This window comes from Mycolicibacterium neworleansense, from assembly GCF_001245615.1.
GTDB classification, from domain to species: Bacteria; Actinomycetota; Actinomycetes; order Mycobacteriales; family Mycobacteriaceae; genus Mycobacterium; species Mycobacterium neworleansense.
Map to the genome: position 1 here is coordinate 626,161 of NZ_CWKH01000002.1, position 461,373 is coordinate 1,087,533.

Annotated in this window: 397 protein-coding genes, 3 tRNA genes and 8 pseudogenes (1 of these 408 only partly in view); 183 read left to right on the top strand and 225 right to left on the bottom strand. The window is 66.7% G+C overall.

What is annotated here, in order from left to right:
* Window positions 1–7: 7 nt before the first annotated feature.
* From pe to BN2156_RS18760, 3 genes are all read right to left on the bottom strand, one after another.
* Window positions 8–1,147 (bottom strand): acyltransferase PE, encoded by a 1,140-nt coding sequence (gene pe / locus BN2156_RS18750; protein WP_090517483.1) that lies wholly within the window; start codon window positions 1,145–1,147, stop codon window positions 8–10.
* A 121-nt stretch (window positions 1,148–1,268) separates the two neighbouring features.
* Window positions 1,269–4,247: an MMPL/RND family transporter gene (locus BN2156_RS18755; RefSeq protein WP_090516490.1), complete on the bottom strand. Its 2,979-nt coding sequence runs from the start codon at window positions 4,245–4,247 to the stop codon at window positions 1,269–1,271.
* 51 nt (window positions 4,248–4,298) lie between these two features.
* Window positions 4,299–5,720, bottom strand: a complete 1,422-nt coding sequence (locus BN2156_RS18760) for a condensation domain-containing protein (RefSeq protein ID WP_090516491.1) — start codon at window positions 5,718–5,720, stop codon at window positions 4,299–4,301.
* 230 nt (window positions 5,721–5,950) lie between these two features.
* Between BN2156_RS18760 and BN2156_RS18765 the strand changes: the two genes are divergently transcribed.
* Window positions 5,951–17,068 (top strand): type I polyketide synthase, encoded by an 11,118-nt coding sequence (locus BN2156_RS18765; RefSeq protein ID WP_090516492.1) that lies wholly within the window; start codon window positions 5,951–5,953, stop codon window positions 17,066–17,068.
* A gap of 81 nt (window positions 17,069–17,149) precedes the next feature.
* Here BN2156_RS18765 and BN2156_RS18770 read toward each other — a convergent pair whose 3' ends face one another.
* Both BN2156_RS18770 and BN2156_RS18775 read right to left on the bottom strand, forming a co-directional pair.
* Window positions 17,150–18,892: a DUF3556 domain-containing protein gene (locus BN2156_RS18770; protein ID WP_090516493.1), complete on the bottom strand. Its 1,743-nt coding sequence runs from the start codon at window positions 18,890–18,892 to the stop codon at window positions 17,150–17,152.
* 96 nt (window positions 18,893–18,988) lie between these two features.
* On the bottom strand, window positions 18,989–20,068 hold the full coding sequence (locus BN2156_RS18775) for an NAD(P)H-dependent amine dehydrogenase family protein (RefSeq protein ID WP_090516494.1): 1,080 nt from the start codon (window positions 20,066–20,068) through the stop codon (window positions 18,989–18,991).
* Between the two features lie 234 nt (window positions 20,069–20,302).
* Between BN2156_RS18775 and BN2156_RS18780 the strand changes: the two genes are divergently transcribed.
* From BN2156_RS18780 to BN2156_RS18800, 5 genes are all read left to right on the top strand, one after another.
* On the top strand, window positions 20,303–22,138 hold the full coding sequence (locus BN2156_RS18780; RefSeq protein ID WP_090516495.1) for an acyl-CoA dehydrogenase: 1,836 nt from the start codon (window positions 20,303–20,305) through the stop codon (window positions 22,136–22,138).
* Between the two features lie 94 nt (window positions 22,139–22,232).
* Window positions 22,233–23,819 carry a phospholipase D family protein gene (locus BN2156_RS18785; RefSeq protein WP_090516496.1) on the top strand — a complete coding sequence of 529 codons (1,587 nt, stop codon included), beginning with the start codon at window positions 22,233–22,235 and terminating at the stop codon, window positions 23,817–23,819.
* A gap of 92 nt (window positions 23,820–23,911) precedes the next feature.
* The gene (locus BN2156_RS18790) at window positions 23,912–24,553 is read left to right on the top strand and encodes a DUF1361 domain-containing protein (protein WP_090516497.1); all 642 of its coding nucleotides are present in this window, start codon (window positions 23,912–23,914) and stop codon (window positions 24,551–24,553) included.
* Window positions 24,554–24,664: 111 nt separating this feature from the next.
* Complete coding sequence (locus tag BN2156_RS18795) at window positions 24,665–25,156, top strand: hypothetical protein (RefSeq protein WP_090516498.1); 492 nt, start codon at window positions 24,665–24,667, stop codon at window positions 25,154–25,156.
* On the top strand, window positions 25,153–25,407 hold the full coding sequence (locus BN2156_RS18800; RefSeq protein WP_090516499.1) for a hypothetical protein: 255 nt from the start codon (window positions 25,153–25,155) through the stop codon (window positions 25,405–25,407). Before BN2156_RS18795 ends, BN2156_RS18800 begins: the two co-directional genes overlap by 4 nt.
* A 9-nt stretch (window positions 25,408–25,416) precedes the next feature.
* Here the strand turns inward: BN2156_RS18800 and BN2156_RS18805 are convergent, their stop codons facing one another.
* On the bottom strand, window positions 25,417–25,671 hold the full coding sequence (locus BN2156_RS18805) for a DUF4235 domain-containing protein (RefSeq protein WP_090516500.1): 255 nt from the start codon (window positions 25,669–25,671) through the stop codon (window positions 25,417–25,419).
* 186 nt (window positions 25,672–25,857) lie between these two features.
* Between BN2156_RS18805 and BN2156_RS18810 the strand changes: the two genes are divergently transcribed.
* On the top strand, window positions 25,858–26,268 hold the full coding sequence (locus BN2156_RS18810; RefSeq protein WP_090516501.1) for a phage holin family protein: 411 nt from the start codon (window positions 25,858–25,860) through the stop codon (window positions 26,266–26,268).
* On the top strand, window positions 26,255–26,548 hold the full coding sequence (locus tag BN2156_RS18815) for a DUF3618 domain-containing protein (protein WP_090516502.1): 294 nt from the start codon (window positions 26,255–26,257) through the stop codon (window positions 26,546–26,548). The genes BN2156_RS18810 and BN2156_RS18815 overlap by 14 nt, the downstream gene beginning before the upstream one ends.
* A 7-nt stretch (window positions 26,549–26,555) precedes the next feature.
* Here the strand turns inward: BN2156_RS18815 and BN2156_RS18820 are convergent, their stop codons facing one another.
* Complete coding sequence (locus BN2156_RS18820; protein ID WP_090516503.1) at window positions 26,556–27,152, bottom strand: TetR/AcrR family transcriptional regulator; 597 nt, start codon at window positions 27,150–27,152, stop codon at window positions 26,556–26,558.
* A 149-nt stretch (window positions 27,153–27,301) separates the two neighbouring features.
* Between BN2156_RS18820 and BN2156_RS18825 the strand changes: the two genes are divergently transcribed.
* Both BN2156_RS18825 and BN2156_RS18830 read left to right on the top strand, forming a co-directional pair.
* The gene (locus BN2156_RS18825; RefSeq protein WP_090516504.1) at window positions 27,302–27,748 is read left to right on the top strand and encodes an MmpS family transport accessory protein; all 447 of its coding nucleotides are present in this window, start codon (window positions 27,302–27,304) and stop codon (window positions 27,746–27,748) included.
* Entirely contained in the window at window positions 27,745–30,657 is a 2,913-nt protein-coding gene (locus BN2156_RS18830; protein ID WP_090516505.1) for an MMPL/RND family transporter, read from the top strand. Before BN2156_RS18825 ends, BN2156_RS18830 begins: the two co-directional genes overlap by 4 nt.
* A gap of 10 nt (window positions 30,658–30,667) precedes the next feature.
* Here the strand turns inward: BN2156_RS18830 and BN2156_RS18835 are convergent, their stop codons facing one another.
* The 5 genes from BN2156_RS18835 to BN2156_RS18855 all read right to left on the bottom strand — a co-directional run bounded on the left by BN2156_RS18835 (window position 30,668) and on the right by BN2156_RS18855 (window position 36,315).
* On the bottom strand, window positions 30,668–31,603 hold the full coding sequence (locus tag BN2156_RS18835; RefSeq protein ID WP_090516506.1) for an aromatic alcohol reductase: 936 nt from the start codon (window positions 31,601–31,603) through the stop codon (window positions 30,668–30,670).
* Window positions 31,604–31,676: 73 nt separating this feature from the next.
* Window positions 31,677–32,324 (bottom strand): LuxR C-terminal-related transcriptional regulator, encoded by a 648-nt coding sequence (locus BN2156_RS18840; protein WP_090516507.1) that lies wholly within the window; start codon window positions 32,322–32,324, stop codon window positions 31,677–31,679.
* Entirely contained in the window at window positions 32,321–33,613 is a 1,293-nt protein-coding gene (locus tag BN2156_RS18845) for a sensor histidine kinase (RefSeq protein ID WP_235625472.1), read from the bottom strand. Before BN2156_RS18845 ends, BN2156_RS18840 begins: the two co-directional genes overlap by 4 nt.
* A gap of 72 nt (window positions 33,614–33,685) precedes the next feature.
* Window positions 33,686–34,597 (bottom strand): TIGR03564 family F420-dependent LLM class oxidoreductase, encoded by a 912-nt coding sequence (locus tag BN2156_RS18850; RefSeq protein WP_090516509.1) that lies wholly within the window; start codon window positions 34,595–34,597, stop codon window positions 33,686–33,688.
* A gap of 380 nt (window positions 34,598–34,977) precedes the next feature.
* On the bottom strand, window positions 34,978–36,315 hold the full coding sequence (locus BN2156_RS18855; RefSeq protein WP_407661730.1) for an acetyl-CoA C-acetyltransferase: 1,338 nt from the start codon (window positions 36,313–36,315) through the stop codon (window positions 34,978–34,980).
* A gap of 73 nt (window positions 36,316–36,388) precedes the next feature.
* On the opposite strand from BN2156_RS18855, the gene BN2156_RS18860 reads away from it, so the two are divergent.
* Window positions 36,389–37,741 (top strand): 3-oxoacyl-ACP reductase, encoded by a 1,353-nt coding sequence (locus BN2156_RS18860; protein ID WP_090516510.1) that lies wholly within the window; start codon window positions 36,389–36,391, stop codon window positions 37,739–37,741.
* 13 nt (window positions 37,742–37,754) lie between these two features.
* Window positions 37,755–38,573, top strand: a complete 819-nt coding sequence (locus BN2156_RS18865; protein WP_090517485.1) for a MaoC/PaaZ C-terminal domain-containing protein — start codon at window positions 37,755–37,757, stop codon at window positions 38,571–38,573.
* A 67-nt stretch (window positions 38,574–38,640) separates the two neighbouring features.
* Here BN2156_RS18865 and BN2156_RS18870 read toward each other — a convergent pair whose 3' ends face one another.
* The 3 genes from BN2156_RS18870 to BN2156_RS18880 are packed head-to-tail and all read right to left on the bottom strand — an operon-like array spanning window position 38,641 to window position 44,211.
* Window positions 38,641–42,003 carry an ATP-binding protein gene (locus BN2156_RS18870; protein ID WP_162490886.1) on the bottom strand — a complete coding sequence of 1,121 codons (3,363 nt, stop codon included), beginning with the start codon at window positions 42,001–42,003 and terminating at the stop codon, window positions 38,641–38,643.
* Window positions 41,996–42,748 (bottom strand): DUF4194 domain-containing protein, encoded by a 753-nt coding sequence (locus BN2156_RS18875; RefSeq protein ID WP_090516512.1) that lies wholly within the window; start codon window positions 42,746–42,748, stop codon window positions 41,996–41,998. Before BN2156_RS18875 ends, BN2156_RS18870 begins: the two co-directional genes overlap by 8 nt.
* The gene (locus BN2156_RS18880) at window positions 42,745–44,211 is read right to left on the bottom strand and encodes a DUF3375 domain-containing protein (protein WP_090516513.1); all 1,467 of its coding nucleotides are present in this window, start codon (window positions 44,209–44,211) and stop codon (window positions 42,745–42,747) included. Before BN2156_RS18880 ends, BN2156_RS18875 begins: the two co-directional genes overlap by 4 nt.
* Before the next feature lie 143 nt (window positions 44,212–44,354).
* Between BN2156_RS18880 and BN2156_RS18885 the strand changes: the two genes are divergently transcribed.
* Entirely contained in the window at window positions 44,355–45,443 is a 1,089-nt protein-coding gene (locus BN2156_RS18885) for a methyltransferase (RefSeq protein ID WP_162490887.1), read from the top strand.
* Here BN2156_RS18885 and BN2156_RS18890 read toward each other — a convergent pair.
* From BN2156_RS18890 to BN2156_RS18905, 4 genes are all read right to left on the bottom strand, one after another.
* Window positions 45,440–45,847 carry a hypothetical protein gene (locus BN2156_RS18890; protein WP_235625407.1) on the bottom strand — a complete coding sequence of 136 codons (408 nt, stop codon included), beginning with the start codon at window positions 45,845–45,847 and terminating at the stop codon, window positions 45,440–45,442. The genes BN2156_RS18885 and BN2156_RS18890 overlap by 4 nt on opposite strands.
* A 98-nt stretch (window positions 45,848–45,945) precedes the next feature.
* Window positions 45,946–47,817: an alpha/beta hydrolase gene (locus BN2156_RS18895; RefSeq protein ID WP_090516515.1), complete on the bottom strand. Its 1,872-nt coding sequence runs from the start codon at window positions 47,815–47,817 to the stop codon at window positions 45,946–45,948.
* Window position 47,818: 1 nt separating this feature from the next.
* Window positions 47,819–48,124, bottom strand: coding sequence for a type VII secretion target (locus BN2156_RS18900; RefSeq protein ID WP_090516516.1), 306 nt, complete (start codon window positions 48,122–48,124; stop codon window positions 47,819–47,821).
* A gap of 38 nt (window positions 48,125–48,162) precedes the next feature.
* Window positions 48,163–48,834 (bottom strand): TetR/AcrR family transcriptional regulator, encoded by a 672-nt coding sequence (locus BN2156_RS18905; RefSeq protein ID WP_090516517.1) that lies wholly within the window; start codon window positions 48,832–48,834, stop codon window positions 48,163–48,165.
* Between the two features lie 168 nt (window positions 48,835–49,002).
* Here BN2156_RS18905 and BN2156_RS18910 point away from each other — a divergent pair, with 168 nt between their 5' ends.
* Window positions 49,003–50,187 carry an amidohydrolase family protein gene (locus tag BN2156_RS18910; RefSeq protein ID WP_090516518.1) on the top strand — a complete coding sequence of 395 codons (1,185 nt, stop codon included), beginning with the start codon at window positions 49,003–49,005 and terminating at the stop codon, window positions 50,185–50,187.
* Between the two features lie 10 nt (window positions 50,188–50,197).
* Here BN2156_RS18910 and BN2156_RS18915 read toward each other — a convergent pair whose 3' ends face one another.
* Window positions 50,198–51,334 carry a glycoside hydrolase family 3 N-terminal domain-containing protein gene (locus BN2156_RS18915; RefSeq protein WP_090516519.1) on the bottom strand — a complete coding sequence of 379 codons (1,137 nt, stop codon included), beginning with the start codon at window positions 51,332–51,334 and terminating at the stop codon, window positions 50,198–50,200.
* 103 nt (window positions 51,335–51,437) lie between these two features.
* Here BN2156_RS18915 and BN2156_RS18920 point away from each other — a divergent pair, with 103 nt between their 5' ends.
* A complete protein-coding gene (locus tag BN2156_RS18920; protein ID WP_003891682.1) occupies window positions 51,438–51,611 on the top strand; it encodes a DUF2613 domain-containing protein in 174 nt (57 codons plus the stop codon).
* A 1-nt stretch (window position 51,612) separates the two neighbouring features.
* Window positions 51,613–55,848, top strand: a complete 4,236-nt coding sequence (locus tag BN2156_RS18925; RefSeq protein ID WP_276020523.1) for an alpha-(1->3)-arabinofuranosyltransferase domain-containing protein — start codon at window positions 51,613–51,615, stop codon at window positions 55,846–55,848.
* Between the two features lie 278 nt (window positions 55,849–56,126).
* On the opposite strand, the gene BN2156_RS18930 is transcribed toward BN2156_RS18925, so the two are convergent.
* The 3 genes and pseudogenes from BN2156_RS18930 to BN2156_RS18940 form a co-directional block, all read right to left on the bottom strand.
* Window positions 56,127–57,068, bottom strand: a complete 942-nt coding sequence (locus tag BN2156_RS18930; protein ID WP_090516520.1) for a R2-like ligand-binding oxidase — start codon at window positions 57,066–57,068, stop codon at window positions 56,127–56,129.
* 4 nt (window positions 57,069–57,072) lie between these two features.
* Window positions 57,073–57,763 (bottom strand): annotated as a pseudogene (locus BN2156_RS18935) (TetR/AcrR family transcriptional regulator); the annotation flags it as partial.
* Between the two features lie 56 nt (window positions 57,764–57,819).
* The gene (locus BN2156_RS18940; RefSeq protein WP_090516522.1) at window positions 57,820–59,406 is read right to left on the bottom strand and encodes an MFS transporter; all 1,587 of its coding nucleotides are present in this window, start codon (window positions 59,404–59,406) and stop codon (window positions 57,820–57,822) included.
* A gap of 40 nt (window positions 59,407–59,446) precedes the next feature.
* Between BN2156_RS18940 and BN2156_RS18945 the strand changes: the two genes are divergently transcribed.
* Window positions 59,447–59,764 (top strand): GNAT family N-acetyltransferase, encoded by a 318-nt coding sequence (locus BN2156_RS18945; protein ID WP_090516523.1) that lies wholly within the window; start codon window positions 59,447–59,449, stop codon window positions 59,762–59,764.
* Here BN2156_RS18945 and BN2156_RS18950 read toward each other — a convergent pair.
* A complete protein-coding gene (locus BN2156_RS18950; RefSeq protein WP_090516524.1) occupies window positions 59,761–60,375 on the bottom strand; it encodes a class I SAM-dependent methyltransferase in 615 nt (204 codons plus the stop codon). The two genes, BN2156_RS18945 and BN2156_RS18950, sit on opposite strands and share 4 nt — an antisense overlap.
* 210 nt (window positions 60,376–60,585) lie before the next feature.
* Window positions 60,586–61,263 carry an isochorismatase family protein gene (locus BN2156_RS18960; RefSeq protein ID WP_090516525.1) on the bottom strand — a complete coding sequence of 226 codons (678 nt, stop codon included), beginning with the start codon at window positions 61,261–61,263 and terminating at the stop codon, window positions 60,586–60,588.
* A gap of 108 nt (window positions 61,264–61,371) precedes the next feature.
* Here BN2156_RS18960 and BN2156_RS18965 point away from each other — a divergent pair, with 108 nt between their 5' ends.
* Genes BN2156_RS18965 through BN2156_RS18980 form a run of 4 tightly spaced genes read left to right on the top strand, consistent with a single transcriptional unit; the run spans window position 61,372 to window position 64,738 of the window.
* Window positions 61,372–61,851 (top strand): MarR family winged helix-turn-helix transcriptional regulator, encoded by a 480-nt coding sequence (locus BN2156_RS18965; protein WP_235625409.1) that lies wholly within the window; start codon window positions 61,372–61,374, stop codon window positions 61,849–61,851.
* A complete protein-coding gene (locus tag BN2156_RS18970) occupies window positions 61,848–62,264 on the top strand; it encodes a PPOX class F420-dependent oxidoreductase (protein ID WP_090516526.1) in 417 nt (138 codons plus the stop codon). Before BN2156_RS18965 ends, BN2156_RS18970 begins: the two co-directional genes overlap by 4 nt.
* Before the next feature lie 19 nt (window positions 62,265–62,283).
* A complete protein-coding gene (locus tag BN2156_RS18975; protein WP_090516527.1) occupies window positions 62,284–63,255 on the top strand; it encodes a phosphotriesterase family protein in 972 nt (323 codons plus the stop codon).
* Between the two features lies 1 nt (window position 63,256).
* Window positions 63,257–64,738, top strand: coding sequence for an AMP-binding protein (locus BN2156_RS18980; protein WP_090516528.1), 1,482 nt, complete (start codon window positions 63,257–63,259; stop codon window positions 64,736–64,738).
* On the opposite strand, the gene BN2156_RS18985 is transcribed toward BN2156_RS18980, so the two are convergent.
* A complete protein-coding gene (locus BN2156_RS18985; RefSeq protein ID WP_162490931.1) occupies window positions 64,701–65,819 on the bottom strand; it encodes an acyltransferase family protein in 1,119 nt (372 codons plus the stop codon). The two genes, BN2156_RS18980 and BN2156_RS18985, sit on opposite strands and share 38 nt — an antisense overlap.
* A gap of 235 nt (window positions 65,820–66,054) precedes the next feature.
* Between BN2156_RS18985 and BN2156_RS18990 the strand changes: the two genes are divergently transcribed.
* Window positions 66,055–67,245, top strand: coding sequence for a cell envelope lipid trafficking protein PgfA (locus tag BN2156_RS18990; RefSeq protein WP_090516529.1), 1,191 nt, complete (start codon window positions 66,055–66,057; stop codon window positions 67,243–67,245).
* Between the two features lie 23 nt (window positions 67,246–67,268).
* The gene (locus tag BN2156_RS18995; RefSeq protein WP_167346317.1) at window positions 67,269–68,963 is read left to right on the top strand and encodes an MmpA family trehalose lipid delivery protein; all 1,695 of its coding nucleotides are present in this window, start codon (window positions 67,269–67,271) and stop codon (window positions 68,961–68,963) included.
* A 230-nt stretch (window positions 68,964–69,193) separates the two neighbouring features.
* Here BN2156_RS18995 and BN2156_RS19000 read toward each other — a convergent pair whose 3' ends face one another.
* Window positions 69,194–69,649: a hypothetical protein gene (locus BN2156_RS19000; protein ID WP_235625410.1), complete on the bottom strand. Its 456-nt coding sequence runs from the start codon at window positions 69,647–69,649 to the stop codon at window positions 69,194–69,196.
* Window positions 69,646–69,924, bottom strand: a complete 279-nt coding sequence (locus BN2156_RS19005) for a hypothetical protein (protein WP_090516530.1) — start codon at window positions 69,922–69,924, stop codon at window positions 69,646–69,648. Before BN2156_RS19005 ends, BN2156_RS19000 begins: the two co-directional genes overlap by 4 nt.
* Before the next feature lie 153 nt (window positions 69,925–70,077).
* On the opposite strand from BN2156_RS19005, the gene BN2156_RS19010 reads away from it, so the two are divergent.
* The gene (locus BN2156_RS19010; protein ID WP_090516531.1) at window positions 70,078–72,165 is read left to right on the top strand and encodes a UvrD-helicase domain-containing protein; all 2,088 of its coding nucleotides are present in this window, start codon (window positions 70,078–70,080) and stop codon (window positions 72,163–72,165) included.
* Between the two features lie 24 nt (window positions 72,166–72,189).
* On the opposite strand, the gene darG is transcribed toward BN2156_RS19010, so the two are convergent.
* The 5 genes from darG to BN2156_RS19035 are packed head-to-tail and all read right to left on the bottom strand — an operon-like array spanning window position 72,190 to window position 85,801.
* Complete coding sequence (gene darG / locus BN2156_RS19015; protein ID WP_090516532.1) at window positions 72,190–73,242, bottom strand: type II toxin-antitoxin system antitoxin DNA ADP-ribosyl glycohydrolase DarG; 1,053 nt, start codon at window positions 73,240–73,242, stop codon at window positions 72,190–72,192.
* Window positions 73,243–73,260: 18 nt separating this feature from the next.
* Complete coding sequence (gene darT / locus BN2156_RS19020) at window positions 73,261–73,899, bottom strand: type II toxin-antitoxin system toxin DNA ADP-ribosyl transferase DarT (RefSeq protein WP_090516533.1); 639 nt, start codon at window positions 73,897–73,899, stop codon at window positions 73,261–73,263.
* A gap of 33 nt (window positions 73,900–73,932) precedes the next feature.
* Window positions 73,933–77,922 carry an Eco57I restriction-modification methylase domain-containing protein gene (locus BN2156_RS19025; RefSeq protein ID WP_235625411.1) on the bottom strand — a complete coding sequence of 1,330 codons (3,990 nt, stop codon included), beginning with the start codon at window positions 77,920–77,922 and terminating at the stop codon, window positions 73,933–73,935.
* Window positions 77,919–80,714, bottom strand: a complete 2,796-nt coding sequence (locus tag BN2156_RS19030; RefSeq protein ID WP_090516534.1) for a DUF8741 domain-containing protein — start codon at window positions 80,712–80,714, stop codon at window positions 77,919–77,921. Before BN2156_RS19030 ends, BN2156_RS19025 begins: the two co-directional genes overlap by 4 nt.
* Window positions 80,711–85,801, bottom strand: a complete 5,091-nt coding sequence (locus BN2156_RS19035; protein WP_090516535.1) for a DEAD/DEAH box helicase — start codon at window positions 85,799–85,801, stop codon at window positions 80,711–80,713. The genes BN2156_RS19030 and BN2156_RS19035 overlap by 4 nt, the downstream gene beginning before the upstream one ends.
* A gap of 179 nt (window positions 85,802–85,980) precedes the next feature.
* Here BN2156_RS19035 and BN2156_RS19040 point away from each other — a divergent pair, with 179 nt between their 5' ends.
* On the top strand, window positions 85,981–86,211 hold the full coding sequence (locus BN2156_RS19040; protein ID WP_090516536.1) for a FitA-like ribbon-helix-helix domain-containing protein: 231 nt from the start codon (window positions 85,981–85,983) through the stop codon (window positions 86,209–86,211).
* A gap of 15 nt (window positions 86,212–86,226) precedes the next feature.
* Here the strand turns inward: BN2156_RS19040 and BN2156_RS19045 are convergent, their stop codons facing one another.
* On the bottom strand, window positions 86,227–87,396 hold the full coding sequence (locus BN2156_RS19045; protein ID WP_090516537.1) for a glycosyltransferase family 4 protein: 1,170 nt from the start codon (window positions 87,394–87,396) through the stop codon (window positions 86,227–86,229).
* 48 nt (window positions 87,397–87,444) lie between these two features.
* Between BN2156_RS19045 and BN2156_RS19050 the strand changes: the two genes are divergently transcribed.
* Together BN2156_RS19050 and BN2156_RS19055 are read left to right on the top strand one after the other, a co-directional pair.
* Window positions 87,445–88,203 (top strand): class I SAM-dependent methyltransferase, encoded by a 759-nt coding sequence (locus BN2156_RS19050; RefSeq protein ID WP_407661743.1) that lies wholly within the window; start codon window positions 87,445–87,447, stop codon window positions 88,201–88,203.
* 56 nt (window positions 88,204–88,259) lie between these two features.
* On the top strand, window positions 88,260–89,735 hold the full coding sequence (locus BN2156_RS19055; protein ID WP_162490888.1) for an aldehyde dehydrogenase: 1,476 nt from the start codon (window positions 88,260–88,262) through the stop codon (window positions 89,733–89,735).
* Between the two features lie 73 nt (window positions 89,736–89,808).
* Here BN2156_RS19055 and BN2156_RS19060 read toward each other — a convergent pair whose 3' ends face one another.
* A complete protein-coding gene (locus BN2156_RS19060) occupies window positions 89,809–90,606 on the bottom strand; it encodes a crotonase/enoyl-CoA hydratase family protein (RefSeq protein WP_090516540.1) in 798 nt (265 codons plus the stop codon).
* 314 nt (window positions 90,607–90,920) lie between these two features.
* On the opposite strand from BN2156_RS19060, the gene BN2156_RS19065 reads away from it, so the two are divergent.
* Window positions 90,921–91,571 carry a TetR/AcrR family transcriptional regulator gene (locus BN2156_RS19065; RefSeq protein WP_090516541.1) on the top strand — a complete coding sequence of 217 codons (651 nt, stop codon included), beginning with the start codon at window positions 90,921–90,923 and terminating at the stop codon, window positions 91,569–91,571.
* On the opposite strand, the gene BN2156_RS19070 is transcribed toward BN2156_RS19065, so the two are convergent.
* The 3 genes from BN2156_RS19070 to BN2156_RS19080 form a co-directional block, all read right to left on the bottom strand.
* Entirely contained in the window at window positions 91,549–92,082 is a 534-nt protein-coding gene (locus BN2156_RS19070) for a dihydrofolate reductase family protein (RefSeq protein WP_090516542.1), read from the bottom strand. The genes BN2156_RS19065 and BN2156_RS19070 overlap by 23 nt on opposite strands.
* 3 nt (window positions 92,083–92,085) lie before the next feature.
* Entirely contained in the window at window positions 92,086–93,009 is a 924-nt protein-coding gene (locus BN2156_RS19075) for a helix-turn-helix transcriptional regulator (protein ID WP_162490889.1), read from the bottom strand.
* 62 nt (window positions 93,010–93,071) lie between these two features.
* Entirely contained in the window at window positions 93,072–93,911 is an 840-nt protein-coding gene (locus tag BN2156_RS19080) for an arylamine N-acetyltransferase family protein (protein WP_090516543.1), read from the bottom strand.
* 59 nt (window positions 93,912–93,970) lie between these two features.
* Here BN2156_RS19080 and BN2156_RS19085 point away from each other — a divergent pair, with 59 nt between their 5' ends.
* From BN2156_RS19085 to BN2156_RS19105, 5 genes are all read left to right on the top strand, one after another.
* The gene (locus BN2156_RS19085) at window positions 93,971–94,543 is read left to right on the top strand and encodes an HD domain-containing protein (RefSeq protein ID WP_090516544.1); all 573 of its coding nucleotides are present in this window, start codon (window positions 93,971–93,973) and stop codon (window positions 94,541–94,543) included.
* Window positions 94,544–94,691: 148 nt separating this feature from the next.
* Window positions 94,692–95,501 (top strand): 1-acyl-sn-glycerol-3-phosphate acyltransferase, encoded by an 810-nt coding sequence (locus BN2156_RS19090; RefSeq protein ID WP_090516545.1) that lies wholly within the window; start codon window positions 94,692–94,694, stop codon window positions 95,499–95,501.
* Window positions 95,502–95,507: 6 nt separating this feature from the next.
* Window positions 95,508–97,154, top strand: coding sequence for an acyl-CoA ligase FadD12 (fadD12, locus tag BN2156_RS19095; protein ID WP_090516546.1), 1,647 nt, complete (start codon window positions 95,508–95,510; stop codon window positions 97,152–97,154).
* Window positions 97,147–98,418 (top strand): alpha/beta hydrolase, encoded by a 1,272-nt coding sequence (locus tag BN2156_RS19100; protein ID WP_090516547.1) that lies wholly within the window; start codon window positions 97,147–97,149, stop codon window positions 98,416–98,418. Before fadD12 ends, BN2156_RS19100 begins: the two co-directional genes overlap by 8 nt.
* 10 nt (window positions 98,419–98,428) lie before the next feature.
* Window positions 98,429–99,802, top strand: coding sequence for an FAD-binding oxidoreductase (locus BN2156_RS19105; RefSeq protein ID WP_090516548.1), 1,374 nt, complete (start codon window positions 98,429–98,431; stop codon window positions 99,800–99,802).
* Window positions 99,803–99,814: 12 nt separating this feature from the next.
* Here the strand turns inward: BN2156_RS19105 and BN2156_RS19110 are convergent, their stop codons facing one another.
* From BN2156_RS19110 to BN2156_RS19120, 3 genes are read right to left on the bottom strand one after another with little or no spacing between them, the layout of a single operon-like run.
* Window positions 99,815–101,500 carry a nitric oxide reductase activation protein NorD gene (locus BN2156_RS19110; RefSeq protein WP_090516549.1) on the bottom strand — a complete coding sequence of 562 codons (1,686 nt, stop codon included), beginning with the start codon at window positions 101,498–101,500 and terminating at the stop codon, window positions 99,815–99,817.
* A complete protein-coding gene (locus BN2156_RS19115) occupies window positions 101,497–102,318 on the bottom strand; it encodes a CbbQ/NirQ/NorQ/GpvN family protein (protein ID WP_090516550.1) in 822 nt (273 codons plus the stop codon). Before BN2156_RS19115 ends, BN2156_RS19110 begins: the two co-directional genes overlap by 4 nt.
* Complete coding sequence (locus tag BN2156_RS19120) at window positions 102,315–103,484, bottom strand: spirocyclase AveC family protein (protein WP_090516551.1); 1,170 nt, start codon at window positions 103,482–103,484, stop codon at window positions 102,315–102,317. Before BN2156_RS19120 ends, BN2156_RS19115 begins: the two co-directional genes overlap by 4 nt.
* A gap of 124 nt (window positions 103,485–103,608) precedes the next feature.
* On the opposite strand from BN2156_RS19120, the gene BN2156_RS19125 reads away from it, so the two are divergent.
* Window positions 103,609–104,211, top strand: coding sequence for a TetR/AcrR family transcriptional regulator (locus tag BN2156_RS19125; RefSeq protein WP_090516552.1), 603 nt, complete (start codon window positions 103,609–103,611; stop codon window positions 104,209–104,211).
* Here BN2156_RS19125 and BN2156_RS19130 read toward each other — a convergent pair.
* Together BN2156_RS19130 and BN2156_RS19135 are read right to left on the bottom strand one after the other, a co-directional pair.
* Window positions 104,208–105,362: an amidohydrolase family protein gene (locus BN2156_RS19130; RefSeq protein WP_090516553.1), complete on the bottom strand. Its 1,155-nt coding sequence runs from the start codon at window positions 105,360–105,362 to the stop codon at window positions 104,208–104,210. The two genes, BN2156_RS19125 and BN2156_RS19130, sit on opposite strands and share 4 nt — an antisense overlap.
* 10 nt (window positions 105,363–105,372) lie before the next feature.
* A complete protein-coding gene (locus tag BN2156_RS19135; protein ID WP_090516554.1) occupies window positions 105,373–106,833 on the bottom strand; it encodes an aldehyde dehydrogenase in 1,461 nt (486 codons plus the stop codon).
* 144 nt (window positions 106,834–106,977) lie between these two features.
* On the opposite strand from BN2156_RS19135, the gene BN2156_RS19140 reads away from it, so the two are divergent.
* From BN2156_RS19140 to BN2156_RS19155, 4 genes are read left to right on the top strand one after another with little or no spacing between them, the layout of a single operon-like run.
* Complete coding sequence (locus BN2156_RS19140; protein ID WP_090516555.1) at window positions 106,978–108,243, top strand: aromatic ring-hydroxylating oxygenase subunit alpha; 1,266 nt, start codon at window positions 106,978–106,980, stop codon at window positions 108,241–108,243.
* 5 nt (window positions 108,244–108,248) lie between these two features.
* On the top strand, window positions 108,249–108,578 hold the full coding sequence (locus BN2156_RS19145) for a hypothetical protein (protein ID WP_090517493.1): 330 nt from the start codon (window positions 108,249–108,251) through the stop codon (window positions 108,576–108,578).
* Window positions 108,575–109,852 (top strand): metal-dependent hydrolase family protein, encoded by a 1,278-nt coding sequence (locus tag BN2156_RS19150; RefSeq protein WP_090516556.1) that lies wholly within the window; start codon window positions 108,575–108,577, stop codon window positions 109,850–109,852. The genes BN2156_RS19145 and BN2156_RS19150 overlap by 4 nt, the downstream gene beginning before the upstream one ends.
* 21 nt (window positions 109,853–109,873) lie before the next feature.
* Window positions 109,874–110,326 carry a MarR family winged helix-turn-helix transcriptional regulator gene (locus tag BN2156_RS19155; protein WP_090516557.1) on the top strand — a complete coding sequence of 151 codons (453 nt, stop codon included), beginning with the start codon at window positions 109,874–109,876 and terminating at the stop codon, window positions 110,324–110,326.
* A 27-nt stretch (window positions 110,327–110,353) separates the two neighbouring features.
* Here BN2156_RS19155 and BN2156_RS19160 read toward each other — a convergent pair whose 3' ends face one another.
* Window positions 110,354–111,451: a fatty acid desaturase family protein gene (locus tag BN2156_RS19160; protein WP_090516558.1), complete on the bottom strand. Its 1,098-nt coding sequence runs from the start codon at window positions 111,449–111,451 to the stop codon at window positions 110,354–110,356.
* A 236-nt stretch (window positions 111,452–111,687) separates the two neighbouring features.
* Here BN2156_RS19160 and BN2156_RS19165 point away from each other — a divergent pair, with 236 nt between their 5' ends.
* Genes BN2156_RS19165 through BN2156_RS19190 form a run of 6 tightly spaced genes read left to right on the top strand, consistent with a single transcriptional unit; the run spans window position 111,688 to window position 116,899 of the window.
* Window positions 111,688–112,749 (top strand): ferredoxin--NADP reductase, encoded by a 1,062-nt coding sequence (locus BN2156_RS19165; RefSeq protein ID WP_090516559.1) that lies wholly within the window; start codon window positions 111,688–111,690, stop codon window positions 112,747–112,749.
* The gene (locus tag BN2156_RS19170) at window positions 112,746–113,489 is read left to right on the top strand and encodes an SDR family NAD(P)-dependent oxidoreductase (protein WP_090516560.1); all 744 of its coding nucleotides are present in this window, start codon (window positions 112,746–112,748) and stop codon (window positions 113,487–113,489) included. The genes BN2156_RS19165 and BN2156_RS19170 overlap by 4 nt, the downstream gene beginning before the upstream one ends.
* A 54-nt stretch (window positions 113,490–113,543) precedes the next feature.
* Window positions 113,544–114,815, top strand: a complete 1,272-nt coding sequence (locus BN2156_RS19175) for an aromatic ring-hydroxylating oxygenase subunit alpha (RefSeq protein ID WP_090517494.1) — start codon at window positions 113,544–113,546, stop codon at window positions 114,813–114,815.
* Complete coding sequence (locus BN2156_RS19180) at window positions 114,812–115,147, top strand: hypothetical protein (RefSeq protein WP_090516561.1); 336 nt, start codon at window positions 114,812–114,814, stop codon at window positions 115,145–115,147. The genes BN2156_RS19175 and BN2156_RS19180 overlap by 4 nt, the downstream gene beginning before the upstream one ends.
* Before the next feature lie 28 nt (window positions 115,148–115,175).
* Window positions 115,176–116,021, top strand: coding sequence for a TauD/TfdA dioxygenase family protein (locus BN2156_RS19185; RefSeq protein ID WP_090516562.1), 846 nt, complete (start codon window positions 115,176–115,178; stop codon window positions 116,019–116,021).
* 59 nt (window positions 116,022–116,080) lie between these two features.
* Window positions 116,081–116,899 carry a maleylpyruvate isomerase family mycothiol-dependent enzyme gene (locus tag BN2156_RS19190; protein WP_090516563.1) on the top strand — a complete coding sequence of 273 codons (819 nt, stop codon included), beginning with the start codon at window positions 116,081–116,083 and terminating at the stop codon, window positions 116,897–116,899.
* A gap of 10 nt (window positions 116,900–116,909) precedes the next feature.
* Here BN2156_RS19190 and BN2156_RS19195 read toward each other — a convergent pair whose 3' ends face one another.
* Window positions 116,910–117,833: an NADP-dependent oxidoreductase gene (locus tag BN2156_RS19195; protein WP_210436672.1), complete on the bottom strand. Its 924-nt coding sequence runs from the start codon at window positions 117,831–117,833 to the stop codon at window positions 116,910–116,912.
* A gap of 22 nt (window positions 117,834–117,855) precedes the next feature.
* Window positions 117,856–118,269 (bottom strand): cupin domain-containing protein, encoded by a 414-nt coding sequence (locus BN2156_RS19200; protein WP_162490890.1) that lies wholly within the window; start codon window positions 118,267–118,269, stop codon window positions 117,856–117,858.
* 109 nt (window positions 118,270–118,378) lie between these two features.
* Between BN2156_RS19200 and BN2156_RS19205 the strand changes: the two genes are divergently transcribed.
* Window positions 118,379–119,275, top strand: coding sequence for a LysR family transcriptional regulator (locus BN2156_RS19205; RefSeq protein WP_090516564.1), 897 nt, complete (start codon window positions 118,379–118,381; stop codon window positions 119,273–119,275).
* Window positions 119,276–119,428: 153 nt separating this feature from the next.
* Here the strand turns inward: BN2156_RS19205 and BN2156_RS19210 are convergent, their stop codons facing one another.
* Together BN2156_RS19210 and BN2156_RS19215 are read right to left on the bottom strand one after the other, a co-directional pair.
* Entirely contained in the window at window positions 119,429–120,847 is a 1,419-nt protein-coding gene (locus tag BN2156_RS19210) for a WS/DGAT/MGAT family O-acyltransferase (protein WP_090516565.1), read from the bottom strand.
* 30 nt (window positions 120,848–120,877) lie between these two features.
* Window positions 120,878–122,101, bottom strand: coding sequence for an alpha/beta hydrolase (locus BN2156_RS19215; RefSeq protein ID WP_162490891.1), 1,224 nt, complete (start codon window positions 122,099–122,101; stop codon window positions 120,878–120,880).
* Between the two features lie 123 nt (window positions 122,102–122,224).
* Between BN2156_RS19215 and BN2156_RS19220 the strand changes: the two genes are divergently transcribed.
* Window positions 122,225–124,387: an acyl-CoA dehydrogenase family protein gene (locus BN2156_RS19220; RefSeq protein ID WP_090516566.1), complete on the top strand. Its 2,163-nt coding sequence runs from the start codon at window positions 122,225–122,227 to the stop codon at window positions 124,385–124,387.
* A 14-nt stretch (window positions 124,388–124,401) separates the two neighbouring features.
* Here BN2156_RS19220 and BN2156_RS19225 read toward each other — a convergent pair whose 3' ends face one another.
* Both BN2156_RS19225 and BN2156_RS19230 read right to left on the bottom strand, forming a co-directional pair.
* A complete protein-coding gene (locus BN2156_RS19225; RefSeq protein ID WP_090517498.1) occupies window positions 124,402–125,175 on the bottom strand; it encodes an SDR family oxidoreductase in 774 nt (257 codons plus the stop codon).
* Complete coding sequence (locus BN2156_RS19230) at window positions 125,172–125,990, bottom strand: MerR family transcriptional regulator (RefSeq protein ID WP_090516567.1); 819 nt, start codon at window positions 125,988–125,990, stop codon at window positions 125,172–125,174. The genes BN2156_RS19225 and BN2156_RS19230 overlap by 4 nt, the downstream gene beginning before the upstream one ends.
* 88 nt (window positions 125,991–126,078) lie before the next feature.
* Here BN2156_RS19230 and BN2156_RS19235 point away from each other — a divergent pair, with 88 nt between their 5' ends.
* Window positions 126,079–126,471: a nuclear transport factor 2 family protein gene (locus BN2156_RS19235; protein ID WP_090516568.1), complete on the top strand. Its 393-nt coding sequence runs from the start codon at window positions 126,079–126,081 to the stop codon at window positions 126,469–126,471.
* A 35-nt stretch (window positions 126,472–126,506) separates the two neighbouring features.
* Complete coding sequence (locus tag BN2156_RS19240; RefSeq protein ID WP_090517499.1) at window positions 126,507–127,358, top strand: alpha/beta hydrolase; 852 nt, start codon at window positions 126,507–126,509, stop codon at window positions 127,356–127,358.
* Here the strand turns inward: BN2156_RS19240 and BN2156_RS19245 are convergent.
* Entirely contained in the window at window positions 127,338–127,583 is a 246-nt protein-coding gene (locus BN2156_RS19245; RefSeq protein ID WP_090516569.1) for a hypothetical protein, read from the bottom strand. The two genes, BN2156_RS19240 and BN2156_RS19245, sit on opposite strands and share 21 nt — an antisense overlap.
* Window positions 127,584–129,119 (bottom strand): APC family permease, encoded by a 1,536-nt coding sequence (locus tag BN2156_RS19250; RefSeq protein WP_090516570.1) that lies wholly within the window; start codon window positions 129,117–129,119, stop codon window positions 127,584–127,586.
* A gap of 184 nt (window positions 129,120–129,303) precedes the next feature.
* Here BN2156_RS19250 and BN2156_RS19255 point away from each other — a divergent pair, with 184 nt between their 5' ends.
* The 10 genes from BN2156_RS19255 to BN2156_RS19300 are packed head-to-tail and all read left to right on the top strand — an operon-like array spanning window position 129,304 to window position 137,093.
* Window positions 129,304–130,584 (top strand): class-III pyridoxal-phosphate-dependent aminotransferase, encoded by a 1,281-nt coding sequence (locus BN2156_RS19255; RefSeq protein WP_090516571.1) that lies wholly within the window; start codon window positions 129,304–129,306, stop codon window positions 130,582–130,584.
* Window positions 130,581–132,134 carry an aldehyde dehydrogenase family protein gene (locus tag BN2156_RS19260; protein WP_090516572.1) on the top strand — a complete coding sequence of 518 codons (1,554 nt, stop codon included), beginning with the start codon at window positions 130,581–130,583 and terminating at the stop codon, window positions 132,132–132,134. The genes BN2156_RS19255 and BN2156_RS19260 overlap by 4 nt, the downstream gene beginning before the upstream one ends.
* 4 nt (window positions 132,135–132,138) lie before the next feature.
* Window positions 132,139–132,744, top strand: coding sequence for a BMC domain-containing protein (locus BN2156_RS19265; protein ID WP_090516573.1), 606 nt, complete (start codon window positions 132,139–132,141; stop codon window positions 132,742–132,744).
* Window positions 132,741–133,256: a hypothetical protein gene (locus BN2156_RS19270; RefSeq protein WP_090516574.1), complete on the top strand. Its 516-nt coding sequence runs from the start codon at window positions 132,741–132,743 to the stop codon at window positions 133,254–133,256. Before BN2156_RS19265 ends, BN2156_RS19270 begins: the two co-directional genes overlap by 4 nt.
* Window positions 133,253–133,516, top strand: a complete 264-nt coding sequence (locus BN2156_RS19275) for a EutN/CcmL family microcompartment protein (RefSeq protein ID WP_090516575.1) — start codon at window positions 133,253–133,255, stop codon at window positions 133,514–133,516. The genes BN2156_RS19270 and BN2156_RS19275 overlap by 4 nt, the downstream gene beginning before the upstream one ends.
* Window positions 133,517–133,528: 12 nt before the next feature.
* Window positions 133,529–133,810: a BMC domain-containing protein gene (locus BN2156_RS19280; protein ID WP_019347921.1), complete on the top strand. Its 282-nt coding sequence runs from the start codon at window positions 133,529–133,531 to the stop codon at window positions 133,808–133,810.
* A gap of 2 nt (window positions 133,811–133,812) precedes the next feature.
* Window positions 133,813–134,475, top strand: coding sequence for a microcompartment protein (locus BN2156_RS19285; RefSeq protein ID WP_070945456.1), 663 nt, complete (start codon window positions 133,813–133,815; stop codon window positions 134,473–134,475).
* Entirely contained in the window at window positions 134,476–135,477 is a 1,002-nt protein-coding gene (locus BN2156_RS19290) for a phosphotransferase enzyme family protein (RefSeq protein WP_090516576.1), read from the top strand. It begins immediately after the preceding gene.
* A gap of 19 nt (window positions 135,478–135,496) precedes the next feature.
* The gene (gene fabG / locus BN2156_RS19295; protein WP_090516577.1) at window positions 135,497–136,276 is read left to right on the top strand and encodes a 3-oxoacyl-ACP reductase FabG; all 780 of its coding nucleotides are present in this window, start codon (window positions 135,497–135,499) and stop codon (window positions 136,274–136,276) included.
* A gap of 49 nt (window positions 136,277–136,325) precedes the next feature.
* Window positions 136,326–137,093: a GntR family transcriptional regulator gene (locus BN2156_RS19300; protein WP_090516578.1), complete on the top strand. Its 768-nt coding sequence runs from the start codon at window positions 136,326–136,328 to the stop codon at window positions 137,091–137,093.
* Between the two features lie 6 nt (window positions 137,094–137,099).
* Here BN2156_RS19300 and BN2156_RS19305 read toward each other — a convergent pair whose 3' ends face one another.
* Together BN2156_RS19305 and BN2156_RS19310 are read right to left on the bottom strand one after the other, a co-directional pair.
* On the bottom strand, window positions 137,100–137,363 hold the full coding sequence (locus BN2156_RS19305; RefSeq protein WP_090516579.1) for a hypothetical protein: 264 nt from the start codon (window positions 137,361–137,363) through the stop codon (window positions 137,100–137,102).
* Between the two features lie 50 nt (window positions 137,364–137,413).
* Window positions 137,414–138,406, bottom strand: a complete 993-nt coding sequence (locus tag BN2156_RS19310; RefSeq protein WP_090516580.1) for an alpha/beta hydrolase — start codon at window positions 138,404–138,406, stop codon at window positions 137,414–137,416.
* A gap of 69 nt (window positions 138,407–138,475) precedes the next feature.
* On the opposite strand from BN2156_RS19310, the gene BN2156_RS19315 reads away from it, so the two are divergent.
* On the top strand, window positions 138,476–139,177 hold the full coding sequence (locus tag BN2156_RS19315) for a UdgX family uracil-DNA binding protein (protein WP_090516581.1): 702 nt from the start codon (window positions 138,476–138,478) through the stop codon (window positions 139,175–139,177).
* Here the strand turns inward: BN2156_RS19315 and BN2156_RS19320 are convergent.
* Genes BN2156_RS19320 through BN2156_RS19345 form a run of 6 tightly spaced genes read right to left on the bottom strand, consistent with a single transcriptional unit; the run spans window position 139,093 to window position 145,612 of the window.
* The gene (locus tag BN2156_RS19320; protein ID WP_090516582.1) at window positions 139,093–140,556 is read right to left on the bottom strand and encodes an aminotransferase class I/II-fold pyridoxal phosphate-dependent enzyme; all 1,464 of its coding nucleotides are present in this window, start codon (window positions 140,554–140,556) and stop codon (window positions 139,093–139,095) included. The genes BN2156_RS19315 and BN2156_RS19320 overlap by 85 nt on opposite strands.
* Entirely contained in the window at window positions 140,522–141,667 is a 1,146-nt protein-coding gene (locus BN2156_RS19325) for an MFS transporter (protein ID WP_308207957.1), read from the bottom strand. The genes BN2156_RS19320 and BN2156_RS19325 overlap by 35 nt, the downstream gene beginning before the upstream one ends.
* Window positions 141,664–142,941: an amidohydrolase family protein gene (locus BN2156_RS19330; RefSeq protein ID WP_090516583.1), complete on the bottom strand. Its 1,278-nt coding sequence runs from the start codon at window positions 142,939–142,941 to the stop codon at window positions 141,664–141,666. The genes BN2156_RS19325 and BN2156_RS19330 overlap by 4 nt, the downstream gene beginning before the upstream one ends.
* Entirely contained in the window at window positions 142,935–144,047 is a 1,113-nt protein-coding gene (locus BN2156_RS19335; RefSeq protein WP_090516584.1) for a CoA transferase, read from the bottom strand. The genes BN2156_RS19330 and BN2156_RS19335 overlap by 7 nt, the downstream gene beginning before the upstream one ends.
* Window positions 144,047–145,015: a MaoC family dehydratase gene (locus BN2156_RS19340; protein ID WP_210436673.1), complete on the bottom strand. Its 969-nt coding sequence runs from the start codon at window positions 145,013–145,015 to the stop codon at window positions 144,047–144,049. Before BN2156_RS19340 ends, BN2156_RS19335 begins: the two co-directional genes overlap by 1 nt.
* Before the next feature lie 30 nt (window positions 145,016–145,045).
* The gene (locus BN2156_RS19345) at window positions 145,046–145,612 is read right to left on the bottom strand and encodes a TetR/AcrR family transcriptional regulator (protein ID WP_090517501.1); all 567 of its coding nucleotides are present in this window, start codon (window positions 145,610–145,612) and stop codon (window positions 145,046–145,048) included.
* 173 nt (window positions 145,613–145,785) lie between these two features.
* Between BN2156_RS19345 and BN2156_RS19350 the strand changes: the two genes are divergently transcribed.
* Together BN2156_RS19350 and BN2156_RS19355 are read left to right on the top strand one after the other, a co-directional pair.
* The gene (locus BN2156_RS19350) at window positions 145,786–147,039 is read left to right on the top strand and encodes an NADH:flavin oxidoreductase/NADH oxidase family protein (protein ID WP_090516586.1); all 1,254 of its coding nucleotides are present in this window, start codon (window positions 145,786–145,788) and stop codon (window positions 147,037–147,039) included.
* On the top strand, window positions 147,036–147,464 hold the full coding sequence (locus BN2156_RS19355) for a nitroreductase/quinone reductase family protein (RefSeq protein WP_090516587.1): 429 nt from the start codon (window positions 147,036–147,038) through the stop codon (window positions 147,462–147,464). Before BN2156_RS19350 ends, BN2156_RS19355 begins: the two co-directional genes overlap by 4 nt.
* On the opposite strand, the gene BN2156_RS19360 is transcribed toward BN2156_RS19355, so the two are convergent.
* Genes BN2156_RS19360 through BN2156_RS19370 form a run of 3 tightly spaced genes read right to left on the bottom strand, consistent with a single transcriptional unit; the run spans window position 147,454 to window position 150,497 of the window.
* Complete coding sequence (locus BN2156_RS19360) at window positions 147,454–148,356, bottom strand: enoyl-CoA hydratase/isomerase family protein (protein WP_090516588.1); 903 nt, start codon at window positions 148,354–148,356, stop codon at window positions 147,454–147,456. The genes BN2156_RS19355 and BN2156_RS19360 overlap by 11 nt on opposite strands.
* Window positions 148,353–149,873, bottom strand: a complete 1,521-nt coding sequence (gene fadD4, locus BN2156_RS19365; RefSeq protein ID WP_090516589.1) for a fatty-acid--CoA ligase FadD4 — start codon at window positions 149,871–149,873, stop codon at window positions 148,353–148,355. Before fadD4 ends, BN2156_RS19360 begins: the two co-directional genes overlap by 4 nt.
* Window positions 149,874–149,930: 57 nt before the next feature.
* Entirely contained in the window at window positions 149,931–150,497 is a 567-nt protein-coding gene (locus BN2156_RS19370) for a TetR/AcrR family transcriptional regulator (RefSeq protein ID WP_090516590.1), read from the bottom strand.
* A gap of 85 nt (window positions 150,498–150,582) precedes the next feature.
* Here BN2156_RS19370 and BN2156_RS19375 point away from each other — a divergent pair, with 85 nt between their 5' ends.
* Window positions 150,583–153,621, top strand: a complete 3,039-nt coding sequence (locus tag BN2156_RS19375; protein ID WP_090516591.1) for an MMPL family transporter — start codon at window positions 150,583–150,585, stop codon at window positions 153,619–153,621.
* 116 nt (window positions 153,622–153,737) lie between these two features.
* Here BN2156_RS19375 and BN2156_RS19380 read toward each other — a convergent pair whose 3' ends face one another.
* The 3 genes from BN2156_RS19380 to BN2156_RS19390 form a co-directional block, all read right to left on the bottom strand.
* Window positions 153,738–155,564 (bottom strand): phosphoenolpyruvate carboxykinase (GTP), encoded by a 1,827-nt coding sequence (locus tag BN2156_RS19380; protein ID WP_090516592.1) that lies wholly within the window; start codon window positions 155,562–155,564, stop codon window positions 153,738–153,740.
* Between the two features lie 157 nt (window positions 155,565–155,721).
* Window positions 155,722–157,212 carry a hypothetical protein gene (locus tag BN2156_RS19385; RefSeq protein WP_090516593.1) on the bottom strand — a complete coding sequence of 497 codons (1,491 nt, stop codon included), beginning with the start codon at window positions 157,210–157,212 and terminating at the stop codon, window positions 155,722–155,724.
* The gene (locus BN2156_RS19390; RefSeq protein ID WP_090516594.1) at window positions 157,209–158,129 is read right to left on the bottom strand and encodes a P-loop NTPase family protein; all 921 of its coding nucleotides are present in this window, start codon (window positions 158,127–158,129) and stop codon (window positions 157,209–157,211) included. The genes BN2156_RS19385 and BN2156_RS19390 overlap by 4 nt, the downstream gene beginning before the upstream one ends.
* 208 nt (window positions 158,130–158,337) lie before the next feature.
* On the opposite strand from BN2156_RS19390, the gene trmB reads away from it, so the two are divergent.
* From trmB to BN2156_RS19405, 3 genes and pseudogenes are all read left to right on the top strand, one after another.
* On the top strand, window positions 158,338–159,135 hold the full coding sequence (gene trmB / locus BN2156_RS19395; RefSeq protein WP_162490933.1) for a tRNA (guanosine(46)-N7)-methyltransferase TrmB: 798 nt from the start codon (window positions 158,338–158,340) through the stop codon (window positions 159,133–159,135).
* On the top strand, window positions 159,132–159,848 hold the full coding sequence (locus tag BN2156_RS19400) for an NYN domain-containing protein (protein ID WP_090516596.1): 717 nt from the start codon (window positions 159,132–159,134) through the stop codon (window positions 159,846–159,848). Before trmB ends, BN2156_RS19400 begins: the two co-directional genes overlap by 4 nt.
* A gap of 72 nt (window positions 159,849–159,920) precedes the next feature.
* Window positions 159,921–162,924, top strand: a pseudogene (locus BN2156_RS19405) (MMPL family transporter).
* A 72-nt stretch (window positions 162,925–162,996) separates the two neighbouring features.
* On the opposite strand, the gene BN2156_RS19410 reads toward BN2156_RS19405, so the two are convergent.
* Complete coding sequence (locus tag BN2156_RS19410) at window positions 162,997–164,109, bottom strand: AI-2E family transporter (RefSeq protein WP_090516597.1); 1,113 nt, start codon at window positions 164,107–164,109, stop codon at window positions 162,997–162,999.
* 72 nt (window positions 164,110–164,181) lie between these two features.
* On the opposite strand from BN2156_RS19410, the gene BN2156_RS19415 reads away from it, so the two are divergent.
* From BN2156_RS19415 to BN2156_RS19425, 3 genes are read left to right on the top strand one after another with little or no spacing between them, the layout of a single operon-like run.
* Entirely contained in the window at window positions 164,182–165,282 is a 1,101-nt protein-coding gene (locus BN2156_RS19415; protein WP_090516598.1) for a lysylphosphatidylglycerol synthase transmembrane domain-containing protein, read from the top strand.
* A 15-nt stretch (window positions 165,283–165,297) separates the two neighbouring features.
* The gene (locus BN2156_RS19420) at window positions 165,298–166,491 is read left to right on the top strand and encodes a M23 family metallopeptidase (RefSeq protein WP_407661744.1); all 1,194 of its coding nucleotides are present in this window, start codon (window positions 165,298–165,300) and stop codon (window positions 166,489–166,491) included.
* Window positions 166,478–166,843 (top strand): DUF3054 domain-containing protein, encoded by a 366-nt coding sequence (locus BN2156_RS19425; protein ID WP_090516600.1) that lies wholly within the window; start codon window positions 166,478–166,480, stop codon window positions 166,841–166,843. Before BN2156_RS19420 ends, BN2156_RS19425 begins: the two co-directional genes overlap by 14 nt.
* Here the strand turns inward: BN2156_RS19425 and BN2156_RS19430 are convergent.
* From BN2156_RS19430 to BN2156_RS19445, 4 genes are all read right to left on the bottom strand, one after another.
* Window positions 166,831–168,171: a sensor histidine kinase gene (locus BN2156_RS19430; protein ID WP_090516601.1), complete on the bottom strand. Its 1,341-nt coding sequence runs from the start codon at window positions 168,169–168,171 to the stop codon at window positions 166,831–166,833. The two genes, BN2156_RS19425 and BN2156_RS19430, sit on opposite strands and share 13 nt — an antisense overlap.
* A gap of 14 nt (window positions 168,172–168,185) precedes the next feature.
* The gene (locus BN2156_RS19435) at window positions 168,186–168,854 is read right to left on the bottom strand and encodes a response regulator transcription factor (protein ID WP_162490934.1); all 669 of its coding nucleotides are present in this window, start codon (window positions 168,852–168,854) and stop codon (window positions 168,186–168,188) included.
* A gap of 76 nt (window positions 168,855–168,930) precedes the next feature.
* Window positions 168,931–169,311, bottom strand: a complete 381-nt coding sequence (locus BN2156_RS19440; protein ID WP_162490892.1) for a heme-binding protein — start codon at window positions 169,309–169,311, stop codon at window positions 168,931–168,933.
* A gap of 170 nt (window positions 169,312–169,481) precedes the next feature.
* On the bottom strand, window positions 169,482–170,039 hold the full coding sequence (locus tag BN2156_RS19445; RefSeq protein ID WP_090516603.1) for a hemophore: 558 nt from the start codon (window positions 170,037–170,039) through the stop codon (window positions 169,482–169,484).
* Window positions 170,040–170,307: 268 nt separating this feature from the next.
* Between BN2156_RS19445 and BN2156_RS19450 the strand changes: the two genes are divergently transcribed.
* On the top strand, window positions 170,308–173,166 hold the full coding sequence (locus tag BN2156_RS19450) for an MMPL family transporter (RefSeq protein ID WP_090516604.1): 2,859 nt from the start codon (window positions 170,308–170,310) through the stop codon (window positions 173,164–173,166).
* A gap of 416 nt (window positions 173,167–173,582) precedes the next feature.
* Window positions 173,583–174,041 (top strand): annotated as a pseudogene (locus tag BN2156_RS19455) (XRE family transcriptional regulator); the annotation flags it as partial.
* 40 nt (window positions 174,042–174,081) lie between these two features.
* Here BN2156_RS19455 and BN2156_RS19460 read toward each other — a convergent pair.
* Together BN2156_RS19460 and BN2156_RS19465 are read right to left on the bottom strand one after the other, a co-directional pair.
* Window positions 174,082–174,771 (bottom strand): hypothetical protein, encoded by a 690-nt coding sequence (locus BN2156_RS19460; protein ID WP_090516605.1) that lies wholly within the window; start codon window positions 174,769–174,771, stop codon window positions 174,082–174,084.
* The gene (locus tag BN2156_RS19465; RefSeq protein WP_090517503.1) at window positions 174,768–175,367 is read right to left on the bottom strand and encodes a hypothetical protein; all 600 of its coding nucleotides are present in this window, start codon (window positions 175,365–175,367) and stop codon (window positions 174,768–174,770) included. The genes BN2156_RS19460 and BN2156_RS19465 overlap by 4 nt, the downstream gene beginning before the upstream one ends.
* A gap of 65 nt (window positions 175,368–175,432) precedes the next feature.
* Here BN2156_RS19465 and BN2156_RS19470 point away from each other — a divergent pair, with 65 nt between their 5' ends.
* Window positions 175,433–177,421: a M13 family metallopeptidase gene (locus BN2156_RS19470; protein WP_090516606.1), complete on the top strand. Its 1,989-nt coding sequence runs from the start codon at window positions 175,433–175,435 to the stop codon at window positions 177,419–177,421.
* Window positions 177,422–177,478: 57 nt separating this feature from the next.
* On the opposite strand, the gene BN2156_RS19475 is transcribed toward BN2156_RS19470, so the two are convergent.
* Both BN2156_RS19475 and BN2156_RS19480 read right to left on the bottom strand, forming a co-directional pair.
* A complete protein-coding gene (locus BN2156_RS19475) occupies window positions 177,479–178,498 on the bottom strand; it encodes a L,D-transpeptidase (RefSeq protein WP_090516607.1) in 1,020 nt (339 codons plus the stop codon).
* 142 nt (window positions 178,499–178,640) lie between these two features.
* The gene (locus BN2156_RS19480; protein WP_090516608.1) at window positions 178,641–179,882 is read right to left on the bottom strand and encodes an MFS transporter; all 1,242 of its coding nucleotides are present in this window, start codon (window positions 179,880–179,882) and stop codon (window positions 178,641–178,643) included.
* A 135-nt stretch (window positions 179,883–180,017) separates the two neighbouring features.
* On the opposite strand from BN2156_RS19480, the gene BN2156_RS19485 reads away from it, so the two are divergent.
* Window positions 180,018–180,317, top strand: a complete 300-nt coding sequence (locus tag BN2156_RS19485) for a thiamine-binding protein (RefSeq protein ID WP_090516609.1) — start codon at window positions 180,018–180,020, stop codon at window positions 180,315–180,317.
* On the opposite strand, the gene ricR is transcribed toward BN2156_RS19485, so the two are convergent.
* On the bottom strand, window positions 180,314–180,619 hold the full coding sequence (ricR, locus tag BN2156_RS19490) for a copper-sensing transcriptional repressor RicR (RefSeq protein ID WP_044514570.1): 306 nt from the start codon (window positions 180,617–180,619) through the stop codon (window positions 180,314–180,316). The genes BN2156_RS19485 and ricR overlap by 4 nt on opposite strands.
* A gap of 98 nt (window positions 180,620–180,717) precedes the next feature.
* Between ricR and BN2156_RS19495 the strand changes: the two genes are divergently transcribed.
* From BN2156_RS19495 to BN2156_RS19505, 3 genes are all read left to right on the top strand, one after another.
* A complete protein-coding gene (locus BN2156_RS19495) occupies window positions 180,718–181,146 on the top strand; it encodes a hypothetical protein (RefSeq protein ID WP_090516610.1) in 429 nt (142 codons plus the stop codon).
* A gap of 67 nt (window positions 181,147–181,213) precedes the next feature.
* Window positions 181,214–182,914: a dihydroxy-acid dehydratase gene (ilvD, locus tag BN2156_RS19500; RefSeq protein ID WP_090516611.1), complete on the top strand. Its 1,701-nt coding sequence runs from the start codon at window positions 181,214–181,216 to the stop codon at window positions 182,912–182,914.
* A gap of 220 nt (window positions 182,915–183,134) precedes the next feature.
* Window positions 183,135–184,304, top strand: a complete 1,170-nt coding sequence (locus tag BN2156_RS19505) for an ankyrin repeat domain-containing protein (RefSeq protein ID WP_090516612.1) — start codon at window positions 183,135–183,137, stop codon at window positions 184,302–184,304.
* Here the strand turns inward: BN2156_RS19505 and BN2156_RS19510 are convergent.
* Entirely contained in the window at window positions 184,273–186,882 is a 2,610-nt protein-coding gene (locus BN2156_RS19510; protein WP_090516613.1) for a LuxR C-terminal-related transcriptional regulator, read from the bottom strand. The two genes, BN2156_RS19505 and BN2156_RS19510, sit on opposite strands and share 32 nt — an antisense overlap.
* A gap of 197 nt (window positions 186,883–187,079) precedes the next feature.
* On the bottom strand, window positions 187,080–187,520 hold the full coding sequence (locus BN2156_RS19515; protein ID WP_090516614.1) for an SPW repeat protein: 441 nt from the start codon (window positions 187,518–187,520) through the stop codon (window positions 187,080–187,082).
* A gap of 146 nt (window positions 187,521–187,666) precedes the next feature.
* Between BN2156_RS19515 and BN2156_RS19520 the strand changes: the two genes are divergently transcribed.
* Both BN2156_RS19520 and BN2156_RS19525 read left to right on the top strand, forming a co-directional pair.
* Window positions 187,667–189,115, top strand: coding sequence for a hypothetical protein (locus tag BN2156_RS19520; RefSeq protein WP_090516615.1), 1,449 nt, complete (start codon window positions 187,667–187,669; stop codon window positions 189,113–189,115).
* Between the two features lie 125 nt (window positions 189,116–189,240).
* Entirely contained in the window at window positions 189,241–190,221 is a 981-nt protein-coding gene (locus BN2156_RS19525) for a nitronate monooxygenase (protein WP_090516616.1), read from the top strand.
* Window positions 190,222–190,352: 131 nt separating this feature from the next.
* On the opposite strand, the gene BN2156_RS19530 is transcribed toward BN2156_RS19525, so the two are convergent.
* Window positions 190,353–191,048, bottom strand: coding sequence for a TetR/AcrR family transcriptional regulator (locus BN2156_RS19530; protein ID WP_235625412.1), 696 nt, complete (start codon window positions 191,046–191,048; stop codon window positions 190,353–190,355).
* Window positions 191,049–191,141: 93 nt separating this feature from the next.
* Here BN2156_RS19530 and BN2156_RS19535 point away from each other — a divergent pair, with 93 nt between their 5' ends.
* Window positions 191,142–192,227, top strand: a complete 1,086-nt coding sequence (locus tag BN2156_RS19535) for an oxygenase MpaB family protein (protein WP_090516618.1) — start codon at window positions 191,142–191,144, stop codon at window positions 192,225–192,227.
* Window position 192,228: 1 nt separating this feature from the next.
* A complete protein-coding gene (locus BN2156_RS19540) occupies window positions 192,229–193,932 on the top strand; it encodes an aldehyde dehydrogenase family protein (RefSeq protein WP_090516619.1) in 1,704 nt (567 codons plus the stop codon).
* A 7-nt stretch (window positions 193,933–193,939) separates the two neighbouring features.
* Here BN2156_RS19540 and BN2156_RS19545 read toward each other — a convergent pair whose 3' ends face one another.
* Window positions 193,940–194,521, bottom strand: a complete 582-nt coding sequence (locus tag BN2156_RS19545; RefSeq protein WP_090516620.1) for a TetR/AcrR family transcriptional regulator — start codon at window positions 194,519–194,521, stop codon at window positions 193,940–193,942.
* 140 nt (window positions 194,522–194,661) lie between these two features.
* Between BN2156_RS19545 and BN2156_RS31210 the strand changes: the two genes are divergently transcribed.
* Genes BN2156_RS31210 through BN2156_RS19560 form a run of 3 tightly spaced genes read left to right on the top strand, consistent with a single transcriptional unit; the run spans window position 194,662 to window position 198,561 of the window.
* Window positions 194,662–195,372, top strand: a complete 711-nt coding sequence (locus BN2156_RS31210; RefSeq protein WP_131725179.1) for an SAM-dependent methyltransferase — start codon at window positions 194,662–194,664, stop codon at window positions 195,370–195,372.
* On the top strand, window positions 195,284–195,664 hold the full coding sequence (locus BN2156_RS19555) for an MmpS family transport accessory protein (RefSeq protein ID WP_235625475.1): 381 nt from the start codon (window positions 195,284–195,286) through the stop codon (window positions 195,662–195,664). Before BN2156_RS31210 ends, BN2156_RS19555 begins: the two co-directional genes overlap by 89 nt.
* On the top strand, window positions 195,661–198,561 hold the full coding sequence (locus BN2156_RS19560) for an MMPL/RND family transporter (protein WP_090516623.1): 2,901 nt from the start codon (window positions 195,661–195,663) through the stop codon (window positions 198,559–198,561). The genes BN2156_RS19555 and BN2156_RS19560 overlap by 4 nt, the downstream gene beginning before the upstream one ends.
* 22 nt (window positions 198,562–198,583) lie before the next feature.
* Here the strand turns inward: BN2156_RS19560 and BN2156_RS19565 are convergent, their stop codons facing one another.
* From BN2156_RS19565 to BN2156_RS19585, 5 genes are read right to left on the bottom strand one after another with little or no spacing between them, the layout of a single operon-like run.
* On the bottom strand, window positions 198,584–199,213 hold the full coding sequence (locus BN2156_RS19565) for an O-methyltransferase (RefSeq protein ID WP_162490935.1): 630 nt from the start codon (window positions 199,211–199,213) through the stop codon (window positions 198,584–198,586).
* 48 nt (window positions 199,214–199,261) lie between these two features.
* Window positions 199,262–199,732 (bottom strand): TIGR04338 family metallohydrolase, encoded by a 471-nt coding sequence (locus BN2156_RS19570; protein WP_090516625.1) that lies wholly within the window; start codon window positions 199,730–199,732, stop codon window positions 199,262–199,264.
* On the bottom strand, window positions 199,729–200,472 hold the full coding sequence (locus BN2156_RS19575) for a DUF2786 domain-containing protein (protein ID WP_090516626.1): 744 nt from the start codon (window positions 200,470–200,472) through the stop codon (window positions 199,729–199,731). The genes BN2156_RS19570 and BN2156_RS19575 overlap by 4 nt, the downstream gene beginning before the upstream one ends.
* A gap of 28 nt (window positions 200,473–200,500) precedes the next feature.
* Window positions 200,501–201,487 (bottom strand): alpha/beta hydrolase family protein, encoded by a 987-nt coding sequence (locus BN2156_RS19580; RefSeq protein ID WP_090516627.1) that lies wholly within the window; start codon window positions 201,485–201,487, stop codon window positions 200,501–200,503.
* The gene (locus BN2156_RS19585; RefSeq protein ID WP_090516628.1) at window positions 201,484–202,323 is read right to left on the bottom strand and encodes an alpha/beta hydrolase; all 840 of its coding nucleotides are present in this window, start codon (window positions 202,321–202,323) and stop codon (window positions 201,484–201,486) included. Before BN2156_RS19585 ends, BN2156_RS19580 begins: the two co-directional genes overlap by 4 nt.
* Window positions 202,324–202,347: 24 nt before the next feature.
* On the opposite strand from BN2156_RS19585, the gene BN2156_RS19590 reads away from it, so the two are divergent.
* Entirely contained in the window at window positions 202,348–203,373 is a 1,026-nt protein-coding gene (locus BN2156_RS19590; protein WP_090516629.1) for a sigma-70 family RNA polymerase sigma factor, read from the top strand.
* An 11-nt stretch (window positions 203,374–203,384) separates the two neighbouring features.
* Here the strand turns inward: BN2156_RS19590 and BN2156_RS19595 are convergent, their stop codons facing one another.
* From BN2156_RS19595 to BN2156_RS19605, 3 genes are read right to left on the bottom strand one after another with little or no spacing between them, the layout of a single operon-like run.
* Complete coding sequence (locus BN2156_RS19595; protein WP_090516630.1) at window positions 203,385–204,047, bottom strand: DUF4241 domain-containing protein; 663 nt, start codon at window positions 204,045–204,047, stop codon at window positions 203,385–203,387.
* Window positions 204,044–205,609 carry a DUF4262 domain-containing protein gene (locus BN2156_RS19600; protein ID WP_090516631.1) on the bottom strand — a complete coding sequence of 522 codons (1,566 nt, stop codon included), beginning with the start codon at window positions 205,607–205,609 and terminating at the stop codon, window positions 204,044–204,046. The genes BN2156_RS19595 and BN2156_RS19600 overlap by 4 nt, the downstream gene beginning before the upstream one ends.
* Window positions 205,610–205,669: 60 nt before the next feature.
* Window positions 205,670–206,158 carry a VOC family protein gene (locus BN2156_RS19605; RefSeq protein ID WP_090516632.1) on the bottom strand — a complete coding sequence of 163 codons (489 nt, stop codon included), beginning with the start codon at window positions 206,156–206,158 and terminating at the stop codon, window positions 205,670–205,672.
* A 128-nt stretch (window positions 206,159–206,286) separates the two neighbouring features.
* On the opposite strand from BN2156_RS19605, the gene BN2156_RS19610 reads away from it, so the two are divergent.
* Complete coding sequence (locus tag BN2156_RS19610; RefSeq protein WP_090516633.1) at window positions 206,287–207,411, top strand: NDMA-dependent alcohol dehydrogenase; 1,125 nt, start codon at window positions 206,287–206,289, stop codon at window positions 207,409–207,411.
* A 36-nt stretch (window positions 207,412–207,447) separates the two neighbouring features.
* Here the strand turns inward: BN2156_RS19610 and BN2156_RS19615 are convergent, their stop codons facing one another.
* A complete protein-coding gene (locus tag BN2156_RS19615) occupies window positions 207,448–207,861 on the bottom strand; it encodes a YkvA family protein (protein WP_090516634.1) in 414 nt (137 codons plus the stop codon).
* Window positions 207,862–207,936: 75 nt separating this feature from the next.
* Window positions 207,937–208,713, bottom strand: a complete 777-nt coding sequence (locus tag BN2156_RS19620) for an SDR family oxidoreductase (RefSeq protein WP_090517504.1) — start codon at window positions 208,711–208,713, stop codon at window positions 207,937–207,939.
* Between the two features lie 72 nt (window positions 208,714–208,785).
* Between BN2156_RS19620 and BN2156_RS19625 the strand changes: the two genes are divergently transcribed.
* From BN2156_RS19625 to BN2156_RS19655, 7 genes are all read left to right on the top strand, one after another.
* Window positions 208,786–209,505 (top strand): pirin family protein, encoded by a 720-nt coding sequence (locus BN2156_RS19625; RefSeq protein WP_090516635.1) that lies wholly within the window; start codon window positions 208,786–208,788, stop codon window positions 209,503–209,505.
* Window positions 209,483–210,730, top strand: a complete 1,248-nt coding sequence (locus tag BN2156_RS19630) for a PQQ-dependent sugar dehydrogenase (protein WP_090516636.1) — start codon at window positions 209,483–209,485, stop codon at window positions 210,728–210,730. The genes BN2156_RS19625 and BN2156_RS19630 overlap by 23 nt, the downstream gene beginning before the upstream one ends.
* Before the next feature lie 31 nt (window positions 210,731–210,761).
* Window positions 210,762–211,196, top strand: coding sequence for a helix-turn-helix transcriptional regulator (locus BN2156_RS19635; RefSeq protein ID WP_090516637.1), 435 nt, complete (start codon window positions 210,762–210,764; stop codon window positions 211,194–211,196).
* Window positions 211,197–211,201: 5 nt separating this feature from the next.
* Complete coding sequence (locus BN2156_RS19640; RefSeq protein ID WP_090517505.1) at window positions 211,202–211,612, top strand: VOC family protein; 411 nt, start codon at window positions 211,202–211,204, stop codon at window positions 211,610–211,612.
* A 3-nt stretch (window positions 211,613–211,615) separates the two neighbouring features.
* A complete protein-coding gene (locus tag BN2156_RS19645) occupies window positions 211,616–213,982 on the top strand; it encodes an ATP-binding cassette domain-containing protein (protein ID WP_090516638.1) in 2,367 nt (788 codons plus the stop codon).
* 302 nt (window positions 213,983–214,284) lie between these two features.
* On the top strand, window positions 214,285–215,016 hold the full coding sequence (locus BN2156_RS19650; RefSeq protein WP_090516639.1) for a TMEM165/GDT1 family protein: 732 nt from the start codon (window positions 214,285–214,287) through the stop codon (window positions 215,014–215,016).
* 63 nt (window positions 215,017–215,079) lie between these two features.
* Window positions 215,080–216,159 carry a phosphodiester glycosidase family protein gene (locus tag BN2156_RS19655; RefSeq protein ID WP_090516640.1) on the top strand — a complete coding sequence of 360 codons (1,080 nt, stop codon included), beginning with the start codon at window positions 215,080–215,082 and terminating at the stop codon, window positions 216,157–216,159.
* A gap of 7 nt (window positions 216,160–216,166) precedes the next feature.
* Here BN2156_RS19655 and BN2156_RS19660 read toward each other — a convergent pair whose 3' ends face one another.
* From BN2156_RS19660 to BN2156_RS19670, 3 genes are all read right to left on the bottom strand, one after another.
* Window positions 216,167–216,700: an adenylate/guanylate cyclase domain-containing protein gene (locus BN2156_RS19660; protein WP_090516641.1), complete on the bottom strand. Its 534-nt coding sequence runs from the start codon at window positions 216,698–216,700 to the stop codon at window positions 216,167–216,169.
* Between the two features lie 199 nt (window positions 216,701–216,899).
* Window positions 216,900–217,178 carry a barstar family protein gene (locus BN2156_RS19665; protein ID WP_090516642.1) on the bottom strand — a complete coding sequence of 93 codons (279 nt, stop codon included), beginning with the start codon at window positions 217,176–217,178 and terminating at the stop codon, window positions 216,900–216,902.
* Window positions 217,175–217,603, bottom strand: coding sequence for a guanyl-specific ribonuclease (locus BN2156_RS19670; RefSeq protein ID WP_308208099.1), 429 nt, complete (start codon window positions 217,601–217,603; stop codon window positions 217,175–217,177). The genes BN2156_RS19665 and BN2156_RS19670 overlap by 4 nt, the downstream gene beginning before the upstream one ends.
* 81 nt (window positions 217,604–217,684) lie before the next feature.
* Here BN2156_RS19670 and BN2156_RS19675 point away from each other — a divergent pair, with 81 nt between their 5' ends.
* Window positions 217,685–219,820, top strand: a complete 2,136-nt coding sequence (locus BN2156_RS19675; RefSeq protein ID WP_090516643.1) for an acyltransferase family protein — start codon at window positions 217,685–217,687, stop codon at window positions 219,818–219,820.
* 4 nt (window positions 219,821–219,824) lie between these two features.
* On the opposite strand, the gene BN2156_RS19680 is transcribed toward BN2156_RS19675, so the two are convergent.
* The 3 genes from BN2156_RS19680 to BN2156_RS19690 are packed head-to-tail and all read right to left on the bottom strand — an operon-like array spanning window position 219,825 to window position 224,207.
* Entirely contained in the window at window positions 219,825–221,372 is a 1,548-nt protein-coding gene (locus tag BN2156_RS19680) for a carotenoid oxygenase family protein (protein WP_090516644.1), read from the bottom strand.
* 20 nt (window positions 221,373–221,392) lie between these two features.
* Window positions 221,393–222,037 carry a TetR/AcrR family transcriptional regulator gene (locus BN2156_RS19685; protein ID WP_090516645.1) on the bottom strand — a complete coding sequence of 215 codons (645 nt, stop codon included), beginning with the start codon at window positions 222,035–222,037 and terminating at the stop codon, window positions 221,393–221,395.
* 13 nt (window positions 222,038–222,050) lie between these two features.
* On the bottom strand, window positions 222,051–224,207 hold the full coding sequence (locus BN2156_RS19690) for an AAA family ATPase (protein WP_162490893.1): 2,157 nt from the start codon (window positions 224,205–224,207) through the stop codon (window positions 222,051–222,053).
* 136 nt (window positions 224,208–224,343) lie between these two features.
* Here BN2156_RS19690 and BN2156_RS30580 point away from each other — a divergent pair, with 136 nt between their 5' ends.
* Entirely contained in the window at window positions 224,344–224,526 is a 183-nt protein-coding gene (locus tag BN2156_RS30580) for a hypothetical protein (protein WP_131725180.1), read from the top strand.
* A 29-nt stretch (window positions 224,527–224,555) separates the two neighbouring features.
* Here the strand turns inward: BN2156_RS30580 and BN2156_RS19695 are convergent, their stop codons facing one another.
* A complete protein-coding gene (locus tag BN2156_RS19695; RefSeq protein WP_090516647.1) occupies window positions 224,556–225,362 on the bottom strand; it encodes a fructosamine kinase family protein in 807 nt (268 codons plus the stop codon).
* A 36-nt stretch (window positions 225,363–225,398) separates the two neighbouring features.
* Window positions 225,399–226,664: an HNH endonuclease signature motif containing protein gene (locus BN2156_RS19700; protein ID WP_090516648.1), complete on the bottom strand. Its 1,266-nt coding sequence runs from the start codon at window positions 226,662–226,664 to the stop codon at window positions 225,399–225,401.
* A 94-nt stretch (window positions 226,665–226,758) separates the two neighbouring features.
* On the opposite strand from BN2156_RS19700, the gene BN2156_RS19705 reads away from it, so the two are divergent.
* A complete protein-coding gene (locus BN2156_RS19705; protein WP_235625413.1) occupies window positions 226,759–227,493 on the top strand; it encodes a hypothetical protein in 735 nt (244 codons plus the stop codon).
* Here BN2156_RS19705 and BN2156_RS19710 read toward each other — a convergent pair.
* From BN2156_RS19710 to fadD5, 14 genes are all read right to left on the bottom strand, one after another.
* On the bottom strand, window positions 227,444–228,142 hold the full coding sequence (locus BN2156_RS19710; RefSeq protein WP_090516650.1) for a YoaK family protein: 699 nt from the start codon (window positions 228,140–228,142) through the stop codon (window positions 227,444–227,446). The genes BN2156_RS19705 and BN2156_RS19710 overlap by 50 nt on opposite strands.
* A gap of 16 nt (window positions 228,143–228,158) precedes the next feature.
* The gene (locus tag BN2156_RS19715; protein WP_090516651.1) at window positions 228,159–229,040 is read right to left on the bottom strand and encodes a mammalian cell entry protein; all 882 of its coding nucleotides are present in this window, start codon (window positions 229,038–229,040) and stop codon (window positions 228,159–228,161) included.
* Window positions 229,007–229,558 carry an Rv1363c family protein gene (locus tag BN2156_RS19720; protein WP_090516652.1) on the bottom strand — a complete coding sequence of 184 codons (552 nt, stop codon included), beginning with the start codon at window positions 229,556–229,558 and terminating at the stop codon, window positions 229,007–229,009. The genes BN2156_RS19715 and BN2156_RS19720 overlap by 34 nt, the downstream gene beginning before the upstream one ends.
* Window positions 229,555–230,529, bottom strand: a complete 975-nt coding sequence (locus BN2156_RS19725; RefSeq protein ID WP_090516653.1) for an RDD family protein — start codon at window positions 230,527–230,529, stop codon at window positions 229,555–229,557. The genes BN2156_RS19720 and BN2156_RS19725 overlap by 4 nt, the downstream gene beginning before the upstream one ends.
* Window positions 230,526–231,179, bottom strand: coding sequence for an Rv1363c family protein (locus BN2156_RS19730; RefSeq protein WP_090516654.1), 654 nt, complete (start codon window positions 231,177–231,179; stop codon window positions 230,526–230,528). The genes BN2156_RS19725 and BN2156_RS19730 overlap by 4 nt, the downstream gene beginning before the upstream one ends.
* Window positions 231,149–232,702, bottom strand: a complete 1,554-nt coding sequence (locus BN2156_RS19735) for an MCE family protein (protein WP_162839250.1) — start codon at window positions 232,700–232,702, stop codon at window positions 231,149–231,151. The genes BN2156_RS19730 and BN2156_RS19735 overlap by 31 nt, the downstream gene beginning before the upstream one ends.
* 6 nt (window positions 232,703–232,708) lie before the next feature.
* Window positions 232,709–233,863 carry a virulence factor Mce family protein gene (locus BN2156_RS19740; protein WP_090516656.1) on the bottom strand — a complete coding sequence of 385 codons (1,155 nt, stop codon included), beginning with the start codon at window positions 233,861–233,863 and terminating at the stop codon, window positions 232,709–232,711.
* Complete coding sequence (locus BN2156_RS19745) at window positions 233,863–235,497, bottom strand: virulence factor Mce family protein (RefSeq protein WP_090516657.1); 1,635 nt, start codon at window positions 235,495–235,497, stop codon at window positions 233,863–233,865. The genes BN2156_RS19740 and BN2156_RS19745 overlap by 1 nt, the downstream gene beginning before the upstream one ends.
* 21 nt (window positions 235,498–235,518) lie before the next feature.
* The gene (locus BN2156_RS19750; RefSeq protein ID WP_090517507.1) at window positions 235,519–237,084 is read right to left on the bottom strand and encodes an MCE family protein; all 1,566 of its coding nucleotides are present in this window, start codon (window positions 237,082–237,084) and stop codon (window positions 235,519–235,521) included.
* Window positions 237,081–238,112 (bottom strand): MCE family protein, encoded by a 1,032-nt coding sequence (locus BN2156_RS19755; protein ID WP_090516658.1) that lies wholly within the window; start codon window positions 238,110–238,112, stop codon window positions 237,081–237,083. The genes BN2156_RS19750 and BN2156_RS19755 overlap by 4 nt, the downstream gene beginning before the upstream one ends.
* Window positions 238,109–239,326, bottom strand: a complete 1,218-nt coding sequence (locus BN2156_RS19760; RefSeq protein WP_090516659.1) for an MCE family protein — start codon at window positions 239,324–239,326, stop codon at window positions 238,109–238,111. The genes BN2156_RS19755 and BN2156_RS19760 overlap by 4 nt, the downstream gene beginning before the upstream one ends.
* A 4-nt stretch (window positions 239,327–239,330) precedes the next feature.
* The gene (locus tag BN2156_RS19765) at window positions 239,331–240,200 is read right to left on the bottom strand and encodes an MlaE family ABC transporter permease (protein WP_090516660.1); all 870 of its coding nucleotides are present in this window, start codon (window positions 240,198–240,200) and stop codon (window positions 239,331–239,333) included.
* A 1-nt stretch (window position 240,201) separates the two neighbouring features.
* Window positions 240,202–241,002, bottom strand: a complete 801-nt coding sequence (locus BN2156_RS19770) for an MlaE family ABC transporter permease (protein WP_090516661.1) — start codon at window positions 241,000–241,002, stop codon at window positions 240,202–240,204.
* A gap of 241 nt (window positions 241,003–241,243) precedes the next feature.
* Entirely contained in the window at window positions 241,244–242,833 is a 1,590-nt protein-coding gene (gene fadD5, locus BN2156_RS19775) for a fatty-acid--CoA ligase FadD5 (RefSeq protein WP_090516662.1), read from the bottom strand.
* A 126-nt stretch (window positions 242,834–242,959) separates the two neighbouring features.
* Here fadD5 and BN2156_RS19780 point away from each other — a divergent pair, with 126 nt between their 5' ends.
* Together BN2156_RS19780 and BN2156_RS19785 are read left to right on the top strand one after the other, a co-directional pair.
* Window positions 242,960–243,652 (top strand): GntR family transcriptional regulator, encoded by a 693-nt coding sequence (locus tag BN2156_RS19780; protein WP_090516663.1) that lies wholly within the window; start codon window positions 242,960–242,962, stop codon window positions 243,650–243,652.
* A 446-nt stretch (window positions 243,653–244,098) separates the two neighbouring features.
* A pseudogene (locus BN2156_RS19785) lies at window positions 244,099–244,351 on the top strand (hypothetical protein).
* On the opposite strand, the gene BN2156_RS19790 reads toward BN2156_RS19785, so the two are convergent.
* Both BN2156_RS19790 and BN2156_RS19795 read right to left on the bottom strand, forming a co-directional pair.
* The gene (locus BN2156_RS19790; protein ID WP_162490894.1) at window positions 244,348–244,788 is read right to left on the bottom strand and encodes an SRPBCC family protein; all 441 of its coding nucleotides are present in this window, start codon (window positions 244,786–244,788) and stop codon (window positions 244,348–244,350) included. The pseudogene BN2156_RS19785 and the gene BN2156_RS19790 sit on opposite strands and share 4 nt — an antisense overlap.
* On the bottom strand, window positions 244,757–245,221 hold the full coding sequence (locus tag BN2156_RS19795; RefSeq protein WP_090516665.1) for an acyl-CoA thioesterase: 465 nt from the start codon (window positions 245,219–245,221) through the stop codon (window positions 244,757–244,759). Before BN2156_RS19795 ends, BN2156_RS19790 begins: the two co-directional genes overlap by 32 nt.
* A gap of 26 nt (window positions 245,222–245,247) precedes the next feature.
* Between BN2156_RS19795 and BN2156_RS19800 the strand changes: the two genes are divergently transcribed.
* Entirely contained in the window at window positions 245,248–246,339 is a 1,092-nt protein-coding gene (locus BN2156_RS19800) for an alcohol dehydrogenase catalytic domain-containing protein (RefSeq protein WP_090516666.1), read from the top strand.
* On the opposite strand, the gene BN2156_RS19805 is transcribed toward BN2156_RS19800, so the two are convergent.
* Window positions 246,336–248,054: an acyl-CoA dehydrogenase gene (locus BN2156_RS19805; RefSeq protein ID WP_090516667.1), complete on the bottom strand. Its 1,719-nt coding sequence runs from the start codon at window positions 248,052–248,054 to the stop codon at window positions 246,336–246,338. The two genes, BN2156_RS19800 and BN2156_RS19805, sit on opposite strands and share 4 nt — an antisense overlap.
* 9 nt (window positions 248,055–248,063) lie before the next feature.
* Complete coding sequence (locus tag BN2156_RS19810; protein ID WP_090516668.1) at window positions 248,064–248,945, bottom strand: sigma-70 family RNA polymerase sigma factor; 882 nt, start codon at window positions 248,943–248,945, stop codon at window positions 248,064–248,066.
* 83 nt (window positions 248,946–249,028) lie between these two features.
* Between BN2156_RS19810 and BN2156_RS19815 the strand changes: the two genes are divergently transcribed.
* Window positions 249,029–249,409, top strand: a complete 381-nt coding sequence (locus BN2156_RS19815) for a DoxX family protein (RefSeq protein WP_090516669.1) — start codon at window positions 249,029–249,031, stop codon at window positions 249,407–249,409.
* Here BN2156_RS19815 and BN2156_RS19820 read toward each other — a convergent pair.
* Both BN2156_RS19820 and BN2156_RS19825 read right to left on the bottom strand, forming a co-directional pair.
* Window positions 249,402–250,175, bottom strand: a complete 774-nt coding sequence (locus BN2156_RS19820; protein WP_090516670.1) for an SDR family oxidoreductase — start codon at window positions 250,173–250,175, stop codon at window positions 249,402–249,404. The two genes, BN2156_RS19815 and BN2156_RS19820, sit on opposite strands and share 8 nt — an antisense overlap.
* A 5-nt stretch (window positions 250,176–250,180) precedes the next feature.
* On the bottom strand, window positions 250,181–250,858 hold the full coding sequence (locus BN2156_RS19825) for a TetR/AcrR family transcriptional regulator (protein WP_090516671.1): 678 nt from the start codon (window positions 250,856–250,858) through the stop codon (window positions 250,181–250,183).
* A gap of 126 nt (window positions 250,859–250,984) precedes the next feature.
* On the opposite strand from BN2156_RS19825, the gene BN2156_RS19830 reads away from it, so the two are divergent.
* On the top strand, window positions 250,985–251,095 hold the full coding sequence (locus BN2156_RS19830) for a hypothetical protein (protein WP_003883225.1): 111 nt from the start codon (window positions 250,985–250,987) through the stop codon (window positions 251,093–251,095).
* Here BN2156_RS19830 and BN2156_RS19835 read toward each other — a convergent pair whose 3' ends face one another.
* Window positions 251,096–251,623: a CGNR zinc finger domain-containing protein gene (locus tag BN2156_RS19835; RefSeq protein WP_090516672.1), complete on the bottom strand. Its 528-nt coding sequence runs from the start codon at window positions 251,621–251,623 to the stop codon at window positions 251,096–251,098.
* A gap of 85 nt (window positions 251,624–251,708) precedes the next feature.
* Between BN2156_RS19835 and BN2156_RS19840 the strand changes: the two genes are divergently transcribed.
* Entirely contained in the window at window positions 251,709–252,569 is an 861-nt protein-coding gene (locus tag BN2156_RS19840; protein WP_090516673.1) for an alpha/beta fold hydrolase, read from the top strand.
* 68 nt (window positions 252,570–252,637) lie between these two features.
* On the opposite strand, the gene BN2156_RS19845 is transcribed toward BN2156_RS19840, so the two are convergent.
* The 5 genes from BN2156_RS19845 to BN2156_RS19865 all read right to left on the bottom strand — a co-directional run bounded on the left by BN2156_RS19845 (window position 252,638) and on the right by BN2156_RS19865 (window position 257,382).
* Window positions 252,638–253,426: an ABC transporter ATP-binding protein gene (locus tag BN2156_RS19845; protein ID WP_090516674.1), complete on the bottom strand. Its 789-nt coding sequence runs from the start codon at window positions 253,424–253,426 to the stop codon at window positions 252,638–252,640.
* Entirely contained in the window at window positions 253,407–254,447 is a 1,041-nt protein-coding gene (locus tag BN2156_RS19850) for a taurine ABC transporter substrate-binding protein (protein ID WP_090516675.1), read from the bottom strand. Before BN2156_RS19850 ends, BN2156_RS19845 begins: the two co-directional genes overlap by 20 nt.
* Window positions 254,444–255,307: an ABC transporter permease gene (locus BN2156_RS19855; RefSeq protein ID WP_090516676.1), complete on the bottom strand. Its 864-nt coding sequence runs from the start codon at window positions 255,305–255,307 to the stop codon at window positions 254,444–254,446. The genes BN2156_RS19850 and BN2156_RS19855 overlap by 4 nt, the downstream gene beginning before the upstream one ends.
* A gap of 148 nt (window positions 255,308–255,455) precedes the next feature.
* Entirely contained in the window at window positions 255,456–256,070 is a 615-nt protein-coding gene (locus BN2156_RS19860; protein WP_162490895.1) for a DUF3159 domain-containing protein, read from the bottom strand.
* Window positions 256,071–256,125: 55 nt separating this feature from the next.
* The gene (locus tag BN2156_RS19865) at window positions 256,126–257,382 is read right to left on the bottom strand and encodes a cytochrome P450 (RefSeq protein WP_407661745.1); all 1,257 of its coding nucleotides are present in this window, start codon (window positions 257,380–257,382) and stop codon (window positions 256,126–256,128) included.
* A 180-nt stretch (window positions 257,383–257,562) separates the two neighbouring features.
* Here BN2156_RS19865 and BN2156_RS19870 point away from each other — a divergent pair, with 180 nt between their 5' ends.
* The 4 genes from BN2156_RS19870 (at window position 257,563) to pntB (ending at window position 262,421) form a co-directional block, all read left to right on the top strand.
* Window positions 257,563–258,225 carry a TetR/AcrR family transcriptional regulator gene (locus tag BN2156_RS19870; RefSeq protein WP_090516679.1) on the top strand — a complete coding sequence of 221 codons (663 nt, stop codon included), beginning with the start codon at window positions 257,563–257,565 and terminating at the stop codon, window positions 258,223–258,225.
* Window positions 258,222–259,238, top strand: a complete 1,017-nt coding sequence (locus BN2156_RS19875; RefSeq protein ID WP_090516680.1) for a magnesium transporter CorA family protein — start codon at window positions 258,222–258,224, stop codon at window positions 259,236–259,238. Before BN2156_RS19870 ends, BN2156_RS19875 begins: the two co-directional genes overlap by 4 nt.
* 180 nt (window positions 259,239–259,418) lie before the next feature.
* Complete coding sequence (locus tag BN2156_RS19880) at window positions 259,419–260,945, top strand: Re/Si-specific NAD(P)(+) transhydrogenase subunit alpha (protein WP_090516681.1); 1,527 nt, start codon at window positions 259,419–259,421, stop codon at window positions 260,943–260,945.
* A gap of 36 nt (window positions 260,946–260,981) precedes the next feature.
* Window positions 260,982–262,421 carry a Re/Si-specific NAD(P)(+) transhydrogenase subunit beta gene (gene pntB / locus BN2156_RS19885; RefSeq protein ID WP_090517508.1) on the top strand — a complete coding sequence of 480 codons (1,440 nt, stop codon included), beginning with the start codon at window positions 260,982–260,984 and terminating at the stop codon, window positions 262,419–262,421.
* Between the two features lie 30 nt (window positions 262,422–262,451).
* On the opposite strand, the gene BN2156_RS19890 is transcribed toward pntB, so the two are convergent.
* On the bottom strand, window positions 262,452–262,688 hold the full coding sequence (locus BN2156_RS19890; RefSeq protein ID WP_131725181.1) for a hypothetical protein: 237 nt from the start codon (window positions 262,686–262,688) through the stop codon (window positions 262,452–262,454).
* A gap of 30 nt (window positions 262,689–262,718) precedes the next feature.
* Here BN2156_RS19890 and BN2156_RS30585 point away from each other — a divergent pair, with 30 nt between their 5' ends.
* Both BN2156_RS30585 and BN2156_RS19895 read left to right on the top strand, forming a co-directional pair.
* Window positions 262,719–262,898, top strand: a complete 180-nt coding sequence (locus tag BN2156_RS30585) for a hypothetical protein (RefSeq protein WP_131725182.1) — start codon at window positions 262,719–262,721, stop codon at window positions 262,896–262,898.
* Window positions 262,899–262,912: 14 nt separating this feature from the next.
* Window positions 262,913–263,296, top strand: coding sequence for a RidA family protein (locus BN2156_RS19895; protein ID WP_090516683.1), 384 nt, complete (start codon window positions 262,913–262,915; stop codon window positions 263,294–263,296).
* 75 nt (window positions 263,297–263,371) lie between these two features.
* Here the strand turns inward: BN2156_RS19895 and BN2156_RS19900 are convergent, their stop codons facing one another.
* Window positions 263,372–266,149: a cadherin-like domain-containing protein gene (locus BN2156_RS19900; protein ID WP_090516684.1), complete on the bottom strand. Its 2,778-nt coding sequence runs from the start codon at window positions 266,147–266,149 to the stop codon at window positions 263,372–263,374.
* A gap of 212 nt (window positions 266,150–266,361) precedes the next feature.
* Window positions 266,362–266,511 carry a hypothetical protein gene (locus BN2156_RS30735; RefSeq protein ID WP_159402854.1) on the bottom strand — a complete coding sequence of 50 codons (150 nt, stop codon included), beginning with the start codon at window positions 266,509–266,511 and terminating at the stop codon, window positions 266,362–266,364.
* A gap of 121 nt (window positions 266,512–266,632) precedes the next feature.
* Between BN2156_RS30735 and BN2156_RS19905 the strand changes: the two genes are divergently transcribed.
* Both BN2156_RS19905 and BN2156_RS19910 read left to right on the top strand, forming a co-directional pair.
* The gene (locus BN2156_RS19905) at window positions 266,633–267,793 is read left to right on the top strand and encodes an ROK family transcriptional regulator (RefSeq protein WP_090516685.1); all 1,161 of its coding nucleotides are present in this window, start codon (window positions 266,633–266,635) and stop codon (window positions 267,791–267,793) included.
* 30 nt (window positions 267,794–267,823) lie between these two features.
* On the top strand, window positions 267,824–268,963 hold the full coding sequence (locus BN2156_RS19910; protein ID WP_090516686.1) for an acyl-CoA dehydrogenase family protein: 1,140 nt from the start codon (window positions 267,824–267,826) through the stop codon (window positions 268,961–268,963).
* Here BN2156_RS19910 and BN2156_RS19915 read toward each other — a convergent pair.
* Window positions 268,938–269,852: an alpha/beta fold hydrolase gene (locus BN2156_RS19915; RefSeq protein ID WP_090516687.1), complete on the bottom strand. Its 915-nt coding sequence runs from the start codon at window positions 269,850–269,852 to the stop codon at window positions 268,938–268,940. The two genes, BN2156_RS19910 and BN2156_RS19915, sit on opposite strands and share 26 nt — an antisense overlap.
* A gap of 92 nt (window positions 269,853–269,944) precedes the next feature.
* Between BN2156_RS19915 and BN2156_RS19920 the strand changes: the two genes are divergently transcribed.
* The gene (locus BN2156_RS19920; RefSeq protein ID WP_090516688.1) at window positions 269,945–271,570 is read left to right on the top strand and encodes an LCP family protein; all 1,626 of its coding nucleotides are present in this window, start codon (window positions 269,945–269,947) and stop codon (window positions 271,568–271,570) included.
* A 6-nt stretch (window positions 271,571–271,576) separates the two neighbouring features.
* On the opposite strand, the gene BN2156_RS19925 is transcribed toward BN2156_RS19920, so the two are convergent.
* Window positions 271,577–272,743 carry a sensor histidine kinase gene (locus tag BN2156_RS19925; RefSeq protein ID WP_090516689.1) on the bottom strand — a complete coding sequence of 389 codons (1,167 nt, stop codon included), beginning with the start codon at window positions 272,741–272,743 and terminating at the stop codon, window positions 271,577–271,579.
* 1 nt (window position 272,744) lies between these two features.
* Window positions 272,745–273,383 carry a response regulator gene (locus BN2156_RS19930; protein WP_235625414.1) on the bottom strand — a complete coding sequence of 213 codons (639 nt, stop codon included), beginning with the start codon at window positions 273,381–273,383 and terminating at the stop codon, window positions 272,745–272,747.
* A gap of 55 nt (window positions 273,384–273,438) precedes the next feature.
* Here BN2156_RS19930 and BN2156_RS19935 point away from each other — a divergent pair, with 55 nt between their 5' ends.
* The 4 genes from BN2156_RS19935 (at window position 273,439) to BN2156_RS19950 (ending at window position 277,669) form a co-directional block, all read left to right on the top strand.
* Window positions 273,439–274,320 (top strand): LysR family transcriptional regulator, encoded by an 882-nt coding sequence (locus BN2156_RS19935; protein WP_090516691.1) that lies wholly within the window; start codon window positions 273,439–273,441, stop codon window positions 274,318–274,320.
* A 46-nt stretch (window positions 274,321–274,366) separates the two neighbouring features.
* Window positions 274,367–275,572: an MFS transporter gene (locus BN2156_RS19940; RefSeq protein ID WP_210436676.1), complete on the top strand. Its 1,206-nt coding sequence runs from the start codon at window positions 274,367–274,369 to the stop codon at window positions 275,570–275,572.
* A 73-nt stretch (window positions 275,573–275,645) separates the two neighbouring features.
* The gene (locus tag BN2156_RS19945; RefSeq protein WP_162490896.1) at window positions 275,646–276,875 is read left to right on the top strand and encodes an acyl-CoA dehydrogenase family protein; all 1,230 of its coding nucleotides are present in this window, start codon (window positions 275,646–275,648) and stop codon (window positions 276,873–276,875) included.
* Window positions 276,872–277,669, top strand: coding sequence for a tyrosine-protein phosphatase (locus BN2156_RS19950; RefSeq protein WP_090516692.1), 798 nt, complete (start codon window positions 276,872–276,874; stop codon window positions 277,667–277,669). Before BN2156_RS19945 ends, BN2156_RS19950 begins: the two co-directional genes overlap by 4 nt.
* Window positions 277,670–277,682: 13 nt before the next feature.
* Here BN2156_RS19950 and BN2156_RS19955 read toward each other — a convergent pair whose 3' ends face one another.
* On the bottom strand, window positions 277,683–277,955 hold the full coding sequence (locus tag BN2156_RS19955; protein WP_090516693.1) for a hypothetical protein: 273 nt from the start codon (window positions 277,953–277,955) through the stop codon (window positions 277,683–277,685).
* On the opposite strand from BN2156_RS19955, the gene BN2156_RS31390 reads away from it, so the two are divergent.
* Window positions 277,908–278,147, top strand: a complete 240-nt coding sequence (locus BN2156_RS31390; protein ID WP_264035355.1) for an Rv1535 domain-containing protein — start codon at window positions 277,908–277,910, stop codon at window positions 278,145–278,147. The genes BN2156_RS19955 and BN2156_RS31390 overlap by 48 nt on opposite strands.
* A 300-nt stretch (window positions 278,148–278,447) precedes the next feature.
* Here the strand turns inward: BN2156_RS31390 and BN2156_RS31450 are convergent.
* From BN2156_RS31450 to BN2156_RS19995, 8 genes and pseudogenes are all read right to left on the bottom strand, one after another.
* Window positions 278,448–282,056 (bottom strand): annotated as a pseudogene (locus BN2156_RS31450) (HAD-IC family P-type ATPase); the annotation flags it as partial.
* A gap of 83 nt (window positions 282,057–282,139) precedes the next feature.
* Window positions 282,140–282,580, bottom strand: coding sequence for a hypothetical protein (locus BN2156_RS19965; RefSeq protein ID WP_090516694.1), 441 nt, complete (start codon window positions 282,578–282,580; stop codon window positions 282,140–282,142).
* Window positions 282,581–282,653: 73 nt separating this feature from the next.
* Complete coding sequence (locus BN2156_RS19970) at window positions 282,654–283,202, bottom strand: YceI family protein (protein ID WP_090516695.1); 549 nt, start codon at window positions 283,200–283,202, stop codon at window positions 282,654–282,656.
* Entirely contained in the window at window positions 283,199–283,687 is a 489-nt protein-coding gene (locus BN2156_RS19975) for a DUF456 domain-containing protein (protein WP_090516696.1), read from the bottom strand. The genes BN2156_RS19970 and BN2156_RS19975 overlap by 4 nt, the downstream gene beginning before the upstream one ends.
* A complete protein-coding gene (locus tag BN2156_RS19980; protein ID WP_090516697.1) occupies window positions 283,684–284,394 on the bottom strand; it encodes a methyltransferase domain-containing protein in 711 nt (236 codons plus the stop codon). The genes BN2156_RS19975 and BN2156_RS19980 overlap by 4 nt, the downstream gene beginning before the upstream one ends.
* 9 nt (window positions 284,395–284,403) lie before the next feature.
* Window positions 284,404–285,099, bottom strand: a complete 696-nt coding sequence (locus tag BN2156_RS19985; protein ID WP_090516698.1) for a haloacid dehalogenase type II — start codon at window positions 285,097–285,099, stop codon at window positions 284,404–284,406.
* Complete coding sequence (locus BN2156_RS19990; RefSeq protein WP_090516699.1) at window positions 285,099–286,076, bottom strand: NADPH:quinone oxidoreductase family protein; 978 nt, start codon at window positions 286,074–286,076, stop codon at window positions 285,099–285,101. Before BN2156_RS19990 ends, BN2156_RS19985 begins: the two co-directional genes overlap by 1 nt.
* 5 nt (window positions 286,077–286,081) lie before the next feature.
* Window positions 286,082–286,945: an SDR family oxidoreductase gene (locus BN2156_RS19995; RefSeq protein ID WP_090516700.1), complete on the bottom strand. Its 864-nt coding sequence runs from the start codon at window positions 286,943–286,945 to the stop codon at window positions 286,082–286,084.
* 218 nt (window positions 286,946–287,163) lie between these two features.
* Here BN2156_RS19995 and BN2156_RS30905 point away from each other — a divergent pair, with 218 nt between their 5' ends.
* Window positions 287,164–287,331, top strand: a complete 168-nt coding sequence (locus BN2156_RS30905; protein WP_090429246.1) for a hypothetical protein — start codon at window positions 287,164–287,166, stop codon at window positions 287,329–287,331.
* A 56-nt stretch (window positions 287,332–287,387) separates the two neighbouring features.
* Here the strand turns inward: BN2156_RS30905 and BN2156_RS20005 are convergent, their stop codons facing one another.
* From BN2156_RS20005 to BN2156_RS20015, 3 genes are all read right to left on the bottom strand, one after another.
* Complete coding sequence (locus BN2156_RS20005) at window positions 287,388–288,320, bottom strand: class I SAM-dependent methyltransferase (RefSeq protein ID WP_090516701.1); 933 nt, start codon at window positions 288,318–288,320, stop codon at window positions 287,388–287,390.
* Window positions 288,317–289,279 carry an SAM-dependent methyltransferase gene (locus BN2156_RS20010; RefSeq protein ID WP_090516702.1) on the bottom strand — a complete coding sequence of 321 codons (963 nt, stop codon included), beginning with the start codon at window positions 289,277–289,279 and terminating at the stop codon, window positions 288,317–288,319. Before BN2156_RS20010 ends, BN2156_RS20005 begins: the two co-directional genes overlap by 4 nt.
* Before the next feature lie 72 nt (window positions 289,280–289,351).
* Window positions 289,352–289,987, bottom strand: a complete 636-nt coding sequence (locus BN2156_RS20015; protein WP_090516703.1) for a TetR/AcrR family transcriptional regulator — start codon at window positions 289,985–289,987, stop codon at window positions 289,352–289,354.
* 123 nt (window positions 289,988–290,110) lie between these two features.
* Here BN2156_RS20015 and BN2156_RS20020 point away from each other — a divergent pair, with 123 nt between their 5' ends.
* Together BN2156_RS20020 and BN2156_RS20025 are read left to right on the top strand one after the other, a co-directional pair.
* Window positions 290,111–290,686: a TetR/AcrR family transcriptional regulator gene (locus BN2156_RS20020; protein WP_090516704.1), complete on the top strand. Its 576-nt coding sequence runs from the start codon at window positions 290,111–290,113 to the stop codon at window positions 290,684–290,686.
* Window positions 290,687–290,697: 11 nt separating this feature from the next.
* Window positions 290,698–292,854, top strand: a complete 2,157-nt coding sequence (locus BN2156_RS20025) for an FUSC family protein (protein ID WP_162839240.1) — start codon at window positions 290,698–290,700, stop codon at window positions 292,852–292,854.
* Here the strand turns inward: BN2156_RS20025 and BN2156_RS20030 are convergent.
* The 3 genes from BN2156_RS20030 to BN2156_RS20040 form a co-directional block, all read right to left on the bottom strand.
* Window positions 292,851–296,468, bottom strand: coding sequence for a WD40 repeat domain-containing protein (locus tag BN2156_RS20030; protein ID WP_090516705.1), 3,618 nt, complete (start codon window positions 296,466–296,468; stop codon window positions 292,851–292,853). The two genes, BN2156_RS20025 and BN2156_RS20030, sit on opposite strands and share 4 nt — an antisense overlap.
* Entirely contained in the window at window positions 296,465–297,766 is a 1,302-nt protein-coding gene (locus BN2156_RS20035; protein ID WP_159402855.1) for a toll/interleukin-1 receptor domain-containing protein, read from the bottom strand. The genes BN2156_RS20030 and BN2156_RS20035 overlap by 4 nt, the downstream gene beginning before the upstream one ends.
* Before the next feature lie 250 nt (window positions 297,767–298,016).
* Window positions 298,017–298,763 (bottom strand): TRP family putative cation channel, encoded by a 747-nt coding sequence (locus BN2156_RS20040; RefSeq protein WP_090516707.1) that lies wholly within the window; start codon window positions 298,761–298,763, stop codon window positions 298,017–298,019.
* Between the two features lie 227 nt (window positions 298,764–298,990).
* Here BN2156_RS20040 and BN2156_RS20045 point away from each other — a divergent pair, with 227 nt between their 5' ends.
* Window positions 298,991–299,821: a caspase family protein gene (locus BN2156_RS20045; protein WP_090516708.1), complete on the top strand. Its 831-nt coding sequence runs from the start codon at window positions 298,991–298,993 to the stop codon at window positions 299,819–299,821.
* Between the two features lie 13 nt (window positions 299,822–299,834).
* Entirely contained in the window at window positions 299,835–305,540 is a 5,706-nt protein-coding gene (locus BN2156_RS20050; RefSeq protein ID WP_090516709.1) for a CHAT domain-containing protein, read from the top strand.
* 7 nt (window positions 305,541–305,547) lie between these two features.
* On the opposite strand, the gene BN2156_RS20055 is transcribed toward BN2156_RS20050, so the two are convergent.
* The gene (locus BN2156_RS20055; protein WP_090516710.1) at window positions 305,548–306,522 is read right to left on the bottom strand and encodes a pirin family protein; all 975 of its coding nucleotides are present in this window, start codon (window positions 306,520–306,522) and stop codon (window positions 305,548–305,550) included.
* 69 nt (window positions 306,523–306,591) lie between these two features.
* Window positions 306,592–306,849 (bottom strand): annotated as a pseudogene (locus BN2156_RS20060) (putative PEP-binding protein); the annotation flags it as partial.
* A gap of 270 nt (window positions 306,850–307,119) precedes the next feature.
* On the opposite strand from BN2156_RS20060, the gene BN2156_RS20065 reads away from it, so the two are divergent.
* Genes BN2156_RS20065 through BN2156_RS20080 form a run of 4 tightly spaced genes read left to right on the top strand, consistent with a single transcriptional unit; the run spans window position 307,120 to window position 311,134 of the window.
* Entirely contained in the window at window positions 307,120–307,887 is a 768-nt protein-coding gene (locus BN2156_RS20065) for a DeoR/GlpR family DNA-binding transcription regulator (RefSeq protein ID WP_090516711.1), read from the top strand.
* Window positions 307,884–308,852 carry a 1-phosphofructokinase family hexose kinase gene (locus BN2156_RS20070; RefSeq protein ID WP_090516712.1) on the top strand — a complete coding sequence of 323 codons (969 nt, stop codon included), beginning with the start codon at window positions 307,884–307,886 and terminating at the stop codon, window positions 308,850–308,852. The genes BN2156_RS20065 and BN2156_RS20070 overlap by 4 nt, the downstream gene beginning before the upstream one ends.
* Window positions 308,849–310,867 (top strand): PTS fructose transporter subunit IIABC, encoded by a 2,019-nt coding sequence (locus BN2156_RS20075; RefSeq protein ID WP_090516713.1) that lies wholly within the window; start codon window positions 308,849–308,851, stop codon window positions 310,865–310,867. The genes BN2156_RS20070 and BN2156_RS20075 overlap by 4 nt, the downstream gene beginning before the upstream one ends.
* Window positions 310,868–310,876: 9 nt before the next feature.
* Window positions 310,877–311,134, top strand: a complete 258-nt coding sequence (locus tag BN2156_RS20080) for an HPr family phosphocarrier protein (RefSeq protein ID WP_029110534.1) — start codon at window positions 310,877–310,879, stop codon at window positions 311,132–311,134.
* Between the two features lie 57 nt (window positions 311,135–311,191).
* On the opposite strand, the gene BN2156_RS30590 is transcribed toward BN2156_RS20080, so the two are convergent.
* From BN2156_RS30590 to BN2156_RS20115, 5 genes are all read right to left on the bottom strand, one after another.
* The gene (locus BN2156_RS30590; protein ID WP_131725183.1) at window positions 311,192–312,166 is read right to left on the bottom strand and encodes an IQM protein middle domain-containing protein; all 975 of its coding nucleotides are present in this window, start codon (window positions 312,164–312,166) and stop codon (window positions 311,192–311,194) included.
* Between the two features lie 169 nt (window positions 312,167–312,335).
* Window positions 312,336–312,632 carry a hypothetical protein gene (locus BN2156_RS20095; RefSeq protein WP_090516716.1) on the bottom strand — a complete coding sequence of 99 codons (297 nt, stop codon included), beginning with the start codon at window positions 312,630–312,632 and terminating at the stop codon, window positions 312,336–312,338.
* A 34-nt stretch (window positions 312,633–312,666) separates the two neighbouring features.
* Window positions 312,667–315,318 (bottom strand): IQM protein middle domain-containing protein, encoded by a 2,652-nt coding sequence (locus BN2156_RS30595; RefSeq protein WP_131725184.1) that lies wholly within the window; start codon window positions 315,316–315,318, stop codon window positions 312,667–312,669.
* Window positions 315,315–315,605: a WXG100 family type VII secretion target gene (locus BN2156_RS20110; protein WP_090517512.1), complete on the bottom strand. Its 291-nt coding sequence runs from the start codon at window positions 315,603–315,605 to the stop codon at window positions 315,315–315,317. The genes BN2156_RS30595 and BN2156_RS20110 overlap by 4 nt, the downstream gene beginning before the upstream one ends.
* A 6-nt stretch (window positions 315,606–315,611) precedes the next feature.
* Window positions 315,612–315,968 carry a WXG100 family type VII secretion target gene (locus tag BN2156_RS20115; protein ID WP_090516719.1) on the bottom strand — a complete coding sequence of 119 codons (357 nt, stop codon included), beginning with the start codon at window positions 315,966–315,968 and terminating at the stop codon, window positions 315,612–315,614.
* A 346-nt stretch (window positions 315,969–316,314) separates the two neighbouring features.
* Between BN2156_RS20115 and mycP the strand changes: the two genes are divergently transcribed.
* From mycP to BN2156_RS20135, 4 genes are read left to right on the top strand one after another with little or no spacing between them, the layout of a single operon-like run.
* Window positions 316,315–317,664 carry a type VII secretion-associated serine protease mycosin gene (gene mycP / locus BN2156_RS20120; protein ID WP_090516720.1) on the top strand — a complete coding sequence of 450 codons (1,350 nt, stop codon included), beginning with the start codon at window positions 316,315–316,317 and terminating at the stop codon, window positions 317,662–317,664.
* Window positions 317,661–319,058 (top strand): type VII secretion protein EccE, encoded by a 1,398-nt coding sequence (gene eccE, locus BN2156_RS20125; protein WP_090516721.1) that lies wholly within the window; start codon window positions 317,661–317,663, stop codon window positions 319,056–319,058. Before mycP ends, eccE begins: the two co-directional genes overlap by 4 nt.
* Window positions 319,059–319,107: 49 nt before the next feature.
* A complete protein-coding gene (locus BN2156_RS20130) occupies window positions 319,108–319,446 on the top strand; it encodes a YbaB/EbfC family nucleoid-associated protein (RefSeq protein ID WP_090516722.1) in 339 nt (112 codons plus the stop codon).
* Window positions 319,447–319,502: 56 nt separating this feature from the next.
* Window positions 319,503–320,240, top strand: coding sequence for a hypothetical protein (locus BN2156_RS20135; protein WP_090516723.1), 738 nt, complete (start codon window positions 319,503–319,505; stop codon window positions 320,238–320,240).
* Between the two features lie 134 nt (window positions 320,241–320,374).
* Here the strand turns inward: BN2156_RS20135 and BN2156_RS20140 are convergent, their stop codons facing one another.
* Together BN2156_RS20140 and BN2156_RS20145 are read right to left on the bottom strand one after the other, a co-directional pair.
* Window positions 320,375–321,862 carry a PPE domain-containing protein gene (locus tag BN2156_RS20140; protein ID WP_090516724.1) on the bottom strand — a complete coding sequence of 496 codons (1,488 nt, stop codon included), beginning with the start codon at window positions 321,860–321,862 and terminating at the stop codon, window positions 320,375–320,377.
* 239 nt (window positions 321,863–322,101) lie between these two features.
* Complete coding sequence (locus BN2156_RS20145) at window positions 322,102–322,764, bottom strand: EspK C-terminal domain-containing protein (protein ID WP_235625416.1); 663 nt, start codon at window positions 322,762–322,764, stop codon at window positions 322,102–322,104.
* Here BN2156_RS20145 and BN2156_RS31215 point away from each other — a divergent pair.
* Window positions 322,748–323,221, top strand: a complete 474-nt coding sequence (locus BN2156_RS31215; RefSeq protein WP_235625417.1) for a hypothetical protein — start codon at window positions 322,748–322,750, stop codon at window positions 323,219–323,221. The two genes, BN2156_RS20145 and BN2156_RS31215, sit on opposite strands and share 17 nt — an antisense overlap.
* 1,165 nt (window positions 323,222–324,386) lie before the next feature.
* Here BN2156_RS31215 and BN2156_RS20155 read toward each other — a convergent pair.
* The 16 genes from BN2156_RS20155 to BN2156_RS20230 all read right to left on the bottom strand — a co-directional run bounded on the left by BN2156_RS20155 (window position 324,387) and on the right by BN2156_RS20230 (window position 343,015).
* Entirely contained in the window at window positions 324,387–325,316 is a 930-nt protein-coding gene (locus BN2156_RS20155; RefSeq protein WP_235625418.1) for an ESX-1 system-associated protein, read from the bottom strand.
* A 280-nt stretch (window positions 325,317–325,596) separates the two neighbouring features.
* On the bottom strand, window positions 325,597–326,337 hold the full coding sequence (locus BN2156_RS20160; RefSeq protein ID WP_090516728.1) for a hypothetical protein: 741 nt from the start codon (window positions 326,335–326,337) through the stop codon (window positions 325,597–325,599).
* A 618-nt stretch (window positions 326,338–326,955) separates the two neighbouring features.
* Complete coding sequence (eccD, locus tag BN2156_RS20165) at window positions 326,956–328,488, bottom strand: type VII secretion integral membrane protein EccD (protein WP_090516729.1); 1,533 nt, start codon at window positions 328,486–328,488, stop codon at window positions 326,956–326,958.
* On the bottom strand, window positions 328,485–329,915 hold the full coding sequence (locus BN2156_RS20170) for a MinD/ParA family ATP-binding protein (RefSeq protein WP_090516730.1): 1,431 nt from the start codon (window positions 329,913–329,915) through the stop codon (window positions 328,485–328,487). The genes eccD and BN2156_RS20170 overlap by 4 nt, the downstream gene beginning before the upstream one ends.
* Before the next feature lie 129 nt (window positions 329,916–330,044).
* Complete coding sequence (locus BN2156_RS20175; RefSeq protein WP_090516731.1) at window positions 330,045–330,332, bottom strand: WXG100 family type VII secretion target; 288 nt, start codon at window positions 330,330–330,332, stop codon at window positions 330,045–330,047.
* 31 nt (window positions 330,333–330,363) lie between these two features.
* Window positions 330,364–330,666 (bottom strand): WXG100 family type VII secretion target, encoded by a 303-nt coding sequence (locus BN2156_RS20180; RefSeq protein WP_090516732.1) that lies wholly within the window; start codon window positions 330,664–330,666, stop codon window positions 330,364–330,366.
* A 92-nt stretch (window positions 330,667–330,758) separates the two neighbouring features.
* Window positions 330,759–332,087 carry a PPE family protein gene (locus BN2156_RS20185; protein ID WP_090516733.1) on the bottom strand — a complete coding sequence of 443 codons (1,329 nt, stop codon included), beginning with the start codon at window positions 332,085–332,087 and terminating at the stop codon, window positions 330,759–330,761.
* A 40-nt stretch (window positions 332,088–332,127) separates the two neighbouring features.
* Entirely contained in the window at window positions 332,128–332,421 is a 294-nt protein-coding gene (locus BN2156_RS20190) for a PE domain-containing protein (protein WP_067774542.1), read from the bottom strand.
* A 159-nt stretch (window positions 332,422–332,580) separates the two neighbouring features.
* A complete protein-coding gene (eccCb, locus tag BN2156_RS20195) occupies window positions 332,581–334,353 on the bottom strand; it encodes a type VII secretion protein EccCb (protein ID WP_090516734.1) in 1,773 nt (590 codons plus the stop codon).
* Window positions 334,353–336,581, bottom strand: a complete 2,229-nt coding sequence (gene eccCa, locus BN2156_RS20200; RefSeq protein WP_090516735.1) for a type VII secretion protein EccCa — start codon at window positions 336,579–336,581, stop codon at window positions 334,353–334,355. The genes eccCb and eccCa overlap by 1 nt, the downstream gene beginning before the upstream one ends.
* Window positions 336,578–338,020: a type VII secretion protein EccB gene (gene eccB / locus BN2156_RS20205; protein ID WP_090516736.1), complete on the bottom strand. Its 1,443-nt coding sequence runs from the start codon at window positions 338,018–338,020 to the stop codon at window positions 336,578–336,580. Before eccB ends, eccCa begins: the two co-directional genes overlap by 4 nt.
* A 2-nt stretch (window positions 338,021–338,022) precedes the next feature.
* Window positions 338,023–339,747 carry a type VII secretion AAA-ATPase EccA gene (gene eccA, locus BN2156_RS20210; RefSeq protein ID WP_090517513.1) on the bottom strand — a complete coding sequence of 575 codons (1,725 nt, stop codon included), beginning with the start codon at window positions 339,745–339,747 and terminating at the stop codon, window positions 338,023–338,025.
* The gene (locus BN2156_RS20215; RefSeq protein ID WP_090516737.1) at window positions 339,740–340,312 is read right to left on the bottom strand and encodes a secretion protein EspD; all 573 of its coding nucleotides are present in this window, start codon (window positions 340,310–340,312) and stop codon (window positions 339,740–339,742) included. The genes eccA and BN2156_RS20215 overlap by 8 nt, the downstream gene beginning before the upstream one ends.
* 14 nt (window positions 340,313–340,326) lie before the next feature.
* On the bottom strand, window positions 340,327–341,175 hold the full coding sequence (locus BN2156_RS20220; RefSeq protein ID WP_090516738.1) for an ESX secretion-associated protein EspG: 849 nt from the start codon (window positions 341,173–341,175) through the stop codon (window positions 340,327–340,329).
* A gap of 15 nt (window positions 341,176–341,190) precedes the next feature.
* Entirely contained in the window at window positions 341,191–341,502 is a 312-nt protein-coding gene (locus BN2156_RS20225; RefSeq protein ID WP_090516739.1) for an ESX-1 secretion-associated protein, read from the bottom strand.
* A 31-nt stretch (window positions 341,503–341,533) separates the two neighbouring features.
* Window positions 341,534–343,015, bottom strand: a complete 1,482-nt coding sequence (locus tag BN2156_RS20230) for an EspA/EspE family type VII secretion system effector (RefSeq protein ID WP_090516740.1) — start codon at window positions 343,013–343,015, stop codon at window positions 341,534–341,536.
* A gap of 392 nt (window positions 343,016–343,407) precedes the next feature.
* Here BN2156_RS20230 and BN2156_RS20235 point away from each other — a divergent pair, with 392 nt between their 5' ends.
* Complete coding sequence (locus BN2156_RS20235; protein WP_090516741.1) at window positions 343,408–344,922, top strand: MinD/ParA family ATP-binding protein; 1,515 nt, start codon at window positions 343,408–343,410, stop codon at window positions 344,920–344,922.
* A 12-nt stretch (window positions 344,923–344,934) separates the two neighbouring features.
* Here the strand turns inward: BN2156_RS20235 and BN2156_RS20240 are convergent, their stop codons facing one another.
* Window positions 344,935–345,726: a helix-turn-helix domain-containing protein gene (locus BN2156_RS20240; RefSeq protein WP_090516742.1), complete on the bottom strand. Its 792-nt coding sequence runs from the start codon at window positions 345,724–345,726 to the stop codon at window positions 344,935–344,937.
* A gap of 384 nt (window positions 345,727–346,110) precedes the next feature.
* Here BN2156_RS20240 and BN2156_RS20245 point away from each other — a divergent pair, with 384 nt between their 5' ends.
* Window positions 346,111–346,404, top strand: a complete 294-nt coding sequence (locus tag BN2156_RS20245) for a WhiB family transcriptional regulator (protein ID WP_090516743.1) — start codon at window positions 346,111–346,113, stop codon at window positions 346,402–346,404.
* A gap of 227 nt (window positions 346,405–346,631) precedes the next feature.
* On the opposite strand, the gene BN2156_RS20250 is transcribed toward BN2156_RS20245, so the two are convergent.
* A complete protein-coding gene (locus BN2156_RS20250) occupies window positions 346,632–346,898 on the bottom strand; it encodes a DivIVA domain-containing protein (RefSeq protein WP_090516744.1) in 267 nt (88 codons plus the stop codon).
* A 44-nt stretch (window positions 346,899–346,942) separates the two neighbouring features.
* Here BN2156_RS20250 and BN2156_RS20255 point away from each other — a divergent pair, with 44 nt between their 5' ends.
* The gene (locus BN2156_RS20255; protein ID WP_090516745.1) at window positions 346,943–347,911 is read left to right on the top strand and encodes a pirin family protein; all 969 of its coding nucleotides are present in this window, start codon (window positions 346,943–346,945) and stop codon (window positions 347,909–347,911) included.
* Here BN2156_RS20255 and BN2156_RS20260 read toward each other — a convergent pair.
* The 4 genes from BN2156_RS20260 to BN2156_RS20275 are packed head-to-tail and all read right to left on the bottom strand — an operon-like array spanning window position 347,908 to window position 353,996.
* Window positions 347,908–348,411, bottom strand: coding sequence for a pyridoxamine 5'-phosphate oxidase family protein (locus BN2156_RS20260; protein WP_090516746.1), 504 nt, complete (start codon window positions 348,409–348,411; stop codon window positions 347,908–347,910). The genes BN2156_RS20255 and BN2156_RS20260 overlap by 4 nt on opposite strands.
* A 41-nt stretch (window positions 348,412–348,452) precedes the next feature.
* On the bottom strand, window positions 348,453–349,610 hold the full coding sequence (locus tag BN2156_RS20265) for a hypothetical protein (RefSeq protein WP_090516747.1): 1,158 nt from the start codon (window positions 349,608–349,610) through the stop codon (window positions 348,453–348,455).
* Between the two features lies 1 nt (window position 349,611).
* Entirely contained in the window at window positions 349,612–352,071 is a 2,460-nt protein-coding gene (locus BN2156_RS20270; protein ID WP_090516748.1) for a GAP1-N2 domain-containing protein, read from the bottom strand.
* Window positions 352,068–353,996 (bottom strand): SaeA-related protein, encoded by a 1,929-nt coding sequence (locus BN2156_RS20275; protein ID WP_090517514.1) that lies wholly within the window; start codon window positions 353,994–353,996, stop codon window positions 352,068–352,070. Before BN2156_RS20275 ends, BN2156_RS20270 begins: the two co-directional genes overlap by 4 nt.
* Before the next feature lie 227 nt (window positions 353,997–354,223).
* On the opposite strand from BN2156_RS20275, the gene BN2156_RS20280 reads away from it, so the two are divergent.
* Genes BN2156_RS20280 through rfbA form a run of 3 tightly spaced genes read left to right on the top strand, consistent with a single transcriptional unit; the run spans window position 354,224 to window position 356,590 of the window.
* Complete coding sequence (locus tag BN2156_RS20280; protein ID WP_090516749.1) at window positions 354,224–354,865, top strand: nitroreductase family protein; 642 nt, start codon at window positions 354,224–354,226, stop codon at window positions 354,863–354,865.
* Between the two features lie 30 nt (window positions 354,866–354,895).
* Window positions 354,896–355,669 carry a 4,5-DOPA-extradiol-dioxygenase gene (gene ygiD, locus BN2156_RS20285; RefSeq protein WP_090517515.1) on the top strand — a complete coding sequence of 258 codons (774 nt, stop codon included), beginning with the start codon at window positions 354,896–354,898 and terminating at the stop codon, window positions 355,667–355,669.
* Window positions 355,670–355,723: 54 nt separating this feature from the next.
* Complete coding sequence (gene rfbA, locus BN2156_RS20290) at window positions 355,724–356,590, top strand: glucose-1-phosphate thymidylyltransferase RfbA (RefSeq protein WP_090517516.1); 867 nt, start codon at window positions 355,724–355,726, stop codon at window positions 356,588–356,590.
* Window positions 356,591–356,669: 79 nt separating this feature from the next.
* Here the strand turns inward: rfbA and BN2156_RS20295 are convergent.
* Window positions 356,670–356,752, bottom strand: a tRNA-Leu gene (locus BN2156_RS20295).
* A gap of 274 nt (window positions 356,753–357,026) precedes the next feature.
* On the opposite strand from BN2156_RS20295, the gene BN2156_RS20300 reads away from it, so the two are divergent.
* From BN2156_RS20300 to pknB, 7 genes and pseudogenes are all read left to right on the top strand, one after another.
* Window positions 357,027–358,466: an FHA domain-containing protein gene (locus tag BN2156_RS20300; RefSeq protein WP_090516750.1), complete on the top strand. Its 1,440-nt coding sequence runs from the start codon at window positions 357,027–357,029 to the stop codon at window positions 358,464–358,466.
* A 131-nt stretch (window positions 358,467–358,597) separates the two neighbouring features.
* Window positions 358,598–359,065 (top strand): FHA domain-containing protein FhaB/FipA, encoded by a 468-nt coding sequence (locus BN2156_RS20305; protein WP_029110475.1) that lies wholly within the window; start codon window positions 358,598–358,600, stop codon window positions 359,063–359,065.
* Between the two features lie 85 nt (window positions 359,066–359,150).
* Window positions 359,151–360,597, top strand: a pseudogene (locus BN2156_RS20310) (PP2C family protein-serine/threonine phosphatase).
* Window positions 360,594–362,009, top strand: coding sequence for a peptidoglycan glycosyltransferase RodA (locus BN2156_RS20315; RefSeq protein WP_090516751.1), 1,416 nt, complete (start codon window positions 360,594–360,596; stop codon window positions 362,007–362,009). Before BN2156_RS20310 ends, BN2156_RS20315 begins: the two are co-directional and overlap by 4 nt.
* The gene (gene pbpA / locus BN2156_RS20320; RefSeq protein ID WP_090516752.1) at window positions 362,006–363,481 is read left to right on the top strand and encodes a D,D-transpeptidase PbpA; all 1,476 of its coding nucleotides are present in this window, start codon (window positions 362,006–362,008) and stop codon (window positions 363,479–363,481) included. Before BN2156_RS20315 ends, pbpA begins: the two co-directional genes overlap by 4 nt.
* On the top strand, window positions 363,478–364,755 hold the full coding sequence (locus tag BN2156_RS20325) for a protein kinase domain-containing protein (protein WP_090516753.1): 1,278 nt from the start codon (window positions 363,478–363,480) through the stop codon (window positions 364,753–364,755). The genes pbpA and BN2156_RS20325 overlap by 4 nt, the downstream gene beginning before the upstream one ends.
* Window positions 364,752–366,623, top strand: coding sequence for a Stk1 family PASTA domain-containing Ser/Thr kinase (gene pknB / locus BN2156_RS20330; protein ID WP_090516754.1), 1,872 nt, complete (start codon window positions 364,752–364,754; stop codon window positions 366,621–366,623). The genes BN2156_RS20325 and pknB overlap by 4 nt, the downstream gene beginning before the upstream one ends.
* Here pknB and BN2156_RS20335 read toward each other — a convergent pair.
* Window positions 366,601–367,275: an aminodeoxychorismate/anthranilate synthase component II gene (locus BN2156_RS20335; RefSeq protein ID WP_090516755.1), complete on the bottom strand. Its 675-nt coding sequence runs from the start codon at window positions 367,273–367,275 to the stop codon at window positions 366,601–366,603. The two genes, pknB and BN2156_RS20335, sit on opposite strands and share 23 nt — an antisense overlap.
* A gap of 31 nt (window positions 367,276–367,306) precedes the next feature.
* Window positions 367,307–368,056 carry a DUF881 domain-containing protein gene (locus tag BN2156_RS20340; RefSeq protein WP_090516756.1) on the bottom strand — a complete coding sequence of 250 codons (750 nt, stop codon included), beginning with the start codon at window positions 368,054–368,056 and terminating at the stop codon, window positions 367,307–367,309.
* A gap of 94 nt (window positions 368,057–368,150) precedes the next feature.
* Here BN2156_RS20340 and crgA point away from each other — a divergent pair, with 94 nt between their 5' ends.
* Entirely contained in the window at window positions 368,151–368,435 is a 285-nt protein-coding gene (gene crgA, locus BN2156_RS20345; protein ID WP_029110467.1) for a cell division protein CrgA, read from the top strand.
* A 155-nt stretch (window positions 368,436–368,590) separates the two neighbouring features.
* Window positions 368,591–369,007 carry a PH domain-containing protein gene (locus BN2156_RS20350; RefSeq protein WP_090516757.1) on the top strand — a complete coding sequence of 139 codons (417 nt, stop codon included), beginning with the start codon at window positions 368,591–368,593 and terminating at the stop codon, window positions 369,005–369,007.
* 75 nt (window positions 369,008–369,082) lie between these two features.
* Here BN2156_RS20350 and BN2156_RS20355 read toward each other — a convergent pair whose 3' ends face one another.
* Window positions 369,083–369,628 (bottom strand): peptidylprolyl isomerase, encoded by a 546-nt coding sequence (locus BN2156_RS20355; RefSeq protein ID WP_162490897.1) that lies wholly within the window; start codon window positions 369,626–369,628, stop codon window positions 369,083–369,085.
* A 127-nt stretch (window positions 369,629–369,755) separates the two neighbouring features.
* On the opposite strand from BN2156_RS20355, the gene cwsA reads away from it, so the two are divergent.
* The gene (gene cwsA, locus BN2156_RS20360; protein WP_090517518.1) at window positions 369,756–370,157 is read left to right on the top strand and encodes a cell wall synthesis protein CwsA; all 402 of its coding nucleotides are present in this window, start codon (window positions 369,756–369,758) and stop codon (window positions 370,155–370,157) included.
* A gap of 40 nt (window positions 370,158–370,197) precedes the next feature.
* Here cwsA and BN2156_RS20365 read toward each other — a convergent pair whose 3' ends face one another.
* The 11 genes from BN2156_RS20365 to dnaA all read right to left on the bottom strand — a co-directional run bounded on the left by BN2156_RS20365 (window position 370,198) and on the right by dnaA (window position 383,107).
* A complete protein-coding gene (locus tag BN2156_RS20365) occupies window positions 370,198–370,806 on the bottom strand; it encodes an Rv0361 family membrane protein (RefSeq protein WP_131725185.1) in 609 nt (202 codons plus the stop codon).
* A gap of 136 nt (window positions 370,807–370,942) precedes the next feature.
* Window positions 370,943–371,015, bottom strand: a tRNA-Ala gene (locus BN2156_RS20370).
* A gap of 153 nt (window positions 371,016–371,168) precedes the next feature.
* Window positions 371,169–371,242 (bottom strand) — tRNA-Ile (locus BN2156_RS20380).
* Window positions 371,243–371,298: 56 nt separating this feature from the next.
* Window positions 371,299–372,024 (bottom strand): DUF3566 domain-containing protein, encoded by a 726-nt coding sequence (locus BN2156_RS20385; RefSeq protein WP_328287097.1) that lies wholly within the window; start codon window positions 372,022–372,024, stop codon window positions 371,299–371,301.
* A 210-nt stretch (window positions 372,025–372,234) separates the two neighbouring features.
* On the bottom strand, window positions 372,235–374,739 hold the full coding sequence (gene gyrA / locus BN2156_RS20390; RefSeq protein ID WP_090516760.1) for a DNA gyrase subunit A: 2,505 nt from the start codon (window positions 374,737–374,739) through the stop codon (window positions 372,235–372,237).
* Between the two features lie 130 nt (window positions 374,740–374,869).
* Window positions 374,870–376,897 (bottom strand): DNA topoisomerase (ATP-hydrolyzing) subunit B, encoded by a 2,028-nt coding sequence (gene gyrB / locus BN2156_RS20395; RefSeq protein ID WP_090516761.1) that lies wholly within the window; start codon window positions 376,895–376,897, stop codon window positions 374,870–374,872.
* Window positions 376,898–377,107: 210 nt separating this feature from the next.
* Window positions 377,108–377,686, bottom strand: a complete 579-nt coding sequence (locus BN2156_RS20400; protein WP_090516762.1) for a DUF721 family protein — start codon at window positions 377,684–377,686, stop codon at window positions 377,108–377,110.
* Window positions 377,683–378,837: a DNA replication/repair protein RecF gene (gene recF / locus BN2156_RS20405; RefSeq protein WP_090516763.1), complete on the bottom strand. Its 1,155-nt coding sequence runs from the start codon at window positions 378,835–378,837 to the stop codon at window positions 377,683–377,685. Before recF ends, BN2156_RS20400 begins: the two co-directional genes overlap by 4 nt.
* A gap of 11 nt (window positions 378,838–378,848) precedes the next feature.
* Window positions 378,849–379,760 carry a phosphogluconate dehydrogenase (NAD(+)-dependent, decarboxylating) gene (gene gnd, locus BN2156_RS20410; RefSeq protein ID WP_264034958.1) on the bottom strand — a complete coding sequence of 304 codons (912 nt, stop codon included), beginning with the start codon at window positions 379,758–379,760 and terminating at the stop codon, window positions 378,849–378,851.
* A gap of 7 nt (window positions 379,761–379,767) precedes the next feature.
* Window positions 379,768–380,961 carry a DNA polymerase III subunit beta gene (dnaN, locus tag BN2156_RS20415; RefSeq protein WP_090516765.1) on the bottom strand — a complete coding sequence of 398 codons (1,194 nt, stop codon included), beginning with the start codon at window positions 380,959–380,961 and terminating at the stop codon, window positions 379,768–379,770.
* A 631-nt stretch (window positions 380,962–381,592) separates the two neighbouring features.
* On the bottom strand, window positions 381,593–383,107 hold the full coding sequence (gene dnaA / locus BN2156_RS20420; protein ID WP_090516766.1) for a chromosomal replication initiator protein DnaA: 1,515 nt from the start codon (window positions 383,105–383,107) through the stop codon (window positions 381,593–381,595).
* A gap of 515 nt (window positions 383,108–383,622) precedes the next feature.
* Here dnaA and rpmH point away from each other — a divergent pair.
* The 14 genes and pseudogenes from rpmH to BN2156_RS20490 all read left to right on the top strand — a co-directional run bounded on the left by rpmH (window position 383,623) and on the right by BN2156_RS20490 (window position 393,463).
* Complete coding sequence (gene rpmH / locus BN2156_RS20425; protein WP_003898363.1) at window positions 383,623–383,766, top strand: 50S ribosomal protein L34; 144 nt, start codon at window positions 383,623–383,625, stop codon at window positions 383,764–383,766.
* Window positions 383,767–383,787: 21 nt separating this feature from the next.
* The gene (rnpA, locus tag BN2156_RS20430; protein ID WP_090516767.1) at window positions 383,788–384,144 is read left to right on the top strand and encodes a ribonuclease P protein component; all 357 of its coding nucleotides are present in this window, start codon (window positions 383,788–383,790) and stop codon (window positions 384,142–384,144) included.
* Window positions 384,141–384,497 (top strand): membrane protein insertion efficiency factor YidD, encoded by a 357-nt coding sequence (yidD, locus tag BN2156_RS20435; RefSeq protein WP_090516768.1) that lies wholly within the window; start codon window positions 384,141–384,143, stop codon window positions 384,495–384,497. Before rnpA ends, yidD begins: the two co-directional genes overlap by 4 nt.
* On the top strand, window positions 384,490–385,569 hold the full coding sequence (gene yidC / locus BN2156_RS20440) for a membrane protein insertase YidC (protein ID WP_090516769.1): 1,080 nt from the start codon (window positions 384,490–384,492) through the stop codon (window positions 385,567–385,569). The genes yidD and yidC overlap by 8 nt, the downstream gene beginning before the upstream one ends.
* 39 nt (window positions 385,570–385,608) lie before the next feature.
* Window positions 385,609–386,154 (top strand): Jag family protein, encoded by a 546-nt coding sequence (locus BN2156_RS20445; RefSeq protein ID WP_090516770.1) that lies wholly within the window; start codon window positions 385,609–385,611, stop codon window positions 386,152–386,154.
* 58 nt (window positions 386,155–386,212) lie between these two features.
* Window positions 386,213–386,929 carry a 16S rRNA (guanine(527)-N(7))-methyltransferase RsmG gene (rsmG, locus tag BN2156_RS20450; RefSeq protein ID WP_162490898.1) on the top strand — a complete coding sequence of 239 codons (717 nt, stop codon included), beginning with the start codon at window positions 386,213–386,215 and terminating at the stop codon, window positions 386,927–386,929.
* Between the two features lie 2 nt (window positions 386,930–386,931).
* The gene (locus BN2156_RS20455; RefSeq protein ID WP_090516771.1) at window positions 386,932–387,918 is read left to right on the top strand and encodes a ParA family protein; all 987 of its coding nucleotides are present in this window, start codon (window positions 386,932–386,934) and stop codon (window positions 387,916–387,918) included.
* Between the two features lie 62 nt (window positions 387,919–387,980).
* On the top strand, window positions 387,981–389,021 hold the full coding sequence (locus tag BN2156_RS20460; protein ID WP_090516772.1) for a ParB/RepB/Spo0J family partition protein: 1,041 nt from the start codon (window positions 387,981–387,983) through the stop codon (window positions 389,019–389,021).
* Between the two features lie 222 nt (window positions 389,022–389,243).
* Window positions 389,244–390,107, top strand: coding sequence for an acetyltransferase (locus tag BN2156_RS20465; protein WP_090516773.1), 864 nt, complete (start codon window positions 389,244–389,246; stop codon window positions 390,105–390,107).
* A 3-nt stretch (window positions 390,108–390,110) separates the two neighbouring features.
* A pseudogene (locus BN2156_RS20470) lies at window positions 390,111–390,293 on the top strand (TetR family transcriptional regulator); the annotation flags it as partial.
* 55 nt (window positions 390,294–390,348) lie between these two features.
* A complete protein-coding gene (locus BN2156_RS20475; protein WP_235625419.1) occupies window positions 390,349–390,735 on the top strand; it encodes a winged helix-turn-helix transcriptional regulator in 387 nt (128 codons plus the stop codon).
* A gap of 139 nt (window positions 390,736–390,874) precedes the next feature.
* The gene (locus BN2156_RS20480; protein WP_090516775.1) at window positions 390,875–391,393 is read left to right on the top strand and encodes an SRPBCC family protein; all 519 of its coding nucleotides are present in this window, start codon (window positions 390,875–390,877) and stop codon (window positions 391,391–391,393) included.
* A complete protein-coding gene (locus tag BN2156_RS20485) occupies window positions 391,390–392,496 on the top strand; it encodes a DUF6670 family protein (RefSeq protein ID WP_159402857.1) in 1,107 nt (368 codons plus the stop codon). Before BN2156_RS20480 ends, BN2156_RS20485 begins: the two co-directional genes overlap by 4 nt.
* A 544-nt stretch (window positions 392,497–393,040) precedes the next feature.
* Window positions 393,041–393,463: a hypothetical protein gene (locus tag BN2156_RS20490; protein WP_090516777.1), complete on the top strand. Its 423-nt coding sequence runs from the start codon at window positions 393,041–393,043 to the stop codon at window positions 393,461–393,463.
* A gap of 269 nt (window positions 393,464–393,732) precedes the next feature.
* On the opposite strand, the gene BN2156_RS20495 is transcribed toward BN2156_RS20490, so the two are convergent.
* The 8 genes from BN2156_RS20495 to BN2156_RS20530 all read right to left on the bottom strand — a co-directional run bounded on the left by BN2156_RS20495 (window position 393,733) and on the right by BN2156_RS20530 (window position 404,877).
* Window positions 393,733–394,923, bottom strand: a complete 1,191-nt coding sequence (locus tag BN2156_RS20495; RefSeq protein ID WP_090516778.1) for an N-acetylmuramoyl-L-alanine amidase — start codon at window positions 394,921–394,923, stop codon at window positions 393,733–393,735.
* 111 nt (window positions 394,924–395,034) lie between these two features.
* Complete coding sequence (trxA, locus tag BN2156_RS20500; protein ID WP_090516779.1) at window positions 395,035–395,367, bottom strand: thioredoxin; 333 nt, start codon at window positions 395,365–395,367, stop codon at window positions 395,035–395,037.
* A gap of 35 nt (window positions 395,368–395,402) precedes the next feature.
* Entirely contained in the window at window positions 395,403–396,338 is a 936-nt protein-coding gene (gene trxB / locus BN2156_RS20505) for a thioredoxin-disulfide reductase (protein WP_090516780.1), read from the bottom strand.
* An 80-nt stretch (window positions 396,339–396,418) separates the two neighbouring features.
* Window positions 396,419–397,174, bottom strand: coding sequence for an RsmA family anti-sigma factor (locus BN2156_RS20510; RefSeq protein ID WP_090516781.1), 756 nt, complete (start codon window positions 397,172–397,174; stop codon window positions 396,419–396,421).
* Window positions 397,128–397,778: an RNA polymerase sigma factor SigM gene (gene sigM / locus BN2156_RS20515; RefSeq protein WP_407661731.1), complete on the bottom strand. Its 651-nt coding sequence runs from the start codon at window positions 397,776–397,778 to the stop codon at window positions 397,128–397,130. Before sigM ends, BN2156_RS20510 begins: the two co-directional genes overlap by 47 nt.
* Window positions 397,779–397,877: 99 nt before the next feature.
* Window positions 397,878–401,588 (bottom strand): murein biosynthesis integral membrane protein MurJ, encoded by a 3,711-nt coding sequence (murJ, locus tag BN2156_RS20520; RefSeq protein ID WP_090516782.1) that lies wholly within the window; start codon window positions 401,586–401,588, stop codon window positions 397,878–397,880.
* Window positions 401,585–404,095 (bottom strand): DUF6049 family protein, encoded by a 2,511-nt coding sequence (locus BN2156_RS20525; RefSeq protein WP_407661732.1) that lies wholly within the window; start codon window positions 404,093–404,095, stop codon window positions 401,585–401,587. Before BN2156_RS20525 ends, murJ begins: the two co-directional genes overlap by 4 nt.
* Window positions 404,077–404,877: an NUDIX hydrolase gene (locus BN2156_RS20530; protein ID WP_090516784.1), complete on the bottom strand. Its 801-nt coding sequence runs from the start codon at window positions 404,875–404,877 to the stop codon at window positions 404,077–404,079. Before BN2156_RS20530 ends, BN2156_RS20525 begins: the two co-directional genes overlap by 19 nt.
* An 84-nt stretch (window positions 404,878–404,961) precedes the next feature.
* On the opposite strand from BN2156_RS20530, the gene BN2156_RS20535 reads away from it, so the two are divergent.
* Both BN2156_RS20535 and BN2156_RS20540 read left to right on the top strand, forming a co-directional pair.
* Window positions 404,962–406,425 (top strand): CCA tRNA nucleotidyltransferase, encoded by a 1,464-nt coding sequence (locus BN2156_RS20535; protein ID WP_090516785.1) that lies wholly within the window; start codon window positions 404,962–404,964, stop codon window positions 406,423–406,425.
* A gap of 18 nt (window positions 406,426–406,443) precedes the next feature.
* Window positions 406,444–406,953: a pullulanase gene (locus BN2156_RS20540; RefSeq protein WP_090516786.1), complete on the top strand. Its 510-nt coding sequence runs from the start codon at window positions 406,444–406,446 to the stop codon at window positions 406,951–406,953.
* An 11-nt stretch (window positions 406,954–406,964) separates the two neighbouring features.
* Here BN2156_RS20540 and BN2156_RS20545 read toward each other — a convergent pair whose 3' ends face one another.
* On the bottom strand, window positions 406,965–407,741 hold the full coding sequence (locus BN2156_RS20545) for a TIGR03084 family metal-binding protein (RefSeq protein WP_162490899.1): 777 nt from the start codon (window positions 407,739–407,741) through the stop codon (window positions 406,965–406,967).
* A gap of 22 nt (window positions 407,742–407,763) precedes the next feature.
* Window positions 407,764–409,047: an MFS transporter gene (locus BN2156_RS20550; RefSeq protein WP_162490900.1), complete on the bottom strand. Its 1,284-nt coding sequence runs from the start codon at window positions 409,045–409,047 to the stop codon at window positions 407,764–407,766.
* Between the two features lie 89 nt (window positions 409,048–409,136).
* On the opposite strand from BN2156_RS20550, the gene BN2156_RS20555 reads away from it, so the two are divergent.
* The gene (locus BN2156_RS20555; protein WP_090517522.1) at window positions 409,137–409,742 is read left to right on the top strand and encodes a YqgE/AlgH family protein; all 606 of its coding nucleotides are present in this window, start codon (window positions 409,137–409,139) and stop codon (window positions 409,740–409,742) included.
* Between the two features lie 29 nt (window positions 409,743–409,771).
* Here BN2156_RS20555 and BN2156_RS20560 read toward each other — a convergent pair whose 3' ends face one another.
* On the bottom strand, window positions 409,772–410,125 hold the full coding sequence (locus tag BN2156_RS20560) for a hypothetical protein (RefSeq protein ID WP_090516788.1): 354 nt from the start codon (window positions 410,123–410,125) through the stop codon (window positions 409,772–409,774).
* Between the two features lie 58 nt (window positions 410,126–410,183).
* Window positions 410,184–410,390 (bottom strand): hypothetical protein, encoded by a 207-nt coding sequence (locus tag BN2156_RS20565; RefSeq protein WP_110811034.1) that lies wholly within the window; start codon window positions 410,388–410,390, stop codon window positions 410,184–410,186.
* Window positions 410,391–410,601: 211 nt separating this feature from the next.
* Between BN2156_RS20565 and leuS the strand changes: the two genes are divergently transcribed.
* Entirely contained in the window at window positions 410,602–413,475 is a 2,874-nt protein-coding gene (gene leuS, locus BN2156_RS20570) for a leucine--tRNA ligase (RefSeq protein WP_090516789.1), read from the top strand.
* Between the two features lie 49 nt (window positions 413,476–413,524).
* Here leuS and BN2156_RS20575 read toward each other — a convergent pair whose 3' ends face one another.
* On the bottom strand, window positions 413,525–414,208 hold the full coding sequence (locus BN2156_RS20575; RefSeq protein WP_090516790.1) for an SDR family oxidoreductase: 684 nt from the start codon (window positions 414,206–414,208) through the stop codon (window positions 413,525–413,527).
* Between the two features lie 77 nt (window positions 414,209–414,285).
* Here BN2156_RS20575 and ggh point away from each other — a divergent pair, with 77 nt between their 5' ends.
* Window positions 414,286–415,626 (top strand): glucosylglycerate hydrolase, encoded by a 1,341-nt coding sequence (gene ggh / locus BN2156_RS20580; protein ID WP_090516791.1) that lies wholly within the window; start codon window positions 414,286–414,288, stop codon window positions 415,624–415,626.
* 5 nt (window positions 415,627–415,631) lie between these two features.
* On the opposite strand, the gene BN2156_RS20585 is transcribed toward ggh, so the two are convergent.
* The 10 genes from BN2156_RS20585 to BN2156_RS20630 all read right to left on the bottom strand — a co-directional run bounded on the left by BN2156_RS20585 (window position 415,632) and on the right by BN2156_RS20630 (window position 426,204).
* Window positions 415,632–416,111: a MarR family winged helix-turn-helix transcriptional regulator gene (locus BN2156_RS20585; RefSeq protein WP_090516792.1), complete on the bottom strand. Its 480-nt coding sequence runs from the start codon at window positions 416,109–416,111 to the stop codon at window positions 415,632–415,634.
* Window positions 416,112–416,213: 102 nt separating this feature from the next.
* A complete protein-coding gene (locus BN2156_RS20590) occupies window positions 416,214–416,951 on the bottom strand; it encodes an amino acid ABC transporter ATP-binding protein (RefSeq protein ID WP_090516793.1) in 738 nt (245 codons plus the stop codon).
* Window positions 416,951–418,723 (bottom strand): ABC transporter substrate-binding protein/permease, encoded by a 1,773-nt coding sequence (locus BN2156_RS20595; protein WP_090516794.1) that lies wholly within the window; start codon window positions 418,721–418,723, stop codon window positions 416,951–416,953. Before BN2156_RS20595 ends, BN2156_RS20590 begins: the two co-directional genes overlap by 1 nt.
* Before the next feature lie 45 nt (window positions 418,724–418,768).
* Window positions 418,769–419,434 carry a GntR family transcriptional regulator gene (locus tag BN2156_RS20600; RefSeq protein ID WP_090516795.1) on the bottom strand — a complete coding sequence of 222 codons (666 nt, stop codon included), beginning with the start codon at window positions 419,432–419,434 and terminating at the stop codon, window positions 418,769–418,771.
* Between the two features lie 89 nt (window positions 419,435–419,523).
* Window positions 419,524–420,324, bottom strand: coding sequence for an LLM class F420-dependent oxidoreductase (locus BN2156_RS20605; RefSeq protein WP_210436678.1), 801 nt, complete (start codon window positions 420,322–420,324; stop codon window positions 419,524–419,526).
* 14 nt (window positions 420,325–420,338) lie between these two features.
* The gene (locus tag BN2156_RS20610; protein WP_090516796.1) at window positions 420,339–422,423 is read right to left on the bottom strand and encodes a PhoX family protein; all 2,085 of its coding nucleotides are present in this window, start codon (window positions 422,421–422,423) and stop codon (window positions 420,339–420,341) included.
* Window positions 422,424–422,526: 103 nt separating this feature from the next.
* Window positions 422,527–423,420, bottom strand: a complete 894-nt coding sequence (locus tag BN2156_RS20615; RefSeq protein ID WP_090516797.1) for an Rv0045c family esterase — start codon at window positions 423,418–423,420, stop codon at window positions 422,527–422,529.
* Window positions 423,421–423,503: 83 nt separating this feature from the next.
* Window positions 423,504–424,595, bottom strand: coding sequence for an inositol-3-phosphate synthase (locus tag BN2156_RS20620; protein WP_090516798.1), 1,092 nt, complete (start codon window positions 424,593–424,595; stop codon window positions 423,504–423,506).
* A gap of 59 nt (window positions 424,596–424,654) precedes the next feature.
* A complete protein-coding gene (locus BN2156_RS20625; RefSeq protein ID WP_162490901.1) occupies window positions 424,655–425,200 on the bottom strand; it encodes a PadR family transcriptional regulator in 546 nt (181 codons plus the stop codon).
* 131 nt (window positions 425,201–425,331) lie between these two features.
* Complete coding sequence (locus BN2156_RS20630; protein ID WP_235625420.1) at window positions 425,332–426,204, bottom strand: DUF1707 SHOCT-like domain-containing protein; 873 nt, start codon at window positions 426,202–426,204, stop codon at window positions 425,332–425,334.
* Window positions 426,205–426,274: 70 nt separating this feature from the next.
* Between BN2156_RS20630 and BN2156_RS20635 the strand changes: the two genes are divergently transcribed.
* From BN2156_RS20635 to BN2156_RS20645, 3 genes are all read left to right on the top strand, one after another.
* Window positions 426,275–426,697: a DUF5318 domain-containing protein gene (locus BN2156_RS20635; RefSeq protein ID WP_036443617.1), complete on the top strand. Its 423-nt coding sequence runs from the start codon at window positions 426,275–426,277 to the stop codon at window positions 426,695–426,697.
* A 94-nt stretch (window positions 426,698–426,791) separates the two neighbouring features.
* Window positions 426,792–429,233 (top strand): transglycosylase domain-containing protein, encoded by a 2,442-nt coding sequence (locus tag BN2156_RS20640; RefSeq protein WP_407661733.1) that lies wholly within the window; start codon window positions 426,792–426,794, stop codon window positions 429,231–429,233.
* A complete protein-coding gene (locus BN2156_RS20645; RefSeq protein WP_090516801.1) occupies window positions 429,230–430,855 on the top strand; it encodes a glycosyltransferase family 87 protein in 1,626 nt (541 codons plus the stop codon). Before BN2156_RS20640 ends, BN2156_RS20645 begins: the two co-directional genes overlap by 4 nt.
* 29 nt (window positions 430,856–430,884) lie before the next feature.
* Here the strand turns inward: BN2156_RS20645 and BN2156_RS20650 are convergent, their stop codons facing one another.
* Complete coding sequence (locus tag BN2156_RS20650) at window positions 430,885–431,484, bottom strand: hypothetical protein (RefSeq protein WP_090516802.1); 600 nt, start codon at window positions 431,482–431,484, stop codon at window positions 430,885–430,887.
* A 33-nt stretch (window positions 431,485–431,517) separates the two neighbouring features.
* Window positions 431,518–432,186, bottom strand: a complete 669-nt coding sequence (locus BN2156_RS30805; RefSeq protein ID WP_162490867.1) for a hypothetical protein — start codon at window positions 432,184–432,186, stop codon at window positions 431,518–431,520.
* A gap of 158 nt (window positions 432,187–432,344) precedes the next feature.
* On the opposite strand from BN2156_RS30805, the gene rpsF reads away from it, so the two are divergent.
* From rpsF to BN2156_RS20685, 5 genes are all read left to right on the top strand, one after another.
* On the top strand, window positions 432,345–432,635 hold the full coding sequence (gene rpsF, locus BN2156_RS20660; protein WP_036430603.1) for a 30S ribosomal protein S6: 291 nt from the start codon (window positions 432,345–432,347) through the stop codon (window positions 432,633–432,635).
* A 69-nt stretch (window positions 432,636–432,704) separates the two neighbouring features.
* Complete coding sequence (locus BN2156_RS20665; RefSeq protein ID WP_090516803.1) at window positions 432,705–433,208, top strand: single-stranded DNA-binding protein; 504 nt, start codon at window positions 432,705–432,707, stop codon at window positions 433,206–433,208.
* Between the two features lie 36 nt (window positions 433,209–433,244).
* Window positions 433,245–433,505 carry a 30S ribosomal protein S18 gene (rpsR, locus tag BN2156_RS20670; protein ID WP_090516804.1) on the top strand — a complete coding sequence of 87 codons (261 nt, stop codon included), beginning with the start codon at window positions 433,245–433,247 and terminating at the stop codon, window positions 433,503–433,505.
* An 11-nt stretch (window positions 433,506–433,516) separates the two neighbouring features.
* Window positions 433,517–433,972 (top strand): 50S ribosomal protein L9, encoded by a 456-nt coding sequence (rplI, locus tag BN2156_RS20675; RefSeq protein WP_077739674.1) that lies wholly within the window; start codon window positions 433,517–433,519, stop codon window positions 433,970–433,972.
* Window positions 433,973–434,488: 516 nt separating this feature from the next.
* Window positions 434,489–437,560: a replicative DNA helicase gene (locus tag BN2156_RS20685; RefSeq protein WP_210436679.1), complete on the top strand. Its 3,072-nt coding sequence runs from the start codon at window positions 434,489–434,491 to the stop codon at window positions 437,558–437,560.
* Window positions 437,561–437,744: 184 nt separating this feature from the next.
* On the opposite strand, the gene BN2156_RS20690 is transcribed toward BN2156_RS20685, so the two are convergent.
* Entirely contained in the window at window positions 437,745–438,464 is a 720-nt protein-coding gene (locus BN2156_RS20690; protein WP_090516805.1) for an alpha/beta fold hydrolase, read from the bottom strand.
* Window positions 438,465–438,706: 242 nt separating this feature from the next.
* Window positions 438,707–439,639, bottom strand: a complete 933-nt coding sequence (locus BN2156_RS20695; RefSeq protein ID WP_090517526.1) for a manganese-dependent inorganic pyrophosphatase — start codon at window positions 439,637–439,639, stop codon at window positions 438,707–438,709.
* Window positions 439,640–439,822: 183 nt separating this feature from the next.
* Between BN2156_RS20695 and BN2156_RS20700 the strand changes: the two genes are divergently transcribed.
* From BN2156_RS20700 to BN2156_RS20710, 3 genes are all read left to right on the top strand, one after another.
* A complete protein-coding gene (locus tag BN2156_RS20700; protein WP_090516806.1) occupies window positions 439,823–440,686 on the top strand; it encodes a phytanoyl-CoA dioxygenase family protein in 864 nt (287 codons plus the stop codon).
* Between the two features lie 20 nt (window positions 440,687–440,706).
* The gene (locus tag BN2156_RS20705) at window positions 440,707–441,819 is read left to right on the top strand and encodes a Zn-dependent alcohol dehydrogenase (protein WP_090516807.1); all 1,113 of its coding nucleotides are present in this window, start codon (window positions 440,707–440,709) and stop codon (window positions 441,817–441,819) included.
* Window positions 441,820–441,960: 141 nt separating this feature from the next.
* A complete protein-coding gene (locus BN2156_RS20710) occupies window positions 441,961–443,136 on the top strand; it encodes an aspartate aminotransferase family protein (RefSeq protein ID WP_235625421.1) in 1,176 nt (391 codons plus the stop codon).
* Here the strand turns inward: BN2156_RS20710 and BN2156_RS20715 are convergent.
* Entirely contained in the window at window positions 443,130–443,837 is a 708-nt protein-coding gene (locus BN2156_RS20715) for a transporter (RefSeq protein WP_235625422.1), read from the bottom strand. The genes BN2156_RS20710 and BN2156_RS20715 overlap by 7 nt on opposite strands.
* 250 nt (window positions 443,838–444,087) lie before the next feature.
* On the opposite strand from BN2156_RS20715, the gene BN2156_RS20720 reads away from it, so the two are divergent.
* The 4 genes from BN2156_RS20720 to BN2156_RS20735 are packed head-to-tail and all read left to right on the top strand — an operon-like array spanning window position 444,088 to window position 449,142.
* The gene (locus BN2156_RS20720; protein WP_090516809.1) at window positions 444,088–445,599 is read left to right on the top strand and encodes a flavin-containing monooxygenase; all 1,512 of its coding nucleotides are present in this window, start codon (window positions 444,088–444,090) and stop codon (window positions 445,597–445,599) included.
* On the top strand, window positions 445,592–446,509 hold the full coding sequence (locus tag BN2156_RS20725) for an alpha/beta fold hydrolase (protein WP_090516810.1): 918 nt from the start codon (window positions 445,592–445,594) through the stop codon (window positions 446,507–446,509). Before BN2156_RS20720 ends, BN2156_RS20725 begins: the two co-directional genes overlap by 8 nt.
* Window positions 446,493–447,869 carry a flavin monoamine oxidase family protein gene (locus BN2156_RS20730; RefSeq protein ID WP_090516811.1) on the top strand — a complete coding sequence of 459 codons (1,377 nt, stop codon included), beginning with the start codon at window positions 446,493–446,495 and terminating at the stop codon, window positions 447,867–447,869. The genes BN2156_RS20725 and BN2156_RS20730 overlap by 17 nt, the downstream gene beginning before the upstream one ends.
* A gap of 37 nt (window positions 447,870–447,906) precedes the next feature.
* Window positions 447,907–449,142, top strand: a complete 1,236-nt coding sequence (locus BN2156_RS20735) for a PucR family transcriptional regulator (RefSeq protein ID WP_090516812.1) — start codon at window positions 447,907–447,909, stop codon at window positions 449,140–449,142.
* Between the two features lie 78 nt (window positions 449,143–449,220).
* On the opposite strand, the gene BN2156_RS20740 is transcribed toward BN2156_RS20735, so the two are convergent.
* Both BN2156_RS20740 and BN2156_RS20745 read right to left on the bottom strand, forming a co-directional pair.
* Window positions 449,221–449,928, bottom strand: coding sequence for a class I SAM-dependent methyltransferase (locus BN2156_RS20740; protein ID WP_090516813.1), 708 nt, complete (start codon window positions 449,926–449,928; stop codon window positions 449,221–449,223).
* A 44-nt stretch (window positions 449,929–449,972) separates the two neighbouring features.
* Window positions 449,973–450,902, bottom strand: coding sequence for a serine hydrolase (locus BN2156_RS20745; RefSeq protein ID WP_090516814.1), 930 nt, complete (start codon window positions 450,900–450,902; stop codon window positions 449,973–449,975).
* A gap of 266 nt (window positions 450,903–451,168) precedes the next feature.
* On the opposite strand from BN2156_RS20745, the gene BN2156_RS20750 reads away from it, so the two are divergent.
* Both BN2156_RS20750 and BN2156_RS20755 read left to right on the top strand, forming a co-directional pair.
* Complete coding sequence (locus BN2156_RS20750) at window positions 451,169–452,215, top strand: coiled-coil domain-containing protein (RefSeq protein ID WP_090516815.1); 1,047 nt, start codon at window positions 451,169–451,171, stop codon at window positions 452,213–452,215.
* Window positions 452,216–452,308: 93 nt separating this feature from the next.
* A complete protein-coding gene (locus BN2156_RS20755; RefSeq protein WP_090516816.1) occupies window positions 452,309–452,686 on the top strand; it encodes a hypothetical protein in 378 nt (125 codons plus the stop codon).
* 15 nt (window positions 452,687–452,701) lie between these two features.
* On the opposite strand, the gene BN2156_RS20760 is transcribed toward BN2156_RS20755, so the two are convergent.
* Window positions 452,702–453,511, bottom strand: a complete 810-nt coding sequence (locus tag BN2156_RS20760; protein WP_090516817.1) for a DUF1906 domain-containing protein — start codon at window positions 453,509–453,511, stop codon at window positions 452,702–452,704.
* A gap of 120 nt (window positions 453,512–453,631) precedes the next feature.
* On the opposite strand from BN2156_RS20760, the gene BN2156_RS20765 reads away from it, so the two are divergent.
* On the top strand, window positions 453,632–454,297 hold the full coding sequence (locus tag BN2156_RS20765) for a hypothetical protein (RefSeq protein ID WP_131725187.1): 666 nt from the start codon (window positions 453,632–453,634) through the stop codon (window positions 454,295–454,297).
* Complete coding sequence (locus BN2156_RS20770) at window positions 454,294–455,292, top strand: hypothetical protein (protein ID WP_090516819.1); 999 nt, start codon at window positions 454,294–454,296, stop codon at window positions 455,290–455,292. The genes BN2156_RS20765 and BN2156_RS20770 overlap by 4 nt, the downstream gene beginning before the upstream one ends.
* A 24-nt stretch (window positions 455,293–455,316) precedes the next feature.
* Here the strand turns inward: BN2156_RS20770 and BN2156_RS20775 are convergent, their stop codons facing one another.
* Window positions 455,317–457,458, bottom strand: a complete 2,142-nt coding sequence (locus BN2156_RS20775; RefSeq protein ID WP_090516820.1) for a DNA gyrase subunit A — start codon at window positions 457,456–457,458, stop codon at window positions 455,317–455,319.
* 11 nt (window positions 457,459–457,469) lie between these two features.
* Window positions 457,470–459,503, bottom strand: coding sequence for a toprim domain-containing protein (locus BN2156_RS20780; protein ID WP_090516821.1), 2,034 nt, complete (start codon window positions 459,501–459,503; stop codon window positions 457,470–457,472).
* 217 nt (window positions 459,504–459,720) lie between these two features.
* Here BN2156_RS20780 and BN2156_RS20785 point away from each other — a divergent pair, with 217 nt between their 5' ends.
* The gene (locus BN2156_RS20785; protein WP_090517527.1) at window positions 459,721–461,367 is read left to right on the top strand and encodes an ABC-F family ATP-binding cassette domain-containing protein; all 1,647 of its coding nucleotides are present in this window, start codon (window positions 459,721–459,723) and stop codon (window positions 461,365–461,367) included.
* 4 nt (window positions 461,368–461,371) lie between these two features.
* Here BN2156_RS20785 and BN2156_RS20790 read toward each other — a convergent pair whose 3' ends face one another.
* A protein-coding gene (locus tag BN2156_RS20790) for a dihydrofolate reductase family protein (protein ID WP_090516822.1) crosses the window boundary here: on the bottom strand, window positions 461,372–461,373 show a 2-nt sliver of it. It continues 565 nt past the right edge of the window; a 2-nt sliver of its 567-nt coding sequence is all that appears in the window; its start codon lies beyond the right edge, outside the window; the stop codon is cut by the window's right edge — 2 of its three bases fall inside, at window positions 461,372–461,373.

Genomic DNA, 461,373 nt, shown 5'->3' on the forward strand with positions numbered 1-461,373 from the left:
GTCGTTGTCAGCCCGCGCCCTGCGGGTTCAGCAGTGACAGGGCGGCGTTGGCCAGTTCCGACATCGGATCGGTGCCGCCGCCGAACGTCGCCTCGTTGGCCGGTGCGGTGACTTCGGCGGGATCGAAGCCGTTCACCGGGTCCACCGTGATCGGAGCGGTCGCCGGATCGTCGTTGCGCGAATAACCCGCATCCACCATGGGCAGCAGGATCGAGTCCAGGCGGTTCAGCGTGTGCTGGTCATAACCGAGATATTTGAAGGGCAACACCAGCGGCAGGTGTTCTTCAGGTACCAGGTACGTCGTCGTCGTCGCACCCTTGGAGTTCACCGTCGTCCGGATGTTCTGCGGCGGAACGTTGCTCGGGTTGGTGAACGCGATCGCGGTGTGACCGGTGGCCAGACCCGCGATCGCATTGATGACGCTCATCCAGTTGTCGGGCCGATCCGGCCAGTCGGCGATGCTGTCGTACGCCGAGATGAACTGGTCGGTGTGGTACTGGCTCTCCACGGGAGCCGGGATGCGGTAGTCCATGAACGGCACCACGCTGCCCACGGGAAAGTTCTGCGTCAGGAAGCTCTCACCGAAGGGGTGCTTGGCAATCGGGTCACCGAACGTCGCGAAGGACAGCTGATCCGGTGGCGGAGCAGTCGGGTCATTGGCCAGCCGCGCCTTGACGGCATTGAGCACGAGCGCGCCCTCGGACAGCCCCATCGCTGTTCCCTTGCCGCCGTTGCGGATGGCCGCGTCGAGGTTTCCCTCACCCTCGTCGACCGACTCACCGATGCTGGGCCCGTCGAGACCGATGCCGGGATAGATCTGCTCTCCGAGAGCACCGATACCGGGGAAGAGACGTTCCAGCGTGTGGCCCTGAACCTGACCTGCCGGGTAGTCGACCTTCGTCCGCTTCATCCCGGGGAACCAGTGCTCACCCGTCATCCGGATGTACTCGTCGTAGGGAATCCCGAGGACGTGGGCACCGCCGAGGGCGTACGCGGTTCCGGGGTTCGACGACCCGGTGCCCGGGCCTGCGGGCACCGGCGGACCGGGGGGCGGCGTGTCGTCGGCCGACGCACTCCCGAGCACGCCGAACGTTCCGGTGACGCCGGCAGTCATCAATACTGCAAGTCCTGCAAGGAGTTTCTTCATCTCCACTCCTGATCGCCCCGCTCAGTTCGTAGTTTCACACACATCACGCGTGCGCGCTCATCCGCCGTTGCGTCCGCAAATTCAAGATCGCTTTTCACGTGCGCCGGACCCGTCTCGCTCCTCACGTGCGCAGCCTCCCCCCGGCCACCCGCGATGGCCACCAGTTCGCCCTGCCGGCCAGCGCAGCGATGGCGGGCACCGTGATGGTGCGCACCACGAAGGTGTCCAGCAGGATGCCCACTCCGATCATGAAGCCGCCCTGCACCACTATGCCGATCGAGGAGAACATCAGGCCGGCCACCGAGGCGGCGAAGATCAGACCCGCTGCGGTAATGACGCCGCCTGTCGAACTCAGCGTACGGATCACGCCGTACCGCGTGCTGTGCGGAGACTCGTCCCGCAGTCTCGATACCAGCAGCATGTTGTAGTCGGCACCGACCGCGATCAGCACCACGAAGGCCAGTGGCGGAACGCTCCAGTGCAATTGCTGACCGAGGAAGGACTGGAACACCAAGACGCTGATGCCGAGGGCCGCGAAGTACGAGACGACCACGGACCCGACCAGGTACAGCGGTGCGATGATCGACCGCAACAGCAACATCAGGATCAGCAGCACCACGATGAGGGTCGCGGTCATGATGAACCTGATGTCCTGCTGGTAGTAATCACGCGTATCCCGCAGTGCGGCCGGGAATCCGCCCATCGAGATCGTGGCGTCGGCCAGCGTGGTGTTCGGCTGGGCACCCCGAGCGACATCCTGGATCTGGTTGACCTGATCCATCGCCTCGGCGCTGAACGGGTTGAGCTTGGTCTGCACCAGATACCGCACGGTGCGGCCATCCGGCGAAACGTATGCCGCCGAGGCCTTCTTGAACTCCGGCATGTTCAGCACCTCGGGCGGGATGTTGAATCCCGCCTGCGCCGGATCCGCGGCGTCGTTGCGCATCGTCAGCAGGAAGGACGAGGCCTGGTTCAGCCCGGCCGAGATCACCTTGATCTGCTTGACGAGTTCCTCGACGCCGCCCGCCACTTCCCGGCTTCCACCGGCCAGGCGGTTGGCGCCCTGCTGCAGATCCTTCAGGCCGGACTGCGGACCGCCCGGCTTGTTCAGCCCCATCGTCTTGACCGCCTTGTTGACGCTGGCGAGCGCGGCGTTCAGCTTGGTGACCGTGGAGTTGAGAGACTGCTTCTCGTCACCCGCGCCGTTCAGTTGATGCGCCAGGTCGTTGATCTGGTCGAGGCTGCCGTCCTTGTTCGCCTCGACGAGCCGCTGAAACTGGATACGGGTTTCGACGCAGGACGGGTTGTTGTCGCAGACCGCGTTGTTCTGCAGCGCCGCCAGGACCGGTTCGATCCAGCCGAAGATGTTCTTGACGGCCGACAGGTTGTACCCCATCGCATTGGAGAGCGCATTGACGCTCTGCACGAGCTTCGCCGCGGTTTCGACGTCCTTCACCAGTTTGTCGCCGCCGTATTCGGTGCGCACCGAGGAGAACGTGTCCACCAGGCTCTGCAGGCTGGGCGCGATCTGGTTGATCTGGGTGCGCACGTCGGCGAGGCTGCCGGCCAGCGTGTTGGCGCCGGCGGCCAGTCGGTTGAGATCGCCCGAGCGCTGATCGATCTGGGTGGAGCCGTCGGCCAGCCGAGTGCCGACGATGCCCGCCTGGAACGTGGCCCGGAATTCCGCGGGCACCTCGCCCAGCGGACGGGAGATGCCGCTGACCAGACCGACGTCGGGCAACTGGGCGACGCGCGAAGCCATCTGCTCAAGGTCCGCCATCCCCCTCGGCGTGCGCAGATCGTGCGGCGACTGGATGAGGATGTATTCGGGGATCGACTGGCTGATCGGGAAATGTCGTTCGACGGCGGCGTAGCCGATCGAGCTGGGCGCAGACGCCGCCACCACCTTGCGATCGTCGTAGTTGTACTGCGCGAAGATCGCGGCGCCGGCGAGCAGCGCCAGCACGAGAAGGCTGGCGACCAGATGTGGCACCGGACGGCGCACGATGCGGATGCCCGAACGCCGCCAGAACCGGGCGGTCAGCTCGCGTCGCGGCTTCACCCAGCCGCGCGGTCCGACCAGCACCAGGATGGCCGGCAAGAGAGTGAGCCCGGCGAGGTAGGCGACGGCGATACCGATCGCGGCTGCCACTCCGACCGTCTTGAACACGCCCATCTTGGTGAAGCTCAACAGCAGGAAGGTGACTCCCACCGTCGCCGCCGATGCGGTGATCACCTTCCCGATCGACATCATCGCCGCCCGGACCGCCTGGTCGAAGTCTTTGCCCGACCTCAGATAGTCGTGATAGCGGCTGATCAGGAACACCGCGTAATCCGTGCCTGCGCCGGCCATGATGGCACTGAGGAATACGACGGACTGGTTCGAGACACCGGCACCTGTCAGCTCCGAGAATCCCGCGACCAGTGACTGGGCGATGAGTAGGGACGAGCCGATCGTCAGCAACGGCAGCAGCATCGTCACCGGACTTCGGTAGACCACCAGCAGCACCGCCAGGACCAGGACCGCGATCGCGATCTCGATCGGAAGCCGGTCGTTCTCACCCGCGACGGTGAGGTCGGCGGCGGTGGCCGCGGGGCCCGTGAGATGCACTTGGAGGGGGCTGCCCGCGGTGTTGATTCTGACGATCTCGGAGACCCGGTTGAACGAGTCCATCGCCCGCGGTGTTCCCAGCTCACCCACCAGGCCCACCGGCAACACCCAGGTGGTCTTGTCCTTGCTGGTCAAGAACTGCCGTAGCTGTGGAGTGCCGATGAAGTCCTGGACGCTCTCGACATCGGTCACGTCGTCGCGCAGCGCGTCCACCAGCTTGCGGTAGGACGCCTCATCCCTTGGGCCGAGCCCGTCCTCGTTGATCAGGGCCACCAACAGCAGATTGTTGTTGCCCGATTCGTGGAACGCCTCGGTCATCTTTGCCGCGGTGACACTCGACGGTGCGTCGCCGGGCAGGATGGACAGCGGGTGCTTCTGGGCCATGTCGTTCAGCGACGGACATACCAGGGGCAGGGCAACAAGCAGCGCCGCCCAGATCCCTATCACCGCCCAGGGCCACCGGACTACGAAATCGGCCAGCCGTCGCATCTCGTCCTCACCCTCGCGCCGAAGTTGCGCATCGCATCGATTTGCTCGCCGCTACGCGACGCGCCCCCAGTGCCCGCTGTCAGCAACCCGCGAGGACACCGACCTCATCGCCTCCATGTAGCGGGTAACGGATTTCTCGGCAACGGCGTTGTCCGGATGCATGATCGCCATGACCGTGCCCTCGCCGTACCGGAATATGTAGATCGTCAATTGGTACGAGAACCGATTGTCCGGATACATCCCGATGTTGTTCGCGAGCCCCAAGTCGCCGGCCGCGAGGATAGCGTTGAGAGGCGCGGCGCCGCCATGCAGGAAATTGGAAACCGGGAAGTTCGGCTGCGGCCAGTTCAACCACGGGGCCAACTCGAGCACTCGATAATACGGTACCCGCGCCATGTCGAGGCCCGAATCGAAAGACGCCTGTGCGGCGCCCGCGGCGTCACTGAAAGAGGTCGCCGCGACCGGCACGATTATCGGTATGAGGCCGGTGAACCAACCCTGTGTCATGAAATTGTCGCCTGCGGTTCGGGAATCTCTCGGCGTCAGACCGTAATACGTCAGCGCACCGGTGAACTCATGCTCCACCAGCCCCAGGCAGGCGAACAAACCGCCGACGAAACGAGCGCCGGCCGCCGCGCAGGCGGCATCGAACCGCTCCGTCTGCGCCGTGTCCATCAGAACCATGGAGCTCCACGCACTGCTCAGAGACTTGTCCGGATTGCCAAGCGGCAGTGGAAATTCCGGGAAACCGTCCCGATTGTTCTCGGCGAAGTCGATCCACGCCTGCACGCCGGGCGACTCCAGGGTCAGCGCATCCGTGTACTCGCGTTCACGGATGCAGAAATCATCGAAGCTACCCGCCTCCGGAAGCACGAGCGCCTGGCCACTTCCGCTCATCGCCGAATACATGCCATTGGCTTCCATCATCGTCGTACCGATCAACGTTGCATCCCCGTGCACGTGATCCATCGCGGCGAAGAATGTGAAATGGTTCTCGCTTTGAATGATGCCGAAAGTGAAGCAGCCCCATTCCAAGGGATTCGGTATACCGACGACATGGTCGCGAATTTCCTCGACCGTCAATTCGCCCTGATCGACCGGGACGAACTCGATATCGGCCGGATCTTCGATAGCATGTCTAATAAATTTGCCGTCTTCGGCTCGCTTGAACCAGCTGCGGAATGTGTCGTGCCGCCGCAGGTAGGAGTTGACCGCGTGGTCCATCGCCGCGATATCACATTGGCCGGCCACCTCACAACTCGCGATGATCTGCCGTGAGAAGTTCAGTCCCGCGGCGGTTCTCTCGCAATAGTTTCTAAGGTGTTGGCTCTGCATGTAGCTAACTGGCACCGAACTCACAGGCGCCCGATTCGCAGTTTCCTGAGCCGCGGGCGTCGGATGCCAGGAAGTTACCGAGCCCGGACTCAACGCCCATTCCTCAAGTGCCCCAACAGTTATCTTGCCGATGCGCAAAGCTCGCCCTCCCAGTTTGGCCGGCTGTGGCCGTGATCACCCCGTGGGTGCCCAACATACCCTCGGTCCGCTGGCAACGGTCTACCCCACCTCAGGGCAGAACCTACGCCTCACGCGTCACAGGTTCTCGTGTAATAGTGCGTAGTGCCGTCGGGGGGCGGACAATTTTCGCGTGCGACAAATGTCCCGCGTAGTCACCGTGTGACCGCCGATGCAAGGAGGACAACGGCATGGGAACCGCTGAACATCCGACCGAAGACAACCCCCGCTTTGCCATAATCGGCTATGCGGCGCGTTTTCCCGGCGCGCAGGACGCCGACGGGTTCTGGGACGTGTTGCGCGAGGGGCGCGACGCAGTGTCGGAGATCCCCGAAGACCGCTGGGATGCCGACGAATTCTTCGATCCCGAACCAGGCTCACCCGGCAAGGTCGTGACCCGGCGCGCGGGTTTCGTCGACGACGTGACCGGGTTCGACGCCCCGTTCTTCGGGATGAGTACGCGCGAAGTCCGGTTGATGGACCCTCAACATCGACTTCTGCTTGAGACTGCGTGGCGCGCAGTGGAGCATTCAGGCACTGCACCAACGGCTTTGGCCGACACCAACACCGGTGTCTTCGTAGGTTTGGCCACCCACGACTACCTGGGAATGGCCTCTGACGAGCTGACGTACCCCGAGATCGAGGCCTACATGGCCATCGGGACATCGAACGCCGCCGCAGCGGGCCGCATCAGCTACCGGCTGGGCCTGCAGGGTCCCTCGGTCGCCGTCGACACGGCGTGCAGCTCGTCGCTGGTGGCGATCCACCAGGCCTGCCAGGCGCTGACCCTGGGCGAGTGCGACCTCGCGCTTGCCGGTGGGGCGAACGTCCTGCTCACCCCGGCCACGATGATCACGTTCTCCAGCGCTCACATGCTCGCCCCCGACGGCCGGTGCAAGACCTTCGACGCGGCCGCCGACGGCTACGTCCGCGGCGAAGGCTGCGGCGTCATCGTCATCAAGCGCCTCGAGGACGCGATCCGCGACGGTGATCAGATCCGGGCGGTGATTCGCGGCAGCGCCATCAACCAAGACGGCGCATCCGGTGGCCTGACAGTGCCGAACGGTGTGGCGCAGCAACGGGTTATCTCCGCAGCCCTCAAACGCGCGGGCGTCAAACCCAGCGAAGTCGGTTACCTCGAAGCACACGGCACGGGTACTTCGCTGGGTGACCCGATCGAGGCGCAGGCCGCAGGCGCGGTGCTGGGCGCCGGGCGCGCCGCCGACCGGCCACTGCTGATCGGCTCGGCAAAGACCAACATCGGGCACCTCGAAGCGGCCGCTGGGATCGCGGGCGTCATCAAGGTCATCCTGTCGCTCGAGAACGAGACGTTGCCGAAGCACCTGCACTTCGAGAACCCGTCGCCCCACATTCCGTGGGACCGGCTCGCAGTGGAGGTCGTCAAAGAGTCGATCCCCTGGGAACGCAACGGTGAACCGCGCATCGCGGGCGTCAGCTCGTTCGGCTTCGCCGGCACCAACGCACACGTCATCCTCGAAGAAGCGCCGGTGGCACCCGAGCCGGCGGTCCCCGCAGCCGCCCCGAAATCCGACGGCACCGCCGGCGCGGTAACGAGATTCAGCATTCTTCCGCTGTCCGCACGGACATCGACGGCCCTGGTCCAGCTCGCCGACCAGTACCGCAACTGGATGACCGCGCACCCGGAGGCCACTCTGGCGGATGTGTGCCACACGGCCGGGGTGGGGCGCGCGCACCTGGAGCACCGCGCCGCACTGGTGGTCAATTCCCGGGAAGCCGCCATCGAGCTCCTCGGGGCGCTCGCGGACGACCGTCCGGCCCCCGGTTTGGTCCGTGGCGAATCCCATGACACCCCGAAGACCGCGTGGCTGTTCACCGGCCAGGGCAGCCAGTACCCCGGCATGGCCCGCGAGCTGTACGACTCCGAGCCGGCGTTCGCCGAAACACTGAACCGTTGCGCGGCCGCAGTATCAGGTGTTCTCGAAAAGCCGCTGCTGGATGTGATTTTCGAGCTCGACAGCCCGGACGCCGAAGAGGCGTTGCGGCAGACCTCCTACGCACAGCCTGCCCTGTTCGCAGTGGAGATGGGCTTGGCCCACCTGTGGCAGTCGTGGGGCATCGAACCGGATGTGGTGCTGGGCCACAGCGTCGGTCAGTACTCGGCGGCCTGCGTGGCCGGCGTGTTCAGCCTGGAGGACGGCGCGCAGCTGATGGCCGAACGCGGCCGCCTCTTCGGCAGTCTGCCCGCCGGTGGCCGGATGGCGGCGGTGTTCGCCCCCGCCGAGCGCGTCGAGAATCTGACCGATGAGTTCCCGACCCTGTCGGTTGCGGCCTACAACGGCGCGAACACCGTATTGTCCGGGCCCGCAGAGGATCTCGAGAAGGCTCTGGCCGGCCTGAAGGCCGACGGTGTGCGATGCGACTGGCTGGAGACCAGCCACGCCTTCCACTCGGCGCTGCTGGAACCGATCCTCGACGAGTTCGAGGCGTACGCGAATCGGTTCACTTTCAACCCGCCGCAGCGGATCCTCATCGACAACCGGACCGGGGCGGCACTGGGCCGCAGCGTCAAGATGGACGGCGCCTACTGGCGCCGGCACGCCCGCCAGCCGGTGGAATTCGCCAAGAGTGTGCGCACCCTGGCGGACCTGAACTGCAAACTCTTGGTGGAAATCGGCCCACGGCCGGTACTCACCGCAGCGGCCCTGAGCGCATGGCCTGATCCGGCCACCGCACCGCGGGTGATCACGTCCCTGCGCCGGAACACCGCCGACCACCGGCAGATCACCGAAGCCGTCGCCGACGCGTACGTTCTCGGCCACCTGCCTGAGTTCGACGCCTTGCGGCGGGCACATGCGCGGAAACTCGACCTGCCCACCTATCCGTTCGAGCATCGCCAGTACTGGTACTCCGACAATCGCGAACAGCCCAATCAACAACAACACGTTGCCGCACGTACCCAGGCCGTCCGGCTTCTGGAGGACGGCCGGCTCGAGGAACTCGCGGGGTTGCTCGGCGGGGCGGGCGACGATCCGCACACCCTGCAGGTGCTGACGAAGCTTGCGGCGCAACACAACCAACAACGCTCGACCCAGTCGATCGCGGAAGACCGCTACGAGTTCCGCTGGGAGAAGGCCGTTACTCCCGTCTCCGGTGCGGATGCCGGGGAGAGTTCCTGGATTCTCATCGGCGACGAATCCGACGCCGTCAAGCCGCTGCTGGACACCCTCACCGCACGTGGGCAGCAGTACCGAATCCTCGGGTTGCCGGCGTCCGACGCCGACGAGGCGCAACTCGCCGACACGTTGCGCGCCGCGGCCATGGGCGATTCGACGCCGCGGATCGTGCACGTCGCCGCGCTGGACTCCGGCGAGACGCCGTCGATGCGGTCACTGCTGCGGATGCAGCACCAGGTCCTGGGCGGAACGCGACGGCTTCTGCGTGCCATGGTCGCCGCTGACCTGCGCACGCCCATCTGGCTCGTCACCCGCGGTGCACAACACGTCACCGATGCGGACACCGTGACACCGGAGCAGAGTGCCCTGTGGGGATTCGGTCGCGCCGCGGCCCTCGAGCTCCCCCAGGTTTGGGGTGGTCTGGCCGACCTCTCCGAGGGGACGACCGGCGAATGGTCCGGGCTGCTCAACCGGATCGCGACGGCATCCGAATCGGCCGTCAAGGAAGACCAGGTCGCGCTGCGCGGGCAAGACGTCTACGTTCCGCGGCTGGCCCGGCCCGAGGACCTGCCGAGCGGCAAGCCGCTCGAACTGCGGGGTGACGCAACCTATCTGGTGACCGGAGGCCTCGGGTCGATCGGGCTCGAGATCGCCGGGTACCTGGCTGCGCACGGCGCCAGGCAACTGGTGCTGACCAGCCGGCGCCAGCCCGGCGACGCCGTACAGAAGCGCATCGACACGCTGCGCGACCAGCACGGCTGCGCGATCCGGGTCGCCACGGCCGATGTCGCCGACGCGCACGACGTCGCCCGCCTCCTGGCCGGTATCCGGGCCGAGCTGCCCCCGCTGGCCGGTATCGTGCACGCCGCGGGCGAGATCGGCACCACACCGCTGAGTGAGCTCGATGACGCTGAAGTGGATCGGGTCTTCGCCGGGAAGGTCTGGGGCGCCTGGCATTTGAGCGAGGCAGCGGCCGACGAGAATCTCGACTTCTTCATCAGCACATCCTCGATCGCCTCGGTGTGGGGCGGGTTCGGCCAGACCGCCTACAGCGCGGCAAACGCCTTCTTGGACGGGCTGGCCTGGCGCCTGCGCAAGCAGGGCATCGCCGGGGCGAGCGTCAACTTCGGCCCCTGGTCGGCGGGCATGGCCGACGCGGCATCGCGGGCCCGGCTGGAGCAGCGCGGGATCAAGACCCTGTCGCCTTCCGATGCGCTGGCCGGTCTGGCCGATGTCGTGGCGGCCGCGTCGGCACACGGCCCTGCCCAGGGAGTGATCGCCCGGATCGACTGGGCCCGCTTCCTGCCGCTCTATCAGCAGGCGGGCCGACGGGCATTCCTGGCCGAGCTGGAGCGCGAACTGCCCGCCCAGCTGTCGGGAGCCGGATCCGGGGCCGCGGGCTCGGGCAAGACCAAGCTGGTCGAGCAACTCACGAATGCCCCTGTGCAGCAGCGCAAGAAGCTTCTGACCGATTACCTGCGCGAAGCCGTGGCAGAGGTGACGCGGGTGGACTCCGCGGAGATCCGTGAGGACGCCGGCTTCTTCGACCTCGGCATGGATTCGCTGATGGCCGTCGAGTTGCGCCGCCGCATGGAGCAGGGCGTGGGCGCCGAGATCCCCATCACCCTGGTGATGGATTACCCCCGCATCTCCGATGTGGCCGACTACCTGCTCGGCGACGTGCTCGGGCTCAGCGAGCAACCCAAGTCGGCACCCCAGGTGGCCTCCACGGCGGTCCGTACCGACGATCCGATCGCGATCGTCGCGGTGTCATGCCGCTTCCCCGGCGCGCCGAACCCGGAGGCTTTCTGGGATGTGCTGTCCGGTGGTATCGATGCCATCCGGGAGGTCCCGGAGGATCGATTCGACATCGACGAGTTCTTCGACCCGGATCCGGATGCACCCGGCAAGACCTACACGCGCTTCGGCGGATTCCTCGACGGTATCGACGGATTCGATCCCGAATTCTTCGGGATCTCCCCGCGCGAAGCGGTCTGGATCGAGCCGCAGCAGCGCCTGATGCTCGAAACGGTGTGGGAGGGCTTGGAAAGAGCGGGGTACGGGCCCGACTCGTTGCGCGGCAGCCGAACCGGCGTGTTCGTGGGTGTTGCGGCCAACGAGTACGCGCACCTGCTGTCGTCGGAGCCGATCGACAAGATCGAACCCCACTTCATCACCGGCAATGCCCTCAACGCCATCTCCGGTCGCGTCGCCTTCGCGCTCGGATTCGAGGGGCCGGCTGTGGCGGTCGACACCGCCTGCAGCTCGGCGCTGGTCGCCGTCCACCAGGCCTGCCAGGCACTGCAATCCGGTGACTGCGACATGGCGTTGGCCGGCGGTGTGAACGTCCTGCTGTCCCCGGTGACCGTCGTCGCCGCATCCCGCGCCCGGATGCTCTCCCCGGTCGGACGGTGCAAGACCTTCGACGCCTCCGCCGACGGCTACGTCCGCAGCGAAGGCTGCGGCATCCTGGTGCTCAAGAGGCTGAGCGACGCGCAACGCGACGGCGATCAGATCTGCGCGGTCATTCCCGGCAGCGCGGTCAACCAGGACGGCGCCTCAAGCGGGCTGACCGTGCCCAATGGTGGTGCACAGCAACGTCTCATCGGTTCCGTGCTGGCCCGTGCCGGCCTGACCGGTGGCGATGTGGACTACCTGGAGGCACACGGAACGGGCACCCCGCTGGGTGACCCCATCGAGGTGCAGGCGGCGGCCGCCGCCTACGGCGACTCGCGTGAGGCCGACCGGCCGTTGCTGATGGGATCGGTGAAGACCAACATCGGCCACACCGAATCCGCGTCGGGGGCTGCGGGCCTGATCAAGGTCGTGTTGTCGCTGCAACACGAGACGCTGCCGCAGAGCCTGCATTTCGACAATCCGTCACCGCACATCCCGTGGGATTCGCTGCCGGTACGCGTGGTCGACGAGGCGATGCCCTGGCAGCCCAACGGCAGGCCGCGGCGCGCCGGTGTGAGTTCCTTCGGGTTCACCGGGACCAACGCGCATGTGCTGGTCGAGGAGGCGCCGTCACAGCCTGCGCCGGTCGGGGACCATCTCACCGAGCCGGATCTCGCCGACGGTGCAGCGACAGAGTCGGCACCGCAAGCGCAGCCCGAACAGGTCGAGGTGCTGACGCTGTCCGCCCGGTCACCGGAAGCACTGGCGGTGTTGGCGAAACGATATGAGACCTGGCTGGGCGCCCACCCCGAGGTCGACCTCGCCGACCTGTGCCGCACTGCGGGGACGGGCCGTTCGCACTTCGAGCACCGAGCCGCTCTGGTGGTGGATTCCGTCGACAGTGCCCGCGCGGGCCTGGCGGATCTGGCCGAGAACCGGCTGCGACACGGTGTCGTGCGCGGTGAGCGCCCGCACCACCCGATGACGGCGTGGCTGTTCACCGGGCAGGGTAGCCAGTACCCGGGGATGGCGCGGGAGCTGTTCGACTCCGAACCGGTCTTCGCCGAAACCGTGCAACGCTGCGCGGACGCGGTCGGCGGGATGCTGTCCCGCCCGCTTCTGGAGGTCATGTTCGGGACCGACCGGGAGTCGGCAGAAACCCTGCGGCACACCTCTTTTGCCCAGCCGGCGATCTTCGCCGTGGAGATGGGCCTGGCCCGACTGTGGCAGTCGTGGGGCATCGAACCCGATGTGGTGCTCGGGCACAGCGTCGGCCAGTACGCCGCGGCATGTGTGGCCGGGGTGTTCAGCCTCGAGGACGGCGCCCGGCTGATGGCCGAGCGCGGCCGGTTGTTCGGCAGCCTGCCCGAAGGCGGGCGGATGGTGGCCGTATTCGCCGACCCCAAGCACGTCGAACAGATCGCCGGCGAGTTCCCCCGGGTTTCGGTGGGTGCCTACAACGGGCCCAACACCGTGCTCTCGGGTCCGGGCGACGATCTGGAACAGATCGTAGAAAAGTTCGGCGAGGAGGGGATCCGGTGCACCTGGCTGGAGACCAGCCACGCCTTCCACTCCGAGCTGCTGGATCCGGTACTCGACGAATTCGAGTCCTACGCAGCACAATTCCAGTTCGCGAAGCCGACAATGCCACTGGTCTGCAACCGGACCGGCACCGTGCTCACCGCACAGACAGCGCTCGACGCCCAGTACTGGCGACGGCACTCCCGCCAGCCGGTGCAGTTCGCCGAGAGTGTGCGGACCGTGGCTGCGCTGGGCTGCTCGATCCTGATGGAGATCGGTCCGCAACCGGTGCTGACCGGGGCAGCGGTGCAGGTCTGGCCGGAACATCTGGCGGCGCCGCGGGCGATCGTCTCGATGCGCAAGGGCGTCGGTGACCGGCGTCAGATCGCCGACGCGCTGGCGTCGGCCTACGTCGGCGGGCATCGACCCGATTTCACCGCGCTGCATCGCGGGACACGTCGCCGGCTCGAATTGCCGACATATCCCTTCCAGCGGCGTCGCTTCTGGCCCAAGGGATCCGGGATCAGCGCCGACCTCAACGGTGCCGTGGGATCAGGAATTCTGGGCAGCGGTAAGGATCTCGCCTCCGGCGATTCGGTGTACACCAGCCGGTTGTCGGTGAAGTCGCAGCCGTGGCTTTCCGACCACGTCATCTACGGCACCGTGGTCGTTCCCGGAGCGACGTATGCCGCGATGGCCCTGGCCGCGGTCGGTACGCCCGCCCATGCCAAGGACGTCTTCTTCTACGAGCCGATCATCCTGCCCGAGAAGAGTTCTCGCGAGGTGCAGCTGACGTTGCACCCGCTGGACGGCGGCGACGGGTGGAAGTTCCAGGTACACAGCCGGCCCTACGGCGAGCGCGGTGCCGACTGGTCGTTGAATGCCGAAGGCACGGTGATCGCCGGAATCTCCGATGACGAGATCCCCGAGCAGTCGGATCCCGTCGACGAGGCGATCGAGCGTCTGGAACGCATGCGGCCCCAGGAGTTGTTCGAGACCTTCGCCGATCTGGAACTGGCATGGGGCCCGACGTGGTCGGGTTCGCTGAAGTCGTTGTGGCTCGGTGAAGGCGAGGCGATCGGCGACATCCTGGTCGGTGCCGAACTTGCCGAACAGCTCGGAACCGAGCCGATGCACCCGGTGTTGATGGACCTGTGCACCGGTGTCGCCTTCCCCGCGTTCCCGGCTCTTCTCGCTGCCGAGCAGGGCGTGAATGACCTGTTCCTGCCACTGCGGTACGGGCAGGTGACGCTGAAGGAGAAGATGCCAAGGCGCTTCTACTGCCGTGCTCGGTGGCACGAGAGCGCCCTGGACAGCGAGACCCAGGTCTTCGATCTCGACTATCTAGACCGAGATGGCAGTTATCTGGGCGGCATTCGGGAGTTCACGGTCAAACGCGCGCCTCGCGAGGCGCTGTTGCGCGGCCTCGGCGGCGATGCCACCCGGCTGCTGTACACCCTCGGCTGGCACGAGGTCCCGGTGCCGCCGGCTGACGAGGACGCCGCCGAGAACACCAGCGGCACCTGGCTGATCGCCGGGTTCGATGAGCTGGCGGCCAAGGTGCCCGGCTGCATCCCGTTCGATCGGAACACCGATCCCGAACTGCTCGGCCAAGTGCTGGCCCAGGCCAAGGAACGTGGTCTGCCGTTCTCCGGTGTCGTCTGGCGCGCTGCCGCACCGGGCGCAGCGGAGTCCGGCACGGACAGTCAGGCCCGACTGGAGGCCGAGATCGCGAACCTGCTGAGCGCGGTGCACACCGTGCAAGGCGGTGAGGTCAAGCTGCCCGGCGGGCTCTGGGTCGTTACCGAGCGGGCCGTCGCCACCGAATCCGGTGAACCGGTCGACCCGGTACAGGCGGCGCTGTGGGGATTCGGGCGCACGACGATCAACGAGGAACCGGCACTACGTGCCAAGCTCATCGACACCGATGGGTCTCCGGAAGCCGTGCAGGCGCTGGCGAACCTGTTGGCCACGCCGGTTGAAGAGCCGGAAATCGCAGTGCGGCAAGGCAAGCTGTTGGCTTCGCGCTTGCTGCCGTGGGCGCGCAGCGGGCATCTCTCGGTGCCGCGCGGCAGCGATTACGTGCTGGCTCCCACCGAACGCGGCGCGATCGACAACCTGCGGATCACCGAGAAGGACGTGCCGGCTCCGGACGAGGGTTACGTGCAGGTCCGGGTTGAGGCCGCGGGCCTCAACTTCCGCGACGTGCTCAATGTGCTGGGCCTGTACCCGGGTGATCCAGGGCCGATCGGCGGTGACTTCGCCGGCGTCGTCACGCAATTGGGTGAGGGAGTCACCGGCGTCGAGGTCGGGCAGCGGGTCTACGGCTCGATGCAGGGTGCCTTCTCCAGCCGATTCAACGTGCCGGCCCAGTTCGTGGCGCCTATTCCCGCTCGCATCAGCGCGGTCGAGGCCGCCACCATTCCCGCCGCGGCGCTGACGGTCCGGCTGTCGTTCGACTGGGCGCAGCTCAAGCCGGGCGACAAGGTGCTCATCCACGCCGCCAGCGGTGGTGTGGGCCTGGCCGCCATACAGATGGCGCAGCAGTGCGGTGCGGAGGTCTACGCCACGGCGAGCACCTTCAAGCGGGCGACGCTGCGCAAGCTGGGCGTCAAGTACGTCTATGACTCGCGGACAACGGACTTCGCCGATCAGATCCTGGCGGATACCGACGGCGCCGGTGTGGACGTGGTGCTCAACTCGCTGACCAGCGAAGGGTTCATCGAGGCGACTCTGAAGGCCACCGCCCGCAACGGCCGCTTCGCCGAGATCGCCAAGCGCGACATCTGGTCAGCCGAGCAGATGGCAGAGGCACGTCCCGACATCGCCTACGAGATCGTCGCGTTGGACACGGTGATGTTCACCGAGCCCGATCGCATTCGCGACCTGCTGACCGAGGTTTCGGAGGGGTTGGCCAACGGTGAATGGACCCCGCTGCCCGCGGAGATCTACCCGCTGACGGAGGCCAGGACGGCCTTCCGGCGCATGCAGCAGGCTCGGCACATCGGCAAGATCGTCTGCCAGCTGCCGAATCCGCTTGCACCGCGGCCGGATCGGACCTACCTGATCACGGGTGGACTCGGCGCGATCGGTCTGCACACCGCGTCGTATCTGGCTCAGCTGGGTGCCGGTGACATCGTCTTGACCAGCCGGCGTGCGCCCGATGCGGACGCGCAACGGTTGATCGAGGAGATCACCGAGCGCAACAAGACCCGGGTCCACGTCTTCACCGCCGACATCGGCGAGGAGGCCGAGGTGGCAAAGCTCCTGGAGCGGATCCGTGCCGAGCTGCCGCCGCTCGCCGGTGTGGCACATCTGGCGGGTGTGCTCGATGACGCACTGTTGGGTCAGCAGAGTGTGGAGCGGTTCCGGACGACATTGGCGCCCAAGGCCTTCGGTGCCGGTTACCTGGACAGCTTGACCAAGGACGACGATCTGGACTTCTTCATCGTGTCCTCCTCGGTGTCCAGCTTGTTCGGTTCACCGGGTCAGTCCAACTACGCCACGGCCAATGCGTTGCTCGACGGTCTCATCGCGCAGCGCAGGGCGCAGGGTCTGCCGGCCACGGGCATCAACTTCGGTCCCTGGGGTCAGGGCGGCATGGCGTCCTCGGAGGCGGCGACCGCGAACATCAGTGCACAGGGCCTGATTCCGCTGGAGCCCTCGGCGGCGCTGGCCGCGCTGGCCGAGGTCGTCGCCAACGGCACCGGTCAGGCCACCGTCCTCAAGGCGAACTGGCAGCGGGCCGCGAAGGTGCTGGGCAGCTCCCGTCCACCGATCCTGGACCTGGTGTTGCCGAGTGCGGTCGGCGAGGTCGTCGGTGACAGCGAGGTTCTCAAGCAGCTGCTCGAGATCCCGGTGCCGCAGCGCGCCGGGTTTGTCACCGAGTTCCTGCAGAAGGAGGTGCAGAACTTCCTGCGGCTCGCCTCACCGCCGGCCGCGACCAGCCGTTTCCTGGATCTCGGCACAGACTCGCTGATGGCGATCGAACTCCGCAACCGGCTGCACAGTCAGTTCGGCGGCAGGTTCACGCTGAACGCGACCGCGGTGTTCGACTATCCGACGATCGGCGGGCTCGCCGAGTACCTCGTCGGTCAGCTGCCCGATGCGGAATCAGCTGAGGCACCGGCCGAATCTCAGGAATCGACGGAAGCGCCTACGGAGGAGACGCCTGTGGCGGAAGCACCGAAGCAAGCGGCTCGTGACGAACCGTCAGAGGTGCCGCAGCAAGGCTGAGACACCGCGGCCAGACCCGAAACTGCCCCAAATCGCTTGATTTGGGGCAGTTTCGTGTTCTGGGCAGGAAAACGTTGAACCTCAGGACATGCCGGCGGCCGCCCCGCGCTCGACGTGCACCGGTAGGTCATCAGCCCACGGCTGGCTGACCACCATGTCGTCGACGTCGACGTAGCCACGTTCGAACTCACCGGTGGCTGCGTCGACGAGCCGGTACTCCTGGCGCTTGACGTGAATCGGCTGCGAGTCCAGGATCACCACGCGGACCTCTCCCGGTTCGAATCCGCACCGTTGCTGCATCGCCTCGATCAGGCACTCGTTGTGCATGTGGCCGTCACCGAAGTTCCAGCCGAGCAGCATCGCGCAGACCTGCTCGCCCTCGCACAGGTTGTAGTCGGCCTCGTCCTGGTCGGCCATCGCTCGGTGCGTCAAGGTGAAAAGTGCGCGGCCGTGGGTGTTCATGCCGCGGAAGGCGTATCCGAGATACGTGACGATCTGGCGCGATTCGTCGTCACCGTACAACCGTTGCAGTTGCAGGTGATACATCGGGCCGAGCGCTCGCGATCCGGTCCGCAACTTCTCGTCGGCCGACGGCTTCACACACCACACGGTGGTATCCCAGTTGCCGGCGTAATACCGCATGCCCGGCAGGAAGGAAACCTTGCGCGGGAACAGGTTTCCGAATATCACGAGGCCCGCGAGCAGGACGAAGACAATAGCCACCGGCCACGGGTTGCCCAGGCCGGACAGCCCGATGTGGGCATGGCCGACGAACAGCCACAGGACGCCGAAGATCATGAAGACGTTCCATTCCAGCGGCACGCCCATCGGGAACGACAGCAGGATGTTCAGGTGGAACACCACCATCACGAACGCCGCGATCGCGGTGGGCCAGCCGCCGTGGGAGAAGAACAGAACCAGCGGAACCAGGCCTTCCACCGCCGTCGAGAAGTGAGCGATGAAGTCCGCGGTCCGACTGGGTCGCAGGTCGTCCGGATACCGCTTGAACATCGAGCGCTTCAGGAACCCGGGCGGGACGAACGGGTTGTTGGCCAGCATCGTCGAGATCACGAATGGGAAGTGCGCGTTGAGCTTGCTGGTCGCCGCGCCGAGCCAGATGACCAAGAAGACCGCCTTGGCGCCGACGACGATGTCGGCCCCGGTGAACAGGAACACCAATGCCAGCGGCGCGTACACCTCACCGCGGGCGGCCAGAAAGATCACCTTGTCCCGTAGACCGAGCACCGCCAGGACGGACAGCACCGCGACGGTCTGCCACCAGGGCAGCACGCCGATCGTGGTATTCAGCGCGGGAATCGGGCCGGTTCCGTCGGACAGCAGGGCCGTCAGCAACAACGCGAGCAGCCCGGCGTAGAGCACCGCGTCAATTGGAGATCTGTTGTTGCCCTTGGTGAATGGCAATCGGTCTGGCCACGGCGGCAGCCGGACCGTACCCGGCCGCAGCCAGTAGAGAATGGACCCCATCGGCGGGAAGTAGCGGCCTGCCATCGGTCCGAAACAGCAACCGAGTCCGACCACCTCGAACAACATCGTGTAGAGGACCGCCTTCTGGAAGACGATCGGCTCCGACCACCACGAAACGACGTTCGTGAATCCGTCGATTCCCCGTGTCGACAACGCGAACAACCACGCACCCAGGACGTACAGCACGATCTTGACGCCGTACATCAGCGGCATCACCAGCGGTGTGCCGAAACCGTTCTCGGCGATGTGCCGCGCCATCGGCACGATCCGCTCGGCGTGGGTGCCCTTGCTCCACTCGGCGACGTCGACCACCGGTAGGTTCGGCCGGAGAAACCCCATGCCGGAATGTTCCGCTTCAGCGCATGATCGCGTGGCACTTTGGGTTTGGGCGACGCCCCGATGCTTGCGTCAGCAAGCGCGTTGCGGCCGGTGCGTTCAGATCCAGCGCGTGGCCTCGACCTCCGGCGGCAACGGCGGATGCAGCGGCACGTCCAGGCCGTCATAGATTCCCGGCTTCTGGGTGGCCAGCCAGTCGATCGCACCGAGCAGGCGGTTGGCCGCGGTGGTGTTGCCGCCATCGGCGCGGGTGCCGCCCGGCACATCGGCGCGCACCACGATGCTCAGCTGCGGATCGCCGTCGACGATCACGCGATGGTCGCCGACGCCCTCGTCGGGCTGCGGCCAGTCCGGCGCGCAGGCCGGATCGATGCGGGTGATGTGTTCGATGACCACCCGTTCGACACCGTCGGCCCATCCGATGACCTGGAGCCGGAACGCGCCCTGAGTGCCGGCCTCGAACCGGCCCATGACGTTGTCGACGGACTCGGTCAGGGGCAGCCGTTCGACGGTCTCGGTGATGTCGTCGATCTCCAGGCCCAAGCCACGGCCGATCAACCGGACGTTGCCGCCCCACACCATGGTCGGGATGGAGGGCAACAACATCATCGGCGTCTCATCCATCGAGCCGCCGAAGCCGCAGAGCACCCGCACCGAGTGCGGCTGGTTGTAGGTGGAGTAGTCGAAGATCTCCTGGCACCGGATGGTCTTGATCCGGGTGCACAGTCCGGCCGCGATCACCGCGAGGGCGTCATTACCCCAGCCTGGATCGACACCACTGACCAGCAGGGCGGAGTTGCCGGCAACGGCGGCGTCGGTGAGCCGCTCCACCCACTCGGCGGGTGCCGAGGCCGGGTCGTAGAGCGAGTACAGCGACGGTGTCACCACCTGTTTGCCTGCCCGCAGGCACCGCTCGATCTCGGCGAGGGCCTCCTCGGGGCGGATGTCGCCGGACGACATATAGGCCACGGCATCGCACTGGGCGAGCGCCGCGTCCACGTCGGTGGTGGCGCCGACCCCGGTGAGGCCGTCGAGCTTGGCGAACGTCGCGGCGTCGCGACCAGCCTTGTCCTCGGAGGACGTGATGACCGCAACCAGTTCCAGGCCCGGGAACGCCGTGGCCGACCTGATGGCCGTCGCACCCATGTTCCCCGTGCCCCACACCGCTATTCGACGCATCCGCCCACCCTAGTGGGGTATTCGTGAGGATCGTCACAATATGGCAAAACTGCAGTTCAACGGCATTTTGGCGGGCCGGTACAGAGGTCGATCAACCGCTGGGTTGGTTAGCTCCCAGAAATTGCTCAGAGTCTCTTTGCGTTGAAGTTACCGAACGGTATAGTTGGCTGCAGTTACTGGTGGGTAACTTATCCAAAGTACCCAACCTCAGGTGGCATTCCACAAGGAGGAAAAGTGAGCCACTACAAGAGCAATGTCCGTGACCAGGTCTTTAACCTGTTCGACGTCTTCGGCCTCGACAAGGCCCTAGGCGCCGGTGACTACAGCGATCTGGACGCGGACACCGCCCGCGAGATGCTCAGCGAGATGGCTCGCCTGGCCGAGGGTCCGATCGCCGAGTCGTTCGCCGACGGTGACCGCAACCCGCCGGTGTTCGACCCGAAGACCCACACCGTCACGCTGCCCGAGTCCTTCAAGAAGTCGGTGCGCGCTGCGATCGACGGCGGCTGGGACAAGGTCGGCCTCTACGAGGACCTCGGCGGCGTGCCTGCTCCCAAGGCGCTGCTGTGGGCCCTCAACGAGCACATCCTCGGCGCCAACCCCGCCGTGTGGATGTACGCCGGCGGTGCCGCCTTCGCGCAGATCTTCTACGACAACGCCACTGAAGAGCAGAAGAAGTGGGCCGTGCTGGCCTCCGAGCGCGGCTGGGGCGCCACCATGGTGCTGACCGAGCCCGACGCCGGTTCTGATGTCGGCGCAGGCCGCACCAAGGCCGTCAAGCAGGAGGATGGCTCCTGGCACATCGACGGCGTGAAGCGGTTCATCACCTCCGCCGACTCCGATGACCTGTTCGAGAACATCTTCCACCTGGTGCTGGCCCGCCCCGAGGGCGCCGGCCCCGGCACCAAGGGTCTGTCGCTGTTCTTCGTACCGAAGTTCCTCTTCGACTTCGAGACCGGCGAGCTGGGCGAGCGCAACGGCGTCTACGTCACCAACGTCGAGCACAAGATGGGCCTGAAGGTTTCGGCCACCTGTGAGCTGACCTTCGGCCAGCACGACAAGCCTGCCGTGGGCTGGCTGGTCGGCGAGGTGCACAACGGCATCGCGCAGATGTTCGACGTCATCGAGCAGGCCCGAATGATGGTGGGCACCAAGGCCATCGCCACCCTGTCGACCGGTTACCTCAACGCTCTCGAGTACGCCAAGGAGCGCGTGCAGGGTGCCGACCTGACCCAGATGATGGACAAGACCGCCCCGCGCGTCACCATCACGCATCACCCCGACGTCCGTCGCAGCCTGATGACCCAGAAGTCCTACGCCGAGGGCATGCGCGCGCTGTACCTGTACACCGCGACCTTCCAGGACAAGGACGTCGCCAAGGCGCTGCACGGTGTCGAGCCCGAGCTCGCGCACAAGGTCAACGACCTGCTGCTGCCGGTGGTCAAGGGCTTCGGCTCGGAGCAGGCCTACGCCAAGCTGACCGAGAGCCTGCAGACCCTGGGTGGATCCGGCTTCCTGCAGGACTACCCGATCGAGCAGTACATCCGCGACGCCAAGATCGACTCGCTGTACGAGGGCACCACCGCCATCCAGGCGCAGGACTTCTTCTTCCGCAAGATCGTCCGCGACAAGGGCCAGGCGCTGGCGTTCGTGGCCGGCGAGATCGAGCAGTTCATCAAGAACGAGACCGGCAACGGCCGCCTCAAGACCGAGCGCGAGCTGCTCGGCACCGCGCTGGCCGACGTCCAGGGCATGGCCGCCAGCCTGACCGGCTACCTGATGGCCGCTCAGGAAGACGCCGCCAGCATCTACAAGGTGGGCCTCGGCTCGGTCCGGTTCCTGCTGTCGGTCGGCGACCTGCTGCTCGGCTGGCTGCTGGCCCGCCAGGCCGCGGTGGCGATCGAGAAGCTCGACGCCGGCGCCACCGGTGAGGACCGCACCTACCTCGAGGGCAAGATCGCCGCAGCTTCGTTCTTCGCCAAGAACATGCTGCCGCTGCTCACCAGCACCCGTCAGGTCATCGAGACCATCGACAACGAGGTGATGGAGCTCGACGAGGCCGCGTTCTAAGAACCACGAAGTCGAACGCCCCCGGGTCACCCCGGGGGCGTTCGTCTTTGATGCACCGGGTGAAGAGGCGACCGCCAACGGGTATTCCCGGACGGTGCCCGCAGAGTTGACGAATTGGTTCCTCACGACGGAGGAACGCGGCAATCCGGACACCGCGTTGCCGGACTGGTGCGCCGGCAACCGGGTCGAACCGCTGATCCACGGCGCGACCTACTTCGATCGGCTGGCCGCCGAGGTGACCGAGATGCGCCGAGGCGACCATCTGTTCTTCACCGACTGGCGCGGTGACCCCGACGAACGGATGCGCGACGACGGACCTACCATCGCCCAGCTGTTCTGCCAGGCTGCAGAACGAGGTGTCGTGGTCAAGGGCCTGATGTGGCGCTCGCACCTGGACCGATTCGCCTACAGCGAGGAGGAGAACCGGCATCTCGGTGACGTGATCGAGGCAGCGGGTGGGGAGGTGCTGCTCGACCAACGGGTGCGCATCGGCGGTTCCCATCACCAAAAGCTCGTCGTGCTGCGCCATCCCGGCGCACCCGAACGCGACGTCGCCTTCGCCGGCGGTATCGACCTGTGCCACTCGCGCCGCGACGACGCCGACCATCACGGGGACCCACAGCCGATGCGGATGGCCCGCCAGTACGGCGAACACCCACCGTGGCACGACGTCCAGCTGCGCATCCAGGGACCGGCGGTCGGCTCGCTGGACTTCACGTTCCGGGAGCGCTGGACCGACCCGGCACCGTTGGACATGCTGTCGCCGATCGCGTGGATCGCCGACAAACTTCGCCACTCCGACCTGAGCGCCGGCACATTGCCACCGCAGCCGCCCGATCCCCCACCGTGCGGCCGACAGGCGGTGCAAGTACTGCGGACCTATCCCGATGCCCACTTCGAGTACGCGTTTGCCCCGCGCGGCGAGCGCAGCGTGGCACGTGGCTACACGAAAGCCGTGCAGCGGGCCAGGAGCCTGATCTACCTCGAAGACCAGTACCTGTGGTCCAAGCAAGTTTCGCAGTTGTTCGCCGACGCGTTGGCGAACAACCCTGACCTGCACCTGATCGCGGTCGTGCCGCGACACCCCGATGTCGATGGCCGCTTGGCCCTGCCGCCCAACCAGGTGGGCCGCCAGCAGGCCATTGAGACCTGCCGCGCCGCAGCCCCTCGGCGGGTACATATCTTCGATATCGAAAACCACATGGGGACACCGGTTTACGTACACGCGAAAGTGTGTGTGATCGATGATGTCTGGGCCTGCGTGGGCAGCGACAACTTCAACCGGCGGTCCTGGACGCACGACACCGAGTTGTCGTGCGCAGTACTCGACGACACCCGCGACCAACGTGAACCCCGTGACCCAGCGGGCCGCGGTGATGGCGCACGGGTGTTCGCCCGCAATCTCCGGCTGGGGCTGCTCGCCGAACATCTCGACCTCGCCGACGACGACGTCGGCCTGATCGATCCGGCGGCAGCGGTCGAGGCCGTCACGGCGTCGGCGCAGGCGCTGCAGGCCTGGCACGACGGCGGGCGGACCGGCCCGCGCCCGCCCGGGCGCCTCCGGCCGCATCAACCCGAGCGTCTCGGCCGGCTCACCCAGGCATGGGCCAAACCGGTGTACCGCGCCGTCTACGACCCCGACGGGCGGTCTTACCGCGACCGGCTACGCCAGCGCTGGTAGAGCGATGACCAGCGCCCAACGTTGGGTTGTGTCTCACGTTCGGCCGAAATATGGGACACGAGCCGACATTCGGCGGATGACAGACTGAACGCATGACCGAAGCCCGCGGCATCTTGCTGGTCGTCTCACTGATGGCGACGACAGCGCTGACCCTCGCTCTGGGAATCACCGATCCGGCCGCACCGATGTCGTACCCAACCAAGTTCCTGATCTGGAATCTGGTGCTGGCGTGGATCCCGATGATCTTCGCGGTCGCCTTCGATCTGGTCGAGCGCCGGCTGTGGCTGGTGCCGCTGGGGGCCGGCTGGCTGGCGTTCCTGCCGAATGCGCCCTATCTGGTGACCGACCTGGTCCACCTCGGCGAGGGCTACGAATTGTGGCGGCATGTCCTGCAGTACGGGTTCGCGGCATGGACCGGGATCCTCCTGGGCGTGGTGTCACTGCTGCTGGTACATCAGCGTCTGGAGGATGAGTTCGGCTCATTCTGGGGCTGGCTGGCCGTCGTACTGTCCGTCGCGCTGTGCGCGGTCGGGGTGGTCATCGGCCGGTTCCAGCGCTGGAACTCCTGGGACCTGGTGACGCGGCCCGATGCGGTCGTCGCCGCGACGCTGGACTGGGTGCGCTCACCGCTGTCCTACGTGCAGTCGACGGGCGTGGCGGTAGCCGTCGCCGCGTTCTTCGGATTGGCCTATCTGACCATCTGGGCACTCAACGGCCTGAATGCGCGGGCATAGTGTTCCGATCGTTATGAAGGTTTATCCCATTTGCCACATGGGTAACTTCTGCATCAGCGGAGCAATCCCTGCGACCGCTTTGAAACAGAAAGAGGCGAATGGAACACCACCATGAACACCGTCCTGTATTTCAGCGTCAATGGCGCCATCTATGAAACCCAGGCCTACACCACCGCCGACATCGATCAGCTGGTCCACGACCACGGACTGCACTGCCTGACCTCTGCCGATCGGCAGTTCGACTTCTGGTTCAGCCCGTCGACGCACTCATGTCAGCGCCAGGTGAACCGTAAGGCAACCGAACTCCTGCTGGCCACCACAGCATTCACTCCCAAGACGGTTCCTTTGCTTCGCGGATGTGTCGTCGTCGCCACTCACGACGCCGACGGTGAACTCGACGGGCTGAGCTGGCGCCAATTGGATCTCCTGACCCACCGCGACCGCTCACTGACCAAGCAGCAGAAACGCGCGCTCAGCCGGCACATCAACCGCGTCGAGGGACGCCGCACCGAGCCGCTCACCCCGGTGGCGGGCTGCGACGGGCCGCACCACGTCGCCCTCAGCCGCGCCCGCGCAACGAGTCGACGGACCTGGGCCCGATGACCGAGCGCGTCGAAAGCGTTGAAGTGGAACATGTCCGCGCCGGAGACACCCTGTCGATGTCGGGTGACGACGACCCGCGCGCTCACGTCTTCCGCGTGGCGAAAGTCGAGCTGCGCAACAAGCTCACCACCGGCGAGCAACCACGAGTCGTACTGACCTCAGAGCCTGCGGGCGACGACGGTGAGCCCATGGTCTTGGACTATCCGACCGGCACGCGGCTACGCAAGATCGTCGGCCGGCCGTCCGGATAACCCGTCCGCTCAGACCGGCGATTCATGGGCCAGCGCTCGGTAGCCCTTGGCTCCCGCGCGGTCGACGGCGGCGCGGACCAAACCGAACACCAATCCCTGGATGGCTGCTGCTGTCAGAGCTTTGGCGGTGGACCGTTCGAGATCCTTCGGATCGGGCGGCTCCCGGTTCGGCTCGTCGAGGCGCTTCCAGATCTGGGTGAACAACGCGCCGGCCAACAGGCCTCCGCCCACACTCGTCGCCATCGACAGCGGCATGTACAACATCTTCGAGCGTCGGCTCACGGATCCTCCTTGCATCGTCAACCGCCCTGAAAGAAAAAGCCCGGGCTGACAGTGCGGATACCCCGAAAACGACCGGTTTAACGGGGCATGTGACGGCTCTAGGTTTTGCCCGGCCCCGCGTCGGGCACTGCTGTGAGAGCAGTAGTACGCCTGGGGAAAGGCCCACCGATGACTACCGAACCGAAATCCATCCATGACACGTCCACCGCGCAGCTCCTCGGCCAGCTTCAGGAGCAGACGACACGGCTCGTGCGCGACGAGTTGCGGCTGGCCCAGCGAGAGTTCCAAGAGTCCGCCCGCCACGCCGGAATCGGCGCCGGCCTGATCAGTGCCGCCGGCCTGCTCGCCGTGCTCGGCCTGATGACAGTCGTGGCGGCCGCGGTGGCGGCAATCTCACTGGCCCTTCCGGTCTGGGCCGCCGCGGTCATCGTCGCCGCGGTGCTGTTTGTCTGCGCCGGGATAGCCGCACTCGTCAGCCGCAACCAGGTCCGGCAGGTTCCGCCACCGGCCACCGAGTCGGTCGACAGCGTCAAGCACGACCTCGAGGAGATCAAGGAGGCACGACATGGCCAGCGCTGACCGTCTTCCGCCCGAACCGGGGCCGGACGCCGGGATCGACGAACTCCAGTCCGATATCGACAAGACGCGAAGCGAGCTGGGCGAGACGGTGGCCGCACTGTCCGACAAGCTCGACGTCAAGGGCCGCGCACAGGACAAGGCCGCCGAGACCAAGGCGGCCGTTCTCGATCGGGCCCATGCCGCGACCGACGCCGCGAAGTCCAGGCCCGCGGTGCCGGTGGCTGCCGTGGTCGCCGTGCTCGCGGCGGTCGGGCTTCTGTGGTGGTGGCGCCGCCGCTGACCGGAGTTCAGAACCTCGTCAGACTCGGCATCAAGACGTCGTCCACCAAGGCGCGCACTGTCGCCTCGGTCGGTGGGCGCCCGGGAATCAGGGACCGGAACACCAGATACCCCGGCATCACGTCCCACAGTTCATCGTGAATCGCGGCCGCATCGATCTCGCCCCGCTCCACCGCCTCGGCCAGCACGTCGGCCATCAGTTTCTTGCGTTGCAGCACGAACTGCCGCTGCAGGGCCGCACTCAATTCCGGGCTGTGCGCGATCTCGCTCATGATCGCGCTCATCGTGCTGCCGTGCTCACGCGCCTGGTTGCATACCGAGGCGCCGATGGTCAGCAGGTCGGTGCGTAATGAACCGGTGCGGGGCGGAACCAGCTGAACCCGTGTGCCTTCGATGAAGGCCGCCAGGACCAGCTCGGTCTTCGACGGCCACCGGCGGTAGATGGTGGCCTTGCTGGACTTGGCTTCGGTCGCCACGGCTTCCACCGTCAACCGGTCGTACCCGTGCTGCTGCAGCAACCGCAGGGTCACCGCCAACAGCTCAGCCTCCCGCTCGGTCCACTGCGCGGCCGGCGGTGAGACGTCACGGGTGGAGGCGGAAGGCACGCGGACAGACCTTTCGTAGAAAGCGGCCGAGCTGTCGACAACTATTGCCCGGTCCACGATAGTACCGTACGGTACCGTTCAGAACGCTTTTGCACGGCCAAAGACTCTCGCCTCAAGGTGCACCGCACCCGTTGTCGAAAGGCTCTGAGATGCAGGGGATCTCGGTAGGCAGCCTGGTCAGGCGGCGCTGGACGGTGATCGTGGCCGTGCTCGTGGTGGCCGTCGTCGCCTTCACCGTCAGTCGGCTGCACGGCATATTCGGTTCCGACAACGAGGTGTCACGGCCCAGCGCCGACACCCTGGAGAACACCGGATACAACCCCAAGCGAGTCCTGTTCGAAGTGTTCGGATCGCCCGGTTCGACCGCGACGGTCAACTACCTGGACATCGACGCCCAGCCACAACGGGCCGAGGACGTGACGCTGCCGTGGTCACAAACGCTCGTCACGGATGACCCGACACTGTTCGCCGACCTGCGCGCACAAGGCGACGGCGAGTACATCGGGTGCCGCATCACAGTCAATGGTGTGGTCAAGGACGAAAGGTCCACCGACAACGTGAACGGTTACATCGCCTGCTTGGACAAGTCCGCATGAACGCCCACAGCCCCGAGCCTGCCGAAGGTTCCAGGACAGCGCGAACCATCCGCCTGCTCGCGGTGCCGATCGTGCTGCTGTGGGTCGCCATCGCCGCGCTGACGAATATCCTTGTGCCACAACTGGAAGTCGTCGGCGCCGCCCGCTCGGTCGGATTGAACGCACCCGACGCCCCGTCGACCATGGCCATGCGCCACATCGGCCAGGTCTTCGACGAGTTCAACTCCGACAGTGCGGCCATGATCGTGCTGGAAGGCGATCAGCCGCTCGGCGACGACGCCCACCGCTTCTACGACACGCTCGTGAAGCGGCTGGCCGAGGACACCAAACACGTCGAGCACATTCAGGATTTCTGGGGAGATCCGCTCACCGCAGGCGGCTCCCAGAGCAAGGACGGCAAAGCCGCTCTGGTTCAGGTGTATCTGGCCGGCAACCAGGGCGAAGCGCTGTCGAACCAATCCGTCGACGCCATCCGCGAGATCGTGGCGAGCGTCCCGCCACCGCCCGGGGTCAAGGCCTACGTCACCGGCGCCGCACCACTGATCACCGACAACTTCGAGGTCGGTAGCGAGGGAACCGAAAAGGTCACCGGCATAACCTTCTTGGTCATCGCGGTGATGCTGCTCGTGGTCTACCGATCGCTGATCACGATGCTGCTCATGCTCGTGACGGTCCTCATCGAACTGGCCGCCGCACGTGGCATCGTCGCCGCGCTCGCGCACTCCGGGGTCATCGGCCTGTCCACCTATTCGACGAACCTGCTGACGCTGTTGGCGATCGCCGCGGGCACGGACTACGGCATCTTCATCGTCGGCCGCTATCACGAAGCACGTAGCCGCGGCATGGACCGAGAAGCCGCGTATCACGACATGTTTCGCGGCACCGTGCACGTCATCGTCGGTTCCGGGCTGACCATCGCCGGAGCCGTTGCCTGCCTGCACTTCACCCGGCTGCCCTACTTCCAGACGCTGGGCGTACCCGCCGCCATCGGCGTGCTCGTGACACTGGTCGCCGCGCTGACGCTGGGACCCGCGGTGCTGACCATCGGCAGCCGCTTCGGACTCCTTGAGCCGAAACGCAATCCACGCGCACCGCGATGGCGCCGCATCGGCACCGCGATCGTGCGGTGGCCCGGTCCCATCCTGGTGGTGTCGTGCCTGATCGCGCTCGTCGGCCTGCTCGCCCTGCCGGGCTACAAGACCAGCTACGACGGCCGGCCCTACCTCCCGGAATCGGCACCGGCCAACATCGGCTACACCGCCGCCACCCGCCACTTCTCCGAAGCCAGGCTGAACCCCGAGCTGCTGATGATCGAGACCGATCACGACATGCGCAACCCCGCGGACATGCTGGTGCTCGAACGCGTCGCCAAGGCCGTTCTGCACACCCGCGGCATCGCCCTGGTCCAGTCGATCACCCGGCCGCTGGGCACACCGATCAAGCACAGCTCCATCCCGTTTCAGATCAGTGCGCAGAGCGCCAGCCAGATCATGAACCTGGGCTACCAGCAGGACCGGGCCGCCGATCTGCTCAAGCAGGCCAACGAGCTGTCGAACACCATCAACATCCTCAAGCAGCAGGTCGCGCTGCAACAGGCCAGTGCTGCCGCCACCCATGAGCAGACCCAGGCTTTCCACGACACCGTCGCGATCGTGAACGACCTGCGCGACAAGATCGCCAACTTCGACGACCAGTTCCGGCCGCTGCGCAACTACTTCTACTGGGAACCGCACTGCTTCGACATCCCCATGTGCGCGGCGCTGCGATCGGTGTTCGACGCCCTCGACGGCATCGACAAACTCAGTGACCAGTTCGGACAGATCACCGCGAGCCTGGACAAGCTCGATGCGCTGCAACCGAAACTGGTGGCACTGCTCCCGCCGCAGATCGCCATCCAGGAGCGAAACCGTGACCTGACCCTGTCCAACTACGCCACCACGGCCGGGACCAACTCGCAGTCCGAGGAAGCGCTGCAGAATGCGACCGCCATGGGGCAGGCCTTCGACTCCGCCAAGAACGACGACTCGTTCTATCTGCCGCCGGAGGCCTTCGACAACCCCGACTTCAAACGCGGCCTGAAACTGTTCCTCTCACCCGACGGCAAGGCCGCCCGCATGATCATCACGCATGAGGGCACTCCCGCTACGCCAGAAGGCATCTCACACATCGACGCCCTCAAGGACTCCGCGTTCGACGCGATCAAGGCCACTCCCCTGTCGGACGCCAAGATCTACGTCGCCGGAACCGCCTCGGCGTACAAGGACATCCAGGACGGCGCCAAATACGACCTGCTCATCGCCGCACTGGCCGCGATCAGCCTCATCCTGCTCATCATGATGTTCATCACCCGCAGCCTGGTTGCCGCGATGGTCATCGTCGGGACGGTGGTGCTGTCGTTGGGTGCGTCGTTCGGCCTGTCGGTCCTGGTGTGGCAGTACATCTTCGGCATCCAGTTGTATTGGATCGTGCTGGCGCTGGCCATCATCCTGCTGCTGGCGGTGGGCGCCGACTACAACCTGCTGTTGATATCCCGGTTCCAGGAAGAGATCGGGGCCGGGCTCAAGACCGGCGTCATCCGCGCCATGGCCGGTACCGGCCGGGTGGTGACCGCGGCCGGCCTGGTGTTCGCCGCCACCATGTCCTCGTTCATCTTCAGCGACCTCATCGTCCTCGGACAGATCGGCACGACGATCGGACTCGGCCTGCTCTTCGACACCCTGATCGTGCGGTCGTTCATGACACCGTCCATCGCGGCCCTGCTCGGCCGGTGGTTCTGGTGGCCACAGATCGTGCGGCCACGCCCGGCCAGTCGGATGCTGCGCCCGTACGGATCTCGGACGTCGGTACGTCGACTGCTCGATCCGGAGCCAGAGGCTGGCGCAGGGGCAGGGGCAACCACATCGAGCTAGCCGCCGGGTCTCACACCAGGTTCGCTCGGGCCCATTCCTCGGCGGTCGTGGTGTTGATGCCGCGAACAGCGTTGTACGACTGGTCCTTCGGCCAGGCAACACCATTGGTGCGGGCGAACACCGCCCGGTACTTGCTCATCGTGTCGGCGGGACGCTGCCGTAGCTGGTCGGCCAGGAAGTCAGTGGTCCACAATGTTCGGGTGACCGAGGTCGCACGGACCCGGTCGACGATATCGGCGAGTTCGCGGTAGCTGATGGTGTCGCCGGCGAGATAGACGACGGTGTCGCGAATGCGAGGTTCGGCGAAGACGATGTCGGCAGTGAGTGCGCCGATGTCTTCGGGTGTGGTGAGGGTGACTCGGTTGTCCCAGCTTCCCAGCGCACGCACGGTATCGGCAGGCAGATCCACGACGCCGAACTCGGGTTCGAACAGGAAGCTGGTGAACATGCCGGTGGAGACGATGACCCACTCCGTGGTGTCCTGGTTGCGCAACAGATCGCGTACGTCGAGTTGCTCATCGAACAGCGCCTGCGCGCTACCGCGGCCTATTTCGTCGTAGTCGACGCCGAATTGCCATGGGAAGAATCGCGATACGCCGGCCGTGAGGGCCGATTGCGCGAGTTTGCGCTGTGTGCCCGGTCCGGCCGCGAAACCAACACAACTGATGACCGTGTGGTGGCGCCCCATTATGGCCGCAAGCTCGGCCACCGACGCCGTCGCGACGTCGGCATGTTCGATGGTGACACCCGCCTCGGTCAGCTCCTTGCTGCGCGCATCGCCTTTCGCATCGGCATCCGCCGGTGGCCGCAACAGCACCGCGATTTTTGCGGCACCTGGATGACCTGCGACATGACGGGTGAGAGCGGACAACACACTGGCGCCGAGCTCTCCTGCCCCGATGACGAGAATGCTCGGGCTGTCCGCCGGTGGTGGTGTTGCGGGCACCGCGGCCTCCGTTTCCTTGGTGATGCGTCAACAAGGTCTGCAACCGCCAGATCGGCGACATTCATCCCGCTGCTTAGGAGTTCAGATAGGTGACGACCGCGAGCACACGGCGGTGATGGGCCGTCGACGGCGGCAGATCGAGCTTGGTGAAGATGCTGCCGATATGTTTCTCCACGGCGCGTTCAGAGACCGAGAGGTGTTCGGCCAGGGCGCTGTTCGAGTGCCCCTCGGCCATCAGGGCGAGAACCTCGCGTTCGCGCGGCGTCAGCCGGGCCAGTGCATCGCCGCTGCGGCGGGTACCCATCAATTGGCGCACCACTTCGGGATCGAGCGCGGTGCCCCCGGCCGCCACACGCCGCACCGCGGCGTCGAACTCACCGATGTCGGCCACGCGGTCCTTCAGCAGATAGCCGACCCCTTCCGGGTTGCCGGCCAAAAGCTCAGCGGCATAGCGGGTTTCCACCCACTGCGAGAACACCAGGACACCGACATCGGGGTGCGAGCGCCGCAACGAGACCGCCTCGACAAGTCCCTCGTCGGTGAAGGTGGGCGGCATGCGGATATCGATGACGAACACTTCCGGCCGCAGCGTCTCGGCGATCTCCCGTATCTGGTCGGCCATGCCCACCTTGGCCACGACGTCGTGCCCACGCTCGACGAGCAACTGAGTCAGACCGTCACGCAGGATCGCGTTGTCCTCGGCGATCGCCAACCGGGTCATCGTTGCGTTCCCGACGGAACGACGACGGTGATCGTGGTGGGCCCACCGGCCGGACTGTCGATGTCGAGACGCCCGTCGACCATCCGCAATCGATCGGCCAGCCCCGTCAACCCCGAGCCGTTGGCCGGCTGCACGCCACCGGAACCGTTGTCCACCACAGTGATCCGCAGCCCATCGGCATCGCCGTGCAGCCGCACCGTGGCTTGAGTAGCGCCGGAGTGCCGGGACACGTTGGCCAACAACTCCGCCACGCAGAAGTACGCCAGCGTCTCCACACCCAGCGAGGGACGCACGGTGACCTCACCGACCAGTTCGACCGGAATCGGGTTGCGCGCCACCAATGTCTGCACCGCCGGCACGAGGCCGAGATCTAATGCGGGCGGACGGATTCCGCGGACCAGATCACGCAACTCGGCCAGGGTGTCCTTGGTGTTGGCCAGTGCGTCGGAGACCAGTTGCCGGGCGGGCCCGGCTTTGTCGGGGTCGGCCAGTTGTTCCTCGGCCCGCGCCAGCGTCATCGCCACCGCGATGAGCCTGGCTTGGGTTCCGTCATGCAGGTCCCGCTCGACGCGGCGCAGGGTCGCTGCCGAATCGTCGACCACATCGGCCCGAGCCTGCTCCAGTTCGCCGACCCGCCGTTCACGGCCGGTCGGCGCCAGCAGTGCGCCGGCCAACCACACATGGGCACGCCCGAGTCCGAGCATGACCCATGCCAACAGATACAGCGCGAGCAGTCCACCCGCCGACAGCAGCAGGTAGGTGCCCAGCGAGTCCACGGGTTCACCGAAGCTGACGATCGCTTCCCCCGTGACCGCCCAGATCACCGGGGAGACCACCAGGACCGCCGACATCGCGACTCCCAGCACCACCCCGTAACCGAGCGGTGTCATCACGACGCTCTGCAGGAGAAGGAATCCCAGGCTGCGCCAACCGACACCGTCTGTCAGCGCGGCGGCCACGGTGTGGGGCCAACTCGCCTGCCGGGTAAAGGGTGCCGGTGGGTCGATCGCGACGCCGACCAGCCGGGCCAGGGCCCGGTACAGCGCGTTCCACCGTCGACCCGACAGCACCACGAGCGCCAGCAGCGGTATGCCGACCAGGGTCACGAGCAACAGCCCCGAGGTCAGGCCGGTCACGAAGAGGTAGACGACACCGACCAGAGCGAGAACGCTCACCAGCAGGAAATAGAGATAGCCCCGGCAGGCCGCCGCGGTGAACGGAGTGCGCAACGTCGCGCGCCGGTCCTGGGATGTCGAGGTGGGTGCGATAGCGGTGGTGGTCACGCTCATCATCGTTGCCGGACCCGTCGGCACCGGGCGATGGTGCTGTCCGGCCAATTGACGGTGTGGCTGGCCACACCGTCAGCTGTCGAGGGAGCGCAGCAGTGTCCTGGTGCGAGCCCTGGTTTCAGGTGACGCGTCGAACACCACCCCGACATATTCGTCGACGCCGACGGCTCCGAGGGACCGGATACGTTCTGCCACAGTGCTTTCGTCGCCGATGATCGCGGCATCCTCGGGGCCGGCATATCCCTCCCTGTCGAGCATGGCCCGATAGGACGGCAGGTGCCCGTACATCGCGAACTGCTTGGCGGCCTGGGCACGGGCGCCGTCGACGTCATCGGTGACACTGACCGGAAGCGCGGCGACGACGCGGACCGGGCGGTCCCCGGCGGCCTCCCGCAGCGTCGGGGCGACATGCTCGGCCAGCGTGGTCGGGCCGGTCATCCAGGTGACGGTGCCGGCGGTGCGTCGGCCGGCGAGCTTGAGCAGCTGCGGGCCCAGCGCGGCGATGTACACATCAGGGGCCGACGCACCCGGGATCTGGAGTGCGCCGCGGGTGGTGACCGTCTCCCCCGGCGCGTCAGCGGGCTCGCCGGCCAGCAGCGGCTGCAGGCCGTCCAGATATTCCCGCAGGCGGCGGACCGGCTTGTCCCACGGGATGCCCCACATGCCCTCGGTCACCGCCGCGTGCGTCATACCGAGGCCGAGCAGGAACCGGCCGCCACTGATCAGGCTGAGCGTGAGCGCGCGCTGCGCCAGCAGCATCGGGTGCTGGTTCTGAATCGGGATGACACCGGTTCCCACCTCGATCCCGTCGACCTCACGGAACGCCACCGCCAGCACGGTCAGCAGATCCGGCTCGTAGGGCATCTGCGTCATCCAGACCCGCCGGAATCCCTCGTCGCGCAGTTGCGCAAGGTTCTCAACGGTGGCGTCGATCGGAGAGCGGCCGCCGGTTTCACTCAGTGAGGCGATGAGGCTGATCTGCATGCCACCACGCTATGCGGAGCGCGGGCCGCCCGAAACCAGAAGTGGCGGGCAATCAGACAAAAAGGGCGGGTTCGGGAGGACACTTGGGGGCGTTCCAATTCGTCTCACGCAGCCGGTCTTTCACCCCTGTACCGACTCTTTGGATCAGTCACTCCCGAACCCGTCGTAGGCTCGATCGTACGCCTCGGGTACCCCTCAAACCAGAGAAAAGTACGGCCGAATTTGCCGAGAATTTAGAAGCTGGGTCGCCCCGTGTTGCCGTCGGGTCGGGGGGTCAGACGGCAACACGGAGCTACCCGTGTATCGACCTCTATGCCGCCGCCGTTACACATCCCCAAAAGAAACTTTTCGGATGTTTTCGCGGCAGGCATTTGTAGAGGTCATGCCTCCAAGATGGCGGCGACACCCTGCCCACCGGCCGCACAGATCGAGATCAGGCCGCGCACCGGCTGACCCGTTACCTTCTTCTTGTGCGCCAGTTGCTTGGCCAGCTGCGCCACGATCCGGCCGCCGGTGGCCGCGAACGGATGGCCCGCGGCCAGGGAGGAACCGTTGACGTTGAGCTTGGCGCGGTCGATGGAGCCGAGCGCTTTGTCCAGGCCCAGGCGCTCTTTGCAGTACTCGTCGGATTCCCAGGCCGACAGGGTGGCCAGCACCACCGAGGCGAACGCCTCGTGGATCTCGTAGAAATCGAAATCCTGCAGGGTCAGCCCGTTGCGGGCCAGCAGCCTCGGCACTGCGTACGTCGGGGCCATCAGCAGGCCGTCGGGCCCGTTGACGTAATCGACGGCGGCGGTCTCCGAGTCGACGAAATAGGCCAGCGGCTCGTGGCCGTGCGCGGCAGCCCAGTCCTCGCTGGCCAGCAGCGCCACCGAGGCGCCGTCGGTCAGCGGGGTCGAGTTACCCGCGGTCATGGTCGCGTCGCCGGCCTTGACGCCGAACACCGGCTTGAGCTTGGCCAGCTTCTCCGGCGAGGAATCCGCGCGCAGATTGTTGTCGCGGTACAGGCCGAGGAACGGCGTCACCAGGTCGTCGAAGAAGCCGCTGTCATAGGCGGCGGCCATGTTGCGGTGGCTGGCGGCAGCCAGTTCGTCCTGGTCGACGCGCTTGACGCCCATCTTCTTGGCGGTGACGGCGGCGTGCTCGCCCATCGACATGCCGGTGCGGGGCTCGCTGTTCACCGGGATCTCCACACCGAGGGCGGCCGGCAGCTTGCCGACCAGCTTGAGCCGGTCCAGGTTGGACTTGGACCGCCGCAGGCCGAGCAGCACCTGCCGCAGGTCGTTGCCGAAGGCGATCGGCGCGTCCGAGGCGGTATCCACACCGCCCGCCGCCGCCGATTCGTACTGGCCCAGCGCGATCGCGTTGGCGGCCGCGGTGGCGGCCTGCAGACCGGTACCGCAGGCCTGCTGGATGTCGTACGCCGGCGTGTAAGGCGACAATGCGCTGCCCAGCACGCATTCACGCATGAGGTTGAAGTCGCGGCTGTGCTTGAGCACCGCCCCACCGATCACCGCGCCGAGGCGTTCACCGGCCAGATCGAAACGCTCGATCAGCCCGTCCAGGGCGGCGGTGAACATGTCCTGGTTGGAGGCGTTGGCATACGCGCCGTCGGACCGTGCGAACGGAATCCTGTTGCCACCCAATACGGCAACGCGGCGCCGGGTCGTGTTGTTGGCCATCTGTTTGCCCTCCACTGTCGGGTTGTCCGGGGCCATATTACCCACTGTTCTTACTCTGGAGTAAGTTCGGTGTTGACAACGCAGTACTGCGAAGCGAAAGGCAGCTGAAGTGGCTTCCGATCTGTTCTCCCAAGTGGTCAACTCCGGGCCGGGATCGTTCCTGGCCAAGCAGCTGGGCGTGCCGCAGCCCGAGACTCTGCGCCGCTATCGCCCCGGTCAGCCCCCGCTGGCCGGCTCCCTGCTGATCGGCGGTGAGGGCCGTGTCGTCGAGCCCCTGCGCGCCGCGCTGGCCGACGACTACGACGTCGTGTCCAACAACATCGGCGGCCGCTGGGCCGATTCGTTCGGTGGCGTGGTGCTCGATGCCACCAGCATCGCCGACGCCGCCGGGCTCAAGGAGCTCTACCAGTTCTTCACGCCGGTGCTGCGCAACCTCGCCTCGTGCGCCCGCGTGGTCGTCATCGGCACCACCCCGGACCAGGCCGGCAGCGTGCACGCCCAGATCGCGCAACGCGCCCTGGAGGGCTTCACCCGCTCACTCGGCAAGGAACTGCAGCGCGGCGCCACCGCGTCGCTGGTGTACCTGGCTGCCGACGCCAAGCCCGCTGTGACCGGCCTGGAGTCCACCCTTCGGTTCATCCTGTCGGCCAAGTCGGCCTACGTCGACGGGCAGGTGTACCGCGTGGGCGCCGCCGACTCGACCCCGCCGGCCGACTGGGACAAGCCGCTGGCCGGCAAGGTGGCCGTGGTGACCGGTGCGGCCCGCGGCATCGGCGCGACCATCGCCGAGGTGTTCGCGCGTGACGGCGCAACCGTGGTCGCGGTGGACGTTCCCCAGGCCGCCGAGGATCTGGGCAAGGTCGCCGAGAAGGTCGGCGGCAGTGCCCTGACGCTGGACGTCACCGCCGACGATGCCGTCGAGCAGATCGTCGCGCATGTCACCGCTCAGCACGGCGGCAAGGTCGATGTGCTGGTGAACAACGCCGGCATCACCCGCGACAAGCTGCTGGCCAACATGGACGAGAGCCGCTGGGACTCCGTGATCGCGGTGAACCTGCTTGCTCCGCAGCGCCTCACCGAGGGCCTGGTCGCCAGCGGCACGCTCGGCGAAGGCGGCCGGGTGATCGGACTGTCCTCGATGGCCGGCATCGCCGGTAACCGCGGGCAGACCAACTACGCCGCCACCAAGGCCGGCATGATCGGGCTGACCGAGGCCTTGGCACCGGTGCTCGCCGAGAAGGGCATCACGATCAACGCCGTGGCCCCCGGCTTCATCGAGACCAAGATGACCGACGCCATCCCGCTGGCCACCCGCGAGGTGGGCCGCCGGCTGAACTCGCTGTTCCAGGGCGGCAAGCCCGTGGACGTGGCCGAGTTGATCGCCTACTTCGCCAGCCCCGCATCGAATGCCGTCACCGGCAACACCATCCGGGTCTGCGGCCAGGCCATGCTGGGGGCGTGAGTACGTGAACAACATGCTGCGCGCCGTCGTCGGCGCCCTGCCGTTCATCCCGCGCGACGACACGCTGCCGGCTCGCACCGTCACGGTCGACAACCTACCCATCGACCCGGCCAACGTCGCGGCCTATGCACAGGTGACCGGGCTGCGATTCGGCGACACCCTGCCGCTGACCTACCCGTTCGCGCTGACCTTCCCGACGGTGATGTCGCTGGTCACCGGATTCGATTTTCCGTTCGCCGCAATGGGTTCGGTGCACATCGAAAACCACATCACCCAGTACCGGCCGATCAAGGTGACCGACGCCGTCAGCGCGGCCGTGCACGCGGAGAACCTGCGCGAGCACCGCAAGGGCCTGTTGGTGGACATCGTCACCGAGCTCAAGGTCGGCAACGATGTGGCGTGGCACCAGGTGACGACGTTCCTGCACCAGCAGAAGACCAGCCTGTCCGGTGAGCCCAAGCCCGAACCGCAGAAGCAGCCGAAGCTGCCGCCGCCCAACGCCGTTCTGAACATCACCGCGGGCCAGATCCGGAACTACGCGTCGATCGGCGGGGACCACAACCCCATCCACACCAATGGGGTCGCGGCCAAGCTGTTCGGCTTCCCGACCGTCATCGCGCACGGGATGTTCAGTGCCGCAGCCGTCCTGGCGAACATCGAAGGGCAGATCCCCGACGCGGTCAGGTACTCGGTGCGGTTCGCCAAGCCCGTGGTGCTGCCGGCCAAGGCCGGGCTCTACGTCGAGCGTGACGCCGACGGCTGGGAGCTGACCCTGCGGAACCTTTCGAAGGGCTACCCGCACCTGACCGCAACGGTCAGCCCGTTGCGCTGAGCCTCGAGTGTGCGTACAGATCGCACTTTCGCGCTAGATCGCGATCTGTACGCACGCTCGGCGAAACTCACGCGCTCGGGACGGCATCCCCGGAAGTCCGCCGCAGATCGGCGAATTCGGAGATCGATGCCGAGGTGACCGACGCGACCGGCCGGGCATTGGGTGCCGATGCATCAGACTTGGACACCATCACCACGTTGTCGATGTAGGGCTGGATCGTCGTGCTGTTCTGCACGGTCGACACGATCACCAACTGGAAACCGAACTTTCGGAACGCCGACAGCGCCTGCTGGGCGAACTGCGGGTCCGATTTGGAGAACGCCTCGTCGAGCATCAACTGGGCGAACAGCGGCCGGGTGTCATTGCTGTCCGGGCTGGCCAGGTTGAAGCTCAGCGCCCCGGCCAGACAGAACGCCATGAGCTTCTCCTGCTCACCACCGGAGTTGTCACCGGAGTTGCTGTAGGTCCGGATCACCTCACCGGTCTCGGCGTCGCGCTCCTCGCAATACAGCACGAACCGGTTACGCACATCCAGCGCGTCGCGGGTCCACTGCCGGTCCTCGGGTGTGTTGCCGGCCAACAACTTTCGCAGTTGCAGTATGTCGGTGTACTGCTCGAACATCGCGGTCTCATCACCGAAGCTCACCAGTGACACCCGCGCCGAGATGCGCTGCGCCTTCTCGTTCAGCTCGTCGACCGCCGCCAGGTGCCGGGTACCTGCGTGCAGGGTCAGCCGGGTGCCGCGGTTGAACTCCACCGCGCCCAGCCCGGTGTTAACCCGGGCGATCTGCTCGGTGATCCGCCGCGCCTCGTTGTCGGCGATCATGTGCAGGTTCAGGATCGCGCCCGGGGCCTGTTCGGTGATCAGGCGCTGCATGCGCTCGTAGGCGTCGGGCAGTTCCCGCTCGTCGATACGACGGCACAGCGCCACGTAGTCGTGCACCCGCTCGTCGAACACATCGCTGTCGTTCGGGATCGCGTCGGGGAACGAGCTGTCGTAGGCGGACATGATGCCGGCCAACTCGTCATGCGAGCGGTTGCGGTCCGCCCGCAGCCGGTCCCGCTCCCGGCTGATGACGCGGATCAGTTCGTTTCGGTAGGGCTCGGGTTCGAGCAACTCAAGGCTCAAGGCGATGTCGGCGGCATAGCCGTCGATCGTGTCGCGGGCATGCGACGGGAATTCGCCGGACCCGATCCGTTCGGTGAGGAGCTCACTGAGCTCAAGCAGCGCGGTGCGCCTGCGATCCAGCGTGGTCTCACGTTCGTTGAGCGAGCCGATCTGCTGGATGACCTTCTCGACGCGCTCCCAGCACTCGTCGGCCCGTTGTTGCAGCCGTTCGGCATCGGGATTGTCGGACACCAGCAGGTCGTGTTCGTCCTGCAGCCGCTCGAGCATCTCGTCGACCGAATCGGTGTCGATGTCGCTCCACTGCATGTACTGGTCGCACAGTGCCCGGCACGCCCGTTCCCGGGATTGCAGCTGGCCGCGGTGCTCGTCGAGCCGCTCGCGGGCGGTGCGCGCCACCTGGTACACATCCTGTGCAGCGGTCAGATCATCCTGCAGCGCTTCGACTTTGGCCGCGGTGCCACCGAGGAAGATGTAGTCCGAGGGCCGCAGCCGCGACCGGTCGTCCTTGATCGAGAGCCGGCCGCTGTCCTTGCGCAGACCCTGGTCGGTGACCGCACGGGACTGCTCGGTGAACTCCCCCGGCCCGTCCACACACACGTAGTCACCGACGCTTGCGATCACGTTGAGCGCCTCCACGGCACTGTCGTGTGTCGGGTCGGCGAGCTGCAGCTTGGTGGCCAGCGTGTTCGGGGGCGGCGTACGCAACTGCGAGCCGTGCTGGACGTGCTGCAACTGGATCCGCCCGCGCATGTCGTTCTCGTTGACGAAGCGCAGCGCCCGCTCCATGTAGGCATCGGGAACCAGCAGGCGTAATCCGGCCCCGCGCAACACCTTCTCGACGGCCAGCCGCCACCGCGACTCGTCCGGCTTCAGCTCCATCAGCTCGGCCACGTAGACCAGATCGCGCTCGGAGATGTCGAGCGCCCGGGCGATACGCGCCCGCATCTCGTACTCGGTCCGAGGCAGCGGCGAGCCCAGCCGCTGCACCCGCTCCAGCTCGGCCTCCACGCTCTCCCGCGCCTCACGAGCCCGGACTTCCTTGGCCGACGCCTCGACGTAAGGCTGGTTGCCGGTGAACAGTTCGCGGTGCAGCCGGTCGGCTTCCTCCATCAAAGTCTCACGCAGCGACCAGAACTCCTCGCCGTTGTCCGGCGGGGTCAGTCCAAGCGAGGTGACCTTGTCCTCGTAGGTGCTGCGCCGACGCGAGACTTCCTCGCTGATCCGCTCGGCCTCGGTCAGCCGTTGTTGCAGCGGCACCAGATCCACGGTGACGGTGTTGATCTGGGCCATCAGCGAGTTGTGCTCGTTCTTGAGCTGACGCTGCTGGGTACCGAACTCGTCGCGCTGGGCGCCGAGCTGGGTGATCTGATCGTCGAGATTGGCGATCTCCGGGCCGGCCTGGGCCAGGCGCAGGTGGTCGACGTAATCGCGGATCATGGCGTTGTCGATGGTGTCGATCACCCCGAACTTGGCCGCCTCGTCGGCGTAACGCGCCTGGACCGCGGCGATGTTGCCGAGCGTGTTGCGCTTGCGCCGGGCCACATCGAGCAGGCCGCGAGCCTCGACCAGCGGGTTTATCTGCTCCAGGGCCTCTTCCACCCCGCTGAGGCTGGCCGGCTCGTCGAGCATGAACTCCCGGACGAACTGCTCAAGACCGCCAACGCTTTTCAGCGACTTGGCCTTTCCGAGCAGCTGCTGTGCGGCCTCGGAGGCCCGGATGCCGATGCTGGAGTACAGCTGGGCCAGGTACTGGCTCTCGCTGCGGCCACCGGTCCAGCCGTCGTCGCGGAACACCGCGGCGTCATAGCCGTTGGACGCCCAGCGGTTGCACAAACCGAAGATGTCGCGGTCGTCGTCGATCAGGTAGTAGCGGCTGCCCGGATCCGAGGTCTTCTCTGCGGCCAGCCATTTGAGCACCAATCCGGTGACCGAACGCCCGGTGCGGTCGCTGTAGGTGACCGCGACGGCCGACCAGGCCGGACCCGTCCCGCGCAGGTACATGATCTGGCGGCTGGTGCCCTCGCGCCGCTCTCCCCAGGCGCCGCGGACGTACTTGTCGACGGTGCGCTTACCGGTGCCCGATCCCGCGGCGGTGGTATCGCCGGAGGCATTGAAGTTGCGGCGGTGCGACGGCAGGAAGGCCAGCGAAATCGCGTCCAGCAGCGAGGATTTGCCGCTCCCCGACGATCCCGTGATCAGTGTGCCGTGCTGGCTGAACGGGATCGAGTGATACCCGTCGAACACGCCCCAGTTGATGACCTGCAGACGCGACAGCGAGAACTGGTTGGTCGGTTCAGCCATGAGCATCCACTTCGTCGGAGAGCCGTTCGGACAGGTCGTCGATGTCGTCGTCCCCGGTGCCGGTGGCGGCCCGCTTCAACTGCTCGAACTGCTGCTGCAGTTCGGTGATCATCGAGGCCGTCATGATCGCGTTGACCACCGGGCTGATCGTGAAACTGTCCTCGTCTTCCCGGTTGCGGGAGAGCATCTCGATGTCGGTGAGCCGCTCGATCGCGTTGTCGATGCGCTTGTCGAACGAGGCGGTGTCCCGGTCGGTGTCGTTGTTCACCCCGGCGAACAGCTCGTGGATCTCGTCACGGCTGATCAGGACGTTCTCGTCGCGCGACGCGGCGCGCATGAGCTTGGCCAGGTGCAGGGCCAGGATCGAATCGTAGGTGTTGAGCGTTTCGCGGCGCAGCAGCCGGCGCCGCCACTGCGACTCGTAGTCGGCCTGCTCGACATAGGCGATGTCGTGATCGTCCGAGATGCACAGCCGCATATCGAGTTCCGACAGCCGAACGGTGAGCTCGCTACGGTACCGGGTGACCCATGACCACAGCTCCGAGTGGTTGTCCTTGCTGACGTAGCGACGCGACAACAGATGCTGCAATGCCCAGCAGGCGCGGTCGGGCAACTCACTGACGTCCCCGTCGAAGCGGGGCGCGCGGCGCTGATCGGTGGACCGTTCGACGGCGTCGATGCTCGGCAGGGCATCGAAATCGATCGTCGTATCCGGGACCGAAGAGGTGTCCGGGGTGTCGGTCATAGCATGCTCTCACTCGCAGTAGGGATCGGCTCGGTGAAAATCAGTCGGGGAATCTCGATTTCGCGGTCGGCGCCCTCCAGGGACCGGAACCGTACCCGAACGGATTCAGCACCGTCGGCGGCCGGTTGCTTGAGCGCCCAAGACCACAGCACGATCACGTGGCCCAGGTATGCCGAGTCCAGCATGCCGATCGCGTCGGGCAGCGACAACGGGCCGGCCGCCACCGCGCCGTTGACCAGGTCGGCCAACTCGGCGGCGTCCACCTGAGAGGCCAGGGCCGAGAACGCAGACAGGTTCACCTCGCCCTCTGCCGACTCGGCCTGCGACGGCGGAATGGCGTCACGGATCTTGAAGGCTACGGCGCCAATCGAATTGAAGTCGGTGCGCACCAGCGGGACCTCGATGCCGATCCGGCTGTCGGCGAGCGAGATGCTGAGCAGTTCGTGCGCACTGGCCAGTGCGTCGTTGAGCTGACGGGTGACACCACGGCTGTGTTCCAGCGTGCCGGACGCGACGAAGCGCTTGATCCGGCGGGCGCAGCGCTGCCGGGTCCGGCCCACCTCGGCCGTCTGCGCCGACACCAGGCTGAAGAATCCTGTCATCACCTCACGCAGGCCCGGGTCGAGGTGCGGGAGCTCGCGGGTCACCGCCTCGATGTCGGCCACCAGGGCAGCGCGCTGCTCGGGATCCTGAATCATCCGGGTAAAGGCGGTGTAGGAGGCGCTCTCACGGGACGCGAACAGCGACTCATAGTCGTCGAACAGCTGGCGCTGACGTTCCCGGTAGCCGAGATCGGTGTCGGCCGAGGTGTCCAGCAACCGGGTGGTGATGCGGTTGAGCATGCTTCCGTACTGCCCGATGTCGGAGACGATCTGCTCCATCTGCAAGGCGATGGCGCGGGCCTCGTCTTCGACGTCGATCAGGTCGGGTTCGGGCCGCTGCCCCTGGTCCAGCGCATCCAATTCGTCACGCAGCTTGGCGATCTCGGCCTCGATGTCGGCGCGGATACGATCCGGATCGTTGCTGACCTGTCCGGCCACCCGCCGCAACCCGGCGGCGATACCGGTGATCGAGCCGCCGGTGGCGATGGTGTCCTCGCGGCGCATCCGGCGGGCGAAATCCAGCACGGCGCGCGCCTCGTACGTGAGGTAGCAGACGTTCCGCTCGGTGTCGCCGGACTGCTCGGTGATCCGGTGCAGCCAGCCCTGGCTGGCCCAGTACTTGATCAGGGCCAGACCCGACTGCTCGGTCTCGGAGCCGAGCTCGGCCAGGTCACGTTCGAGCCGGACCACCAGCTCGATCTCGGTGAGCTTGGCGCCCCGGTCGAGGTGGCGTTCCATCAACGTGAGGTAGGTGGCCAGGTTGTTCGTCACCAGCAGCCGCGCCGACCGGGAATCGGCTACCTCGCGGTTGAGCTGGTACAGCTGGTCCAGCGACGAGCCACCGGTGCCTGCGTCAGGCATTACCGGGCTCTTCGGTCGCGATGAACATTCGCACCACTCTAGGCGGCTGACGCGACAGGTTCCGACTCCAGTTCCGTTTGCTGTTGGGTATCAGACCGGCGATAGTGACCGACACCTCGGCCCACCTGCCCTAGAGTCATCCGGTGACTCCCGCCAAGGTGCCGCCCGCCGGATTGGTTCGTGCGGTCGAACGCGTCCGCCATCATCTGCGTCGCCTGCATCAGCGCGCCGTCCCGCCGCCCGCGGCCATGCTGGAGATGATCCTGGGCGCCTGGGTCGCGCAGGGCATCACCGCCGCCGCACAACTCGGGGTGGCCGACGCACTGTCCGGCGGCCCGCTGCGCGCCGAGGAGCTGGCGCGCCGGGTCGAGGCCAACCCAGACGCCCTGGACCGGCTGATGCGCGCCCTGGTCAGCGAGGGCGTCTTCCGTCGCACCCGGGACGGTCGTTACGCACTCAACGCGCTGGGCGACACGCTGCGTAAAGACGCACCGGTCTCGATCGCGGGGATGGCGAAGTTCGTCGGCTCGCCGCAACATCGCGAGCACTGGAGCCACCTCACCGACGCGGTCCGCACCGGTGAGGCGATCATCCCGAAGCTGCGCGGCAAAGGCGCGTTCGACTACATGGGCTCCGAGCCGGAGCTGGGCGCGATCTTCAACGACGCCATGACCAGCATCTCCGAGCTGGCGATCGCCCCCGTGGTGGCCGCCTACGACTTCACCCGGTTCGGGACCATCGCCGATGTCGGCGGCGGCCACGGCCGGCTGCTGGCCGCGGTACTGACCGCGACGCCGACGGCCCGCGGGGTGCTCTACGACCTGCCACAGGTGGTCGACGGAGCACCGGCGATGTTGGACAAGTACGAAGTGACAGATCGCGTGCAAGTGGTTCCCGGGTCGTTCTTCGACAGTGTCCCCGCGGGCGCCGACGCCTACCTGCTGAAGAACATCATTCACGACTGGCCCGACGAAGAGGCGCTGGTCATCCTGCGCAACATCCGGGCGGCGGCCGCGCCGGGCACCACCCTGTTGCTGGTCGAGGGAGTGATCCCCGACCACGACCGCGAGTTCCTCGGCAAGTGGACCGACATGGAGATGCTGATCGGCATAGCCGCGCGAGAACGCAGCGCCGACGACTACCGAAAGCTGTACGAGCAGGCCGGTTTCCGGCTCACCCGCGTGGTGGAGACGGCGTCCCCGTTCAGCCTCGTGGAGGGTGTGGCCCTCTAATCCTCTTCCGCGCAGGGGGAGGTCGCGGACACATTGAGCCGGAAGACGCCGGCCGCCGTGGTTTCGGTCTTGACCGAGACGACGTACCCGCGGCTGTCCTCGTAAGCCTTGTTGTTCGGCGGTTCCGGCTCGGGCCGCGTCCACGGAACGGGCTTGAACCCCTGGCCGAGCAGCGTGTCGATGCGGGTGAGGGCCGCCGCGACGAGTTCGGGCGCCGGGTTGTCGATCACCGCCTTCCGGAACACCCGCCAGGGCGGACCGTCCGGCATCATCCCGGCGTTCGTGCGGCAGCCGTGCAGGGCCGCTTGGGCCGGATCCGGATCGACCGGCTTGTCGGCGACCATGGATACGTAGCCCGCGACCGCCCGGGCGGCCTCGGTGACGGTCAACGAAGTGGATTGCATCGCTGCCTCATTCTCGGTGTCGGGACGATCATCGTGGGAGAACCCGCAGGAGCTGGTGAATATCAGCAGCGTTGCCGCGAATACCGTTGTGAAAACTCTCATTTGACCTGTATCCGTGGACCGCTACCGGGATTGTCCGTCACTCGCGGATTGTCCCATGGATTTTGCCGCCGTTCGTAGGATCCGTCGTCATCCCAGGGGAATTCGGGGATCTTGGGTGCGGCGCCGGCCCGCGCCTGGTCACTGGCTTCGGCCTGGAAATTCCCGTCATCGCCGACATCGATGTCGACGTAGTTGGTCTCGATCCCGCGCTCCACATAGCCGGTGGCCTCGCCGCCGCTGATGACCGCGGCCATATTGTGGAACGCGTCTGAATCGGGGTCGTTCCAGTACTCCCCGTGCGCCTCCTGACCCACGATCACCTCCCCGTGGTGCCCGCCCTCACGCCCGTAGTAGCCGGTGTCCAGGCGCGTGACCCCGGGAATCTTGTCGGGATCGGTCGCCGAGGGCAGGCCACCCAGCGGGTTGCCGAGCTGCCCTTCGACGGTCTGCGGAACCCATGACGGCAAGTCGAACCCTCCGTTGTCGACGACGTCGCGCGGCAGGGACTGCACCAGCGAGATCGGATCCCCCGGTGCGGTCATCGAGTAGCGCTGCACATTCGGGTTCGGGTTGGTGTACTCCCCAGGAAGGATGCCGGTACCCGCCGACGAGGCGTGCAGGATGCGGTCGGCGCGCAATCCCATCTGTTCGGCCGTCCCGACGATGGCGCCGCCGTAGGAATGGCCGATGTAGGTGACCGGTGTGCCCGGGGCGCCCGCACCCACCGCGCGGTCGATCTCGTGACCGAAGGACACCAGCTTGGGGGCCATCGACGCGGCGTAGGACGGGTCGGAGGCCTTCCCGAGATCCTGTGGGAAATCGTCACCCATATAGAGAAACACCGGCGATCCGGATTGGTCCGCCAATTCGACCGCCGCCTTGTGGTTGGAGGCGCTGCCGTTCAGGTTGGTGCTCGTGCCGGGGACCACCACCCCGACGCCCTTGATGCCGGGCTTGATCTCGCCGATCATCTCGATCATCCGCCCGTTGCCCTCGGTGGAGAACCCGACGAACTTGCGTGGCACCATCTGTCCACTGCCCGGGGGGAATTCGATCGGGGTGAGCATGGCCTGCAGCTGCTTGACCCGGGCATCGTCAGGTGGCTGCTTGCTCAGCTCCGCGTCGAGCGCGTTGCGGATGTTGATGTTGTTGGCTTCGATCCTGGTGTCGAACGGCACACCGTCGGTATTGCCCATCACCTGAGGGTCGGCGAGCACCATGTCGTGCAGGGTTTCCGGGCTGAGGCCGGCCAGGAACGCCGCGCGCTCGTCCGGGGTCATCCCGGCCAGCCGGTCGACCAAGGCCTTGGGGCTGTTCGGATCCGGTGCCTGTTTGGGATCCGGCGTGCTCAGTGCCGCCGCGGCGTCACGGACCTGCTGACCGACCTTGTTGTCGGTGGTTTCGAACTGCGCCAGTTGGGCTTTCAGTTGTGCCGACGCTTTCGCCGCCAGGGCCTGCAGCAGCATCCGGTTCACCGGACTCAACCTGGAGAAGATGTCGAGAGCGCTGCCGGGACGGATCGACACGGTTCCGTCGTCGGCGACCTGCCATCCCTGACCGCGTAGCTGCTCGACGGAGCTCAGGATGGCCGAGCGTTGCTGCACCAACTCGGCGCCACCGGCCTGTAACGCGGACTGCAGTTTGGTCAGACTCTCGTGGAGTCGTTGCATGCGCTCCAATGACGCTGTGGCGCTGGCGATCGCAGCGTCCGACGATGTGCCGGTCCAACTGGCCCGAAGCTTGTCGATGATCGCCCGCTGCTGATCCATCTGAGCTGACAACGTGGCCGCACGGGCGCCGATGTCGGCACCGCTCGACACCAAAGCCTCAGGATTGGAACTTTCCACCTGAGAGATCGATACCGGCATGTCAGCCCGCTGGTTTGGCCGAGTTCAGCCGGTGCGCGTATTCGTCATCGGTGCGCTGGTAGGCGCTGGCGGCGTCGGTCAGTTTTCCGGCATGGGCGCCGACCTCGCTGCTGACGGCCTGAACCGCGCCGTCGACGACCGACGACACCTGGCCACAAGCCGCCCCGCTCTGCAGGCCCGGCATGGCGGAGGCCGCTGTACCGAGCACTTCCCCCACGCCGAGGCCGGCAATCGCCTGACTGACGGCAGTTTCGCCCGCGGCGGCCGCCCGCAGTCCTGCCGGAGTGACCTTCAGTTCAGACCCCATAGTGGGAGCGTAATGCCACTTTCATGGGGTCTCGGACACTAATTTTTTTGCGCCGACGGTGCGCCCAGATCGCTGATTTCGGCCGGACCGTGATCTGAGTGCACGCTCGGAGCACCCTCCGAAGGGGTGCCCTTGAGGCCGCGCCAGAACAGGTTGATCATCAACTCAGCGGCTTCGTTGACGTCGGCATCGCCCGTGCTGACCCGGCTGGCGATCGCCTCACCGGCACCCACCAGGGCGACCGCCATCATCTCGAAGTCACTGTCGGGCTGAGGATTTCGCGTGCCGGTGCTGAGCAACCGGGCCACCAGGTCGATGATCCGGTCGCGGCCCTCACGGACGGTGTGTGCAAACGCCTGCGAGCTGGTGGCCTGCGTGTAGAGCACCATCCACGAGGCCCGGTTGGCATCGATGTAGGTCAGGAACGCGAGCACGGCACTGCGCAGCAGGTCCTTGGGGCTCTGGGTGAAGTCGATCTCGCCGCGCACCACATCCACGAATCGGGTCAGCTCGCGGTCCAGGCAGGCACCGAACAGCTCCTCCTTGGAGCCGTAGTAGAGGTACAGCATCGGCTTGGAGATCTCGGCCTCCGCGGCGATCGCGTCCATCGACGTCTCGTGGTAGCCGTTGACCGAGAAAATCTGCACCGCAGCGTCGAGCATCTGCTGTTCCCGCACGGCCCGCGGCAGCCGCTTCGTTCCACCTGCCATCCGAACAGGATAAGCGTCCGGTTGACGGTCAGGGCAGCGGCTCAGTACGCCGGTGCACCCGATGGGCCAGATCAGCCGCAGTGCGCTGGTGGCGGTGGTGTACTACGTCGGAGGCAATGTCGTAGGAGATCACCCCGCCGCAGGGGGGTCGAAGGAGGTCGGACGGCTATGCCCGATGGGGACATCACCGGCCCGACGATCGACGTGTTCGACGGGATACGCGATGCGGTACCCGCGGCCCTCGCCGAGCATCTGCGCACCGTCCGGCTGATCGATCATCACGTGCACGGCGCGTTCCACAAGCCCGTCGACCGGGCCGCCTTCGAGGCGTCGCTCAACGAGGGGTCCACCGACCCGATACCGGACTTCATGACGCAGTTCGACTCGCCGCTCGGCCTGTCGATCCGGCGTTGGTGCGCACCAGTTCTAGGGCTACCCGCCCGCGCGGACACCGAGGACTACTGGAAGCGCCGCAGCGAGCTCAGCCCTGACGAGTTGGCGGCACTGATGCTGCCGGCGGCCGGAGTCGACCGCTGGATCGTCGACACCGGATTCCAGGGTGACCTCATCACCACACCGCAACGACTCACCGAACTCAGCGGCCGCCCGTCCTCCGAGATCCTGCGGCTGGAGCGGCTGGCCCAGACCCTCCTGGAGTCCGGCACCAGCCCCGAGGACTTCCCCGCGGCGTTCCGGGCCACCCTGTCGGATGCCGTGGATTCACCGGAAACAGTGGGCACCAAGACAATTGCCGCCTACCGCACGTCGTTCGACATCGACTGGTCGCGTCCGGACGACCAGCGGGTGATCGAGGCCGCCCGGGAGCTGGCGGCCCGGGATTCACAGCGGGTGGACAGCCCGGTGCTGATCGCGTTCGGGGTGCACGAGGCCGCCGACCACGGGCTGCCCATCCAGGTCCACGTCGGGTTCGGCGACCGCGACCTGGATCTGCACCGCACCGACCCGATGTTGTTGCTGCCCTTGTTGCGCACCATGGCACCGGTCGGAGTGCTGCTGCTGCACTGCTATCCGTTCCACCGCCAGGCCGGTTATCTGGCGCAGGCATTCGATCACGTGAATTTCGATGTGGGCCTGGCCATCAACCATCTCGGGGCGCGATCGGGCGCCGTGGTGGCCGAGGCTCTGGAGACCGCGCCCTTCGCCAAACAGCTCTATTCCTCGGATGCCTTCGGGCCACCCGAATTGCACCTGCTGGGTTCGGTGTTGTGGCGCCGCACCATGGGTTTGGCCCTGGGCGAATGGGTCCGCACCGGGGACTGCAGCGAGTCCGACGCGATCCGGATCGTCGACATGATCGGCGTGCACAACGCCACTCGGGTCTACGCCCTGTGAACCATGACCGCTAGCAGTGCACCCCGCCCTTGGCGTCGACGTTGCGCTGCACCGCGGCATCCACGGCCGCCTGGTTGAGCTGGCCATCGGCCAGCGCCTTCTCCAGCCCGTCGAGCACCGCGGGAACCTCGTCGGTGGTGATCCACAGCGCGTTGTCGGCCCCGGCCTGCAGCGCCAGCAGCACCGCGCTGGCCACGCCGTACCGCTGGTTGATCGCGGCCATGCTCGACAGGTCGTCGGTGTACACCAGGCCGTTGAAGCCCGGGCCGCCGTAGTTGCCCGAGCGCAGCAGCTGGTAGGCGGCGGCGCTGAGGCTGGCCGGGTCGGAGCCGGTCAGGCCCGGGACCTGCAGATGGCCGATCATGACCGCGACCGGCGCGGCAGTGGTCAGGGTCCGGTACGGCACGAGGTCGTTGTTCTGTAGATCAGCCAGCGGCGGGGTGGTCACCGAGCCGGTGTGAGAGTCACCCGAACCGTGGCCATGCCCGGGGAAATGCTTGAGCACGGGAAGCACCCCCGCATCGCGCAGTCCGCGGGCGTAGGCACCGGCGTAGTCGGTGACCTTCACCGGGTCGTCGCCGAAGGACCGGTCGCCGATGACGGTGTCGTCGGCGTCGGTGGTGACGTCGACGACGGGCGCGAAGTCGACGGTGATCCCGAGGTTGCGCATCTTCTGCCCGCGATCCAGCGCGATGCCGTACACCTCGTCGACGGACTTGGTCTGTGCCAGCACGCGCGCCGACGGCTGCTCACCGATCAACGAGGACAACCGCGACACCCGGCCGCCTTCCTCGTCCACGGTGACCGCGAGCGGCAGGGGGCCGGCGGCCGAGATATCGGGCAACGAACCGTCGGTGAGCATCGACAGATCGGTCCAGCTGCCGATCATGATGCCGCCGACGTGCTGTTCGGACACCACAGCACGGGCGTCGGCCGCGTCTTTGACCCCGACCGTCAGCAGCTGGGCGAGCTTGTCCCGCGGCGAAAGGGCGGCCACATCACAGACCGGCGCTGCCGGCAGCGGCGCGTTGGTGGACATCGGCTTCGTGTCCTGCGATTGGGACTCCGGTGCCGGGGTGCTCGGGGAGCAGGCCAGCAACAGCCCGGACAACGCTGCGAAAGTTGCGACGAGACGCGGTGAAGCCATGGGCCCCGACCTTAGCCGCTGAACAAGCGGTAATCGATTCTCCGCGTGTCGACCCAGGTCCACCTCGCACGGATCGGGGGTGTCGCCATGCTAGGTTGGCCGGGTGAACCGGTTCGTCGTACCCTCCGCGGCCAGCATTGTCGTCGGCCTGCTGTTGGGAGCGGCCGCCGTTTTCGGTGTGACGTTGATGGTGCAGCAGGACACGAAGCCTCCGCTGCAAGCGGGCGACCCGGCGTCATCGGTGCTCAACCGGGTCGAGTACGGCGACCGGTCCTAGCTTGGATGTGCCGCTGACGCGGCGGGCACCTGACTCGCCGCTGTCGCGGCGCTGGCTGTGGGTGGTCGCCGCCGCGACACTTCTCCTGACTTTCGTCCAGTCGCCCGGAGAGATCTCACCCGATACCAAGCTCGACCTCACCGCGAATCCGCTGCGGTTCCTGGCGCGCGCATTCAATCTGTGGAACAGCGACCTGCCGTTCGGGCAGGCGCAGAACCAGGCCTACGGCTATCTCTTCCCGCACGGCACCTTCTTCCTGGCCGGTGACCTGCTCGGCATTCCGGGCTGGGTGACCCAGCGATTGTGGTGGGCACTGCTGCTGACCGTCGGCTTCTGGGGCGTGCTACGGGTCGCCGAAGCCCTGGGTATCGGCAGCACCAGTTCACGTGTGCTCGGTGCGCTCGCGTTCACGCTGTCACCGCGGGCGCTGACCACCCTCGGCGCGATCTCGTCGGAGACGCTACCGATGATGCTGGCGCCGTGGGTGCTGCTGCCGATCATCCGGGTGTTCCGCGGCGACCGGAATGTGCGGCTCATGGCCGCCCGGTCGGCGGGCGCGGTGGCGCTGATGGGTGCGGTCAACGCCGTCGCCACCCTCACCGGCTGCCTGGTCGCGATCATCTGGTGGGCCTGCCACCGGCCGAACCGGTTGTGGTGGCGATTCACCGCGTGGTGGGTGCTGTGCGGGGCGCTGGCCGTCACCTGGTGGGTGGTGGCCCTGTTCATGCTGGGCCGGATCAGCCCACCGTTCCTGGACTTCATCGAATCCTCGGGTGTCACCACCCAGTGGATGTCGCTGACCGAGATGCTGCGCGGCACCCACACCTGGACCCCGTTCGTGGCGTCAACGGCGACCGCGGCCGCCTCGCTCGTGACGAGCACGGTGGCGGTGCTGGCCACCACACTGGTGGCCGCCGCCGGGCTGGCCGGGCTGGCGCTGCGCTCGATGCCGGCACGGGGCCGGCTGATCACCATGCTGTTGATCGGTGTGGTGCTGCTGGCGCTGGGCTATTCCGGGGGTCTGGGGTCTCCGGTGGGAGCGGCCGTCCAGGACTTCCTGGACGGCACCGGCACGCCGCTGCGCAACCTGGCCAAGCTCGATCCGGTGTTGCGCCTCCCACTGGCGCTGGGCCTGGCGCATCTTCTGGGGCGGATTCCGTTGCCGGGCAGTGCGCCCCGGGCGGTGTGGGTGCATGCCTTCTCCCGGCCCGAACGCGACAAGCGCGTCGCGGTGGCGATCGTGGTGCTCGCCGCGCTGGCGGCCGGAACGTCGATCGCCTGGACGGGCCGCGTCGCCCCGGCCGGAACGTTCACCGCGATCCCGCAGTACTGGCACGACACCGCGGACTGGCTGGATGCGCACAACACCGAGCGGGGCCGGGTCCTCGTCGCCCCGGGCGCCCCGTTCGCCACCCAGACATGGGGCAACAGCCACGACGAACCACTGCAGGTGCTCGGGTCCAGCCCGTGGGGTGTGCGGGATTCCATCCCGCTGACCCCACCTGAGACGATCCGCGCCCTCGATTCCGTGCAGCGGTTGTTCGCCGCCGGACGGCCGTCCGCCGGCCTGGCCGATACCCTTGCCCGGCAAGGTATTTCCTACGTCGTGGTGCGCAACGACCTGGATCCGGACGTGTCCCGGTCGGCCCGCCCGGTACTGGTGCACCGTGCTGTCGAAGGCTCACCCGGATTGGCCAAGGTCGCCGAGTTCGGCGAGGCGGTGGGACCTGGGACGCTGGAAGGCTTCGTCGCCGACAGCGGCCTGCGGCCGCGCTATCCGGCGGTCGAGATCTACCGGGTCGACACGGGCGGCACCAACCCGGCCGCGCCTTATCTCGTCGACGCCGACACGATGACCCGGGTGGCCGGCGCGCCCGAGGCGCTGCTGCGCCTGGACGAGCGGCGCCGCCTCGACGGCAAGCCCCCGCTGGGGCCGATGCTGCTCACCGCCGACGCCGAGCGGGCCGGGCTGCCGGTAGAACCGGACGGATCCGCCGGTGTGATCGTCACCGACACCCCGACGGCGCGGGAGGTCGACTACGGCCGCGTCGACGATCACGCCTCGGCGATCCGCACCCCCGACGATGCCCGCCACACCCACAACCGGGTGCCCGACTATCCGTCCGACGGCGCCGCACCGGTCTACGGCAAGTGGAACGGCGGACGGGTCTCGGTGTCCAGTTCAGCGGCCGACTCGACCGCGCTGCCCAACGTGGCACCGGCCACCGGGCCCGCCGCCGCCATCGACAGCGACGGCTCGACCTCGTGGGTGTCCAACGCCCTGCAGGCTGCCGTCGGCCAATGGCTCCAGGTCGATTTCGATCACCCGGTCACCAATGCCACGCTGACCATCACCCCCAGCGCGACCGCCGTCGGCGCCCAGGTGCGCCGCATCGAGGTGGCCACCGCGACCGGCACCAGCAGCCTGCGGTTCGACACCGCGGGACAACAGCTGACCGTGCCGCTGCCGGTCGGCGAGACACCTTGGGTGCGGGTCACCGCGGTCGCCACCGACGACGGTTCTGCCGGTGTGCAATTCGGTATCACGGATCTTTCCGTGACCCAGTACGACGCATCGGGCTTCGCCCACCCCATCAACCTGCGGCACACCGTCGAGGTCCCCGCCCCGCCCGCGGGTTCTGCTGTCGCGCAATGGGATCTGGGTACCGAGCTGCTGGGCCGCTCGGGATGTGCCGACAGTCCGGTCGGGGTGCGGTGCGCAGCGGCGCTGGCGCTGGCCTCCGAGGAGCCGGTCAACCTGAGTCGCACGCTGTCGGTGCCGGCTGCCACCGCTGTCGAACCGACGGTGTGGATCCGGTCGCGGCAAGGCCCCAAGCTGGCCGATCTGGTCGCCCAACCGGGGACCACACGCGCCTCCGGTGACGCCGACCCGATCGACGTCCTCGGGTCGTCGTACGCCGCCACCGACGGCGACCCGCGGACTTCCTGGACCGCGCCGCAACGCGTTGTTCAGTTCAAGGCACCGCCCACGCTGACGCTGAAACTGCCCGCACCGACGGAAGTAGGTGCCCTGCGGATCGATCCGGGCGCCAACCAGCCACCCGCACACCCGACGCTGGTGGCGATCGACCTCGGCGACGGGCCGCAGATGCACAAGCTTCCCGGCAACGGTGACGTCCAGACGGCGAAGCTCAAACCGCGGGTGACGGACACCATCACCGTGTCGCTGCTCGCGTGGAACGACATCATCGACCGCACCTCGCTGGGCTTCGATCAGCTCAAGCCGCCCGGATTGGCCGAACTGACCGCACTCGATGTCCGCGGCAAGCCCATTGCGGCGGCCGACTCGGCCGCCAATCGCAAACGGACAGTGACACTTCCGTGCGGTCAGGGTCCGATCATCGGTGTGGCCGGGCAATTCGTCCAGACCTCGGTGCGCACCACGGTGGGAGCCCTGCTCGACGGCGATCCGATCCCGGCCCACCCCTGCCGGACCGGACCGATCGCACTGCCTGCGGGTCAACAGGAACTCCTCGTCAGCCCCGGGGCGGCGTTCGTCGTCGACGGCGTGGTGCTGAACACCCCGTCGGCCGGCCGGCTACGCACGGCGACAACGACTCCCGTCGACACCCCGGTGTGGACACCGGACCGGCGTCAGGTCCAGGTGACCGCCGCCCCCACCACGCGGCTGCTGGTGGTGCCCGAAAGTGTCAACCCGGGCTGGATCGCGCGCGACGCCGGCGGTGTCGAGTTGACCTCGGTGAAGATCAACGGCTGGCAGCAGGGCTGGGTGGTCCCGGCCGGCGCAACGGGGCCGGTGACGCTGGGCTTCCCCTCGAACCGTCCGTACCGCATCGGGTTGATCGCCGGACTCGCGCTGCTGCCGGTGCTGGCCCTGCTGGCGCTGTGGCCGGCCCGGCGCCGCACTCCGGATCTCGAGCCGGTGCAGCCGTGGCGGCCGGCCCCGGTGCTCACCGGCATCGCAGTGCTCGCGGTGGGGACGGCCATCTCCGGCCTGCCGGGGCTACTGGTGGCCGGTGGCGCGCTCGGGCTGCGCTATCTGCTGCGCGGTCACGACCGGCTGCGCGAGAGGGTGACCGTGACGGTCGCCGCGGGCGGTCTCATCCTGGCCGGCGCCGCGCTGAGCCAGTACCCGTGGCGGTCGGTCGACGGCTATGTCGGGCACTCCCCCTGGGTCCAGCTGCTGGCGCTGCTGTCGGTCGCCTTCGTCGCGGCATCCACGGTCACGCCTCAGCGAACTTCGAACCCGGGCTGAACAGGGCTTGCACCGAACCATCCGGCCGAGCTGTTGACAACACGGGTATCCGGTACTTACGGTACCGGCACGCGTGGCGCAGTCCCGGACATCGCTTTGCTGCGTGGGGGATCGCAGGTTGTGGACCAGGATTGCGCCCGACTGGATGCAGTAACTACGCAGTCAGTTGACGGCTTGCCGGCGGGCTTAGCTGTGTTCGCGTGGCTGCGCACAAAGCAGTGCGCAGGGCGGGCGGTGTCGGCGGCTGAGGGGTTCGCCGACACCGCACTGCCCGGGAATCAGGCCGTGGCCGCCAGGGCCTTCGCGTCCTCGTCGGCGAACGTGTCCTCCAGTGTCAGCGGCGAGTAGTCGAGGTCGATCTCCTCCAGCGGCCGCCCCCGGGCGCTGCTGATGGTGCCGAAGCGCCGCATGCCCTTGTCGGCCGAGTACTGCATGAACTCGTCCTGCACCAGGCCGAACGGGATGTCCGGTGCGTAGAGGGCGAAGCCCTCCTCGGTGAGCCGCAGCGCCAGTGGGATGAGGTCGTTCATCCGGCCTTCGAACACCGCCCAGTTGGCGTCATCGGCGGCCACGTGACGGCGGCAGGTGAAGGTGCCCCACGCCATGTGGCGACGTTCGTCGTCCCCGATCCGCCGGACCAGCTCCTGCATCCCGGGCAGGATCCCCCGGTCGACGCAAATCTTGTGCCACGCATAGTATCCCGTGAGCGCCAGCATGCCTTCGACGATGTGGTTGTAGGTCACCGACGCCCGGACCTGGGCGGCCGGTGTGGGATCGGTGTACAACGCGTCGAGGGACTCGGGCAGCTCCTCGTTGAACACCTGCCGGTAGGCCGGGAGATCATCGAAGTAGTTGTGCAGGTCGTCGGTGATCCCGACGGCGTCCAGCCACATCCGGAACACCTGCGTGTGTTTGGCTTCCTCGAAGGCGAACTGGGTCAGGTACATCTCGTCGCCCAGTCGACCCTCTGCGCGCATCGCGCTCATGAACGGCTGGATGTCCGTGGTGACGGCTTCCTCACCCGCGATGAACTGGGCACACAGCCGGGTGGCGTACTCACGTTCCCGATCCGTCAGCGCCTCCCAGTCCGCACGGTCGCGGGAGAAGTCGATATCGGCCGGATTCCAGAACTTCGCGTTTCCACCCGCGAACAAGCGCAACGGCACACCGTCCCAATTGAGACCGCCCTTGGCCAGCGAACCGAACTTTGTGTGCGACATGGGAATTGACCTCCTCAGATCTGACGCGCTGGTTGGTTGGCCGCCGGGAGACCGGGTACCGCAAATGCGGCGCTCAATACCCCGACGAGTCTGCGCACGGCCAGTGCCGGCTGTTCCGGGGTCGGCTCGTCCAGACCGAGAACCGGGTCCATCCCGCGTACATAGGGCGCCAGAGCCAGGTGCGGGAAGATCATCAACAGCAGCGACAACAACGCGTCGGTGTCGGCGTCCGCCCGCAGATCGCCCCGGACCTGCGCATCGCGCACGAGGGGGCGGAGCACCTCCAGATAGTGACGGTGGATGACGTTCCGAACGCTGACCCGGGCGTCGGTGTCCACCTCGAAGCTCGCCGCGGCATGCAACGACCGGTCCTGCGGATGGTCGGCGAAGTAGGCCACCCAATCGTCGAGCAGATCGGTGAGGAACTCGAAGAACGGGCGGCTCGGATCGAGCGCGCGGATGCGGTCCTCCATGTACACCCGCACACGCTGGCTGCCGATGTCGGCGATGAAGGCAAACAGATCGCGCTTGTCCGCGAAGTACTGGAACAGGCTGCCCTTGGCCACTCCGGCGCGCCGCGCGATGACGTTCAAGCTGCCGCGGGAAAACCCGTGCGCGCCGAACTCCGCCTCCGCGGCTTCGATCACCGCCGCACGCCGCGCCGGATCGACCCGGCCCCAAGTCACCGTTGGCATGAGCCCTCCCGGGGAGTGAATGACCACTGGTCATTCTAGTGTGAGCGGCCTCACAGTCAAGGAGTCTTTACGGCGATCAGGTGGTGGGACACCGGCTCACCCTCGACCCAGCGCTCGACCGCCTGCTCGATGAGCAGGTCGTTTCCGGTCAGCCGGGTGCGGTGCTGCCGCACGTGCTCATCCCACGACCGCACCACGAACGCCTCGACGAACACGCGGTCGCGCTCGACGGCGCGGAACAACCGCCACTGGGTGGCTCCGGTGCGCTGACGGGACCGGCCGAGCACACCCATGGCGGCAAAGAACTCCTTTTCGTGTTCGGGCTCCACCCGGTAGGAGGTCAGTACCAGGACCGGACCGTCGGGCGGTTCCGGCTCGAACACCAGGGCGGGTTCGGGCCAGTGTGCCGACGGGGTCAGATCCAGATCGCCGGTACGTGCGTGCAACGGCCACCACCACGCCGAGACCGCACAGAACACCAGCAGCCCGGCGCTGATCAGCAGCGCCGTGACGGTGTTCGTCGCACCGGCGACCAAGCCCCACACCAGCGAACCGATGGCCTGGCCGCCCATGAAGGTCAACTGGTACACCGACAGCCCGCGGGCCCGCACCCAGGCCGGCAGGCTCAACTGCATCGAGGCGTTGAGCGTGGACAACGCCAGCAGCCAGGACGTACCGCCGATGACGAGCGCCGCCAGGACGATGCCGAAATTGTGTACCAGCGCCAGAACCGCAGTGGCCCCGGCGAATCCGAACGCGGCGACGATCAGCAAGGTGTTCAACCCGAAGGCGAACTGCAGGCGGCCCAGGACGAGCGCGCCGAGCACCGCCCCGACCCCGAGCGCACCCAGCAACAGCCCGTAGCCGGACGAGGACAATCCCAGTTGCCTCTCGGCGATGACCGCGAGCAGGCCCCACAGTGCGCTGCCCGGCGCGATGAACAACACCGCCCGCAGCAGAATCCGCCGGATGATCGGTGACCTGCGGATGAACCGGCCGCCGGCGCCGAGGGCGGCCAGCGGCCGCTCGGCCGGCAGGAACTGCTCGGCGGCGGGGCGGCGCCACAGCAACAGCACCACGACGATCCCGGCGAACGACACCGCGTTCAGCGCGAACACCAGTGTCGGACCCGACAGCGACACCAGCGTCCCGGCGATCGCCGGCCCGATCGCCCTGGCACCGTTCATGCTCATGCTGCCCAGCGCGGCGGCAGCCGGAATCTGCTCGCGGGGAACGAGATCCGGCTGGATCGCCTGCCAGGCCGGTGCGGTCAACGCCTGCCCGCAGCCGACCAGGAACAACAGGGTCAGCAGCACCGTCGGCGTGGCCAGCCCGGCGCCGGTCAGCGTCGCGAGCGCGGCCACCCCGGCCGCCATCGCCCCCTGGGTGGCGAGCAACAGCCGACGCCGGTCGACCAGGTCGGCGAGCACACCCGACGGCAGGGCCAGCAGCATCACCGGCAGCGTCGTCGCGGTCTGCACCAACGGCACCAGCACCGGGGCCCGCGGGTCCCCGACCAGCATCCACTGCGCGCCCACCGTCTGCATCCACGTCCCCAGATTGGAGACGAACTGGGCAATCCACAGCGCCCGGTAGATCGGCGACGCCAACGGCGCCCACGTCGACGTTGCTCGGTCCGCCATCTCACCGATCGTGCCAGTGCCTCTGCGGCATAGTGGGGTCATGGCTGAAGTCCGCAACAATCCCGAAGCGCGCCATTACGAGATCACTGTCGACGGCGAGCATGCCGGCCTGGTGGCCTATGTCGACTCCGGCGACCAGCGCATCTTCTACCACACCGAAATCGACGACAAGTTCGGCGGCCGTGGGCTGGCAGGCGAACTGGTGTCGGCGGCACTGACCGACACCCGCGCGGCCGGCAAGCGCATCGTCCCGGTCTGCCCATACGTCGCCAAGTACGTGCAGAAGCATCACGACTTCGACGACATCCTCGACCCGGTCACCCCGGAGGCGCTGGCCGTCGTCGAGGCGGCCAACTAGACCTTGCTGGCGGTCACCAGGAATCCGGGCAGCTGTGTGCGGCCGTCCGGCATCACCGCGTGCAACTGGGCCGGGCGGATCTCCTCGACCTGCCACTGCCGCGAAACCACTTCACGCAACTGGTCTTCGGTGAACTGAGTGGGGCCCGGCCCGTTGTGCTCGCCGAATGCGCCGGTGCCGAACGCCAGGATGTAGAACCGTGCCCCGGTGGCGGCCGATCGATGCATCGAGCGCAGGTAGCCGTCGCGAAGTTCGTCCGGCAGCGCATGTAGCAGCCCGCTGTCGAAGATCGTGGTGAACCGCCCGTCGTACCCGGTGAGCGACGAGATGTCGGCGGCCGCGAACGTGACGTTGGTGAGCCCCCGCTGCTCGGCGGCCGATGCCGCGGCGGCCACCGCCGTCGGGCTCAGGTCGATACCGACGACGGAGTGGCCGCGCGCCGCCAAGGCCAGCGCGAGTTCGGCATGGCCGCAGCCGGCGTCGAGCACTTCACCGCGAACGGCACCGTCGGTGTCGATCAGCGCGGCGTATTCCGGTTGCGGCGCACCGATACTCCAAGCCGGCGTCTCTTCGGCCCGGTAGGCCTGGTCCCAGTCGATGCGATGTGTCATCGTGTTACTCCTTGTCGTAGGCGAACTGAATGCCGGCGGTGCCGCCGGTCTCGATGAAGAGGTTCATGAACTCCGGAACCGTCTCAGTTCGCGCCTAATCCCGTTGCAGCTCGCAGAACAACTGCGGGACGCTGATCAGCTTCGCTCCAGCCTGTTCGATCCGGCGAAGGGCAGCCTTCATGGCAGTTTCCTTTCCCGGTGAATCCGGCCTCACTTGGCGGCGGCCAGTTGTCGTTCGGCGTCGGCGCCGGCGCCGCCGGTAGCTTCGGCCTGGGCCCGGCCGTACGACTCGATCAGCAGCTGGTAGTTGGTCATTACGCCGGAGTACAGCTCGGCGAACTCGGCGGCGTCCGGACGATTCCAGCTGCGCTGCACCTCGCTGGCCACCGCCGCGGTGTCGATCGGGATGGCTCCGGCCTGGACCAGGCGGGCCACCGCGGTCTGCTGCGACACCTTCGAGTACGTGCCGGAGGCGTCGATCACCGCATACACCTGATAGCCGTCGGCCAGTGCGCTCAGCGCCGGCTCAACCAGGCAGACCGAGGTGATCACCGCGGCGACGATGAGCGTCTTGCGTCCGGTGGCGGCGACGGCCTCCCGGAACGCCGGGGTGTCCCATGCGTTGATCTCGCCGTTGCGGTGGACGTAGGTGGCGTCGGGAACGATCTGGTGAATCTCGGGCATCAGCGGACCGTTGGGGCCCTGGGGCACCGACGCGGTGGTGATCACCGGGATACCGGCGATCTTCGCGAGCTTGGCCAGGGCCACCGCGTTGCGGCGTACCTGGCCGAACGGCTGGTCGTTGACGACCTGGAACAGGCCGGACTGATGGTCGATCAGCAGCATGACGGCGTCATCGGGATCGATCAGGCCAAAGGTGGTGGACATCTCCGCTCCTTCATGTAGTTAAAATTTGTACTATTGGAAACTACGGAGATTCCAGGTTTATTTCAAGCAACGAGAGAAACAGGTTAAAGTTCGAACCAACTAGAGGAGGTGAGAGCCCTGGCAACCCAACTGTCCGCAGCACAGCAACGCGCCTGGCGTCCCTACATCGAGGCCAGCCTGCGGCTGGAGACCCTGCTCGATGAACGACTCCGCGAGTCCACGGGCCTCACCCTGATCGACTATCACCTGCTCATGCTGCTGTCCGACGCCCCAGAACACCGGCTACGCATGAGCGAGCTGGCGGAGAAGATGGTGTTCTCCCGCAGCCGCATCACCTATCAGATCAACTCCATGGCCAAGCGCGGCCTGGTACTTCGCGAGCCGGTGCCGGAGGACCGCCGCGGCTATCGCGCCGTGCTGACCGCCACGGGTCTCGACGCGCTGCACGACGCCGCACCGCTGCACTCCGAGTCGGTGCGCGAACTGTTCTTCGACCACATCCGCACCGACGAACTCGATTGTGTCGAGAGGGTATTCGCCCGCCTGCACGCGAACCTGCAACACGATGAAAGCGAGCAGTCCCCATGACATTCACCGAGGCAGAGCTGGCCTACTTGCGGGAGCAACCCATCGGGCGGCTGTGCACGATCGGCCGCAACGGCGACCCGCAGATCCGGCCCGTCGGTGTCCACCTGGGCCCCGGCGAGACCGGCATCGACGTCGTCGGCCACGCCCTGGCGTCAACGCAGAAGTGGCGCAACGTGCTTCGCAACTCTCAGGTGGCGTTCATCGTCGACACCGTCCTCTCGGTGCGTCCGCCTGACGCTCGCGGAATCGAGATCAGGGGCACGGCAACGGCGATGCCCGGTGCCGGCACCACTGACGGCGGACTGAGCGGCGACATCATCCGGATCGTGCCGCGCCGGATCGTCAGCTGGGGCCTCGACGGCCCGGGCACGACCGCCAGAGACTGGCCTGAATCCCAGCGCGCCAACGACTGATCGGCCTAGCATCGGCACCGTGCCGACTGTGAACACCGCGCGTGGCGCCATCGATACCACCGACCTCGGCACCACGCTGATGCACGAGCACGTCTTCATCATGACGACCGAGCTCACCCAGAACTACCCGGAGTCCTGGGGCGATGACGCCAGCCGCGAGGCCGATGCGATCGCGCGGCTCACCGAGCTCAAAGCCAACGGTATCGACACCATCGTCGACCTCACGGTGATCGGGCTGGGCCGCTACATCCCGCGGATCGCCCGGATCGCCGCGGCGACCGACCTCAACATCGTCGTCGCCACCGGCTTCTACACCTACAACGACCTGCCGCTGACCTTCCACTTCAACGGGCCCAAACCGGGCCGCCCTGATCCGATGACCGAGATGTTCGTCCGCGACATCGAAAAAGGCATTGCCGACACCGGAATCAAGGCCGCGATCCTCAAGTGCGCCACCGACGAACCCGGCGTCACCTCCGGCGTCGAGCGGGTGCTCCGAGCGGTCGCCCAGGCCCACCGGCAGACCGGGGTGCCGATCTCCACCCACACCCACGCCGCCAGCCGACGCGGCCTCGAACAGCAGCGCATCTTCGCCGAGGAGGGAGTCGACCTGTCCCGGGTGGTCATCGGCCACTGCGGCGACACCACCGACATCGATTACCTCGAGGAGTTGATCGGCAACGGCTCCTACATCGGCATGGATCGCTTCGGCGTGGACGTCTTTCTCCCCTTCGAGGAGAGGGTCGCGACGGTGGCCACCATGTGCGAGCGCGGCCACGCCGAGAAGATGGTGCTCTCGCACGACACCTGGTGCTACTTCGACGCGCTGCCCGACGAACTGACCGCCCAGGCCCTTCCGAACAGCCACTACCTGCACATCCACAACGACGTGCTGCCCGCGCTTCGTGAGCGCGGGGTCACCGACGAGCAGATGACCACGATGCTGGTGGACAACCCACGCCGGATCTTCGAGCACAAGGGCGGCTACTGAGATGACCGACGCCATTCCCACGATCCCCGCTCAGGTCACCGAGCTGGCGGTCACCGGCCCCAACCGACCGGCGGTAACCTGCCAGGGCATCACCCTGACCCGGGCCGAACTGGACCGCTCCACCAATCGCCTGGCCCGCGCCTATGCCGAACACGGTGTGCGCCAAGGTGATTACGTCACCATTTGTTTGCCCAACTCGATCGAATGGGTACAGGCCACGCTGGCCGCCTGGAAGCTCGGCGCGGTGCCGCAGCCTCTCTCACCCCGGCTGCCGGACTCCGAATTCGCCGGAATCCTCGGGTTGCGCCCGCGGGCGCTGGTGGTCGGCCGCGACGCCGGTGAAACACCTTGGGTACCGGCCGGTTTCACCCCTGACGCGGGCCTGTCCGATGCCCCGCTTCCCGAAGCGGTCGCACCCACGTGGAAGTCGATGGCTTCGGGCGGCAGCACCGGACGCCCGAAGCTGATCGAGGCGGGCAGCGACAGCCGGGTGCCGGCCCTGATCGGCGTCCCACTGGGCGCCCAACCCGACGACGTCACGCTGATGTCGGTACCGATGAGCCACAACACCGGCTTCACCACGTTCGCGATCACCTTGTTGCAGGGCCACCATCTGGTGCTGATGCCGCGTTTCGACCCGGCCGAGTTCCTGCGGCTGGTCACCGACCACCGCGTGACCTTCCTGACCACGGTGCCCACCATCATGCAACGACTGCTGCCGGTGTACCGCGCCGACCCGAAAGCCTATGACCTGTCGAGCATTCGGCGGTTCTGGCACGTCGGCGCCCCCTGCCCGCCCGCGGTCAAACAGGCGTGGATCGACCTGCTCGGCCCCGAAGCACTGTGGGAGCTCTACGGCGGCACCGAACTGCAGGCGCTGACCTTCATCTCCGGCGAGCAGTGGCTGAGACATCCGGGGTCGGTCGGCGTGGTGGTGGCCGGCGAGATGAAGGTGCTCGACGACGACGGACAGGAATGCCCGCCGGGCGTGACCGGTGAGATCTACATGCGCCCCGGCCCCGGCAGCGCACCTACCTACCGTTACGTCGGCAGCACCGCCAAGAGCCGCGACGGGTGGGACTCACTCGGAGACCTGGGGTATTACGTGGACGACGGGGCCGAGCGGTTCTTCTATCTCAACGACCGGCGCGTGGACATGTTCACCGTCGGCGGCAAGAACGTGTACCCGGCCGAGATCGAGGCCGCGCTGGCCGAACATCCCGACGTGCTGTCCTGCCTCGTCGTCGGGGTACCGCACGAGGACCTGGGCCAGGTGCCGTACGCACTGCTGCAGGCCGCCGGCTCAGAGCTTGACGCCGCGGCGGTGCAGGCCTTCCTCGGCGAGCGCCTGTCGGGCTACAAGGTGCCCGAGCACGTGGAGTTCGTCGACACCCCGCTGCGCGACGACGCAGGCAAGGCGCGTCGCACCGCGGTGCGGGACGAGGTCATCGCGCGGCTGGCGCAGGCTCAGGCTCGTCGGTGATCGAGCTGTCCAGAGGCGGCACCGGCCGCTCATTGCGGTACTCCCAGCGCCGCAACGCCTCCCGGCACGGTGACTCCACCAGCGCGTAACTCACCGCGGCCAGCGCGAAGCCGAACACCAGGGTCAGCACCAGCACGATCAGCATCTGCCCGTTGAACAGGAACTCCCCGATCATCGGGAACACCATGGCCAACGCCGCCAGATGCCAGACGAACAGTCCGTAAGACCAGCGGCCCAGCGTGACCATCACCCGGTTGCCCAGGATCGGGTGCGCGGTGTCGGGGTGATCGAGGACCAGTGGAGCCAGCAGGGCGCCCGCGACGATCGCGCCCATCGCGGTCTTCAGCGTGACCTGGCCGACCGAGCCCGGGCGCAGCCCTTCCAGGCCGGCCAGCGGCGAGGCCGCGATCCCGAACGCCACCGCGGCGATGACTGCCATCAGCACCCGGCGCCGGGCCAGCCGGTGCACCCAGCCGAATGGGCTCACCGTGAGTTCAGCCAGCACCATGCCCGCGGCGAACCAGGAGAAGAATGCCGGCGGCCAGTTCCACGGATTGAGCCCGGTGGTGCCGTCGAACGGGATGCGCACCCACAACAGGCTCAGCGCCGCCAGCGCCATGATCACGCCGATGCGGGCGCGCACCGGCAGGCGTCGCGCCAACAGAGCCAGCACCGGCAACGCCAGATAGAAACTGACCTCGACCGACAGGCTCCACATCTGGGTCAGCCCGGCGGTCAGCGTCAACGGCACATAGATCTGGGTCAGGGTCAGGTTCGCCAGCCAGACCGTCAGATCGGCCTTGGCCTCCGGAAGCAACAGGATGATCACCACCACGGCCACCACGTAGCCGGGCATGATGCGCACGATGCGGGATCGCAGGTAGTGGCCGGTGCGCGGGCGGGGGCGCAGCCCGCGGGCGGCCGCGGCGTGACCCCGCCACAGCAGAAAACCCGAGAGCGCGAAGAACACCGCGACCGCCAGGTCGAACCGGCCGAAGAACCGGCCGGTCACCCCGGTGGTGTGCCCGGTCTGGAAGGCGACGTGGGTGAGCACCACACCCATGGCCGCGCAGGCGCGCATGCCTTCGACGGCCGGGAGAAAACTGCGTGTTCCCCCGACTTGCTCCGAACCGGTGTCCGGGTCCGATGCTCCGGTCGCCACGGCGACCAGTGTGCCGCGCCGTGGCAACCCCGCCAAACTGCGGGTCAACGCACCCGCGCGATGTCACCGGAGTAAGTGATGGCCTTAAATAGTGCTGTTAGGGTCGAACGGGTTTGCCTCACGACGAGTTGGCCCACACTGAAGGAGGCCCGGTTTGAACCGCGCAGTGGCGCTGCGTATCGCGGCATGCGGACTGATGGGGCTGGGAGCAGCCCTGCTGATTGCCGCACTGTTGCTGACCACCTATACCAAGGGCAAGATCGCCAAGATCCCGCTCAACCTGGATGCGAGCCTGGTCAGCGAGGGGACCGCGACCGCTTTCGATCCGGAATCGCTGGTGGCCGAGAAGTTCTCTGTGGACCGCAACGTGCCGGTGGCACTGCAGCAGCAGGTCAGCGTGGAGTCTCCGTCGAACGCCGAGGTGGTGACGCTGCAGGTGGGCAGCACGCTGAAGCGCACCGACCGGCAGAAGGACTCCGGCCTGCTGTTGGCGATGGTCGACACCGTCACCATGGACCGCAGCACGGCGCTGGCCGTGTCCAGCGACAACAACCCGGGCGGGGCGCTGCAGAAGCCCCGGGCCATCGAGGACGAGAAGCCGCCGACGAATGTCGCGCTGCCGCACGAGGGCCTGACCTACCGGTTCCCGTTCGACACCGAGAAGAAGACGTACCCGTTCTTCGACCCGATCGCGCAGAAGCCGTTCGACGCAAACTACGACGGTGAAGAAGACGTCAACGGATTGACCACCTACCGGTTCATCCAGAACGTGGGCTATGACTCCGACGGCAAGCTGGCCGAGCCCGTGAAGTACTCCTCGCTCTACGAGGACGACGCCGACAGCTCGGTCACCGCAAGCGCGGCGATGTGGGGTGTGCCCGGCGAACCCGACGAGCGGATCACGATGGACCGCTTCTACGCCGCGCAGCGCACCTTCTGGGTGGACCCGATGTCGGGCACCATCGTCAAGGCGCAGGACCACGGCTATCAGTACTACGCACGGGACGCTCTCAAGCCCGAGGTGACCTACGTCGACTACAAGGTCACCTACAACGAGGAGACCGTGGAATCCCAGGTCGCGGCTGCTCAGGACGAGCGTGACCGGGTGTCGCTGTGGACCCGCGTCCTGCCGATCACGTTCACCGCGCTGGGCCTGCTGGCCTTGGTCGGTGGCGCGGTGGTGGGTTCGTTCGCGGTGCGCGCCGAGTCCACGCTGATCGATCCCGGCCTCGACACCGCCGACCACGGCTTCTTCAACACCCAGGGCTTCCAAGTGCCCGGCGCCGAGGCCAAGACCGAGAAACTACCGGCTCAACGGCCGTCCGACCTACCACCGGACCGGTAGATCTGCGTCTTCGCTCCGCCCTGCTGCCGGCCTACGCGCTGGCACTGTCGTTACTGGTAACCGGGCCCCTGCTGGGGCCCGGTTATCTGCTTTTGCGCGACGCGGTCTCCACCCCGCGCTCGTATCTGACCGATGCGGCGCTGGGACTGACCGAGGCCGCGCCGCGGGCGCTGCCCCAGGACTTCTTCGTGGCGCTGACCTCCGCCGTGCTCGACGGCGGGGTGGTCGTCAAGGTGTTGTTGGTGGCGGGCCTCTGGCTGGCCGGCTGGGGCGCCGCGCGGCTCGCCTCGACAGTCCTTGGGTCCGGTCCACCCGGCCAGTTCCTCGCGGCGACTCTGGCCATCTGGAATCCGTATGTGGCCGAACGACTGCTGCAGGGGCACTGGAGCCTGCTGGTCGGCTATGGCTGCCTGCCCTGGGTGGCGGTCTGTGTGCTGCGGCTGCGCACGATGCCGGGCGCTGCGGCGGCGTGGGGCCTGCTGTTCTGGATCGCGTTGGCCGGGTTGACGCCGACGGGCCTGATGCTGGCCGCCACGGTCGCGCTCGTGTGCGTCGCGGCCCCCGGCGCCGGATGGACGCGGCTGCGGGCCTGCGCCCTCGCACTCGGGGCCGCTGTCCTTGCCGCGACACCCTGGCTGGTGTCCGCAGCCGTCGGTGGAACAGTGTCCTCGCCGGAGTCGGCGGCCGGCGTCCACGCCTTCGCCGCCAGAGCCGAACCCGGCCTGGCCACCCTTGGCAGCCTGGCCGGCCTGGGCGGCATCTGGAACGGCGAAGCGGTACCCGATTCGCGCACAACGCTTTTCGCGGTAGTGGCGACTGCCGTGCTGCTCGGCATCGTGGCGCTGGGTCTGCCGGTGGTGGCGCGCGACCGCGCGGTGCTACCGCTGCTGGTGCTGGCCGCGGTGGCGGTTCTGATCCCGGCGGCGATGGCCACCGGCCCCGGGCTCGCGTTCGTCGATGCGACGATCCGCGCCGTTCCCGGCCTCGGCGTGCTGCGCGACGGGCAGAAGTGGGTAGCCCTGGCCATGCCCGGCTACACACTGGCCGCGGCTGCCGCTCCGGTGACGCTGCGCCGGTTGCGGGTGCCGTTGGCGGCTTCGGCCGCGGTGGGTTGTGCGGCGCTGATCGCGGTGTTGCCCGACTTGGCCTGGGGTGTGGGCAATCAGATGCGCGCGGTGCAGTACCCGGCAGGCTGGGCGGCCGCGGCCGCCCACATCAACGCCGACCCCCGACCGGTGGTGGCCCTCCCACCGGACAGCATGAGGTTGTTCTACTGGACCGGTGCCGCACCGGTGCTCGATCCGCTGCCCCGGTGCCTGCGCGCCGAGGTGCTCTCGACCGGCGATCTGGTGATCGGCGGTCAGGTGGTACCCGGCGAGGGAACACGCGCCCGCGAAGTCCAGGATCTGCTGCGTTCGGGCGCCGATCGCCGGACAATGGCCGACGCCGGTGTCGGCTGGCTGGTGGTCGAAACCAATGGTGTGCCTGCCGAACTGGATCTTCCGGTGGCATATCGGGATGGCGATATCGCCGTGTACCGGATCGGCGGCGACCACCCCGCCTCACCTCACCGAGGGGTGTTGATCGCGGCGCATCTGGTCTGGCTGCTGGCCCTGATCGGCGGGGCGGTGGGGATGGCGGTCAGCTTCTGGCGGGGACGCCGGCGGCGTGGATCGCGCGAGACCTTACCGTGGCAAAGGAAACCGAGACGGACGTAACTGGTGATCCAGCGGGAGGCGCCCCGTTCATCCGTGATAGCTTTCAGATCGCGTTGCCTTCTGATTTGCTGGTTTGATGTAGCGCAGCAAACGACTCTTTAGGAGTCCTTCGGCCAGTATCCCAAGCCTCGAGCGCCTGCTCCGGAGAAATGTAGGACGCGAAGAATAACGGCCTTGGCTTGCAAGCGTTCACCGACGAACGTGTCGGCCTGAACAAGCCCGTCGGCATATCAGCGAAAGTCCTCGGCGTGCTCCGCAGCGGCCTTGTTCCGCTCGACGATCGTGGTGATGTCCCACCTACGGGCGTCGGTCACCAAAAGGTCTTCGTCGACGTTGAACCCGGCATCCTCGGCCGCTTTGATCGCGGTGACTACCTCGGACCGGGCGGTGGTGACGTCGCGGCGGCCGTTCTCGGCGATATCGGCGGCCTCCCGCAGGACAGTGCTCTGATTGCCGACCACCACGCAATCAGCGGTCACCCGATCCAGGGCCGCGTCTTTCGCATCACCCTCCCAGGTGGTGCCACCCGGTGAAGCGATGTTGGTGCGGTGCTGAGCGAACGCACCCTCAGAACGAGTGGCTGCCTGCCGCCACTCGGTCGCCGCGGTGTCCAGATAGGAGGTGTCCCAGTTCTCGATCTTCGACCGGGTCAACCCTGCGCTGTCATCGGAGGAAGCTGGACTCACACGGTCACCGTGATCGCATCGTGCCCGTCGGAGTCGGTGCTGTCATAACGGGCACTGCTGACCGAGAGGTCGCCGGCCTGACCCCTCATCAGCTCCCGCTGACGCTCCCGCATTCGGGTGAGCGCCGCGTTGACCGCGGCGACTCCGGCCGCGCTGGATTGCGAGGATGCTGGGCTGCAGGCCTGTGCGCCGCTCAGTTCGGTCGCCGCGACGACATCGCTGCTGGTGGCCGCGACCCGCAGGCCGCCAGCATCGACTTCGAGTTCGTTTGCCATGCCAATCCCCCAACCGGCTAACACGCTGATCGCGAGGTTACCGCATCGTGCGTACCCGGTTAGAAGCGATGCCGCCCTACCCACCTGTTAACCGAGTGAAATTCGTTAGATTGGTTTCTGCTCCATCTCTCCGCTCAGATTGGACAGTCAGCGTTGGCGAAGCTCGGTATCGACAAGGACTTTCTGCTGGAATTCGCAAAACTCGATCGCCCGGTTGCGGCGAAAGTTCGCGACGTCTTCGGCAAATTCGCCGAGGCGACACACACTGGAATCCACCTGGAGCCGATCAAGGCTGCCCGGGACAAGCGGTTGCACTCAATCCGGATTGACAAGTACTGGCGCGGGGTGGTTCTGAAACTCGACGACGGAGATTTCTACATCCTGCTGACGGTGCGCGGGCATGATGAGGCTTACGACTGGGCCGCCAGACGGACAGTGGCGGTGAACCCTGCAACAGGCGTCATCGAACTGCGGGACGTCACAGCCCTGCAAGAGCTCACGGAACGCCAACCCGAGTCCACTGATTCCGCGCCGCTTTTAGTTCACGTCAAGGACAGCACACTCACCCGGCTCGGAGTCGATGAATCGGTGCTGCAACTTGCCCGCACCCTAACTGATACAGCTCAGCTCGAAGCCGCGAAACCATTCGTGCCACAGTCGCAATGGGATGTTCTCTATGGACTTGCCGCCGGCCTTTCCCCAGACGAGGTATGGGCAGAGGTTGCGGCGCTTACCCCGCAGTCAGTGGATACCACGGATCTGAACGCAGCGGCTGAACGCACTCATAGCCGCATCGTCGTCGTGGACGGGCCGGAGGAGTTGCTGTCCGTGTTTGATCGCCCGCTCGACTGGTGGCGGGTCTTTCTCCACCCGTCTCAGCAACTGCTTGCCGAGAAATCGTTCTCCGGCCCGGCTCGGGTAACCGGAGGACCCGGGACAGGCAAGACCGTGGTTGCACTGCACCGTGCGTTCCGACTGGCCGAGCGCAACGACGGGCGCGTACTCTTCACCACCTTCACGTCAACACTGTCAGCGGCGCTGGATGCCGGGCTGGTCCTGTTGTCGGATTCACCCGGACGTGAATCGAACGTGCGCAACCGGATTGACGTGGTCCACGTCGACAAGCTGGCCAACCAGATTGTGCGTGACGAGCATGGGTATCTCACCATCCTGGACGAACAGCAGCAGTCGGAACTATGGCAGGAACTGATCAACCAGCGCGGCGCCGGGTTCACCGCGACGTTCCTCGGCCTGGAATGGCGCGACGTAGTGCTCGCACAGAACATCGAATCCCTTGAACAGTATCTTGATTCGCAACGGTCCGGCCGAGGACTCGCCCTCTCAGGCCGCCAACGTCAGGCGGTGTGGGCACTGATCGAGGACTTCGAATCAGCGCTCCGTGAGCGGAAGCTATGGACGCATGAGTCGGTTCTCCGTGAGGCCTATCGGATTTCAGCGCGGAATGGCACCAAGCCATTCCGCCATGTTGTCATCGACGAAGCTCAAGATCTGAGTCCAATGCAATGGCGACTGCTGCGCGCGATCGTGCCGCAAGGACCAGACGACATGTTCATCGCGGGCGACTCGCACCAGCGGATCTATAACAACTACGTGAGCCTGCGAACGCTCAACATTCGGATTTCAGGGCGATCCAGCCGATTGAAGATCAACTACCGAACAACCGCCGAAATCCTTGCCTGGAGTCTCGGCATGATGCGCGGCGAACAGATCGACGACCTCGATGACGGGCTCGACACCCTGGCGGGTTGCCGCTCGGATGTACACGGTGCCCCGCCGACACTGCGTGGCTTCACGACGAGCAAGCAAGAGTTGTCCTACATCGGCGACACCGTCCAAGGCTGGCTCGACGGCGGGGTGGCGGCGAACGAGATCGGAATTGCCGCCCGTACCAACTCCTATGCCGACCGAATCGCCGAGGAGTTGACGGCAGCGAACATCGCTGTTCAGACACTGCCGAACTCTGATCAGGCCGCAGTGGCGGTGGGAACGATGCACCGGATGAAGGGCCTGGAATTCCGATGTGTTCTCGCCGCCGGAGTCAGCGATAGAGCTGTTCCGCTGCCTAAGGCAGTCCGGTCCTCTGACCTCGACAAGCGAGCGTACGCCATGGATCTGCTCCGTGAGCGCAGCCTGCTGTTCGTTGCCTGCACCCGTGCGCGGGAGGACCTGGTGGTGACATGGAACGGTAAGCCGAGCCCGTTCCTGGATGGCCACTTGTAACGGCGCGTGCGACCGAGCGCCAACTCAGACCCTCGGTGTCAATTCCCGCTCGCGCAACGCATTCCAGGCGGTCTCGATATGCTCGGCGGTGAACGTCAGTTTCTTCCTGGGTGTCCACCGGTGTACCTGCTCGACGGCTTCGCGCCAGTCGCCTGCAGCAGCCGCATCGTGTGAGGTCACCCAGTGCACCGATGCCAGGAGCTCCATGCCATAGCGTGACTCGAATCCGTCGATCATCTGCATCACCCGATCGACCCGTTCGCCGGTCTGCACATGGTCGGCGAGAACGCGGTCGGCTTCCTCCTCGGCGCCAGGCAAGGTCTTCATCGCCTCGGCTTCCAGAACGGGCGCACTTGCATCACCGTACCCAGTGATGAAATGCCCTTCGACTGTGGACAATACGTGCCGTAGGCTGTCGGCGTACGGACCGTAACGGCCCGGCTCGAACTTGAGATTCAACGGCTCGCCAGCTTCCTGCAGGAAGTACATCAGCTTTTGCATCTCGACCGGCGTAGCCCCGACCGCCAAGCGCGAGTACTGCGCCAGCAATGACACCAGCGATGCGCGGCCGACAGTCATCTTTGGCCGCACAGTTGCGTTGGGCATTTCCGATGCGGCCGGTGCGCCGTGTGGCGGATAGATCTTGACGTCGACGCCAGGCAGGTCTGCGAATGCGTTGACGATGAGCGGCTTCACGTCCGTCCAGTTCAGTCCGCCGTTGCCGCAGCCGAGTGGTGGAATCGCAATGGACGTGATCTCACGTTTCTGCACCACCGCAACCAGGTCGGCAAGGCCCGCGACAACGTCCGGCAGCTTCGAGGGCGCACGCCAGTGGCCTTTGGTCGGGAAATTGATGATGAACCGCGGCCCGTCCAGGGCACCTGTTTCCCAGATGTGCATGTGCCCGAGTTGCACGTCCCCGGCTTTGCAGGCCCGCGCATACTCCTTGAACATCGCGGGGTAGGCCTTCTTGAACTGCAGCGCGATGCCTTTTCCCATCACGCCGACGGTGTTAACCGTGTTCACCAGGGCATCGGCATCTGCTTGCAGCAGGTTGCCTTCCTCGCTGGTGATCATGGCGGTATCTCCACGTGGTTAAAAGTAGAACTCGGGTCTGACATTAATGGGTGGGCTGTCAATGGCCACACTATCGAGGATATGGCGGGCGCGAGCCGCCCGGGCGGCATCGAATACCGCGATCCCGCTGAGGGCTGACCATGGCACGGCGCGGTGCGCCAAACATTCAGCCATCCGACGCTCTTTGCGGTCCGGGTCGTCATCGGTGTTGGACCAATAGGTCGCCTTCATCAACGTCCAGTCGACCAACGTGTCGAGGTCGGATACCTGAACGCTGTGTCGAGCCAGTTCGAGCACCGCGTTGCGGTCAGTGAAGACGAGCGACAACCCGGCCGCCTGAAGCTTCTCAACCGTCGTCATGAGATAGACGACGTCGTGTGAGTCGCCGGTGAACGACGGAACCCCACCCGCGTGGATCGAGAAGAGCATCGGGCTGCGAGAGGCGAAGTAGAACGGCACGTAATCGGCCACGACTCCTCCCGGAGCTACCTTGATGGCGCGATGCCTGCGCCTGGCCTTGATCGACGGTTCCCCCACCTCGGTGACGCACACCCCGTCGTCCGCGTCCGAATCGCACCGCAGGCCTTCTGTTGCGATTCGAGCCAGGTTGTCGAGGTGGGTGAAGTGGGCAACCGTGGTGGGGACCGGGCGGGGCATCGTTCAATCCACCGGTAGCGTGGGCAGCATCGTTTACAGCTCCGCGGTCTCGACGGGATTGTCGATGCTCAACCCGGCCGCCGACAGCCGATCGAACTTCTCCAGGATCATCTCCTTCGATCGATACCGCCCGTACTTGGCGATTTCGTTGTTCTTCAGCCCACCGGACTCGGTCCTGAAGGAATCCATGATGTACTCGACGTCCTCGCGTGCCACTCCGTAGAGGATGAACATGTACGCGTCGAGTTCTGCACGGAGCGTTGCGCGCCGATCCTCGTCCCATGCCAAAGGACCGTCATAGCCGAGATCGACCGCCAAATCCGCCATGTCTGTTGCCGTGCAGGCAAGTTCGGCAACCCGCGGCACGATGAAGCCAGCGTGAGCTTGGGCGACACCCACAGATACCAGCGGTAGCTGCTTGAGGGTCATGACAGCGAGGTGGATACCGCCAATCTTCTGCCTGCATGCGAAATCCACGGGGAATGACGTTAATGCCGCGACCAGAGACGCCGTCAGTGTCGGTGACATTTCCGAGAAGAGCAGCGGCTCTGTGTGGCCTGCACCCGCACGAGGGATGAAGCCTGCGATGGCCGTCCGCTCATCGGTTGCGCGGCACACATCCCGCCAGCCCAGCAACCAGCCCCGGCCCCACTGGACCTCCGCCAGCCTCGCGCTCACGCCCTTGTCGTATGCCGGTAGCCCACGCCGATCGACTTTTCCTGTCAGAACGTCGAATTCGGGTACCCAGTACCGCGGGAGTGCGACATAGTCGGGGTCGGATTTCTCCGACAACGTCAGCTCGCGGGGCTCCTCACTGTCAGGATCGCTGAAAGTGGCCCAGCGATGGTCATAGTGGTGCGCCATCTTGCCCTCATACAACGGCAGCATCCGCTTGCCGTCGAGTTCGAAGACGTTGCCGTTCAGCGTCCAGCCCTCATCTTCGAGCACGGCACGGGTCCGGAACAGGTGGGAGTCGTCGGTCATGTCGTACAGGCGCTTAGTCGTGATCTGCCACGGATTGCCCGTGGGGTCGTCATCGACAACCAGGACCGGAACGCGGCGGTAGATGCCCAGGGTGATGTCGGCGTCACGGCGGGTCTGGAAGGTCGGCAGGGTGCCGGTGTTCGGGTTGAGGAGCTGGATCTCCTCCGGGGTCAGCTCGAAGATGCGATTGCCGGTGAGTTGTTTCACGTTGCGCAGGCCGAACGCGAGCCGCATCGACGGCTCACGAGCACCGCGACCCGACGCGGCGATCATGCAGAAGTTGTAGCTGCGATGGATTTTGAACAGTTCCTCGGCATTCTCGAAGTCGAAGATCGCCGAGATGGCCGCCCGATCAACCAGGCTTTTGAACAGGTGTTGCGCGCCGGCGCCATTGGCAATGGTCGTCGGAATCAGCGCACCAAAGTGCCCTTGTGGGTGGGTGATCGATGTCATCTGTTCGGCGAACAGATGATCGAGCTGGATCGAGTTGACCCCCTTGACCGGTTTGGCCATCTCGGGAAACACGCCAGATCTCTTGGCGAAGTGGAGTGTTCCCTTCACCTTCCGGCGCGCGGCTCGGTAACGCGCTCCGGCTGCGGAGTTTGCGAGAATCCATTGTTCGATCTTGGCCTTGCGGGCAGTCCCGGTGGTGTTCGCGATCTCGGGGTTGACGCTGTCGAAGTATTTCTTGTCTTCGAAATCGACCTTGTCCCACGGTGGGTTCGCGCAGATCGCGGTGAAACCGCCGCCCCAGCCGGCGACCGAATGGAGGTCACCTGATCCTTGCGTGGAGAATATGTGCGGAAACTCCAGGTGCCAGTGGAAGAACCGGTATTCCGCCGTCAGCCGCTGCACCTCGTCGCGCTGCTCGGGTTTCAGCGCGTCGGGGTCGCCCAGGAGGTCACGGAACTGGCGTTCGGTCACCGCCGTCGGGGCATCCGGCGTCTTCGGCCATACGAACGCGGCACACCAGGTGTCGGCGATCAATTTCTGGTGCTGATACTCCCGCGACTCCGAGTAACTTGCCAGCCGCTGGCGCTGCACCGCAACATCGGCAAGCGACAAGGCGGAAACACCAAGCACCGCCCGCATCTGCGTCGCAAGCGTGGAGTTGCTCAATGCTGGCGAGGTAACTCCGCCGAACAGGTCGTCCTGCAGCGGCTGGTCACGCTCCAGCTTGTTCCGCCGTTCCAGCGAGGCCGCGGTCTTCTTGTCATCCCCCTCGATCGCCGCGAACGCCTCGTTGGGGATGCCGTCGGCCAACACGGCCGGGGTGGCGCCGATCAGCGCGTTGCCGAACTTGACCTGGGCGTCGAGGAACGCCAGCGGCCTGCCGGGTTCCACCGCCTCCAGCCACAGCGACACCTTCGCCAACTCCGCCGCCAGCGGGTTCACGTCCACCCCGTACACGCACCGATCGACGACATCCCGCAACGCGGCGCGTACCTGCTTCGGCGGGGGCTCGGATTCACCGCTTCGGTGCGCGGCAAGACATTTCGCGATCCGCCGGGCCGCCGCCACCAGGAAGTGGCCCGAGCCGCAGGCCGGGTCGCACACCGTGATCGCGAGCAGTGCCTCCTCGGGGTCGGTTGCCGCGGCCGCGCGGTCGAGCACCGGCTCCAGTGCCGAATCAAGTAGACATTCCACCAAAGATGTTGGCGTGTAGTACGAGCCGGTCCCCTTACGCTCGTTGCCCGCGGCTTCCAGCAGAGAGTAGCTGCGCTCCACCGGATTCCATACCGGATGGAACTCCAACAGCGACTCATAGATGCTGCCGAGTTCTTCCGCGTCGAGGTTTCGATAGTCGGCCTTCCACAATCGGTCCGACTTCCCCTTGACCACCGACATCGACCGCACCGCACTCAGGAAATCTGCATTGCGGATCCTGCAGTCCAGCGCGAAGTCCAGTGGGCCGTTCTCGAAGAGGCCGCCGAGCGCGGGCAGGCCGAGTTCCGGCATGCCGTCCGGGCTGGCCAGGCCGCGCCAAACCAACACCTGTGCCTGCCAGCGATCGGTGTGCCGGTCCCCGAGCCGCCGACGTGCGACGTCGCGGAGTCGATCCGTCGAGAAGAACCGCGCATAGCGTTCCCGTGCGCCGGGCTCCGCGTCGGCAGTGTGCAGTACGCCGCGGTCCTCGGCGACGAAGGTGAACAGCAACCGATACACCACCCGCAGCAGGGCATGGTGGAAGTCGCTCACCGCCAGTTCGCCCGAGCCGATCCGCTCGCGCAGATGCTGGTTGTCCGGGTGGGTGAGGAACCCGTTGCCCAACGTTTCCAACGCCGCCACCACGCCGTCCCGCAACTGGTCCAGCATTCGGGTGCCGGTCTGCGCGGCGGCCTCACGCCAGCGTTCCATCCAGCATGAGGCCTGTCCTATCTCGGCATCCAGCGAAACCAGCCTCGACTGGTGGCACATCCGGAACAGCAGCAGGAAATCGGAGAACAACTCGCCGCTGAAGATCGCGTCCAGGTCGAACTCGATGTACGCCGAGCCGGTCAGCGAAGTCGAATCGCGCAGCAGCCGCAGGGTCCGACCGTTGGAGAGGATCGACCACAGGTGCGTGTCGGCGCGGTTCAGATACTCCTGCACCATCGACTGCGGCGCAGACTTCGCCGCACCCGCCGTCCCGGCCGACCGCTTGTCCAGGTCCACCCCGGCGCCGAGCAGGTGGATCGCAATGGCGTCGCCCCACAGGTGCGATATCGGGTAACGCTTGTCGGGGTCGGCATCGACCGCGAGCCCGCCGACGGGTGCGGGTGGAACACGGCCGTAGTCAAGCTGATTCAGCAGCGGCAGCAGGAACCGGTCGCGGGTGAGTCCGGTTGCGGCATCGTCACCGAGCTCGTCCTGGAACCGCGTCCACACCCCCCGCATGTAGGCCCACACCCGGTTCGCGGCGTCGCGTACCGACTCCCCGCCGGCCAGATGGTAGTCGGCCGGCGCCGAGCCATCCATGTCACCGGTGGCGATACGGGTCAGCGCTCCGGCCGGCATCAGGCCGCCCTGCACCCGGACCCCAACGAACGCATCGGTCACGCCACTACCTCCGGGAGGTAGATGTACACGCCGAGGATGTCGGCATTGGGCTCGGCCGTCACCTTCAGGCCTCGGACCAACTCCTGGCCGGCCTGGCGCACCCGGCGGTGCGATTCGTACGTGTCGCTCGCCAACCGCTCACCCACCTTCACCAGGTGAGCCGACAGCTGATCGAGCTCGGACAGTGTTCTGGCGGCCGCCGAACGCGCCTGCTGCTCAGGGATGTTCTGCGACGGCGCGGCGGCGAACAACTCCTCCGGGTCGTCCAACCATTGCGGATTGGCCGGTGATCCCACGTACGCCAGCGGCAGCAAGTCTTCAGCCACCAACCGGCGCAGACCCGTTCTGGACGGCAGCTCCATGTGAAAGCGGTAGCGGACCAGCAGTAGTGCGGTGCGTTTGGACACGTCGCGGGTACGGATGACGGCGCAGCGGCGTGCCGGCCGGTGCTTGGCGGGCAGCATCGGGTCCAGCGCCGATTGCAGCACATAGTCCGCAACGGCCGCCACCGTCTCGTCCGTGCGCAGCAGCACGGCGTCTCCCCTGCCTGCCGGCAGGTCGTCGGCGAAGAACAGCGGATCGGACTTGCCGAGCGGCAACGCATTTCGCAAGCCGAGCGGAAGGCTTCCGGTGGTCGCCTCGAATCCGTCAGCTCGGTCGACGATCGTCGACCCGAGTTCGGCCAGCGCCGTCCGGGTCAGATCCTTGACCTCGGCATGGCTGCCCAGCCCGGCGCGGGCATCGTCGAGTTCCGTTTGAACCTCGGTCTCTTTGATCGCCGCCTGCGCGTACTTCGTCATCGACTGCTTCTCAGTCTCACGCTGGGCGGCGCTGTCCCATTCGGCGTACAGCGAGTCGCGCTGCTGCGACACCTCCAGGTCGAGGGAGAGCTGTTCGGCCGCCGTGCCGCGCAGCAGCAGGCCCTCCATCAGCGCCTCCACCACGGCATCGCTGTTGTCCGGCACCGGCACCGAGACACCTGTGGCGTTGCGGATGCGCTCATGCTTGCGCAGCAGCACCTCCAGCACGATGCCGTCAATGTGATTGTCCTTGCCGTACAGCGTGACTGCCCGCACCACGTCGTGCTGCTGGCCGAACCGGTCGACCCGGCCTTCACGTTGCTCGTGGCGGGTCGGGTTCCAGGCCAGGTCGTAATGCACCACCGCCTGGAAGTCGTTCTGCAGGTTGACGCCCTCGGCCAGGCAGTCAGTGGCGACCAGGACGTGATGCCCCTCGATCGCCGTCAGCTCGTCAATCCGAGCGATGCGTTCCTCGGGTGGGAGCGTTCCGGTCACGGCCTGAACCATCACCTTTCGTCCAAGTTTCGCGGACAGAACTTCGGCGACATACTCGGCGGTGTCGATGAAGCGACAGAAGACGATCGGGTTGTAGTCGTCGGCAAGGAGTTTCTTGACCACCTTGACCAGTTCGGCGGCCTTGGTGTCCTTGTCTTCCAGCATTTGGGCGGCTTTGCGGAACACGGTGAGCCTGCGAGCCAGCGGCGATCCGGAGTCGGCACCGGGGGTCGAGTCCGCCGATTCCAGCGTGTCCAAGTCCGGCAAGTCCAGAACGGCAGCCCGGCCGATCCGATCCGCATCAGCAAGGTTCTGTGCCTCCAGTGCGGCGGCCCGGGTGCGCAGAGTCTGCACCGCAGCACGCGGTGAGGACGCCAACGCCCGCAGGAGTGCCAACGCTGACCACCAGTTGACCCGGCGCGCCACGCCGCCGTCGCCGGTGCGAACCGTTTCGCGGGCATAGTCGAGAACCTGGTCGAAGAGTGCTCGATATTCGGGGCTCAGTGCGTATGCAATCTCGGCTGCCTTGCGTTCCTTGGGAAACGGAGTCTCCTGGTCGAGGTACTTCCTGATGTCGCCGCGCCGGCGTTGCACGAAATGCCGAGCCAGCTTCTCCCGGCCTTTGGCGGTGTCCAACTCAGCAAGGTTGAAGCCCTTGTCCAGCAGCTTGATCAGATTCTCAAAGGTCTCGTCCTTGCCGCTGTGCGGGGTTGCGCTCACCAGGATCAAATGCCGGCGCGGATCGTCGGCGAGGTCCCGCACCAGGTCGTACCTCAGGGTGCGGCCGCTACGCGACAGCCCGGACGCGGCAACACAGGTGTGCACCTCATCCACGATGACCAAATCGGGGCAGGTGCGGAGAAACTCGTGACGGTGCCGCGGCGATTTGATGAAGTCGGTCGATACCACCACGTGCCGGTAGCGGTCGAACAGCGACTCGGTGCCGATCAGTCCGCGTTCCAAGCGGGTCACGGTGGATGACAACACCAACTCGGCTTCGATACCGAACTTGTGCCGCAGCTCGGTCTGCCACTGTTCGGCCAACGCCGGGCTGCACAGCACCGCGAGGCCTTGTGCGGCACCGGTTTCCAGTAGTTCGGCAGCGATCAGCGCCGCCTCGACGGTCTTGCCGATGCCGACGTCGTCGGAAATGAGCAGCCGCACCACGTCCTGACGCAACGCCATCATGAGGGGCACCAACTGGTAGGCGCGCGGTTCGACGTTGATCGACGCCAAACAACGGAACGGCCCGGTGGTGGAACGGAATCCGACCTTGACCGCGTCTCTGAGCAAGGTGGCACTGTGGTGGTCACCCAGATCGTCCGGCGACGGTGCGGGGAACGTCGCGGATTGAACGCCCTCGGAGAGGAACACCCCGGCGATATCGTCGTCGCGCCCACCAAGCGGGCGCAGCACCAGGAAGTCCTCGGAGCTGTCCGGCTGCACCACCCAGTCCCGGCCCCGTGCAGTGACCAGGGCTCCCGGCGCAAAACTCACTGTGCAGTCTCCTTGAGCTTGCCGAACACCCATTCATGACCACGCACAATCGCATCCCAGTCATCGTCGTAGCGGAATCGGACTATTTCCCAACCAGCATCCAGCAGACGTTCCTCGGCGGCCGCATCTCGTTCGACCACCGACTCAGCGTCGTGCACCGGGCCATCAAGGAAAACCGCAACGGCCAGTCCGTTGTCCAGGCGGTAGGCGAAATCCGGGCGGACCTTGAGCGCGTCGATCTTGCGTTGGGCTTCGGTCGGCAGCCGAAGCCCTCGTGTCTTGGCGTACTCCAGAAAGTCCCGCTCAAGGATCGAGGTGGACTGCCGCTCCAGGTCTTCTGCCTTTGCCCGCGGTTTCTGAGTGGTGGCCGCGCCTGCCAGTCGCATAAGAATCTCGCGAACCAGATGACGGTCAATCTGCTCGTGGTGCGGCTGATTTCCATAGGACAGCAGGCAGTCGTAGCAGGCCTGCACACAGTCAACATTCGTGTCGGTGCCATCCGGATCGAAGTGGCATATGTCCAATGCCTTGCGCGCCGCCCGCGCCAGCGCGTCGGGTTCGGACACGATTCGGCGCAGGATCCCCGCTCCGCCCTCGGCGGACTCGGTGAACAATGTCCGTCCATGCTCTTGAGGGTCGGGCAACAGCTCGGACGACAGCTCTGAATCCTCAAGTTGGAACACCGCCTCGATGCCGCGCTCCAACGCGTACTGCAGCGTCACTGCCATCTCGTCGCTGATCGGGCCCGCCACCCGAAACAACATGATGTTGCGGGTGTCCTCCACGTACGGGATGACCCTGTCCTTCAGCTTCACCTTCCCGACGTCCTCGTAGTCGCTGTCATCGTCATCGAGATCACCGGCAGCCTTTTCCGATAGCCAGGTTCCGCGAGCCAGGTCAAGCCAGAATCCCTGCTCACCTGTCTTCTTGCGGCGGCGACGACCCAGGTTCGTGCGGCGGATCAACGCCGTATCGCCATAGGCCAGTTCTGCGATCAGACCATTCGCATCAGCGACCGTGGCGTCATCCCGATTGTGATTGGGGGTGAACCGGAACGAGGTGGCGATCTCGAATCCTGCACGCCGGCGTTCCTCCTCGTCCGAGGAAATACGTTCGCGACGGCGGGTGAAGACGGTCTCCATCCGCATGAGCCCCGGTTTGGCCAACGGGAGAACGCTGCCGCAGTACTCACATAGTTCCAACCCCGAGCCGCGGTCGTGGTGATACCCACACGCCTCGCAGGTACGCGCCGAGCTGGTGACCAGATTCCCCTCGCTCGAAGAATCCATCGGCAGCTGGATACGGACCACTTCGTAGCGCGAACCCTCATGGTAAATAAGGGCATTGGGGCCGAATTCGTTGATTGCAAGGAACCGAGGTCGCTGAATGTAATCGCCGTCTTTCGGACCGGAGCGTCCGGGGATAAAAGCTGCCAGCGGCAACCGCGGAAAGCTGTAACCAGGCAGGAACCCTTCGGCCGCGAAGTAGCGGTAGGTGTAGAAGTCGGAGAAGAGCTGGCCGGTGTCCTCATTGACGAGCAGCCGCAGCTGGTTCTCCGCCTGGGCGCGGCGGAGTTTCGCACCCTCGATCTCCTTGGTATTGGCGCTGTGGTTACCGACGATCGCGTGGAACTTCGCCCGGTCGGCCTGCGCTGCCCGGTAGAGGGCGCGCCACCGATCGCACGCCTCGTCGAACTTTCGGTATGCCGATCGCATCGTGCGCTCGACCCAGTCGTCGGTCCACCAGGTGGTCTCACGCAGACCGGGCTTCAGCGGTTCGATCACCTGCTCCGCCCGTGCGGTCGCCCGCGCCACCGCACCATCCTTTGTCAGGAACTCCTTAATATCGTGCTTGATCGGAAATCCCGGCGCATCCAGATCGAGCACACCCCGCATGCTCGAATTCAGATGCTCGTCCGTCTCCGCCAGCCAGATCGCGTGCAGGTGCGAGCGCAGCAACGCCTCGTTCGCCAGGTCGAGCCGCGGTGGCGCGACCGAACCGGCCACCATGTCTTCGGAACGCCGGAAGTAATAGTGGTCATGGGAGTTGCCGCTGGCGCAGTAGGTCACCACGAGGGCGGGCTGCCCGCTTCGGCCCGCTCGGCCGCTGCGCTGAGCGTAATTCGCCGGCGTCGGTGGCACATTGCGCAACCCGACGGCGTTCAGCCCCTTGATGTCCACGCCCAATTCCATGGTCGGCGAGCAGAACAGCAACGGAAGCTCGGCCTCCTTGAACTCGCCTTCGCGCCGTTCCCGGTCCACGGTCGAAACCTGGGCGGTGTGCTCCTTCGAGCGCAACCCCCGCAGTGTCACCGCGGTGTCGCGGTACAGATCGTGGAAGAACCGGTTGACCCGTCCACCGTCGCCGCCGACCCGTTTGCGGGTGGCATCCACAACACCGGCCGTCCCGTCACCGGCTTTCCAGATCAATGCCGCCGCACGCACCCGATAGCCAAGTCCCGGGCGCACCTCATCCATCGCATCGACGAGGAGGCCCGCCTTCTCCAGCCTTGAAAGCAGCTGCCCGAGAACCAGTCCGGTGTCTGCTTCACTCAACCGGAGCCCGTCGTGGTCACGCAGCTTCTCCCGCACATAACGCCCAATCGCCGAGCGCGGGGTTATCCGGGGCGCCAAGGTACGGGTGCGCGGGTCGGAAGTGTCGGTGATCCCGATCTTGCTGTTGTGTCCCAGCTTGTCCGAGGAGGTCAGCTGCCACAGCTCGACGAGATGCTGAGTGGATTGGTTGAACACCCGCTCGAAGCCGTACTCGGAGAGGCACTCGACGTCGATCGCAAGCTCGCGTCGCATCTGCTCGAGCAAGTTGAAACACACGTCGTGGCGAGTCACGCTATCTGCGTCCCTAATCGCGGGATGTGTTTCAGCCCACAACTTCTCGCTGGCCGCGATTTCCTGCAGAGAATCGTACTCAATGTGCAGCAGGCCGGTCTGTTCAAGGTTCGGCATCGTGACGCGCCAGCCGCGTTGCAAGTCCGCGTACAGACGAAACTCCACAACCGCGCGCAGAGCCGACTCGGCCTTACGTCGCATGCCGAATTCCGCTTCGGCACTCGACGCATACTCGGCGAAGTCCAGTCCGAGCGCCTGGGTAACCCTGCGGGCGACGTCCTCGTGAGTGAGGCCGTCAGATTCGTCGGCAACCGCTCGATACAGGGCGCCCCGCAACTGCGTCACCTGAACGAAATCGTTGAAATGTCCGGCTTGCAGGCTCGCATCCTGGCGGTTGTCGACAAAGGTCAGCAGTTTCCGCGCATCGTTCGGCAGCGCATCTTCAGGAAGGCCTTTGAGGCTGCGCACGATCGATGAACTGATCATCGTCATCGCCGACGACCGGCCCTCCGCATCCAGCGGCGCCAACCGGGCGAAATCCGTCGTACCGGCCCGCTGGTATGCGACCGCACAACGCAGGCAGAAACGGAACGGCCCGGAAATGAACGCCGCTTCGGTGCCACCGGAATTCGTTTCAGTGCCGTCAGCCAAGACCCGCACCCGCCGGGGCTGGTACTTGACCATATTGGGTTTGAGCTGCCCCTGCTCCAGCCAGGATTCTGGGTAGCGTTCCTCAGCTTCAGGGTCCTGTGGCCATCCGAAATCAGAAGAGACATAGAGATAGCCGTCGCCGTCACTATCGGCGACCTCCCGATCGTTTCGCGACCGGTAGACGGTTCGGTCCCCGCGGTTGATCCGGGTGACCACGATGTATTCCTGACCGCATTCACGGCAGAAACTCACCGGCAACAGCAAGTGGTCAGGTTTACCTGGGACTTTCACCTGATAGGACGTCGAGATATGGCGTTGCCCTTCAGGTTCCAATGACACCAGGACGCCCTCACCTTTCGAGAGGAACTGGTGGAGCCGGAATCCGAACAGTGGTCGTTTTGTGGCTGGGTCGATCGCGTTCGAGCCGACCAGCAGCACGTTCCGGATTGCCGCGGAAGCGTCAGCCTCGCTCACCTGAACACGTTTCGCCAGTTCCCGGGCCACCTCCGAGACCCTTTGCGGCCGCTGGCGTACGAGTTGGCCTTCTTGAACCTTCAAGCCAAACGCGTCCTCAATCCAACCGGCGAAAGAGTGGTTCGCCAGGTGCTCGTACGACGATTCGGACAGGTTCACGTCCGTCAGCTCACCTGCGGCTGTTGCACGGGTGAGGGTTTCTCCGATGACGCGGTCTGGCGTCACCTCATCCCCGAATATCTGCGTGGCAACCTGGGCCACGGCCTCCTTCTGCTCGGCGATCGAATCGCCGGAGGCCATCGTCGCCGACGTACCGATGCACTGCAGATCGCCCGATCCGCATGCGTCGCGCACCCGGCGAACCAGCATGCCAACGTCAGCGCCCTGCCGGCCACGATAGGTATGCAACTCGTCAAGCACCAGGAATTTCAGTGTGTGCGCCGCACCGATCAACGCTTTGCGTTCGTTGGGACGAGTGAGCAGAAGTTCCAGCATCACGTAGTTGGTCAGCAGAATGTCCGGTGGGTTGGCGAGGGTCCTCTCACGGTCATCGTCGTCGTCCTGACCGGTATAGCGGGCGAAAGTGACGGGCTCATTGCCATCGCCAAAGCCATGCACCAGGAACTTGCGGAGCTCATCGCGTTGACTGTTGGCGAGGGCATTCATCGGATAGACGATGATGGCCTTGACACCCTTCGGTCGGTTGCTGCCGAGCCGAAGCACGTGATCCACGATCGGCACGATGTACGCCAGGGACTTTCCCGATCCCGTGCCGGTGGTCAAGACATAAGACTTGCCTGTGCGCGCGGTTTCAACGGCATCGCGCTGGTGCTTGTGCAAGGTGATCGGGCCCGAGCCCCGGTCCTCGACCGTCTGCTTCTCGCGGAAGATGTACGAGCATCCCTTGTCGAGAAGCCCCTCGGTGACCAGTTCGTCGATGGTGCCACCCGAGGCGAACATGGGGTTGAGCGAGACCCACGGCTCGGGCCATTGACGGCCGTCGGCGAGGCCCTGCTCGACGACTTCGCGAATCCGCTCGTCGCGGATGTCGACCCCGCCGGTCGTAAATGCGCGGTAGTCATCGATCAGCTTGCGATGAACCTCGAAGATATCCACTCTGTGCCCCCTCAAGGCAGCATCATTCCAAATCAGCGCGATCCCAGGGCACAGTCCGAGGAGCTAACTGATAGCCAGCCGATCAGAATACGACTTGCGGCAGACAACTGCCCCGCAAAATCGCGGGACTGCTTTCGGCCCTGGCTGCACTCCAGACGCATTCCGGCTACCGTGACGGCATGGTTGCGATCACCATTCGCGACGTACCGGACGAGGTGCGAGACACGCTTACCGCCCGCGCCGCGCGCAACGGCAGGTCGCTCCAGGAGTATCTGCTCGCAATGCTCATCGACGCAGCGACGAAACCAACCGTCGACGAGGTGCTTCAGCGAGCACGTGGACGAGTTGAAGCAACGGGCACCCGGCTGGACATCCCCAGCATCCTTACTACTAAGAATGCCGATGAGTGATGACTGCGGCGCCGATTACACCAGTCCGCTGACGTACTGGCCGTCGTGCACCGATCCCAACACGGTGCGCATCGCGTCCGCACTGAGCCGCCAGGAGAATTCGTCGCTGCGGGTCTGCGCCTTGCTTCCCAGCTGCACGCGCATCACCGGGTCGCTCAACAGCTGGCGGATGCCCGCGACCAGGGCTTCGCGATCCTCGACCAACAGCCCGGTGACCCCGTCGACGATCGAATCGGTCAACCCGCCGGATGCGCGGTAGCCGATGGTCGGCACGCCGTGCTGGGCTGCCTCGGTGACGGCGAGTCCCCAACCTTCTTTGCGGGACGGTAGGACATGCACCCAGCTCTGCTGCAGCACGCGATGTTTGGTCTCTTCATCGACGTGACCGTGGAACGTCACCGAATCGGTGATACCGAGCAGCTCGGCGTGCTCGATCAACCGCTGCTGCCACCAGCCACCGCCGAGGATGTCCAGGTGCAGCCCCGGCACCTCGGTGCGCAGTGCCGCGACGGCCTCCAGGGCGTCTTCGATCTGCTTGTGCGGCACCAGCCGCGACAGCACCACGAGGCGCGGGCTGGTCGACCGCGGCAGCTCGAGAGTGCGACCGGGAGCCTCGTCAAGCCCGTTGCGTACCACCGCAATCCGGCCGGAATCGACCCCGAGTTCATTGAGATCACGGGCCGAGGGCAAGGATACGGTGACGTACTGGTTGCGGCGGTGCAGCCGAGGGGAAAGCTTGGATTCGACGAACCAGCCGATGCGGCCCTTCATCGGTCCGGCCACCGGCCACAGTTCCCGGTGGCAGTGGTGGACGAGCACCGCGACCCGGCGGCCGAAGGCCAGCCGGGCCAGGAACGGCAGCCCGTTCTGGGTGTCGACAACCACGTCGGGCCGGACCTTGCGCAACGGCCCGAGGCCGACGCGGGAGGCCACCATGGCCAGGCCGGCCCAGATGTACACGCTGTAGGGCCCGCCGGCTCGGTTGATCCGCACGCCGTCGACCACTTCTCGCCGGGCCGCCCCGGGGTAGCGCGCGGTGCGCAGCGTGACGTCGACGCCGTCGTCGGCCAGACAGGCGCCGATGCGCTGTAGATAGGCCTCGCTACCGCCGCCCTGGGGATGCCCGGTGTCACGCCAGCACAGGAGCAGGACGCTCCGAAGGCGTGGGTCAGGACGGGCAGACATCGTGTTGAGGGTACCGGTCAGTAAGTTGGGCGGGTGCAGCCCAGCGACATCTCGGCGCGCTTCGCCCGCCGGGCGACCCTGCGCCGGTCGGTGCGCCTGTTGGCGCAGTTCCGGTTCGAGCAGACCGAACCGGCGCGTTTCTACGGGGCGCTGGCCGCCGACACCGTCGCCATGACCACCGATCTGTGGACAGCGGCCACCGGTGAATCCGCAGCTGGACGCACGGTGCTCGACGTGGGCGGCGGGCCGGGCTACTTCGCCTCGGCGTTCGACGCCGCAGGCCTGCGTTACATCGGAGTGGAGCCGGATCCTCGGGAAATGCACGCGGGCCCGGCGGCGGACGCGACCGAGGGCACTTTCGTCCGGGCCTCCGGAATGGCCCTGCCCTTCGCCGACGACAGTGTCGACATCTGCCTGTCGTCCAACGTCGCCGAGCATGTGCGGCATCCATGGCGGCTCGGCAACGAGATGTTGCGCGTGACGAAGCCCGGTGGGCTGGCGGTGCTGTCCTACACGGTGTGGCTCGGCCCGTTCGGCGGCCACGAGATGGGGCTGACGCACTATCTGGGCGGCGCCCGGGCCGCCGAACGCTACACCCGCAAACACGGCCATCGACCCAAGAACGACTACGGCTCGTCGTTGTTCGCCGTTTCAGCGACCGACGGTCTGCAGTGGGCGGCCGGCACCGGCGCGCTGATTGCCGCATTTCCCCGCTACCACCCACGATGGGCCTGGTGGATGACATCGGTGCCTGGGTTGCGGGAGTTCCTGGTGAGCAATCTGGTGCTAGTTCTCCGGCCGTCCTAACCCATTCACTGGAACAGGTTCTCGTTTTTCTAGGAAATCTAGGTAATGTGACGCTCATGACACAGAGCGCAACTGTCGCCAAGACCGAATACGACAAGCTGTTCATCGGTGGCCAGTGGGTCGAACCCTCGACCTCCGAGGTCATCGAGGTCTTCTCCCCCGCGACCGGCGAGAAGGTCGGCCAGGTTCCGTTGGCGGCCGAAGCCGATGTGAACGCCGCGTGCGCCGCCGCCCGTAAGGCATTCGACGAGGGTCCCTGGCCCCACATGTCGCCCGAGGAGCGCCAGGCCGTGCTGGCCAAGGCCGTCGAGCTGATCAACGCGCGGGCCGAGGAGTTCAAGCACCTGCTGAAGCTGGAGACCGGCCAGCCGCCGACCATCGTCGACATGATGCAGTTCGGCGCGGGTGTGTCCAGCCTGCAGTACTACGCCGGCGCTGCCGACAAGTACGACTGGAAAGACATCCGCGACGGCATCTACGGCCAGACCCTGGTCATCAAGGAGCCGATCGGCGTCGTGGGCGCCGTCATCGCCTGGAACGTGCCGTTCTTCCTGGCCTGCAACAAGCTGGGCCCGGCCCTGCTCGCCGGCTGCACCGTGGTGCTCAAGCCGGCCGGTGAGACCCCGCTGACCACCAACCTGTTCGCCGAGGTGCTCGCCGACGCCGGCCTGCCCGAAGGCGTGCTCTCGGTGGTGCCGGGTGGCCCCGAAACCGGTCGCGCCCTGACGGCCAACCCCGAGCTGGACAAGTTCACCTTCACCGGCTCCAGCGGCGTCGGCAAGGAGATCGGCAAGATCGCCGCCGAGAAGCTCAAGCCCTGCACGCTGGAGCTGGGCGGCAAGTCCGCGGCGATCATCCTCGAGGACGCCGACGTGGACTCCACGCTGCCGATGCTGGTGTTCTCCGGCCTGATGAACTGCGGCCAGGCCTGTGTGGGCCAGACCCGCATCCTGGCGCCGCGGTCGCGCTACGACGAGATCGTCGAGAAGCTCTCGGCAGCCGTCGCCGCCATGCAGGTCGGTCTGCCCGACGACCCGGCATCGATGATCGGCCCGCTGATCTCCGAGAAGCAGCGCGACCGTGTCGAGGGCTACATCAAGAAAGGCCTCGAGGAGGGCGCGCGCATCGTCACCGGCGGCGGCCGTCCCGAGGGCCTGGATTCGGGCTGGTTCGTGCAGCCGACCGTGTTCGCCGACGTCGACAACTCGATGACCATCGCCCAGGAGGAGATCTTCGGGCCGGTGCTCGTGGTGATCCCGTTCGACACCGAGGACGACGCGGTGCGCATCGCCAACGACTCGCCGTACGGCCTGGCCGGCAGCGTCTACACCACGGACTTCCCGAAGGCCGTCCAGATCGCGTCGAAGATCCGTACCGGCACCTACGCGGTGAACATGTACGCCTTCGATCCGGGCGCCCCGTTCGGCGGGTACAAGAACTCCGGCATCGGCCGCGAGAACGGTCCGGAGGGCATCGACGCCTACACCCAGGCCAAGAGCGTGCTGCTGCCGTTTGGCTACACGCCGGAGTAGAACTCACCAAGAGACGCGAATGTCCCGGAAGACCACGGTTTTCCGGGACATTCGCGTCTGTTCGCGCCGAAACTCAGCGGCCCTGGAAGCTCGCCGCACGCCGTTCGACGAAGGACTGAACGCCTTCGGCGGCATCGGCGGTGCCGAAGAGCTCGGCAACCACCGGACGGAGTCGCTCGATCGCCACCGCGTCCCCTTCGCGGTGTGCGGTGTGCGCCGAGGCCAGGGTGGCCCGAACCCCGAGCGGCGCGGCGCGATCGGCAATCGTGTGCGCGATCGTGCGAGCTCGGCCGAGGGCCGCACCGGCGTCTGACGCGACTTCCTGGATCAGCCCGATGCGGTACGCCTCGGTCGCGTCGAACTCGTCCCCGGTCAGCAGCCATCGCATCGCGTTGCCCCAGCCGGTCTGCCGTGGCAGCCGCAGGGTGGCGCCGCCGAACGGATAGATGCCGCGCAGCACCTCGATCTGGGCGAACCGGGTGTCCTGCGCTGCGATCCGAATGTCGGCGGCCAGGAGCAGTTCGATACCGAGGGTCAGGCACCGGCCCTGAGCGGCAGCGACGACCGGCTTGGTCCAGTCGCCGTCGAGTCGCCACGGATCACGTCCGCCGTCGGGTATGGGCAGGTCTCCCCTGGCCACATACGGTGCGACGTCGACGAGATCGAGGCCCGCGGTGAAATGGGCGCCATGGGCGAACAGCACGCCGACACGCAGGTCCTCGTCGGATTCGAGCAGCCCGTAGGCGAGCGAGAGGTCGGTGAGCATGGCGACGTTGAATGCGTTGCGTTTCGCCGGACGGTTCAGTCCGATCAGCAGGACGTGGCCGTCCCGCTGCAGCGTGAGGGTTTCCAGGGCCGGATCGGAGGTCATACGGGCAGTCAACGCCCGCTCGCCAAATTATGCAAGGCATCATAATTTTGCACCGCTGCACCACGGGACGGTGGACCTGTTCAGGAGCAGTTAACCTGCTAGTATTTTGCCCGCAGGCACGTTCGTTAGATACTCGACAACAACCGAGGATTCCATCGTTTCTATGGTGGAGGTCATAGAAGGGCGGTGCGCGATGTGGGTCGTTGAACTCAACCTCGCCGGTCACCGGTTCACCCGTCGGGTCCGCACCCCACACACCCCGGTGCGCACCATCACCCCCCGGATGCTTCTTCGCTGTTCCTCGCAGTTCCTTCATGACCGGGTCGCCTGACACCGTCACCAGGCCACGGAACAAGCGTGGCTCCACCCGCGCCCGCATGCTGCGCAGCGCGGTCGAGGTGCTCCGTGAACGCGGCGCCTCCGGCGTCACGATCGATGAGGTACTCGCCCGCAGCGGCGCGCCGCGCGGATCGGTGTATCACCACTTTCCCGGAGGGCGGCGCCAGATCCTGATCGATGCGCTCCAGTTCGCCGCGGACACGATCGGTGGCGTCATCGGCACCGAAACCTCGGACAGCGCATGGGATCTGGTGCACCGGTTCATCGAATTCTGGGACCGCGTGCTCACCGGTAGCGACTTCACCGCCGGCTGCCCGGTGGTTGCGGTGGCGATCGCCGCACCGGATGAGGAGCCCGACCTCGCCGAGGCCGCCGCCGCCATCTTCGATCGTTGGCGCACCTCCTTGACCGCGGCGTTCACCGCCGACGGCTTCGACGACTCGGACGCGTCCTCACTGGCGGTGATGTGTATCGCCGCCCTGGAGGGTGCCGTGGTGCTGTGCCGGTCGTCGAAGACGGCCGAACCGTTGCACGATGTCGCCCGTCAGCTCGAATTCCTAGTTAAATCAAGGGAATTCGTCCGCCGCAACGGCGTGCCGAGGCTCAGCCGGGCGTCTGCGCCCTGACCCAGCGGGCACAGAGGAAATCACCGTTGGGGGCCGATTCGGCGAGCGCCCATTCGGAACGAACCGGAAGGACCGGCGAACCCGCCCCCAACGTGCAGGGCGCATAGGAGACGATCATCTCGTCGATCAGCCCGGCCGCCACATACTGCGCGGCGACCTCTCCTCCACCGACCACCCAGACGTCCTTGCCCGACGCGGCCTCGACCGTCTTCGGATGCAGTTCGGCGACCTCGCCGGAGAACACCTGAACCGGATGCCCGTCGGCGATGATCTGCGGCCGGTGGGTCAGCACCCACGCCGGCTGGTCGTACATCCACTCGTCGGGTTGGTTCTTCACGATCCACTCGTAGGTCGCCGCGCCCATCACCAGTGCGCCAACGGATTCGATGAATTCGTCGTAGCCGAACGGGCCTTGCTGGTCGATGTTCCGCGTGATCAGCCAGTCGAGACTGTCGTCGGTATCCACAATGAAGCCGTCCAGGCTCGATGCGGTGTAGTACACGGTCTTCACCGGTCAGTCCTTCCTCATCCATTCCAATGGGTCACCCCGGTCGACTTCGGCACCATGACGGGCCAGCATGCTCCGCACCAGCGCACGCCGGTGCGCCGAGTAGGTCAGCACGTGCGCGATGATCCCGTACAGCTGAAAGGATTCCGGTGGGTCACACAGCGCGTCGATCACGGTGTCGCCCAGCCGACCCGCGGCCGAGTACTCCGATATCAGTGTGGTCCAGCGCTTCCCGATGACCCGGTGGTGCGCGGCGAGGTGCTCGGCCGCCGCCTGACTGGTGGTGGCCCGCGAGGGAAAATCCCGGCCCTCGATCGTGGCCAGCCAGACCTCTTTGGTCCACACGATCGCGCCGAGCACGGCCGCAACGCTGGCCTCCGGCCCATCCCAGTCCAACACCACCTGTCCTGGTGAGATCTCCTGGGTCCATTGCTGTTCGGACAACCTCGCGGCGGCACCGATCAGGTACTCGGTGTCGGCGACATCGTGCACGAGCATGAACTGGGCGATATCCGGACCGGCCGCCTCCCCCGGATCCGCATCGCACCACAGCGCCTGTGGCGGATGGAAGTGCACCCCGTTGGGAGCGCTCAAGCGGAACCCCACGTCGTCGGCACGCGACGGCGGAACACCGAACGCGCGGCGGAACGCCCGGGAGAACACCTCGGCCGAAGACCAGCCCTCGCTCTCGGCCACCTCGGCGACCCCGGCACCCTGCTGCAGCCGCCAGGCCGCGCGCTCCAGCATGACCCGTCGGCGCAGTGCCGCAGGCGGTTCGCCGGTGAGCCTGCGCACCTGGCGGGAGAAATGAAACTCCGACGCGTAACTGCTGCGGGCCATGTCGCCGACCCCCGCGTTCTCGTCGTCGACAACGGCGTCGAGCAATTCGCGCAGCCGGTCGCGCCCGTTCGGTTGTTCCTCCACGTTCACCGAGTATGGTCGGCCGCCGAGCGCAGGAACATGACTTTTCCTGCTGTGGTTGCCCGGCCGGCTCAGCTGTCGAGCACTTGCGCCACCCGCGCCTCGACGTCGACACCGTCGAGATCGGACAGGTTCACCCCGAACCGCTCGGTGAGCGCATCGAGCACCTGCGTGGCGGTGTCGAAGCGGATCTTCTCCGTCCCGTCGCGGTGGTGGACGGCCAGGTTCCGGCCGCGCAGGTTGATCCTGGCCTCGTCGGTGACCAGGGCCGCGGTCAGGCCCACGACGAAGATGCCGCCGGGATGCGTTGACACATACCAGCTTCCGACTTCCAGGTCGATGCGCGGTTGCGGCACCGCGGAGAAGTGGTACAGCGGCTGCCACTGCCCGCGGACCTGTGCGGCCAGTTCGTATTCCGGTGCGCCCTGAGTGGGCAGCTCAGTCAGCCGATAGGGCTCGTGGCGGGTCTGCTGCACCGCACCGGTCTGCAGCCGGATGGGCGACGACAACGTCTGTCCGCCGAAACCGACGTCGACCAGGAAACGGCCGGCCTCTCCGGGAACCGTCACGGCGAGCACGTTGTGGGTGAGCGCGGGCAACGGCGCGCCGGGTTGCTTCATCCAGACCACCCGCCCGGCCAGCCGCTCGACGCCATAGCCAAGCTCGTCCAGGACGTAACCGAGCAGGCCATTGTGCTCATAGCAGTAACCACCGCGGCGCCGGGTGATCAGCTTGTCCGCCAACGCCTCTGCACCCAGATCGGCGACCGGGATGCCCAGCAGTGGGTCGAGGTTCTCGAACGGGATCGAACGGCCGTGCGCGGCGACGACATTGTGCAGCGCGTCGACATCGGCTGCCACCGGACCCTGCAGGCCGATCCGGTCGAAGTACGCGGTGAGGTCTGGTCCCATGATCGCCAATGATGGTGCCTCAACGGTGGTTGAGGTCAAACTCGGAGGACACTGGCCCCATGGCTGCACATCTCACCGAGCGACTACGGGAAGACCTGCTGGCCCGCTGGTCCGAACCGCACCGCAAGCACCACAACGTCGCGCACCTGCGCGAAGTGCTCGACGCGATCGGCATCCTTGCCGAGGACGGTCTGCAGTTCGACCGGGAGGCCGTCGAACTCGCGGCGTGGTTCCACGACGCGATCTACGAGATCGGTCGTGACGACAACGAGGACCGCTCCGCCGCGTTGGCCCGCCAACTGCTGGCCGAATCCCCTGACCGCGACGAAGTCGCTCGACTGGTGCTGGCCACGAAGTCACACAAGGTCGACGCCGACGACGTCAACGCGGCGGTGCTCAGCGATGCCGACCTGTCGGTGCTCGGGGCGCCGGCGCTGCGCTACCGGCAGTACGTCGACGCTGTCCGCGAGGAGTACGCGTCGGTCCCCGACGACGTGTTCCGGCCGGCGCGGGCCGGGGTACTCGAGGCATTGCTCGACGGACCGATCTTCCACACCGAGGAGGGCCGGGAGCGGTGGGAAGAGCAGGCCCGGCGCAATGTCGGCGACGAGGTCAGGGAGCTGAACTCATAGCGACGCCACGCGACCTGTGGTTTTGAGAGGATTGACCGCAGCTACTCATCGGTAGGTAGGCGAACCTGTGAAGCGAATGGGTTTTTCTACCTCGACCTGGGTACACTAGCAAAACTAGAACACGTTCCAATCCACATAGGGGGACCCTGTGGCCGCGACCGACATCGACCCGTCCGAAATCACCAAATGGGATCCGGGCCTGACCGAGAAGGTCATGGGCTTACTGCGGCCGCTGATCAAGGGCTATCACCGCGCGGAGGTGCGCGGGCTGGACAGCTTCCCCAACGGCGGAGCCCTGGTGGTCTCGAACCATTCCGGCGGTCTGTTCGCGCTGGACGTGCCGGTGTTCGCGACGGGCTTCTACGAGAAGTTCGGTTTCGAGCGCCCGGTGTACACCCTCAGCCACGACATGCTGATGACCGGCCCGACCGCGGCCTTCTTCAAGAAGACCGGATTCATCCGGGCCAACCACGAGAACGCCGACGAGGCATTGCGCTCGGGCGGTGTGGTCGTGGTGTTCCCTGGCGGCGACTATGACGTGTACCGACCGACCTTGTCGGCGAACAAGATCGACTTCGCCGGGCGCACCGGTTACATCAAGGCCGCGATCAACGCCGGCGTGCCGATCGTGCCGATGGTCGGGATCGGCGGCCAGGAGACCCAGCTGTTCCTGTCCCGCGGCACCGAGATCGCCAAGGCCCTCGGCCCGATCGCCCGGATGGCCCGCACCAAGATCGTGCCGGTGTCGTTCGGCTTCCCATTCGGCCTGTCGGCGGTTCTGCCGCTCAATGTGCCGTTGCCGTCCAAGATCGTGATGACGACGCTGCCACCGATCGACATCGCCGCCGAATACGGCGAGAACCCCGATATCGACGAGGTCGACGCGCACGTCCGCCGGGTGATGCAGCGCGCGCTGGACGAGCTGGCCGACGAGCGCCGCTTCCCGGTGATCGGCTGAGCGCCGGTGAACCCGCTCGATCTGCTGACCGGACCGCTGGACCGAGTCACCGACACCGCCGGTCTGGTGGCCACCATGCGCCGCGCCGGAATCATCACGGTGATGCGCCCGGACAAGTACCTGCGCATCGCCGCGGCCATGGCCCGCGAGAACATGAGCGTCACTTCGGGTTTCGCGGCCGCGGCGCAGCGCTGCCCGAACCGGCCCGGCCTGGTCGATGAGCTCGGAACGCTGACCTGGCAGCAGGTCGACCAGCAAGCCGACGCCCTGGCGGCCGGCCTGCAGGCACTGCCCGGTGGTGAGCCGAAGGTGCTCGGCATCATGGCCCGCAATCACCGCGGCTTCGTGCTGTCCCTGATCGCGGCCAACCGCATCGGTGCCGACGTACTGCTGCTCAACACGTCGTTCGCCGCCCCGGCGCTGGCCGAGGTGGTCAACCGCGAAGCGGTCGACGCCGTCATCTACGACGAGGAATTCACCGGCACCGCCGCCTCGGCCCTCTCCGACCGGCCCAGCGCCGCGCGGATCGTGGCCTGGACCGACACCCACGCCCACGATCTCACCGTCGCGAAACTGGTCGAGCAGCATCGCGGTGCCCAGCCGCGCCGCGCATCCGAGAAGAGCAAGGTGATCTTGCTGACCTCGGGTACCACCGGTACTCCCAAGGGCGCCAAGCATTCCGGCGGCGGACCCGAGGTGCTCAAGGCGATCCTGGACCGCACCCCGTGGCACACCGAAGAACGGGTTGTGATCGTGGCGCCGATGTTCCACGCTTGGGGTTTCTCCCAGCTGGCCTTCGCGGCGTCGATGGCCTGCACCATCGTCACCCGGCGCAAGTTCGATCCCGAGGCCACGCTCGAGCTCGTCGACCGGCACCGAGCCAAGGGCCTGTGCGTGGTGCCGGTGATGTTCGACCGGATCATGGAACTGCCCGAGAACGTGCTGCGTCGCTATGACGGGCGCTCGCTGCGGTTCGCCGCGGCCTCCGGTTCGCGGATGCGTCCCGACGTCGTCATCGCGTTCATGGACCGCTTCGGCGACATCATCTACAACAACTACAACGCCACCGAGGCCGGCATGATCGCCACCGCGACACCGGCCGATCTGCGTGCCGCGCCCGACACCGCGGGTAAACCCGCCGAAGGCACCGAGATTCGCATTCTCGACAGCGACTTCCGCCAGGTCCCCACCGGCGAGGTGGGCACCATCTACGTGCGCAACTCGACCCAGTTCGACGGCTACACATCCGGCACGACAAAAGATTTCCACGAGGGGTTCATGTCCTCGGGCGATGTCGGCTACCTCGATGAGGCCGGCCGGTTGTTCGTGGTGGGCCGCGACGACGAGATGATCGTCTCCGGCGGCGAGAACGTCTACCCGATCGAGGTGGAGAAGGTCCTGGCCGGCCATCCCGAGGTCGGCGAGGCCGCGGTGATCGGCGTCGACGACGCGCAATACGGGCAGCGGCTCGTCGCATTCGTGGTGCCCTCCGGCTCCGATAGCCAGGCCACTCCCGACGATTTGAAAGCGTATGTTCGAGAGAACCTCGCCAATTACAAAGTGCCGCGGGAGATCACCGTGCTCGATGAGTTGCCCCGCAACAGCACCGGCAAGATCGACCGACGCCAGCTCCAGGAGAAGGTGAATGGCTGACCGCCATCTTGGACTAAGAAGGCGGCTGCTCCTTGCCGCTGTCGAGCTGCTCAACGCTGCCAACGCAGTGAAACCGATCGGACGCAGGGGCTACAGCACCGTGCTGGCCTTCGCTTTCGGCTGGCCGACCTCGGAGAACGCACCGCTGGTGATCAGCGGTTCGGCCCTCGATGCACTGCGCCGGGCCATCCGTGGTGACTATCGGTCGGCGAGCGGCCGAATCTCCTTGCTTCTCAAGGTGATTTCCTGGGCACTGCTGGTGCTGGTGCATCGTCGCAACGTGCAGTCGCGCTCGTACTTCGAGGATCCGGTACGCGAGGCGCTCGCCGACGAGTACCCGTCAGCCCTGCGCCCCCTGCGGCGCGGCGAGGTGTACTCCACCTCGATGAGCCGACGCCGCTACGTGCGCAAGACGGTGCATTACGGCCCGCATCGGGCCAACCTCGCCGACATCTGGATGCGCCCGGACCTGCCGCGGGACGGCAAGGCGCCGGTGCTGCTGCAGGTGCCGGGCGGGGCCTGGATGATCGGCATGCGCCGGCCGCAGTCCTATCCACTGATGAGCCACCTGGCCGAGCAAGGCTGGATCTGCGTGTCGATCGGCTACCGGATCAGCCCGCGCCACCCGTGGCCGAACCACATCATCGACGTGAAGCAGGCGCTGGCCTGGGTGAAGGCCAACATCGCGGAGTACGGCGGCGACCCTGACGCGGTGTGCATCACCGGCGGATCGGCCGGCGGACACCTGACCGCGCTGGCCGCGCTGACCCCGAACGACCCCAAGTGGCAGCCAGGCTTCGAGGACGCCGACACCTCGGTGGCCGCCGCGGTGCCCGTATACGGCCGTTACGACTGGTTCAGCACCACCGGTGCCGGACGCCAGGAGTTCGTCGAGATCCTCGAGCGGCTCATCGTCAAGCTGCCGCTGGACGGCAACGATCAGGTCTACAAGGACGCCTCACCGATCACGCTGGTACACCCCGATGCGCCACCGTTCTTCGTGCTGCACGGGGTCAACGACTCGCTGATCCCGGTGCGTGAAGGCCGTGAGTTCGTCAAGGCACTGCGGGAAGTGTCGAACTCCCCGGTGATCTACGCCGAGATTCCGCACGCCCAGCACGCATTCGACGTCTTCGGCTCACCACGTGGGCACTACACCGCCGATGCCGTCTCCGAATTCCTGAACTGGGCCCGGGTCAGGGCCCAGAGCACCACTGTCCTCGGAGAGGACGAATTGGACGACGACGTCGCTTCGGCTTACTAGAATTTCTCAGATGTCCACGCCGGACACCGAGATCGCCGCCCTGGTCGCCGAACTGCCTGACCATGCGGTGATCACCGATCCCGCCGTGATCGAGGGCTATCGACGCGACGCCGCCCTCGACCCCGAAGCCGGCCGACCACGCGCCGTGGTCCGGGCCGGCAGCACCGAAGATGTCCAGGCCGTGCTGCGGTGGGCAAGTGCGCACGGCGTTCCAGTGGTGCCCCGGGGCGCGGGATCCGGGCTGGCCGGCGGCGCCAACGGGGTCGACGGCGGGCTGATCCTCAGCACCGAACGGATGCGCGACATCCACATCGACACCGCGAGCCGCACCGCGGTGGTGCAACCCGGTTTGATGAACTCCGAGGTGAAGAAGGCGGCCGCCGAGTACGGGCTGTGGTACCCACCCGACCCGGGCTCGGTCGAGATCTCCTCGATCGGCGGGAACGCGGCGACCAATGCCGGCGGGTTGTGCTGTGTGAAGTACGGGGTCACCAGTGATTACGTGCTCGGCATGCAGGTGGTGCTGGCCGACGGCGCCGCCGTACGGTTGGGCGGCCCACGATTGAAAGACGTTGCCGGCCTGTCGTTGACGAAATTGTTCGTCGGTTCCGAGGGCATCCTGGGAGTGATCACCGAACTCACCTTGCGGCTGATCCCGGCCCAACCCCCGGCTTCGACGGCGGTCGCGCTGTTCAGTTCGGTGGAGGATGCCGCCGACGCGGTGGTGGCCATCACCGACAAGGTGCGGCCGTCCATGTTGGAGTTGATGGACCACGCCACCATCAACGCCGTCGAGGACTACCGCCGCATGGGTCTGGACCGCTCGGCACAGGCGATGCTGCTGGTGCAATCAGATGCACCCGGCGCCGCCGCCGAGGAGATCGCCCACATCGTGGCGGCCTGCGAGAAGTCCGGGGCCACCGAGGTTTACGCAACCGACGACGCCGAAGAGGGCGCCGCATTCACCGCGGCCCGCCGGCTGGTGGGCCTGGCCCTGATGCAACTGGGCACGTTCTACCTCGAGGACGTCACCGTCCCGATCCCGGATCTGCCGGAATTGGTGGCCGGCATCAAACGCATCGCCGAGGACTGCGACGTGCTGATCTGCGTCGTCGCGCATGCCGGCGACGGAAACACCCACCCGGTGGTGGTGTTCGACGCCGAAGATCCCGATATGAGCGAACGTGCCCGGCAGGCATTCGCCCGGGTCATGGAACTGGCGATCGCCATGGGCGGCACCATCACCGGTGAGCACGGCATCGGCCGGCTCAAAAGGGATTGGCTGCCATTACAACTCGGCGACGACGTGATGGCGTTGACCCGCCGGATCAAGAATGCCCTGGACCCGCAGGGCATCCTCAACCCGGGTGCGGTACTGCGCTGATCTGGGGACGGTTCACCGCGGCTTCGGAGCGGCCAGCTCGGCCAGCGCGGACTGGAACAGCTCATCCATCCGCGGGCTCAGCTCGGACAGCGTCGCGGCGCCGGCGTGACTGGCCGGTCCGAAGACGCGGTCGAGTGCGTCGGCATCACCGTCGGTACCGATCGACAGACACAGGCACGCCACGCCGTCTGCGCGCAACTCTTCGAGCGCCTTGGCGGTGTCGGCCTGGGCGTACCGACCTTCATAGCCGTCGTCGTACGGGTAGCCGTCGGAGAGCACGATCAACAGCCGATGTGGCGTTCCCGCTTGGGTTTTGAGGATCTCACCGGCGCCGCGGATTCCGGCGCCCAGGCGGGTATAGCCGAACGGCTGCAGCTGGCTGAGCCGGGCCCGTTCGCGAGCGCCGAAGCCCTGCCCGAAGGTCTTGACGGCGAGCAGGTGCACCGCGCGGCGGCCCTGTGAACGAAAGCCGTAGACAGCCACCCGATCACCGAGTTCCTCGAGCGTCACCGCCAGCGTCGCCGCCGCGCGGCGTTGGTGATCGTGGACGGCAAGGCCTTCGCCGTCGGCGTCGGTCGCCGACCCCGATGCGTCGACGAGGATGAGCACACCGAGGTTACGCGCGAGCCGGCGGCGCTCGGTGTACACATGCTCGGGCGGGGAATGACCTGAGCGCAAATCGACGGACAGGCCGATCACGGCCTCGATGTCCACGTCGTCACCATCGGCACGGGCACGCAACACTTTGGGCCCGAGTCCGACTCGTGCCAGCCTGCGACGCAGCACCGCATCGCGCGCCACCCGAACGGTGGAGACGTCCGCCGGGGCGGTGATCGGATAATCGATCACGCGGCACCAGTTCTCCCGATACCGCCTGCCGAAGGCGTCCCATTCCGGATACAGGGCGCCGCCGACCGTGAGCGCCGCACCGGGCCTGTCAGCATCGACGAAGCGAATCGGGGTCGGCATCGGCCGCGCGTTCACCCCGACGCGCGAGGTCCGTCGTATCGAGCCCACCCCCACCTCGCCGCCGGCGCCCTCGCTTCCGGTGGAGTGCGAGCTGCCGAAGAGGGTGCGCAAGAATTTCACGGGAGCCTGCATACCGATGGGAGCCTCGAACAGTTTGAGGATCCAACTCTTCTCTGCCGGTCCGGCGTCGTCATCGTCCTCATCCATTTCGGACGGGTCGGTGTACGCGACGTTCATCCCGACGTCGGCATCGGCCGCCGGTGAACCCGGTTCGCCGCGAGCGCGGATCAGTTTGGACGGTTTGATCGTGCCGAACCAATCCGGCGGCGCATCGAGTTCGGTTCTCCCCAACGCGATCTGCAACGATTCCTCGCAACTGGCCGACTGCGTCGCCGAGGCGGGGGCGACCGATGCCGCCAGGGCGATCCGCGGGCCGAGTTCGGCCAGGACACGATGGCCTTCGAGCCCCAGATAGCGGCGCGCAAGCGAGGGCCGAGCCCGCAGCCGCTTGATGTACTGACCGTCGAGGCTCCCGGCTCCGAGGAGTGCGCTCTGGACAAGTACCTCGCGACGCTGCCGATCCCGGTCGGCATTCGCCGAAACGAAGACGACCCGCCCGTCGGTGTACGCGGGCTCGTCCGCGGGCCCCACGGCCACGTCGACCGGGCGCCCGGCGAGGAAACCGGCCAGCAGACAGAAGTGGTGCGGTTCCGGGAGGCCGGTGCTCACGGCCGCGGCAGGACTGCGTCGACGAGTTCTCCGAGGCTTCGGATGATGTCGGGATCGTCCGACAGTACCTCCACCACGGCGGACTGCACAGCGTCGCGCAGGCTGAGTCCCTCGGCTACGAGACCGCCGGCGAGAATCAGCATGCGCGTCGAGGCCACCTCGCTCAGTGCGGAGCCGTCGAGACGGCGGATTGCGTTTCCGAGGGCGACCAGCGATCCAGCGGTAGCCGAATCGATTCGCGCCTCCCAAGCGACGATCTCGGTCTCGATCTCGGCAGTCGGGAAGTCCAGACTGATCGCGACGAACCGCTGACGGGTCGAATCTTTGAGACTCTTCAGGATGCTTTGGTAGCCGGGGTTGTATGAGATCACCAATTGAAAGCCGGGCGCCGCGGGCAAACTGGTGCCCAGCCGGTCGATGGGCAACTCACGCCGGTGGTCGGCGAGCGGATGGATGACCACCGTCGTGTCCTGACGTGCCTCCACGATCTCGTCGAGATAGCAGATGGCGCCCTCTCGCACCGCTCTGGTCAACGGGCCGTCCACCCAGACGGTTTCGCCGCCCTTGAGCAGGAAGCGTCCCACCAGATCAGCCGATGTCATGTCCTCGTGACCGGCGACCGTGATGAGCTCACGACCGAGTTCGTGCGCCATCGCCTCGACGAAACGAGTCTTTCCGCACCCGGTGGGCCCCTTGAGCAGCACCGGGGCGCCGCGACGGGCGGCCGCGTGGAAGGTCTCGACCTCCCGGCCCGCCGTCCGGTAGAACGGTGGCTGTGTGCCCGATTCGGTGACCGGCCGAAACTTACTGACCGTCATCGCTGTTCGCCCTGAATGATCGGCACGACGGGTGGGATGCTCACCCCATCCGGCAGCACGAGCTCACCGTCATGGTTGACGTACCCCGAACGATGGGTCGGTAACGGCAGATCAGGGTTCGGACATGGTCGGTCAGTTCCCTCGCCGCAGATGCCGGGGTTGAAGTACGAGCGCTTCTGCACGTCTTCGGGCCACGCATCGGCCTGCGTGCCGAGCCACGTGGCCGGAACGTTGTAGAAGAGGAAGAAGCACGCGCTGACACCGCCGAAGATCGCCAGGAATCGGACGAACTGTTGCTTGACGAAACCCCCTCGGAGTCGGTCGATTCCGCGTTCCACCACGGTATGCCCCCGGTCATCGGTGAAGAAGCGCAAGCAGCACAGCGCCGCCTGGACGCCGCCCCACATGAGGCCCTCGTAGATCGGCCACTGGTAGTAGGTGCCGGCGTTGAACGAGAGCGACTGGATGGCACCGGGATAGGAGTAGAACCCGATCGGCAGCATGACCAGCGCCTCCATCACGAAGTCGAAGACGAAGGCGATGCCATAGGTGACCAGGATCAGGCGCAGGTTGCTGATCCCGGGCCAGCGGTTCTTGATCTTGCGCATGAGCCAGCAGCCGACGATGGTGATCAGCAAGACACCGTAGGCGTAGCCGGGGATGTTGGTCAGCAGCGGCTCGGGCACGGTATGCCCCGGCTCTTCGTTGGCCACCCAGCCGGGAATGTAGGGCGCCCATGAACCCCGGTTGAACAGCCAGGCGTTGTACGTGCACCAGGTGCTGTAGTAGTTGAGCATCGGGTCCTGGAACATCATCAACCCCATCGACACCAGCAGCATGCCGTCGAGGGTGATTCGCCTCTCCCGCACCCAGGGCCTGATGATGAAGTACCACAAGGCAACTGGCAGGCCGACCCAGAGCACCACCGCGTTGGCCATCAGCGGGATCTTCATGTACAGCGGCGGCTCGCTCGGGCCGCCCGACACCGGCTCGAAATAGGGGCCGGTGACCCATCGGACGAACAGATACAGCGTCAGCGCGAGAACCAAACCGCCGACGGTGGCCCAGATCTTGAACGCGTTGGATGACGACGGGCCTTGCTTTTCGAGTGCAGCGATCCCGCTGACGTCCTCGGTGATGACGGGCTTCTTCGACAGATCACTCATGATCGGTTTCCCCTTGACGATCGTGGATGCAGTCGGCGGCGCGGAGCCGACCAACTGTGCAAAATATACTCACTGGTATCTGAGATTCCAATAGGTCACTCAGATTCTGTGGCAGAATTTGGCCATGGCGGAGCGCTGGACCCGGGAACGCAGACTTGAGCACACCCGCTCAGTGCTGCTCGATGCCGCTGAGGAGGTGTTCGCCGAGAAAGGTTTCGCACCAGCCACACTCGATGACATCGCCCGCGCCGCCGGTTACACCAAGGGAGCCATCTACAAGCACTTCGCCACCAAGGACGATCTCTTCCTCGCCGTCAGCGACAGATACTGGCGGCGGTATTTCGACAACTTCGCCGAGGTGATGTCCGGTGCGACCCAGGTCGGGCCGGCCGAGCTCGACGAGGTTGCCAAACGCTGGCGCGAGCTGAGCCGTGACCGGGGTGCCGACCACGCCGCGCTCGGCCACGAATTCACGCTCTACCTGCGCCGCAATCCCGATGCCCGGGAGCGGGTGGCGGCCAAGCGCGCCGAAGTCGTCGAGGCGCTGGGCAAGTTCATCGCCTCCGGGATGGAGCGCTGGGGAGCAACCTTGCGGATTCCGGCCTCGACCTTCGCCCAAGTACTCATCGCCACCAGCGACGCCGTCGTGCTGGGCAGCGAGCTCGACGACGTCGACCTCTACCGGCCGATCGTCGACATGTATGTGTCGGCGATCAAGCTGCCCTAGAAGACCCGGACCTGTCCCTCGAGCACCGGCACCGTGTCGGGCAGCTTGTAGGTCGCAATCCCGTTGCGGAACATCACGTTTTCCCGCGCGTGCTCGGGTAGGTGCTTGACCAGCCAGCGGGGGTCGTCGAAGGTCCAGTGCGGGTAGTCGCTGGAGAACAGCAGGATCTTGTCGCACTCCATCCACTCGAAGGCGCGCGACAGTTCGGTCTTGTCCTCGGGGTAGTCCAGCGGCTGGGTGGTGAACTTGATGTGGTCCTTGACGTACTCACTCGGCTTGCGCTTGATGTCCATCCAGCTCTTGCGCTTCTCGTAGATGGCATCCATGCGCCACATCAGCGGCAGGATCCAGGTGAAGGCGTGCTCGACGAACACGATGCGCAGCGTCGGGAAGCGGTCGAAGACGCCGTCGAAGATCAGGCTCATCACCTGGTTGGCCGCCAGCAGTGAGTAGGTGACCATGAAATCGTGGTTGTAGCTGGGTAATCCGACCGGCGGTAGCGGCAGCTCGTCGTATTCACCGCGGGACAGGTGGCAGCTCACGGTGATGTCGTGCTTGGTGGCCGCGGCCCAGATCGGGTCGTACTTCGGGTCGCCCCACGACGGCCGCGGCTCGGCCTTGATCAGGATCTGCGCCATGTAGGGATGCCCGGCCCACCGTTCGATCTCCCGCGCCCCGAGCTCCGGCGCCTCGACGGCCAGGCAGATGGAACCGCGCCACCGCTCATGCCAGTTGTTGTGACTGTCCAGCCAGTGGTTGGCCTGCCAGTCGTTGAGCGCGCAGTTCATTGCGTGATTGGCCTCGGGAATGTGAGCCGAGTACGCCGCGGGCTCCAGGATCGCGATGTCGGCGCCGGCCTCCATGATCAGTTGCCGGAAGGCCAGATCCGGGTCGCTGCCAGCGAATTCACCGTCGGCGGGAAAGGTGTCGGTGCGCATCGCGTAGGCGTGCGCGTAGTCGGGCGCGTCGTAATAGATCAGCTCCCCGACATCGTGGGTCCCGAAATACCTGCTGCGCCACGGCTCCGGGATGTACTCCCCCAGCACGCCGCGGCGGGGCACGGGGTGCACATCGGAATCGACGCAGCGCACCGCGATGCGTTCGGCGGCGGGCTTTCGCTCGGCCGACGTGGTCGACACTGTTGCGGTCATGTTCGTCCCCTCAACGTGCGGTTGCGACGGCGATGGACTTTGTCTCGAGATAGCCCTCAAGGCCTTCGCGGCCGAGTTCCCGGCCGTATCCGCTGTCCTTGATGCCGCCGAACGGTGCGAACGGATCCATTGTGTACCCCTGGTTTACCCCGAAAGTGCCGGTTTGTACACGTTCGGCGACGCGGACGCCGCGGTCGGCGTCGGCCGTCCACACCGAGCCGGCCAAGCCGTAGTCGGAGTCGTTGGCGATCGCGACCGCTTCGTCCTCGTCCCGATACCCGATCACGGTGAGCACGGGGCCGAAGATCTCCTCGCGCGCTATCCGCATCGAATTGTTCGCGCTGGTGAACAGCGTGGGCGGCACATACCAGCCGGTGTCGAGACCGTCGGGCACATCGGACCCCCCGCACGCCAGCCGGGCGCCCTCACGTCGCCCGAGGTCGATGTAGTCGCGGACGCGTTGCTGCTGCCGCCGCGAGACGAGCGGCCCCAGCTCCGTGGCGGGATCGGCGGGATCACCGACGACGAGTGCGGTCATCCGGGCGGCCAGGGCTTCGACGAACTCCTGCTCGCGCGCCGCGGGAACCAGGATGCGGGTCAGCGCATTGCAGATCTGGCCGCTGTTGGACAGGCTGGCCGAGCAGACGCCGGCGGCAACGGTTTCGGGGTCGGCTTCATCGAGGACGATGGCTGCCGACTTACCGCCGAGCTCGAGGCTCACCTTGGTCAGATTGGCCGCGGCCGCGGCGGCGACGGCGCGGCCCGCCGAACTGGAGCCGGTGAACGAGACCTTGTCGACGCCGGGATGGCCCACCAGGTGGGCACCGACGCCCGCGTCTCCCGGTACCACCGTGACAACGCCGTCCGGTAGACCGACCTCCTTGAGCATGTCTGCCAAAAGCAGGGCATCCAAAGGGGATTCAGGTGCCGGCTTGAGCACCACCGCACATCCGGCGAGCAGAGCGGGCACCAGCTTGGCGATGATCAGGAACTGCGGCATGTTCCAGGGCACGACGGCCGCAACGACGCCCACCGGCTCCTTGCGTATGTGGACGTCGGATCCGAAGAAGCCGGGCCGGGCTTCGCGCCACGGGTACGCCTCGGCGAGGTCGCAGAACGCCGGCATCATCATCACCGGAAGTCCGACCTGTGCGCGCTGGGCAAAACTGATCGGCGCACCCATCTCGGCCGAGATCAGTTGAGCCATCTCGCCGCGTCGCTGCGCATAGAGATCGGCCAGGCGGCGCACCACGGCGATCCGTTCCGCCGGATCCAGACGTGGCCAGGGCCCCTGGTCGATGGCCGCGCGGGCGGCGGCCACCGCCGCGTCGACATCGGCCGGCCGGCTCGCCACCACGCGGGCGATGGGATGTCCCGTATGCGGCGAGATCACCTCGATCGTGTCGCCGGGATCGCCGTCCAACGACCAGTCGGCCTCTACTCCGAGGTACTCGCCAAGATGCTGATCCATTCGGATCCTTCCGCCTCAGTTCCCCCACAGTATCAACTACTTGTCATTGAGGGAACCGCCGTCTACCGTCGAGCCTGAGGCCCTGGTCGGCGTCCGCAGCCCATGTCGGAATCGCCGGTCGAATCACATCGCAGAGGAGCGGGCATGGCTCGGTTTCCCAAGCCGGCTGAAGGCAGCTGGACTCAGCACTACCCGGAGCTGGGCACCGGCCCGGTGTCGTACGAGGACTGCATCAGCCCCGAGATCTATGAACTGGAGCGCAAGGCGATCTTCAAACGCGCCTGGCTGAATGTCGGACGCGTTGAACAGCTTTCACGCAAGGGCAGTTACTTCACCCGGGAGATGAAGGCAGCCAACACCTCGATCATCGTGGTGCGCGCCAAGTCCGGCGAGGTCAAGGCCTTCCACAACGTCTGCCGCCACCGCGGCAACAAGCTGGTGTGGGATGACATGCCGCTGGAGGAGACCAGCGGGGTGTGCCGGCAGTTCACCTGCAAGTACCACGCCTGGCGTTACGACCTGGACGGTGAGCTGACCTTCGTCCAGCAGGAAGGCGAATTCTTCGACCTCGACAAGAGCCGCTACGGCCTGGTCCCGGTGCACTGCGACGTGTGGGAAGGGTTCATCTTCGTCAACTTCGCCAAGACTCCCGAGCAGTCCCTGCGTGAATTCCTTGGCCCGATGATCACCGATCTGGAGGGCTATCCGTTCGACAAGATGACTTCGCGGTTCACGTATCGCTCTGAGGTGAAGGCGAATTGGAAGCTCTACATGGACGCTTTCCAGGAGTTCTACCACGCCCCGATCCTGCACGCGAACCAATCGCCGACCGCTTACTCGAAGGCCGCCGCGGAGGCCGGCTTCGAAGCACCGCACTACCGCCTTGAGGGTCCGCACCGGCTGGTCAGCACCTCAGGTGTGCGGGCCTGGGAGATGGCCGACGAAATGCGCAAGCCCATCGAAGACATCTGCCAGAGCGGGCTTTTCGGGCCATGGGACAAACCGGATCTCGGTGAGATGCCGGCCGGGCTCAACCCGGCCAAGTGTGATCCGTGGGGGCTGGACTCGTTCCAGCTGTTCCCCAACTTCGTCATGTTGTTCTGGGGCCAGGGCTGGTATCTGACCTATCACTACTGGCCGACGTCGTTCAACACGCACACCTTCGAATGCACGCTGTACTTCCCACAGCCGCGCACACCGCGCGAGCGGTTGGCCCAGGAACTGGCCGCGGTCTCCTTCAAGGAGTACGGCCTGCAGGACGCCAACACCCTGGAGGCGACCCAGAGCTCGATCGAGACCCGCGTGGTCGACGAGTTCCTGCTCTGCGATCAGGAGATCCTGCTCCGCCACCTGCACAAGGAGACGGCGGCATGGATCGAGGACTACCAGCGCAAGACCGCAGGAGTGTGAAATCGATGAGCGCCAAACTGCCGGCCGAATTCGCCGACCTCGAACAGTTTTCAGACTGGTGCCTGTCCAGTGAGCCGCAGCGCTACGGCAAGCGGATGGACAGCACCATGACCGAGATGCAGGCGTTCTATGACGCGATCACGCCGCGAGCCGAGGAAGCGATCAGCTTCTGCGACAAGTTCAGCCTCGACGACCTGCCCGAGGATGTGCTCAACCTGATGCACCTGCTGTATTCGATGGTGACGGTGTCGTTCCCGGTGGAGTGCTGGAAACAGCCACGGGTCCCGGATTCCGGTGCGACTTCGCTGGACTGCGTCGCCGAGCCGGTGCCGTGACGCAGGCTGAAACCGGGACGACGGTTCTGCGCGCCGCCCGCTGGGTGGACGCGGCCGCCGGGCAGGTCCGTTCTCCGGCGGTCGTGGTCGTCGAGGGCAACCGCATCGCGGCGATCAATCCGGGAGGCCCACTGCCCGATTCGGCCACGATCATCGACCTGGGCGATGTCACCCTGCTGCCCGGGCTGATGGACATGGAACTCAACCTGCTCATCGGCGGGCCGGGCAATCCCGGCGGGCTGCCCACCCCGATGCACGGTGTACAGGACGATCCGGCCTACCGGACGCTGCGTGGTGCGGTGAACGCCCGCACCACGCTAGACGCCGGGTTCACCACCGTGCGCAACCTGGGCCTGATGGTCAAAACCGGCGGCTATCTCCTCGACGTCGCACTGCAGCGGGCCATCGACCAGGGCTGGCATCAAGGGCCGCGCATCTATCCGGCCGGCCACGCCGTCACCCCGTACGGCGGGCACCTCGATCCCACCGTGTTCCAGCGACTGGCCCCGGGCATCATGCCGCTGTCGGTGGCCGAGGGTATCGCCAACGGGGTACCGGACGTCATCGCGTGTGTGCGCTACCAGATCCGCCACGGCGCCAAGCTGATCAAGGTGTCGGCCTCGGGCGGCGTGATGTCGCACAGCACCGCACCGGGTGCCCAGCAGTACTCCGACGCCGAGTTCGCCGCGATCGCCGACGAGGCCCACCGGGCCGGTGTCAAGGTCGCCGCGCACGCCGTGGGGGACACCGCTATCCAGGCGTGCATCCGCGCCGGCATCGACTGCATCGAACACGGATTCCTGGCGAGCGACGAGACGATTCAGATGATGGTCGACCACGGCACGTTCCTGGTGTCCACCACCTATCTGACCGATGCGATGGCGATCGACCGAATCGCACCCGAGTTGCGCAAGAAGGCGCTCGACGTGTTCCCACGGGCGAAATCGATGCTGCCCAAGGCGATTGCCGCCGGAGTTCGGATCGCCTGCGGCACCGACGCCCCGGCGATCCCGCACGGCGAGAACGCCAAGGAGTTGTGCGCGCTCGTCGAACGCGGCATGACCCCGATGCAGGCGTTGCAGGCCGCGACGACGGTGTCCGCGGACCTGGTCGATGCCGCCGACGAACTGGGACAGCTGGCGCCGGGATACCTGGCCGACGTCATCGCCGTCGCGGGTGATCCCGGCGTGGACATCGCGACCACCCTCGATGTCCGGTTCGTGATGAAGGACGGAAACATCGTCAAACACGCGGGTGCGCTAGCGTCGAGGTGACGCGTGTGGCAGGAGACGAGGATGGATCTGACCGAGAACACCTTGTGGTGGCTCAAACAGGCCTTCTACTTCTCGCTCACCGAGGTCAACGAGTCGGTGAAAGAACATGGGGTCACCACCGCCCAGATCGGTGTCCTGCGCCAGTTGAGCAACCAACCGGGCCTCTCCGGTGCGGAGTTGGCCCGTCGGCTGCTGATCACCCCGCAAGGTGTACAGCTCGCGCTCACCGCGCTGGAAAAGCGCGGCCTGATCGAACGCAAGCAGGACCCCCAGCATGGGCGCATCCTGCAGGTCTTCCTGACCGACGAAGGCCGGGCGGTGGCCTCGGCCGTTGTCGCCGACGCGGTCGCCGCCCATGAGCGGGTGTTCGGCGTACTCAGCGACGAGGAGCAGGAGCAGCTGAAGACCCTCCTGCGTCGGGTGATCGAACAGGGCACCGGCCACACACCGCACTCCGACCACATCGACCCGTAGATCTTCGTCTCCGGACAGGGCGAACGCCTAATTGCGGCGGCGCCGGCCGATGCTCAGCATCCAGTCGGGAAACGCCAACCCGTGGATGATCCGTTGCGTCCGGAAATACTGGCGCGGAAGCGATGCGGTGTTGTAGGGCAGGTCGTACTTCTCGCACAGTTCCCGGACGCGAACGCTGATCTGCGGTAGGCGGTTGCTCGGCAGGTCGGGGAACAGGTGGTGCTCGATCTGATAGCACAGGTGACCGCCCGAGACCGCCAGCAGCGGGCCCGCGTTGAAGTTTGCGGTCCCGACCATTTGCCGGAGATACCATTCGCCTTTGGTCTCGTCCTTGACCACCGCCGGGTCGAAAGTCTCGGTGCCGTCGGGAATGTGCCCGCAGATGATGTTCACGTACACCCACAGGTTCCGGAGCACATTCGCGGTGATGTTGGCTGCCAGAGTCCGACGCCACCGGCGCAGGCTCAGGGCGGGCAGGAACACATAGTCCTTGGCGAGCTGCCGCACGATCTTGTCGCGGAAGTTCCGCTTCTCCACGGCGAGGCCGTCTGGCGTCTCGTGCCGGAGACGCTCGGAGTGCAGGCCATGCAGAGCGATGCCCCACTCGAACATCGCGGCCAGCACCAGGTTTCGCACCGGAGTCGCGAGATGGACCCAGCGCCACGGTTGGTCGGTGGTGACCCGGTGCAGGCGGTAACCGATGTCCTCGTCCATGCCGAGGACATTGCTGTACACGTGATGCCGGTAGTTGTGCGAGTATCGCCACTGCGCGGACTGCCCGACCATGTCCCACTCCCAGGTAGTGGAGTGGATTTCGGGGTCGTTCATCCAGTCCCACTGGCCATGGGAGATGTTGTGGCCGAGTTCCATGTTCTCGATGGACTTCGCATATGCCAGCGCGCACGTTCCCACCAACCAACCGGTCTTCGACCGACTGCCGGCGATCATCAGGCGCGCCGCGACATCGACCGCGCGCTGGAAATGGATCACCCGCCGGATGTAGGCCGCGTCCTTCGCCCCGAGCGATTCCTCGATGTCTCGGCGGATCACGTCGAGTTCATAGGCGATCTCTTCGACGTCTGCGCTGCTGAGATGCAAGTAGGTGGAGACATCGGCGATCGCCATCAAGGGTGTCCTCGGGTGGGTGCAACGTTGGAGCGGTGCAATCCGGGCCACCGCGAGGGCCAGAGCGCAGCCTAGAGGCTGGGACTTGACGACAGCTAATCGAGCCCGCCCACCAGGCGAAATGCCGGCGCTGTCGTATCGTCTGCGCGGCTTTACCGGAGTTGGCCATGCCCCCACGCCGCCGCGCGTATCTACCACTTGAGATTAATGACAAGTACTTGATATTGTCGGAAGCGATGGAGACGTCGACGACACCCCTGGATCGCTCGGCCCGCGCGACGGACGCCGACGGGTTCACGCCCGCGCAGGTGAAACGGGTGATCCGGGAAACCACCGACGCGGTGTCACTGGTGCTCGACGTACCGGATCAAGCCAGAGACCGATTCCATTATCTGGCAGGGCAATTCGTCACCATTCGGGTAGATCTCGGCGGTGCGCAGCATCGCCGCTGCTATTCGATGTCCTCGTCCCCCGCCGTCGAAACCGATTTGCGGATCACCGTCAAACGCGATCGGGACGGCCTGGTCTCCAACTGGATCAACGACGCGGTCGGCATCGGCGATGAACTGCACATCGCACCGCCCGAAGGGCGCTTCGTCCTGACCGGCGCCACCCGCGACGTCGTCACCTTCGCCGGCGGCAGCGGCATCACCCCGGTGTTCTCATTGGTGCACTCGACGCTGGCAGCCACCGCCCACAAGGCCCGGTTGTTCTACGCCAACCGCAACCTCGAATCGGTGATCTTCCGGGATGCCCTGGCCGAGCTCGCCGATATCCACCCCGGGCGCTTCGAGGTGCACCACCATCTCGACGACCGCGACGGGATCGTCTCACCGCAACGGATCGCCGACTTCATCGCCGGCGGAAACCTCACCGGCACCGACTACTACATCTGCGGTCCCACACCGTTCATGGACACCGTCGAACGAGTGCTGCTCGACGCCGGGGTTCCCAAGCAGCAGATGCATCTGGAGCGCTTCACCGTCGCGGCGATCCCGCCTCCCGACCCGGCCGAACCCACGGTCACCGAAGAGGTGACCATCGAACTCGACCGCCGGACCGTCACAGTGCCCTACCGGGCCGGCAACACGCTGCTGCAGACCGCACGGCTGGCCGGCCTGAAGGCCCCGTCGTCGTGCGAAACCGGCTCCTGCGGAACATGTATGGCGCAGGTGGTCGAGGGCCGCGCACGAATGCTGAACAACGACGCCCTCGATGACGACGAGGTCGCCGAGGGCTGGGTGGTGACCTGCCAGGCGCTGCCCACCAGTCGCACAGTAAAGGTGGTGTACGAATGAGCAGGGTGGCCGTGGTGACCGGTGGCGCATCGGGCATGGGCGAGGCGACGTGTCACGAGCTCGGGCGGCGTGGCCACCGGGTCGCCGTGCTCGACGTGAATGCCGATGCCGCGCAACGCGTCACAGACGATCTGCGGTCGGCCGGCGTCACCGCCTTCGCGGTGGGAGCCGACATCACCGATCGCGCAGCGGTGGAGGAGGCCTTCGGCAAGGTCCGCAGCGAGCTCGGACCGGTCGGCATCCTGGTGACCAGCGCGGGAATGTTCGGGTACGCGTCGTTCGCCGAGATCACCGAACAATCCTGGGCACAGATGCTCGAGGTGAACCTGAGCGGGACGTTCCGGTGCGCTCAGGTGGCCCTGCCGGACATGGTCGATGCCGGCTGGGGCCGCATCGTGATGATCTCCTCTTCCAGCGCCCAGCGCGGCACGCCGTTCGCGGCTCATTACGCCGCCTCCAAAGGCGCGCTGTTGACCTTGACCAAATCACTGGCCCGCGAGTACGCCGCGCACGGCATCACGGTCAACAACATCCCCCCATCGGGTATCGAGACCCCGATGCAGCACCAGTCGCAGGCGGCAGGTTACCTGCCGTCCAATGAGACGATCGCTGCCAACATCCCCCTCGGTCGCCTCGGCACGGGAGCCGATATCGCTGCCGCCGTGGGATTCCTGTGCTCCGAGGAGGCCGGTTTCATCACCGGACAAACGCTCGGTGTCAACGGCGGCGCCGTGATGTAGCGATGAACAGCCACCCGATAAGCCCCAAAACGCACTAGTCGCATGGAGGTTCGCATGGCAACCAAGTGGCCCAAGCCGGCTGAGGGCTCCTGGACCCAGCACTACCCCGATCTGGGCACCGGCCCGATCCCGTTCCAGGACTCCATCTCCGCCGAGTTCTACGCCATGGAACGGGAGGCGATCTTCAAGCGGGCCTGGCTCAACATCAGCCGGATCGAGGAGACGCCCGAGGCCGGTAGTTTCATCACCCGCCAGATCGAGGCCGCCGATGCGTCGCTGCTGCTGGTGAAAACCCACGACGGCGACATCCGCGCCTTTCACAATCTGTGCCGTAGGCGTGGGCACCCGGTGGTGTCAACAGACTTCCGGGCGACCGAATTGCGCAACACCGGCGGCGAATTGGAATGTCGGCACTGCGGGTGGCGGTACGGCCTCGACGGGCGGCTGCTCTCGCGGCCCGACGAGGACAGCTTCATCGGCCTGGACGCCGCCGACTACGGCCTGGTCCCGGTGCACTGCGACGTCTGGGCCGGTTTCGTGTTCGTCAACTTCGACCGCGAGCCGGCCCAAACCCTCCGCGACTTCCTCGGCCCCATGGTCACCGCACTCGACGACTACCCCTTCGGCAAACTCACCGAGCGATACGACTGGGTCGCGCACAACAACAGCAACTGGAAGATCTTCGCCGACGCCTTCCAGGAGTACTACCACGTGCCGTCGCTGCACACCCAGCAAGTGCCGCCGGAGGTCCGGGATCCCAACGCCGGCTTCACCTGTGGGCACTTTCAGCTCGACGGCCCGCACCGACTGGTCTCGACGGCCGGTACCCGGCGCTGGCTGCTGGCACCGGAGTACATGTACCCGATCGAGCGGGCCACCCAGAGCGGGCTGGTGGGCCCGTGGCGCACTCCGGACATCGGCGAACTGCCGGCGGGGCTCAACCCCGGCAACATCGAACCGTGGGGTATCAGCAACTTCCAGATCTTCCCCAACCTGGAGATCCTGATCTACGGCGGCTGGTACCTGCTGTATCGCTACTGGCCGACCTCGCACAACACCCACCGGTTCGAGGCGTTCACCTATTTCCATCCGGCCCGCACCGTGCGTGAGCGCATCGAACACGAGGTGGCCGCGGTGGTACTCAAAGAGTTCGCCCTGCAGGACGCCGGCATGCTGGGCGGAACCCAGGCCGCGCTCGAGTACGACGTCATCGACGACTTCCCGCTCAACGATCAGGAGATCCTGGTACGCCACCTGCACAAGATGGCGGTCGACTGGGTCGAGGACTACCAGCGTGAACGCACACCGGCGGGAGCATCGCGATGACGTCGCCCCGACTGCCCAGCGCCTTCGCCGAGCTGGAGCCCTATGCCGAGACCTGGTGTCTGCCAACAGAGACCGAGCGGTGGGAGCGTCGCCTCGCCAGCACCATGCCTGAAATGCACGAGTTCTACGACGCTTTCTTCCCACGGCTCGAAGAGGCCATCGAGTACTGCGACAAGTTCCCGATCGACGACGTGCCCGACGATGCGCTCAACCTGTTGCACCTGATCTATTCGCTGATCATGGTCGCGATGTCGGTGGAGATCATGCACCAACCCGCCCCGACCGACTCCGCCGACGCCGTCATGATCCGCACCGGAGAACCACGGCCGTGATTGCCACCGATCCAGAGAGGACACACGGATGAGTGTGCTGACCATCAACAAGCTGACGACCTCGGTGGGGGCCGAGGTGGTCGGCGTCGACCCGGAACTCCTGGGCGCCGACGACAGCCTGGGTACCGCAATCCTGGACGCGCTGGAAGACAACGGTGTCCTGGTCTTCCACGGCCTGCACCTGAATCCCGAAGCCCAGGTGGCCTTCTGCCAACGTCTCGGCGAGATCGACCGCTCTGCTGACGGCCATCACCCCGTCTCCGGTATCTACCCGATCACCCTTGACCGGACGAAGAACAAGGCCGCCGAATACCTCAAGGCCACCTTCGACTGGCACATCGACGGCTGCACCCCCATGCACGACGAATGCCCGCAGAAGGCGACCGTGCTGTCCGCGGTCGAGGTCGCCGCCAGCGGTGGGGAAACGGAGTTCGCCAACGCGTATGCGGCGTACGACTCGCTCACCGAGGCCGAGAAGCAGCGCTACGGCTCGCTGCGGGTGGTGCATTCCCTGGAGGCGTCACAGCGTCGGGTCTACCCCGACCCGACGCCGGAACAACGGCAACGGTGGGCTGCACGCCCGACCCACGAGAATCCGCTGGTATGGACGCACCGCAGTGGGCGAAAGTCATTGGTGCTGGGCGCCTCCGCGGATTACATCGTCGGGATGGATCGCGACGAAGGACGCGCACTGCTGGCAGAGCTCCTCGACCATGCCACCACGCCGGACAAGGTGTACCGGCACAAGTGGTCCGTCGGCGACACCGTGATCTGGGACAACCAGGGTGTCCTGCACCGGGCCGCGCCATATGAACCCAACTCACCGCGACACATGCTGCGCACCACCGTGCTCGGTGACGAACCGATCCAATAGGAGTCCGCACCGCGAATTTTCGATACCGGGGTTAGGTGTTCACCCGTTAGCTTGGCGTCATGATCCGACTCGATGTCCGCCAGTGGTTTCCGGTGGAACGACTGGCCCTGCTGTCCATGCTGGAAAGCCTGCAGCCGACGGACTGGGCCAGGCCCACGGTGTGCCCCGGGTGGACGGTGCACGACATCGTGGCGCACATACTCAACGACTACCTGCGGCGCCTGTCGGGCAGCCGCGACGGGTACGGCGGTGCGGTGTTCGCCGATGACGAAACGCTGCCGGCCTACCTGGCCCGGGTCAACGACGAGTTCGTCCGGGCGATGCGTCAGTGCAGCCCAGCCACCATGATCGACCTGCTGTCCCACCTGGGGCCGCAACTGGACGCGGTGTGGGCGGACATCGACTTGGACGGGCCGGCGCACCTCAACGTTTCCTGGGCCGGGGCTGCGACGAGCCCGGCCTGGCTCGACATCGCGCGGGACTACACCGAGTACTGGGTGCATCAACAACAGATTCGCGATGCGGTGTCCGCCCCGGGCGCTGACGAACCCCGCCTGCTCAATCCGGTTCTGGTCGCGTTCCTGCATGCGGTGCCCTTCGCGTTGCGCGAGCATCCGCGGCCGGCCGGCACGGCGGTCGGGTTCGACATCACCGGTCCGGCCGGCGGACACTGGGCACTGATCTCAGACGGCTCGCGGTGGGACCTGGTTGCCGGATCGGTACCCGATCCGGCAGCGGCGGTGCGAATGGATCAGGACACGCTGTGGCGACTGGCCAGCCGCGGGATCTCTGCGGAGCAGGGACGCCAACGTGCCGAATTGCATGGCGACAGCCAACTTGCCGAAGCCGCGGCATCGCTACTCGCCGTGGTTCTCTGACATCGGCCCGTCAGCCGCCGTCGACGACCCGGATGATCGTCTTGCCCGCGGCCCGCTTCCCCGGGTCGAATGCCGACACCGCATCCGCCAGCGGGGTCACCGCTCCGACGGACGGCCGCAGTCGCCCCTTGCGAAGTCTGCGCTCCAGCATGACGAGCTGTGACCGGTCGGGCTCGACGACGAAAAAGACCGCGCGAGCGTCTGCCGGCTGAATTCGCGGCGGTTCCGCGATGGTGACCAAGGTCCCGCCCGGCCGCACCACCTGTGCTGAGCGATCCAGGATCTCACCGCCGAGGACATCGAAGACCAGGTCGACCTGGCCGACGGCCTCGGGCCAGCCTTGCTCGAGTGCCACGAAAACGTCGGCGCCCAGATCGAGCGCGGTATCGCGCTGCGCCGCACGACCGGTACCGATCACCCGGGCTCCGCATGCGCGTGCCAGCTGCACCGCGATCGATCCGACGGCGCCGGCCACACCGTGGATCAGCACCGTCTGCCCCGCGGAGAGCCGTCCGTGAACGAAGAATCCCTGCCAGGCCGTCAAGCCCGAGATCGGAAGCGCCGCTGCGACAACATGATCGACATCGGCCGACAACGGGGCAAGATTGCGCGCCTCGACCGCGACATACTCGGCGAGCGTGCCGTCACGAGCCCAGTCGGTGATCCCGAACACCCGCTGTCCGATCGTCAGGCCCGTTGTGCCGTAGCCGAGTTCGACGACGGTTCCGGAGACTTCGTGACCCGGTACGGCCGGCGTGCGGTCCCGGCCGGCCCGGTCGGTCCACGTTCCCGGCCAGTCGAGTTCGCCAGGCGTGAACGACGCCGCGTGTACCCGCACGACGACGTCGTTTTCGGCCGCGTGCGGGTACGGCACCTCGGACAGTGACAGTCCGGCGAAGCCCGCCGCCCGGTCACCGGTGATCACTGCTTGCACGGTTGTCTCCTCGTTTCTGGGTTCAACGACTCGTGGTTTGACGTGCGCTCGGGTGACGCAGATGATCGCGGGCCTTGATCTCCTCGGGGTCCAGCATGGTGATCATGTCGACGCCCGGCGCACAGATGCAGACCGCAAGGAACACGCTGCGGTTGTGCTGGTCCAGGTTCGCGACCTGGTAATGGACCACATCCCCACCGGGCTCCCAAAAGGCTTCGCCTGCGACAATTTTCCGCGGAGCTTCGCCTTCCAGTTCGAACAGGATCGAACCCTCCAGGACGTAGCCGAAAACGGGCCCGGAATGGCGGTGCGGTTGCACTCCCTCGTCGGCCGGCGGGATCTCGACGATCTGTGTCATCGCGTGCGCGCCTTCGGGAATCCTCGGCGGGGTGACGCACAGAAGATCGGTGACCGTGACGTTGCCTGCAGCCAGCATTGCTCATCCTTCGTTCAAATCGTTCGTCCTTCCATCAGACCAACGCAGCTCTATCAAGTCCAACGAACAATATTGATCTTCTCTATCGCGGAACGCGATACTGCAAACCATGGAACTTCGCCAGCTTGAGTACTTCATCGCGGTCGCCGGCGAGATGAGTTTCTCCCGGGCCGCGAACCAGACCCATGTGGTCCAGTCGGCCCTGTCGACGGCGGTCGCGAAGCTGGAGAAGGAGCTCGGAGTGGAGCTGTTCGACCGCTCCAAACATCAGATCAGAATCACGCCGGCGGGCGAGTTGTTCCGGGAGCACGCGCGTCAGGTGGTCCAGGCCGCCCGGCTGGCCAAGGATGCGGTGACCGCGTATCACGGGGAGCTCACGGGCACGGTCGATCTCGGGTCCCTGATCTCGTTCGGCACGCTCGACGTGCCGAAGGTGCTCGGCGACTTTCACCACGACTATCCATTCGTCCGAATCAGATTGCGGCAGAGTCAAATTGGTTCTATCGCTTACCTCTCGGCGATCGCGGACGGGTCACTCGACCTGGCTCTCATATCAGCCCCCGACCGGTTCCCCGCCCGGGTGGACATGCGGCTGCTGTGTCAAGAGCCGATGGTGTTCGTCTGCCGTACCGATCATCGACTTGCGCGCCGCGAGGCAGTCGGTGTCACCGAGCTCTGCGATGAGGATCTGATCGGCTTCCCCTCCGAGTTCGGGCTCAGACGTCTCGTCGATGGCGCATTCACTGCCGCAGGAGTTTCGGCGCGGGTGTCCCATGAGGTGGCCCTCGAGTATGCGATCGCCGGGCGCCTCGTCCGACACGGCCTGGGCACCATCGTCATGCCGGCCAGTGAAGCGGCCCACTATCCAGACCTGCGTGCCATCGACATCCGACCGGCCATCGTGTGGGAGATCTACCTCGCTTCGGCAGAACGGTCGCGCCTCGGGCCCGCCAGCGCAAAGCTGGCGGAATTCCTGCTCGCGTCCGCCCCCTCCTCGGCGACCTGAATCAGGCGCCGCGCAGTGCGAGATCGGCGGCGCGGTGCGCGATCATCATGGTCCGCGAGGCCGTGAGCGTGCGGAAACTGTCACTGTTGCCCGGTGCGTCGGCGACAGACACGCACGCTCGCGGTGCGGGGGCTACCCCCTACCTACCCATTCCTACTGCGGCATCGCGGACTCGACGACGGTCAGCTTGTCGGAAAGCCCTGCCACCCTGCGGATCTCGCGAAACTCCTCGAGCATGCCGTCGGTGACTTCATGCGGATCGTCGACCGTGGCATCGTCGGAGAGCACCGAGATGTTGAGTTGATCGACATAGCTCCACACGGTGATGTTGAGCCCGCTGCCGGTCGTGATCGGCCCCACCGAATAGATCTCGGTGACCGTGGCCCCGCCGACCTTGCCGCGCTCCCGCGGACCCGGCACGTTCGAGATGTTGAGATTGAGCACCTTGTTCTGACCGTCTTGGTGGGACAGCCATTTGAACGCCGCCTCCACCGGGGCGGGCGGCATGTACGCGGCCCAGCGCGCGATCAGTTCCGGGCCGATGAGTTGATGACTTTCCTTGGCCAGCGCGGCCGCGTCATGAGCGCGACGCACCCGCTCGGCAGTGTCGGCGACGTCCACCGGCAGCGCCACCAGCACACCGCTGAACCGGTTCCCCGAGATGCGGTCCGGCGAGAAGTCGAAACTCATCGGCACCGAGGCCAGCAGCGGATGGTCGGCCTTGCCGTCGTATTTCAGCGACAACGCGCGCAGCGCTCCGGACGACATGGCCAGCACCAGGTCGTTGATCGTCACCCCGAGCGCCTTGCTGGTCTCCTTGACGTCGGCCAATGCCAGTGTGGCCGTGGCGAACCGGCGCTTCTCGTCGAGGATGTGGTTCATGAAGCTGGGCGGCGGGGTGAAGGGCCGGGTCAGCTCGGGCGACAGCTTGCGGCTGCTGCGCCGCACCCGGCCGAACCCCTTGGCCGTGTAGCGCACGGTCCCGGGCAACCGGCCGAGCTGGCGCATGTGGTCGGCGAATGCCGAGCGCACCAGTTCAGTCTTGCTGGGCGCGGGATCGGTGGCATACGAATCGTCGTCGCGATCCGGACCGTCGCGCAGATCCATGCCGCGGGCGAGCAGATTCGCCGAGGCGACCCCATCGGCGAGTGCGTGGTGGATCTTTCCGACCACCGCAATACGCCCGTTGGCCAGGCCTTCGACGAAGTACATCTCCCACAGCGGCCGGCTGCGGTCCAGCGGGGTGCTGCCGATCTCCCCGATGGCCTCGTCGAGTTCGCGGCGGCCCCCCGGCGCGCGCACCCGCCACGGCCGGACGTGGTACTCCAGGTCGACGTCGCAGTTCTCCCGCCACATCGGGTGGTGGAACTTGAACGGGATGTCGACGAGCTGATACCGGAACGGGTCCAGCTTGTGCAGCCGTCCGCGGATCACCTCCCGGAATTCGTCGATGCCGAACGTCCGATCCCCCATGTCTTCGAGCGCGATGACCGCGATCTTCAACGTGTGCATGTGCACATTCGGCGTCTCGGTGTACAGCAAGAACGCGTCCCACCCACTCAGCCGTTTCACGGCGTCCCTCCCCTGCGGTGGTGGAGGCGACTATATGACCGCTTTAGCCTGGTCAATCGCCCGGTTTCGGTGAATCTGCTTGAGGAACAAGCCAATTGCAGTGGCCATCGCCCCCGTTCGGGCACCATCGGTCATATCGAACGCGTGCCCCGCCCCCGGAAGTTCAATGTAGCCGACCACCGACCGCGACACGGCCTTGAGGCGGTCGACGAAACCGCGGGCCTGGGCCACCGGAATGACACTGTCGCCGGTGCCGTGAATGACGAGGAATGGCGGAGCGTCGGGATGGACCTGAGCGATCGGCGAGGCCTGCCGGTAGATCTCCGGGTGGCGATCCATCTTGCGGCCCACCACGATCCGTTCCAGGAAGTCGACGAAGCGGACCCGCTCCTCGGTCGACCGGTCCTCCCAGTCGTAGCGCCCGTAGATGCCGACCACGGCGTCGACCGAGGTGTCGGCCCCCTCTGGCAGATCTCCCTGCACGTCCGGGTCATTCGGCGTGAGGCCGGCGAGTGCGGCCAGGTGGCCACCGGCCGAGCAACCCGCGACTGCCACGAAATTACGGTCGCCACCGAACTTGTCGACGTTGGCCCGCGCCCAGGCGATCGCGGCTTTGACGTCGGTGATGTGCCGCGGCCAGCGGTGGTGCGGGGCAACGCGGTAATCGATCGACAGACACACCCAGCCCTGCCGGGCCAGATGCGACAACAGCGCATAGCCCTGCAGGATCCGGCCGCCGTGCACCCAGGCACCGCCGGGGACGAACAGCAGCACCGGCGCGGGCTCGGCGGGCAGGTGCTTGGGCCTCCACACATCGAGCAGTTGCGCCGGGTCGTCGCCGTAGCGCACCGAGGTGCGGTAGACGTCGCGCCGGTACGCCATGGTGTGCCAGAGGGGCGGCATGGCGTCCGGGGCCGGCCAGTCGACGGCCAGATCAGCGGATGAGACCACGCCGCGCAGTGCCTCCTGGGCAACCGTGGTGGTCTGCTCCCGCTCCGCCTTGCGAATCTCGCCGTTGTCCGGGGCGAGCAAGGATTTCGCCGAGGACGCGACGAAGTCGGGCAGGTGACGGAATCCCCATACGCTCATCGCGGTAAGGGCGCCGAAGGGTTCCAGATGCTTGCCCACGACTGGTAGCGAAGCCGATGCCACGCTGAGTGCCAGGATGTGGTCGGCCGGCGTGGCGCGCAGCAACCATCGGGCCCGATCGGCGAGCGTCGGTGCGGGGTACCGGTTATCCGGTCGTGCCGTCATTGCGCGAGCGTACCCCGCACGGGATTGACGGACGGGACAACTTCGCCGACTTGTTCAGCTGGCGCACAAATGTGACCTGGATCACGTCGACGGCCCGCTGAGTTCCCGTTAGCTTCGCTAACCATGACTAAGTCTGCGCTGGCCATCACTGAAGAGCATCAGGACCTCGCCGACTCGGCGCTCGGACAGTTGAACCGTCTCCACAGCCGCGCAGCCGCCCGCGCCACCCTGGAGAACCCCGGCGCTTATCCCGATGAGATCTGGTCCGCCGGCGCCGAACTCGGCTGGAACGGGCTGGCCATCTCCGAACAGTACGGCGGCTCCGGGTTCGGCCTGCCCGAACTGGCGGTGGTGGCCGAGGTCGCCGGCCGCGAACTGTGCCCGGGCCCGTTCCTGCCCACCGTCTCGGCGGCCGTGGTCATCGACCGCTACGCCCCGGATGCCGTGCGGGCCGAACTGCTCCCCGGACTCGCCGCGGGCACGACCGTCGCCGCCCTCGGGCTGGCCGGCTCGGTGCACATCGGCTCCGACGGCCTCCTCGGCGGGCAGGCACGCGCGGTGCTGGGCGCGCCCGACGCACATGTGCTCGTGCTGGCTGCCGGCGACGACATCGTCATCCTGGATGCCACCGCCGACGGGATCACCGTCACCGCACAGGATTCCCTCGATACCACCCGCAGCATCGGCGCGGTGGACCTGCGCGCGGCGGCCCTCGACGAGAGCCGGATCCTGCGTGGGGCAGCGCGGGCGGCCCGCACGGTGTTCCGCATCCTCGGCTCGGCGGAGGCGGTCGGCGTGTCCTGGGCCGCGCTCGACATGGCCGTCGAATACGCCAAGGTACGAGAGCAGTTCGGCCGCACCATCGGCACATTCCAGGCCGTCAAGCACCACGCGGCCAACATGCTCGTCGACGCCGAACAGACCACCGCCGCGGTGTGGGACGCCGCCCGCGCCGACAGTCTCGACGGCGCCTGGTTCGCCGCCGCGGTGGCCGCCGCACACGCCATCCGGGCCCAGATCTTCTGTGCGCAGAACAACGTTCAGCTCCATGGCGGCATCGCCTTCACCTGGGAGCACGACGCGCACCTGTACCTGCGCCGGGCCCGCACCCTGGCCGCGGTGCTCGGCGACGGTGCCGATCCGCTGATCGACGTGGTCGACGGACAACGCACCGGTCAGGCGCACGGGGCGTCCTTCGCCCTGCCGGAGGAGGCCGAGCAGTACCGGCAGGATGCCCAGGCCGCGGCAGCGGCCGTAAGGTCCCTGCCCGAGGACCAGCGCCGCGATTACCTGGTGGACTCCGGCTACCTGGTGCCGCACTGGCCCAAGCCCTACGGCCGGGCGGCGAATGTGTTGGAACAATTGGTGATCGAGGAGGAGTTCGCCGGCATCGAGCGGGCGGACATGGGCATCACCGGCTGGGTGACCCTGACCATCGCCCAGGCCGGCACCGACGATCAGCGCGAACGCTGGGTGGAACCCGTGCTGCGCGGGCAGGTGATGTGGTGCCAGCTGTTCTCCGAGCCGGGCGCCGGTTCGGACGCGGCCGCCGTGCGTACCGCCGCCAAGAAGGTCGACGGCGGCTGGCGGGTCACCGGTCAGAAAGTGTGGACCAGCCTGGCTCAGCACTGCCAGTGGGGCCTGGCCACCGTGCGCACCGACCCCGACGCTCCCAAGCACGCCGGCGTCACCATGATGGCGATCGACATGAAAGCCCCTGGCGTGACGGTGAATCCGCTGCGCGGTCTGACCGGTGACGCACACTTCAACGAGGTGTTCTTCGACGACGTGTTCGTTCCGGACGCCGATGTGGTCGGCGATGTGAACAAGGGCTGGCTCGTCGCGCGCGCCACCCTCGGCAATGAACGCATCTCGATCGGTGGCGGCTCGGCGGCGCCGACCGGATTCGATGCCGACGAGTTGGTGGCCCTGATCGACTCCGATCCCGACGGTGCCCGCTATGTGCGCCGCGCCGGCGAGGTGATCGCCGTGGGCCACACGCTGCGGCTGCTGAACCTGCGGCGGATCAGCCGCGCGATCGCCGGTGCCGAACCCGGCCCCGAGGGCAATGTCACCAAGTTGCTGGTCGCCGAGCATTCCCAGCACCTGACCGAATTGGGCATGGATCTGGTCGGATCGGCCGGGGTCACCGGGCAGACGCCGAAGCTCACCCGCGCCTACCTCGGGAACCGGGCCATGACGATCGCCGGGGGAACCTCGGAGATCACCCGCAACACCATCGCCGAGCGCATCCTGGGCCTGCCCCGCGACCCGCTCTTGAAGTAGCCCGGCGGGGAGGTCTACAGCGTCGGGACGGTGCCGCCGTCGACAACCAGATCAGCGCCCACGATCGACGACGCGGCATCGGACACCAGAAACCCCACCACCTCAGCGACCTCAGCGGGCTGGGCGGGCCTGCCCAGCGGGATGCCACCGAGAGCCGACATCAACGATTCGAGGGCGTCCGCGCGGGATCCGTCGGCGGCCGTGGCGATGCGATCGATCAGAGCGTCGGCGGCCGTGGTCTGGATGAAGCCCGGCGACACCGTATTGACCCGAATACCCTTGGGTGCCAGTTCATTCGCCAGCCCCTTGCTGTAGGCGCGCAGCGCCGCCTTGGCGGCGGCGTACCCGAGGGTGCCGTCATAGAGCGGCATCCGGCTCTGGATCGATCCGACATGCACCACCGCGCCCGAGCCGTTCTCGATCATCATCGGCAGCAACGCGCGGTCGAGTCGGACCGCCGCCAGCAGGTTCAGGTCCAGCTCGTCGGCCCAGTCCTGATCGCTCAGCGCCGCGAACCCTCCCGATGGCGCACCGGAACCGCCCGCCGTGTGGACCAGGATCTGGGCGCCGCCGTTACGACGAATGCGCGAGGCCACATCGGCGACGTCGGACACCGAGGTGAGGTCCGCGGCGAGAAAATCATCGGCCGCCGAGACACCGTCACCGGCGGGCTGACGCGCCACGGCGGTCACGTGGGCCCCGGCGCCCCGCAGCCGGGCGACGATGGCGGCACCGGCTCCCTTGGTGCCGCCGGTGACCACGGCCCGCCGACCTTCGAGCCCGCTCATGCGTCCGCCCGAAACACCGGCCAGCACAACGTAGTCCTCCACTGCGCGGAATCATCTGTGTCCCAGTCGAACTTCTCGTAGTACTCCCGCAGCGGGCCCTCGACGCTGATCTCCCGCCTCGTCGCGTACTCCCCGAGGGCGCTGTATGCCACGTCCACATCGTCGTGCGGGCCACGATGGCTGATGGTCGCGAGTTCGGCCGCCGGGATGATGTGCGGCTCGACCCGGCCGACCGGGCGAACCTGACCATCGACCGGGATGAACACCGTCGCGGCGCCGCGATCAGCGGTGAAGATCTCGAAGCCGAACAACGCCGCCGGCACACCGGTCGTCACCAGCCCGGTGTCGGCGAGGACTGTGGCACGTAGCTCCCCGACCGCACCCTGCCACCAGGCCGGCAGGTCGTCGCGATCCACCGTCGCCGTGATGGCGGCAGCGGGAACCGCTGGGACGGTGCGGTATTCGATACTCACGGTCTCCTCCGGGGGTTCCAGGATGGCTCGCAACGACTCGACGGCGCTCTGGGTGGCGCTGAGCCGGTCTTCCAGCCGCCGCAGATGGTCACTGATCAGCGCGTTGCGTTCGGCCGGAGCGCCGGCCATCACGGCACGTACATCGGCGATCGGCATATCGAGCTGACGCAGCCGGCGCACCACTTGGGCGGTGGCCACCTGGTCGAGGTTGTAGTAGCGGTAGCCGGAGGAAGAGTCGATACGGTCGGGTACGAGCAGCCCCACCTCGTGGTAGTGCCGCAGCGTCTTGACCGGCAGTTGCGTCATCCGCGAGAAGTCGCCGATCGACAGGTCGATGCTCACGTGCCCAGTGTGACGGCTCCCCCAGGGGGAGACTCAAGCACAACGCCGGGGTTGACTCTCCCGCCACCGACGACGCGAGCCTTACGTCATGTCTGGTGATATTTCAGGTCAGCTTCCCGCAGTCGTGCAGCGCTATGTCGACGCCGTCAACGCCTTCGACACCGACGCCGTGCTGGCCACCTTTGCCGCGGACGCCGTGGTCAACGACAACCACCGCGAGTTCGCCGACCGGACCGCCATCCGCACCTGGATCGCCGGGGAGATCACCGGGGACCGGGTCACCATGGAGGTCACCGAGGCCGACGTGCGTCCAGGGGTCATCGTCCTGCGTGCCCGCTACGACGGCGAGTTCGACAAGACAGATCTGCCCGCTGAACTGATCCTGACCAGCTACATCGTGGTCCGTGACGACGCGATCGCGGCACTGTTCATAGCCTTCGACACCGGCGACGAGACCGGCACGGTAGAACTGACGGTGTGACCGCCCACACAGATTTCCATCCGGATCTCGAACGTATGGCCCGTTTCATCCCGCGCAAGCTGGTCTCCAGGCGCACGCTGCCGGTGCTGCAGCGTCTCACGATGCTGCAGAACCGGCAGACGCCCAAGGACGTCGAGGTGCTCACCCTGAGCTCAGGTGTGGGGGTGCGACTGTTCCGTCCCACCGGTGTCACCGAACCGACGCCGGCACTGTTGTGGATCCACGGCGGCGGCTACGTGCTGGGCAGCCCAGCACAGGACGACGCGCTGTGCCGGCGCTTCGCCAAGGAACTCGGCGCGACGGTGGCGGCGGTCAAGTACCGGCTGGCACCGCAGAACCCCTACCCGGCCGGGCTTGAAGACTGTTACGCGGCGCTCAAATGGCTCGCGGCGCTTCCCGCGGTCGATGCGTCGCGGGTGGCGGTCGCCGGTGCCAGCGCGGGTGGCGGGCTGGCCGCGTCCCTGGCCCTGCTGGCGCGTGATCGCGGTGAGGTGTCGCTGGCCGCCCAGATACTCGTCTACCCGATGCTCGACGACCGCTCGGTAGGCCCTGAGCTGGAGAATCCGGGCCACCGGCTGTGGACCCAGGGCAGCAACAAATTCGGCTGGTCGGCCTACCTCGGCGGCGCCGATCCGGCCGTCGCGGTGCCGGGCCGTCGTGACGACCTGGCCGGGCTGCCGCCGGCCTGGATCGGCGTCGGAACCCTGGACCTGTTCCACGACGAGGACATGGCCTACGCCGAACGACTGCGCGCCGCCGGGGTCGAATGCCAGGTCGAAGAGGTGTACGGGGCGTTCCACGGATTCGACCAGATCGCGGCGAAAACACCGGTGGCTCAAGCCTTCATGGCCAGCCAGGTCGCGAATCTACGGGCGGCGTTCGGCTGATTCGCGCTGGTGCCGGAGGTACCGGCAGGCGCGTCCCAGCAGGCAACGGTCAGCCGCCGACAAGGCCCTGGCCCGCGGCACCAGACTCGCGACGATCCCGGCGAACCGGGCGCACAGCTGCTCGGCGGTCATACCGAATTCGAGCCAGACATCGTCCTCGCGTGGACCCCCGTAGGGAGCCCACGCGAGGACGAACTTCAACAACACACGTTCGAAGGTGTCCATCTAGTCTCGAACAGCGTTGTCCTCGAACACGATCCGGCCGATCAGTTCGTACCGGCGCGGGTCACGCAGCTTGAAGTACGTGGCCATGCCCGCTCCCAGGACGAAGATGCCCACCACGATCCACGGTGTCAGTTTGAACAGCAGGGTGCCCGACGCGGTACCGGCCGCGGCGTCTTTGTGCTCCCACAGCAGGTACACGACGTAGAGCATGCCGATCCCGCCCAGACCGGGGGCGATCAGTGTCTTGAACCAGTGCTTGGACACCGGGTGGTTCTTGCGGATGTGGAAGTAGCTGATCACCGAGAAGGCGCACAGCGACTGCACGATCAGGATCGCCATGGTGCCCAGGATCGCCAGCAGCGTGTACATGTGCACGTAGGGGTCCATCCCGGCGAACAGGAAGGCCAGGATGATCACCAGGGCGATCGCGCTCTGCACGAACGAGGCGATGTACGGCGAGCCGTGCGTGGGATGTGTTGCGCCGATGGTCTTCTGCAGACCCTTCGACAGGCCTTCGCGGCCAAGTGCGTACAGGTACCTCGAGGCGCAGTTGTGGAACGCCATGCCGCAGGCGAACGATCCGGTGACCAGCAGGATGTTGAACACCGTGATCGCCCACTCGCCGTAGGTGCTGCGCACCGGGCCGAAGAAGATCTCCGAGGACGTCGCGGCATCCTGCGCGAGTTCGACGGAATGCTGCGGACCGGTGCCCGCGATCGCCATCCAGGAGACGAACACGTAGAACGCGCCGACGCCGAGCACGCTGAGCATGGTGGCCCGGGGAATGATCTTCTTGGGGTTACGCGACTCCTCGCCGTACATCGCGGTCGATTCGAAGCCGACCCACGACCAGAAGGCGAAGAACAGGCCCAAACCAGCACTGGCACCGGCGATTCCGGCGGCCGGGGAGAACGCACCGATGGGGTTGATGGTCTCGGCCACCGCGAAGCCCTGCGGGCCGCCGCCCTTGAACAGCACCGCCAGCGCACCGAGCGCGAGCATGACGATCTCGGTCACCAGGAACACGCCGAGCACCTTGGCGGTCAGGTTGACGTCGAAGTACGTCAGGATCGCGTTTATCACCAGCATCAGCAGAGCCGGTATCACCCAGTGGATGTGGATACCCAGTTGGGACTGCATGAAGTTCTGGAAGAAGAACGAGAAGATACCGATCAGCGAGGCCTCGAACACCACGTAGGCCATCGTGATCAGTCCGCCGCTGGCCATCCCGACGATACGGCCGAGGCCGTGGGAGATGTAGCCGTAGAAGGCGCCGGTGGTGGTGATGTGCTTGGCCATGGTCGCGTAGCCCACGGCGAAGAGGCCGAGGACCACGGTCGCCACGATGTAGCCGGCCGGCGCGTGTGAACCATTTCCGAAGCCGACGGCAATCGGAACGTTGCCGACCATTGCCGTGATCGGGGCGGCGGTCGCCACCGCCATGAAGATCACGCCGACGGTTCCTACGGCGTTGCGTTTGAGTCTTTGGACGTCGTGAGCTGTGTCTTCACTCCCGGCGACAGCTTGATCGGTCATCTAGCGGGATACCTTCCAAGTAACAGTGGGATACCCGATGTGGCCTGTGCCACAGCTGGGACCTACGTATATTGGCACTACCAAAATCGATTCGCAAGCACTTCCTGCAACCATTGACACAAATGGTTGCGACCGTTTACGGTGAGGCCCATCACAGCTACCGGATAGCTGAAGAGGGAGCCGCATGTACGACTACGGCACGTTCACGTTCGAATCCAAAGCCGAAGTGCTGGATAAGGCGAAGACGTTCTGGAATCCAGACAAGACACAGTTCTGGACTGATACCGGTGTCGATCTGGTGATCGACCGCCGCGAGGGATATTTCCTGTGGGATATGGGCGGCCGCCGCCTGATCGATTTGCATCTGAACGGTGGCACCTACAACCTCGGACACCGCAACCCCGAAGTGATGCAAGCGATCACCGACGGCATGGCGCACTTCGACGTCGGAAACCACCATTTTCCGTCGGTGGCCCGCACCGCCCTGGCGCAGCGCCTGGTCGAGACCGCGCCGGCGTCGATCACGAAGGTGGCGTACGGGTCCGGCGGCGGTGAGGCGATCGACATCGCGCTCAAGAGCGCCCGCCACGCCACCAAACGCCGCAAGATCGTCTCGATCGTCAAGGCCTACCATGGCCACACCGGCCTGGCCGTGGCCACCGGCGACGACCGGTTCGCCAAGTTCTTCCTGGCCGACCAGCCAGACGAGTTCCTCCAGGTGCCGTTCAACGACATCGAGGCCATGGAACGCGTGCTGGCCCCCGGCGATGTGGCCGCGGTCATCATGGAGACCATTCCGGCCACCTACGGATTCCCGCTTCCCGCACCGGGTTACCTCGAGGCGGTCAAGGCCATCACCGAGAAGCACGGGACCCTGTACATCGCCGACGAGGTGCAGACCGGTCTGATGCGCACCGGTGAACTGTGGTGCATCACCAAACACGGCATCGAGCCCGACATCCTGGTCACCGGCAAGGGCCTGTCCGGCGGCATGTACCCGATCACCGCCGCGCTGCTCAGCGACCGGGCCGCGAAGTGGCTCGACGAGGACGGCTTCGGCCACATCTCCACCTTCGGCGGTGCCGAGCTGGGCTGTGTGGCGGCGCTGAAGACGCTGGAGATCTCCACCCGCCCCGAGGTGCGCTCGATGGTGCACTACATCGCCGACATCTTCGAACAGGGACTGCAGCGCATCCAGGCCGACCATCCGGACTGGTTCGTCGGCATCCGGCAGAACGGTGTGGTGATCGGACTGGAGTTCGATCACCCCGAAGGCGCCAAGTTCGTGATGCGGGAGCTCTACGAGAACGGAGTGTGGGCGATCTTCTCGACGCTGGATCCCCGTGTCCTGCAATTCAAACCGGGTCTGCTGCTCTCGCGCGAGCTATGCGAGGACGTCCTGGACCGCCTCGCTGTCGCGGTGTCCAGGGCCGAGACCGTCGTGAGAGGACGTAAAGCATCATGACCAGTACCGCACAGGCCGGCCACATGCTGGAGCGGGCCCGCTGGGCCGCGAGTGCGTACTCCGACTATGACGGAGCCGCGGTGTCTGCAATCGTCGACGCCGTGGCCGACGCCGCCAACGCCGCGGCCGAACGGTTCGCCGCCGAGGCGGTCGCCGAAACCGGGATGGGTGTCGTGGCCGACAAGGTCACCAAGAACCGGGCCTGCTCCCGCGGCATCGTGGACTACTACCGAGGCGACGACTATGTGTCGCCGCGCGTCGACGAGGCACGCAAGATCGTCGAGCTGCCCCGGCCCGCAGGTGTGGTGCTGGCCCTGACACCGACCACCAATCCCGTTGCCACGGTGTACTTCAAGGTGATCCTGGCGCTGATGACCCGCAACGCCGTCGTCGTCGCCCCGCACCCGCGGGCCAAGCAGTGCTCGGCCGATGCGGCCCGGCTGCTCGCCGAGGCCGCGGTGTCGGCCGGCGCGCCCGACGGCATCGTCCAGGTGGTCGAGGAACCGTCCATCCCACTGGTGCAGGCACTGATGGCCGACGAGCGCACCGACGTCATCGTGGCGACGGGCGGCACCGGCGTAGTACGGGCCGCGTACTCGTCGGGCAACCCCGCGCTGGGCGTCGGGCCGGGCAATGTCCCGGTGTTCGTCGAGGCCAGCGCCGACATCAATGCTGCGGCCAAACGCATCGTGGACAGCAAGGCCTTCGACAACTCGGTGCTGTGCACCAACGAATCCGTCCTGATCGCCGAAGACGTGATCGCCGGCAAGCTCAGCGGCGCACTGACCCGCGCCGGCGCGCACATCCTCGACGAGGACGGGGCGCGGCGCCTGCGGGCCTACATGTTCGCCGACGGGCACCTCAACACCGACGTGGTCGGGCGCGACGCCGCCTGGATCGCCGGGCAGGCCGGACTGCGGGTCACCCCCAAGACCCGGGTCCTGATCGCGCCGTTCGACGATGTGATCACCGAGGAGATGCTGGCCCACGAGAAGCTCTCACCGGTGCTCGGCATGACCACCGCAACCGATGCCGCACGGGGGATCCGGGCGGCCCGGGCTGTGGTGCGGATCGGCGGCGCCGGCCACTCCGCGGCCATCCACAGCGAAAATGCATCGGTAATAACCGATTTCGCGGCACAGGTGCCCGTGCTACGAGTGTCGGTCAACGTGGGCAACAGCACCGGCAGTTCCGGGCTGGAAACCAACCTGGCGCCGTCGATGACCATCGGGACCGGGTTCGTCGGGCGCAGCTCGATCGGTGAGAATCTGCAGCCGCAGAACCTGATCAACTGGGCCCGCATCGCCTACAACAGCAATACCGCCGTACCCATGGGCAATTTCGCGGGTGTGAACCCGTGGCGCTCCCCCGCCGGTCCGGTGCCGGCATATCCGTACGCCTCCAACGACCGCCACGGCGCGCCTTCCGGGGTGAGCACCGCGCCCCGCCGGTCCACATCGACCCGCTCGACCGACCTGGGCCTGGACGCACTGCGCGCGGAGTTGCGTGCACTGGTGGCCGAAGAACTCGCACAACTGATCAAGAGGTAGGGCTGTGGCTGAACTTCGTTCCTTCATCTTCATCGACCGGCTGCAACCGCAGACCATGTCGTACCTGGGGACCTGGATCAAGGGTGCGCTGCCGCGCGCCAACCAGGCTGCCCAGATCATCGAGGTGGCCCCCGGCCTGGACATCGAGGGCGTCACCGATGTCGCGCTCAAGCATGCCGAGGTCAAGGCCGGAATCCTGGTGGTAGAGCGGCAATTCGGCTACCTGGAGTTCCACGGTGAGACCGGTGCGGTCAAGGCTGCCGCCGACGCCGCATTGGACGAGCTGGGAGGAGACACCGGAAGCGCGGTGCAGCCGAACGTGCTGGCCTCACGCATCATCTCCAGCGTCGACCACCAACACGCATTCCTGATCAACCGCAACAAGATCGGCTCGATGGTGCTGCCGGGAGAGTCGTTGTTCGTCCTCGAGGTGGCCCCCGCGTCCTACGCCATCCTGGCCACCAACGAGGCCGAGAAGGCCGCCGACATCAAGGTCGTCGATTTCCGGATGATCGGTGCGACGGGCCGCGTCTACCTGTCCGGCACCGAGGCCGACGTCCGCACGGCGGCCGAGGCAGCCCAGGATGCGCTGGCAAGGGCCACTACATGAGCATCAACCGGGACGAACTGCGCGCCCTGGTGCGTGAGGTGGTACGCGATGCCGTCCGAGATATCGGAGCGGCCGCCAAGACTCCGGGGCCGGTGGCCATCCCCCCATCACAGCCACCGGCCCCGGCTCCAGCCCCACCGACGGTCGCCGACCAGTTCGGCGTGGATCCGACCGGTCCCCGCGCCGTCGACGGCAGGAACCGCACGGAGACAGTGCAGCTGAGCAACGACCGGGATCTCGACAACTTCGTCCGGAAGCTGTTGCGGCTCTTCGAAAGCCCGAAGACCCGAGCCGACCTCAAGGCCGGCCGGTTGAGCTTCCGGCTGGCGGGCAGGGCCTCGGCCGGCGGACCCGGGACCATCCACCGCATCGACACCGGCGCGGTGACCGAACGCCACATCGCCGACCTGGCCGGCGGCACGCTGGTGCTCGGCCGCAAGGCGGTGCTCACCCCCTTGGCCCGCGAAAAGGCCCGCACCCTGGGGATCACGATTCAGAAGGAGCGCAAATGATATCTGCGACCGTGACCGGCAACGTGTGGTCGACCCGTCGGATCGACGGCATCCCGGCCGGCGCGTTCCTTGAGGTCGAGATCGACGGCACCGGGTCGAAGCTGGTCGCCTTCGATGTCCTCGGTACCGGTGTGGGTGAGCGGGTCCTGGTGGCCCAGGGCTCGGTGGCCTCGGGCTGGTTCACCGGCACCCCGCCCCCGGTCGACGCACTCATCATCGGATCCATCGATTCCAAGCCTGATACCAACCCCAACAAATAAGGAGAAACACCTATGTCCAGCAACGCAATCGGACTGATCGAGACCAAGGGCTTCGTGGCTGCGCTGGCCGCCGCCGACGCCATGGTCAAGGCCGCCAACGTCACCATCACCGATCGTCAGCAGGTCGGCGACGGTCTGGTCGCCGTCATCGTCACCGGCGAGGTGGGCGCGGTCAAGGCTGCCACCGAGGCCGGCGCGGAGACCGCCTCGCAGGTCGGCGAACTGGTCAGCGTGCACGTCATCCCGCGTCCGCACAATGAGCTCGGCGCGCACTTCTCGGTCGCCAGCAAGTAGCCATGCCGACCGAAGCGGAGGAGAGCACGCGGATTCGCACCCAGATCCGCGTCTACCTGTTGGTGGAGGACCTGCAGCGTCAGTTCGCCGCCTACCTCGGAACACCGACCCGGGCCCGCGGTTATCCGCCGTACGAGGGTGAGCACGCGCTGATCGTCGAGGTGTCCCCCGCCTTGGCGATCGAGCGGGTGATCGATCTTGCCCTGCGCGAGGTCCCCGGTATCCAGCCCGGAATCCTCTACGTGGAACGGCAATTCGGTGTGCTCGAGATCCACTCGGCCAACCTGGAGGACGTGCAGCGCGCCGGCGAGGCGATCCTGGCCGGCACCGGCAACAAGGCCTCCGATCAGCTGCGGCCGCGGGTGCTCTACCACGACATCATCGAGAACATCACCGATCAGCACGCGGTGATCCTCAACCGCAACCGGCAGGCATCGATGATCCTGCCCGGGCAGTCTCTGCTGGTGTACGAGATGACCCCGGCGCTGTTCGCAGCGGTGGCGGCCAATGAGGCGGAGCGGGCCGCACCCGGGCTTACTGTGGTCGACGTGCAGATGATCGGAGCCGCTGGGAGGCTCTACATCGGCGGCAGCACCGCTGAGGTCACCGTGGCCCGGGATCGGATCACGGCGGTGCTGGACGGTATTGAAGGCAGGGAGCACTAGATGGTCATCACCGACGAGATCGATGTCGCCCAACTGGCGCTGCGCCAGTACGACATCGGGGCGGATGCAACGCTGCGGTTGCTCAACCTGTCCGAGAATGCCACCTATCTCGTCGAGGATGCCGGTACCCAGTCCATCCTGCGGGTGCACCGGCAGGACTACCACCAGCCCCACGAGATCGAATCCGAACTGGACTGGTTGCAGGCGTTGCGGACCGACAGCGATGTCACGGTGCCCACCGTGCTGCCGGCCCGCGACGGCCGGCGGCTGGTCACCGTCGACGGTGCCGAAACCGGTGGGGTCGCCCGCCACGTCGTTCACTTCGGCATGGTCGCCGGGGCCGAGCCCGACGAAGGAAAGTTGACGCTCGACGACTTCCGCACGCTGGGCCGGATCACCGCTGCGCTGCACGATCATTCGCAGCGGTGGGAACGCCCGGCCGGGTTCGGCAGGTTCTCCTGGGACTGGGAGCACAGCCTGGGCGCGGCACCGCGGTGGGGCCGCTGGCACGACGCCGAGGGCGTCGGCCCGGCCGAACAGCAGGTGCTCGAACGCGCCCAGCAGTTGCTGCACGACCGGCTACATGCCTACGGCACGGGACCCGAGGTCTACGGCCTGATCCACGCCGACCTGCGGCTGGCCAATCTGCTGGTTGACCCGGACCCCGCTGGATCGGGCATCACCGTCATCGACTTCGATGATTGTGGGTTCGGTTGGTATTTCTACGATTTCGGCACCGCGGTGTCGTTCATCGAAGACGACCCGGCGTTGCCGGAATGGCAGGATGCCTGGGTGAGCGGCTACCGCACCCGACGCGAACTGCCGTCCTCCGACGAGGACATGCTGGCCTCGTTCGTGCTGCTCCGCAGGTTGCTGCTGCTGGCCTGGATGGGCAGCCACAGCCACTCCAGGGAATCGGCCACCAAGGCCATCAGCTATGCCGCCGGCAGCTGTGAACTCGCCGAGCGCTACCTGCGCTCCAACGGCCTCAACTTGACCTGACATTCAAAGGATCCCAATCATGTTCGCATCGCTTCAGGGCCGCTCGGCCATCGTCACCGGCGGCAGCAAGGGCATCGGCCGCGGCATCGCCCAGACGTTCGCCAATGCCGGCGTGGACGTCCTCGTCACCGGACGCAATCAAGCCGACCTGGATGACGCGGTCGCCGCACTCGCCGACGCCCCGGGCCGGGTCAGCGCCCTGCGCGCGGACGTGACCAGCCCCGAAGACGCCCGCCAGGTGGTCAGCGCCGCCGTCGAGCGGCACGGCGGCCTGGACATCGTCTGCGCCAATGCCGGCATCTTCCCCTCCGGCCGTCTGGAAGACCTCACCCCCGACGACATCGACCAGGTCCTGGCGGTGAACTTCAAGGGCACCGTGTACATCGTGCAGGCCGCGCTCGCGGCGCTGACCGCAAGCGGGCGCGGACGCGTCGTCATCACGTCGTCGATCACCGGCCCGGTCACCGGCTACCCCGGCTGGTCGCACTACGGTGCGTCCAAGGCCGCCCAGCTGGGCTTCCTGCGGACCGCGGCAATGGAACTGGCCCCGAAGAAAATCACCGTCAACGCTGTGCTGCCCGGCAACATCATCACCGAGGGCCTGGTCGAAATGGGCCAGGACTACATGGACCAAATGGCCTCGGCGGTGCCGGCCGGCCGACTCGGATCGGTCGCCGACATCGGCAACGCCGCGCTGTTCTTCGCCACCGACGAAGCCGCCTACATCACCGGGCAGTCGCTGGTCGTGGACGGCGGACAGATTCTGCCCGAATCTCATATGGCGATCGCTGAACTCTAGTTCAACCTGGATAGAATTGGCTGTACCAATACACGGGCAGGGGGCCGGGGTGGCAGTTCACAGCGAGGAGTTACGCAGGCGCATCGTCGCCGACATCAACGCGGGCACCCCCGGCGCCAAACTGGGCAGTGAACGTGACCTAGCCGAGCAGTACGGCACCAGCCGCTCCAGCCTGCGCCAGGTGCTGGCCGCCCTGGAGGAAGCCGGGCTGGTGCACCGAGTGATCGGCCGGGCCGGGGGGATCTTCATCAGCCACGGGCAGGTGGAGCGACACCTCTCCGACGTCGTCGGCGTGCCGGCCTTCCTGGCCAACCAGGGCTACGTCGCGGGCACCCGCGTGCTCTCGACGCGCATCACCACCCCCGACGAAGCCACCCGTACCGCCTTGCGGCTGGATCCCGGCGACTACGTCATCGAGATCCAGCGGGTGCGGTTGGCCGACGGCTCCCCCATCTCGCTCGAGCACGCCCAGTTCCCCGCAGATGCCTTCCCCGGCCTGCTCGATCAGCAACTGGGCGGCTCCCTCTACGAAATCCTGGAATCCCACTACGGTTTGGTCACCGGCCGGGCCGATGAGCGCATCGAGGCGGTCAGTGCCACCAGTAGCGAAGCCACCCTGCTGGGCATCAAACCCAAAGCCGCGCTGCTGTTGATCACCCGGGTCACCTACGACCAGAACGGTTCTCCGTGCGAGTTCTCCCGGGACTTGTTCCGCGGGGACCGCACGGCACTGGCCGTCACGGCCAAGGGCAGCGGCATCGCCACCCACGCCGATGCCAACACCGCATCGGTGACCCTGCAACGCCAGGCCGGCTGAGCCGGCTCAACGGACCACCGAGTAGAACGAGTCATCCCCCTGGTCTCCGTCGTCAGGGTTCTCGCGCTGCTCGGCAGTGCGCTTCGGTTGCTCAGGCTCTTCTGCGGCGAGCTTTCGCTCCAGTGTCTCCTCGGTATCGGCGCGGTCGGCGCCATGCCATTCCTCTGGCGGATCCACCACCTCATCGCCGTCGGCGTTGCCGACCTCGTCGGAATCGGTCGACTCACTCGGCGACAGGGTGTCATCCGGGCCGTTGTCGATATCGCTCATGGTGATGGGATGCCCGCAGCGTCACGCCCGGAAACCCGTCGGGACACCGATCAGGCCGCGCCCTCGGCAGTCGCGGCGGTGACCCCTTTGACGAAGTCGCCCACGTAACCGATGGCCCTCCGGCCTTCGGGCAAGATGTCGGCCGCGAGCGGGAAGTCATGCACCTGGCCGCTCCAGACGTGCAGCTCGCAGCGCGCGTGTGCGTCGGCCAGCCGCTCGGCCACCAGTTCCGAGTCCGCCAACAGCAATTCGTCGGCACCCACGTGGATCATCACCGGTGGCATGCCGGTGAGATCGGCGGTGGCCGGGTCGATCAGCGGCTCGGCATCACACCGATCCGGTTGACATTGGCTGCGGCGCACACATCGGGCGAACGCCGACAACGCCGCCCCGGTGAACATCGAGCATCGAGAGACGTTGCGATGAACCAGTTTTCGCGCAGGGTCGAGATCGATCAGCGGGGAGATGGCGGCCAGACCGGCGGCCGGAACCACACCGTGGGCCAAGGACCTCAGCGCCGTCCCGAAGGCCAGGTATCCGCCGGCCGAGTCGCCCGCGATCACCGTCCGCTCCGCGCCATACCCCCGCCGCCGGAGCCAGGACAACCCGGCCAGGGCATCCTCGACGGCGTCGGCAAGACCGCACACGGGCAACATCCGGTATCCGACGTTGAGCACCAGTGCGTCTGCCGCAGCGGACAATCGAGCAGCCAGAGCACGGTGGGTGTTGAGCCCACAGGTAAGAAACGCCCCACCGTGCAAGTACAGAATCGCGTTTCGCCCTGACGTTCCCGGTGCGCGCACCAGTTCGGCCGGACAGTTGGGCAGTGCCACGGGGCGCACCGAAGCGGACGAACGCGCCGGAACCAGACCGAAAACACGATCGATGGAGTTGAGCGGCCACGCCAGGTCCGGCTGCAGTGCCCAGGCCCGGATCACGTTCTTCACCGCCAACCGACAGCCGAACTCCAGGGCCGCGGCCTCAAGGCTGCTTCTGCGATGCAATACCCGTTTAGCCGCGTACGCCCCGGTCATGTCGATCATCTCCTGTTGTTGCCCGCCGAATACCCGCGCTGCGCGTGGCAAAACGATCGATATGGGTATCCACAGGAAATGAACAGCGCAGCGCCGTTCGTGCCCGAAACACATCAGCTGTCCGAGCTGGCCAAGGCGGCACGGCACTGTAAGGGATGTCCGTTGTATCAGGACGCCACGCAAACCGTTTTCGGGTCAGGGCGGCCATCGGCCCGCATGATGTTGATCGGTGAGCAGCCGGGCGACCGGGAGGACCGGGCCGGAGCCCCCTTCGTCGGTCCTGCCGGGCGCGTCTTGGACAAAGCCTTGGCCGCAGCCGAAATCGACCGCGCCGAGCTTTACCTGACCAACGCCGTCAAGCATTTCAAGTTCACCACCAACGAACGGGGCAAGCGCCGTATCCACAAGACGCCCAGCCGAACTGAGGTGGAGGCATGCCGGCCGTGGATCCTGGCCGAATTGGACACCATCGCCCCGGAAGTCGTCGTCCTGCTGGGCGCGACCGCCGCCAAATCCCTTCTCGGAAACGACTTTCGGGTGACGCGCCATCGGGGAGAGGTCCTGCACTCCACAGGCTTGGTGTCCGAGGGGGATCCGGCACTGGTCGCCACGATTCACCCGTCGGCTGTGTTGCGCGGACCGTCAGAGAGCCGTGACGAAGCCTTCGACGGACTGGTCGCCGACCTTCGCATCGCCTACGCGACGACGCGAACCGTGCGCAGCGAAGGATCGGCGGGGTCCGGTACGTTCATCCCGGCCGAAAGCCCCGTCCGTAGGTAGTCCAGGACCGGCTGGTTGATCCGTTCCCCGGGCACCACCGCGGGAATCCCCGGTGGGTACGGGGTGATCTGCTCGGCGGAAATCCGGCCGGATGCCTGCTCGACCGGTATGTCCTCGACCGGCCCGAAAAACGCGTCCCGGGGCGCCATCACGCTCTCCAGTTCCAGCTCGTCGGGGGTGGGAAGGTCGACGCGTGGCGGCGGGTCGAAATCGTGGGCGGCCTTGCGCCACAGCTTGAGTGCCTCGACCAATCGCCCCGCGGTGTCCGAACCATCGGCCAGCGACATGGTGGCCAGGACCCGGCGATGGTCGGTCATCCCCAGATCGAGCTGGCAGTACTCCCGCAACCAGTCCGAGGCCTGGTATCCCGAGGTGCCCGTCGCCGACACGTCGATCAGTACCTGCAGGCGATCCAGGTCGTGTGAGGCCTGATTACCCAGCAGTTCCTCGTCGAGGACCTCGATGTCGTCGATCTCCTCGATCTCCCGCCGGGTGGCGTCGGCCAAATCCAGTGCAGCACCCATCAACTCATGCCCGTGCTGGACCATCTGCCGCCGCCAGCCGTCGATAGCGCTGTACACCAGCACATTCGGGCTGGTCGTCATGAGCAGGTCGGCGCACGCGGACAACCGGTTCTCGTCCACCAGATCGCCCTGCAGATGAAACACCGAACCCTGCTCGAAACCGGCACCCATCTTGTGGACGCTCACCACGCACACGTCCGCGCCGGCATTCATCGCCCAGGTCGGCAGGTCTTCGTGGAAGGGCAGGTGGGCACCCCAGGCTTCGTCGACGATCAGCGGCTTGCCCCGGGCGTGGCAGACATCGGCGATGCCCTTGATGTCGGCACACGTGCCGTATGGGCTGGGGCTGACGATCAGCGCCGCCGCGGCGTCCGGGTGGCGCTGCCAGGCCTGCTCGACCTGCTGCGGGGACGGCGGGTGCGAGACGTGCCGCTCGGCGTCCCACTGCGGAGTGATCCAGCGCGGCGTCAAACCCGAGAAGATCAGCCCGGCCACCACCGATTTGTGGCTGTCCCGGCTGAGCAGCAGGCTGCCGTCGCACCCGGCGACGGCCATCATCGCGGCCTTTACCGACAGCGAACTGCCGCACGTCGAGAACCACGCCACCCTCGCGCCCACCGCCTCGGCCATCAAATCCTCGGCCTTCCTGAGGTAGCCGTTGCTCATCCGCCGGTCGTCGAGCCCGCCGCTGGCCAGGATGTCGCTGAGGAACGGCTCGCGCCCCAGTACCTGCAGCACCCGCTCATCGACACCACGGCCCTGTCTATGCCCCGGCGGCGAGAAGCCGTACCGGTTCGAATTGTGGTACTCGTGCAGCGCGTCAAGCAGCGGTGCCGCGCCCTGATCGCCCGTCATGCCGGGTGAGTACCCACATCAGCGCGATGCCCACACACGCGGCCGTCATCACACCGAAGGCTGTCGAGAACGAGAACGATGTGGCCAGGGCACCGACGGCCAGAGAACCCAGGCCGGTACCCGCATCGAACCCGACGTTCCAGGCCACACTGACCGCGCCGCGCGCATGCTCGCCGGTCGCGGCGAACGCCTGGACCAGGGTGAGATTCTGCAGCGCACCATAGGCGGTGCCGAGCAGTGCACAGCCGATCACCACGACGTATCCGCCGACGCCGATACCCGCGGCGATGACCGCCAGACCGACCGCACCCACCGCCAGCATCGGCGCGATGAACCTCGCCGCACCGTGACGATCGGCAACCCCGCCGACCAGCCAGCGGGCCAGCGCCGCCGTGCCGGTCATCGCCAGCAGCGCCCCCAGCGCTGTCGTCGCACCACCCAGCTGGGGTGCGAACGTGAGGATTCCACCGCCGGCCGCGGTGATCACCACGAGCGCAGCGATCGGACCGACCAGCCCGCGCGCCCCGTCGAGACGATCCGAATGCGGCTCGTGTACCAGAGTCGGCGCCGGCCGGGTGAACGCCAGCGGGACCGCCAGCAGAGGGACGCCGGCCAACACGAACACCCACTGATACCCGACGTTCTCGGCCAGCCACGGCGCCAGCGGCGTCAACACGAATTGCGGTGCCGCGATGGACAACCCGTACGCTCCGATCGCACGTCCGCGACGCTCCTGCGGAATCAGGGCAGCGATACCCCGGACACTGCATACCGTGAGGATGCCGAAACCCAACCCCCGCAGCGCCGCCAGAAGCAATACCTGCCACAGGGATCCGGTCGGCAAGTGCAGCAGCGCCGGTATCCCCAGTAGCACGAGCCCGAGCGCCTGCGTGGCCGCCCAACCGGCCCGCCGCAGCAGCCGTCCGACCAACAGTTGCGCGATGACGGTGAACAGCATGAGCACGCTGTTGACCGCTCCGGCGCCCAGGTTGTCGGCACCGATCTGCACCGCCCACATCGGAGCCACCGGCAGCAGCAGCGAAAAGCCGGCGAAACCCAATGCCGCACACGCCAACAACGCCGGCATGCCCGGCACCCGCCACACACTCACCGTTCGAACACCACCGAACCGCCGACGATGGTGGCGGCCACCAGATCAGCGTCGAGGGCATCGACCACCCGCTGTGGCGAACCCGCCAGCAGGCACAGGTCACCGGGCTCACCGCAGGCGATGCGCCGTGGCCTGGACGGATTTTCGGCGCTGCCCAGGAACATGGCCAGTGCACGCCGCCCCGATATCCGCTCGACCGGGTTGAGCACCACACCACGCGGCGTACGACGGTGCACCGCCGCCCGCATCGCGGCCCACGGGTCAGGGGCGCCGAACGGCGCATCGGTGGACAACGCAACCGGCACCCCCGCGGCGAGCAGGGTGGCCAGCCGCCACAACTGACCATGCTCGGCGGCGGGCACGTCCGTGCGGTACTGGTCACCCCGCTCGGCCACGAAGTTGGGCTGGGTTACCACCGTGACGCCGAGGGCGACGAGATCGGCGATGCAGTCCTGCGGCACGATCGCCGCATGCTCGATCCGGTCTGCGGGATGGCCGCCCGCCGCGCCCAGTGCGGCGATGGTGACGACGAGTTGTGCCGCGGTCACGCAGTGCACGGCCACCGGTTCACCAGCGCGGTGCCGCTGCGCGATCCAGGCCGTCAACGCGTCCAGGTCGAGCGCGTCATCGTGCAGGATCCGTTTGCCCGGGGCCAGGCAGTGCACGCGTTGGAGCAAGCCTTCGGGCCGGTCAGCGGGCTGCAGGTCAGGCGTGGCGTCGGTGAGACCGGTGACGCCGTATCCGGCGAGCCGGGCGCTGAACTCCCTGACCGCTGCGGGCCGGCGCTCCAGGGCCTCCGACCACGTCCGGTCCGCGCTGCGCAGACGCCCGTCGGGATGGTCGCGCAGACCCAGGGCCGCCAGGCCCGCCGAGTTCACCGTCCACAACACGCCGCTCCGGTGTTGCACGCGCACCGGGACATCGGGGACCAATCGATCCAGTGCGTGCCGGTCCAGCGGACCGGCCACCGCTTCGTGATAGCCGACGGCGCGGATCCAACCGTCGCTTCCGGTGACCGCGGCGGTCAACACGCCGGCAAGCGCGGCCTCATCGGCCACCTCGGCGGGGCCGACCCGGATCGAATCCTGTTCAGCTGCAGCCGAGTACACGTGCAGATGATGATCGTGCAACCCGGGTATCACCGTGCCGAAGGCCGCATCGAGTACCTGCTCGCCGGGTTTGGCCGACAGTGATTCCGCGACGTCCTCGATGGTGGCGCCGACGCGGATGTCGGACACCGTCCCGTCGAGCATCGTCGCGCGGCGGATCAGCATGGCGCATCGATCCGTTTCGTCACCAGCCGGCGGACAACCTCGTTGTCGGCTCCGAGTTCCCGGCCACGCAGGCCCACAGCGGGTCGCACCGGGATCACATCGGCATCTTCTCCGTCCTGGGAGCGGTATCCGGCGGCCACGGCCGCCATCGCGAATTCGATGAGCTCCCCCCCGCCGTGTTCACGCGAGGCCGCCACGGCCGCTGCGGCATGAAGCCCGGTCAGCGGGTCGGCGATGGCGTCGCCCATGAACACCGGTGCGGCCGTTCGATATCCGACCAGGCCGCCCGACACCGCGGCGTCGTCGCCGAAGGCCACCCAGTCCGCCTTCTCCCCCGCGGCGCCGTGTCCGGTGATGCGCACCCAGATCTGCCCGGGCCGTGTTCCGACGGTGTCGGGGCCGAGCCCGCGGCGGCTCAGCGCCGCCGGCCGGGAGGACTCGATCACCACATCGGCCACCTGGATCAGCGCAGCCAGATCGTCCGGCTCGTCGAAATCGACCGCATACGAGAGCTTCCCGCCGTTCATCCAGTCGAAGAACTCCGGCGCCCCGGCGCGGGTCCCGTCCGGACGGCCCCCGCTCTCCACCTTGACGACGGTCGCCCCCGCCCGGGCCAGCAGCTGTCCGCACAGGGGCCCAGCCCACATCGACGACAGGTCGGCCACCAGAGCCCCGGCCAAGGATCCGGTCCGGGCCGGTCCGAGTGGGCTCACCACCGGAGTCGCGGGCGCGGTCTCACCGAGCACGGCGACCGGCAGGCCCAGCAGCCGGGCTCGCCCGGCCACCTCCGCAGCGGTGCGCATCGCCGCCCAGTCCAAGACCGCGGGCCATGGGTCGTTGCCCACCGAATCCACCTGCAGCAGAGCCGGAATCACGGCGATGTCGTCGGCACGCGACAGGGTCAGGGCACACCATCCGTCATCGGTGGCCAGCAGTCGCGTCGCCCCACCCGCCGAGACCTGTGCCCGCGGTGCGATGTCCAACTGGGCCGCACGTCCGGTGAGCAGTTCGGTGGCGTCGACCGTGATCCCGGTGCGCGCCGTGAAGTCGTCGGCGACCTGCTGGGCCTGCCTCAGCAGGGCCATCGGAATCGCCAACGGTGTCATCAGAAGTGCAACGCGCTGAACCGCCAGTCCAGCACCTGGCGGTCGTCGCCACCATCGGGTCCACCGGCCGCGTAGACCAGTGAGCGCAATTGCAACACCCCCGCGTCGGCCGCTTCCACGTGCAGCTCACTGAACAGGGTGTCGCCCTCGTGCACCGGACCGGTGTGGTCGCAGGATTCCCACCCCAGCACCGTGGCCAGGTTCGGCAACAACCGGCTCGCCTGGGCCAGGGCCAGCCCGATGGTGTGCCCGCCGTACACCAGGCGCTCGCCGCCGGCACGCCAGTCATGGTGGGTCGCAGCGATGTTCAGGGTCAGCCGGGCCAGCTCCGGCGCGCTGCTGACCACATCGGCGGTGCTGTGCAGCACCGTGCCGGCCAGGCCCGGGTCGAAGTGAGGTCCGGGCACCCGGGCGCGGAAGGCGTCCGCGTCCCAACCGGCGGTGGGGTCCGGGGCTGTTGCGCCGGCACCGATCATCGACAGGTCATCGGCGTGCCCGGTGTCGATGTCATCTGCGGACAGCGGCAGCATCGCGCAGCGGTAGAAGTCGAGAACCTTGCGGTCCTGCTGGTCGACAGTGGTCATCCGCAGTGCCGCCAGGCCGGTGGGCGCCCGTCCAGGCTTTGCCGAATTCTGTTTGAGTCCAACCACTTCGGTGCGGGTATACAGGGTGTCCCCGATCACCGGGCAGCGATGGAACGCCAGCCCGCGGTAGAAGAGATTGGCCTTGACCCGCTGAGTGACCAGGGTGCTCTGGCCGATCGCGACATCGCACACCAGCGCCGGATGCGCCAGCGGCCCTGGCTCGCCGGTCACCGCAGCGGCGAGTTCGGTATCCAACGCGAGCCGCAGCCGGTCACCGAGGATCGCCTGGTGCGTCGCGGCCGCACCGGCGGTCAAAGTCATCGACGGCGCGGAATCAAAAACCTGACCGACCTGCAGGTCGTCGAAATGCGGGCCACCAGTCACAACTCGCACTGTAGAGCAGGGGGCGGCAGCTCAGGTGCCCGGCAGGTGCAACCTGGTGAGTTCGACGAGATGCCGGCCGACATCATCGAGCGCATCGGTCTTCTGAGCCGCAATCGCCATGATGATCGCACCTTCGATGGCGGCGATCGACATGGTCGCCAGCGAACTGGCTGTTGCGGCGTCCGTACCGGAGCGCATCATCCGCTCGGTGAGGATCGCGTGCCAGTCCTCGAACGTTTCGGCGGCCACCTCGGCGGCCTTGGGTGCCTCACAACGACCCAGGACGGCCGCGACGATCGGGCAGCCGGCCTGCAACTCCGTCTCCGCAAGCTGCAATTTCCACTGGTCGATGAATGCCTGTACGGCCTCGGCCGGGTCGCGCCCGTCGTCGGTCGCCCGGATCAACGTCGTCAGCGTCTGCCCGGCGATCCGGGTCGCCTCCGCGACGAGTTCCTCCTTGCCGCCCGGGAAGTTCAGGTAGATGGTCCGCCGGGAGACGCCACTGTCCTGAAGCAGGGCGTTGACGCCGGTTCCGGCGACACCTCTGCGCCGCAACAGCCCGGTCACACTCGTGATCAAGGTGTCTCGTGCTGACATCGCGTCCGTCGCCTCCGTAGTCTCCAGCACCCCCCACCACGCACTAGACCAATCAGTCTACCCGCACGGGTTTCCCGATCAGCGCCATTGCCACTAGACCGATCGTTGCACTAGACCGATCGGTGTACTAGCGTCGCGGAGGCATCCCCTGGCGCCATTTCGAGGAGACCGCCATGCCAGACATTCACGACCCACTGCCGCTTGCCAGTGGCCAGGTCCTGCGCAACCGGCTGATGAAGTCGGCCCTCAGCGAAGGCTTGGGCGACGCCGGCCACGGTCCGGACCATCGGCTGGTCGAGCTATACCGGCGTTGGGGAACGGGTGGGTACGGGCTCGTGATCACCGGGAACGTCATGGTCGACCACGATCATCTGGGTGAGCCCGGCAACGTCGTCATCGAAGACGACCGGCACCTGGACGGACTCTCCAGATGGGCCAAGGCCACCAAAGACGGCGGAGCGCTGATCTGGATGCAGGTGAACCACCCCGGGAGGCAAGCCAATCCGTTGGCCACCCGGTCTCAGCCGGTGGCACCCTCACCGATCCGGATGAGCGTGCCCGGCTGGCAGGCGCCACGTGCCCTCACTGACGACGAGATCGAAGCCACGATCGACAGATACGCACGGACCGCGGCTATCGCCGACGCAGCCGGCTTCGACGGAGTCCAGATACACGGTGCGCACGGGTATCTCGTCGCCCAGTTCCTGTCACCACGCACCAATCAGCGGACCGATCGATGGGGCGGCGATGCAGAACGCCGGATGCGCTTCGCGCTCGAGGTGGTGCGGCGGACCCGCGCTGCCGTCAGCCCCGGCTTTGCGGTATCCATCAAGCTCAACTCTGCCGACTTCCAGCGTGGTGGCTTCACCGAGGAAGAGTCGCGCGCCGTCATCGCCGCGCTGAGCGCCGAGGAGGTCGACATGATCGAAATCAGCGGTGGCACATACGAATCACCCGCCATGGAAGGCAGACCCGCGGTGCAATCGGCCTCCACAAAGGCCCGCGAGGCGTACTTCATCGAGTACGCCTCAGCCGCCCGGGAGGTCGCCGGGGACGTGCCTCTGGCCGTGACCGGCGGTTTCCGCACGCAGGCCGCGATGAGTGAGGCCGTCCGGTCGGGAGCCACTGACGTCATCGGGTTGGGTAGACCCACCACGGTCAATCCGGCGGCAGCCGACAACCTACTGGTGGCGCGCCACGAGCGCCTCCGAGTTCCGGACGTCTCACTTCCGCTGCCCGCTCGGCTGTCGAACACCGCCCGGGCCAAGACCTTTCTCAGCGCGCTGGAACTGCAGTGGCATGCCACCCAATTGCACCGGTTGGGCGCCGGCCGCGATCCCGACCCGGCGATCGGGCCCCTGATCACCGCACTGCGCCTGCTGAAGGGCAACGGGTTGGACGCCTTTCGCGCAAGGAGGAGCTCATGACCGGAACTCGATCCGACAAGTCCCTGAGCAAGTTCCGCAGGGAGCGGGCGCTCGGACGCTATCTGCTGAACCCCGCTGTCACGGTGTTGAGCAAGCTGGGCCTGCGCACCGCCCTGGCCTCCGAATTGGAGACCACCGGCCGCAAGACAGGCCAGTTGCGGAGAGTTCCCGTCTCCGCCCAGTTCGATGCCACCGGCGCCTGGGTGATCTGCCAGCACGGCACCCGATCGGGCTGGGGCAGCAATATCGCCGCGAACCCGAACGTCCGGCTGCGGCAAGGGTCCCGATGGCGCACCGGCATCGCGCAGTTCCGGCCCGACGACGACGTCGTCGCGCGGGGCCGCAAGTTCGGCGCGATCGGTGCGCGCGTCGTCAAGGCCCTGGAGACCACCCCCGTCTCGGTGCGCATCGACTTCACCGACTGATGCCGACCTCGTCGATCAGGCCCCACGCCAGTGCTGTCGCGGCGCCGATGGTGCGCCCGGAGAGCACGAGATAGGCGGTGCGCCACCGGCCGATGCGTCGCGTGATGCTGACCGTGCCGCCGGCCCCGGGGATCAGACCGAGCGCGAGCTCAGGCAATCCGAGCGTGGCATCCGGATGGCAGCTGACCCACCCGCAGTAACAGGCCATTTCGAGTCCGCTGCCCAACACCTGGCCGTGCACGTCGGCCCGACAGCGCCGTCCCAGCCTGGCCGCGAGTTCATCGAGCACCAGGGCCGGGCTGTGGCGGGTACGGGCCAGATGTGCGCTGGCCGGATCGGCGAATGAGCCGAACTCGGCCAGATCGCCGCCGCTGCAGAATGATCGGCCGTTGCCGCCGAGCACCACCTCGTTTACCGACGGGTCGAGCCGGGCCACCTCGAGGGCTTCCAGCAGGGCGCCGCGGGCGTCGGTGGAGAACGCGTTGTGCCGCTGCGGCCGGTTGAATCGGACGTGAAGCGTGTTCCCGTCGCGATGTGCCTGCACCGGCTCGGGCAGCAGCGGCGCGGTGGCCGGGCCACGTCCGGCCAGCCACCGGGCGAACTCGGGTCCGGACTGCAACGTCGAATACGCAAGCGACTCGGTGATCAACCCGGACCGGGTCGGCCCGGCCGGGTCGAGGGATCGGAGCACGTCGTCACAGACCGCCGCGGCCTGCGGCCAGGTGCGGCACCGCTCGGTCAGCTCGCTCAGCGCCCGCTCCACCGAGTCGACGGTGACGGCGCGCCGGTCTCCGGTGGGCCGTTCCGTCAGCGTGAACGTCGCGTCCTCCGTCGGGGTCTCGACCCCGACGCGGATTCCCGCGGGCAGCTCGACGGTGCTCTCCTCTGTCACGAGTACTTGTTTATCAGCCCTTGCTTGTAGAGCTTGCCGGTGTCGGTGCGGGGCAGTTCGGCCTCGAACGAGATCGTCCGCGGGCACTTGTAGTGCGTCAGGCGCTCGCGCAGCCAGGTGAGGAGCTCTTCTGCGAATTCCGGGGTGGCATCGGCCGGATCCACGGTCTGCACCACACCCTTGACGCTCTGACCCATCTCCTCGTCCGGGATGCCGAACACCGCGGCGTCCATCACCTTGGGGTGGACGACGAGCATGTTCTCGGCCTCCTGCGGGTAGATGTTCACGCCGCCGGAGATGATCATGTGGTGGCGCCGGTCGGTGAGGTAGAGGTAGCCGTCCTCATCGACATAGCCGATGTCGCCCACTGTCTTCCAGCCGTGAGACTCACGTGATGAGGCGGTCTTCTCGGCGTCGTTGAGGTACTCGAAATCGGCGCCGCCCTCGAAGAAGATCTCGCCGGCCTCACCGGGTGGCAGTTCCTTGCCGTCCTCGTCGAGGATGTGCACCACCCCGTTCATCGGCTTGCCGACCGAACCCGGGTGCGTCAGCCAGTCCTCGGCGAAGATCACGGTCGCGCCGATCGCTTCCGAAGACGCGTAGTACTCGTCGACGATCGGCCCCCACCAGTCGATCATCTGCTTCTTGATCTCGACCGGGCACGGCGCGGCGGCGTGCATGACGCGTCGCAGGCTCGACAGATCGTACGAATTGCGCACGCTCTCAGGGAGTTTCAACATGCGCGTGAACATCACCGGAACGAACTGACCCTGCGTCACTCCGTACTTCTGGATCGCGTCGAGCGTGCCCTCGGCGTCGAACTTCTCCAGCACCACCGTGGTGATTCCGGCGGCGTGGGTCTGCATGGACCACACCGAGGGCGCGGTGTGATAGAGCGGCGCGGGGCTCAGATACACCGAATCCGGCTGCATCCAGAACCCCACCAACGCCGACATCATGCCGGGGGTCTCCGAGGGTGGCACGTGCGGCAATTCCCGCTTGATGCCCTTGGGCCGTCCCGTCGTGCCCGACGAGTACTGCAGCAGGTCCCCGTCCATCTCGTCGTCGATCGGGGTGGCCGGCAGGTGCGCGACGGCCTCCGGGTACCGCTGCCACCCGTCGAGCTCGCCGTCGGCGATCAGCAGGATCTCCGGCAGGCCGTTGGGCAGCTCCTTGTCCAGACCGCTCAGGATGTCCTTGAGCACGGCAGAGCCGACGATGGCCTTGGCTCCACTGTTGTCGATGATGTACGCGGCTTCGGCTGCAGTCAGGTGCGTGTTGATCGGCACGTAGTACAGGCCGCTGCGGCGCGCCGCCCACATCACCGCGTGGATGTGCTCGTTGTTCTCCATGAGGATCGCGACCACGTCGCCCTCTTGCAGCCCGTGTTGACGGAAGTAATGGGCCAGGCGATTCGCGCGGGCTTCGAGCTCACCGAACGTGACGACGGTGCCCGACGGGTGGAGGATGATCGCCGGCTTCTCAGGGTTGGCCTCGGCATGCTCGCGGATCTGCATAGGGCACTGTAACCGGCGCCACTTGACAGGTGTCAAGTGGCGCCGTGGCACGCGGCTTCAGTCGGCGCCGATTCCACGCAGCAGGATCATCAGCCCCGCGCTGGCGTCATCGAGCGGCCGAAGCGAGCGGGCGCTGCGGCACTGGATGATCGCCCCTTCCAACGAGCTGACGATGAAGCTCCCGAGCGAGACCGCGGTGGCGGCGTCGACGCCCTTGGACTCGATCGACTCGCCGATCACCCTGGACCAATCAGCAAACACCGTTGCCGAAGCGTCGCGCACCACGAGCGCATCCGGCCCCGCCTGGGCGGCCGACATGATGGGACATCCCGCGGTGAAATCACTATCGGTGAGGTTCTGTTTCCACCCGTCGACGAAAGCGCGGATCACGTCCTCGGCAGGCAGAACCTGCGTCAACTCCAGAATCCTGGCGGTGATGATCCGCCCGGCCTCCAACGTCGCCTGCTGCATCAACTCCGTCTTGCCGGCCGGAAAGTGCTGGTAGATCGATCCACGAGCGGTGTTGCTCCGCTCCAGCAGATCACTGAGCCCGGTCGCGTGCACGCCGTGCTCACGCATCAGCTCGATGGCGCTCCGAATCAGACGCTCCCGTGGGCCCGCCACTGTCGCCACACTCCCTGTCACCGAAATAGACCAGTCGGTTCATCCTAGTCGACCATCCATAGACCGATTGGTCTACGATGCCGCAATGCACAATCTTGCGATCTTCGGCAAACTCACCAGAGTCTGCGCGAAGCATGCGTGGTTGATCCTCGGAGCCTGGCTGGCCCTGGCCGGTGTGCTCAACCTGGCCATTCCCCAGCTCGAACGCACGGTGGCCGAACACTCCGCGCCGTTCACCCCGGAAAGCCCGACGACCGAGACCCTGCGGCAGATGTCCCGCGACTTCGGCGTCCCCGACACCACCGCCATCGGCAGCATCGTGGTGTCCAGCGACCGAGTCCTCGGTGACGCCGACAAGGCCTACTACCGCGATCTGGTGACCCGATTGGTGGCCGACCACGATGACGTCGCCTATGTGCTCGACACGTACGGCACGCCCGGCCTGGAGGGAATCGGGCTGAGCCCGGACGGAAAGGCCATCCACCTGATCGTCGCCACCACCGGCGACGTCGGCTCCACCCGGGCGCACCGGTCCACCGAGAACGTCCGCGCCGCGGTCGAGGACCTACCCCGCCCATCGGGCGTCGACGTGAACTTCACCGGAGCCGCGCCGACCCTGTCGGATCTGTTCTCCGCGATCGACACCTCACTGGCCATCATCACGGTGGTCTCGGTGGTGCTGATCACGCTGCTTCTGCTGGCCGTCTACCGGTCCCTGATCACCTCGATGATTCCCCTTCTCACCGTTGGTATTTCACTCGCGGTAGCTCGGCCGGTGATCTCGTGGCTGGGCGGCAACGAGCTACTCACGGTCTCGAACTTCACCATCGCGCTGGTGACCGCGATGGTGCTGGGAGCCGGCACCGACTACGGCATCTTCATGCTCGCCAACTACCACGAGGGCCGGCGCCGCGGGCTGGTGGTCGACGACGCAGTCGCCGGGTCCGGTGCACACACCGCGGGAATCATCATCGCCTCCGCGCTGACCATCGCCGGCGCCGGAATGGCCATGGTGTTCACCGAGATCGGGATGTTCCGCACCGCGGGGCCGCCGATCGCGCTGTCCATCGCGATCACCATGGCGGTCAGCCTGACCCTGACACCTGCCATCATGGCGCTGTGGGGCCGGCGCGGATACGCCGAACCGCGGCCTCTCGACGAACGGCGCTGGCGCAAGCGCGGCGCGGCTATCATCCGCCGGGCGCCGGCCCTGGTCGCCGCGTCCCTGGCGTTCCTCATCGCCATGAGCTCGGTGCTGTTCACCTTCGAACCGAACATCGACGAGAACGCCATGCAGCTGCGTGCCACCGACAGCAAGCGCGGCTACGAGGCCGTCTACCGGCACTGGGGGGTCAACGAGGCGGCGCCGGAGTTCATCACGATCCGGGCGGACCACGACATGCGCAACACCAACGACCTGGCGGCGCTGGATCTGATCGCCATGTCGATCGGCAACCTTCCCGAGGTCGCCTATGTCCGCTCGATCACCCGCCCTGAAGGAAAACCGCTGCCCGAGACGGCCATCGGCTCACAGACCGCGCAAGTCGGTGCCGGGCTCGAGGACGCGCACGACCGCGTCGAACAGGCCATACCGCAACTCAAACGTCTGGCCAGCGGCGTGACCCAATTGCACGACGGCTCCGCGGATGCGGCGGCCCGGCTGCCCGAACTGACCGACGGCGCCCGCTCCCTGGTCGAGTTGGCACGCAATCTCCTCGGGACCCTGGAATCCGCCGATCGGGTGGTGGACCGCCTCTCGGGCGGTTCATTGGATGTGGTGACCGCGGTGCACAGCATCTCCGCCGCCACCGACTCCCTCGACCAGGTGGTCAACGAAATCACCTCCGCACAAGAACGATTGGCCGCCCCCACCGCGGCATTGCACGCAGTGTTCGATCCGCTCACCGGCGCCGAGCCGTCGCCGGCCTGCGCAGCGGACAGCTCCTGCCTGCGCGCCAGGCAGGCCTTCGCCGACCTCAACGCAGCCACCGGCGGACGCGCGCTGCTGGCGGTCAACGGACTGACTCTCGCCGCGCCGCTCGTCCCGCAAGGCCCCGTGACAACCGCACTCGACGCGCTGCCCGACCTACGTGCCGGCGTCAAGAAACTACGGGCCATGCTCGATCAGCTCGGTACCCGCACCCCTGAGCAGACGCGTCAGGAACTGGGCCGGCTCCTGACCGGGATCAACGAACTCACAACAGGTCTGGGCCGTCTCACCGCGGGTCTGGGTCAGGTGAAGACCGGCACCGACACGATGGTCACCCTGACCACCGAACTCAGTGCGGGCCTCGACCGCGCCTCGGATTTCCTGCATCGGATGTCGGCCGATACCAGCACCGGCGCCGGGCGGGGCTTCTACCTGCCCGCCGAAGGCCGGACCGACCGCCGCTTCACCGCAGGTGAGCAGCTGCTGATCTCCCCTGACGGACGCAGTGCCCGGATGATGGTGGTCTGGGCGGTGAACCCCTACGGCGCCGAGGCGATGGGTGCGGTGCCCGACGTCATCGCCGCGGCCAACAATGCCGCGACCGGAACCGTCCTGGAGCACGCGCAGATCGAGTCGACCGGGCTGGCCTCGCTGTCCCAGCGTCACATCGACCAAACCTGGCGGGATTTCGCCCTTTTCGGTGTCGTGGCGGTGGTGGCAGTGCTGCTGGTGCTCGTCGTGATGCTGCGCAGCCTGGTGGCCCCGCTGCTGATGATCGCCGCGGTGGTGCTGTCCTTCGGGGCGGCGGCGGGGATGTCCACCTTGATCTGGCAACACCTGATCGGCATCAGCCTGGACTGGTCGGTGTTCCCGGTGTCGTTCATGGCGCTGGTGGCGGTCGGCGCCGACTACAGCATGCTGTTCGCCGCACGCATCCGCGAGGAATCCCACAGTGGGGTGATCAGCGGCATCATCCGCGGATTCGGCAGCACCGGCAGCGTGATCACCACCGCCGGGGTGGTTTTCGCGATCACGATGTTCGCCCTGACGAGTGGGACCGTGCTCAACCTGGTGCAGATCGGATCGACGGTCGGCATCGGGCTGCTGCTCGACATCACCGTCGTGCGCACCTACCTGGTGCCTGCCGCGATGAGCCTGCTGGGCGAGCGCATGTGGTGGCCGGCCCGCGCGTAAGACCTCGGGCCCCAACGCAAACGTGCACCCTCGTCGATGACGAGGGTGCACGTTTTGCTGGCGCGTGGCGGCGTGTCTACCGGCAGACACGCACGCTCGCGGTGCTGGCTAGGCGCTCAGGACTCTTCGGCCAGGCGGTGCTTGAGGGCGTCGAACTCGTCCTTGATGCCGGTGGGCAGCTTCTCGCCGACGAACTCGAACCACTCTTCGATCAGCGGCAGCTCGGCCCGCCACTCCTCGGCGTTGACAGCCAGGGCCTCGTCGACGTCGGCCGGATCCACATCGAGCCCGGACAGGTCCAGGTCCGCCGCGGTCGGCACGATGCCGATCGGGGTGCTCTTGCCGTCGGCCTTGTGCTCGATGCGCTCGATCGCCCACTTCAGCACGCGGCTGTTCTCGCCGAAGCCCGGCCACAGGAAGCGGCCGTCCTCGCCACGGCGGAACCAGTTGACGAAGAACACCGCCGGCAGCTTGGACTCGTCGGCGTTCTTGCCGATGTTGATCCAGTGCTGGAAGTAGTCGCCGACGTTGTAGCCCAGGAACGGCAGCATGGCCATCGGGTCGCGGCGCACGGTGCCGACCTTGCCCTCGGCGGCCGCGGTCTGCTCGGAACCGAGGGTGGCACCGATGAACACGCCGTGCTGCCAGTCGCGGGCCTGGGTCACCAGCGGGACCGTGGTCTTGCGGCGGCCACCGAACAGGATCGCCGAGATCGGCACACCCTGCGGGTCATCCCACTCCGGGGCCAGCGTCGGGCACTGCGAGATCGGGGTGCAGTAGCGCGAATTCGGGTGCGCCGCCTTGTCTTCCGACTCGCGGTACCAGTCGTGACCCTTCCAGTCGATCAGGTGGTCGGGGTCGCCCTCCAGGCCTTCCCACCACACGTCGTCGTCGTCGGTCTTGGCCACGTTGGTGAAGACGGTGTTGCCCGCGGCGATGGTCTTCATCGCGTTCGGGTTGGAGTCCCAGTTGGTGCCCGGCGCGACGCCGAAGAAACCGAACTCGGGGTTGACGGCGTAGAGGCGGCCGTCCTTGCCGAACCGCATCCAGGCGATGTCGTCACCGACAGTCTCGGCACGCCAGCCCGGGATGGTGGGCTGCAGCATCGCGAGGTTGGTCTTACCGCAGGCCGACGGGAACGCCGCGGCGATGAAGTAGGACTTGTTCTCCGGGGAGATCAGCTTGACGATCAGCATGTGCTCGGCGAGCCAACCCTCGTCGTGGGCCATCGCCGAGGCGATGCGCAGCGAGTAGCACTTCTTGCCCAGCAGCGCGTTGCCGCCGTAGCCGGAGCCGAAGCTCCAGATCTCGCGGGTCTCCGGGAAGTGGGTGATGTACTTGGTGTCGTTGCACGGCCACGGGACGTCCTTCTGCCCGGGCTCAAGCGGCGCGCCGATCGAGTGCAGCGCCTTGACGAAGAAGCCGTCGTCGCCGATCTTGTCGAGTGCGGCCTGACCCATCCGGGTCATCGTGCGCATCGAGACCACGACGTACTCGGAGTCGGTGATCTCCACACCCAGCTTGGGATCCTCGGCATCCAGCGGACCCATGCAGAAGGGCACGACCCACATGGTGCGGCCGCGCATCGAGCCGCGGTACAGGTCGGTCATGATCCCGCGCATCTTGGCGGGTTCCATCCAGTTGTTGGTGGGGCCGGCGTCGATCTCGCGCTCGGAGCAGATGAAGGTGCGCGATTCCACCCGCGCGACGTCCGAGGGATCCGAGAGCGCCAGGTACGAGTTCGGCTGCTTCTCGTCGTTGAGCTTCTGGAAGGTGCCCTGCTCGACCAGGTGGGCGGCCAGGCGGTCGTACTCCTCGGCGGACCCGTCGGCGAAGACCACGCGGTCGGGTTGGGTCAGTTCTGCGACCTCCTGGACCCAGGCGAGCAGACCCTGATGTTTCGTCGGTGCGGTGTCCAGACCCGGAATGGTCGCTGAGGTCATCAAAATTCTCCTGCGTAGGTTTGTGGAACCCAAGCCACGTCACGACGCGGTTACGGCTACCCCTTGGGTAGAGGTTAACGCGGGTCACATACCCACGGTGAACCAGTGGTATGTCCGATCACTCACAGGAACGATTCAGATCGACGTTATCAGCTGGTTACTCGTCAGTAGCATCGCTGTTGCCGTACAGATCGGCCCGGACGGCGTTCAGCGCCCGCTGTAACGGCGGGATCCGCCGGTCCCGCTGAGCCGCCGCCCGCGCGGTCGCGATGGCATGCTCCCGCAGCTCGGCGTCCATGGCGGCGGTCTTCTCGGCCGCCACGGCCGCCTCGGCTTCCGCACGGGCCGCCAGCTCGCTGGTGAGTGCGGTCTCCGCGGCCAGCACCCGCGTCGCGACCAGCTCCTCGACCGCCGAACGCAGCGTGGTGGTGATCTCCCCGACCCAGCGGTCCAGTACCGCCCGGTCGTGCAACAAGCCGCGGGTGCCGACCACCCAGACCGCCAGCAGCAGACCCACCACCGCACCGACCACCAGGCCGGCCACGGCCAGGCGCGGAGCCGCGCCGGCCAACACCCTGCTGACCGCCACGGCTACACCCAGCCCGAAGCCTGCGCCCAGAACCAGCATCAGCCGGGTCTCGGGGGTCCGCGACTTCAGCCGCGGTGAGGGCAGGTCGGGCACCTGCGCCGGGGCCGGCGACTCAGGCGAGGACAGCTCGAGTTCGGCGGCGACACCGCGCAGGTGTGCGGTGACACCCTCGTCGACCTCGCCGACGACCTCGTGCGCGCGGTGCCGGGCGTACTCCTCGAACGTCTCGATCCGGCGCCGGCCGATGCCCGCGACATCCTCCTGCAGTTCGGTGCGCACCGAGTTGGACCGGTTGCGGGCGAAGTAGCCGAGTTGGACCCTGGCCTGCTGCATCTGGCTGCGCAACGCGATGCTGCGCTCGGTGCGGGTCAGCCTGCGGGCCCTGGCCACCTCGGCGCGACGCTCTTTCAACACGTCCACCCGCGCCTGCCGGTCGGCACCGGACCCGTCGGCCTCATACCGCAGGATGACCGCTTCCAGGCGAGTTTCCCAGGCGCGCAACCTGTTCCGGCGCGTCACCTCGGGGTCGGCCAGCCGGCCGGTGAGCAGTTCGACAAGCTCGTCGAGCTGCGGCTCACCGAGATCGGGTGCAGCCGCCACCCCGACCCACGGCATGCGCGCATAGCGCTCGTCGCGCTCGCTCAGGATCGCCGCATCAGCGTCGCGGACCTCCCGCCAGTCGCGGTACGCATCGATCTTCGACACCACGCCGACCACCAGATCGGTGTACCGCGACGCCAAATCGACCAGGGCACAATCTGATTCAGTGAGCGGAGCCGCAGCAGAAACCACGAACACCACCGCCGCCGGCGCCTCCCCGGCAACCAACTCGGTGGATTCCACGAAGGTGATGTGCGGCATCCGCTCCCGCAACGCCGCCATCACGCTCGTCGACCCGGCCAGCCACGGCCCCGCTACCAGCACCGCGTCGCGGGTTTCGACCCCCGGCGAGTTCAGGCCCGCATCGATCGCGGCCACCACGGCGTCGGCGGCGGCGATCTGTTCTTCCCGCGACCTCGCGCTCACCGCATCATCCGGAGGTGTCTCCACGTCGGTCATCGTCGCCTCCCCGCCGCACCCAGCAGCCGCAGCGACCCTCGCACGATGTCGTCACCGCAGCTGCGGTGCAGGGCGTTCACCGGACCGTCGCGGTAGCACCGCCAGCGCCGCGCGCGACACAGATGGGCATCGCGGTCGTCACCGGGATCAACGGCCAGGCCTTCGCCCTGCACCACTTCGACGGCCGCGGCCATCACCGCGAGCACCGTGTCATCGGCAGCCAGGAAACGTCCCACCGCACCGCCGCCGACCGCGCGCAGCTCGGCAAGCGCCCTTCTCACCCGCCGGTAGCGGGCTCCGGCCGCCGCAGCAGCCACTGCCGCCGCCACCCGGTCGACCTCGCTGAGCCGTCGCAGCAGACCCGGCAAGGCCTCGGCGGCCACACCTGCGCTCAACGCCAGGGTGGTGTGCGCGATCCCGAACCGGTCGAGCTGTTCGAGCAGCTCAGCGCGCACCGCGGGCCGCACCCGGTGCGGGCCGGCCACGAAGGCGTCCGCCGAAGTCAGATCGGCCGGCTCGCCGGCCAGCAGCCGCAGCGCGTCCAGCAGATGCGGCGGAAGTGCGGGGGTCGACGCCAGCAGGGCCACCATCGGCACGACCGGCACTGCGGCCAGGTGCTGCAGGCCCCGGGCCCTGCGGTGGGCGGTCGCGATCGGCCCGCCCGGACCGGAGCCGGCCAGATCCGCCTTGTTGAGCACCACCACCACCGACCGGCCAGACCGGGTCAGTTCCGCCAGCAGAGCCTGGTCCTCAGGCTTGAGGACCTCGGCGATCACCAGCACCGTCACTTCACCGGCCTCGGCGATCTCAAGGCCCACACCGGCCAGGGCGGAGCTCACCGTGCTCACGCCGACACCGCGCCGCCCGCGCACGTCGATACGAAGGGGAGCCGATACCCGCGCACTGATCGCCGCCAACCGCGCATCGCCGTCACGGTCGGCAAAGCGTGAGAGCTCGTCTGCGAAAATCTGGCAGCCTTCCCTGCGTCGTGACGGGCGCAACCCCGGTGCCCACGAAAAATCGTGACACGGCCCCGGCGGACTCGCGAACAGAGGTTTAAGTCCTAACAGCTTGAGGCAACTGTTGGGTATCAATCTGTACCACGATGCGGGCACAACGCCGGAGATAAGAGACCATGGACGGATGCACCCGTCCAGGTCCGATCTCGGTGGGCCGGCGCCGGCAGATGAAGTGGCCGACGTGCCGCCCGCCCAGCCGCACCGGTTTCCCCGGGTGACCAGCTTTCGCACCCGGCGGTCCACGCTGTCACCGGCCCAGCAACAAACCTGGGACCGGCTGTGGCCCGAGCTGGGCATGCAGGCCCGTGACGAGGACTCCAATCCCGTCGTCGGCCTCGACACCGCGGCGTGGTTCGGCCGCTCGGCCCCGCTGATCCTGGAGATCGGCTCGGGAACCGGCACCTCCACGCTTGCCATGGCCCAGGCCGAACCCGATCTCGACGTGATCGCCGTGGAGGTCTACCGCAAGGGGCTGGCCCAACTGCTCAGCGCCATCGACCGCACTGCCGAGACCGGATCGCCGGTCACCAACATCCGCATGGTCCGCGGCGACGGCGTCGACGTGCTGGAGCACATGTTCGGCCACGAGACCCTGACCGGCGTGCGGGTGTTCTTCCCGGATCCCTGGCCCAAGGCCCGCCACCACAAGCGTCGCCTGCTGCAGCCGGCCACGGTCGCCCTGATCGCCGACCGCCTGCGGCCCGGCGGAATCCTGCACGCGGCCACCGACCACGCCGGGTATGCCGAGCACATCGCCGAGGTCGGTGACGCCGAGCCGCTGTTGCGCCGGGTCGAGCCGGGTGCGCAGTTGCCGATCTCGGTCGAGCGACCGGTCACCAAATACGAGCGCAAGGCGCTGGCCGGACCCGACGTCACCGAGCTGGTCTGGGAGAAACGGCCATGAGTGTGACCGAGGACATGCAGGACGAGACCACGCAGGTCAGCGCCGGTTCCGGCGCAGTGGCCGAAACGCCGGTCGGGACGCCTGCCCGCCGCGTGTTGCTCGTGTGGGACGCCCCCAATCTGGACATGGGACTGGGCGCGATCCTGGGCGGACGCCCGACCGCCGCGCACCGTCCACGGTTCGACGCGCTGGGCCGCTGGCTGCTGGCGTACACGTCGGATCTGGTCGCTGAGGCCGGCGACGACGCCGACGTCTCGCTGGAGCCGGAAGCCACCGTCTTCACCAACATCGCCCCTGGTAGCGCGGATGTGGTGCGTCCATGGGTGGAAGCGTTGCGTAACGTGGGTTTCGCCGTCTTCGCCAAGCCGAAGGTCGACGAGGACAGCGATGTCGACAGCGACATGCTCGAGCACATCGCACTGCGTCGCAGCGAAGGGCTGGCGGCAGTTCTGGTGGCGTCTGCAGACGGGCAGGCGTTCCGGCAACCGCTGGAAGAAATCGCCCGTGAGGGCACCCCAGTGCAGGTGCTTGGATTTCGCGAACATGCGAGCTGGGCGTTAGCGTCGGATACCTTGGAGTTTGTCGATCTGGAGGACATTCCCGGTGTTTTCCGGGAACCGCTGCCACGGATCGGACTGGACTCGCTGCCCGAGCAGGGAGCATGGCTGCAGCCGTTCCGGCCGCTGTCATCGCTGCTGACCGCACGTGTGTAACAACTGAAGACTCAGTCTAAGCGCGGGTCACCACAAGTTTTAGAGCGAAGTATCAAAGCGTTAGGAGCCTAAGTGTTCGCCTGGTGGGGTCGAACGGTGTACCAGTTCAGGTACATCGTCATCGGTGTCATGGTGGCGCTGTGCCTAGGTGGCGGCGTCTACGGCGCAAGTCTCGGACAGCACGTCACGCAGAGTGGTTTCTACGACGAGGGCAGCCAGTCGGTGCAGGCCTCGCTGTTGGGCGACGAGGTCTACGGCCGTGACCGAACCAGCCACGTCGTGGCCATCCTGACGCCGCCGGATGACAAGAAGGTCACCGACAAGGCGTGGCAGAAGGAGGTCACCGGCGAGCTCGACCAGGTGGTCAAGGATCACCCGGACCAGGTCGTCGGGTGGGTCGGCTGGCTCAAGGCCCCCGACACCACTGACCCGACCGTCAGCCAGATGAAGACGCAGGATCTGCGGCACACCTTCATCAGCGTGCCCCTCAAGGGCGATGACGACGACGCGATCCTCAAGAACTACCAGGCCGTCGAGGACGCTCTGCAACAGGTCAACGGCGGCGACATCAAGCTGGCCGGCCTGAACCCGCTGGCCAGTGAGCTCACCGGCACCATCGGCACCGACCAGAAGCGCGCCGAGCTCGCGATCGTGCCGCTCGTGGCCGTGGTGCTGTTCTTCGTGTTCGGCGGTGCGGTCGCCGCCGCCCTGCCCGCGATCATCGGTGGCCTGACCATCGGCGGCGCGCTGGGCATCCTGCGGTTCACCGCCGAGTTCGGGCCCGTGCACTTCTTCGCCCAACCTGTCGTGACGATGATGGGCTTCGGTATCGCCATCGACTACGGCCTGTTCATAGTGAGCCGGTTCCGAGAAGAACTCGCCGAGGGCTATGACACCGAGGCCGCGGTACGAAGATCGGTGATGACCTCGGGCCGGACCGTGGCCTTCTCCGCCGTGATCATCGTCGCCTCGTCGTTGCCGCTGCTGCTCATCCCGCTCGGGTTCCTGAAATCGATCACCTACGCGATCATCGCCTCGGTCATGCTGGCGGCGTTCCTGTCGATCACCGTGCTTCCCGCCGTCCTGGCCATCCTGGGACCCCGCGTCGACGCGCTCGGCGTGACCACGCTGCTGAAGGTGCCGTTCCTGGCCAACTGGCCGTTCTCCCGCCGGATCATCGACTGGTTCGCCGAGAAGACCCAGAAGACCAAGACCCGTGAAGAGGTCGAGCAAGGCTTCTGGGGCCGTCTGGTCAACATCGTGATGAAGCGGCCCATCGCCTTCGCCACGCCGATCCTGGTCGTCATGACGCTGCTGGTCCTCCCGATCGGCTCGCTCACACTCGCGGGTATCAGCGAGAAGTACCTGCCGCCGGACAACGCCGTGCGCCAGTCCCAGGAGCAGTTCGACAAGCTATTCCCCGGTTTCCGAACCGAGCAGATCACCCTGGTGATGAAGCGTGAAGACGGTGAGCCGATCACCGACGCCCAGATCGCCGACATGCGCGCCAAGGCGATGACCGTCAAGGGCTTCACCGATCCGGACAACAATCCGGACGCCATGTGGAAGGAACGCCCGGCCACCGACAGCGGATCGAAGGACAAATCGGTCCGGGTGATCCAGAACGGCCTGGTCAACCGCGGCGACGCGGCACAGAACATCGCCGACCTGCGGGCCCTGCAACCACCACACGGCATCGACGTGTTCGTCGGCGGCACCCCGGCGCTGGAACAGGACTCGATCCACAGCCTGTTCTCCCGGCTGCCGCTGATGGTGACGATCCTGGTCATCACCACCACGGTGCTGATGTTCCTGGCCTTCGGTTCGATCGTGCTGCCGGTCAAGGCGGCGTTGATGAGCGCCCTGACACTCGGCTCGACGATGGGCATCCTGACCTGGATGTTCGTCGACGGTCACGGGTCAGGCCTGATGAACTACACACCACAGCCACTCATGGCACCGATGATCGGTCTGATCATCGCGGTCATCTGGGGTCTGTCCACCGACTACGAGGTGTTCCTGGTCTCCCGCATGGTGGAGGCCCGCGAACGGGGCATGTCGACCGCAGAAGCCATCCGTATCGGTACCGCGACCACCGGCCGCCTCATCACCGGCGCGGCCCTGGTCCTGGCCGTGGTGGCCGGCGCGTTCGCGTTCTCCGATCTGGTGATGATGAAGTACCTGGCGTTCGGCCTGCTCATCGCCCTGCTGCTGGACGCCACCGTCATCCGTATGTTCCTGGTGCCGGCCATCATGAAGCTCCTCGGCGACGATTGCTGGTGGGCTCCGCACTGGATGAAGCGCGTGCAGCAGAAGATGGGCCTGGGCGAGACCGAACTGCCCGACGAGCGCAAGCGCCCGATGGGCCCGGAGTCCGCTGAGGACCCGCGCGCCCTGGCCGGTGTCGGCGCCCTGCCCGCACCGCGGCCGCACGATCCGACCCACCCGGCTGCCGAGCCGATGCGTCCGCAGATGCCGCGGACCAATGCCCCCTCGGCGTTGGGCACGGCACGGATCACGCCTCCTCAGGCGCAGCCGCCGCAGGCGCAGCCCCGGCAGCAGCAGCCCAACCAGGAACCGGCCACCACGCGGTTCGCGATGGCCCGCAACGCCGTGCGCAACGCGGTGAACACGGCGGTCAACACGGTGAACACCGCGACCGGCAACACCAACGCGAACAACGAGCGCACACCGCAGCCGACCGCACGTCCCACCGGAGGTCCGGCCGCTCCCCCCAAGCGTGAAGACCGCGAGATCGAATCGTGGTTGGGTGCGCTGCGTGGCGGCCCGGCCAAGGGCGGTCCGGCCAATGGCGCGCCGCCTCCCGGCCCGGCACCTGCACCGCGCCCGTCTGCCGCAGCCGCAGCCACAGCCACGTCCTCCCGCCGGCGGTGGGAGTGCGCCGACGACAGCGTTCAACGCGCAGCGTCCCGGCCAGGGGCCGGGGCCGGGTCCGAATCCGCGCCAGCGTGAGCAGGACCCGTCGACCCAGAAGTTCAAGCCCCAGGACGAGCCTCCGCGTCGTGGCGGCGGGATGAGCGCACAGGATCTGCTGCGCCGCGAGGGCCGGCTGTAAGAGCTCGCTGATCGAACGTTGGCTTGTGCTCGAAGATTCGCTGAAATCTCGACCACAAGCCGACGTTCGACGTTATTCCTCGACGACGACGCCCTCCGACTCCGACAGTTCGGCCTCCTCGGCCTCGGGATTCTCCGCTAGCAGCACCCGTGTCGAGCTGTTGATGAACGCCACCGTGGGCACCGCGAGCAGGGCCCCGACGATGCCGGCCAGCACGCCACCGCCGGCGATTGCCAACACCACCGCCAGCGGGTGGATCGACACCGCACGGCCCATCACCAGTGGTTGCAGCACATGGCCCTCCAGCTGCTGCACCGCGATGATCAGGCCGAGCGTGATCAGGGCGTAGACGAAGCCCTTGGCCAGCAGTGCCACCACCACCGCCACGAATCCGGCGACGACCGCACCGACCAGCGGGACGAAGGCGCCCATGAACACCAGCGAGGCCAGCGGCAGGGCCAGCGGGATACCCATGATCGCCAGGCCGGTACCGATGCCCACCGCATCGACCAGGGCCACCAGGAACGTCGCCCGCATGTAACCGCCCAGCGAGTGGAAGCCGGCCCGGCCGGCGTCACGGACCCGTTCGCGCACATGGGTCGGAAACACCTTGGTGACGAACGCGAAGATGTTGCGCCCGCCCTGCAGCAGGAAGATCAGCGTGAACAGCACCAGCAGCGCGCCGGTGAGCAGTTCGGTGAGGGTGCCCGCGGTGGACAACGCACCGGTGGTGAGCTTCTCCTGGTTGCGCTGCAGCGCATCGATCGCGGTGTTGCCGGCCTGGTCGATCTGCTCCTTGCTCAGTTGCAGCGGACCGTTGATCAGCCAGTTGCGCAGCCCGTCGATGCTTCGGGTCACCTGTTCCACCAGTTGCGGTGCACCCTCGATGAATTGGGAGATGACGAAGCTCAGGATGCCGCCCACCACCGCGAAACTGGCGAGCAACACCAGCGCCACGGCGGCGCCGCGCGGCGCGCCGCGGCGGTCCATGAAGTCGACGGCGGGCAGCAGCAACGCCGCCACCATGGTGGCCAGCGCCACCGGCACCACGATGACCTCAAGGTGTTTGATCAGCCATAGCAATGCCACGACGGCGCCCAGGATGACCAGCAGGCGCCATGACCAGGCAGCGACCTTGCGGACGAACGGCGTGACGGCCTCATCAGCAACAGGATCCGGTGACATGTCGGTAGCCTAATGCGGCGCGCCGCCGTAACCGGCGATGTCGTCACTACCTGCGCGGTTACCCTGTAGGGCGTGTCACAGGACGCGCCGGCCGATACGGCCCGGGAGCGGGCCGGCTCCACGCGCGGCAAGTACTGGTGGGTGCGGTGGGTGATCATCGCCCTCGCGGTCGTCGTGCTCGCCGTCGAGGTGACCCTGGTCTGGGACCAGCTGGCGAAGGCGTGGCGCAGCCTGCTGAGCGCCAACGGATGGTGGGTGCTGGCGGCGGTGGGCGCCGCGATGGCCTCGATGCACAGTTTCGCGCAGATCCAGCGGACCTTGCTGCGCTCGGCCGGAGTGCCCGTGCGGCAGTGGCGTTCCGAAGCCGCGTTCTACGCCGGCAACGCACTGTCGACCACCATGCCCGGCGGGCCGGTGCTCTCGGCGACGTTCGTCTACCGCCAACAACGCATCTGGGGCGCCTCCCCGCTGGTGGCGTCGTGGCAGCTGGTGATGTCGGGCGTGCTGCAGATCGTGGGCCTGGCACTGCTCGGCCTCGGTGGGGCGCTCATGCTCGGCGCCAGCAAGAACCCGCTGTCGCTGATCTTCTCTCTCGGCGCGTTCCTGGCGATCATCCTGCTGGCCCAGGCCGTGGCCACCAGACCCGAACTGATCGACGGGATCGGCGCCAAGGTGCTGTCCTGGGTCAACTCGTTGCGCGGCAAGCCCTCGGACACCGGGCTGGCCAAGTGGCGCGAGATCCTGCAGCAACTGGAGTCGGTCAGCCTGGGCCGTCGGGAACTCTCGGTGGCATTCGGCTGGTCGATGTTCAACTGGGTCGCCGACGTCGCCTGCCTGGCGTTCGCCTGCTATGCCGCGGGAGGTCACCCCTCGCTGGCCGGGGTGACCGTTGCCTACGCCGCGGCCCGCGCGGTGGGGTCCATCCCGCTGATGCCCGGCGGTCTGCTGGTGGTGGAGGCCGTGCTGGTGCCCGGCCTGGTCTCGTCCGGGATGACGCTGGCCTCGGCCATCTCGGCGATGCTCATCTACCGGCTGGTGAGCTGGATCTTCATCTCCACGATCGGTTGGGTGGTGTTCTTCTTCATGTTCCGTACCGAGAAGGACATCGACCCCGACGCCGGTGAGCCGGCAGATGAGCCGCGGGCCAACCCGAACCCCGACCCCGAGCACTAGGAGACGTCCATGCGCATGCGGTATCCGATCGCGGTGCTCGCCCTGACCTTGGCCGGATGCTCCTCGGCGCAGGCTCCGGAGTCCGAATCCCCCACAACCACCACCCCGCCTCCGGCGGTCACGCCGGTGGTGGGATCGGTTCTGGCCGAACCGGTCCCGGTCGCGGCCACCGATGGCCGCACACATCTGGCCTACGAACTGATGCTGACCAACACCTCGCCCGCCAACGTCACCCTCAACTCGCTGAGCGCCGCGACCGGTGATCGCAAGCTGCTCACCCTGACCGGGGACAGCCTCAAGTACTGGACCAGGGCCGTGGGCAATTCCGCCGTAGGGACCAATGTGCTGGGCCCCGGCCAAAGCGCCTACGTGTGGCTGGATGTGGTCGCCGACGATCCGGCGCAGGTGCCCACCCAACTCACCCACGAACTCGCGATCACCGTGGCCAAGCCGATGCCGCCACTCGTCCCGCCGACACTGACCGAGTCGGTGGCCCCGGTCTCGGTGCAGACCCGCAAACCGGTGTCCATCGCCCCGCCACTGACCGGCGACAACTGGGTGGACGCCAACAGCTGCTGCGATATGACCCCGCACCGCATGGCGCTCAACCCGATCAACGGAAAGGTTTGGGCGGCAGAACGATTCGCGATCGACTATGTGCAGCTCGGCGCCGACGGGCGGCTGTTCACCGGCAACCGGGCCCAGGTGTCGAGCTACCCGTATTTCGGCGCCGAGATCCACGCGGTGGCCGACGGACCGGTGGTGGCGGTGCTCGACGGACTCACCGAGCAGGTCCCCGGGGTCACACCGAGCGGCCTCACCCTGCAGCAGTACGGCGGCAACCACATCGTTCAGGACATCGGCGACGGCAACTTCGCCTTCTACGCGCACCTGCAGCCGAACAGCCTCAAGGTCAAGCCCGGTGACAAACTCAGCGCGGGTCAGGTCATCGGCGGCTTGGGCAATTCCGGCAACTCAGATGCGCCACACCTGCACTTCCACGTGATGGACGGCCCGGATCCGTTGGCGTCCAATGGTTTACCATTTACCTTCAAATCGTTCCGGCTCGATTCCCGGCTCACTTCGCTGGCCGCCGCCGACGCACTGTTCGACGGCAAGCCGGCCGCACGGCAACCGGGCTTCGCCGAGCGCGACCAAACCGACGTCAGCCCACTGGTATTGGATGTGATGACCTATGCGACGAGCTAGCGGCGCGGCGTTCGTGACCGACCTGATCTGCGTGGTGGTGTTCTGCACGATCGGACGGCGCAGCCATGCCGAGGGCATCACGGTGGCCGGGGTGGCCGAGACGGCCTGGCCGTTTCTGACCGGCACCGTGGTGGGCTGGGCGCTCTCCCGCGGCTGGCAGCGCCCGACGTCGTTGGCGCCCACCGGGGTCGTGGTGTGGGTCAGCACCGTGGTGGTGGGCATGGTGCTGCGCAAGCTGACCTCGGCCGGTGTGGCGGTCAGCTTCATCGTGGTCGCCTCCCTGGTGACCGCGGTGCTGCTGTTGGGCTGGCGCGGGGCGCTGGCCGCCGTGCGCCGCCGTCAATCCGCCTGAGCCGCATCCCCGCTCGGTGAGATGGACACCGTCAGGATGGCACGCAGACCGCCCAGCGGCCCGTCGGACAAGGTGATCTCGCCGCCGTGCAACTGAGCCTGCTGCGCCACCAAAGCCAGCCCCAGCCCGGAGCCGCCCGCCATCGCGGTACTACCCCGGCGGAACCGGCCCAGAACGGTCTGGTGCTCCTCGACCGGTAACCCGCGCCCGTTGTCGTCGACGGTGATGATCAGGTGGTTGCCGCTGCGGTGAGCGGTCAGCACGATCCGGCCGGCCTCGCCGTGGACGATCGCGTTGCGCACCAGGTTGTCCACCGCGATGCGCAGCCCACCGGGCCACCCCAGCACCAGGCCGATGTCATCGGCCACCTGTACCTCGATCCGGACAGTACCGCCGGGGCGGGAGTTCTCCCTGGCCACCCGGTCGAGGAGATCGGTGATGTCGATCAGTTCACGGTCCTCGGCCTGGGCGAGCTGGCCCGACGCGAGCTGGCCGAGCGCGGTGATGATCGCCTCGACGCGGCGCTGTGCACGGGACAGGTCGGCCACCACTTCGTCACGTTCGGACTCGGGCAGGTTGTGGATTCGCAGGGTGTCCAGATCGGCGCGCATCGCGGTGAGCGGGGTACGCAGTTCGTGCGCGGCATTGGCGGCAAAATCCTGTGCGGCCTGAAGCGAATTGGTGGTGGCCCGCTGCGCGGCTGCCAGCCGGGTGAGCATCCCGGCCATGGCCTCCGACAGATCCTCGGCCTCCCGCACGCCGCGCACCTTCGGCATCGTGTCGGTGCCGCTGTCCAGTTTCGAGGTGTGCTCGGTGAGCTTGCGCAACGGCCGGATCGCCGGCCCGGCCAGCAGCCAGCCCAATCCCCCGGCCACCAGCACCGTGACCACACCGAATCCGACGTACAGCGGAATTCGGTTGGGATTCAGCAAGATACTGTCGGCCCGGATGCCGATGGACATCAGCACCCCGCCGTGCTGGTCCACGTGGACGGTGCGCACCCGGTAGTCGACTCCGTTGACCTGTACGGTCTCGGTGCCCGGCGGCAGCGCAGGCAACTGGAAGCCGCGCTGGAACACCACCTGCCCCGTCGACCGCGACCGGCCGGTGGTCAGCACCCCTCGGGTCGGGTCCTGCAGATGTTCGGGGCTGATGCTCGCGTCGACGATCGCATCGAGCCTGCGGTCCAGCTGCGCGGAGTCGTTGTTCGCCAGCACCACCGAGGTCAGGATCGTGAACACGGCGACGACCGCCGCTGCCGCCAACGCCGAGGCCACTGCGACCCTGGTGCGCAATGACGCGGAACGGAAGATGCCGAAGATCCGCACCTACCGGTAGTTCCTCACGGCTCTTCCCGCAGCACGTAACCGATCCCGCGAACGGTGTGGATGACGCGGGGGACGTCCGGCCGCTCGAGCTTGCGCCGCAGATACGAGATGAAGACGTCGGCCACGTTGGTGTCGACGTCGAAGTCGTATCCCCAGACCAGCTCGAGGAGCCGCTGCCGGGACAACACCACACCGGTGTTCTCCGCCAACACGGCCAGCAGGTCGAATTCCCGCTTGGTCAGGTCGACGCGGTCGCCGCCGACGAACACCAGCCGGCGGGCGGTGTCGATGGTCAACGCCCCGACGGTCATGGTGTCCGAGGCACGCTCGGCATGGCTGGCGCGGCGCAACAGCGCGTTGAGCCGTGCCACGAGCTCGCCGAGGTCGAACGGTTTCGTCAGGTAATCGTCCGCGCCGGCTTCCAGCCCCGCGATGCGGTCGTTGACCGTGTCGCGGGCCGAGAGCACGCAGATCGGGATCTCGTTTCCCAATGCCCGCAGCGCGGTGACCACGGCGACACCGTCGAGTTCGGGCATCTGGACGTCGAGAACGAGCGCATCGTGCGACTCGTTGGACAACAAGCGCAGCGCCTCTTTGCCGGACGCCGCGACCCGGACGTCGAACCCCGAATGCCGCAGTCCGCGGGCTACGGAGGTACGCACATCCGGGTCGTCGTCGACCATCAGCACCGTGCGGTGCACGCTCTCGGGCGTCACGAGTCCTTCGCCGCTGGCGGGGGTTGCTTCCACCCGCACTCGGTTACGGGATGGAGGGAGCCGGAGCTTCGCCGCAGCGGTTCTTCAGGTCTACCAGCGGCTGGCGGATTCCGGTCAGCTCGGCCTTCGTCTGCGGGTTCGCTTCGAGGTAGTCGTGCACCTTGGTGCGGACCTCCTCACGCGGCAGGCCTTCCAGGCTGGTGAAGAAATTGTTCACATCGGGATGGGTGAACAGGTACGCCGAGGTCGATGCCGACACACCCGAAGCCACGCCGGCCAGATCGGCAGCGGTGCAGTTGGGGGGGTTGTTCGCCGGGTCGGCCAGCGCCGACGGGATGGCGCCGAACAGCATCGCACCGGCTACCGCGCCGGCGCCGGCCACGCCAGCTACCACGCGCCGCGCATTTCGGGCCGAGAGCAACATGGTCAAGCTCCTTCTTCGCATGTGGAAGGCCGTAACCCCAAGCGGTTAACGGCTGAAGGAAAGCTAAGCAGAATCCGTCACGACTTTCTTGCCTTGCGCGCAAACCGGCCCGTCGCCTGGTGAACCCGCAGTTCAGCGGGCCCATCATCGGCGACGCGGAGCCGGCCGGACTAGCGCGTCGAGGACGTTGCGGGGCCCGGAAGCGGACCGTAGCCCGATGTCACCGACGAGGCCGGTGACGATTGAGCCGGCACCGAGGCGCTGGGGACCCCGACGTTCTGCGCCGACGGCAGCCCGCCAGGCAAACCACCGGTGGCGGTTCCGCCGCCCTGCTGCGTGGCCTGCGCCAGCCCCATGAGTTGCGGCAGGGTGACCGGCAACTTGCATCGGCTGCCCAGGCTGGCCAGCGGCTGCTGCAACTGCTGGATGTCCTTGGCCGCCTGCGGGTTGGCATCGAAGTAGGTCTTGAGGGCGGCGATCGACTGGGCACCACCCTGCTGCTGGCTGATCGTGGTCAGCGCCTGATTGGTCTGCGGATGCGTGTCCAGGTAGTTGCCGATGTTGGTGGCCACACTGCCCGCGGTGCGGGCGACCTCGCTGGCGGCACACGGATCGGTCGCAGCCGTGGCGGACGGAACCATGAGCGCGGCCACCATCGCACCGCCTGCGCCGGTCACCGCGAGGGCGGCGGCCAGACCGCGGCGCAAACCACCGTTGGTCGGTTGCATGGAGTACTCCTTCAGCGTGGGCCCCGGCGCACACGTCAGCCGGGGTCGTCGGAAGCTATGTCGCCGGAGAGGGCCGTTCTGTTAGCACTGCCGGCGCAGCGGTGGCCTCAACGCTACGGATGTCAGCTGTGAGATGTCTCAGCGTGATCTCAGAACTGCAAGAGAGCGAGCCACATTACACCGGTGGAGGTACGCTCTCGCTGGTACGAGCCAGGACACGCCCAGCCAGGTTGGGGGGAGAAAGCGGGGAAGTCGCATCCAGCAGTTCATGATGCGCTTGAGCAGCTATCTGCGCAGATTCCGCTGGGCGGTTTTCGCGACATGGTTGTTGCTTCTGGTGCCCTCGATCTACCTCGCGATCAACCAGTCGTCCAATCTCACCGGCGGCGGTTTCGACGTCGAAGGTTCACAGTCGCTCCACGTCCAGCGACAGCTCGAGGAACATTTCCCGGATCAGGGCGCGTCCCCGCTTGCCCTGATCGCCTCGCCCCGCGCGGATGCCTCGTTCCAGGACATGAACGCCGCGGTGGCCACGCTGGAGAAGATCGCCGGCGAGGTGCCCAGCGTCAAGATCGTGCCGAATCCGCAACAGCCGGCGCCGCAACCGGACCGGCCGTACGTGATCACGCTGCAACTGGACTTCAACAACACCGGCGCGGTGGATGTGGCCAAGCAGCTGCGCCAGAAGGTCGGTGTGCACGGCGAGGAGCCGGGCGAGAGCGAGAACGGCAAGGTCAAGTTCTACGTCATCGGGCAGGGCGCACTCGGTGCCGCCGCCACCCAGGCCACCAAGCACGACATCGCCGCGGCCGAGAAGTGGAACATGCCGATCGTCCTGATCGTGCTGCTTGCGGTGTTCGGCTCACTGGCCGCCGCGGCGCTGCCGCTGGTGCTCGGCATCTGCACGGTCGTGGTGACCATGGGCCTGGTCTATCTGCTGTCGATGTACACCCAGATGAGCGTGTTCGTCACGTCGACGGTGTCGATGTTCGGCATCGCACTGGCCATCGACTACTCGCTGTTCATCCTGATGCGCTACCGCGAGGAGTTGCGCGCAGGCCGTGACCCGGCCGACGCGGCCGACGCCGCGATGGCCACCTCCGGCCTGGCGGTGGCCCTGTCCGGACTCACCGTCATCGCCTCGGTCACCGGCATCTACATCATCAACACCCCGGTGCTGGTGTCGATGGCCACCGGCGCGATCCTGGCCGTCGCGGTCGCGGTGCTCACCTCCACCACCCTGACCCCGGCCGTGCTGGCAACGTTCGGCCAGGCCGCCGCCAAGCGTTCGTCGTACCTGCACTGGTCCCGGCGCGCCGAGGCGAGTCAGTCGCGGTTCTGGACCCGGTGGACAGGTGCGGTGATGCGCCGTCCGTGGGCCTCGGCCGTGGGCGCGACGATCCTGTTGTTGGTCCTGGCCGCGCCGGCGTTCGGCATGGTGCTGGGCAACAGCATGCAGCGCCAGTTCGAGCCCACCCACGAGATCCGCGGCGGGGTCAACGCGGCCGCCGACGCGCTGGGCCCCGGAGCGCTCGGCCCCGTGCGGGTGCTGGTGACGTTCCCCGACGGCGCCGCTGACAGTGCCAAGGGCACCGCCACGCTCGACGCGGTGCGCCAGGAGATGACCCGCGCGCCCCAGGTGCAGACCGTGCAGCCGCCGGTGTTCGCCGACAACAACACCAGTGCGCTGTTGTCGGCCGTGCTGGCGGTGGACCCCGAGGACATGGCCGCCCGCGAGTCGATCGACTGGATGCGCGACAAGCTGCCGCAGGCCGCGGGCTCGAACGCACGCGTCGACGTGGGTGGTCCGACCGCGCTGATCAAGGACTTCGACGACCGGGTCTCCAGTACCCAGCCGCTGGTGTTCCTGTTCGTCGCCTTGATCGCCTTCGTGATGCTGCTGGTGTCGATCCGATCGGTGTTCCTGGCCCTCAAGGGCGTGCTGATGACCGTGCTGTCGGTCGCCGCGGCTTACGGCAGCCTGGTGGTCGTCTTCCAGTGGGGCTGGTTCGAGGGGCTGGGTTTCGAGAAGATCAGCTCGCTCGACAGCACCGTGCCGCCGCTCGTCCTGGCGATGACCTTCGGTCTGTCGATGGACTACGAGATCTTTCTGCTCACCCGGATTCGGGAACGGTTCCTGCAGACCAACAGCACCCGGGACGCGGTTGCCTACGGGGTGAGCACGAGCGCGCGCACCATCACCAGCGCCGCGCTGATCATGATCGCGGTGTTCATCGGTTTCGCTTTTGCCGGTATGCCGCTGGTGGCGCAGCTCGGTGTGGCGTGCGCGGTGGCCATCGCGGTCGACGCGACGGTGGTCCGGCTGATCCTGGTGCCGGCCCTGATGGCCATGTTCGACGAATGGAACTGGTGGCTGCCGCACTGGCTGGATCGCCTGCTGCCCGAAGTCGATTTCGAGAAGCCGTTGCCCAAGGTCGAGGTCACCGATCTGGTGATCATCCCCGACGACATCTCCGCGCTGGGTCCGAGCGGATCAGACCTCCGCATGATGGTGCGCACGGCCGCACGGATGAAAACCCTTGCCCCGCAAACGATCATCGTGACCGACCCGTTGGCGTTCAGCGGTTGCAGCAAACCGTCCTCTCGGCTGGCGGCGCGACGGCCCGGTGGCCCGAAACGGTGCCCCGGCGTGCACCCGGTGACGATGTGGCGGGGCAGGCTCTCGGTCGCGGTGGACGCGCTGGAGACCGAGGCCGACGCGCAGCTCACCCAGATGGAGCGACTCGGCCCGGTGGAGACCACGAATGTGCAACTGCCGACCGGTGATCGGCTGCAGATCCCGACCGGTGCCGAAACGCTGCGGCTGAAAAGTTATCTGATCATGTGCCGTAACAGCACCAAAGACTTTGAGGAGTTTGCTGAACTCGTCGATTCGGTCGAAACCGAGACGGCAGCTCTGGTGTTGTCGGGCATGGACCGGTATTACTGTGGGCAGAACCCGAAGAGCAGGTGGGTGGCCACGCAGCTGGTGCGCCGGCTGGCCGACCCGCAACCGTCCGATGAACACGATTTCGTGATGTCGGACCCGGATGCGGCTGCCGAATGGGAGAAGGTCAGGCAGCGCTGCCTGTCGGTTGCGGTAGCAATGCTGGAGGAGGCGAAGTGACGTTGGCCCCCGACGTCCGGGATCCGAGGGATGCGCGGATGGCGCGCCGCGACGAGGTTCAGCCGGTCCAATCGTCAACCCGGCGTCCCCCGAGTCAGCGCACCCAAGTTCCCCAGGCGCAACGCACCTCGGCTCAGCGGACCGCGACCCCACGCGCCGCTGCGACCCAGCGGACGTCGACCACACCGCGCGCGGCCACCCCGCGAACCACGACCCCGCGCACTTCGGCGCAACGCAGTTCCGCACAACGCCCCCAGAACGCGCCCACCCAGGTACAACGGACACAGGAGCATCGCGCTTCTGGGCAGGACACCAAGGCACAGCGCACACAGGGGCAAAGCACGCAGACACCACGCACACCGGTACAGCGCTCGCAGCAGCCGGCACCGCCGCGACAGTCACGTCCGGCGAAGGCCGCACCGCCGCAGCGTCAACCCGCATTCGACGAGCGGCCGGTCGAGTATTGGCCGACCGCGGCGATCCGTGCGGCGTTGGAGACCGACGACATGGCGGTCTGGCAGCGCATCGTCGCCGCCATCAAGCGTGACCCGTACGGCCGGACCGCCCGGCAGGTCGAGGAAGTGCTGCAGACCGCCCGCCCCTACGGGGTCTCGAAGGCGCTCTCGGAAGTGCTGGTACGCACGCGTGAGCACCTGGAGGCCACCGAGCGTGCCGAGGTGGCCCGCCAGATCCAGGCCATGCTGCGCCGCTCCGAACTGCAGGCACCCGAGTTCGCTTCGCGCGTCGGCGTATCCAACGAGTCGTTCGCCGACTATCTGGAAGGCACCACCAGCCCGCCGGCCTCGCTCCTGCTGCGCATGCAACGGCTCTCGGACCGGTTCGCCAAGCTGTCCGCGCAGCGTTCCGCGAAATAGTCCGGGTCTCCTACCCCCTCGCCTGACGCGCTGAGCGCGCCTAGCGCGAGTGCAGCGGGGTGACGTTGTCGACGAGCCAGCGGCCGTCGGTCTTGCTCAGGGCGACCCGCAGTGCCATCACCGCGTTGTCGGTCGGCTTGCCCGGCGCGCTCTGTGTCCCGCGCAGCACCACGGCCACACTGGCCACCTGCGGACCCAGCGCCTCCACCCCGGCCGAGATCGTGGCGGCGGTCGCCGACACGTTCTTGCTGGTCAATTCCTTTGCCACATTGGCGAATTCGTTCTTGAACTGCTCGGCCTGCTGCGGCGACATCATCGCGGTGGCGCGGTCGATCGAGGCCGTCGGGCTCTGCGGGCTGAACGTGGCGGTGGCCTCCGAGACGCTGCTGGCGATGCGCACCACCTCGTCACGGTCGTTGTTGAAGGTGCGGTCGGGCACGGTCCAGCGCAGGTAACCCACCGTCACCGCGGCCACCACGGCGGCGGCGGCCACGCCGGCCACCGCGAGCCGCAGCCCCGGGGCATCGTCGTCGGTGCCCAGCGTCACGCCGTCGCGACGGGCCAGCACGACGTTGACGATCACGCCCTGCACGATCAGCAGGCACAGCACCGAACACAATGAGACCCACCACAGCGGCCAGGACAACGCCAACCCGATGTAGAGCAGAGCGGCGATCGCGGCCAGCGGGGCGGCGATGTCGAACGCCAGGACGCGCAACCGGTTTCTCATCGGATCGGCTCCAATCGCGAGACCATCAGGGTGCCGTCGACGTCGGAGACGTCCAGCCGCAGGGTCCAGCGCACGGTCTGAGGTTTGTCGGTGCCGGCGTTCTCGCTGACCGAGGTGGCCACCACGAGCACGGTGTCGGTGCGCGAGACCATCCCGGCCAGGTCGGTCTTGGGTGCGGGCAGCGGGCGACCGTCCGGGCCCGGCGGCGGGTGGTACAGCGATTCGATGGACACCGAGTCGATCTGGCCGGTGGTGCGGGCCTGCAGCCGCTGCACCAGGTCGCGGTAGGGCGCCACGGCGGCGTCGAAGTCGGCGTTGAGCTGACCGACGGTGCCCTCGCGCAGCTTCTGCATACCGGTCTCGACGGTGTCCTTGTTGATGTTGATCAGGACATTGGTCCAGTCGGCGGCTGTCCGCAGCACCCGGGTCTGATAGGCGCGCTCGTCGGTCTCGCTGCGGTGTCCGTTCCACACCATGGTGGCCAGGATCACCGCGACGACGGCGATCAGGCCTGCGACCGCCGAGGCGAAGCCGAAGCCGGTGATAACGCCATTGGGGTGATCCGCTGTGCTGTCCTTGCTCGGCGCCTCGGGCATGGCCGTGAGGGTACCGGCAGCGAAACTCGCCCAGCGCACCCGCGGCCTTCTGGAAGAATGTCGGGGTGACGGTAGAAGCGATCAAGTCGGGTATCGACCTGAGCCATGTCGACCCGCAGGCCCGCCCACAAGATGACCTGTTCGGCCATGTCAACGGCCGCTGGTTGACCGACTACGAGATTCCGGCCGACCGTGCCACCGACGGCGCCTTCCGGCTGCTGCACGACCGCGCCGAGGAGCAGATCCGCGATCTGATCACTCAGGCCAGTGAAAAGGCTGCAGCCTCCGGGTCCACGTCGCCTTCCGACGAGCAGCGCATCGGCGATCTGTACGCCAGCTTCATGGACGAGGAGGGCATCGCCTCGCGCGGCCTGGCGCCGCTGCTGGCCGAGCTCGCCCTGATCGACGGCGCTGCCGACAGTGACGCGCTCGCCACGGTGCTGGGCGGCCTGGAGCGCACCGGGGTGTCCGGCGGGGCCGGGGTGTACGTCGACACCGATTCCAAGGACTCGACGCGGTACCTGCTGCACATGAGCCAGTCCGGCCTCGGTCTGCCCGACGAGTCCTACTACCGCGACGAGCAGCACGCCGAGATCCTGGCCGCCTACCCCGGCCATATCGCCCGCATGTTCGGTCTCGTGTACGGCGGTGACCAGGCGGAGACGGCGGCGCGGATCGTGGCGCTGGAATCCAAGCTGGCCGCTGCGCACTGGGACGTGGTCAAGCGCCGCGACGCGGACCTGACCTACAACCTGCGCCGGTTCGCCGACCTGTCCGGCGACGCTCCGGGATTCGACTGGACCGGCTGGCTGGGCGCGCTCGGCACCACGCCCGAGAAGGTATCCGAGCTGGTGCTGCGTCAGCCCGACTACATCTCGGCGTTCGCCGCGCTGTGGGCGAGCGAGGACCTGGAGGACTGGAAGGCCTGGACCCGCTGGCGTGTCATCCATTCGCGGGCCGGGCTGCTGACCGATGACCTGGTGGCCGAGAACTTCGACTTCTACGGCCGCACGCTGAGCGGCACCGAGCAGAACCGCGACCGCTGGAAGCGGGGCGTCTCGCTGGTGGAGGGCCTGATGGGCGATGCCCTGGGCAAGCTCTACGTCGAGCGGCATTTCCCGCCGGAGGCCAAGGCCCGGATGGACGAGTTGGTGGCCAACCTGCGCGAGGCCTACCGGGTCAGCATCAACGAGCTGGACTGGATGACCCCGGAGACCCGGGCCAAGGCCCTGGTGAAGCTCGACAAGTTCACACCCAAGATCGGCTATCCGGCCCGCTGGCGCGACTACTCGGCCCTGGTGGTCGAGCGTGACGACCTGTACGGCAACTACCGCCGGGGTCACGTCGTGAACTCCGACCGCGAGCTGGCCAAGCTGGGCGGGCCCGTGGACCGAGACGAGTGGTTCATGACGCCGCAGACGGTCAATGCCTACTACAACCCGGGGATGAACGAAATCGTCTTTCCCGCAGCCATTTTGCAGCCGCCGTTCTTCGACGCCGAGGCTGACGACGCGGCCAACTACGGCGGTATCGGCGCGGTGATCGGACACGAGATCGGCCACGGTTTCGACGACCAGGGCGCCAAGTACGACGGCGACGGCAACCTGGTCGACTGGTGGACCGACGCCGACCGAGCCGAATTCGGAGTCCGCACAAAGGCTTTGATCGATCAGTACGAGAGGTTCACCCCTCGCGGGCTGGACGGCTCCCACCACGTGAACGGCGCGTTCACTGTCGGCGAGAACATCGGTGACCTCGGCGGGCTGTCCATCGCCCTGCTGGCCTATCAGCTGTCGCTGAAGGGCCAGGAGGCGCCGGTGATCGACGGACTCACCGGCGTTCAGCGCGTCTACTTCGGCTGGGCACAGGTGTGGCGGACCAAATCCCGTGATGCCGAGGCGATCCGGCGCCTGGCGGTGGATCCCCACTCACCGCCGGAATTCCGCTGCAACGGCGTCATCCGCAACATCGACTCCTTCTACGAGGCGTTCGAGGTGGCCGACACCGACGAGCTGTACCTGGAACCGGCTCTGCGCGTGCGCATCTGGAACTAGCCCGGATACGACAAAACCCCTGCCTTCGGGCAGGGGTTTTGTCGTATCGAGGTTGTCTTAGAACATCTGCCAGTCGGACGCACCGTCCGGCGTGTTGTACCAGCCACCACCGGTGTTCTTGATCACCACCGGGTCGCCGCTGCCGAAGTTGTCGTAGAACCACTTGGCGTTCTCGGCGCTGAGGTTGATGCAACCGTGACTCACGTTGCGCTTGCCCTGGTCGCCAACCGACCACGGCGCGCTGTGCACGAACACGCCGCTGTTGTCGATGCGGACGGCGTCCTTCACCTTGAGCTTGTAGCCCTCCTTGGAGTCCACGGGAACGCCGTAGGTGGACGAATCCATGACGATGTCGGGGAACTTCTCCAGCACGTAGTAAGTGCCGTTCTTGGTCTCATGCTTGCCGTCGGGCTTGCCCATCGACACCGGGAAGGTCTTCTCCAGCTTCCCGTTGCGCATGATCTCCATCTGGTGAGCCTTGTCATCGACCGTGGCCACCAGGTAGTCGCCCACCCGGAAGCTGGACTTGGTGCCGGCCGCGTCGATGTTCACCACGGTGTTGGACGGCCAGAAGTCCTGCGGCCGCCAGCGCAGCTGGGTGTCGGTGACCCAGTAGAAGCGGCCCGCCACCGGCGGGTTGGAGGTGATCCGGATGGCGTCCTGGGCCATCTGCCGGTTGGCGATCGGCCGCTGGAAGTTGATGTAGATGGGCTTGGCCACACCCACCATCGACCCGTTGACCGGGTTGAACGACGGCGGCAGGAACGGCGCCTCGCCGGTGAAGGGCTCGGAGTTCTGCCCGGGTGCGTTGCCTTCGGTGAACGGGACGGTCGGGGAGCCGTAGTTGATGATCGGCGCGGGTGTCGTCGGAGCGCCCGGATCGGCGGCGGCCGGAGCCGCCGGGTCGGCCGGCAGCGGGGGGATGTACGCGCCCGGCGGGGGGCCCGGGACGACGGGGTCGACGGGTGCCGGCGGCACCTCGGGGTCCGCGTAGGCGGATGGGCTGAGCACCATTGCACCGACCACTCCGGCGGCCATGAATGCGGTGATCAGTCGATGCTTTGCCGATTTCGGCATGAGTTACCTCCAGACAGCACAACTCGCTCCAGTGTCTCACAACGCAACCACCAGCTACTGCCGCGAGAGCGTGTCATTCCCCGACAGCGACCGATACGACGGCGCTGAACTGCGGTGTTTATCGACTGTGAGCGTGCTCGCGTTACTTTTCGGTGGCAGGGCAGGAAACTGCGAATACGCCGCGAGACAACGCAACGCCGCCCATCGCCACGATGATCAGGGCCGCGGCGGCGCTGACGGTCGGTGCCGCACCGCCGTAGTCGTAGATCGCGCCGCCGAGCAGCGCGCCGCCCATGATGCCGACCTGGAAGGCCGCGACGTAGCGACCCGAGGCGCCGTCGGGATCGTCCGGAGCGGTGCGCATCGCCGACGCCTGCAACATCGGCGGCAAGGCCGTGGACGTCGCGCCCCAGACCACCACCGCCACCGCCCCGAGCACCACCGCGGCCACTCCGGACCACGATGCGACGGCCAGCACCGACAGGGCCAGCAGCGCGGCGGCCAGCACGGCCAGACAGCTCAGGACCGAGGCCTTGGGCCACAGGTCCAGGGGCCGGGCCATGGCGGCCATCCCGGCCAGACCGGCGACGCCGTAGGCGGCCAGCAGCCAGGCCAGGTGCGGCCCGTGGATCCCGACCACGTCCCGGATGATGACGACGATGAAGGTGTAGGCGATGAAGTGCCCGGTGACCCCGATCAGGGTGAGCACCGACAGGGTGACCAGACGGCCGTTGCGCCGGTGCGCGCGTGGCGCCGCGGAAGCCTTGGCAGTACCCGGAGCGAGCGGCGGCAGCATGGCCCACGCGGCAACGGCCACGACGGCCGCGGCCCCGGCGATGACCGTCACGGCGGTCCGCCAGCCCCACATCTCGCTGAGCGCCGCGGCGAGTGGATTGCCCACCACCAGGGCCAGGCCCGTGCCCACATAGACCGCGGCGGTGGCCCGGCCGGCGTGGCTGGCCGGAACCAGGCGGGCACCGATCGGCGCGATCACCGACCACATCAGCCCGTGGGCCAGCGCGCACAGCACCCGGCCGCCGGCCAGCACCGCGAAGTTCGGGGCCAGCGCCGAGATCACCTGGGACACCGTCAGGCACACCAGTGTCGCGACCAGGGTCCGGCGTCGCGGCCAGCGCGCCGTCAACCGCACCAGGGCGACCGTGGTCAGCGCGGCGACCAGGGCATAGCTGGCCATCAGCGTGGCGACCAGGCCCTCGCTGACGTCAAGGTCGGTGGCAATCGCCGGAAGCGCACCGACCGGCAGCATCTCGGCGGTGACGTAGACGAACGCCGCCGCCGCGAGTACGGCGAGTTGCGTGGCAACGCGCGGTGTCCACGGGTTGGTGTGGGCGGGGAGTGATTCGCCGGTGACGCTGAAGGTCATGCTGGAATGCCACGGTAGTGCCATAACGTTGCCGTGCGTGGTTGCCGACCCGAGAGGATGCGCAATGGTTGCAGTGCGGGCATTCCGACGCTCTGACCGCCACAGCGTTACAAACGCGAGCGCACAATCGTTTCTGTGATTGTCGCGTTCAGCATCAGCCCGACGGGCGGGGATGAAACCGGAAGTGTCAGCGCCGCGGTCGCCGAGGCGGTGCGGGTGGTGCGGGCTTCGGGTCTGCCCAACGAGACCAACGCCATGTTCACCAATATCGAAGGTGAATGGGATGAGGTGATGGCCGTGGTGAAACTGGCCGTCGACGCGGTGGCCGCGGTGTCCTCACGTGTCAGCCTGGTGTTGAAAGCCGACATCCGGCCCGGCTACACCGGGCAGCTCACCGCGAAGGTCGAGCGGATCGAACAGGCGCTGGGCGACTAGGAGCGGACCAGGCGGGCGATGGCCGCCGACGCCTCGGCCAGCTTGGCCTCGGCCTGATCGCCGCCTTCGGATACCGCCTGTGTCACGCAGTGCCCGAGGTGCTCGTCGAGCAGGCCGAGAGCAACGGACTGCAGCGCACTGTTGACGGCGCTGATCTGGGTGAGGACGTCGATGCAGTACTTGTCCTCGTCGATCATCTTGGCGATGCCCCTGACCTGGCCTTCGATCCGGCGCAGCCGTTTGGCGTAGTTCTCCTTCTGCGCCGAGTAGCCATGTGCACCCGAGTTGTCAGCCGCGTCCATGCCTCAAGTATACGGGTACCCCACCGGGGTATGCATATCGTTTTGGCCGGGCGAAATGGTGCCGACCATCCACCGCCGGGGCCGATACGCTCGATGCGATGTCACAGCCTCCCTGGCCTGGCCCTCCGGGCTATCCGCCGCCGGGCTATCCGCCACCGGCGAACGCCGCAGCCCGCTCCGGGCTCGGCACGACGGTCACCGTTGCCACCGTCGTGCTCGCGGTCATGCTCTGGATCGTCGCGGTCCTCGGTGCCGCCGCCGGCGCGTGGCTGTCGTTGTTCTTCGCCATGTCGACAGACACCTGCCATGCGACCTGCGGCCCGACCCCCTACGACGACCAGGTCTACCCGACGACCTTCGGCTGGATCGGCGGCGGGCTGGCCGTCGGCCTGATCGGAAGCATCGTCATGGTCTTCTTCACCCGGCGCTGGCTGTGGATCTGGCCCGTGGTGTCGATTGTGTGCACCCTGGTGGGTTTCCTCAGCGGACTCGACCTGACCGTCAAGTCCACCGAGTGGACCGGCTGACCTATGCCCCCTACCAGTATCGATAAGAATTTGGGCGGCTAACTAACCCGGGGGCATACTTACCTGCATGTCTTCCGACCAGCCCGATATCAAGCCCCGCAGCCGTGACGTCACCGACGGCCTGGAGAAGGCCGCTGCCCGCGGAATGCTCCGCGCGGTAGGCATGGGGGACGAGGACTGGGTCAAGCCGCAGATCGGCGTCGGGTCGTCGTGGAACGAGATCACGCCCTGCAACATGTCGCTGCAGCGCCTGGCCCAGGACGTCAAGGCCGGCGTGCACGAGGCCGGCGGCTACCCGCTGGAGTTCGGCACCATCTCGGTGTCCGACGGCATCTCGATGGGCCACGAGGGCATGCACTTCTCGCTGGTCTCGCGTGAGGTGATCGCCGACAGCGTCGAGACCGTGGTGCAGGCCGAGCGCCTGGACGGCACCGTGCTGCTGGCCGGCTGCGACAAGTCCATCCCCGGCATGCTGATGGCCGCGGCCCGCCTGGACCTGGCCAGCGTCTTCTTCTACAACGGGTCGATCATGCCCGGCGTCGCCAAGCTGACCGACGGCACCGAGAAGGAAGTCACGATCATCGACGCCTTCGAGGCGGTCGGCGCCTGCGTGCGCGGGCTGATGTCGCGTGAGGACGTCGACATCATCGAGCGAGCGATCTGTCCGGGTGAGGGCGCCTGTGGCGGCATGTACACCGCCAACACCATGGCGTCGGCGGCCGAGGCACTCGGGATGTCGTTGCCGGGCAGCGCATCTCCGGTGGCCGTGGACAAGCGGCGCGGCGAGTACGCCCGCAAGTCGGGCGAGGCCGTCGTGGAGATGCTGCGCCGCGGCATCACCGCCCGCGACATCCTCACCAAGGAGGCCTTCGAGAACGCCATCGCCGTGGTGATGGCGTTCGGTGGGTCCACCAACGCGGTGCTGCACCTGCTGGCGATCGCCCGTGAGGCCGAGGTCGAGCTGACGCTGGCCGACTTCACCCGGATCGGCAACAAGGTGCCGCACCTGGCCGACGTGAAGCCCTTCGGCCGCCACGTCATGAAGGACGTCGACGAGATCGGCGGCGTCCCGGTGGTCATGCGCGCGCTGCTGGATGCCGGTCTGCTGCACGGTGATTGCCTCACCGTCACCGGCAAGACCATGGCCGAGAACCTCGCCCACATCGCGCCGCCCGACCCGGACGGCAAGGTGCTGCGCGCGATGAACAACCCGATCCACCCGACGGGCGGCATCACCATCCTGCACGGCTCGCTGGCTCCCGAAGGCGCCGTCGTGAAGTCGGCCGGCTTCGAGTCCGACGTTTTCGAAGGCACCGCAAGGGTTTTCGAGCGCGAGCGGGCGGCACTGGATGCGCTGGAGGACGGCACCATCACGCACGGCGACGTCGTCGTCATCCGTTACGAGGGCCCCAAGGGCGGCCCGGGCATGCGCGAGATGCTGGCCATCACCGGCGCCATCAAGGGTGCCGGGCTGGGCAAGGACGTGCTGCTCATGACCGACGGCCGCTTCTCTGGCGGGACGACGGGTCTGTGCGTCGGGCACATCGCCCCCGAGGCGGTCGACGGCGGGCCGATCGCGTTCGTCCGCGACGGTGACCGCATCCGTCTCGACGTCGCCAACGGCACGCTCGACGTGCTGGTCGACGAGGCCGAGTTCGAGGCGCGCAAGGCCGGTTTCGAACCGCTGCCGCCGCGGTACAAGACCGGCGTGCTGGCCAAGTACACCAAGCTGGTCCAGTCGGCCGCCGTCGGCGCTGTCTGCACGTAGTTCCTCCGTTCCCCTGCACCGCGAGCGTGCGTGTTTGTCGGCCGACACACCGCAAAACGTCGACATTCCACGCACTCTCGCGGAGCGGTAGAGTGACGTCGGGCGTGCAGGAACGCCCGACGTCCGCTCGAAGGGGCTCAGCCTCCCTGCCGGTTAGTCGACCTGTGACCGACCTCTTCTCAGCCCGATCGCGGACGCGGGTATGTGAGAGGAGGCCGTCATGGCCAGCCGTCTGCCGAGCAATCCCTCGATCGACCATCTGCGTGGGCAAGCCCGCAAGCTGCAGCGCGCGAAGCGCATTCCGCTGCACGATGCGCAGTTCGCCGTCGCCCGCGACTACGGTTTCAGCAGCTGGCCCCGGCTCGTGCACTACCTGCGCGACGCGGCGACGCTCAGCGTCGACCCCGGTGCCCTCGACGAGGATGCCCTTGGCGCTGCCGACCGGTTCTGTTCGTGGGCATCGTTGCGCTACAACGAGACCGACGCACCGCCACGCTGGGAAGCCGCCGCGACCCTGCTCGCGACCGAGCCCGACCTCGTCGATCGGCACATCTGGGCCGCCGCGTCGGCTTCAGATCCGGCGGCACTGGCCCGGCACCTGACCACCAGGCCCGCGTCGGCGAACTCCGGCGGCGGGCCGTTCGGCTGGGTTCCGCTGATGTACCTGGCCTATTCCCGAGTTCCGCTGGGCCACAACGGTAACGACGTACTCACTGCCGCGGCCCTGCTGCTCGATGCCGGTGCCGATCCGAACGCCGGCTACCTCTGGTGCGGGTTGTCCACACCGTTCACGGTCCTGACCGGGGTTTTCGGCGAGGGCGAGCAGGGCCCGCGTCGTCAGCCCAGGCATCCGATCGCAGCCGAGCTGGCCAGCCTGCTGTTGACCAGAGGCGCCCATCCGGTCGACCAGCAGACGCTGTACAACCGGATGTTCCGCGCCGACAACTCGCACCTGGAACTGCTGTTCGGGCACGGACTGGCCGACGCCGGACCCAGCCCGTGGGAGCTGCGCCTCGGCGAGGCCATGGAATCCCGCGACGAGATGTGGCGGCGGCAGGTCGGCTGGGCCGCCGAACACGGGTTCACCGATCGACTCGAGCTGCTCGCCCGGCACGGGATCGACGTATCCGGAGTGGACGTGGTCGCGCCGGTGTTCCCGGACGATCCGAACGCGCTCGACGACGAAGGCGCGACGGCACTGCACCATGCCGCCTGGTCCGGCGATATCGAGCTGATCCGGCGTCTGCTCGACGCCGGGGCCGATGCGACGATCACGGATCGTCGCTTCGGCACTACGCCGCTGGAGTGGGCCGAGCACGCCTACCAGAGCGAGGCCGCGGACATGCTGCGCCCGCACATCATGCCGGCCCCGTCGGACCACGACGGATGATGGCGGCGAGCTGCTCACGTGAACTGGCACCCACCCGCTGACAGGCCCGGTACAGGTGACCTTCCACGCTGCGCACGGACATCACCAGCCGCTCGGCGATCTGCTTGTTGGACAGGCCCGCGACGACGAGTTCGACGATCTCGCGCTGTCGGCCGGTCAACGGCTGGCCGGCCGGGTTACGCAGCGCCGGGGTGCACAGCCCGCCGCATTCGTCGGCGCCCTCCTGCGCGAGGGCCGCCGCATAGGCGCTGCGCTTGCCCTGACCGTGGCGACCGAACGCGACCGCGGCCTGTGCCGTGGCGTCGGTGGCGGTGGCCCGGTCCCCGATGGCACGGTATTCCGCTGCCACAGCGAGTAATTGGTCACCGTCGTCGGCAACCAGGGCCTCGATATGACGCGCCACCGTTTGGGCCAGCGGCAGTCTCAGCGTGTCGGCGAGTTCCCGTGAGCGTGCCAGACCCGCGGTGTCTCCCCACTGTGCGGCGGTCTGCAGACACTGCAGTTCATGCGTCGGCTGTTCACGTTGCGCCGCGGCGCGGCCCGCGGCGCGCACGAGCTCGACCGCATCGGTCAGCGCGCCACCGGCGGCCAGCGTCCAACCCTTGGCCACCGACATCGCGGTGTGCATGAACACGTAGTCGTCCGGTACCCGCTCGGCGGCCCGGGCCAGCGCCTCCTCCGCGGCGGTGGCGTGGCCGAGTTTGGCGTGGGCCTCAGCGAGGGAGAAGCAGCTGGCAACCCGCAAACCTGTAGTTATTGCGTGTGTTTCGGCACCGGCATAGGCCTCGTGCAGGTGTTTGACGGCGGCGCCGAGATCGGCCCGGACGAGCTCGGCGTGGCCGAGCAGGTAGGCGAGGTTGGCATACGCGACACCGGGCACATCGCGCGCCGACTCCTCCAGCCGGGCTGCCATCGCCGTCATCGCATCGATGCGGCCCGTCAGGCGGCAAGCCCGGGCGTGCACGGCGCCGAACCAGAACCGCATGGGCGAGGATTCGAACGAGGTATTGGCACGCTCGATGGCCTGCTCGGCGACGGCGTTGATGTCGTCGGCATGCCCCAGCGCACCCAGCGCCATCACCAACGCGATCGAGGCCATCATCGCGTGAAAGTCGGACAAGCCGCCGGAATCCAAAGCCGCGCCGGCCTTTTCCTCGGCACTGGCGCAGCAACCGAGGATGGCTTCGACGCAGGCCTGGATTGCCCGACGTTCCATCTGCTGTGCATCTGATTCGGTTGTGCCGGAGAGATTTTCCAAGATCACGCCGGCGTCGCACGGGCGGCCGAGCATCCACGCCAGGTTGGCTGCCCGCACGGTCGCCCAGTGGTGACGGTCCGGCCTGCCGTCGGTACTGATATCGCGCAGGACCGCCTCGGCCTCATCACCGCGGCTCAGCAGAACCAGCGTCATCGCCCGCATCGGCGCGGCGTCGGGGGCACCGCATGCGGCTGCGGCAGCGGCGAACCGGTCGGCGGCATCGGGGTCGAGCAGGACCGCCGCACACCGTGCCGCGGTCAGATACAGCTCCGGATCCGGAGGCAGGTCGGAGTGCAGCGCCAGCAGCGCCCGGCGCACGGTGGCGCGCATGTCGCCGTCGGGCTCGGCGGCCAGCCGCCGTGCGAGCTTTCCGCGGATGCTCGACAGATGCATCTCACCGGCAGTGGCCCTTCGCAATTCGCCGTACAGCGGATGCGCAAGGGTGGCCATCAGATCCCGCCCGGCACGTTCAACCGTCACCAGATGCATCTCCTCGGCAGCCTCCAAGTCGGCGCGATCGACGAGATCCCCCAGGATGTCGACGCTCAGCGGCTCACACTGCGAGAGCGTGTCGAGCACCAGGGCCATACCGGGGCTGAGTTCACCCAGGCGGCGCCCGACCATGTCGGTGATGCTCTGGGATACGGCCACATCGCCGTCCCACATCCACACCCCGGCGGATTTGTGCATCCGCCCTGCGGCGATCTGGTCCTTCACCAGCTGTAGCAGGTACAGCGCGTTACCTCCGGTGAGTTTCCAGAAACGGCGCGTGCTGCGGCTGTCGACCGGTCCGGCAACGGCCGATTCGACCAGGGCCGCGGCCGCGGTGGCCGACAACGGTTCGAGGTCGATCCGGTCGAGGAGGCTGTCTTTCCACAGTGCGGTCACCGCGTCGGGTTCCGGGCCGCCCGAACGCGCGGTGACGACCAGACGGACGCCCTGCGTCTGTGCCAGTTGGTGCACGACGTGCGCGGACAGCGGGTCGAGCAGATGGGCGTCGTCGATTCCGATGACAACCTTGCCCATGCGCTGTTGGGCGACGAAGGAATCGATCACTCGGCGAACGTCCGGCAGCGGGTCGCACATGCTCTGGGTGATCGATCCGGTGAATGCTCCCAGCGGGATGGCCCGCGCGGATTCCGTCCCGACGAACCAACTGGTCCGGTGTCCGGACGCCGACGCGTGGCTGAGGGCCTCCCGGGCCAGGCGGGTCTTGCCGACGCCGGCGCTGCCGACGATCAGCACACCGTGATGGGTTCCCGGCCCACCAAGGGAGCGACGGATCGTCGCCAGTTCTTCGTCCCGCCCCGCGAGCTTCATCTCAGCAGTTGGTACCCGCCATCACCGTCGTCCGAGTCCTGCGATTGCCCACGATATGGGGCAAGACCCGGCCCGGGGCACGATTTGACCCATCCTCTGATTGGCCGGGCCCCCGGAACACAGGTATCCCCACCAGCCGGAGTCCGGCTGGTCCACCGGTTGCGCCTACCGGCCGGTGTGCCGGTCAGGCGTCCCGGTCAGGCGTGCCGCGCTTCGGAATTGCGTACCCGCATCCCGAAGTACATCGCGTTGAAGCCCAGCAGCATGACGAGCGCACCGCTGACCACGTGCGACCAGATCATGCCGGTGGTCGGTCCACTGACAAACACCCACGGCGAGACGATCAGCCACACACCGAAGATCGGCAGTGTCCAGGTCATGCCGTGCGCGCGGTCCAGCGCGAAGCTGAAACACATTGACAGGAACGCGATCGCCCCTCCGACGATCAGATCGTTGACCGTCAGCCTGTTGAAGGCATCGAAGCCGACGATCCACGGGGACAGCGCGACATACATCGCCGTCAGCAACGTCAGGCCGAAGGTGACCTGCGCGGCCATCGACTCTGCCACCCGGTCATAACCCGCCCTAAGGGCCATGATGTCCGGGTGTAGGTCGATTGATGAATGGACCGTACTCATTTCTGATCCTTTCCGTTACACGGCAAGGCGTTTGGACCCTACCGCACCCATCCATCGCTTCTCAGATTACGCCGAAACCGGCGCGACGGCGGCGGTTCCCGCAGGTGACCGGCAGCCCTTGCCGGCCGGCAAGTACAGTGTTCTCAATGCGCCGGCGCAGCAACGTCCGAACGGATGACCCCACCGGCGCACGGCAGCAACTGGGCTGGTTCGCAACGCTCTTCGCGATGGCGTTGGTCTTCCACTACTCCGACAGCCAGCCCCAAGCGGTCGTCCCGGCCCTGCTCGCCGGCCTGCCCGCGCTCATATTTCCCGGCTCGGTGGCGGCGGCCGGTCTGGCCGTGGCGGCCGGTGCCACCGTGGCCGTGCTGAACCTGCCTGCCGCCTCGAACCATCTGGTGCTGAGCCTGCTCGTCGCCGTCGCGCTCGCCACCGCGGCGTTGTGGGCACTGGCCGTGCGAAACCGGCCTGATGTGCCGGGCAGCTTCGTCGAGCGCTGGCTGGAGGCGGCCCGCAGCCCGGTCGGCCTGGTGTTGCTCGTGGTCTATCTGTTCACCGTCTTCGACAAGTTGAACACCGCCTACCTCACCCCGGCGACGTCGTGCGGCGCAGACCTGTTCGGGCAGCTGATCTGGCTCAACGGCTTCGATGATGTGGTGCCGGGCCCGGCTGTCGGGCAGGTCGTCGCCATCGTCGCGGTCGTGATCGAGGCCGCCATTCTCGGGTTGCTGGCCGTGCCCCGGCTGCGTTTCTGGGGCGTGCTGCTCGGGGTGTGCTTCCACTCGATCCTGGCGATGGCCTCGTTCTATGACTTCGCCACGGTCGTCTTCGCGGTGTACGTGCTGTTGATCCCCGCCGAGGTGTTCGTGGCCTGCCGCTCGGTGGCACTGCGAGTCGTCACTCTCACGGGTTTCGCGGCCCATGTGACGCTCAGTGTGGTGTCGAGTCCGGCCGACTCGCCGGCCGGCCCGATCGGCCTGCCGTGGCACACGCTGCTCGTGCTCACCTGGTTCGTCGCCGTGCTCCCGTTCATGGTCACGATGCTGCGCGCATACCGCGTGGCGACGGTGGCCGGCGTGCCCAGCCCGAACTGGCGCCTGCGTCCCCTGGTGTTGCTCGTCGCCCCGCTGCTGGCGTTCGCCAACGGCGCCACGCCCTATGCGGGGCTCAAGACCGTGGCCAACTATTCGATGTTCAGCAATCTGCACACCGAGGAGGGCGCCACCAACCACGTGCTGCCGGGTGTCACGGCGCTCCAGCTGGCCGACTACCAGCGTGACACCGTCACCGTGGTGGGCCTGGAGTTGCCCCGGCCGTCGTCCGACATGACAGCCCTGCGCCGGCAGACCCGCTGGATGAGCGAGGATCCCCCGGTTCGCATCCCCTGGCTCGAGCTGCGGCGCACCGTGCTGCTGTGGCAGGGCGCCGGCATCACCGGCGTCCGGATCGCGTATCTGCACGACGGACCGCCGCGCGTGGTGGACGACGCGACGAATGATCCAGTCCTCGCAGCGCCACTGCCCTGGTGGCAACGGCATCTGCTCGCCTTCCGCGCGGTCGGCTCGGGTTCGGGTCCTGACGTCTGCCGGTGGTAACCCCGCACCGTAACCCCCGCCCCGGTAACCCCGCACCGCGAGCGTGCGTGTCTGCCGACGCCACGCCGTGAATCACCGACATTCTGCGCACACTCGCGGCAGCCGAAGTGACACAGAATTGCGGAATGGACCTCGCAGACCGCCTGAAACTCGATGTACCGGTAGCCCAGGCCGGCATGGGCGGCGGCATCGTGGGCGCAGCACTGGCCGCCGCGGTGTCGGCGGCCGGCGGACTGGGCACCTTGGGACTCCTGCCGCCCCGGCAGCTTCAGACAGCCATCGCGACGGTCCGCGAACGGGTTCCCGACCGTGCGGTTGCGGTCAATCTGTTGATGCCGTTCACGCGGCGCCCTCACATCGAGGTCTGCCTCCAGGCCCGGATTGACATTGCGGTGATGGCCTTCGCAATCGATCGAGCGCTGATCCGGCGACTCTCCGAAGGAGGAATATTCGTCATGGTGATGGTCGGCACGGAGAAGCAGGCGGCCGAGGCGCTGGCCTACGGAGCCGACGGACTGATCGCCCAGGGCCGTGAAGCCGGCGGACACCTGGTCGGCACCGTGGATCAGGCTGATTTCCTGCCAAAGGCATTGGCATTGGCAGGTTCTCGACCGGTATTCGCCGCGGGCGGCATCGCCACGGCAGCCGATACCCGCGCCGCGCTCGGCGCCGGGGCCGCGGGTGTGGTGGCGGGCACCCGGTTCCTGCTCACCCACGAGTCCGGCGCCCACCCGGTCTATCGCCAGCGGATCATCGACGCGGACAAGACAATTGAGACGACGGCGTTCGGGCTGTCGTGGCCGGCGCGACACCGGGTCATCCCCAACGCCGCTACCCGCCACTGGTGTCACGCCGACGGCAGCGCCCGCGGACTGCCCGCGGCCATCAACAAGTACAGCGCGCCACTCTCGCGGATTCCCGACCGCGGCGACGGCGCACTGCTTCGACTGCAGCACCCGGCGCTGCCGTTTCTCACGCCGATCACGCTCACCGCCCACATGCCGGCCGAGTGGGCCGACCGTGCCGCTCTCTACGCCGGTGAGACCGCGTTGCGGTTGGACCGGGTCACCTCGGCCGCGCAGGCCGTCGCGGACCTCGCCCCGTAGGGGCGCACTCTCACGCGCGACGCGCGTGCGCAGAATGCCGATGAAATGCGGCGTGGCGCCGGCAGACACGCACGCTCGCGGTGCAACGGGGGGCAAGGAGGGGGCATGGGGGCAAGGGGGCGTGCAAGGGGTCAGGCGCTGACCCGGTCCGGGTTGCGGTAGGTCTCGGCCTGGGCGGCGATCTCCTCGGGTGTCGGTAGCGGCTCGGCACTGTCCACATACACGCCGCCGGCCCGCAGGGTGTCGTCGACCAGCAGCCAGATCCACCGGACCAGGTCGGCCACCAGCCGGTCCTGCTCGGTCGAGCCGGGCTGATCGAGCCACCGGCCGGTCGTCGATTCGACCAGGCCCACGATCGCGAACGCCAGCGGTTGCGGATCGCTGGTGACACCAAAAGCGTTGAGGTACACCGTGAACAACGCACCGAGCTGGGTCCCGATGGTCAGCCTGATGTCAGCGATGGCGTCGGGAGTCGAGCCGTCCTCGCCGAGTGAGCACCGGGCCAGGTAGCGGTACAGGTTGCGGTGCTCGACCAGGAATCCGACGTGGGCGCCGACGCTGGCCCCGATGATCTGGGTCATCGACCCGTGGGGCGTCCACAGCGGGGCCAGTTCGGCGTTGAGCATCTCGGCGGCGCGCTGGGCGATCGCCCGTTGCAGATCGGCGGCGCCGGCGAAGTGCCGGTAGAGCTTGGTGCGCGTGACGCCGACGTGCGCGGCGATCTGCTCGGTCGAGGTCTGCGGTCCGTGTTCGGCGATCGCGGACAACGCGGCGTCGACGAACTCTGCGCGACGACGCTCGCGCTGTCCGGCCCATCGAGTGCTCACGAATCTCACCCTAGCCAATCAAGTGGTACATGACGTACCATTCCCCACAACTGGTACGTCATGTACCACTTGATTTTGAAGGGAACGACGCAGATGGACGCGTTAATCGCACTTCGCAAGGCCGCAGGACTTCCGGCCGTCGCCGAGCCATTGGCGCCGGCCGAGGACTACGGCTTCTTCGGCCCGGATTCGGTCACCTGGAAGGTGTGGAGCTATCCCACTTCGCTGCTGATCGGCTTCTCCCGGGCGGTGACCATCGAGCACCTCGACCCGTTCCTGGCCGCCGCGGTCGACGCCACCGGACAGGTCTACGCACGCACCCGGCTGCGCTACGACCGGACCATGCAGTACTTCGCCCTGGTGGCCTTCGGCGACGCCAAATCGGTCCTGGACGCCTCCGAGATCCTGGTCAAGATCCACTCGAAGGCCATCGGCACCGAGCCCATCACCAAGCGCCCGTTCGATGCCAACGATCCGCACTCGCAGTTGTGGATCCACCTCACCGCATGGCACTCGATCCTCTACAGCTACGAGATGTTCGGCCCGGGCAAGCTGTCGCCGGCCGAGGAGAGCCAGTACTGGCAGGAATGCGCGCGGGCCGCGGAGTTCCAGACCATCAACCCCGACGACGTGCCGCGCACCCGCGAGGGTGTCCGCGAGTACTTCGAGAGCTTCCGGGCCGATCTGGTGGGCTCGGAGGTGGCTCAGCGGATGATGGATTACCTGGTCGACCTGGGTTATCACATCCTGCCCGAGCGGATGCCCCGCTGGCTGCGCAAGGCGTTCAACGTCCCGATGCGCGCCGCCATCATCTCCACCATGCCGCAGTGGATGCGCCTGTTGGGCGGCATCCCGCAGCGCCGGTTCGCCGACGTCGCGGCGCGTGCCGTGGTGCGGCCGTTCCTGAAGGCCATCGCCGCCAACCCGCGGCTCGAGCTGGCGCTGCTGGACCTGACCACCCCGCACACCACCGCGATCGTCGGGCCCACCCTGATGGGTATCCCGGCCAAGAACACGGTGACCTACACCCCGGCCGAGGCCAGGGCCAATTGGAACCGGACCACGCCGTTCGAGCAGTACGCTGCGATCGTGGCCAAACGTGAGGTGGGCGAAGGCCCCACACCGTATGCCCACAATCACCACGACGCACTGGTGCAATTCGACAAGAGCGCGAGCTGACATGACCGAAACGCAGATCGACGAGCTCCTGGAGGAACTCGTCGAGGGCGAAAAGACCTGGGCTTCCCTGTCATTGGCGGCCCGACGAGGATTGCTCGACGAGGTGCGCGCCCTGACCGCGCGCCATGCCGCCGAGTGGGTGGACGCGGCCGTCGGCATCAAGCAACTCGATCCCGCCTCGCCGCTGGTCGGCGAGGAATGGATGTCCGGCCCGTACTCGCTGGCGGCCGGGCTGGCCGCCCTCTCGGACAGTCTGGCCAAGCTGGAAGCGGGCCGCAGCCCGCTCGACGGCGCGGAGTTCGGTTACGCCCCCGGCGGCCGGACCACGGTAAAAGCCCTGCCGCTCAATACCTTCGATCAGCTGCTGTTGTCCGGTTTCAGCGCTGAGGTGTGGCTGCAGCCCGGCATCGAGAAGGCCGAGGCCATCCGGTCGGCCGGCCTGGCCCAGCGTGATCCCGCCCGCACCAACGGCGTGGGAGCGGTACTGGGCGCGGGCAACATCTTCTCGATCGCGCCGCTGGACACCATCTACGAGCTGTACGCCAACAACCGCGTGGTGGCCCTCAAGCTCAACCCGATCACCGATCCGTTGCTCCCCGTTCTCACCAAGGTGCTGGCTCCGTTCATCGCCGTGGGCGCCGTGCGCATCCTGACCGGCGGGGCCGAGGCCGGCACATACCTGGTGCGGCACAAGCTGGTCGACCATGTGCACATGACCGGCAGCGCCCTGACCTACGACGCCATCGTGTTCGGCACCGGCGAGGAGGGCGCCCGGCGCAAGGCGGCTGACGAGCCGGTGCTCGACAAGGAGATGACGGCCGAGCTCGGCGGGGTTTCCCCGACGATCGTGCTGCCGGGCACCTGGAGCAAGGCGGACATCGAGTTCCAGGCCAATCACGTTGCCACACAACGGCTTCACAACAACGGTTACAACTGTGTGGCCGCGCAGGTGGTGGTGCTGCCCAAGCACTGGGCGCAACGCGACGAGTTCATCGCCGCCCTTCGCAAGGCCTTCGACGACGCACCGGCACGGCCCGCCTACTACCCCGGCTCCGATGTCAGGGTCGCCAGCGCCGACGCGTCGTACCCGGACGCACAGCACTTGGGCTCGAGGGGTGCCCGGGTCCTGGTCCTCGACCCGGCCGACCGCGCGGCACTGTTGTGCACCGAGTACTTCGGTCCGGTGCTCGGGGTGATCGAGCTCGATACCGAAGACGACAATTCCGCTGAACAATTCTTCAGGGAGGCTGTCCGCGTCGCCAACGACGAGTTCGTCGGCACCCTCGGGGTGAACATCATCGCCCATCCCGACACCATCTCGGGCCTGGGTGACAAGTTCGACCATCTCATCGAGCGGCTGCGCTACGGCACCATCGCCATCAACGCCTGGACCGGCGTCGGCTATCTGACACCGTCGGCCACCTGGGGCGCCTTTCCCGGACACCAGCGCAATGACATCCAGAGCGGAGTCGGCGTGGTGCACAACGCATTTCTGCTCGACCGCCCGGAGCGCACCGTAGTCCGCGGCCCGTTCCGGCCCGCGCCGCGTTCGGTGTTCCGTGGCGAATGGTCGTTGTCGCCTAAGCCGCCGTGGTTCGTCAACAACCGCACCGCGGCGACGACGGGCCGGCTGCTCGTGGACTTCGCCGCGGCGCCCGGATGGGGCAAGCTGCCGGCGATCTTCGCCTCAGCGCTGCGCGGATAGTTGCGGGTCAGCCGGAGACGGCGGGTGCGGCCGGGGTGCGCAGCAACCGCTGCGCACAATCCAGCAGCACCCGGTGCAGTTCCTCGTCGGTGACGTCGGTGAGGGTGGGATCGGTGGCGCTGCCGTAGACCCCGGAGGCGAGCACCGACATGCAGATCCGGTCGGCGACATCGGGATCGGGGCCCAGCAGGATCCCGGTGAGCCGCTCGATCGTGTCCTGAAGTTCGTCCCGGCTGTGCACGAGGCTGTCGATGACGGGATCTCCGTGGAACACCGCGGTCACGCGGCGGTGGCGCACCGCCATCTCCACCATCCCGCTGACGGCGGCCTCCCGTCGGGCCTCCGGGGTGGACATCGCCTCGGCGATGCGGACCAGACGCATCATGTCGTCGAAGACGGGTTGAATGACCGCGAGCGCGATGTCGTCCTTGGAATGGAATTGGTAGTAGACGGCGGCCTTGCTGACACCGAGGCGGTCGGCGATCATCTGCAGCGACGTGCCGTTGACGCCGTGCTCGGCGAACAGGCTCAGCGCCGCTTCCAGCACCCGCTCGCGCGCAAAGCCACGCGGCGCAACAGCCTTCGCCACACCCCGTCCCTTCGTCGCGCTGAGCGTACCCAAACGCGGGCTAGATCACAGTGTCAATAGTCGAACTAACTTGATTGAAGTTAGCCGACTGTATAGGTTTCACTTTACATCCGGCAAGGAAATCGCGAGGAGGGGTGCTGATGCCGAGCTCGTGCGTGGCGCATCAAGCAGACCTCCTCGACACCTATCTGTTGTCTGCCGTCGAGTCAGGCATCGAACAGGTGGTTTTCCTGGCCTCTGACCTGGATCCCCGGCCTTACCAACTCCCCTGGCCGGCAGGTGTCACGGTCTACGTCGTCGACGATCCGGCGATCCTCGACGTCAAGACCCATGCCGTGACCGGTATCACGCCGACTGCCGCCGTATGCGGTGTGCCCGCCGCCATCAGCGGCAACTGGGCCGCCGCGCTCATCCGGGCCGGATTCGACGCCGACCGGGCCGCCCTGTGGAGCGTGGAAGGCGTATTACCCTTCATCCCATTGGATGAGCAGCGTCGGCTCGTCGCCGACATGACCGTCATGAGCGCACCGGGCAGCAGGCTGGTCTCGGAGGTCTCGGTGAGTCCGTTCCGGGACGAATCCGACGGGGATGTCGACGCGGATAACTGTTGGCGGGAAACCGCCGACGCCGACATGATCACGAAGTGGCAATGGAGCTTCGCAGCTAGCCGGTACGTCACCGCGTACCTGACCTCCGAAAGGCCGACCAGCGAATATGAAGCTGTTGAGACGGTTCTGGATCCCGTTGATCATCGCCGCGGTGGTGTTGGTCGGCGGATTCACGGTGATGCGGGTCCGCACGTTCTTCGGCGCCGGCGACGGAACCGGTATCGCCAGCGCCAAAGTCGATGACACCAAACCGTTCGACCCCAAGGTCGTGGTCTACGAGATCTACGGCGAGCCCGGCGCCACCGCCGACGTGAACTACCTCGATCTGGACGCCCAGCCCCAGCGCATCGACGGGGTGACCCTGCCGTGGACGCTGCGGCTGGAATCCACCGCCCCGTCGGTGTTCCCCAACATCGTGGCCCAGGGCAACGGCAGCACGATCAGCTGCCGCATCACCGTCGATGACGAACTCAAGGACGAGAGAACCTCCAACGGCGTGAACGCCCAGACCTTCTGCTTGGTGAAATCTGCATGAGCAATTACGACACCCCGACCGACTCGATCCCGGTCTCCCCCGCACCGCAGCACAGCAACCACGGCGGGATCGCCAAGTGGATCCGGCGCCTGGCAGTGCCGATCATCATCGCCTGGATCGCCCTCATCGCGCTTCTGAACGTGATCGTCCCCCAGCTCGAAGAGGTGGGGAAGATGCGCTCGGTGTCGATGACGCCGGACGACGCGCCCTCGATGATCGCGATGAAGCGCGTCGGCGAGGTGTTCCAGGAGTTCAAGTCCAACAGCTCGGTGATGGTCGTGCTCGAGGGCGATCAGCCCCTGGGCGATGACGCGCACAAGTACTACGACGAGATCATCGACAAGCTCGAGGCCGACAAGAAGCACATCGAGCACGTCCAGGATTTCTGGGGCGATCCGCTCACTGCCTCGGGCGCCCAGAGCTCCGACGGGCATGCCGCCTACGTGCAGGTCTACACCGCCGGTAACCAGGGCGAGGCGCTGGCCAACGAATCGGTCGAGGCCACCGAGAAGATCGTCCAGAGTGTGCAGGCCCCACCAGGGGTCAAGGCCTATGTGACCGGACCCGCCGCGATGGCGGCCGATCAGGAGATCGCCGGTAACCGCAGCCTCGAGATGATCACCGCCCTGACGTTCGTGGTCATCATCGTCATGCTGCTGTCGGTCTACCGCTCCGTCGTGACCGTGCTGCTCACCCTGTTCATGGTGGTGCTGTCCCTGTCGGCAGCCCGCGGCCTGGTGGCTTTCCTGGGCTACTACAACATCATCGGACTCTCGACCTTCGCCACGAACCTGTTGGTGATGCTGGCCATCGCGGCATCCACGGACTACGCGATCTTCCTGATAGGCCGATATCAAGAGGCCCGAAGTGTCGGCGAAGACCGAGAGTCGGCCTACTACACGATGTTCCACGGCACTGCCCACGTCATCCTGGGTTCGGGCCTGACCATCGCCGGCGCCACGTTCTGTCTGCACTTCACCCGCCTGCCCTACTTCCAGTCCCTGGGTATCCCGCTGGCCATCGGCATGGTCATGGTGGTGGTGGTCGCGCTGACCCTCGGCTCGGCGATCATCACGGTGGCCACCAAGTTCGGCAAAACGCTGGAACCCAAGCGGGCCATGCGCACCCGCGGGTGGCGCAAGATCGGTGCCGCGGTGGTGCGCTGGCCCGGACCGATCCTGATCGCCACCATCGCCATCTCACTGGTCGGCCTGTTGACCCTGCCCGGGTACAAGACCAACTACAACGACCGCAAGTACCTGCCCGCCGATCTGCCGGCCAACACCGGCTACGCCGCGGCGGACCGGCACTTCTCCCAGGCCCGCATGAACCCCGAATTGCTGTTGATCGAAAGCGATCACGATCTGCGCAACTCGGCCGACTTCCTGGTCATCGAGCGGATCGCCAAGCGCGTCATCGGCGTGCCGGGTGTCTCGCGGGTGCAGGCCATCACGCGCCCGCAGGGAACGCCGATCGAGCACACCTCGATCCCGTTCAACATCAGCATGCAGGGCACGACCCAGACCATGAATCAGAAGTACATGCAGGACCGTATGGCCGACATGCTCAAGCAGGCCGACGAAATGCAGGTCACGATCGACACGATGGACAAGATGATCGCGCTCATGGAGCAGATGCGCGACGTCATGAACAGCATGGTCGGCAAGATGCACGTCATGGTCGAGGACGTCAAGGAACTCCGCGACCACATCTCGGATTTCGACGATTTCTTCCGCCCGATCCGCAACTACCTGTACTGGGAACCGCACTGCTACAACATCCCGATGTGCTGGGCGATGCGCTCGGTGTTCGACACCCTTGACGGAGTCGACACCATGACAGCCGATTTCGAGCAGATCGTGCCGGACATGGACAAGATGAACGCCCTGATCCCGGTGATGATCGCGAACATGCAGCCGATGATCGCGACCATGAAGACGATGAAGACCATGATGCTGACCATGCAGTCCACCCAGGGCGGTCTGCAGGATCAGATGGCGGCGATGCAGGACAACTCCACCGCCATGGGTCAGGCCTTCGACGCCGCCAAGAACGACGACTCGTTCTATCTGCCACCGGAGACCTTCGAGAATCCGGACTTCAAGCGCGGCATGAAGATGTTCCTGTCCCCCGACGGGCACGCCGTGCGGTTCATCATCAGCCATGAGGGCGACCCGATGAGCCCCGAAGGGGTCGCTCACGTCGAACCCATCAAGCTGGCCGCCAAGGAGGCGATCAAGGGCACCCCGCTGGAGGGCTCCAAGATCTACCTCGGCGGTACCGCGGCCATGTTCAAGGACATGCAGGAAGGTGCCAACTACGACCTGCTGATCGCCGGAATCGCCTCGCTGTGCCTGATTTTCATCATCATGCTGATCCTCACGCGCAGCGTGGTGGCCGCGGCGGTGATCGTGGGCACCGTGGTGCTGTCCCTCGGCGCGTCCTTCGGTCTGTCGGTGCTGATCTGGCAGCACCTGATCGGCCTGGAACTGCACTGGATGGTGCTGGCCATGTCGGTGATCATCCTGTTGGCCGTGGGTGCGGACTACAACCTGCTACTGGTCTCCCGGTTCAAAGAGGAGATACATGCGGGCTTGAACACCGGCATCATCCGCGCCATGGGCGGCACCGGCTCGGTGGTCACCTCCGCGGGCCTGGTGTTCGCCTTCACCATGATGTCGATGGCGATCAGCGAGCTGGCGGTGATCGGCCAGGTCGGCACCACGATCGGCCTGGGTCTGCTGTTCGACACCCTGGTCATCCGGTCCTTCATGACCCCGTCCATCGCGGCCTTGATGGGCAAGTGGTTCTGGTGGCCGCAGTTGGTGCGTCAGCGGCCCAAGCCGGAACCTTGGCCCAAGCCGATCCAGCGCGAGCCGCAGGACGCTCTCTCTTAAGCCCTGCACCGTTGGTGCCGGTTTACCCAACCAGCGCGACGGCGAAGCCGTCCCAGCCCTTGGTGCCCACGGTTTGGATGGCCGCCGTGTCGAGTCGCGGATGGCCGCCCATCATCTCCAGCATGTCGCGTACTCCTCGCGCCTGTGCGTCGTCGGCCGCCGGTGCGAGCACCCGCCCGAAGCGGGTGACGTTGTCCACCACGATGATCGAGCCCGGCCGGCCCAGCTCGATCGCCCACTCGACGTAGCGGACGTTGTTCTCCTTGTCGGCATCGATGAACACCAGGTCGAACACGTCACCGCGCTCGGCCAACCGCGGCAGCGTGTCGAGGGCGGAGCCGACGATCACCTCGACCCGCTCGGCGACACCGGCGCGGGTCAGGTTCGCCCGCGCCACCTCGGCATGACGCGGCTCGTACTCGAGCGTGACGACGCTGCCGTCGGGGCCCACACCGCGAGCCAGGTTGATGGTGCTGTATCCGGCCAGCGTGCCGATCTCCAGCACCCGGCGCGCCCCCGAGATCCTGGCGAGCAGCGACAGCAGCTTGCCGTGCTGGGCCGACACCTCGATGGCCGGCATGTCGGCGTCCTGCGCGGATCGACGCGCCGCGATCAGCGCCTCGTCCTCGGTACGCAGCACCTCGTTGAACATGGTGTCGACATCGGCGGGCTCGGTCACCTGCGCCAGGCTAACGCAGTTTCAGTGCACACCTTCTTTTCCGTAGACCATCCGCAGCACCAGCCCTACTTCCGGCCCCATGACGGTTGCGCACAGTTCGCAGTAGGCGGCGACGAAGGCCGGCCCGTGCGGCGGGTCGGCCAGGCTGAGGTGGTGGGCCAGTTCGTGTAAAACCACCAACTCGCGCAATGCCCAGGTGTCCCGCTCGGGGACGGCGATGACGGCGTTGCCGTCGACCAGCTCGTAGTGCGCGGCGGTGACGCCCCGCCGGGCCCGTACCGCGACCGGTTGCCCGCCGACGCGGCCGATCACGTCGTCGACGTACCGCTGCACCGATTCGACGGATCCGAACTTCGCCTCCGGAGGCAAGGTGAGCGACGTGCCGAAGAAGTCGATGGCGCGCGAACTGTGTTGGGCGGCACGGTCGAACATGGTGCGCACGAATTGTTCGGCGGCGTACACCCTGGCGCGCTGGGTGTCCCGCGCGCTCACTGCTCCAGGGCGCCGCGCGCGCCGGAGATCTCCTGCTGCGGCCCGAGCCTGGCGTTGCGGCCGGCCCGGTCCCCCGCCCGGCGGGCGGCCGACGAGTACCCGGCCGAGGAGCTCGTCGCCCGCCATGTCCCACGGGCCTGCGAGGCCTGCCGGTAGAAGCTGCGAAGTTCGATATCCTTGTCCCGCAATGCGATAGCTGTTCCCGGCCGATCTGCCGCGTCGGCCTCGCGTTGCGCCTCTTCCCGGGCCTGGGTCAGGCGCTGGCCGATGCGGGCACCGAAGGCCAGCTGGAAGTTGAGCCGGGCAGTGATCGTCGGCGTCGGCCGGTGGGCGCCCGAGGCGATGTAGCCCTCCGACGCCTTGACCATCTGCAGCAGCAGGCTGGTGTAGAGCGCGTGGGTGGTGTCGATGTCCTCGGGGAACCCGTAGGCGTAGACGAACGTCGAGTTGGACGCCACATCACATTTCACATCGTTGGCCTGCCCGATCACCACGAACAGCTGCACATAGGTGCGCAGCCCCCTGGCCCCGGCCTGGCCGATGGTGATGGTGCGTTGCACCGGCATCTGCGCCTTGGTCCGCTCGGCCGAGTGGGCGCGGGCCAGCGCCAGGTCGATCGAGGTGGCGGTGGCCAGGCGCTGGGCCGCGGCCATGAACGCCTCGGCCTCGTGCAGGTTGTCGGTGCCCTCAGCCTGACGTAGCAGTGCCGCGATCCGCGCCAGCATCTTGTCGTCGGTCATGACGCGATCCTAGAAATCCACTCCGACATCACTTTCCGGCGAAGCCTTCCACCGCGTTCACCACCTGCGGAGACAACGGTCCGGGCTTGCCGTAGTTGGCGATGCTGTCGGTCGGATCGTCGCGCAGTACATGGTTGACGCCCTTGAGCTCGACGAGGGTCAGTGCGGTGTGCTTGAGCGCGTCGATCAGCGGACGCTCGACCTCGCAGCTGGCCTGGGAGTCGGAGTCCGAGCAGGTGAGCAACACCGGCATGCCGTCGGGCAGCGCCGCGGCCAGCTCGAGCGGGTCGATCTTGTCGGCCGCGACGATGGCGTTGAGGTTGTCTTTGTTGACGATCGCGCTCAGGCCTTCAGGCAGGTTGGCGGGCACGGTCCCCTTGGTGCGGATCTCCTCGACCGCGCCGAGCCAGGCGGTCAGCACCTCGGGGGTGGCCCCGGAGCGCACCCGGTTGGTGATGATGTCCAGGTAGCGGCCGGACAACGGTTGAAACAAGGCCAGCGAGTGCACCTTCGGATCGCCGGCACTGGCCAGGGTCATGGCGTGGATGGCGCCCTCACCGACCGCGTAGATCGACAGTTTGGCCGCGTCGGTGTCAGGCCGGCCGGCCAGGAACCGCAGCGCGGCGGCTGCCCCGCCGGTGTAGACGCCGCTGACCACCTCGGCGGGTTTCTTCTCGTAGGGGCCGAGCTTGGTGGCGCCGGTGCCGATCTTGTCGTAGCGCAGGCTGGCAACGCCCTTGTTCGACAACGTTTCCGCGAGTTGGCGCATGTTGCCGACCGGGCCGACGACCTTGTTGTCGCCGTTGCGGTCGGTGGGGCCGCTCTCGGAGATCAGCAGTGCCGCCGGACCGGCGCCCTCCTGATGCCGGTAGGTCCCGTGGATGGTGAGGCCGTCGGCGTCGAACGTGACATCGGTGTCGGTCCACGACGGCTGCTGCGCCTCGTCCGCGGCCTTCTCCGAGCCGCAGCCGGCCACCAGAAGCGCCGAAACCAGGACGGCGACAAACTTTCTCACAGGTGCGTCTCGATCCAGGCCGTCACGTCGTCGAGGACCAGCTCCTTCTCGGGCTCGTTGAACACCTCGTGGAACAGGCCCGGATACACCTTGAGGTGCACGTCCTGCGACCCCACGCATTCGACGAGGTGGCGACTGCCGTCGGCGGCCACCAGGCGGTCCTTCTCACCGTGCACCACCAGCAGCGGCGCGGTCAGGGCCGAGGCCCGCTGCGGCATCGTCTCACCCACGATGATCAGCGCCCGGGCGATGCCCGCGGGGACCTTGCCGTGCCATACCAGCGGGTCGGCGTTGTAGGCCGCCACCACCTCGGGGTCGCGCGACACCGCATTGGCGTCGAGGTTCTCCACCGGCAGCCCGGGGGCGATCTTGCCGAGCACCTTGGCCACGGCCGCCAGCACCGGTGAGACCGCCGCCTGCGCGGCCACCGCGGGCCCGGACAGCACCATCGCGGTGTATTCGTCGGGGTATTCGACGCCGTAGGTGAACACGATGCCGCCGCCCATGCTGTGACCCAGTACGAGTCGCGGGAGCGCCGGATACTCGGTGGCGGCGATGCCGACCAGGGTGTGGAAGTCGCCGACGTACTCGGACATGTCGCGCAGGTACACCCGCTTGCCGCCGGAGCGGCCGTGACCGCGATGGTCCAGGGCGTAGACGACCAGCCCCGCCTTCCCGAACCGCTGCGCGACGTGGTGGTAGCGGCCGGCGTGCTCACCGAGACCGTGGGAGAGGACGACGACGCCTCGGGGCGCGATGTCCGGAGTCCACACGTCGTAGACGATGCGGACCCCTCCGACGCCCTCGAAGGTCTGTTCACTGCGCGTGCTGGTCACCCTGGCGAGCGTATTCGATCGAAGTTGTCGGGGGTGCTGCGTAAGCTCGCGAATGTGACGGTCCTCGCTCACCGCCTAGATGACGACAGCCCGGCCGATGCCTTCCTGGCCGACGCCCAGCGCTACCGCCGTGAGCTGCTGGCGCACTGCTACCGGATGACCGGTTCGCTGCACGATGCCGAGGATCTGGTGCAGGAGACCTACCTGCGCGCCTGGAAGTCCTACGGCGGTTTCGAGGGCAAATCCTCGGTCCGGACCTGGCTGTACCGCATCGCGACCAACACGTGCCTGACGGCACTGGAGGGCCGGCAACGCCGCCCGCTGCCGTCGGGTCTGGGCAACCCGAGCTCGTCGCCCACCGACGAGATCTCCGAACACCACGAGATCCCGTGGCTGCAGCCACTGCCGGATTCCACCGACGACCCGGCGGATCCCAGCACGATCGTGGGGACCCGGGATTCGGTGCGGCTCGCTTTCGTCGCGGCGCTGCAGCATCTGTCCGCCCGGCAACGCGCGGTGCTGGTGATGCGTGAGGTACTGCAGTGGAAAGCCGCCGAGGTGGGTGAGGCGATCGGGGCGTCGACAGCCGCCGTCAACAGCCTCCTGCAGCGCGCCCGTGCCCAGCTCGACGCGGTGGGCCCCAGCCAGGACGACGAGATCGACGCGCCGGACTCCCCGCACGCCCAGAACCTGCTGCGCAACTACATGGCCGCGTTCGAGGCCTATGACATCGACAAGCTGGTCGAGTTGTTCACCGCCGAGGCGATCTGGGAGATGCCACCGTTCGACAGCTGGTACCGGGGGCCGGAGGCCATCGGCGACCTGTCCCGGTACAAGTGCCCGGCCGAAGAGCCCGGGGACATGCGGTTCATCGCCACGAGCGCCAACGGCCAGCCCGCCGCGGCGATGTACATGCTGAACCGCGAGACCGGCCGGCACGATGCGTTTCAGCTGCACGTCCTCGAGGTGCGCCCCGAGGGCATCTCGCACGTGGTGGCGTTCATGGAGCTGTCGTTGTTCGAGAAGTTCGGACTGCCGGCCTCACTCTGACCACCGAACGCTCAGATGGCGTCGTAGTCGGCGGTGCGGTCGTAGACGACTTCGAAGTCGACGTGAACACCGCACAGGTCACCGTCGGCGTTTCGGGTGGCGAACACCGAATAACTCCCGTCGCCCCAGCCGGACCGGCAGATCACGTAATTCTCACCCGCGCGGGCATCGAACAGCGTGACACTGTGGGGCGCGACGTGATCCTCGGTGGTTTCGTAGGGCCGGTCGGCCCAGACCTCGTTGTCGAACCAGTCCGAGGTTTCTTCGTACGTCAGGTCACTGACCCGCCTGGCCTCGGCCGCGTCGGCCACTCCGACACTCGCGCAGTCCACCGGGACGACGTACGACATGCCGGGCTCGGGTGCCGGCTTCCCGTCCGGCACCACGCCTTCCACGCTGACGGGTGCGTCGTCGCGCATGCACACGCTCAGATACGCCACCCGCAGGTGGCTACCGTCCAACCCTTCCGACACATCGGCCAGGGTCAACCGCACCGGGTGCGCGCCGGCACCGATGGAGGTGACGAAACCTGCCCCGAAGTTGATCGGATCGGCGATCTCGATCTGCCCGGAAGTCACGGTGAGCAGTCCGGCGTCGCGAACCGTGAGCAGGCAGGCCCGCTCGTTGAGCGGGGCCACCCCGGTACGCAATGCGTAGAGTTCCGAGAGCCTCATGCGTGCAGCATCTTGGTTGCCGCCCTGCCGAATTCGACGAGCCTGGCGATGTGTTCAGGGCCGCCGTCATGTATCGACTTGGAGAATTTGAGCTCCGCCGGATAGAACTCCGTCTTCTTGGTGCCCCGGGTTCGCTTGGCATGGTCGTTGATGCCGAGGGTTATGCACACCTCGGCGCCGTAGAGGATCCGCCGGCCATTGTCGATTCGAAAATTCTCGTCGATCGAGATGTCGTAGATCCAGGATCGCGGGATCACCCGCAACCCGGACTCGAACTGCGGGGTGCCCGGATCCGGGTCGTCGTCGGCACGGACGTCGTCACCCATCCAGAGGATCAACCGCTCACCGTCGAGCACCGCGACCTCCTGATAGAGGGCCGGCCCCCAATCGTGCCGCTTGATGAAGCGCTCGACCGTAAAGGCTTGTACCGCATCGAAATCCACGATGCCGCGCAGCGCTTCCAGCGCTATCGCCGGGTCCCGCAGACAGGCCGGCAGTGCCGTTTCCAGCCGGCGGTGCGGCGTCCAGTCTCCGTAGGGTTCGAGCTCGGTGATCAGCTGGGTAACGGTGGCATGTGCCGAGGCCTCCAGATCGGAATCCGCCCACAAGAGTGACCATTCGGAGTCGGGGCGGACGACCTCGCGCAATGCCGCCACCGCGCGGTTGCGCAGCTCCTCGGTGACGACGATTCTCGGCTCCTCGTCGAGCGTTTCGGGTCCCATGGCAGTGTCGAGCGGGGTTCCACCCGGCATCAGTGCGACGACAGCCGCGGCGGCGGCGATGACCTGTTCACATTCACGATTGTCGAGGAAATCGGTGTCGTGGGCTTTGGCGAACGTGTGCTCGAGGAATGCCACGCGGCCCTCGAGGGGGGTGTCGTCGAAGTCGTTGGCCCAATCAGCGGCAGTGTCGTTGCCGTAGGCGTCGACTCCCCAGGCACCCATTCGATTTACCTCCCACGTTTCCGAGATCCGATCCGGTGCAGGCACCCCGGGTGGCAGCCAGACGCTGGGTGGATGGTCGCGGATCGGCAGCCACATCATCGGCTGCCGATCGGCGAAGTACTCATCGAAACCCGGTTCGCCGGGGTAACGGCCGGCACCGTCCGGCCACACCACCTGAAGAAAGTCCACGGGGTTGGCGGCATTGAAATGCAGAGCCATGCCGAACTGGCTGGGGCACCAGCTCGAATGGATCGGCATCAGCTTGACCCAGTAGTCATCGGGCTCGGTGTCACGCAATCCCAACACACCCGAGAACCGCGCCTGGGGCACCAGGGCGCGGCCGGCGGACCGGGCTTCCGCCACGACCGTGTTCAGCACCCTTGTCATCAGGCCGAAATCGCCGACACCGTAGATCGCGAGTTCGGGTTGCCGGTGGGTGTGCCACAACCCCGCGGTGAAGACGTAGGGCGGCGGTTCCTCGGGTTTGGTCGGCCCTATCCCCACACAGTGGTGGCCGTGGCGTTCGACGTCGTCGAGCATCCGGCGGACGACAGGGTCATTGGCGTCACGCTGGCCGTCGTCGACACAGGCGATGCACAGACACTGTTTGCTGTCCATGGGCAATATATCTACCACATGGCGCTATATATAGATCCACCCTTTGCTCCGGGCCGAACGTCAACCGTTGTAGGCCGCCTGCAGTTTGGCGATGTCGAACTTGCCGACAGTGCTCAACACCGCGGACATCAACCGAGCGTCAGCTTCGGAATCGCCCTTGCCCAACAAGTCGTAGTACTCGGTCGGCGTGATCTGCCACGCCAGCCCGTACTTGTCCTTGAGCCAGCCGCACGGCAGTTCCTCGCCGCCCTCGACCAGCGCGGCCCAGAGCTGGTCCAGCTGCTCCTGGCCGGTGACGCGCGCTTCCAGCGAGATGGCCTCGTTGAAGGTGAACTGCGGGCCACCGTTGATGCCGACCAGGCGCTGACCGGCCAGCTCGAACTCCACCACCACCGGTACATCCTGCGGAGAGGGTGAATCAGGATGCGAGGCGATGGTGGTGATGATGCGGCCGTTGCCGCCGAACGCGGCGATGTAGTGCTGCGCGGCCTGCTCGGCCTCCCGGTCGAACCACAGGTTGGGGACGATGTTGGCTTTGATTTCAGTCATGGCATGTAGACCCGCGGCGAGCCGCTAGTTCATCGGCGCATCCCATTACAACGAAATCAAGCTTGTATATACGCAGGTCATAGGGCCATTACCCGGCAGTACTGCAACCTGTTCTATTATCGCCTTCCATGAAGACCAAAGGCGCCCTGCTGTGGGAACTCAACTCGCCCTTCAAGGTCGACGAGATCGACCTCGGCGACCCCGTCGCCGACGAAGTACAGATCCGGATGCACGCCGCGGGCATGTGCCACTCGGACTACCACCTGACCACCGGCGCCACCCCGATGGCGCTGCCCGCGCTCGGCGGCCATGAGGGCGCCGGCGTTGTCACCAAGGTCGGCAAGAACGTCACCGGCATCGAGGAGGGCGACCACGTCATCCTCGCCTTCATCCCGGCCTGTGGTGAGTGCCCGCCGTGTCTGAAGGGCTTCCGCTCGCTGTGCGACCGTGGCGCCGTGCTGCTGGGCGGCAAGGCCATCGCCGACGGCACCAACCGCATCCACGCCGGCGGCCATGAGGTGTCGCCGATGAACCTGCTGGGCACGTTCGCGCCGTACATGACCGTGCACAAGGACTCCGTCGTCAAGATCGACAGGGACATCCCGTTCGAGACCGCGGCCATCATGGGTTGCGCGGTGCCGACCGGCTTCGGCTCGGCCACCAATGTCGCCGACGTCAAGCCCGGCGAGACCGTCATCGTCGTCGGCGTCGGCGGTATCGGCATGAGCGCGCTGCAGGGTGCGGTGATCTCGGGTGCCAAGCACGTCATCGCGATCGACCCGAACGAATGGAAGCGGGAGCAGGCCATCAAGTTCGGCGCCACGCACGTCTACCCGTCGATGGCCGAGGCCATCGCGCCGGTGATGGAGACGACCTGGGGCCTGATGGCCGACAAGGTCATCATCGCCGTGGGCGAGATGAAGGGCGAGTACATCGAAGAGGCGATGATCCTCACCGCCAAGACCGGCACCTGCGTGGTGACGGGCATGGGGTCGATGATGGATGCCGACGTCAAGCTCAACCTGTTCCTGTTCACGATGTTGCAGAAGACGTTGAAGGGCAACATCTTCGGTGGCGGCAGCTCGCACGTGGAGACCCCGCGGCTGACCGCGCTGTACAAGTCGGGCCTGCTCAACATCGACGACATGATCACCCGGACCTACAAGCTCGAGGACATCAACCAGGGCTACCAGGACATGTTGGACGGCAACAACATTCGTGGTGTCATCAAGTTCGACGAGTCGGACTGGTAACCCTTCCCCGCTGAGCGGTTCCCGGCCAGGGACCGCTCAGCGGGAGAGCCCGGTCAACCGCGCCAGCGCATCGAACCCGTCGTCGGTACCCGGCCAGTGCGCCCGCACGGCTTCCAAACCGGCATGACGCACGACGCTGCGAAGCACCAGGGTGACGATGATGGCGTCGTCGGCGTACCCGAGCACCGGGACGAAGTCGGGGATCAGATCGATCGGCAGCGCCAGATAGACGACCAGCAGGGCCAGCCGCAGGCGCACGCCCCGGGGCAACGACTTGTCGGCGGCCAGCCGCGGGATGAGCCGCAAAAGATCGGGAAGCATCCGCAGCGCCTCGGTGAGCAGGTTTCCGCGGGGCCGCATGACGAGCAGCGCGACGATCAGGATCAGCCAGCTCAGCAGCAGTGCGACACCGAGACCGATCAGCGCGTTACCCCACCAGGTGTCGACCACCTGACAATTGTCCAGCAGACGCAAAACTGCCCCTTTTCAGGTGAAAAGGGGCAGTTCTGTGTCTGTTCGCGAGAGTTACTTGGGTGGCATCCGGATGCCGCCGTCGACGCGCACGACCTCGGCGTTCATGTACGAGTTGGTCAGCAGCTCGACGACCATCGAGGCCAGCTCCTCGGGCTTGCCGAGGCGGTGCGGGAACAGCACCGACTCGCCCAGCTTGGCCTTGAATGCCTCCGACGCCTCGCCCTCGCCGTAGATCGGGGTGTCGATCAGGCCGGGTGCCACGGTGTTCACCCGAATCCCAGCTGCCGACAAATCCCTCGCCACGGGCAGGGTCAGGCCGACCACGCCGCCCTTGGACGACGAGTAGGCCGCCTGGCCGATCTGACCGTCGAAGGCCGCGACGCTGGTCATGTTGACGATCGCACCGCGCTCGCCGGTGTCGGTCAGCTCGTTGCGGCTCATCGCGGTGGCGGCCAACCGGATGCAGTCGAAGGTGCCGACCAGGTTGATGGCCAGGACCTTCTTGTAGGCGTCCAGGTTGTGCGCGGAGGCGAACTCGCCGTCCTTGCCGATGGTGCGCTGGGCCCAGCCGATGCCGGCCGAGTTCACCAGGGCGCGCAGCGGGCCGAGCTCGCCGGCCTTGTTGACCGCGGCCTCGATCTGCTCGGTGTTGGTGACGTCGACGCTGACGAAGGCGCCGCCGATCTCCTCGGCGAGGGCCTCACCCTTATCCGCCTGCAGGTCAGCCACGACAACGCGGGCTCCCTTGGCGGCCAACTGGCGGGCGGTCGCCGCGCCGATACCTGATGCGCCACCGGTGACGATGGCGCTTGCTCCGTTGAGTTCCACGCCCAACACACTAAGCCCCTGCCGAGCCCGATCCACCGGTTGGTCAGCGAAGCCCGTCGGTAGGCTGGCGCCATGGCTTCCGGGACGTCCAAGGTCGATATCCGGCGCGCAGACGAGCGTGGCGCCAGCACGACCGACTGGCTCCGGTCACGGCATTCGTTCTCCTTCGCCGACTACTACGACCCGGCCAACACCCACCACGGGCTGTTGCTGGTCAACAACGACGACATCGTGGCACCGGGCGCCGGTTTCGATACCCACCCGCACCGGGACATGGAGATCGTCACCTGGGTCCTGTCAGGTCAGTTGGCCCACGCGGATTCGATGGGTAACTCCGGGGTGATCTATCCGGGTCTGGCGCAGCGGATGTCGGCGGGCACGGGTGTGCAGCATTCCGAGAAGAACGGGTCTGCCAGTGAGCCCGTGCATTTCGTGCAGATGTGGGTGCTGCCCGATACGGCCGGGGTGACACCGAGCTATCAACAGCAGGAGATCGAGTTGGCGGACACGTTGACGCCGATCGCCTCCGGCGCGGTCGACGCCGCCGTCACCCTGCACAACCGCGATGCCACGTTGTACGGCGCCCGCCTGCGGCGCGGCGGTTCGGTCGCACTGCCGCAGGCCCGCTACGTCCACCTGTTCGTCGCGCGCGGGTCGGTCACATTGGACGGATCTGAATCGCTCGGCGAGGGAGACGCCGCCCGGCTCACCGATTCGGGCGGGCAGGTCACCGCCGATACCGAAGCCGAGATCCTGGTCTGGGAGATGAATGCGGGTTTGGGCGGGGCGTAGCGCGATCGCACTGATCACCGCGGCCGCCCTGGCCGCGTGTGGGACGCAGCCCGAAACCGGACCGCCCCCACCGTCCGCGTCGAGCGCTGCGCCCGCCGGGCTGGCAACGGCGCCCCTGCACGTACCCGCCGGCCTCGACCAGGCCCCGCTCGACGAACCGCGTCAGGCCCTGATTCCCTCCGGCTGGACCATCGAGGTGATCGCCCGGGTGCCCAAGGCCAGGATGGCCGTATTCGCCCCGGACGGCGCCCTGCTGGTGTCTGTCCCGGCCACCGGGCAGGTGCTGACGGTGCTCCCCGACCGGCACACCCTGCTCGAAGGCCTGGAACAGCCACACGGACTCTTCTTCGCCGGGCCGACGCTCTATGTGGCCGAGAGCAACCGCGTCGACGCCTATGACTACGTCGACGGCCGCGCGGTCAACCGCCGCACCGTCGCCGGCGGTCTGCCCGACGCCAAGAGCCCGGACCTGCACGGCGCCTATTCCCATGCGCTCAAGAGCGTGGTCGTGGGATCCGATGGCGCGGTGTATTTCTCGATCGGATCGACGGGCAACGTCTCGGCCGAGGACCGCAGTGCCACGCCGCCGCGGGCGACGATCATGCGGGTGCCGCCCGGTGGTGGCCCGGCAGCACTGTTCGCCACCGGGGTGCGCAACGGCACGGGCCTGGCCCTCGCGCCGGATGGCTCGCTGTGGACAGCGGTGAACAACCGCGACAACGTGCCCGATCCGCAAGGTCGGGTGCGGCAGGACTATGTGGACGACCACCCACCGGAGTCGGTGGCCAAGCTGACCCCGGGCCGCGAATTGGGTTGGCCGTACTGCAATCCCGATGGCGCGCCACCGGCCGGGTTCATCCGCGACATGGAGACCAACGCCGACGGCAGCGAGATGGACTGTGCGGTGCTGGCACCGGTGGAGCAGACGTTGGGAGCGCATTCGGCGCCGCTGGGGATGAGCTTCGCCGAACTGCCGGAACCCTATGGCCCGGGAGCGCTCGTCGGGGTGCACGGATCCTGGAACCGGCAGTCACCGCAGGCGCCCGAGGTGTCGTTCTTCGGTTGGCGCAACGGCGCATTGGGCGCACAGCAGACCCTGGTCGGCGGGTTCCAGGCCGATGACGGCACCCGGTGGGGCCGCCCGGTGGCCGCGGTCACCGGACCGGACGGCGCGGTGTACATCACCGACGACTACGCCGGCGCGGTGTATCGGCTGGCCCCCTAGAGGTACGATCGCCAGCCGTAAGATCGCTGATGTGGCCGACCAACAGCTAGGCGATCTCAAGCTGCTGCGCCGGGTCCGGGACCGGATCGACCGCGAGTATTCGCAGCCGCTGAACGTCGAAGCGCTTGCCCGCGGGGTGAACATGTCGGCCGGGCACCTGTCCAGACAGTTCAAGATCGCCTATGGCGAGTCACCGTATTCGTACCTGATGACACGTCGTATCGAGCGCGCGATGGCGCTGCTGCGCCGCGGCGACATGTCTGTCACCGAGGTCTGCTTCGCCGTCGGCTGCTCCTCGCTCGGCACGTTCAGCACCCGGTTCACCGAGCTCGTCGGCATCCCGCCCAGTGCGTATCGGCAACAGACCGCCGGAGTGACCTCCGGCATGCCGTCCTGCGTCGAGAAACAGGTCACCAAACCGATCAGGAATCGAGAAGCGCCCGCCACCCGCCTCCACCTAGCGTGACAAACATGGAACTCACCATTCACTCAAGCATGCTGCCGCTCGACGACCCGGAAGAATCTCTCGCGTTCTATCGCGACATCCTCGGCTTCGAGGTCCGTCTCGACGTCGGCAAGGACAAGATGCGTTGGATCACGGTCGGTCCACCCAACCAGCCCGACACATCCGTCGTCCTGTACCCGCCTTTCGCCACTCCCGGCCTGACCGACGACGAGCGCCGCATGATCGGCGAGATGATGGCCAAGGGCACCTTCGGCACGCTCCTGCTCGCCACCAAAGATCTCGACGGGACGTTTGAAAAAGTCCAGGCCGGGGACGTCGAGGTGGTTCAGGAACCCACCGAGCAGCCGTACGGTGTGCGGGACTGCGCCCTTCGCGATCCCGCCGGAAACATGGTCCGAATCCAGGAGCTGCCCTAACCGATGAGCACCGCCACGACCCACCCCGCCGACAGCCATGATCTGATCCGGGTCACCGGAGCCCGGGAGAACAACCTCAAGGACGTCGACATCGAGCTGCCCAAGCGCCGGTTGACGGTGTTCACGGGTGTATCGGGGTCGGGCAAGAGCTCACTGGTGTTCGACACGATCGCCGCCGAATCCCAGCGGTTGATCAACGAGACGTACAGCGCCTTCGTGCAGGGGTTCATGCCCAACCTGGCGCGCCCGGAGGTCGACATCCTAGAGGGGCTGACCACCGCGATCATCGTCGACCAGCAGCGGATGGGTGCCGACCCGCGTTCCACCGTCGGCACCGCCACCGACACCGGCGCGATGCTGCGCATCCTGTTCAGCCGGATCGGCAAACCGCATATCGGGTCGCCACAGGCGTTTTCGTTCAACGTGGCCTCGATCAGCGGGGCGGGTGCGGTGACGCTCGAGAAGGGCGGACGCACGGTCAAGGAACGCCGCGAGTTCAACATCGTCGGCGGCATGTGTCCGCGGTGCGAGGGTCGTGGCGCGGTCAACGACATCGACCTGACCGCGTTGTACGACGACACCAAATCGCTGAACGAGGGCGCGCTGACCATCCCGGGCTTCAGCATGGACGGCTGGTACGGCCGGATCTTCCGGGGCTGCGGCTTCTTCGATCCGGACAAGCCGATCAACAAGTTCACCAAGAAGGAACTCGACGCGCTGCTGTACAAGGAGGCGACGAAACTCAAGGTCGACGGGGTCAACCTGACCTACCTCGGGTTGATCCCGCAGATCCAGAAGTCGTTCCTGTCCAAGGACGTCGAGGGCATGCAGCCGCACATCCGGACATTCGTCGAGCGGGCGGTCACGTTCACCACCTGCCCCGAGTGTGATGGCACCCGCCTGTCGGAGACGGCGCGCTCGGTGCAGGTGGCTGGTATCAACATCGCCGAGGCCTGCGCGATGCAGATCACCGACCTGGCGGCCTGGCTCGGCACCGTCAAAGAAAAATCCGTGGCCCCGCTGCTGGCCGCATTGCAGCACACGCTGGACTCGTTCGTCGAGATCGGGTTGGGCTATCTGTCCCTGGACCGGCCCGCCGGCACCCTGTCCGGCGGAGAAGCCCAGCGCGTCAAGATGATCCGTCACCTGGGCTCGTCCCTGACCGATGTCACGTACGTGTTCGACGAGCCGACGATCGGGCTGCACCCGCACGACATCGCCCGGATGAACAACCTGTTGCTGGCCCTACGGGACAAGGGCAACACCGTGCTGGTCGTCGAGCACAAGCCCGAGACGATCACGATCGCCGACCACGTCGTCGACCTGGGCCCGGGCGCCGGATCGGCCGGCGGCGAGGTGGTGTTCGAAGGTGACGTGGCCGGCCTGCAGGCCAGCGACACCGTGACCGGACGGCACCTGGGGTACCGCGCAACCCTGAAGAATGAGGTGCGGAAAGCCAACGGCGCGTTGGAGATCCGTGGCGCCGACACCCACAATCTGCGTGACGTGGATGTCGACATCCCGCTGGGTGCTTTGGTGGTGATCACCGGGGTCGCGGGCTCGGGTAAGAGTTCGTTGATCGACGGCTCGGTGGCCGGCCGCGACGGTGTGGTGGTCGTCGATCAGAGTCCGATCCGGGGTTCGCGGCGCAGCAATCCGGCGACCTACACCGGGCTGCTGGAGCCGATCCGTAAGGCTTTCGCGAAGGCCAACAACGTCAAACCCGCACTGTTCAGCTCGAATTCGGAGGGCGCCTGCCCGACGTGCAACGGCGCCGGGGTGATCTACACCGATCTCGGGGTGATGGCCACCGTCGAGACCACGTGCGAGGAGTGCGAGGGCAAGCGGTTCGGCGCCTCGGTGCTGCAGTACACCCTCGGTGGACGCGACATCGCCGAGGTGCTGGCCATGCCGGTCAGCGAGGCGGAGCGGTACTTCGCCGAGGGCGAGTCCAAAGTTCCCGCCGCACAGAAGATCCTATCCCGGATGGCCGATGTGGGCCTGGGCTATCTGACGCTGGGGCAGCCGCTGACCACGTTGTCGGGCGGAGAGCGGCAGCGGTTGAAACTTGCCGCGCAGATGGGCGAGAAGGGTGACACCTACATCCTCGACGAGCCGACGACAGGCCTGCACCTGGCCGATGTCGAGCAACTGCTCGGGCTACTGGACCGGCTGGTGGATTCGGGCAAGTCGGTGATCGTGATCGAGCACCATCAGGCGGTGATGGCGCACGCCGATTGGATCATCGACCTGGGCCCCGGGGCCGGACATGACGGCGGTCGCGTCGTATTCGAGGGCACCCCGGCCGACCTGGTCGCCGGGCGCGCCACGCTGACCGGTCAGCACCTCGCCGAATATGTGGGCAACTGAACCGACTTTGTCAGGGCGCCCGAACTTTCTCGTGTCGATGCCCAAACTTATTGTCGAATAAGCACTTTCGGGCGGGACGGTTTGCGCCGCCCCCTCCCGGATGCGTATGGTGGTGGACAGCGAAGGGGAGTAGCCCCCAATCGGATATTCGACATACTGGCCGTACAGCGTTGCGATAACGGCCCGGTTATCCGAACCGGTCACGGCCGGTGGGCGAGACCTTCGGCCGTAGACCATTTGGTTGCCGGCCGGAGGCGTCTGATCAAGCCCCCGACGGCAGCCAACAACCGAGGAGTTGTTGCGTGCTCGCTGCTCTGGCCTTGAGTTTCGCTGTCATCTTCGTCGCCGAACTCGGTGACAAGTCGCAGTTGATGGCCATGACGTTTGCGCTGCGCTACCGCTGGTGGGTGGTGCTGGGCGGCATCACCGCAGCCACGACCGGTGTGCACCTGATCTCCGTCGCGGTCGGCCATTACCTGGGCGCGGCCCTTCCGACCCATCTGCTCGGCATCCTCGCCGGTGTGGCGTTCGTCTTCTTCGGGCTGTGGACGCTGCGTGGCGACAAGCTGTCCGACGACGAGGCGACGCGTGCCCAGCGCTCGACCGCCCCGGCGTTCTTGACCGTCACCTCGGCCTTCCTGCTTGCCGAGCTCGGCGACAAGACCATGCTCGCCACGATCACGCTGGCTGCCGACAACGACTGGGTGGGGGTGTGGATCGGCTCGACCATCGGCATGGTGGCCGCCGACGCGCTGGCCATCGTGGTCGGGGCGATCGCGGGTAGGCACCTGCCGGAGCGGGCGATCCAGCTGGGCGCCGCGGCCCTGTTCGTCATCTTCGGTGTGGCGATGCTGCTGGATGCGGCCTTCCCGACCGCCCCGGCGATGCTGACCACCGCGGGCGCGGTGGCCGTGACCGCACTGTGCGCGGCATGCCTGCGCGCACTGCCGGAGAATTTGCGGCCGGCGGCGCTGCGCAAGCCCGATGCGGCGGATCCAGCTAACACCGATCAACCGGGTGCGATCCCGTCTTGATCCAACCGTGACCAGGCTGTTACGCATGTTGACAGAGTTACCTGTGTGATTATTGTGTAGTTCGTGCCAGCCCTGGCAAAACTCTTCCGGCGTGCGGTCGCCACTGCGTCCGCGGTTGCCGTCTGCGCCGCCCTGGCCACCACCGGCTCCCCCGTTGCGCGTGCCGAGGACGCCCGGACACTGCTTCTCGGGGCGATCGCGAACACCAAGGGCTCATACCTCGTCTACAACTTCGGCGGCCAGTTCGCCGCGCCGTTCCTGGCTGCCGACGGTCGGGCCTACACGCTGAACAACGGCGGCCACCTGATGGCGATGAAGAACGCCTCCACACGGCTGAACCCCAAGCTGCTGGTCGACAGTCACCAGGGTTATCAGTCGCGATGCGAGCGCACCCCCGGCGCCCGGACCGGGGAAGGACTTTGGCAGGCCTCCGAAACCTATGCACCCCTTTCGGCGTGGCAGGTCCTGGGGCAACCGACCATCGCGGTCAATGCCAACTTCTTCGACGTCCGCGGGCAGAAGGGCGGCTCGTGGCGTGACACGAAGTGCTCCTCGCCGTTGGGCGCCTACGTGGACAACACGCGCGGACAGGGCCGGGCCAACGCCGCGGTCACCGGCACGCTGGCCTACGCCGGCAAGCAGGGCCTGTCCGGCGGGAACGAGCACTGGTCGGCCCTGGCCACCATGATCCTTCCGATGGGCGGCGCACCGTATGTGGTGATGCCCAAGAGCAAGGACGACTACGACTCGGCCACCCCGGTGATCCAGCGCCTGCTGGATCAGAACGCCCGGTTCGTCGCGGTGGCCGGCATCGGGCTGCTCGCCCCGGGCGACACCGGTCAGCTCAACGACAACGGCCCCAGCGCGGCGCGCACCGCCGTCGGTTACAACCGGGCCACCGACCAGCTCTACGTGTTCCAGGGCGGCAGCTATACGCCGGACAACATCCAGGACCTGTTCCGCGGTCTGGGTGCCGACAACGCGGTGCTGCTCGACGGCGGCGGCTCGTCGGCCATCGTATTGCGCCGCGACACCGGCGGCATGTGGAGCGGGGCCGGTTCGCCCCGCGGGAACTGCGACACCCGTCAGGTGTTGTGCGATTCGCGCGAACGGGCGCTGCCCAGCTGGCTTGCCTTCAACTGAGCAGCCGCTAGTTCACCAGGATTTCGGCGAGCACGGCGTTCGGCATTCGCAAGGGCTGCAGGTACTTCCGCAATCCTGGATGACACAGCTGTAGAAGCCGTTCCTGGGCCCCGGTATCACCCATACGTTGGTCGCCAAGGTATTTCAGCGATGCGCCGGCGGGTAGATCGCCGGCCACCGACGACGCCGTCGTGCCCGAGATCAGCGTCTGCCCGGCATGGGCGATGTCGCGCAACCGCCCCGTGCCGGTGCGCGCGCTGTGTACGCCGATACACAGTTCGAAGGGATCCAACGGCGTCAGTTGCAGGTACAGCGCGCACGACACCGCGTCCGACGCCCGGTCGAAGGTGGCCGCGAAACCGTCGCAGGAGGACTGTCTCGCCGACAGCGTGCCGCCGTGGAGCGCGACGAGGTGGGTCATCGTGGCTCGAAAGTACGGAAGCGCGGCGATCATGTCGCCGGGTTGCGTTTGCCATAGGTGCGCGGATCCCTCGGTGCGGGCCATCACCCACGTCGTCTCGGTAGACAGCTCTTCGGTCACGCGCGCGTTGCTCCTGCCAGTTCTCGCCAGCCACCCCGCGCCAGACAGCACGCAGAACGCCAGCGTAACCACTTTTCGAAGGTGCCGTGCCCACGGTCAACGACGTTGCCGCGCAAGCGTGTTGCCAATCCGCGGCCGCAGCGCCGATGCCCCCGTCGGACGCGCGTAAGTCGTTCTCAGCCAGATTTGCTGAGGTCGGTCAGTTCTCCAGCCACAGGTCGACTCCCTCGGTGGCGAAGATCGACAGCACGGTGCTCCAGGTGTCTTGTCCGAGTGCCTCTTTGATGTTCCGGTATGACGTCATCACGAACCGGAACTTGCGATTGTCCGGGGTGCCGAAGCCACCGCGCAGACAGTCGGCCAACGCATCCAGATTGGAGCCGAAGTAGCCCTCGTCGCCGTTGACCGCGCGGCCGATCTCGGTGAAGAAGTCCGCTTTGGTGGCCACCTTGGCCCCGTCGATCCGATACGTCTTCACGTGCCTCCGATCAGACAGAAGGATTCGTAGTGGTCGCCGGTGTAGTAGTACTCGGGCGGGTCGTTCTGCGGCGCTCCCCCGGTGACGATGCGCCGCTTGCCGCGGTGCTTGGTGCCGGGTGTCGGGACCGTGTACTCGTGGTAATAGCCGCGCTCATGTTTGGGCAGCCGGCCCTCGTAGTTGCCGAAGACGACGCCGTCGTTGCGCGGGTAGGGAAATGGGCCGCCGGCTTGGATGAGGTCGACGGTCTTGTCCGCCTCCGGTGGAAGGCCACTCAGATCGCACGTGCCGTCCGCGGCCGCTGACTTGGTCGATGCTGCCGACGGCGGCGGCGCCGCCGGGGCCGACGTCGATTGAGTCGGAGCGCAGCACCCCGAGAGCAGGCCGCACAGCACTGCCAGTGCCGCAATGCGTGATCGTCCCATCGGGATGAGGCTAGCAACAGGCCCCGCAAATCCAGGGTCAACAGCGCTTGTCGTGCGACCATCGTTACTCGAGTGAACAGAGTGAACACCCTCGCGGGGCCCACGGCCCGCCGCGGCAGCACCGCGAGCGGTCGGAAAGCCCTGCCGAACAAGCAGTTTCGCCCTGACATCGAAGGGCTTCGGGCGGTGGCGGTTCTGGCGGTGGTGCTGTTTCACGCCGGGGTGCCCGGTTTCGGTGGCGGGTTCATCGGCGTCGACGTGTTCTTCGTTGTGTCGGGATTCCTGATCACCGGCCTGTTGTGGCGGGAGGCCTCGGGCACCGGGACGGTCCGGATGGCGCAGTTCTACGCCGGGCGGGCCCGACGGCTGTTGCCCGCCGCCGCGCTTGTCCTGGTTGCGACATCGATGGCGGCCACCCTCCTGCTGCCTCCGCTGCAGGCCCGTTCGGTGCTGGCCGACGCGATCGCAAGTGCCCTTTATGTCGGTAACTACCGCTTCGCGGCGGAGGGCACCGACTATCTGGCAGCCGAGACGGCGGCGTCTCCGCTGCAGCACTACTGGTCTCTCGGGGTGGAGGAGCAGTTCTACCTGTTGTGGCCGGCGCTGATCCTGGCGACCGCATGGGTGCTGACCCGCTGCGGCCGGGGCACCCGCTCGGCCGCCCCGTACGCCTGCGTGTTGGCGGTGGTGGCCGGCGCGTCGCTCGCGGTGTCGCTGGCGTGGACCGAGACGATGCCGCCGTGGGCGTTCTTCTCCCTGCCGACCCGCGCCTGGGAGTTGGCCGCCGGTGGGCTGATCGCGTTGACCGCGGCGCACTGGCGCAACCTGCCGCCGGTCTGCGCAGCCCTGGTCGGCTGGGGTGGGCTGGTCCTGATCCTGGTGACGTGCACACAGCTCGGTACCACCACTCCCTATCCGGGCTCCGCGGCGTTGCTCCCGGTGATGGGTACCGCGCTGGTGATCGGGGCGGGTTGTGCGATACCCGGTCTCGGTGTGGGGCGCCTGCTGTCGAAGCCGGCGCTGCGCGGCATCGGCCGGCTGTCCTATTCGTGGTACCTGTGGCACTGGCCGGTATTGCTGCTGGCGCCCGCGCTGTTCGGCCATGGCCTGGGGCTGGCCGGCCGACTGGCGATGATGGTGATGTCGCTGGGCCTGGCGATCCTGACCCTGCATCTGGTCGAGAACCCGGCCAGGTTCGCGACGGCGCTGCGGGGCTCATCGTGGCGCAGCCTGGCCGTCGGCGCGACCGCCACCGGGGTGGCCGTCTGCGCGGGGCTGGTGCTGTTGGCGGTGCGTCCGGTACCGACGGGATCCGGACCGGCAGCGGTTCCGGTCGCCGTGGTCGGCCCTTCTCGCGCGGCCGTCCCGACGCAGACACCCGAACAACGGGTGCAGGCGGCCGTCGCCGCGTCGGCCGATCTGCGCGCGGTGCCGTCGAATCTCTCACCGCCGCTGGGCAATATCACCAAGCCCGAGGCGTTCGTCAACGGTTGCGTACTGTCCTGGCAGGACGTCGCAGTCCCGGACTGCGTATCCGGCGACACCGCCTCGGCCACCCGGGTGGCCCTGGTCGGCGATTCCCACGCCGGGATGTGGCATCCGGCCCTGGAGGCCGCCGCGCAGCAACAACGTTGGCGGCTGGAGACTTTCGCGAAAGTCACCTGCCCACCGATGAAGCTGCCGATCCTCAGTCCCTACCTCGGTCGTGAGTTCACCGAATGCAAGCAGTGGCGGGCCGATGTGCTGACCCGAATCGCCAAGGAGCGCCCGGCACTCATCGTGCTGGACATGGTGCGCCGCTACGGCGCGGATTTCGGCTTCGTCAGCTACGACCCGGCCTGGCTGGACGGGTTGACGCGGCTGGTGTCGCAGTTGCGCGGCACCGGGGCACGGGTCCTGGTGCTCGGGCCGGTACCCGACCCGCACACCACGGTGCCGACCTGCTTGTCGGCGCACATGGACGACGCGACCGCCTGTACGCCGGACCGCTCGATTGCCGTGAACGACACGGGTATTGCCGCCGAGGCCGCAGCGGTACAGGCCGGCGGCGGACAGTACGCGCGGCTCGACCAATACTTCTGCACCGGCTCACGCTGCCCGGTGATCGTCGGCAACACCCTGGTTTTCCGCGACGACAACCACATCACCGCCGAATACGCCCAGTTGCTGTCGCCGGTGATCGCGCGCCTGACCGAGAGTGCGCTGGCCCCCAACTAGCGTTCTAGAACCTGGCCACCCGTTCAGTGAACGCACCGTGATAGCTCATGGGCAGGTGGAACGGCAGCCAGGCTTCGGCGATCGGTCCGGCGTCGATGCGCGGGGCATCGAACACCATGAGCCGGCTGCGGTGCTGGGTCTCGTCGTAGCCCACCGTCAGCACCCACCCGTCGTCCTCGGCGGTGCTGCCCGGGCGGGGCACGAAGATGGGCTCGACGAGCTTGTGGCCGGTCGGGCAGTAGGTCTGCACGCTGCCGTCGGTGTGGTTGAAGCGGCCGATCCCTTCCCCGCTCCCCTCCCCGTCGCTGGGGGCTGTCACATAGGTGACCGAGTGCGGTTGAGTCGACCGCCGCTGGTCGATCTGCGGGAATTCACAACCCATCTGCGCCAGCGGTTCAGCTATGACGCGGTCATCGGCGGTGATACGAAAGCGGGTGAGGCGCACTGAATCCGGCGCCTTCTCCGGGACGACGTCCGCGTACATCCGGGCCATGTCGGTGCGACTGTCGGAGGCCCAGGCCTGCATGCCGCCGAAGGTTTCGGGGGCGAACCGCGGCAACTCCACCACCACATCGGCGCCGTCCTCGTAGGCGTTGGCGTAGTGCCACATGTAGAAGGGGTCGGTCTCGATCGTGCGGACCTTACCGCCGTCGCGCGGGGCGAGGATGAAGTAGGAGGGTTCGTTCTGCTTGAACTGCATGGCATCCCAATAGCTTTGCCGCCCCAGCAAGGCCCAGGGATTGATCCGAACCGGTGACATCATGAATACGGCGTAGCGCGGGGTCAGTGCCATGTCATGGAGCAACCCCATGCCGGGCAGCGGTACCGCCCGCAGGTACCGGGTTTCGCCGCGGCTGTCGGTCTCGTACAGGCGTAACCGGACCCGGGGAATCGCCTCACCGGCGAGTTCCCGCAGCCGCCTGATCTTCTCATCCCGGTTGGGGGCACTGCGGATGTGTCGTAGGTCCACGCGGGGGAAGTACGGCTCGAATCCGAAGTTGACGCGTGAATCCGTCGTCGCATCGTAGGTGTAGTGCGCCGAGTACGCCCCGACCGGACCCTTGAGCACGCCGTCGAGGCTGCACATTCCGATGGTGTTGAGGGTGTCGAGGTCCATGCCGTGCGGACGGCCACCCTCCCACAGGGCGAGCAGTTGGTCCTGACCGATCATCACATTGGTGTTGGCAGTGTTGGCCGGTAGGCGGAAGGCGTTGGCCCGCATGCCACCTGGGCGCTGGAAGGCGAAGCCGCGTTTCACCATCCGGCCGGCCGCGGTGGTGGTCAGGTAGTGCTCGGTGCGCACGAAGCGGTTCTTGAACCGGACACCGTTGCCGTCGATGGCGAAGGCGACCACCATGCCGTCGGCGTCGAACAGGCTGTCCACGCGTGACGCACCGATGTTCCAGCGGCCCGAGCCGTTGCGGTAGAGCGTGCCGGTCAGTCCCTGCGGGATCGCGCCGGTGATCTCAGTCAGTTGCAAGTCGTATTCGCCGGGGACGTCCTCCCAGTACCGCGAAGGACCGTCGACCTGTGGTGAGGCGGGAGCAGCCATAAAAGACATGGTGTCTTTTATTACGTACCGCTGTCAATAGCCGAGACATCGAATGGACTGAACGGAAGGGCCGAGCCGCCGTCCCAGCACAGCGTGGTCAGGTGTTCGACGAGTTCAGCGCGGGGCATCGACGAATCCCGGAGCCACCATTGCGCGCTGATCATCGCCGACCCGACGATGGCCCGGGCCCACGGAGCCGCGGCCGCGGTATCGGTGCCACCGGCGGCCATCGACGCCGCCAGCATCGCTTCGACCGCGGCGGCGAGCTCATCGAAGATTCCCGGCATCTCATGGCCGCCGGCGGCATGCACACTCAGTGCCCGGTAGAGGTTCGGATCGTCCTGCATCCAGCCGCAGATGACGTCGAAGAACAGTGACATCCGCTGCCGCAGATCAGTCGACCCCGATGCGCGCCTGGTGATCTCACTCAGCAGCCGATGCGCCTGACGCTCGCCGAGCGCCGACAAGATGGCCGCCTTGTTCGGGAACACCGCGTAGACGGCCGAGCGCACGAAGCCGGCCTCCTTGGCCACCTCCGCGATCCCCACATCGGGCCCATGGGTACGGATCGCACGCTCGGCCGCGGCGAGCAGGTCCGAGCGCCGCTGCTCGACATCGACGCCAGGCCCGGCGGGCCTACCGCGCCCACGCCTCGCTGAAGTCACAGGCCAATCGTAGTTAGGCGGCGTCCTTCTTCTCGGCCTTCTTGGCGGGCTTCACCGAGTCGCCGGCCTTCTTCACGTTGTCCTTCACGTCGTTGACCGCCTTCTGCGCACCCTTCTGGATACCTTCCGCGGCAGACTTGATCTGCTTGCGTCCATCCTCGGCGAGCTTGTTCACCCGGTCCTGGGCATCCTTGACGGCCTTGGCCGTCCGCTCACGAGCTTTCTCAGCCGAGACCTTGGCACGCTCCCCGGCGTCCTTGACCGTTTTCTCGACCTCTTGGCGGGCATCGTCGGCCGCGGCGGTGAGCTTCTTGGCTCCGTCGTCGTCCCCAAAAGGTTCGTCCACCACCGATTTCAGATTCACCGTGTCGGTACCCACATTGGTCTGGGTGATGGCCTGCGGCTCGAAGCTCGTCGTCGCATTGCTCTGCGTCCCAGCAGCGTTGAGGGCATCGGTCAGGCTTGAGAGGTCCAGTCCGGGCCCTCCTGTCGTCAGCGTGTTACCCACACCCAGGAGGCCCAGCAGCTGCTGGATCGGGCTCGGCACGGGGTTCTGGTTGATCAAGCCATCGCTGATCGCCTTCTGAATGCCAGTGACGAGGTTGTTCGCCAGGTGCCCGGGAACCTGCCCCCAGTCGACATCCGCCGGCAGCGTGCCGAATGCCGTTGGGATGTCGGCTTCGTCGAGCGTGCGGTCATAGATGCCGGTCTGCTCGTCGTAGTACACGTCGGTGTAGCCGAGGTTCACCAGGCTGGTGAGCACCGGTGTCAGCGCCGTCCCGATCGGGTTGTTGAAGTTCGCCCCGGTCAGCAGGTTGATCACGTCGACCGCCAGATACGTCGGCTCCAGCAGCGGCAGGCTGTTGGCCGGGATCGTGACGTAGATGTTGAGCTTGGGGCCCAGCTGCGGGTCATCACCTGGATCGGCCAGATAGTCGGTGATGTCGGCACCGAGCTGGGACACGATCTGATCGACCAGGACCGTGGTAAGCGTGTCGAGCGACTGGTTGCGCAGGATGTAGGTCGGGAACAGGCCGGCTGCAACGTTGTTCGCCATGGTGAACGGATTGGGCCATGCCGCGAAATCCGAGAGCGGAAGGTATTCGGCCGTCGCGTCGATCTTGATCGGGATCAGGTTGGCGCCACCCGGGGTGAGGCCGAACAATGGGATGTCCTCGACCACGGGGATACCCTCAAGAATGCTGGTCCCGCTGCTCTGCACCTGGGTATCGGGAGTCACCGTGTCGATCCCCAGCAGCCCGAACAACGGATACGCGCGAGCCAGGATGCCGCCGTTCGCCCGTCCGGGGTTGTCGATCAGGATCATCGGCAGGATCGTGTAGCTGCCGAGCAGCGGATTGGTTCCGGTATAGGCCGCCCCGCCAGGCTGATTCGGCAGATCGTCGACCACCTGTTGATACGCCGCACCCGCGGCGAAGGCGCCGAATCCCCATCCCGCGACGATCGGGATCCGCACATCGGCGGCGTTGGTGCTGAGGGGCGGCAGTTCAATGCCGGTGAGGGTCTTGATCGTTGCTTTGAGAGCGTCGAACGCAAGGCCACTCGTGGGTAGACCGACTGCCTCGAAGATCGACTCGAGGCTGATCTCAAGGTATTCGGTGTTGTTGATCTCGTCGGCCACCGAATTCGGGAAGGACGGCACCCACCCGAGGTCAACGCCGAGCAGGCGCAGCAGGGTGAACACCCCGCCGGTCGTGATCACGTTGATCCCGACCGACGAGAGTGGATCCTCGAGGTCGATACCGAGAAGTTCGCTCACGTCGATGGGCAGTCCGCTCAAGGCATTGCCCAGCGCGTCGCCCAACGCGTCGTTGAGTGCGCCATTGATCGCGGCGGACGGATCCAAACCGGCCGCTTGGAGCAGGACTGCCAGGTTGAAGTTCTCGACGAACGCGGTTTCCAGCTGCGCCCCAACAGTCTGGAACTGGTTGTAGACCTGCGTCCCGAAACCACCCGTCAGATCCGGGATCTGATCCGGCGGCGGGAAGATGTGCACTCCGGCTTGCAGCCGGAGGTCGTGCTGAACCGCTGCGGCCTGAGCCGGTGGCGGAGCTACGCCCACCGTAAGCGCGGTGACTGTTGCGGTTGCCGCACCGAGGGTTGCAGCCCTCTTGATACGCCTCCGCTGCTTACGGTGTTTGACTGCCATCTGACCAGTCCTTTCGGCCGCCTTCTCAGGTTGATCTCAGGCAACGTAACACTAATGTGACCTCCATCACTGGATTGCTGAAAAGAATTCACTGTTCGCGGACGCAAACTGTCGCAAACTGTTCACGAGGATGGCCATGACCGCTGCGCTGGGTGTTAATCAATTAACGCTTGCGTCAGGCAAGCCGCAGTTTCATCGCGGCCCGATCATCATGATGTTGCTGCGGTCCGAACGCGTACCACTTGCCGTTGTCAATCAACGACCGATGTGTCAACCGATTCAAATCCGCCCCGAAACCACCTCAACCAGCATCAGATGACCGTGCCGGACTCACACCCATGGGCCGGGCTACTCGATCCGTAGTTTGCTGAACTTTGTCAGGACCCGCCGGGCCGCCGACTCGGTCTGGCCGGCGTAGCTCGCGCCGAAGAGCACGACATGAGCCAGCAGCGGATAGAGCTGATGCAGATCGACCCGGTCTTGCCGGCCTCCACGCAGTGGTCGTACCGACTCATACGCCGCCAACATCTCATCCAGAAACGGAAACCCGAACAACTCCAGCATCGCCAGATCCGTCTCGCGGTGGCCGCCGTGCGCAGCGGGGTCGATCAGGACAGCGCCATCCGCGGTCCACATCACGTTGCCGCTCCACAGATCGCCATGGAGCCGGGCCGGTCCATCGTCGTCGTCGAACGTGCCGGCACGGCACAGTTCTGCCACGGCCACCACGGCGGCCCGCGCCGTCGCATCGAGCCCGGCTGCGGCCAGCTCCGCCATCGGCACCAGCCGCTCATCGGCGTAGAAGGCACCCCAAGAATCGCGGTGGGCCAACGACATTGGCAACGGCTGCGACATCGGTCCGAAGAACCCGTCCCCGTCATAGCCCTCTGGTCCTGCCCCGTAGGCCGGCGCTCCGGCATCGTGGGTATGTGCCAGTTGCTCACCGAAGTCCCGCGCGGCCTGCGCAGTCGGCGCTACCGGGTGCAGTCGCTGCAAGGTCAATGAGGTTGCGTCGTAATCGATTACCGGGACACACGGCACGCCACCCTCGACCACCAGCCAGTTCAGTCCGGCGGCCTCCGCGGCGAAGAATCCCGTCGGCGCCATTACGTTGCGCTTGACATAGACGTCGCCCCGAGTCGCGGCATTGGGCATACTCGTCAGGCTACCGACGGGCGTTTCCCCCCAGTACTACGCGGCTTCCGGTGGTGGTTGGGGTTGGAAGGGTTGGTACCACCACCAGTGTGCGCGTTCGCCGGTCGGTCCGGGACACGGTGGAACGTCGGGCGGGGGTGTGATCGGTGGGCGGGCCAGTGATCCGCCGTGCAACGGTCGCCCCGTGTGGTCGGTGACGCTGAGATGGCCGGCGGGTCCGGTGATGGTGATCAGGCGCCGGTGGTGCAGGCGATGGTGATACGGGCACACCAGCACCAGGTTGTCCAGGTCGGTGGCCCCGCCCTCCTCCCAATGAACGATGTGATGGGCATGCAAACCGCGGGTAGACCCGCAGCCAGGCACCACACAGCACCGGTCACGATGTTCCAGGGCCCGGCGCAACCGACGGCTGATCGCTCGAGTCGTACGCCCAGCGCCGATCGGTTGCCCGTGGCGTTCGAACCACGCCTCGAAGGTGGCATCACACAGCAGGTAGCGTCGCTCATCCTCGGCGAGGACCGGGCCCAGATGTAGTGCGGCGACCGGTTTCTCAACATCGACATGCACCACCACGGTGGTGTGCTGGCCATGCGGGCGATGCGCGGCCTCGGCATCCCAGCCGGTCTCGACCAGGCTCATGAACGCATTCACACTGTCGGGAAACGGCGGCGCCTGTTGTGAGGTGTCACCGTCGCCATCGCTGTCGTCGGTGTCATGATCGCGTTTCCAGTCCGCGACCAGCCCATCGTGATGCGCTTGGCGGGCAGCGTCGAATTTCGCTGCCTCCAGACGCGGCAGGGTGATCCGATAAGTCGTGTACCCGTCGCCCTCGACTCGGGTGAAGGACCGCTGCGGTTCAGGCTTCGGATCAGGTTCCGGGCGCGGCTCGAGCTTGATCGCGGTGCGCAGTTGGGTCACGGTGGCTACCGCGGCCAACTCCGCGTAATGCTCATCGGATCCGTCGGCGGCTTTCTCGGCGATCACACCGACTTGGTCCAGCGAGAGCCGGCCTTCGCGCAGGTCTTGCGTGCAGCGGGGGAATTCCTCAACCCGCCGTGCCACCGCCACCATGGTCTCGGCATTACGCGGGGTGACACCGGTCTTCCAGGCCACCAACGCCTCGATCGAACGAGCACCGGTGGCCCCGCACAACTCGTCACGGTCCAACTCAGCGACGATCTCCACGATGCGGCCATCGATCGCATTGCGCTGGCCGGTCAGCTCCGACAACTCGGCGAACAACACCTCAGTGCGCTGCGCAGGGCTCACCTCCGAATCGAAAGTGGCTGCCGCCGAGGACATGAACCCATCATCGCAAAGGGGTACGACAAATTCTGGACCGGAACGACGACAACCGTGCGCATCCGGCAAGATAGCTGCGGTGGGGATAAGCCTGTTGCCATTCACTCGCCTCTCGGACGCCGACGTCGCGGGTGCGCTCGAAAATGCGGTGGCCGTCATCAACCCGGCACTGGACATCTTCAGCCGGTTCGACCCCCTCGGCCTGAGACGGCGAACCCACCGCGAGCAACCCGCCGAGGGCGCCATAGGCAAATCCCTCGACATCGCGGCCGCATTGCTCAACTTCGCCGAACTGCCGGGTACCAAGGCCTGGACCGAGATGGATCAAGACGGGCATGTGAAGTGGTGGGTACACCGTGCCGGCGCGGTGACCACCATCCTCGTCGCATTCCCGGGCGCATTCGGGGTCATCGCCAATCGGCTGGGTATTCAAGACCTCCTCGGATTCACCAATCAGGCGATCGTGCTGTGCGCCGTGGCCCGGGAAGACGGCGTCACCGAGCACGGCGAGCAAGCCCAACTGCTGGGCGCGGTCCTCTGTGACCGCCGGCTGAGCAGCAGTCCACCTGATGCCCCTGAAACTCCGCCGCAATCATTGCCCATGAGGCTCTGGGAGTTCGCCGGGACCCTGCGTGCCGCGGGTGAGGAACTCACGAAAAGACCACACCCGCAGCAGTTTTACCGCTACCTCGGGATGCTGCCCGGTGTCGGCGCGGTGGCCGCCTACTTCGGCGAGTTCGGTGCCCTGCGACTCGCGGCGCACGAAGGTGAAAGTTGGATCAGCGAGCATTCTCCGCAGGAGCCGGATCTGGAGCCGGCCCGAACTTGAAGATCAGCGCACTGATCGCCACCACCACCGCCGCCAGCCCGATCACCGGCGCGACGGTGAACCGCGACAGCGTCGCGCCCAAGATCGCACCACCGCACATCGTCAACACCACGCCGTAGCGCAACTTCTCGCGGTCGCCGGTGCCACCGGCCAGTCGGCTGTCGAACCCGATGCCGACGATCGTCTGCGTCAGCACCGTGGTGCTCAGCTCCTGGATACCGAACTGGCGCGCCGTCGCGTTCTGGATCCCGAAGGTCATCGCCAGAACGATCAGGATGAACTTGCGGTTGTCCTGATAGTTCAGCACCCCTGTTCCGCACAGGATCGAAAGCACGGTCAACAGAACGACTTCCACGCCCAACGCGGTGGTCAACCAGTTGCGCACGTGACTGTCGAGATGACGGCGGAGCCGTCCGCCCACCACGGTGCCCAGCACGAACCCGATGAACGCCACCAGCGCGCCCGTCACGTCCACTCCGGAGTGCGGTACGAACCAGAACCCCAAAAAGATCACGTTCCCGGTCATGTTCGCGACGAACACATGCCCCAACACCAGCACACTGACCGCGTCGACGATCCCGGTGGCGCACGTCAACAACAAGAGCGCCACAACGGTCGACCGCTGCGTCACCGGTGAGGCGATGGCCATGCCTACATCCTCGCCGCTACAGCTGTGGAGACAGGTCCAGTTGCGTCAATGCCGGCATCTGGGTGATCAACCAATCCCCGTCCGTGCGCTGCAATATCAGCCGATACGACATGTACCGAAGCGACGGGACGTTCTTGGTGACGGGGCTCGTCGACACGGTGTTGGTGTAGACGATCGCGGTGGCCTCGTCGGGGCCGATGGTCTCCACCGCGGTACCCATCACCTCGGTGTTGTTGGTGACCTGGGCCTGCTTGTTCGTGGGCACGATGGAATCGATCAGCTGCCGGTACTGGTTGGCGAAGTCACTCGACAGGTACTTCGCGGCCCGGTCCGGCAGGGTTTCGATGTTGTCCGGGTTGTAGGTCCACAACGTGGTGATGGCATCGGCAGAGGTCTGCGCCACTTGGAGTTTGGTCGCCACCAGTGCGCGGTCGGCCAGGTACGGCTGCAGCATCGCGCCACCGAACGCCCCGGCCACCACGAACACCGCCGCGGCGCCGACCGCGCAGTACGTCAGCCGCTTGCCTGCCTCGCGGTGCGGAACCAGGACCACGTCATCGGCCTGTTCTGCCTCGGCGGCCTCGGCGTCCGCCTCCGGTTCGGCCTCACCTTCGGTTTCGGCCGCAGGTTCGACATCGCCTTCGGGTTCGACATCGCCTGCAGGTTCGACCTCGCCTTCGGGTTCGACATCGCCTTCGGGTTCGGCAGCCACCTTGCGGCCCGCCTTGCCGGTCGGGGTGCGACGTTCCGGAGCGGCAGCCTCCGACTCGGCCGGAGTCTCGACCGATTCCTCAACCACCGCCTCGGCACGGCGTCGCCGCCCGAAAAGCAGTCTGCGGCGCGGCTTGTCGGGCTCGCCGGTGGTCAGATCACCTGAATCAGCTGGCTGATCTTCCACTGCTGTCCTTCCCAAATCGTCGTCGCAATCCAACGGCTGCCGCTTTCGATCACGGACTTCCCGTCAGGGGTTCGGGTGCTGATCTTTGTCGCGACCAGAACGTCGGCACTTCCGTTGTCATTCCACCGCTGGATGCCGGCATCGAGTACCGCCCCCTCGGTGGGTTCGGCCCGAGCCACCTGAACGACGATCTCGTTCTGCTTCTCGGAGAACATCTTTCGGAAATCACCGGTCGCCTGTCCCGCGACGCGGTCCGCATAGTCGTTGGCGTGGAACGGATCCAGCGTCGTGTACATCGTCATAAACTCACGCACGTAGTCCAACGCGCCTGCGCTCTTGATCTCCGCACGACGATCCGACTCGTGCCGCACCAGAATCAGCGTGCTGCCGACGATGGCGGCGGCGATGAGCAGCGCTGAGATCATTCCGACGATCGGCAGTCCCCAACGGATCGGCTCCTTGGGTTCGACCGCGAAATAGTCACGTTCATTCGGCTCGATCCGGCGGCGCGGGCTCACTGTCCGCCCCCGTTCAACACCGGCCGCTTGAGCACCATCAGGTTGTCGACGAGCCAGCGGTCGTCTGACTTCACGAACTCCACCCGCACCGTCGCGGTGATGAACTTCAGTTCCTGAGGGTTGGTGCCACGCTGGCCCTGCAGCGCCACCAGCATGGAGGCGGCGTCTTCGGTCACCCCCGGCAGCACCGCGCTGCTCACGGCCCAGTAGTCGTTGGTGGTCGGCCCGGCCTTACGGACCGCGTCCTGCTGGGCGACCAACTGCTGCCGGTAGTTCTCGGTGGTCAGCGACTGTGCCTTGGTGAAATCCGCATCGACGGAATCGACCCCGTAGCTCAGCAGCTCCTCGACGATCCGCGGACCCTGCTCGGCGATCTGCGTGCGGGCCTGATCCACGGCCCGATCCTCGCGATACACCGCCAGATACCCCAGCCCGCCCGCGATACCGCTCAGCACCGCGAGGGCCAGCAGTACCGCTCCGGCGCGACGGCGGACGTCATGCTCAGGCCGATCGACGCGACGCACCTCGGTGCGGGTGAGCAGATCGGCGAAAGTGCGATTACGTGAATCCCACAACGGCCACAGCCAGCCCAGGAACACCGCCGCGGTGTCCAGCAGGTGCGCCAGGTCGCGCAGCAGCAGGCGCACCAGACCGGCATCGCCGGCCGTGGACACCACCCGGATACCGAACACGGACCGGCCCAGCGTCCAGCCGGTGTAGGCAGGCAGACCGATCCGATTGATCAGCATCGCGACGACCACCAGGGCCGCCGTCACCGTGCACACCCACCAGAACCAGCCGTACAGCGGGGCCGACCAAGCCAGCAGCGCCAGCGTCACGATCAACCCGGCGGGCGCCAACACATCGACGGCGAACGCTCCGGCGCGAGCCGGCCACGACGCCAGCCGGGTCTGGTCCGCCCCGGCGCCCGCAGCGGAGACCGGGTCGGCGTTGTCCAGCACAGCGGTCACGACGTGACCTGGTCGAGCCGAGCAACCTTGTAGGTGCCGTCATCGCCGCGGGCCATCTTCACCCGCAGCCGGTAGCCCTGTTCTTCGTCGGACTTCTCGCTGTTGGTGACCAGCACCCGCACCGCGACCAACAGGTCCATCGATCCGTCGTCGTTGTGCTTCTCCACCGCCGCGCGCAGGTCCGAAACCTTCACCTGCACGTTGGCGGCCTGGTAGGCGTCCAGCAGCATGCCGCTGTAGAGGCCGGCCTGCGCCCCGAAGTCACCGGTCGCGCATTCGATGATCTTGGTCTGGGCCGCGATCATCGCCTGGGTATCGGGCGCCTGCGTCGCGGTCACACAGTCCTTGGCCGCAGCCAAGGCCTCGGCCTCATCGCCGGCGATCCGTTCACTGTCCTGATGCGCACGCAGTGCCAGGTAGCCGCCGACGCCGACGGCCGCCGCAAGGACCAGCAGGCCGGCGAGAATCGCCGCCACCCAGCCGCGCCCCAACCGTGACGGCCGGGACGTGGACGCCTCAGGAGCCTCCTCGGCGTCCGCGGCTGAGATCGGATCAGAGATCTCGGTGACGGCCTCCGCTTGCGGTTCAGGGGTGTGGGGGTCCTGCTGGTCGGCGAGGTTCAGCTGGCTGGCGCCAGCATCTCCTTCCATCCGTCATCTCCTGGTTTATTCGAGTTGGTGACGGAGTACTTCACACCGCCGGGACCGACCACCTCGCCGCTGGACGGGCTATAGGTAGCGGTCGAACCTGCTGCCGGAGTGTAGATGCAGGGGTTCGGCTGCTGTCCACTACAACTCACACTGCCACCCCGCGGCGCGGTCAGCGGATCGCTGCGCATCGCCGTTGATTCCGGTGGTGGAAGCTGACTTGCCGGCAACGGGTTCAACCCATTATTCACCGACGGCGCGGGGATCACCCGGCCCGGATCGACCGGCTGATCGCAGCGCGCGGCCGGGGCCGGGCAGTTGCGGATCTGGTTCGGATCGCCGTACCACGGGTTGGTGCCCAGCGGCTGGTAGGGCTCCTGGCTGCGGCACTCCGCCGGTGATGCGGCTCGCTTACCCGGCACGTCGGCGCACGGATAGTTACGGGCACCGCGCACCGCGTTCGGCGCGTCCTTGGGGATCTTGCAGTACAGGCCCTCCGGCAGCGGCGCCAACGACGTGTCCGCAGGCGAACGCCACTGGGAGGCGGGCAGGAAGCCGGTCAGGCACGGCGGCGGCATGTTGATGCCGAGACCGAAGTGCAGCAGGCCCTTGGGCGCGAAGATCGTCGCGGTCTGGGCGACGGCACCGCCCTGGGGCAACGCCACCAGCACCTGCTCGACGTTCTTGTTGTAGCGCTTGAGCATGTCGATGACGATTTCCAGGTTCGCCAGCGTCTGCGGCAGGGACTCCTGGACATCGCTGAACACCGAGTTCAGCTGATCGGCCGTCGGTGCCGCCTGCTGGATACCGCTGCGTAGTTCCGCGTCGTTCTGAGCGCTCTGCGCCGCCAGCGTGTTCAGGTTCTTGGCCCACCGCGAGATCGCGTCACCCGAGTTCACCTGGCTGTCGATGATCGGCCCGGAGTTTTCGACGATGTCGTTGATCGGATCGAGGTTGTCCTTGAAGTCGCCGGCGATCGCCTGCGTGGAATCGACCAGGCGCTGCAGCGACGGCCCGAGCCCGCCGACGGCCTGAGCCGTCTCGTCGAGCAGGACCGCGATCTTCTCCTTCGGCAACGCCGCCAGACCCTGCTGTGCGGCGTCGAGCGACGGGCCGACCTCGGCCGGCACCGTGCCCTTCTCGATGGTGTCGCCGTCGCGGAAGTACTTTCCGTCACTGCCGCCCTCGGACACCAGGTCGATGAACTGCTCACCGACCGCCGACACCGAGTGCACGTTGGCACTGGAGTCCAGCGGCACCCGGTACCGGTCGTAGATGTTCATCTCGACCCGGGCACCCTGCTCGGTGGGCTCGACGGAGGTGACCTTGCCGATCGTGGTTCCGCGATAGGTGACGTTCGCCGTCGCGTACAAGCCGCCCGAGTTCGGGAGGTTGGCGTTCAGCTTGTACATCCCGACCCCGGCCCAGGTCGGCAGCCGCAGGTAGAACAGCGCCAACACGACCAGCGCTATGGCCGTCAGCGTCGCGAACAAGATGAGCTGCATCTTGATGAAGCGGGTCAGCAACATGTCTCACTCCCCCCTTTCCACAAGCGGGCCACCAGGTGCATCGTGCGGGTTCGGCGTGAACCGGACATCCGGGATCATCGTCGCCGGATCGCGGCCCCATGCCTGCTCCAGCGCGCGGAGCATGCCCGAGAGGCCGGTACCGGACAGGAACGCGTTGTCCACCGAGCTCAACGTCAGGTCGATCGTCAGCGACACGTTGATGTAGTCGCCGCGCACCGCCTTCGGGATGTTCTCGATGTTGAACGGCACCGTGAGGATCAGCTTGAGCGCCTCCACCAGATACGGGGCCGAACGTGCCAGCTGCTTGAGCGGCCGCTGCAGGTTCTGCAGGTTGGTGTGCAGATTCGCGTTGCTGTTCGACAACGTGTCGTCGGCAGCCTTGGACAACCGGCCCAGCGACGTCACCGCATCGGCGAACAAGTCGCGGGTGTCGGCGAAATGCTGGATCAGCGGCGGGAACTCGGTGAGCACCCGGTCCAACGTGTCGTTACGGGCCGCAACGATGTTCAACAGCCGATTGGTCGAATCGATCGCCCGGGTGATGTCGTTGCGCTGCTGGTTGAGTTCATCGGTGAACGTATCGAGCCGGCCCAGGAAGTCGCGGATCTGATCGGCGCGACCGTTGAGGATGTTGAACACCTCGGTCTGGATGGTCTCGATGTTCGGGATGCCACCGCCGGTCAGGATGCCCGAGATACCGGCCAGCGTCCGCTCGATCGTCGGGTACGCCGACGACTGTGCCAACGGGATGGTGTCCCCGCTACGCAGCATCTCCTTGGACGGGTCCTTGTCCGGCGGGTTGAGCTCGACGTGCTGCGAACCCAGCAAGCTGGTCTGGCCGATCTTGGCCAGGGTGTTCTTGGGCAGCTCGATGCCCGGCTCCAGATCGACGGTCAACGTGGGCACCCAGTTGATCAGCTCGATCTTGCGGACCCGGCCCACGAACACGTCGCGCACCCGCACCCGGCTGTTGGCGTTGAGCGCCAACGTCTCCGGCATCTGCACGTACAGCGTGGTGCGGCCGGACTCGGTGCCCGGCCCACCCGGCAGCGGCACGTTGGCCACACCGCGCCACTGCCCACACGAGGTGAGGATCAGCGCGGAGGCCGACAACACCGCGACGCGTCGACCGACGCGACCCCAGTTGCGTGTCTTCATTAGCCCTGTCCTCCGACCTCGGCAGGCAGCGCAGGCCCGGCGGGAGCCGGAGCCGGAGCGGCCGGTGCGGGACCCGACATCGGGTCACCCGGGATCACACCCGGCGCGGGCGCCGGCGGCGGTCCGGGCTGCGGGTACCACGGGGGCGGCAGCGGATTGGTCTCGTCGTACGAGTTCGGCGGTCCGGGCAGGTTGCCACCCGGCGGGACTCCGAACGCCGGCGGGGCCGGCGGGGCCACGATGTCCGGGCCACCCATCAACTCGGACAACGACTCCGGCGTCAGCATCTGCTGAGTGGCCGGCTGCACCTGGACGCCCTGCATACCCGGCGCCACCGTCCAGCCCGGCTCATGGTTGCCGTGCGAGAACAAGGTGTCACGCGACCAGATACCGGGGACGGTGGTGTCCTTGTAGCCCCCTGGCGGCTGCAGGCGCGGCTCCGAGTAGGAGATCTGCTTGGGCAGCGTCATCGCGGTGTTGGCCAGGTTCTGGCCGAACGGCAGGTAGTTGAACTTGATCGCGTCCAGGATCGGCGCCAGGTACTGCGCACACAGCTCGGCCGAATCCTGGTACCCCAACCGGCTGCCCGCCTGAATCGAACTGCAGACGAACTGCAGCGGGTTGGAGAAGTTGGTCAGACCCGGCAGAACCGGCAGACCCACGATGCCACCCTGGTTGGGCGAGACGATGTTCAGCACGTTGGCGGCCAGGTTCGGGTAGGCATGCAGACCCGTCTCCAGACCGTTGCGCGGTTCGGGCTGCAGGATCGCCGTCGTCGCCTCCGACAAGTTGTTGACGTCGTGAGCCAGCACGCCGCCGTTCTTGTCGAGGAACTCGCGGGTGGTCTTGAGGACCCGGTTGAGATCCTGCAGGGCCGTTGCCAATTCCTGATCGGTGTTGGTGAACGAGTTGGTGAACTGCGCCAGATCGTTGTTGAGCGCCACGAACTGCTGATCGCTCTTGTGCAGGGCGTTGACGAACAACGCCAGGCTCTTGACCACCTGGAAGAAATCACCGCGGCCCTGGTTGAGCGTGGTCAGCGCCTCCGACAACCCGTTGAGGGTGCGGTTGAGCTGCTCGCCCTTGCCTTGGAAACCGTCGGCGAAGGAGTCGATGATGTCGCCGAACGGACCCTTGGGCTGTTCGGCGGTCGGGCCCAGATCGTCGAGCAGGCGAGTGATCTGGTTGCGCAGCTCGTCGTACTCGACCGGGATCTGGGTGTTCTCGATCGGGATCACGGCGTTGTTCTGCAACCGCGGCCCACCCGTGTAGGGCGGGGACAGCTGGATGACGCGCGAGGCCACCAGGCTCGGGTTCAGCACGGACGCCGTGACGTTCTCCGGCACCTTGTACTTGTTGTTGACGTGGAAGACGACCTTCATCTTGTCGCCGTCGGTCTCGATGCTGTCGATCGCACCGACCTTGACGCCCATGATGAGGACCTTGTCACCGGGGTACAGCGCGAGCACTTCGGGGAAGTACGCGGTGACCGTGGTGTTGGTCATCTTCTTGTACAGGCTGATGCCGAAGTAACCCAGCACCAGGGCTGCTGCCACCGCCAGCGCAGCGACGATGACAGCTGCCCGGGAAGCCTTGGGCAACTTGATGTTTCGAACGTTGAATACGGTTGACATGTCTCTGTATCTCCCCCTGGCCTATCCCTGCGACCCGGGCGGAAGGAACGGCGGATTACCTGGAAGCGGCGGTGTACCCACCGGCCCCGCATCCGGCCCCGGTCCCGGTGGTGCCGGAGGAGCGTTCACCGGCGCCGGGTGCGGTGCATAACCCGGCAGGGGTCCCGGCGCCACCGGCAACGGGGCGATCGGAACGGTACGGGCTCCCGGCGGACCGGGCGCCAGCTCCACCGGGGCGCCCGGCTGATCCGGCGGCATCTGACCGGGGATGGCCGCACTGGGCACACCCGGCGAATGCGCGATGCCGTCAGGATTCGGTGCCGACGTCGCCAGGTCCGGGGGACCGTACTCCGGGCCACCGAAGGGGCCCTGGGTAGCCGCGGCGCACGGCATCGGGTTGCCCGGCGACGGGATCCCGGCCGCGGTCGGAGTGTACGAGCATGGCGATCCGGGCGGGACGGCAGGTCCCGGATGCTCCGGGGTACCTTCCAGCGGCGTCGGGGCCGGCGGCGGGGCGCCGTTCTCGAAACGCTGGCCGTTGGGATCGGGGAAGCGAGCCGACGGCAGACCGGCGTTACGCCAGAACTCCTCGGGGTCGATGCCGCGCTTCTTGAAGGCGGAGTCGACGAACGGCTGCAGGATCTGCGGCGGGATCAGGTTGACGAGCATCACCTTGAAGTAGGGGCCGGAGGCCAGTGCCTCGGCCAGTGAGGTGATGAACTTGCCCGCCACGGTGAGCGTGTCCGCGAGGTCCTGCTTGCGCTCGACCAGCAGGTCGCTGACCGTACGCAGCTGCTCCAGCACGTGGTTGAGGTTCGGGTTGTCGTTGATCAGGCCCTCGACCTGATGCGACACCGACGACACCCGCTCCAGCAGCATGCTGACGGCCTGGCCGCGCTCGTTCACCGCGGCCAGCAGGGTCTGGGCGTTCACCAGCAGCTGGTTGACCTGAGTGCTGCGATCACCGAGCACCGTGGCGATCTTGTTCGCGTTGGCCAGCAGCTTCTTGACGTCCTCGTCGCGCTTGCCGATGGTCTCGGAGAACTTGGCCACGCCGTCCAGCGCGGCGCTCAGGTGCGGCGAGGTCTGATCGACCGTCTCCGACAACACATTCAGCGAGTCCTTGACCGACTTCGTGTCCCAGCCCGCCGCGTTGCGCGTGACGTCCAGGAACGCGTCATAGATCTGGTACGGCGTCGTCGTCTGTCCCAGCGGCAGCATCCCGCGCGGGGGCAGGGTCTGGCTGCCCCGCGGCTGGATCTCGATGTTCTTGCGACCCAGGATCGTGTCGGTACGGATCGCCGCGCGACTCTCGGTGCCGATCGTCTTCCCACCCAGGGTGTAGCCGATCTCGACCTTGTCGCCGTTGATGTCCATGCTCTTGACCGTGCCGACATCCATACCTGCGATGCGCACCTTGTCGCCCAGGTTCAGGCCACCGGTATCGGAGAACTGGCCGTAGTACGTGGGCACCGCGAACAGCATCGGCACGCTCGTCAGCGTCGAGCCGACGCCGATGACCAGCGCCACCACCACAACGCCCATCAGGCCTTTGCGGAAACGGTCGGAACCTTGCAGTGTCCTCATCGCGGCGTGCACCTACCCGACGGCTGTGAGCTGAGTCTGACGGTTCGGACGGGACCGCCCGGCTGCAACCCGTTGAGCTTCAACGAGAGGTCGCAGGCATAGAAGTTGAAGAAGTCACCGTAGATGCCACCGGCACGGCCGATGATCTTCAACGCCTGGGGGAACTGCACCAGGATGTCGTTGAGCTGCTGCTTCTGGTCGATCAGCGGCTGCTGGATGACCTCGAGTTGACCGATGGTGTCCTTGAGCAGCGGACGGTTGTCCGACAACAGGTCGGCCAGCGAGCCGGCCGCGTTGCTGATGTTGGCCACCGACGATCCGATCGGATCGGCACGGTTCTTCAGCCCGGTGATCAGCGTCTCGAAGTTCTTGAGGGTGTCATCGAACTGCTGCTGATGCGCGACGGTGGTGTCCAGAACGATGTTGAGGTTCCGGATCACCTCGCCGATCGCCTGGTCCCGGTCGGCGATGCTCTGGGTGAGCTGCGCAGTCTGGTCCAGGATGTCGTTGATGGTGCCGCCCTGGCCCTGGAAGATCGTGATGATCGACTTGGAGATGGTGTTGACCTTCTCCGGGCTCAGCGACTGGAACAGCGGGCGGAAGCCGCCGACGAGTGCGTCGAGGTCGAGCGCGGGCTCGGTGCGTTCCAGCGGAATGGTGCTGCCCGGCGCGATCTTCGTGTTGCTCTCCCCGCGCTTGAGCTCGAGGTAGCGGTTACCGATCAGGTCCTGGTAGCGGATCGCAGCCGTGGTCTGGTCGAACAACGGCAACGACTTCTCGACGTTGAACGTGACCTCGGCCTGCTGGCCGCCGTTGATCAGCTTGACGCCCGAGACCTTGCCGACCTCGACACCGGACGCACGGACGAACTGCCCGGTGCGCAGACCGCTGACGTTGTTGAAGATCGCCGAGTACTCGGCCGTCCGGTTGAACCGGATCTGACCGAAGACCACGAAGATGATCGCGGTGAAGGTGAGCAGCACCAGTGAGAAGATGCCGAGCTTGATAAGCGTGCCCTTGATGCTCATGGGTTGATCGTGTTCTCCCCCACTTGGCGGCCCCACACGTACTCGGCCACGAGCGGTTGACCCATCTCGAGGTGGTTGTACGGGGCGATCGATGCACCGGTATCCATCACCAGGTACGGCATGGGCCACAGGTCCTTGGTGACCGGCTGCCAGCAGCCGGGGCGGCCTTCCGGCCCACCCTTGGCGTTGACCCGCGGCAGGTTGTCGGGAAAGACGTACGGGTTGCCGACGCCGACCACCAGCGAGTGGGTCTGCAGCGAGTAACCGTTACCGCCAAGTGCGCCGGCGAGTTTCGGGCCGGCGTCGTGGTAGTTGCGGATCGTGCAGAACAGCGCCGGGCTGTACTTGTCGAGCAGCGCCGAGGTGGGCAGCAGGTCCTGGGCGCCGCGGACCAGGTACGGCCCGCCGCGTTCGAAGATGTCACCGCCGGTGTTGCCGAAGCCGACCGCGGCCACCAGGGCCTGGTCCAGATTGCCCCGCTGGTCATTGAGCGTGCGGGCGGTGGTGACGGCGTTGGTCAGGCCGTCGAACAGGTCCGGGCCCGCGTTCGCATACACCTCGCCGAGGTCGGCCAGTCCGGCGATGTCGCGGCGGATCTCGGGCATCCGCGGGTTCAGGTCGGCCAGGATGTCGTTGCCGTTGACGATGGACTGGCCGAACTTGTCGCCCAGGCCGTCGAGCGCCTGGGCGGTGGCCGTCAGCGTCTGGTTCAGCTTGATCGGGTCGATCTGCTCGGAGATCGCGGTGATCGTCTCGAACAGCGTGTTGAACTCGGTCGTCACGCCCTGCGCGCGGATCGGCGTATCGGGCGTCAGGCGCTTTGCCGACGGATTCTCCGGCGAGAGGAACGAGATGTACTTGTTGCCGAACACCGTGGTGGCCCGCAGTTCAGCGGTCACGTTCTCCGGGATCAGCTTCAGGTACTGCGGCTTGACGTCCAGGGTCAGCTTGGCCTCCGGGTTGTCGTCGACGGTGACGACGTCGATGGAGGCCAACCGGCCGATCGGCACACCGTTGAAGGTGACCTTCGAACCCGGGTCCATCGACAGACCGGCCCGACCGGACAGCACGGTCAGCTGCGTCTTCTTCTCGAAGGTGCCGCGGAACTGCATCCACGTCAGCGCCACGACCACTGCGGTGACGAGCGCGAGCACCAATCCGGCCAGTTTGTATGGCGGGATCTTCGGCTTGTTGAGGGCTGCTTGGGGCGCCATGCCGCTACACCGTGAGGTTGAAGTTGGGGTCGGTGCCGTAGAGCGCCAACGATGCCAACAGGACCACCAACACGATTGCGATCAACGAGGTTCGCATCGACCTCCCTACTGCCTCACCCACACCGACGGCACCGCCACTGGCGTAGTAGCCGAAGTAGCAGTGGTTCAACATGACCACGACGGACATGATGATGACCTGAAGGAAGGACCACATCACGTCGTCGACGCGCAGGAACGTATGGAAGTAGTGCTCATACGTACCGACTGACTGCGAGTAGAAGATCGTCGTGACGAACTGCGCAGACAGGAAGGACAGCAGGATCGCCATCGCGTACAGCGGGATGATGACGATCGACCCGGCGATGATCCGGGTGGACACCAGGTACGAGATCGACCTGATGCCCATGACTTCGAGTGCGTCGACCTCTTCGCTGATGCGCATGGCGCCCAGTTCGGCGGTGGCGCCGGCGCCGACTGTGGACGCCAGGGCCTGACCCGTGACGACCGGGGCAACGACGCGGATGTTTGCCAGGGCGGCGAAGAAGCCGGTGAACGCCTCGACGCCGATGTTTCCCAGCGACGCGAAGCCCTGGATGGCGATCAGGGAGCCGGCCGACAGCGTGACGAAACCGATGATGGCCACGGTGCCGCCGATGACGGCCATGGCACCGGTGCCCATGCCGATCTCGGCGACCAGCCGCAGTGCCTCACGGCGGTAGTGCCGGAACGCATGCGGGATCGAACCGAGGGCCTGGACCACGAACCACGCGACGTGGCCCATGCTGTCGAGGAACCGGCCCGGCGTGCCCGCGATGTCTGAGGTGCGCGAGAACGCCCGGGGGAACCGGGAGCGGAGGACTGTTGCGGTACTCATGTCAATGCCCTGTTCCGAACCGCACACCGATGGTGGTGAGCACGACGTTGACTGCGAACAATGCCACCACGCACAGCACCAGGGTCTCGTTCACCGCGGTGCCGACGCCCTTGGAGCCACCGGCCACCGTCAGGCCCCGGTAGCAGCCCACGAGTCCGGCGATCAGGCCGAACAGGGTTGCCTTGACGACCGAGATCATCACCTCGGGGAATCCGGTGAGCAGGGTCAGGGTGGACACGTAGGCGCCGGCGGACACGTTCTGGACATAGACGCCGAAGAAGAAGCCACCGATCAGGCCGATGGTGATCACGGCGCCGTTGAGCATGAAGGCCACGAAGGTAGAGGCGACCACGCGGGGAACGACCAGCCGCTCGATCGGGTCGATGCCCAGCACCTCGAGCGCGTCGATCTCCTCACGCACGGTACGGGCGCCGAGGTCCGCGCAAATCGCGGTCGATCCGGCACCGGCCACCACGAGCACCGTCACCAGCGGACCGAGCTGCGTCACCGCACCCAGTGCGGCACCGGCGCCCGAGACGTCGGCCGCACCGAACTCCGCCAACAGGATGTTGAGCGTGAAGATGATGAGCACGGTCAGCGGGATCGATACCGCGAGCGTGGGCAGGAAGGCCACCCGGATCAGGAACCAGCTCTGCAGCACGAACTCTTTCCACTGGAATGGCCGTGTGAGAAAGGCCTTTCCGGTGAGCACTGTCATCTTGAAGAAGCCACCGACCATAGCCAGCGGCTTCTCCAATTGACCACGTACGTAGCCGACGAGCCCGTCGGCGGGCGCCGTCACCGGTGCGCCCCCTGGACGTGTCGCACGCCCCCTCCTCGTCGCCTATCAGCTTGTGTGATCCGTCTCTCCCTACTCGCGAGTAGTAATTGAGACCACCGGACTGTACCCGATGGAAACCGGGCCGTGCACCGCATCGGGTGGATTGTGCCATCAACTGTTAGCGACAGCATGCAATGACAGCAAACTTTCGCCGCGACCTGCAGAAACCGTTGAAGCGGAGATACTTTCGCAAACGTCAGCGCTACTGGGCGTTGATCGGAGATCCGAACCGTTCCCGGAGTTCCGTCTTGAGCACCTTGCCCGAGGGATTGCGGGGCAGCGCGTCGACGATTTCGAGCGCCTTCGGGTGCTTGTAACGCGCAAGACGTTCGGTGAGGAAGCCGTCGAGATCTCCGAGATCCAGGGCGTCGCCTCGGCTGAGGGCGACCACCGCAACCGGGACCTCGCCCCACTTTTCGTCGTGCCGGCCGATGACCGCCACCTCGGTGATGGCCGGATGAGCGGCCAGGACGTTCTCCACCTCGGCGCAGTAGATGTTCTCGCCGCCGGAGATGATCATGTCCTTCTTGCGGTCGACGACCCAGATGTAGCCTTCCTCGTCCTGGCGGACCAGATCGCCCGAGTGGAACCAGCCGCCGGCGAACGCCTCGGCGGTGGCTTTGGGGTTGTTCCAGTAGCCCGCCATCAAAGTTGGGGCGCGGTAGACGATCTCGCCGACGTCACCGACCGGGACGTCGTTCATGTTCTCGTCCACGATGCGGGCGGAAACGGTGGGGATCACCTGCCCGACGGAACCGAGCTTGCGAATCGCGTCGTCTGCCAACAACATGCAGGTGACCGGAGACATCTCGGTCTGCCCGAACGCGGCGAGGATCTGGCTACCCGGGAACGTCTCCGCCATGGCCCGGAGCAACGTGTCCGAGGCCGGCGCGGCACCCCATGACAGGGACCGCAGGCAAAGATCGCGCGGATTGGCTTTCTGCTCAGCGCAAACCGCCTGCCACTGCGCAGGCACCAGGAAGATGGCGGTCACCTTCTCGGCCGCCAGCACGTCGAGCAGCGCGCCCGGATCGAACGCCCCGAGCGGATAGATCACCGTCGGGAGGCCGAGCGTCATACCGGTGTTCACGTTTCCGGCGACACCGGCGATGTGGAACAGCGGGACGCCGATGAAGCCGACGTCGTTGTTGATGTCGACTCCGGTGGTGAACAGGTTGGTCATGCCCTGCCCGACCAGATTGTTGTGGGTCAGGACCGCGCCCTTGGGCCGGCCGGTGGTGCCCGAGGTGTACATGATCAGCGCGGGGGCGTCGCTGGGGATGTCAACCGGCGGCGCGGGCTCGCCGTCCTCGGCGATCAGGTCCTCGTAGCCCAGTACACCGTCTTCGGTCGGGGCATCGGCCACGATGACCGTCGACAGCGTGGCGTCGAGATCGCGTACCGCCGTGGCGACTCCGGCGAGCACCGGCTCGGTGACAATGACGCGGGCTTCGCAGTCGCTGACGAGGAAGGCGACCTCGGGCGGGGTCATCCGGAAGTTCACCGGGACCGCGATGGCACCGAGCTTGTTGGCCGCCAGCATCGCCTCGATGAACTCGGGGCGGTTCAGCATCAGGATCAGCACCCGGTCGCCGAAGCCGATTCCACGCCGGCTCAGCGCACCGGCCAGCTTGGTCACCCGGCGGTCGAGTTCGCGCCACGTGGTGGTGTGGCCCAGGAACCGCAGGGCGGTCTTTTCGGGCTGCATCATGGCGTGCCGGGTCAGTTGGTTGGCCCAGTTCTGACGACGGGCCAGGTATGGCTGCTCAGTGGGGAACGGCTCGGCAGTCAACGGATCTGTACTCCATCGGTATCGAGTTGCACGAATTTTATATTTGATCAAACATGGGGTTGCCCCGGTCACACTATGGCCTCGGCGCCTCGGCGACAAGCCCACCAGAAAGGCGACCGGATTCGCGTGAATGCACCTGCCAGAGTGGCCGTGCAACGCCGTCGCGGAGGACGGCGCGAGCAACTTTCCGACGAGGTCGCCGCACAGCTGCGCGCCGAGATCATGACCGGTGTTCTGAGGCCCGGGACATTCATCCGGCTCGACGAGACCGCCGCAGCACTCGGGGTGAGCATCACACCGGTGCGGGAGGCCCTGCGCACACTGCGCGGCGAAGGCATGGTGCAGTTGGAGCCGAATCGCGGACACGTCGTCGTGCCGCTGACCCGCGCCGACGTCGAAGACATCTTCTGGCTACAGGCCACCATCGCGCGTGAGCTGGCCGCCACGGCCACGACGCGCATCACCGGGGCCCAGATCGACGAGCTGGAGCAGCTCAACGCCGAACTCGCGGCCGCCGTGAAGGATCACGATCCGGTGGCCATCTCGTCCGCAGAATTCACGTTCCACCGGGCCTTCAACCACGCCAGCGGCCGGATCAAGCTGGCGTGGTTTCTGCTGCATGTCGCGCGTTACCTGCCCGCGCTGATCTATTCGACAGATCCGAAGTGGGGCACCGAAGCCGTCGAGAACCACCGGCTGCTGATCGACGCGTTGCGCCGGCGGGATACGGCGGCCGCCGTCGAGCTCAACGCAAACCAGTTCACCGATGCCGCCCAACGGCTGATCGCGCGCCTCGACCAGATCGGGATGTGGGACTGAGCTGACCCGGATACGGTGAGCCCACCACCTCGGCCACATCGCATGCCCCAGAAGTCACTTCAACACCGATCTCGCGGTGGGTGCCGACGTGCCCGACTGTCAGCGACTATCGAGCGACAATCGCCTCATCGGCATCGTGCGCATCGCCGGTCACGTTGCTTGTTCATACTCAGGCAACTCTGGTCAACAGCAGCCTCGTATGCACCAGATTTCGGCTTGCCCACCTATGAGCGACAGTGTCGCTCATAGGTGGGCAGTGGACTGACGAGGCTGACGGGGCCAGAGATGCCGGAGTGGGAGAACTGGCCAGCGACAATGGGATGGACGTGGCCTATGTGACCGTAGTGGCGGTTGTCGCTGACTTGTCGCTGGCAGCCGGGCACATCGGACATGCGTCCGGAATTCGTGACTGGCGTGACTGTCGGACCCCCTGGCACCGTGACGCCATGGCGGACAAACTCCTGCTGCGGGGCACCAATCTCCGCTACGTGCTCACGATGCAGCTGGTGCAGAACGGCGACCGCTGGGCGCCCATCGAAGGCGATCTCCGACGCCTTGCGGTGGGAGATGAACCACGGCCGGGTCTTGCGGGTCAGGCACGGCCGATATCGCCCAGCCGAGATGCCACGGGCCACCGAGTACCGCATCCGCAATCGCGTACTGGAGCTGCGGGCTGCCGCCGCCGACCGCGCGGCCTAGGCGGACAGCTGCTGCACCCTGCCGACGAGGGCGTTGGACAGGTGGTCCAGGGTGTCGCCGATGAGCTTCTTGACCATCATGGCCGGGATCGGCAGCTTCACCTCGACCTCGAGGTCAACCTGAAGCAGCGTGCTGTTCGGGCCGAGTGGCACGACCGAGAAGCGCTGCTCCTGCTTGGTGAAGTGATCACCCTGCTGCAGCACGGTGAAGATCTGGTTCTCCGCCGGGTAGTAGACCGCGTTGATGAAGACGCCGGACTGACCCTGGATCTCGACGTCGAGCCGCAACTGGCTGGGGCGGCCGTCGTCGTAGCGGGCCAGGATCCAGCAGCCCTTGATCTCGGGGTTCCACTGCGGATAGGCCTCGAAATCGGCGACGATCGCCATGATCTGCTCGGCAGGGGCTTCAACCTCGACGGTCTTGCTCACGAGTGGCATCCGGCGAGCATATCGACTGCAGCAGGTCGCGGATCACGTCGGGAATCGGTACCGGGCGGCGCGTGGACCGGTCGACGTACACGTGCACCCAGTGGCCGACGGCCGCGACCGGCCCGTCCGGTTCGAACAGTCCGAGCCGATAGGTCACGCTGCTGTTGCCCAGCCGGGTCACTGCCAGACCGACCACCAGTGGATCGGGAAACTTCAACTCGGCGTAGTAGCGGCACCCGGACTCGGCGACCACGCCGAGCCAGGGTGCGTTGACCGGATCGACGTCGCAGTTGGTGTTGATCCAGGCGTTGATCGCCGTGTCGAACAGCTCGTAGTACACCGCGTTGTTGAGGTGGCCGAACATGTCGTTGTCGGTCCATCGGGTCAGTACTGGCCAGTGCAACGGAAAGTCTGCGCGGGTCAATTCAGCTCCGTCGGTCATTCCGGAAGTCTGACAGGCTGGTCGACATGTTGATCCGCGGAGCCGTCCTCGAGCACATCGGCCTAGCCCGCCCGTACGCCGCGTCGCAGCCGATCCAGGTGAGCGACCTTGAGCTGGCCGGCCCTGGTCCGGGTGAACTGCTGGTGCGCATCGAGGCCGCCGGCCTGTGCCATTCCGATCTGTCGGTGGTGGATGGCAACCGGGTGCGGCCGGTCCCGATGCTGCTGGGCCACGAGGCCGCCGGAATCATCCAGGCGGGTGACACCGATCTGCCGGTGGGACAACGGGTGGTCATGACGTTCCTGCCGCGGTGCGGACACTGCTCCGCATGTGCCACCGACGGGCTGACGCCGTGCGGCCCAGGATCGGCCGCCAACGGAGCGGGCACCCTGATGAACGGCGACATCCGGCTGACCCGTGACGGCGAGCCGGTGTTCCATCACCTCGGGGTGTCCGGTTTCGCCACCCACGCCGTCGTCGACCGCCGGTCGGTGGTGCCCGTCCCCGGCGATGTGCCCGCGACGGTGGCCTCGCTGTTGGGTTGCGCGGTGCTCACCGGCGGCGGCGCCGTGCTCAATGTGGGCAAACCACATCCCGGCCAGACCGTGGCGGTCGTCGGCCTGGGTGGTGTCGGCATGGCGGCGGCCATGACCGCGCTGGCCCACGACGACGTCCGTGTCATCGGCGTGGACCAGTTGCCCGACAAACTCGACCGGGCCCGTGAACTCGGCGTCCACGAGACCTACACGCCCGAGCAGGCAGCCGACCTCAAGGCCGACGTGGTGATCGAGGCCGCCGGCCACCCCGCCGCGCTGGAAACCGCGATCGCGCTCACCGGCCCCGGCGGCCGCACGATCACCGTGGGACTGCCCCGTCCGGACGCCCGGATCTCGGTGTCGCCGTTGGGTTTCGTGGCCGAAGGCCGGTCACTGATCGGCAGCTACCTGGGCTCGGCGGTGCCGTCACGCGACATCCCGCGGTTTGTCGAACTCTGGCGGGCCGGCCGGCTGCCCGTCGAGCAGCTGGTGTCCTCCACCATCACCCTCGACCAGATCAACACCGGCATGGACGAGCTGGCCGACGGACGGGCCGTACGCCAGATCATCGAGTTCGATTAGAACCAGCTGTCCCGCATCTGCAGCGTGGTGCGGTCGAGGCTCTCCAGCAAGTCCAATTGTGGTGCGGTCTTGGGTAGTTCGTAGCGGAAGAAAAACCGGGCCGCCTGTCGCTTGCCGTCATAGAAATCCCCGGCCCGGCCTTCGGCGGCAAGCAACTGCTCCAGCCAGATCCAGGCCACCACGATGTGCCCGAACGCCTCCAGGTACACGGCGCTGTTCGCCATCGCGGCCTCGACGTCACCGGAGGTGAACATCGCGCCGGTGACCTCGACCAGCCGCCGCCAGGCGGCGTCGAGCTGATCTGCCAATTCCGGGGCCGCCTCGCGGGCAGCCGTCACGGTGGCAGCGACGCGCTCCCCCAGCGCCGCCAAACTGGCCCCGCCGTTTTGGGTCACCTTGCGGCCCAACAGGTCCAGGCTCTGGATGCCGTGCGTGCCCTCGTGGATCGGGTTGAGCCGGTTGTCGCGGTAGTGCTGTTCAACGTCGTATTCGCGGGTGTAGCCGTAGCCGCCGTGCACCTGGATCGCCAGGCTGTTGGCTTCCACGCACCATTGCGACGGCCAGCTCTTGGCGACCGGGGTGAGAATGTCGAGCACCGCGGCGTCATCGGCGGACCCAATATCGACCAGCTTGGCGCAGTACAGTGCCAGCGCGAGCCCGCCCTCGACATATGCCTTCTGCGCCAAGAGCATTCGCTTGACATCGGCGTGCTCGATGATCGGCACCTGAGGCGTCGACGGATCCTTGACGCCCATGGGCCGGCCCTGCGGACGCTCCCGCGCATACTCCAGCGACTTGAGATAACCCGTGTAACCCAGCGCCACGGCGCCCATCCCCACGCCGAGGCGGGCCTCGTTCATCATGTGGAACATGTAGACGATGCCGCGGTGCGGCTCCCCGACCAGGTAACCGACCGCGCCGTCGAAGTTCAGCACGGTGTTGGTGATACCGCGTTGTCCCATCTTGTGATTGAGCCCCGAGATGGCCACCCCGTTGCGGGAGCCGTCGGCCAGGAACTTCGGCACGATGAACAGCGATATGCCCTTGGTGCCGGCCGGGCCGCCGGGGATCTTGGCCAGCACCAGGTTGACGATGTTCTCGGTCATTTCGTGTTCGGCGCCCGAGATCCACATCTTCGACCCGAACAGCCGGTAACTGCCGTCGGGCTGCGGTTCGGCACGCGTGGTGATGTCGGCCAGTGATGATCCGGCCTGCGTCTCCGACAGCGCCATCGTCCCCGAGAAGCGGCCCGCCAGCATGGGTTTGACGAACTGTTCGATCTGCTCGGGCGAGCCGAAGCGGGCCAGCAGATTGGCATTGGCGATGGTCAGCATCAGATAGCCCGACGTCGACACGTTGGCCGCGGAGATCCACGCGAACGCGGCCTGCGCGACGGTGGCGGGCAGCTGCGCCCCACCGAGTTCGTCGTCGAAACCCATGGCCAGCAGGTCGGCCGCGGCGAAGGCATCCCACGCCTCTTTCACCTCAGGGATCAGCGTGACGGCCTCCCCGTCGAACGTGGGCTCGTTGGCGTCGCTGAGCTTGTTGTGCGGCGCGAAGTAGCGGGTCGCGAGTTGCTCGCACAGATCGAGCACGCCGTCGAAGGTTTCGCGGGAGTGTTCGGTGAATCGGTCCAGCGTCGTGAGCTTTTCGACGTCCAGCCACTCGTAGAGCAGGAAATCCAGGTCTCGGCGGGAGAGGATCGTCGACTTCATGCGGCCAGGTTAATCGGCAGCGGGCGGCTCGGGCAGGGACATCCGGGCCAGCCGTCGTGGATCGAGGATCGACACGATCCCGACCAGTCGGCCCCCGTCGACGACGCACGCCATCACGCTGAGCGGACGACCGCTCGGCCCCCACGCCAGGATCCCCGGCTCGCCGTTCACCGACACGCGCCGGGCCACGACGTGGGTCCCCTGGCCGCGCCGGACCGCGGCGATGACGGCGTCGGATCCGGTCCCGACGGTTACGCCGGCGGCGGTGTACCGCTGCCAGGTGACGTCGGGATCGAGCACGCGCAGCAGTGCGTCGAAGTCGCCGTCGCGGGCGGCGGCCAGGAAGGCGTCGACGACCGCACGTTGCTCCTGTTTCCGGCGGCGGCTGCCGGCGGGCGGCGGCACGTCCTGAACCTTGCGGCGCGCGCGGCTGGCCATCATCTTGACGGCGTCGCTGGACCTGTCGAGGATCTGCCCGATCTCGGCGAACGGCACAGCGAACATGTCGTGCAGGACGAACGCGAGGCGTTCGTCGGGGCGTAACGAGCCCAGCACGACGAGCATCGCCAGCCCGACCGAGTCCGCGAGCACCGCGGCATCCTCCGGGGTGTCGACGTCCTCGGTGACGACGAGTTCCGGAAAGTCGGCAGCCGGCGACACCTCGGCGCGGCTGCTGCGCGAACGCAGCGTGTCGATACAGATACGACCCACCACGGTCGTCAGCCAACCGGCGATGTTCTCGATCGAGTCCGTGTCCTGGCGGGACAGGCGTAGCCACGCTTCCTGGACGGCGTCCTCGGCGTCGGCCTGGGAGCCGAGGACGCGGTGGGCCACCGCAAGCAGCCGCGGGCGCTGTTCTTCGAATGTCTCGGCCAGTGATGCGTCGGACATCGTCTGTTACCTCTCCTCGCGCGGATCCGTCATATAGGTGACGAGTCGGCAGGGCCCGACGTAACCACGAAACGGAGCGAGCAATGCACACCACCCTCTGGATCATCACCATCGTCGCGGCAGTGGCCTACGTGATCGGTGGCGCCAGCCTGCTGTTCATGTCGCGGGAGAAGTACCGGTCGCTGGGCAGCAATCAGCATTGGGTCGACGACTTCGGTGACGGCCACCTGAAGGCGATCGCGCTCATCAAACTGACCGGCGGGATCGGCCTGGTACTCCCCGTTGCGACGGGTATCGCACCGGTGCTGACCCCGGTGGCCGCCTGCGGCCTGGCGCTTTTCATGGCCGGTGCGGCGACGACCAGATTCCGCCGCAGCGAGTGGCCTTACATGGCCGGCGACATGGTCTTCATCGGCGTGTTCGCCTTCTTGGCCTGGGGCTGGTTCACCCTGCCCGTCACCTGATGGTGCTCACACCGCCGTCGACCGGGATGACCGCGCCGGTGATGTAGGCGCTGGCCCGGCTGGCCAGGAACACCGAGATACCGGCGATGTCGTCGGGTTGCCCGATACGCCCGAGTGGCAGGGCCGACCCGACGGCATCGGACCCGGCGCGCAACATCTCCTTGGTCATCCGCGATTCGAACAGGCCCGGCGCGATCGCGTTGACGAGGATCTTCGGGGCGAGCTCACCGGCGAGATGCTTGGTCAGCATGTGCACGGCGGCCTTGCTGGCGCTGTAGGAGAAGTTGTCGCGGCCCTTGCCCGGCGCGACGATGCCGTCGATGCTGCCGGTGTTGATCACGCGGGCCGGATCGTCCTCGGCGGCAGCGGCATTCAACAACGGCGTGAGCGCTCGCGTCAGCAGGAACACGCCTTTGACGTTGACGTCGTAGACCTTGTCGAACCCGGACTCCGGGAACTCGTCGTACGGCGCGCCCCAGGCGGCGCCGGCGTTGTTGAACAGCGCGTGGATCTTGTCCTCGCGTCCGGTCACCGCCGCGGTGAGTGCGGCGACGCCTTCTGCCGTTCCCAGGTCGGCCGGCACCGCGGAGACGCGGCCCAACGGGGACAACGCATCCACGGCGGCGGCCAGTTCGGCCTCCTTGCGGCTGGAGAGGTACACCGACGCCCCGGCCTGCAGCAGGCCACGGGCCATCATCAGGCCGATACCGCGGCCGCCGCCGGTGACGACGGCGACCTTGCCGTCCAGTCGGAACAGATCAGTCATGGGTTCTAGGCCTTTTCTTCGATCTCGACACCCAGCGGGGATTCGTTGCGGATCCCGTCATCGCGGATCAGTCCGCGCAGCAGCGCGGTGCTGAACTCCACGGCGATCTCCTTGGCGGTACGTCGGCCGTGCGGTCGCAACCAGCGGTAGGAGCCGAGCGTCATCCCGATGTAGCCGAGGGCAAGGACATGCGAATCGCAGTCGTAGAACTCGCCGCTGGCGATGCCGCGGTCGATCACGTCACGGACATGCTCGTAGACCTGAGTCTCGGCCCGCCGGATGTAGGCCACCTGCTCCTCGGTGAACCACTCGGTGATGTAGGGGCCCTCCTGGAAGTACACCGCGGCCTTCTCGAGGTCGTTGGCGATACCGGTGAGCAGCCGCCGGGTGAAGTGGTACAGGGTTTCGCGCGCCGATGCGGTCGGGTCGTCGTGCAGCGCCTCCACGGTGAAGTCCGCCGTGCTCTTGTACAGGTCGTAGAGGATCAACGACTTACTGGCGTAATAGTGGTAGACCGTGGCCTTGTTCAGCCCGACGGCCTCGGCGACGTCGTCCATCCGGGTGCCGTGGTACCCGCGGGCGGCGAACAGTTTGGCCGCAACGGTCAGCAGTTCATCGCGGCGGGATGTCCCGTTGGCAGCCGCGCCTCCGCGGCTCCGGCCGCCCTCTGCATCGGATGACATAGCACACTCACTATCAGCATCGCCCGGACCTTGCCCAGGAAATCAATCAACTAGATGGTTGAAGAGTGTAGGCAATTCCCGTCGCGACCCTGTTCCGGCCTTGCCATATACGTCTAGACTCCGGGCATGGATCCGAATCCTGACTACGACCTCAGCGACGAGAGCGACTTCTTCTTTCCGTGGCTGGCCTGGGGTCTGCGTGGCGTCTACCCGCCGCCGGCCTACCCCCCGGTGTGATCAGGGCAGTCCGTCAGTCTTCGCAGACTTCACGCGCTGGTGATGCCGGCGCGCCTTCATACGATTTCCGCAGGTAGCCATCGAGCACCAGCGAGCGGTGTTCGGCTTGCTGCGGTCGATCAGAAACAACCGGCAGTCCGGATTTCCGCACGCGCGTAACCGGCCCGGATTCGTCGCGCGCACAGCGTCCCAGGCCAGGATCGCCCGCACGGCGCCGCGCCTGCCGTGGTCGGCATCGATGTCCCACCTCAAACCGTTCTCGGTCGCGTGTGCCCGCAATGCCGCCTCATCGAGAAACGACTCCACAGCGACCGCCGACCCGGTCCCGCGCACCACGGCCTGAAGCACGTTCCGGGCCGCGATCAACTCTGCCAGTTCGGCTTCGGCCATCCCGTGCTCGTCGAGCCAGGCCCGTGCCTGCGCCGGTTCGGCGAGCACGTCGCGCTGCCTTCCATCGACCACCGGCGTGGTGTTGAGCAGATCGAGCAGCAAGACCTCGTCGTGCAGGCCCACCTCCAGAAGCTCCATATCTAACCTCCAAATGACTATTGACAGGTTATGCCGTCCGGCGTTAGATGTCACTAACCACTAAAACTAGTTAAAGGAGTTAGACATGACCGTCCACCATCGCTACACCACCGTCGACGGGCAGCGGCTGTTCTACCGCGAGGCCGGCGCCCCGGATGCCCCGGTGATCGTGCTGCTGCACGGCTTCCCGACGAGCTCGTACATGTTCCGCGACCTCATCCCGCGACTGGCCGAGCGCTACCACGTCATCGCCCCCGACCACCTGGGCTACGGGCACTCCGACGCCCCGGCGGCCACCGAGTTCGACTACACCTTCGACGCACTGGCCGACCTCACCGAAGGCCTGCTCGGCCAGCTCGGGGTGTCCCGCTATGCGATCTACGTCCAGGACTACGGCGCGCCGATCGGCTGGCGCCTGGCCCTGCGGCATCCGGAGGCCATCACCGCGATCGTCAGCCAGAACGGCAACGGCTACGACGAAGGTTTCGTCGAGAGCTTCTGGAACGGCGTGTGGGCCTACCAGCGTGAGCAGACCCCCGAGACCGAGGCCGGAGTGCGGACCGCGCTGAGCGTCGACGGCATCAAATGGCAGTACCTGACCGGCGTCGCCGACGAGACCCTGGTCAGCCCGGACACCTGGGTGCACGACGCGGCGATGGTCTCCCGCCCGGGCAATGATCTGGTGCAGCTCAAGCTGTTCCGCGACTACGCGACCAACGCGCCGCTGTACCCCACGCTGCACGAATACCTGCGCAGCAGCGGCGTTCCCGTGCTCGCGGTGTGGGGTGAGGGCGATCCGATCTTCGGCCCCGACGGGGCGCGGGCCTTCGCCAAGGACGCCGTCGACGCGGAGATCCACCTGCTCGACGGCGGGCACTTCCTGCTGGAGACGCACGGTGAGCAGGTCGCCGCATTGATCGACGAGTTCCTGCAGCGACGCGCCTGACGCGAGAGTGACGCCAGGGTCGTTACCCGTGAGGTTTACGACCATGGCGTCACTTTCGGCATCAATACCTATGCGGCGGCCAGCTTGACCGCCTCACTGACATCGGTCCGCAACTTGAGGTACTCCGGCGAGCGGCGCAGTTCATGCGCGTCGACGCCGGTGCGCGGCAGTTCCACCGGCAGGTCCAGCGCGATCTTGCCCGGCCGCCGCGTCAACACCACGATCCGGGAGCCTAGGAACGCGGCCTCGTCGGCGCTGTGCGTCACGAAAACCGTTGTGCGACCGGACTCAGCGCTCACCTGTCGCACATCCTCCTGCAACCGCTCGCGGGTCAGCGCATCCAGAGCCGCGAACGGCTCGTCCAGCAGGAACAGCGGGGTCTCGGCGGCCAGCGCCCGCGCGATCGCCACACGCTGCTGTTGGCCGCCACTGATCTCCCAGATCTTGCGTTTGGCGGTGCCCTCCAGCCCGACACGTTCCAGCAGTTCCTCACGCCGCTCGGCCCGCCGCTCACGCGGTACCTTGGCGTACTTGAGCGCCAGGTCGACATTGCCGCCGACGGTGCGCCACGGGAACAGCCGGGGCTGCTGGAACACCACGCCCGAGGTCACCCCGGGCGTCGGCGGTGTACCCGCCACGTGAACCTCACCCTCGGAAGGGGTTTCGAACCCGGCGATCAGACGCAGCAGGGTGCTCTTGCCACAGCCCGACGCCCCCACCAGGACCAGGAACGAGCCCGGCTCGACGTGCAGATCCAGCGGACCGAGCGCGGTCACCTCATCCGCGCCACGGCCGTAGCGATGTGCGACATTGCTGATCTTCAGGCCGCCGGGGGCGTCACTGCGCGGCGATGACATCCGGCAGCCCCTTGGTGTATATGGCGTCCTTGAACGTCTGCAGCGGCGCGGCCGCCGGGATCTGCTTCTGATCCGCCAGGAACTGCGATGCGCTCTGCAGGTTGGCCGCGAGGTTGCCCGGTGCGCCGTCGGTTCCCAGCCACTCGGGTGAGGCCACCTCGGCGGGCGTCAGGTAGACGCCCTGCTTGAGCTGTCCCGCAACGTCTTCCGGGCTGAGCCCGACCTCAGCCGCGATTGCCTTGGCCGCGGCCTGCGGGTCGTTCTTGATCACGTTCAGCGCGCGGGCCTGCTGCTGGCGCCAGATGTCGACGACCTCGGGATGGGCGGAGGAGAACTCGTCGGAGACGGCGGCCAGATCGAGCGTGGGCTTGCCGTCCTTGGCCAGCTGCCGGCTGGTGATCAGGTCCTTGCCGGTCTTGCGCAGCTGGTCCAGCGTCGGAAGCCAGCTGTACGCCGCGGCGATGTCTCCCCGCTCCCAGGCCGCCAGGATGGCCTGCGGCTGGAGGTCGATCAGCTGAACATCACTGGGCGACAAGCCGTTCTGCGCCAGGGCCGCCAGCAGACTGTAATGCGCGGTGGACGCGAACGGGGTGGCGACGCGCTTGCCGCGCAAGTCGGCGATCGAGTTGACGCCGGCGCCGTCACGGGCCACCAGGGCCTCGTTGTCACCGGCGACGTCCAGCACGAAGGCCACCTGGTACGGAATGTTCAGCGGGGCCGACAATCCGCGGGCCACCGGGCTGGAGCCCAGGGCACCGAAGTCCAGCTCCTTGGCGATGAACGCGGTGTTCACGTCGGCCCCGGAGTCGAACTTGGTCCACTTGATGTTGTAGTCCGGCAGTGCCTCTTCGAGCCACTTGTTGTTCTTGACGATCAGATCCCCACTCGGAAAGGATTGGTAGCCAAGGCGAATGGTGGGCTTGGCAGGATCGTTGCCGTTCCCCCCGTCCTGGCCCACCGCGCAGCCGGCCAGGGCCAGCGTTGCGGCAGCCAGCACTGTGAGCAGCTTCGTCAGTCTCATATCTTCCCTCTCCATGGGACGGCCCGTCGCTCGACAGCCCGCAAACCTCCGTCGATGACCAGTCCCGAGATCCCGATGGCGAAGATCCCGACCAGCACGACCGGCGTGTTGTTGTAATTGCTTGCGTCCTTGACCAATCCGCCGATGCCGGGGATGCCGTTGAACAGTTCGGCAGCCACCACCGACGAGTACGCCATCCCGACGGCCAGCCGGATTCCGGTGAAGGTTTCCGGCAGCGCCGATGGCACCACGACGTCGCGGATGACCTGTGCCCGTGACGCTCCCAATGCCCGGGCCGCCTCCTGCAGCCCGATGGGAGCGGCGACCACAGCGGCCGTCGTGGCCACCGCGGCCGGCGGCAGGGCGGCCAGCGCGAGCAGCGTGATCTTGGGTGCCTCGTCGATGCCGAGCCAGATCACCAGCAGAAAGAAGTAGGCCAGCGGGGGCAGGGCGCGCAGGAATGTCAGCCATGGTTCGAGCACGCTGCGCAGCCAAGCGACCGAACCCATCAACAGGCCCAGCAGAACTCCGACCACCACGCCGATGACGACACCGGCCAGCACTCGGCGCAGCGTCATATAGAGGTGCTCGTAGAGGAGGTATCCGGCGTACCCGCGGGCGCCGTCATGGGTGGTCGAGACGTCGACGAAGGCGCGCCAGACCGCGGACGGATACGGCACGAATGTCTGGTTCCAGATGCCGGCCAAGGCGACCAGCTGCCACACCACGAAGAACACCACGACCGACAGCAGCGGCAAGGCGGATCGGGTCAGCCGGGCGCGCCAGGGGTTGGTGGACGGTGCGGGACGTGGCGGACCGGTTTCGGTCTCACCCGGGACGATGTCGACGAACACAGACACTGTGGGCAGCTTTCTGTTGCTGAAGGCAGGGGGTGGCGATTGGCTTCAGCGACAACAGCAACCGGGCAGCGTTGGGTTCACCCGGGTATTGGTACCGACATCAGCCCGGTGCGAGAAGGGCTGAAATCGCGGTGAGTTTATTGGCCGGTCAGGTCACCGAGCGAGGCAGTGCCCGGATGGCGTACCGGGCACTGAGCAGGACCAGCGTGGTGGTGACGACGAAAAGCGGCCAGCCCATCGCCAGCCGCGCCACCGCGAGCAGCCCGTCCTGCCCCGTGTCGTAAAGGTAGTTCTGCACCAGGAACCGCGACCAGGACACCGTCGCCAAGACCGCGGTGACGATGTTGAAGACCAGGCGCACCCCGGGAACCTGGCGCCAGGTGCTGTCGCGACCGGTGGCCCAGGCCCAGATGACGCCGACCAGCGGACGCCGGACCAGGATCGAGCCGGTCATGACGATGGCGGAGGCCAGCGACATCCAGATGCCCGGTAGGTAGAAGTCCTTGGCCTGACCGGTGACCAGCGCCAGCAGCGCGCAGGCCGCCACCCCGACGAACCCCCACAGCGCGGGCCGGACCGATTCACGGCGCAGCAGCTGCCAGCCGAACACGGCGGCCGCTGTCACCAGGGCGGCGACGATCGCGGGCACCCGCCCGGAGAGGGCCGAGACCGTCGCGTACACGGTCACCGGTAGCGCCGAATAAACCATGCCGCTGACACCGCCGACACGCGCCATTAGTCCGTCGAGTGGGGAATCCGTCATGGGGGTGTGGGCCTCGCGTTCAAGATCTGGCAGGTCCCCACCGAGAGTACCCAGCTCAGCAGACCAGCCCGGCCGGCTCGGTGCGCCGGGTCCCCAGCAGGGCCGGCAGCTTCACATAGCCATGCAGGTTGACCAGCCCGCGCGGGCGCGGTGTCTCGGTCAGCCGCAGGTCGGGGTATGCCTCGAACAGTGCGCGCAGTGCGGTGGCGCCTTCGATCCGGGCCAGCGCCGCGCCCAGGCAGACATGGATGCCCGAGGCGAAGGCCAGGTGGTCACGGGCGTTGGGCCGGGTGACGTCGAAGCGCGTCGGGTCACTGAATACGCGCGGATCCCGGTTGGCGCCGCCCAACAGCACTGCGACCATGGCGCCCGCCGGCACCCGCTGCCCGGCGATCTCGACGTCGCATTGCGCTGTGCGCGCAGTCATCTGCACCGGGCTCTCGATACGCAGGATCTCTTCCACCGCCGCCGGCCACAAGTCCGGGTTATCGCGCAGCAGGGCGAGCTGATCGGGATGCTGCTGCAACAGCACGATCCCGTTGCCGATCAGGTTTACCGTGGTTTCGAAGCCGGCACCGATGAGAAGCGCTGCGTTGGCGGAGAGTTCGTGGTCGGTGAGGCTGTGGTCGGCGGCCATCTTCGTGAACGGGTTGTCGTCGGCGGCCCCGGCGCGAACCTGGTCGAAATGGTCGGCGAGGAAGCCGCCGAGTCCACGCATCCCGTCGATCCCGCGGCGGTAGGTCCGCCATGGGATCCCGATATCGAGCAGTGGCGCCCCGTCGTGCCCCCACTCCAGTAGTTGCGCATGGGATTCGCCCGACAGGCCGAGGATCTCGGCGATCATGGCGACCGGAAGAACAGCGGCGAAATCCGCGATCAGGTCCGGTCGAGACGCGCCGGCGAGCCGGTCGATGAGGTCAGCGGTGACCTCGGCGACCCTGGCATCGAGTTTCTCGATCGCGCGCGGGGTGAAGCTTTGCGCCACCAGCTGCCGGTACTGCGTGTGCGCCGGCGGGTCGACGATGACCATCGCCGGCGGCTCGACCGGATTGGCCACTTTCGGATCGGTCCGGTCCAGCAGCAGCTGCACCGGCTTCGGCATTCCCATCCCGGTGGGTGGCGTGACGCCGAACCGTTTGTCCCGCAGGACGTCCCGAGCCACTTCGTGGTCGACGGTGACCCAGACGAACGGGGTCTTCACCAGTGGGCCGCGACGGCGGATCTGTTCCATCAGCGGATAGGGGTCGATGCCCTTGCCGTGACTGGAGATCAGCGCGCCCATCGGATTGCGCATTCGGCCTTGAATCGACATGAACGCCTTCGGTACGGCGTGCAGCGCCAGCCAGCGGGTCTTCAATCCGATGCTCATAACGCCCTCCCTCGTCGGCCCGGACCACTATGGTGAGACAGTGAGACATAGATACATTAAACGTCTCGCTAGTCTCGATCGCTAGGCTACGGCCAACAGGACGTGCGGGCAAGGAGGGAATTGGTGACTTCCACGCGAACAGCGGACTTCGTGCGGCGCCTGGCCGAACCGGATCCCGCGGTGCTGGCCCGTGTCCGCGATCCCGACCCGATCAGCACCCGGATCTTGTCCGCCACCCTCGAGCAGGCGGAACTGGTCGGAATCCGGCGAACGACGATGGAGGACGTGGCCCGCCGCAGCGGCGTCGGGCGCGCCACGCTCTATCGGCGGTTTCCGACGAAGGACGCCCTCATCGATGCCCTCGTGCTCTCGGAGGCGCGCCGCTACCTCGAGGGCAGCGCGGCGGCGCGGGCCCACGCCGAAAACCTGGAAGACCGCCTCGTCTATGGCACCGTCTTCACGGTGACCTTCCTGCGGGACCACGCGCTGCTGAAGAAGCTGCTGCGCACCGAACCTGAGACGATCCTGCCGAGCCTGACCGTCGACGCCGGAGCCATCATCGATTTCGCCACCGACTACTCGGCCGGACAATTACGCACCGACCTGTACGGGGACAACGAGACCACCCCGGCGCAGGAACGCCACATCCGCACCGTGGCTGAGTTGCACACCCGACTTACGTTGTCGTTCATCGTGACTCCGCACACCGGCATCAAACTCGCCAGCCTGGAGGACACCCGCGACTATGTCCGCTCCTACCTGCTGCCGATGGTGACCGGCTCGTGAAACAGGTGCGGGGCCGCGTATGGCGATCCGGACAGCCGGTCGACGACGGTTTCACGTTCTCGGCCATCTCCGACTGCCTGGCCGATGAGGACACCTTGGTGTGGGCCGACATCTACGACCCGGACCACGATGCACTTCGCGACCTGGCCAAGGAGCTCGGGCTCAACATCTGGGCCGTCGAGGACGCGGTCGCCCCCAAGGAACGCACGAAAGTCTCGGTCTACCACACACATACGTTCTTCACGGTGTACGCCGTGGACACCCGCGAGCCCCATCAGGGCGCGGCACCCAACACGTCCCTGTTGGTGAAGCACCGGATCTCGGCATTCGTCCTGCCGCGCGGCCTGATCACCGTCCGGCTGCCCAGCGTCAACGGCGATGCCACCGAATTCGATATGAACCAGGTGTCCCAACGCTTCGATGATCTCGGCGGCCAGCGATACGGCGTCGGTTCGTTGGTGCACGGCCTGCTCGACGTCGTGGTGGACGGGCACTTCGAGGCCGTCGAGGCGCTCGACGAGGCGATCGAAGGACTCGAGGACGAACTGTTCGACGACGGTGGTCCGCGGCGCGGCCTGCAACGTCGGACCTTCCAGCTGCGCAAGGATCTGGTCGAGCTGCGCCGGGTGGTGCTGCCGATGCGCGAGGTGGTCAGCACCATCCAGCATCGCCGGCTCGATTCGCCCACCTCGCCCGAACTCGACCCGCTCTACGCCGACCTGTACGACCACGTACTGCGTGCCTCGGAGTGGACCGAATCGCTGCGCGACATGGTCACCACCGTGTTCGAGACCAACTTGTCGCTGCAGGACGCGCGGCTCAACACCGTGATGAAGAAACTCACCGGCTGGGCCGCGATCATCGCGGTGCCGACCGCCATCACGGGCTTCTACGGCCAGAACGTCATGTATCCGGGGATCAACACCGTCGTCGGCTTCATCGCGAGCACCGCGCTGATCGTCGTGCTGGTGATTTTGCTGTACGTGATGTTCAAACGCCGAGACTGGCTGTGACGGACTGACCGGATATCCCCCATTTGTGTGATCTTCTCGGCCGGCTCGAACCCATCTGAGCAGGTCAGACGCTATGCCACACCATGAGCACACCGCTTATCGACATGGGGGGTCCTCAGGGATTCCACATGCAATGCGACACTCTTCCATGCCCAACCAACTAGATCGGACCGGAAATCGATGATCATCGGGATACCGCGCGAGTCCCTGACTGGTGAAACGCGCGTCGCCGCCACGCCGCAGACTGTCGGACAGATTATCAAGCTCGGCTATGAGGTAGTCGTAGAAAACGGCGCCGGTGCTGCCTCGAGCTTCTCCGACGCCGCCTATGTAGAGGCCGGTGCCGAGATCGGCACGCCGTGGGACGCCGACGTCGTGCTGAAGGTCAACGCGCCTGATGATGCCGAGGTCGGCAAGCTGCGCGACGGAGCGACGCTGGTGAGCTTGATCTCACCCGCGCTCAAGCCCGAGCTTGTCGAGAAGCTGTCCACCCGGCCCATCACGGTGCTGGCGATGGACGCGGTGCCGCGTATCTCCCGCGCCCAGTCCCTGGACGTGCTGTCCTCGATGGCCAATATCGCCGGCTACCGCGCCGTGGTCGAGGCCGCGCACGCGTTCGGCCGGTTCTTCACCGGCCAGGTCACCGCCGCGGGCAAGGTGCCCCCGGCCAAGGTGCTCGTGGTCGGCGCGGGTGTGGCCGGTCTGGCCGCCATCGGCGCGGCAGGCAGCCTGGGTGCCATCGTGCGGGCCACCGACCCGCGGCCCGAGGTCGCCGATCAGGTCGCCTCGCTCGGCGGCGAATACCTGTCCGTGGCGAACGAGAACGCCGAAGTCTCGGCCACCGGCTACGCCAAGGAGATGGACGACGACTACAAGGCCCGCGAGGCCGCGTTGTACGCCGAGCAGTGCAAGGACGTCGACATCATCGTCACGACCGCACTGATCCCCGGCAAGCCCGCGCCGCGCATCATCACCGCCGAGATGGTCGCCTCGATGAAGGCCGGCAGCGTCATCGTCGACATGGCCGCGGCCAACGGCGGCAACGTCGAGGGCACCGTCAAGGACCAGGCGATCGTCACCGACAACGGTGTGACGATCATCGGCTACACCGACCTGGCCGGCCGCCTGCCTGCGCAGGCCTCACAGCTCTACGGCACCAACCTGGTGAACCTGCTCAAGCTGCTGACCCCGGAGAAGGACGGCAAGGTCGTCCTCGACTGGGACGACGTGGTGCAGCGCTCGATGACCGTGGTGCGCGACGGCGAGACCACCTGGCCCCCGCCGCCGGTGCAGGTCTCGGCCGCCCCGGCCGCACAGCCCGCCGCGGCGGCCCCGGTGGTAAAGGAAGAGAAGCAGCCGATGTCGACGGGACGCCGGTTGGCCGTCACGTTCGCCGCGGCGGCCGCGATCTTCGCCCTGATCGCGATCTCCCCGGCCGCATTGCAGGTCCACCTGACCGTGTTCGCGCTGGCGATCGTGATCGGCTACTACGTGATCGGCAACGTGCACCACGCGCTGCACACCCCGCTGATGTCGGTGACCAACGCGATCTCCGGAATCATCGTGGTGGGTGCCCTGCTTCAGGTCGGCCACGGCAACGCGCTGGTAACCGCGATCGCGACCTGCGCGATCCTGCTGGCCAGCATCAACGTATTCGGCGGCTTCGCGGTGACGCGTCGCATGCTCGCGATGTTCTCCCGCAGCTAGAACCTGCGTGCCCACAAAGACTTTGGAATGGATTCCATGTTCACCCTAGAAAACGTTGCCACGGCCGCCTACGTCGTCGCGGCCCTGCTGTTCATCCTGGCGCTGGCCGGGCTCTCCAAGCACGAGACCTCCCGAGCCGGCAACACTTTCGGCATCGTCGGCATGGCGGTCGCGCTGGTCGCGACCATCGCGCTGGCTTTCGAGCACAAGATCGAACCGCTGGGCCTGGCCCTGCTGGTCGGCGCCATGATCGTCGGCGCCGCGATCGGTCTGTGGCGCGCCAAGGTCGTCGAGATGACCGGCATGCCCGAACTGATCGCGCTCCTGCACAGCTTCGTCGGTCTGGCTGCCGTCCTGGTCGGCTGGAACGGCTACCTGCACGTGGAGGGCGACGCGGCCGGCGCCGAAGCCGCCGCGCTGGCCCGTGACGGCATGCTCGGCATCCACTCGGCTGAGGTGTTCATCGGCGTCTTCATCGGTGCGGTCACCTTCACCGGTTCGATCGTGGCCAACCTGAAGCTCTCGGCCCGCATGAAGTCCGCGCCGCTGATGCTGCCGGGCAAGAACTTCCTCAACATCGGCGCGCTCGTGGTGTTCGCCGCGCTGACCGTGTGGTTCGTCATCGAGCCGCACCTGTGGCTGCTCATCGTCGTGACCGTGCTCGCGCTGCTGCTGGGCTGGCACCTGGTGGCCTCCATCGGCGGCGGCGACATGCCCGTCGTGGTGTCGATGCTCAACAGCTACTCCGGTTGGGCCGCAGCCGCTTCCGGCTTCCTGCTCGGTAACGATCTGCTGATCATCACCGGCGCCCTCGTCGGCTCCTCCGGTGCCTACCTGTCCTACATCATGTGCAAGGCCATGAACCGGTCGTTCATCTCGGTGATCGCCGGCGGCTTCGGCATCGAGGCCGGCCCGGCCGAGGACAAGGACTACGGCGAGCACCGCGAGATCAACGCCGAGGGTGCGGCCGAGCTGCTGGCCCACGCCGACTCGGTGATCATCACGCCGGGTTACGGCATGGCCGTGGCCCAGGCCCAGTACGGCGTGGCCGACCTGACCCGCAAGCTGCGTGAGCGCGGCGTCAACGTCCGCTTCGGTATCCACCCGGTCGCCGGCCGCCTGCCCGGGCACATGAACGTGCTGCTGGCCGAGGCCAAGGTGCCCTACGACATCGTGCTGGAGATGGACGAGATCAACGACGACTTCGACGGCACCTCCGTCGTGCTCGTCATCGGCGCCAACGACACCGTCAACCCGGCCGCCGCCGAAGATCCTGGCAGCCCGATCGCCGGCATGCCGGTGCTCACGGTGTGGAACGCCGACCACGTCATCGTGTTCAAGCGATCCATGGCCTCGGGCTACGCCGGTGTGCAGAATCCGCTGTTCTTCCGCGAGAACACCCAGATGCTGTTCGGCGACGCCCGGGACCGCGTCAACGACATCCTCGCGGCCCTGCCCGTGGCTGAGCACGTGTAACCCTCTCTGCCCAGCAGACGTCAAAGCCCCCTATTTCTCCGGAAATAGGGGGCTTTCGCGTCCGGTCCGCACCAGGACACCGCCTACATGCCCGCCGACGGCCCGCACCTGCTCAACATCTGGATCCCACGCCGGAGTCCAGTACGACGGCACGACATACACCGATCCGGCCGACCCCACCAAGCCGCTGTGGCCCGATTCGGATTGGCCCCGGCTGCCGGACATCGAGGCGGACCGGGCCAAGGATCCGGCGTCCTGGGACGTCATCTCCCGGGACCTGAACCCGGCGGCGCCCCGGTGTCCCCCGACTGTCCCGACCGCCATACGCTGGTGCTCCGGTTCTTCGGCGATCAGCTGTTCTACCGGCCGGTGCCCGACGCGAGACCCGAGTTCGCCCACGACGTCAGCGCACTCAACGATCCCTCGCAGACACCGGGCGAGCCCTACCATCCCGAGTACTTCGCGCAGCTGCGCTGAACGAGGAGTCGCAGATGAAAATAGTTGTCCCACAGTGGATGCAACCGATGTACTACGCCCACCACTTCGCACCCGCGGTGATCGACGGCGATCACCTGCGCTGCTCGGGGATGATCGGCATCCGCCCCGACATGAGCGTGGCCGAGGATCCACGGGCGCAGTTCACGCAGGCTTTCGAGAACCTGAGCGGCTTGCTCACCGAGGCGGGGCTGACGTTCGCCGACGTCACCGACATCACCAGCTACCACGTCGGCCTGCAACAACACGTGCAGGTGTTCGGCGAGGTCAAAGATGAGTTCGTGGCCGAACCGTACCCGGCATGGACCGCGGTCGGCGTGACCGAGCTGGCCGTGCCGGGTGCGCTGGTCGAGATCCAGATCATCGCCCGAATGCGCTGAACGCCGACCGCTCCGACACCCTCGCCGTGAGGTGAGCGGGCCGGAGCGGTCGGTGTGTTCAGAGCTGTTCAGGGACTACATGTTTGCCCGGTCCTCGTCGATCCTGTCCTGATCGTTGACGCTCTGCACGTCACCGTCCAGGTCGGAGGTGATGTGGCCGGTCATGGTCCGCTGAAGCTTGTTGATGGTGGCATCGGCGTCGAGGTAGCCGGTGTGCGTACCCGTGACGGTGATGTCGGCGACGTAGTGGATGCTGGACTGGCTGGCAGTCGTGTCCGTGGACTCGCTGCCGTTGAGGATCATTCCCTGCTCATTGACGTAATCGGTGTAGGTGACGGTGCGGACGATGTGACCCGTCGTCGGGTCGCTGACCTCGGTGACCACCGCTGTGCCGCCACCGGCACCGGCGTAGGTTCCGGTGGGCGGCAGCGGTGCCGTGCTCGGCACGTAGGTCTTGAGTTCGGGAGCCCACGTCGGATCCGGGGTGGTGCGATCACCCTGCACCGGGCCGACACTGGTGGTGTAGTTCAGCTTGGCGATGACCAACCGGGTGTCTGTCTCATCAGCACCGCTGGCCTCCCAGAATGCCACCGCATCTCCGGTGTTGTTCCAGCTCGCCATGCTCCGGGCGGTGTATCCGTCGCCGTCGACGAACACCGGAATCCCGTTCTCGCCCTCGAGGTCATCCTCGATTGCGATGACCCACTCCTGGTTCGTGATATTGGTGGAATCCCCGGTTCCCCGGTACTTCTCGTACACCGCACCTTGGATGTCCGCCGGCAGGAATGCCGGCCGCACGATCCGCGACATCGGCGTCAGCGCGTCATACCCACGGGTGCTGCCTACCGCGATCCATTGCCCGTTGGGGGACATGTCGATGTCCTCGTCGTAATCGAGGTTGCCGGTCAGCCGGGTGACCTCCCCGGTCTCCAGGTCGACCACGATGTCATCGACATTGCCTGCCTCATAGCGGCCGCCGAGGATGATCACGCCCTTACCGTCGGGGGTCCACTGCTTGCCTTCACCGACGGGGTAAACCACACGGGCGTCTGCGATTTCATATCCGGCGTCCGTGCGCTCCAGCCGGCCCACCACCGGTACCGCCGTGATGAGACCCGTCGAGGTCATCTGGATCTGGCTGAACAACACGTGCGTGCCGTCCGGCGAGATTCTCATCTCACGTTGCGGATCGATGGCACGTGCACCAGAAGGTGGCGTGATGACGGGTACCAGCTGTTTGCCGTCCGCTGTCTCTTCGTAGACGACGTAGGAGTTCGGACTCGTCGTCACCTGGATCATCAACCGGCCCGAACCATCCTGGAAGGGAACGACTCTCGACAGACCCGCGGTGACTTCCGGGGACACACCGCAGGTGATGCACTCGACATTTGAGCCATCGACGCTGATCCGGTAGATCTCCTGGCGACCGCCGTCGGCGGGTGTGGCCCCGAAGTAGATGGACTGACCGTCCTCCGAGAAGCGTGGCGTGTTCGGGTTCCTGATGCCGTCGGGGAGGTCAAGGATGACGCGCTCGACGGTGGGATTGAGCACCGTGACGTCGATGTCGTTCTGAGCGGTGCGTGGCTTGAACAGGCTCAGCAGATTGATCCTGTTGCCGTCGGTGACCGATATCGTGAATGAATCCGTCTGCGCTGCTTCGTAGTTGATGTCGTCGGGCGTGTAGGTGAACTCACCTGTTTCCTGGTTGATCGTCAGGGTGCCGTGCTCGGGCGCTTTGGTGACCGTGTAGGTCAACGCGTCACCCTCGGCGTCGGTGACGCCGATGTTGCCGGTCACCGTCTGCCCGGTCTGCACCGTTGTGGTGGGGCTGCTGACCACTGGCGCCTGATTGAACGCGTTACGCCGGACCCAGGCCAGTGCGGCCCACATGATCGGCGTGAACGGCTCCGGCGATTCCGGCGCCGGCGCGAGGAACGGATTCAGCACCGTGGTGACGATGTTGTTCAACACCCCCAGAGCACCTTCGGCCGGGTTCTCGGCCCGGAGCGCGGGTGTGGGAACGGCCTCGGCCGTGGTACGGATATCGCTCGCGGCAGCGATGGACGCAGAATCGGCCTTCGTCGTAGCCAAACCCGCGTTGCCGATCTTCTCGGAGACCTTTTCTGTCACCCGCTCGCCGATCGTGCCGGTCACCTGCTCGACCCGGTCGGTGACCTCCCTGGCTTTCGCCAGCGACCGCTCGAGGGTGTCACCGAGCTTGAGCGGCCCGACCGGAACGCCGGTTTTCGCATCGAGATCCGACACGACCTCCGGCGCGCGCGGCGACGCAACGTCCGGCAACGAGATTTCCGGAAGCGAGAGCGTCGGCAGTGACAGCACCGGCTTCTCCGGGCCGTCATTGCGAGTCAGCACACTCTCGCGCACCTGGTCCGGTATCGACGACAACGCCTTCAGGCGCGCCTCGACCGCTCCGGGGAGACCTTCAGGTTTGCCAGAGTCCTTCTGCGCCCCGCCACTGCTGCTGACCGTCACGCCCGGCGCCAACTCCTTGGTCGATGACGTCTTGCCCGACCGCTTCGGCTTGAGCGACTTCTTGGCCCAGCTCTTGCCGGGACCGTCCGACGGGGAGTTCGCGCCCGGAGCACCGCCGGCGGTTGGCCCAGCTGCGGTTTCACCACCCGTCGCATTCGCGGAGGTCGACGTGGACGAGTCCGGGGAGGATGTATCGGTGGGGTCCGCGGCGGCCACGCCGTATCCGGAAGCGAGTGCGGCGACCAGCCATCCCGTCACCACGATGCCGCTGTAGGCACCTACACGACCGGTAGCTTGAAGTGTCCGGCGAGATGGATGGGCGTCGAACTGCGGATTGATGAGCGGATTGACAACAGTCATGGGGAACTCCAGTTGCCTTGCGGGCAGGTTTAATTGGATTGACAAATTTAATAAAGCACGTTTCGGCGCCGCCGTGGGCCGATTGGCAGAATTGCGAGAATTTCAGAAGGACACCGGATCGATGACTCAAATCCGTTGCACGCCAACACCTCCCACCGGACCACGGGGGCGATCCGGTGAGAGGTGCGTTTCGAGGGCGTCAGCGTTGGCCGCTACACGTTCCGCCCGTCCGCCCCGGCATCAGAGTTGACGGAGCCGATGTAGGTCTGCCGGTAATGTCCGGTGAGATACGGCCGGGCCACACGATTGCCCGAAGGAGTGGAGGGGAACTGCGGATGGATGAGCGGGTTGACAGCAGTCATGGCGCGGCTCCGATGCCCTAGGCCGATTTAATTTCTGTGACGAACTTAATAGCAGCATATTGTTGAGACCGTCAAGGAGGTTCTGCTGAAACGGTCAGAATCGGCGCGGCAGGAAAAGCAGGTGTTGCACCTGTTGCATCGCCAACGCGTCGTCCACCTGCTTCGGACCGAGGGTCCGCTGGCCCGGGCCGACTTGGCCGATCGGCTCGGACTGAGCCGTCCCTCGATCACCGCAATAGTCGGCGAGTTGATCGATGACGGAACCCTGATCGAACTGGACGACCGGGTCGAAGGTCCGGGTTACCGTGGCCGTCCGCGCAAGCTGCTGGGCTGCAACCCGCAGGCACGACGGGTACTCGGCATCTGGATCGACGAGCGTCGGGCACGCATCGCCCTCGCCGACGCAACCGGCAACATCTCACGCGAGGAAGAGACCCCGACTGCCGGCCGCACCCCCGCTTCCGTGATCCGCTCGATCATCCGGATCGGCAAGCAGGTGATCGAGGAGGCCACGGACAGCTCAGTGGCCGCCGCCGGGATTTGTCTTCCTGGATTCGTCGACAGCACAAGAGGATTCGTCATCGAATCGAAAGCGCTCGGCTGGTCCGAGGTGGAACTGGGCAAGCCGGTCTCCGATGCGCTGGGTGTCCCGACCGCCGTCCAGGACACCACCCAGGCCATGACGCTGGCCGAGACGATCGCCGGCGAGGCCAGAGAGGTGCGTTCCGCCGTGCTACTCAATTGCGGCGGACACTTCAACGTCGGCCTGATCATCGGCGGACGTCCGTACCCGGGGGCGAGTGGCGTCGCCGGCGCGATCGGTCACATGCCTGTGGCCGGCAGCCAAGCCAAATGCGCATGCGGGCGCATCGGCTGCGTCAACGCCGGCATGTCGCTGCACGCCATGCAATCGGTCGCACCGCACACCGAGGGCATGCCGCTCAAGGAGATCGACCTCGACGCGGTGGCGCAGGAAACAGCCCGAAACCCGCACTCCCAGAAGATCATCGGCGACGTCATCGACCAGATGGCCCGCACGGCGATCCTGATCGAAGCGGTGCTCGATCCGGAAATCCTCATCCTGTCCGGGCTCATCACCGAGTTCGAAGAACTCATCGTCGCCCTCGAAGCGCGCATCGAAGAAATCCGCCCACCCGAGCGGCGGGGACGCACCACCACCGTGCGCTCGCAGATCGGGCGTGACTACCGGGTCGCTGTCATCGTCGCGCTGCAACAACTCGATCCCGATATCGCCGGACTGCTGCACACCCCCAGCCCATGACCTGCCTCCGGAAAACTAGGATGTGCAAGTATGCCTGTTGACCGCCTGCTCCCTTCCGATGAGGCGCGCGCGCTCATCGAGCTCACTCGCGACATCGCCGACAAGGTGCTCGACCCGATCGTCGACGAGCACGAGAAGGCCGAGACGTATCCCGAGGGCGTCTTCGCGCAGCTCGGCGCGGCCGGGTTGTTGAGCCTGCCCCAGCCCGAGGAGTGGGGTGGGGCAGGGCAGCCGTACGAGGTGTACCTGCAGGTCCTCGAAGAGATCGCGGCACGTTGGGCCGCCGTCGGGGTCGCGGTCAGCGTGCACAGCCTCTCATCGCACCCGCTGCTGGCCTACGGCACCGAGGAGCAGAAGCAGCGCTGGCTGCCGGGCATGCTCTCCGGTGAGCAGATCGGTGCCTACAGCCTGTCCGAGCCGCAGGCCGGCTCCGACGCCGCCGCACTGAGCTGCAAGGCCACCCGCGACGGCGACGCGTACGTACTCAATGGCTCCAAGGCCTGGATCACCCATGGCGGCAAGGCCGATTTCTACACCCTGTTCGCGCGCACCGGCGAGGGCAGCAAGGGCATCTCCTGTTTCCTGGTCCCCGCCGATCTCGACGGGCTGAGCTTCGGCAAGCCCGAGGAGAAGATGGGCCTGCACGCGGTGCCCACCACCTCGGCGTTCTACGATAATGCCCGCCTGGACGCCGACCGATTGATCGGCCAAGAGGGACAAGGCCTTTCGATCGCCTTCTCCGCACTGGACTCCGGCCGGCTCGGTATCGCCGCCGTGGCGGTCGGCATCGCCCAGGCGGCCCTGGACGAGGCTGTGCGCTACGCAGGTGAACGAACGACCTTCGGCCGCAAGATTCTCGACCACCAGGGCCTGGGTTTCCTGCTGGCCGACATGGCCGCCGCTGTGGTCAGCGCGCGGGCCACCTACCTGGACGCTGCCCGCCGGCGCGATCTCGGCTTGCCCTACTCGACACAGGCCAGCGTCGCCAAGCTGATCGCCACCGACGCCGCCATGAAGGTCACCACCGATGCCGTGCAGGTGTTCGGCGGCGTCGGCTATACCCGCGACTTCCGGGTGGAGCGTTACATGCGGGAAGCCAAGATCACCCAGATCTTCGAGGGCACCAACCAGATTCAGCGCCTGGTCATCTCCCGGGGGCTGGGTTCTTGACGAAGTCGGTCACCGCGGCCAGGAACTGCTCGGGCTGCTCGACCATCGGGGTATGGCCGGAACCTTTGATCACCACGGGCACCAGCCCGGCCGCGGTGTAACGCTCGACGTTGGGAGCCGTCGGGGTCAGCACATCCTGGTCTCCCCACAGCACCAACACCGGCTTGTGCAGTGCGGCAAGGGTTTCGACTACCGGATGTGGCCCCTCGGTGGAGTCACAGACCCCGGCATAGGTGAGGCGTTCCAACGAGCGGTGGGCGTAATCGGGCACCGGGTAGTCGGCGGCGAATCCGGTCTGCAGCGAACTCTCGGTAATGGCATCCACGGTGCGAAACCGGTCCAGCGCCGGCCCGATCACCGGCCAGCACACCATCTTTCCGAGCAACGGCATGCTGACCAGGTCATCGGCCGCCGGGGTATCGGACACCACGACCCGGTCCACCAGATCCGGATACTGCCGGGCCAGCTCCGCCGAGACGGCTCCGCCCATCGAATGCCCGATCAGTACCGCGCGCCGCACACCGAGCCGCACCAGCGCATTGTGCACCGCCTTGGCCTGCTCGGCCGACTGATAGGGAGCAGCCTCGCCGGGCGCCTCCGAGCCGCCGTGGCCGACCAGATCGATCGCGATCACCCGCTGATCGCGGGCCAGCTGCGGGGCCACCTGCTCCCACCATTCGATCGAGGCCGAATACCCGTGCAGCAACACCACGGCACGCTCCCCCGAAGGCCCGTACTCCCGCACGTTGAGATCGGGACCGTCCAGCTCCAGCACGTGCCCGCCGGCCAGCGGCTCGGCCTGGCGATGCGTCTTGGTCACCACAAGTTCGTTCAGCAGCAACGCCAGGACAGCCAGCACCAGCACGCCCACGGCGATGCGCAATTTCATGCTGCGCACGCTAATGCCGAGACGTCGGTGTTGACCAGCCGTTTTCCCCGGTGGACGCGGCCTCAGCGAACGGCCCCATAATGGCAGGTGCCATGAACGCACCCGCCCACACCGCCAGCGCGCCCCGGCACCGTATGCCGCGCCGCGGCGTGCGGGCTGCCCGTCGCGCGGCCATCGGCCTCGTGGCGGTAACGGTGCTGGCCGGAACCGGTACCGGCTGGGTGTCCTACCACGGCGCCCTCGACGGCATCACCACGTCGAATGCGCTGGAAGGCGGCCCGGTTTCCTCCGGGGACACCGAGAACATCCTCATCATGGGGCTGGACAGCCGGCTGGATCAGCACGGCAACCCGCTGCCGGAGGACGTCTACCAGGCGCTGCACGCAGGTGACGAGACCGTCGGCGGCTATAACGCCAACGTGCTGATCGTGGTGCACCTGCCCGGCAACGGCGGCCCGGCGACCGCGTTCTCCATCCCCCGCGACGACTACGTCGAGCTGGCCGGCTGCGACGTGAACCCGTGCAAGGGCAAGGTCAAACAGGCCTACGGCTGGGCGTATCAGCGCGAGATGGAATCGCTGGAGTCTTCGTCCGAAGACACGTCGATGAACGAGCAGCAGGCCCGTGAGGCCGGACGCAGGGCCCAGATCGCCACGGTGCGCAACCTGCTCGGCATTCCGATCGACCATTTCGTCGAGGTCACCCTCGGCGCGTTCTTCCAGATCGCCAAGGCTGTGGCGCCGATCACGGTATGCCTCAACGCCGACACCGCCGACCCGTACTCCGGTGCCGACTTCCACAAGGGCGTGCAGCAGATCGACGCCGCCCAGGCAATGGCCTTCGTGCGTCAGCGCCGCGACATCAACGACGAGAATTTCACCGACCTCGACCGCACCCGCCGCCAGCAGGCGTTCATCGCCGCGCTGGTATCGGCGCTGGGCCAGAGCGGCGCGTTGTCCAGCCCCACCATGCTGCGCGATCTGCTCAACGTCACCAAGCAGAACGTCGCGCTGGATTCCGGGTTCGACCTGGCCAGCTTCGCCAGCCGGGCCTCGGCACTGACCGGCTCACCACCGACCCTGTACACGTTGCCCATCAAGGAATTCGGCCAGAACTCCATGGGCGAGGACATCAACATCGTCGACATCCCCACCATCCGGGCCATCGTGCGTGACCTGGTGGCCGAACCGGGCGCCACCACCAACGCCCCGGCGGCACCGGCGCACGTCCTCGAAGGTCATGGCGCCGTGCTCGACGTGGTCAATGCCTCCACCTACACCGGACTGGCCGCCCAGCTCGAAACCACCTTCTCCGCAAACGGATTCACTCCCGGGCAGATCGGCGACGCCGAGTCTCTGGCCGCCGTCACCACCATCGACTACGGCACCGGCGCCGAGGCGGCCGCCCAGTCACTGGCCGATGAACTGGGCGTGATCGCCACCCCGTCATCCGAGGTGCTGCCCGGCACGGTGCAGCTCACGCTCGGCACCGACTTTCCCGGCGAGGACTACCTGACCGGGTCGAGCGAGTCCTCGTCGGCGGAGAGCTCGTCAGACTCCGCTTCGGATTCGACGTGGGATTCCTCCGGCGAGACCACGGAGGAAACCACGGCCAGTACTCCGGTGACCACCGTGGCCGCCACCGAGAGCGGCACCAAGTCCGCGGCACCCACCGACCTGAGCCAGATGAAGGTCTCCGGCGTACCCTGCGTGAAATAGTCGCGGCTACAGCGTGACCCGGACCTGGGTACCGAATCCGGGCTCCGAGCTGATGGCCATCGAGCCACCCATGGCCTCGATGCGCACCTGGAGCGAAGCCAGGCCGATATGCCCCTCGGCGACGGACTGGGCCACCATCGACGGGTCGAAACCCTTGCCGTCGTCGGCGACGGTGAGCACCACGCGGTCCCCCGCACGGAAGAGTCCGACCGAAATCGTGCTCGCCCCGGCGTGTTTGTTGATGTTGGCCAGCAGCTCGCGCGCGGCCCGGTACAACAGGGCCTGACCTTCGGGATGCCCGACGTCCTCCAGATCGGCCCGCACCGTGATATCTGGCCGGGTTTCATACTGGCGCAACAATTCCCGGACGGCTGGGGTGAGCCCCAGCTGGGCCAGCACCTGCGGATGCAGCGCGGTCACCGTGGAACGCAGCCCGGCCGCGGTCTCCTGCAGGGCCGCGTGCACCCGGTCCAGCCCGGGATCCGGGATGCGTTCCCGGATCTCGTCGAGGTCCAGACGTGCGGCCAGCAGGATCTGCAGCGGCCCGTCGTGGAGGTGTTCGGCCAGCTCGGCATTGCGCAGGTCGTCGGCCCGGGTGGACTCCGACACCAGCTGGCGCCGCACCTCCATCAGTGACCGCACCCGCGCCGAACGCCGCGCCAGCACAAACGACAACGCGGCCGACGCGACCGCCAGCCAGGCCAGGAAACCCACGTGCATGTAGACGATGTCGGGCAATCCGACATTGTCATCGCGCTCCGAGTACAGGATCCACACCGCCAGATAGCCCAGGGCGGTACTGCCGCCCAGCAGTGCCGTCAGCCACGGACGATCTTGGAACGCAACGGATATGGGCAACAGGAAGAACACCGGCAACAGCGCCGCGGTGGCCCCGCCCGACACCGCGCACAGAGCGACCAGCACCAGCACATCGACTGCGGTGGAGGCCCACTCGGCCCACGGCGGCATGGGCCCGCGGAACACCACCACCAGCCACAGCACGGCCACGGCGGCATACACGCTCAGGATCACCGCGTACAGCATCGGTAACCAGTGGTCGACATCCCACACCGAGACCAGCACCACGATCAGGCCGATCAGCGGCAGCCGCAGCAGCGCGGAGACCCGGACCGGTTGGGTGGTGAAGAATTCGACGACGCGCCCGCTGGCCATGTCAGTCCAGCAGCCGACGGCGCATCGCCTCCGCGACCGCCGCCCCCCGATCGCTCACGCCCAGCTTCTCGTACAAGCGTTGCACGTGGGTCTTCACCGTCGAAGGGGCCAGGAACAGTTCCTTGGCCATCGCCGGGATGGAGTGGCCCTTGGCGATCAGGTCGAGCACCTCGCGTTCCCGTGGACTGAGCACCGGGACATCGGGTTCGTTGCGACGACGGATCTCCCCGGCCAGGCCCGCCGCCAGGTTCGGGTCGAGCACGTCGCGGCCCTTGGCGCACGACAGCACGGCATTCACCAGCTCGCTACGGGTGGATTCCTTGGACAGGAACCCGGCCGCGCCCTGCTGCAGCGCGGTATAGACGATCGCCGACTCGTCGTGTGCGGAAACCAGTAACACGCGGGTGGGCAGCTCGTCGCGGCTCACCGCGGCCGCCACCTGGGCCCCGTCGAGCTGCGGCATGCGGTAATCCAGGAGGGCCACCTGCGGCTGGTGCGTCCGAATCAATTCCAGTGCGTCGGCGCCATTGTCGGCTTCGGCCACCACGTCGATCTCCCCGCTGGAGGTCAAGGCGCGCACCACGCCTTCGCGGAACATCGGGTGGTCGTCGCCCACCACCACCCGAACCTTTTCGGCCATGCGCCACAGCATGGCACAGCGCGGGTAGGTGATCAGCGCGTTTAGAGTCGGCAGTATGCATCTGGACGAGCTGCAGTGGTTCGTGGTGCTGGCCGAAACCGAGCATGTCACCGATGCCGCAGCCGAACTCGGCATCAGCCAGCCCACGTTGTCGCGCGCACTGGCCCGGATCGAGGAACAGGTCGGGGTGCCGCTGTTCGACCGGGTCAACCGGCGGCTGCGTCTCAACGCCTACGGACACATCCTGTTGGAGCACGCCCGCCGGAGTATCGCCGAAATGCGCTCGGCCACTGAACAGATCGCGGAGTTGCGCGACCCGGATACCGGCACCGTGCGGCTGGCGTTCCTACACTCGCAGGCCGGCTGGTTCGTACCGGATCTGTTGCGACGGTTTCGTGCCGAGGCGCCGTTGGTGCGCTTCGAGCTGTACCAGGGCCCTGCCCACCACATCGTCGAGCGGCTGGCCAACGGCGAAGCCGACCTCGCGATCACCTCGCCGCGTCCGGACGGCTTCCGCTGGCGCGGGCTGTACATGGAACGACTTTGCCTGGCGGTCCCGCGCGACCATCGTTTCGCCCGGCGGTCCCGGATCCGGCTGGCCGACGCCGGTAACGAGCCCTTCGTCGCGCTGGCACCCGATTTCGGATTGCGCCAACTCACCGACGAGCTGTGGGCCGAGGCCGGGATATCACCGCCGGTGGTGTTCGAGGCCATGGAGATCCCGACCATGGAAGGCCTGGTGGCTGCGGGTTTCGGGGTGGCCGTGGTGCCGGTACCGCGGCCCGAACGTGCCGAGCCGGGCGCCGCGTATGTGCCGCTGTCGGAGAGTTCTGCCAAGCGTCAGATCGGTCTGACCTGGCACGCCGACCGCCAGCTGCCGCCCGCCGCGGCACGCCTGGCACAGTTCGTCATGCGCAGTGTGCATGAACTTGAGTAATTTGATGCATTGGACACATCTTTGCCGGCATCCTACCGTCGGTTGAGTGTCCGCCTCCCTGACCTCCGTTGACTGGCAGGGGCATACACGCGGCTCGAGCGAGTACCGGCGCCTGCTGGCCGCATTGTTCTGCGCCGGGGTCGCGACGTTCGCCCAGTTGTACTCACCCCAGGCCGTACTGCCGCTGATCGCCCGCGACCTGGGCACCGGCGCCGCCCATGCCGCATTGACGATTTCGGCGGCCACGGTGGGCCTGGCATTGGGCGTGATCCCGTGGTCGGCCCTGGCCGACCGCATCGGCCGGGTCCAGGCCATGACGATATCCATCACGGCGGCAACGGTTCTCGGACTGATCGTGCCGTTGGCCCCCAGTACGGAACTTCTGCTGTCGGGCCGGGTTGTCGAAGGTCTGATGCTGGGCGGAGTGCCCGCGGTGGCCATCGCCTACCTCACCGAGGAGATCGAAGCCGGACATGCCGCCCGCGCGGCAGGCACCTACGTCGCCGGCACCACGATCGGCGGGCTGGCCGGCCGACTGGTCACCGGGCCGATCGCTGAGTTCGCCGGATGGCGCGTCGGCGTGCTGGTGGTCGCGGTGCTGTGCGGGCTGTCGGCGTTCGCGTTCGTCAAACTCGCGCCGCCCGCGCGCGGCTTCACCCCGACCCGCAGCCGCAACCTGGGCCGGCGGTTGGCGCAGAACCTGCGCTCACTGCGTCAGCTGGTGCTCTACAGCCAGGGCTTCCTGCTGATGGGCGGGTTCGTGGCGATGTACAACTTCCTCGGCTTCCGGCTGATGGACGCCCCGTTCAGCCTGCCGCAGACCGTGGTCAGCCTGGTGTTCCTGGCCTACCTGTCAGGCACGTGGGCCTCGGCGAGGGCCGGCGCGGAGGCCACCCGGTTCGGCCGCAAGACCGTGCTGCTCGGCTCGATCGCCACGATGGTTGCCGGCGTCGCGATCACCCTGGCCGGCAACGTCATCGTGGTGCTCATCGGACTGGTGATCGCCACCGCAGGATTCTTCGGCGCGCATGCGATCGCCTCGGGCTGGGTCGGCGCCGACGCCGGTGACGGCAAGGCGCAGGCGTCCTCGCTGTACAACCTCTTCTACTACGCGGGTTCCAGCGTCATCGGCTGGGCCGGTGGACTGGCGTTCGACCACGCCGGGTGGCCGGCCTTGGCCGGCACCGTAATGGGTCTGGCGGTGCTGGCCGGGGTGCTGGCCTGCACGCTCACCAACAGGCGGGACCGGTAGGCGGGTCCCGACCGCGAGGCTTGCGGTCATGCCACCTGTCAACCTGTCTAACCATGTGGCTATCGTGGCTGGCATGGACTTCGCGCTGTCGGCCAAGGCGGCTGATTACCACTCCCGGCTCACCGACTTCATGACCGGGCACGTGCTGCCGGCTGAGGCCTCCTACCACGCGTATCGCGAGGAGAAGGGCCCGAAGGATCACACGGTTCCGCCGGTGGTCGAGGAACTCAAGGTCAAGGCCAAGGACGCGGGCCTGTGGAACCTGTTCCTGCCCTCGGAGTCCGGGCTGACCAACCTGGAGTACGCGCCGCTGGCCGAGCTGTCGGGCTGGAGCATGGAGATCGCCCCCGAGGCGCTCAACTGTGCGGCGCCGGACACCGGGAACATGGAGACCTTGCACCTGTTCGCCAACGAGGTCCAGCGCAAGCAGTGGCTGGAACCGCTGCTGGCCGGCGAGATCCGCAGCGCCTTCGCGATGACCGAGCCCGCCGTGGCGTCCTCGGATGCCCGCAACATCGAGACCACGATGCTGCGCGACGGGGCCGACTACGTGATCAACGGCCGCAAGTGGTGGATCACCGGGGCGGCCGATCCGCGCTGCAAGATCCTGATCGTGATGGGCCGCACCAATCCCGATGCCGCTTCGCATGCCCAGCAGTCGATGATCCTGGTGCCTGTCGATACCCCCGGGGTGGACATTCAGCGTTCACTGCCGGTGTTCGGCTGGCAGGACCAGCACGGGCACTGCGAGATCGTGTTCGACAACGTGCGGGTGCCCGCCGAGAACCTGCTGCACGAAGAGGGCAGCGGCTTCGCGATCGCCCAGGCCCGGCTGGGCCCGGGCCGGATCCACCACTGCATGCGAGCGCTCGGCGCCGCCGAGCGGGCCCTGGCCCTGATGGTCGACCGGGTGCAGAAGCGCGTCGCGTTCGGCAGGCCACTGGCCGAGCAGGGTGTGGTGCGCGAGTCGATCGCCAAGTCCCGCAATGAGATCGACCAGGCCCGCCTGCTGTGTGAGAAGGCCGCCTGGACGATCGACCAGGAAGGCAACAAGGCCGCCCACGTCCTGGTCTCCCAGATCAAGTCGGTGGCCCCGCAGATCGCCTGCAACGTCATCGACCGGGCCATCCAGGTGCACGGCGCGGCAGGTGTCAGCGACGACTTCCCGCTGGCCCGGCTGTACTCCTGGCACCGCGCGATGCGCCTGTTCGACGGACCCGACGAGGTCCACATGCGCACCATCGCCCGTGCGGAGCTGGGCCGGGAGAAATCGCCTCTCGCTGCGGCGGTGATCGCGCAGTGACCACCGGACTGGGAGAACTGTCGGGGGCGTGGAACTTTCGGGACGTCGCCGACATCGCCGGAATTCGGCCGGGCCTGCTCTACCGCTCCAGTCAGCTCAGCCAGCTCTCGGATGACGGCCGGGCGGTGTTCCGTCGGCTCCGTATCACCGACGTCGCCGACCTGCGGTCGCACCAGGAAGTGCAGCGGCAAGGCACCGGACAGGTGCCCGACGGAGTGGCGGTCCATCTGCTGCCGTTCCATCCCGACGACCCGTCGAATGACGCGCCGCACGAAAGCACCTTCCAGCGGGTGATGGCGGAGTCCGTCGAGGGCGAGGACCCCGCCATCGCGGCCCGCCGGTACATGACCGAGGTGTACGAGGAATTCCCGACCCTGCCGGGTGCGCACAGCGCAGTACGCGAGGTGATTTCTCTTCTGGGACAGGAACGTCCGGTGCTCGCGCACTGCTTCGCCGGCAAGGACCGGACCGGTTTCACCGTGGCCACAGTGCTGGAGGCGGTCGGGGTCGACCGCGACCGCATCTTCGAGGATTTTCTGGCCAGCAACGGCGCGATCCCGTCCCTGCGGAACCGGATCATGGAATCGGTACGGGCGCGGGCGCAGGAAGCCCCGGAGATGATCACCTATGCCGAGGCGCGGTTGACCGACGAAGTGCTCGGTGTGCGCGAGGAGTATCTGGCTGCGGCCTGGACCAAGCTCGACGAGGCCTACGGCTCGGTCGGTGGCTTCCTCGACGCGGCCGGGGTGTCGGGCAACGACATCGCGGCGCTGCGGGCCAAGCTCGTCGGGTAGCCCTCGGCGGGCGTCAGGCGTCCTCCAATGCCTCACCCACCTCTTGGATCACCCGGTTGTGCTCGTTCTGCATCAGCAGGTGCCCGGCCCCGAGCAGCACCGCAACGGGCCAGTCGATGATCTCGACCGCCGCCAGGATGCCCAGCGCGCCGTAATAGGCCAGTTGCTCTGGGTGCGGCACCTTCACCCGTCCCACGACCGGCAGTGTCACGGCGAATCCGCGCGCGCTCCGCACGGCATGCACCGCATCGCGGTGGCCCTTGGCTTGTTTCGAGTTTTCGGCCATTGGTCACCTTTCCGTCACGTCGACTTCGATTTCTCGAGATCTCGGCTTCGCACCGTGAGACGCGTGAGAACTTTCGGTTCCGGCGCTCCTTCCGATCCGTTGACCGACGCCGTGTCCCGCGTGCTGGTTCTCCCGTTGCGGGAGCTGTACGCGGTGCTGTGGCGCTGCGGTGTGCTCGACATCGACGACTGAGACGGCGACTGCACCGCCTGAACGATCCTCGGCACCAGTCGCGGCGCGACGGCGGCAACGCCGGTGGCCACACCGGCCGCGCATCGCCACGGTCCGCCACAGCTCGGCCTGGTCGGGTCCGTGACCGGCCCCCGCTGCCGAATGTGCGGTCGGACTCACCGCCAGCGCAGCTGCCGGAAGGGCATCGGTCATCATGTTGACCAGCAGCAGCTGGCGGGTGTTGAGCGGTGACCGTCCGGTGAGTGCACTGCCCATGATGGAGAACGCCACTTCGCCCGCGTTGCCGCCGAGCAAGACCGCCACCGCGGCCTGCACGCGCCGCCACAACTGGTGTCCCTCGTCCAGCGCGTCGGTCAGGGCACCGATGCGCCCGTCCAGCAGCAGCACGTCGGCCGAACTTCGGGCCGGGTCGCTCCCGCGCGCGGCCACCCCGATCCCCACCGTGGCCGCCCGGATCGCGGCGGCATCGTTGGCGCCGTCGCCGACCATGGCGCACACCTGCCCGGTGCGTTCCAGGGTCTGCACGATCTGCACCTTGTGCTCAGGGGACATCCGCGCGAACACCAGCCGTTCGGCGACCGCCCGCTCCTGACTGCGGCGTGGCATCGCCACCCATTCCTCGCCACTCATCACCTGCTCGGCGGTGACCGGCATACCTAACTCCGCGGCGATCGCCTTGGCGGTCACGGGATGATCCCCGGTGATCAGGCGGACGCCGATCCCGTTGCGTCGCAAGCCGTCCAAAACGTGGGCGGACTCGGGGCGCGGGGTGTCGGACAGGCCCACGAGACCCACGAACTTCAGCTTGTCCGTGCACATTTCGGCGAACTCGTCAGCGTCCGCACGGGCACGGCGGGCCTGCCCGCCGGTCACCGGCCTGCGGGCTACCGCGAGCACCCGCAAGCCGTTGCGGGCCATCTCGTCGACCGTGCGCCCGACCGCAGGCGCCAACTCGTCGCAGGCCGCCAACACCACCTCGGGCGCCCCCTTGATGACCAGCTCGTCGTCGAGCAACGCGGCCGAGAACTTGCGGCCGGAGCGGAATGGCAGATAGACGCCGGCTCCCTCGAAGCTGTTGGCGCCGGCAGCCGCCTCGACCACGGCCGCATCGGTGGCGTGCTCATACTGCTCGCCGTTCTTGGGCGGGGTGGCGCGGGCGGCACATTCGAGCACCTCCCGCTCGGAAACCTCTCCGCCCACGGTCCGGACCTGCGACACCCGCAGGCGGTTCTCGCTGAGCGTGCCGGTCTTGTCGAAGCACACGACATCGACGCGGCCGAGCGCCTCCACCGACCGCGGACTGCGCACCAACGCCCCGGAGCGGGTCAGCCGCCGCGCCGAGGCCTGCTGGGCCAACGTCGCCACCAACGGCAGCCCCTCGGGCACGGCTGCCACCGCCACCGCGACCCCGCTGGCCACCGCACCGTGCAACGGCAACTTGCGGAGCAGGCCGAACCCGGTGACCAGGGCACCGCCGGCCAGGCTGTAGGGCAGGGCCCGGTTGGTGAGTTCGCGCAGCTGCGCCTGCAGACCGACCGCCGGGCCGGTGCTGTGGCCCAAGTCCGCGGCACGCCGAGCCTGCGTCGCCGCACCCACCTCGGTCACCACCGCGACGACTGTCCCGGCCACCAATGTGGTTGTGGCATAAAGCATGCAGTGCCGTTCGGCCAGAATGGCGCCGGGGGTGGCCGCAACCTGTTTGGGCACCGGCAGTGATTCCCCGGTGAGCGACGCCTCGTCGGCTTCGGCATCGACCGCCTCAAGGATGCGCGCATCGGCCGGCACGACTTCCCCGGGGCGCACCTCGATGACGTCGCCGGGACGCAGCAGCTTGGCCGCCACCCTTTCGTACTTCCCGCGATCACGGTCCCGCCCGACCCGGCGGGCCGGCGGATCCTGTACGGCCAGTAGCCGGCTCAGCAACCGTTCTGCCCGAACCTGTTGGGTGGCAGCCAGAATCGCGTTGCCGGTCAGTACCGATCCGACAAGTACCGCATCCACCGGGGAACCCAGCATCGCGCTGGCCGCCGATCCGACCGCCAGCACCGGGGTCAGCGGGTCGGACAACTGCGTCCGCAGGGCACTCACGAGTTCGCCGACCTGCCGGGGAAGAAGACCGCCACGTCCACCGTCGGGCTCCGGTGGACCGGCCCGTTGTTGGGCGCGAACTGTTTCGGCGATCCGCTCCTGTACCTGTTCCGGTGTCATGGCGTGCCAGTCCTCGAAGGAGGCCGCCTTGGGCGCCGGATCGCTCAGAACACGGTGAGCCAGCCAGTATCCCGAAGCCAGGCCCGCAGCGGCGCCGGCGGTGACCGGGCCTGGGCCGCGGCCACGAACCCCGGGGACCATCAGCAAGGCGCCCAACAGCGTGCTGCCGGTCGCGAGTTCCACCCCGCGCTCGCTGGCCCGTCGCGCGGCGGGCACGGCGTGCAGCAGGCGCCAGACCGCGGCCAGGTCGTCGGTGAGGACGTCGGCATGCCAGGGGATCCCGGCACCGGCATGCCCGTTGAGCACCCCGACCGCGAAGTCGGCGGCATCGATGGCCCGGACCGCATCCAGCGACAGCACCGCCACGGTGCGGCCATCACGCTGCAGGGCGTCGACCGCGGCCGCCAACGCCGCATCGACGTCGCTGCCGGCCTGATAGAGATCGTCGAAGGAGGACCGCAGATCGCCGAGGTCGTCGATGTCGAGAGACACCGCGTGTGCGTCGGCCCGGCGGATCTCGGTCAGCACGCTGTGGGCCAGCGGGTGATGGCTGTTGCGCACCAAGACCTTGCCGCGGCTCCTGCCGTTGCGCTCGGCCCCGGCGAAGGCCGGTGCCACGCGGTGCCAACCGGCACTGAGCGCACCGGCGTCGAGGCGGCCCTGGGCCCACTGCCACACCGCGGCGCGGTCGGATTCGACCACGTCGCGAAACTGCCCCACCCGCAACTCGTCGGTGACCAGTATCCGGGGATCCACCACCACCGCGTCCACCCGGTCGAGCAGGCGTAACGAGTTGGAGCGCAACGGAAGAACACCGTACCGATCAGCCACGCCCCGGCCCAGAGTGCTGGCGAACGCCTCGCGGGAGTTGCGGGCCGCCTTGGGCGCGGTGACGACGGCGGAGGTGGCTGCGGCACCGGCGCTGCCCGACAACAGCCCGACCGATGCGGCCGCCGCGGCCTGGGCCCGTCCGCAACGCTCGGCGTGCCGCTCCACGGGGCCGTGAGGCAGGGAGCACGGGCGCGGCGCCACCGCGGGGACGGCTTCGCATTCGGCTTGCGCCGCAAGCTTGGGTTCGTGGGCCTGCCAGGCATTGGCCGCTGCGGCGGTCTCGGCGAACTGGGACAGGTGGCGAAGGAATTCGACGGCGACGGTGGCGGGCGCCTGGGTGAGCGCGTAGACGGTGGCGGCGCAGACACCGAGCGCAGCGTCGGCCGCCTGCGGGCCGAGCCGAGCCTCCACCAGCGCCCGCACCTTCGGTTGGTAGTCGACGGCGCTGACGACGGCCATCAGACCCACCGGCAGCCGGGGCAGCATCATCGTCCGGCCCACTGCCGCGACACCGACCCCGACGCCGTTGGCCGCCGCCGCTACCCCCTTGAGGGCCAGCACGATTCCGTCTCCCGGCAGATCAATGGGCCGCGTCGCCGGCCCAGACCTCGGCTCCCCGGCTTCGGCCCGGGCCACCGCCTCGCACAGCCGGGGCAGATCGATCAGGGCGGGCTCACTGTCGTCGATTTCGACGATCACGCGGGACAGCGGGTAGTTCAGCTGTACCGTCCGCACCCCGGGTTGGTCTCGGATCTCCCGCAGGACCGCGGCACCGATCTTCCGGCCCCCGTCGGCCGACAAGCCGCGCACCTCGATCCAGCACCGGCCGTTACCGCGCCAACACCGGCGCGCGGGGGTGCCGCCGACCATCTCCACCGCTGCCGACAGCGCGGTCTGCACCGGCGCCGCAGCCACGGCGGCTGCGCCGTTGACGAGCCGGCCGAGCGCGCTGATCACTTAGCGCGAGAGGTCGCGCCGGTGCGTCGAGCTGTTGACCGGCGGCCCGACGCCTTGGCGGTACTGCTCTTCGAGGAGCGCGCCGGAGATCGCTTGGCCGGCGACGACCGCCGAGACGGCGCCGCGGCGGAAGGAGTCTCCGCGGCCTGGCCGTCGCCAGTGCGCTGATTCAGTTGGTGGACCACCAGCGCCGCGCCACCGACAGTCAGCAACAGCGGCCACTCGACGAGGCCCGCTGCCCCCACCGCGGCGAGGGTGAGGGCGGCCGCGGCCGGCGATCTGCTGCCTTGGCTCACCCCGTCGCGGATCCCCGCGCCTACTCCTTTGATTCCTCCCACCACACCGTTGACGGCTGCGCCGCCGACCGCACCCGCGGCGGCTGTGGTGGCATCTGCGGTGCGGCTGACTGCCTGCACGGCACCTGAGACGATGTTCACGACCGGACTCCTCACGTTCACCGAACAGCGGCTACCCCGTTACCCGGCGTTCTACACGCGATGGAGCCACTCGCTAGTGGTCGTCCTTTTCCACGGTGGCCGCGAGCGTCACCCGTACCTCGTCTGCCACCTTCATCGCACCCATGAGCATCGAGTACTGCTTGATGCCGAAGTCGGTGTGCCGCACGCGCGCCTCGCCAGAGATGCGCCAGCAGTCACCGAGATCTTCAGCCCGTACCTGCACGGCCTGCGCCGCGGTGCGCCCGTTCAGGTCGAGCGTGCCGGAGACCCGCAGCGCGTCCTGATCCCGGTCGATCTCCTGCGACACGAAGTGGGCCTGGGGAAATCGCTTCGCCTGCAGCGTCTTCGACGCATTGGACCGGATCAGCGCCTTCTCGGCCCCCGACAAGGGGGTCATGCCGCCCTCACCGCGCAGCACGTCGAGGGAATCGAGATCGACCGTCACCTCGACCGCCGACGGCTGGTCTCCGTCCCATTCCACGACCGCCTGCCATGAGGTGACGGCGATGGTCAACCGATGACCCATCCGTGACGCGCTGCCCGTCACACCGGTATGCAGCAACAGTTCGCCCGAGTCGGGAGCCAGCGCCCACTGCGTCACGACGCGATCACCAGACCCGCTACCCAGGTGATGGTCGCCAGTAGCGCCCCGGTCAGCTCGACGCCCACCGACAGCGCAACCCCCTTGAGCGCGTGCACAGTTGACACCCAGGCTCGCCGATAGTCGCGGCGTACGGCCAGCTCGGCCAGGTAGACACCCGCGACGAAACCGATGACGAGCCCGATCACCGGAATGACGAAGAACCCGATCAGGCCGAGGATTCCACCGGCCACCAGGCTCCAGATCCCCACCTCGGCGGCCCGCATCCGGCGTACCGGCCACACGTACTTGATCACCTCGGCAGTCACGAAGAACACGGCCGCGATACCGAACGTCACCCACGACACCGCCGTCTGCTCGACGATGGCCCACACCGCGATCGCGGCGAAGACCAGAAACCCGCCGCCGGGCAGGACGGGCAGCACGATGCCCACGAGCCCGATGGCGATCACCAATGCGACGAGAACGACCCCGAGTGTGCTCACGGTTTCTGCCCACGCACCCACTGCATGGTGCCGACGCTCTTGGACCGCACCCGTTCCAGGCCGAGCCCCTCGAACCGGTCAGCGAGCTCGTCCTCGGAGAAGAAGCGGGCGCCGCCCTTCGACAGCAGCCGCGCCGGTCCCCGGCCGGCCACCGTCGGCACCATGATGGCCATGCGGCGGCCGGGGCGCAGCACCCGCACCATCTCCGCCAGCGCCGCCTCGGCGTCGGGAATCAACTGCAGCACCGCGATCGATGTCACGGCGTCGAAGACCGCGTCGCGGAACGGGAGTTTCTGCGCGTCGGCGCGCAGGAAACCGACCTGGCGGCCCGCCTCGGCCTCGACCGCGCGGGCCAGCATGGGCTCGGAGATGTCGACGCCGAACGCAAATCCGTCCAGGCCCGCCGCCCGCGCCAGCGCGGCCGTCACGTTGCCTGGACCGCTGCCGACATCGAGGGCGATTCCGCCGGGTGGGATGTCGAGCCATTCGGTGGGCTCCTGCCACGCCGTCATCAGTTTGCGGCCGATTCCCTGGGCGTTGTCGTAGAGCATCGACCCGAGCGGTGATGCCCACACCTTCTGGATGAACCCGGCATTCTTCGGTGCGTCACTGCCGTCGCCCAACAGATCGAGGTACCCCTTGCCGACGTCCGGCTCGGCCGGTGGATCGATCAGGAGATCCAGTGCCTTGCTGAGTGCGGTGTCCACAGCTCTACGCTACGCACCGAGCTGGTCGGCGAGGTCGACAAAATCCGTCGCGGTGATGTCGAAATCGTCGGCCGCGACATCGTGCGGAGCCCGGCCGGGCCCATACTCCAAGGGCCGGGCCACATACGCGGTCCCGAGCCCGGCCGCCCGGGCCGCGCGCAGGTCGGAGGGATGAGCGGCGACCAGCGTCAGCTCCTCGGGCTCGACGTCGAGCAGCTCGGCACACCCCAGGTATGCCTGCGGGTCCGGTTTGTAATGCCGGAACAGTTCTGCCGAGATCACGCAATCCCAGGGCAGCCCGGCGTGTTTGGCCATGTTGGTGAGCAGGGAGACGTTGCCGTTCGACAGCGTCGTGATGAGGTAGCGCTGCTTGAGCCGGGCCAGCCCGGCCACCGAGTCCGGCCACGGATCGAGCCGGTGCCAGGCGCGGTTGAGGTGGTCGATCTCGGCATCGGAAACCGGGATGTCCGCGGTGCCGAGCAGGTCGACCAGGATCGCCCGATGCAGATCGTCGATCCTGGTCCACGGCAGCTCACCGCGGCGCACCCGGTCCATCGCCGGGGCATAACCGGCCCGCCAGCTGTCGGCGAATGCCGGCCAATCCCGTTGCAGCCCTCGGTGTTTGCCGAAGGCTTCCAGCTCAGCGATGATGCTGGCCCGCCAGTCCACGACGGTCCCGAACACATCGAAGGCCAGCGCTCGCATTACGGCTCCAGGACTAGCTTCCCGCGCACCTGCCCACTGGCCAACGCCTCGAGGGCGGCCGCACCGTCGGACAACGCGAACCGCACCGGTGGCGGCGGACGCAATCCGGCATCCACAAGCTTCGTCAACTCAGCCCCGACCTGTGCCTGGGCTTCGGGGTGGCGGCGCACGAACTCGCCCCACCCAACACCGACCACGCTGACGTTGCGCAGCAACAACCGGTTGACCTTGACCGTGGGGATTCCGCCGCCGGCAGCGAATCCGATGACCAGCAGCCGGCCTTCGGGCGCGAGCACCCGGATCGCGTCGTCGAACGCCGGGCCGCCGATCGGGTCGACGACCAGGTCGACGCCCTGCCCGCCGGTCGCCTCCATCACGGCTTCGCGCCAGCCATCGGCCAGCGGCAACACCACGTCGGCGCCGAGTGACGATACGAACTCCTCGGCGCCGGACCGGTGCACCATCGCGATGACCTTGGCGCCCATGGCTTTGGCGAGTTGGATCGACGCCGCGCCGATTCCGCCCGCCGAGCCGAGAACCAGCACCGTCTCCCCAGCCACCAGTCCGCCGCGGCGGGCCAGGGCGAACTGCATCGTGTAGTAGTTGCCCAGCAGCGATGCCGCCTCGCCGTCGTCGAGCCCGTCGGCGGTGGGGATCACGTTGGCCGGTACGGCCGCCACCTGCTCGGCATACCCACCGATCATCGAGAACGCCGAAACCCGCTGCCCCGGCGTGAACCCCGAATCCTCGGGCGCCGAGCGCACGGTGCCGGCCACCTCCATGCCCGGCGTGAACGGCGGCTCCAGCCGCAGCTGGTACTCACCGCGCAGCAACAGCAGATCGGGGAAGCAGACGCCGGCGGCGCCGACGTCGATGACCACCGCACCCGCGTACGCGGGATTTCCGGCCAGATCATCGACGTCGACGTACGCCAGCCCGGACGTACCGGTAAGTGCCTGCGCTACAAGCGCTTTCACCCGTTCTAGCCCAGCTTGAAGCTGGCTTGCTGAGCGGCGGACAGATCGGTGATCTCGCCCCACTTGGCGGCGATGTCATCGACCGAAGGCACCTCGGTGAAGGTGATGCCGTCGTTCTGGAACAGCGCGGTGCGCTGCACCTTGCCGCCGCCGACGATGAACACCGAGTCCGTGTCGGGCAGTTCCTCGGTCATCAGGTAGGCCACGACCGGGGCGACGTACTCGGGGGTGAGCTTCTCGAACACCTCGGGCGGCAGGATGTCCTGGGTCATGCGGGTGGCAGCGATGGGGGCGACCGCGTTGGTCTTGATGTTGTACTTGGCGCCTTCCTGGGCCAGCGTGTTGATCAGGCCGACCAGGCCGAGCTTGGCGGCACCGTAGTTGGCCTGACCGAAGTTGCCGAACAGGCCGCTGGTGGAGGTGGCGACGACGACGCGGCCGAAGCTCTGCTCGCGGAAGTGCGGCCAGGCGGCGCGGATGACGTTGTAGCCGCCGTAGAGGTGCACCTTCAGCACCGCGTCCCACTGCTCGAAGGTCATCTTGTGGAAGGTTCCGTCGCGCAGGATGCCGGCGTTGGACACCACACCGTCGACCTTGCCGAACTCGTCGATGGCGGTCTTGATGATGTTCTCGGCGCCCTCGGGCTCGGCGACGGAGTCGTAGTTGGCTACCGCACGCCCGCCGGCGGCCTTGATCTCGTTGACGACCTCGTCGGCCATGTTGTGGCCGGCGCCGGTGCCGTCGCGCGCGCCACCCAGATCGTTGACGACGACGCTGGCGCCCTCACGGGCGAGCGTCAGGGCGTACTCGCGGCCCAGACCTCCACCGGCTCCGGTGACGACGACGACGCGGTCCTGCACTCCTGGCATGGGGAATCCTCCTCGATAACGGGCCGCAAAACGGCTCAACTCCCCTCCTGTATACGGCGGGCGGATAACTGCCGGTTAACCGGGTCGGTCACGGCCCGGGCTGGCGCATTCCTGCCACCGAACGGTCAATTGCCGCCAACGTCGCCGATCAGGAATCAACGGCCGCTGCCTTTAGTTGAACCAATCAAGAAAGCAAGAGAAGGAAAGAGGCAGAGGAAATGAAGAAGTTCGGATTTACCGCAATGATCGCAAGTGGTCTGGCCGCCGCCGTCCTGGGTCTCGCCGGCCCCGCCTCGGCCGACGTGTCCCACCACAGCTGGCTCGACCAGATCGGCCCGCACGTGACCGTGCCGCACGTCGACACCACCGTTCACCAGAGCCACTGACCGGACGACAGAAAACGGGGCGCTCCTGACGGGAGCGCCCCGTTTGTCTTTGTGGATCAGAGTTTTTCAGCGGTGACGAACGTGGAGAACGCACGCGTGTCGTCGTGCTCGATCTCGACGTAGCGGCCCAGCCGGCGCATCTCGTCCAGTGAGTGCACCCCGCCGGCCCGCCACCCGTGAGCGCCCAGCCACTCGGCGACGTCGGCACGGTCGGGATCCTCATAGATCAGGTCCTGGATGTTGAGCGCCTGCTCCATGTTGAACTGCGCCGCAAAGCGCTCGAAACGCTCACGCATCTCCTCTCGCCGCTCGCCGGCCGAAACCCCGGCGGTCTCCGCGGCGATCCGGCTGCCCGGCGCCGACAACTCGGTGACGAGCTCGAACAGCCGGTCCTGGGCGTCGGCCGGCAGGTACATCAGCAAGCCCTCGGCCAGCCACGCGGTCGGCTGCCCATCATCAAAGCCCGCGTCCCGCAGTGCCTTCGGCCAATCCTGGCGCAGGTCGATGGGCACCTCGCGGCGCTGCGCGGACGGCTGCGCACCGTGTGCGGCCAGGGTTTCGGCCTTGTACTCCAGCACCTTGGGCTGGTCGATCTCGTACACCGTGGACCCGGCCGGCCACTCGAGGCGGTACGCGCGAGAATCCAGACCCGAGGCCAGGATCACGATCTGGCGGATGCCGGCCTTGGCGGCCTCGGCGAAGTACTCGTCGAAGAAGTGCGTACGCACCGCCTGGTAACTGCCCATGTGCTCGAAGATCTTGGCGGCGTCTTCGTCCACCTCCGCGATCTTGGCGGCGACATCCTGATCGAGCAGCGTCTCCCAGAAGCCGGTTCCGGCGCCGGCGACCAAGATCGCCGCGTACGGATCGCGGATCAACGGGTTCTCCCGGCCGGTCTCTCCGGCCCGGGCGGCGGCGACCATGACGGCCGTCGAGCCCACGCTGGTGGCGATGTCCCAGGTGTCGTCGTGGCTGCGCAGTGAGCTCATCGGGTTTCTCCGTCCAATCGGGCGCGCAACAGCACGCTGTCCAAGCCGAGTTCTTCCAAGTCGTCGGCAACGGCCGGCCGGCCCAACCGGGCCATCTCGTCGGCGCTGTCCACCGCGTCCACGTCCCAGCCGTGTGCCGCAAGCCATTGGGCGGCGTCGGCCCGCTCGACATCGGTGTACATCAGGGCGTCAGCGTCGATGTCCAGCCCCAGCGAGGTGCGCATGTGCTCGCCCCGGGCCCGGCGGGCAGCCCGCTTCTCCGGGGTATAGCGGGCGGGGTCCAGGGCGAAGTCCTCGACGGCGAGGCGGCTGCCCGGTGCGCTGTGGGCGCCGACCAGTTCGAACAGCCGGTCTTGGGCCTCGGCCGGCAGGTACGGCAGCAGACCCTCGGCGAGCCATGCGGTGGGCTGCGCCGGGTCGAAACCGGCGTCGATCAGGGCTGCGGGCCAGTCGTCTCGCAGGTCGACCGGCACCGGGACGTGCTCTGCGCGCGCGACGGCTCCGTGCGCCTGCAACGTCGCGGTCTTGTACTCGAGCACCTTGGGCTGGTCGATCTCATAGACCGTCGTGCCGGCCGGCCAGTCGAGCCGGAACGCCCGCGAGTCCAGCCCCGCGGCCAGGATGACGACCTGACGGATGCCGTCGTGGGCGACCTCGGAGAAGTAGTCGTCGAAGTAGTGGGTCCGCACGGCCTGGTAGTTGCGGGCCATGACGTGGATGCGGTGGGCTTCGGCGTTGTCGCCGATCCAGTGCGGTTCGCTGCCGGCCAACTGTGCCCACGCCGGTCCGGCCGCCGCCACCAGGAGGAAGGCGAACTCGTCGCGAATCAGGGAATCGGGTTGTGCGGTCTCGGCGGCACGGGCGGCAGCCACCGCCAGCGCGGTTGCCCCGACGCTCTCGGTGACGTTCCAACTGTCGCCCTCGGCCCGACCCGGCCGCACATCGCTCAGATCAGTCATTTGCCAAGCAATGCTACCGAATAACTTAGCCTAGCTATACGGTGATGTGGGGCACCTCACGGCCCCGATGCGTCAGTCGCGCAGGTGCCAGAGCTTGTTCGCCATCAACAGTTCAAACTTGTCGACGATGACCGCCACATCGTCGCGATGCCCCACGTAACCGGCGTAAAAGCCCATACCCCACATCACCGCGACCAGCATCTCCACGATCGCCGGGATGTCGGTGTCGGTGCTCAGCTCGCCGCCCTGGATCGCCTCGTCGACCGCCCACTTGACGAACTCCCGGGAGCTACGCAATGCGTCGTGCTCCTCGGAGATCAGTTCGGGATGTCGCTGGGCCTCCAGCACCGACGTGACCAGGAACGCCGCCGCCGAGCGGTCGGTGGACTCCGCATCCATCGCCGCGGCGAAGAACGCCGAGATCCGGTTCAGCAGCGTGGAGGCTTCCCGCGCCTTGGCAATGCCCGCGGCGATCACCTTGGCGTTGGTCTGCTCGACTACATCGCGGTACAGGACCCGTTTGCTGCTGAAGTAATGGTTGATTGCTGGGCGGGTGAGATCAGCACGGATCGCGATCGCCTGGAATGTAGCTGCGTCGTAGCCAAGTTCGCTGAAAACTTCACGGGCAGCACGCACGATGCGTTCTCGGGTCTCCGCCGCCTTTGCTGCGGGAGGACGTCCCGGTCCTCGGCTCGCTGTGTGGGCCACGTTCAAATTGTGCCACACGTCACCTAGGAGTCCCCATGCCGTCATGTTCGTGTGCGTTAAATGCGGCTGACCAGCAAAGCCCCGCCGCGCCCGGGAACCGGCCACGAACTAGCGTGGTGCCTCATGGCGGGGGTTGTTTCACGGGAGTCGTACTTCGAAACCGGTCTGGATGTGTTGTCCGACCTGGGGTACGGGGGCCTCAAACTCGCCGAGGTGTGCAACCGGTTGGGCGTCACGACCGGATCCTTCTACCACTACTTTCCGAATTGGGCCGCCTACACCCGGGAACTGATCGCCCACTGGCGCGAGGCCCGCACCTTGCGCGTGGTCGAGGCGATTCGCGCCGACCAGGATCCGCATCACCGCATCGAGTCCCTGATCGGCGAGGCACTCGCGCTGCCGCACGGCGCCGAAGCCGCCATCCGAGTGTGGAGCTCGTTGGATCCCTACGTCTACGACGTGCAGGCGGTGGTGGACCGGCTGCGTTTCGACATCATTTTCGAATCCGCCTACGAGATCATCGGTGACGAACGCAACGCCCGGTATTTCGCGGCGTGGAGTTTGTACCTGGTCGTCGGTTATGAGCAGACGACCCTGCCCCGCGAACCCGACACTCTGGAGTGGATCACCGGCCAGATGCGCGACGCGCTGGAATCGGGCCGGTTCACTCCGCCGCCGAGACCGGACCAACCGGTCTAACATCGGCGATCATGCTGACCCCGGCCGAGATCTGGCACCGGGCAGCTGATCGCCTGCGTAATTCACTACGCGCCAGAGATCCCGAGTACGACGCCCTGCGCCGCGCCCTGCGGGCCGCCATCGTCCTGCCCATCGCCGCTGCGGTGGGCTTCGCCGTCGGTGGTGACTCCCAGACCCCGCTGTTCGCCATCTTCGGCGCGGTCTCGCTGCTCATCACCGCCGACTTCCCCGGCAACCGGCCCGCGCGCGCGGTGGCCTACGGCGGCCTGGCCGTCAACGGCGCCATGCTGATCGTGCTGGGCACCGTACTGGCGCCCTATCCATGGCTGAGCGTTGCGGCGATGTTCGTCGTCGGCGTGGTGGTGTCCTTCTCCGGGGTGCTCAGCGAGATCGTCGCAGCCGGGCAGCGCGCCACACTGCTGCTGTTCGTCCTGCCGCTGTGCACGCCCGTCGGACCGATACCCGACCGGCTGCTCGGCTGGCTGATCGCCCTCGTGATCTGCGTGCCCGCCGCGCTGTTCCTGTTCCGGCCAAAGCATCACGACGAGCTGCGCCGCTACTCGGCGCGGGTGTGCCGCCTGCTGGCCGACCGGCTCGAAGGCCAAGCCTCGGCCCGCGACGTCACCCGCGCGATGAACAAGCTCTACGAGAGCTTCCTCGGCGCCGACTACCGACCCGTCGCGCTCAGCGCAGGCAGCCGGGCGCTGGTCCGCGTCGTCGACGACCTCGGCTGGATCTGCGACCAGGTCACCGATGACACCGGTGAACTGCTCGGCGCCATGCGTGACCCCGCGGTGCGGGTCCTGCGCGACAGCGCCGCGCTGCTGCGGATCCACGATCGCGCCGAACGTGCCGCGCGCGGAATCGATCTGCGGGCGGCACTGGCCGAACAGCGCACCGTGGCACAGAGCAGCTACCGCGACGACATCACCCGGATCCTGGATACCGCCGACGACGCGGCCGCCGTCGAACTCGGACGGGGCCTGCTGATCCGACGCACCATCTCAGCCACCATCGCGGTCACCGGAAGGGTTATCGGCAATGCGGCGCTGGCCGACGCGCGCCCGGTCTGGGCTCGGGTGTTGGGCCGGCGCCTGCCCGAAACCGGCGCTGCCGACTGGGTGATGCCCGAGGCCGTCGCTGTCGCGGCCATCGCCAAGGGCCTGGTGGCCACCCGGGCCGTCGTGCTGCGCAACAGCCTGCGTACCGGACTCGGATTGGCCGTGGCCGTCGCCGTCACTCACGTGTTCCCGGTGCAGCACGGCTTCTGGGTGGTTCTTGGCGCGATGTCGGTGCTGCGCAGCAGCGCGCTGACCACCGGGACCCGCGTGCTGCGGGCCGTGGCCGGCACCGCCATCGGCTTCGTGCTCGGCGCGGTGCTCATCGAGTTCGTCGGCGTCGACCCCGTGGTGCTGTGGATCCTCTTGCCGCTGGTGGCATTCGGGTCCGCCTATGTACCCGAAGTCGGGTCGTTCATCGCCGGACAGGCCGCGTTCACGATGATGGTGCTGATCAACTTCAACCTGATAGTCCCGACGGGCTGGCGGGTGGGCCTGGTCCGCGTCGAGGACGTCGTGGTCGGCGCACTGGTCGGCATCGTGGTGTCACTGCTGTTGTGGCCGCGAGGCGCGACAGCGTCGGTGTCGAAGGCCATCGACCAGGCCCGCGCCGTGGGTGCACAGTTCCTCAAGTTCGCCGTCCTGCGCGTCACCCGAGGTGCATCCGAGCAGGCCACCGACCGCGTCGTCGCGCTGGGCCACGACGCGCTGTCAGCATCCCGCACCCTCGATGACGCTGTCCGCCAATATCTTTCGGAGAACGGCGGGCCCAGCGACCAGCGCGCACCGGTGGTGCGAGCAGCAAACCGGGCCAACCGGGTTCGCGCCGCAGCCGAGCTGATCGCCGATGTCGTGCCTCCGCCGCTGGGCGTCTACGACCAGACCCGCTCGGTGATCGAGGAACATGCCGCAGCCATCTGCGCCCGGCTCACCGGCGACCACGCCACCTCGGTACTGGTGCCGATCGGAGAGAGCTTCGTCGTGTCGTTGCGCGCCGAGGCCGCTGGGACGGATCTCGCCGTTTCGGCGGCCCTGCCACTGGTGACGGCGGCCGCGCATCTCGGTGAGCTGGAGTTGTTGTACCCGCAGCCCGCCGAGTCGGTGGGTTAGCGCTGTCCGGCGTACTCGGATGCAGTCAGCTGAGTGCAGGGCGAGTCGTAGTCGATCCCGCGGGCGGTCTCACTCTCCCGTTCGGGCGTCAGATTGTGGGTGAGCTTGGCGCACAACAGGTTCGGATCGGGCTCGAGAACCGGCCAGACACGCAGCGTGCCGTCCCCACTGGACGACAGCAGTTTCTTTCCATCCGAACTGAAATGGAGACTCGTCACTGACGCCGAATGACCCGTGAGCGGCGCGCCGAGCTGCTTTTGGCCGTCTACATCCCAGAGCTGAATATTGCCGTCATCGCCACCCGATGCGATCGTGCGATTGTCGGGGCTCAGCGCCACGACAGCTGGGAGGGTGACCTGTGGCATGTCTTCGCCTTTGGGCTCGAAGGTGCCGGTATCCCACAACCGGAGTCGGTAATTGGCATACCCAACCGCCATCAAACTGCCGTCGTTGCTGAACACGATGCTCGCCACCCAGCTGTCACCCTTCATCGGCCGACCGATCCGCTCGCCGGTGTCCGAGTCCCACAGCTCAACCGTTCCTTGGACGCTGCCAGTGGCAACGATCTCACCGTCGTGGCTGAAGTTGAAGGTCGCGACCTCTTCCGTCGGCCGGATCAATGCTCCGACCGGCCGCATGGTGTCGGACTTGTATACCTGCAAAACGCTGGGTTCCAGCTTGACAGCGATTCGGGGGTTGGTTGTGTCATCGGCAACAACCTCCCGGTTGGGGCCAGGCGGGAGACTCAGCGCTTCGCCGATCGGTTTTCCGCTTCGCGCATCCCATAGCTGCGCGACGGTATTGGCCGTGTCGTGTGACAACGACAGGAGGCGGTTCTGGTCGACCGGGAACAGGTAACCCACGTCGGGGCCGTCCACGCGCAACGGCTCTCCGATCGGCTGCCCCGTCTCCGCGTCCCACCAGCGCACTGTCTTGTCGTCCCCGCCGCTGCCCGAACCGATACGGCGACCACCATCGAAGTATCCGGCCCAAGCCGCGTCTGAATGGCCCCGCATGGGTTGCCAACTGGTGGCATCCCACAGCCGGATACTCCCATCGTCACCGCCTGCTGAAACCAGCTCGCGGCTGTCTGGGCTGAACGCCAAGGTCCACACCGGAGATTCATGTCCGAGCAGGACGCTGGGCTCACTGCCGCCGGCCGCAACATCCCAAAGTTGAATCGCGTTGTCGTAGCTGGCCGAGGCGATGCGGGCCCCATCTGGGCTGAACGCCACACTCATCACAGCGGCATCGTGGCGCATCGGCTGGCCGACGGCCCGCCCGCTGACCGCATCCCACATCTGCACGGTCTTATCGGCGCTGCCGGAGGCGATGTGGGCACCGTCCGGACCGAACGCCACACTCATCACCCGGTCGCCGTGTGTCATCGGCGCCCCCACCGGCCTCCCGCTGACCGCATCCCACACCCGCACCGTCTTGTCGTAACCGCCCGAGACGATGTGTGAACCATCCGGGCTGAACGCCACACTCGCCACTGTGTCGCTGTGTCGCATCGGCGCCCCGACAGGCTTTCCACTCGCGGTGTCCCACACCCGCACCGTCTTATCCGCACCACCGGACACGATGCGAGAACCAGCCGGGCTGAACGCCACACTCATCACAGCGGCGTCGTGACGCATCGGCTCTCCCGCAGATTGCCCAGTGACGGCATCCCACACCCGCACACTGTTGTCTGCGCTACCCGACACGATGCGAGAACCATCCGGGCTGAACGCCACACTCGTGACCCGGTCGCCGTGTCTCATCGGCGTCCCGACCGGCTGCCCACTGACGGCATCCCATACCTGCACAACGCTGTCGGCGCTGCCGGACACGATGCGAGAACCATCCGGGCTGAACGCCACACTCCTGACGACGAACGGAAGGTCGATGACCTTGAGAAGGTTGCGCTCTTCGTTGAGCACCGTCAACAGATCGTAGTTGCGGCCGGCCTCTGTCGACGGTATGGCATACGCGGCCAGCAGCATCTGCATTGCATCAAAATCGTTGCTGCCCAGCGGCGATCGTCCCGCCAGCATCAGCAGCGACTCCCCGTACAACCGCTCCGCGGTCGCAGCCCGAAAGTGCTCCTGCGCCTCATTGCGTTGGCGAATGGCCCACACCCATAAGCTGGCGGCAACTACCGCGACGACCACGGCAGCAGCCAGCACCGCACGGAGCTGCCGCGTGCGCTTGAGAAGCGCCTGGGTCTGGCGCTGGGCCTCGATCTTGGCGCGTTCCTCCACCGCCAGTTGGGCCTGGGCAGCGCGCTCACGTTCGCGAGCACGCTCCGCGGCCTCCGCGAGCGCAGCCTTCTCCTTCTCTTTCTCCTCTTCCGCGAGCCGTCGGGACCTTTCCGCGTTCCGCTGATCGCGGTGGGACCGTACGGTGCCCGTGAGCACATCATGAATCAGCTCAATCCGTTGCGTGCCGTGGTATTCCGCGAGGCGGACCAGCCGTGAGTCGATCAGCTGATCGAGTTCCTCGCGCGTGAGGTGCGACGGAACCGCGTCCTCGACAGCCTCGAAGTCACGAAACCCGGTGGTCGTAATCAATTGGTTCTCAATGAATTCGGCCACCTCCGGCCGCATGCCACTCACGCACGAGGTGTAATAGTTCGGAATCGTCGAGCGACCATGCTCCTCGACGAGTTGCTCGTCGAATGCGGCTTTCCCGAGGCGCTTACGTTCCTCGTTGAGCTCGCGGCAGACCAAGCTGAGCAAGGTGGGTTCGACGTCGGTCGCGCCACGACGGTTGACACGAACATCGACATCGTGCGGTAAGACACCGGCACCGGTATGCAGACCCGCTCCGGCGATGATGTCCACCACCTGATGCGCGAGTTCGGGTGTCATCAGATGTTCGGCCGGTTTGTACACCGCCTCGAATGCCTCGTCAATACCCAAGGGAAGCAGCCGCATTCGCGAGCGGCCCAGCGCGGGACTGAAGCGGCACCAGTCCTCAAGGTGGGCAAGAAAATCTTCGCGCAGACTGATCAGCAGCTTGCAGTTGTGCGACCGCAAGTTGAAGCGCCGCGCCTCCGCCGGATCATCTTTGATTCGGGTGGCCAGGTCCGCGGGTATCCGGTTCTCGGCGAGGTCGGCAAGGTCGTACTTGAATGCCTCCACCTGATCGGGTACGCCCTCACCGAGCGTGAACAGCTCTTCGAACTGGTCGAGGACGAGCACCGGTGTCAGTAGGTAGTTCCGCGTACTCCACAGCTCGAGGTCCGCCCGATGCAGGTATTCCCAGAGTGATTCGTCGTCCCGGGGAAGCGTCGCATCGGGCGCTTCCGCTTGTAAGGCATGGCGGACCGCGTCGTGGAGCTGACAGCTGAGTGAGGCCGCGCCCGGCTTGAGGTCGAACCTGACATAGATCGGCAGATAGTTTTCGTTGCGCAACAACGGGAACAGGCCCGCGTGCAGCAATGATGTCTTACCCAGCCCTGAGCGTCCGAACAACACCGTGACGGGAGCGTCGAGAACCCTTTTGAGAAGCTTTTCGCATTCACGGACACGGCCGTAGAAAAAGCCTTGCGCGTCTTCGCAATACGACTCCAGCCCGGGCCACGGATTATCGGCGTCCAGTCTCGTCGTGATCGTTGCGTGCGTCATGCTGCATCATTACGTCGAATTTCCCGGATCGCGGAGATCAAATCCCTGGTCAGGTCCGCGTCGGGCTCGCCCCCTGGCGCGTGACCGAACTGGAAGTTCTTGAACTCCCGCGGTACTTGCTTGAACCGAGTCGCGTCACCGTCATAGTCATCGTCGATGACCACCGGCATGATGAAGCGCTGCCCGAGGATGCCGCGCGTTCGGTCGACGGCCTCGTTCCATTCCTTGAAGACGTAGCTTTCTTTCTTCCGCTCGGTGTTGGCGGAGATCACCGGGACGAACAGGCGGACGGTTTGACGAATGCAGCTGAGAATCTCCTCCTCCCAGGCGTCACCGGTGCGCAGTTCCCGCTCGTCGAGCCAGGCCACCCCGCCGAGTGCGGTGATCGCGTCATACAGTCGCCGTGCCGCTGCCACATCCTCGTGCTTGTAGCTGATGAAGATTTCCGCGTTGTCCAGCGACGGCGGTTCGATGTCTTGAGCTCCACCCCGAATTGGGCCGGGTGCGGCGGATGCGCGAGATTTCGGTTGCTTCGCCTCCCACCGTGTACGCAACTCCGCTACGAACTCGGTCGGCTCCATGTCCAACTGCTTGACCATCGTTCGCCGGCAGTATGTCGAGAAGAAGCTCGACAGCGACGGCTCACGGGAGTTTGCGGCGAAGAAGAACGGTTTACCGCCGAGTGCCAGTCGTTTGTCGCTGGACAGCCGAACGAGAAACCGCCCGAACCAGTCGGGGATCTGGCATCCGATGAACAACATCGGCTGATGCTTCAGCGGATAGTCGAGCCAGTCGGGGAGGCTGGCCTTCTCGGTCAGCAATGCATGGATCCACTCCAGGCGGTCCTCCTCGTGGATCGCGTACTCCGGCATCGCCGCGGTTTGACCGAACAGGCTGAGAACAACCGTGTCGGCCGGCGAAGGCTCCTTGGCATTGCGCTCTTGGTCGGGGGTGGACTTGTTCGGGGCGAACGAAATCTCACGTACGGGCCGGCCGCGAACAGTGCTCAACGCTTTTGCCAGCAATCGGTCAGGCGTTGTCGTCACGAACAACCGCAGATCGTCGATGGCCGCGAGGTCACTCAGCGCATCACCGGGCTCCGGATCGAGCTCCATCGTGATTTCGTCGATCACGCCATACAGGTCATCGACCTCGTCTCGACCACGCTCACGCAGAAACGCCGCCACAGCCTGATCGGTGGTCATGGTCCGGGGCGGAACGTTGAGGTCGAACCGCTCGGTCAGACGTTGACCCACCAGCGTGGTCAGGCTGTGCTCCGAGCCGTCGACCTTGACCATAGTTACGTCGGGCCCCACAACCGGTATCAGCAACCGGTGTCGGATATGCGAGAGAAGACTGCCCCAGAATTCCTCGTTCATGTCGAATAGCTCGATTCACATTGCGCCAGACAGCTGCCGGCGTCGCTGGGGGTGGCGCAGCACCAGCGCGGGTGTCCAGGGAACGCTCCAGGCACAGACCAATCGTCCTAGTCCGTGCGACGGCCGCGTAGCGTAGTCAACTACTCGAATTTGGCGGGACCGGGCGCGGTCAACTCACGTTGCGGCCGTCACCCAAAACAGTCTCGAGCAATTCAACGAGCCTTTCCGGAGCGTCCGCCGGAATCGAACGGATCAGCCCGGATCGGACCAGCGCCGCAGTCCGTTCATCTGTCGGCTGACCCGCCAACGCGCGCGCGAACGTGTCGGCTGTTCGCCCCGACCCGGCAATCGCCACCACGGGCCGTCCGGCTCGCACGCTCAGCTCAGCGTCGGAGTAGGCGATGTCGCCGCCGTTGATCAACACCGTGATCGACGGCGCGCTGTCGGCGAGAATCGTTGTGACCTCGGCGATCCAGGGAGTTTCGGCGCCCCAGTGGTCACCGGGCACGATCAGGAAGTGGGTGTGCCGCGGCTCCAGCTCGTAGCCCTGCGCATGGTCGGGCGCGGAGGCGTCGGGCAACTTCACCGTGCCGGCGGCAGCCACACCCAGGAGCGGAAACGCCGCTGCCGCGCGGGCCTCGCCGAACAGTTGCATGACCCCGGCCAGCGTTCCGCCGTCCACGCCGACTGCCCCGTACTTCTGCATCACGGGCGCTATGCCGGAATCGAACAGTGGACGGAGCCGGTCCATGCCGGTGGCGTCGAAGCCGCCGGCCCCACCCACCACCACTACGGTGGGCCGGGGCGGGATAAGCCCCAAAGCCGAGAGCGCCGATGGTAATTCCGTAGTTTCGGTGACCCGCACCGCAGCTGCTTCGCCCGCATTCGGAAACTGCAGCCGGAACGGTGACGTCACGAGCGGGCCGTCCTCTCCTCGCCGCTGCACACCGCGCGAAAGTAATCGTGCAAATTCGAGTACCCGACTACTCACGACCCCTCCGCGTCACGTGCACATACTGCAATTGCCCACCTGACGTGTCGTCGGTCTCAGGAGAGGATACTGCGATGCCCCACCAGGCCTGCTGCTTCTCCGGACCGGAATTTCATCAATCCTGACCGAGGCCTAATGCAAAGGAGAGCACCATGGCCAAGAAAGCGGTGCTCATCGGAGTCAATCGTTACCGAGTCCCGGGAAATGACCTACGCGGTTGCGTTCCCGATGTGAAGAACATGGCCAAACTGCTTCAGCGACAGTATGAATTCGAGTCCGACGATATTTCCTTGATCACGGACTTCAAGGCCACCAAGGAAGCGATCGAGGAAGCCATCACGGGGCTGATCCGCGGGGCCCGGCGCGGCGACGTACTGCTCGTGCACTACTCCGGTCACGGCTCCAATGTGCCCGACGACAACGGGGATGAGTCCGACAAGCGCGACGAGATCCTGTGCCCGACCGACCTCGACTGGGACGACCCACTGCGCGACGACTGGCTGCGCAGTGTCTTCGACGGACTGGCTGCCGGGGTGAGCCTCACGGTGATCACCGACTCGTGCCATTCCGGCACCGTCACGCGCGCCCTCGAACCGCCCGACGCCCCGGTCATCGAGCGATACCTGCCGAGCCCGTGGGACCTGGCGGCGGTGGAGTCAGGCCGCGCCCTGACCGGGACGACGCGGGGACTACGCCGTCACAAGCCGGGGGCCGACGTCGTCCACGTCGACATCCCCGAGGTACTCATCTCGGGCTGCCGCGCCGACCAGACCTCGGCCGACGCCGCCCTCGGCGGCGGCTACGCCGGAGCCTTGACCTACCACCTGGTCGAGGCCGTGACCGAATCCCGGACACCGCTGTCGTATCGGGAACTACACGACCAGACCTGTACGAAACTGAAACGCGGCCGCTACGAGCAGGTTCCGCAACTCGAAGGCAACGAAGCCCGCCTCGAGCAACCCTTCCTGTCGCCCCTCGACTAGCACCGTCGAAACGATGACCGTCAAGCTGCAGCTCTCCGGCCTCCAGGACAAGACTGACATCCACTCGACACGCGGAGGCATGCCCGGCGTCGACGCCGACACTCCCGGCACCGGCCTGCTCGACGCGGTCGAGGTGGTCGGCTCCTACAACCTGTCCCCATCGGCACGCGAGCAGAGCCCGAAGCCGCGTGCCATCAAGGTCGCCGACGACGCCATCCTCGAAATCGAGATCGAAGGCGGGTTCACCACCTGGGTTTCGGCCAAGCGGTACTACGAGGAAGCGCCGCTGCTCAAACCCGAAGCGATGGTCGGCGACGCCGTCAGCGTCGACACGCTCCCGCGCGCCTCGGAACGAGGTGTCAAGGAGTGGCTGACCACTCGGCTACGGGTGCTGCGACTGGATTCCGACGCCATCACCGACAAGGTCACCGATCCCGCACAGTGGCCGATCGACCTCATCGACGAGGCCAAGGACCTCGGAATCAACCTGCTGGCGAAGGTCCCCGCCTGGTTCGCCACCAAAGCGTTGATCCGGATGATCGAGAACAATCTCAGACCCGGCCCCGGCCTGTACAAGTGGGAGGACGCCACCCGCGAGGCCGTGACGCCGGCGCCCGCCCCCGTCGATTTCACGGGATTCGACGTCGACAAGCCTCTGCTGGTGTTCATCCACGGCACCGCTTCGTCCACCCGCGGCAGCTTCGGTTCCTTCCTGAACAACGAAGCGCAACCACAATGGCAAGAGTTGCAGCGGCTGTTCGGCGGCAACATCTACGCCTTCGAGCACCGCACTTTGAGCGAGAGCCCGATCGACAACGCCATCGAGCTGCTCACCGCGCTGCCCCGCAATGCCCGGGTCAGCATCGTGTCGCATTCCCGCGGCGGGCTCGTCGGCGATCTGGTCACGCTGACGTCGATCAACACCGAGCTCGTGGCGAACTTCAAACGTGGCAATTCCGATCTGGACCTGGCAGACCTGCATGACCGTAGGCAACTCGGCCGCCTCGCCGAACTCGTTGCGCACAAACAACTTCGAGTCGAACGGTTCGTGCGTTGCGCTTCGCCGTCGCGCGGCACCCTGCTGGCGGGCGAGAACATCGACGTCTTCCTGTCGGTGCTGACCAACCTCATCGGTTTCATTCCGGGTGTCGGCGGAACACCGCTTTACGAGGTGATCAAGCGGATCGCCCTCGAAATCGTCAAGAACCGGACCCTGCCGTCACTGGTGCCCGGGCTCGAAGCAATGATGCCGCAGTCACCGCTGGTCGCCCTGCTCAACAATCTGACCGATCCGGCGCTCGGCGCGATGGGCGTCATCGCCGGCGATATCCAGGCAGGCAACTGGCTCAAGAAGATAGGGGTGTTCGCCAGCGATCACGTCATCTACGAAGGCCGGGACAACGACCTCGTCGTCAACACCGACGCCATGTTCCACGGGGCCCGGCGGACCGCCGCCCGCTACGTATTCGACCAGGGCGCCGACGTCAGCCACTTCAACTACTTCGCCAATCCGAGCACGCGCGGGGCGCTTGTCGAGTGGCTCGCAGCACCCGCCGACAAGCCTCCAGCCATCTTCCGAGACATCGTGGCGAGCGAGCTCGATCCGGTGCCGATGCTGCGGTCGCTGCAGACCCGCGCCAACGCGGACCAGCCGATTGTCTTTGTCCTACCGGGCATCATGGGGTCGCACCTCAATATCGGCGAGCGCGAGGTCTGGATGCGCTACCTCGCCCTGCTGCGCGGCGGGCTCGGCGATCTCGCCGACGTCGCCGCGGCGAATGTACGTCCCGTCGCCCTGGTCGGCGACGGCTATCGCGAGCTGTGCGAGTTCCTACAGAACACTCACGAAGTCGTCCCGTTCGCCTACGACTGGCGCCGGTCGGTGACCGAGGCGGCCCGGCTGCTGATCGTCGAGCTCGAGAATGCCCTACGGCGAACGAAGCAGCCGGTTCGGATCATCGCTCACAGCATGGGCGGGTTGGTGGTCCGCGCGATGATTGCGCAAGCGCCCGACCTGTGGGACCGCATCTGTGACCGCGACGGCGGGCGCCTGGTCATGCTCGGCACGCCGAACCGCGGCTCGCACGACATCGTCGAATCATTGCTCGGCAGTGCTGCGACCGTCCAGAAACTCGCGCTGCTGGACCTGACGCACGACATGGCGGAGGTCGTCGACATCATCGGGAAGTTCCCGGGTGTGCTCGAGCTGCTGCCCGATGACGAGCGTTATTTCACGGTGTCGCACTGGCGTGATTGCCGGACCCAACGCGGCGGGGCGGCCGTCCCGGGCGAAGCCCTGCTGGATGGCGCACGAGAGACGCACGACGCCATCAAGGGCCACCTGTCGGGTCTGCCCCACCCGGATCGGGTGCACTACGTGGCGGGAACCTCGCCCCGCACGGTGAAGGGCGTCGACATCATCGACGGGCGGGTCGTCCTGGACTGCACGACGGAAGGCGACGGTCGGGTCACGTATCTCTCGGGCCGCCTGCCCGGCGTCCGGACCTGGTACATGGACGCGGTGCACGGCGACCTGGCCTCTCACGCACCGAGCTTCCCCGCGCTACAGGATCTGCTCGATTCGGGTACCACCTCACGGCTCTCGGACAGCCCACTCAGCGCGGCACGCGGCGGCGCGCACGAATTCCGGGCGCTGCCCGAACCGGTGCTCTATCCGACCGAGACCTCGCTGGCCGCCGACCTCCTGGGAAAGTCCGCGCGCAAGCCGTATCAAGAAGGCGCGCAGCCCAGCTTCCGGGTGTCAGTGGTGCACGACGACCTGCGCTACGCGCGGTACCCCATCGTGGTCGGGCATTACGAGGGCGACACCATCATCGGCGCCGAAGCCCAACTGGACGGGCTGCTGCGGGGTGCGCTGACGGAGCGCTATGCGCTGGGGCTCTACCCCGGCGAATTCGGATCCGTGGCGGTGGTCTTGCGTAAGCCGACAGCGGTGGAGAAGGCGCTGGCCCTGCCGACCGGCGCGATCGTCGTCGGCCTGGGGAAGTGGGGCGAGCTCAGCGCTGGCCAACTGAGCGATCTGCTTCGCCGCGCCGCCCTCCAGTACGTTCTCGAACGCCGCGACGGCCTGTCCGCATCACCGGAGGACGACCCCGCCGCGGAAAAGCTCGGGTTGTCGGTGCTTCTGGTCGGCGGCAACTCGACCGCGAACATCGCGGTGGGCGATTCGGTGGGGGCCATTCTGCGCGCGATCGGCCAGGCCAACCGCGAACTCGCCGACGGCAACAACAACGCACTCACCATCCAGGAAGTCGAGATCGTCGAGCTCTACGCCGACACGGCGATCGAGGCGGCCCATGCGGTCAAGCGTCTGGCTCCGCTGATCGGCAAGGAGCTCGACACCGAGATCGAGGCGACTCAGCTTCTCCGGCGCGGCCGGGAGGGCCGGCGGCGCCTGACGGCCTCGGCGGGCCGTCAGCATGCGTGGCGCCGGTGGGAGGTCAGCGTGGTGGTGCCACCGCGCAAGCCCGAGCCGCCCTGCCTGCCCAAGCCGCTGGCCGACCGGCTCAAGCGCGCCGTGCTCGAATCCGGCAACGCTGAGCCGGAACTCCTTGCCGCGCTGGCGGAATTGGCGATCAGCGCACCCGGCCAGGTTGAAGCCCACCGCCAGATCAAGTTCCTCACCCTGTCCGACCGCGCCCGCGCCGAGGCGACCTCACAGCAGCGGCAGCCCGAGCTGGTGGACCGGCTGATCAAGGACTCGATCTCCCAAACCCGGTTCCGGCCAGAGGAATCGCGAGTGCTGTTCGAGCTCACCGTTCCCAACGAGCTCAAGTCCGGGCTCGCACAGGTCGACAACCTGGTGCTCGTCCTGGATGCCGAAACCGCCGCCTATCCATGGGAGCTGATGAGCGCCGGTGACAAGGCTCTGTGTCTCGACAAGGCTCTGGTGCGGCAGTTGCAGACAACGAACTACCGTCCACAGATCGGCGCGCGGGCAGGCACGGCGGCCTACGTTGTCGGCGATCCGCTGGTAAGCCCGCCGTTCAATCAATTGCCCGGAGCGATGGCCGAAGCCGGCGCGGTGTACGACCTACTGCGCGGACGCTTCGACGTCGACAAGCCCGTCACCAAACCGACGGCGCTCGAGGTGCTCGCCGGACTGTACCGAAAGCCCTACCGCATAGTGCATCTCGCCGGTCACGGCTACTACGAACCCCCGGCCACCGCCGACGGCAAGGCCCGCAGCGGGATGGTGCTCGACAATGGCGTCTTCCTCACCGCCGTCGAGGTCGGCCAGATGCAGCAGGTACCCGAACTGGTTTTCCTCAACTGCTGCCACATCGGCCAGACCGGGCCCGAGGCCCCGGCGCGCACCCCTGCCGTCGAGTTCAATCGCCTGGCCGCCAGCGTTTCCCGCGAATTGATCGAGATGGGCGTACGCGCGGTGGTGGCCGCCGGCTGGGCCGTCAAAGATGACGCAGCCAAGGAATTCGCCCAGAAATTCTACGAATGCATGCTCGGCGGAGAGACTTTCGGGTACGCCCTCAAGGCCGCTCGCGGCCACACTCACGACCAGTTCCCCGACAGCAACACCTGGGGCGCGTACCAAGCGTACGGTGATCCGGACTACCGGCTCGATCCCACTGCCACCGGCACCACGGCGGCCGGGCCGGGACGGGTGGATGTCGCCGAGTTCATCGAGGCGGTGAACTACGTCGGCCGCAAGCCGGAAGTCGGTTCGACGAACCTGATTTCGCCCAGCCTGGCCACCCAGCAGCTCAACGCGCTGGTGCAGGAATGTCCTGCCGACTGGCTGGAGCAGACCGATGTTCAGATGGCGATCGGCTACGCGTACGGCAATCTGCGGCGATTCGAGGATGCCCGCCGATACCTGATCGCCGCGCTAGCCGGGGAGGGTGAAACGTCGACGACGACCATGCGGGCCGTCGAGCAACTCGCCAACTTCGAGGCACGCATGGCCAACGATCTCGCCGACAGCGACCCCGAGCACGCCCAGGAGCTGTATGGAAAGGCCATCGAGCGCCTCGAGCGGCTCCTCGAGGTGTCCAAGACTGCCGAGCGGTACAACCTGCTGGGTAGCGCCTACAAGCGTCGGGCCGCTGCCGAACCGACCGCCGGGACCGCCAGGAAGATGCTGTGTCGAGCGTCCGACCTCTACCGTCAGGCGCATCTGCTCACCATGCAGCGTCAATGCCTCGACCCGTACGCAGTGCTGAACTGGCTGACCCTGGCGGCGATCCTGGACAAACCGGTGCCCGACGCTGATGCGCTGATCGATCGTTGCGAGGTCACCGCGCGCGAGCGGTTCTCGATTGACCGCACGTTCTACACGGCGGTCTCGATCGCCGACGCGGCCCTGGTGCGGGCGCTCAGATCAGGCCGGCTTGGGCAGAATGGCCAGGCCGGGGACCAGGAAGTTGCCCAGCTGCTGACCCGTTTCGAAGAAGTGGTCCGGCTGGCGGTGCCAACCCCGGGCAACCTCGATTCGGTCTGCACGCACCTGACCGTCACCGGCAAGCTGCTGATCAAGATTCAGCCCAACCGCGCCAGCAGCCGGATCACCGTGGCTCATCTCGCTGAAATGTGCCGGCGCATCGCCGGCGATCAACGCAACGGGCAGAGCGCCGAACCCACTGCCGCCACGATTCCGACCAACGGGTCCGCCCCGAAAGCTGGTGCCGTGCAACCCAAGCCGCCCAAGCGCAGGCCGGGCGGCGTCGGGATATCGGCGTAGTTGACCGTCAGCTCAGAGGCCGGTGCGGCATCAGCGCGTTCGGCGGGATCTGGCCGAACTTGCCCGCCTGGTAGTCCTCCAGTGCCTGGATGAGCTCGGATTTCGAGTTCATCACGAACGGGCCGTAGTGGAAGACGGGTTCACGAATCGGCTTGCCGCCCAGCAGCAGAACCTCCATCGCGGGACGGTTCGAGTCCTGGTTTGCCTCGGCCGAGACCGTGATGCGGTCGCCGGGGCCCAGCACTGCGAGCTGGCCCTGCTGGATGGGATGTGCCACCGGGCCGACGCTGCCGCGTCCGCTCAGCACATACACCAGCGCGTTGAAGTCGCGGTTCCACGGCAGGTTCAGCTGCGCCCCTGGCTCGATCGTGGCGTGCGCCATGGTGATCGGGGTGTGGGTGCTGCCCGGGCCCTGCGCACCGTCGATCTCGCCGGCGATGATCCGGACCAGTGCTCCGCCGTCCTGAGAGGACAGCAGCTTCGCATCGGGACCTTCGATGGCCTGGTACCGCGGCGTCGCGAACTTGTCCTTCTTGGGCAGGTTCACCCACAGCTGGATGCCGTGGAAGGTGCCACCGCTCTCGACGAGCTCGGCCGGCGGGGTCTCGATGTGCAGGATGCCAGATCCGGCGGTCATCCACTGGGTGGCGCCGTCGGTGATCAGTCCACCGCCGCCATGCGAATCCTGGTGGGCGAAGCGGCCGTCGATCATGTAGGTGACGGTTTCGAACCCGCGGTGCGGGTGCCAATCGGTGCCGCGCGGCTCGCCGGGCTGGTACTCGACCTCACCCATCTGGTCCATGTGAACGAACGGGTCTAGGTCTGCGGCGCTCACTCCGCCGAAGGCGCGCACGACGGGGAATCCCTCGCCTTCGTATCCGCGCGGGCCGGTCGTGATCGAACGGACCGGGCGTTCGGTGTCCGACGCCTGAGCTGCCGCAATACGGGGCAGGGTCAAGGTGTCTGCGGTGATGGCTGGCATCTCCTACCTCCTGTTTGTAGTCTGATGCCAGCTATAACCGGACTGCGGTCCGATTATTCCCGCCGCCTGTCAGGACAGAGCAGCCAGCGCGGCCTCCCGGGCCTCGGCAGCAGAGGCCGTGGCCAGCACCGCGTCGGCGGCCGCGCGGCACTGCTGCAGCGTCACCTGCGAGATGCGCGCACCCACGGCCGCGATCGCCGCCGGCGCCATCGACAACGACGTCACTCCCAGACCCACCAGGACAGCGGCCAGCAGCGGGTCGGCTGCGGCCTCACCGCAGACGCCGACCGGCTTGCCCGCCGCCGCTCCGGCGTCCGTCGCCGCGGCCGCGAAACGCCCGGCCTCGGCCGGGCGGTCGGCTTCATCGATGTCCGCGGCCGGAACCTGAATCTCCGGGAGCCTGCTGACCCGGATCACCGGTGCGTACTGCACACCCGGGACCACTGGAACCCCGCGCAAGACAGTCGGTGACGCAACCGGAGATGTAGTGCTCATGTGAGACAGATTACAAGAATCCATTGACAAGTCAACACACTCAAGCGTAAAACAACAAATATCAACATTAATGCAGGCTCTAACCCACACAAACGGAGGCTCATGTACGCCGAGGAGCGCCAGCAGGCCATCGCCGCGCTGGTCATGAGCAGGGGCCGCGCCTCGGTCGCCGAGTTGGCGCAGGCATATGACGTCACCACCGAGACCGTCCGCCGGGACCTTGCCGTACTCGACAAGGCCGGTGTGGTGCGTCGCGTCCACGGCGGGGCGGTCCCGGCCCGGGCTCTTCACCTGGTGGAAGCCGGCGTCGGAGAACGCGACACCACCCGCGCCACTCAGAAAGATGCGATCGCCGCCGCCGCTGTCGACTTCTTCCCCCTCAGCGGCGCCAGTGTGCTGCTGGATGCCGGCACGACCACCGCCCGCGTCGCCGCGCAACTACCGACGGACCGGGAGCTCACCGTGGTGACCAACTCGGTGCCGATCGCCGGACATCTGGCCGCGATGCCCACCGTCACCCTGCAACTGCTCGGCGGACGGGTCCGCGGCCTGACCCAGGCCGCCGTCGGTGAGCAGGTGCTGCGGGTACTCGAGACCCTGCGGGTGGACATCGCGTTCATCGGCACCAACGCCATCAGCGTGCGCCATGGGTTGTCGACCCCGGACACCGAAGAGGCAGCGGTCAAGCGAGCGATGGTGCAGGCCGCGAATTACGTTGTGGTCGTAGCAGACTCGTCCAAGGTTGGTGAAGAGGACTTCGTCAGCTTCGCCCCCATCGAGTGCGTCGACACCTTGATCACCGACGACGAGATCTCGGGCACCGACCGGGCACTGCTCACCGAGCACGGCGTCGAGGTGGTGACCGCATGATCATCACGGTCACCCCCAACCCCAGCCTGGACCGCACCGTCACCGTGGGATCGCCGCTGACGCGTGGCGCCGTGCAGCGCGTCGACTCCGTCACCGTGGAACCCGGCGGCAAGGGCATCAATGTGGCCCGTGCCCTGACGTTGGCCGGCGTCTCCGCCGAAGCGGTGCTGCCCGCCGCCGACGACGATCCATTGCTCGCCGGTTTGCGGACGCTTGGTGTGCCCTTCATCGGCGTTCCCATTGCCGAGCCGGTCCGCACCAATTTCGCCATCACCGAACCCGACGGCACCACAACGAAACTCAATGAGCGTGGCGCGGTCGTGGACGCCGATGCGCTCCAAGCGCTCACCCGCTGTGTGCTGGCCAAGGCGCAGAACGCATCGTGGGTGGTGATGTCCGGATCGCTGCCACCCGGGATCCCGGTCGACTGGTACGCCCACGTGGTGAGGCTTCTGGCCCCGCTTGGCTGCCGGGTCGCCGTCGACACCTCCGACGCGCCGCTGGCAGCGCTGGCGGCCGCATTCGAGGTGGCCGCACCCGATCTGATCAAGCCCAACGCCGAGGAACTCGCCGACCTCGCCGGAGTGCCCGCCGCCGACTTGGAACACGCTGCCGCCCAAGGCGATACAACGGCCGTGGTGGCCGCGGCCCGCCAGCTCGTCGCACGTGGTGTCGGCACGGTGCTGGCCACACTGGGTGCAGCCGGCGCCGTACTCGTCGACAACGACGGCGCCTGGGTGGCCACGCCGCCACCGATCGTTCCGCGTAGCACCGTCGGCGCCGGGGACTCCTCATTGGCCGGCTACCTGCGCGCCGTCGTCGCCGGCGCCGAAGCCCCACAGCGACTACAGATGGCCGTCGCCTACGGCAGTGCCGCTGCGGCCCTCCCCGGATCAGCCCTGCCCGGTCCAGCCCAACTCGACCTCGAAGCCGTCCGTACCCACCCCGTGAAGGTGCCACTATGACCCAACCGATCATCACCCCCGGTCTGGTCCTGCTCGACGTCGACGCGGGCGGTGACAAGGAAGCAGTCATCACCCGTCTGGTCGGCGCGCTCGCCGAGGCGGGCCGCACCACCGACAGCGACGGACTGGTGGGCGCCGCGATGGCACGCGAGGCCCAGTCCGCCACCGGGCTGCCCGGCGGCATCGCGATTCCGCATTGCCGCTCCCCCTACGTCGATACCCCGACGATCGGATTCGCCCGGCTGTCACCCAAAGTCGACTTCGGTGCACCCGACGGCCCCGCCGACCTCGTATTCCTGATCGCCGCACCGGAATCCGGTGGAGCCGAGCACATGAAGCTGCTGTCGAGCCTGGCCCGCGCGCTGGTCCGCAAAGACTTCGTGGCCTCCCTGCGTGAGGCCGCCGACGTCGACGAGGTGGTGGCGCTCGTCGACGGTGTGGTGAATCCGGCGCCCGCCGCTCCCGTTCCTGCACCAGTCGCCGAGCCCGTCAAGGCCGTATCGATCGTCGCGATCACCGCCTGCCCCACCGGCATCGCCCACACTTATATGGCGGCCGATGCACTCAAGCAGGCCGCCGAGACCGCCGGCGTCAACTTGGCCGTCGAAACCCAAGGGTCGTCCGGCAGCACGCCGTTGTCCGCAACCACCATTGCGGCAGCGGATGCGGTCATCTTCGCCACCGACGTCGGGGTCAAGGACAAGCAACGCTTCGCGGGCAAACCCGTCATCGCCTCCGGCGTGAAACGCGCCATCAACGAGCCCGACACGATGATCTCCGAAGCGATCAGTGCCGCAAACGATCCCAACGCCCCGCGGGTGGCCGGCTCTGTTGGCGAGGCTGCTCCGGCCGCGTCGGGCGACGTGGGCTGGGGCACCCGCACCCGCCAGATCCTGCTCACCGGCGTGAGCTACATGATCCCGTTCGTCGCGGCCGGTGGCTTGCTCATCGCACTGGGATTCCTGTTCGCCGGGTACGACATCGGCAACACCCCTGAGGGACAGCCGAGCCCGCTGGCCTACGGCATGAACTCGCTGGGCCACCACATCGCCGTCACCAACACCCTGGCAGACCTCCCGCCCGGCGGCCTGACGCAGTACCTCGGAGCGGTGCTGTTCACGCTCGGCGGGTTGGCCTTCATGTTCCTGGTGCCGGCCCTGGCCGGCTACATCTCCTTCGCGATCGCTGACCGGCCCGGTATCGCACCCGGTTTCACCGCAGGTGCCGTGGCCGTGTTCGTCGGCGGCGGATTCATCGGCGGCATCGTCGGCGGCCTGATCGCCGGATTCGCCGCGCAGTGGATCAGTTCCTTCAAGGTGCCGCAGTGGTTCCGGGGGCTGATGCCCGTGGTGGTGATCCCCCTCGGTGCGTCACTGATCGTGGGCCTGTTGATGTTCCTGCTGCTCGGGCGTCCGCTGGCCGCGCTGACCACCGGCCTGACCAACTGGCTCAGCGGCATGACCGGAACCTCCGTCGTGGTTCTCGGCGTGATTCTCGGGCTGATGATGTGCTTCGACCTTGGCGGTCCGGTCAACAAGGCGGCCTACGCATTTGCCACCGCAGGCCTCAACGTCGCCGATCCCGCCACCCTGCGCATCATGGCCGCGGTGATGGCGGCCGGGATGGTGCCGCCGCTCGCCATGGCACTGGCATCGACACTGCGGCCCGGGCTGTTCACCGAACCTGAGCGCGAAAACGGCCGCGCCGCATGGCTGCTGGGTGCCTCCTTCATCTCCGAAGGTGCAATCCCGTTCGCCGCGGCCGATCCGCTGCGGGTGATCCCGTCGATGATGCTCGGCGGCGCCGTCACCGGCGGGCTGATCATGGCATTCGACGTCACGCTCAAGGCACCGCACGGCGGCATCTTCGTATTCTTCGCGATCGGCAACCTGCTGTGGTTCCTGCTCGCCCTGGCCGCCGGCACCGTCGTCGCCGCCCTGGCGGTCATCACCGCCAAACAATTCGCCAAACCATCCATCACCACGCCGGAGACACCGGCGCTGGCCACCACCTAAGGAGAAACAATGCCCAGCAAGACTGTCACCGTCGGTTCGGCCATCGGCCTGCACGCCCGCCCCGCCGCGATCATCGCCGAGGCCGTGGTCAACGCAGGAGTCCCGGTCACCCTGTCCATGGATGGCGGCGAACCCGTCGACGCCGGTTCGGCCCTGATGATCATGACGCTGGGCGCCGGCAACGGAGCCCAGGTGACCGTGGAATCCGACGACGCCGACGCATTGGCCACCGTAGCCGGGCTGGTGGAGCAAGACCTGGACGCGTAGGTAGGCGCGAGCATCTCCATCGGTTCGACAACCCAATCGCGCGCCCAGCTTTCACCGCTATTCCCCCGCCGCGAAATCGAATAGCACGTCCGCCGTGCTGACACCTCGTTGTTGCAACTCACCCACGAGGATCTGGTCGCCGAATCGCGTTGGCGGGTAGTGGCCGCTGTGGTCGGTGAGAACCAGCAATCGCCCTTCGCGAACGCGAAACTCACCCGCCGCTGCCACCGGACCGCCTCCGGACAACGTCGAGTGGTGGATACGCGAAACAACGCGCCTCAGCGAGACATAGAAGTTACCGTGCGGATCCATGATGAACAAAGCGAATTCAGCATTCGGACGCCAGCTCGCCGAAGCCATCCGGGTGTCCAAGACGCCTCCGTCGATGGTTCTGAATCGCCCCTCTTTGTCGATCACAACCCGATGGCGTTCGAGCCGCTCGGCGGACCACCGCTCGACTCCCGACGGCTGAGGTTCGAGATCAGGCAGGACGCGCCTTTGTGTGGAGCGGGCCTGGTGCCCCGTCTGCTCAATTGCCGTCAGCTGTGTGGGCTGCAGCATCAGCACACGACTGATCTGATCCATAATCTGTCGGACTTCGTGTTTGCCGCTCACCACAAGCGCAACACCTCGATCGCTCAGCTTTGCCGGAGCCAAGAATCCCACAACGGCACCCGACTCCAGCCGAAGCAACAATCCAGGTTCTTGCTTGCCCGCGATATCGCCGAATTCGAAACCCAGACGTTGGCTCACTTCAAGCTGACGCAGTTCAATTCTTGCGATGGGTTGGACCTCCCCCAATAACTGCTCCCAGTTGTCCAGTCGCAGCTCCAGAACTGGAGGCAACACCCAGGGGTAATTTCGCCGAAGCTCCATGGCCAACGCCTCTAGGAATTGGCGAATATCATTCTCGGAATGTGGTGTCGTCGCCAGACGGACCGATCCAGCCTGGGCAAGAGCAGCCTCGATTGCGTCAAGATAGGCCTGAGGTCCCCCGACGAGGCATCGCTGTACGACCATCGAACGCGACATATCAATCGCTCCGCGACTATCCAGGGTGCGGACGTACTTTAGACAATAAAGTATCTGGATAATCCTGCCATGCCACCACATGGTCGCTAACCACCTGCCTTTACCGAGAAATTTGAACGCCTGCGAAACGCAAACTCATGCTGATTCGGACTCGCCATTCACAAGGGCCTCAACGCTTGCGCTCGGGCTTAGGAGGCCACGGTTGTCGTCGACGCAGTTCACCAGCCACCATCGCCAAGAATTCGCGCATATCGGCTTCGGTATGCCGGAGGTCCTCGCGGTCGTGAGGGGGTTCCGCCCATCCCTCGGTCATGATTTCAGCATCACTGGCCAGTGCGCCTTCGATAGCGTCGAGAAAGAATTGAGGACCCTGACCGAAAGTTCGGTACATAATGATGGCGTCGGCAGTCATTTCGGCATTAGCCGCGTCAAGTTCCGCAATAAATAGCAGGTGATAGAGGATCATATCTACCCCGCCCCGCCACGATGCTATGTTCAAGTCACGTTCCTTCCGGAGCTATCCAGTCAATCGAAACCGAGCTCAAGTCGACCCCGCGGCTCTCGAGCTCGTCGAGCACGTTTTGTGTATTCGAACGTAGTGGGCGGTAGTGCCCACTATTTCCCGTTACTTCTTTCAGGCGTCCGTCTATTACGGCTAACTCTCCGGCGCCGGCAACTGGCCTGCCGCTTGAAAGTGTTGAATGATGAATTCGCCCGACTTCTTGTTCAAGTGACGCGTAGATATTTCCTTGCGGATCCATTGTGAATATCGCTTTACCCCCCTCTCGATTCCACAATATTGCGTCACGCGTGTCGAACAGACGGCCATCAATGTGACGCAAAAGCCCGTTCTGGTCGACCACTATTCGGTGCTGCTCAATTTCCTCGGGCGGCCAGCGCTCGACACTCTGCCCCAGGAATGGGCTATGGTTCGGGTCCGTCTCATTGTCGAACATTCCGGGCATGTATTGGACCGGATAGGGGTCTTCTCGATGCAGCGGCGGATGTTCTGCTGCGAAATCGTCGGGGTCGACGGCATCAGAATCCGTCGGCGTGCCGGGAGCAAGCGGATCATCCGACGGCTCACCTGGGTGATGGGGCGAGTGCGGCGAGTCGGGAGCCTGGCCATCTGGCTGTTGATTTAGCAGAGGCTCAGGTGAAGCAGCCGGATGCGTGTCGTTGGACATGTGATTGGCGAAAGGACCTCGCCCCGCATCCTCGCGAACACCAGGGCTGTGCCCTTGGTTCCCAGACAAGTGCCCGCTGTTATAAGGCTCCGAATTCGGTGATTGGTGCGTGGCCTGCGGCTGCACATACTCGGGGGTTGCGTGAGCAGATTTCTGAAGACCCGGAGTAGTCAGGGTTTCGGGATCGCTTGCGGTACTGTATGAATCAGGATCGTAGTTGCGGCTTGTCGGCACAGGATCGCCTGATGAAGGCCCCGGCGAATCTGGAGAGTCAACAGGATGCCCCGGCCCTGCACCCATCGGAGGTTGTGGGGACAGACCAGCAGAATGACCCGGGGCGGATTCTGATGGCCCCGCTGCGCGTGCGGGAGGATCGGACGGACCATCGCCGCCGTCTCCGTGGAAACTCCGGGCTCCGGGCGATTCCTGAAGGCCTTTGGGTCCGTCCTGGCCTGGCCGGCCCACGGAGGCGCCGAAACCGTCGGGCAGCCTTGGGCCAATCACGGACTCAGGGACGCGGGGTGCCGGGGTGAATTCCACTGATTCGGGAGCCTTGGAACCACCCAGGCTGTCCAATGCGTCGAGGTTGTTCTTGCCGGCCCCAAGCTTGGCCAAATCGCCGAGCTTGCTTAGCTTTCCGTCTTCGGCCAACCCCTTGATCCGCTCTGCGGCCTTGGCCGCCATCCCAGCCTTTGATGCCACACCGCCAGGATTCAATGACGAAATGACGTTGAATCCAGCCTCCCCAATCCCCCGACCAGGATGATCGCTTTTGAGGGAGTCGTACGCGACGAACTCCCTGCCCATCGTGAGCAAAACGTCGTCCAATTTCGTGGGATCGTGCAGCACCGACATCCCGACGTCGTACATGCCCTTCCATGTGTCGGGGTCGGCCATCGCCACGACTCCCGCCACCGCATTGACGAGGCCGGTGGTCATGCCGATATTTACGTCGGATAACAACGTGAATTGGGCGGCGAGATTTCTGCCCACCTTCTCGCCGAACACCTCTTCCAGCCTTGGCCTGACCCATTTTTGCAGCCCAGTCATCGCATCACCGATGGCCTGGGTCAGCTGTTGCAGGAGCCCGACGAAAGCCTTGACCTGGCTTTGCAGGTACTTCAACGCGGCGCCCACTTCATTGGCGATCTCGCGAAGGATCTGAAGCCCGTCGCCGGTGAAAAGGCCTTTGACAGTGTCGATCAGCCCACTAGACGAGATCCGATCCAGAATCCGGCGGATCGCATCCTGAGCATCTTGGACACCCTTGGCGAAACCCTTGATGACATCCGCTGTGCCTGACGCCAGGGCCGCCAGGGCCGCCACCCCTTCATGCAGGCCAACCATCGCCTCGTTGATCTTTGGGCCTTCGGCAAGGTGCCGAACGTGAAGTGATACCGCAGTTTTCACACCGTCGACCTGTGCCTGAACCACTTCGAACCCGCTGGCATAGTTTTCCCACTGCGCAGCGGTAACACCCATCAAGGCGGGAACGCCGGATGGCCACGGAATGGGTACCAACGGTTCGACCAGCCCCCATAGGCCTGGAGGCGGGGTCCTGGTCACGCTCGGCCCGAGCGCAGCATCCGCAGCCGTCGTCGTGTCCGGTACATCGCCGACGCCGCCGGTCGGGCCCGCTCCGCCCACCGTCGAGGCCACGTCGGCGTTCTTGTAGTTGAAGCCCGTGGCCTCCAACATGTAGCCGACCGACTTCAACGCGTTTGCAGCCATCGCCAGGCCGTTGGCGAAGCTCTGCGCCAGATCCCCGTAGGTAAGACCGAAGTTGGCACCGGCTGGATCGGTACCCGACGCAATCCCGTCTGCCAACGACGCACCCAGCGAGTCCGAGAGCATACCCAACTGGGTTCCCAGCGACCCCAATTCCCGCCCGTCACGGATAAGCGCATCGGGATCGACCTCGAGCCGGTCGCCTGAGGTCCCAATCCTTCCGGCTGTCGCTGTCACTCCTGCCACATGAGGCCGTTCTTGTCGACCGCGTCGGAGTAATTTTTGTGCGCTGTCTGCAGGATCTGGCGCAACGCCGACAATGCCGCCTTCATCTGTTCGGCACCGTCCTGCCACTGCTGCTGGGCTTGTGCCTGCGCATCAGACCCATCCCCGTGCCATGACGACCGCAACGCGGCCATGGTCTGCTCGGCGTCTCCCAGGCACTCGTCGACCACACGTTCAAGCGCCATCATTCGATTGGCAGCCGACTGCAGTTGAGCTCGATCCACGATGAGCATCGCCATCGCCACCTATCGCCCGACCTGCTCGGCAATACCTCCGGTCCCAGCCGTCCCCTCGATGGCCTGACCGGACGACTCGATCGCGCTCGCCGCCTGTTCATCGGTGTTGTCGTACTCTTTGCCAGCTACAGCCAGCAGCTTCGACATGGTCTGCAGACCTCGCACGACCTGGCCCGCGCCGCCATGCCATTGCTCCCAAACCTGGCCAAAAGCCGACGCAGCGTCGCTCTTCCAACCGGCACCAAGCAACTCACGGGTTTCGAGATCCACACCCGACAGGCCATCTTGTAAACGCTGGCCTGCTTCCTCCAGGCGTGATGCTGCCAACGTCAGCTCCGCGACAACGACTTCCACCGAACGGTTCACCCCGGCACCCCCTCACCGACCCAACGGGCCAGAATGATTCATCGTTGTGCCGACGGTTCATTCCCGGCTGTCCTTGGTTGGTGATGTTATCCCGCAGGATCCGCGTCTCCGCGCGCCAATATGATCGGCGACAAACCCCCAGGCACCCCCTTCCTTGCCGCGTGCAACACTCACCGCGGACACAAAGCGTTATCAGCCTCACCTGGGCACCCTTATGATTGCCTGCGTGCAATTAGCCGGACGGCTTGACGTGAGACGATGCGTTTCTGAACAGGCCGGATTTTGTTTGCTGAAAGTGCATCAGCACACTGCAAACATGTCCGATGTCATTGGGGGAGTGTGACGCGTGCAGCGCTTAGCCGTGATGCTGCTGGCAGTTTTGTTGGCGCTTTTCAGTGCGCCGCCAGCGTTTGCGATTGACCCGCCGGCGATCGACGCCGCGGCCGTTCCGCCTGATGAAACTGGTCCCGACCAGCCGATGGAGCAGCGCAAGATCTGCGCGGCGCCGACGGTCATGCCGAATTCGAACTTCGCCGACAAGCCGTGGGCCGCGGACTATCTGAAGCTCGCCGAGGCGCAGAAGTTCGCAACCGGCGCCGGCGTAACTGTCGCGGTGATCGACACGGGCGTCAACGGCTCACCCCGGGTCCCGGCCGAGCCCGGTGGCGACTTCGTCGACGCCGCGGGCAACGGAATGTCCGACTGTGACGCCCACGGGACACTGACCGCGTCGATCATCGCCGGGCGCCCCTCCCCCACTGACGGTTTCGTCGGTGTTGCCCCCGATGCGCGACTGATTTCGCTGCGTCAGACGTCCGTCGCGTTCCAGCCCAAGGGTTCGCGCCAAGATCCCAACGACCCGAACACCACTCAGACCGCCGGCTCGATCCGCAGCCTGGCCCGTTCGGTGGTCCACGCGGCCAACCTCGGCGCGCAGGTGATCAACATCAGCGAGGCCGCCTGCTACAAGGTGACCCGCCGGATCGACGAGTCCGGCCTGGGCGCGGCCATCAACTACGCGGTGAACGTCAAGGGCGCGGTGATCGTCGTCGCCGCCGGTAACACCGGCCAGGACTGCAACCAGAACCCGGCGCCGGATCCGTCGGTCCCCGCCGATGCGCGCGGCTGGAAGGGCGTGCAGACGATCGTCAGCCCGGCCTGGTACGACCCGCTGGTGCTCACCGTCGGCAGCGTCGGCCAGAACGGCCAGCCGAGCAACTTCTCGATGTCGGGCCCGTGGTTGGGCGCGGCCGCTCCCGGCGAAAATCTCACCGCGCTCGGTTACGAAGGCCAGCCGGTCAATGCCACCCCCGGTGAGGACGGCCCGGTGCCGCTCAACGGCACGTCGTTCTCGGCCGCGTTCGTGTCCGGTCTGGCCGCGCTGGTCAAGCAGCGCTTCCCGGACCTGACCCCGGCCCAAGTCATCAACCGGATCACCTCAACCGCCCGTCATCCCGGCGGCGGCGTCGACAACTATGTCGGTGCCGGCGTGGTCGATCCGGTGGCTGCCCTGACGTGGGAGGTCCCGGAGGGGCCGGCCAAGGCGCCGTTCCGCGTCAAGGAAGTCCCGCCGCCGGTGTACATCCCGCCGCCAGACCGGGGTCCGATCACCGGTGTGGTGGTCGCCGGAGCCGCATTGGCACTGATCCTCGGGATCGCTGCAATGACCCGACGCGCGTTGCGGCGCCGCCAATGAACTTCCTACGGCGGCATTTCGGATTCCGCTTCACCACCGGGCACGCCATCTGGGCGGCCACGCTGATCCCCGCGTGCATCGCGGTGTGCATGCACTTCGACCTGCTCTGGCTGGGAATCACGCTGTCGGTGCTGATCGCGATCTTCTCGGTGCTCACCATCCGTGGATACCGGCTGACCGGCTGGGTCAGGGCGATCTTTTCGTGGCGGCGACGCCACCGCAGCACCCCCGACGTCCCGTCGGAGCCTGCCGTGGGTGCCACCGTCATGCCCGGCGACCACGTCGCCGTGCGCTGGCAGGGCGACTACCTGGTTGCGGTAATCGAGCTGATACCAAGGCCTTTCACCCCGACAGTGATCGTCAACGGCTCGGCGGTCTCCGATGACACCGTCAGCACCAAGCTGGTCGAGAAGCTGCTGCGGGCGCACTGCCCCGACCTGGAGGCCGATGTGGTGTCGGCCGGCTACCGTGTCGGCAAGACCGCACCGGCGAGCCTGGTCGCGCTCTACGAGCAGGTGGTGGGCCCGTACCCGGCGCCGGCGAACCGGCGCACCTGGATCGTGTTGCGCGCCGATCCGGAGAAGACCCGACGCTCGGCCCAGCGCCGCGACAGCGGGGTGTCCGGGCTGGCCCGGTATCTGGTGGCCTCAGCCACCCGTATCGCAGACCAGTTGGCCAGCAACGGAATCGACGCGCGCTGCTCGCGCAGCTTCGATGATTACGACAAGGCCACCGAGATCAGCTTCGAGAAGGAAACCTGGTCGGTCATCAAGGGCCGCAGTACCTTCACCGCCGCCTACAACGCGCCCGGAGGCCCCGACGTCTGGTGGTCGGCGCGGGCCGATCACACCACGACATGCGTGCGGATTCGTCCCGGTGCGGCGCCGACGACGACGGTGTTGTTGACGACGTTGTCCAATCCGACGACGCCGCGCGGATTTTCCTGCCTGTACGGCGGGCAGCGGGCCGCCCTTCAAGGCCTCACCCCGGTGACCGACAAGCACCATGAGCTGCCGATCGGCTCGGCCGGAGTGCTCGTCGGAGAGACCTCGGACCGCTACCCGGTGTACATGCCGTTCGACAACGTCGACGTCAGCATCAATCTCGGTGATGCCCGCCTGTTCACCCAGTTCGTCATCCGCTCCGCCGCATCCGGCGCCGTGGTGACGCTCGGGCCGCAGTTCCGCGAATTCGCCACCATGATCAACGGCCGTGTCGGGCGGGTGCCCCGCGTCGCCTGGCCCCACGCCACCACCTACCTCGGCCCTCATCAAGGCGTCGGGCGAGTCATCATGCGGCCCAACTTCATTGACACACCGCGACACCGGCAGCTGCCCATCACGCTGATCAATCCGCGCGAGGAGAGCCGCTACCAGATGGCGCTGGAGCAATGACATCAAGCTTCCTGGGAGAGGGGTCCCAGAAAGGTCGGGAGGAATAGTCATGACAGACGAGATGCATCCGCAGGTGGCTGCGGTGCTGCGTCAAGCCCAGCAGCTGCAGTCACTCATGGATGACCAACTGCACAAGATGAACAGTGAAACGTTCACGGCGGCAGACGAAGCCCAAAGCGTCGAAGTCACGCTCAACGGACACCACCATCTGATCGACGTATACATCAAAGACGGATTGCTGCGGCTGGGCGCCCAGGCCGTCGAACAGCGACTCAACGAAGCGATCCAGAAGGCCACCGCCGCAGCCACGGCATCCATCGAAGCCGACCGTGAACGACTCGATGCCATGGTCGCCGAGCTGACCGCCGATGGGCCGCAGCCAGGCTGAGGTCACTGCAGGCGCCGATGAGGTCGGCCCACATATCCGCTGACGCAGTGGGAGAGATGGAAACATTCAGCAGACGGTTTGGTATCGCGCTCAACCTGCTTCTTGCGTTGGTATGCGGAGTCTGGGCGTTCGTCGCGATCAAACACTTGGCGTTCATCACCGCGGTGATCGCGCTGGGGCTGGCGGTTACCTGGCTGTTTGTGGCGACGCAGTTGGCGGCATCGAAAAATGCGGTAGTCCAAGCCGCGTTCGACGAATCGGGGATGTTGTTACGTCCAGATCGTCGCATTGACGCCATTCAGCGGAGATTTTATGCCGCCCTAGCCCTGTCGGGGCTATCGATGCTGATCGCATGGTTGACCGGCTGGCTCTACCTACCAGTACCCGATGAGGTCGACGAAGTGTTTCCCATCGGCTTCGGCGCCACTGGCCTGTTTGCGGGATGGATTTGGTTTGTCTTCAAGCGCCAAGGCGGTACCAGCTACTTACTGCTCACGCCCGACGAGTTCGAGTTCCCCGATCTCGGTTCACTGAACTCAGGAAAGTGGGACGACATTGCCGCGGTGACGGCCAAGCTCCCGACCGAGGAACGCTTCTGGACCCCCATGGTGATCACCATGAACGACGGTTCGAGATTCGTTATGGACTCTCCGGGCAGCTACACCCCCAAGGGCACTGCCCTCATCGAATTGGTGCGGCATTATTGGCACCACCCCGAACAACGAAACGAGCTCACTGATGGACGCGCCGTCGATCGGCTGCAGTCGATGCGGACACAGTTCGAACATCGCTAAAGCCTGATCGTGCTCGTCCCAATTTGATGCGTTCAAGGCACAGATAGGCGCTCTGCGGAAACCCTTGACCGACAAAGAAACTCGCCGACGACACACATCGTGTCGTCGGCGAGTCCATGTCTGCGGATGTCGGCTTACTTGCCGTCCTTCGCGTCCTTGCGTGCCCGGCGGCCGATGACCGCCTCGGTGTACGCGCGGTCCTCGACGTAAAGGTCCTCGTCCTCGGTGAGATTCGGGTTGCGGCGCTTCTCCTTGCCCTGGCCACCCTGGCCATGGCCGCCGCCCATGCCACCCATACCGCCGCCCATACCGCCGGCACCAGCGCCGCCTGGAACGCCGGCGGGGCCGGCACCAGCTCGGGCACCGGACCGCCCACCCATTCCGCCGCCACCGCCACCCGCGCTGGCCGGTTTGAGGCTGGGCTCTTCGAGACCGGGCATCTCCGGCATACCCTCGGTGCCCGTGGGGAGGCCGCCCGACGGGGCGCCACCACTCGGGGAACCACCACTGGGCTGGCCGCCACCCTGCCCGCCGGAGGGCGAGCCGCCGCTGGGGGAACCGCCCGAGCCCTGACCAGCCGACGGATCAGCGCTGGCCGGCGACATCGACGGCGTATCCATCGACGGCACAGACGGAGTCTGCGCAGTTCCCACGTCACCGTTCGTGCCCGGGGAGGTACCGGGCGAAGTGCCCGGGTTAGTGCCCGGAACCCCTGGCGTTTCGGGCTTCGAACCGACTTCGTTGGAATTCACCGCAGGCATACCACCAATTGTCGGCGCCTTACCCGGCCGAATTTGTTGGAGGTTGATGTTATTTTCGTAGTTATTGCGGTCGTATTCCGACTGATACTGCCATTGGGCCCACAGCCGCATTTTGTTGGCCCGATTTGTTTTCTCGTATTCGGCGACATCGTGCAAGTTGGGATGGACGCGCACAAGCTGGTCGTGCGCATCGCAGAACTTCTGCGCCTCTTCGGCCAACCTGCCACACTCTTCCGCCATATCTTTCCACCACGTGTGGAGACTCTGCATTGCGTTCTGACAGGCTTTGGCGGCGGTACCGTCCCAGTCTCCGACCTTGGCAGGGATGTTGTCGGCGTAAGCAAGGAGCGTGCCCTTGTACGCCTTCCACTGGTCCCGGAAGTAGTTCAGCGACAGGGCCTTGGTGTCGTTGTCGAAAATCGCGTGCGCCGAGGCCTGCCAAGACTGGAATTGATCGTCGGGCGAGGATGGGTAGCTGCCCAGGTCCGGGATACTTGGCACAGCAATGTTGACCGCCTCTGGCACCACCGGTTCAAGGGGCGGCTTGGAGCCGTCGTCGCCGGTGACCTCAGTTTGCATCCGTGCTTTCGCCTGCTCGTCGATCTTGTCGTAAGCAGCGGCAACAGACTTCAACGTCGCAGCCAGACGTTCTACCTCGGCGTCCCCGGCCTTCAGTGTCGCGCTCAAGATCCCGGCGCTGTGTTTGAGCTGGTTGAGGGCTTCGTTGGTCTCCGGCAGGGTATCCGGAGCCTTCAAGCCATAATCCGGTGCCGCCTCTGAATCCGGCCCCTTCGGGCGAGGTCGCAACATTTGCTCGGCCGCGCTAGTCAGCTCCGACGACGTGACCTTCAAATCACTCATCGCGAATAATCCTCCCTACGCCTGTGCCGCTGCCCAGCGGCTGCAGACGCTCCTGACGAAAACCAAAGGTGCCCCGTGAATGGGGGTTTCGCTCGGCCCCGCTCAACCGGCTTCTCGCGACAATCATAAGGGCGAGTCACAGCCACAGAATGCGGCTCTTTGTCTGCGCGTGGCCCCAACCGACCCTGTTCCGCAGTACTTTGCTCCGCACCGTCCACCCTGCCGCGAACCGTTGCCGCCTACTCCGCGATCGCGTCGGCGATCAGCTGCCCAATGTGCTGCCAGTAGATGAAATCGGCGACGGCTCGACGCTGTGCCGGGCCGTCCTCGGCGGCGTGTGCCTCGTAGACGGCCCACTCCTGGGCGTGGGCTGCATACGCCAAGAACGCCTGCAAGTGCACCTGCCCGCGATTCGCGGCGCCGCTGCACAACGGCTGCCACACTGCGTCCCACAAATCCAGCCGTTGGTCCTCGGGCGGATTCGTATCAACCGGTGCAGGCGGAAGGATCTTCACCAGATCGCCGTCACTGAACTGGGCCAACCGAGTGGCGATCTGCGGGGCGATCACCGTCAAGCGGTCACGACCAGCCATCTGGCCCTTGGCCGGGATGTCCTCGGGCATCAACACCTCATGGTGCACACCGGCATCCGAGTTCTTGAGTTGGTCCTCGGTCGCGATCACCGCACGCAGCTTCGTGTCGTGATGCTGGGCCCAACGCTGCACTGCCACAACTGGATGGCTCACCCAGCTCGCGCGGTCAGCTGGCGGAATCGACTCGTCCGCCGAGGCCATCGCCACATGCTCAGGCAGATTGACCTGCTCAGGGATGAAGGCCAGCCCGTAATTGTTGGCGACCACGATCTTCCCGTCCACCGTCACCGCCGTGACCCAAAAGAACATGAAGTCCTCGGCGTCAACCATGTCGGGTGCGTTCAGTGCTGCCGCGATCCTGCGCGCCAATACGAGCGGATCCGATCCCGACCTCTTTGCCGCGTCCTGGGCAGCATCTCGCTGGGCGCGCGCGGCGGACACCGGAATCGGCGCGACCTGGGCACCACCGGCGATGTTCGCCGGTGTCGTGGCTGCCGGAGGCGGTGGCGCTGTCGGCGGCGGCACCGGTGCGGCAGGAGGCGCCGTCGGCGGTGGACCCAACGGCGGCGCACCCATCGGCATTCCGCCACCCATGCCCATGCCACCCATCGAGCCACCCGAGGTCGGGGCCTGCACGGGCGCCGTAGGTGCTGGTGCACCCGTCTGCGACAAGGGCGCGGAGGTGCTGGCCGGCGCCATCGCATCGCTGGCCGGAACCGCGGGCGAAGGCGCCAACGGCGGTGGAGAACCGGCAGAAGCGGCGTGAACCGGTGTCCCCGCCGAATCGTTGAACCCCTGCGCAAAGGCCTGCAACGGGTCGGTCGGCGCACGACCTGCTGGCGCTTGGCCTGCTGCCTGCGACGCGCTCGCAGCTTGCTCGAGACCGCTCGCGCCGGAAGAACCACTGCTGCTCAGAGGGCTGGGTGCGCTTGGGGCACCGGACGCGCCTCCGCCGCCGGAGGTGCCTCCGCCTCCGCCTGCCAAACCACCCGACGGCGTGGGGGGAGCAGCGCCCGCCGGTGATACGGGCGATGGTGCTGGAGTTCGACCAGGGTTGGCAGGTGTTGGTTGCGGCTGGACGACGGGCACGGCAGTACCCGCCGGAGCAACATCATCAAGCCCACCGGGAGCCTTGGCAGGAGCAATTGACTGGGAATCAACGTCGGGCACAGACACTGGCGATCCCGCTTTGTTGTCGTCGTCCAGTGCCCCGGCTGCTTTGGCTGGAGCAATTGACTGAACATCGACGTCGGGGACACGGTCAGCTGATCCCGCTACCTCACCGTCGTCAAACGAGGCATTACTGAATGCAAATACTGGGCGGTCTTTCGTCTCCGCCTTATCGCCTGGCTTCGCTTTTCCTTCGTCCGATTTATCCCGCGCTGTCTCAAATTCTTCTCTGGTGTGAGTCGGCGGCTGATCGGACACGCCTTCCTTGCCGTTGACTTTGTCCGCTGCCCACTGGACGGTGGCCTTGTTGCAATCGTTTGCGAATTTTTGGATGTTGCTGATCGCGCTGTCTGAGTTCTTTCCTTTAGCTTGGTTAACGGTGTCATTAATAACTTGAACAGCCGTCCCAACCGTCGCGCGAATCGTCTCTTTGACTTGCCCTATCAGCCCGGCTGCTTCGCCGCACCACCCTGCCGCAGTCGTCAGCTGCTGCTCGTGCGTTTCCATGGCCTTCGTATGCGTATCGATCTTTACGTTTGCGGCAGTCGCAGAAACACCAGCCCATGTGTTTTCGCTCTTCAGATAAGACTGGCCGGACTGCCACCCCTCTTTTGCGCGAGTTAGGTCCTTGTGAATCGCGCCCAATTGGGTACCGCGACCGATGAATGCCGACTCGGGCGTCTCTGGCCACGCTCCCGGTCCAACCATTTCGGCCTCATACTTGCCAGCAGGCCTGTCGTCCTTTCCAGCAGCCCCACCAATCACGGCGCTGCCTTGCATGCTGACGTGACTAATCGGACGAGATTTGTTGCGGATAATGCCAGATAACTATCAGCGGGTGTGTAATCGCGAAGTGCCGTAACGAAACCCCTGCGATACTGAGCTGCGAGTGTCGTTACATCCTCGAGACCCGGGTTTCCGCTTTGGCGACCCAACCGTTCCATTTCGTCGGCGCTGGCCGACATAACAGGCGCGACGGCGTCATTTATCGACCGCTGCTCCGGTGTCCACTCCTTCGCGGGAATATCTTTATCGATAGCACGCCATGACGCAGTGTCATCACTGAAATTACTGACTAGAGTTTCCCAATCGCCACAGATTGAGTTGGACCCTGACAACAACTGGGCCGGGGCTGACGGGTCCTGAGGTACAGCCACTTTCTCGGGCTCTGGTCCGGTAGGTACCAGTGGAGCCACGGCCTGTGCAACACGATATATGACTGCGCCACAAATACTAGCCAGGCTGCCACTCGCAGCATTGGACGCGCCGACTAGGGCATCGTCTTCTGCAACATACGATGGGATCCGTTCCATGAATGCGCGCGTGTAGGCGATATATTGCTCATACAAAATACGCATAACCCTATGTGGCGTCTTCTTCACGAAGTTCGATGATTGATCGACCGCCCGCGACATTGCCTTTCCTGCGGTTTCGTACATCGCTCGCTGCTCAGGCGTCCACGAATTAGCTGGAACCTTAGGATCTCGTTCATCCCATTTAACGGCATTTACTGCATCTGAATATTCGCCAACAATGGTGTTCCAGGCGTCGCACGTCGGGTCTTCGGTAATGATGCCGACAGGCCCGGTGTCATTAGCGCTGGCGAATTCGGAGTCAGAGCCAGTTCCGCTGGCGTTTGACGGACCATTTCCGCCACCATCTGGCCGGACAACGAGCACGGTGATAACCACGACCAGCGCGATAGCCAAGACCGCGGCGAGCCCGCCGAGAATCCATTTGGTCTTACCGCCACCATTAGGCGGCGGCGGTCCGCCGGCCCACTGTTGTTGCGGACCCCACGGCGGCGGACCAGAAGGAGGCGGACCCGACGGTCCCCCGGGGTATGGCTGCTGCGACCACGGCTGCGGCGCACCACCACCAGGCTGACCACCCATAGGCGGTTGCTGCCCATACGAACCCGGCGGGGGAGGCAAACTCATCGGCACACCTTCAACTCAGTCACGGATACGGTCACAACACAATCGCAGGATCAGACGGCACGCGTCGCGGCCCGGCCGCAGCGGGCGGTAACACAGATTCGGGAGCCGACGCACCGGGGGCCGGTGAGGACTGCGGTGCAGACGGGGAGGATACCGGCGCACGATCGGCGGGAGAGGCCTCCGTGGCGGCGCCCTCAGCCTGCTGCGCCTGCGTATCGCGCTCGTCGTCGCGCTTCTTCTCGTCAAGCTCACCGGATTTTTCGGTATCAGGCTGTCCAGGCTGCGACTGTCCTCCGCCGGGCTTGCCTCCGGCGCCGTCGGCGTTTTGACCCGCGCCACCTGACATCTGGCCGATCTGCTGCACACCCTGCATCACTGCCTGTGGAATCTGGCCTGCCATCTGAGCCATCTGCATCGGCACCTGCGCGACCGTTTGCGCCATCTGCATCGGCATCTGAGCCAATTGCTGCAACTGTTCCAAGCCCTGGCTGCCTGAGCCCGAGCCGCTCGATGCGCCGGCAGCGCTACCAAGCCCGGGCGCTGCCGCCTCAACCTGCCCGGCAACGTGCTGGTCAGACTTCTCATATTTATCGGCGGCGGCCTGAATGCTTTGGGCCGTTGCCCGCGCCTCAGCTTTAGTCTGGCCTACACCGTTAATGAACGCTTCCTCGACGCTCTGGGTCTTGGTTGCCAACGCTTCCGCTAACGGATCGGAACCCCGCTGCTGAAATGGATCCGGCGGCTCTGGAATAGCGCCAGCATACGACTCCATCGAAGCACCATGAGTCCGCAATTCAGCCGGACTAACCTTCAAATCACCCATCGGTATCCCCAATCACCCGGTACACCAACCGTATCCGCACCCACCGGCGCACGCCGCGTCCTCGCCGGGGAATGCAGCCTGGGGACGTTGTTCTCCCGTGACGGCGCGAGCTCGGCCATCTGCACAAACATCCGAGCAGCGCGCGAACCCTGGCTCACCAGCCCAGACACGCCCATAATGTGGTCCCCTCCACCAAATAGCTCAGCAAAAGACTACCTGAGCCCTAGGTACCCCGAATGCGCAAAAATTGGGCCGCGGCCTCGATCCGTGGTAGCGAACCCAACCGTGGACGTACTGTCATGCCACGAGAAAATCGGTGCAGCGGTGATGTCTCTTCAAAAGGCCACGAAGGATCAACGCCCGACAGATTTACCCAGACGTGCCACAGCGTCGCGTATCGGGTTCCTCATGTCGCTGGTGTCGAACTCGTACCACTGCCGTTGATACATCCCGTCGCCGACACCCGCAGATCACCGTTGGTCTTCGCACGATTCCCCACGAGGACCAACTTCGGTGCCACCGCTCGATAAATGGCAGCACCAGCGTCGCCCAGCGAACGTAAAAACCTCAGTGCAATCGCAGGTTTCGCAGAATGTCGTACACGCCCGCGATCCACAGCAGCAGTGGAATCACCGCTGCAATGGCGGCACCGTCGGCCAGCTCCAGGATCCGCTTAGTCACCGGCGACACCCGGCGCACGCCATCGGTGGCGCCTACGGCGATCACCGCGACCAAACCCAGCGCCGTGTAGATCGCCAGCACCAGCCAGGCGTTACCGGGGTACCACAGGCACAGGCGCACCATCACGCCGGTGGGTACAGCGATTGCCGCCGCGAGCAATGCCCAGGAGCACCACCGCTCGGCGTACAGCCGTGACCGGAAGCCACAGATCACGGCCACCAGGCCGGCGACGATCATGCTGTGTACAAAGAAGTGCCCCTGCACCACAACGGCAATGGCACCCACCGACAGCACCAGCGAGCCGGCTGACAGGAACCCGATCAGCAGCTGGCGGGTCAGCAGGCTCCGCTCTTGCAGGCGTGCAGCCGATTCCGGCACCGAGGCGATGATCGCCTTCCACGTGGGTGACGCCTCGTCGACCTCGTCCGGTGTGATGACCGGGTCGAGCAGCTCATCGTTGGACACCGTCTCGCCGGGCGCCGGGATCGGCGGCAGAGCGATACGGGCAACGGCGACAGTGAGTTTGGCAGCGTTGGTCACCACGATCAACCCGAAGGCGATGGCACCGGCCGGCACCCAGAAACCTCCGCCGTAGCCGACGGCGATCGCCGCACCGGTGATCGCGATCGCCAGCACCGCGATGAAGGAGGCCACATCGGCGCGACGCCGCGGGCCACCACGGGTCGCCAACGTCAGCAACAACACCACCGCACCGGCGCCGGCAACCTGCGGTGCGCCAAGGGAATCGGCGTCATACGGCAATGGCACGGCCAGCGCCGCGGCACCGGCCAGCACGATCGTCGAGGCCAGCAGCAGGCTCTCGGCCATGTCCAGGTTCTCGTAGCGACTCTGGGCCGCGAAGCTACCGCCGAGCAAGCCCAAGCCGAACAACGCCAGCGCCAGCGCCCACCACCAGCCCTGACCGGCCCCGTTCCAGGACACCAGCGACATCACCGTGACGGCTGCGGCGACAACCGGGATGGCAATGCCGACAAAGCGATTCAGTGCGGTGCGGTCGAACACCGGTGACTCGTCGAGCACGGCGATCGCGTCGATCACGTCCTCGACCAGCGGGCGGTACCGCTCGGTGCGGCTGACCGAGACGAGCGTCAGCAACGAACCGTCGACCACCCCGGCGTCGTCCAGGGATTCATCGGCCTTCAACGGCGGCGCACCCGGGCGGGCGAACGCCCACATGCCCTGCTCGGAGAAGTCGAAACCGGCGAGGGTGTCCTTCGGGGTGTCCTCGAGCAATTCGCCCAGCACACTGACGGTTTCGTCGATGTAGGTCTCGATCGCCGCGGTGGCCGGGAGCACCAGGTCCGTCAGCCGTTTACCGGTGAGGATGGTGACCCTGGTGGTGGACGGCCGGTTCGGCGTCGTGCTCGATGTATCAGCGGCAGCTGCGGTCGCGGTCAACGCCGTTCAAGCCTGTCGAAATCGTCGGACAGGGCAGCGGCCAGCTCGGTGATGCGGCGCTGGAACGTGTCGCTGAGCAGCTCGAGCTGGATCTCGGTGCCCGCGGCGATGTGCTTGTCCCACGGGAGCACGATGACGCGGCCCGGCGGGACGTGGCGCTCGAACTGCTGCACCAGATCCTCGACGTCGACGTTGGGCTTGCCGGGGGTGACATGGTTGATGACGACGCAGGACCGGCCGAGCAGGTCCTGGTATCCGTTCTGGCGCAACCAGTCCATCGTGATGGCGGCCTGCCGGGCCCCGTCGATCGAGGCGCTGGCCACGATGACCATGCCCGACACGGTGGACAGCACACCGCGGGAAGCCTTCTGGAACAGGCCGGCGCCGCAGTCGGCGAGGACCAGGTTGTAGTAGCGCGACACCACGGAGGTGGCGCCTTTCCAGTCATCGTCGTTGAACTCGCGCTGCGCGCCGCTGTAGTCCTCGGACGACAGCACCTCGAGGTTCGACCCGTTCATGCTCGTGTAGGCACGAATGTCGTTGTAGCGCGACAGTTCCTGGTCGGCCAGCAGATCAGAGATCGTCGCCGCGGACTGCCGCCCGGCCCGGTCGGCCAGGTTGCCGCCGTCCGGGTCGGCGTCGATCGCCAGGATGCGGTCGCCGCGGACCTTGGCCATCGCCGAACCCAGTGCGACGGTGACGGCGGTCTTGCCGACGCCGCCCTTCAGACCGAACACACCGATCTGGTAGGAATCGCGGGCATTGCGCCGGATCCGGCTGTGCAATTCGAGTTCGTAGACCTCGTCGGGCGACAGACCGAGGTTGATCCGCGTCGTGAGGTACAGCCAGTGCCGCCATCCCCGCTGGGACGGCATCTTCACACCGGTCTTCACCCCGACGTGCGACAGCGCGTCGATCGCGCGGTGATTACCCATCGAGGCGGCTGAGGTGGGACCGGGCGCGGCCGGGGTCGGGATGGCCTGTCCCGCCCGCCACTGGCCGCTGACCTCGGGATCGAGATCGGCGAACTGCGACGGCGCCGGTCCGGGCGCCACGCGCGGGGCGGGGCCGGGCAGAGTGCGGGGCTGCTCGTGGCGGGCGCCCTGCCCGAACTGCTGCTGCTGCGGGGCCCGCAACATGGAGTTCTGCGGCCACTGCGGCGCGGTCGCCGGCGGCTGCGGCATGGGCGCGGGCATCTGCGGTGTGGTCTCCGCGTGCCGGGGCTGCGCAGCAGTCTGAGTCTGAGTGGAGGCGGAGGGGGCCACGGGCACGTCCGTGGAACTGGTTTCCCCGACCGGAACCGGCGGTGGCGGCGGCGCGGCCGCGGCGGCCTTCAGAATGGCATCTCTGTCCACGATGGCAGTGGCATCGTCGACCGGTTTACCCGGTTCAGACGAGTGGAAGAGCCGGTCATAGTCGGCCGACATGGGGACCCCTCAGATAGTCAAATACAGATGGTTAGATCTTTACACCCAAGCACAAGTGGTGGGCGGGTTCGGCCATCACCAGATAGACCGAGCACCCGCCCACCAAAGCATGCTTGTCGCCCCGCAGTGCTAGGCAAACATTCCCGTGACGCCGGCCTCGGTCTGGGACATGGTCTGCCCAGCCTCGCTGATCGTCTGGGCGAGATTCTGCAGCGCCGAGTTCAGCTCGTTGGCGGTGCTGTCCCAGCGGGTCTGAACGGCCTGGTAGGCCTCCGAACCCGAGCCACCCCACGCCGAAGCGAGCGAAGCGAGCGAACCCTTGCCCTCGTCCAGCAGACCGGCGGTGGTGGCGACGGCACCCTGGATCTCACCGGCGCCGCCTTCGATCCCGGCGAAATTCCAAACCTGTTCTGTCATGTCTTGTCTCCGTTTCTTGAGGTCAGCTAGGTCAGATGTTCATCGACGAGGCCAGGTTGCCGGCCTGATCGTCATCGGTGCTCGTGTACTGGGTACCCGAGGTGTGGATGTTGGTCGAGATCTCGTTCAGCTCCTGGATCTGCTTGTCAGCAGCTTCCTGGAAACGGATCAGCGCCTGCTGAGCGGCGGTACCGGCCTGGCCCTGCATCTGCATCGCCAGGCTGCCGCCGGTCGACTCCACCTGAGCGATGACGCTCTTGAGCTCACCGGAGATGCGCTCGAAATTAGCAGCCTCCTTGGCGAGGACGGCGGCATCTGTATTCATCTGTGCCATGTTGGATTCCCCTTATTTTCCCTTTGTCCTCACCAGTGAAGATTTGGCGAGTCCTCCGGCCGGGTGGCCGGAAAGTCTTGTGTTGTGGACGATCACCAGTCGTCGTCTTCGTCTTGCGATTGGTCGTATGTGAGTGCGGTCGGCGCGATCAATCCGTCCTTCGTGCCGCCGCTCTGCTCTTCCTTGTTCTTCGCGGCGTGCACCGGTGCCCCGCCGCCTCCGCCCGCGCCACCGCCGACCGGCGCCATCGGGCCTGCCGCACCCGAGGCCCCGCCCAACATCGGCTTGGCCTCCCCGCTGATGCCCAACATGCTGGACAACAGCGCGGTGCGTGGTGGTGAACCGAGCGCGCCCGGCAGCGACGCCGCGCGCACCAGTCCGGCTCCCGAACTCGGGCCGCTGCCACCTGCCAGCGGGTGGTTCGAGAACGGCATCGCCCCCATCAGCCCGACCTGCATACCCCGGTCACTGCCCCCCATGCTGGAGAACTGACTGACCATCTGGGTCACCTGCTGCAACGGCTGCGTCATCGCCTGCATCGGGCTCTGGAGCATCGACGGGATCTGCCCCGCGATCTGCCCAGCCTGCTGCCCCATCTGCATGGCCATCTGCATGCCCTGCTGCATCGGGTTCTTTTCGGACGAATCCTGCTGCTGTTGCTGCCCGGCGTTATCACCCTTGCTCGCCGCACCGACCGCCCGCTGCTCGGCATGGTTGGCCTGCGCAGCGGCATTGCCGGCGAGCAATTTCATCGAGGAGAACGTGGACAGGGCGCTCAGCGATTCGACCGTCAGATTGCGGGCCACACCCTGAGCGGTCCGCGGTGCCGTCGACGCGAGCGCCGCTGCCGCGGTGGTCTCACCCACCCCGGGCAGGACGATCGGCATCATCGGCATGATCGGTTCGAACAGCAGGTTGACGGTGGTTTCAGCGTGGTAGGCCTCCATCGCACCGGCCGCCTGGTTCCACATCCGAACGAAGTAGTCGATCTCGTTCAGCCCGATCGGCATCGTGTTGATGCCGAGGAAGTTGGTGGCTTCCAGGACCGCGTGGGTGACGTGGTTCTGCTCGATCTCCGGAATCGGCGGAGTGGTCGACAGCGCCAGCGAGTAGGAGCTGGCCTGAGCGCCGGCCTGCAGGGCGCGCTTCTGCGCCTGCAGCACCATCGTCCGCAGCCACATGATCATCGGCATGGTTGCGGACACGGCACGTTCACTTGCCGAACCGCTCCACACCGAGGTCAGGTTGCTCAGCGCCCCGGCGAGTTCGTCAGCCTGGGTCTCCAGCAGGATCGCCAAACCCTCCCAGCCCGCCGCCGCCTGGAGCATCGGTGCCGGGCCGGCACCGACCATCAGGCGGGCGGTGTTGACCTCTGGAGGCAGCGCGAACCAGGTAGGTGGAACGGGTGGTGCCGCAACCATGACTGGATGACCTATCTCTGACGAATTTGCCTACGGCTACTTAGAGCGTGGTGGCCTGAGCGGCGTCGACCGCGTTGTAGATCCCCGCGATCTCCGCATACGCGGCACCCGCCCGGGTGAGCTCCTCCTGAGCGAAAGAGTTCGCCGCAAGAGCCTCGACACCCTCGCTGGCGAAGGCCATGGCAGCCATTGCCGAGACCTCGTCAGCGCCGGCCGGAACCAGCGCGGTGACGGCTGCGGCGGCGGTGGTGCCACCGGCCAGACCACGTGCCGCGTTTGCGATCACCTGTGCCGCAACACCTTCGGCGCCCGGGTTGTGCATCAACGGTTGCATTTGCTTGCTCCCCTGTTTCGATTGCAAATAACCAGGGACAAGCACCCAAAGGCGACGTGGCAGGAAGTTTGCCAAGTCGTCAAGGAATCTGTCCCCCGATCCCTTTGCTGACGGGCCGCCGCCAGCGTTGCTGAGTGCGTTGGATAAATACTAACTGCCCTATTGGGGTGCTGCGAACACTTCTTCATCCGGTGGATCGACATAGGCCGCCTGAATGACTTCCTTGCCATCGGGTCCGACCATAAATGCCTGGCCAGGAGGCCTTTTCTTGACGATGATCTCCCGCGAGGGGAAGTCGTTCTTCTCCCCCGAGAGGAACAAGGTCGGCGAACCCGCACCATAGGCCGCCCCCACGAACTTGTCCATGGTGGCCCGGTGCGCCTGGCTCATCTGGCACGTCGCGATGATGTGCAGGCCGATGTCGGCGGCCGCCGGCAACAGCGGACCGAGCGGTGCCATCGGCGACATCATGCCCGCGGCCGCCACGATCATGTGCCAGTCGTCGACCAGCAGCACGATGTCCGGGCCGCTCCACCACGACCGCGACCGCAGCTGGGCGGTGGTCAGATCCGGCGGCGGCAACCGCTTCTTGAGGTTGACCGCCAGCGCCTTGATCGCCTCTTCCAGGGACGCACTGTTGCGGTTGATCGCGCCGGCAGCCAGCAGATGCGTCTCGGGAACCGCGTCGAGCAGACCCGACCGATAGTCGGCCAGCATGAACCGCACCTGGTCGGGGCTGTTGCGACTGCAGATCGCCTTGGCCACCGCGTGGGCGATCGTGGTCTTGCCCGACTTGGGAGCGCCGAAGATCAGCTGATGCGGCGTCATGTGCATCTGGTTGTAGGCCACCGTGAGGTCGGACTCGCGCACACCCAACGGCACCTGCCAGCGGGTCCGGTAGTCCGAGTCGGGTCCCGGCGGATTCGGATCGAGCTGATGCAGGTAGATCCGCTCCGGCAGCACCCGCACCTGCGGCGCCTGATCGGTGTGGCGGGCAGCCACCTCTTCCACACCCGCTGAGATGGCCTCGACGATGTTGGCGGTGCTGTGCACGCCGTCCAGACGGGGCACCCCGATCATCAGGTGATGCTTCTCGAGAGAGACGGCCCGGCCCGGACGGTTCGCCGGGATGTCCCGGGTGATCCGGTCGATCTGCGTCTCGTTGACGTCACCGAGCCGGAACTCCACCTTGGTGCCGAGGTAGTCACGCACGCGTGACTTGAGCTCGGTCCAGCGCGGGGTGGAGATGATGACGTGCACGCCGTAGGCCAGACCCTGACCGGCCAGATCCTGCACGGCAGGCTCCAGGTCGGGGAACTCGGCCACGAAGGCCGGCCAACCGTCGACCACCAGGAAGACGTCGCCGAACGGGTCCTGCGCCGCCGGGTTGTTCGGGTCCTCCCGCATCTCGCGATACGCCGAGATCGAACCCACGCGGTACTGCTTGAACACCTGCTCACGGGCCCTCAGCACGGCCTTGACCTCGGCCACCACCCGGTTGACCCGGTCGGGTTCGGCACGAGTGGCCACACCGCCCACGTGCGGCAGGTCCTCCATGTACATCAGGCCACCACCGCCGAGGTCGATGCAGTAGAACTGCACCTGCCGCGGCGTGTGCGTCGCGGCGGCCGACAACATCAGGGTCTGCAGGAAGGTCGACTTGCCGGTCTGCGGGGCACCACCGATCGCGATGTTGCCGCCGGCCGCCGACACGTCGACGCCCCAGATGTCCTGCCGGTGCCGGCGCGGCTCGTCCATGATCCCCAGCGGGAAGCGCAGGGGCTGACGCTGATAGTCGCGCTCGATCAGTTCGTTGACCGGAGTCGGATCCGTCAGCGGCGGGAGCCACATCTTGTAGGCGCGGCTCTCACCGGTGCCCAGCTGCTCGAGGACGACCTCGCGCAGCACCCTCGGTTCGGCGCCTGTAGTCATCAATTCACCGCCGTATCAAAAATCGGGGTCGTCGTGAACTGGTGAATCCGCACCCGTGCCTGACGCTGCGACCGCGGCTTGGCTTCTCCGTCCCCGGAGCTCTCCACCTCGGGCACGTAGTTGGCGCCGGTGTAGAGCGTGCTGAACTTCACCGGATCCTCCATGCCGACCCGGAGGAATCCGACACCGCTCTCCTTGTTGGTGATGTACTGCGCCTCGGGCGTGCCGATCACCGCCTTGGACTCGGCAGAGCTGGTGGTACGCAACGCGATTCGGTACGTCAGGTTCGGCTCGAGCTTGTCGATCCGGACGCCGCCGGTGTTCAGCGACTGGGTGGCCAGCAGCAGGTGCACACGCAGGGAGCGGCCGACGCGGCAGATCCGGTCGAACAGCTGGATGAAGTCGGGGTGGTTCTGCAGGAGCTCGGCGAACTCGTCGACCACCACGAACAGCGTCGGCAACGGCGGAAGGTCCGCACCTCGCTCACGGTGCTTCTCGTACTCGGCCACACCCGAGAGCGCACCGGCGGCACCCACCTGCATACCGGCCTGACGCAGGATCTGCTGGCGCCGGTCGAGCTCACCGGTGAGCACCTCACCCATGCGGCCGACGAGTTCGGCTTCCTCTTCCATGTTGGTGACGACGGCCGCGGTGTGCGGCAGCTTCTCCATACCGAGGAAGGTCGAGCCACCCTTGAAGTCGGTCAGCAGCAGGTTGATCTGGTCGGGGTGATGCGTGGCCACCAGCGACAGGATCATGGTGCGCAGGAACTCCGACTTACCCGAGCCGGTGGTACCGATGAGCATGCCGTGCGGGCCGGCACCGAACTCGGCGCCTTCCTTGATGTCGAGCTTCATCACCTCGCCGGTCTTGAGCTCGTGACCGAACGGGATCTTGAGCCGATCCCGGTCGGTGTCGGTGAACATCCGCCAACGCGCCGGCGTCACCTCTTCGACCGACTTGGCACCCACCAGGTGGTGCCATTCCTTCGAGACCTTCTTCTGCACACGGACGTTCTTGTCGATGATCGTTCCGGTGATCGACCAGCCCGCCAGCTTGCGGGCGACCCGGCCGGCCTGCGCCGGAGTCATCCGGTCGACGACCCGCGTCACCTCGCGGTAGTTCTGGTTGGGCAGCTTGTCGTCGGCCGTCCCGTCGGCATCGACTCGCAACCGGTACGCCGACCCGCGGTGATTGCCGAGAGTCAGCACGGTGACGCCGGCCCGGCCGTCGACCGGGAAGCCGGCCTTGCCGCCGGTCAGGTCCACCACGATCACGTACGGGCCGCCGGGGGCGGCGTCGGCGCTGTGCGGGCCGCGCGCCGTCAGGTCGCTCAGGCCGTCCGGGCGGGTGTAGACCAGGCGGGTGGATCCGGCCGCGTCGGTGTCGGTCTGATGCTGCACGTGCGGCAACCACTTGAGCCACGACCACTTCGGATCTTCCGGGTTGTCGGTCAGAACCCGGATCTGCAGCAGGTCTGGCGGATGGAACACCGCCAGATGACAGATCATCGCGGTCAACAGTCCCGAGGCACCGTCGATGTCGCCACCGATGGCGATGGTCGGAAATGTCCGTAGCTGAACAAGTTTCGGGCAGTCGTGGATCAGGCCGTGCGTGCGCAGGAACTTGGTCACCCACATGTGGCTGACCGGCTCCAGGTGCGGCTGCGGAGCACCCTGCGGACCCGCCAGCTCGCCGCTGGTGTTCGGCTTGAGCAGCCGGTCCACCGCGATCTCGGCGCCGATGCCGATCCGGGTGGCGGCGTAGAAGTCCGAGTTGGCCTGACGCGACCACTGCCGGTGTGTGCCGATGATCGACAACAGATCGTCGGGATGCGGTGCGTGGTAACCGAAAAACGACACCTGCGCGGTCGCCGACGACGTCACACGCGTGCGCAGGCCAGCCAGGTACCGCAGGTATTCCTTACGGTCGGCATTGATCTCGGGCACCCGCTTGCCGCCCTGACCGCCGCCGGACATGAAACCGACAGTGCCCATGATCATCATCAGCGGCATCATCAGCATGTACGGCGACAGCTGACGCACACCGGTGAAGATCATGATCGCGATCATGCCGAGCATGCAGCCGCCCATGACCCATGGCATGGCCTTCTGCATGCCCGAGGGCGGGATCTCGATCCCGAGGTCATCCGGTGCGGCGACGTTGATCTCGCCCGGTGTCAGCCGCGGCCCCCGCTTGATCGTCGGGGTGAATTTCTTCGTCGTCATGAGCCTTGCTTGCTTTCGACTTTGCGCGGATGTGGGTCGGCAGGCAGCGTGTCGTGCTCAAGCAGCGCCGCGTCCTTCGACAACACCGGGCCCTCCACCAGCAGCCCGACGACCTGCCACGGTGCGTTCACCGCACCGGACAAGCCCAGATTCTTGGCGGCATCGTCATTGGCGATGCCGTACCGCACCCCTTGCGGGTCGATGTAATACAGGCTCTCGCCCACCCGCGGATCCGGCGACTGCAGCCGCACGAACTGGCCACCCTCGATGTACACCGTTGCGTCACCGCCGATCTGGTCGATCCCGGTACCGACGGCCGACGACGGGATCGGCAACCGGCGCCCGGCGATGACGGTGGTCTTCGGCGCCTGATCGCCGGGTTCACGCTGCCAGGCCCAGCACAGCACCGGCGAATCCTGGCGCAGTAGCACCTCCAGCGGTTTGTCCGGCAGCGGCGAGACGTACACCTGCTCAGCGATCTTCGCGACCACGCTGGCCTCGACCGACGGCGGCTGCAACAAGCCGTAGGAGTTGGTTGCACGCAGGGCCGCCGCGGTGGTGGGGTTAACGCGGGCGACCCCGTCCGGCAACACCACGTAGTGCTGCGGCTCCGATTCGGTGGCCGTCTGGAACACCGAACCGATCACCAGATTCTCCGGCAGCCCAACGGTATTCGGGGCACCGGCGGCCGGGATCGCCGGCAGCTGCCACGGGCCCATGTTGGCCAGCGCGTTGAACAACCCCTCCGACACCGGTGTGGCCTTGGCGGTGACCGGGATGCCGACCGCGGAGCTCACCGCCCGGTCGCCCAGGTCGATGCTGTGCCGGCCGTCCGCGGTGACCAGCCAGTTGCCGCCTTCGAAGTTCACCAACATGCCCTGGTTCGGCGTCATCGGGCCCACCGCGAGATCCGTTGCCAGCGAACGGATCAGGATCGAGGACTCCACCTTGGGCGCCGAGCTGTCCGGCTTGGCCACGGTGTCACACAACGTCCAGCGCGACGCGGGCACACCTGTGGGCGTGGCATACGGCGCACCGGGGATGCCGATCGGCTGGCCCTTGGGCAACCGGTTGAGTTCCTCGGACTTCACCGCGGCCGGGGTGCCCGAATTGCCGAGCGCCAGCCGGGCCGAGGTCAGGTTGTACACCGGCCGCAGCAGGCTGCTCCCGGGCAGCATCACGTAGAGCTGATTGGTGGTGCGGTCCACCAGCAGCTGGTCGCTGCCCTGCTTGCCCAGCGGCTTGAAGTACGCCATCAACGCCGCGCCGAGGCAGATCAGCACGGAGACCACGACACCGGCGAACACCGCGCGGCTGTAGAACTGCAGCGGATCGTCGAACATCCGGGTATCCCGGCGCACGATGGCGTGCTCGACGCGGCGCAGCAGAAAGCGCCAGCCGCTGACCTGGACCTTGGTGGTGAGCCGGAAGCCTGCCATCGTTATTCGCCGATGTTCAGGCGGCTGTGGACCGCCGCGATCGCCGCCGCCATGTCTTCTCCGTTGACCTCACTGAGCTGATCCACACCCAGGTTCTCGAAGTCGAGCGACCGGGACAGCCGCATGTCGCGGTTCTGCTCACCGGCCTCCACCAGCTGGCGGGCGTAGCGTCCGTTACCGGCGATGTCCAGTGCCGGCTTGCCATTGAGGGTGCGTTGACTGAGCAGGCTCGCCGCCTCGTGCACCCGCTTGGCCGCCGTATCGTCGAGCTGCGAATCATTGGCCTTGGCAATGACTTTGGTGATCTCGACAATGTCGTCGGGTGAGTAGGAGTCGAACTCGATGCGAGTCGCGAAACGCGAGCGCAGGCCGTCGTTCGTCTCCAGCAGGCGATCGATGTCGTTGCTGTAGCCGGCGATGATCACCACCAACCGGTCGCGGTCGTTCTCCATCCGGGCCAGCAGGGTGTCCAGCGCCTCGGTGCCGAACGGGTCGGCGCGACCGTCGCGCTCCTGCACCAGGGTGTAAGCCTCGTCGATGAACAGCACACCGCCCAGCGCGCGGTCGATCGTCTTGGCCGTCTTCACCGCCGACTGACCCTCGTACTCCGCCACGAAATCCTTACGCGAGGTTTCGATCAGCTTCGGCTCCGCGATGACGCCGAGACCGGCCAGGATGTTGGCCACCACGCGCGCAATCGTGGTCTTACCGGTGCCGGGCGGACCCGCGAAGATCATGTGCTTGGAGGTCTGGGCCACCTTCATGCCGCGCGCGGCACGGATCCTGGCCATCTGGGTTGCCGCCCGGTAGGCCTCGATCTGCTCCTTGACCCGGTTCAGGCCGATCTGCCGGTCGAGCTCGGCCTGCGCCTCGGCGAGCAGCTTGTCCCGCGCCGAGGTGTCGGCGACCACGCTGGACGGATCCCACGGATCGGTGCGGGCGGCGATCTTCTCGGGAGTGGTGGTCTCCAAGCGGTAGGCCGGATCACGCAGTGCCGCAGTGACTTTGGTCTCAGGGAAGTTGGCCTGCAGCCATTCCAGCAGTACCTGGGCCGACTCCTCGTTGCCCTGGTAGCGCCGAGCCATCGCCAGGTACCAGGCGATCGCCGGTGCGCAAGCCTGGCCGGCAGGCGTGTCATTGGCCTCGGTCAGCCTGCGGTCGGCCTCGGTGAACAGCCCGAGGTTGGCCGCGGCCACACCATGGGCCACACCCGCCGCGGCGGCCAGGAACTTGTCCGGCCACTGGTCGGCGCCACGGACCTGTTCGATCACGTCGGTCCAGCGTTGCGCCGCACCGTAGATCACGGCCTTCACCCAGGACACCAGGTGGTCCGAGCCGCCGGCCGGGGCATCCTCCAATGCCTCCATCGCGTCGGCGAAATTCCCCTCCGACGCCTCTTGCACGGCGAAACCCATGGTGATCGCCAGCGGCGAGTTGATCGGGTAGGAGATGTCCTTGCCGTAGATACCGCCGATCGGAATCCGCGCGCCGACACCGTTCATCGAGATCTCGGCCGAGCCGGCCAACTGGCCGAAGTTCGAGCGTGAGTACCAGGCGCGGAACAACGTCACCCGGTCGTTGTCACCACAGCGGATCCGGCCGACCCACGCATCACACGCGGTTTCGTCATAGTTGGTGATCTCGGTGAACATCTCGAGCGAACGCGCCGGAGAACTGCTCAGCATCCCGACTGCCGAGCCGAACATCCCAGCGAGGTGGTCAACCATGATCGCCTCCATAGCGAGTCGAAAAGACCTGGGCCCGAGCATCATCGGCTTGCTCCGGGGTGAGCAGATCCAGGTCGCGGGTCAGAAAGTCGCGGGTCGCCGCGTCGTCGTGCCCATGCTCACGCATTCCGGCGAGCATGAACGAGTACTGGGCGGACTTGGCCTGTTGAGCGGCCAGGCCCGCGATCACCAGGATCTCCTCGGCGAGATCCCGTTCGGTCAGGTTGGTGACTCTGGGTGCCAATTCGATCTGATGCACCCGACCGTCCATGAACGCCGTCACCGTGACGGTTTCGGGCGGATTGGTGACGGTGAACAGCGGTACCGCAAGGTTCTCGTCCTCGTTGACGGAACCATCCAGGTATCCACCGCCGCCGGATGCGGCGACGTCGGATTCTGATTCGTCAGAAACGATGTCGCCGAAGACAACACCGTCCTCGTCGTACGTTCCGAGCGCATCCAGGCCGGCGGCGTCCGAACCGTCGTCCGGGTACGAGAAGTCCAGGGCCGAGAGGTTGTCGTAGTCGTCATCGTCGTCCGGATGATGTGGCGGAAAGTCACCCACCGTGGCGGCCTCTTTCAGTGCAGGTAGGAGCTGTCCGATTCAGACTTGTCGAACCACGAAGCCGAGGGCAGGAACTCGATCAACCCGTCCAGCGCCCGCTGCAGATTGTCCTTGGTTCCGGTCAGGAAGCTGCCGTAGAGCTCCCCGTTCACCCGGCGCGGGATGGACACGATCCGGCCCAGCTTGGAATCGAGCACACCCGCGGCCACATCGACCTGCGAGGTGGTGCCACCCGGATTCCGCTCGGACACCACGAGTTCCACCCAGCTCTCAGGCTCGGAGATGATGTTCGCGTACACCCGGGCCGAGGTCGGGGGGATGCCGTAACCGGTCAGCTCGTCGGCGGTCCGGCAATTGGCCAGGGTCGCCGCGACACCGGTCAACGGCTCGACGTTGGCAGGCATACCCTCTCCGAGCACGGTCATCACCATGCCGGCCAGACCCACCTGCGCGGCCACCCGCTGCAACACCAGCATGTCGTTGTCGCGAGCGACGACCACATGCCGGCCGCCCTTGCGGCACACCACGAACCGGATCATCTTCCCGCCCGCGTCGCGACGCCACCAGCGTCCCTCCAACGTGCGGTCGGGCCGGCTCAACGTGTCGAGCATGGCGGCCACCTCGGGGTGCGGGGTCCCGTACACGTCCAGCACACCCTGGGCCATGAGGTCGCGCTCAACCTGTTCCCACACGGTTTTGCGCAGATCAGGTTGCGGAATGTTCAGCCGAATTCCCATCGAAGGCGGGAAATCGGTCAGTCCGAGCTTGTCGGCAACCACCAGGATGCCGTCGATGGTCAGTTCGGCCCCGACGACATCGTCGATCGCCGCGGTATTCGCGTCAGCGCTGAAAGCATTGGTCATGAGTGCGCTCCGCCGCTACCGAACGGTTCCACGGAGGGCGCCGGTCATCGTCGAATCCGTCCGGTCGTACCCGCCCGCCGCGCGGCTGAGTTTGTCCCCGAGGTCCCGCGACACTCTGGCCATACCGGTTCCCGCAGCTCGACGCGCGTTGAGCGCGGCCTCGACGGCGGCTGCCGTCGACGACGAAATCGGCCCGTGCGTCACGCGCACCGAGGCGTCGACACCGTCGACCACTCCGGTAGCCACCGCAAGGCCGGTCGCAGCCAGGCTGTGTTTGGCCGATAGCTCGTGCAAATGAGCGGTGGCAACCCGCAAATCACCCGCCATGAAATTCCCCTCGATCCCTGTCCCCGGATTCTTACCTGTCGATCACGGCCGCAGATCCGGGTACACCGCGATCTAATGTAGCCGCCGCTGCCATGTACAGCTGGCCCTGCTCAAAATCCGCCCCGACATGCACCGGAGCCGGGCCTGCCAGGCCGCCACCGGCGGCCACGGCTTCGAGGTCGGGCGGCAGTGTCTTGGCAGGTTCGTCCTCTACCCCGGCGTCCGGTGCATCGGCCGGTTCACCCGTTCGATCTGCCCCGAACGCGTCCCCTGCCTGGCCTTTTTCGGGCTCGCCGTCCTTCTCGCGACCGTCCTCGTCCTTATCCTTGCCTTCTGCGGACTCGTCCTGGCCGGACGCCTCGGACTTGTCGCGGTCCCGGTCCTCGTCCTGGCCAAACTCGTCCGCGTCGGCAATGGCATCTCCCGATGCCTTGTCGAGCTGGCCGCCGCCGGGCTGTCCGGCGGCCTGCCCGGCCATCTGGGCCGCCTGGGTCCCCGCCTGGCCGGCCACCTGCGCGGCCTGACCGAAGGCCTGCAACAGCCCGCCCAGAATCCCACCGAGCGGACCCACCAATGAGCCCAGGATCCCGCCGAGCGCCCCGGCGGCGTCGGCCGCCGCAGCTGGCGGAGGAGCAGCCCCCGCCGTCGACATGTTCGCCGGCATCGAGGGTGCCGCCGCCGGGCCCGCCGAGCCCGTCGGTGCTCCCGCCCCGCCACCTCCGGTCGGGGAATCTCCGGTCGGGGAACCGCCTCCTCCGCCGCCAGCCGAGCCACCCGGCGCGGTGGCCCCGGCATCTTCCGATTCCGGGCCGGCCTGCGGATCGTCGACCGGCGGCCCGAACTCCGCGCCATTGGGTGCGGCGCCGCCGGCCAGTGTCTCGTATTGCGTCGCCGCGGAACGCAGTACAGCTGCGTTCTGATCGACATGCCCACTCAGGGTTTTCAGGTCGCCACTTGAGTCGCCGACCGCCTTGGCCACCATCGCGAATTCCGCTGACATCTGCGCGGCCGTCCCGAACCCCGGAATGATGCCCGCGCTCGTGGTGAGCAGACTCATCGCGCCCAGCCAGTCGGAATGCCCGTCGAGGCTGTCGCGGGCGGCGGCGATCTGCCCGGCCTCGGTGGCCAGCACGCCGGCCACCATGTGGTCCAGCCCGAGCATCGTCTGGACCCGCCCCACCTGCTCGGTGTTGCGGCCCGCATAGGCGGCCGCCCCGCCGCTGTTCCACGTGTCCTCCGGGAAAGCCGAGACGAGCACCTGCCCGACGGCGCCCATCTTGTCGGCACCCTCATCGAAGCGTTGTCCGGTCTCCGGATCCCCGACTCCGGTGCTGTGCTTCATCGACTCGATGGTCTGTTGACCGGCGACCAGGATCGGCGACCTGGCGACTCGGATCAGGCGCTGGCCGAGGTCGACGATCTGGCTACCGGCCCTGGCGGCGCGCTCGGTCCACTTCAGGTTGTTTTCGATCACGCCTTTGCCGAGATCGGCAATATCGCCCCACAGTCCCATGCCCCGTATCCCCTTCGCCGGAACAGAGATTACCAGCGCATCTGACCCGGTCAGCGCACCAATTTGGGCCGTCCGAGGGGGCCGCGACAATGGCTCGGGAACTCCTTCCGACCACTGTTTATTGCAGTTGAGGAATCGTTTTTGGCTACCTCCGCGCAGGAGTGCGGTGCTTCGCCGGCCGGCTCGCGCGACGGCTCGATGCCCGGATGCCGTCAGGCACCTCCCCAGCCGCGTTCCAGTGTCGTCATGTCATGTGCCGACGTTTGCCGTGCGAATTTGCTGCGGCGTAATTTCGCGTGGATTACCGACGGATCGTGCAGGCCGGACAGGTTGTAGTCGATACTTGAACCCGGTCAAAGTTCCCGTGTGTGAGTTCCGGAGGAGATTCAGGCGTGCCCGACCCCGACGACACCTTGCGTAGAGAGCTCGGCTGGACGGGTCCGGAGGAATCCCATTTCGAGCCCGATACGCGACCGACCCGCCGGAAGCCGCCCGAGCCGCCGTCGATACCCGGCCGTCCGCCGGTCAATTTCGTGCCGTCGAAGGCGCCGGAGAACACCGATCCCGACGATTCCGGACCATCGCAGGGCGTACCCACCGATCCGGATGCCGAGCGCGCGCGCACCACATTCCGTGAGGCGCCTCCCGCACCGCCGGCCCCGCCACAACAACAGGCCCCGCCGCAGCCGCCGGCGCCATCCGCACCGCCTCATCAGCCTCCGAAGCCTCCGCATGACGCTCATCCGGCGCCTCCCAGCCAGGCACCGCGCCCCAGCCATCCGGAAGCCCGTCCCGATCCGTGGGAGCAGCACCCGCCCGGCTGGCAGCTTCCGTCGCAGCGGCCGCCCGGCCCCGGCGGCCCGCCGCAGCAGCCGTACGGACCTCCGCCCGGCCAACCCTGGCCCGCCGAAGGCGGATTCGCGCCGGATCCGGGCGCCGCGGCCCCCGGTGTACCGCCCCTGCCCACCGGCTCGTACGCCGACCGCATCCGGGTCAACGATCTGGTTCCGCCGAAGCGTCAGCCACCGGGCAGCGGTTGGCGACTGTTCGTGTACCGGGCCACCTTCGGGCTGGTCAATCCCGGGCCCTCACCCGAAGATCTCCGTCAGGCCGAGTTGGAGGCCAAGATCAAGGGGATCCTGCGCGGCCACTACAAGGTCGGGGTGATGGGCAAGGGCGGCGTCGGTAAGACGACCGTCTCGGCCAGCGTCGGATCGATCTTCGCCCAGCTGCGCCAGGACGATCGCGTGGTGGCGATCGACGCCGACACGTCGTTCGGCAAGCTCGGCAGCCGCGTCGACCCCCAGGCGCAGAGCTCGTACTGGGAGCTCGCCAACGACAAACACCTGGACTCGTTCGCCGATGTGCGCAGCCGGGTCGGGAACAACGCCGCCGGGCTGTTCGTGCTGGCCGGCGAGGGCACCCCGGCCCGCCGCCGGGTGCTCGACGCGGCCATCTATCGCGAGGCCACCACCCGGCTGGACAGACATTTCTCGATCTCGGTGGTGGACTGCAGCTCGACCATGGACTCGCCGGTCACCCAGGAGGTGCTGCGCGACCTCGACGGGTTGATCGTGGTGTCCTCACCGTGGGTCGACGGTGCCGCCACGGCCGGGCAGACGCTGGACTGGCTGGCCGCGCACGAGATGACGGGCCTGTTGCAGCGGACTGTCGTGGTGCTCAACGATTCCGACGGTCACGCCGACAAGCGCACCCGCTCCATCTTGGCCGGGCAGTTCTCCGGTCAGGGACAGCGGGTGATCGAGGTGCCTTTCGACGGGCATCTGCGGCCCGGTGGCGTCGTCGATCCGCGAGAGATGTCGACCGCGACGCGGCGCAAGTTCCTCGAGATCGCCGCCGCCCTGGCCGAGCACTTCCCCACCGCCGACGACCGGCGGGACCACTAGCCGGGCACCGCGTCAGCGCATCGCGCCGATCAGCGCCTCCAAGGCGTGGACGGCGGGGGCGTCGACTGGGTATTCCGCCTCGGCACGGGCCACCGTGTCCTCGGAAACACCCGCAGCCGTTGCTGTTTCACCGATAGTCAGGTTCGCCTGCCGACGCGCGGCATACAGGCGCTGCCCGAGCGTGGCCCCGGGCGCGGTCGCGGCGAGGGTGGTCAGCTCATCGATCTGGCGCCGCACCGCGCTCAGCGCCTTGATCAGTGCGGGGGTCACCATGCTCAGCCGCGCGGCACGGGCGGCCACCGCCTCGAGCTGACGCAGATCGGCCAGCACGGACGTGACCCGCGGGGTGAACTCGGGCTCGCCTACCGCCGGCAATGTGGCGATCGTCGATTCCAGGGTGTTCACCGCCGTCAGGACTGCCTGTGCGATCAGCGGTACCTCGTCACTGGCCGGCGGCGTGGTCGCCAGCGGGGCAGCGGTCGGCTGCATGGTGACGACGGTCGGCGTATCGACGGGTGCCGGTGCGGGCATCGCGGGATCGGGCACCGGCCCGCCCTGGCGCAGCCGGGCGATGGTGCCGGGCGGCCAGCGCAACACTTCTTCGAGCTTGAGCCGCGTGCGCTCGCGGGGCCAGCTGCGGCCCTTCTCGAACGAGATGAGGGCGCCGGCGTTGATGATCCCGTCGGCGGCGAGGCTGCGCTGGCTGATGTCGAGTTCACGGCGTCTGGCCGCGGCTGCGGCGCCAGCGCGGATAAGTCCGACATCGAACTCGCCCGTGGCGAGATCGTACTCAGCGTCGGTCATACGGGGCTGTTTCCTCGCCGATGTGCTCAGCCTCAGCCAGGTGCTGAAGCGGTTGCCGGGACCCATCAATCCTAACCCCAGACCGAAGCACCGCTACGCAATGGGTTTTTCGCATCCGTAGCAAACAACCCCGACGCTACGGCTTTCCTTCCTGGCCGACCACGCTCGCGCTACGGGTACATCAAGGTACCTGTCGGCGTTCTGACGTGCGGTTTTAGATCTAAAGCCTCTTTCCCCAGGTGGCCGCACATCGTTACCAATGCAAATTTCCGTAGCGTTGCACCGCTGCGGTTTGGATCAAACTGTTGCATCGCTACGGTTCTTGCTATAGCGTTCCTCCCAACGCGGCAGACACCGCAACAGAAGCCCTAACAGGAGCAGCAGATGAACGCACTGATGGCCAACGGCATCCCGCTCGGCGTGTGCACCAGTGACCCGGAGCGGTGGACCTCCACCCCCGACGATCAGGCCAAGGTCATCTGCCGGGAGTGCCCCCGGCGCTGGCTGTGTGCCCGCGAGGCCTGCGAACTGCCCCGCGCTGAAGGACTTTGGGCCGGCATCATGGTTCCCGAGGGAGGCCGCGGCCGCAGCTTCGCGCTCAAGCAGCTGCGCTCGCTGGCCGAGCGCAACGGCTACCCGGTGCGCAAGCTGGGCCTGGTCTTCCCCGAAGCCGCCTGATCCTGTAGCCCGCGCAACTCACCAGTACTTTTGTCTGGCCCTTGCGCTGCCGATTCGAGGGGACGGCAGGGCAGGGGCAAGTTTCCATCGGGGGAGGAATAGGGGCCCGGGGTGTGTCGTTACACCTGCGGATGGTGTCGGGCATTGCCCCGGGCCCCACACCAGAACCGTCGCTTCGAGCGACCACTCGCCGAGAGGCGCAGTGACGGCACCGTCCCCAACTTCTTCTACTGCTCGAGCGTGGCGATCACCGCTTCGAGCAACGCATCCACTTCGTCTTCGTTGTAGCCGCGCTGAAACATCGGCGGCTTCGGGAACGTGATGTTGCGGACGTCGTCGGCACCGAGGTGCCCGCGCCCGTCGAGTCGCCGGGCGACCAGCGCGAGAAAATCATCCACCGACTTCTTGTCGTAACCCCGCTTGCCCAGCGGCGGTTTCGAAAGCTCGGTGCTGCGAACATCTTCGGCAGTCAATCCCCCGCTCATGCGGGTCATGCTAACCGCGACCGGTTCGCCCGAACGCGATTACCGTGAGGTTCATGAGCAATACCGATACGGCGCCAGCCGAGGTCACCTGCGCCAACTCGGAGTTCACCGGAGTCCTGCACCCGCGCGAGGTGCCGCTGGGCGGGCCGCGCGCGATCCTGGTCCGGCGCACCCTGCCCCAACGGGACCGCTCCATGATCGGCGCGTGGTGTTTCGCCGACCACTACGGTCCGCACGACGTCCGCGCTGCCGGTAGAGGCATGGATGTGCCGCCCCATCCGCATACCGGATTACAAACGGTGAGTTGGCTTTTCGAAGGCCTCATCGAACACCGCGACAGCGCCGGGGTGCATGCCATGGTGCGTCCGGGTGAGCTCAACCTGATGACCGCGGGTGCCGGTATCTGCCACTCGGAGGTCTCGACGCCCCAGACGACGATCCTGCACGGCGTACAGCTGTGGGTGGCCCTGCCCGATTCGGCCCGCGACACCGGGCGCGACTTCGCCCACTACGCGCCGCCGCCACGGACCGTCGACAGCGCCACCCTCCGGGTGTTCCTCGGCGAACTGGCCGACTCATCGTCCCCGGTTCACACCTTCACGCCGCTGCTTGGCGCTCAGATCGACCTGGACCCCGGGGCGGTCCTGACGCTCGACGTCGACCCCGCCTTCGAACACGGCGTACTGCTCGACCAGGGCGTAATCGAGGTGTGCGGCACGAGGCTCGCCGTGGCCGAACTGGCCTACCAGGCACCGGGACGCGCACAGCTGCAGTTGACCAACCGCGGCGACGGCCCGGCCCGGGCCATCCTGCTCGGTGGGCCGCCGTTCACCGAGGAACTGGTGATGTGGTGGAACTTCGTCGGCCGCAGCCACGACGACATCGTGACCTACCGCGAGCTGTGGCAGGCCAACGACGCACGCTTCGGCGATGTCCAGGGCTACGAAGGCCGCGTCACGCGGCTTCCCGCGCCGCCGTTACCCAACGGGCGGCTCAAGCCGCGTCCGCGGCCGTCGGGCTAGGCGTTCAGAAACTCGGCGGTGCTGCCACCGACCGGCATCTCGGGCAGCCCGAGCTTGCGGTGGTCCCAGCTGCGCTGCCGGCTGGGCACCACCCGCACCGCGATGCGGTTGTTCATCATCTGGTCGACGAACGGGCGCATCTCCTCGGTGTAGGGCCCGGTGTAGCGCTCCCACACGCTGATGCCCACGCGCAGAATCGTTTCCGGATCATCGACGATCTCGGCGGTGCCGTCGATCGACACGCCGCGCAGGGTGTCGTAGGTGTCGCCGTCCTCGATCATCACCGTGATCGTGGGGTCGCGGCGCAGATTGACCGCCTTCTGCGACTTGGCCTTGGTCTCGAACCAGATCTCACCGTCGAGCACCGCGTACCACATGGCGACCAGGTGGGGTCGGCCGCTGGGCAGCACCGTGGCCATCGTCGCGGTCCGGCTGCGTTCGATGAATTCGGCGATCTCGTCGTCGCTCATGACGATCTTCGTGCGCTCGTTCTTGCCCACCTGTCACCTCTCTGCTCGGTCAGCCCACCATAGCCATGGGGCTACAGCACCCCGAACTGCGAGGTCACCCACCGCACCGGGTCCACGCACCGGAAGGGGGCAATACCCCTGGCGTGCAGGCGGTTTCCGCTGGGGGCATGGCCGAGCGCGGATACCGCGAAATACCGGCTGGCCAACCGCGCGCCGGCAGACGGATTCTCCACCCCCGCCACGATCGACCCGCCGTGCAGCCGGATCAACAGGCTGCGCACCTCTTGGTCGAGCAGTTGACCTTCGACATCGTCGTAGCGCTTGCCGTCGGAGGTGTCGCGCAAGAACGCCGCGCCTCCGTTCGACATGACCAACGCCCATTCCGAACCCTGCACGTCACGCAGCGCCCGCAGCACGTCGAACTTGGACAGGATCACCGCGAGCTTTGGCTGGCCTGGGTTGACCGCCAACAGCAGATTGCCCAGCACCGCGCGCGGCTCCCCGCCGCTGAACGGTTGCGGCGGCAGCAGGTCCTGCAGTTGATCGCGGATGGCCTTGACCCGCAACGGGTCGAACATGAAGAACACCGCGTCGGCGTGGGCGAAGAACTGGAAGGGCGGCGCCCGCAGGTCACCGTTCTCCAAATCCTCACCCGCGACGTCGCGCAGCACCAGGAATCGGCGCACCCCGTGCCAGACACCGATCGAGAACACCAGTGGCTCACGCTGATTGGGCGCCTGGGTGTGCACTGTGGGGGTGGGCGGCAACAGGCCCCGCTCTACGTACAGCGGCCCCTCGTAATTGGTGGCGTAGTTCTGCGCGGTGGCCCGGGTGACCGGTTCCATCACCACACCGAACCGCTCGCACAACAATTCCAGCTGTTTGATCAGCACCGCGATATAGAGGCTCTTGCCCGTCGCGCGCGCACCCGCCAGTGCGATGCAGATGGCATGTCCCTCACGGAACCCGTCGGGAAGCGTGAAGTGGCAGACCGGGCAGATCTCCACCGCCGGACCCTGAAGCGCCCGGCTGGCCTCGGAGGTCGGCGGTGGCGGGCCGTTGTAGCCGGGGGTCCGGGTCCACGTGTAGAGCGGGCCGCAATCGGCCGGCGCCCCCACGTACGCCGAGGCGACGTCGTCGCGGTACCGGGTGCCACCGGCCTGGGCGGGCAGCGTCCACAGGTGGTTGTTCGGGCTCAACAGGGTGAAGCACCGCGGGCATTTGCTCATGTCAGCCCCGGCTCCCCCTCAGTCGCTCCGCCAGCGACGGATTGTCACCCCGCCGCGTCAGCAGCCTGTTCACCATTTTGCGGTATCCGCGCATCGCCCCCTCGGAGGAGTCACCCGACAACTGCGCCATCAACACCACCACGGATTCCGCGTCGGCGCTGCCCATGCCCGCGGCCACCTGCCCGGCCAGCACGCCTGCGAGCCGGTCCACGGGGTCGAGGACGTGGCCACCGGACTCGGTCGCCGCGGCCCGGAGCAGGCTGACCGCCACGACTGTCACCGGCGCCAATTGGCCGCCGTCGACCAGCGGTAGCACGCGGGCCACCGCCTGTGTGCCGCAACCTTTTTCGCCGGCCAAGGCGTTGCAGGCCCGCGGGTACGGCTGCCCCGTCAGCACGCCCAACAGCGCAAACGCCAGGAGCCGAGCGGTGAAGTCCGGGTGCACCGAGCCTGGTTCCAGCCCGGTCAGCACCTGGTCCCACAGCGGCACATACGAGCTCTGGTGGGTGTGCAGATAGCGCTGATTCAGCCAGTCCCCCGGTTCGATGTGCCGCACGGCCGCACACGCCACCGCTACGTTGTCGCCGTTGTCGTCGATCACCTTGCCCGCCAACTGCTGCAGCGACTCGGAGTCGGCGGCGCCCACCAGGGTGCGCAGCGCGGCCATCCGGGGCAGCGGCTCGGTGCCGATGGCCATCAGCAGATCCGACGGATTCCAGACGGCCGCGGCGGCCGCGGCCGCGAAATGCTCCGGATCGGTCATCCGCAGCCACCACAGCTGCGCACCGAGATCGCCCGGCAGTGCCGGGCCGCGGCGGCGCGATCGCAGACCACGCAACGCGGCGCGGGTCCACACCGGATCCCACGGCTGGGCGGCCGCGAGTTCGGCCGGTTCGGGCACCCGGGCGGCCTCGGCCAGCCAGTCCAGCACGTCGTCGCCGACGGTGCTGCCCTCCGCGTCACCGTCGCGCAGCAACAGCGTCCCCAGGGACAGCCGGTCGGCGGCACCGATCAGCCCGCGCACCCGAGGGTCGGCCAGACCGGGGAGCACACCGTCGGTCAGCGCCGCCTGCAGCCGGTCGTCGGCCACCCCGGCCCGCAACAGCAGGTCGACGACGCGCAGCAACCGATCCGGGCCCTGGACCTGACTACGCTCCAGGGCGGGCCCGATCGCCTTCCGCAACGACGAAGGTATTGGTTTCCCGTGAAACATTCTCGGCCCCAACGGGATTGGACCGGTCTGGGACAGCCACACGTCATCAGCGATCGCCCGCGCGAAGTACGTGGCATCGGCGAAGGCCGCGCCGGCCCCATCCGGCAACTCGTGCACCGCCCGCCAGGCATCGGCCGTGGTGGTGCCGACCACGGCCGAGAACACGTCGGCGATGGTGTGCGCGGCCTCGGACCCGACCAGCGCCCCGGACGGGGAATGCGCGGCGATCACCTCGTGGGCCTCGACCTGCGCGTCGGCGAATTCCGGGCGCCCGGCCACCGCCATGGCCATCGGCCACGCCGGGTGCAGCCTGTCGTCGCGCACCTGCGTGGACAGCGTGTCGATGTCATCGAGTACGCGCCGTGCGGAGGCCACGTCGAGCAGGACCACCTGCGCCATCACCGACCACCGAGTCACCTCGATCCGGTGTCCGCCCGCGGTGCGGTGCGGATCGCCGCCGAGCTCGCCCAGCGATACGGTCTCGGCTTCGCTGATAACCGCCATTCCCGGTTCGACCGCGGCGAGGTCCTCGATCGGCACCGCGCTGAGCAACTGGCCACTGTGCGGGGTGACCTGCTCGGCGCGGTCAAAGGTGGAAAAGCTCAACTCCGCCGCGGTGCCGGGCGACATCAGGAAGCTCAGCAGACCGATCCACTGCGCGGCCGCATCCGGAGACTGCACACCCAGCACCACCGGCGGCCCGCCGGCCAGCGCCGCGGCCACCGCATCCATGAGCGCGAACAACGTCGCCAACCGCCAGGTGGTGGTGTCCAGTGCAAACGCCACCACGCTGTCCTTGGTCACCGCGCTGCCCACCTCCGGCAGCGCCCCGGGGAGCACGGCGCGGGCCACCGCGGCGGCGCCGTAGGGCTGCAGCCAGTGCGGCGACCGCCACCGTTGGATGGCCCGGCAGCGCGGGTGGGTGTGGGGGGCACGGTCCAACAACACGTGGGCGAAGACGTTGCCCGGCCGGCCCGTGCTGTCCGACCCGGCCGGAAAGGTGTGCCAGTACCCGGCGCCGTCACCGAGATGGCGGTAGGCCAGCCGGCGGGGACCCTGCTCGAGCTGCTCGGGAGTGGGGAAATCGGGCATCTGCCCGACCGGCCGGAACACCGTGCGGACCCCGGCCATCAACGCCTGCGTCTCCTCGGGTGTCAGACCGCCGCTGGTTTCCTTGACCTGCCAGCCGCCGGTACTCCCGACGGCATCGAACGATGTGTAGGCGAGCTGGCCGTAGCGCGACGTCATAGCACCGTCGTGGTGAGCTGCAGGGTCGGCACCGGCGGGTCCAGCAGGGCAACGGTTCGCAGCTGCGCGGGGTCGGGGATGTTGAGGAACAACCGGATCCAGCCGTGCAGCCCGCTGACGTTGGCGGCCCACAACTCGCCGCTGCCCGACGCGGTCAGCGCCGTCCACCGCAACTCCTTGGACGGCTGGTCCGCCAACTGGCCCTGCGCGTCCAGCGGCGCCACATCGACCGGTTGACCGTCGTGCACGCTCAACGGAATCCGCTGCGGGTTGTTGACCAACACGAACGAAGGCGACCCCGGCACGTCGTACTCCGAACGCACGGCGACGGTGGCCGTGGTGGGAAAACCATTGGGGTCACGTCCGATTCGCACCGCGTACTGCAAGCGCAGCATGCCCGGGTACTCGATGCTGGCCACCGGCCCGGTCACGCGTCGTCCGCCGGAGAACGCCACCGGCGCCAGGTGAAGTGAGCAGCCCCCCACCGGTAGGGCGCCCGTCAGGTGCATGCCGCCGTACTTCTCGTAGTCCTCGAGGGAGATCTCGAAGGACCGGCCGGTCAAACCGGCCCGGGGGTCATGGCCCTTGGCCGCCAAGGTCACCACCACACCTGCTGCACCGGCCGGCCATTCGAACGTCAGCACCTGCTTGTTGCAGTACTCGGCGAGTTCGATGTCGCGGATCGTGCCGGTGCGCACCGCCGACACGGTGCGGCCCAGAACGGCCCGCCCGGCCACGATCGTCACCGGCGTCACATAGGCCCGGCTCCAGCCCTGCGGCCAGGGCACCCCCGCCATCAGGGTGCGGTGGGTGCCGTCGGGTTGGGCCTGATCGATGACGGGCTGACGCAGCCGCAGGTCCGGGGTCAGCCCCACCTGCTCGAGCGCGTTCTCGGGGAGCTCGGTGGACACGCCGCCGGCGCTCGGGCCGGTCTGGCTCAGATACACGGCCACCTCCGCGCCCGGAGCGGCCCATGACACGTCGAAGGTCTCACCGTCGAAACCGGTGTCGACCGAGATGTCGGTGACCGCGGCGAGCACCGCGGAGACCTCGATGTCGGCGTCGGCGGGCTCCGAGAGCCGCACGACCCCGTCGACCTCGACGGCGCAGCGCACCCGGTAGCGGTAGCGCGTACCCCGGGCCGCCCCGGAATCGACGAAACCGGTCCGGTGCTCACCGTCGGCCAGGATCCGATAACGCGACTCGTCGATCTCGCTTTCCTCGGCGTCGTCCAGCGGGATGCGGTACACGTGCACCGAACTCGCTGCCGGTGGCGCCGTCCACTTCCCGATGACCAGACCGTTGTCCTCCCGGACGGACACGTCGACGAGCGGGGCCACCAACACCCCGCCGGCGTGCAGCACCGGCCTGGTGCTCAGGGCATCCGCGCGGGATGTACCGGTGATGACCCACACCTGGTAGTAGCGCACCGGACCGGTCAGCGGCCGGTCATCGCTCGCGGCCGACAACGGTGTCGCCGCGACGAGGTCGGCGTTCTCCGGGGACTTGGGTTCCCGATCCTCGGCGCTGACCACCCGGTACAGCACCACTCCCCCGTTGGCCTGATAGTCCGGCCAGCTCAGGTCCACGACCTCGGGGCGCGACTCATCGTGGCGGAAGGAGATGGTGTGCACGGAACCGGCGGTGGGCACCGCCGTCTCGGTCGTACTGGCCGCGGCTCCGGTTTCGAGCTCGGCGAGCACCCGGGCCATCTCGTCGGCATGCTCGGCCACCGACCCGGGCAGCATCTCGCGGATCTGCTCGACGTCGGTGCGCCCGGACCGGAGTACGAGACGCAGGTGCGCCTCTTTGAAACTGCGCGCCGCGACCGCGCCGGAGTCGACCAATTGCTGACGCCAGGCCAGCAACGGCGCCAGCCGGGGATCCGCGTCGTCGGGATCGTCGACGGGATACAGATCGGGCATCAGAACACCAAATCCCCGCCGGACGTGACCGCTGGGCGTCACGTACTCCGGCAGCTCGAACAGCGCGAACTCCTGAGGTGGCAGACCGGCATTGGCCTGCACACCCAGAAACGCTACCGCAGCGGCGACGTGGTCACCGCGACATGGTGGGCCGGTGAGAAGGACGGGGTTGTGCACCGCCACATATGTTCGGCACATTCGGATGGATCGCGATGTGAGGGAGGGATATGTCTTCGACCGGATCCGCCACGGACAACCTGTGGGAAGTGATGTCGACATCGCGGACGATCCGGCGGTTCACCGACGCACCGGTCGACGACGCGACGCTGACCCGCTGTCTGCAGGCCGCGGTCTGGGCGCCGTCTGGGGCGAACGCGCAGGCCTGGCGGTTCGTCGTACTGCGCTCGGCCGAGCAACGCGCCGTCGTCGCCAAGGCCGCGGCCCAGGCGCTCGCGGTCATCGAACCCGTCTACGGCATGACACGTCCCGCCCAAGACGACACCAGCCGACGGGCCAGGACCAACCGCGCCATCTACGAATTGCACGACCGGGCAGGCGAGTTCACCTCGGTGCTGTTCACCCAGCAACGCTTTACCACCGCCTCGGAACTGCTGCTCGGCGGATCGATCTTCCCCGCCATGCAGAACTTCCTGCTCGCGGCCCGGGCCCAGGGGCTGGGGGCCTGCCTGACCAGCTGGGCCTCCTACGGTGGGGAACAACTGCTGCGTGAGGCCGTCGGGGTGCCCGACGACTGGATGCTGGCCGGTCACGTGGTGGTGGGCTGGCCGCGCGGATCTCACGGCCCGGTGCGCCGGCGACCCGTCAACGAGCTGGTCTGCATCGACCATTGGGACAACCCGGCACCCTAGGCTGGCTTCATGGGTACCGCCCCCGCCCTGATGCCCGCGGCGTTCATCGGCCACGGCAGCCCGATGAACGCCCTCGAATCCAACCGCTTCACCTCGGCCTGGCGCAGTTTCGGGCAGACCGTGCCGCGGCCCCGCGCGATCCTGGTGATCAGCGCGCACTGGTACATCAACGCCACCGCGGTCACCGCGATGCCGCGCCCGCGCACCATCCACGACTTCTACGGATTCCCCCGCGAGCTGTTCGACGTCCAGTACCCGGCACCGGGGCTGCCGGAGCTGGCCGAGGAGGTCAGCGACGTGGTGCATCCGACCTGGGTGGGCGCCGACATGGACAGCTGGGGTATCGATCACGGCACCTGGTCGGTGCTGGTGCACGCCTTTCCCGACGCGTCCATACCCGTTGTGCAACTGGCGATCAACGCCAACGAACCGGCCGAGTATCACCTGCGGCTCGGGGCCAAGCTGGCACCGTTGCGTGAGCGCGGCGTGCTGGTGGTGGGCAGCGGCAACATCGTGCACAACCTCGCCGGCATGGACCCCACCCGGCCAGAGGACGGCTTCGCCTGGGCCAGGCGGTTCGACGACGCCGCCCGCGAACAACTCACCCACTCCCCCGCCGACGTCCTCAACCTGGCCGCACATCCCGACCATGCGGCCGCGGTACCCACCCCGGACCACTTCATCCCGATGCTGTACTTCGCCGGGCTGGCCGCGGCCGCACCCCAGTCCGCTCGCTCCGTCGACACGTTGGTCACCGGCTACACCTACGGGTCGTTGTCGATGACGTCCTACCTGCTGGGTTGAGCCGGATCATTTCAACGAGGCCGCCGATACGGTCGCGATATGGTGGCGGGCGTCATGCGCGGAATTCTCCTGGCCGGCGGGTCCGGCACCCGGCTGCATCCGATCACCATGGGTGTCAGCAAGCAACTGCTGCCGGTGTACGACAAACCGCTCGTCTACTACCCGCTGTCCACCCTGATCATGGCCGGTATCCGCGATATCCTGGTGATCACCACGCCCACCGACGGCCCGGCCTTCCGGCGCCTGCTCGGTGACGGCTCGGCATTCGGGGTGAACCTGAGCTACGCCACCCAACAGCAGCCCGAGGGGCTGGCCCAGGCGTTCATGATCGGCGCCGAGCACATCGGCACCGGTTCGGTGGCACTCGTGTTGGGCGACAACGTTTTCTACGGCCCAGGTCTGGGGACGAGCCTGCGCCGGTTTCAAAACGTCAGCGGCGGAGCCATTTTCGCTTACTGGGTGGCGAACCCGGCGGCCTACGGCGTGGTCGAGTTCAACGCGGACGGCACCGCCTTGTCACTCGAGGAAAAGCCGGCCGTGCCCAAGTCCCAGTACGCGGTGCCGGGGCTGTACTTCTATGACAACGACGTCATAGAGATAGCCCGGTCGCTGCGGAAATCGGCCCGCGGTGAATATGAGATCACCGAGATCAACCAGACCTATCTCGACCAGGGCCGGCTCTCGGTCGAGGTGCTGGCCCGCGGGACGGCCTGGCTGGACACCGGCACCTTCGACTCCCTTCTGGACGCCAGCGATTTCGTGCGCACCATCGAACGCCGCCAAGGATTGAAAATCGGGGTGCCCGAGGAGATCGCGTGGCGGTCCGGCTATATCAATGACAATCAACTGGCCGCCCGTGCCAAGGAACTGCCCAAATCCGGGTACGGCGACTATCTACTGCAACTGCTGAAGCGCAAGTAGCAGCGTCCCGCCAAACACGAAGGCCGCGAACTCTGTTGAGTCCGCGGCCTTCGTCGCAGTTCGTGTGAACCGCTCTCTGTGGGCGAAGGGGGACTTGAACCCCCACGTCCCGAAGGACACTGGCACCTGAAGCCAGCGCGTCTGCCATTCCGCCACTCGCCCGAATGACCGAGGCAGCGTAACACTGCGAGCGCGCCGTTCCCAAACCGGCCGATCAGCGGGCCGATCTACCGGCCGTCAGATTGTCAGAAAACCCTTAAGCTCATCTAGATCAGGTCACTGACCTGCATCGATCGGATTCTCAGAGTTCTGTTGGTCCCGCATTTGGGCACCAGGCCGATACCATGCTTGTGAGCAGTGTGGCCAGAGCGACACGCGGGAGCACGGGTGACCGTGCCGAGGCGGCGAGCGACAACGAGAAAAGGCGGGCGGTGACATGGGTCTGGTCGACCGCATCGAACGCAAACTCGAGTCGACCGTCGGCGATGCGTTCGCCCGGGTCTTCGGCGGCTCGATAGTGCCCCGAGAAGTAGAGACGGCGTTGTGCCGGGAAGCCGAAACCCGAGCCCGTACGGTGGCCGGTGGACAAGTTTTGGCACCGAACGACTACGTAATTACGCTCAGTGGCACTGACTATAAGAAGGTAAGCGCCGATACTGACCTGACCTCGACCGCGTTCGCCAAGCATCTGGGGGGATTCATCCGTGATCAGGGGTGGCAAACGTATGGTGATGTTGTCGTTAGATTCGAGCAATCACCGAACCTGCACACCGGACAGTTCCGCGCGCACGGCGCGGTCAACCCCGATTCGACCGCTGGCGAATCCGCGCGAGCCCAAGGCGACCATGCGTTCACCGCAGAATCAGGAGAACCACCTATGACCGATAACCCGAATTACCGCGGCGGCCAGGGACAAGGGCGGCCCGGCGACGACTATTACGACGACCGCTACGGACACCCGCAGGATGACCCCCGCGGCGGCCAGTACCCGCCGGATCAGGGCGGCTACCCTCCGCAGGAACCGGGCGGTTACCCCCCGCAGCGCGGCGGCTACGGCGGCGACCGGGGTGGGTACCCCGACCAGGGCGGCTACCCGGACCAGGGTGGATACCCCGATCAAGGCGGCTACCCCGACCAGGGCAACTACCCTCCGCAGTCCTACGAGCAGCAGCGTCCGCCCGCCGGTTACGGCGGTCAGCAGGGCGGCGGTTATGACCGCGGCTACGGCGGCCAGCCGGGCGGCGGCTACGGCCAGCCTCCTCAGGGCGGGCAGCCCGGTTACGGCGGCGCCGAGTACGACTACGGACGTCAGGACCAGCGTCAGGGCGGTGGCTACCCCGAGCAGGGTGGCTACGGCGGCGGCGCCCAGCCCTACGGACGTCAGGACTACGGCCAGCAGCAGGACTATGGCCGCGGCTATGCCGAGCCCCAGCAGGGCGGTTACCCCGAGCAGGGTGGCTACGGGGAGCCGGGCTATGGCGAGCAGGGCGGCGGCTACGGCGGCGGCGAGTACGGCGCACCGCAGGGCGGCCAGCCCGGGTACGGCGGCCAGCAGGGCGGGTACGGCGGCGGCGATTATGCCGCCGGCGGCGCTGCGGTCACCCTCCAGCTCGACGACGGCAGTGGTCGTACCTACCAGTTGCGCGAAGGCGCCAACGTGATCGGCCGCGGACAGGACGCGCAGTTCCGTCTTCCCGACACCGGGGTGTCACGCCGGCATCTGGAGATCCGGTGGGACGGCCAGGTTGCGTTGCTGTCAGACCTCAACTCCACCAACGGCACCACCGTGAACAACGCCCCGGTGCAGGAGTGGCAGTTGGCCGACGGCGACGTGATCCGGCTGGGCCATTCCGAGATCATCGTGCGCGTGCACTGAGCGTCTGAGACCGGACACACCTGAGTGGCAAGCACCCCGCTTCGCCCTCACGGCGATCGCCGTCCAAGTATCGTGACGTTGCCGACGGTAGCTGAGCGGTACCAGTGGGGCGGATACGGAGAGGACGTCAGATGCAGGGGTTAGTGCTGCAGCTGACACGTGTCGGATTCCTCCTGCTGCTGTGGCTGTTCATCTGGTCGGTGCTGCGCATCCTGCGGACCGATATCTACGCGCCCACGGGCGCGGTGATGGTGCGCCGGGGGTTGGCTCTGCGCGGTTCCCTGCTGCCGAGCCGGGACCGCCGTCACATCGCGCGGCAATTGGTGGTCACCGAGGGCGCACTGGCCGGAACCCGCATCACGTTGGGTGCCCAGCCGGTGCTGATCGGCCGTGCCGACGACTCCACTCTTGTGCTCACCGATGATTACGCTTCGACGCGCCACGCCCGTCTCTCACCACGAGGTTCGGAGTGGTACGTCGAGGACCTAGGATCGACCAACGGCACATACCTTGACAGGGCGAAGGTGACAACAGCGGTAAGAGTTTCGATCGGAACACCGGTTCGAATCGGTAAGACGGTAATCGAGTTGCGTCCGTGACGCCGCGCACGCGAGGAGCAGATCTGGCAACGCGCACGCGAGGAGCAGGTTCGATACCGCGCATGCGAGGAGCGCGAGACACACTATGACCCTCGTTCTCCGATATGCCGCGCGTAGCGATCGCGGGCTGGTGCGCGCCAACAATGAGGACTCGGTGTACGCCGGGGCGCGGCTGCTGGCGCTGGCCGACGGCATGGGCGGCCACGCCGCCGGCGAAGTGGCCTCACAGTTGGTGATCGCGGCGCTGGCCCATCTCGATGACGACGAACCCGGTGGCGACCTGCTGGGCAAGCTCAACAGCGCGGTCGGCCAGGGTAATTCCGCGATCGCGGCCCATGTCGAGGCCGACCCCGAGCTCGAGGGCATGGGCACGACGCTCACCGCCATCCTGTTCGCGGGCAACCGGCTGGGCCTGGTCCACATCGGCGATTCGCGCGGTTACCTCCTGCGCGACGGCGAGCTGACCCAGATCACCAAGGACGACACGTTCGTCCAGACGCTGGTCGACGAGGGGCGCATCACCGCCGAGGAGGCCCACAGCCATCCGCAGCGCTCGCTGATCATGCGGGCGCTGACCGGGCACGAGGTCGAGCCGACCTTGATCATGCGCGAGGCCAAGGCCGGCGACCGCTATCTGCTGTGCTCGGACGGCCTTTCCGATCCGGTCAGCCACGAGACCATCCACGAGGCCCTGCAGATCGAGGACGTCGCCGAGAGCGCCGACCGGCTGATCGAGTTGGCGCTGCGCGGCGGCGGCCCGGACAACGTGACCGTGGTGGTCGCCGACGTCGTCGACTACGACTACGGGCAGACCCAACCGATCCTGGCCGGCGCGGTATCCGGGGACGACGACCAGAGCGCCCCACCGGACACGGCCGCCGGACGGGCCTCGGCGTTCAACCCTCGCCGCAACGAACCCAAACGGGTGGTCCCCCAGCCGGCCGAACCCGATCGCAAGCCGCGGTCACGCCGCCGCTTCGTCATCGCCGCGGTGCTCCTGGTGCTGGTGCTCGTCGGCGGGCTCGCCATCGGCCGGGAGATCATCCGCAACAACTACTACGTCGCCGAACACGACGGCACGGTGTCGATCATGCGCGGCGTGCAGGGCTCGTTTCTGGGCATCTCGCTGCAGGAGCCCTTTCGTCTCGGCTGCCTCAACGCCCGCAACGAACTGTCGCTGATCGCCGCCGACGACGAGCAAGGGCACCGCGACTGCCGGCTGATGGCGGTCAACGACCTGCGTCCCTCCGAACGGGCCCAGGTGACCGCCGGCCTGCCGGGCGGCACCCAGGACGAGGCCTTCACCCAGATCAGCGATCTGGCCCGCAGCTCCGTCCTGCCGGTATGCGCGCCGCGCACCCCGCCGACGACGACCTCCAAGCCCGCCCCGGCGCCCAGCCCGTCACGAGACACCCGTTCCCGGCGCCCCGACGCCTGCCCCGGCTGCGCCGTCGCCCTCGCCGTCACCGACCGTCACCGCACTGCCTCCCCCGCCACCCGAACCAGGGACGAACTGCCGAGCAGTGTCATGACGACTCAACCTCAGTCGCCGGTTACCGTCATGCCGCCGCTACCCAATCGGCGCAACGCGGAACTGCTGCTTCTGGGGTTTGCCGCCTTCATCACCACGGTGGCGCTGCTGATCGTGGAGGCCAACCAGGAACAGGGCCTGAGCTGGGATCTGGCCCGCCACGTCATCACGTTCATGGTCCTGATGGGGGCCGCGCACGTGGCCGTGCGCCGGTTCGCGCCCTATGCCGACCCACTGCTGCTGCCCGTCGTGGCACTGCTCAACGGGCTGGGCCTGGTGATGATCCACCGGCTCGACCTGGCCAAGGGCGAGCTGACCGCCGACGGGCTCGGCGGCACCGCCAACCAGCAGATGATGTGGACGCTGGTCGGTGTCATCGGATTCTCGGTCGTGGTCGCGCTGCTGACAGACCACCGCATGCTGGCCCGGTACGGGTACATCTGCGCGCTGACCGGCCTTGTGCTGCTTGTCATCCCGGCATTGCTTCCGGCGAAGTACTCCGAGCAGTACGGCGCCAAGATCTGGATCCAGTTCCCCGGCTTCTCGATTCAGCCCGCCGAGTTCTCCAAGATCCTGCTGCTCATCTTCTTCGCGGCGGTGCTGGTGGCCAAGCGCGACCTGTTCACCAGCGCGGGAAAGCATTTCCTCGGACTCGACCTGCCGCGGCCCCGCGACCTGGCTCCCCTGCTACTGGCCTGGGCCGCCTCGGTGGGTGTGATGGTTTTCGAAAAGGACTTGGGCACTTCACTTCTGCTGTACGCGTCGTTCCTGGTGCTGGTCTACGTGGCCACCGAGCGGCTGAGCTGGGTAGTGATCGGCCTTGCCCTGTTCGCAGCGGGAAGCATTGTGGCGTACCAGGTTTTCGGCCATGTCCGGGTGCGGGTGGAGACCTGGCTCGACCCGTTCGCCGATCCTGACGGCGCCGGCTACCAGATGGTGCAGTCCCTGTTCAGCTTCGCCACCGGAGGCATCTTCGGCACCGGTCTGGGCAACGGACAGCCCGGGACGGTGCCCGCCGCCGCCACCGATTTCATCATCGCCGCGATCGGCGAGGAACTCGGATTGGTCGGGCTGGCAGGCGTTCTCATGCTCTACACGATCCTGATCATCCGCGGGATGCGCACCGCGATCGCGGTCCGCGACAGCTTCGGCAAGCTTCTGGCGGCCGGGCTGGCCTCGACACTGGCGATCCAGCTGTTCATCGTGGTCGGCGGCGTCACCAAACTGATCCCGTTGACCGGCCTGACGACTCCGTGGATGTCCTACGGCGGCTCCTCACTGCTGGCCAACTACATCCTGCTGGCCATCCTGGTGCGCATCTCGCATGCCGCACGCCGCCCGATCACCACCACCCCGGCGCCCAACCCGACTCCCATCGCCGCGGCCAACACCGAGGTGATCGAGAAGGTATGAACACCTCCCTGCGCCGGGTGGCAGTCACGATCATGGTGCTGATCGTGCTGCTGTTGGCCAATGCCACCATCACCCAGGTGTTCACGGCCGACGGCCTGCGCGCGGACCCGCGCAATCAGCGGGTGCTGCTCGACGAGTACTCGCGCCAGCGCGGCCAGATCACCGCGGGCGGGCAGCTGCTGGCCTATTCGGTGGCCACCGACGGCCGGTTCCGCTTCCTGCGCACCTACCCGAATCCTGAGGTCTACGCCCCCATCACCGGGTTCTACTCGCTGGGCTACTCCAGCACCGGGCTCGAGCGGGCGGAGGATTCCATCCTCAACGGCTCCGACGAACGGTTGTTCGGCCGCCGGCTGGCCGATTTCTTCACCGGCCGCGACCCGCGCGGTGGGAATGTCGACACCACCATCAAGCCTCAGGTGCAGCAGGCGGCCTGGGATGCGTTGCAGGACGGCTGTGACGGCCCCTGCAAGGGCTCTGTGGTGGCCCTGGAGCCCTCTACCGGCAAGATCCTGGCCATGGTGTCGTCACCGTCGTACGACCCCAACCAGTTGGCCACGCACGATATGAACGCCCAGGGCCAGGCCTGGCAGCAGCTGCGCGACGACGCACAGTCGCCGTTGCTCAACCGCGCCATCTCCGAGACCTACCCGCCGGGGTCGACGTTCAAGGTGATCACCACCGCAGCGGCCCTGCAGGCCGGCAGCACCCCCGACACCCAGCTGACCGCGGCGCCGCGGATCCCGCTGCCCGACAGCACCGCGACGCTGGAGAACTTCGGCGGGGCATCCTGTGGGCCCGGGCCCACCGCCTCCCTGCGCGACGCGTTCGCCAAATCGTGCAACACCGCGTTCGTCGAGCTCGGGCTCAAGACGGGGGCCGACAAGCTCAAGGCCACCGCACAAGCCTTCGGCCTCGACGCTGCGCCGCCGGCCATCCCGCTGCAGGTCGCCGAATCCACCACCGGCCCCATCGCCGACGGCGCGGCGCTGGGCATGTCGAGCATCGGACAGCGCGATGTCGCCTTGACGCCGCTGCAGAACGCACAGGTGGCTGCGACCATCGCTAATGACGGCATCGCCATGCGCCCGTATCTTGTGGATAGCCTAAAAGGACCCGACCTGACCACGATCGCCACCACCGCGCCCGCCCAAGAGCGCCGGGCGGTGTCACCCCAGGTCGCAGCTACACTTACGGACTTGATGGTCGCCGCCGAGCAGGTGACTCAGCAGAAGGGAGCCATCGCCGGCGTGCAGATCGCTTCTAAGACCGGTACGGCAGAGCACGGGACGGATCCCCGTAACACTCCGCCGCATGCCTGGTACATCGCATTCGCACCGGCCTCCGACCCCAAGGTCGCGGTCTCGGTGTTGATCGAGGACGGCGGGGACCGGTTGTCGGCCACCGGCGGCGCACTCGCCGCCCCGATCGGACGCGCCACCATCGCGGCGGCGCTACGGGAGGATTCATGAGTCCCCGGGTTGGAGTCACGCTGTCCGGGCGGTACCGGCTGCAGCGACTGATCGCCACGGGCGGCATGGGTCAGGTCTGGGAGGCCGTCGACTCACGGCTCGGCCGGCGTGTCGCGGTCAAGGTACTCAAGGCCGAGTTCTCCGAGGATGCGGAGTTCGTCGAGCGGTTCCGGGCCGAGGCCCGCACCGTCGCGATGCTCAACCACCCGGGCATCGCCAGCGTGTACGACTATGGCGAGACCGAGCTGGACGGTGAGGGCCGCACGGCGTATCTGGTGATGGAGTTGATCAACGGCGAGCCGTTGAACTCTGTGCTCAAGCGCACCGGCCGGTTGTCGCTGCGCCACGCCCTGGACATGCTCGAGCAGACCGGGCGGGCCCTGCAGGTGGCCCACACCGCCGGTCTGGTCCACCGCGACGTCAAGCCCGGCAACATCCTGATCACGCCCACGGGCCAGGTGAAGCTGACCGACTTCGGTATCGCCAAGGCCGTCGACGCCGCCCCGGTCACCCAGACCGGCATGGTGATGGGCACCGCCCAGTACATCGCACCCGAGCAGGCCCTTGGTCATGACGCCACCGCCGCCAGCGACGTGTACTCGCTGGGAGTCGTTGGGTACGAGTCTGTTTCGGGCAAGCGTCCGTTCACCGGCGAGGGTGCGCTGACGGTGGCGATGAAGCACATCAAGGAGACGCCGCCGCCGCTGCCCGCGGATCTGCCGCCCAATGTCCGCGAGCTGATCGAGATCACCCTGGTGAAGAACCCGGGGATGCGCTACAAGTCCGGCGGCCCGTTCGCCGACGCGGTGGCCGCGGTGCGCTCCGGCCGTCGTCCCCCGCGTCCCAACCAGGCTCCGACACTGGGCCGGGCCGCTCCGGCCGCGGTGCCGTCGGCCGCACAGGCCCGCGCCGCGGCGGATCTGTCCGGCCGCACACCGGTGACCGCCACCCGGGCCCGGCCGGTCACGGCCGCCCACCGGCCCGCGCAGCCCGCGCGGCGCACGTTCTCGTCGGGCCAGCGAGCCCTGCTGTGGGCCGCCGGCGTGCTCGGTGCGCTGGCGATCGTGATCGCCATCCTGATCGTTCTCAACGCGCAGGATCGCAAGGACCAGCAGCAGTCACCACCGCCCACCGTCACCGATACGGTGACCGAGACGACGCCCTACCAGACCCCGGCAGCGTTGCCGGACCTGGCATTCCACGTGATCGTGCCGGCAGACACCGGGGCTGACGCCCAGGCTGTCCCCAAGGCACCGGAACAGATACTGCGATGACGACGCCTCAGCATCTCTCTGACCGATATGAACTCGGTGAAATTCTCGGCTTCGGTGGCATGTCCGAAGTCCACATCGCACGCGACACCCGGCTGCACCGTGATGTCGCGGTCAAGGTCCTGCGCGCCGACCTGGCCCGCGACCCCAGCTTCTACCTGCGCTTCCGCCGCGAGGCGCAGAACGCGGCCGCGCTGAACCACCCTGCCATCGTGGCGGTGTATGACACCGGCGAGGCCGAGACACCCAACGGTCCGCTGCCCTACATCGTCATGGAGTACGTCGACGGTGTGACGCTGCGCGACATCGTGCACGGCGAGGGTCCGATCCCGCCGCGCCGGGCGATCGAGATCATCGCCGACGCCTGCCAGGCGCTTAACTTCAGCCACCAGCACGGCATCGTGCACCGCGACGTGAAGCCGGCCAACATCATGATCAGCAAGAACAACGCTGTGAAGGTGATGGACTTCGGTATCGCGCGCGCGCTGGCCGACACCGGCAACAGTGTCACGCAGACCGCCGCGGTGATCGGCACCGCGCAGTATCTGTCGCCCGAGCAGGCCCGCGGTGAGACCGTCGATGCCCGCTCCGACGTCTACTCGCTGGGCTGTGTGCTCTACGAAATCCTCACGGGCGAACCACCTTTCATCGGTGATTCGCCGGTCGCGGTGGCCTACCAGCATGTCCGCGAGGATCCGGTCCCGCCGTCGCACCGGCACACCGGTATCTCCCCGGAGCTCGACGCCGTGGTGCTCAAGGCCCTGGCCAAGAACCCCGACAACCGGTACCAGACCGCGGCCGAGATGCGCAGCGATCTGATTCGGGTGCACAGCGGTGAGGCTCCCGAGGCCCCCAAGGTGCTGACCGACGCCGAGCGGACGTCGATGATGAACTCCGGGCCGATGCTGGCCCAGGGCGGCGCCGCACCCACCCAGAACCTGGTGGTGCCCCGCCCGGCCGACCGCAGTGCCTCGGTGGCCCGCTGGTTGATCGCGGTCGCGGTCCTGGCGGTACTCACCGTGGTGGTGACGGTGGCGATCAACATGTTCGACGGCAAGCCACGCGATGTGCAGGTGCCCGATGTCAGCGGTCAGCGATCGGCGGATGCCGTTGCCGCGCTGCAGAACCGGGGCTTCAAGACCCGCACCGAACCCCAGCCGGACAACCAGGTCCGGCCGGAGTACGTCATCGGCACCGATCCGGCGGCCAACAGCATGGCGGCCGCCGGCGACGAGATCACCGTCAATGTGTCGACCGGACCCGAGCAGGCCCAGATTCCCGATGTGGCCGGACTGACCCCGGCCCAGGCCAGACAGAAGCTCAAGGACGCCAAGTTCGAGAAGGTCAAGGAGACCACGAGCCCGTCGACACCGGAGCAGAAGGGCCGCGTGCTCGCGACCAACCCACCGGCGAATCAGACCGCGGGGATCATCTACGAGGTCACCCTCGTGGTGGGTTCGGGCCCGGAGAACACCGCGGTTCCGTCCTGCACCAACCAGGGCGTCGACGTGTGCAAGCAGATCCTGACCGCGTCGGGCTTCACCAGCACCGTCGTCATCGACGTCGACAACACCGCACCCGCGGGCCAGGTCGTCGGTACCGAACCACCCGCTGGAACCTCGGTCCCCAAGGACACACCGATCCAGATCCACGTGTCCAAGGGCAACCAGTTCGTGATGCCCAACCTGGTCGGGCAGTTCTGGGATGAGGCCTACCAACGCCTGAGCGCGCTGGGCTGGACCGGTGTGCTGGACAAGGGCCCGGACGTCCGGGACAGCGGTCAGCGCACCAATGCGGTGGTCACCCAGAGCCCGCCGCCGGGGACCGGGGTGAACTTCGGCTCGAAGATCACGCTGAGCTTCGCGTCGTAGCCGCCGCTACGGCGCGGGCCACCTCGGCTTCGAGGGCGGCCACCAGACGTTCCTCGGGAGCGGCACCGCATACGCCGAGCCAGTTGGCCAGCATGCGGTGTCCGCCTTCGGTCAGGATCGACTCCGGGTGGAACTGCACCCCGTGGATGGGTAGCTGCCGATGACGCACCGCCATGATGACGCCGCCGTCGGTCTGGCCGATCACCTCGAGTTCATCGGGCACGGTCTCGGGAAGGATTGTCAGGGAGTGGTAGCGGGTCGCGGTGAACGGGTCCGGCAGACCCTTGAGCACCCCGGCATCGGCGTGGTGCACGACGCTGGTCTTGCCGTGCAGCAGTTCCGGCGCACGGTCGACGGTTCCGCCGAATGCCACCCCGATGGCCTGGTGGCCGAGGCAGACGCCGAGTAGGGGAGTGCCGGCCGCCGCACAGGCGTGCACCAGCGGGATGGTGGCTCCGGCCCGTTCCGGGGTACCCGGGCCCGGGCTCAGCAGGACACCGTCGAAGTCGGCTGCCGCTTTCGCGAGGTCGGCATCGGTGCCCAGGCGTTCGTCGTCGTTGCGCCACACCTGCGCGTCCACCCCGAGCTGGCCCAGATACTGGACCAGGTTGAACACGAAGCTGTCATAGTTGTCGACGACCAGAACCTGCATTGACTTAGGCTACCGGCCCCGAAAAGCGGGTTTAATAGCCGACAGGCCCCGCCGGTTTCGCGTAGCGCATCCGCAGGGGCTCGGTGTAGCCGGTGAGCTCGACCTCGGCCCGGGGTTCTTCGGCATAGCCCAACCCGAACCGCACGACGTACTGCTTGTAGAGGGTCACGTACGGAGCGGCCGCCAGGGCGGCCTGCATGGCGGACGCATCGCCGATCGCGGTGATGACGTACGGCGGGCTGTAGGTCCGGCCGTTGAGCAGCAGGGTGTTGCCGACGCAGCGAGGGGCCGAGGTGGCGATGATGCGCTGGTCCTGCATCTGGATGCCTTCGGCGCCGGCGCTCCACAGTGCATTCAAGACGGCCTGGATGTCCTGCTGGTGCACGACGAGGTCATCGGGGGAGGCGTCGCGGGGAAAGCGGCCCTGGGCGTCGCGCTGGGCGTCGTTGAGCGTCACCACCAGGCCGGGACCGCGCATGGGTACCGTGCCCGCGTCGACGGCCAGCTCGGCGGAGCGCCTGGTGATGGCCTCGAGCGCGGCGTGCGATCCGGGGGATCCGCCGTGATGGCTGTCGATCTCGGTGGACAGCGAATCGCGCTGGGCGGTCAGCCGATTTACCGATTGCTGTGCCTCGCGCACCAGGTCGACGAGGCGGGGAGCATCGCTGCGGCGAATCTCGTCACCGCCGGAGACCCCGTGTGTGGCGGCCAGCAGCAAGCCGGCGGCCAGGCAGATCACCGGTACGCCGAAGCGCCACGGGGATCGATCCGGTTGGTCCATCACAGTCTCTCCTGGCCGTACAGCTACGTTAGGCTCGTGAGGCATCCTGCCTCATCGTCGCACCGTGTGACGCCGACTGTCCGCGAAGGTACCCATGCCCAAGTCCAAAGTCCGTAAGAAGAACGATTTCACCATCAAGGCGGTGAGCCGGACTCCGGTCAAGGTGAAAGCCGGGCCGTCGAGTGTGTGGTTTGTCGCGCTGTTCATCGGCCTCATGCTGTTCGGCCTGCTGTGGCTGCTGGTGTTCCAGTTGGCCGCGACCAACCCGGTGGACACGCCGTCCTTCCTGCAGTGGATGGCTGACCTGGGTCCGTGGAACTACGCCATCGCCTTTGCTTTCATGATCAGTGGGCTGTTGCTCACGATGCGCTGGCGCTGACCACCGGCCGCCTCATAATGAATTCATCTTACGTTTTCAGCGTTACCGGTTCAGCAACCATCGCGGTGCTCAATCACATCGTTGTGATTCATCCCCATTGGGGATAGCACCTGTGGATAACTCCATTAGCCTTGGTAAAAGGGTGTGAACAACCAGTGCAGCAAACTCAATGGGGCCCACCGGCCGCCGGAGTCGCTGGTTGCGGCATAGCCGGTCTCATGATGGCTATCCCGGCTGTGACGCTGATCACAGACCCGCCCGGACGTGTTCTTGCCGGCATAGCTGGCGTGGGATTGCTCACGTTCGCAACATTGTCGTGGCGGGCACGACCCAAACTGGCAATTAACCAAGACGGTCTCACGGTCGCCGGTTGGTGGCATACCCGGACATATCGCCGCGATGACATCCGGCTGATCCGCATCACCGAGTTCCGCCGGATCGCCCGACGGGTCCGCCTCCTGGAGATCGACACGGTCGATGACCGGCTGGAGGTCCTCACGCGGTGGGACCTGGGGACCGACCCGCTGGACGTCTTGGATGCACTCACACAGGCCGGTTTCACGGCCCGGTGACGAATACCCCCACACAACACGCGACGCCCCCGTGATCGGGGGCGTCGCGCATTTGTATGTGCGGGGTTCGGCCCGTTATGACACGGTGATCGATTCGATGACAACCGGCTCGGTCGGACGGTCCGAGCGGTCGGTCGGGGTGGACGCGATGGCGTCGACCACCTTCTGCGACTCCGGATCGACAACCTCACCGAAGATGGTGTGGCGCCGGTTCAGGTGCGGGGTCTTGCCGACCGTGATGAAGAACTGGGAGCCGTTGGTGCCCGGCCCGGCGTTGGCCATGGCCAGCAGGTAGGACTTGTCGAACTGCAGCTCGGGGTGGAACTCGTCGGCGAACTGGAAGCCCGGGCCACCGCGGCCGGTGCCGGTCGGGTCGCCGCCCTGGATCATGAAGCCGTCGATCACCCGGTGGAAGATCGCCCCATCGTAGAAGGGTCCGGACGTGCCACCCGAGGCGTTCTCGGTGCTGTAGTCCTTCGTGCCCTGCGCCAAGCCGACGAAGTTGGCCACGGTCTTGGGAGCGTGGTTTCCGAACAGTGCGATCTTGATATCGCCGCGGTTGGTGTGCAGTGTCGCCGTCGCGGTCTGAATGGGGCTCGTCACGGCTACCCAGTCTGCCATCCCGGTCGCCGGCAACCGTCAGATACCCCACCAACGGCCCCAGAGTCGCCCGGAGATGGCAGTCTGGATCGCAGCCGACAAACGGCCGCACTTCACCTCCGCCGCCAGTGCCCAGAAAGGTGCCCCGATGACCGCGAACGTCGATACCCGGTTGGCCCCCCGTCAGCGTCTAGCCCGCGGCTTGAAATACAGCACTGTCGGCCCGGTCGATGTCACCCGCGGAGTGGTGGGTATCAGCGCGAACACCGTGTCGGCCGCGGCTGCCGGTCTGCGCAAGCGCTACGAGTCGGGCAAGCTGCGCCGTCAGCTCGCCGCGGCCGCGCAAGCGGTGGCGGCGCTGCCCGAAGTACTGCAGGAGGCCGCGGCAGCGCCACAGCCCAAATCGCGGCGCCGCCGCCGCCTGGTTTTCGCCGGGGTCGCGGCGGCGGTCCTGGCGGGCGGAGCGGTGACGTTCTCCATCCTGCGGCGCTCCACCCGGCCCGAGCCCTCACCGCTGCCACCGAGCGTCGACGTGACACCCCGGCCCTGATCGAAGCCCGGGCCCGCCGTCAAAGCCGTTGTGAGACCGGCTATTCCGCCGACGGCTCCTCACAGTCCAGCCATTGACCGCCCTCTTTGAGGAACGTGTTCGAATCCGTGCTCGTGGCCGGTGGCCGGTCACCGGATTTCCAGGACACGGTCAGATCCGCGGTCGCGTTGTCGCCGGTGACCTTGACGTTGTCCACCTTGTCGATCGTCACCGTGGTGGTCTGCCGCAGAATCTCGAGGTTGGCAGCCTTGTAGGCCGGTTCGTCGTACCGGATGAGCGCATCGACGAGTTTGCCGATCGTGGCGTCCGATGCGGTGGGGTACTGCTGTTTGAGCGCCTCGGTCAGCACATCGGCGGGCTTCGCGGCCAGTTCCTCAGGGGTTCCGGCCTCGCTGATCGGCGGGAACATCGTGTCCGGCTGGGCCAGGACGGCGTCACGGTACTGCGCACAGGTCAGCTCGGCCATCCTGTCGAAGTCGAAGCCCGCCATCGCGGCTTCCTGCTCGTCGATCAGATCGCGGATCTGTTGTTCGTCACTGGCCGCGGCCTGGGCCGAGGTGGCGGCCGGGCTGGACGGCGCGGGGGCGCTCTCCGACCCGCACGCGGCGACGGTCATGACGGCCAGTCCCACGATGAACGCTCGTATCACGGAGTTCCCTCTTCCTCACGGTGGCGCTGCCGCCTGTGGACAGCGGCAGCTTACCGACTGGGACAGTGGTGGTCACGAACAAAAAAAGCGGCTCCGGCGTCTGAGGCCGGAACCGCTCGTGACTGCTCTTGATTTGTGGAGCCTAGGAGATTCGAACTCCTGACATCTGCCTTGCAAAGGCAGCGCTCTACCAACTGAGCTAAGGCCCCGTATCCGGCCGGGGCGGCGTAGCGTCCGCCTCGTGCCAAATCTCTTCACCGTGGCGCGATCGCCAGACGATCACCGCGGCGGCTGCGATGCCGGCCAGAAGTATGAACCGCATGGCGCAACCTCTCGATGATCACCGGTTACACCGGGTGTCGTGGGCCTAGGAGGACTCGAACCTCCGACCTCTTCGTTATCAGCGAAGCGCTCTAACCGCCTGAGCTATAGGCCCGAAAATTGGGATCGACCGAGCGCAGAGATTACCGCACGGGGGCGCCGACTCCCAAATCAATCCCGGTCGGCCAGCGTGACCTCGACCCCGCCGACCAGATCGGTGGTCAGGTTGTAGATGAACGCCCCGATGGTCGCCATCGCGCACAGCACCACGATGTTCACCAGGCCGATCAGCGCCGCCCCGCCGAAAATCGTTCCACTGGAAACCAATTCGCCTCCAGAGGCGCCGCTGGCACTGGTCAGCAGGTCACCGACGTTGCTGTTGAGCTTGCTCCACACACCCATGGCGCCGAGCACCAGGTAGAGGAACGCCACCGCGATCATCCATACGAAGAACAGGACGACCGACAGCACCAGCGAGACCTTCAGCACAGTCCACGGGTCAACCCGGCGGATCTGCATGCTGGCTCGCACCGGACCCTGATGCGCGGTGCGGCCCGACACCTGGATCCGGGTGGTCGGGGAGTTGCTCGAGGATCGGGCCGCCGGGGCATCGGCAGAGGCCTTGCGCTGCGGTGTGCGCACCGTGGGTCCGGACAGGTCCGGGATCTCGCTCGCATACGCCTCGGGACGCACCGGCTCGTTGCGCGGAGCCGACGACGTCGGTGGGGCAGCGGGAGCCGAGGCCGGACGGGCCGGACGGGGCTGCTGCTCGGTGTCCTTGGTCTCGTTACCGGCGACGAAGCGCTGCAGCCGGGCTTCCACACCCGGTGAGTGCGCGCTGGGGGCGTGGGCGGCGTCCTCGCGCGGCTCCGCACCGGCCCGGTTCCGCGCTGCCACGGCGGCGCCTCACCCGTCTCGGTGATCTGACCGCCGCCGGCGCGGACCCCGGTCGACTTGGTCGCCGACGCGGGGCCCTCGGACCCGGTACCCGAGCCGTTGGAGCTGCCGGGCCGGTCGCCCGCTCGCGGGTACCCCGGCTCGCTCGGTGAACTCACCTAACAGCTCCTTAGCTCAGGCCGAGGTCCGCGGCGGGCCTCAGCGACAGCGTCACGCCTCGTCTGACTCGTCGCCATCCGGATCCGAGTCCTCCTCGGCGTTGCGCGCAATCGCAATCAGTGTGTCGCCGTCGCCCAGGTTCATCAAGCGGACACCCTTGGTCTGGCGTCCGGCCTTGCGAACCTGACGTGCGGCGGTACGGATGACGCCGCCACCGGAGGTGATGGCGTACAACTCCGTCTCGTCATCGACGATCAGCGCTCCGACCAGACTGCCACGTTTGCGGTCGTACTGGATCGTCAGGATCCCTTTGCCACCGCGGCCCTGAACCGTGTACTCGTCGATCGCCGTGCGTTTGGCGTAACCGCCCGCCGTTGCGACCAGCAGATATGTGTCCGGCTGGACCACGTTGAGGGACAGCAGCCGGTCATCCTCGTTGAACCGCATGCCCTGCACGCCGGAGGTGGCCCGCCCCATCGGCCGCAGCGCCTCGTCCGTCGCCGAGAACCGGATGGACTGCCCGTTGGCGCTGACCAGCAGCAGATCATCGTCAGCCGAGCACAGCACCGCGCCGACCAGCTCGTCACCGTCGCGCAGGTTGATCGCCACGATGCCGCCGGAACGGTTCGAATCGAAGTCGACCAGCTTGGACTTCTTCACCAGGCCGTTGCGGGTGGCGAGCACCAGATACGGCGCGTCCTCGTAAGTCTTGAGCTGGATCACCTGGGCGATACGTTCCTCCGGCTGGAAGGCCAGCAGGTTCGCCACATGCTGACCTCGCGCGGTGCGCGAGGCCTCCGGCAGCTCGTAGGCCTTGGCCCGGTACACCCGTCCCTGCGTGGTGAAGAACAGGATCCAGTCGTGGGTGGAGCAGACGAAGAAGTGGTTGACGATGTCGTCGGCCTTCAGCCCCGCACCCTGCACGCCCTTACCGCCACGCTTCTGGCTGCGGTACAGGTCGGTCTTGGTCCGCTTGGCGTATCCGGTCTCGGTGATGGTGACCACGACGTCTTCGCGGGCGATCAGGTCCTCGTCGCTGACGTCGCCGTCCGCCGGCATGATCCGGGTACGACGGTCATCGCCGTACTTCTCCACGATCTCGGCCAGTTCGTCATGGACGATCTTTCGCTGGCGTTCCGGCTTGGCCAGAATGTCCTCGAGGTCGGCGATCTCGGCCTCGATCTTGGCCAGGTCGTCGACGATCTTCTGGCGTTCCAGGGCGGCCAGCCGACGCAACTGCATGTCGAGGATCGCCTGGGCCTGGATCTCGTCGATGTCCAGCAGCTCGATCAGCCCGGCGCGGGCGATCTCAACCGTCTGCGACGCCCGGATCAACGCGATCACCTCGTCGAGGGCGTCGAGCGCCTTGACCAGACCGCGCAGGATGTGGGCCCGCTCGTTGGCCTTGCGCAGCCGGTACCGGGTGCGCCGGACGATGACGTCGAGTTGGTGGGCGACGTAGTGCCGGATCATCTGATCGAGGCGCAGCGTGCGGGGCACGCCGTCGACGATCGAGAGCATGTTGGCGCCGAAGCTGGTCTGCAGCTGGGTGTGCTTGTAGAGGTTGTTCAGCACGACCTTCGCGACGGCATCGCGCTTGAGCTCCACCACGATTCGCAGGCCGACGCGGTCGCTGGACTGGTCCTCGATGTTCGAGATTCCGGCCAGCTTGCCATCGCGCACCTGCTCGGCGATCGAGGTGATGAAGTTGTCGTGGTTGACCTGGTACGGCAGCTCGGTGATGACGATGCCGGTGCGGCCGCGGCTGTCCTCTTCGATCTCCACGACGCCGCGCATCCGGATGGAGCCGCGGCCGGTGGTGTAGGCGTCGTGGATGCCCTGCGATCCCACGATCAGGCCGCTGGTGGGGAAGTCGGGACCCTTGACCCGCTCACAGACCGCGGCCAGGGTGGCCTCTTCGTCTGCCTCGTGGTTCTCCAGGCACCAGTACACGGCCTCGGCCAGCTCACGCAGGTTGTGCGGCGGGATGTTGGTGGCCATACCGACGGCGATACCGCCCGAACCGTTGGCCAGCAGGTTGGGGAACCGGCTGGGCAGCACCGTGGGTTCCTGCACCCGGCCGTCGTAGTTCGGGATGAAATCGACTGTCTCCTCGTCGATTTCCCGCAGCATCTCCATGGCCAGCGGGGTCAGCCGGGCCTCGGTGTAACGCATGGCGGCTGCGGGGTCGTTACCCGGCGAGCCGAAGTTGCCCTGACCGTCGACCAGTGGGTAGCGCAGTGACCAGGGCTGGGCCATCCGGACCAGGGTGTCGTAGATCGACGCGTCACCGTGCGGGTGGTAGTTACCCATCGTCTCGGCCACCGAGCGCGCCGACTTGGCGTGGCTGCGGTCCGGACGGAAGCCGGAGTCGTACATTGCGTACAGCACGCGGCGGTGCACGGGCTTGAGACCGTCACGCACCTCGGGCAGCGCGCGGCCGACGATCACGCTCATGGCGTAATCGATGTAGCTGCGCTGCATCTCGTGCTGAATGTCGACCGGTTCGATGCGGTCAGAGGTTCCGTCGCCTGGTGGCAACGTGGTGTCAGTCATGTGTTCCTCGCTCGTTGGCTCGGCTTGATGCGGTCAAAGGCCTTGGGCGCGCGGCGTGAATTACGGTGGCGCGCAGGGCAGGTGCGTACTCGAGCTCACAGGAGAATGCTGTGTGCATCGGTGGGTCTGCCTAAACGTCCAGGAAGCGAACGTCTTTGGCGTTACGCGTGATGAAGCTGCGGCGTGCTTCGACGTCTTCACCCATCAGGATGGAGAACAGCTCGTCGGCGGCAGCAGCATCGTCGAGCGTCACTTGACGCAATACCCGCACCGTCGGATCCATGGTGGTTTCCCACAGTTCCTTGGCATCCATCTCGCCCAGACCCTTGTAACGCTGGATACCGTCGTCGACGTTGATGCGCTTGCCTGCGGCCTTGCCGGCTTCGAGCAGGCCGTCACGTTCGCGGTCGGAGTAGGCGAACTCCGGTTCCTGCCGCTGCCACTTGAGCTTGTACAGCGGTGGCTGCGCCAGGAAGATGTGGCCGTGCTCGACAAGCGGCTTCATGAAGCGGAACAGCAGGGTCAGCAGCAGGGTGGAGATGTGCTGGCCGTCGACGTCGGCGTCGGCCATCAGCACGATCTTGTGGTACCGCAGCTTGCTGATGTCGAACTCGTCGTGGATACCCGTACCCAGCGCCGTGATGATCGCCTGGACTTCGGTGTTCTTCAAAACCCGGTCGATGCGCGCCTTTTCGACGTTGATGATCTTGCCGCGCAGCGGCAGGATGGCCTGGAACATCGAGTCCCGGCCGCTCTTGGCCGAGCCGCCGGCGGAATCACCCTCCACCACATACAGTTCGGACTTGGTCGGATCGGTGGAGCGGCAGTCGGCCAGCTTGCCCGGCAGGCCGCCGATGTCGGTTGCGCTCTTGCGCCGAACCAGCTCTCTGGCCTTGCGGGCAGCGATACGGGCCTGTGCTGACGAAACCGCCTTGTTCACAACAGTTTTCGCTTCGGCGGGATTCGCCTCGAACCAGTGGGTCAGCTGCTCGTTGCAGATCTTCTGAACAAACGACTTGACCTCGGTGTTTCCCAGCTTGGTCTTGGTCTGGCCCTCGAACTGCGGTTGGGCGACCTTCACCGAGATGACCGCGGCCAGGCCCTCACGGATGTCGTCGCCGGTGAGGTTCGGATCCTTGTCCTTGAGCAGCTTCTTGTCCTTGGCGTACTTGTTCACCACGGTGGTCAACGCCGAGCGGAACCCCTCCTCGTGGGTACCGCCCTCATGGGTGTTGATCGTGTTGGCGAACGTGTGCACCGACTCGGAGTAACCGGCATTCCACTGCATCGCGATCTCGACCTCGTGGCCGGTGCCCTTGCCGTCGAAATCGATGACGCTTGGCTGGATCGCCGTCTTGGTGCGGTTGATGTGCTTGACGAAATCGACCAGACCACCCGGGTAGTGGAAGGTCCGGTGCTTCACCTTGTGTGGGGCGGCGGCCTCGGCCGCCGTCTCCTCCGCGGTTTTGGGGGCGGCCGCCGTGTCGGCGACGACCTCGTCCACGATCTCGTCCTGGGTCACCCGCTCGTCGGTGAGCTCGATGGTCAGACCCTTGTTGAGGAACGCCATCTCCTGCAGCCGCCGGGCGATGGTCTCGAAGTCGTACACCGTGGTCTCGAAGACATTCGGATCCGCCCAGAACCGGATGGTGGTACCGGTCTTCGTTGTCTTGTCACCCTGCTTGAGGGTTCCCGGCACCGAGTTGTCGTAGGTCTGGAACCACTCGTAACCGTCCTTGTATATGTCGGCCTCGAGCCGGGTCGACAGCGCGTTGACCACCGAGACACCGACGCCGTGCAGACCGCCGGATACCTGGTAGGCACCCTCCTCGAACTTGCCGCCGGCGTGCAGGACCGTCATCACGACGTCGACGGTCGGGATGCCCGTGGCGTGCATGGCCACCGGGATGCCGCGGCCGTCGTCGGTGACCTGGACGCCGCCGTCCTCGAGGATGCGGACGTCGACCTTCGTGGCGAAGCCGGCCATGGCCTCGTCCACCGCGTTGTCGACGACCTCCCACACCAGGTGGTGCAGACCCCGCTCACCGGTGGAACCGATGTACATGCCCGGACGTTTACGAACCGCCTCCAATCCTTCGAGCACCTTGATCGAATCGGCGCCGTACTCGGTTGGAGCATTTTTCTTCTGGGCAGCCACGTCGGACGCGTCTCCTTGGGGTTCGCGGGAGGCGGTTGCGTCACCGCCCTGCAGATCTCGCCACAGTCTACCGGTCGAGGAGTACAGGGCCGACTCTGTAGCGGCGTTTCCACCTATCTAACTGCGCCGTGCGCGGAATTTCTCGGGCATTGGTGCCTCCGGACGCTTGAGGAGATCCATTTCGGGCGTCTCGGCGTTCTCAGCGCAGTCCTAGCCGTAGGTATCGCGGGGGCCGCGGCCGGCGACGTGATACCGGCCCTTTCGCCAGGACGGGCCGACCGGGCCCACGATCTTCAGTGAGGTCACCACACCGTCGCCGACCGCGGCGGCGATCTTGGCCAGCAGCTGGGACTGCACCATCCGCAGCTGAGTGGCCCATGCGGTGGATTCCGCCGAGACGGTCAGCACACCCTCGTTGAGGGCTGTCGGGTTGGCGTGGTCGGCGATCTGGTCTCCGACCACAGTCCGCCAGCGACCGAACACCGAACCCTCGGCGACCCTCGAGGACCAGCCCCGCACCTTGGCCAGATCCCGTGTCGCCGCGCCGAGTGGCTGCGGATCGCGCACGTCGGGACCCGGACCGGACCAGCTGCGGCGCCGGCCGGCATTGCCCGCCACGCGCCGGACCGGAGCGCTGCGGCCACGACCGACATCCTTGCCCTGGCTGCGGGCCGCGCCTCGAGCCTCTTCCAGGGTGCGGCGCACCAGATCCATCCCGCGCATGCGGGTCAACTCTTCGGGCGAAACGGCCGGGGCCGGGTCGGAGGACTCGCCGGGATCGTTCGTCATGGCTGCACCACCGATATCCGTCCCTGATCGCCGTCGGTCATTCTGATCTCGACCCGGTTGACCGCCCAGTCCTGCGGAATGTCCTCGCCGACGGCCGCCGTGACCAGCACCTGTTCGGCTTCACCGGCCACGGCCGCCAACGCTTGACGACGCGCGGTATCCAGCTCGGCGAACACATCGTCGAGCAGGAGCACCGGATCGACGCCGTCCGAACGCAGCAACTCATAGGCACCCAGTCGCAGGGCGAGCGCCATCGACCACGATTCGCCGTGGCTGGCAAAACCTTTCGCGGGTTGATCGCCGAGCCACAGCTCGAGATCATCCCGATGGGGACCGACCAGACAGACCCCGCGATCCAGCTCGGCGTCACGCCGGCGCGCCAGCGCATCGAGCAACGCGGCCTCGTAGAACTCCGCGGTCTCGAGTCCCGGAGCGTTCTCGATCGCCTCCACACTGCTGCGATAGCGGATCGCGGCCGGCCTGCTGGACGGCGCCAACAATTGATAGGCCTTCTGGACCTCGGGGTGCAGCTGCTCGACGAGCGCAATCCTCGCCGCGATCAGCGCGGCACCGTGGGCGGCGAGGTGTCCGTCCCACACATCGAGGGTGTCCAGGACGCTACGATCGCCTCGATAACGTGCTCCCGCAGCGGTTTTCAGCAATGCGGTGCGCTGGCGCACCACCTTCTCATAATCGGCGCGGATACCGGCGATGGCCGGCCGGCGGGTGGTGGCCAACTCGTCGAGGTAGCGGCGCCGTTCACCTGGGTCCCCGCGTACCAGCGCCAGGTCTTCCGGGCTGAACAGCACCGCGCGCAACACCCCGAGGATCTCTCGCGGGGAACGCACCGGCGACCGGTTCAGCCGGGCCTTGTTCGCCCGGCCGCTGGTGATCTCGAGATCGACCGCGAGCTCCCGGCCCTCGTTGACCACGATGCTCGAGACGATGGCGCGCGACGCACCGGCCCGGATCAAGGGAGCGTCGGTAGCGACCCGATGAGAGCTCAGGGTAGCGCAATACCACAGCGCCTCAACGAGATTCGTCTTGCCGAAGCCGTTCGACCCGACGAATACCGTGCGGCCGGGCTCGAGCTCGAGCTCGACGTGTGCCCAGGACCGGTAGTCGGTCAGTCCCAGGTGACGGACATACATCGGAATGGCGCCTAACCGGACTCACTGATCCGGTGCACAGCGTGGCCACCGAACTGGTTGCGCAACGCCGACACCGCTTTCATGGTGGGGGAGTCCTCTTGTCTCGAGGCGAACCGGGCGAACAACGACGCGGCGATCACCGGCATCGGAACCCGGTGACTGATCGCCTCTTCCACGGTCCAGCGGCCTTCCCCGGAATCCTCGGTGTACCCGCTGATCGCGGCGAAGCCCGGATCCTCCTTGAGCGCCTTGGCCAACAATTGCTGCAGCCACGACCGCACCACCGTGCCGTTGGTCCAGGCCTGGATGACGGCCTGGGGATCGGTGATCAGGTCCTCGGCTGCCAGCAGCTCGTACCCCTCGGCGTAGGCGTGCATCAGGCCGTACTCGATGCCGTTGTGCACCATCTTGGCGTAGTGCCCGGCGCCGACCGGGCCGGCATGGACGAATCCGTCGGCCACCTCACCCTCGGGCCGCAGCGTGTCGAATATCGGCATGGCTCGAGCCACATCGGCGTCACTGCCACCGACCATCAGCCCGTAACCCTCGTGCAGCCCCCAGACGCCGCCCGACACACCTGCATCGATGAAGTTGATTCCCTTGTCGCCCAACAACTTTGCGTGCGGGCCGTCTTCCGTGTAGCGCGAATTGCCACCGTCGATCACCAGATCACCGGCGTCGAGCACATCGGCCAGCGTGACGATGGTCTGGTGCGTGACAGTGCCCGAGGGCACCATCACCCAAACCACCCGCGGCGTCTCGAGCGCGGCAGCCAGATCCTCCAGGCTGGCCACATCACTGACTTCCGGACGCGGGTCGTATCCCACGACCTCATGGCCACCGGTGCGCAGGCGCTCGCGCATGTTGAAGCCCATCTTGCCCAGGCCCACTAACCCCAGTTGCATGTGCGCCCTCTCTCGCAAGCGCCGGTCAGCCGGGTAGGCGTACCGGCATCAACAGATAGACGTAATCGGTCTTGGCGGCCGGGAACGGACCCGAACCACCACCTGTGACACCATCCTCGCTTGTGGGCCGCAACACTGCGGGCCGGCTCGGCGTGGTGAAACCGAAAGTCACCCGGTCGGAATGCAGCGAGCTCAGCCCGTCGGTCAGGTAGGTCGGGTTGAACGCGATGGTCAGCGGGTCACCGGCGAACTCGACCGGCAGATCTTCCTCGGCGCGGCCCACGTCGTCGGCACCGGCCGACAGACGCAGCACGTCATCGCCGAACTCCATCCGGATCTGGGCGCCCCGGTCAGCCACCAGCGCCACACGCTTGATCGCTTCGGTGAGCTCGGCGACACCGATCGTGGCCACCGCGGTGTGCTCGGTGGGCAGCAGCTGACGGAACTTCGGGAACTCCGCATCCAGCAGACGCGTCGTGCTGCGCTTGCCGTTGCTGCGAATACCGAGCAGGCCGTCCTTGCCCACCGAGGCGCCGGAGCCGAGCGACAGGTGCACCTGATTGCCGTCGGTGCCGGCCTTGGCCGCCTCGGCCAGCGTCTTCGCCGGCACCAGCACGGCCGCCTCGACGTCGGTGGCGCTAGTTTCCCAGGTCAGCTCACGTACGGCCAGCCGGAAGCGGTCGGTCGCGGCCAAAACCACTGATTCGCCGGAGATCTCGACCCGGATACCGGTCAGCATGGGCAACGTGTCATCACGGCCGGCGGCGACGGCCACCTGCCCGATCGCCTCGGCGAACAGGTCGGAGGACACCACGCCGGTCTCTTCCGGCAGGGTCGGCAGCGCGGGGTAATCCTCGACCGCCAGGGTCGGCAGCGAGAACCGGGCGCTGCCACAGGTCAGCGCGACCCGGGTGCCCTCGACGCTCAGCTCGACCGGCTTGGCCGGCAGCGCCTTGGTGATGTCAGACAACAACCGCCCTGACACCAAAACGCTTCCGGGAGAAGCGATTTCGGCGCTGACACGGACTTCGGCGGAAACTTCGTAGTCGAATCCGGAGATGGTCAGACCGTCGTCGGTGCCGGTCAGCAGGACGCCGGCCAGCACCGGGATGGTGGGCCGGGTCGGCAGATTGCGGGCTACCCAGGCCACCGCGTCCGCGAAGTCCTCACGCACCACGCGGAACTTCAAGTCGGTCAGCCCAGCCGTCGTCGTCGCCACGTGCTATGCGCCCCTTCGATGATCCCCATAACGAGCTCTACCAGCGTCTTCCGAAAACCACACCACGCAGCATGACGCTGAATGACAAAGCTGGAAACCGCTGTCGATGAACCACCGTAGAGCTTTCCGCATCAACTTGAAAGCTAATCCATCGGGGTGACATGAGCGCCGGCTCGTGGTTCTCGAGCCGGATCGGACGTGTGGTTCGTGCGGTGTCCCCAAGCCCCTTCTTCTAGAAAGAATTCTTAGAAGATATTTGAGTAACAGTATTAGGGGCTGTGCAAACTGGGGATGAACCGGTGTTTGCCCAGTACCGTCGGTGTGTCGCTCTGTGAGTCCGCTGTGGAGACCGGTGGACGGACCGGCGCTCGAGTGTGGACAGAGCGGTGTGTGTGGATGATTTTGTCATTCATCCCGTGGTTTGCCCGCAGGTTGTGCACAGCCGTATCCACAACGCTCAGCTGTGACAAGAGATGCGTAACGAGGCGCAAGTTGTTACAAGATTTTTCGCCGGACGGGCCTGCAGAGACCACGATGTGAGACGCCGCGGGGCCCTGGGGTGTCGTCCGGACGACAAAATGTGGTCCCGCCGGCGCACTCGCGCGGGGGACCGGAGACATACAGCGGGGAGTCAGCGCTTGGCGCGCTGGCGAATCCGGGTGGTGAGTTCTTTCACGTGGTCGAAGACCTCACGCCGCTCGGCCATCTCGCCGCGGATCTTCTTCTCCGCGTACATCACCGTGGTGTGGTCACGCCCGAACGCCTGGCCGATCTTGGGCAGGGACAGATCGGTGAGCTCACGGCACAGATACATGGCGATCTGGCGGGACTGCGCCAGCGCACGGGTCTTACCGGGCCCGCGCAGTTCCTCGACGGTGGTCTCGAAGTATTCGGCGGTGGCCGCCATGATCGCGGCGGTACTGATCTGCATGGTCGTGGCGTCGGCGATGAGATCGCGCAACACGACTTCGGCCAGTGACTTGTCGATCCGGGTCTTGTTCAGCGAGGCGAAGGCAGTGACACGGATGAGCGCACCCTCGAGTTCGCGGATGTTGCGTTCGATGCTGCTGGCGATGAGCTCGAGCACGTCATCGGGCACGTCCAGACGATCCATCTGCGCCTTCTTACGAAGGATCGCGATGCGCGTCTCCAGCTCGGGCGGCTGGACATCGGTGATCAGGCCCCACTCGAAGCGGGTACGCAGCCGGTCCTCGAGGGTGGCCAGCTGCTTGGGCGGGCGGTCCGAGGAGATGACGATCTGCTTGTTGGCGTTGTGCAGCGTGTTGAAGGTGTGGAAGAACTCTTCCTGGATACCTTCCTTGCCTTCGATGAACTGGATGTCGTCGACGAGCAGGATGTCGATGTCGCGGTAACTGCGCTTGAACGAGGCCTTGCGGTCGTCGCGCAGCGAGTTGATGAAGTCGTTCGTGAATTCCTCTGTGGAGACGTACTTCACGCGCATACCGGGGAAGAGACGTTGCGCATAGTTTCCGGCCGCGTGCAGCAGATGCGTCTTCCCGAGGCCGGATTCACCCCAGATGAACAACGGGTTGTAGGCCCGCGCGGGTGCTTCGGCGATGGCCAGGGTGGCGGCATGGGCGAAGCGGTTGGACGCACCGATGACGAAGGTGTCGAAGGTGTAGCGCCGGTTGAGGTTGACCGCGTTGTCGTCGCTCACGGTGGAGTCACGCTGCGGGCTGCTGAAGTAGGTGGGCCAGGTCTCTTCCACGCTGACCTTGGCGGCGCTGTCGTCGTCGATCTCGTCGGCGTCGACGGCCGGCTCCACGGCGACGGCCGGGGTATCGGCCGTCTCGGCGGGGGAGTCCTCGGGTTCCTCGGAAGGGGTGGCGATGCGCACACCCAGCTCGACGCGCTGTCCGAGTTTGCGACTCAGCGCATTGATGATGGGTTCGCGGAGGTGACGCTCGATCTCGTTCTGGACGAAGGTGGTGGGAACTGAGAGCAGAGCAAACCCCTCGGCGATCACGAGCGGTTCTACGAGCTTGAGCCAGGCCCTTTGCTGAGGGGTCAGCTGAGGGGCGGCTGGATCACCGGCGAGACCGGACTCCGGATCGCGATCGCCGTTGAGTTCGGCTACGACGCTGTTCCAGACGGCGACGAATGGTGGGTCGGGGTCCGCTGTCAACGACCGTTTCCCCCTTTGAGGTGCTTCGAGGTCGACCCGGTGACGACCAAAAAGAACGATGACGAACTGTCCACATATTTATCCACAGCTTGTGGAGAAAGGACAGTCGTCGTCGCTCTGTTGTCTGTTGTGAGAGCGTCGTGGCCGGGGTCCGTCACGCGATGTGAGGGTTGGCGGCGGAGCGACGTCCTCATCTTATTGTCCGGGGCCGATCCAGGCGCGGAACGGCATTGCCAGAAGCTAACAGTTTTCTCTCGATGTGCCAACAGTTCTGCAACATCGAATGCCGACGATGTAGGCGGTTCGGCGCAGGTTTGACCGAGGGAAATCTCATCAGTACCCTCGAGCAGTCGCCCGCACGTGGCGATACGGCTGCGCCCGGGAGGTTCCGGAGAACGCGCCGGTTAGTAAAGCACGACGGACGAGCTTAAACCGAGCTTGCACGGTGACCGTGTTCTCAACGACATTTTGTCGTCGGTGAGCGCGGGCGCCAAATGGAACAAGGAGAGATTGACGTGGCCAAGGGCAAGCGGACCTTCCAGCCCAACAACCGCCGCCGTGCGCGCGTGCATGGGTTCCGGCTGCGGATGCGCACTCGCGCCGGCCGCGCCATCGTCGCCAACCGTCGTAGCAAGGGCCGTCGCGCACTCACTGCGTGATACGACGCAGGATCTAGCGCGGTGCTTCCGGCTCGTTACCGGATGAGGCGGTCCGCGGAGTTCAGTGCCACCGTCAGTCGTGGCGTGCGTGCGGTCCAACCTGACGTTGTCGTACACGCGCTACACGAGGGGACGGACGCTACCGGCCCGCGGGTCGGTCTGATCGTGTCCAAAGCCGTCGGTAACGCGGTGGAACGCCACCGCGTATCCCGGCGGCTTCGTCACGCCGCCCGCACCGTCATCCCGCGGCTCGATGCCACCGATCTGGTGGTGATCCGGGCCCGTGCGGGAAGCAGTGCCGCACCCTCGCCTCAACTGGAGCAGCAGTTGCAGCGCGCTCTCGAGCGCCTGGAGTCGCGGCGCAGGACGTCACCATGATCCGCAGGGCGGGTGCCGGTGCGGCCCGCGGTGCGATCTTCCTGATCCAGGTCTATCGCCACGCGATCTCTCCGTACCGGCCGCCGTCTTGCCGGTTCATCCCGACCTGCAGTCAGTACGCGGTCGACGCCCTCACCAAGTACGGCGTGTTCCGCGGTGCGTGGCTGGCATCGATCCGGCTCCTCAAATGCGGGCCATGGCATCCGGGCGGATGGGATCCGATTCCGGAACGGTGCCCCCACGATCACGAGTCCGTCGGTTCTGACGAGACCGTTCCTGGCGAAATAGCCGCCGCCGAAAACCCTGTCTGGGAAACCCCAGCGGAGCGAGGGGAGAGCAAGTCGCGTGTTTAATTGGTTCAGCCTGGACATCATCTATTACCCGGTGTCGGCGATCATGTGGGTTTGGTACAAGGCATTCGCCTTCCTGCTCGGCCCCGAGAACTTCTTCGCCTGGGCGCTGTCGGTGATGTTCCTGGTGTTCACCCTGCGCGCGATCCTCTACAAGCCGTTCGTCAAGCAGATCCGCACCACGCGGCAGATGCAGGAACTGCAGCCGCAGATCAAGGCGCTGCAGAAGAAGTACGGCAAGGACCGTCAGCGCATGGCGCTGGAGATGCAGAAGCTGCAGCGCGAGCACGGGTTCAACCCGATCCTCGGCTGTCTGCCGATGTTGGCGCAGGTGCCGGTGTTCCTCGGCCTGTACCACGTGTTGATGTCCTTCAACCGGACCCAGACCGGCATCGGCCGGCTCGGGTTGTCGGTGGAGGAGAACCGCAGCCTGCCCAACTACGTCTTCAGTGCGACCGACGTCGGTCACTTCCTGGACGCCAACCTCTTCGGTGCACCGCTCGGCGCGACGATGATCCAGCAGCACGGGCTCGAGGCGTTCACCGAATTCAACCGGCTGGCCGTGATCGCGGTCGGCGTGCCGATCATGATCCTGGCCGGCATCGCCACGCACTTCAACAGCCGGGCCTCGGTGGCGCGCCAGAGCGTGGAAGCGGCCTCCAACCCGCAGACCGCGATGATGAACAAGCTCGCGCTCTATGTGTTCCCCCTCGGTGTGGTCGTCGGTGGCCCGTTCCTTCCGTTGGCCGTGATCATCTACTGGCTGTCCAACAACATCTGGACTTACGGTCAGCAGCACTACGTGTTCGGGATGATCGAGAAGGAAGAAGAAGCCAAGAAGGCCGAAGCGCTCGAACGGCGGTCGGCGAATGCGCCCGCCCCCGGTGCCAAACCCAACCGCGCCCGCAAGGGTGACGCCGCGAGCGCGGCCGAGACCCCTGACGCGACGGCCGCCGAGCCGGACACGAATGCGGCGCAGACCGAGGCCCAGGGCGACACGGCAGGTGGATCGGGAGGGCCGAGCGTGAGCCGCACGCCCAAGCCCGGTGCACGCCCCAAGAAGCGGAAACGGTGACCAGTTCTCACACTGGCTACAAGTAGGGAGAAGACGGATATGACGGACGCACAGACGACCGAGCCCGGCGCCGAGCTGGAGGAGGACACCACCCAGTCCGCGCCGAAGAGCGAGGACGACCTGGAGGAGCGCTTGGTCGCGGAAGGCGAGATCGCCGGCGACTACCTCGAGGAGCTGCTCGACCTGCTCGACTTCGACGGCGATATCGACCTCGATGTCGAAGGCGACCGGGCCGTGGTGAGCATCGACGGCGGGGGAGACCTGAGCAAGCTGGTGGGCCGCAAGGGAGAGGTGCTCGACGCCCTCCAGGAGCTGACCCGGCTGGCGGTGCACCAGAAGACCGGTGAGCGCAGCCGCCTGATGCTGGACATCGCACGGTGGCGTCGCCGTCGTCGCGACGAGCTCGCTGCGCTGGGCGACAAGGTGGCCCGTCGTGTGCTGGAGTCGGGCGAGCGTGAGGAGCTGGCTCCGATGACGCCGTTCGAGCGCAAGATCGTTCACGACGCAGTCGCCGCGGTCGACGGAGTCCGCAGCGAGAGCGAGGGCGTGGAGCCGTCGCGCCGCGTCGTCGTTCTGCTTGGCTGAGTTTTAGTTACAAAGGTGTAGTTCGTTTGCGGCGACGGTGCCGTAGGGAGTGCGGAGGATGTTTCACGTGAAACATGGACCGGTCCCCGCGGCACCGGACGCCGCGGCCGGGGTCTTCGGAGATCGTCTGGAGACCGCCGAACGGTACGCGGCAATTCTGGCCGGTGCCGGTGTCGAGTGGGGATTGATAGGTCCGCGCGAAGTGGACCGGCTCTGGGATCGACACATACTCAACAGCTCCGCTCTCGGAGAGCTCCTGGCTCCCGATGAGCGCGTCGCCGATATCGGCAGCGGCGCCGGCCTCCCGGGTATCCCGTTGGCCCTGGCGCGCCCCGACATCCATGTCACGTTGATCGAGCCGCTGCTTCGCCGGAGCGAGTTCTTGCGTGAGGCGGTCGCTGAATTGGGACTCGACATCGCGGTGGTCCGCGGTCGGGCCGAAGACTCCGAGGTTCGCAAATCGGTAGGCGAGTTGGACGTCGTGACTTCACGCGCGGTCGCCTCGCTGGACAAGTTGACGCGCTGGAGCATGCCGCTGCTGCGTGTCGACGGAAGGATGCTCGCCCTCAAGGGCGAGCGCGCCGAGGCTGAGATAGAAGAGCATCGGCGTGTGATGGCTTCCCTGGGTGCAGTCGATGCCAGGGTGGTGAAATGTGGCGTGAACTATTTGAACCCGCCCGTAACCGTCGTCGCCGTGCGGCGCGTGGCGGTGAGACCGGGGAGCCGGTCGACGGGCAGAGCCTCCGGATCGCGGGGGAGATCGGGCAGGAGATGAGGATGGGTTCTGATCGGCAGGCAACCGTTGGTGCGGATGCTACGCCCGCCGTTTCACGTGAAACGGTTTCACGTGAAACATGGAACACCGGCGGGGGCGCCGCGTGGTCCACTGACGCCAGCATGGACACCCCGATCGCCGCCGAGGCGGAGCAGGCGACCCGTGTGCTGCACACGTCGCATGGTCAGCTTCCCCGGCCGTCGCGCCAGCGGGTGTTCACGATCGCCAACCAAAAGGGCGGCGTGGGCAAGACGACCACCGCGGTGAACGTCGCCGCCGCGCTCGCGCTGCAGGGGTTGCGGACCTTGGTGATCGATCTCGATCCGCAGGGCAACGCCAGCACGGCTCTCGGCATCGAGCACCGTCCCGGCACCCCGTCCTCGTACGAGGTACTCATCGGAGACATCCCGGTGGAGGAAGCTCTTCAGCAGAGCCCGCACAGCGACCGGTTGTTCTGCATCCCTGCGACCATCGATCTGGCCGGTGCCGAGATCGAGTTGGTCAGCATGGTGGCTCGCGAGGGCCGGCTCCGGGCCGCGCTCGCCGCCCTGGCGAACCACAACTTCGACTACGTGTTCATCGACTGCCCGCCGTCCCTCGGCTTGTTGACCATCAACGCTCTGGTGGCCGCTCCCGAGGTGCTGATCCCCATCCAGTGCGAGTACTACGCGCTGGAAGGTGTGGGGCAGCTGCTGCGGAACATCGAGATGGTGAAGGCGCATCTGAACCCGGAGCTGTCGGTGTCCACTGTGATACTGACGATGTACGACGGCCGGACCAAGCTGGCGGATCAGGTCGCCGAGGATGTACGCGAGCACTTCGGGGACAAGGTGTTGCGCACCGTCATCCCGCGCAGCGTGAAGGTGTCGGAGGCTCCCGGATACGGAATGACGATCCTCGATTACGATCCGGGTTCCCGCGGCGCGCTGAGCTACCTCGATGCGAGCCGTGAGATCGCAGAACGCGGGGCACCGCCCCGTGCTCAGTAGGCGCCAGTAACCAACAGCAGTAGAACCAAACAGCGGACGGCAGCGATGAGCAGGAGACGACCATGAATCAGCCGGCACGGAAGCGGAGCGGCCTGGGCAGGGGACTGGCGGCCCTCATTCCGACTGGTCCCGCTGAGGACGGCACCGACGCCCTGAGTCCCCGGATCGGCTCGAACGCTGCCGACGTTCTACTCGGTCCGGCGTCCACCCCGGGTGACTCGGGAGCGCCGGGCGGTCCGCCCGCGTCCACCGTGCCCGACGGGGCCGACCCGGTCCTGTCCAACGATGTCGGCGCCACGTACCGCGAGATCGACCCCAGCCTGATCCAGCCGAATCCTCGTCAGCCTCGCCAGGTGTTCGATGAAGAGGCGCTGAGCGAGCTGGTGCACTCGATCCGCGAGTTCGGCTTGATGCAGCCGATCGTTGTCCGCGCGGTCCAGGAGAACGGTGAATCCCGCTACCAGCTGGTGATGGGGGAGCGGCGCTGGCGCGCCGCCCAGGAGGCGGGCCTGGAAGCGATCCCGGCGATCGTCCGCGAGACCGGCGACGACAGCATGCTGCGCGACGCATTGCTCGAGAACATCCACCGCGTTCAGCTCAACCCGTTGGAAGAGGCCGCCGCCTACCAACAGCTGCTCGACGAGTTCGAAGTCACCCACGATGAACTCGCCGCCCGGATCGGGCGCTCGCGGCCGCTGATCTCCAACATGATCCGGTTGCTGCGGCTGCCGATCGCCGTGCAGCGGCGCGTCGCCGCGGGTGTGCTGTCCGCGGGCCACGCGCGCGCCCTGCTCGCCCTGGAAGGCGGACCGGAGAAGCAGGAAGAGCTGGCCGCCCGCATCGTCGCGGAGGGGATGTCGGTGCGGGCCACCGAGGAGGCCGTCACCCTGGCCAATCGTGACGGCAACACCGCTCCGCCTGCCCCGCGGCGGAAGCCGATCCAGATGCCCGGTCTGCAGGACGTTGCTGAACGGCTGTCATCAGCGTTCGACACCCGCGTCACGGTGAGCCTCGGCAAACGAAAAGGCAAGATTGTGGTCGAGTTCGGGTCGGTCGACGATCTACAGCGCATTGTCGAAATCATGAGCGCGGAAGAGCACTGAAAACCCACGACCAAGGACACCAGGTTGTTCCGTCACTGTGACACATCAGTGATCAGCGTCTGCGATCGCGAGCGCCACATGGCGCAAAGCATCTGTGCGGCATAGCATTTCACTTCAGAGGCGGAGCTCGATGAGATTTTCGGGGCGCAGTGGGCCGACTCCGGCGGACTCTCCTATTCTTGAGGGGCAGCCACGCACACAGTGTGAAAGCCAGGGACCTCAGTGACAGCACGAATCACGCCGCTTCGGCTCGAGGGCTTCGAGCAGCTGCCCAAGCATGCGCGGCGTTGCGTCTTCTGGGAAGTTGATCCGTCCACGGTGGGAGACGACCACCTGACCGACCCCGAATTCGAAAAAGAAGCCTGGCTCTCGATGGTGATGCTCGAGTGGGGGTCGTGCGGCCAGCTTGCGGTGACGGCTCGCGCGGGTGCACCGGAAGAGGAGCCGGGTGCTGGTCCCGATGCCGGCTCAGACGCCGGGATCGGTTTGATCGTTCCGGACGCGGGGGACGACTGGACCGCTCCAGCTGTCATCGACGATCCCTGTCTGGGCTTCGCGTTCTATGCGCCCCCCGGTGCGGTACCGCGGGCCAGACTCTTCCCGACCGCTCCGGTGAGTGCGGACGCGATTCTGTTGACTGCGGTCGGAGTGGAGTGCGCCGACGACCGCGAGCGCTTGTCGCAGAGTCTGCTGGCAGCGGTGGTCAACGATCTGGTGCGAAGAGGTGTCCGGGCACTGGAGGCATTCGGCTATACCTCGGCGCTGACCGAGATGATCGACGGGGGCAAGCTTCCTGCCGAACTGTCCGCCGCGGCGGCGGTGCTGGGGGATTGTTCGATCGACGAGTGCATGCTGACGTCTGACTTTCTCGAGGACGTCGGGTTCACGGTGGTGGCACCGCACCCGTACTTCCCGCGGCTGCGTCTGGAACTCGACAAGGGACTCGGCTGGAAGGCTGAGGTGGAGGCCGCGCTCGAGCGCCTGCTGGAGAACGCACGCATCGAACTGCCGATCGGCGCCGGGATGTCCGCAGCCGGGTTCGGCGCCAAAGGTGTTGCCCCACAGGTGATCGTGGCGGAGTCTTAGCCTGTGGGCGTGCCAGCGGCAGGGCGGTATGCCAAGGGTGAGGTTAAGCGCGCCGAGATCAAGGTAGCGGCACTCGCGGTACTGGAACGCGACGGCGAGGCCGGCGCGTCCATGCGGGTGATCGCGAAGGAAGCCGGGATCAGCCTGGCGGGTCTGATGCACTACTTCCCGACCCGCACGGTGGTGGATTGCGGTCGCGCTTAGATCGGTTGTAATTTCGAACCACTTGTAGGGTGGGTCGGTGAGCGAAGTAAAGCCCCCCAGGCCCGGGGTTCCGGTCCGCGGGTCGAGTTCTGGCCAGCCGCTGATGGCGGCCTTCGACCTGCTGGGTCGCCGTTGGGCGATCACCGTGCTGTGGGAGTTGCGCGGGGATCCGGTCGGATTTCGAGACCTGCGGCGCAGCCTTGCGGGCATCTCCTCCAGCGTGCTGTCGACCCGATTGCGAGAGCTGACGGCAGTCGGCGTGGCCGAAACCGTGGCCGATAGGAAGTACCGGCTGACCCCGATCGGGATCGAGCTGCTGTATGCGTTGGCCCCGCTCAAGGCGTGGTCGCGCAACTGGGCCCAGCATTTGGGAGCGGAGAGCTTCGGGAACAACCCTGTCGACGACGTCGACCGCTTGCCCTGAAATTCGAACCGTTCTGACCAGCGTCGCACCTATGTACAGTGCAATCCGCGTCACAGTGGTTCGAATTTCGAATCGAATGTGGGTTACGGTGGTCGCAGTCCAAATGAGTGAACCCGGATCCTGAAAGTGAGTTCTCAACGTGCGATGGTTCGGTTTGCAGCGGGTGGAGGAGTCGTATTTCGACGATTTCGGCTGGCAGGAGAGTCGATACGGATTCTCGGTGCCGTCGCCGGCTTCGGCGCAGACGGTGTGGCGGGAGTTGCACGGTGAGCGTCCGCTGTACTGGTGTTCGTCGTTGCGGGAGTGCCGATGGGAGCCAGGTTCACCGCGTGGCGTGGACTCGCGGCGCACCGTGACGTTGGCACCGGCAGTGTCGTTGTCCGAGCGCTACTTCCTGTGGGAGGAGCGTAGCGACCGGCTGGAGAACGCGTTCGCGGTAGAAGGGTGCACAGTCCCGGTCTTCCGCCGCTTCGGCGAGCGGTATCGAGTGGTGCCAACAGAATCAGGCAGCCGGCTGGAGTGGGACTTTCTGATCGAACCCCGGCTACCGCGGCCGTTGCACAAACTGGTGCGACCGGCGACACAGGCGACGATCAATCGCCTCGCCCGCGACACAAGAACCCACTTGAGCCAACTGCGCGACGGTGATGTCCGATGAACGTACCCAAGCCCCCGAATGTGGCAACCCGCCTCGTTCTCGCCGCCACCCGCGGTACCGTCCTCGGTTACGCGAAGCGCGGCGCCGGTTTGTCAACGCGGGCGTTCGACAGCTCCTACTCACTGTCCCCACTGCCCGGACATCGCTTCTACGGGTGGACACACTACGGGGTGATGATTCCGAAAGTTGCTGCCCCGCACCAGTATTTGAGTGTGATGGTGATGGCAGGAATGCCGGGACAACGCGCGTTCGACGTCGACGACGTCGTAACGACGACCCCACGCGACACTGCGACCGTGTCGATCTCCACCGCAGCGGCGGCGTACTACGGTACAGCGTCCATGCGCGATGACTGCATCTTCGACCCGGGCGCTGAAGAGCTGCATTTCGGTGCGGAGTTGGCCATCGGCGGCCGCTACCCGGAGTTCAACGTAGAAATCGACATTCCCGGCCTGACCGCACAGCTGCGGTTCACACTCGCCGAACGCGCAACCTGGTTCGTGCAGGGACGCCCCTACGATCACTTGAGCTTGCTCGGCCAATACACCGGCTGGATCCAAACATCCGATGCCCGTGTCGATGTGTCGGGTGTAGGCAACATCGAATACGCACGCTGTGTAGGGCCCTACGCCCTGCGTAATCGCCTGCTCCCGTGGCGTTACAAAGCGCCGGTCGACTTCTTCACCTACCACGTCATCGAACTGTCCGCTGACGCTCAGTTGTTGTTCTGCCGGGTAGGCATGCTCGGCGACCGTATCGGGGATCTGGTGCAATTGCGCACTCTATCCGGCGACGGTGACTGGCGCGTCAACGAAATCGCTACCGCTCGCACCTTTTACGACGTCCTCGAATACCAGGGCACACCATCGACCGACAGCACCGGAAACCATGAGATGCTTCTGCCCCACCGATTCCGGCTGGGGGTACGCGATCGCGTCGAAGTCATCGGAACAACCGACACTCCTGCACGTTTCGGCGTCGGCCGCGGATACATTGCCGGATACCGTGCGAATATCGAGATCGATGGACGCCGCATCAACACCCGCGGCTACTCCGAATTCGTCGACGTCACCAAAGAAGCGACAAACCGACTCACCCAATAGCACCCAGCGCCCCCGCTGCCCGTCCGTCCCCTCTCCGGTCGAGTGGTGGCACGGAGGCTGTGACGCCACGACTCGTCGAACCACAGGCGCACCAGTCCCTAACGCCATGCGGCGAGCAGACTCCGTTCGCCGATAGGCACGACACACCCCAAAATCAAGCACAGCACTACAGACCTCCGATGGTGCTAACTGTCAAATCTGTGGCCGCGACGCGGCGCAGCGCACACGACGTGGCAGATACGAAACCGTCTAGCTCCGCGTTTACCTTTCATCGGACTGCGTGACCGACGAAGGCGATTGCTATTCAGGCGCGGCGTCTCGGATCTCAGTTTCGGGATCGATCAGATCTTGTCTCGCGTGTGAGGGCACTGTTCCCCCCGTAGTTAGCTACTTCGGCGTATGGCTGCGGGCAATATCACCATGGAAGTCTTGCTGCTATTTGATGGCATGTCTCCATGAAGGGCTTCCCACTGTGATCAGGGTTCGCCCGCGACCATTCCAAGCCAAACTGACATTGAAACCAGCAGAGGGGGACGGGCCCACAATGGCAGGCAACGAACAACTCGCTCAAGCCACTATCATCCCCGACTGTCATCAAGTGCGTTTCGCCGCGCTCGGCTCCAGGAGCGTTCCCGAAATCGATGATGATCCAGTGGATTTCATAGCCGACGAATCCAGCATCCACGTCTTCACGTTCGCCGATGACCAAGATGAACACACTGACCGCACTGCCGATGTCTATGTCTACCGCGGCACCGACACCACCGGCCTAGGACGCCTTGTCTTCGATGCACCGCTGACCTTTCCACGACCCGAACGCACCTTCGGCAGCGGACTCGCAGCCGAAGCTGACCGCCATCACGTTTCACTCAGGCGGACAGGCTCCATACCCATCCGCGTCCTCACCCAAGAAAGCCAACCCGGTAACGGAACCGACATCATCAACATCCTCATCGGGGACGGCTAAAGAACTCGCCACCACTCTGCTCGTAGATTCCGTAGCGCGTCGCTGTCTCGTTTTCCTGTCTCACAAATGAGCCCCGAGGAGGGGTCGTGAAGGACCCGGGATGGAATTGCCGCGCTAGGCTGCGTCGCGTTGGGGTGTCGGGAATGTCGTTCCGAACCGAGTAGATTGCGCTGTCTCTGAGGGTGCGAACCGCGACGGCACCCACCATCGGCGACAATCAAGTACAGCTCCAGGAGACATACAGATAACAGCGCTCGGGGCCCAGGTGCTCAGGCGCCGCGGCTGGCCTGTTCGACCGACAGCTCATGCGCCAACAACTCGGCGAAGGTGAAAGTTCCTGTGGGCCGGTCGTTCTTGCCCAACAGATACAGTCGCTTGACCGCGGCCAGGATGCCCTCAGCGATGGCGTCGCGGGTCTGGGTGGACAACAGCAGGCCCCGGTCGTGGGGATTGGTGATGTAGCCGATGTCGACCTGCACGGTGGGCATCCGGGTCAGCCGCAGCAGATCCCAGGTCCGGCCGTGGGACCGGCAGTCGCGTAACCCGGTGCGGGCCACCACTTCCCGCTGAATGAAGTCGGCGAGGTTGCGGCCGATGGTTGACACAGAGCCGTGGGAATTCCCGAAGTGGAACGAGGCTACGCCGTTGGCGGCAGGGGAGCGCTGGCTCTCACACCGCAGGCTGATCATCAGGTCGGCACCGACCCTGTTGGCGGTGGCGGCACGCTCGGGATCCATGGGGCTGCGGTTGGCCGGCCGTGAGATGAACGTCTCCATGCCGATCGCGGTCATCCGGCCTTCCAGCCGACTTGCCAAGTCCCACAGGATGTCTGCTTCGCTGATCGGGCCGTCGGGACCGTTCATGATCATCCCGTGATCGGCTCCGCCGCGGCCCGGATCGATGATGACGTGCTTACCCGAGAGCTGCGGGCCGGAGCGGCGGACCAGCTCCTCCTCCCGGATGGCGTGGGGTGACCCACCGGTCACCCGTGAACCCAGGAAATACAACGAGCGCAACGTTTCCGGGCCGCAGATCCCGTCGGGATACAGCCCGTACTCGCGCTGGTAGGAGGACAACGCGTTGTGGGTCTGCAGGCCGAAATGACCGTCCACCATGCCGGTATAGAAACCGAGGTCCTGCAGGCGGGCCTGCAGGGTGGCCACGTCGTCGCCGTACATGGGCGCACCGAACTGGTGGGTCAGCGTGCGGGCGCCGAGCCGGTAGGAGGCCTCGCGCAGCGCGCGATACGTGGCCTCCCCGACGATTCCGTCGACCAACAAGCCGCGGTGCTGCTGAAATGCCCGGACGGCACGGTCCAGCTCGTCATCGAAGGCGTCGAGCGCAACGTGTCTACCGGTGCTCAGGTCCGCGTCAGGGTTGTCGATCAGACCTAACGCGGCCAACGCTGCCCGGATCTCGGTGACTGCTCCGCCACGGTCACCGCGACGCAGACTCGACATTCGGCCCCTCCATGCTGGTCTCCGGCCGTCTGCCGGACTAGCTAGCCAGCATTGTCTCAGATTTCGGCCACATACCGGAAAACGCCAGGCGTATCCGGGGTGTGAGTGAGGTCAGAGTGCGTCGGCGAGTTCCCGCAGCAGCGCGGCCTTGCCCTTGGCACCGACGATGCGCTTGACCGGCGCGCCGTCCTTGAAAAGGATCATCGTCGGGATCGACACCACCTGGAAGTCGCGGGCGGTGGCCGGGTTGGCGTCCACATCGATCTTGGCGACCCGCAATTCGCCGGCCTTCTCGCCGGCGATCTCCTCGAGCACCGGGGCCACCATCTTGCAGGGCCCGCACCAAGTGGCCCAGAAATCCACCAGCACCGGTGTGCTGCTGGACAGGACGTCGTCGGAGAACGAATCGTCGGTGACCGTTACTGTTGCGCTGTCCGCACTCATGGGAGCTCTCCTGTCAGGTCTAAATCTATTGGGGGTCAGTCGTTCTCGGCGAGCCAGCGCTCGGAGTCGATAGCCGCCGAACATCCGCTGCCCGCGGCGGTGATGGCCTGGCGGTAGGTGTGGTCGACGAGATCGCCTGCGGCGAACACACCGTCGAGCGTGGTCGCGGTGGTACGGCCGATGACCTTCACGTAGCCCTCGTCGTCCAGATCGATCTGACCGCGCACGAGTTCCGAGCGGGGATCGTGGCCGATCGCCACGAACACGCCGGTGACCTCGAGCTTGGATTCCTCGCCTGTGACGGTGTCGCGCAGCCGCACACCGGTCACCTTCGGATCGCCTTCGATCTGGCTGATCTCGGTGTTGGTCAGGAACGTGATCTTCTCGTTGGCGCGGGCCCGCTCCAGCATGATCTTGGAGGCGCGGAACTCGTCGCGGCGGTGCACCAGGGTCACCGACCGGGCGAACCTGGTGAGGAACGTCGCTTCCTCCATCGCCGAGTCACCGCCGCCGACCACGATGATGTCCTGATCGCGGAAGAAGAAGCCGTCGCAGGTGGCGCAGGTGCTCACACCCATGCCGAGCAGCGCCTCCTCGCCGGGGACGCCCAGGTGGCGGGCGGCGGCACCCATCGCCAGGATCACCGACCGGGCCTGGTGGGTTTCGTCGCCGACGGTGACCGATTTCACCGGGCCGGTGAGGTCGACGGCGTCGACGTCCTCCATGCGCAGATCAGCACCGAAGCGCAGGGCCTGCTCCCGCATCTCGTCCATCAGCTCGGGGCCGGTGATGCCTTCGCGGAATCCCGGGTAGTTCTCCACCTCGGTGGTGGTCATCAAGGCACCGCCGAACTGCGTGCCCTCGAACACCAGCGGCTTGAGCTGGGCGCGGGCAGCGTAGATGGCAGCGGTGTAGCCGGCGGGGCCGGAACCGATGATGATGACGTCGTGAACCGTCTCTGAGGTGGACATGTAAGCCTTTCTGCCGTACTCGGCACGGGTTGCAACGTCAGCCTAGGCCGGATGTGTTCCCACCGAGTTCGTAGGACAGACTACGGACGTTTCACCGGGCGTTTGACCACGGTCTGGGCCAGCGATCCGGCATGACCGGCATCGCAGTCGGCGGGGAGCACCACGGCGACGACGGAATCGGGTGTGCCGGGCGTCTTGGGCGGTACCAGCACCAGCACACCGGGCCGGCCGGCCACCTCGAGCGGGCGCGCGCCGAGCACCTGGACCCCGGCCGGGTAGCCCAGCCCGGTCAGGCAGGCGCTGCGGCGCCATGTGTCGCCCAACGGCCCCAGGTCGGGCGGTGCGGACAGCAGGCCGAGGATCTGGGATTCGGACAGTCCGACCTCGCCGCGGGGCGGCGACACGGTGATCTGGCCGAGGCTGGCCATGGTCGACGGTGCCTGACCAACGGGTGCGCGCATCAGCACGGCAGCGCCCACCACGGCGGCCACCGCGGCAGCACCCACACCGGCCACCGCCGCGATCGACTGCCGGCGTTTCGCGGACGGGGTGGGCGGCTTCGGCTCTGCCCGCAGCGCCTCGGACAGCCTGGCGCTCACCTCGGCGGGCACCGGTGGTGCGGATTGTGGATCGGTGGCCAGCTCGCGCAGATCGCGGCGGACCCGGTCCAGGGCGGCCAGGGCCTTCCTGGCCTCGGGTCCGGCCACCGGGTCGGTGCGCACCCGCCGGCGAACCTCGGCGGCGGTGGCGTCGTCGAGCAGGCCGGCCTGCAGGTCGGCCAGCAGCTCGTCAGGAATCGGGCCGTCCGACGGCACTCGGGGCGTGCTGCCGTTCATCGGCTTCAAAATACTGGAGCAGGTGGGCCAGTTTGTGTCTGGCGCGGGCACACCGGCTTTTCACGGTGCCCTCGGCCACCCCGAGCAGCTGCGCCGTCTCGGCCACCGAATAGCCCTGCATGTCGACCGCCACCACCGCGGCGCGCTGTTCCACCGGCAGTTGCATGAGCGCCCGTTCCACCACGATCGCGGTGGCCACCCGGGGCGCCGGATCGCCGGCCGGGTCGCGCAGATGTACCAGGTGGCCGAGCTCCTGCTGGGATGCGGTGGGCTGGTTGCGCGACCGGCGCACCCGGTCCAGGCAGGCGTTGACCACGATCCGGTACAGCCAGCTGCTGACCGCCGAATCGTGGCGGAACGACGCTGCCGTGCGGTGCGCCGACAGCAGGGCCTCCTGCACGGCGTCGTCGGCGTCCTCGTGGTGGTGGCTGGTCAGAAACGCCAGGCGGCGCAACTGGCGGTGGTGCCGGTGGACCAGTTCCTCGAAGGCGTAGCGGTCCCCGGCGACATGGGCGGCCAGCAGTTCGGCATCGGAACGCCCGGCGGTGTCGTGCCACCGCAGCTCCTCCGTGACCGGCTTGCCGGTTCCCCCGAACCTTCCCACACGCTGAACTTAAACGCTGCCGGGCGGCGGCCCGGACACTTGTTTGCCTGACCAGGTATACCCGCTGGTCAAAGCCCTATCCGGGCTGGGGATGACGACTCAGGAGGCCGCTTTGATGGTGATTTCAGAGATGTCGGTGCGGCTCTTGCCGTCCACGGTGCCCAGGGTCGAGATCCACACCAGCACGTATGACGTCGAGGAGGCCTTGTTCACCGAGATGGTGTTGGAGCCGGGCTTCAGTGGCGTCGAGGGGGTCAGTTCGGTGGTGTCCGACAACGACGACGGGGTGGCCGACTGGGACGACCGGATCTGTACCGAGGTGCCGGTGCTGGTCACGTTGAGGGTGACCGAGCCGACGACGGTGGGTTGCGGCAATTGCAGCATCAGACCGACACCGTTCTTGAACCCGGGGAACGGGGCGGGGTCCGAGTAGGTGTCGGTGGACCACGCCGTGCCGGTGTTGCCGTCGATGGCCTGCCCGGCCGTGGCCGGGGAATCGGCCTCGCCTTCGGGTGAGAACACCGTGGCGCGAACAGGTTTCACCGTGCTGCCGGTCGCGGCAGACGAATTGTCCTGGGTCTCTTCGGTGTTCCCCGACGGTGAGTTCAGGCCGAGTTCGTCACGGTTGAGGCCGCCGCCGACGTCGCCGAAGATGCTGTTGAGGACCGAGGCCATCACCACCAGCGCGACCAGGATGATGGCGGCGCCAACGCTGATGCCGATGATCAGACCCTTGCGGCGCCGGGCTTCGGCGGCCTCGTGTTCCTCAGGGGTCTCGTGCACCCGGGCCGGGGCGGCGGCCGGAGCCGGAGTCTCTTCGACCGACCCCAGCAGCTCGGTCCGGTCGGCGATCGCGGTGGCCTGCTGCAGGAGGTTCAAAAGCGTTGGAGCACTCCGGATTCCACCGCCAGGCTGGACGGCGCGAGCGGCCGCCGCCGAGATCTGGAACGGGATGTCACGGTCGATGGCGCGTGGTTCGACCGGTTGCCCGGCCTGGTCGAGCGCGGCAGCCTCCAGCCCGCTGCGCGCCCCGGTCTCCGGCAGCGGCCAGCGGTTGACCAGCAGTGCGTACAGCGCGGCACCGATGCCCCGGATGTCGTCGTCGGGGGTGGCGTCGGGCATGGTGGCCGGGAAGGCCAGTGCCACATCGCCTTCGATGCTGACCCGCACCCGGCTGGGGTGATCGATCGACAGGGCGACACCGGCGCGGTGGGCGGCCTCGGCGGCCGCGGCCAGAGACTGGATGGCCCGGGCCCCACCGATCGGGGACGGGGAGGTGTCGGCCACCTCGGCCAGCGAGCCGCCGCGGATCCACTCCGAGACGATCAGGCCGCCCGAACCGCTGTGAGCCACATCGAGCACCCGGGCGATGCCGGGAACGTCGAGGCGGCTGAGCTTGAGGGTGCGCGACAGGATCTCCTGCACCTGCGCGTCGGACATGGTGGCGTCCGGGTCGACGAAGGTCAGTGCCACCTGCCGGTCCAGCGCGGTATCCAGTGCCTGCCAGAACTGCAGGTGCGGCGGACCGCCGTGGAACACCAGGAGCCGGTAGCGGCCCTCGGCGATCGTCGCGCCCGGGATCAGGTGCACATCGTCCTCGGCCGATTCCAGTGCGGCGTCGTGCGGCGGGGCGAACGAGATCGGCTCACGCGTCGGGTCGCCGCCGTAGTCGTTGAGCGGACGCGTGGCGCCGTTCGACCGGCTCGTGGCGTCACCGGACCCGGTGCCCTCGGCAGATGCGGCGGCTGCCGGAGCGGCCGGTGCGACGTCCGGCTGGAACTCGTCGGCAGCCGGACGGGGCAACTTCGTCGTCTCGGTTGTCATCCCGGTATTCGAGGTGGAGTCCAATGCCGGGCCGTCCGCAGATTCGTCGGTCACCGGTGATCCTTTCCACATCCCCGCTCCGGCAACACCTGCCGGAGTCCCGCCTCCGGCGGCTGCCGGGCTTGACGGCCACCCAGTGGGAGAAGAATTCCTCTGATCAGGGTACGTGACGGGCGCGGGCGGATGCGGCCCGACGGGCGGCGCAATTGTTTGCGCGGCTACCTTTCCGGCCTCCGGCAGGGGTGTGACACTCCCGCGCCCGAGCCGGCGGCGGACCAGGGCCAGCGCTGACTGCGCCTCGGGCACCCGGGCCGCGAGCATCACGCCGGCGATGATCGGCACCATGATCACGCCGAGCGCGATCAGGCGCAGCAGCGAACCCCCGGCACCGGCATGCTCGGTCAGTGAGTCCAGCCCCAGCAGCCGGTCGGCGGCGTGGGCCACCAGGCTCGCGATCAGCGACGCGGCGATGGTCACCAGGATCGTGCGGATCACCGCGTCGCGCAGCAGCCGTCCGCCGCGCGGACGCAGGTTGGCCTTCAGCAGGAAGTACCCGACCACCGCGCCGGCCACGAAGCCGAGGCCGTTGGCCAGGCCCAGGTAGCCCGCCACCATGTTGGGGTTGTCGGTCAGATGGGGAGCGGCGATCGAGGCGACGATCTTGACCGTCGTGATCACCACGATGATCACGATCGGCGTCCACGGCCGCTCCCGCGCGTAGAACACCCGCAGCTGCAGCAGCACCAGCGCGTAGGGGATCAGCGTGAAGGCCGACAGGGTGATCGCCAAACCGAGATAGCCGGCGTCGGTGGAGCTGAAGTTGCCGTAGGCGAACAGCGCGCTGCCGATCGCGGGCCCGCCGACGGTCATCATCGCCACGATCGGGATGAGCGTCACCATGGTCAGCCGGGTGGCCAGGGACAGGTCGTCGAGCACCGCGGGGATGTCGTCGGCGGCCGCGTTGCGGCTCAGCCGGGGCATCACCACCGTGAGCACCGTGACGCCGATCATGCCGAACGGCAGCATCAGCACCAGCCACGTGTAGTTGTAGATGGCCGGGCCCGAGGCGGCCGCGGTGCTGGCGATCTGGTTACCGATGATCAGGCCGATCTGGCTGATCAGGACGTAGAGCACCATGGCGGCGGCCATGGTGCCGAACTGCTTGAGCCGGTCATCGATACCCCACAGCGGGCGCAGACTGACCCGCTCGGCGCGGATCGCGGCGAACAACACCGCGGCTTGGGCGACCACGCCCAGCGTGGTGCCGATGCCGAGCACCAGCAGCTTGGCCGTGCCCATCTCGACCGGATCGCTCGACAACTCGCCGGGCACCAGGACGAAGACACCGAGGGTCACGATCGCGACGACGTTGTTGACCACCGGCGCCCAGGCCGGCGGGCCGAACACGTTGCGGGTGTTGAGGATCGCCATGAACACCGAGGACAACCCGTAGAACAGCACCTGCGGCAGCAGCAGGTAGGCGAACGCGGTGGTCAGCGGGTTGTTCACCTGGGGATCGCTGCCGAGCATGAGGCGCACCAGCAGTGGCGCGCACAGCACCGACAACACGGTGGTGACCAGCAGCAGCGTGGTGGCCAGGGTGACGAGCCGGCGGACGAAGTCGGTGCCGCCGTCGGCGTCGTCGCGTTCGGCCCGCGCCAGCACCGGCACGAAGATCGCGGTGAAGGTGGCTTCGAGCACCAGCGCGGCGACCATGTTGGGCAGCTGGTTGGCCACCGAGAACGCGCTCGTCAGCGGCCCGCCGAGCAGCGCCATCAGCAGTACGAACCGCAGGAACCCGGTGATGCGTGAGATCAGCGTGGCGAATGCCATGCCCCACGACCGGGACACCACCGCGGCGTCCGACAGCTCAGGGCGCCCCGCCGGCCGGGCCGGGCCTGTGGCATGTGGAATCCGCGGCGGGCCTGGCGGTCGGGTCGGATGCTGGACGGGCGGACGGGCCGGGCTGTGGTCGGGCGAGGTCATCGGTGCCGGTCCGGACTGGTGTCGGCCGGCGGGGAGGCCGGTGTCGAGGTGGCCTGGGCGGGGTCGTCGGTGATGTCGTTGTTGAACGCCATGGCGACGTCGAGTGGGTCGGGGTGTTCTCCCGGCGGGATGAGGTCGGCCCGGTCGGGCTGGCCGCGGAACCGGTGCCACAAGCGGCGCCCGGCGAGCGCCACGAGCACCGCGCCGGCCGACAGCGTGATGAAGAACAGCACCTTGCCGTAGGCGTTGGAGTGCACCGACAACCGCACGGGCTCACCGAGGGTGAGGCCCTCGGTGGTCTGCAAGCTGACGTCGACGGCCACGCGCTGGGTGAAGTGCACCTCGATCGGCACCCGCAGCGGCAGGTAACCGGGCGGCAGCTCGATCTCGCCCATGTCGGTGACGGTCATGCCGGGGGGTGCGTCGACGTGCAGCCGGACGCGTACCGGCACGGGCAGGTCGTTGCGCAGGGCCAGCGGCAGCGGGCTGCGCTCGGTGGCCAGGGTGTACGCCCCGCCGGGGTTGACGATCGTCACCGCACCGAACATGTCGTTGACGCTGCGGCTGACGGCCTGCAGCCGCTGTTCGGCCAGCCCCTCGCGAGCCTCGGGCGGCACGGACTGGCTGAGTGCGCGCAGCATGTCCTCCCGCAGCGGCGCGGTGTACTGCATGCCGGTCAGGCCGGTGCGCTCGTCGGTGGTCAGCGCGGCGGTCAGGCCCCACAACCGGCTGACCACCGCGGCGATGCCGCCGTTGATGCTGTCGTCGATGTTGCCGCGCGGGCTGCCGAGGGAATCCGGCGGCGGGGGCGCCACGGGTTCGGCTGCCACGGCGTTGCTCTCGGCGATCACTGCGGGCAGCGGGCGCGGCACGGCCAGCCCGGCGTGGATTGTGGTGGCCACCGACGTCAGGATGGCCTGCGCGTCGTCGGCATCCAGCGACCACACCAGCGGTGGCATCAGGATCTGGGTGCGGGGCACCTCGGTCGGGGTGAGCCCGCGCCACAGCAGCGCCCCCAGCGCGTCCTGGCGCCGCGCGACCTGCGAGTCGTGGCGCACCGGGATCTCCAGCGACGGGTCCAGGTAGGACGGTGCCACGGGGTCGGTGCCCGCACCGGCCAGCGCGGCGCCGACGGCCGGGTCGAACGCGGCGGCCACCACCTCGGGCCGGTACCGCAGCGGCGTGACATCGGCGGTCTCGGGGGCGCCGGTGGCCGAATCCTGGGCGGTGACGTGGGCGGCCGAGATGCTGACGGTCTGGCCTTGGGCGGCCAGCAGGTCCAGGGCCGGGCGGGTGAGCGGACCGTCGCCCAGGATGCTGGCGCCGCGGACCGAGGTGACGCCAAGGATCTGGTCGACGATGTCGCCGGCCCCGTTGGTGGCGATCGCGCTCAGCCCCGGATCGCCGACCCGCTGCAGTGCGGTCAGATCGGCCTGGGCGTAGTTGGTGGGTGCCACGCAGAGCCGCGCGGCCAGGGCCCGCAGGCGGTTCAGCCAGTTGACCGCCGCATCCTGGCCGCTGCCCGGGCGCGTCGGGGTGGCGGGACCGGCGTCGGGTCCGTCGTTGACGACGTAGCCACCGGTCATGGCGTTGACCGTGACGAGCAGGTCGGGGTCGACGGCGAGGCACAAGGTGGCGCGCATCTGGCCGCCGGAGTCGACGGTCGGCCCGGTGGCGAAGTCGGCCGCCGACAGCAGCGTGTCGAGCCGGCCGCCGGGTGCCAGCGAGGCGGCCAGGCTGTCGTCGACGAGCCGCACCGGCGTCGTGCCTCCCGGGGCGCCCGGGGCCAGCCGGGGGCGATCCGCCAGGGGCCAGAGCATTGTCATCCGCACCGGCTGGGAGGTGTCCGGCGGCACCACCGAATTGAGGGTGTCGGCGGCCGACATCGAGCCGGAGTCGTCGTCGGCGGGCCGGTCGGGGGGCACGCCGAGGACGGGCAGCAGGAAGCGGGCGTCATCGAGCTTGGCCGGGGCCCCGTAGTCCGGCGTGCCGTTGACGTTGATCTGCACGGGGTAGACGCCGGGTTCGGTGATGTGCAGCGACCCGGCGCCTTCGGAGCGCAGCGGGTAGGACAGCGTGAACCCGACCGATTGGCCGCGCTGCATCTCCGGTGCCAGGGTGACGAAGTCGGCGACCGGCTCGAACCGGTCACTGTCGCCGGACAGATCGGTGCGCAGCTGGCTCGACGAGGTCACCGCCCGGGCGTGCTCCATGCGGATGTCCACGTCGCGTACCGGTCGATCGCCGACGTTGAGCACGGCCCCGCTGACCGTGAGTACCGATTCACTGGTGGTGGTGACGACGTCGGGGGTGACGCGGTCGATCCGGATCTGGAGGAACGGCAGCGCCCCGGGCTCGCTTGCGCTCGCGCGGGGCAGCAGTACCGGCAGGGCGGCGGTGGACCACACCGAAAAAAACAACCCCACCGCCACAAGCACCACTGTGTGCGCGAGGAGGGAGACTCCTCGGCGCACCGCCGGGGCGGCGGTCACGGTCCCTGTCCGCATCCGTTCGTGCGCCGGCGGGGCTGGGGGTGCGCAGAGTCGTCGCGGCGGTGAGTGCGGGCATGCGAGTGGGTCTGGGGGCGGCGCCGGGGCGCGCTGCGGGGCAGCGGCGGCAAGGCACCCGGACCGTCGGTGTGCAGCTTGTCGATGAGTTCTCCGGCCACCTCGGCGAGCTTGCGCTCGTCGGCGTAGGCCAGCCGGGCCGGCAGATCCCGCAGCGGGACCCAGGCGACTTCGGTCACCTCGACGTCGTCGTCGGACAGCTCGCCGCCCTGGAAGCGCATGAGGTAGTGGTGCACGGTCTTGTGCACCCGGCGCCCTTCGGTGACGAACCAGTAGTCGATGCTGCCGAGCGCGGCCAGGACGTCGCCGCGGATACCGGTTTCTTCGGCGACCTCGCGGATCGCGGTCTGCTCGGCCGTCTCACCGAGTTCGATGTGACCCTTGGGCAGGGACCACAGCATCCGGCCGCGCCGGTCGACGCGGCCGATCAATGCCGCCACCTGGGTGTCCTTCGGGCCGTCGATTCCGTCGATGACCAGGCCTCCGGCCGAGGTCTCGTGGACGGTGCGGAGCCGTTCCGGTGGCCGCCGCGGCCGTGACTTGTGTTGCTTGGACTGGTCGCGCGGGGTGGGGGCGGGATTTGCGGTGCTGACCGGGGCGTCGCCGGTGGCGGTGTCATTGCCTTGATCGCCGGCCGGTGGGCCTGCCGCCCTTTGTGCACGACGACGGCCACGACGCCGACTGCGGCGCCGTCGTGGTTTGGCCTGTTCGCCGTCCGACACCCAAGCGATAGTAGCTGCCACGGGGATGGCCTCCTGCCGCACTCGCCGGTTGTGACCACACTGGGAGCATTAGGCTCATCGAACGTGGCCGACGCTGTTGTTACTGATGCCGAATTGCTGGCGGGCGCACTGGTCTCGCTGAACCAGCGCGCCGACGTGCTGCGCGGGCTCGGCGCGGTGTTCGCTGCTGCAGGCCACGAGCTGTATCTGGTCGGCGGCAGTGTGCGCGACGCGCTGCTGGGCCGGCTGACCGAGCACAGCGATCTCGATTTCACCACCGACGCCCGTCCCGAGCAGATGGTGAAGTTCCTGCGGCCGTGGGCCGACGCCCTGTGGGATACCGGGATCGAGTTCGGCACCGTCGGGATCGGCAAGGGTGAGCACCGCCTCGAGATCACCACGTTCCGCGCCGACAGCTATGACCAGGTGTCGCGGAATCCGACGGTCGAGTTCGGCGACAACCTCGATGACGATCTGGTGCGGCGTGACTTCACCGTGAACGCCATGGCCGTGCGCATCACGGCTGACGGGCCGGCCGAATTCCATGATCCCCTTGGCGGTTTGGCGGCCATCCAGGCCAAGGTGCTCGACACGCCGTCGGCGCCGGAGGTGTCGTTCGGCGACGATCCGCTGCGGATGCTGCGCGCCGCCCGGTTCGTATCGCAGCTCGGGTTCGGCGTGGCGCCGCGGGTTCTGGAGGCGCTGCTGGAGATGGCGCCGCAGCTGGGACGCATCACCGTCGAGCGGGTCGCCGCCGAGCTGGACAAGCTGCTGCTGGGTGCCGACCCGGTGGCCGGTGTCGATCTGATGGTGCAGACCGGGCTCGGTGATGTGGTGCTGCCCGAGGTCGGCGAGATGCGGATGGCGATCGACGAACACCACCAGCACAAGGACGTCTACTGGCATTCGCTGACGGTGCTGCGCCAGGCCATAGAACTCGAGGAGCCCTCGAGTCCTCCGGACCTGGTTTTGCGCTGGGCCGCACTGCTGCACGACATCGGCAAGCCCGCCACCCGTAAGCACGAATCCGACGGCGGGGTGAGCTTCCACCACCACGAGGTGGTCGGCGCGAAGATGGTCCGCAAGCGGATGCGTGCGCTCAAGTACTCCAAGCAGATGATCGAGGACGTGTCGCAGCTGGTGTATCTGCATCTGCGGTTCCACGGCTACGCCGACGACAAGGGCACCGGCAAGTGGACCGACTCGGCGGTGCGCCGCTACGTGACCGATGCGGGTCCGCTGCTGGGCCGGCTGCACAAGCTGGTGCGGGCCGACTGCACCACCCGTAACAAGCGGCGGGCCGCGCGGCTGCAATCCAACTATGACGATCTGGAGAACCGGATCGCCGAGCTGGCGGCCAAGGAGGATCTGCAGCGGGTCCGGCCCGACCTCGACGGCAACGAGATCATGCAGGTCCTCGGCATCCCGGCGGGCCCGCAGGTCGGCGAGGCCTGGCAGTACCTCAAGGAGCTGCGGCTCGACCGCGGGCCGCTGTCCCGCGAGGACGCCATCGACGAATTGCTGAAATGGTGGAACGCCAAGAGCTGATCGTGCGTCTGATCAGTCATGGACTACTGCCTGGGTGACCCGGACGGCACGGCGACCATCTTCAGCGGGGTGCCCGATGTGGATGTGGACGGCGACGGCAGCCCCGACGGCATCGGCCTGGATTTCGACGGGGACGGCCGGATCGACGACGTGATGGCCGATTTCGACGGTGACGGCACCGCCGAGCGCGCGGTGCTCGATGCCGATGACGACGGGCACACCGAGAGTTATTTCTCCGACGACGGTTCGGGCACCTGGGCGGTTCGGGTGGACCGGTCCGGGCAGGTGCGCTGGTTCGGGCTCGACGGCACTGAGCAGGCCGGCGGACCGCTGGTGGATTTCGACGGCGATGGTGCAGTCGACGACCGCCTGCTCGACGCGGACGGTGACGGGCTGGCCGACCGGGTGCTTGCCGGGGAGCTGGCCTACGTCGACACCGACGGGGACGGGAAGTGGAACGTGAAGCTCACCGATGCCGACGGTGACGGTGCCGCGGATGCGGCCACCGAAATACAGCCGCCGCGTTGAGTTTTCGAGGCTCAGCCCCGGCCGGCCCCGGGTGGTCCGGCGAAGGCCTGTGCGATGGTCAGCCACGTGGCGGCATCGTCACCCACCGCGCTCACGTCGAGTTCCGAGGGGGCCCGGCGCTGGGTCACCAGCATGCAGAAGTCCTCGGCCGGCCCCGTCACGCGCTGCTGCGCGTCGGCCGGCCCCCACTCCCACAGCGCGCCGTCGGGCGCGGTCAGCTCGACCCGGAACGGCTCGGCCGGCGGGGTCAGACCGTGCACTGAGAACGCGAAATCCCTTGTGCGCACGCCGATGTGGGCAATCGAGCGCAGGCGCGCGGTGGCGGGCCGGTGCACCCCGAGCGCGTCGGCCACGTCGAGGCCGTGTGCCCAGGTCTCCATCATGCGCGCGGTGGCCATCGACGTCGCGCTCATCGGCGGGCCGAACCAGGGCAGCTTGCGGCCCTCGGCCACGTTCACCAGCTCGGTGTGCAGCTTCGCGCGGGTGGCGCGCCAATCGGCCAGCAGCTGCTCGGGCGGTGTGAGCGCGAGTTCCTCGGCGGCGGCGTCGACGAACCCGGTCGGGTTCTGCATCGCCTCGGCCAGCACGGCATCGAAGCCGGCCTGGTCGGTGATCGCGATGACCGACACCCGGTCGGTCCACAGCAGATGAGCGATCTGATGGGCGATGGTCCAGCCCTCGGCCGGCGTGGGGGTGGCCCAACGCTCGGGCGGCAGGTCGGCCACCAGGGCATCGAGTTCGTCGCTCTCGGCGGACAGGTCGGCCACGATCGGCTCGGCGCTCACCATGGCGGTCAGCCTAGACCGGTGGTCACATCCGCTTCGGGGATGCCACCGCGGCGTGCAGTCCCAGCCCGGCGAGATAGGCGACGGCTCCGGCGACCACCAGCGCCGGTGAGCGCCCGTCGGCGGGGATCACCGCGGCGGCCGCGGCGATCGCGGCGACGAACGACATCCAGAACAGCGCGTCCTGCACCGTGAACACATGACCACGCAGCGCGTCGTCGACATCGAGCTGCATCGCCGAATCCGCGCACAGTTTCACCAATTGCCCGGCCGCGCCGAGCAGGAAGCCACAGACCAGCATCACCGGGATGTGCAGCCCGATCGCCACGAGCTGGATCAGCACGGCCAGACTCAGGGCACCGTTGGCCGTCGCGTAGCGGCCGAACCGGCCGATCACCGCCGGGGCGGCCACCGTGGCCAGGAACTGCCCGACGCCGCCGGCGGCCACGAACAGCACCGCGGTGCCCAGGCCCAGCCCCGTCACATCCGGGTTGTCGGTATGCCGCACGATCACCAGCACCAGAAGCGAGTTGATCCCGAAGGCCATCCGGTGCGCGGCCAGACCGGCCAGGGTGCCCGCGACCGGCGGGACGGCCCACACCGTGCGGATGCCGTGCACCCAACCGGTGGCCACCGCGTAGGCCACCGAGCCGTGGATGGCGCGCTTGCTCTCGTGCGGTCCCAGCACATGCTCACCGAAACGCACCGACAACCACAACGCCACCGCCACCGGCAGCGCGACGATGAACATCACCACCGAGGCGCCGGCGTCGTCGGCACCGAACAGTTTGCGCGGCACCAGCATGAAGTCCGCGCCGAGGAAGGCGGCCAACGCACCGACAGCGGTCGCCACCGAGTTCATCGTGACCACCCGGTCGGGCGGCACCACATCGGGTAGCGACGCCGAAAGACCTGAAGACACGAATCGGGTCAAGCCGTTCACGATCAGCGCGCAGCACAGGATCGGTATGTCGCCCGCGCCGGAGGCCAGCAGCACACCCACCAGCAGCACCACGAGCAGCCGGCCCAGGTTGGCACCGACGAGGACAAGGCGGCGGTCCCAGCGGTCCAGCAGGGCTCCGGCGAACGGTCCCAGCACGGAGTACGGCAGGAACATCACCGCGAACGCCGCGGCGATCTGCCAGGGTTCGGCCTGGCGCTCCGGGTTGAACAGGATCGCACCGGCCAGTCCGGCCTGGAACAGTCCGTCGCCGAACTGGCTGACCGCGCGCAGCTCCAGCAGCCGGCGGAATTCGGTCATGCCCCGCAACGAGTGCCACAGGGCACGGGGAGCGTGAGCGTGAACCACCCGATCAACAGTACAAAGCTGCGTCGAAATCCGACCGCGCCCGGGCTTGTTCGCCACGTCTGGGCAATTGCGGTGCCATGATGTATGGCGTGGCGCAGTCAGAAGATCCGGAGGATTTCATCGCGCCTGCGGCGCATCGGGTACGGCCGGGCACACTGCTGCTGGCCAATACCGATCTGCTGGAGCCGACGTTCCGGCGCAGCGTCATCTACATCGTCGAGCACAATGCCGGCGGGACCCTCGGTGTGGTGTTGAACCGGCCCAGCGAGACCGCGGTCTACAACGTGCTGCCGCAGTGGTCGAAGCTGACCACGAAACCCAAGACCATGTTCATCGGCGGCCCGGTCAAGCGCGACTCGGCGTTGTGCCTGGCGACGCTGCGGGTCGGTATGCAGGCCGATGGGGTTCCGGGGCTGCGGCACGTGCAGGGCCGCGTGGTGATGGTCGATCTCGACGCCGACCCCGACACGCTGGCCCCGGTGATCGAGGGTGTGCGGATATTCGCCGGGTACTCCGGCTGGACCATCGGGCAATTGGACGGCGAGATCGAACGCGATGACTGGATCGTGCTCTCGGCGTTGCCGTCGGATGTGTTGATCGAACCGCGGATCGACCTGTGGGGCCGTGTGCTGCGACGTCAGCCCTTGCCGATGTCGCTACTGGCCACCCACCCGATCGACGTCAGCCGCAACTAGCGGCTACTGGCCCTCGGTCAGTTACAAGGTCAATTACAAGACAGCGTGCAGCTGGCGCACGAGCCGGCACAGCCCGCGCCGGCGGCCTCCGCGGCGGCCTCTGCTCCTGCCACGGCCTTGGCGCTCTGCCAGCACCCGGCGGCCACCGTGGCGATGGCACCGATGATGCACACCATGACGACCATCAGGCCGGTGTGCGGGGCGGCGGCCAGGGCGGCGGCGCCACCGGCGGCGAGCATCACCGCCGCGGCCAGTTGGGTGGGGGCCACAGCCCTCAACACCGAGCGCACGGGATCACCGGTGCGAGGTCTGGTCAACAACCACAGCCCGAACACGCCGACGATGACGGCGGCGCTCAAACACAGCAGCGCGGCGATCAGCATGCGCCACACAATACGAGGCGCCGATCTGTATTGCGAGGTCGGGTTTGGTCCCGGCGGCTCAGCCCTGCAGGCCCAGGAGCTGGGGCAAACCCGGTGCCGGGGCGGGTGCGGGCGCGGCCGGGGTAGCTGGCACCGGGCCGGGAACGCTGGGGGCCGGCAGGAGAGGTTCGGCTGAGGCGGTCTGACCGGCGAAACCGACAACTGCCGCGACGCCGACGGCCGTGCCTGCTGCCAGCACCCGCCACCGGCTGGCCAACTCGATCATCACTCGTTCCCTCCGCAAACCGTGCCCTCACCAGGCAACCTCTTCACTAGGCGCCGAGACTATCCACGGGTGACCACGCGCCACCAGCAACTCAATCGAGCTGGAATCAACCCCTGACTATGCCGCGACGCAACCGATACCAAGCCGTGCCTTTCGGGGTCGTCAGACGGGTGGTGAGCTGGCCAAACCGTGGCCTTATACCCTGAACGGCGTGATCGAACCCGCCACCACCTCGCAGTCAGGGCAGCCTGGCCCGGACACCGATACCCCCCAGCACCGCTACACCGCGGAGCTTGCGGGCCAGATCGAGCGCACCTGGCAGGAGCGGTGGCACGTGCTGGGGACTTTCAATGTGGCCAATCCGGTGGGCTCGCTGGCACCGCAAGATGGCTCCTCGGTGCCCGCCGACAAGATGTTCGTTCAGGACATGTTCCCGTACCCGTCCGGTGACGGCCTGCACGTCGGGCACCCGCTCGGTTACATCGCCACCGACGTCTACGCCCGGTACTACCGGATGACCGGCCGCAACGTGCTGCACGCGCTGGGCTTCGATGCGTTCGGGCTGCCGGCCGAGCAGTACGCCGTGCAGACCGGGACGCACCCGCGCATCCGTACCGAGGCCAACATCGTCAATTTCCGCCGGCAGCTTGGCCGGCTCGGGCTGGGGCACGACTCGCGGCGCAGCTTCGCCACCACCGACGTCGACTTCTACAAGTGGACGCAGTGGATCTTCCTGCAGATCTACAACGCCTGGTTCGACCCCGAGTCGAAGAAGGCCCGGCCCATCACCGAGCTGGTGGCCGAATTCGAGTCCGGCGCCCGGACTCTCGACGACGGCCGGGCGTGGGCCGGGCTGTCGGCAGCCGAGCGCGCCGACGTGGTGGACGGCTACCGCCTGGTGTACCGCGCCGACTCGATGGTGAACTGGTGCCCGGGCCTGGGCACGGTGCTGGCCAATGAAGAGGTCACCGCCGACGGCCGTAGCGATCGCGGCAACTTCCCGGTGTTTCGGAAGCGCCTGCGGCAGTGGATGATGCGCATCACCGCCTACTCGGACCGGCTGCTCGATGATCTGGACGTGCTGGACTGGCCCGACAAGGTCAAGGCCATGCAGCGCAACTGGATCGGCCGGTCCACCGGCGCCTCGGTTGAATTCGGTACCGCGGCCGGTGATGTCGAGGTCTTCACCACCCGCCCGGACACCCTGTTCGGCGCCACCTATCTGGTGCTGGCACCCGAGCACGATCTGGTCGATGCGCTGGTCGCCGCTGCCTGGCCCGACGGCACCGATTCGCGGTGGACCTTCGGTGCGGCCACACCGGGCGAGGCCGTCGCGGCGTACCGTGCCGGGATCGCGGCCAAGTCGGATCTGGAACGCCAGGAGAACAAGACCAAGACCGGCGTGTTCCTCGGCGCGTACGCCACCAATCCGGTGAACGGACAGCAGGTTCCGGTGTTCATCGCCGATTACGTGCTGGCCGGTTACGGCACCGGCGCCATCATGGCGGTGCCCGGTGGCGACCAGCGTGACTGGGACTTCGCGACGGAGTTCGGGCTGCCCATCATCGAAGTGGTGTCCGGCGGCGACATCAGCGAGGCGGCCTACAACGGTGACGGCACCATGGTGAACTCCGGCTACCTCGACGGGCTGTCGGTGGCCGAGGCCAAGACGAAGGTCATCGAACACCTGGAGGCCGACGGCCGTGGCCGGGCCCGGATCGAGTACAAGCTGCGAGACTGGCTGTTCGCCCGGCAGCGGTACTGGGGTGAACCGTTCCCGATCGTCTACGACGCCGACGGCCGTGCCCATGCGCTGCCGGAATCGGCTCTGCCGGTGGAACTTCCGGATGTGCCGGACTATGCGCCGGTGTCGTTCGACCCGGACGACGCGGACAGTGAACCGTCGCCGCCGCTGGGCAAGGCGACCGAATGGGTGCATGTCGAACTGGATCTCGGTGACGGGCTGCAGACCTACACCCGCGACACCAACGTGATGCCGCAGTGGGCGGGCAGCTCGTGGTACGAGCTGCGCTACACCGACCCGCACAACTCAGAAGAACTGTGCGCCAAGGAGAACGAGGCCTACTGGATGGGCCCGCGGCCGGCCGAGCACGGGCCGAACGATCCGGGCGGCGTCGACCTGTACGTCGGAGGCGTCGAGCATGCGGTGCTGCACCTGCTGTACTCGCGGTTCTGGCACAAGGTGCTGTTCGACCTCGGCTTCGTCAGCTCGAGCGAGCCCTACCGCCGCCTGGTCAACCAGGGCTACATCCAGGCCTTCGCCTACACGGATTCCCGCGGCAGCTACGTGCCCGCGGCCGAAGTCGTTGAGCGCGACGGAAAGTTCTTCTGGACCGGACCTGAAGGTGAGATCCAGGTCAACCAGGAGTTCGGCAAGATCGGCAAGAGCCTGAAGAACTCGGTCTCACCCGACGAGATCTGCGACGAGTACGGTGCGGACACCCTGCGGGTCTACGAGATGTCGATGGGTCCGCTGGAGGCGTCGCGGCCGTGGGCGACCAAGGATGTCGTCGGTGCGCACCGCTTCCTGCAGCGGGTGTGGCGCGTGGTGGTCGACGAAGAGTCCGGAGCCACCGGTGTCAACGAGCATGAGGCGCTGGACACCGACACGCTGAAGATCCTGCACCGCACCATCGCCGGGGTGACCGAAGACTATGCAGCGCTTCGCAACAACACCGCGGCCGCCAAGCTGATCGAGTACACCAACCACCTGACCAAGGAAGGTGTGTCGGCGCGCGCTGCCATCGAGCCGCTGGTGCTCATGGTCGCTCCGCTGGCGCCGCACCTGGCCGAGGAGCTGTGGAAGCGGTTGGGCCACGACACCTCGCTGGCGCACGGGCCGTTCCCGGTGGCCGATCCGCAGTACCTGGTCGACGACACCATCGAGTTCCCGGTCCAGGTCAACGGCAAGGTGCGCGGCAAGATCACCGTGGCCGCCGATGCTGACAAGGCGGCACTCGAGGCGGCGGCATTGGCCGACGAGAAGGTGCAGGCCTTCCTGGACGGCGCCACACCCAAGAAGGTCATCGTGGTGCCGGGCCGGCTGGTGAACCTCGTCGTCTGAGCGATTTGTGCACCTCAGGTGACGCCCACCGGCACTGGCGGTGCACAAATCACCCGGGGCGGACCACGATCTCGTGCACGTGGCCGTCAGGCGGGGTGGTGACGGCCGTCGCCACCAGCCCGGCGACGGTCTCGGGCTTGAGGAACTTCTCCGGGTCGTACTCGCCGACACCATCGGTTACCGCACTTTCGTAGGCCACGAGGCTACGTTGCATCTCGGAGTCGGTGCGGCCGGGGAAGATCGAGGTGACGCGCAGCGACGGCTCGTCGGCCCGCAGTGAGTCGGCGAAGGCCCGCAGGGCGAACTTGCTTGCCGAATAGGACGCCATTCCCGGTGAAACCTTCTGTCCAGCACCGGAATTGATGAACACGACGTGGCCCTTGGCGGCGCGCAGGGCCGGCAGCAGGGCCAGGGTGAGTGCCACCGCGCCGGTGACGTTCACCTCGAAGGACGCCCGCCACTGTTCGGCGATGGACTCGGAGACCCGGCCCGGGTAGAGCACGCCGGCGTTGTGCACCAGCACGTCGAGCTCGGTGAGCACCTCGGTGGCCGACTCGATCGAATCGGGATCGGTCAGGTCCAGCGGCCAGGTCGGCGCGCCGAGGCGTTCGGCCAGCGCGTCGAGGCGGGCCGACGGACGCCCGGCCAGAAACAGCGTGTGGGTGGGAGCAAGGGCGGCGGCGATGGCCGAACCGATGCCGCCAGCGGCTCCGGTGATCAATGCAGACGGCACGACTGCAACGTTACTGTGACGCCGAAAGGCGCGGGGCCGACCTGCGGACCGGGACGCGGCGTCGCATCATGGTAGGGATGCCACCGGATCCCAGCTTCGCTCCCACCCAGCTCGCCGCACGGGCCGCATACCTGCTGCGCGGCAACGACCTGGGTGTGATGACCACTGCCGCGCCGTTGCTGTATCCGCACATGTGGAGCTGGGACGCGGCGTTCGTCTCGATCGGCCTGGCCCCGCTGAGCGTCGAGCGGGCCGTGGTGGAGCTCGACACCCTGCTCTCGGCGCAGTGGCGCAACGGGATGATCCCGCACATCGTGTTCGCCAACGGCGTCGACGGCTACTTTCCCGGCCCGGCCCGCTGGGCCACCTCGGCCCTGGCGGCCAACGCGCCCCGGATCCGGCACACCTCGGGCATCACGCAACCGCCGGTGCACGCGATCGCGGTACAGCGCATCCTCGACCATGCCCGCAGCCGCGGCCGGTCCACCCGGGCGGTGGCGGCGAGCTTCCTGGACCGGCGGTGGGCGGATCTGGTGCGCTGGCACCGCTGGCTGGCCGAGTCACGCGATCAGGACGGCCGTGGGCGCATCACGCTGTATCACGGGTGGGAGTCCGGCATGGACAACTCACCGCGCTGGGACAGCGCATACGCGAACGTGATTCCGGGCAATGTGCCGGAGTATCAGCGTGAGGACAACGCGATCATCACCGATGCCACGCAGCGGCCCAGCGACCTCGAGTATGACCGGTATCTGTGGCTGCTCGAGGAGATGAAATCCGTTCGCTACGACGATGATCTGCTGCCGAAGGTGATGAGCTTCGCGGTCGAGGACGTGTTCGTCTCGGCGATCTTCTCGGTGGCCTGCCAGGTGCTCGCCGAGATCGGGGAAGATTACAAGCGTCCGAATGCCGATGTCCGCGATCTGTATACCTGGGCGGAGCGGTTCCGGGTCGGGGTTGTCGAGACCGCCGACGAACGTAGCGGTGCGGCAAGGGATTACGACGTCCGGGCGAAGAAGTGGGTGGCCACCGAGACTGTGGCGCAGTTCGCCCCGCTGCTATGTGGTGGGCTGCCCCACGATCGTGAGCGGGCCCTGCTGCGGCTGCTGGAAGGCCCGCGCTTCTGCGGCCATCCGGACCTGCGGTATGCGCTCATCCCGTCGACCTCGCCGGTGTCGCGGGACTTTCGGGCCCGTGAGTACTGGCGTGGCCCGGTGTGGCCGGTGATGACGTGGTTGTTCTCGTGGTGCTTCGCCCGGCGGGGCTGGGCCGAGCGCGCCTCGACGCTGCGCCGGGAGGGCTTGCGTCAGGCCAGCGACGGCACTTTCGCCGAGTACTACGAGCCGTTCACCGGGGAGCCGCTGGGCAGCATGCAGCAGTCGTGGACGGCTGCGGCGGTGTTGGACTGGTTGGGATAGCCCGGCTACTCGGACTTGGCGGCGGCCGGGGCCTGTTCGTTCTGGCTGGCCAGACGCTCCAGCGGGGCCAGTGCGGTCGCCAGCGTCGCGAGGTCCTCTGAGCTCAGGTTGGCCAACCGGGCGGCCAGGTCGGCGCGGCGGGCGGCCAGCGATTCGCGGTGTTGCACCAGGCCGCGCGGGGTGACCTCGACGAGTACGGCACGCAGGTCGGAGGGGTCGCGGGAGCGCTTGACCAGGCCCAGCTTCTCCAGCCGGCGGATCGCCACGGTGGTGGTGGGAGTGCGCACCCGCTCGCGGGCGGCCAGTTCGGTCATCCGGATCGGCCCCTGGTCGAGCAGGGTGAGCAGGATCGAGAGCTGTGCCAGCGTGAGCTCCCCGGCGGTGCCCTTGTTGGTGTCGCCACGGCGCAGCACCGAGAACACCTTGGAGAGAACGCGTTGCAGCTCTCCGGCCAGCTCTGTGACCTGTGAATCGGGCTCCACCATAATTCGCTAGTCTAACCTGTCTGAAGCTGCCAGGTCGGCAGCTTGTTGGGTTTGGCGCAGCGGGTTTCCCCTTTTCACGGCACTGCCTTCACGGCACCGCCCTCACAGCACCTGCGACAGGAAGCGCCGCAGCCGATCCGTCTGGGCCGCGTCGAAGATCTGGTCGGGGGTACCCGACTCGACCACCGCGCCGTGATCCATGAACACCACGGAGTCGGCCGTCGACCGCGCGAAACCCATCTCGTGGGTGACCGCCAGGATGGTCATTCCCTCGGCGGCCAGTTCGGCCATCAGCTCGAGGATTCCCTTTACGAGCTCGGGGTCCAGCGCCGAGGTGGCCTCATCGAAGAACATCACCTGCGGGGTCATGGCGAGTGCCCGCGCGATCGCGACGCGTTGCTGCTGGCCGCCCGACAGCGTGCTCGGCCGCACATCGGCCTTGTGCCGCAGGCCAACCCGGTCCAGTTGCTCGAGCCCGACGGTGCGGGCGTGGTCGGGGCTGAGCCGTTTGAGCTTGCGCGGGCCCAGGGTGACGTTGTCGAGAACGGTCTTGTGCGGGAACAGGTTGAACTGCTGGAACACCATGCCGATGCGCTGGCGCAGCTGGTCGGGGTTGTCGGTCAGCACCGAGCGGCCGTCGAGCAGGATGTCGCCGCGGTCGGGTTCGTACAGGCGGTTCAGGGTGCGCAGCAGCGTTGACTTGCCGGATCCCGACGGTCCGATGATGGCCGTCGTGGTGCCGGCGGGCACGTCCAGGTCCACCCCGCGCAGCACCGCGTTCGGGCCGAATGACAGGTGGATGTCCTTGGCGGCCAGCGCGACTGGCTGTGGTGCCGGCATCAGATCATCTCCTGGGTGGTCGCGGCGGGCGGCAGTTCCTCTTCGACGGGTGCGCGTCCGCGGCGCAGCCGGTTGTCGACGTAGTTCACCAGATGGGTCAGCGGGATGGTCAGCAGCAGGTAGAACAGTCCGGCTGCCACCAGCGGTGACAGATTTCCGGTCTGCGCGTTGAGGTCTCGGCCCACCTGGAACAGTTCTCGCTGGCTGGCCACCAGGCCGAGGAAGTACACCAGCGACGAGGCCTTGAGCAGTGAGATGAACTGGTTCATCAGCGCAGGCAGCACGCGGCGGATACCCTGCGGCACGACGACCAGTCGCATCGACGAGGCGTAGCTGAAGCCCAGTGCGCGTGAGGCTTCCAGCTGCCCGGGCTCGACGCTCTGGATGCCGGAGCGGAAGATCTCGCCGACGTAGGCCGCGGCCATGAGACCGAGCGCCGCGATGCCCAGCGGGTAGGGGCTGTTGCCGGTGAGCGATCCGACCACGGGCCCGATGCCCAGCCCGATGAGCAGGATGATCACCACCTCGGGCAGGCCGCGGAAGATGTCGGTGTACACCCGGGCCGGCCAGCGCAGCCACCGCGACCGCGAGATGCCCGCCACCGCCAGGATCATCCCGAGCACCAGCCCGATGATGCTGGCGCACACGGTCAGGATGAGCGTGTTCGGCAGGCCAGTGCGCAGCAGGTCGGGGATGGCCTGCTTGTAGAGATCCCAGTCCAGGAATGAGTCAGCCAGTTGCGCGAGTGTGGATTTGGGCGCCACCGGGGCGCCGGCGGCGGGTTTGTCCTTGGCGGCGGCGATGGCGGCGAAGTCTGGCAGCTGGGGTGCGGGAGCGGCCTTGGAGCCGGGCTTCCAGCCGGGTGGCAGGGCGCGGGGCACCCAGTCCGAATACAGCTTGGCCCAGGTGCCGTCGGCGATGACGGCGTCCAGTCCGGAGTTGAGCGCGTCGATCAGCGGCTGGTTCTCCTTGGCCACCGCCCACGCCACGAAATTGTCGAGACTAAAGGTGTTTTCGATGATCTGCGCCGGGTCACCGGGTTGAACCGTGCCCGAGGCCTGCTGCGACGGCGCCACCCAGGCGTCGATCTGCCGGGTCTTGAGGCTGGCGTAGACGGTGTTGTAGTCGGGGAACTTCACCGGCTGCAGGTGCAGCGTGTCGATGACGTAGGCCTCCTGCACGGTGCCCTGCACCACCCCGATGCGCTGGCCGGGGGCGAGCTGACCGAATCCGGTGATCGGAGAGCCGGTCGGCACCACGAGCGAGAAGTATCCGAAGTCGTAGCCGTTGGTGAAGCCGACGGTGCGGCGCCGGGCGTCGGTGGTGGTGATCGACGAGGAGGCGACGTCGAAGCGGCGGGAGGCGGTCTGGGCCAGCAGGCCGGAGAAGTCGGTGCCGACGAAGTTGATCCGCAGTCCGAGCTTGTCGGCGATCGCCCGCAGCAACTCGTTGTCGAAACCGGCGAACTGTCCGGCCGAGTTGATGCAGATGCTGGGCGGGGCGTCCGACAGCGTGCCGACGGTGAGCACGCCGCGGGTGCCCAGGCCGAGATTGTCGGCCCGGACCTGGTCCAGGGGAGCGACCGTGGCGGTGGTGTATTTGTCGGCGCCGGGCCCGGTGGCCGCGGCGGCCAGGTTGGTGGGCAGGGCGCTCGCGCTGTCCACACCGGGGGGTGCGCATTGGTCGACGTCCGCGCCGGCCGGTGCGGCGCACACCAGCCCGAGCAATATCAGGACTGTGGTCAGCAGTGCGGCCGGTCGTCTGGCGTCCATCTGATGCAACCTAGTGGGCGGACGCCCGGCGATGAGGGATTCCGCTCAAGGGGACCGCAAGTCGCCGAACACCCCGCGCCGGGTGAGCTCAGCAATCATGATCTGGGCCATCTTGTCGGCCCGCTCGGTGCAGGCCCGGCGGGCGCCTTCGGGATCTCGCGCGTGGATGGCGGCGGTCTCCGCCTCGTAGCCGGCCAGGAAATCGGCTTTGGCCTTCGGATAGCTGATCCAGAACTCCGAGGGGGCGAAGCTCTTGCCGGCGCGGATGGTGGCATGCAGCCGTGGCCCCGCGTACTCGTCGTTGATCGCGTCGCGGAACACCCAGCAGGCTTCCTGAAAGGACCTGGTGTCCTTTGCTGAACGCATCACGCGCAACGTGTCATCCAGATGAGCCAGGATGCGCGGGGTGGGGTTGGTGGCGCAGCGGGCCGAGGCGATGCCGTTGAGAATGCCGTACAACTCGTGGTGCTCGGCAACGGTTGCCTCGTCGAACCGGGAGACGAAGGCGCCACGGTGGTACCGCGTTGAGAGGATGCCGTCGTGCTCGAGCTGAACCACTGCCTCCTGGATCGGGACGCGGCTCAGCCCGAGGTCACGGACGATCTCGTTGCGGTCGATGCGGTCACCGGAGCGCAGCTTGCCCGTCATCACCAGATTGATGATGTGCGTGACAACCTGGTCCTTTTCCTTGACCCCGTAGTTCTTCGGCACCCTTGTATATCTCCCCCTATGGCGAATATGTTGCGCCAGTTTCTCACGTGCTGGCCAGATCGGAGACCCGAGTCGATTCAGCGCAGTCGCTAAACTTTGCGAGCCCGGCCGTCGCGCCAGCGGCAGAGGGCCTCCGCGGCGGTCAGGTCGTAGTCCGGTCCGTTGACGCCGACGGTGAGGATGCTGACACCCAGATCGGCCAGGGCGTCGGCCTCGGCCAGCATGGCGTCGATGCCACCGGACTCCTGCACGCCGGCCGAGCGCTGCACGGTGGACGGGTCGCGGCCGGTGTTGGCGCAGTGCTCGGCCAGTACCGCGGCCTTGCCGGGGTAGGTGTCGCGGTCGACGAAGGCGTGCCAGATGTGAGCGTGTTCGGCCACCAGGCGCAGGGTCTTGCGCTCGCCCTGGCCGCCGATGAGGATCGGAATCTCGCGGGTCGGTGCCGGGTTGAGCTTGGCCAGCCGGGCCTCGATGCGCGGCAGCGCTTCGGCCAGATCGTCCAGCCGGCTGCCCGCGGTACCGAACTCATAGCCGTACTCGTCGTAATCCTTTTGTTTCCAACCGCTTCCGATGCCCAGGATGAGCCGGCCGTCGGAGATGTGGTCGACGGTGCGGGCCATGTCGGCCAGCAGTTCCGGGTTGCGGTACGAGTTGCAGCTCACCAGGGCGCCGATCTCGATGCGCGAGGTCTGCTCGGCCCACGCGCCGAGCATCGTCCAGCATTCGTAGTGCGCGCCTTCGGGATCGCCGTACAGGGGGAAGAAGTGGTCCCAGTTGAAGGCGATGTCGACGCCGATGTCCTCACAGCGGCGCACCGCGTCGCGGATGTGGCTGTAGGTGGGGGAGTGCTGTGGCTGCAGTTGCACACCGATGCGTATGGGATGGCTCACTTTTCCGAGACTACTCAGACGGTGCCGATCTGGCCGCCGGGCTTCCACACCGCGACCACCGCGGGCCGTGCCGGGGTGTCGGCACCACCCGGCCAGTGCGACAGCGGCTTGGCCAGGCTGTGGTCATCGCCCTCGCCCGGGTGCTGCACACACACCGTGACCAGATCGTCGGTCACCACCGGGCCGCATGTCTCGGCGCCGACCGGCACGCTGAGGAACTGTTTGGTCTCACCCCGGTTGGGGCCGTCGAGCGCCACCGCGAACAGTCCGTCGTTGGCATCGAGCGCGTTGCCGTCGGTCGAGATCCACAGGTTGCCGTGGCTGTCGAAGGCCAGGTTGTCCGGGCAGGAGATGGGACTGACCTGGTTTTTGTCGAACCCGGCGTAGTAGGTGTCGGCTGCCTTGGGGTCGCCGCACACCAACAGCAGATCCCAGGTGAAGTCGGTGCCGGTGTGGTTGTCGGTGATCTCCAGGATCTGGCCGTTCTTGTTCTCGTTGCGCGGGTTGGCCGCGTCGGCCGGAGCCTTGCCGTCGGTGCCGCGCTTGTCGTTGTTGGTCAGCGCCACGTAGACCTTGCCGGTGCGTGGGTTGGCCTCGAAATCCTCGGGCCGGTCCATCTTGGTGGCGCCGGCCTTGTCGGCGGCGATGCGGGTGAATACCGCGGCCTCCTGGGCGGTCACGCCCTCGACGAGAGATTCGGCCTGCCCGTTCGGTCCGGACTTCAGCAGCGGGATCCACGTGCCGGACCCGGCGAACGAGCCTTTCGCCGGGAGCTTGCCGGTGCCGTCGATCTCGGCGGCGGGAATGTCGCTGGTGAGCTTGGCGACGTACAACGTGCCCTCGTCGAGGAGGGTCATGTTGTGGGCCATTGCGGCGGGGTCGCCGGTCTTCCAGCCGGGCGCGATCTTCTTGGCGGAGACGAATTTGTACATGTAGTCGAAGCGTTCGTCGTCTCCGGTGTAGACCACCACGCTGCCGTCGCCGGTCACGTAGACGTTGGCGCCCTCGTGCTTGAACCGGCCCAGTGCGGAGTGTTTGACCGGCGTCGAGGCCGGATCCCACGGGTTGAGTTCGACGACGTAGCCGAAGCGGTTGACCTCGTTGGGGGTCTTGGTGAGGTCGAAGCGCGGATCGAAGTCTTCCCACTTGAGCTCGGACCGCTCGTGCTCGACGCCGTAGCGGGCGTAGCGGTCGGCGTCCGCCGGCTTCGGTGCCGGAGCTCCTTCGCCGGCCCCGAAGTAGCCGTGGAAGTTCTCCTCACCGGAAAGCACTGTGCCCCAGGGAGTTACGCCGCCGGCACAGTTGGCGAAGGTGCCGGACACGGCGCGCCCGGTCGGGTCGGCTGCGGTCTTGACGAAGTCGGTGCCCGCCGCGGGGCCGGTGAGCGTGAACGCAGTGTCGGCCATGATGCGGCGGTTGTAGCGGCCCATCACCGGTTTCAGCGCGCCGTCGCTGCCCCGTTCCACCTCCACCACGCCCATCCCGACCGCGGCGATCTCGATGTCGAACTGCTCGCGGGTGGGCGCCTCGGCGTTGTAGGCGGGGAACATGAACTCCGGCGTGACGTATTCGAAGTTGGTCACCAGCAGGAACCGGTTGGCCTGTCCTTCGATCGGCAGGAGCGCGGCGAAGTCGTTGTTGAACCCGAACTGCTTGCGCTGTGCAGCGGCGGTCTGCCGGTTGATGTCGAACATCGGGGCGTCGGGCAGTACCGGGTCGCCCCACGCGATCACGACCCGCTGCTGGTAGCCGTCGGGGATCACGACGGCGTCTTCGGTGTTCGGTGCGACGGCGGTGAACTTCAGGCCGGGCGGCGTTTCGACGGGTAGCGCGGCCGGTGACGGCGTCTGGGCGGGCTTCGTGTCGGTACCGCAGGCAGCCAGCGCGGATCCGGCGCCGACGGCCAGCACGGTGACACCGGCGGCCTGCAGGACCGACCGGCGTGACATCTGTTTGACGATGTCGCCGAAGTACTGGTTGTCGCTGGTGTTCGGGGCGGGCTTGGAACATGCGTCGCCACAGCGGTAGCGGCAGGTCACGTGCTGGCGCGACGACGTTCCGCGATGGGTGACAAAGAGATTCAGCGGTACAAGCGGCATTCCGCGCAGATCCTTCCACCAGACACCGGCCGCGGGAGCAGCGGCCGGACTGGCGGAAACCTACGGGAGCTGAGCTAGCAGCGGGTTAACAGCAGGCAACCTGCTAGCTACTACCGACAATGCCGCGCAGGATCTCCACGAGCTTGGCTGGTTGATCGCCCTGCACGGAGTGCCCGGAGTCGGCGACCACATGGGTGCGCTGAAAGCCGGGTGCGGTCTTGGAGAACGTCTCGGCGTCCTCGTCGTTGACGAAGAACGAGTTGGCGCCGCGGATCAGGGTGGTGGGCATGGTGATCGACGGAACGTCGTCCCACAGCCCCTCAAACCCGTCGCCCTTGCGGAACGAGTCGTACCGCCAGGTCCAGGTGCCGTCGTCGAGCTGCTTGGAGTTGTGGAAGACGCCGCGCCGCAACGAATTCCGGTCCCGGTGTGGGGCGGCGGCGATGGTCACGTCGAGCATGGCCTGAAACGTCGGGAAGGTGCGGTGCTCCTGAACCAGTGCGACGGTGCCCATCTGGGCCTTGGTCATCTCGTTGTGGCGTTCGGGGGCCGACGGGGTGACGTCGACCAGCGCGAGTTCGGGCACCAGCCGGGGTTCGGTCGCCGCGATCCGCAGCGCCGTCAACCCGCCCAGCGACATTCCGACTACCAGGCGCGGTGTGGGGGCGTACATCTCGAGCACCGGAATCAGGCTTGCCGCATTGAGTTTCGGCCCGTAGTCACCGTCCTCGCGCCACGCGGACCGGCCGTGGCCGGGCAGATCGACGGCCAGGGCCGGCTCGCCGAGGCCGAGGATCACGGTGTCCCAGGTGTGGGCGTTCTGGCCGCCGCCGTGCAGGAACACGATCCGCGGGGTGTCGGTGCCGAACTTCAGCGCGCTGATCGGGCCCTGCTCGATGCGCTCGACCGGTGGTATCGCGGTTGCGCCGATCTGTTCGGCGTTCTCGTGCAGGAGGCCGAACTCGTCGAGGCCGGTCAATGCGTCGTCGCTCACCACGCCGCCGACCTTACTTCCAAAACGACTCTGCGCCCAGGGCGTAGATGTGCGAGAAGCACACGCCCTGGGCGCAGAATCGAATGCTAACCAGAAATGAAGGTCTCCAGCTCGATGCGCGCGACGTCGTCGGCGATCTGCTTCGGCGGGCTCTTCATCAGATAGGCCGAGGCCGCCTCGATGGGGCCACCGATGCCGCGGTCCTTGGCGATCTTGGCGGCGCGCACCGCGTCGATGATCACCCCGGCCGAGTTCGGCGAGTCCCACACCTCGAGCTTGTACTCCAGGTTCAGCGGCACGTCACCGAAGGCGCGGCCTTCCAGGCGGACGTAGGCCCACTTGCGGTCGTCGAGCCAGGCGACGTGGTCGGACGGGCCGATGTGGACGTTCTTGTCCTCGACCTTGCCGGCCAGCGAGCCGGTCAGGTTGGAGGTGACGGCCTGAGTCTTGGAGACCTTCTTGGACTCCAGGCGCGAGCGCTCCAGCATGTTCAGGAAGTCCATGTTGCCGCCGACGTTGAGCTGGTAGGTGCGGTCCAGCGTGACGCCGCGGTCCTCGAACAGCTTGGCCATCACGCGGTGGGTGATGGTCGCGCCGACCTGGCTCTTGATGTCGTCGCCGACGATCGGGACACCGGCGTCGGTGAACTTCTTGGCCCAGACCGGGTCGGAGGCGATGAACACCGGAAGCGCGTTGACGAAGGCCACGCCGGCGTCGATGGCGCACTGGGCGTAGAACTTGTCGGCCTCTTCGGAGCCCACCGGCAGGTAGGAGACCAGCACGTCGACCTTGGCGTCCTTGAGCGCCTGGACCACGTCGACCGGCTCGAAGTCGGAGATCTCGATGGTGTCGGCGTAGTACTTGCCGATGCCGTCGAGGGTCGGGCCGCGCTGCACGGTCACGTTGGTGGGCGGCACGTCGGCGATCTTGATGGTGTTGTTCTCGGAGGCGAAGATGGCCTCGGACAGGTCGAAGCCGACCTTCTTGGCGTCCACATCGAACGCGGCCACGAACTTGACGTCACGCACGTGGTACGGGCCGAACTTCACGTGCATCAGGCCCGGCACGGTCGTGTTCTCATCGGCGTTGTGGTAGTACTGCACGCCCTGGACCAGGGACGATGCGCAGTTACCGACGCCGACAATGGCGACCCGGATTTCTCCTGAGTGCTCAGACATGGACGATCTCCTTACTCGTTCTGTGTGCTCGGCCTGGGGGGCCTCGTACGGAGCTGTGCTCATATGTTTTCTGGGCGCCCCTGCGCCGTCCGTTCGGCCGCGATCAACTCGTTGAGCCATTTCACTTCTCGTTCGCTGGACTCCAGGCCCAGCTGGTGCAGCTGACGGGTGTAGCGGTCGAACGAACTGCTGGCCCGCGCCACTGCTTCACGCAGGCCTTCCCGGCGTTCTTCCACCTGACGCCGCCGGCCCTCCAAGATCCGCATCCTGGCCTCGGCCGGGGTGCGGTTGAAGAAGGCAAGGTGGACACCAAAGCCGTCGTCGGAGAAGTTCTGTGGCCCCGTGTCGGCGACCAACTCGGTGAATCGCTGCTTGCCGGCATCGGTCAGCTGGTACACCCGCCGAGCCCTGCGCACCTTGGTCGGTCCCAAGGGTGCGGCGTCCTCGACGATCAGGCCGTCGGCCTGCATGCGACGTAATGCCGGGTAGAGCGACCCGTACGAGAACGCTCTGAACGCCCCCAACAGACCCGTCAAACGCTTGCGCAGCTCGTAGCCGTGCATAGGTGACTCGAGCAAGAGGCCCAGGACTGCGAGCTCAAGCATCAAGATCACCCCTTTCGACAGATCAGATGGAATTGATCGCTACGACGGATCAACACCTCGCCAAACTGTATCGCGCCGATATATTTGGTGCCAAGTGAATGCGCCGATCGGTACGGCCCGGTGGCCGGGGCTCAGCGGTCGGCGCGCCAGATCTGCTTGGTCGTGCCGTCGGGGAACAGCTCGATGTAGCCGGAGCCGAAATCGCTGTTGACGTGGACGTCGATGGTGACCGCTTCCGGGGTCGACGGGTCCTCGGCCGGGCTGACCCGGATCCACACGTCCTTGACGTCGGCGCGTTTGACGCCCACGGTGTCGGCCGCCCCCCGCGCGACGGCGAGCGTCTTCTCGAAGTCGAACTTGGCCAGGTCCACCAGCCGGTCGTCGCTGTCGACCGTGCTCGGCGACGAGCTGGGATCACCCCAGCCGCCGCGGTAGTAGTAGCGCTGCAGGCGCCGGTTGTCCTGCGCATCGGGCCGGCTCAGCATCGCCATGTCCGAGTGGATGTCGAGTTCGAAGCCCATCGTGTTGCCGAACCGCTGGCGCATCTGCTCGAAGAGCCCGTTGAACCCGTTGAGTGACTGAAGCTGCTTCGGCGGGGTCAGCACCACCGGGTCGATTCCGTCGGGCACCGCCCCCGGGTCGGGGTTGAAGCTCAGCGGTGAGGAGGTGTTTCCGTACACGCCCCAGCCGATGCCCATGCCGAGCAGGACCAGCACCACGGCCGAGGCCAGGCGCAGGCCCCAGCCGGATCCGGCCGGCTTGCGGATGCGGGGCAGGCGCGGCTTGGCCAGGGTCGGCAGCGTCACCGGTGCATTGGCGTTCTGCAGATCGTCGACCAGGCGGGCCAATTCTCCCAGTGTCGTGGCGTTGGTGGCCGCCGACACCCGCTGGCGGTGTTCTTCCATGGACAGCTGACCCTCAGCCAGCGCGGTGTCGAGCACCTGACAGGTGTCGTTGCGATCGCTGTCTTTGGCCCGGGTGGTCGAGGTCTGCCGAGTTGCCACGGAAGATGATCGTAGGAGGTGTGACGCGGTCGCGCCTCGGTGTCCAGGGGGTCGACGTACTCTGGTCATCGTGCGATTGCAGAGACAGGTGGTGGATTACGCGCTTCGGCGGCGGTCCCTGCTGGCTGAGGTCTATTCGGGGCGCACCGGCGTCTCGGAGGTCTGTGATGCCAACCCGTACCTGCTGCGCGCGGCAAAGTTTCACGGCAAGCAGAGTTCGGTGATGTGTCCGATCTGCCGTAAAGAGCAGCTCACGCTGGTGTCGTGGGTTTTCGGTGATCATCTGGGCCCGGTTTCGGGCTCGGCGCGCACCGCGGAGGAGCTGGTGATGTTGGCAACTCGTTACGACGAGTTCGCAGTCCATGTGGTTGAGGTATGCCGCACCTGCAGTTGGAATCATTTGGTCAAGTCATATGTCCTGGGCGCGCCGCGGCCGCCCAAGGCACGTGGCACTCGAGGCACGCGCAAGTCGGCGCGTACGGCCAGTGAATAACGAAGGGCGCCATAGCCGGTCAGCCAATGACATCCGTAATGCGGCTGACCGCCTAGGCGCGCGCGAAAACAGGCCGCCGGCTCAGAAGCCGCCGGTGCGGGAGAACCGGCCTCCGGTCCGCGACAACGGCCCGGTGAAACGGGACAACGGTCCGACGCAGCGCGAGAACGGCCCCACGGCTCGTCCGCCCCGTCCGGGTGTACCGCCAGACGATCGGCTCACCACGGTGCTGCCTCCGGTGCGTGACGGCGGGCCGGCCCCGCTCGATGTCGTCCGGGCCGCGATGGACGGCACACCGCCGCCGAAACCGCAGCCACCCAAATCGCCCCCTCCACCGCCGCCGGGCGGCGGCCGCGGATCGGGGCCCTCGGGTCCGACCGGACCCGAGCGGGCCCGGCAGTTCCACCTCAACTGGAAGCTGGTTCGGCGTCTGTCGATCGCCGCGGTCGTGGCGATGATCCTGCTTCCGCTCGTGACGTTCGGTATGGCGTACATGATCGTCGACGTCCCGCAGCCCGGTGACATCCGCACCAACCAGGTGTCGACGATCCTGGCCAGCGACGGCAGTGAGATCGCCCGCATCGTGCCTCCCGAGGGCAACCGCGTCGACGTCTCGATCGACCAGATCCCCGAACACGTCCGCAACGCCGTCATGGCGGCCGAGGACCGCGATTTCTACTCCAACCCGGGTTTCTCGTTCACCGCGTTGCTGCGCGCGATCAAGAACAACCTGGTCGGTGGTGATCTGCAGGGCGGATCGACCATTACCCAGCAGTACGTCAAGAACGCGTTGGTCGGTGACGAACGCTCGGGCATCGGCGGGTTGATCCGTAAGGCCAAGGAGTTGGTCATCTCGACCAAGATGGCCAGCGAGTGGTCCAAAGACGCTGTGATGCAGGCGTATCTGAACATGATCTACTTCGGCCGCGGCTCGTACGGGATCGCGGCGGCCGCCAAGGCGTACTTCGACAAGCCGGTCGAGCAGCTCAACGTCGCCGAGGGCGCGCTGATGGCCGCGCTCATCCAGCGGCCCTCGACGCTGGACCCCGCGGTGGATCCGGAAGGCGCTGCCGAGCGGTGGAACTGGGTGCTCGACGGCATGGTGGACATGGGCGCCCTGCCGGCCCAGGAACGAGCCGGCCAGGTGTTCCCACCGACCGTGCCGCCGGACCTGGCCCGGCAGCAGAACCAGACCACCGGCCCGAACGGACTCATCGAGCGGCAGGTCACGAAGGAACTGCTGGACCTGTTCGACATCAGTGAGCAGGCGTTGAACACCGAGGGTCTGCAGATCACCACGACGATCGACCCGCAGGCCCAGGAGGCCGCCGAGGACGCGGTGTCCAAGTACATGGACGGCCAGGACCCGGACATGCGGACCGCGGTGGTCTCCATCGATCCACGCGACGGCGCGGTCAAGGCGTACTACGGCGGTTCGGATGCCAACGGTTTCGACTTCGCTCAGGCCGGTCTGCCGACGGGTTCGTCGTTCAAGGTGTTCGCGCTCGTGGCCGCCCTGCAGCAGGGCATCGGCCTGGGCTACCAGGTCGACAGTGGGCCGCTCACCGTCAACGGCATCAAGATCAGCAACGTCGAAGGTGAGGGCTGCGGCACCTGCTCGATCGCCGAGGCGCTCAAGCGGTCGCTCAACACCAGCTATTACCGGCTGATGCTCAAGCTCGAGCACGGCCCCGAGGATGTGGCCAAGGCCGCGCACGATGCCGGTGTGGCCGAGAGTTTCCCCGGTGTGGAGCACACGCTGTCCGAGGACGGGCAGGGCGGTCCGCCGAACAACGGTGTGGTGCTGGGTCAGTACCAGTCCCGGGTGATCGACATGGCGTCGGCGTACGCGACGCTCGCAGCCTCCGGCGTCTATCACAAGCCCCACTTCGTGCAGAAGGTCGTGAACTCGTCGGGGCAGGTGTTGTTCGACGCCTCCAACCAGGACAACGGCGAACAGCGCATCGACAAGGCGGTTGCCGACAACGTCTCGGCGGCAATGCAACCGATCGCCGGCTGGTCGCGCGGGCACAACCTGGCCGGCGGTCGCGCCTCGGCCGCCAAGACCGGCACCAACCAGCTCGGCGACACCGGCGACAACCGTGACGCCTGGATGGTCGGTTACACCCCGTCGCTTTCGACTGCGGTCTGGGTGGGTACCTCCGAGGGTGTGAATCCGTTGAAGACTCCGTCAGGTGGGCCGGTCTACGGATCCGGTCTGCCGTCGGACATCTGGAAAGCCACCATGGACGGTGCGCTGAAAGGCACTGACAACGAGACATTCCCGAAGCCGACCGAGATCGGTGGCTATGCGGGTGTGCCGCAGGCCCCGGTCGCTCCGCCGCCGGGAACCGTCCCGAACGGTCCGCAGATCTCGGTGATGCCTTCGGAGACCGTGATCCAGCCGACCATCGAAGTGGCCCCGGGCATCACGATCCCGATCGGCCCTCCGACGACCGTGCCGATCGGACCGCCGCCGGGGGCTCCCGTTGTGCCTGGCGCGCCGGGCGTTCCGGTACCCCCGCCGCCTCCGTGACGGACCGGGATTCGCCGGCTCCACTGGTTGACGATCAGCGGAGCGCCGACGATCGCGACCTCCCCAGCCGCAACGACCGGCTGGCCGAGGCGCTGTCGCAGACCGTGGGCGGGCCGGTGGGTCGTCACGCGTTGATCGGCCGGGCCCGGTTCATGACGCCGCTGCGCGTGATGTTCCTGATCGCAGTGGTGTTCCTGGCGTTGGGCTACACGACCAAGGCCGCCTGTCTGCAGACCACCGGCAGCGGCACCGCAGGGCAGCGGGTGGCCAACTGGGAGAACAACCGGGCGTACTACGAGCTGTGTTACTCCGACACCGTTCCGCTATACACCGCGGAGTTGTTGAACCAGGGCAAGTTTCCCTACAAGTCCAGCTGGGTCGAGAACGACGCGACGGGCAAGCCGCGCATGCAGTACGACGGCAGCCCGGCGATCCGCTACATGGAATACCCGGTGCTCACCGGGCTGTACCAGTACGTGTCGATGTCACTGGCCAAGACCTACACCGCACTGACCAAGTTGGTGTCGGTGCCGCTCGTGGCCGAAGTGGTGATGTTCTTCAACATCTCCGCGTTCGGCCTGGCGCTGGCCTGGTTGGCCACCGTCTGGGCCACCTCGCGAATGGCCGGCCGACGGGTGTGGGATGCCGCGCTGGTGGCCGGCTCACCGATCGTGATCTTCCAGGTGTTCACCAACTTCGACGCGCTGGCCACCGCCAGCGCTGCGGGGGCGATGCTGGCGTGGTCGCGGCGAAAACCGGTGTGGGCCGGGGCGTTGATCGGAATCGGCGTGGCGGCCAAGCTGTATCCGCTGTTGTTGTTCGTTCCGCTGGTGCTGCTCGGTCTGCGCACCGGGCGTCTGCGTCAGGTCGGCGCGGCCGCGCTGACCGCGGTCGCGACCTGGCTGGCCGTGAACCTGCCGATCATGCTGCTCTTCCCGCGGGGATGGTCAGAGTTCTTCCGGCTCAACACCCGTCGTGGTGACGACATGGATTCGCTCTACAACGTGGTGAAGTCGTTCACTGATTGGCGCGGCTTCGATCCGGACCTCGGTTTCTGGCAGCCCCCGACGGTGCTCAACACGGTGACCGCCGTGTTGTTCGCGGCCTGCTGCATTGCGATCGGTTACATCGCGTTGACGGCGCCGCAGCGCCCGCGGTTGGCACAATTGGCGTTCCTGGTGGTGGCCGCCTTCCTGTTGACCAACAAGGTGTGGAGCCCGCAGTTTTCGCTGTGGCTGGTCCCGCTGGCCGTACTGGCCCTGCCGCATCGGCGAATCCTGTTGGCGTGGATGACGATCGACGCCCTGGTGTGGGTACCGCGCATGCTCTATCTGTACGGCGAGCAGAACAAAGGTCTGCCCGAGCAGTGGTTCACCACCACGGTGTTGCTCCGCGATCTCGCGGTGATCGTGTTGTGTGCGTTGGTCATTCACCAGATCTACCGTCCCGGGCTCGATCTGGTCCGCCACGGCGGCCGTATCGATGACCCGACGGGCGGGGTGTTCGACCGTGCACCCGACAGTCCGCCGCGTTGGCTGCCGGACTGGTTGCGTCCCGCGGCAGATCGCGTGCGGATCGAGCCCAAGCCGGACCCCGAGCCGGAATTGGCCGACGCGAAGTAGCCGACGTCTACATCACCGTCGCGCTCAGCTCAGCAGCCCGCATGGGGCGGATAGTACTGAGCTGCAACCGGATTCTGTTTCGCCTGGATCCACGTCTTCGTCGCCGGAAGCAGCGTCAGCACGAGCGTCAACATCGGGAAGGCGAAGAGCGGCACCGCGACTGAGAGGAAGGCGCCCAAGTCGGGTACCTGGCGCGTGAACTCCTCGATCAGAGCGGCCACACCGATGAGGATGGCCGTGGTGCATCCGCCGACGACGAACGGGCGGCCGATCATCTTGTGCCGGAACAGCGAGATGGCCCCGATGAAGAGCGCCGACCCGCAGGCGGCGCACGCCAGGCCGAAGAGAACGTCCATGGCGTCGAAGTCATGGTCACTGATCTTGATGATCACGGCCATCAACACCATGACGAGACCGGCCAGCCCGCCCAGTAGCGCCAGGATGGCGGCGAAGATCGCAGTGGCACCGCTCGGGCCACGGGGCGGCTTCGGAGGGTAACCGCCTTGCGGATAGCCGTGCGGCCATCCCGGCTGTTGCGGATAGCCGGGCTGCTGCGGCCACGTCGGTTGTCGGGGGTAGCCGGGCTGGCCGGTAAACCCTTGACCGTAGGGCAGATTGGGATGGTTCACGGGTCCCCTGGATTCTCGAAGATCGGTGCTGCCTCAGCCCGGATACGGCGGGTAGAACTGCGGCGCAACCGGATTCTCCTTCGCCCGGATCCAGGCTCCGGTCGGTGGCACCAAGACCAGCACGAGCGTCGCGATCGGGAAGATGAGGGCCACGAGGTCCGACCCGGTGCTCTGATATTCGTAATCTTCGATGGTCGCGGGCAACGCGAGGCTGATCAGGGCGCTCACGATGGACACGGAGCATCCCGCGGCGACGAGCCAGCGGCCGGCCATCTTGCGGAGGAACAACAGCACCGTGCCGATCAGGAGCAGTAGTCCGGCGACGATGTTAAGCATCGTGATGGCGATCAGTCCTGACCACCCGCTGCCGCTGGTGTCGGGGGATTCGCCGACGATGACGGCGAGCCCGAAGGCCATACCGAGCCCACCGAATACGTTCGCCAGTCCGCCGAGCCCGGCGAGGACACCCGCGATGATCCCCGTGACGCCGCTCGGCGACGCAGGTGGAGTGGGGACCGGTCCGTAGGGGCCAGGCAGCCCGCCCGGGTATCCGGGTGGATACGCGGCTTGCTGCGGGTAGCTCGGTGGTGGGGGATATCCGGGCTGCTGTGGGTAGCCGGGTGGTTGGGTATACCCAGGCTGCTGTGGTTGGCCGGGTTGCCCCCCGAACCCCTGTCCGTAAGGCCCGTGTGGATAGTTCACGCATCCCCCTCGACTTCCAGGACCAAGGAGCTCACCCTATACGGATTTCGCAGATCAGGGCGGTTTCGGGTAGCCTGGGCCGGTTGCCGACGCAGGCGACCCTCCTGCCACGGAATCCGCCGTGGCCGCACACGACCAGAGGAGGTGATGAGGTTCTAATGCGTCCATACGAAATCATGGTCATTCTCGACCCCACACTTGACGAGCGCACCGTAGCTCCGTCGTTGGAGACGTTCCTGAACGTCGTCCGCAAGGATGGCGGGACCGTCGACAAGGTTGATATCTGGGGCCGCCGCCGGCTGGCCTACGAGATCGCCAAGCACGCCGAGGGCATCTACGCCGTTGTCGACGTCAAGGCCGAACCGGCCACCGTGTCCGAGCTCGACCGTCAGCTCAACCTGAACGAGTCGGTGCTGCGGACCAAGGTGATGCGGACCGACAAGCACTAAAGGCTGCCAGTCGTCGGCGGGGCTACGTAGGCTTCGCGCAAACGGACATGCCTATCCCAGGAGGATCTCGTGGCTGGTGACACCACCATCACAGTTGTCGGAAACCTGACCGCTGACCCGGAACTGCGCTTCACCCCGTCCGGCGCAGCTGTCGCCAACTTCACCGTTGCTTCGACGCCGCGAATGTTCGACCGGCAGACCAACGAGTGGAAAGACGGCGAGGCGCTGTTCCTGCGGTGCAACATCTGGCGCGAGGCTGCCGAGAACGTCGCCGAGAGCCTCACCCGGGGTTCGCGGGTGATCGTCACCGGTCGGCTCAAGCAGCGTTCCTTCGAAACCCGCGAGGGTGAGAAGCGCACCGTTGTCGAGGTCGAGGTCGACGAGATCGGTCCGTCCCTGCGTTACGCCACGGCCAAGGTCAACAAGGCCAGCCGTAGCGGCGGCGGCGGAGGCGGCGGCTTCGGCGGTGGTGGCGGCGGTGGTTCGCGCCAGGCCGAGCCCAAAGACGATCCGTGGGGCAGTGCACCGGCGTCCGGTTCCTTCAGCGGGGCCGACGACGAGCCGCCGTTCTGATCAACAACGAAAATTTTTGCAAGGAAGAGATAACCAATGGCCAAGTCCACAAAGCGACGGCCGGCACCGGAAAAGCCGGTCAAGACTCGTAAGTGCGTGTTCTGCTCGAAGAAGGGTAAGGGGCAGGACATCGACTACAAGGACACCGCGCTGCTGCGCACCTACATCAGCGAGCGCGGCAAGATCCGTGCCCGTCGGGTGACCGGCAACTGTGTCCAGCACCAGCGCGATGTCGCCATCGCGGTGAAGAATGCCCGCGAGGTGGCTCTGCTGCCGTTCGGCTCGTCGACGCGGTAGGGGATAGACCAATGAAGCTGATTCTCACCGCTGAGGTGGAGCACCTGGGTGTCGCAGGCGACGCCGTCGAGGTCAAGGACGGCTACGGCCGTAACTACCTGCTGCCCCGTGGGCTGGCCATCGTGGCCTCCCGCGGTGCCGAGCGCCAGGCCGACGAGATCCGCCGGGCGCGCGAAGCCAAGTCCATCCGTGGCGTCGAGCACGCCAACGAGCTCAAGACCGCCCTGGAGAACCTGGGCGAGGTGTCGCTGCCGGTCCAGGCCGCTGCCGACACCGGCAAGCTGTTCGGCTCGGTCACCGCTGCTGATGTCGTGGCTGTGATCAAGAAGGCCGGCGGCCCCAACTTGGACAAGCGCACCGTGCAGTTGCCCAAGGCGCACATCAAGTCGGTCGGCACGCATCCGGTCGTCGTTCGGCTGCACACCGGGGTGGAAGCCAAGGTGTCGCTCAACGTCGTCGCGGAATAAGTCCCGTCGCGGAGTAATCCGGTAGCGGAGTGATTCCGCCGGCACTCAATCGCCCGGGTGGGAACCTGCAGAGGTTTCCACCCGGGCGTTGCTGTATCTCTGGCGAACCTTTTGCGCGAAACTCTGGACAGTGAAGCTAACTTGGTGTTAACCCGGCGGGTCCCGGTACGCAACACAACACGCCCGGGACGGCAACCCGGCACGACACGCCGAAGAACTTCCCATACACAATCACTGACAGCCTCTGTGGGACCCTGACCTGGGAAAACAATAGTTGGCTCCGGAATGATCCACAGGTTCTCCCCAGAGCCTCAACACTGCGACCGAGACCTATCCCCATGCCATCCACAGGTTGATCAACAGGGGTGGTTTCGGGCGGCGCCAGCAACGTCTAGCGTGGTGCGTCGCAGCGCCGTCACGAAGCTTTGTCAGGGCCCTGTTTTACAGTTGCAGCACCGATTCGAATAAACGTTCGAGCTTGTCGAGAGGCGGGTCTCGGAAGGGGGTGGGGAGTCCGTGGCGGTGGTGGACGACCTGGGGCATCCGGATTCGGAGATGGATGGCCCTCCGCCTGGGGAGGACTTCGGCCGGCAGCCGCCGCAGGACATGGCGGCCGAGCAGGCGGTCCTCGGCGGCATGCTGTTGAGCAAGGATGCGATCGCCGATGTCTTGGAGCGGCTGCGTCCCGGCGATTTCTACCGCCCGGCCCACCAGAACGTCTATGACGCGATCCTGGATCTCTACGGCCGGGGTGAACCGGCCGACGCCGTCACCGTCGCAGCCGAACTCGATCGCCGCAGTCTGCTGCGCCGCATCGGCGGTGCCCCGTATCTGCACACGCTGATCTCGACGGTGCCCACCGCTGCCAATGCGGGTTTCTACGCCGGCATCGTCGCCGAGAAGGCGTTGTTGCGCCGGTTGGTGGAGGCGGGCACCCGGGTGGTCCAGTACGGCTACGCCGGGGCCGACGGTGCCGATGTCACCGATGTGGTGGACCGGGCGCAGGCCGAGATCTACGACGTGACCGAGCGGCGTGCCTCCGAGGACTTCGTCGCGCTCGAAGACCTGCTGCAGCCCACGATGGACGAGATCGATGCGATCGCCTCGCAGGGCGGCATCTCGCGCGGTGTACCGACCGGGTTCACCGAATTCGACGAGATCACCAACGGCCTGCATCCCGGGCAGATGATCATCATCGCGGCCAGGCCTGGCGTCGGGAAGGCGCTCGCGCTCGACACCCCACTGCCAACCCCCGGCGGTTGGACGACGATGGGTGAGGTCGCTGTTGGCGACCATCTGATCGGCGCCGACGGTGAGCCCACCAGAGTCGTCGCCGCCACCGAGGTCATGTTGGGTCGACCTTGCTACGAGGTCGAGTTCTCCGATGGGACAGTGATTGTCGCCGATGCTCAGCACCAGTGGCCGACGGGCGAAGGCATCCGCACCACCGCGCAGCTGCGGCCGGGTCTGCACACCATCGCCGCACCGACGCGCGGCGGAGCTGCAGTACTGGCGCCGGTGACCCAGGTGGCGGCGGTGCGGCGGCTGCCCAGCGTGCCAGTGCGCTGCGTCGAGGTCGATAACGCCGAGCATCTGTACCTGGCCGGCCCGGCTATGGTGCCGACGCACAACTCCACCCTCGGCCTGGACTTCATGCGGTCCTGCTCGATCAAGCACCGGATGGCCAGCGTCATCTTCTCGCTGGAAATGAGCAAGTCCGAGATCGTCATGCGACTGCTCTCGGCTGAGGCCAAAATCAAACTGGCCGATATGCGTTCGGGCCGGATGAGCGACGATGACTGGACCAAGCTGGCCCGCCGGATGAGCGAGATCAGTGAAGCGCCGCTCTACATCGACGACTCGCCCAACCTGACCATGATGGAGATCCGGGCCAAAGGCCGGCGGCTTGCCCAGAAGGCGGATCTGAAGCTCGTTGTCGTCGACTACATGCAGCTGATGAGTTCGGGCAAGAAGTATGAGTCGCGGCAGCAGGAAGTCTCGGACTTCTCGCGAAGCCTCAAACTGATGGCCAAAGAACTCGAAGTGCCGGTGATCGCGATCAGCCAGCTGAACCGTGGTCCCGAGCAGCGCACCGACAAGCGTCCGCAGGTGTCGGACCTTCGCGAGTCCGGTTGCATGACGGCAAACACCCGAATCCTGCGCGCCGACAACGGCGCGGAGGTGACATTTGGCGAACTGATGGCGACGGGCGAGCGTCCACTGGTGTGGTCGCTCGACGAGCACAAGAACATGGTGGCGCGGCCGATGACCAACGTGTTCTACAGCGGCCACAAAGAGGTGTTCAAGGTTCGACTGGCGTCAGGGCGCGTGGTGGAGGCCACGGCCAATCATCCATTCATGACGGTCGATGGTTGGGTTCCCTTGGGAGAGCTGGCAGTAGGAAGTCGGGTTGCGGTACCACGGCGCATTCCGGATCCTGTTGGCACCGTTCCGATGGATGAGTCCGAGATCATTCTGCTGGCACACATGATCGGCGACGGTTCGTGCGTGAAGCGCCAGCCGATCCGCTACGCATCGATTGACGAGCAGAACCTGCTTGCTGTCACTAAGGCCGCCAAGCACTTCGGTGTCACTGCGGTCCGCGACGAATACCCAGCGGCACGCGTGACGACATTGCGGTTGCCTGCGCCGTACCGGTTGACGCACGGCAAGCGCAATCCGATCGCCGCGTGGCTCGACAAACTCGGGCTGTTCGGCAAACGCAGTTACGAAAAGTTCGTTCCTAAAGAGATTTTCGCGCTGCCGAATGACCAGATCGCGCTGTTCTTGAGGCATCTCTGGGCGACGGACGGGTCCGTGCGCTGGGACGCGAAGTTCGGCCAGGGCCGTGTCTATTACGCGTCCACCAGTCGGACACTTGTCGACGGCGTGGCGCTGTTGTTGCTTCGCCTGGGTATCTTCAGCCGGATCTATAAGGCCCGTAAGTCCGGATATCGAGATATCTGGCATCTGCAAATTCCGGGCGCTGAGAACCAGATTCGTTTCTTGCAGGGCGTGGATGCGCACGGAGACAAGTTCTTCGCGGCACGAGAGGTGCTGACGAATCTCAGGAAGATCGAGGGAAGGGCGTCCTCAGACACCGTTCCCAAGGAGGTCTGGACGCGAGTTCAGCAAGCGCTTGTGCTCAACGGGATGAGCCATCGCGAGTTCGCGGCGGCTATGGAGACCAAGTTTTGTGGGTCGACAATGTGGAAGCACGGAGTTGGCCGGAAACGTCTCCATCGTGCCGCGGCACTGCTGGACGACCACGAATTGCACGACCTTGCCACAAGCGATGTCTATTGGGATTCGATCGTCGAGATTGAATCGATCGGCGAGCACGATGTCTATGACGGAACAGTCGCGGGCACTCACAACTTCGTGGCAAATTTAGTTAGCCTACATAATAGCCTCGAGCAGGATGCCGACATGGTTCTGCTGCTGCACCGTCCCGACGCGATCGACCGCGAAGACCCGCGCGGCGGTGAGGCCGACATCATCCTGGGCAAGCACCGTAACGGTCCGACGGCGAATATCACTGTGGCGCACCAGCTTCACTTCTCGCGGTTCACGAATATGGCACGGTAGTCGGACATCAGTTGTAGGGTCTCACGCAGCGTTTTCGCCAGAATCCGTATGTGTCATTAAACATTCGGGATCGCGGTCATGAGAGTGTCTGATCGCCTGGCCGTCCAGTCCGACTGACGTACTGGTGTTCGACGGCCGTGGAGCCCTCGCCTGCCGACCGATCGATGAGGTTCAGGCTGGCCTACTAGCCCAACGTCACGAGTTGCGCTTCAGCCAAGCGGAGCAACACGCCAGCGAGGGTTGATGGTCGTGAAAAGAACGGCGAATGACTGCCGGGAAGGTCGACGACATTGGCACCGAGCCTTTCGCGAGCGACCCGCCTCGACCACGCTGGGTTTACCATCCGGTCGTCGCTGCAGATCACGGTAGTATGACCAACGGCGGGGAATTCGGACAGCGAGAACGGCAGGGTGCTCGGGTACCGTGCCTGTGGTCGAAGACGAGTGAACGCGGCCTCTGCGGTCGGTTCGTCACAGTCGGCAAACAGCAGCGCTCGAGCGCAATCAGGATCAACCCATGTCGTCCTCTGTTGTGCATCGGGTTCGCCTAGACCCGCGTCCCAACCCTGACCCATCATGTCGGTCCCGGCTATCTGATCGATGACGCTTCGGCCGATCGCTGGGACCGCGCCGCACAAATACACCAAATGGCGTACGGGCCGCCGAGCGGCGACTAGCGGAATGGTATTGGCGCCCAATGAATGTCCCACGAGCACGACATCGTCATTGCACCCATCGAGGGCGGCGCAGACCACATCGGCGTAGGCCTCGAAGCTCGCCGAGGCGTCGTCGCACGGCAAGTCCATCGCTACCACATTGTGGCCTTCTTGCCGTAGGAGCGGAGTCAGCCGCTCCCAGCACCAGGCACCGTGCCAAGCGCCATGCACCAGAGCAAACGTCGTCATGCGGCGAGCGTAGGCTCCTCCAAGCCCATGAGGTGACAAAACGGCGCGAACGGGTCCGTTCTGCGCCGTCTCCAGGAACGCCGGTGACGGTCGTGAGCATGGCTCGATACTCACCCAGCCCGAACTTGCGGAGCGCGTGTTGGACAAGGAATTCCGCACACTGACCTCTGACACAGACAGGCGTTCTGCGGCTGACGACTACGGCGCATGCTGAGCCAGCCAACGCCCGAGGTCGGCGTATCTCAGCCTTGGCTGAATGTCTTCGTCAGCGACGGGATGATCTGCGACTTACGGGAGACCACCCCGGTGAGCGGCGCACGGTTGTTCTCCAGGAGCACGCTGAAGGCCGCTTCGAATGCCGATGCGCGCGGGCCGAGTGCCACCGCGACCGAATTGCTGTTCAGTATGTCGGTGACTACGAACAGGAACAGATCCAGGCCCTTGGCGCCGATGATGTCGCGCATTGCAGACTCCAACTCGGCCTGACGGGAGAGCACGTCGTCGACATCGACCGCATTGACCTGAGCGACTTCCACCTTCGAGCCGCTCATGTTGAATTCCTTGGAGTCCATGGAAACAAGCTGCGTAATTGACTTGTCGGCCACACTGGCCCCCGCCCGCAACATGTCCATACCGTAGGCATGCAGGTCGACACCGGCGATGGTGGCCAGTTCGTATGCGGCCGCGGCATCTTCCGGCGTACACGTCGGGGACTTCAGCAGCAGCGTGTCGGAAATGATGGCGGACAACATCAATCCGGCGATGGGAGGTGCGACGGCAATTCCTTTCTCCTTGTACATCTTCAGCACAATCGTGGACGTGGAGCCGACCGGTTCGGCGCGGTAGTACAGCGGGCCCGCGGTCTCAAAGTTGGCGATCCGGTGGTGGTCGATGACCTCGGCGATCGTGACCTCGCCGATATCCACCGCACTCTGTTGGCGCTCATTGTGGTCGACGAGGATGACACAAGACGCCTCGCCCACCACCGATTCCACCAGCCGTGGCACCGATGTCGCGAACGCGTCAAGTGCAAACTGTGTCTCGGTGCTCACCGCCCCGAGTCGGACGGCCTCGACATCGGCGCCGGTTCTGGCTTTCAGATCGGCATAGGCCAGCGCCGAGCAAATCGAATCGGTGTCCGGATTCCGATGTCCGAAGATCAACGTCTTGCCCATGCCGCGCATCGTAGCCACGACTGGAATCCGCCAGGTTCACCTGGAGCGGGTATGCCGTCGGGGCAGTGCACTCTGCACTCCTACGTCCGAAATCTGCGACCGGATGCTGTAGTCGCGCGGGCCGAGGTTCGCCCATTGTGGAGCCCCGGATCACACCGACCACAGCAAGGAAGTGTCGCCGCCATGCCTGCAACTGCCACCGCGAAACTACGCACGATCGCCAGTACAGCTTCGGTCGACGAGATTCTGTCGATCGTCCGCGAGGACGGCGGCGTCATCGTCAAGGGACTTCTCACACCGGATCAGGTCGCACGATTCAACGCCGAGATCGATCCCGCCCTGCACGAGCTGGATCCCGGTTCCAAGCACGACAACGCAATCGCCGCTGAATTCCACGGCCGGAACACCAAGCGCCTCACCAACCTGGTCAGCCGAAGCGAGACGTTCCGCCGCGAAGTGATCGATCACGACCTCGTTCATGCGCTGGCCGATGCGGTGTTTCTCGAAGAATCGGGAACCTACTGGATGACGACGGCTCAGGTGATCGAGATCGGTCCGGGCAACGCCGCCCAGATGCTCCACCGCGACCTGGAGAACTGGTTTCCGTTCGTCGGCATGGGGCCCGCCGGGCCCGAGGTGACCGTCAACTTCCTGATCGCCCTGACCGACTTCACCGAGGAGAACGGCGCCACCCGAGTGATCCCGGGTAGCCACAAGTGGGATGACTTCGAGGACCGCGGCACGCCTGAGCAGACCATTCCAGCCGAGATGAGCGCTGGTGACGCACTGTTCTTCAGCGGCAAGACCGCCCACGGCGGCGGGGCGAACCGCACTTCCGACGAGTACCGCCGTGCGGTCAGCTTCGCACTCAACCCTGGCTTCTTGGTAGGCGAGGAGGCCTACCCGTTCCTCGTCGACCGCGAACTCGCACGATCGCTTCCGCCCCGTGTGCAGAGCCTCATCGGATTCCGCTCGCAATATCCGACTGGCTCTCCGGGACTTTGGCAGGTCGACTACAGCGAGCTAGCGGATTACCTCGACCTCTGACCGACTCTCTAGGAGATGTCATGACCATCGAGTTCGACGCCGCCGTCTTCCGGACCGCGAATGCGCCACTCACCATCGAAAAAGTCTCGATCCCCTCGATTCCCCCGCCCGGCGACGTGCTCGTGCGGGTGCAGGCGAGTGGGTTGTGCCGCAGCGACCTGCATGTGATGGCCGGTGAATGGGACGCGCCCACCCCCATGATCCTCGGCCACGAGGGCGCCGGGATCGTCGAGAGCGTCGGGGAGGGAGTCACGACGCTGGCGCCCGGCGATCACGTTGTTCTCTCCTGGACGCCCTCGTGCCGTCGGTGCCGCTACTGCGTCAGCGGCCGGCCCGTCCTGTGCGACATGGTGACCCGGCATTCGGCCAACCATCTCTCCTTCGACGGTCGTTCGCGTGTCACGGATGCGGACGGGGACGTGCTCAGCTTTGCTGGCCTCGGCACGTTCGGCCAGTATGTGATGGTGCCCGAATCGGGTGCGATCGCCATCCGGAATGACGCGCCCTTCGAACCGTCGTCGCTCATCGGCTGCGCAGTCACTACGGGGGTCGGGGCAGCTGTCAACACCGCAAAGGTGCGTCCGAGCGACACGGTGCTGGTCATCGGCTGTGGCGGCGTCGGGCTGAATGCGATTCAGGGTGCTCGTCTCGTCGGCGCGCAGAAGATCATCGCTGCCGACATCTGCGACGAAAAGCTCAACCACGCAAGCGTTTTCGGAGCCACCGAGGTCATCAACAGCGCCCGCGAAGACCTGGCGGCGAAGGTCGTGCAGATCACCGACGGTCGGGGCGTGGAAGTCGCGATCGAGGCCATCGGACTGCCGCAGACCATTGAGGCCGCCTACGCGGTGTTGGCCCGCGGCGGCACTGCCGTGGTCGCCGGGCAAGTGGCGGACGGCGTGAAGGTCACGATCGATCCGTTTGTCATGTCCGACCAGGAGCTTTCGCTCATCGGCTCGAACTATGGTTCAAGCAAGGCCGACGTCGATTTCCCCATGCTCGTCGAGCACTACATGAACAACCGCATCGATCTCGACTCACTCATAACTCGGGTCATCGACCTGGAAGACATCAACGAGGGGTTCGACGAGATGAAGCGCGGCGTCGGAATCCGATCGGTGATCAAGTACTGATGAACATCTCGTCCGCCCGCCGGAAGCCTGCAGAAGAACAAGCAAGGGAGTCGCGCGGTGGCGTTGGATAGTTCGCGTCTTGCATTCGACCGTGCTCGTCGCAGTCTCGGCGGGGGAGTAGGGTCCGGTCTTCGCGCTGCCATGCGTCCCCACCCGCTCTTCGTGCGGGAGGCGCGCGGCGCGTACGTCTGGGACTTGGACGGTGACCGGTATGTCGACTACGTAATGGCGTGGGGCCCGCTACTTCTCGGGCACGGTGATCCGCGCATCCTGGATGCGGTCCGCGACGTTGCCGGCACGATGCAAGTGGTCGGCACGAGCCACGAGCTCGAGTACCTGGCCGCCGAGGCGGTGCTGGAGGCCGTGCCCCATGGCGAGCGGCTGCTGTGGAGCAATACCGGGACTGAAGCGGTACAGGTGGCGCTGAGACTTGCTCGAGCAGCCACTGGCCGGCGGCGGATCGTGAAGTTCGCCAAGAGCTATCACGGTTGGCACGACACCGTGTACGCCAGCCTTTCTGAGGACGACAGCGGCAGGTCCGCGGTGCCTGCCAGCAAAGGACAATCGCCCAGTGTGCTGGACGATCTGGTGGTGGCGAGCTTCAACGATGTCCACATGGCCAAACAGTTGCTGAGTGCGGCCGAAGAGCGCGACATCGCAGCAGTCCTACTGGACCCCGTGATGAGCAACGCTGGTGTCGAAGCTCCCGATCCAGACTTCCTGCAGACCCTGCGGGCCATGTGCGATCGGCACGGAGTGGTGCTCATCTTCGACGAAGTGATCGCCGGTTTCCGGCTGGCGCGTGGCGGCGCGGCCGAGAAATACGGTGTGCTGCCGGATCTTTCGGTGTTCGGAAAGGCGATGGCAGGTGGGTTCACCCAGAGCGCCGTCGTAGGCCGCGCCGAGCTGGTCGATCAGGTCACCGACGGCGTCGTCCATGCCGGCACCTTCAACGGCAACCCGATCGCACTCGCTGCGGTTGAGGCGACCATGCGTGTTCTGGCAGACCCGGCCGTGTACGAGGAGTTGGAGAACCGGTCGTCTGAGTTCGCGAGCCTGGTTTCAGGCGCGCTCGCATCAGTGCCGGACGGCGGCAGCCTCAACCGGGCTGGCTCGCTCCTTCAGTATGTTCCCGCCGGCGGGAACACCGGCCTCCACGGAACCGGCGGCCGCTGGGCTTCGGTCCTGGACGGGATGGTGCGGCGCGGCTTCCTGTTCATGCCCTCGGGCAAGGTCTTCCTCTCCACGGCGCACACCACTTCCGATGTCGAGGCGACCGCCGAGGCTCTCAATCACGTACTCCGACAACCTCACTGAGGAAGTGAGGAACCACGACTCAGTCGCACGCTGTCTTCGATGGTGTGGGTGTGGGTGTGGGTGTGGGCGTGCATTGCGCGGTAGGCGAGGTAGTAGACCAAGCCCTGAGCGCCCCACGTCGTCAGCGCGGCGGTGAAGAAGATCGTGCGAAGTTCGTCGTCGAAGGGGAGTGGAAAGAGGTCGTAGGTCACCGCGATCGCGGTCCCCGCAGCCGTGACCAACGCCGCCCAGCCGGCAAGCCGCTTGGCGCCGATCGCCCACAGCAGCGTCACGAAGTACGCGAGGAACAGCGTGGTGAGCAGGTTCATCACGACGTAGAAGGTGGCGGCGTCGACGTGCAGCGTCGAGTGGTCGAGCCCGCCCAGGACGAATCCGCCCACAATGGCGAGTCCGAACGCGCCGACCTCGACCGCCAGGGTCGGCTTGTACCGGTGGGTCACCACCATCAGGCCCAGCACCAGGACGAGCGTGAAGCCGAATGACCGGGAGAACGCGTCGAGGAAGAAGGCGACGGAAAACGGGACGCTGCCGGCTTCGGGGCCGAGCAGCGAGCCCACGAGGAAGTTTGTCGCTGATACACCGACGACCAAGCATTCAAGGCCGAGCAGCCAGTTGCCGTAGTTGCGGAGGAACTTCCAGCCGCACGAGAAGGCGACGATGATCAGCCACACATCGGCCAGGAGGAACGCGATGTCCTTCATTGCCAGAGGTCCTTTCAAGATTCAGGTGCCCGAATTGTCGCGAGCCGGTGACTGCGATCACAACGACACTGCGCACCTGTTCGGGGCGCACCAAGTGCACCGTGCACCCGTGAGACACCCCGGCACCGCTCCCAGTGCACCCTGCACTCGCTCAGACGAAAGCAGGTGCGCGCTGTCGTAGTGAGCAACGTCATGCCTCAGCCACTGTGGACGTCACGAAGTCACCAGAACGGCGAGGAGTTGGCAGGCCATGACAACCGAGGTACTGGGCGAGGTCGCTGAGTTCGACGTCGTCATCATCGGCGCAGGAATCTCCGGGCTCGGCGCGGCAACGTATTTCAGCCGGGAGCTACCCGACAAGTCCCTCGTCGTGCTGGAGGGTCGCGACAACATCGGCGGCACGTGGGATCTCTTCCGCTACCCGGGCATCCGCTCCGACTCCGACCTGCACACCTTCGGGTACGAGTTCAAGCCGTGGCGCCACGAGTCGGCGATCGCCGACGCACACCTGATCCGCGAGTACCTCCAGGAAACGGTTGACGAGAACAACCTGGCGGACCTCATCAAGTTCCGGCACCGGGTCGTGCGTTCGGATTGGTCGTCGGCGGATTCGAAGTGGACGCTCACCGTCGAAGTGACCGACCCCGTCACCGGCTCGACTGCCACGAAGACGATCCGCACCGGATGGGTGTTCGCGGCCACCGGCTACTACCGGTACGACGAAGGCTTCTCGCCGAAGTTCCCGGGCCGCGACGAATATGAAGGTCTGGTGGTGCACCCCCAGCACTGGCCGGAGAACCTCGACTACCGCGGCAAGAAGGTCGTGATCATCGGCAGCGGCGCGACCGCGGTCACGATGGTGCCGGCGATGTTGACCGGCCCTGGCACCGCCGGTCACGTGACGATGCTGCAACGCACTCCCACCTACATCATGGCGATTCCTCGTGTTGACCGTCTCGCCGTTGTACTCACGAAACTCCTCGGCGCCAAGCGCGGCTACGCCGTCACTCGGTTCAAGAACATCTGGATCGAACGCGGGATCGTCAAGGGGCTTCGGATGTTCCCGCACGCTGGGCGAAAACTGATTCGCCGCGCGAACATCAAGCGGCTCCCCAAGGGTTTCGACGTCGACAAGCACTTCAACCCGCCGTATGACCCATGGGACCAGCGCCTGTGCGCAGCGCCCGACGGCGACTTCTTCGACGCGATCAAGGACGGCAGCGCCTCGGTGGTCACTGACTCCATCGTGCGTTTCAGCGAACGCGGAATCGTCTTGAAGTCGGGTGAAGAGTTGGACGCCGACATCATCGTGACCGCCACCGGCCTGAATCTGCAACTGTTCGGCGGAATGCCGATCGTGGTCGACGGGCAGCAGGTGGACCTAGCCGACTCCTTCGCTTATCGCGGGATGCTGCTGAGCGGAATTCCCAACTGGGCGATGGCCATTGGCTACACGACGTCGTCCTGGACTCTCAAGGTGAGCCTGATGTGCCGCTACTTCATCGACCTGGTCAAGCACATGGATGCTCATGGCTACGACCGGGCGGTCCCGGTCCCGCTGCCGGGAATGGATCGCAGGCCAGTGATGGACCTCCAATCCGGCTACGCCAAGCGCGGGGCGAAGATCCTGCCCAAGCAGGGCCCGGTCGCCCCGTGGCGGATGGCGATGTCGTACCAGGAGGACGCCAAGGCGCTGCGCGGTCCGGTCGCCGACGAGCACCTCGAGTTCGGCGTCAGCGAGAGGGCACACGCCCATGTCTGACTCAGACCAGTACGCAACTCTCTCATCCGGAGTGACGATCTGCTTCCGCGAGTCGGGAGACAAGGCGGACCCCGCCATCCTGCTCATCGCCGGACTCGGCGAGGACCTCACCTTCTGGACCGACTCATTCGTCGGATCGCTTGTTACCCAGGGATTTCGGGTCATCGTCATCGACAACCGGGACGTCGGCCAGTCGACGTTCGCGGCTACTGGGGCACCTGCACTCTGGCGTCAGGTGATGGGGCGCCCTCGCCGTGACGCTTATTCGCTCGCGGACATGGCCTCCGATTGTGTCGGCGTACTCGACCATCTCGGGATCGGGCAGGTTCACCTCGTCGGACGATCCATGGGCGGAATGATCGCGCAGACGATCGCCGCGACCGAACCTCAGCGCGTGCGGTCCCTGACGTCCATCTTCTCGACCACCGGGGCGAGCAAGGTCGGCCAGCCGGCGCTGTCGACTATTGGGCTGCTCATCGCGGCGCCGGCCAAGAACAGAACTGCAGCCGTGCGCAACCACCTGCGCATCACGAGGCACATCGCCGGAACCGCGTACCCGATCGACGACGCCGAGGAAGCCGCCATCGCAGCGCGTGGTTGGGATCGGTGCGCCGGGGACCAGGCCGCCGGAATCGCCCGCCAGATTCAGGCGATCCAGGCATCCGGCGACCGGACCGAACAGTTGCGCAGGATCACTGCACCGACCCTGGTCATCAACGGTGATCGCGACGTGTTGGTGAACCCCAGTGGCGGCGTCGCAACGGCCAAAGCAATTCGCTCGGCCCAACGCATCGTTATTCCCGGCATGGGCCATCACATTCCGCAGGCCCTGGTCGACCCCATCACCCGATACATCTCGCAGCACGCGGACCGTGTGAGCGAAGGAGGAAACCATGTCGAAATCTCTTGAGACCCCATCAGTCGATGTCGTGATCGTCGGTGCGGGCTTCGCGGGCCTGAGCGCAGCCGAGCGGCTCGTGAGCCTGGGCCTGTCGGTGCAGGTTCTGGAGGGTCGGGACCGGGTCGGGGGCCGATCGTTCTCCGGTGAGGTCGCCGGCGTCGCGGTAGACCTCGGGGCAACATGGGTTTCACTGCGGCACACCGCAATCCGCGACCTCGCCAGGCGAATGGGATGCACGACGACCGGTCAATTCGACCAAGGCCGCAACGTCCTGTGGCTGGCCGGTCGCCGTCGCACGTACAAGGGCACCATCCCTCCCGTCTCCCCGGTCGTCATGGTCGACATGGCCCGCATACAGCTGGCGCTGGAAAAGTTGGTACGGCCCGTCAACGTCGATGCCGCCTGGGAGTCCCCGGACGCCACCCAACTCGACGCCATCTCGTTCGGCGAATGGCTCGATCGCAAGAGAGCGCTGCCCAGCACTCGTGCGCTGCTGGCGATTGTCAGCAAGGTGCAGTGGGGCTGCAGCCCGGCAGACGTCTCGCTGCTTCACGTACTGCGCTACATCCGCGCCGCAGGGGGGCTCAGCCATATGCTCGACGTCGAGAACGGGGCCAATCAGGACCGAATCACCGAAACCACCCAGGAGATCGCCAAGCGGCTCGCCGAGCGGCTCGGTGACCGAATTGTCGTAGACGCTCCGGTTCGCAGTATCGCTCAAGACGACAACGGCGTAACCGTCCAGACCGACGCGGCAACAATCAAGGCCAAGTACGCCATCGTCACGGTGGCTCCGCCGCACCGCGCCGATATCGAGTTCCAGCCTGCTCTTCCAGAGAAAGCCGCGGGGCTCACGCGAACCTGGCCCATGGGTGCGCTCAGCAAGGCGTTCGTCGCCTATGAAAAGCCCTTCTGGCGGGCTGACGGGCTTTCGGGTGAAGGTCTCACCGACACCGGAACGGCGTTCATCACCTTCGATGTCTCGCCGGAGGACAGTGGACCCGGAATCCTGATGGTGTTCTGCTCCCCGCGCGTGTTCGACGGCTTCAGCCCCGAGATACGGCGTGGCCGAGTGATCCAACAGCTGGTCGACTTGTACGGCCCACAGGCGATGACCCCCATCGATTACATCGACCACTGCTGGGGCACGGACTCGTTCGCCCCCGGTGGTCCGCACCCCGCCGCGCCTCCCTATGCGTCCGTGAGCTACGGCAGCGCCCTCACCGACCCGCACGGGCGGATTCACTGGGCTGGCACCGAAACCGCAGGCGAGTGGGCCGGAACCATGAATGGTGCTGTTCTCACCGGCCTGCGGGCCGCCGAACGGGTCGCCGGGCTGGTCAGCGTCGAGGAAAAAGCGTCGGTGTAAGCGCCTCGTCCCGCACAGTCGGGGGAGACTTGTCGGCATGGAGGATTTGTGGCCCCTGCCCACCGTCGAGGCCGCCGACGCAATCCGAACACTGTGTCAGCGGCTCTTGACGGAGACGGATGCGATGACCGAGGTCATCGCGGGGGCTGCACTCATGGCTCAGTACGAGCCGGCCCTGCTTCCGGATGCGTCGCTGGTCGAGGAGGACCGCCACCTCAATCGCTCCGATCTTGTCCAGTGGCTGACGTCGAACATTCAGCAACCGGGGCGACGGGTCGAGCCCTACATCGGCCCGAGGACAGCGGAGTACATCCGCGACCTGGTATCCCGCGGCATCGGACCGGATTTCGCCGGCGGATGGCGGGTGGCACTCGGCCTCGGATGGCGCCGATGGCTCGAAGAATGCGTGGCGCACTGCACAGACCCTGACCTCCTCGTGGAGGTTATCGACGTGTCGGCGAAGTCGTTGGTGCAGTACGCCCTCGACTCGGTCTCCGCCCTGCGTGAGGCCAGCCTTGCGGCCGCGATGGGTAATGCAAATGCCGATGCGATTGCGCTGATACAACTGATCGCCAGTGGGGCCCCGATGACCGAGGACCTCGCGGAAGGGCGGCTGAGGTACCGGTTGGCCCGCCCGCACGTGGGTCTCGTCGTATGGACCGACGATACTCAGCGGGCCAAAGCGTTGGACGACGTGGTCGCGGCCGTGCGTTCTGCTTCGGCGGGGGGAAGCGCCCTGATCGCCCGCGCCAGTGCCACGTCGCGTTGGATCTGGCTATCCGGGACCGCGACACCTGACCTCCGGCACGTCGAGAAGATCGTGGCGGAGGTGGCGGATGTTCGAGCGGCCGTCGGAAGGCCGGGAAAAGGACTCGACGGGTTCAGGTCCAGCCACCAAGATGCCCTCGCGGCTCAGGCGCTGATCGTTCGGCTCGGATCCGACCGGCGCTTCACGGCGTACGCAGACGTCGAGCTCATCGACAACATCACCAAGGACCCCGCCAGCGCACAACGGTTCGTCACCAAGACTCTCGGCCCGTTGGCCGAAGCAGACGAAGCGCTACGGCAGGCGTTGCTGACCTACGTGCAATGCGGCTTCAACACCACTCGGGCGGCGGCCAACCTCTACGCACACCGAAACACCGTCGAGCGCCGAGTCTCGCGCGCCAACGAACTCTCCGTGGTCAAAGTGGAAGAGAACCCCACACACGTCGCCGCCGCACTCCTGGTGCTGGAAATTGCGCCCGATATCACGGCGCCCACACCCTCCTAACGCGGTGGACAGACCGCCTCCGCAAACGCAGGGACGGCCTCCATTGACGCTGGCGCCGGACAACCATGTGCCTGACCATCAGCGAGGATCCGGTATCGCGCGAATGGCGAGAAATCCCGTGGGTTCGCTGTGCAGGCGGTCGTACTTCTCTCGGTTGACGACAGCGGCCTGCGCGGCGGGTCTCGGTTCGAGTAACCGCTCGATGAGAAAGCCTGCCTGGTGCAGTTCTTCGCAGGTCTGCTCCAGCGGTGAAAGCCAGTGCCGGAGTTGCCATCCGCGGCTCCAGGTCTCGTCGACGACACGCGGTTGGAAGTAGTTGCCGCCGTGCCGAAGCCAGTCGCCGGTGGGATGTAGCCGCGACAGTACGAGCGCGCCCCCGGGTCGGAGAACTCGCCGGAACTCGCGCAGCGCTGCGATTCTGTCGTCGACGTACTCCAATGCCAGCGCCAACAGCACGAGGTCGATCGTGTGATCGTCGAGCCAGTCGAGGGGGTGGGCGAGGTCGTGGGTGCGGAAACTGCCTGCGGGCACTCGCTGTTGGGCCAGCTCGACCATGCGCGGGCTCTGATCGAATCCGGTCACGTCCGCGCCCCGTGTCGTCAGTTCTTCGGCGTAGAGGCCCGGTCCGCATGCGGCGTCCAGGACGGCCGCGCCGGCCACGTCGCCGAGAAGGGCCAGGCACGCCGGGCGGTCGTAGTGCGCGTTGAAGAGCCCGGCCCGAGCGTGGTCCAGGTACTCGTCGGCGAAGACGTCGTACTGGGGATGGTTTCCCACCGCGTCAGTCATCACGTCATTATCAGCCGGGCACCCGGGTGCGGGTACGCCGGTGTTCAGATGCGGCCGCCGGGGAACATCGTCTTGACGACCTGAGTGACGGTGTTGCGTGCAGAGGCGGCGTCGCCGGGCTCCAGGGAGCTGATCGCCATGACGTAGCGACGGTCGGGTCCGATCGCGCCGGTGGACACGTGCAACTGGTTGCCGCCGTTCCAGCAGCAGAACCAGCCCTGCTTGACCGCGACGGGCTCGGCATAGAGCCCCTCTGGGATACCGAAGCGCTGCGGGTATCCGTCATTGCCGGTAGGTGTCGATTGCGCCAGGTTGCTCATGATCACGTCGGCCTGCTCGGGCGGCAGCCCGCCGCTGCCGTCCAACAGCATGTTGTAGTAGCGGACGAGGTCGTTTGCGGTGCTCTGCGTGACGTCCCAGTGTCCGTTGTAGGGCGCTGTGGTGCCGGTCAACCCGTACCGCCCGACGATGCGCGCGATGATGGCGTTTCCTCCGTTGCGATCCCAGAAGGTCTGGGCCGCGCCGTCGTCGGAGGACCGCAGCATGACGTCGAGCGACGCGCGATCGGCGGCGGTGAGCTTCTTCTCGCCCTTCGATTCCTGCAGCAGCAGGTCGTCGGCGATGAACAGCTTCACCACCGAGGCGATGGGAAACGGTTGGCCGGCGTTGTTGGAGATGATCTCGCCGGTGTTGCGGTCCAGCACGGCGACCTTGATGTTGACGCCGGACTTGGCCGCGTCGGAGGTGGCCTGCCGGGTGCGGGCGTCGAGCCCTTCGAACGGCGCCAGGGGCTCATCGTTGGGAGCTTGGGGCAGCGCGGGCATCGGTGCCTGCGGAGCGGTAACTGGTGCCTGCGGGGTGTCCCCGGCGCCGGGGGGCATGCCCCATACCTGCGCCTCGCAACCGGTGACGAGCATGGCCGTGGCGAGGACCGCCATGCCTGTCATCGTGTGCTTGGTCAGCTGCCGCCACATAGGTCCTCCGAATGATGGTGAGGCAGGGGAGCTGGGATGGACGCTGCGCCCGCCGGGTTGTGCACTTGCGCGTGAGTTGGCTGAACGAATGAAAACTCAAGCGAGGATGCACATCCTGGCAAGCCTTCGGGACACGCGCAGGTTTGTCAAAGCAGACCGGAGCCGGCGGATGAGTAGACATCGCCGGTGCCAGTTCGTAGCCTGTCCGACAGACATACAGCCGGGCCAAGAGCGGTCCTTGCAAGCGAAGGATCGTGACAATCCGTATGACCGGGGTGCGCCATTTACTTCGGCGGACGGCGTGCGTCTCGACGGCTGCGATCCTGGTGCTGACGATGTCGATGGGTGACGTGTTGGCGGACCCGGCGGCTGACGCCTTGACCAAGCTCGACGAGTTGTCCCGCCAGGCGGTGCAGAGCCGTGAGGCCCTCACCAATGCCCAACGCGATGCCGATGCCAAGCAAGCTGAGCAGGCAGCGGCCGCCGACCGCCACCGCGCCGACCTGGAAGCCCTCGACGCCGCCAACGTCCAGCTCGCGCCGTATCAGACGGCCGTCGACCGGGTAGCGGCGATGACCTATATGAGTGGCGGCGACGGTCAGATGGCGGCGGTGCTGACCGCGGCCTCGCCGCGGCAGCTGATCGACAAGCTGTCGCTGCAGCGGGTGGTCACCGCCAAGACGGCCGCTGACATGAAGGCCTACAAGTCGGCACGCGAGCGCGCGGCCAGCGCCGCCCAGGCTTCGGAGAAATCAGCCGCCGACGCCGGCGCGGCGGCTGAGAAGGCCTCCGCGGTGAGCGCGGACCTGAAGGCCAAGTTGAGTGACCTGCTGCGTCAGATCGCCGCCGCGGAGGCACAGTACGGCGCGCTGACACCGCAGCAGCAGGCGATCGTCGACAATGCCAGCGCACTGGTTCCGGCGGACCCGGCGATCGCGGCGGCCCGGGCAGATATCCCGGAGGCGTTGCCTGTCGGTGTCGCGTCCGAGATCGGGTTGCAGCCCAACACCATCCTGGCCGCCCGGGCCGTCAGCGCACGGTTTCCCCAGATCTCCGACATCGATGGGGTCCGGCCCGACTCGAAGCCGTGGCATCCCAGCGGTCTGGCGATCGACATCATGATCCCGAACCCCTCGAGCCCGGAAGGTATCGCGCTCGGGGACGAGATTCTTGCCTTCGCGATGAGCAATGCGGCCCGCTTCGGGCTCCAGGATGTGATCTGGCGCGGCACCTACTACACGCCATCTGGTCCGCAAGCGTCGGGCTACGGTCACTTCGACCACGTGCACATCACCACGACGCCACGCCGCTGACCGCCGCCTCGGCGTTGCGACGGCTCCAGCACCGGCAAGACGCTTGTGCGCGTCGCGTCGGCGTGTGAGGCTCTCGTCTTGGAGAGTGGCCGCATGACGTCGACACGCAACAGCGCACTCATCCGCACCTTCTTCGCCCTTCGATTCGCCACCGGCGTTGCGGCATGGTTGGCCCCGAACAAGACGGGCCGCCTCATGGGTCTCAATGCCGGCCGCGACCAACCGTTCACGACCCAACTCTTCGGTTCCCGTGAACTGACGCTGGCCCTGGCGATTACCGATTCCGCTTCACCGAGGTTGCGGACCCGCGCCTTGCAGATGGGCCTGCTCACCGATCTGCTCGATGCCGTCGCTGCGGTTCGCGGTGTCCGCGCCCGCACACTGTCACCGACCGGCGCGATCGTCGCCGGCGGTGGTGCAGCCCTGTTCGCCGGGTTGGGTGTCGCGGCCTTGAACAGCGATCAGCGTTGAGGTTCTGTCACGACCTCACGGATGCAGGTTCCACTGGCCGCAATCTTGGGCCAGGACGTCGTTGACGTCGACACGCAGACCGCCGACCACCGGTCCGGGATTCGAGGCGGTGTCGATGATGCGCTGGTACAGAACTGCGGCGGGGTGGACCTTTCCGCCCGACCAGGACCGGGTCTGCCACGCCCATGCCTTGCCCGGTGTGCCCGACCTCCCGATGACCCCATCGGCTATGGCCCACTGGCACGGATTGATACCCGCGTAGATCCCGGTGCGCTGAACTCCGAGCACCGAGTTGATCCCGCGAAACCACGGCAGCGCGACGCTGTTCCAGGTGTTGCGGTCGATGTCGTCGTCGACACTGAAGAAGATCGGGGCGCTGCGACCGCCACCTGCCGCGGTGTGCAGTTGCCACGCGGTGCGTGCGTCGGCGACTCCGCCGGCGTACCCGCGGGTGAAGTCCGATGGAGCGGTGCCGCCCGGTTTCCCGTACTGGTAGTTGCTGACGATCACCAGTCCGGCGGCGGTCAGCGACTGGGCGTAGGGCAGGGTGATCGGCTTGGCGCCGAAGGATGACCCGGGACGTGACGTCGAGACGTAGTTGATCACCCCGGAGTGGCCGGCGGCTCGGATGTCGCGCGCCGGAATCTGGCGCATGGCGAAGTCGATCAGGGTGGGCGCGGCGGCCGATGCCGTGGGGGCGCCGACGCTTGCGGCGGCCGCACCCAATCCGGCCAGTGCTGACATCGCGGTGGCCAAGCGCAGCGCGTCACGCCGGGAAACCGGGCCGAAGCGGCGCAGGCCGCTGCTCCCAGGCGAGTCCTGCATTGCGCGATGTTAACAAAGTGACCACTGTTAATAGTGTGGCCACGCCGGGCAGCGTGTCCAGGCGATTTCGGGTAGTGCACTACGCACGTCGCGGCGCCGGATTGGGCGCACCATCAAGCCATGTCATCACGTAGGACGGCGAGCATTGCCGCCGCGGTGTTGTGTCTCCTGCTGCCGACGGGTTGCGCCAAGCAAGACGAGCAGCCAGCGCCGGGGGCGCAACGCTCAACCGCGTCGGGGGCGGCTGGTGCGACAACGGAGAACGGGCGCGCCGATGCGCGGCCCGAGCAGGGCGCCAAGGGTGCCCCGAATGGCCAGGGTCAGGGTGAGGCCAAGGGTGGTCCGATCGGCGGCGGATCCAAGTCCGGCACGGCGCTCGCCTCTCCGATCACGATTCCCGCGATCCAACAGCAGGGACAGCCGGTCGACGACGACGTGCGATATCCCGGTGGAGTGATCGGCTTCGTGGAGGACCTCATTCGGGATCAGTGTGCCGACGGCACGTTGTGCGGCTTCACCGTGACCGCGGTTCGTCACGAGCCTGATACGGCGCCGGAGCCCTCCGCTGAGCGCGACTACTGCGCCTACATACAGGGTGAGGAACAAAAGGAATCCGTCACCTATACCGAGCCGGCGACCGTCGCGCTCAACTGCGTCTGGCACTACACCGAACCCGACGATTCCGGCCCGGTTCCGGATCCCGACCCCCCGCCACCCCCGGGGGATCCCGCCACACCCGGCGCAAGCACGACGGCCACCACACCCGCCGGCGGGGATACCGAATGACCGAAGTCGAAGCGGACGTGAACGGCCAGGCCGCCGCGACGGCGACCGGACAGAGTTCCGCGTCGTCCAGCGAGCCGGCAGACACGGGTGCGCCGTCGGCCCTTCCTCGGCTGGCTCGCTTGGTGGGTGCGGCCGTGGCGCCGACCACGGCGGTCACCGCCCTGCTGTTCTACTTCGGGTGGTCTCACGCGTACTACTTCTTCGAGTACTTCGGCGTGCATTCAACGACATTGGGCCTGACCACGTCGGACTATCTGATGCGCAGCCAGGACGGCCTGTTCGTGCCGGCGGTGGTCCTGGCCATCGCCGGACTGATCGCCTTTCGCGCGCACCACTTTCTGCGCCGGCGGATCGACGCGGACCCGGCCAATCCACGATGGCGGCGGGCCAGTTGGGTCGTCACCGCGATCGGCGGGGCTGCAACGGCCGCAGGGGCATTGAGCATCGTCGTCGAAACACCCCTGAACCAGCGGGTTGCCGCGGCACCGCTGACGCTGGCCATCGGCGTGCTGCTGCTCGCCTACACCGCGTATGTGCGCCGGAGTCTGCTGACGCGGGCCGACGCCACGAGCCCGCGCGGACTGACCCTGGCGGAGTGGGCGACGATCTTCGTGCTGGTCGGGCTCAGCATGTTCTGGGCGGCCAACGACTATTCCGCCGCGGTCGGCCGATCGCGTGCGGCCCAGTTCGTGGCCGAGCTCCCCACGTATCCGAGCACCATTGTGTACAGCGAGAAAAGCCTCAACATCGCCGCACCGGGGGTGAGGCAGATCCATTGTCCGGCAAGCGACGCCGCGTACGGCTACCGATACGACGGGCTGAAGTTGATGCTGCAGTCCGGCAATCAGCTCGTTCTCATCCCGACGGAGTGGACTCGCCGTGACGGCGTCGCGGTGGTGCTGCCGCGGTCAGGTGCGATCCGGCTCCAGTTCGTTCCCACCGCGGGATTGGGCGGAGCCGGCGCCGATGAGAAGTATGCGTGCAGCCCGGCGTGACGCAAACCGCCGGCGTGTGTCCGGCTAGCCGGCAGGCGTCACGTCGGCGCCGCCCGCACCCTTCACCGAAGCCTTCGCCCGGTTCTCGGCGCGCACGGCCTTCTTGCCCCGCACGAAGCCGGTCGGCGAGATCGACGCCGACAACAGTGCGTCTTCGCCGTTGACGAACGGGTGGAAACCGACGCCGGCGCCGCCGCGGCCCTTGACCGGGATGTCGGCGACTTCGGTGACCTTCCAACCTTTTTCGGAGATCGACAGGATCGCCTCGCCGTTCTCACACGTGACCGGCAGCGCCGCGATCACCTCGTCGCCATCGCCGGCGAGCTTCACACCGGCCACGCCGTTGCCCGCAACGCCCTGTGGATTGACCGCGGCCGGGTCGATTCGCAGGATCTTCCCGCGCCGGGTCACCAGCGCCAGGTGATAGCCGTCGGCCAGCACGCCCGAGCGCAGCAGCCCGGTGATGTCCGGCGCCACCGGGATGTCGCGGATCTTGAACGGCAGACCGCCGCCGGTGGTGAACTTCACCCGTCCGTCGGTCCACACCGCCCAGCCCAGACCCGAGGTGAGCAGGTCGCCGTGGCTGTCGGAGAACACCCCGCGATCGTCGAGGCGCCATGCGGCGTTGACCTTGCGCTCGCGTGGCCCGTCTTCGTCGGCGGACGAGGACACCGGCGTGGCCTCGGCGTCCAGCACGGTACGGCGGTCGAACTCGGGCCCTTTGAACAGTTTGGCGGTCTCGACCAGTTCCTTGTCGATCACGTTGCGGCGCGCGTCCGGGTTGGACACCAGTTCGGTCAGCTCGGCGAACTCGGCGTCCAGTTTGTCGGCCTCGGCCTGCAGCTCGATCACATCGAGCTTGGTCAGCCGCCGAAGCTGTAGCGCCAGAACATAGTTGGCCTGCTCTTCGTCGATGTCGAAGCGCTTCTGCAAACCCTGGCGGGCATCGTCGACGGTGTCGGAGCCGCGGATCACCGCCACCGCTGCGTCGATGTCCAGGTGGATCTTCATCAGGCCGGCCACCAAATGGCGACGGGCGGTGACCTTCTCCAGCCGGTACTCACTGCGGTGCAGCACCACCGAGTCACGCAGGTGCAGGAACGCGCCGATCAGCTCGCGTACGTTCCACCACCGCGGCACCCGGTCCTCGTCGAGCGCGACGAGGCTGGCGGCGAAGGTCGACTCCAGCGGGGTCAACGCCAGCAGCTGCTCACGGATGGTCTCGGCACTGTGGCCGCGCTTGGCGGTGACGACGATCCGCAGCCCGTTGCGGCGATCGGTCAGGTCCGACATGTCGGCTACTCCCGACAGCTCGCCCGACTCGACCAGCGCCCGGATCCGGTCCTGCACAGTGTTGCTCGCGACACCGGGCGGCAACTCGGTGATGACGCAGTTCTTGCCGTCCACGGATACCGTGCCGCGCACGGTGAGCTGGCCACGCCCGGTGGTGATGTACTCCCGCAGCCCGGCGGTGCCGACCACCGTCGACCCGCAACCCCAGTCGGGCCCGGGAATGAGCTTCACCAACCTGTCGTCGGTCATGTTCGGGGTTTTCAGCAGCGCCCGGCAGGCGGCCATCACCTCGCGCGGGTTGTGCGCGGGCACCTTGGTGGCCCAGCCTTCGGCGATGCCCACCGCGCCGTTGCACAGCAGCACCGGCCATTGGGCGGGCAGCATCGTCGGCTCGGTCCATTCGCCGTCGAACGTCTGAACCATGGGCACGGCGTGATCGTCGAGTTCGGCGGTCAACGCCGCGCCCGGTGCGGACAGCCGCATCTCCGTGTAGCGGTCGGCGGCGGGGATGTCACCCTGGATCCGGGGGAAAGCGCCTTGCCCGTCAATGACTTTCACGCGCTGGAACTCAGCCGCCATCAGCGCCGCGGCGCCGTACATCGACGCACCACCGTGCGGATGCAGGTTGCCGGTGACCGCCGAGCAGATCTTCGACGACTTCTGCGGCTTGTTCCCGGGGAGCAGCTTCGAGTCGTGCATCTGGTACAGCAGCCGGCGCTGGCCCGGCTTGAGCCCGTCGAACGCCGACGGGATGGCGCGGTCGCTGACGCTGTAGAGCGCGAAGGTCAGCTGGTAGTGATTCCAGTAGTCGTCGGCGCTCTGGTCGAGCACCAGGTCTTGGTTCTGCTCAGGAACGTCCAGGGTGGCGGTCACGGTATTTCTTCCTAGGTGAGGTCCAGCGCGGAGGTGTCGACACGCGAGGCCACATCGGCCATCCACGTGCGCCTACCCTCCGGCGGACCGCCGAACAGTGTGTGGTGCAGCTTCTTTTCGCCGTCGTCGAGATGAACCCGAATCACGGTGCGGCGCTGTGGATCCAGCACGGTGTTCCAGAAGTCGTCGGCGTCCATCTCGCCGAGACCCTTGTTGCGCTGCACCTCCACCTTGCGCTTGGAGGTGGCCTTCAGCTGGGCCACAGCGGTGTCGCGCTCCGACTCGTCCTGGCAGTAGATCCGCTCCTGACCGTCTTTGACCACGAACAGCGGCGGCAGCGTCACATAGACCATCCCGGCCTCGACGAGCGGGCGGTAGAAGTCGAGGAACATCGAGATCAGGCTGGAGTTGATGTTGCCGCCGTCGGGGTCGGCGTCGGAGGCGAACAAGATCCGGTCGTAGCGGCACAGTTCCGGGTCGCAGCTGTCACGGATCCCGCAGCCCAGGATGCGTTCGATCGAGTCGAACTCGTCTTTGGCCCGCGCCTTGCTCACGGCGAAGCCGTACACGTTGGGCGGCTTGCCTTTCAGCGGGAAGGCCGCCTGGAAGGTGGCGTCGCGCGCCGCCTTGATGGTGCCCAACGCCGAGTCGCCCTCACACAGGAACAACTCGGCACCCGACCCGCGGCCGGTCTCCCGGCTGGGCAGCAGCTTCGGCGGCAACGACAGGTTCGTCCCCAGCCCTTTGGCTTTGGAGGCCGCGCGCGATCGGGCCTTGGCGCCTTCGGCGCTGCGGCGGGCCCGGGCAGCCTCCAGGGCCAGCTTCGTCCACAGCGTGACGGTGTCGCCGTTGGCGGGGTTGGCGGCCCAGATGGTGACGCTGCGCGCCACATCCGGGGCCATCGCCACGTTCAGCGACCGCGATGACACCGCGGTCTTGGCTTGCGAGTCCCACGCCACATCGGGTGCGCGGGTGTCCACCGCCAGCGCGGTGACGGCGGCGAAATCCTGTGGCTCAGGGCCGTCCTCGCCCTTGGCCAGACCCAGGTCGCGGATCCGCGACGCGCGGTCGGCCAGGGCCTCGGACAGCCCCTTCATCGCGGCGGTCAGGTGTGACCCGCCGTTCGGGGTGCGCACCGTGTTGCAGAAAGCGGCCACCGTGGTCGGTTCGGCCGGTCCGGCGGTCAACGACCAGCGGAACGGGGTGGGGCCGCGCCCGGTGGTGTACTCGCCGCGGCCTTCCACCACGGCGCGCACCTCGGGCAGGGGTGTGCCAGCGGAGGTACACATCAGGTCCAGCAGGGTGTCGGTACCCCACGGGCCGTTGAACGGCTCGATCAACGCGGGCGGAATCTCCTCGCCGGGCCAGCCTTCGTCGATGACGACCAGCTGCACCCCGGGCGACATCCGTGCGGCGGCGTGCGCCCGGAGCAGCACCTCGCCGATGTCCACGCTGGAATCCGGCACGACGACGGGATCGAACAGGATGCGCACCGTGGTGCCGTGCGCATCGGGCTTGCGGTTACCGACGCCGCGCAGCTTCAGGGTGTCGGCGCGGGTGAACGGGGCGTTCGGGTCGAACTCCTTGCCCTCGAACGTCCCGGGGTAGCCGGCACCGAAACTCTGCAGGTAGGTCTTTCCGGCCCGGCGCACCGTCACGTCGGTCCGTGCGGAGATGAACACCGCTGCCGCGGCGCCGATTCCGTTGAGGCCGGCACCGGTGCTGGCCGCGTCGGCATGCGCGGAGAACTTGCCGCCGGCCCGCGCGGTGCCCAGGGTTTTGACGATGCCGTTCTTGCCGGTCGTCGGGTCGGAGTCGACGGGCAGTCCGCGGCCGTCGTCGGCGACGCTGACCGAGCCGTCGCCATGCAGGGTTATCGTCACGCATGCCCCGCCGTGGCTGGGGTCGGCGACCTCTTCGATCGCGTTGTCCACCAGCTCGCGCAGCGCCGTGTTCAGCACGTCCAGGCCGAGGTTCACCGCCGGCCGCAGGCGTGTGTGCTGGACATCGTCGAGCTCGGTGATGTCTGCGGCGTTGTAACTCACTGCTGGTCCTTTCCACCAGGGCCGATGCGGCAGCATTCGGTCCCGTCGGAGTGTCACTATGCGTGGCGGCTCCCTCCCGCCACGCAGCCACCCCTGGGGCGCGGGTGGCCTACGCATTCTCTCCCGAGCCGCCGACACCTGGCGCTACCGCCACGGCCAAACCGGTCCCGAACCTGGCAAAACCGGGAGGCATCACCGCGGATGCGACGATATGGCCATGACCGCAACGCTTGTCGCGAAGAACGTGGCCGGCGGATTCGCCCACCGCACCCTGTTCGAGAGCCTGGACCTGACCGTGGCGCCAGGCGACGTCGTCGGGGTCGTGGGTGCCAACGGTGCGGGCAAGAGCACACTACTGCGCATCCTGGCCGGGGACCTCGATCCCCTCGACGGTGTGATCAGTCTCGCACCGGCCGACGGGTTCGTCGGGTGGCTGCCGCAGGAGCATGAGCGGATACCGGGGGAGACCGTCGCCGCCTATGTCGCGCGACGTACCGGCTGTACGGCGGCGACGCTGGCCATGGAGAAGGCCGCCGAAGAGTTGGCCGATCCGGGGGCAGATGCCGACGCCTACGCCGCGGCGCTGGATCACTGGCTCGCAACCGGTGCCGCGGACCTCGACGAGCGGTTGCCGGCGGTGTTGGCCGGTCTGGGGTTCGACGTCGACGGGGTTCGGCCGGATTCGACTCTGATGACCGCACTGTCGGGCGGTCAGGCGGCACGGGTCGGGCTGGCGGCGCTGATGCTGTCCCGGTTCGACATCGTCCTTCTCGATGAGCCGACCAACGATCTCGACCTCGATGGCCTGGCCCGGCTGGAGAGCATCGTCGGGGACCTTCGCGGCGGTGTGGTGCTGGTCAGTCATGACCGGGAGTTTCTGGCCCGCACCGTAACCCGGGTCCTGGAACTGGATCTGGCGCAGAACCGGACCACCGTCTACGGCGGCGGCTACGAGAGCTATCTGGAGGAGCGGGAAGTCGCCCGCCGGCACCGCCGCGAGGAGTACGACGAGTTCGCGGAGAAGAAGGCCGATCTGGTGGCCCGGGCACGGACCCAGCGCGAGTGGTCGAGCCAGGGCGTGCGCAACGCGATGCGCAAGGCACCCGACAACGACAAGAACCGGCGCCGGGCGCAAACCGAGTCCAGTGAGAAGCAGGCTCAGAAGGTCCGGCAGATGGAGAGCCGGATCGCCCGCCTGGAGGAGGTCGAGGAACCGCGTAAGGAATGGACGCTGCAGTTCAGCATCGGGGCGGCGCCGCGATCGAGTTCGGTGGTGGCCACCCTCAGCGATGCTGTTGTGCGGCAAGGAGATTTCGTACTCGGACCGGTGGCACTGCAGGTGAATGCCGGCGAGCGGATCGGGATCACCGGTCCCAACGGGGCGGGCAAGTCGACGCTGCTGCGGCTCCTCCTCGGCCGCCGGCTACCCGATGAGGGCCGCGCGAGCATCGGTGCCAACGTCGCCATCGGCGAAATCGACCAGGTCCGTTCCGATTTCACCGGTCCCGACCGACTCGTCGACCGGTTCGAGCGGTATCTGCCCGACTGGTCGACGGCCGATGTCCGCACCCTGCTCGCGAAGTTCGGGCTCAGGGCCGACCACGTGGAACGCACCGTCGACGATCTCTCGCCCGGTGAACGCACACGCGCGGGCCTGGCGCTGCTGCAGGCCCGCGGTACGAACGTGCTGGTTCTCGATGAGCCGACCAATCATCTCGACCTGCCCGCCATCGAGCAGCTCGAGCAGGCGCTCGAGGTCTACAGCGGTGCCCTGCTGCTGGTCACGCATGACCGGCGGATGTTGCAGAACGTTCGGCTCGACCGCTCATGGCTGGTCGACAAGGGACGGGTAGCCGAGTTGTAGCGAGTC

What these genes read in the sequence shown, in the direction of transcription:
- pe (WP_090517483.1), bottom strand. Translation starts at nt 1,147, where the DNA reads ATGAAGAAACTCCTTGCAGGACTTGCAGTATTGATGACTGCCGGCGTC.
- BN2156_RS18755 (WP_090516490.1), bottom strand. Translation starts at nt 4,247, where the DNA reads ATGCGACGGCTGGCCGATTTCGTAGTCCGGTGGCCCTGGGCGGTGATA.
- BN2156_RS18765 (WP_090516492.1), top strand. Translation starts at nt 5,951, where the DNA reads ATGGGAACCGCTGAACATCCGACCGAAGACAACCCCCGCTTTGCCATA.
- BN2156_RS18770 (WP_090516493.1), bottom strand. Translation starts at nt 18,892, where the DNA reads ATGGGGTTTCTCCGGCCGAACCTACCGGTGGTCGACGTCGCCGAGTGG.
- BN2156_RS18775 (WP_090516494.1), bottom strand. Translation starts at nt 20,068, where the DNA reads ATGCGTCGAATAGCGGTGTGGGGCACGGGGAACATGGGTGCGACGGCC.
- BN2156_RS18790 (WP_090516497.1), top strand. Translation starts at nt 23,912, where the DNA reads ATGACCGAAGCCCGCGGCATCTTGCTGGTCGTCTCACTGATGGCGACG.
- BN2156_RS18795 (WP_090516498.1), top strand. Translation starts at nt 24,665, where the DNA reads ATGAACACCGTCCTGTATTTCAGCGTCAATGGCGCCATCTATGAAACC.
- BN2156_RS18800 (WP_090516499.1), top strand. Translation starts at nt 25,153, where the DNA reads ATGACCGAGCGCGTCGAAAGCGTTGAAGTGGAACATGTCCGCGCCGGA.
- BN2156_RS18805 (WP_090516500.1), bottom strand. Translation starts at nt 25,671, where the DNA reads ATGTTGTACATGCCGCTGTCGATGGCGACGAGTGTGGGCGGAGGCCTG.
- BN2156_RS18810 (WP_090516501.1), top strand. Translation starts at nt 25,858, where the DNA reads ATGACTACCGAACCGAAATCCATCCATGACACGTCCACCGCGCAGCTC.
- BN2156_RS18815 (WP_090516502.1), top strand. Translation starts at nt 26,255, where the DNA reads ATGGCCAGCGCTGACCGTCTTCCGCCCGAACCGGGGCCGGACGCCGGG.
- BN2156_RS18825 (WP_090516504.1), top strand. Translation starts at nt 27,302, where the DNA reads ATGCAGGGGATCTCGGTAGGCAGCCTGGTCAGGCGGCGCTGGACGGTG.
- BN2156_RS18830 (WP_090516505.1), top strand. Translation starts at nt 27,745, where the DNA reads ATGAACGCCCACAGCCCCGAGCCTGCCGAAGGTTCCAGGACAGCGCGA.
- BN2156_RS18840 (WP_090516507.1), bottom strand. Translation starts at nt 32,324, where the DNA reads ATGACCCGGTTGGCGATCGCCGAGGACAACGCGATCCTGCGTGACGGT.
- BN2156_RS18845 (WP_235625472.1), bottom strand. Translation starts at nt 33,613, where the DNA reads ATGAGCGTGACCACCACCGCTATCGCACCCACCTCGACATCCCAGGAC.
- BN2156_RS18850 (WP_090516509.1), bottom strand. Translation starts at nt 34,597, where the DNA reads ATGCAGATCAGCCTCATCGCCTCACTGAGTGAAACCGGCGGCCGCTCT.
- BN2156_RS18855 (WP_407661730.1), bottom strand. Translation starts at nt 36,315, where the DNA reads ATGGCCCCGGACAACCCGACAGTGGAGGGCAAACAGATGGCCAACAAC.
- BN2156_RS18865 (WP_090517485.1), top strand. Translation starts at nt 37,755, where the DNA reads ATGCTGCGCGCCGTCGTCGGCGCCCTGCCGTTCATCCCGCGCGACGAC.
- BN2156_RS18870 (WP_162490886.1), bottom strand. Translation starts at nt 42,003, where the DNA reads ATGGCTGAACCGACCAACCAGTTCTCGCTGTCGCGTCTGCAGGTCATC.
- BN2156_RS18875 (WP_090516512.1), bottom strand. Translation starts at nt 42,748, where the DNA reads ATGACCGACACCCCGGACACCTCTTCGGTCCCGGATACGACGATCGAT.
- BN2156_RS18880 (WP_090516513.1), bottom strand. Translation starts at nt 44,211, where the DNA reads ATGCCTGACGCAGGCACCGGTGGCTCGTCGCTGGACCAGCTGTACCAG.
- BN2156_RS18890 (WP_235625407.1), bottom strand. Translation starts at nt 45,847, where the DNA reads ATGCAATCCACTTCGTTGACCGTCACCGAGGCCGCCCGGGCGGTCGCG.
- BN2156_RS18895 (WP_090516515.1), bottom strand. Translation starts at nt 47,817, where the DNA reads ATGCCGGTATCGATCTCTCAGGTGGAAAGTTCCAATCCTGAGGCTTTG.
- BN2156_RS18900 (WP_090516516.1), bottom strand. Translation starts at nt 48,124, where the DNA reads ATGGGGTCTGAACTGAAGGTCACTCCGGCAGGACTGCGGGCGGCCGCC.
- BN2156_RS18905 (WP_090516517.1), bottom strand. Translation starts at nt 48,834, where the DNA reads ATGGCAGGTGGAACGAAGCGGCTGCCGCGGGCCGTGCGGGAACAGCAG.
- BN2156_RS18910 (WP_090516518.1), top strand. Translation starts at nt 49,003, where the DNA reads ATGCCCGATGGGGACATCACCGGCCCGACGATCGACGTGTTCGACGGG.
- BN2156_RS18915 (WP_090516519.1), bottom strand. Translation starts at nt 51,334, where the DNA reads ATGGCTTCACCGCGTCTCGTCGCAACTTTCGCAGCGTTGTCCGGGCTG.
- BN2156_RS18930 (WP_090516520.1), bottom strand. Translation starts at nt 57,068, where the DNA reads ATGTCGCACACAAAGTTCGGTTCGCTGGCCAAGGGCGGTCTCAATTGG.
- BN2156_RS18940 (WP_090516522.1), bottom strand. Translation starts at nt 59,406, where the DNA reads ATGGCGGACCGAGCAACGTCGACGTGGGCGCCGTTGGCGTCGCCGATC.
- BN2156_RS18945 (WP_090516523.1), top strand. Translation starts at nt 59,447, where the DNA reads ATGGCTGAAGTCCGCAACAATCCCGAAGCGCGCCATTACGAGATCACT.
- BN2156_RS18950 (WP_090516524.1), bottom strand. Translation starts at nt 60,375, where the DNA reads ATGACACATCGCATCGACTGGGACCAGGCCTACCGGGCCGAAGAGACG.
- BN2156_RS18960 (WP_090516525.1), bottom strand. Translation starts at nt 61,263, where the DNA reads ATGTCCACCACCTTTGGCCTGATCGATCCCGATGACGCCGTCATGCTG.
- BN2156_RS18970 (WP_090516526.1), top strand. Translation starts at nt 61,848, where the DNA reads ATGACATTCACCGAGGCAGAGCTGGCCTACTTGCGGGAGCAACCCATC.
- BN2156_RS18980 (WP_090516528.1), top strand. Translation starts at nt 63,257, where the DNA reads ATGACCGACGCCATTCCCACGATCCCCGCTCAGGTCACCGAGCTGGCG.
- BN2156_RS18985 (WP_162490931.1), bottom strand. Translation starts at nt 65,819, where the DNA reads ATGCGCGCCTGCGCGGCCATGGGTGTGGTGCTCACCCACGTCGCCTTC.
- BN2156_RS19005 (WP_090516530.1), bottom strand. Translation starts at nt 69,924, where the DNA reads ATGGCAAACGAACTCGAAGTCGATGCTGGCGGCCTGCGGGTCGCGGCC.
- darG (WP_090516532.1), bottom strand. Translation starts at nt 73,242, where the DNA reads ATGATCACCAGCGAGGAAGGCAACCTGCTGCAAGCAGATGCCGATGCC.
- darT (WP_090516533.1), bottom strand. Translation starts at nt 73,899, where the DNA reads ATGCCCCGCCCGGTCCCCACCACGGTTGCCCACTTCACCCACCTCGAC.
- BN2156_RS19040 (WP_090516536.1), top strand. Translation starts at nt 85,981, where the DNA reads ATGGTTGCGATCACCATTCGCGACGTACCGGACGAGGTGCGAGACACG.
- BN2156_RS19045 (WP_090516537.1), bottom strand. Translation starts at nt 87,396, where the DNA reads ATGTCTGCCCGTCCTGACCCACGCCTTCGGAGCGTCCTGCTCCTGTGC.
- BN2156_RS19055 (WP_162490888.1), top strand. Translation starts at nt 88,260, where the DNA reads ATGACACAGAGCGCAACTGTCGCCAAGACCGAATACGACAAGCTGTTC.
- BN2156_RS19060 (WP_090516540.1), bottom strand. Translation starts at nt 90,606, where the DNA reads ATGACCTCCGATCCGGCCCTGGAAACCCTCACGCTGCAGCGGGACGGC.
- BN2156_RS19065 (WP_090516541.1), top strand. Translation starts at nt 90,921, where the DNA reads ATGACCGGGTCGCCTGACACCGTCACCAGGCCACGGAACAAGCGTGGC.
- BN2156_RS19080 (WP_090516543.1), bottom strand. Translation starts at nt 93,911, where the DNA reads ATGGGACCAGACCTCACCGCGTACTTCGACCGGATCGGCCTGCAGGGT.
- BN2156_RS19085 (WP_090516544.1), top strand. Translation starts at nt 93,971, where the DNA reads ATGGCTGCACATCTCACCGAGCGACTACGGGAAGACCTGCTGGCCCGC.
- BN2156_RS19100 (WP_090516547.1), top strand. Translation starts at nt 97,147, where the DNA reads ATGGCTGACCGCCATCTTGGACTAAGAAGGCGGCTGCTCCTTGCCGCT.
- BN2156_RS19105 (WP_090516548.1), top strand. Translation starts at nt 98,429, where the DNA reads ATGTCCACGCCGGACACCGAGATCGCCGCCCTGGTCGCCGAACTGCCT.
- BN2156_RS19115 (WP_090516550.1), bottom strand. Translation starts at nt 102,318, where the DNA reads ATGACGGTCAGTAAGTTTCGGCCGGTCACCGAATCGGGCACACAGCCA.
- BN2156_RS19120 (WP_090516551.1), bottom strand. Translation starts at nt 103,484, where the DNA reads ATGAGTGATCTGTCGAAGAAGCCCGTCATCACCGAGGACGTCAGCGGG.
- BN2156_RS19125 (WP_090516552.1), top strand. Translation starts at nt 103,609, where the DNA reads ATGGCGGAGCGCTGGACCCGGGAACGCAGACTTGAGCACACCCGCTCA.
- BN2156_RS19130 (WP_090516553.1), bottom strand. Translation starts at nt 105,362, where the DNA reads ATGACCGCAACAGTGTCGACCACGTCGGCCGAGCGAAAGCCCGCCGCC.
- BN2156_RS19135 (WP_090516554.1), bottom strand. Translation starts at nt 106,833, where the DNA reads ATGGATCAGCATCTTGGCGAGTACCTCGGAGTAGAGGCCGACTGGTCG.
- BN2156_RS19140 (WP_090516555.1), top strand. Translation starts at nt 106,978, where the DNA reads ATGGCTCGGTTTCCCAAGCCGGCTGAAGGCAGCTGGACTCAGCACTAC.
- BN2156_RS19145 (WP_090517493.1), top strand. Translation starts at nt 108,249, where the DNA reads ATGAGCGCCAAACTGCCGGCCGAATTCGCCGACCTCGAACAGTTTTCA.
- BN2156_RS19155 (WP_090516557.1), top strand. Translation starts at nt 109,874, where the DNA reads ATGGATCTGACCGAGAACACCTTGTGGTGGCTCAAACAGGCCTTCTAC.
- BN2156_RS19160 (WP_090516558.1), bottom strand. Translation starts at nt 111,451, where the DNA reads ATGGCGATCGCCGATGTCTCCACCTACTTGCATCTCAGCAGCGCAGAC.
- BN2156_RS19165 (WP_090516559.1), top strand. Translation starts at nt 111,688, where the DNA reads ATGGAGACGTCGACGACACCCCTGGATCGCTCGGCCCGCGCGACGGAC.
- BN2156_RS19170 (WP_090516560.1), top strand. Translation starts at nt 112,746, where the DNA reads ATGAGCAGGGTGGCCGTGGTGACCGGTGGCGCATCGGGCATGGGCGAG.
- BN2156_RS19175 (WP_090517494.1), top strand. Translation starts at nt 113,544, where the DNA reads ATGGCAACCAAGTGGCCCAAGCCGGCTGAGGGCTCCTGGACCCAGCAC.
- BN2156_RS19180 (WP_090516561.1), top strand. Translation starts at nt 114,812, where the DNA reads ATGACGTCGCCCCGACTGCCCAGCGCCTTCGCCGAGCTGGAGCCCTAT.
- BN2156_RS19185 (WP_090516562.1), top strand. Translation starts at nt 115,176, where the DNA reads ATGAGTGTGCTGACCATCAACAAGCTGACGACCTCGGTGGGGGCCGAG.
- BN2156_RS19190 (WP_090516563.1), top strand. Translation starts at nt 116,081, where the DNA reads ATGATCCGACTCGATGTCCGCCAGTGGTTTCCGGTGGAACGACTGGCC.
- BN2156_RS19200 (WP_162490890.1), bottom strand. Translation starts at nt 118,269, where the DNA reads ATGCTGGCTGCAGGCAACGTCACGGTCACCGATCTTCTGTGCGTCACC.
- BN2156_RS19205 (WP_090516564.1), top strand. Translation starts at nt 118,379, where the DNA reads ATGGAACTTCGCCAGCTTGAGTACTTCATCGCGGTCGCCGGCGAGATG.
- BN2156_RS19215 (WP_162490891.1), bottom strand. Translation starts at nt 122,101, where the DNA reads ATGACGGCACGACCGGATAACCGGTACCCCGCACCGACGCTCGCCGAT.
- BN2156_RS19220 (WP_090516566.1), top strand. Translation starts at nt 122,225, where the DNA reads ATGACTAAGTCTGCGCTGGCCATCACTGAAGAGCATCAGGACCTCGCC.
- BN2156_RS19225 (WP_090517498.1), bottom strand. Translation starts at nt 125,175, where the DNA reads ATGAGCGGGCTCGAAGGTCGGCGGGCCGTGGTCACCGGCGGCACCAAG.
- BN2156_RS19235 (WP_090516568.1), top strand. Translation starts at nt 126,079, where the DNA reads ATGTCTGGTGATATTTCAGGTCAGCTTCCCGCAGTCGTGCAGCGCTAT.
- BN2156_RS19240 (WP_090517499.1), top strand. Translation starts at nt 126,507, where the DNA reads ATGGCCCGTTTCATCCCGCGCAAGCTGGTCTCCAGGCGCACGCTGCCG.
- BN2156_RS19245 (WP_090516569.1), bottom strand. Translation starts at nt 127,583, where the DNA reads ATGGACACCTTCGAACGTGTGTTGTTGAAGTTCGTCCTCGCGTGGGCT.
- BN2156_RS19250 (WP_090516570.1), bottom strand. Translation starts at nt 129,119, where the DNA reads ATGACCGATCAAGCTGTCGCCGGGAGTGAAGACACAGCTCACGACGTC.
- BN2156_RS19255 (WP_090516571.1), top strand. Translation starts at nt 129,304, where the DNA reads ATGTACGACTACGGCACGTTCACGTTCGAATCCAAAGCCGAAGTGCTG.
- BN2156_RS19260 (WP_090516572.1), top strand. Translation starts at nt 130,581, where the DNA reads ATGACCAGTACCGCACAGGCCGGCCACATGCTGGAGCGGGCCCGCTGG.
- BN2156_RS19270 (WP_090516574.1), top strand. Translation starts at nt 132,741, where the DNA reads ATGAGCATCAACCGGGACGAACTGCGCGCCCTGGTGCGTGAGGTGGTA.
- BN2156_RS19275 (WP_090516575.1), top strand. Translation starts at nt 133,253, where the DNA reads ATGATATCTGCGACCGTGACCGGCAACGTGTGGTCGACCCGTCGGATC.
- BN2156_RS19280 (WP_019347921.1), top strand. Translation starts at nt 133,529, where the DNA reads ATGTCCAGCAACGCAATCGGACTGATCGAGACCAAGGGCTTCGTGGCT.
- BN2156_RS19285 (WP_070945456.1), top strand. Translation starts at nt 133,813, where the DNA reads ATGCCGACCGAAGCGGAGGAGAGCACGCGGATTCGCACCCAGATCCGC.
- BN2156_RS19290 (WP_090516576.1), top strand. Translation starts at nt 134,476, where the DNA reads ATGGTCATCACCGACGAGATCGATGTCGCCCAACTGGCGCTGCGCCAG.
- fabG (WP_090516577.1), top strand. Translation starts at nt 135,497, where the DNA reads ATGTTCGCATCGCTTCAGGGCCGCTCGGCCATCGTCACCGGCGGCAGC.
- BN2156_RS19305 (WP_090516579.1), bottom strand. Translation starts at nt 137,363, where the DNA reads ATGAGCGATATCGACAACGGCCCGGATGACACCCTGTCGCCGAGTGAG.
- BN2156_RS19310 (WP_090516580.1), bottom strand. Translation starts at nt 138,406, where the DNA reads ATGATCGACATGACCGGGGCGTACGCGGCTAAACGGGTATTGCATCGC.
- BN2156_RS19315 (WP_090516581.1), top strand. Translation starts at nt 138,476, where the DNA reads ATGAACAGCGCAGCGCCGTTCGTGCCCGAAACACATCAGCTGTCCGAG.
- BN2156_RS19320 (WP_090516582.1), bottom strand. Translation starts at nt 140,556, where the DNA reads ATGACGGGCGATCAGGGCGCGGCACCGCTGCTTGACGCGCTGCACGAG.
- BN2156_RS19330 (WP_090516583.1), bottom strand. Translation starts at nt 142,941, where the DNA reads ATGCTGATCCGCCGCGCGACGATGCTCGACGGGACGGTGTCCGACATC.
- BN2156_RS19335 (WP_090516584.1), bottom strand. Translation starts at nt 144,047, where the DNA reads ATGACACCGTTGGCGATTCCGATGGCCCTGCTGAGGCAGGCCCAGCAG.
- BN2156_RS19345 (WP_090517501.1), bottom strand. Translation starts at nt 145,612, where the DNA reads ATGTCAGCACGAGACACCTTGATCACGAGTGTGACCGGGCTGTTGCGG.
- BN2156_RS19350 (WP_090516586.1), top strand. Translation starts at nt 145,786, where the DNA reads ATGCCAGACATTCACGACCCACTGCCGCTTGCCAGTGGCCAGGTCCTG.
- BN2156_RS19355 (WP_090516587.1), top strand. Translation starts at nt 147,036, where the DNA reads ATGACCGGAACTCGATCCGACAAGTCCCTGAGCAAGTTCCGCAGGGAG.
- fadD4 (WP_090516589.1), bottom strand. Translation starts at nt 149,873, where the DNA reads ATGCAGATCCGCGAGCATGCCGAGGCCAACCCTGAGAAGCCGGCGATC.
- BN2156_RS19375 (WP_090516591.1), top strand. Translation starts at nt 150,583, where the DNA reads ATGCACAATCTTGCGATCTTCGGCAAACTCACCAGAGTCTGCGCGAAG.
- BN2156_RS19380 (WP_090516592.1), bottom strand. Translation starts at nt 155,564, where the DNA reads ATGACCTCAGCGACCATTCCGGGTCTGGACACCGCACCGACGAAACAT.
- BN2156_RS19385 (WP_090516593.1), bottom strand. Translation starts at nt 157,212, where the DNA reads ATGACCGACGTGGAGACACCTCCGGATGATGCGGTGAGCGCGAGGTCG.
- BN2156_RS19400 (WP_090516596.1), top strand. Translation starts at nt 159,132, where the DNA reads ATGAGTGTGACCGAGGACATGCAGGACGAGACCACGCAGGTCAGCGCC.
- BN2156_RS19410 (WP_090516597.1), bottom strand. Translation starts at nt 164,109, where the DNA reads ATGTCACCGGATCCTGTTGCTGATGAGGCCGTCACGCCGTTCGTCCGC.
- BN2156_RS19420 (WP_407661744.1), top strand. Translation starts at nt 165,298, where the DNA reads ATGCGGTATCCGATCGCGGTGCTCGCCCTGACCTTGGCCGGATGCTCC.
- BN2156_RS19425 (WP_090516600.1), top strand. Translation starts at nt 166,478, where the DNA reads ATGCGACGAGCTAGCGGCGCGGCGTTCGTGACCGACCTGATCTGCGTG.
- BN2156_RS19435 (WP_162490934.1), bottom strand. Translation starts at nt 168,854, where the DNA reads ATGGTCGACGACGACCCGGATGTGCGTACCTCCGTAGCCCGCGGACTG.
- BN2156_RS19440 (WP_162490892.1), bottom strand. Translation starts at nt 169,311, where the DNA reads ATGTTGCTCTCGGCCCGAAATGCGCGGCGCGTGGTAGCTGGCGTGGCC.
- BN2156_RS19445 (WP_090516603.1), bottom strand. Translation starts at nt 170,039, where the DNA reads ATGCAACCGACCAACGGTGGTTTGCGCCGCGGTCTGGCCGCCGCCCTC.
- BN2156_RS19450 (WP_090516604.1), top strand. Translation starts at nt 170,308, where the DNA reads ATGATGCGCTTGAGCAGCTATCTGCGCAGATTCCGCTGGGCGGTTTTC.
- BN2156_RS19460 (WP_090516605.1), bottom strand. Translation starts at nt 174,771, where the DNA reads ATGAGAAACCGGTTGCGCGTCCTGGCGTTCGACATCGCCGCCCCGCTG.
- BN2156_RS19465 (WP_090517503.1), bottom strand. Translation starts at nt 175,367, where the DNA reads ATGCCCGAGGCGCCGAGCAAGGACAGCACAGCGGATCACCCCAATGGC.
- BN2156_RS19475 (WP_090516607.1), bottom strand. Translation starts at nt 178,498, where the DNA reads ATGCCGAAATCGGCAAAGCATCGACTGATCACCGCATTCATGGCCGCC.
- BN2156_RS19480 (WP_090516608.1), bottom strand. Translation starts at nt 179,882, where the DNA reads ATGACCTTCAGCGTCACCGGCGAATCACTCCCCGCCCACACCAACCCG.
- ricR (WP_044514570.1), bottom strand. Translation starts at nt 180,619, where the DNA reads ATGGACGCGGCTGACAACTCGGGTGCACATGGCTACTCGGCGCAGAAG.
- BN2156_RS19495 (WP_090516610.1), top strand. Translation starts at nt 180,718, where the DNA reads ATGTCACAGCCTCCCTGGCCTGGCCCTCCGGGCTATCCGCCGCCGGGC.
- ilvD (WP_090516611.1), top strand. Translation starts at nt 181,214, where the DNA reads ATGTCTTCCGACCAGCCCGATATCAAGCCCCGCAGCCGTGACGTCACC.
- BN2156_RS19505 (WP_090516612.1), top strand. Translation starts at nt 183,135, where the DNA reads ATGGCCAGCCGTCTGCCGAGCAATCCCTCGATCGACCATCTGCGTGGG.
- BN2156_RS19510 (WP_090516613.1), bottom strand. Translation starts at nt 186,882, where the DNA reads ATGAAGCTCGCGGGGCGGGACGAAGAACTGGCGACGATCCGTCGCTCC.
- BN2156_RS19515 (WP_090516614.1), bottom strand. Translation starts at nt 187,520, where the DNA reads ATGAGTACGGTCCATTCATCAATCGACCTACACCCGGACATCATGGCC.
- BN2156_RS19520 (WP_090516615.1), top strand. Translation starts at nt 187,667, where the DNA reads ATGCGCCGGCGCAGCAACGTCCGAACGGATGACCCCACCGGCGCACGG.
- BN2156_RS19525 (WP_090516616.1), top strand. Translation starts at nt 189,241, where the DNA reads ATGGACCTCGCAGACCGCCTGAAACTCGATGTACCGGTAGCCCAGGCC.
- BN2156_RS19535 (WP_090516618.1), top strand. Translation starts at nt 191,142, where the DNA reads ATGGACGCGTTAATCGCACTTCGCAAGGCCGCAGGACTTCCGGCCGTC.
- BN2156_RS19540 (WP_090516619.1), top strand. Translation starts at nt 192,229, where the DNA reads ATGACCGAAACGCAGATCGACGAGCTCCTGGAGGAACTCGTCGAGGGC.
- BN2156_RS31210 (WP_131725179.1), top strand. Translation starts at nt 194,662, where the DNA reads ATGCCGAGCTCGTGCGTGGCGCATCAAGCAGACCTCCTCGACACCTAT.
- BN2156_RS19560 (WP_090516623.1), top strand. Translation starts at nt 195,661, where the DNA reads ATGAGCAATTACGACACCCCGACCGACTCGATCCCGGTCTCCCCCGCA.
- BN2156_RS19565 (WP_162490935.1), bottom strand. Translation starts at nt 199,213, where the DNA reads ATGTTCAACGAGGTGCTGCGTACCGAGGACGAGGCGCTGATCGCGGCG.
- BN2156_RS19575 (WP_090516626.1), bottom strand. Translation starts at nt 200,472, where the DNA reads ATGACCGACGACAAGATGCTGGCGCGGATCGCGGCACTGCTACGTCAG.
- BN2156_RS19595 (WP_090516630.1), bottom strand. Translation starts at nt 204,047, where the DNA reads ATGAGGCTCTCGGAACTCTACGCATTGCGTACCGGGGTGGCCCCGCTC.
- BN2156_RS19600 (WP_090516631.1), bottom strand. Translation starts at nt 205,609, where the DNA reads ATGGACAGCAAACAGTGTCTGTGCATCGCCTGTGTCGACGACGGCCAG.
- BN2156_RS19605 (WP_090516632.1), bottom strand. Translation starts at nt 206,158, where the DNA reads ATGACTGAAATCAAAGCCAACATCGTCCCCAACCTGTGGTTCGACCGG.
- BN2156_RS19610 (WP_090516633.1), top strand. Translation starts at nt 206,287, where the DNA reads ATGAAGACCAAAGGCGCCCTGCTGTGGGAACTCAACTCGCCCTTCAAG.
- BN2156_RS19625 (WP_090516635.1), top strand. Translation starts at nt 208,786, where the DNA reads ATGGCTTCCGGGACGTCCAAGGTCGATATCCGGCGCGCAGACGAGCGT.
- BN2156_RS19630 (WP_090516636.1), top strand. Translation starts at nt 209,483, where the DNA reads ATGCGGGTTTGGGCGGGGCGTAGCGCGATCGCACTGATCACCGCGGCC.
- BN2156_RS19640 (WP_090517505.1), top strand. Translation starts at nt 211,202, where the DNA reads ATGGAACTCACCATTCACTCAAGCATGCTGCCGCTCGACGACCCGGAA.
- BN2156_RS19645 (WP_090516638.1), top strand. Translation starts at nt 211,616, where the DNA reads ATGAGCACCGCCACGACCCACCCCGCCGACAGCCATGATCTGATCCGG.
- BN2156_RS19670 (WP_308208099.1), bottom strand. Translation starts at nt 217,603, where the DNA reads ATGGGACGATCACGCATTGCGGCACTGGCAGTGCTGTGCGGCCTGCTC.
- BN2156_RS19680 (WP_090516644.1), bottom strand. Translation starts at nt 221,372, where the DNA reads ATGGCTGCTCCCGCCTCACCACAGGTCGACGGTCCTTCGCGGTACTGG.
- BN2156_RS19690 (WP_162490893.1), bottom strand. Translation starts at nt 224,207, where the DNA reads ATGGCAGTCAAACACCGTAAGCAGCGGAGGCGTATCAAGAGGGCTGCA.
- BN2156_RS30580 (WP_131725180.1), top strand. Translation starts at nt 224,344, where the DNA reads ATGACCGCTGCGCTGGGTGTTAATCAATTAACGCTTGCGTCAGGCAAG.
- BN2156_RS19695 (WP_090516647.1), bottom strand. Translation starts at nt 225,362, where the DNA reads ATGCCCAATGCCGCGACTCGGGGCGACGTCTATGTCAAGCGCAACGTA.
- BN2156_RS19700 (WP_090516648.1), bottom strand. Translation starts at nt 226,664, where the DNA reads ATGTCCTCGGCGGCAGCCACTTTCGATTCGGAGGTGAGCCCTGCGCAG.
- BN2156_RS19710 (WP_090516650.1), bottom strand. Translation starts at nt 228,142, where the DNA reads ATGGCCATCGCCTCACCGGTGACGCAGCGGTCGACCGTTGTGGCGCTC.
- BN2156_RS19730 (WP_090516654.1), bottom strand. Translation starts at nt 231,179, where the DNA reads ATGGAAGGAGATGCTGGCGCCAGCCAGCTGAACCTCGCCGACCAGCAG.
- BN2156_RS19740 (WP_090516656.1), bottom strand. Translation starts at nt 233,863, where the DNA reads ATGAAGACACGCAACTGGGGTCGCGTCGGTCGACGCGTCGCGGTGTTG.
- BN2156_RS19745 (WP_090516657.1), bottom strand. Translation starts at nt 235,497, where the DNA reads ATGTCAACCGTATTCAACGTTCGAAACATCAAGTTGCCCAAGGCTTCC.
- BN2156_RS19750 (WP_090517507.1), bottom strand. Translation starts at nt 237,084, where the DNA reads ATGAGGACACTGCAAGGTTCCGACCGTTTCCGCAAAGGCCTGATGGGC.
- BN2156_RS19755 (WP_090516658.1), bottom strand. Translation starts at nt 238,112, where the DNA reads ATGAGCATCAAGGGCACGCTTATCAAGCTCGGCATCTTCTCACTGGTG.
- BN2156_RS19760 (WP_090516659.1), bottom strand. Translation starts at nt 239,326, where the DNA reads ATGGCGCCCCAAGCAGCCCTCAACAAGCCGAAGATCCCGCCATACAAA.
- BN2156_RS19765 (WP_090516660.1), bottom strand. Translation starts at nt 240,200, where the DNA reads ATGAGTACCGCAACAGTCCTCCGCTCCCGGTTCCCCCGGGCGTTCTCG.
- BN2156_RS19790 (WP_162490894.1), bottom strand. Translation starts at nt 244,788, where the DNA reads ATGCCACTCGTGAGCAAGACCGTCGAGGTTGAAGCCCCTGCCGAGCAG.
- BN2156_RS19795 (WP_090516665.1), bottom strand. Translation starts at nt 245,221, where the DNA reads ATGACCGACGGAGCTGAATTGACCCGCGCAGACTTTCCGTTGCACTGG.
- BN2156_RS19800 (WP_090516666.1), top strand. Translation starts at nt 245,248, where the DNA reads ATGTTGATCCGCGGAGCCGTCCTCGAGCACATCGGCCTAGCCCGCCCG.
- BN2156_RS19805 (WP_090516667.1), bottom strand. Translation starts at nt 248,054, where the DNA reads ATGAAGTCGACGATCCTCTCCCGCCGAGACCTGGATTTCCTGCTCTAC.
- BN2156_RS19810 (WP_090516668.1), bottom strand. Translation starts at nt 248,945, where the DNA reads ATGTCCGACGCATCACTGGCCGAGACATTCGAAGAACAGCGCCCGCGG.
- BN2156_RS19815 (WP_090516669.1), top strand. Translation starts at nt 249,029, where the DNA reads ATGCACACCACCCTCTGGATCATCACCATCGTCGCGGCAGTGGCCTAC.
- BN2156_RS19820 (WP_090516670.1), bottom strand. Translation starts at nt 250,175, where the DNA reads ATGACTGATCTGTTCCGACTGGACGGCAAGGTCGCCGTCGTCACCGGC.
- BN2156_RS19825 (WP_090516671.1), bottom strand. Translation starts at nt 250,858, where the DNA reads ATGTCATCCGATGCAGAGGGCGGCCGGAGCCGCGGAGGCGCGGCTGCC.
- BN2156_RS19830 (WP_003883225.1), top strand. Translation starts at nt 250,985, where the DNA reads ATGGATCCGAATCCTGACTACGACCTCAGCGACGAGAGCGACTTCTTC.
- BN2156_RS19835 (WP_090516672.1), bottom strand. Translation starts at nt 251,623, where the DNA reads ATGGAGCTTCTGGAGGTGGGCCTGCACGACGAGGTCTTGCTGCTCGAT.
- BN2156_RS19840 (WP_090516673.1), top strand. Translation starts at nt 251,709, where the DNA reads ATGACCGTCCACCATCGCTACACCACCGTCGACGGGCAGCGGCTGTTC.
- BN2156_RS19845 (WP_090516674.1), bottom strand. Translation starts at nt 253,426, where the DNA reads ATGTCATCGCCGCGCAGTGACGCCCCCGGCGGCCTGAAGATCAGCAAT.
- BN2156_RS19850 (WP_090516675.1), bottom strand. Translation starts at nt 254,447, where the DNA reads ATGAGACTGACGAAGCTGCTCACAGTGCTGGCTGCCGCAACGCTGGCC.
- BN2156_RS19860 (WP_162490895.1), bottom strand. Translation starts at nt 256,070, where the DNA reads ATGACGGATTCCCCACTCGACGGACTAATGGCGCGTGTCGGCGGTGTC.
- BN2156_RS19865 (WP_407661745.1), bottom strand. Translation starts at nt 257,382, where the DNA reads ATGTCGATTCAAGGCCGAATGCGCAATCCGATGGGCGCGCTGATCTCC.
- BN2156_RS19880 (WP_090516681.1), top strand. Translation starts at nt 259,419, where the DNA reads ATGATCATCGGGATACCGCGCGAGTCCCTGACTGGTGAAACGCGCGTC.
- pntB (WP_090517508.1), top strand. Translation starts at nt 260,982, where the DNA reads ATGTTCACCCTAGAAAACGTTGCCACGGCCGCCTACGTCGTCGCGGCC.
- BN2156_RS19890 (WP_131725181.1), bottom strand. Translation starts at nt 262,688, where the DNA reads ATGACGTCCCAGGACGCCGGATCCTTGGCCCGGTCCGCCTCGATGTCC.
- BN2156_RS19895 (WP_090516683.1), top strand. Translation starts at nt 262,913, where the DNA reads ATGAAAATAGTTGTCCCACAGTGGATGCAACCGATGTACTACGCCCAC.
- BN2156_RS19900 (WP_090516684.1), bottom strand. Translation starts at nt 266,149, where the DNA reads ATGACTGTTGTCAATCCGCTCATCAATCCGCAGTTCGACGCCCATCCA.
- BN2156_RS30735 (WP_159402854.1), bottom strand. Translation starts at nt 266,511, where the DNA reads ATGACTGCTGTCAACCCGCTCATCCATCCGCAGTTCCCCTCCACTCCT.
- BN2156_RS19910 (WP_090516686.1), top strand. Translation starts at nt 267,824, where the DNA reads ATGCCTGTTGACCGCCTGCTCCCTTCCGATGAGGCGCGCGCGCTCATC.
- BN2156_RS19915 (WP_090516687.1), bottom strand. Translation starts at nt 269,852, where the DNA reads ATGAAATTGCGCATCGCCGTGGGCGTGCTGGTGCTGGCTGTCCTGGCG.
- BN2156_RS19920 (WP_090516688.1), top strand. Translation starts at nt 269,945, where the DNA reads ATGAACGCACCCGCCCACACCGCCAGCGCGCCCCGGCACCGTATGCCG.
- BN2156_RS19925 (WP_090516689.1), bottom strand. Translation starts at nt 272,743, where the DNA reads ATGGCCAGCGGGCGCGTCGTCGAATTCTTCACCACCCAACCGGTCCGG.
- BN2156_RS19930 (WP_235625414.1), bottom strand. Translation starts at nt 273,383, where the DNA reads ATGGCCGAAAAGGTTCGGGTGGTGGTGGGCGACGACCACCCGATGTTC.
- BN2156_RS19935 (WP_090516691.1), top strand. Translation starts at nt 273,439, where the DNA reads ATGCATCTGGACGAGCTGCAGTGGTTCGTGGTGCTGGCCGAAACCGAG.
- BN2156_RS19945 (WP_162490896.1), top strand. Translation starts at nt 275,646, where the DNA reads ATGGACTTCGCGCTGTCGGCCAAGGCGGCTGATTACCACTCCCGGCTC.
- BN2156_RS31390 (WP_264035355.1), top strand. Translation starts at nt 277,908, where the DNA reads ATGCACCGCATCGCGGTGGCCCTTGGCTTGTTTCGAGTTTTCGGCCAT.
- BN2156_RS19955 (WP_090516693.1), bottom strand. Translation starts at nt 277,955, where the DNA reads ATGGCCGAAAACTCGAAACAAGCCAAGGGCCACCGCGATGCGGTGCAT.
- BN2156_RS19985 (WP_090516698.1), bottom strand. Translation starts at nt 285,099, where the DNA reads ATGCGAGCGCTGGCCTTCGATGTGTTCGGGACCGTCGTGGACTGGCGG.
- BN2156_RS19995 (WP_090516700.1), bottom strand. Translation starts at nt 286,945, where the DNA reads ATGCCAGGAGTGCAGGACCGCGTCGTCGTCGTCACCGGAGCCGGTGGA.
- BN2156_RS30905 (WP_090429246.1), top strand. Translation starts at nt 287,164, where the DNA reads ATGAAGAAGTTCGGATTTACCGCAATGATCGCAAGTGGTCTGGCCGCC.
- BN2156_RS20005 (WP_090516701.1), bottom strand. Translation starts at nt 288,320, where the DNA reads ATGAGCTCACTGCGCAGCCACGACGACACCTGGGACATCGCCACCAGC.
- BN2156_RS20010 (WP_090516702.1), bottom strand. Translation starts at nt 289,279, where the DNA reads ATGACTGATCTGAGCGATGTGCGGCCGGGTCGGGCCGAGGGCGACAGT.
- BN2156_RS20020 (WP_090516704.1), top strand. Translation starts at nt 290,111, where the DNA reads ATGGCGGGGGTTGTTTCACGGGAGTCGTACTTCGAAACCGGTCTGGAT.
- BN2156_RS20025 (WP_162839240.1), top strand. Translation starts at nt 290,698, where the DNA reads ATGCTGACCCCGGCCGAGATCTGGCACCGGGCAGCTGATCGCCTGCGT.
- BN2156_RS20030 (WP_090516705.1), bottom strand. Translation starts at nt 296,468, where the DNA reads ATGACGCACGCAACGATCACGACGAGACTGGACGCCGATAATCCGTGG.
- BN2156_RS20035 (WP_159402855.1), bottom strand. Translation starts at nt 297,766, where the DNA reads ATGGTCAAGGTCGACGGCTCGGAGCACAGCCTGACCACGCTGGTGGGT.
- BN2156_RS20045 (WP_090516708.1), top strand. Translation starts at nt 298,991, where the DNA reads ATGGCCAAGAAAGCGGTGCTCATCGGAGTCAATCGTTACCGAGTCCCG.
- BN2156_RS20050 (WP_090516709.1), top strand. Translation starts at nt 299,835, where the DNA reads ATGACCGTCAAGCTGCAGCTCTCCGGCCTCCAGGACAAGACTGACATC.
- BN2156_RS20055 (WP_090516710.1), bottom strand. Translation starts at nt 306,522, where the DNA reads ATGCCAGCCATCACCGCAGACACCTTGACCCTGCCCCGTATTGCGGCA.
- BN2156_RS20065 (WP_090516711.1), top strand. Translation starts at nt 307,120, where the DNA reads ATGTACGCCGAGGAGCGCCAGCAGGCCATCGCCGCGCTGGTCATGAGC.
- BN2156_RS20070 (WP_090516712.1), top strand. Translation starts at nt 307,884, where the DNA reads ATGATCATCACGGTCACCCCCAACCCCAGCCTGGACCGCACCGTCACC.
- BN2156_RS20075 (WP_090516713.1), top strand. Translation starts at nt 308,849, where the DNA reads ATGACCCAACCGATCATCACCCCCGGTCTGGTCCTGCTCGACGTCGAC.
- BN2156_RS20080 (WP_029110534.1), top strand. Translation starts at nt 310,877, where the DNA reads ATGCCCAGCAAGACTGTCACCGTCGGTTCGGCCATCGGCCTGCACGCC.
- BN2156_RS30590 (WP_131725183.1), bottom strand. Translation starts at nt 312,166, where the DNA reads ATGTCGCGTTCGATGGTCGTACAGCGATGCCTCGTCGGGGGACCTCAG.
- BN2156_RS20095 (WP_090516716.1), bottom strand. Translation starts at nt 312,632, where the DNA reads ATGATCCTCTATCACCTGCTATTTATTGCGGAACTTGACGCGGCTAAT.
- BN2156_RS20110 (WP_090517512.1), bottom strand. Translation starts at nt 315,605, where the DNA reads ATGGCGATGCTCATCGTGGATCGAGCTCAACTGCAGTCGGCTGCCAAT.
- eccE (WP_090516721.1), top strand. Translation starts at nt 317,661, where the DNA reads ATGAACTTCCTACGGCGGCATTTCGGATTCCGCTTCACCACCGGGCAC.
- BN2156_RS20130 (WP_090516722.1), top strand. Translation starts at nt 319,108, where the DNA reads ATGACAGACGAGATGCATCCGCAGGTGGCTGCGGTGCTGCGTCAAGCC.
- BN2156_RS20135 (WP_090516723.1), top strand. Translation starts at nt 319,503, where the DNA reads ATGGAAACATTCAGCAGACGGTTTGGTATCGCGCTCAACCTGCTTCTT.
- BN2156_RS20140 (WP_090516724.1), bottom strand. Translation starts at nt 321,862, where the DNA reads ATGAGTGATTTGAAGGTCACGTCGTCGGAGCTGACTAGCGCGGCCGAG.
- BN2156_RS20145 (WP_235625416.1), bottom strand. Translation starts at nt 322,764, where the DNA reads ATGTTCTTTTGGGTCACGGCGGTGACGGTGGACGGGAAGATCGTGGTC.
- BN2156_RS20160 (WP_090516728.1), bottom strand. Translation starts at nt 326,337, where the DNA reads ATGGAGTCGTATGCTGGCGCTATTCCAGAGCCGCCGGATCCATTTCAG.
- BN2156_RS20170 (WP_090516730.1), bottom strand. Translation starts at nt 329,915, where the DNA reads ATGTCGGCCGACTATGACCGGCTCTTCCACTCGTCTGAACCGGGTAAA.
- BN2156_RS20175 (WP_090516731.1), bottom strand. Translation starts at nt 330,332, where the DNA reads ATGACAGAACAGGTTTGGAATTTCGCCGGGATCGAAGGCGGCGCCGGT.
- BN2156_RS20180 (WP_090516732.1), bottom strand. Translation starts at nt 330,666, where the DNA reads ATGGCACAGATGAATACAGATGCCGCCGTCCTCGCCAAGGAGGCTGCT.
- BN2156_RS20185 (WP_090516733.1), bottom strand. Translation starts at nt 332,087, where the DNA reads ATGGTTGCGGCACCACCCGTTCCACCTACCTGGTTCGCGCTGCCTCCA.
- BN2156_RS20190 (WP_067774542.1), bottom strand. Translation starts at nt 332,421, where the DNA reads ATGCAACCGTTGATGCACAACCCGGGCGCCGAAGGTGTTGCGGCACAG.
- eccCb (WP_090516734.1), bottom strand. Translation starts at nt 334,353, where the DNA reads ATGACTACAGGCGCCGAACCGAGGGTGCTGCGCGAGGTCGTCCTCGAG.
- eccCa (WP_090516735.1), bottom strand. Translation starts at nt 336,581, where the DNA reads ATGACGACGAAGAAATTCACCCCGACGATCAAGCGGGGGCCGCGGCTG.
- eccB (WP_090516736.1), bottom strand. Translation starts at nt 338,020, where the DNA reads ATGGCAGGCTTCCGGCTCACCACCAAGGTCCAGGTCAGCGGCTGGCGC.
- eccA (WP_090517513.1), bottom strand. Translation starts at nt 339,747, where the DNA reads ATGGTTGACCACCTCGCTGGGATGTTCGGCTCGGCAGTCGGGATGCTG.
- BN2156_RS20220 (WP_090516738.1), bottom strand. Translation starts at nt 341,175, where the DNA reads ATGACCAATGCTTTCAGCGCTGACGCGAATACCGCGGCGATCGACGAT.
- BN2156_RS20225 (WP_090516739.1), bottom strand. Translation starts at nt 341,502, where the DNA reads ATGGCGGGTGATTTGCGGGTTGCCACCGCTCATTTGCACGAGCTATCG.
- BN2156_RS20230 (WP_090516740.1), bottom strand. Translation starts at nt 343,015, where the DNA reads ATGGGACTGTGGGGCGATATTGCCGATCTCGGCAAAGGCGTGATCGAA.
- BN2156_RS20240 (WP_090516742.1), bottom strand. Translation starts at nt 345,726, where the DNA reads ATGACCGACGCTGAGTACGATCTCGCCACGGGCGAGTTCGATGTCGGA.
- BN2156_RS20245 (WP_090516743.1), top strand. Translation starts at nt 346,111, where the DNA reads ATGAACGCACTGATGGCCAACGGCATCCCGCTCGGCGTGTGCACCAGT.
- BN2156_RS20250 (WP_090516744.1), bottom strand. Translation starts at nt 346,898, where the DNA reads ATGACCCGCATGAGCGGGGGATTGACTGCCGAAGATGTTCGCAGCACC.
- BN2156_RS20255 (WP_090516745.1), top strand. Translation starts at nt 346,943, where the DNA reads ATGAGCAATACCGATACGGCGCCAGCCGAGGTCACCTGCGCCAACTCG.
- BN2156_RS20265 (WP_090516747.1), bottom strand. Translation starts at nt 349,610, where the DNA reads ATGAGCAAATGCCCGCGGTGCTTCACCCTGTTGAGCCCGAACAACCAC.
- BN2156_RS20270 (WP_090516748.1), bottom strand. Translation starts at nt 352,071, where the DNA reads ATGACGTCGCGCTACGGCCAGCTCGCCTACACATCGTTCGATGCCGTC.
- BN2156_RS20275 (WP_090517514.1), bottom strand. Translation starts at nt 353,996, where the DNA reads ATGCCCGATCTGTATCCCGTCGACGATCCCGACGACGCGGATCCCCGG.
- BN2156_RS20280 (WP_090516749.1), top strand. Translation starts at nt 354,224, where the DNA reads ATGTCTTCGACCGGATCCGCCACGGACAACCTGTGGGAAGTGATGTCG.
- ygiD (WP_090517515.1), top strand. Translation starts at nt 354,896, where the DNA reads ATGCCCGCGGCGTTCATCGGCCACGGCAGCCCGATGAACGCCCTCGAA.
- rfbA (WP_090517516.1), top strand. Translation starts at nt 355,724, where the DNA reads ATGCGCGGAATTCTCCTGGCCGGCGGGTCCGGCACCCGGCTGCATCCG.
- BN2156_RS20300 (WP_090516750.1), top strand. Translation starts at nt 357,027, where the DNA reads ATGGGTCTGGTCGACCGCATCGAACGCAAACTCGAGTCGACCGTCGGC.
- BN2156_RS20305 (WP_029110475.1), top strand. Translation starts at nt 358,598, where the DNA reads ATGCAGGGGTTAGTGCTGCAGCTGACACGTGTCGGATTCCTCCTGCTG.
- BN2156_RS20315 (WP_090516751.1), top strand. Translation starts at nt 360,594, where the DNA reads ATGACGACTCAACCTCAGTCGCCGGTTACCGTCATGCCGCCGCTACCC.
- pbpA (WP_090516752.1), top strand. Translation starts at nt 362,006, where the DNA reads ATGAACACCTCCCTGCGCCGGGTGGCAGTCACGATCATGGTGCTGATC.
- BN2156_RS20325 (WP_090516753.1), top strand. Translation starts at nt 363,478, where the DNA reads ATGAGTCCCCGGGTTGGAGTCACGCTGTCCGGGCGGTACCGGCTGCAG.
- pknB (WP_090516754.1), top strand. Translation starts at nt 364,752, where the DNA reads ATGACGACGCCTCAGCATCTCTCTGACCGATATGAACTCGGTGAAATT.
- BN2156_RS20335 (WP_090516755.1), bottom strand. Translation starts at nt 367,275, where the DNA reads ATGCAGGTTCTGGTCGTCGACAACTATGACAGCTTCGTGTTCAACCTG.
- BN2156_RS20340 (WP_090516756.1), bottom strand. Translation starts at nt 368,056, where the DNA reads ATGGACCAACCGGATCGATCCCCGTGGCGCTTCGGCGTACCGGTGATC.
- crgA (WP_029110467.1), top strand. Translation starts at nt 368,151, where the DNA reads ATGCCCAAGTCCAAAGTCCGTAAGAAGAACGATTTCACCATCAAGGCG.
- BN2156_RS20355 (WP_162490897.1), bottom strand. Translation starts at nt 369,628, where the DNA reads ATGGCAGACTGGGTAGCCGTGACGAGCCCCATTCAGACCGCGACGGCG.
- cwsA (WP_090517518.1), top strand. Translation starts at nt 369,756, where the DNA reads ATGACCGCGAACGTCGATACCCGGTTGGCCCCCCGTCAGCGTCTAGCC.
- gyrA (WP_090516760.1), bottom strand. Translation starts at nt 374,739, where the DNA reads ATGACTGACACCACGTTGCCACCAGGCGACGGAACCTCTGACCGCATC.
- BN2156_RS20400 (WP_090516762.1), bottom strand. Translation starts at nt 377,686, where the DNA reads ATGACGAACGATCCCGGCGAGTCCTCCGACCCGGCCCCGGCCGTTTCG.
- recF (WP_090516763.1), bottom strand. Translation starts at nt 378,837, where the DNA reads ATGTATGTCCGTCACCTGGGACTGACCGACTACCGGTCCTGGGCACAC.
- yidD (WP_090516768.1), top strand. Translation starts at nt 384,141, where the DNA reads ATGATCCGCAGGGCGGGTGCCGGTGCGGCCCGCGGTGCGATCTTCCTG.
- BN2156_RS20445 (WP_090516770.1), top strand. Translation starts at nt 385,609, where the DNA reads ATGACGGACGCACAGACGACCGAGCCCGGCGCCGAGCTGGAGGAGGAC.
- rsmG (WP_162490898.1), top strand. Translation starts at nt 386,213, where the DNA reads ATGTTTCACGTGAAACATGGACCGGTCCCCGCGGCACCGGACGCCGCG.
- BN2156_RS20455 (WP_090516771.1), top strand. Translation starts at nt 386,932, where the DNA reads ATGGGTTCTGATCGGCAGGCAACCGTTGGTGCGGATGCTACGCCCGCC.
- BN2156_RS20460 (WP_090516772.1), top strand. Translation starts at nt 387,981, where the DNA reads ATGAATCAGCCGGCACGGAAGCGGAGCGGCCTGGGCAGGGGACTGGCG.
- BN2156_RS20485 (WP_159402857.1), top strand. Translation starts at nt 391,390, where the DNA reads ATGAACGTACCCAAGCCCCCGAATGTGGCAACCCGCCTCGTTCTCGCC.
- BN2156_RS20490 (WP_090516777.1), top strand. Translation starts at nt 393,041, where the DNA reads ATGGCAGGCAACGAACAACTCGCTCAAGCCACTATCATCCCCGACTGT.
- BN2156_RS20495 (WP_090516778.1), bottom strand. Translation starts at nt 394,923, where the DNA reads ATGTCGAGTCTGCGTCGCGGTGACCGTGGCGGAGCAGTCACCGAGATC.
- trxA (WP_090516779.1), bottom strand. Translation starts at nt 395,367, where the DNA reads ATGAGTGCGGACAGCGCAACAGTAACGGTCACCGACGATTCGTTCTCC.
- trxB (WP_090516780.1), bottom strand. Translation starts at nt 396,338, where the DNA reads ATGTCCACCTCAGAGACGGTTCACGACGTCATCATCATCGGTTCCGGC.
- BN2156_RS20510 (WP_090516781.1), bottom strand. Translation starts at nt 397,174, where the DNA reads ATGAACGGCAGCACGCCCCGAGTGCCGTCGGACGGCCCGATTCCTGAC.
- murJ (WP_090516782.1), bottom strand. Translation starts at nt 401,588, where the DNA reads ATGACCTCGCCCGACCACAGCCCGGCCCGTCCGCCCGTCCAGCATCCG.
- BN2156_RS20525 (WP_407661732.1), bottom strand. Translation starts at nt 404,095, where the DNA reads ATGCGGACAGGGACCGTGACCGCCGCCCCGGCGGTGCGCCGAGGAGTC.
- BN2156_RS20540 (WP_090516786.1), top strand. Translation starts at nt 406,444, where the DNA reads ATGGACTACTGCCTGGGTGACCCGGACGGCACGGCGACCATCTTCAGC.
- BN2156_RS20545 (WP_162490899.1), bottom strand. Translation starts at nt 407,741, where the DNA reads ATGGTGAGCGCCGAGCCGATCGTGGCCGACCTGTCCGCCGAGAGCGAC.
- BN2156_RS20560 (WP_090516788.1), bottom strand. Translation starts at nt 410,125, where the DNA reads ATGCTGATCGCCGCGCTGCTGTGTTTGAGCGCCGCCGTCATCGTCGGC.
- BN2156_RS20565 (WP_110811034.1), bottom strand. Translation starts at nt 410,390, where the DNA reads ATGATCGAGTTGGCCAGCCGGTGGCGGGTGCTGGCAGCAGGCACGGCC.
- ggh (WP_090516791.1), top strand. Translation starts at nt 414,286, where the DNA reads ATGCCACCGGATCCCAGCTTCGCTCCCACCCAGCTCGCCGCACGGGCC.
- BN2156_RS20585 (WP_090516792.1), bottom strand. Translation starts at nt 416,111, where the DNA reads ATGGTGGAGCCCGATTCACAGGTCACAGAGCTGGCCGGAGAGCTGCAA.
- BN2156_RS20590 (WP_090516793.1), bottom strand. Translation starts at nt 416,951, where the DNA reads ATGCCGGCACCACAGCCAGTCGCGCTGGCCGCCAAGGACATCCACCTG.
- BN2156_RS20595 (WP_090516794.1), bottom strand. Translation starts at nt 418,723, where the DNA reads ATGGACGCCAGACGACCGGCCGCACTGCTGACCACAGTCCTGATATTG.
- BN2156_RS20610 (WP_090516796.1), bottom strand. Translation starts at nt 422,423, where the DNA reads ATGCCGCTTGTACCGCTGAATCTCTTTGTCACCCATCGCGGAACGTCG.
- BN2156_RS20620 (WP_090516798.1), bottom strand. Translation starts at nt 424,595, where the DNA reads ATGTCTGAGCACTCAGGAGAAATCCGGGTCGCCATTGTCGGCGTCGGT.
- BN2156_RS20625 (WP_162490901.1), bottom strand. Translation starts at nt 425,200, where the DNA reads ATGCTTGAGCTCGCAGTCCTGGGCCTCTTGCTCGAGTCACCTATGCAC.
- rpsF (WP_036430603.1), top strand. Translation starts at nt 432,345, where the DNA reads ATGCGTCCATACGAAATCATGGTCATTCTCGACCCCACACTTGACGAG.
- rpsR (WP_090516804.1), top strand. Translation starts at nt 433,245, where the DNA reads ATGGCCAAGTCCACAAAGCGACGGCCGGCACCGGAAAAGCCGGTCAAG.
- rplI (WP_077739674.1), top strand. Translation starts at nt 433,517, where the DNA reads ATGAAGCTGATTCTCACCGCTGAGGTGGAGCACCTGGGTGTCGCAGGC.
- BN2156_RS20690 (WP_090516805.1), bottom strand. Translation starts at nt 438,464, where the DNA reads ATGACGACGTTTGCTCTGGTGCATGGCGCTTGGCACGGTGCCTGGTGC.
- BN2156_RS20695 (WP_090517526.1), bottom strand. Translation starts at nt 439,639, where the DNA reads ATGGGCAAGACGTTGATCTTCGGACATCGGAATCCGGACACCGATTCG.
- BN2156_RS20700 (WP_090516806.1), top strand. Translation starts at nt 439,823, where the DNA reads ATGCCTGCAACTGCCACCGCGAAACTACGCACGATCGCCAGTACAGCT.
- BN2156_RS20705 (WP_090516807.1), top strand. Translation starts at nt 440,707, where the DNA reads ATGACCATCGAGTTCGACGCCGCCGTCTTCCGGACCGCGAATGCGCCA.
- BN2156_RS20710 (WP_235625421.1), top strand. Translation starts at nt 441,961, where the DNA reads ATGCGTCCCCACCCGCTCTTCGTGCGGGAGGCGCGCGGCGCGTACGTC.
- BN2156_RS20715 (WP_235625422.1), bottom strand. Translation starts at nt 443,837, where the DNA reads ATGAAGGACATCGCGTTCCTCCTGGCCGATGTGTGGCTGATCATCGTC.
- BN2156_RS20720 (WP_090516809.1), top strand. Translation starts at nt 444,088, where the DNA reads ATGACAACCGAGGTACTGGGCGAGGTCGCTGAGTTCGACGTCGTCATC.
- BN2156_RS20725 (WP_090516810.1), top strand. Translation starts at nt 445,592, where the DNA reads ATGTCTGACTCAGACCAGTACGCAACTCTCTCATCCGGAGTGACGATC.
- BN2156_RS20730 (WP_090516811.1), top strand. Translation starts at nt 446,493, where the DNA reads ATGTCGAAATCTCTTGAGACCCCATCAGTCGATGTCGTGATCGTCGGT.
- BN2156_RS20735 (WP_090516812.1), top strand. Translation starts at nt 447,907, where the DNA reads ATGGAGGATTTGTGGCCCCTGCCCACCGTCGAGGCCGCCGACGCAATC.
- BN2156_RS20740 (WP_090516813.1), bottom strand. Translation starts at nt 449,928, where the DNA reads ATGACTGACGCGGTGGGAAACCATCCCCAGTACGACGTCTTCGCCGAC.
- BN2156_RS20745 (WP_090516814.1), bottom strand. Translation starts at nt 450,902, where the DNA reads ATGTGGCGGCAGCTGACCAAGCACACGATGACAGGCATGGCGGTCCTC.
- BN2156_RS20750 (WP_090516815.1), top strand. Translation starts at nt 451,169, where the DNA reads ATGACCGGGGTGCGCCATTTACTTCGGCGGACGGCGTGCGTCTCGACG.
- BN2156_RS20755 (WP_090516816.1), top strand. Translation starts at nt 452,309, where the DNA reads ATGACGTCGACACGCAACAGCGCACTCATCCGCACCTTCTTCGCCCTT.
- BN2156_RS20760 (WP_090516817.1), bottom strand. Translation starts at nt 453,511, where the DNA reads ATGCAGGACTCGCCTGGGAGCAGCGGCCTGCGCCGCTTCGGCCCGGTT.
- BN2156_RS20765 (WP_131725187.1), top strand. Translation starts at nt 453,632, where the DNA reads ATGTCATCACGTAGGACGGCGAGCATTGCCGCCGCGGTGTTGTGTCTC.
- BN2156_RS20770 (WP_090516819.1), top strand. Translation starts at nt 454,294, where the DNA reads ATGACCGAAGTCGAAGCGGACGTGAACGGCCAGGCCGCCGCGACGGCG.
- BN2156_RS20785 (WP_090517527.1), top strand. Translation starts at nt 459,721, where the DNA reads ATGACCGCAACGCTTGTCGCGAAGAACGTGGCCGGCGGATTCGCCCAC.